407 protein-coding genes, 1 tRNA gene and 4 pseudogenes are annotated in these 450,415 nt (G+C 50.2%); 230 read left to right on the top strand and 182 right to left on the bottom strand.

Features of this window, described 5'->3' with window-relative positions:
• Positions 1–277: 277 nt before the first annotated feature.
• The 3 genes from ACTRXD_RS15930 (at position 278) to ACTRXD_RS15920 (ending at position 3,229) form a co-directional block, all read left to right on the top strand.
• Complete coding sequence (locus ACTRXD_RS15930) at positions 278–523, top strand: hypothetical protein (protein WP_442432763.1); 246 nt, start codon at positions 278–280, stop codon at positions 521–523.
• A gap of 486 nt (positions 524–1,009) precedes the next feature.
• Entirely contained in the window at positions 1,010–1,975 is a 966-nt protein-coding gene (locus ACTRXD_RS15925; RefSeq protein ID WP_442432762.1) for a hypothetical protein, read from the top strand.
• A gap of 225 nt (positions 1,976–2,200) precedes the next feature.
• Positions 2,201–3,229 carry a D-alanine--D-alanine ligase family protein gene (locus ACTRXD_RS15920; RefSeq protein ID WP_442432761.1) on the top strand — a complete coding sequence of 343 codons (1,029 nt, stop codon included), beginning with the start codon at positions 2,201–2,203 and terminating at the stop codon, positions 3,227–3,229.
• Here the strand turns inward: ACTRXD_RS15920 and ACTRXD_RS15915 are convergent.
• Positions 3,226–5,259 carry a CocE/NonD family hydrolase gene (locus ACTRXD_RS15915; protein ID WP_442432760.1) on the bottom strand — a complete coding sequence of 678 codons (2,034 nt, stop codon included), beginning with the start codon at positions 5,257–5,259 and terminating at the stop codon, positions 3,226–3,228. The two genes, ACTRXD_RS15920 and ACTRXD_RS15915, sit on opposite strands and share 4 nt — an antisense overlap.
• On the bottom strand, positions 5,259–6,260 hold the full coding sequence (locus tag ACTRXD_RS15910; RefSeq protein WP_442432759.1) for a hypothetical protein: 1,002 nt from the start codon (positions 6,258–6,260) through the stop codon (positions 5,259–5,261). Before ACTRXD_RS15910 ends, ACTRXD_RS15915 begins: the two co-directional genes overlap by 1 nt.
• A 208-nt stretch (positions 6,261–6,468) precedes the next feature.
• Between ACTRXD_RS15910 and ACTRXD_RS15905 the strand changes: the two genes are divergently transcribed.
• A complete protein-coding gene (locus ACTRXD_RS15905) occupies positions 6,469–6,876 on the top strand; it encodes a secondary thiamine-phosphate synthase enzyme YjbQ (RefSeq protein ID WP_442432758.1) in 408 nt (135 codons plus the stop codon).
• Positions 6,877–6,953: 77 nt separating this feature from the next.
• On the opposite strand, the gene ACTRXD_RS15900 is transcribed toward ACTRXD_RS15905, so the two are convergent.
• Entirely contained in the window at positions 6,954–7,502 is a 549-nt protein-coding gene (locus ACTRXD_RS15900; protein WP_312745752.1) for a hypothetical protein, read from the bottom strand.
• 570 nt (positions 7,503–8,072) lie between these two features.
• On the opposite strand from ACTRXD_RS15900, the gene ACTRXD_RS15895 reads away from it, so the two are divergent.
• Together ACTRXD_RS15895 and ACTRXD_RS15890 are read left to right on the top strand one after the other, a co-directional pair.
• A complete protein-coding gene (locus ACTRXD_RS15895) occupies positions 8,073–9,188 on the top strand; it encodes a DNA topoisomerase IB (protein WP_442432757.1) in 1,116 nt (371 codons plus the stop codon).
• A 97-nt stretch (positions 9,189–9,285) separates the two neighbouring features.
• Positions 9,286–9,942 (top strand): HAD family hydrolase, encoded by a 657-nt coding sequence (locus ACTRXD_RS15890; protein ID WP_442432756.1) that lies wholly within the window; start codon positions 9,286–9,288, stop codon positions 9,940–9,942.
• A gap of 81 nt (positions 9,943–10,023) precedes the next feature.
• On the opposite strand, the gene ACTRXD_RS15885 is transcribed toward ACTRXD_RS15890, so the two are convergent.
• The gene (locus tag ACTRXD_RS15885) at positions 10,024–10,278 is read right to left on the bottom strand and encodes a GlsB/YeaQ/YmgE family stress response membrane protein (RefSeq protein WP_442432755.1); all 255 of its coding nucleotides are present in this window, start codon (positions 10,276–10,278) and stop codon (positions 10,024–10,026) included.
• Positions 10,279–10,290: 12 nt separating this feature from the next.
• Complete coding sequence (locus tag ACTRXD_RS15880) at positions 10,291–11,412, bottom strand: AI-2E family transporter (RefSeq protein WP_442432754.1); 1,122 nt, start codon at positions 11,410–11,412, stop codon at positions 10,291–10,293.
• Positions 11,413–12,090: 678 nt separating this feature from the next.
• Between ACTRXD_RS15880 and ACTRXD_RS15875 the strand changes: the two genes are divergently transcribed.
• Together ACTRXD_RS15875 and ACTRXD_RS15870 are read left to right on the top strand one after the other, a co-directional pair.
• Positions 12,091–13,467: a mechanosensitive ion channel domain-containing protein gene (locus ACTRXD_RS15875; protein WP_442432753.1), complete on the top strand. Its 1,377-nt coding sequence runs from the start codon at positions 12,091–12,093 to the stop codon at positions 13,465–13,467.
• Between the two features lie 93 nt (positions 13,468–13,560).
• The gene (locus ACTRXD_RS15870; protein ID WP_442432752.1) at positions 13,561–14,580 is read left to right on the top strand and encodes an SDR family oxidoreductase; all 1,020 of its coding nucleotides are present in this window, start codon (positions 13,561–13,563) and stop codon (positions 14,578–14,580) included.
• Between the two features lie 107 nt (positions 14,581–14,687).
• Here the strand turns inward: ACTRXD_RS15870 and ACTRXD_RS15865 are convergent, their stop codons facing one another.
• On the bottom strand, positions 14,688–15,131 hold the full coding sequence (locus ACTRXD_RS15865) for a hemerythrin domain-containing protein (protein WP_442432751.1): 444 nt from the start codon (positions 15,129–15,131) through the stop codon (positions 14,688–14,690).
• A gap of 277 nt (positions 15,132–15,408) precedes the next feature.
• On the opposite strand from ACTRXD_RS15865, the gene ada reads away from it, so the two are divergent.
• Both ada and ACTRXD_RS15855 read left to right on the top strand, forming a co-directional pair.
• Positions 15,409–16,488 (top strand): bifunctional DNA-binding transcriptional regulator/O6-methylguanine-DNA methyltransferase Ada, encoded by a 1,080-nt coding sequence (gene ada / locus ACTRXD_RS15860; RefSeq protein WP_442432750.1) that lies wholly within the window; start codon positions 15,409–15,411, stop codon positions 16,486–16,488.
• Positions 16,485–17,234: a 2OG-Fe(II) oxygenase gene (locus tag ACTRXD_RS15855; RefSeq protein ID WP_442432749.1), complete on the top strand. Its 750-nt coding sequence runs from the start codon at positions 16,485–16,487 to the stop codon at positions 17,232–17,234. The genes ada and ACTRXD_RS15855 overlap by 4 nt, the downstream gene beginning before the upstream one ends.
• A gap of 66 nt (positions 17,235–17,300) precedes the next feature.
• On the opposite strand, the gene ACTRXD_RS15850 is transcribed toward ACTRXD_RS15855, so the two are convergent.
• The 12 genes from ACTRXD_RS15850 to ACTRXD_RS15795 all read right to left on the bottom strand — a co-directional run bounded on the left by ACTRXD_RS15850 (position 17,301) and on the right by ACTRXD_RS15795 (position 25,270).
• Positions 17,301–17,603: a MoaD/ThiS family protein gene (locus ACTRXD_RS15850; protein WP_442432748.1), complete on the bottom strand. Its 303-nt coding sequence runs from the start codon at positions 17,601–17,603 to the stop codon at positions 17,301–17,303.
• Entirely contained in the window at positions 17,600–18,787 is a 1,188-nt protein-coding gene (locus ACTRXD_RS15845) for a WD40/YVTN/BNR-like repeat-containing protein (protein ID WP_442432747.1), read from the bottom strand. Before ACTRXD_RS15845 ends, ACTRXD_RS15850 begins: the two co-directional genes overlap by 4 nt.
• Before the next feature lie 118 nt (positions 18,788–18,905).
• On the bottom strand, positions 18,906–19,388 hold the full coding sequence (locus tag ACTRXD_RS15840) for a VOC family protein (protein ID WP_442432778.1): 483 nt from the start codon (positions 19,386–19,388) through the stop codon (positions 18,906–18,908).
• Positions 19,389–19,477: 89 nt separating this feature from the next.
• Positions 19,478–19,834 (bottom strand): YciI family protein, encoded by a 357-nt coding sequence (locus ACTRXD_RS15835; RefSeq protein WP_442432746.1) that lies wholly within the window; start codon positions 19,832–19,834, stop codon positions 19,478–19,480.
• Positions 19,835–19,958: 124 nt separating this feature from the next.
• The gene (locus tag ACTRXD_RS15830) at positions 19,959–20,558 is read right to left on the bottom strand and encodes a DUF1579 domain-containing protein (protein ID WP_442432745.1); all 600 of its coding nucleotides are present in this window, start codon (positions 20,556–20,558) and stop codon (positions 19,959–19,961) included.
• A gap of 79 nt (positions 20,559–20,637) precedes the next feature.
• Positions 20,638–21,063 (bottom strand): YciI family protein, encoded by a 426-nt coding sequence (locus tag ACTRXD_RS15825; RefSeq protein WP_442432744.1) that lies wholly within the window; start codon positions 21,061–21,063, stop codon positions 20,638–20,640.
• A gap of 197 nt (positions 21,064–21,260) precedes the next feature.
• On the bottom strand, positions 21,261–21,632 hold the full coding sequence (locus tag ACTRXD_RS15820) for a YciI family protein (RefSeq protein WP_442432743.1): 372 nt from the start codon (positions 21,630–21,632) through the stop codon (positions 21,261–21,263).
• A gap of 77 nt (positions 21,633–21,709) precedes the next feature.
• Positions 21,710–22,072 (bottom strand): YciI family protein, encoded by a 363-nt coding sequence (locus tag ACTRXD_RS15815; protein ID WP_442432777.1) that lies wholly within the window; start codon positions 22,070–22,072, stop codon positions 21,710–21,712.
• A gap of 249 nt (positions 22,073–22,321) precedes the next feature.
• Complete coding sequence (locus ACTRXD_RS15810; RefSeq protein WP_442432742.1) at positions 22,322–23,581, bottom strand: RNA polymerase sigma factor; 1,260 nt, start codon at positions 23,579–23,581, stop codon at positions 22,322–22,324.
• Positions 23,582–23,691: 110 nt separating this feature from the next.
• Positions 23,692–24,141, bottom strand: coding sequence for an OsmC family protein (locus ACTRXD_RS15805; protein ID WP_442432741.1), 450 nt, complete (start codon positions 24,139–24,141; stop codon positions 23,692–23,694).
• Between the two features lie 105 nt (positions 24,142–24,246).
• Positions 24,247–24,489, bottom strand: a complete 243-nt coding sequence (locus tag ACTRXD_RS15800) for a VOC family protein (protein ID WP_442432740.1) — start codon at positions 24,487–24,489, stop codon at positions 24,247–24,249.
• Between the two features lie 376 nt (positions 24,490–24,865).
• The gene (locus ACTRXD_RS15795) at positions 24,866–25,270 is read right to left on the bottom strand and encodes a RidA family protein (protein ID WP_442432739.1); all 405 of its coding nucleotides are present in this window, start codon (positions 25,268–25,270) and stop codon (positions 24,866–24,868) included.
• Between the two features lie 854 nt (positions 25,271–26,124).
• On the opposite strand from ACTRXD_RS15795, the gene ACTRXD_RS15790 reads away from it, so the two are divergent.
• The 4 genes from ACTRXD_RS15790 to ACTRXD_RS15775 all read left to right on the top strand — a co-directional run bounded on the left by ACTRXD_RS15790 (position 26,125) and on the right by ACTRXD_RS15775 (position 32,804).
• On the top strand, positions 26,125–27,897 hold the full coding sequence (locus ACTRXD_RS15790; protein ID WP_442432738.1) for an N-acetylglutaminylglutamine amidotransferase: 1,773 nt from the start codon (positions 26,125–26,127) through the stop codon (positions 27,895–27,897).
• Between the two features lie 13 nt (positions 27,898–27,910).
• The gene (ngg, locus tag ACTRXD_RS15785) at positions 27,911–29,671 is read left to right on the top strand and encodes an N-acetylglutaminylglutamine synthetase (protein ID WP_442432737.1); all 1,761 of its coding nucleotides are present in this window, start codon (positions 27,911–27,913) and stop codon (positions 29,669–29,671) included.
• 25 nt (positions 29,672–29,696) lie between these two features.
• Positions 29,697–30,905: an osmoprotectant NAGGN system M42 family peptidase gene (locus tag ACTRXD_RS15780; RefSeq protein ID WP_442432736.1), complete on the top strand. Its 1,209-nt coding sequence runs from the start codon at positions 29,697–29,699 to the stop codon at positions 30,903–30,905.
• Positions 30,906–30,986: 81 nt separating this feature from the next.
• Positions 30,987–32,804 (top strand): OPT family oligopeptide transporter, encoded by a 1,818-nt coding sequence (locus tag ACTRXD_RS15775; RefSeq protein WP_442432735.1) that lies wholly within the window; start codon positions 30,987–30,989, stop codon positions 32,802–32,804.
• A 148-nt stretch (positions 32,805–32,952) separates the two neighbouring features.
• Here ACTRXD_RS15775 and ACTRXD_RS15770 read toward each other — a convergent pair whose 3' ends face one another.
• A complete protein-coding gene (locus ACTRXD_RS15770) occupies positions 32,953–33,144 on the bottom strand; it encodes a YgaP family membrane protein (RefSeq protein ID WP_442432734.1) in 192 nt (63 codons plus the stop codon).
• Positions 33,145–33,496: 352 nt separating this feature from the next.
• On the opposite strand from ACTRXD_RS15770, the gene ACTRXD_RS15765 reads away from it, so the two are divergent.
• The 3 genes from ACTRXD_RS15765 (at position 33,497) to ACTRXD_RS15755 (ending at position 35,711) form a co-directional block, all read left to right on the top strand.
• Positions 33,497–34,054, top strand: coding sequence for a hypothetical protein (locus tag ACTRXD_RS15765; RefSeq protein ID WP_442432733.1), 558 nt, complete (start codon positions 33,497–33,499; stop codon positions 34,052–34,054).
• A gap of 236 nt (positions 34,055–34,290) precedes the next feature.
• Complete coding sequence (ttcA, locus tag ACTRXD_RS15760) at positions 34,291–35,121, top strand: tRNA 2-thiocytidine(32) synthetase TtcA (protein WP_442432732.1); 831 nt, start codon at positions 34,291–34,293, stop codon at positions 35,119–35,121.
• A 110-nt stretch (positions 35,122–35,231) separates the two neighbouring features.
• On the top strand, positions 35,232–35,711 hold the full coding sequence (locus ACTRXD_RS15755; protein WP_442432731.1) for a CDP-archaeol synthase: 480 nt from the start codon (positions 35,232–35,234) through the stop codon (positions 35,709–35,711).
• A gap of 26 nt (positions 35,712–35,737) precedes the next feature.
• Here the strand turns inward: ACTRXD_RS15755 and ACTRXD_RS15750 are convergent, their stop codons facing one another.
• Positions 35,738–36,055 carry a hypothetical protein gene (locus ACTRXD_RS15750; protein ID WP_442432730.1) on the bottom strand — a complete coding sequence of 106 codons (318 nt, stop codon included), beginning with the start codon at positions 36,053–36,055 and terminating at the stop codon, positions 35,738–35,740.
• Positions 36,056–36,277: 222 nt separating this feature from the next.
• Here ACTRXD_RS15750 and ACTRXD_RS15745 point away from each other — a divergent pair, with 222 nt between their 5' ends.
• The gene (locus ACTRXD_RS15745; protein WP_442432729.1) at positions 36,278–36,661 is read left to right on the top strand and encodes a hypothetical protein; all 384 of its coding nucleotides are present in this window, start codon (positions 36,278–36,280) and stop codon (positions 36,659–36,661) included.
• 36 nt (positions 36,662–36,697) lie between these two features.
• Here ACTRXD_RS15745 and msrA read toward each other — a convergent pair whose 3' ends face one another.
• A complete protein-coding gene (gene msrA / locus ACTRXD_RS15740; protein ID WP_442432728.1) occupies positions 36,698–37,264 on the bottom strand; it encodes a peptide-methionine (S)-S-oxide reductase MsrA in 567 nt (188 codons plus the stop codon).
• Positions 37,257–37,889 (bottom strand): transglutaminase-like domain-containing protein, encoded by a 633-nt coding sequence (locus tag ACTRXD_RS15735; protein WP_442432727.1) that lies wholly within the window; start codon positions 37,887–37,889, stop codon positions 37,257–37,259. The genes msrA and ACTRXD_RS15735 overlap by 8 nt, the downstream gene beginning before the upstream one ends.
• 279 nt (positions 37,890–38,168) lie before the next feature.
• Here ACTRXD_RS15735 and ACTRXD_RS15730 point away from each other — a divergent pair, with 279 nt between their 5' ends.
• Positions 38,169–39,032: a metallophosphoesterase family protein gene (locus tag ACTRXD_RS15730; RefSeq protein ID WP_442432726.1), complete on the top strand. Its 864-nt coding sequence runs from the start codon at positions 38,169–38,171 to the stop codon at positions 39,030–39,032.
• A 26-nt stretch (positions 39,033–39,058) separates the two neighbouring features.
• Here the strand turns inward: ACTRXD_RS15730 and ACTRXD_RS15725 are convergent, their stop codons facing one another.
• From ACTRXD_RS15725 to ACTRXD_RS15715, 3 genes are all read right to left on the bottom strand, one after another.
• Positions 39,059–39,493 (bottom strand): thiol-disulfide oxidoreductase DCC family protein, encoded by a 435-nt coding sequence (locus ACTRXD_RS15725; RefSeq protein WP_442432725.1) that lies wholly within the window; start codon positions 39,491–39,493, stop codon positions 39,059–39,061.
• 114 nt (positions 39,494–39,607) lie between these two features.
• Positions 39,608–40,567, bottom strand: coding sequence for a hypothetical protein (locus ACTRXD_RS15720; RefSeq protein ID WP_442432724.1), 960 nt, complete (start codon positions 40,565–40,567; stop codon positions 39,608–39,610).
• Entirely contained in the window at positions 40,554–41,150 is a 597-nt protein-coding gene (locus ACTRXD_RS15715; protein WP_442432723.1) for a hypothetical protein, read from the bottom strand. Before ACTRXD_RS15715 ends, ACTRXD_RS15720 begins: the two co-directional genes overlap by 14 nt.
• Before the next feature lie 600 nt (positions 41,151–41,750).
• Between ACTRXD_RS15715 and ACTRXD_RS15710 the strand changes: the two genes are divergently transcribed.
• The 5 genes from ACTRXD_RS15710 (at position 41,751) to ACTRXD_RS15690 (ending at position 47,129) form a co-directional block, all read left to right on the top strand.
• Positions 41,751–42,356 (top strand): hypothetical protein, encoded by a 606-nt coding sequence (locus tag ACTRXD_RS15710; RefSeq protein ID WP_442432722.1) that lies wholly within the window; start codon positions 41,751–41,753, stop codon positions 42,354–42,356.
• Between the two features lie 522 nt (positions 42,357–42,878).
• Positions 42,879–44,183, top strand: a complete 1,305-nt coding sequence (locus ACTRXD_RS15705) for an NTP/NDP exchange transporter (RefSeq protein ID WP_442432721.1) — start codon at positions 42,879–42,881, stop codon at positions 44,181–44,183.
• Positions 44,184–44,250: 67 nt separating this feature from the next.
• On the top strand, positions 44,251–44,745 hold the full coding sequence (locus tag ACTRXD_RS15700; RefSeq protein ID WP_442432720.1) for a gamma-glutamylcyclotransferase family protein: 495 nt from the start codon (positions 44,251–44,253) through the stop codon (positions 44,743–44,745).
• Positions 44,742–45,152, top strand: a complete 411-nt coding sequence (locus tag ACTRXD_RS15695; RefSeq protein ID WP_442432719.1) for a hypothetical protein — start codon at positions 44,742–44,744, stop codon at positions 45,150–45,152. The genes ACTRXD_RS15700 and ACTRXD_RS15695 overlap by 4 nt, the downstream gene beginning before the upstream one ends.
• 54 nt (positions 45,153–45,206) lie before the next feature.
• Entirely contained in the window at positions 45,207–47,129 is a 1,923-nt protein-coding gene (locus ACTRXD_RS15690; protein WP_442432718.1) for a sodium:solute symporter family protein, read from the top strand.
• 153 nt (positions 47,130–47,282) lie between these two features.
• Here ACTRXD_RS15690 and ACTRXD_RS15685 read toward each other — a convergent pair whose 3' ends face one another.
• From ACTRXD_RS15685 to ACTRXD_RS15665, 5 genes are all read right to left on the bottom strand, one after another.
• Complete coding sequence (locus ACTRXD_RS15685) at positions 47,283–47,462, bottom strand: hypothetical protein (RefSeq protein WP_442432717.1); 180 nt, start codon at positions 47,460–47,462, stop codon at positions 47,283–47,285.
• Positions 47,463–47,765: 303 nt separating this feature from the next.
• A complete protein-coding gene (locus ACTRXD_RS15680; protein ID WP_442432716.1) occupies positions 47,766–48,050 on the bottom strand; it encodes a hypothetical protein in 285 nt (94 codons plus the stop codon).
• A gap of 131 nt (positions 48,051–48,181) precedes the next feature.
• Positions 48,182–48,268, bottom strand: a tRNA-Leu gene (locus ACTRXD_RS15675).
• Positions 48,269–48,413: 145 nt separating this feature from the next.
• Positions 48,414–49,925 carry a hypothetical protein gene (locus tag ACTRXD_RS15670; RefSeq protein WP_442432715.1) on the bottom strand — a complete coding sequence of 504 codons (1,512 nt, stop codon included), beginning with the start codon at positions 49,923–49,925 and terminating at the stop codon, positions 48,414–48,416.
• Positions 49,926–49,930: 5 nt separating this feature from the next.
• Positions 49,931–50,443 (bottom strand): hypothetical protein, encoded by a 513-nt coding sequence (locus tag ACTRXD_RS15665; RefSeq protein ID WP_442432714.1) that lies wholly within the window; start codon positions 50,441–50,443, stop codon positions 49,931–49,933.
• Between the two features lie 336 nt (positions 50,444–50,779).
• Between ACTRXD_RS15665 and rplI the strand changes: the two genes are divergently transcribed.
• The 5 genes from rplI to ACTRXD_RS15640 all read left to right on the top strand — a co-directional run bounded on the left by rplI (position 50,780) and on the right by ACTRXD_RS15640 (position 54,989).
• Complete coding sequence (gene rplI / locus ACTRXD_RS15660; protein WP_442432713.1) at positions 50,780–51,289, top strand: 50S ribosomal protein L9; 510 nt, start codon at positions 50,780–50,782, stop codon at positions 51,287–51,289.
• 3 nt (positions 51,290–51,292) lie between these two features.
• Positions 51,293–52,555 carry a serine hydroxymethyltransferase gene (gene glyA, locus ACTRXD_RS15655; RefSeq protein WP_312640022.1) on the top strand — a complete coding sequence of 421 codons (1,263 nt, stop codon included), beginning with the start codon at positions 51,293–51,295 and terminating at the stop codon, positions 52,553–52,555.
• Positions 52,556–52,600: 45 nt separating this feature from the next.
• Positions 52,601–53,065 carry a transcriptional regulator NrdR gene (gene nrdR / locus ACTRXD_RS15650; protein WP_312745877.1) on the top strand — a complete coding sequence of 155 codons (465 nt, stop codon included), beginning with the start codon at positions 52,601–52,603 and terminating at the stop codon, positions 53,063–53,065.
• Between the two features lie 126 nt (positions 53,066–53,191).
• The gene (locus tag ACTRXD_RS15645) at positions 53,192–54,328 is read left to right on the top strand and encodes a histidine kinase (protein WP_442432712.1); all 1,137 of its coding nucleotides are present in this window, start codon (positions 53,192–53,194) and stop codon (positions 54,326–54,328) included.
• The gene (locus ACTRXD_RS15640) at positions 54,312–54,989 is read left to right on the top strand and encodes a response regulator transcription factor (RefSeq protein ID WP_312745883.1); all 678 of its coding nucleotides are present in this window, start codon (positions 54,312–54,314) and stop codon (positions 54,987–54,989) included. Before ACTRXD_RS15645 ends, ACTRXD_RS15640 begins: the two co-directional genes overlap by 17 nt.
• Before the next feature lie 319 nt (positions 54,990–55,308).
• Here ACTRXD_RS15640 and ACTRXD_RS15635 read toward each other — a convergent pair whose 3' ends face one another.
• Complete coding sequence (locus ACTRXD_RS15635; RefSeq protein ID WP_442432711.1) at positions 55,309–55,626, bottom strand: hypothetical protein; 318 nt, start codon at positions 55,624–55,626, stop codon at positions 55,309–55,311.
• Positions 55,627–55,953: 327 nt separating this feature from the next.
• A complete protein-coding gene (locus ACTRXD_RS15630; RefSeq protein ID WP_442432710.1) occupies positions 55,954–56,082 on the bottom strand; it encodes a transposase in 129 nt (42 codons plus the stop codon).
• A gap of 258 nt (positions 56,083–56,340) precedes the next feature.
• Here ACTRXD_RS15630 and ACTRXD_RS15625 point away from each other — a divergent pair, with 258 nt between their 5' ends.
• The 9 genes and pseudogenes from ACTRXD_RS15625 (at position 56,341) to ACTRXD_RS15585 (ending at position 67,693) form a co-directional block, all read left to right on the top strand.
• A complete protein-coding gene (locus ACTRXD_RS15625; RefSeq protein WP_442432709.1) occupies positions 56,341–57,966 on the top strand; it encodes a type IV secretion system DNA-binding domain-containing protein in 1,626 nt (541 codons plus the stop codon).
• A gap of 65 nt (positions 57,967–58,031) precedes the next feature.
• On the top strand, positions 58,032–60,530 hold the full coding sequence (locus tag ACTRXD_RS15620; protein WP_442432708.1) for a hypothetical protein: 2,499 nt from the start codon (positions 58,032–58,034) through the stop codon (positions 60,528–60,530).
• A 121-nt stretch (positions 60,531–60,651) separates the two neighbouring features.
• Positions 60,652–60,789 (top strand): annotated as a pseudogene (locus tag ACTRXD_RS15615) (double zinc ribbon domain-containing protein); the annotation flags it as partial.
• A gap of 138 nt (positions 60,790–60,927) precedes the next feature.
• Positions 60,928–61,452, top strand: coding sequence for a hypothetical protein (locus tag ACTRXD_RS15610; protein WP_442432779.1), 525 nt, complete (start codon positions 60,928–60,930; stop codon positions 61,450–61,452).
• Between the two features lie 610 nt (positions 61,453–62,062).
• Positions 62,063–63,280 (top strand): hypothetical protein, encoded by a 1,218-nt coding sequence (locus tag ACTRXD_RS15605; protein ID WP_442432707.1) that lies wholly within the window; start codon positions 62,063–62,065, stop codon positions 63,278–63,280.
• Between the two features lie 185 nt (positions 63,281–63,465).
• Positions 63,466–64,857 (top strand): zinc ribbon domain-containing protein, encoded by a 1,392-nt coding sequence (locus tag ACTRXD_RS15600; RefSeq protein ID WP_442432706.1) that lies wholly within the window; start codon positions 63,466–63,468, stop codon positions 64,855–64,857.
• 94 nt (positions 64,858–64,951) lie between these two features.
• The gene (locus ACTRXD_RS15595; protein ID WP_442432705.1) at positions 64,952–65,299 is read left to right on the top strand and encodes a hypothetical protein; all 348 of its coding nucleotides are present in this window, start codon (positions 64,952–64,954) and stop codon (positions 65,297–65,299) included.
• 722 nt (positions 65,300–66,021) lie between these two features.
• Positions 66,022–67,113, top strand: coding sequence for a hypothetical protein (locus tag ACTRXD_RS15590; RefSeq protein WP_442432704.1), 1,092 nt, complete (start codon positions 66,022–66,024; stop codon positions 67,111–67,113).
• A 130-nt stretch (positions 67,114–67,243) separates the two neighbouring features.
• On the top strand, positions 67,244–67,693 hold the full coding sequence (locus ACTRXD_RS15585; protein WP_442432703.1) for a hypothetical protein: 450 nt from the start codon (positions 67,244–67,246) through the stop codon (positions 67,691–67,693).
• Between the two features lie 185 nt (positions 67,694–67,878).
• Here the strand turns inward: ACTRXD_RS15585 and ACTRXD_RS15580 are convergent, their stop codons facing one another.
• Together ACTRXD_RS15580 and ACTRXD_RS15575 are read right to left on the bottom strand one after the other, a co-directional pair.
• A complete protein-coding gene (locus ACTRXD_RS15580) occupies positions 67,879–68,712 on the bottom strand; it encodes an IS3 family transposase (protein ID WP_442432702.1) in 834 nt (277 codons plus the stop codon).
• Positions 68,709–69,029 carry a transposase gene (locus ACTRXD_RS15575; RefSeq protein ID WP_442432701.1) on the bottom strand — a complete coding sequence of 107 codons (321 nt, stop codon included), beginning with the start codon at positions 69,027–69,029 and terminating at the stop codon, positions 68,709–68,711. Before ACTRXD_RS15575 ends, ACTRXD_RS15580 begins: the two co-directional genes overlap by 4 nt.
• Before the next feature lie 224 nt (positions 69,030–69,253).
• On the opposite strand from ACTRXD_RS15575, the pseudogene ACTRXD_RS15570 reads away from it, so the two are divergent.
• The 5 genes and pseudogenes from ACTRXD_RS15570 to ACTRXD_RS15550 form a co-directional block, all read left to right on the top strand.
• A pseudogene (locus tag ACTRXD_RS15570) lies at positions 69,254–69,435 on the top strand (IS3 family transposase); the annotation flags it as partial.
• Positions 69,436–69,884: 449 nt separating this feature from the next.
• Positions 69,885–70,169 (top strand): glutaredoxin family protein, encoded by a 285-nt coding sequence (locus tag ACTRXD_RS15565; RefSeq protein WP_442432700.1) that lies wholly within the window; start codon positions 69,885–69,887, stop codon positions 70,167–70,169.
• Positions 70,170–70,488: 319 nt separating this feature from the next.
• Positions 70,489–73,737 carry a PD-(D/E)XK nuclease family protein gene (locus ACTRXD_RS15560; protein ID WP_442432699.1) on the top strand — a complete coding sequence of 1,083 codons (3,249 nt, stop codon included), beginning with the start codon at positions 70,489–70,491 and terminating at the stop codon, positions 73,735–73,737.
• The gene (locus tag ACTRXD_RS15555) at positions 73,730–77,173 is read left to right on the top strand and encodes a UvrD-helicase domain-containing protein (protein ID WP_442432698.1); all 3,444 of its coding nucleotides are present in this window, start codon (positions 73,730–73,732) and stop codon (positions 77,171–77,173) included. The genes ACTRXD_RS15560 and ACTRXD_RS15555 overlap by 8 nt, the downstream gene beginning before the upstream one ends.
• Before the next feature lie 35 nt (positions 77,174–77,208).
• Positions 77,209–77,652 (top strand): tetratricopeptide repeat protein, encoded by a 444-nt coding sequence (locus tag ACTRXD_RS15550; protein ID WP_442432697.1) that lies wholly within the window; start codon positions 77,209–77,211, stop codon positions 77,650–77,652.
• Between the two features lie 55 nt (positions 77,653–77,707).
• On the opposite strand, the gene lgt is transcribed toward ACTRXD_RS15550, so the two are convergent.
• On the bottom strand, positions 77,708–78,523 hold the full coding sequence (gene lgt, locus ACTRXD_RS15545; protein ID WP_442432776.1) for a prolipoprotein diacylglyceryl transferase: 816 nt from the start codon (positions 78,521–78,523) through the stop codon (positions 77,708–77,710).
• A gap of 340 nt (positions 78,524–78,863) precedes the next feature.
• On the opposite strand from lgt, the gene ACTRXD_RS15540 reads away from it, so the two are divergent.
• From ACTRXD_RS15540 to ACTRXD_RS15480, 13 genes are all read left to right on the top strand, one after another.
• Positions 78,864–80,243 carry a sigma-54 interaction domain-containing protein gene (locus ACTRXD_RS15540; RefSeq protein ID WP_442432696.1) on the top strand — a complete coding sequence of 460 codons (1,380 nt, stop codon included), beginning with the start codon at positions 78,864–78,866 and terminating at the stop codon, positions 80,241–80,243.
• A gap of 263 nt (positions 80,244–80,506) precedes the next feature.
• Positions 80,507–80,710 (top strand): hypothetical protein, encoded by a 204-nt coding sequence (locus tag ACTRXD_RS15535; protein WP_312640032.1) that lies wholly within the window; start codon positions 80,507–80,509, stop codon positions 80,708–80,710.
• A 202-nt stretch (positions 80,711–80,912) separates the two neighbouring features.
• Positions 80,913–81,809 carry an Mrp/NBP35 family ATP-binding protein gene (locus tag ACTRXD_RS15530; RefSeq protein ID WP_442432695.1) on the top strand — a complete coding sequence of 299 codons (897 nt, stop codon included), beginning with the start codon at positions 80,913–80,915 and terminating at the stop codon, positions 81,807–81,809.
• Between the two features lie 30 nt (positions 81,810–81,839).
• Positions 81,840–82,148 carry a Rieske (2Fe-2S) protein gene (locus ACTRXD_RS15525; RefSeq protein ID WP_442432694.1) on the top strand — a complete coding sequence of 103 codons (309 nt, stop codon included), beginning with the start codon at positions 81,840–81,842 and terminating at the stop codon, positions 82,146–82,148.
• A gap of 369 nt (positions 82,149–82,517) precedes the next feature.
• Positions 82,518–84,650, top strand: coding sequence for an ABC transporter substrate-binding protein (locus ACTRXD_RS15520; protein ID WP_442432693.1), 2,133 nt, complete (start codon positions 82,518–82,520; stop codon positions 84,648–84,650).
• Positions 84,651–84,692: 42 nt separating this feature from the next.
• Positions 84,693–85,655 (top strand): ABC transporter permease, encoded by a 963-nt coding sequence (locus ACTRXD_RS15515; RefSeq protein WP_442432692.1) that lies wholly within the window; start codon positions 84,693–84,695, stop codon positions 85,653–85,655.
• 28 nt (positions 85,656–85,683) lie between these two features.
• A complete protein-coding gene (locus ACTRXD_RS15510) occupies positions 85,684–86,676 on the top strand; it encodes an ABC transporter permease (RefSeq protein ID WP_442432691.1) in 993 nt (330 codons plus the stop codon).
• Positions 86,677–87,663: an ABC transporter ATP-binding protein gene (locus ACTRXD_RS15505; RefSeq protein WP_442432690.1), complete on the top strand. Its 987-nt coding sequence runs from the start codon at positions 86,677–86,679 to the stop codon at positions 87,661–87,663.
• A gap of 72 nt (positions 87,664–87,735) precedes the next feature.
• Positions 87,736–88,722, top strand: a complete 987-nt coding sequence (locus tag ACTRXD_RS15500) for an ABC transporter ATP-binding protein (protein ID WP_442432689.1) — start codon at positions 87,736–87,738, stop codon at positions 88,720–88,722.
• 350 nt (positions 88,723–89,072) lie between these two features.
• Positions 89,073–89,291, top strand: coding sequence for a hypothetical protein (locus ACTRXD_RS15495; RefSeq protein ID WP_442432688.1), 219 nt, complete (start codon positions 89,073–89,075; stop codon positions 89,289–89,291).
• 805 nt (positions 89,292–90,096) lie between these two features.
• On the top strand, positions 90,097–90,765 hold the full coding sequence (locus tag ACTRXD_RS15490) for an AbiU2 domain-containing protein (RefSeq protein WP_442432687.1): 669 nt from the start codon (positions 90,097–90,099) through the stop codon (positions 90,763–90,765).
• 83 nt (positions 90,766–90,848) lie between these two features.
• Positions 90,849–91,184 carry a CC0125/CC1285 family lipoprotein gene (locus tag ACTRXD_RS15485; protein WP_442432686.1) on the top strand — a complete coding sequence of 112 codons (336 nt, stop codon included), beginning with the start codon at positions 90,849–90,851 and terminating at the stop codon, positions 91,182–91,184.
• A 513-nt stretch (positions 91,185–91,697) separates the two neighbouring features.
• Positions 91,698–93,356, top strand: a complete 1,659-nt coding sequence (locus ACTRXD_RS15480; RefSeq protein WP_442432685.1) for an alpha-keto acid decarboxylase family protein — start codon at positions 91,698–91,700, stop codon at positions 93,354–93,356.
• A 265-nt stretch (positions 93,357–93,621) separates the two neighbouring features.
• Here ACTRXD_RS15480 and ACTRXD_RS15475 read toward each other — a convergent pair whose 3' ends face one another.
• Positions 93,622–93,876 carry a ParE family toxin-like protein gene (locus ACTRXD_RS15475; RefSeq protein WP_442432684.1) on the bottom strand — a complete coding sequence of 85 codons (255 nt, stop codon included), beginning with the start codon at positions 93,874–93,876 and terminating at the stop codon, positions 93,622–93,624.
• Positions 93,873–94,073, bottom strand: coding sequence for a hypothetical protein (locus ACTRXD_RS15470; protein WP_442432683.1), 201 nt, complete (start codon positions 94,071–94,073; stop codon positions 93,873–93,875). The genes ACTRXD_RS15475 and ACTRXD_RS15470 overlap by 4 nt, the downstream gene beginning before the upstream one ends.
• Before the next feature lie 349 nt (positions 94,074–94,422).
• Between ACTRXD_RS15470 and amrB the strand changes: the two genes are divergently transcribed.
• Positions 94,423–95,691 (top strand): AmmeMemoRadiSam system protein B, encoded by a 1,269-nt coding sequence (amrB, locus tag ACTRXD_RS15465; protein WP_442432682.1) that lies wholly within the window; start codon positions 94,423–94,425, stop codon positions 95,689–95,691.
• 186 nt (positions 95,692–95,877) lie between these two features.
• On the opposite strand, the gene ACTRXD_RS15460 is transcribed toward amrB, so the two are convergent.
• The 3 genes from ACTRXD_RS15460 to ACTRXD_RS15450 all read right to left on the bottom strand — a co-directional run bounded on the left by ACTRXD_RS15460 (position 95,878) and on the right by ACTRXD_RS15450 (position 98,140).
• Complete coding sequence (locus tag ACTRXD_RS15460; RefSeq protein ID WP_442432681.1) at positions 95,878–96,411, bottom strand: peptidylprolyl isomerase; 534 nt, start codon at positions 96,409–96,411, stop codon at positions 95,878–95,880.
• A gap of 132 nt (positions 96,412–96,543) precedes the next feature.
• Positions 96,544–97,797 carry a glycosyltransferase gene (locus ACTRXD_RS15455; protein ID WP_442432680.1) on the bottom strand — a complete coding sequence of 418 codons (1,254 nt, stop codon included), beginning with the start codon at positions 97,795–97,797 and terminating at the stop codon, positions 96,544–96,546.
• 16 nt (positions 97,798–97,813) lie between these two features.
• Complete coding sequence (locus ACTRXD_RS15450; protein ID WP_442432679.1) at positions 97,814–98,140, bottom strand: DUF898 family protein; 327 nt, start codon at positions 98,138–98,140, stop codon at positions 97,814–97,816.
• A 312-nt stretch (positions 98,141–98,452) separates the two neighbouring features.
• Between ACTRXD_RS15450 and elbB the strand changes: the two genes are divergently transcribed.
• Complete coding sequence (gene elbB / locus ACTRXD_RS15445; protein WP_442432678.1) at positions 98,453–99,106, top strand: isoprenoid biosynthesis glyoxalase ElbB; 654 nt, start codon at positions 98,453–98,455, stop codon at positions 99,104–99,106.
• On the opposite strand, the gene ACTRXD_RS15440 is transcribed toward elbB, so the two are convergent.
• Positions 99,038–99,448: a YbaN family protein gene (locus ACTRXD_RS15440; protein ID WP_442432775.1), complete on the bottom strand. Its 411-nt coding sequence runs from the start codon at positions 99,446–99,448 to the stop codon at positions 99,038–99,040. The two genes, elbB and ACTRXD_RS15440, sit on opposite strands and share 69 nt — an antisense overlap.
• Positions 99,449–99,702: 254 nt before the next feature.
• Here ACTRXD_RS15440 and ACTRXD_RS15435 point away from each other — a divergent pair, with 254 nt between their 5' ends.
• Positions 99,703–100,062 carry a hypothetical protein gene (locus tag ACTRXD_RS15435; protein ID WP_442432677.1) on the top strand — a complete coding sequence of 120 codons (360 nt, stop codon included), beginning with the start codon at positions 99,703–99,705 and terminating at the stop codon, positions 100,060–100,062.
• Positions 100,063–100,295: 233 nt separating this feature from the next.
• Here the strand turns inward: ACTRXD_RS15435 and ACTRXD_RS15430 are convergent, their stop codons facing one another.
• The gene (locus ACTRXD_RS15430) at positions 100,296–101,270 is read right to left on the bottom strand and encodes a multicopper oxidase domain-containing protein (protein ID WP_442432676.1); all 975 of its coding nucleotides are present in this window, start codon (positions 101,268–101,270) and stop codon (positions 100,296–100,298) included.
• 299 nt (positions 101,271–101,569) lie between these two features.
• On the opposite strand from ACTRXD_RS15430, the gene ACTRXD_RS15425 reads away from it, so the two are divergent.
• The 11 genes from ACTRXD_RS15425 to ACTRXD_RS15375 all read left to right on the top strand — a co-directional run bounded on the left by ACTRXD_RS15425 (position 101,570) and on the right by ACTRXD_RS15375 (position 113,758).
• The gene (locus ACTRXD_RS15425) at positions 101,570–103,396 is read left to right on the top strand and encodes a sigma 54-interacting transcriptional regulator (RefSeq protein ID WP_442432675.1); all 1,827 of its coding nucleotides are present in this window, start codon (positions 101,570–101,572) and stop codon (positions 103,394–103,396) included.
• 807 nt (positions 103,397–104,203) lie between these two features.
• A complete protein-coding gene (locus ACTRXD_RS15420; protein ID WP_442432674.1) occupies positions 104,204–104,833 on the top strand; it encodes a hypothetical protein in 630 nt (209 codons plus the stop codon).
• 526 nt (positions 104,834–105,359) lie between these two features.
• Positions 105,360–106,802 (top strand): sensor histidine kinase, encoded by a 1,443-nt coding sequence (locus ACTRXD_RS15415; RefSeq protein ID WP_442432673.1) that lies wholly within the window; start codon positions 105,360–105,362, stop codon positions 106,800–106,802.
• On the top strand, positions 106,789–107,445 hold the full coding sequence (locus tag ACTRXD_RS15410) for a response regulator (RefSeq protein ID WP_442432672.1): 657 nt from the start codon (positions 106,789–106,791) through the stop codon (positions 107,443–107,445). The genes ACTRXD_RS15415 and ACTRXD_RS15410 overlap by 14 nt, the downstream gene beginning before the upstream one ends.
• A gap of 359 nt (positions 107,446–107,804) precedes the next feature.
• Positions 107,805–108,281 (top strand): DsrE family protein, encoded by a 477-nt coding sequence (locus ACTRXD_RS15405; protein ID WP_442432671.1) that lies wholly within the window; start codon positions 107,805–107,807, stop codon positions 108,279–108,281.
• A gap of 9 nt (positions 108,282–108,290) precedes the next feature.
• Positions 108,291–108,884, top strand: a complete 594-nt coding sequence (locus ACTRXD_RS15400) for a TlpA family protein disulfide reductase (protein ID WP_442432670.1) — start codon at positions 108,291–108,293, stop codon at positions 108,882–108,884.
• A 43-nt stretch (positions 108,885–108,927) separates the two neighbouring features.
• Positions 108,928–109,683 carry a cytochrome c biogenesis CcdA family protein gene (locus ACTRXD_RS15395; RefSeq protein WP_442432669.1) on the top strand — a complete coding sequence of 252 codons (756 nt, stop codon included), beginning with the start codon at positions 108,928–108,930 and terminating at the stop codon, positions 109,681–109,683.
• A 183-nt stretch (positions 109,684–109,866) separates the two neighbouring features.
• On the top strand, positions 109,867–111,111 hold the full coding sequence (locus tag ACTRXD_RS15390) for a DUF1015 domain-containing protein (RefSeq protein ID WP_442432668.1): 1,245 nt from the start codon (positions 109,867–109,869) through the stop codon (positions 111,109–111,111).
• A 131-nt stretch (positions 111,112–111,242) separates the two neighbouring features.
• The gene (locus tag ACTRXD_RS15385) at positions 111,243–111,509 is read left to right on the top strand and encodes a PIN domain-containing protein (protein WP_442432667.1); all 267 of its coding nucleotides are present in this window, start codon (positions 111,243–111,245) and stop codon (positions 111,507–111,509) included.
• A 545-nt stretch (positions 111,510–112,054) separates the two neighbouring features.
• Entirely contained in the window at positions 112,055–112,516 is a 462-nt protein-coding gene (locus ACTRXD_RS15380; RefSeq protein WP_442432666.1) for a GNAT family N-acetyltransferase, read from the top strand.
• Positions 112,517–112,606: 90 nt separating this feature from the next.
• On the top strand, positions 112,607–113,758 hold the full coding sequence (locus tag ACTRXD_RS15375) for a JmjC domain-containing protein (protein WP_442432665.1): 1,152 nt from the start codon (positions 112,607–112,609) through the stop codon (positions 113,756–113,758).
• A gap of 94 nt (positions 113,759–113,852) precedes the next feature.
• Here ACTRXD_RS15375 and ACTRXD_RS15370 read toward each other — a convergent pair whose 3' ends face one another.
• The 9 genes from ACTRXD_RS15370 to ACTRXD_RS15330 form a co-directional block, all read right to left on the bottom strand.
• On the bottom strand, positions 113,853–114,605 hold the full coding sequence (locus tag ACTRXD_RS15370) for an SDR family oxidoreductase (RefSeq protein ID WP_442432664.1): 753 nt from the start codon (positions 114,603–114,605) through the stop codon (positions 113,853–113,855).
• 335 nt (positions 114,606–114,940) lie between these two features.
• Entirely contained in the window at positions 114,941–115,876 is a 936-nt protein-coding gene (locus ACTRXD_RS15365; protein WP_442432663.1) for a peptidase MA family metallohydrolase, read from the bottom strand.
• Between the two features lie 70 nt (positions 115,877–115,946).
• Entirely contained in the window at positions 115,947–116,276 is a 330-nt protein-coding gene (locus ACTRXD_RS15360; protein WP_442432662.1) for a hypothetical protein, read from the bottom strand.
• Positions 116,273–116,560 carry a type II toxin-antitoxin system RelE family toxin gene (locus ACTRXD_RS15355; protein ID WP_312745979.1) on the bottom strand — a complete coding sequence of 96 codons (288 nt, stop codon included), beginning with the start codon at positions 116,558–116,560 and terminating at the stop codon, positions 116,273–116,275. Before ACTRXD_RS15355 ends, ACTRXD_RS15360 begins: the two co-directional genes overlap by 4 nt.
• A gap of 6 nt (positions 116,561–116,566) precedes the next feature.
• A complete protein-coding gene (locus tag ACTRXD_RS15350; protein ID WP_442432661.1) occupies positions 116,567–116,770 on the bottom strand; it encodes a hypothetical protein in 204 nt (67 codons plus the stop codon).
• Between the two features lie 209 nt (positions 116,771–116,979).
• Positions 116,980–118,614, bottom strand: a complete 1,635-nt coding sequence (aepX, locus tag ACTRXD_RS15345) for a phosphoenolpyruvate mutase (protein WP_442432660.1) — start codon at positions 118,612–118,614, stop codon at positions 116,980–116,982.
• Positions 118,615–118,863: 249 nt separating this feature from the next.
• Complete coding sequence (locus tag ACTRXD_RS15340) at positions 118,864–119,145, bottom strand: peptidylprolyl isomerase (RefSeq protein WP_312745986.1); 282 nt, start codon at positions 119,143–119,145, stop codon at positions 118,864–118,866.
• A 274-nt stretch (positions 119,146–119,419) separates the two neighbouring features.
• Complete coding sequence (locus ACTRXD_RS15335) at positions 119,420–119,836, bottom strand: hypothetical protein (RefSeq protein WP_442432659.1); 417 nt, start codon at positions 119,834–119,836, stop codon at positions 119,420–119,422.
• 80 nt (positions 119,837–119,916) lie between these two features.
• The gene (locus ACTRXD_RS15330) at positions 119,917–120,270 is read right to left on the bottom strand and encodes a YajD family HNH nuclease (RefSeq protein ID WP_442432658.1); all 354 of its coding nucleotides are present in this window, start codon (positions 120,268–120,270) and stop codon (positions 119,917–119,919) included.
• 322 nt (positions 120,271–120,592) lie between these two features.
• Between ACTRXD_RS15330 and ACTRXD_RS15325 the strand changes: the two genes are divergently transcribed.
• A complete protein-coding gene (locus ACTRXD_RS15325; RefSeq protein ID WP_442432657.1) occupies positions 120,593–120,985 on the top strand; it encodes a hypothetical protein in 393 nt (130 codons plus the stop codon).
• 194 nt (positions 120,986–121,179) lie between these two features.
• Here ACTRXD_RS15325 and ACTRXD_RS15320 read toward each other — a convergent pair whose 3' ends face one another.
• From ACTRXD_RS15320 to ACTRXD_RS15310, 3 genes are all read right to left on the bottom strand, one after another.
• The gene (locus ACTRXD_RS15320) at positions 121,180–121,401 is read right to left on the bottom strand and encodes a hypothetical protein (RefSeq protein ID WP_442432656.1); all 222 of its coding nucleotides are present in this window, start codon (positions 121,399–121,401) and stop codon (positions 121,180–121,182) included.
• 106 nt (positions 121,402–121,507) lie between these two features.
• Positions 121,508–122,161, bottom strand: a complete 654-nt coding sequence (locus ACTRXD_RS15315) for a hypothetical protein (RefSeq protein ID WP_442432655.1) — start codon at positions 122,159–122,161, stop codon at positions 121,508–121,510.
• 297 nt (positions 122,162–122,458) lie between these two features.
• Positions 122,459–122,947, bottom strand: a complete 489-nt coding sequence (locus tag ACTRXD_RS15310; RefSeq protein ID WP_442432654.1) for a YchJ family protein — start codon at positions 122,945–122,947, stop codon at positions 122,459–122,461.
• A gap of 637 nt (positions 122,948–123,584) precedes the next feature.
• Between ACTRXD_RS15310 and ACTRXD_RS15305 the strand changes: the two genes are divergently transcribed.
• Entirely contained in the window at positions 123,585–125,762 is a 2,178-nt protein-coding gene (locus ACTRXD_RS15305; protein WP_442432653.1) for an FG-GAP-like repeat-containing protein, read from the top strand.
• Positions 125,763–126,217: 455 nt separating this feature from the next.
• A complete protein-coding gene (locus ACTRXD_RS15300) occupies positions 126,218–126,694 on the top strand; it encodes a DUF4112 domain-containing protein (protein WP_442432652.1) in 477 nt (158 codons plus the stop codon).
• Between the two features lie 405 nt (positions 126,695–127,099).
• Here the strand turns inward: ACTRXD_RS15300 and ACTRXD_RS15295 are convergent, their stop codons facing one another.
• The 3 genes from ACTRXD_RS15295 to ACTRXD_RS15285 all read right to left on the bottom strand — a co-directional run bounded on the left by ACTRXD_RS15295 (position 127,100) and on the right by ACTRXD_RS15285 (position 130,076).
• Complete coding sequence (locus tag ACTRXD_RS15295; protein ID WP_442432651.1) at positions 127,100–128,398, bottom strand: carbohydrate porin; 1,299 nt, start codon at positions 128,396–128,398, stop codon at positions 127,100–127,102.
• 239 nt (positions 128,399–128,637) lie between these two features.
• Positions 128,638–129,105 (bottom strand): YaiI/YqxD family protein, encoded by a 468-nt coding sequence (locus ACTRXD_RS15290; RefSeq protein ID WP_442432650.1) that lies wholly within the window; start codon positions 129,103–129,105, stop codon positions 128,638–128,640.
• Positions 129,106–129,221: 116 nt separating this feature from the next.
• Complete coding sequence (locus tag ACTRXD_RS15285; protein ID WP_442432649.1) at positions 129,222–130,076, bottom strand: transglutaminase family protein; 855 nt, start codon at positions 130,074–130,076, stop codon at positions 129,222–129,224.
• 651 nt (positions 130,077–130,727) lie between these two features.
• Here ACTRXD_RS15285 and ACTRXD_RS15280 point away from each other — a divergent pair.
• The 5 genes and pseudogenes from ACTRXD_RS15280 to ACTRXD_RS15260 form a co-directional block, all read left to right on the top strand.
• Positions 130,728–130,841, top strand: a pseudogene (locus ACTRXD_RS15280) (tyrosine-type recombinase/integrase); the annotation flags it as partial.
• A 21-nt stretch (positions 130,842–130,862) separates the two neighbouring features.
• On the top strand, positions 130,863–131,114 hold the full coding sequence (locus tag ACTRXD_RS15275) for a hypothetical protein (RefSeq protein WP_442432648.1): 252 nt from the start codon (positions 130,863–130,865) through the stop codon (positions 131,112–131,114).
• Positions 131,115–131,117: 3 nt separating this feature from the next.
• Positions 131,118–132,173, top strand: a complete 1,056-nt coding sequence (locus ACTRXD_RS15270) for an NAD(P)-dependent alcohol dehydrogenase (RefSeq protein ID WP_442432647.1) — start codon at positions 131,118–131,120, stop codon at positions 132,171–132,173.
• Between the two features lie 42 nt (positions 132,174–132,215).
• Positions 132,216–132,389, top strand: a complete 174-nt coding sequence (locus ACTRXD_RS15265) for a hypothetical protein (protein WP_442432646.1) — start codon at positions 132,216–132,218, stop codon at positions 132,387–132,389.
• Positions 132,390–133,162: 773 nt separating this feature from the next.
• Positions 133,163–134,119 (top strand): zinc-dependent alcohol dehydrogenase family protein, encoded by a 957-nt coding sequence (locus ACTRXD_RS15260; RefSeq protein WP_442432645.1) that lies wholly within the window; start codon positions 133,163–133,165, stop codon positions 134,117–134,119.
• A gap of 623 nt (positions 134,120–134,742) precedes the next feature.
• Here ACTRXD_RS15260 and ACTRXD_RS15255 read toward each other — a convergent pair.
• From ACTRXD_RS15255 to ACTRXD_RS15235, 5 genes are all read right to left on the bottom strand, one after another.
• On the bottom strand, positions 134,743–136,089 hold the full coding sequence (locus tag ACTRXD_RS15255) for an SUMF1/EgtB/PvdO family nonheme iron enzyme (RefSeq protein ID WP_442432644.1): 1,347 nt from the start codon (positions 136,087–136,089) through the stop codon (positions 134,743–134,745).
• A gap of 428 nt (positions 136,090–136,517) precedes the next feature.
• On the bottom strand, positions 136,518–136,775 hold the full coding sequence (locus tag ACTRXD_RS15250) for a DUF2442 domain-containing protein (RefSeq protein ID WP_312746016.1): 258 nt from the start codon (positions 136,773–136,775) through the stop codon (positions 136,518–136,520).
• 89 nt (positions 136,776–136,864) lie between these two features.
• Positions 136,865–137,005 (bottom strand): DUF4160 domain-containing protein, encoded by a 141-nt coding sequence (locus ACTRXD_RS15245; RefSeq protein WP_442432643.1) that lies wholly within the window; start codon positions 137,003–137,005, stop codon positions 136,865–136,867.
• Positions 137,006–137,134: 129 nt separating this feature from the next.
• Positions 137,135–138,628, bottom strand: coding sequence for an MFS transporter (locus ACTRXD_RS15240; protein ID WP_442432642.1), 1,494 nt, complete (start codon positions 138,626–138,628; stop codon positions 137,135–137,137).
• 42 nt (positions 138,629–138,670) lie between these two features.
• Positions 138,671–141,409: a CBS domain-containing protein gene (locus ACTRXD_RS15235; protein ID WP_442432641.1), complete on the bottom strand. Its 2,739-nt coding sequence runs from the start codon at positions 141,407–141,409 to the stop codon at positions 138,671–138,673.
• 179 nt (positions 141,410–141,588) lie between these two features.
• Between ACTRXD_RS15235 and ACTRXD_RS15230 the strand changes: the two genes are divergently transcribed.
• The 7 genes from ACTRXD_RS15230 to ACTRXD_RS15200 all read left to right on the top strand — a co-directional run bounded on the left by ACTRXD_RS15230 (position 141,589) and on the right by ACTRXD_RS15200 (position 149,780).
• Positions 141,589–142,452, top strand: a complete 864-nt coding sequence (locus tag ACTRXD_RS15230) for a hypothetical protein (RefSeq protein WP_442432640.1) — start codon at positions 141,589–141,591, stop codon at positions 142,450–142,452.
• 151 nt (positions 142,453–142,603) lie between these two features.
• Complete coding sequence (locus tag ACTRXD_RS15225) at positions 142,604–143,368, top strand: peroxiredoxin (protein WP_442432639.1); 765 nt, start codon at positions 142,604–142,606, stop codon at positions 143,366–143,368.
• A 226-nt stretch (positions 143,369–143,594) separates the two neighbouring features.
• Positions 143,595–144,683: a pentapeptide repeat-containing protein gene (locus tag ACTRXD_RS15220; protein ID WP_442432638.1), complete on the top strand. Its 1,089-nt coding sequence runs from the start codon at positions 143,595–143,597 to the stop codon at positions 144,681–144,683.
• 105 nt (positions 144,684–144,788) lie between these two features.
• Positions 144,789–145,607, top strand: a complete 819-nt coding sequence (locus ACTRXD_RS15215) for a segregation and condensation protein A (protein ID WP_442432637.1) — start codon at positions 144,789–144,791, stop codon at positions 145,605–145,607.
• Between the two features lie 121 nt (positions 145,608–145,728).
• Complete coding sequence (gene scpB, locus ACTRXD_RS15210; RefSeq protein ID WP_442432636.1) at positions 145,729–146,493, top strand: SMC-Scp complex subunit ScpB; 765 nt, start codon at positions 145,729–145,731, stop codon at positions 146,491–146,493.
• Between the two features lie 106 nt (positions 146,494–146,599).
• Positions 146,600–149,407, top strand: a complete 2,808-nt coding sequence (locus ACTRXD_RS15205; RefSeq protein WP_442432635.1) for an FAD-binding and (Fe-S)-binding domain-containing protein — start codon at positions 146,600–146,602, stop codon at positions 149,405–149,407.
• Between the two features lie 91 nt (positions 149,408–149,498).
• Entirely contained in the window at positions 149,499–149,780 is a 282-nt protein-coding gene (locus ACTRXD_RS15200) for a MoaD/ThiS family protein (protein WP_442432634.1), read from the top strand.
• Positions 149,781–149,857: 77 nt separating this feature from the next.
• Here the strand turns inward: ACTRXD_RS15200 and ACTRXD_RS15195 are convergent, their stop codons facing one another.
• From ACTRXD_RS15195 to rmuC, 4 genes are all read right to left on the bottom strand, one after another.
• Positions 149,858–150,064, bottom strand: a complete 207-nt coding sequence (locus ACTRXD_RS15195) for a DUF3565 domain-containing protein (protein WP_442432633.1) — start codon at positions 150,062–150,064, stop codon at positions 149,858–149,860.
• 46 nt (positions 150,065–150,110) lie between these two features.
• Entirely contained in the window at positions 150,111–150,833 is a 723-nt protein-coding gene (locus ACTRXD_RS15190) for a DUF4197 domain-containing protein (protein WP_442432632.1), read from the bottom strand.
• Positions 150,834–151,813: 980 nt separating this feature from the next.
• A complete protein-coding gene (locus ACTRXD_RS15185) occupies positions 151,814–152,374 on the bottom strand; it encodes a carboxypeptidase-like regulatory domain-containing protein (protein WP_442432631.1) in 561 nt (186 codons plus the stop codon).
• 238 nt (positions 152,375–152,612) lie between these two features.
• Entirely contained in the window at positions 152,613–153,998 is a 1,386-nt protein-coding gene (gene rmuC, locus ACTRXD_RS15180; RefSeq protein ID WP_442432630.1) for a DNA recombination protein RmuC, read from the bottom strand.
• 293 nt (positions 153,999–154,291) lie between these two features.
• On the opposite strand from rmuC, the gene ftsH reads away from it, so the two are divergent.
• Positions 154,292–156,118 (top strand): ATP-dependent zinc metalloprotease FtsH, encoded by a 1,827-nt coding sequence (gene ftsH, locus ACTRXD_RS15175; protein WP_442432629.1) that lies wholly within the window; start codon positions 154,292–154,294, stop codon positions 156,116–156,118.
• A gap of 200 nt (positions 156,119–156,318) precedes the next feature.
• On the opposite strand, the gene ACTRXD_RS15170 is transcribed toward ftsH, so the two are convergent.
• On the bottom strand, positions 156,319–156,726 hold the full coding sequence (locus ACTRXD_RS15170; RefSeq protein ID WP_442432628.1) for a hypothetical protein: 408 nt from the start codon (positions 156,724–156,726) through the stop codon (positions 156,319–156,321).
• On the opposite strand from ACTRXD_RS15170, the gene ACTRXD_RS15165 reads away from it, so the two are divergent.
• From ACTRXD_RS15165 to ACTRXD_RS15150, 4 genes are all read left to right on the top strand, one after another.
• The gene (locus ACTRXD_RS15165) at positions 156,710–158,089 is read left to right on the top strand and encodes a tryptophanase (RefSeq protein ID WP_442432627.1); all 1,380 of its coding nucleotides are present in this window, start codon (positions 156,710–156,712) and stop codon (positions 158,087–158,089) included. The genes ACTRXD_RS15170 and ACTRXD_RS15165 overlap by 17 nt on opposite strands.
• Before the next feature lie 197 nt (positions 158,090–158,286).
• A complete protein-coding gene (locus ACTRXD_RS15160) occupies positions 158,287–158,841 on the top strand; it encodes a hypothetical protein (protein ID WP_442432626.1) in 555 nt (184 codons plus the stop codon).
• A gap of 85 nt (positions 158,842–158,926) precedes the next feature.
• Positions 158,927–159,178: a hypothetical protein gene (locus ACTRXD_RS15155; RefSeq protein WP_442432625.1), complete on the top strand. Its 252-nt coding sequence runs from the start codon at positions 158,927–158,929 to the stop codon at positions 159,176–159,178.
• Positions 159,179–159,359: 181 nt separating this feature from the next.
• A complete protein-coding gene (locus ACTRXD_RS15150; RefSeq protein WP_442432624.1) occupies positions 159,360–159,680 on the top strand; it encodes a hypothetical protein in 321 nt (106 codons plus the stop codon).
• A 268-nt stretch (positions 159,681–159,948) separates the two neighbouring features.
• Here ACTRXD_RS15150 and ACTRXD_RS15145 read toward each other — a convergent pair whose 3' ends face one another.
• Positions 159,949–160,965 carry a succinylglutamate desuccinylase gene (locus tag ACTRXD_RS15145; protein ID WP_442432623.1) on the bottom strand — a complete coding sequence of 339 codons (1,017 nt, stop codon included), beginning with the start codon at positions 160,963–160,965 and terminating at the stop codon, positions 159,949–159,951.
• Entirely contained in the window at positions 160,962–162,455 is a 1,494-nt protein-coding gene (locus ACTRXD_RS15140; protein WP_442432622.1) for a glutamate--cysteine ligase, read from the bottom strand. Before ACTRXD_RS15140 ends, ACTRXD_RS15145 begins: the two co-directional genes overlap by 4 nt.
• Positions 162,456–162,683: 228 nt before the next feature.
• Here ACTRXD_RS15140 and ACTRXD_RS15135 point away from each other — a divergent pair, with 228 nt between their 5' ends.
• The 7 genes from ACTRXD_RS15135 to vapC all read left to right on the top strand — a co-directional run bounded on the left by ACTRXD_RS15135 (position 162,684) and on the right by vapC (position 170,857).
• A complete protein-coding gene (locus tag ACTRXD_RS15135) occupies positions 162,684–163,358 on the top strand; it encodes a PKD domain-containing protein (protein ID WP_442432621.1) in 675 nt (224 codons plus the stop codon).
• A gap of 557 nt (positions 163,359–163,915) precedes the next feature.
• Entirely contained in the window at positions 163,916–167,407 is a 3,492-nt protein-coding gene (locus ACTRXD_RS15130; RefSeq protein WP_442432620.1) for a PKD domain-containing protein, read from the top strand.
• A gap of 46 nt (positions 167,408–167,453) precedes the next feature.
• Positions 167,454–167,786: a hypothetical protein gene (locus tag ACTRXD_RS15125; protein WP_442432619.1), complete on the top strand. Its 333-nt coding sequence runs from the start codon at positions 167,454–167,456 to the stop codon at positions 167,784–167,786.
• A gap of 77 nt (positions 167,787–167,863) precedes the next feature.
• Positions 167,864–169,396: a hypothetical protein gene (locus ACTRXD_RS15120; protein WP_442432618.1), complete on the top strand. Its 1,533-nt coding sequence runs from the start codon at positions 167,864–167,866 to the stop codon at positions 169,394–169,396.
• A gap of 295 nt (positions 169,397–169,691) precedes the next feature.
• Positions 169,692–170,132, top strand: a complete 441-nt coding sequence (locus tag ACTRXD_RS15115) for a hypothetical protein (protein WP_442432617.1) — start codon at positions 169,692–169,694, stop codon at positions 170,130–170,132.
• Positions 170,133–170,261: 129 nt separating this feature from the next.
• On the top strand, positions 170,262–170,462 hold the full coding sequence (locus tag ACTRXD_RS15110; protein ID WP_442432616.1) for a type II toxin-antitoxin system VapB family antitoxin: 201 nt from the start codon (positions 170,262–170,264) through the stop codon (positions 170,460–170,462).
• Positions 170,459–170,857 (top strand): type II toxin-antitoxin system VapC family toxin, encoded by a 399-nt coding sequence (gene vapC / locus ACTRXD_RS15105; RefSeq protein WP_442432615.1) that lies wholly within the window; start codon positions 170,459–170,461, stop codon positions 170,855–170,857. The genes ACTRXD_RS15110 and vapC overlap by 4 nt, the downstream gene beginning before the upstream one ends.
• A gap of 644 nt (positions 170,858–171,501) precedes the next feature.
• Here vapC and ACTRXD_RS15100 read toward each other — a convergent pair.
• On the bottom strand, positions 171,502–172,113 hold the full coding sequence (locus ACTRXD_RS15100) for a hypothetical protein (RefSeq protein WP_442432614.1): 612 nt from the start codon (positions 172,111–172,113) through the stop codon (positions 171,502–171,504).
• A 269-nt stretch (positions 172,114–172,382) separates the two neighbouring features.
• Between ACTRXD_RS15100 and ACTRXD_RS15095 the strand changes: the two are divergent.
• Together ACTRXD_RS15095 and ACTRXD_RS15090 are read left to right on the top strand one after the other, a co-directional pair.
• Positions 172,383–172,610: pseudogene (locus ACTRXD_RS15095) on the top strand (oxidoreductase); the annotation flags it as partial.
• Between the two features lie 150 nt (positions 172,611–172,760).
• Positions 172,761–173,929 (top strand): IS3 family transposase gene (locus tag ACTRXD_RS15090; protein WP_442432613.1). Its coding sequence is split into 2 segments (ribosomal slippage): positions 172,761–173,022 and positions 173,022–173,929, totalling 1,170 coding nucleotides; the frame shifts between segments, so codons are not numbered across the junction.
• Positions 173,930–174,165: 236 nt separating this feature from the next.
• Here the strand turns inward: ACTRXD_RS15090 and ACTRXD_RS15085 are convergent.
• On the bottom strand, positions 174,166–174,678 hold the full coding sequence (locus ACTRXD_RS15085) for a Mut7-C RNAse domain-containing protein (protein WP_442432612.1): 513 nt from the start codon (positions 174,676–174,678) through the stop codon (positions 174,166–174,168).
• 313 nt (positions 174,679–174,991) lie between these two features.
• Between ACTRXD_RS15085 and ACTRXD_RS15080 the strand changes: the two genes are divergently transcribed.
• A complete protein-coding gene (locus ACTRXD_RS15080) occupies positions 174,992–175,861 on the top strand; it encodes a hypothetical protein (RefSeq protein WP_442432611.1) in 870 nt (289 codons plus the stop codon).
• Positions 175,862–175,981: 120 nt separating this feature from the next.
• Here ACTRXD_RS15080 and ACTRXD_RS15075 read toward each other — a convergent pair whose 3' ends face one another.
• The gene (locus ACTRXD_RS15075) at positions 175,982–177,172 is read right to left on the bottom strand and encodes a 4-phosphoerythronate dehydrogenase (protein WP_442432610.1); all 1,191 of its coding nucleotides are present in this window, start codon (positions 177,170–177,172) and stop codon (positions 175,982–175,984) included.
• A 358-nt stretch (positions 177,173–177,530) separates the two neighbouring features.
• Complete coding sequence (locus tag ACTRXD_RS15070; protein ID WP_442432609.1) at positions 177,531–178,499, bottom strand: carboxypeptidase-like regulatory domain-containing protein; 969 nt, start codon at positions 178,497–178,499, stop codon at positions 177,531–177,533.
• A gap of 968 nt (positions 178,500–179,467) precedes the next feature.
• Between ACTRXD_RS15070 and ACTRXD_RS15065 the strand changes: the two genes are divergently transcribed.
• From ACTRXD_RS15065 to ACTRXD_RS15025, 9 genes are all read left to right on the top strand, one after another.
• Positions 179,468–180,469 (top strand): sugar phosphate nucleotidyltransferase, encoded by a 1,002-nt coding sequence (locus tag ACTRXD_RS15065; RefSeq protein WP_442432608.1) that lies wholly within the window; start codon positions 179,468–179,470, stop codon positions 180,467–180,469.
• 521 nt (positions 180,470–180,990) lie between these two features.
• Positions 180,991–181,461, top strand: a complete 471-nt coding sequence (locus ACTRXD_RS15060; RefSeq protein WP_442432607.1) for a PH domain-containing protein — start codon at positions 180,991–180,993, stop codon at positions 181,459–181,461.
• 44 nt (positions 181,462–181,505) lie between these two features.
• Positions 181,506–182,093 carry a hypothetical protein gene (locus tag ACTRXD_RS15055; RefSeq protein ID WP_442432606.1) on the top strand — a complete coding sequence of 196 codons (588 nt, stop codon included), beginning with the start codon at positions 181,506–181,508 and terminating at the stop codon, positions 182,091–182,093.
• A 3-nt stretch (positions 182,094–182,096) separates the two neighbouring features.
• Positions 182,097–182,684: a hypothetical protein gene (locus ACTRXD_RS15050; protein WP_442432605.1), complete on the top strand. Its 588-nt coding sequence runs from the start codon at positions 182,097–182,099 to the stop codon at positions 182,682–182,684.
• A 265-nt stretch (positions 182,685–182,949) separates the two neighbouring features.
• A complete protein-coding gene (locus ACTRXD_RS15045) occupies positions 182,950–183,372 on the top strand; it encodes a response regulator (RefSeq protein ID WP_442432604.1) in 423 nt (140 codons plus the stop codon).
• Positions 183,373–183,411: 39 nt separating this feature from the next.
• Positions 183,412–184,833: a sigma-54 interaction domain-containing protein gene (locus ACTRXD_RS15040; protein WP_442432603.1), complete on the top strand. Its 1,422-nt coding sequence runs from the start codon at positions 183,412–183,414 to the stop codon at positions 184,831–184,833.
• A gap of 450 nt (positions 184,834–185,283) precedes the next feature.
• Positions 185,284–190,164, top strand: coding sequence for a multicopper oxidase domain-containing protein (locus ACTRXD_RS15035; RefSeq protein ID WP_442432602.1), 4,881 nt, complete (start codon positions 185,284–185,286; stop codon positions 190,162–190,164).
• A gap of 133 nt (positions 190,165–190,297) precedes the next feature.
• Positions 190,298–191,218 carry a carboxypeptidase-like regulatory domain-containing protein gene (locus ACTRXD_RS15030; RefSeq protein WP_442432601.1) on the top strand — a complete coding sequence of 307 codons (921 nt, stop codon included), beginning with the start codon at positions 190,298–190,300 and terminating at the stop codon, positions 191,216–191,218.
• 160 nt (positions 191,219–191,378) lie between these two features.
• Positions 191,379–192,011: a Tll0287-like domain-containing protein gene (locus ACTRXD_RS15025; RefSeq protein ID WP_442432600.1), complete on the top strand. Its 633-nt coding sequence runs from the start codon at positions 191,379–191,381 to the stop codon at positions 192,009–192,011.
• A 97-nt stretch (positions 192,012–192,108) separates the two neighbouring features.
• On the opposite strand, the gene ACTRXD_RS15020 is transcribed toward ACTRXD_RS15025, so the two are convergent.
• The 3 genes from ACTRXD_RS15020 to ACTRXD_RS15010 form a co-directional block, all read right to left on the bottom strand.
• Positions 192,109–192,918: an ABC transporter permease gene (locus ACTRXD_RS15020; RefSeq protein WP_442432599.1), complete on the bottom strand. Its 810-nt coding sequence runs from the start codon at positions 192,916–192,918 to the stop codon at positions 192,109–192,111.
• 2 nt (positions 192,919–192,920) lie between these two features.
• Positions 192,921–193,847, bottom strand: coding sequence for an ABC transporter permease (locus tag ACTRXD_RS15015; RefSeq protein WP_442432598.1), 927 nt, complete (start codon positions 193,845–193,847; stop codon positions 192,921–192,923).
• Between the two features lie 70 nt (positions 193,848–193,917).
• Positions 193,918–195,426: an ABC transporter substrate-binding protein gene (locus tag ACTRXD_RS15010; RefSeq protein WP_442432597.1), complete on the bottom strand. Its 1,509-nt coding sequence runs from the start codon at positions 195,424–195,426 to the stop codon at positions 193,918–193,920.
• 302 nt (positions 195,427–195,728) lie between these two features.
• Between ACTRXD_RS15010 and ACTRXD_RS15005 the strand changes: the two genes are divergently transcribed.
• The 4 genes from ACTRXD_RS15005 to ACTRXD_RS14990 all read left to right on the top strand — a co-directional run bounded on the left by ACTRXD_RS15005 (position 195,729) and on the right by ACTRXD_RS14990 (position 199,790).
• A complete protein-coding gene (locus ACTRXD_RS15005) occupies positions 195,729–197,099 on the top strand; it encodes an ATP-binding protein (protein WP_442432596.1) in 1,371 nt (456 codons plus the stop codon).
• A 631-nt stretch (positions 197,100–197,730) separates the two neighbouring features.
• A complete protein-coding gene (locus ACTRXD_RS15000; protein ID WP_442432595.1) occupies positions 197,731–198,759 on the top strand; it encodes an SMP-30/gluconolactonase/LRE family protein in 1,029 nt (342 codons plus the stop codon).
• Positions 198,760–198,847: 88 nt separating this feature from the next.
• Positions 198,848–199,321, top strand: coding sequence for an RpiB/LacA/LacB family sugar-phosphate isomerase (locus tag ACTRXD_RS14995; protein ID WP_442432594.1), 474 nt, complete (start codon positions 198,848–198,850; stop codon positions 199,319–199,321).
• A gap of 97 nt (positions 199,322–199,418) precedes the next feature.
• Positions 199,419–199,790, top strand: coding sequence for a hypothetical protein (locus ACTRXD_RS14990; protein ID WP_442432593.1), 372 nt, complete (start codon positions 199,419–199,421; stop codon positions 199,788–199,790).
• A gap of 114 nt (positions 199,791–199,904) precedes the next feature.
• On the opposite strand, the gene ACTRXD_RS14985 is transcribed toward ACTRXD_RS14990, so the two are convergent.
• The gene (locus ACTRXD_RS14985; RefSeq protein WP_442432592.1) at positions 199,905–201,404 is read right to left on the bottom strand and encodes a hypothetical protein; all 1,500 of its coding nucleotides are present in this window, start codon (positions 201,402–201,404) and stop codon (positions 199,905–199,907) included.
• Positions 201,405–201,879: 475 nt separating this feature from the next.
• On the opposite strand from ACTRXD_RS14985, the gene ACTRXD_RS14980 reads away from it, so the two are divergent.
• Together ACTRXD_RS14980 and ACTRXD_RS14975 are read left to right on the top strand one after the other, a co-directional pair.
• Entirely contained in the window at positions 201,880–202,482 is a 603-nt protein-coding gene (locus ACTRXD_RS14980; protein ID WP_442432591.1) for a hypothetical protein, read from the top strand.
• Between the two features lie 172 nt (positions 202,483–202,654).
• On the top strand, positions 202,655–203,665 hold the full coding sequence (locus tag ACTRXD_RS14975; RefSeq protein WP_442432774.1) for a zinc-binding alcohol dehydrogenase family protein: 1,011 nt from the start codon (positions 202,655–202,657) through the stop codon (positions 203,663–203,665).
• A 233-nt stretch (positions 203,666–203,898) separates the two neighbouring features.
• On the opposite strand, the gene ACTRXD_RS14970 is transcribed toward ACTRXD_RS14975, so the two are convergent.
• Positions 203,899–204,252 carry a winged helix-turn-helix transcriptional regulator gene (locus ACTRXD_RS14970; RefSeq protein WP_442432590.1) on the bottom strand — a complete coding sequence of 118 codons (354 nt, stop codon included), beginning with the start codon at positions 204,250–204,252 and terminating at the stop codon, positions 203,899–203,901.
• A gap of 159 nt (positions 204,253–204,411) precedes the next feature.
• Between ACTRXD_RS14970 and ACTRXD_RS14965 the strand changes: the two genes are divergently transcribed.
• From ACTRXD_RS14965 to ACTRXD_RS14900, 14 genes are all read left to right on the top strand, one after another.
• Positions 204,412–204,546, top strand: a complete 135-nt coding sequence (locus tag ACTRXD_RS14965) for a hypothetical protein (protein ID WP_442432589.1) — start codon at positions 204,412–204,414, stop codon at positions 204,544–204,546.
• A gap of 133 nt (positions 204,547–204,679) precedes the next feature.
• Entirely contained in the window at positions 204,680–205,666 is a 987-nt protein-coding gene (locus ACTRXD_RS14960; protein WP_442432588.1) for a zinc-dependent alcohol dehydrogenase family protein, read from the top strand.
• A 198-nt stretch (positions 205,667–205,864) separates the two neighbouring features.
• On the top strand, positions 205,865–206,839 hold the full coding sequence (locus ACTRXD_RS14955; RefSeq protein WP_442432587.1) for an LLM class oxidoreductase: 975 nt from the start codon (positions 205,865–205,867) through the stop codon (positions 206,837–206,839).
• A gap of 13 nt (positions 206,840–206,852) precedes the next feature.
• A complete protein-coding gene (locus ACTRXD_RS14950; protein WP_442432586.1) occupies positions 206,853–207,680 on the top strand; it encodes an SDR family NAD(P)-dependent oxidoreductase in 828 nt (275 codons plus the stop codon).
• Between the two features lie 136 nt (positions 207,681–207,816).
• Positions 207,817–208,113, top strand: a complete 297-nt coding sequence (locus ACTRXD_RS14945) for a recombinase family protein (RefSeq protein ID WP_442432773.1) — start codon at positions 207,817–207,819, stop codon at positions 208,111–208,113.
• A gap of 315 nt (positions 208,114–208,428) precedes the next feature.
• Positions 208,429–210,492 carry a sigma 54-interacting transcriptional regulator gene (locus ACTRXD_RS14940; RefSeq protein WP_442432585.1) on the top strand — a complete coding sequence of 688 codons (2,064 nt, stop codon included), beginning with the start codon at positions 208,429–208,431 and terminating at the stop codon, positions 210,490–210,492.
• A 234-nt stretch (positions 210,493–210,726) separates the two neighbouring features.
• Positions 210,727–211,110: a DoxX family protein gene (locus ACTRXD_RS14935; protein WP_442432584.1), complete on the top strand. Its 384-nt coding sequence runs from the start codon at positions 210,727–210,729 to the stop codon at positions 211,108–211,110.
• 83 nt (positions 211,111–211,193) lie between these two features.
• On the top strand, positions 211,194–211,730 hold the full coding sequence (locus ACTRXD_RS14930; protein WP_442432583.1) for a hypothetical protein: 537 nt from the start codon (positions 211,194–211,196) through the stop codon (positions 211,728–211,730).
• A gap of 559 nt (positions 211,731–212,289) precedes the next feature.
• On the top strand, positions 212,290–213,141 hold the full coding sequence (locus ACTRXD_RS14925) for an MBL fold metallo-hydrolase (RefSeq protein WP_442432582.1): 852 nt from the start codon (positions 212,290–212,292) through the stop codon (positions 213,139–213,141).
• The gene (locus tag ACTRXD_RS14920) at positions 213,142–213,342 is read left to right on the top strand and encodes a hypothetical protein (protein WP_442432581.1); all 201 of its coding nucleotides are present in this window, start codon (positions 213,142–213,144) and stop codon (positions 213,340–213,342) included.
• A gap of 71 nt (positions 213,343–213,413) precedes the next feature.
• Positions 213,414–214,307 (top strand): MBL fold metallo-hydrolase, encoded by an 894-nt coding sequence (locus ACTRXD_RS14915; protein ID WP_442432580.1) that lies wholly within the window; start codon positions 213,414–213,416, stop codon positions 214,305–214,307.
• Positions 214,308–214,517: 210 nt separating this feature from the next.
• Positions 214,518–215,501 carry a class I SAM-dependent methyltransferase gene (locus tag ACTRXD_RS14910; RefSeq protein ID WP_442432772.1) on the top strand — a complete coding sequence of 328 codons (984 nt, stop codon included), beginning with the start codon at positions 214,518–214,520 and terminating at the stop codon, positions 215,499–215,501.
• Between the two features lie 218 nt (positions 215,502–215,719).
• Positions 215,720–215,980 (top strand): transposase, encoded by a 261-nt coding sequence (locus ACTRXD_RS14905; RefSeq protein ID WP_442432579.1) that lies wholly within the window; start codon positions 215,720–215,722, stop codon positions 215,978–215,980.
• Positions 215,981–216,057: 77 nt separating this feature from the next.
• A complete protein-coding gene (locus ACTRXD_RS14900) occupies positions 216,058–216,621 on the top strand; it encodes an IS3 family transposase (RefSeq protein ID WP_442432578.1) in 564 nt (187 codons plus the stop codon).
• A 29-nt stretch (positions 216,622–216,650) separates the two neighbouring features.
• Here the strand turns inward: ACTRXD_RS14900 and ACTRXD_RS14895 are convergent, their stop codons facing one another.
• Positions 216,651–218,615, bottom strand: a complete 1,965-nt coding sequence (locus tag ACTRXD_RS14895) for a PhoX family protein (RefSeq protein ID WP_442432577.1) — start codon at positions 218,613–218,615, stop codon at positions 216,651–216,653.
• Positions 218,616–218,733: 118 nt separating this feature from the next.
• A complete protein-coding gene (locus ACTRXD_RS14890) occupies positions 218,734–221,028 on the bottom strand; it encodes an esterase-like activity of phytase family protein (RefSeq protein WP_442432576.1) in 2,295 nt (764 codons plus the stop codon).
• Between the two features lie 929 nt (positions 221,029–221,957).
• Here ACTRXD_RS14890 and ACTRXD_RS14885 point away from each other — a divergent pair.
• The 10 genes from ACTRXD_RS14885 (at position 221,958) to phoU (ACTRXD_RS14840) (ending at position 235,463) form a co-directional block, all read left to right on the top strand.
• Positions 221,958–223,448, top strand: a complete 1,491-nt coding sequence (locus tag ACTRXD_RS14885) for a TM0106 family RecB-like putative nuclease (protein WP_442432575.1) — start codon at positions 221,958–221,960, stop codon at positions 223,446–223,448.
• A 25-nt stretch (positions 223,449–223,473) separates the two neighbouring features.
• On the top strand, positions 223,474–224,166 hold the full coding sequence (locus ACTRXD_RS14880) for a response regulator (RefSeq protein ID WP_442432574.1): 693 nt from the start codon (positions 223,474–223,476) through the stop codon (positions 224,164–224,166).
• 29 nt (positions 224,167–224,195) lie between these two features.
• Positions 224,196–225,563: a sensor histidine kinase gene (locus ACTRXD_RS14875; protein WP_442432573.1), complete on the top strand. Its 1,368-nt coding sequence runs from the start codon at positions 224,196–224,198 to the stop codon at positions 225,561–225,563.
• A 383-nt stretch (positions 225,564–225,946) separates the two neighbouring features.
• Positions 225,947–227,839 (top strand): pyruvate kinase, encoded by a 1,893-nt coding sequence (locus ACTRXD_RS14870; protein WP_442432572.1) that lies wholly within the window; start codon positions 225,947–225,949, stop codon positions 227,837–227,839.
• Between the two features lie 550 nt (positions 227,840–228,389).
• Positions 228,390–228,698 carry a hypothetical protein gene (locus tag ACTRXD_RS14865; protein ID WP_442432571.1) on the top strand — a complete coding sequence of 103 codons (309 nt, stop codon included), beginning with the start codon at positions 228,390–228,392 and terminating at the stop codon, positions 228,696–228,698.
• 77 nt (positions 228,699–228,775) lie between these two features.
• On the top strand, positions 228,776–229,789 hold the full coding sequence (locus ACTRXD_RS14860) for a PstS family phosphate ABC transporter substrate-binding protein (protein WP_442432570.1): 1,014 nt from the start codon (positions 228,776–228,778) through the stop codon (positions 229,787–229,789).
• 113 nt (positions 229,790–229,902) lie between these two features.
• Positions 229,903–232,206, top strand: coding sequence for an ABC transporter permease subunit (locus ACTRXD_RS14855; protein ID WP_442432569.1), 2,304 nt, complete (start codon positions 229,903–229,905; stop codon positions 232,204–232,206).
• Positions 232,207–232,217: 11 nt separating this feature from the next.
• A complete protein-coding gene (gene pstA / locus ACTRXD_RS14850) occupies positions 232,218–233,849 on the top strand; it encodes a phosphate ABC transporter permease PstA (protein WP_442432568.1) in 1,632 nt (543 codons plus the stop codon).
• Positions 233,850–233,964: 115 nt separating this feature from the next.
• Positions 233,965–234,771: a phosphate ABC transporter ATP-binding protein PstB gene (pstB, locus tag ACTRXD_RS14845; RefSeq protein WP_442432771.1), complete on the top strand. Its 807-nt coding sequence runs from the start codon at positions 233,965–233,967 to the stop codon at positions 234,769–234,771.
• Between the two features lie 29 nt (positions 234,772–234,800).
• A complete protein-coding gene (gene phoU / locus ACTRXD_RS14840) occupies positions 234,801–235,463 on the top strand; it encodes a phosphate signaling complex protein PhoU (RefSeq protein ID WP_442432770.1) in 663 nt (220 codons plus the stop codon).
• A 220-nt stretch (positions 235,464–235,683) separates the two neighbouring features.
• On the opposite strand, the gene ACTRXD_RS14835 is transcribed toward phoU (ACTRXD_RS14840), so the two are convergent.
• Positions 235,684–236,118, bottom strand: coding sequence for a hypothetical protein (locus ACTRXD_RS14835; protein WP_442432567.1), 435 nt, complete (start codon positions 236,116–236,118; stop codon positions 235,684–235,686).
• Between the two features lie 428 nt (positions 236,119–236,546).
• Positions 236,547–236,819 (bottom strand): hypothetical protein, encoded by a 273-nt coding sequence (locus ACTRXD_RS14830; protein WP_442432566.1) that lies wholly within the window; start codon positions 236,817–236,819, stop codon positions 236,547–236,549.
• A 388-nt stretch (positions 236,820–237,207) separates the two neighbouring features.
• Between ACTRXD_RS14830 and ACTRXD_RS14825 the strand changes: the two genes are divergently transcribed.
• Positions 237,208–237,387 carry a hypothetical protein gene (locus ACTRXD_RS14825; RefSeq protein WP_442432565.1) on the top strand — a complete coding sequence of 60 codons (180 nt, stop codon included), beginning with the start codon at positions 237,208–237,210 and terminating at the stop codon, positions 237,385–237,387.
• 334 nt (positions 237,388–237,721) lie between these two features.
• Positions 237,722–238,576, top strand: a complete 855-nt coding sequence (locus tag ACTRXD_RS14820; protein WP_442432564.1) for a tetratricopeptide repeat protein — start codon at positions 237,722–237,724, stop codon at positions 238,574–238,576.
• An 88-nt stretch (positions 238,577–238,664) separates the two neighbouring features.
• On the opposite strand, the gene ACTRXD_RS14815 is transcribed toward ACTRXD_RS14820, so the two are convergent.
• The gene (locus tag ACTRXD_RS14815; RefSeq protein ID WP_442432563.1) at positions 238,665–239,204 is read right to left on the bottom strand and encodes a Slp family lipoprotein; all 540 of its coding nucleotides are present in this window, start codon (positions 239,202–239,204) and stop codon (positions 238,665–238,667) included.
• 727 nt (positions 239,205–239,931) lie between these two features.
• On the opposite strand from ACTRXD_RS14815, the gene ACTRXD_RS14810 reads away from it, so the two are divergent.
• Positions 239,932–240,999, top strand: coding sequence for a sugar phosphate nucleotidyltransferase (locus tag ACTRXD_RS14810; protein ID WP_442432562.1), 1,068 nt, complete (start codon positions 239,932–239,934; stop codon positions 240,997–240,999).
• Between the two features lie 433 nt (positions 241,000–241,432).
• Here ACTRXD_RS14810 and ppk1 read toward each other — a convergent pair whose 3' ends face one another.
• Positions 241,433–243,592 (bottom strand): polyphosphate kinase 1, encoded by a 2,160-nt coding sequence (ppk1, locus tag ACTRXD_RS14805; RefSeq protein WP_442432561.1) that lies wholly within the window; start codon positions 243,590–243,592, stop codon positions 241,433–241,435.
• A gap of 133 nt (positions 243,593–243,725) precedes the next feature.
• A complete protein-coding gene (locus ACTRXD_RS14800; RefSeq protein WP_442432560.1) occupies positions 243,726–245,168 on the bottom strand; it encodes a CHAD domain-containing protein in 1,443 nt (480 codons plus the stop codon).
• Between the two features lie 453 nt (positions 245,169–245,621).
• Here ACTRXD_RS14800 and ACTRXD_RS14795 point away from each other — a divergent pair, with 453 nt between their 5' ends.
• From ACTRXD_RS14795 to ACTRXD_RS14780, 4 genes are all read left to right on the top strand, one after another.
• Positions 245,622–246,419 (top strand): inositol monophosphatase family protein, encoded by a 798-nt coding sequence (locus ACTRXD_RS14795; protein WP_442432559.1) that lies wholly within the window; start codon positions 245,622–245,624, stop codon positions 246,417–246,419.
• A gap of 273 nt (positions 246,420–246,692) precedes the next feature.
• Positions 246,693–247,004: a winged helix-turn-helix domain-containing protein gene (locus tag ACTRXD_RS14790; RefSeq protein ID WP_442432558.1), complete on the top strand. Its 312-nt coding sequence runs from the start codon at positions 246,693–246,695 to the stop codon at positions 247,002–247,004.
• A gap of 98 nt (positions 247,005–247,102) precedes the next feature.
• Positions 247,103–248,662: a Ppx/GppA phosphatase family protein gene (locus ACTRXD_RS14785; RefSeq protein ID WP_442432557.1), complete on the top strand. Its 1,560-nt coding sequence runs from the start codon at positions 247,103–247,105 to the stop codon at positions 248,660–248,662.
• Between the two features lie 324 nt (positions 248,663–248,986).
• A complete protein-coding gene (locus ACTRXD_RS14780) occupies positions 248,987–249,379 on the top strand; it encodes a bactofilin family protein (RefSeq protein WP_442432556.1) in 393 nt (130 codons plus the stop codon).
• A gap of 108 nt (positions 249,380–249,487) precedes the next feature.
• On the opposite strand, the gene sixA is transcribed toward ACTRXD_RS14780, so the two are convergent.
• Positions 249,488–249,985 (bottom strand): phosphohistidine phosphatase SixA, encoded by a 498-nt coding sequence (gene sixA / locus ACTRXD_RS14775; protein ID WP_442432555.1) that lies wholly within the window; start codon positions 249,983–249,985, stop codon positions 249,488–249,490.
• 1,020 nt (positions 249,986–251,005) lie between these two features.
• On the opposite strand from sixA, the gene ACTRXD_RS14770 reads away from it, so the two are divergent.
• The 10 genes from ACTRXD_RS14770 (at position 251,006) to ACTRXD_RS14725 (ending at position 263,962) form a co-directional block, all read left to right on the top strand.
• On the top strand, positions 251,006–251,233 hold the full coding sequence (locus tag ACTRXD_RS14770) for a helix-turn-helix transcriptional regulator (protein ID WP_442432554.1): 228 nt from the start codon (positions 251,006–251,008) through the stop codon (positions 251,231–251,233).
• Between the two features lie 175 nt (positions 251,234–251,408).
• Complete coding sequence (locus ACTRXD_RS14765) at positions 251,409–252,827, top strand: TolC family protein (RefSeq protein WP_442432553.1); 1,419 nt, start codon at positions 251,409–251,411, stop codon at positions 252,825–252,827.
• On the top strand, positions 252,828–255,986 hold the full coding sequence (locus ACTRXD_RS14760) for an efflux RND transporter permease subunit (RefSeq protein ID WP_442432552.1): 3,159 nt from the start codon (positions 252,828–252,830) through the stop codon (positions 255,984–255,986).
• A 12-nt stretch (positions 255,987–255,998) separates the two neighbouring features.
• A complete protein-coding gene (locus ACTRXD_RS14755) occupies positions 255,999–257,144 on the top strand; it encodes an efflux RND transporter periplasmic adaptor subunit (protein WP_442432551.1) in 1,146 nt (381 codons plus the stop codon).
• A gap of 35 nt (positions 257,145–257,179) precedes the next feature.
• Complete coding sequence (locus tag ACTRXD_RS14750) at positions 257,180–257,878, top strand: histidine phosphatase family protein (protein WP_442432550.1); 699 nt, start codon at positions 257,180–257,182, stop codon at positions 257,876–257,878.
• 299 nt (positions 257,879–258,177) lie between these two features.
• The gene (locus ACTRXD_RS14745; RefSeq protein ID WP_442432549.1) at positions 258,178–259,641 is read left to right on the top strand and encodes an alginate export family protein; all 1,464 of its coding nucleotides are present in this window, start codon (positions 258,178–258,180) and stop codon (positions 259,639–259,641) included.
• A gap of 79 nt (positions 259,642–259,720) precedes the next feature.
• Positions 259,721–260,485: a molybdate ABC transporter substrate-binding protein gene (gene modA, locus ACTRXD_RS14740; RefSeq protein WP_442432548.1), complete on the top strand. Its 765-nt coding sequence runs from the start codon at positions 259,721–259,723 to the stop codon at positions 260,483–260,485.
• A 67-nt stretch (positions 260,486–260,552) separates the two neighbouring features.
• The gene (gene modB, locus ACTRXD_RS14735) at positions 260,553–261,236 is read left to right on the top strand and encodes a molybdate ABC transporter permease subunit (RefSeq protein WP_442432547.1); all 684 of its coding nucleotides are present in this window, start codon (positions 260,553–260,555) and stop codon (positions 261,234–261,236) included.
• Positions 261,233–262,330, top strand: coding sequence for a molybdenum ABC transporter ATP-binding protein (modC, locus tag ACTRXD_RS14730; RefSeq protein ID WP_442432546.1), 1,098 nt, complete (start codon positions 261,233–261,235; stop codon positions 262,328–262,330). The genes modB and modC overlap by 4 nt, the downstream gene beginning before the upstream one ends.
• Positions 262,331–262,750: 420 nt before the next feature.
• Complete coding sequence (locus ACTRXD_RS14725; protein WP_442432545.1) at positions 262,751–263,962, top strand: glycosyltransferase; 1,212 nt, start codon at positions 262,751–262,753, stop codon at positions 263,960–263,962.
• Positions 263,963–264,387: 425 nt separating this feature from the next.
• On the opposite strand, the gene ACTRXD_RS14720 is transcribed toward ACTRXD_RS14725, so the two are convergent.
• Together ACTRXD_RS14720 and nhaA are read right to left on the bottom strand one after the other, a co-directional pair.
• Complete coding sequence (locus ACTRXD_RS14720) at positions 264,388–265,227, bottom strand: hypothetical protein (protein WP_442432544.1); 840 nt, start codon at positions 265,225–265,227, stop codon at positions 264,388–264,390.
• Between the two features lie 163 nt (positions 265,228–265,390).
• A complete protein-coding gene (gene nhaA, locus ACTRXD_RS14715) occupies positions 265,391–266,761 on the bottom strand; it encodes a Na+/H+ antiporter NhaA (RefSeq protein ID WP_442432543.1) in 1,371 nt (456 codons plus the stop codon).
• A gap of 415 nt (positions 266,762–267,176) precedes the next feature.
• On the opposite strand from nhaA, the gene ACTRXD_RS14710 reads away from it, so the two are divergent.
• From ACTRXD_RS14710 to ACTRXD_RS14690, 5 genes are all read left to right on the top strand, one after another.
• Entirely contained in the window at positions 267,177–267,488 is a 312-nt protein-coding gene (locus ACTRXD_RS14710; protein WP_442432542.1) for a BON domain-containing protein, read from the top strand.
• A 183-nt stretch (positions 267,489–267,671) separates the two neighbouring features.
• Positions 267,672–269,273, top strand: coding sequence for a DUF748 domain-containing protein (locus ACTRXD_RS14705; RefSeq protein WP_442432541.1), 1,602 nt, complete (start codon positions 267,672–267,674; stop codon positions 269,271–269,273).
• Between the two features lie 131 nt (positions 269,274–269,404).
• A complete protein-coding gene (locus tag ACTRXD_RS14700; protein ID WP_442432540.1) occupies positions 269,405–269,536 on the top strand; it encodes an entericidin A/B family lipoprotein in 132 nt (43 codons plus the stop codon).
• Between the two features lie 429 nt (positions 269,537–269,965).
• Entirely contained in the window at positions 269,966–270,175 is a 210-nt protein-coding gene (locus ACTRXD_RS14695) for a CsbD family protein (protein WP_312746214.1), read from the top strand.
• A 331-nt stretch (positions 270,176–270,506) separates the two neighbouring features.
• Positions 270,507–270,734: a CsbD family protein gene (locus ACTRXD_RS14690; RefSeq protein WP_312749159.1), complete on the top strand. Its 228-nt coding sequence runs from the start codon at positions 270,507–270,509 to the stop codon at positions 270,732–270,734.
• 176 nt (positions 270,735–270,910) lie between these two features.
• Here ACTRXD_RS14690 and ACTRXD_RS14685 read toward each other — a convergent pair whose 3' ends face one another.
• The 5 genes from ACTRXD_RS14685 to ACTRXD_RS14665 all read right to left on the bottom strand — a co-directional run bounded on the left by ACTRXD_RS14685 (position 270,911) and on the right by ACTRXD_RS14665 (position 275,288).
• The gene (locus ACTRXD_RS14685; protein ID WP_442432539.1) at positions 270,911–271,312 is read right to left on the bottom strand and encodes a hypothetical protein; all 402 of its coding nucleotides are present in this window, start codon (positions 271,310–271,312) and stop codon (positions 270,911–270,913) included.
• 271 nt (positions 271,313–271,583) lie between these two features.
• Entirely contained in the window at positions 271,584–272,771 is a 1,188-nt protein-coding gene (locus ACTRXD_RS14680) for a PstS family phosphate ABC transporter substrate-binding protein (RefSeq protein ID WP_442432538.1), read from the bottom strand.
• 98 nt (positions 272,772–272,869) lie between these two features.
• Entirely contained in the window at positions 272,870–273,412 is a 543-nt protein-coding gene (locus ACTRXD_RS14675; RefSeq protein WP_312746224.1) for a DUF1269 domain-containing protein, read from the bottom strand.
• 146 nt (positions 273,413–273,558) lie between these two features.
• Positions 273,559–274,224, bottom strand: coding sequence for a BON domain-containing protein (locus ACTRXD_RS14670; RefSeq protein WP_312746226.1), 666 nt, complete (start codon positions 274,222–274,224; stop codon positions 273,559–273,561).
• Between the two features lie 38 nt (positions 274,225–274,262).
• The gene (locus ACTRXD_RS14665) at positions 274,263–275,288 is read right to left on the bottom strand and encodes a hypothetical protein (protein ID WP_442432537.1); all 1,026 of its coding nucleotides are present in this window, start codon (positions 275,286–275,288) and stop codon (positions 274,263–274,265) included.
• A gap of 370 nt (positions 275,289–275,658) precedes the next feature.
• Between ACTRXD_RS14665 and ACTRXD_RS14660 the strand changes: the two genes are divergently transcribed.
• The 3 genes from ACTRXD_RS14660 (at position 275,659) to ACTRXD_RS14650 (ending at position 279,468) form a co-directional block, all read left to right on the top strand.
• The gene (locus ACTRXD_RS14660; RefSeq protein WP_442432536.1) at positions 275,659–277,257 is read left to right on the top strand and encodes a L,D-transpeptidase family protein; all 1,599 of its coding nucleotides are present in this window, start codon (positions 275,659–275,661) and stop codon (positions 277,255–277,257) included.
• A 4-nt stretch (positions 277,258–277,261) separates the two neighbouring features.
• The gene (locus ACTRXD_RS14655) at positions 277,262–278,251 is read left to right on the top strand and encodes a hypothetical protein (protein WP_442432535.1); all 990 of its coding nucleotides are present in this window, start codon (positions 277,262–277,264) and stop codon (positions 278,249–278,251) included.
• Between the two features lie 179 nt (positions 278,252–278,430).
• Positions 278,431–279,468 (top strand): sodium:calcium antiporter, encoded by a 1,038-nt coding sequence (locus tag ACTRXD_RS14650; RefSeq protein ID WP_442432769.1) that lies wholly within the window; start codon positions 278,431–278,433, stop codon positions 279,466–279,468.
• Positions 279,469–279,857: 389 nt separating this feature from the next.
• Here the strand turns inward: ACTRXD_RS14650 and ACTRXD_RS14645 are convergent, their stop codons facing one another.
• The 4 genes from ACTRXD_RS14645 to mgtE all read right to left on the bottom strand — a co-directional run bounded on the left by ACTRXD_RS14645 (position 279,858) and on the right by mgtE (position 284,207).
• Positions 279,858–280,301 carry a hypothetical protein gene (locus ACTRXD_RS14645; protein WP_442432534.1) on the bottom strand — a complete coding sequence of 148 codons (444 nt, stop codon included), beginning with the start codon at positions 280,299–280,301 and terminating at the stop codon, positions 279,858–279,860.
• A gap of 54 nt (positions 280,302–280,355) precedes the next feature.
• Positions 280,356–281,759, bottom strand: coding sequence for a BON domain-containing protein (locus tag ACTRXD_RS14640; protein WP_312746239.1), 1,404 nt, complete (start codon positions 281,757–281,759; stop codon positions 280,356–280,358).
• Positions 281,760–282,196: 437 nt separating this feature from the next.
• The gene (locus ACTRXD_RS14635) at positions 282,197–282,670 is read right to left on the bottom strand and encodes a CreA family protein (RefSeq protein WP_312746241.1); all 474 of its coding nucleotides are present in this window, start codon (positions 282,668–282,670) and stop codon (positions 282,197–282,199) included.
• A 187-nt stretch (positions 282,671–282,857) separates the two neighbouring features.
• On the bottom strand, positions 282,858–284,207 hold the full coding sequence (gene mgtE, locus ACTRXD_RS14630) for a magnesium transporter (RefSeq protein WP_442432533.1): 1,350 nt from the start codon (positions 284,205–284,207) through the stop codon (positions 282,858–282,860).
• Between the two features lie 286 nt (positions 284,208–284,493).
• Here mgtE and ACTRXD_RS14625 point away from each other — a divergent pair, with 286 nt between their 5' ends.
• Complete coding sequence (locus tag ACTRXD_RS14625; RefSeq protein ID WP_442432532.1) at positions 284,494–284,865, top strand: CBS domain-containing protein; 372 nt, start codon at positions 284,494–284,496, stop codon at positions 284,863–284,865.
• Positions 284,866–285,088: 223 nt separating this feature from the next.
• On the opposite strand, the gene ACTRXD_RS14620 is transcribed toward ACTRXD_RS14625, so the two are convergent.
• The 9 genes from ACTRXD_RS14620 to ACTRXD_RS14580 form a co-directional block, all read right to left on the bottom strand.
• Positions 285,089–286,450, bottom strand: a complete 1,362-nt coding sequence (locus ACTRXD_RS14620; RefSeq protein ID WP_442432531.1) for a cytochrome ubiquinol oxidase subunit I — start codon at positions 286,448–286,450, stop codon at positions 285,089–285,091.
• On the bottom strand, positions 286,447–287,619 hold the full coding sequence (locus tag ACTRXD_RS14615) for a cytochrome ubiquinol oxidase subunit I (protein WP_442432530.1): 1,173 nt from the start codon (positions 287,617–287,619) through the stop codon (positions 286,447–286,449). Before ACTRXD_RS14615 ends, ACTRXD_RS14620 begins: the two co-directional genes overlap by 4 nt.
• A gap of 5 nt (positions 287,620–287,624) precedes the next feature.
• Positions 287,625–288,164: a c-type cytochrome gene (locus ACTRXD_RS14610; RefSeq protein WP_442432529.1), complete on the bottom strand. Its 540-nt coding sequence runs from the start codon at positions 288,162–288,164 to the stop codon at positions 287,625–287,627.
• Positions 288,158–288,724, bottom strand: coding sequence for a quinol:electron acceptor oxidoreductase subunit ActD (locus ACTRXD_RS14605; RefSeq protein ID WP_442432528.1), 567 nt, complete (start codon positions 288,722–288,724; stop codon positions 288,158–288,160). Before ACTRXD_RS14605 ends, ACTRXD_RS14610 begins: the two co-directional genes overlap by 7 nt.
• The gene (nrfD, locus tag ACTRXD_RS14600; protein ID WP_442432527.1) at positions 288,708–290,036 is read right to left on the bottom strand and encodes an NrfD/PsrC family molybdoenzyme membrane anchor subunit; all 1,329 of its coding nucleotides are present in this window, start codon (positions 290,034–290,036) and stop codon (positions 288,708–288,710) included. The genes ACTRXD_RS14605 and nrfD overlap by 17 nt, the downstream gene beginning before the upstream one ends.
• Positions 290,033–290,770: a 4Fe-4S dicluster domain-containing protein gene (locus ACTRXD_RS14595; RefSeq protein ID WP_442432526.1), complete on the bottom strand. Its 738-nt coding sequence runs from the start codon at positions 290,768–290,770 to the stop codon at positions 290,033–290,035. Before ACTRXD_RS14595 ends, nrfD begins: the two co-directional genes overlap by 4 nt.
• The gene (locus ACTRXD_RS14590; protein ID WP_442432525.1) at positions 290,770–292,965 is read right to left on the bottom strand and encodes a molybdopterin-containing oxidoreductase family protein; all 2,196 of its coding nucleotides are present in this window, start codon (positions 292,963–292,965) and stop codon (positions 290,770–290,772) included. The genes ACTRXD_RS14595 and ACTRXD_RS14590 overlap by 1 nt, the downstream gene beginning before the upstream one ends.
• A gap of 12 nt (positions 292,966–292,977) precedes the next feature.
• Positions 292,978–293,466 (bottom strand): cytochrome c3 family protein, encoded by a 489-nt coding sequence (locus ACTRXD_RS14585; RefSeq protein WP_442432524.1) that lies wholly within the window; start codon positions 293,464–293,466, stop codon positions 292,978–292,980.
• 115 nt (positions 293,467–293,581) lie between these two features.
• Positions 293,582–294,025 (bottom strand): PRC-barrel domain-containing protein, encoded by a 444-nt coding sequence (locus ACTRXD_RS14580; RefSeq protein ID WP_442432523.1) that lies wholly within the window; start codon positions 294,023–294,025, stop codon positions 293,582–293,584.
• 291 nt (positions 294,026–294,316) lie between these two features.
• Between ACTRXD_RS14580 and ACTRXD_RS14575 the strand changes: the two genes are divergently transcribed.
• Positions 294,317–294,724 carry a hypothetical protein gene (locus ACTRXD_RS14575; protein WP_442432522.1) on the top strand — a complete coding sequence of 136 codons (408 nt, stop codon included), beginning with the start codon at positions 294,317–294,319 and terminating at the stop codon, positions 294,722–294,724.
• A gap of 84 nt (positions 294,725–294,808) precedes the next feature.
• Entirely contained in the window at positions 294,809–295,198 is a 390-nt protein-coding gene (locus ACTRXD_RS14570; protein WP_312746274.1) for a hypothetical protein, read from the top strand.
• Between the two features lie 352 nt (positions 295,199–295,550).
• On the opposite strand, the gene ACTRXD_RS14565 is transcribed toward ACTRXD_RS14570, so the two are convergent.
• Positions 295,551–296,156, bottom strand: coding sequence for an NADPH-dependent FMN reductase (locus tag ACTRXD_RS14565; protein ID WP_442432521.1), 606 nt, complete (start codon positions 296,154–296,156; stop codon positions 295,551–295,553).
• Positions 296,157–296,470: 314 nt separating this feature from the next.
• On the opposite strand from ACTRXD_RS14565, the gene ACTRXD_RS14560 reads away from it, so the two are divergent.
• The 10 genes from ACTRXD_RS14560 (at position 296,471) to ligD (ending at position 306,578) form a co-directional block, all read left to right on the top strand.
• On the top strand, positions 296,471–297,103 hold the full coding sequence (locus ACTRXD_RS14560) for a cyclase family protein (protein WP_442432520.1): 633 nt from the start codon (positions 296,471–296,473) through the stop codon (positions 297,101–297,103).
• Positions 297,104–297,255: 152 nt separating this feature from the next.
• Positions 297,256–298,404, top strand: a complete 1,149-nt coding sequence (locus ACTRXD_RS14555) for an AI-2E family transporter (protein ID WP_442432519.1) — start codon at positions 297,256–297,258, stop codon at positions 298,402–298,404.
• Between the two features lie 89 nt (positions 298,405–298,493).
• The gene (locus ACTRXD_RS14550; protein ID WP_442432518.1) at positions 298,494–299,870 is read left to right on the top strand and encodes a DUF2254 domain-containing protein; all 1,377 of its coding nucleotides are present in this window, start codon (positions 298,494–298,496) and stop codon (positions 299,868–299,870) included.
• A gap of 344 nt (positions 299,871–300,214) precedes the next feature.
• Positions 300,215–300,982, top strand: a complete 768-nt coding sequence (locus ACTRXD_RS14545; RefSeq protein ID WP_442432517.1) for a PRC-barrel domain-containing protein — start codon at positions 300,215–300,217, stop codon at positions 300,980–300,982.
• Between the two features lie 45 nt (positions 300,983–301,027).
• Positions 301,028–301,603: a hypothetical protein gene (locus ACTRXD_RS14540; RefSeq protein WP_442432516.1), complete on the top strand. Its 576-nt coding sequence runs from the start codon at positions 301,028–301,030 to the stop codon at positions 301,601–301,603.
• 74 nt (positions 301,604–301,677) lie between these two features.
• Positions 301,678–301,833: a hypothetical protein gene (locus tag ACTRXD_RS14535; protein WP_442432515.1), complete on the top strand. Its 156-nt coding sequence runs from the start codon at positions 301,678–301,680 to the stop codon at positions 301,831–301,833.
• Between the two features lie 421 nt (positions 301,834–302,254).
• Positions 302,255–302,647 (top strand): hypothetical protein, encoded by a 393-nt coding sequence (locus ACTRXD_RS14530; protein WP_442432514.1) that lies wholly within the window; start codon positions 302,255–302,257, stop codon positions 302,645–302,647.
• A 120-nt stretch (positions 302,648–302,767) separates the two neighbouring features.
• On the top strand, positions 302,768–302,932 hold the full coding sequence (locus ACTRXD_RS14525; RefSeq protein WP_312640197.1) for a DUF1328 domain-containing protein: 165 nt from the start codon (positions 302,768–302,770) through the stop codon (positions 302,930–302,932).
• 58 nt (positions 302,933–302,990) lie between these two features.
• Positions 302,991–303,851 (top strand): non-homologous end joining protein Ku, encoded by an 861-nt coding sequence (ku, locus tag ACTRXD_RS14520; RefSeq protein ID WP_442432513.1) that lies wholly within the window; start codon positions 302,991–302,993, stop codon positions 303,849–303,851.
• A gap of 102 nt (positions 303,852–303,953) precedes the next feature.
• Positions 303,954–306,578 carry a DNA ligase D gene (ligD, locus tag ACTRXD_RS14515; RefSeq protein ID WP_442432512.1) on the top strand — a complete coding sequence of 875 codons (2,625 nt, stop codon included), beginning with the start codon at positions 303,954–303,956 and terminating at the stop codon, positions 306,576–306,578.
• 63 nt (positions 306,579–306,641) lie between these two features.
• Here the strand turns inward: ligD and ACTRXD_RS14510 are convergent, their stop codons facing one another.
• Positions 306,642–306,947 (bottom strand): plasmid stabilization protein, encoded by a 306-nt coding sequence (locus ACTRXD_RS14510; RefSeq protein WP_442432511.1) that lies wholly within the window; start codon positions 306,945–306,947, stop codon positions 306,642–306,644.
• A gap of 598 nt (positions 306,948–307,545) precedes the next feature.
• On the opposite strand from ACTRXD_RS14510, the gene mbhE reads away from it, so the two are divergent.
• From mbhE to ACTRXD_RS14480, 6 genes are read left to right on the top strand one after another with little or no spacing between them, the layout of a single operon-like run.
• Positions 307,546–310,326 (top strand): hydrogen gas-evolving membrane-bound hydrogenase subunit E, encoded by a 2,781-nt coding sequence (gene mbhE, locus ACTRXD_RS14505; protein WP_442432510.1) that lies wholly within the window; start codon positions 307,546–307,548, stop codon positions 310,324–310,326.
• Positions 310,323–310,700: a sodium:proton antiporter gene (locus ACTRXD_RS14500; RefSeq protein WP_442432509.1), complete on the top strand. Its 378-nt coding sequence runs from the start codon at positions 310,323–310,325 to the stop codon at positions 310,698–310,700. Before mbhE ends, ACTRXD_RS14500 begins: the two co-directional genes overlap by 4 nt.
• A 3-nt stretch (positions 310,701–310,703) precedes the next feature.
• Positions 310,704–312,083, top strand: coding sequence for a complex I subunit 5 family protein (locus ACTRXD_RS14495; RefSeq protein ID WP_442432508.1), 1,380 nt, complete (start codon positions 310,704–310,706; stop codon positions 312,081–312,083).
• A complete protein-coding gene (locus ACTRXD_RS14490; protein ID WP_442432507.1) occupies positions 312,080–312,571 on the top strand; it encodes a Na+/H+ antiporter subunit E in 492 nt (163 codons plus the stop codon). The genes ACTRXD_RS14495 and ACTRXD_RS14490 overlap by 4 nt, the downstream gene beginning before the upstream one ends.
• A gap of 7 nt (positions 312,572–312,578) precedes the next feature.
• On the top strand, positions 312,579–312,848 hold the full coding sequence (locus ACTRXD_RS14485; protein ID WP_442432506.1) for a monovalent cation/H+ antiporter complex subunit F: 270 nt from the start codon (positions 312,579–312,581) through the stop codon (positions 312,846–312,848).
• On the top strand, positions 312,845–313,234 hold the full coding sequence (locus ACTRXD_RS14480; RefSeq protein WP_442432505.1) for a cation:proton antiporter: 390 nt from the start codon (positions 312,845–312,847) through the stop codon (positions 313,232–313,234). Before ACTRXD_RS14485 ends, ACTRXD_RS14480 begins: the two co-directional genes overlap by 4 nt.
• A gap of 93 nt (positions 313,235–313,327) precedes the next feature.
• Here the strand turns inward: ACTRXD_RS14480 and ACTRXD_RS14475 are convergent, their stop codons facing one another.
• The 8 genes from ACTRXD_RS14475 to ACTRXD_RS14440 form a co-directional block, all read right to left on the bottom strand.
• Positions 313,328–313,513: a hypothetical protein gene (locus ACTRXD_RS14475; protein WP_442432504.1), complete on the bottom strand. Its 186-nt coding sequence runs from the start codon at positions 313,511–313,513 to the stop codon at positions 313,328–313,330.
• A 32-nt stretch (positions 313,514–313,545) separates the two neighbouring features.
• The gene (locus tag ACTRXD_RS14470; RefSeq protein WP_442432503.1) at positions 313,546–313,830 is read right to left on the bottom strand and encodes a hypothetical protein; all 285 of its coding nucleotides are present in this window, start codon (positions 313,828–313,830) and stop codon (positions 313,546–313,548) included.
• A gap of 12 nt (positions 313,831–313,842) precedes the next feature.
• Entirely contained in the window at positions 313,843–314,016 is a 174-nt protein-coding gene (locus tag ACTRXD_RS14465; protein ID WP_442432502.1) for a hypothetical protein, read from the bottom strand.
• Positions 314,017–314,097: 81 nt separating this feature from the next.
• Complete coding sequence (locus tag ACTRXD_RS14460; RefSeq protein ID WP_442432501.1) at positions 314,098–314,709, bottom strand: hypothetical protein; 612 nt, start codon at positions 314,707–314,709, stop codon at positions 314,098–314,100.
• Positions 314,710–314,816: 107 nt separating this feature from the next.
• Positions 314,817–315,815 (bottom strand): YihY/virulence factor BrkB family protein, encoded by a 999-nt coding sequence (locus ACTRXD_RS14455; RefSeq protein WP_442432500.1) that lies wholly within the window; start codon positions 315,813–315,815, stop codon positions 314,817–314,819.
• A 151-nt stretch (positions 315,816–315,966) separates the two neighbouring features.
• The gene (locus ACTRXD_RS14450; protein ID WP_442432499.1) at positions 315,967–316,845 is read right to left on the bottom strand and encodes a DUF3618 domain-containing protein; all 879 of its coding nucleotides are present in this window, start codon (positions 316,843–316,845) and stop codon (positions 315,967–315,969) included.
• Complete coding sequence (locus tag ACTRXD_RS14445) at positions 316,821–317,213, bottom strand: phage holin family protein (protein WP_442432498.1); 393 nt, start codon at positions 317,211–317,213, stop codon at positions 316,821–316,823. Before ACTRXD_RS14445 ends, ACTRXD_RS14450 begins: the two co-directional genes overlap by 25 nt.
• A gap of 48 nt (positions 317,214–317,261) precedes the next feature.
• Positions 317,262–317,777 (bottom strand): hypothetical protein, encoded by a 516-nt coding sequence (locus ACTRXD_RS14440; protein WP_442432497.1) that lies wholly within the window; start codon positions 317,775–317,777, stop codon positions 317,262–317,264.
• A 276-nt stretch (positions 317,778–318,053) separates the two neighbouring features.
• On the opposite strand from ACTRXD_RS14440, the gene ACTRXD_RS14435 reads away from it, so the two are divergent.
• Positions 318,054–318,203 (top strand): hypothetical protein, encoded by a 150-nt coding sequence (locus ACTRXD_RS14435; RefSeq protein ID WP_442432496.1) that lies wholly within the window; start codon positions 318,054–318,056, stop codon positions 318,201–318,203.
• Between the two features lie 576 nt (positions 318,204–318,779).
• Here the strand turns inward: ACTRXD_RS14435 and ACTRXD_RS14430 are convergent.
• From ACTRXD_RS14430 to ACTRXD_RS14420, 3 genes are all read right to left on the bottom strand, one after another.
• Positions 318,780–320,078: a PRC-barrel domain-containing protein gene (locus ACTRXD_RS14430; RefSeq protein WP_442432495.1), complete on the bottom strand. Its 1,299-nt coding sequence runs from the start codon at positions 320,076–320,078 to the stop codon at positions 318,780–318,782.
• A gap of 292 nt (positions 320,079–320,370) precedes the next feature.
• Positions 320,371–321,519, bottom strand: a complete 1,149-nt coding sequence (locus ACTRXD_RS14425; protein WP_442432494.1) for a baeRF7 domain-containing protein — start codon at positions 321,517–321,519, stop codon at positions 320,371–320,373.
• Between the two features lie 194 nt (positions 321,520–321,713).
• The gene (locus ACTRXD_RS14420; protein WP_442432493.1) at positions 321,714–325,679 is read right to left on the bottom strand and encodes an AsmA family protein; all 3,966 of its coding nucleotides are present in this window, start codon (positions 325,677–325,679) and stop codon (positions 321,714–321,716) included.
• Between the two features lie 130 nt (positions 325,680–325,809).
• Between ACTRXD_RS14420 and ACTRXD_RS14415 the strand changes: the two genes are divergently transcribed.
• Complete coding sequence (locus tag ACTRXD_RS14415; protein ID WP_442432492.1) at positions 325,810–326,142, top strand: BON domain-containing protein; 333 nt, start codon at positions 325,810–325,812, stop codon at positions 326,140–326,142.
• A gap of 431 nt (positions 326,143–326,573) precedes the next feature.
• Here ACTRXD_RS14415 and ACTRXD_RS14410 read toward each other — a convergent pair whose 3' ends face one another.
• The 4 genes from ACTRXD_RS14410 to ACTRXD_RS14395 form a co-directional block, all read right to left on the bottom strand.
• The gene (locus ACTRXD_RS14410) at positions 326,574–327,464 is read right to left on the bottom strand and encodes a hypothetical protein (protein ID WP_442432491.1); all 891 of its coding nucleotides are present in this window, start codon (positions 327,462–327,464) and stop codon (positions 326,574–326,576) included.
• Positions 327,465–327,561: 97 nt separating this feature from the next.
• Entirely contained in the window at positions 327,562–328,041 is a 480-nt protein-coding gene (locus ACTRXD_RS14405; RefSeq protein WP_442432490.1) for a hypothetical protein, read from the bottom strand.
• 928 nt (positions 328,042–328,969) lie between these two features.
• On the bottom strand, positions 328,970–330,721 hold the full coding sequence (locus tag ACTRXD_RS14400; RefSeq protein ID WP_442432489.1) for an HAD hydrolase family protein: 1,752 nt from the start codon (positions 330,719–330,721) through the stop codon (positions 328,970–328,972).
• A gap of 173 nt (positions 330,722–330,894) precedes the next feature.
• Entirely contained in the window at positions 330,895–333,021 is a 2,127-nt protein-coding gene (locus tag ACTRXD_RS14395) for a catalase (protein WP_442432488.1), read from the bottom strand.
• Between the two features lie 318 nt (positions 333,022–333,339).
• Here ACTRXD_RS14395 and ACTRXD_RS14390 point away from each other — a divergent pair, with 318 nt between their 5' ends.
• Both ACTRXD_RS14390 and ACTRXD_RS14385 read left to right on the top strand, forming a co-directional pair.
• Positions 333,340–333,903 carry a peroxiredoxin gene (locus ACTRXD_RS14390; protein WP_442432768.1) on the top strand — a complete coding sequence of 188 codons (564 nt, stop codon included), beginning with the start codon at positions 333,340–333,342 and terminating at the stop codon, positions 333,901–333,903.
• A gap of 103 nt (positions 333,904–334,006) precedes the next feature.
• Entirely contained in the window at positions 334,007–334,459 is a 453-nt protein-coding gene (locus tag ACTRXD_RS14385; RefSeq protein ID WP_442432767.1) for a VOC family protein, read from the top strand.
• Positions 334,460–334,849: 390 nt separating this feature from the next.
• On the opposite strand, the gene ACTRXD_RS14380 is transcribed toward ACTRXD_RS14385, so the two are convergent.
• The 4 genes from ACTRXD_RS14380 to ACTRXD_RS14365 all read right to left on the bottom strand — a co-directional run bounded on the left by ACTRXD_RS14380 (position 334,850) and on the right by ACTRXD_RS14365 (position 340,689).
• Positions 334,850–336,496 carry an FG-GAP repeat domain-containing protein gene (locus ACTRXD_RS14380; RefSeq protein ID WP_442432487.1) on the bottom strand — a complete coding sequence of 549 codons (1,647 nt, stop codon included), beginning with the start codon at positions 336,494–336,496 and terminating at the stop codon, positions 334,850–334,852.
• 530 nt (positions 336,497–337,026) lie between these two features.
• Positions 337,027–338,220, bottom strand: coding sequence for a zinc-dependent alcohol dehydrogenase (locus ACTRXD_RS14375; protein ID WP_442432486.1), 1,194 nt, complete (start codon positions 338,218–338,220; stop codon positions 337,027–337,029).
• 144 nt (positions 338,221–338,364) lie between these two features.
• Positions 338,365–339,144, bottom strand: a complete 780-nt coding sequence (locus ACTRXD_RS14370; protein WP_442432485.1) for an SRPBCC family protein — start codon at positions 339,142–339,144, stop codon at positions 338,365–338,367.
• Between the two features lie 639 nt (positions 339,145–339,783).
• Complete coding sequence (locus tag ACTRXD_RS14365) at positions 339,784–340,689, bottom strand: sterol desaturase family protein (RefSeq protein WP_442432484.1); 906 nt, start codon at positions 340,687–340,689, stop codon at positions 339,784–339,786.
• A gap of 310 nt (positions 340,690–340,999) precedes the next feature.
• Between ACTRXD_RS14365 and ACTRXD_RS14360 the strand changes: the two genes are divergently transcribed.
• The 4 genes from ACTRXD_RS14360 (at position 341,000) to ACTRXD_RS14345 (ending at position 344,147) form a co-directional block, all read left to right on the top strand.
• Positions 341,000–341,221, top strand: a complete 222-nt coding sequence (locus ACTRXD_RS14360) for a hypothetical protein (RefSeq protein ID WP_442432483.1) — start codon at positions 341,000–341,002, stop codon at positions 341,219–341,221.
• A gap of 242 nt (positions 341,222–341,463) precedes the next feature.
• A complete protein-coding gene (locus ACTRXD_RS14355) occupies positions 341,464–342,120 on the top strand; it encodes a DUF2238 domain-containing protein (RefSeq protein ID WP_442432482.1) in 657 nt (218 codons plus the stop codon).
• Positions 342,098–342,760, top strand: coding sequence for a DUF2238 domain-containing protein (locus ACTRXD_RS14350; protein WP_442432481.1), 663 nt, complete (start codon positions 342,098–342,100; stop codon positions 342,758–342,760). Before ACTRXD_RS14355 ends, ACTRXD_RS14350 begins: the two co-directional genes overlap by 23 nt.
• 151 nt (positions 342,761–342,911) lie before the next feature.
• A complete protein-coding gene (locus ACTRXD_RS14345) occupies positions 342,912–344,147 on the top strand; it encodes a hypothetical protein (protein WP_442432480.1) in 1,236 nt (411 codons plus the stop codon).
• A gap of 82 nt (positions 344,148–344,229) precedes the next feature.
• Here ACTRXD_RS14345 and ACTRXD_RS14340 read toward each other — a convergent pair whose 3' ends face one another.
• From ACTRXD_RS14340 to ACTRXD_RS14295, 10 genes are all read right to left on the bottom strand, one after another.
• Positions 344,230–344,433, bottom strand: coding sequence for a hypothetical protein (locus tag ACTRXD_RS14340; protein ID WP_442432479.1), 204 nt, complete (start codon positions 344,431–344,433; stop codon positions 344,230–344,232).
• 14 nt (positions 344,434–344,447) lie between these two features.
• Positions 344,448–347,477 carry an FAD-binding and (Fe-S)-binding domain-containing protein gene (locus tag ACTRXD_RS14335; RefSeq protein ID WP_442432478.1) on the bottom strand — a complete coding sequence of 1,010 codons (3,030 nt, stop codon included), beginning with the start codon at positions 347,475–347,477 and terminating at the stop codon, positions 344,448–344,450.
• Between the two features lie 76 nt (positions 347,478–347,553).
• Positions 347,554–348,660, bottom strand: a complete 1,107-nt coding sequence (locus tag ACTRXD_RS14330) for an enolase C-terminal domain-like protein (protein WP_442432477.1) — start codon at positions 348,658–348,660, stop codon at positions 347,554–347,556.
• Positions 348,661–348,753: 93 nt separating this feature from the next.
• A complete protein-coding gene (locus ACTRXD_RS14325) occupies positions 348,754–348,930 on the bottom strand; it encodes a hypothetical protein (protein WP_442432476.1) in 177 nt (58 codons plus the stop codon).
• A 274-nt stretch (positions 348,931–349,204) separates the two neighbouring features.
• Entirely contained in the window at positions 349,205–350,956 is a 1,752-nt protein-coding gene (locus ACTRXD_RS14320; protein WP_442432475.1) for a thiamine pyrophosphate-dependent enzyme, read from the bottom strand.
• A gap of 67 nt (positions 350,957–351,023) precedes the next feature.
• Positions 351,024–351,404: a sensory rhodopsin transducer gene (locus ACTRXD_RS14315; protein WP_442432474.1), complete on the bottom strand. Its 381-nt coding sequence runs from the start codon at positions 351,402–351,404 to the stop codon at positions 351,024–351,026.
• Positions 351,401–351,580 carry a hypothetical protein gene (locus ACTRXD_RS14310; protein WP_442432473.1) on the bottom strand — a complete coding sequence of 60 codons (180 nt, stop codon included), beginning with the start codon at positions 351,578–351,580 and terminating at the stop codon, positions 351,401–351,403. The genes ACTRXD_RS14315 and ACTRXD_RS14310 overlap by 4 nt, the downstream gene beginning before the upstream one ends.
• 57 nt (positions 351,581–351,637) lie before the next feature.
• Entirely contained in the window at positions 351,638–352,768 is a 1,131-nt protein-coding gene (locus tag ACTRXD_RS14305; protein WP_442432472.1) for a Gfo/Idh/MocA family protein, read from the bottom strand.
• Between the two features lie 237 nt (positions 352,769–353,005).
• A complete protein-coding gene (locus ACTRXD_RS14300; protein ID WP_442432471.1) occupies positions 353,006–353,806 on the bottom strand; it encodes a PRC-barrel domain-containing protein in 801 nt (266 codons plus the stop codon).
• A 71-nt stretch (positions 353,807–353,877) separates the two neighbouring features.
• On the bottom strand, positions 353,878–354,114 hold the full coding sequence (locus ACTRXD_RS14295; protein ID WP_442432470.1) for a hypothetical protein: 237 nt from the start codon (positions 354,112–354,114) through the stop codon (positions 353,878–353,880).
• A 243-nt stretch (positions 354,115–354,357) separates the two neighbouring features.
• On the opposite strand from ACTRXD_RS14295, the gene ACTRXD_RS14290 reads away from it, so the two are divergent.
• A complete protein-coding gene (locus tag ACTRXD_RS14290) occupies positions 354,358–354,720 on the top strand; it encodes a hypothetical protein (protein ID WP_442432469.1) in 363 nt (120 codons plus the stop codon).
• Between the two features lie 50 nt (positions 354,721–354,770).
• On the opposite strand, the gene ACTRXD_RS14285 is transcribed toward ACTRXD_RS14290, so the two are convergent.
• The 4 genes from ACTRXD_RS14285 to ACTRXD_RS14270 all read right to left on the bottom strand — a co-directional run bounded on the left by ACTRXD_RS14285 (position 354,771) and on the right by ACTRXD_RS14270 (position 360,158).
• A complete protein-coding gene (locus ACTRXD_RS14285; RefSeq protein ID WP_442432468.1) occupies positions 354,771–355,715 on the bottom strand; it encodes a ribokinase in 945 nt (314 codons plus the stop codon).
• The gene (locus ACTRXD_RS14280) at positions 355,712–358,093 is read right to left on the bottom strand and encodes a glycoside hydrolase family 65 protein (RefSeq protein ID WP_442432467.1); all 2,382 of its coding nucleotides are present in this window, start codon (positions 358,091–358,093) and stop codon (positions 355,712–355,714) included. The genes ACTRXD_RS14285 and ACTRXD_RS14280 overlap by 4 nt, the downstream gene beginning before the upstream one ends.
• 317 nt (positions 358,094–358,410) lie before the next feature.
• Positions 358,411–359,265 carry an alpha/beta fold hydrolase gene (locus ACTRXD_RS14275; protein ID WP_442432466.1) on the bottom strand — a complete coding sequence of 285 codons (855 nt, stop codon included), beginning with the start codon at positions 359,263–359,265 and terminating at the stop codon, positions 358,411–358,413.
• Positions 359,262–360,158: a halocarboxylic acid dehydrogenase DehI family protein gene (locus tag ACTRXD_RS14270; RefSeq protein ID WP_442432465.1), complete on the bottom strand. Its 897-nt coding sequence runs from the start codon at positions 360,156–360,158 to the stop codon at positions 359,262–359,264. The genes ACTRXD_RS14275 and ACTRXD_RS14270 overlap by 4 nt, the downstream gene beginning before the upstream one ends.
• 249 nt (positions 360,159–360,407) lie before the next feature.
• Between ACTRXD_RS14270 and ACTRXD_RS14265 the strand changes: the two genes are divergently transcribed.
• Positions 360,408–360,896: a hypothetical protein gene (locus ACTRXD_RS14265; protein ID WP_442432464.1), complete on the top strand. Its 489-nt coding sequence runs from the start codon at positions 360,408–360,410 to the stop codon at positions 360,894–360,896.
• 40 nt (positions 360,897–360,936) lie between these two features.
• Positions 360,937–362,331 carry an MBL fold metallo-hydrolase gene (locus tag ACTRXD_RS14260; protein ID WP_442432463.1) on the top strand — a complete coding sequence of 465 codons (1,395 nt, stop codon included), beginning with the start codon at positions 360,937–360,939 and terminating at the stop codon, positions 362,329–362,331.
• A 716-nt stretch (positions 362,332–363,047) separates the two neighbouring features.
• On the opposite strand, the gene ACTRXD_RS14255 is transcribed toward ACTRXD_RS14260, so the two are convergent.
• Together ACTRXD_RS14255 and ACTRXD_RS14250 are read right to left on the bottom strand one after the other, a co-directional pair.
• Positions 363,048–363,377, bottom strand: a complete 330-nt coding sequence (locus tag ACTRXD_RS14255) for a hypothetical protein (protein WP_442432462.1) — start codon at positions 363,375–363,377, stop codon at positions 363,048–363,050.
• A gap of 97 nt (positions 363,378–363,474) precedes the next feature.
• A complete protein-coding gene (locus tag ACTRXD_RS14250) occupies positions 363,475–364,890 on the bottom strand; it encodes a hypothetical protein (RefSeq protein WP_442432461.1) in 1,416 nt (471 codons plus the stop codon).
• Positions 364,891–365,117: 227 nt separating this feature from the next.
• Here ACTRXD_RS14250 and ACTRXD_RS14245 point away from each other — a divergent pair, with 227 nt between their 5' ends.
• A complete protein-coding gene (locus tag ACTRXD_RS14245; RefSeq protein ID WP_442432460.1) occupies positions 365,118–365,477 on the top strand; it encodes a PRC-barrel domain-containing protein in 360 nt (119 codons plus the stop codon).
• A 127-nt stretch (positions 365,478–365,604) separates the two neighbouring features.
• Here ACTRXD_RS14245 and hpnR read toward each other — a convergent pair whose 3' ends face one another.
• Positions 365,605–367,038, bottom strand: coding sequence for a hopanoid C-3 methylase HpnR (gene hpnR, locus ACTRXD_RS14240; protein ID WP_442432766.1), 1,434 nt, complete (start codon positions 367,036–367,038; stop codon positions 365,605–365,607).
• A 175-nt stretch (positions 367,039–367,213) separates the two neighbouring features.
• On the opposite strand from hpnR, the gene ACTRXD_RS14235 reads away from it, so the two are divergent.
• Entirely contained in the window at positions 367,214–367,564 is a 351-nt protein-coding gene (locus tag ACTRXD_RS14235; protein ID WP_442432459.1) for a cupin domain-containing protein, read from the top strand.
• Between the two features lie 32 nt (positions 367,565–367,596).
• Here the strand turns inward: ACTRXD_RS14235 and ACTRXD_RS14230 are convergent, their stop codons facing one another.
• Entirely contained in the window at positions 367,597–368,472 is an 876-nt protein-coding gene (locus tag ACTRXD_RS14230) for a M48 family metallopeptidase (RefSeq protein ID WP_442432458.1), read from the bottom strand.
• 307 nt (positions 368,473–368,779) lie between these two features.
• Positions 368,780–369,064 (bottom strand): response regulator, encoded by a 285-nt coding sequence (locus tag ACTRXD_RS14225; RefSeq protein WP_442432457.1) that lies wholly within the window; start codon positions 369,062–369,064, stop codon positions 368,780–368,782.
• A gap of 680 nt (positions 369,065–369,744) precedes the next feature.
• On the opposite strand from ACTRXD_RS14225, the gene ACTRXD_RS14220 reads away from it, so the two are divergent.
• From ACTRXD_RS14220 to ACTRXD_RS14210, 3 genes are all read left to right on the top strand, one after another.
• Complete coding sequence (locus tag ACTRXD_RS14220; RefSeq protein ID WP_442432456.1) at positions 369,745–370,221, top strand: hypothetical protein; 477 nt, start codon at positions 369,745–369,747, stop codon at positions 370,219–370,221.
• 199 nt (positions 370,222–370,420) lie between these two features.
• Positions 370,421–371,101: a PRC-barrel domain-containing protein gene (locus ACTRXD_RS14215; protein ID WP_442432455.1), complete on the top strand. Its 681-nt coding sequence runs from the start codon at positions 370,421–370,423 to the stop codon at positions 371,099–371,101.
• Positions 371,102–371,320: 219 nt separating this feature from the next.
• Complete coding sequence (locus ACTRXD_RS14210; RefSeq protein ID WP_442432454.1) at positions 371,321–372,772, top strand: glucose-6-phosphate dehydrogenase; 1,452 nt, start codon at positions 371,321–371,323, stop codon at positions 372,770–372,772.
• Here the strand turns inward: ACTRXD_RS14210 and ACTRXD_RS14205 are convergent.
• Both ACTRXD_RS14205 and ACTRXD_RS14200 read right to left on the bottom strand, forming a co-directional pair.
• Positions 372,769–373,236 carry an MgtC/SapB family protein gene (locus ACTRXD_RS14205; protein ID WP_442432453.1) on the bottom strand — a complete coding sequence of 156 codons (468 nt, stop codon included), beginning with the start codon at positions 373,234–373,236 and terminating at the stop codon, positions 372,769–372,771. The genes ACTRXD_RS14210 and ACTRXD_RS14205 overlap by 4 nt on opposite strands.
• 107 nt (positions 373,237–373,343) lie before the next feature.
• Positions 373,344–374,501: an AI-2E family transporter gene (locus tag ACTRXD_RS14200; RefSeq protein ID WP_442432452.1), complete on the bottom strand. Its 1,158-nt coding sequence runs from the start codon at positions 374,499–374,501 to the stop codon at positions 373,344–373,346.
• Between the two features lie 645 nt (positions 374,502–375,146).
• Here ACTRXD_RS14200 and ACTRXD_RS14195 point away from each other — a divergent pair.
• The 5 genes from ACTRXD_RS14195 to ACTRXD_RS14175 all read left to right on the top strand — a co-directional run bounded on the left by ACTRXD_RS14195 (position 375,147) and on the right by ACTRXD_RS14175 (position 378,369).
• Positions 375,147–375,326 (top strand): DUF1328 domain-containing protein, encoded by a 180-nt coding sequence (locus ACTRXD_RS14195; RefSeq protein WP_312746465.1) that lies wholly within the window; start codon positions 375,147–375,149, stop codon positions 375,324–375,326.
• Positions 375,327–375,439: 113 nt separating this feature from the next.
• Positions 375,440–375,733, top strand: coding sequence for a hypothetical protein (locus ACTRXD_RS14190; RefSeq protein WP_442432451.1), 294 nt, complete (start codon positions 375,440–375,442; stop codon positions 375,731–375,733).
• A 213-nt stretch (positions 375,734–375,946) separates the two neighbouring features.
• Positions 375,947–376,711, top strand: coding sequence for a BON domain-containing protein (locus ACTRXD_RS14185; protein WP_442432450.1), 765 nt, complete (start codon positions 375,947–375,949; stop codon positions 376,709–376,711).
• 692 nt (positions 376,712–377,403) lie between these two features.
• A complete protein-coding gene (locus ACTRXD_RS14180) occupies positions 377,404–377,850 on the top strand; it encodes a hypothetical protein (RefSeq protein ID WP_442432449.1) in 447 nt (148 codons plus the stop codon).
• Positions 377,851–377,934: 84 nt separating this feature from the next.
• Positions 377,935–378,369, top strand: a complete 435-nt coding sequence (locus ACTRXD_RS14175; RefSeq protein WP_442432448.1) for a response regulator — start codon at positions 377,935–377,937, stop codon at positions 378,367–378,369.
• Between the two features lie 135 nt (positions 378,370–378,504).
• Here the strand turns inward: ACTRXD_RS14175 and ACTRXD_RS14170 are convergent, their stop codons facing one another.
• On the bottom strand, positions 378,505–379,425 hold the full coding sequence (locus ACTRXD_RS14170) for a hypothetical protein (RefSeq protein ID WP_442432447.1): 921 nt from the start codon (positions 379,423–379,425) through the stop codon (positions 378,505–378,507).
• Between the two features lie 364 nt (positions 379,426–379,789).
• On the opposite strand from ACTRXD_RS14170, the gene ACTRXD_RS14165 reads away from it, so the two are divergent.
• From ACTRXD_RS14165 to ACTRXD_RS14130, 8 genes are all read left to right on the top strand, one after another.
• Positions 379,790–383,971 (top strand): response regulator, encoded by a 4,182-nt coding sequence (locus ACTRXD_RS14165; protein ID WP_442432446.1) that lies wholly within the window; start codon positions 379,790–379,792, stop codon positions 383,969–383,971.
• Between the two features lie 378 nt (positions 383,972–384,349).
• Positions 384,350–385,852: a BON domain-containing protein gene (locus ACTRXD_RS14160; protein WP_442432445.1), complete on the top strand. Its 1,503-nt coding sequence runs from the start codon at positions 384,350–384,352 to the stop codon at positions 385,850–385,852.
• Positions 385,853–386,090: 238 nt separating this feature from the next.
• Complete coding sequence (locus ACTRXD_RS14155; protein WP_442432444.1) at positions 386,091–386,528, top strand: STAS domain-containing protein; 438 nt, start codon at positions 386,091–386,093, stop codon at positions 386,526–386,528.
• Positions 386,529–387,158: 630 nt separating this feature from the next.
• Positions 387,159–391,370, top strand: a complete 4,212-nt coding sequence (locus tag ACTRXD_RS14150) for a chemotaxis protein CheB (protein WP_442432443.1) — start codon at positions 387,159–387,161, stop codon at positions 391,368–391,370.
• Positions 391,371–391,877: 507 nt separating this feature from the next.
• Positions 391,878–392,909 carry a chemotaxis protein CheB gene (locus ACTRXD_RS14145; protein ID WP_442432442.1) on the top strand — a complete coding sequence of 344 codons (1,032 nt, stop codon included), beginning with the start codon at positions 391,878–391,880 and terminating at the stop codon, positions 392,907–392,909.
• Between the two features lie 724 nt (positions 392,910–393,633).
• Positions 393,634–393,939: a hypothetical protein gene (locus ACTRXD_RS14140; protein ID WP_442432441.1), complete on the top strand. Its 306-nt coding sequence runs from the start codon at positions 393,634–393,636 to the stop codon at positions 393,937–393,939.
• 63 nt (positions 393,940–394,002) lie between these two features.
• Positions 394,003–394,383, top strand: coding sequence for a hypothetical protein (locus ACTRXD_RS14135; protein ID WP_442432440.1), 381 nt, complete (start codon positions 394,003–394,005; stop codon positions 394,381–394,383).
• Positions 394,384–394,407: 24 nt separating this feature from the next.
• Positions 394,408–395,109 carry a S16 family serine protease gene (locus ACTRXD_RS14130; protein ID WP_442432439.1) on the top strand — a complete coding sequence of 234 codons (702 nt, stop codon included), beginning with the start codon at positions 394,408–394,410 and terminating at the stop codon, positions 395,107–395,109.
• Between the two features lie 9 nt (positions 395,110–395,118).
• Here ACTRXD_RS14130 and ACTRXD_RS14125 read toward each other — a convergent pair whose 3' ends face one another.
• Genes ACTRXD_RS14125 through ACTRXD_RS14115 form a run of 3 tightly spaced genes read right to left on the bottom strand, consistent with a single transcriptional unit; the run spans position 395,119 to position 399,019 of the window.
• Positions 395,119–397,101, bottom strand: a complete 1,983-nt coding sequence (locus tag ACTRXD_RS14125) for a response regulator (protein WP_442432438.1) — start codon at positions 397,099–397,101, stop codon at positions 395,119–395,121.
• Entirely contained in the window at positions 397,098–397,541 is a 444-nt protein-coding gene (locus tag ACTRXD_RS14120) for a response regulator (protein ID WP_442432437.1), read from the bottom strand. The genes ACTRXD_RS14125 and ACTRXD_RS14120 overlap by 4 nt, the downstream gene beginning before the upstream one ends.
• A gap of 14 nt (positions 397,542–397,555) precedes the next feature.
• Positions 397,556–399,019, bottom strand: a complete 1,464-nt coding sequence (locus ACTRXD_RS14115; protein ID WP_442432436.1) for a sensor histidine kinase — start codon at positions 399,017–399,019, stop codon at positions 397,556–397,558.
• Between the two features lie 366 nt (positions 399,020–399,385).
• Here ACTRXD_RS14115 and ACTRXD_RS14110 point away from each other — a divergent pair, with 366 nt between their 5' ends.
• The 5 genes from ACTRXD_RS14110 (at position 399,386) to ACTRXD_RS14090 (ending at position 402,401) form a co-directional block, all read left to right on the top strand.
• The gene (locus ACTRXD_RS14110) at positions 399,386–399,571 is read left to right on the top strand and encodes a hypothetical protein (RefSeq protein WP_442432435.1); all 186 of its coding nucleotides are present in this window, start codon (positions 399,386–399,388) and stop codon (positions 399,569–399,571) included.
• Between the two features lie 24 nt (positions 399,572–399,595).
• The gene (locus ACTRXD_RS14105) at positions 399,596–399,748 is read left to right on the top strand and encodes a DUF3309 domain-containing protein (RefSeq protein WP_312746513.1); all 153 of its coding nucleotides are present in this window, start codon (positions 399,596–399,598) and stop codon (positions 399,746–399,748) included.
• A gap of 51 nt (positions 399,749–399,799) precedes the next feature.
• Positions 399,800–400,270 carry a hypothetical protein gene (locus ACTRXD_RS14100; RefSeq protein ID WP_442432434.1) on the top strand — a complete coding sequence of 157 codons (471 nt, stop codon included), beginning with the start codon at positions 399,800–399,802 and terminating at the stop codon, positions 400,268–400,270.
• A gap of 81 nt (positions 400,271–400,351) precedes the next feature.
• The gene (locus ACTRXD_RS14095; RefSeq protein ID WP_442432433.1) at positions 400,352–401,926 is read left to right on the top strand and encodes a cytochrome B6; all 1,575 of its coding nucleotides are present in this window, start codon (positions 400,352–400,354) and stop codon (positions 401,924–401,926) included.
• Between the two features lie 64 nt (positions 401,927–401,990).
• Complete coding sequence (locus ACTRXD_RS14090) at positions 401,991–402,401, top strand: hypothetical protein (protein ID WP_442432432.1); 411 nt, start codon at positions 401,991–401,993, stop codon at positions 402,399–402,401.
• A gap of 88 nt (positions 402,402–402,489) precedes the next feature.
• Here ACTRXD_RS14090 and ACTRXD_RS14085 read toward each other — a convergent pair whose 3' ends face one another.
• Positions 402,490–403,218, bottom strand: a complete 729-nt coding sequence (locus ACTRXD_RS14085) for a BON domain-containing protein (protein WP_442432431.1) — start codon at positions 403,216–403,218, stop codon at positions 402,490–402,492.
• A gap of 257 nt (positions 403,219–403,475) precedes the next feature.
• Positions 403,476–403,970: a hypothetical protein gene (locus tag ACTRXD_RS14080; protein ID WP_442432430.1), complete on the bottom strand. Its 495-nt coding sequence runs from the start codon at positions 403,968–403,970 to the stop codon at positions 403,476–403,478.
• 231 nt (positions 403,971–404,201) lie between these two features.
• Between ACTRXD_RS14080 and ACTRXD_RS14075 the strand changes: the two genes are divergently transcribed.
• Both ACTRXD_RS14075 and ACTRXD_RS14070 read left to right on the top strand, forming a co-directional pair.
• Complete coding sequence (locus tag ACTRXD_RS14075) at positions 404,202–404,816, top strand: superoxide dismutase (RefSeq protein WP_442432429.1); 615 nt, start codon at positions 404,202–404,204, stop codon at positions 404,814–404,816.
• 408 nt (positions 404,817–405,224) lie between these two features.
• Positions 405,225–405,878, top strand: a complete 654-nt coding sequence (locus ACTRXD_RS14070) for a response regulator (protein ID WP_442432428.1) — start codon at positions 405,225–405,227, stop codon at positions 405,876–405,878.
• Between the two features lie 101 nt (positions 405,879–405,979).
• Here the strand turns inward: ACTRXD_RS14070 and ACTRXD_RS14065 are convergent, their stop codons facing one another.
• From ACTRXD_RS14065 to ACTRXD_RS14050, 4 genes are all read right to left on the bottom strand, one after another.
• Positions 405,980–406,639: a response regulator gene (locus ACTRXD_RS14065; RefSeq protein WP_442432427.1), complete on the bottom strand. Its 660-nt coding sequence runs from the start codon at positions 406,637–406,639 to the stop codon at positions 405,980–405,982.
• A 510-nt stretch (positions 406,640–407,149) separates the two neighbouring features.
• Positions 407,150–407,446 (bottom strand): PepSY domain-containing protein, encoded by a 297-nt coding sequence (locus tag ACTRXD_RS14060; protein WP_442432426.1) that lies wholly within the window; start codon positions 407,444–407,446, stop codon positions 407,150–407,152.
• Positions 407,447–408,143: 697 nt separating this feature from the next.
• The gene (locus tag ACTRXD_RS14055; RefSeq protein WP_442432425.1) at positions 408,144–409,622 is read right to left on the bottom strand and encodes an antibiotic biosynthesis monooxygenase; all 1,479 of its coding nucleotides are present in this window, start codon (positions 409,620–409,622) and stop codon (positions 408,144–408,146) included.
• 13 nt (positions 409,623–409,635) lie between these two features.
• Positions 409,636–410,688: a cobalamin B12-binding domain-containing protein gene (locus ACTRXD_RS14050; protein WP_442432424.1), complete on the bottom strand. Its 1,053-nt coding sequence runs from the start codon at positions 410,686–410,688 to the stop codon at positions 409,636–409,638.
• Positions 410,689–411,368: 680 nt separating this feature from the next.
• Between ACTRXD_RS14050 and ACTRXD_RS14045 the strand changes: the two genes are divergently transcribed.
• A complete protein-coding gene (locus ACTRXD_RS14045) occupies positions 411,369–411,704 on the top strand; it encodes a hypothetical protein (RefSeq protein WP_442432423.1) in 336 nt (111 codons plus the stop codon).
• Positions 411,705–412,283: 579 nt separating this feature from the next.
• Here the strand turns inward: ACTRXD_RS14045 and ACTRXD_RS14040 are convergent.
• From ACTRXD_RS14040 to ACTRXD_RS14025, 4 genes are all read right to left on the bottom strand, one after another.
• Positions 412,284–412,832 (bottom strand): hypothetical protein, encoded by a 549-nt coding sequence (locus tag ACTRXD_RS14040; RefSeq protein ID WP_442432422.1) that lies wholly within the window; start codon positions 412,830–412,832, stop codon positions 412,284–412,286.
• Positions 412,833–413,321: 489 nt separating this feature from the next.
• Positions 413,322–413,564, bottom strand: a complete 243-nt coding sequence (locus ACTRXD_RS14035) for a hypothetical protein (RefSeq protein ID WP_442432421.1) — start codon at positions 413,562–413,564, stop codon at positions 413,322–413,324.
• A gap of 187 nt (positions 413,565–413,751) precedes the next feature.
• A complete protein-coding gene (locus tag ACTRXD_RS14030) occupies positions 413,752–414,723 on the bottom strand; it encodes a nucleotidyltransferase family protein (RefSeq protein ID WP_442432420.1) in 972 nt (323 codons plus the stop codon).
• Positions 414,724–414,733: 10 nt separating this feature from the next.
• Complete coding sequence (locus ACTRXD_RS14025; RefSeq protein ID WP_442432419.1) at positions 414,734–415,543, bottom strand: metallophosphoesterase family protein; 810 nt, start codon at positions 415,541–415,543, stop codon at positions 414,734–414,736.
• Between the two features lie 456 nt (positions 415,544–415,999).
• Here ACTRXD_RS14025 and ACTRXD_RS14020 point away from each other — a divergent pair, with 456 nt between their 5' ends.
• Positions 416,000–417,802 carry a glycoside hydrolase family 15 protein gene (locus tag ACTRXD_RS14020; protein ID WP_442432418.1) on the top strand — a complete coding sequence of 601 codons (1,803 nt, stop codon included), beginning with the start codon at positions 416,000–416,002 and terminating at the stop codon, positions 417,800–417,802.
• 465 nt (positions 417,803–418,267) lie between these two features.
• Positions 418,268–418,669, top strand: coding sequence for a TraR/DksA family transcriptional regulator (locus ACTRXD_RS14015; protein ID WP_442432417.1), 402 nt, complete (start codon positions 418,268–418,270; stop codon positions 418,667–418,669).
• A 92-nt stretch (positions 418,670–418,761) separates the two neighbouring features.
• Here the strand turns inward: ACTRXD_RS14015 and ACTRXD_RS14010 are convergent, their stop codons facing one another.
• Positions 418,762–419,067, bottom strand: a complete 306-nt coding sequence (locus tag ACTRXD_RS14010) for a hypothetical protein (protein WP_442432416.1) — start codon at positions 419,065–419,067, stop codon at positions 418,762–418,764.
• Between the two features lie 867 nt (positions 419,068–419,934).
• Between ACTRXD_RS14010 and ACTRXD_RS14005 the strand changes: the two genes are divergently transcribed.
• Positions 419,935–420,102 carry a hypothetical protein gene (locus ACTRXD_RS14005; protein ID WP_442432415.1) on the top strand — a complete coding sequence of 56 codons (168 nt, stop codon included), beginning with the start codon at positions 419,935–419,937 and terminating at the stop codon, positions 420,100–420,102.
• Between the two features lie 603 nt (positions 420,103–420,705).
• Positions 420,706–421,023, top strand: a complete 318-nt coding sequence (locus ACTRXD_RS14000) for a YtxH domain-containing protein (protein ID WP_442432414.1) — start codon at positions 420,706–420,708, stop codon at positions 421,021–421,023.
• Between the two features lie 468 nt (positions 421,024–421,491).
• Here the strand turns inward: ACTRXD_RS14000 and ACTRXD_RS13995 are convergent, their stop codons facing one another.
• From ACTRXD_RS13995 to ACTRXD_RS13980, 4 genes are all read right to left on the bottom strand, one after another.
• Positions 421,492–421,875, bottom strand: coding sequence for a CBS domain-containing protein (locus ACTRXD_RS13995; protein WP_442432413.1), 384 nt, complete (start codon positions 421,873–421,875; stop codon positions 421,492–421,494).
• 73 nt (positions 421,876–421,948) lie between these two features.
• Positions 421,949–422,104 (bottom strand): hypothetical protein, encoded by a 156-nt coding sequence (locus ACTRXD_RS13990; protein WP_442432412.1) that lies wholly within the window; start codon positions 422,102–422,104, stop codon positions 421,949–421,951.
• Between the two features lie 493 nt (positions 422,105–422,597).
• Entirely contained in the window at positions 422,598–423,125 is a 528-nt protein-coding gene (locus ACTRXD_RS13985) for a phosphate-starvation-inducible PsiE family protein (RefSeq protein ID WP_442432411.1), read from the bottom strand.
• Positions 423,126–423,129: 4 nt separating this feature from the next.
• Positions 423,130–423,513 (bottom strand): CBS domain-containing protein, encoded by a 384-nt coding sequence (locus tag ACTRXD_RS13980; RefSeq protein ID WP_442432410.1) that lies wholly within the window; start codon positions 423,511–423,513, stop codon positions 423,130–423,132.
• Between the two features lie 188 nt (positions 423,514–423,701).
• On the opposite strand from ACTRXD_RS13980, the gene ACTRXD_RS13975 reads away from it, so the two are divergent.
• Complete coding sequence (locus tag ACTRXD_RS13975) at positions 423,702–424,433, top strand: hypothetical protein (RefSeq protein WP_442432409.1); 732 nt, start codon at positions 423,702–423,704, stop codon at positions 424,431–424,433.
• A gap of 100 nt (positions 424,434–424,533) precedes the next feature.
• Here the strand turns inward: ACTRXD_RS13975 and phoU (ACTRXD_RS13970) are convergent, their stop codons facing one another.
• From phoU (ACTRXD_RS13970) to ACTRXD_RS13915, 12 genes are all read right to left on the bottom strand, one after another.
• The gene (gene phoU / locus ACTRXD_RS13970) at positions 424,534–425,223 is read right to left on the bottom strand and encodes a phosphate signaling complex protein PhoU (RefSeq protein ID WP_442432408.1); all 690 of its coding nucleotides are present in this window, start codon (positions 425,221–425,223) and stop codon (positions 424,534–424,536) included.
• A 32-nt stretch (positions 425,224–425,255) separates the two neighbouring features.
• Positions 425,256–426,050, bottom strand: coding sequence for a phosphate ABC transporter ATP-binding protein PstB (pstB, locus tag ACTRXD_RS13965; protein WP_442432765.1), 795 nt, complete (start codon positions 426,048–426,050; stop codon positions 425,256–425,258).
• Between the two features lie 104 nt (positions 426,051–426,154).
• Positions 426,155–427,090 carry a phosphate ABC transporter permease PstA gene (gene pstA / locus ACTRXD_RS13960; protein WP_442432764.1) on the bottom strand — a complete coding sequence of 312 codons (936 nt, stop codon included), beginning with the start codon at positions 427,088–427,090 and terminating at the stop codon, positions 426,155–426,157.
• 2 nt (positions 427,091–427,092) lie between these two features.
• On the bottom strand, positions 427,093–428,046 hold the full coding sequence (pstC, locus tag ACTRXD_RS13955) for a phosphate ABC transporter permease subunit PstC (protein ID WP_442432407.1): 954 nt from the start codon (positions 428,044–428,046) through the stop codon (positions 427,093–427,095).
• Positions 428,047–428,130: 84 nt separating this feature from the next.
• On the bottom strand, positions 428,131–429,129 hold the full coding sequence (locus ACTRXD_RS13950) for a PstS family phosphate ABC transporter substrate-binding protein (protein ID WP_442432406.1): 999 nt from the start codon (positions 429,127–429,129) through the stop codon (positions 428,131–428,133).
• A 322-nt stretch (positions 429,130–429,451) separates the two neighbouring features.
• Positions 429,452–430,825, bottom strand: a complete 1,374-nt coding sequence (locus ACTRXD_RS13945; protein WP_442432405.1) for a porin — start codon at positions 430,823–430,825, stop codon at positions 429,452–429,454.
• Between the two features lie 273 nt (positions 430,826–431,098).
• A complete protein-coding gene (locus ACTRXD_RS13940) occupies positions 431,099–432,481 on the bottom strand; it encodes a porin (protein ID WP_442432404.1) in 1,383 nt (460 codons plus the stop codon).
• 85 nt (positions 432,482–432,566) lie between these two features.
• Positions 432,567–433,436 (bottom strand): phosphate ABC transporter ATP-binding protein, encoded by an 870-nt coding sequence (locus tag ACTRXD_RS13935; RefSeq protein WP_442432403.1) that lies wholly within the window; start codon positions 433,434–433,436, stop codon positions 432,567–432,569.
• Positions 433,406–434,224: a phosphate ABC transporter permease PstA gene (gene pstA, locus ACTRXD_RS13930; protein ID WP_442432402.1), complete on the bottom strand. Its 819-nt coding sequence runs from the start codon at positions 434,222–434,224 to the stop codon at positions 433,406–433,408. The genes ACTRXD_RS13935 and pstA (ACTRXD_RS13930) overlap by 31 nt, the downstream gene beginning before the upstream one ends.
• 19 nt (positions 434,225–434,243) lie before the next feature.
• Positions 434,244–435,068 carry a phosphate ABC transporter permease subunit PstC gene (pstC, locus tag ACTRXD_RS13925; RefSeq protein ID WP_442432401.1) on the bottom strand — a complete coding sequence of 275 codons (825 nt, stop codon included), beginning with the start codon at positions 435,066–435,068 and terminating at the stop codon, positions 434,244–434,246.
• Between the two features lie 19 nt (positions 435,069–435,087).
• Positions 435,088–435,933 carry a phosphate ABC transporter substrate-binding protein gene (locus tag ACTRXD_RS13920; RefSeq protein WP_442432400.1) on the bottom strand — a complete coding sequence of 282 codons (846 nt, stop codon included), beginning with the start codon at positions 435,931–435,933 and terminating at the stop codon, positions 435,088–435,090.
• Between the two features lie 29 nt (positions 435,934–435,962).
• Positions 435,963–436,217, bottom strand: a complete 255-nt coding sequence (locus ACTRXD_RS13915) for an ArsR/SmtB family transcription factor (RefSeq protein WP_442432399.1) — start codon at positions 436,215–436,217, stop codon at positions 435,963–435,965.
• A 425-nt stretch (positions 436,218–436,642) separates the two neighbouring features.
• Here ACTRXD_RS13915 and ACTRXD_RS13910 point away from each other — a divergent pair, with 425 nt between their 5' ends.
• Positions 436,643–437,689: a PstS family phosphate ABC transporter substrate-binding protein gene (locus ACTRXD_RS13910; protein WP_442432398.1), complete on the top strand. Its 1,047-nt coding sequence runs from the start codon at positions 436,643–436,645 to the stop codon at positions 437,687–437,689.
• Between the two features lie 289 nt (positions 437,690–437,978).
• On the opposite strand, the gene ACTRXD_RS13905 is transcribed toward ACTRXD_RS13910, so the two are convergent.
• The 3 genes from ACTRXD_RS13905 to ACTRXD_RS13895 are packed head-to-tail and all read right to left on the bottom strand — an operon-like array spanning position 437,979 to position 444,865.
• Positions 437,979–438,869, bottom strand: coding sequence for a transglutaminase family protein (locus tag ACTRXD_RS13905; protein WP_442432397.1), 891 nt, complete (start codon positions 438,867–438,869; stop codon positions 437,979–437,981).
• Positions 438,866–441,478: a circularly permuted type 2 ATP-grasp protein gene (locus ACTRXD_RS13900; protein WP_442432396.1), complete on the bottom strand. Its 2,613-nt coding sequence runs from the start codon at positions 441,476–441,478 to the stop codon at positions 438,866–438,868. The genes ACTRXD_RS13905 and ACTRXD_RS13900 overlap by 4 nt, the downstream gene beginning before the upstream one ends.
• A 54-nt stretch (positions 441,479–441,532) precedes the next feature.
• Positions 441,533–444,865, bottom strand: a complete 3,333-nt coding sequence (locus ACTRXD_RS13895) for a transglutaminase family protein (protein WP_442432395.1) — start codon at positions 444,863–444,865, stop codon at positions 441,533–441,535.
• Between the two features lie 296 nt (positions 444,866–445,161).
• On the opposite strand from ACTRXD_RS13895, the gene ACTRXD_RS13890 reads away from it, so the two are divergent.
• The 4 genes from ACTRXD_RS13890 to ACTRXD_RS13875 form a co-directional block, all read left to right on the top strand.
• Complete coding sequence (locus ACTRXD_RS13890) at positions 445,162–446,622, top strand: circularly permuted type 2 ATP-grasp protein (RefSeq protein ID WP_442432394.1); 1,461 nt, start codon at positions 445,162–445,164, stop codon at positions 446,620–446,622.
• Positions 446,623–446,625: 3 nt separating this feature from the next.
• Positions 446,626–447,615 (top strand): alpha-E domain-containing protein, encoded by a 990-nt coding sequence (locus ACTRXD_RS13885; RefSeq protein ID WP_442432393.1) that lies wholly within the window; start codon positions 446,626–446,628, stop codon positions 447,613–447,615.
• 365 nt (positions 447,616–447,980) lie between these two features.
• Positions 447,981–450,185 carry a B12-binding domain-containing radical SAM protein gene (locus ACTRXD_RS13880; protein WP_442432392.1) on the top strand — a complete coding sequence of 735 codons (2,205 nt, stop codon included), beginning with the start codon at positions 447,981–447,983 and terminating at the stop codon, positions 450,183–450,185.
• Between the two features lie 40 nt (positions 450,186–450,225).
• The coding region (locus ACTRXD_RS13875) for a hypothetical protein (RefSeq protein ID WP_442432391.1) at positions 450,226–450,415 on the top strand (190 nt) is incomplete at its 3' end.

The following is a 450,415-nucleotide window of genomic DNA, read 5'->3' as shown; positions in this document are numbered from 1 at the left end:
CTTGAGATCGTAAACAGCGCCTCTGGTTCGTTTGAGACTCATGCATGGAAGAATACCAAACTCAGCCCGCTTCGCGGGCTTGCTCTTTTCCTCCCCCCAGCAAGCTGGGGGGTATCCAAGAGCAAAATTTTATGAAAAATGTTCAATAAAACTTTACCAAATATTTCTTGATCTTTTTCACAAACCGAATACCCCACCCATATATGGAATCTTTTAATTATTGTTTGACGGTATGGCCTCAATCGTGAATTGACAATTTGAAAAAGGTCAAACCGTGATGACTGCTCAACTTATAAGGGATGCCTTTGAGGAAATGGTGTCTGGCATTGTCAAGATTATGACCCCCACGGCCATTCCTCACCTGTACCACCACTCTGCGACGACTCATGAAATCAACTCGGTCTACCACTTCGCCAAGGCAGTCAAGCAATTTTCAAAGTCATCTGCCGTTTATTTCGAATTCAAGCGATTCCGGCCGAGTGGACGCTGTGATAGTCACGCAGACACCTTGGATATTGGTTGAAGCTAAGAGTCGTTTAGATTTTGGGAGACTTGGCTCTCTGGAGGACCAAGCGACACGACTTGGCGGAGGACAGTTTATACAAATATCTTTCCGAAAGGATCCCGACGTTCAAGAAGGAGAAGTGGCAAATCGAAGGAACTGATGAATCTGGAGTGTTTTAATTGCTGAGACCCTTGAGCCTTCGTGGAAGAAGCGGTGGGTCGAATTGCCTTACAACATAACCTACCCGATGCTTAGGAGCTACACGTCACTGGCTAGGGAGAACTCCGTTTACCAGCACTTGTATCATCTTTTGGCCTACAAGCGCCTAGCATAGAAGCCCTGTCCAACAATGTCCTAAAGACAAAAAAAAACGATCGAGGCCCGGGATCAAGTTTATTGTTGAGAGTTTGGTGTTAAAGGGTTAAGGGAAAAATGTGACCAGGTCTGTTTTTGTCGATTTTTCGGGCAACCAGTTGAGAACTGCATCTAGTTAAGGATTCATTCATGAGTTTTATGCGAGAAGGACCTGTAATGCCATTGTTGTATTTGAACTTTGCGGAAATGACTTTGGTGTGTACGGATGAGGAGATGTATTTGTTCCTTCGGGAGCAGTATGAGAGCCAGAGATACCTTTCCCAGGTTACAGAGAGTTCGCTTTTAAAACGACTGGATGGTCTGGTGACGAATCTGCTGATATTCTCCTTAACGAGAAATCCGGTATTACTTATAAAGAGTGGGAAGCAAGAGGTTGCATTTATTGACCTTTTGACTGAACTTTCTTTGCGTGGCATCAATGCCATGCCACATTTGGAAAAATCTGTGCGCCGTTTTGATGATTATAAGGGTATTGCAAACAATGTCGATTTGTTCGAAAAGTCGAGAGCTCTTGCAGGTGAGAAGTGTTTGTTTAAGTTCACAAAATTGAAATTTGTTGATGACCTTCGTCATGGACGGATTCGGTTTACACTTGCTTCGTCATATAAAAGAAGTGGGTATAATGTTGCGATACGCGATGATGAACTGAATATCCAACACCAACTTCTGAACCTGAGAGTAACATTTGCCGAAGGGTCGGAGGCACCAGTTCGAAATGGTGTGTTTGATCGAAATGCATGTGGCGATTATTATGTCTCCTGTTTCTCTGTAGCGTTTGATTTAAAATTGTTCCACCTGTTCGATGCTGATGCCTGTTTCATTTTCAGAGACGGAGATAGGTTTGTGCAGGAGGTGCAAAGCGCTTATCGGGAACAATATGAAGATTCAAGGATATTGTTTGGTTCTGTAGATTACGTGGACCCATATAGGGAGTTGAAAACAAATAAATCTATCCAATTTCTCAAGACGGATGACTTCGCTTATGAAAAGGAGTTCAGGTTTGTGGCATTTGATGGTAATCCCCAAAAGGAAGATGTTAGACCCTTGACGATCGATATGAGCAAGATAAGGTGGGATTTAGTCGTAAACGAATAAGCCAGATGTATTTAACAGAGCTTGAACAATATGTATAGATTGAAAAAGATCGGCAGTCTTGGTGGGGGCAACCTGAAATTAAAAAATGGTCACCAAAACTTTTCTGGCAATTCCTCTTCCATTTTTTCAGATCCCTAAATTGAATCATTTTTTTTGTTTGACGAAGAGTTTGCTCTGGTCTCTTCCAGGTCCTCCTCGTAACCAAAGCATAGGAGATCGTACTGCATGGCGAAGAAAATCCGCCGAATCGGTGTGATCACCGGAGATCCCCGGTTGGCCGATCCGACGAAGCGCAATGCGCAATATAATGAAGAGGATGCGGCGACGCACAATGCGATGAAGGCCGCCTTTCAGGAGCTTTCAGACTATACGTTTCTGTTTTATGACGACCATGCCCGTCTGTTTGAGCAGCTTCAGCAAGACCGTCCGGATTTAGTCGTCAATTTTTGCGATACGGGGTTTCGCAATGTACCCGCTCAGGAACTCAACATCCCCGCGTATCTGGAGATGCTGGGGATTCCGTATACCGGTGCGCCGCCGTCGGCCATGGTTATCTGTTTTGATAAAGCGATTGTCCGGCTCGTGGCCCAGTCGCATGGCGTCCCGGTTCCGCGGGAGTACTTCATTGACTCTAGAGACTCGCTCGAAGCCTTGCCGGATTTTTATCCTGCGCTGATTAAACCCAATGCGGCTGATGGGAGTGTGGGTATTACGAAGGATGCGGTTGTCCGGTCGCCGGAGAAAGCGCGGACGTATCTGGACTGGTTGCGCTCGACACTTCCCGGACGTGATGCGCTGATGCAGGAATATCTTCCTGGCCCGGAATACGGCTTCGGCGTCATCGGCAATCTGGAAACTAATTTCTGTATCCTGCCCCCTCTTGAAGTTGATTTCTCGCGTCTTCCCGCTGGACTTGATCCGATTTTGTCCTTTGAATCGAAGGCTTACCCCGACTCGCCCTACTGGACAGACATCAAATTTAAACAGGCTGTCCTCGATCCGGGTCTTGAGGAACAGATGAAAGACTGGGTGCGGATCTTGTTTAGGAGGTTCGGGCTGCGCGACTATGCACGGTTTGATTTTCGCGTCGGGTCGGATGGTATGCCGAAGCTGATGGAGGTCAATCCAAATCCGGCCTGGGCTTACGACGGAAAGCTGGCCTTTATGGCCGGTTTTGCGGGAATAAAATATGGAGAAATGTTACACAAGATTCTTCAGGCGGCCATCAACCGGATGACTGTCGCAACCAGTTAGAGAAGCGACCGTGGAATCGCCAGTGCCCAGTCATGTCGTTTGATGAGTGTATCGCCGTGGTAGGCTTCCAATTCTCCCGCAAACTGAAAGGTTTCAGTCGTGGCGGTGAGCCGTGTCCGACACTCCAGCCAAATCGACCAGTCCCGCCGTTTCAAGTGGGCGGTCTGTGTTAATTCCGTCTGAGCCGACAGCGCATCCTTTTCAAGAATCCGATACCGTTTCAAGAGGGTGTACCCCACATCGAGATCGATCTCTTCAATCCTGGCGTGAGATGCGCCGTCAAATTCTCCCCCGTCACTCCGTAACGTGTAGACCATTTCGTTGCTGGCGAGATCGATTTCAATGGTTCGCCGCATGCTGAGTTGCCGGAGTTTTTTATGCGGGGTGCCGGGTGCGGCTTCGGGTGGCCCGAACGGCCGTAGGGCTTCGTCTTCCTGGCGGGGAGGTCGCACGGGTAGAGTCACATTGCTCATCCCGGTCCGGATGGTCATTGTCACAGGAACGGGTGGGGGCCAGGCAATCGGCCAGTAACTGGTGGACAGAGCGAGCCTGATCCGGGAGCCTGGAGGGAACGCATGGGCGAAGTCGTTGAGTTGCACACGTACCTGATACCATTTGCCCGGCTCCAGGGGTTGTGGTGTTTCATGACTTTCGCGATGTGTGAGATTCAACAGCCCGTACGTGACACGCAGAACGGACCCGTCGGGTGCGACTTCTCCGAGGCGGACAGCGATCATCGCCACCGGTTGATTGACGCACAGATCCAGTTCCACGACCGGTGCGCCTAAGACCTCAAGTCGTTCGGTGAGGGGATCACTATCGAAGACGAGCGAACCACCATCGTCGGGTCGTTGATCCCGCGGCATTTCTCCATCCGCGCCGAATCCGCACCATTCTCCGGACCGGACCCCGGTTGTCTGGGGTGAGCAAAACGACAACTCCGTGGATTTCTCAGGAATAGGGGAGAGATGTCCCGGTTCTAGAAACCACCGTTGTTCGCTGATGCGAGGGCTCGGCCAGGTCTCTTCCGCCACCCATCTGCCGGGCCATACGGCGTATTGGGGTTGCGGCGTCTGACTCTCTTGCATCCATACCCGAAAAGCGGGTTCATCCATGATTCCTGTCTTCTTCCCTTTCAGCCAGTGGTCCCACCACCGGACGGCTTCCTGCAGAAAGCCGATGGCCGGGCCGGGGACGCCGTCCTGCGGAAAGACATGGGCCCAGGGACCGATGAGCGATTTTTTCGGACAGGAGAGATGGCTCATCAATCGAGGGATGGCATTGGTATAGCCATCGGCCCAGCCTCCGATGGCATAGACCGGGCAGCGAATGGCGTCATAGTTTTCGCACACCGACCCGTGTTTCCAATAATTGTCCCGCGCTTGGTGTCGCATCCAGACCACGGGAAACGGTTCGAGATTGTTTAACCGTTGCTGCCACATCTCCCACCATTGGTCGCCGACTATTTCCGGATCGGGCGGCAATGCCGAGTACAGGGTCAGCATGGAACCCCATTGCATATTTTCGTTCAGGAGGCAGCCCCCCATATAATGCGCGTCATCAGCGTACCGGTCATCCGTTGAACACAAGGTAATGATGGCTTTCAAATTCGACGGATTTCTGGCGGCGACCTGGAGCGCATTAAATCCGCCCCACGATATCCCCATCATCCCGATCGCGCCCGAACACCAGGATTGTTTAGCGATCCAAGCGATGACTTCCAAGGCGTCGTCATGCTCCTGATGGGAGTATTCATCATGCAGGATCCCTTCAGAGTCACCCGAGCCTCGAATATCCACCCTGATACTGGCATAGCCATGCGCTGCAAAATACCGATGGATCGGCTCGTCCCGTGATCGCATAAAGTCCCGTTTGCGATAGGGGAGGTATTCAAAAATGGCCGGAACCGGTTCCGTATCGGCTGACTTCGGCAACCAGATGCGTGCGGCGATCCGGCATCCGTCCGACATCGTGATCCAGGTGTTCTCGATTTCGGTAATGCGGTCGAGGATGGTGTAATCGATGAGCATCAACAATCTCTGAGTTTTTCGACAGTCTGTTTAATGCCGTTCCGCAACCGAGTCGCGGATATTTTTGGGAGCGGGGGGCGATTGGGTTGAAACTGATGGGTGGACCAAAAACTCAGCGCCAGCTTTTTTCTGACTTCGAATCCCGTTTCAAGATCCCAGCAGTTGACGATAGCCAGACGAAATCCGCCTGGAGGCATGGAGTGGTCCTTCGGAGGTTTCTCTTCATGGAACGTGATCTGAATGCTGGAGACGTTTGGAGTTTGGCGCAATTGGGCGATCACGTCTTTGGGTGGATGTTGATAATGGACGCCATGGGCGCCAAACAAGACGACACTGTACCCTTCCTGTCGTTGGGAATCATCGAAATGCCATTGTTCTTTGGCATACAGCCGTACGAGCGATTCAATCCAACCGGTCCCGTACAAATCCGGCCATTGGTCTGCGAATCGTAAATGGACTTCGATGATTGTGCCGCCGATCGTCTCAAAGTTGATCATGCCGGTGTATCCTGCAAGATGCCGGTGCAGCCAGTCGCCGCAGTAGGCTTCGATGGTTGGAAATGGCGTTGCCAACACCGTCCAATAATCGAACATTCCTCCTTCCAGCGGTTTGCCGGTGGCATGTCGCCACCAGTGGGGTTCGCCCTTCACCACGGCGACGTCGCTGGACACGTGATCCCCCTGGAGTAACGGCATCCACATGTGTCCCGGTCGTTCCAAATGTTTGTATTCTTTTAACGAGCGTAAGACACGGCTTCCCGCACCCATGCCTCGCATGTTGTAGATCGGTTTTGAAAACACGGGAAAGAAGGATGGATCCAGCCCGTGCGGAGCACACGGCAGGTTCTGGCTCTCGGCAATCGTCAGTTTGTTATAGATCCACTTGTATTGTGGGTACCACGCCCAGGCATCGCCGTCCTCGGTAGGGATGTTGACTTCCGGCGGGCATGGAATGCCCTCGAAATACTGCATGCGCCAGGGGTCGGCTTCACAAATCGGCATGTTCGCTTCGTTCCTCCAATGTCATGAACCACTTGAGCTGAAGTCATATCATATGTATATAGGTGCGGTCATGCAATGCGATTTTTGTCAGTAGAAATTTTTGGCAGGTTTTGCTTCTATTGAAAGTAGACGACTCTGGATACACTCTGTGAACAGGGTGCCTGAATCATTCAATGGTCCGAATGAATCTTCTTGAAAGGAGACGCGGATGGAAACCTTCCAGGTGAAAACAACTACACTTAAGGAGATTGTGGATCTCACCCCGAAACTGAATCGCATCATTAAGGAGAAGGATTTGCAAAATGGCTTGTGCCACATTTTTCTCCCTCATACCACTGCGGCTCTGACAACCGGAGAAATCGGAGAAGGCACGGAAAAAGACTTTCTCGACGTCGCAGAAAAAATCATCCCTCAGATTAGATTCCGTCATGCCCATGATCCCTCCCATGCGTGGTCTCATATGGCGGCCTCCCTGATCGGAGCGTCCCTGACTTTGCCCGTGATGGATGGTGAGTTGCGTGTAGGTACCTGGCAATCGGTGTTATTGGTAGAACTCGATGGCCCGCGGGAACGCCAGCTCGTGGTGGGCTTAGCTCCTACAGGGGGAAGCCAATGACATTGAGAATTCCAGGTTGAGGGGAATGTGAAATGGCCTTCATGCGTGAGCACAGTGGGCCAGGGCACAGTCATTTGTTACCGGATTCCTAACATCCAGGATCTGTCCTGGAAGTTTTTCAAGTCCTCCACCGCTTGAATTCCAATACGCATTGCATCATGAAGCAGATCACGAAGTTCCGTGGTCAATTCCAACAAGGCAGGCCTGTCAATGTCCTTTGAGCCTGTCGTGATGTTGTCCTTCATCTCCTCAAGGGCATGGATATCCTCAATAACGGATTTTGCTTTGGTGTAAAAATCTGCAACGGCAGCACTCCGATCTGTCAGCAAACCGATTTTATTCGCTAAGCTATTAAACACCGGGAAATAATTTTCGGAAATTCTTGGTGAAAATATATCGTTGGCGGTCAGCTGATGGGCCGGGTCGGAAAGTTTCTGAATGATTTTTTCAAGGTGTTGCAGGTACCGTCGTTTTAGGACAATTTCGATGATGGCGGCGATCTCTCCCTGTATGGCTAGGGCGATGCCTTTGCCTTCTTTGAAGGTGGCGTATCGCCTGACGGCTGCATTGATGACGCCCCCAAGCAGCGCTCCGAGGAGAAGCCAGATCACAGCATTGTCTCTCATGCAGTCCTTTTTTTACGCGGAGAAGAGTTGTCCCGGAGGGTTTTCCTCCCGAGCCTTCTTAAATTAGAACTTTACGGGGCTTTTTGCAAGACTCTGCCGGGAACGGTCGGATGCCTCACTTCCTACCCATCCTTCCAGGTCCACAACTGATCGTATTCTCGCAATTGAGGAGGAACCCGCTTTTGGTCATTCCACCCGGGTGCAGATCATCCCTTTGTTCAAGATGACGCTCCCATCGCAGAGAACCCCATTCACGGGTTGTTCGAGAAGGAGAAAAAAGGGTTGAGTGATATTTCATGTTGCAATGGTTCGGATTTACTTGTTCTTGGGAAGAGCCTCTTAGATTCTCTCCCAATTGAAGAAAATTTTTCTCAGGTCTGGAAATGGTTAAGTATGAAGGCTAGAGATGGCATGGGAACAGACGAATTTGCTAATGGAAATAGAAAAGTATCCATTTCAATCCATTGAGAACGTCATTTTATAATGTAAATGCCGGGCAACGTGTCCGGGGCGTTTAGGCTTAACGCATTACACTTCAGGATTAATTGGGCATAGAAGGCTGAAAATCGTGTGACCGCTAAGGCATCACCTGCACCCGTAGATAATCCGACTTTTTCGGCGAAAGCTGCCGGACTCCGCTATGTCACGGACGGGTGCCAGGGGTTGGTCCGAAAACGAGCAGGAAAAGGATTTCGTTATGTCGCACATAACGGCAAACAAGTCCGTAATCCTGACGTACTAGGGCGCATTAAGGCTTTGGCCATTCCGCCTGCCTGGCAGGATGTGTGGATTTGTTTGCACCCGGACGGACACCTTCAGGCGACGGGAAGGGATGCGAGAGGCCGTAAGCAATATCGATATCATCCGCAGTGGCGGAGAATCCGGGATGAAGTTAAATATGAACATTTGACGGCTTTTGCTCAAGCCTTGCCCCGAATTCGGAGGATCGTCAAGCGGGATCTTTCTCAAAAAGGTTTACCGCGAACCAAAATTCTGGCGACGGTCGTCCGGCTTCTTGAAACTTCTTTGATTCGAGTCGGGAATGAAGCCTATGCGCGTGACAATGAGTCCTTCGGGTTAACGACCATGAGGGACCGGCATGTCAATGTGAAGGGCTCCACCCTCACATTTCACTTTAAAGGGAAAAGTGGTATCGATCATGCCGTCGATCTTACCGATCCGCGGTTAGCGAAAATTGTCCGGCAATCGCAAGAGCTCCCCGGCTATGAACTCTTTCAATATCTCGATGAAAATGGTGCCAAACAATCCATCGAATCAACCGATGTGAACGCGTATCTCAGGGAGATTACCGGACAGGATTTTACCGCCAAAGATTTTCGCACGTGGGCAGGGACAGTCCTGGCGGCCAGAGCGCTTCAGGAGTTTCAATCGTTTGACTCTCAAGCTCAGGCAAAACGAAATGTGGTACGGGCCATCGAGTCTGTGGCCAAACGACTAGGTAATACGAAAGCGGTCTGTCAGAAATGTTATGTCCACCCTCATGTGCTGAACGCGTATATGGAAGGCACTCTCCTCCAAACACTTCGCAAACGGGTGAATCGGGAGCTTTCTCGATCGTTTCGCGGTTTACCTGCGGAGGAAGCGGCTGTTTTGACGTTGCTTCAACAGCAATTAAAGTCTGAAAAACGTGCAACCAAGAACGCATTCATGAACGGAAAGGGGTAATGCATAGCCGACTGGTTGTCCTTATGTGTCCATTCTCGAACAAAAACTCCCGGGGCTCCGACAGATCAAATTTTTTAATGATCAGGAGAAAGTTTAAATGATACGAGTGGTAATTTTTGATGTTGATGGCACGCTTATGGATACGAATTATTTACATGTAGAGGCATGGGCCCGTGCTTTTTCGGTAGTCAAGCATCCCGTTCCGCGTGCCGCAATCCATCGTCAGATTGGTAAGGGGTCGGACTTGATGCTGGGTGCGCTTCTTCCGGATGAGGCCTTCCACGGACGGGCTAATGAATTACACAGCCAATTTTTTGACGAGTTGAAAGATCATACCTATCCTTTGCCTGGAGCAAAAGAAATCCTTGCGACCCTCTCATCGCAAGACATCGGCATCTGGCTGGCGACGAGCGCGAAGTCTGAAGAATTGGAACATCATGTTCAAGCACTTGAGGCGAAGGATAAGCTGGCCGGGCTGGTGTCGTCGGCGGATGTAGACAGTGCGAAACCCGCACCGGATATTTTTCAACTAACTCTGGAGCGGGCTGGATGTTCCCCGAAGGAGAGCATTGTGGTCGGGGACACGATTTGGGACATTCAATCCGCTCAAGGTTGCGGGCTTCAGACGATTGCGGTCAGAACAGGAGGAGCCTTTAGTCGAGAGGAACTCCATGCGGCTGGAGCGGTGGCTGTATACCAGGATTGTGCAGAGCTTCTGGCATCCGGGTTTCCCACTACATTTGAGGCGAGATAGGAAGTTGGGGGTTTTCTGGAAACATCACGAGTCAGTAAGGGAAAAAAACTGTTCCCGACGATCGGGGGAACATCGCTGACGTCACCTGTCCCCACGTCGGGTAATCACCCGATAAAGCCAGAGAAACAGGATGGCCCCGATAACGGCCATCACAAACCCGACGGGATCGTCCTGCCCATACATGCCGACCATTCGCCCGAGCATCCCACCGAAGAGCGCCCCAATGATACCGATAGCGACAGTGGCGAGAAACCCTCCAGGATCTTTGCCGGGCATTAAGAGTTTTCCAACTACTCCCACAATTAACCCAAAGACGATCCAACCGATGACACCCATACTTTAACCCTCCTATTTAATGATTGGGTCTACCGGTTCTTTTGGGTGTCCCGATTCTGCTTTAACCAAAAGACCGACCTGTTCCTGATAATTTTCACGATAAATTTGGAAAACCGCCAGCGCGATCCCAAGCAGAATGGGACCCAGAAACAATCCGATGAAGCCGAAGTAGGCGAGTCCCCCCAACGAGGCGAAGAAGAGAAACAGGACCGGCAAGTCCGCTTTCGATCCGACCAGAAGAGGTTGCAGAATATTATCCATGAGCCCGACCAATCCGATTCCAATGCCGATCATGACGATCCCCTTCCATACAGGCGCGGTCAAAAAAAGATATATGGCGACCGGACCCCAGACGAATGCCGTGCCTCCGAACGGCAGAAGAGAAAAGAGTGCGCTCAGAGCTCCCAGAAAGACGGCAAACGGGACGCCCAGCGCCCCATAGGTGAGACCAGCCGCGAACCCCTGTGCCAAAGCAGTGAGCATGGTACCCTGAACGACAGCCACCATCACATGGTCCAGGCGTTCCATGATTGCCGCCTTATAGCTTTCCTCGATAGGGAGGGCTTCGTAAAATGCCTGATAGAGATGATGGCCGTCGCGAAAGAGAAAGAAGAGAGTAAACAGAATCACAAATAAATCCATCAGGAGATCAATGGCGTTTTTGGCCAATCCTCCGACGCTGGACAGGAGGACCCCGCTCACCGCCTTCCCTCCTTCAACCAGAGATACTTGGAGATCCCCATAGGCCACGATAAATCGCCCCAACAATTCTTGGGAGAGATTGCCGATGAGAGGCAGTTTTGCAGCAAGATCAGGAAGCCTACTCAAACCTCCTTCCTGCACCCACGTCATCGCGAGCTGATATGCATTGATGGTCTCTGTAATGACTAAAAAGAGAATATACGCTATTGGCAACACGGCCACCAACATGACACTCAGTGTGCTGAGAGCCGCCGAGGCCGTGGTCCTGTCTCCCAGCTTACGGGTCAGCCACTGATAGAGAGGATAGAAGAGACGAACCAAAATCATGGCCCACAAAATGGGTGTCATGAAGGGGGCAAAAATTAGGGCCAGCACGTACAGCAGGAGGGAACACAACAGAAGGAAGGCCGCTGAAAGAACTTGTGGAGACATTTATGGTGATGCCGCAAAGGGTGAGGGTATCGACACACCTGAATTCGTCCGTTTGGTCGAGGAGGAGGAAACAATGATCATAATGAGGAGTACCTGCATGTTTTACCTCTGTAGTGTAACACTTACCGTCTGTTTAGTATTCGAATTTTTGAAAACTTCTCAGGTTGAAGTGTAGTCAGGCAAATCTCACTCCTATTCATGATAAGAACCCGCCCGTGAATTTATTATAGACAAATCACTAAGCTCAACTTCTCAAGTATCCACATCCCTACTCGTAGACTCATAGAAAACATAGCGGTTTTGACGGATGTTTTTAGAAGGTAGGACCTGAATTTGTCTGTTGAAACATCTCTCGCGATTATTGAAGTATGAAAAACGATCTCAACAAGCCCTGAATCATTCATCATTTCGCAAATTGGCGATTATTCTCAAATTATTCTGAACTTCATGTTTGTTTCCTTTCTCCAGGCGCTTAATGCATCACAGAATGAAGGTGTGGTTGGGTCCTCCTCTGCCGCAATGGCAAATTTCTATCCCAAGAGGAGCACGGCTTTTTTTAGTCGCTGGATACATTCGGGTATCGCCTGAGACGGTGATTGTGCTTTTCCGGAGAGGTCCACTCTGTTGGTCGGTCCCTCGAAGCAGTCAATGATGAAAATAAAGACAGGATGTAATGTTATGCACTTCAGATTTAATTCAGTAATTATCGTATTCCTCATCATTGGCGCATGGAGTGCGCGGTTTGAACCAGTGTGGTCCCAGGAGCCTGTGGATAATCCGGAGGTTCCCACAGATTCACGACCCACCGATACACCACAGGAAATTGCGGTGGGAGCGGACAAGGTTGAAGACAGGCTTATCACGCAACGGCTTACGGAGGTTTTCCAGAATTTGCCGGAGCTTGCCAATGTCGACATCGCTGTGAAGGCGGGGGTGGTACGTCTGACGGGGCATACTTCCACCAAAGAAGCCCACGAACAGGCTCTTGACCTTGCCGGACGCGTGGATGGTGTGGTCAACGTGACAGATGAAATCACACAGAAACGGGAAGTCCGTGAACGGTTGACCGTCGTGCAGGAAAAAATGATTGACCAACTCAATAATTTTATCTCCTATCTGCCACTCCTGATCATCGGCTTCACGGTATTTCTTCTATTCTGGTTCCTCGCATCCTTTATGACCAAATGGGATAACCTGTATGAAAAGATTACTCCACATGCGTTTTTACAATCATTAGCCAAACAAATCGTCAGAGGGACCGTCATATTTATTGGCTTTGTCGTCATGCTCGAAATCCTGGACGCCACGGCTCTTTTGGGAACTATTGTTGGTGTAGCCGGAGTCATGGGTCTGGCCATAGGTTTTGCCCTCCGGGACACGGTGGAAAACTACATTGCCAGCATTCTGCTAAGCATCAGACAACCGTTTCGGCCACTGGACCAAATTGTCCTGGAAAATTATGAAGGCCTGGTCATGAAACTGACATCGCGGGAGACTATTCTCATGACGCTGGATGGGAATCATGTACGCATACCGAATGCGACGGTGTACAAAGGCATTATTCTCAACTATTCCCGGAATCCAAAACGGCGTTTTTCCTTTGAGGTCGGTATCGATACCGCTGTCAATATCGAGGCGGCGTTGCAATTGGCTATAAAAACTCTAGAGCAAACCTGCGGGGTGATTGCTGATCCTCCGGTCCGATGCGCGGTAGACAAATTAGGCGATTCGAATGTGATCCTGAAAATGTTCGCATGGACGACCCAGGATCAATACGACTTCGGAAAGGTAAAAAGTGAAGCGATTCGGGCGGTGAAAGAGGCCTTTGATCTGGCCAATTATGAAATGCCCGAACCCATCTATCGTCTCAAGATGCAGGGGTATTCCCCTCTTGATGACCAGGCCGTTTTTGACCATACCGATCAAAAACGGGCTGGTCCAGCACCTGCTGTACAGTCAGGTGCTCAGGCCGATGTCACCAAAGATAATCATATTGTTGAGCAAATTTCGAAGGATCGAGCAGACAATAAGGAAAGGGATTTACTGAACTCATAGATTAAAAAGACATGCTGCCCGTCAACCTGGCGGGAGCAATTACTATGTGGTCCCCTTTTTTTTTATTGCGCTTGAAACACCAGAGGAAAAAATATGAACAACAATCGGCAACCAGAAGTTGTGGTCATCACAGGGGCCTCTGCAGGTATCGGTCGGGCTACCGTGCGGGCTTTTGCTCAACGGGGTGCGCGTCTGGGTTTGTTGGCTCGTGGTCAGGAGGGGTTGGAAGGAGCTCGTCAGGAGGTTGAAACGCTTGGGGGGCAGGCTATCGTGGTTCCGACAGACGTGGCCGATCCCGAGCAGGTGGAAAATGCCGCAGTCTCAGTAGAGAAGGCGTTTGGCCCGATCGACATTTGGATAAATAACGCCATGGTCTCAGTGCTGTCACCGGTAAAGGACATGCCCGTCGAAGAATTTCAGCGTGTGACGAACGTCACATATCTCGGATATGTGTATGGAACCTTAACGGCACTCCGGCGTATGCTGCCCAGGAACCGTGGGGTCATTCTTCAAGTCGGCTCCGCTCTGTCTTATCGTGCGATTCCGCTTCAATCGGCCTATTGCGGGGCAAAGCATGCGGTAAAAGGATTTACAGAATCGCTCCGATCGGAACTGATACATGATAAGAGCAAGGTCCGCATCACCATGGTGCACCTGCCGGGAGTCAATACCCCACAATTTGGGTGGATTAAAAGTCGCATGCCCTACCATCCTCAGCCGGTTCCACCGATATATCAGCCGGAGGTGATGGCAAGGGCCATTGTTTGGGCGGCGGATCACGATCGGCGTGAATTATGGGTTGGGGTGCCGACGGTCAAAACCATTGTCGGAGAAAAATTCATTCCGGGACTACTGGATCATTATCTTGCCGACGTGGCCTATAGTGGACAACAAACAAATGTACCTGTTGATCCCCATCGTCCCAATAATTTATTGACACCTGTTGCGGAGGACAGAGGAGCTCACGGCCCATTCGATCATCGTTCGAGGTCATCCAGTCTTCAGCTCTGGGCTTCCATGAATCGGAGGTGGTTGGCGGTGGCGGGGGTGGGGGTCGGATGTCTTCTTTCCCTGGGATGGGCCCTAAGGCAGTCACAGGTAAATCGATCGTGACTGAATGATTGAACCCCAATACAGCCGGTCGGAAAGCTGATCTGCCTGATGCAAGAACAGCCTCCCGACCTGAAGGCCCCACCCCTGGGCATTGACCATGACAAAGATTAGCCTGCCGCGGCCTGCTTTTTTGCCTCCTGAAACTCTTTTCCCATCTTCTGTATTTCTTCCTTATCCAAGATTTCCTTGGCTTTTTTGAAGATTTCGCCTTCTTCCTCCTTCACATGGTGCAGAACGCTTTTTTTGAGCTCCGCAAGTTTTGAGCTCCATTCCTCGGATTCTGTCCCCATCGCCTCAAGGTCTTCCAAAAGGTTTTCGACTTCCGCATGCTCTTCCGTGGCTTCATTAATCAGGTCTACCATCTCTGCATTTTCTCGGAGGGCAGGATAGAAGACGGCCTCCTCCCCATGGGAGTGAGCTTCAAGGTCATCTTTTAACTGAGAAAATAATTTTTCACGGCTTTTCGTGGCACGTGGACCGGTGGTTTCCAATTTTTTAAATAAGTCCTTTGCCGTTTGGTGATCCTTCTTTAAAATTTGAAAAATGTCCATTCCCTGCTTCCTTTCCGGTCAATGACCGATGATGACTCTCTGAAAAAAAATGATCACTTCGATTGTTTGATGAAGAATAATCCTGTTCCTTCACACACTGAACTAGTAAGAACCCTGGAACGGGCAGGGTATTGCGAATTGGAAAGCAAGAAACGGAGTGCACTCTGTCCCCGACTTTTGTATAAAAGATTGGCATCGGAAAAGGAGCCATGTCAGGAGGGGAGATTTCCTGGTAAATTATGCTTTCAATTTTAGCAGTCTGTCACAGGTAGTGGTCATGAGAAATACAGCAAACCAGGAAAAATGTTCCGTTACAACGCGCCATGATCCCCGGTGGCAAACCGTGGTTTCCCGTGACTCAACAGCCGACGGTACCTTTTATTATTCCGTCACCACCACCGGAGTGTATTGCCGCCCGTCCTGCCCATCTCGCGTGCCGCGGCCTGAAAATGTCCGGTTCCATGCTTCATGGGCAGATGCCGAGAAGGCTGGATTTCGTCCCTGTAAGCGATGCACGCCTCACCAGCCCGGATTACAAGAACGATATGCGGAGAAAGTCGAAGCAGCTTGCCGGCTCATCGAGAATTCGGATCATGTGCCCGGCCTCAAAGAGTTATCAAATCATGCAGGACTAAGCCGGTATCACTTCCATCGGGTGTTCAAGGCGGTAACGGGATTGACACCGAAAGGATACACGGCGGCGCATCTGGCAAAACGGGTGAGGTCGCACCTAAACCACAAAGGCACCGTGACGGAGGCTATTTACGAAGCCGGGTTCAATTCTAACGGAAGATTTTATGAAACATCCGATGCTGTTCTGGGTATGACGCCTTCCTCATATCGTGCCGGTGGTTCCGGGATAGATATCCGATTCGCCGTGGGGGAATGTTCTCTCGGATCAATCCTCGTTGCCACAAGTGAGCGCGGTGTGTGTGCGATTCTTCTGGGGGATGACCCTGAGCAACTGACGCGCGATTTGCAGAAGCAGTTCCCTCAGGCTCATTTCATCGAGGGTGATGTGGATTTCGGATACCTGGTTGCCACAGTGATCGGTTTTGTTGAAGCGCCGGAGCGGGGGCTGGACCTGCCGTTGGATGTGCAAGGTACGGCGTTTCAACAACGGGTCTGGAAAGCATTGCAAAACATTCCCGCCGGCTCGACGGTTAGCTATGCTGACCTCGCCGCGAGCATCGGTGCGCCGAAAGCGATTCGAGCGGTCGCCAGGGCCTGCGGCACCAATGCAATAGCTGTGGCGATTCCTTGTCATCGTGTGGTGCGCACGAATGGCGAACTGTCCGGCTATCGTTGGGGCATCGAACGAAAACGAGTGTTGCTTGAACGTGAGTCACACACATGAATGGGAGCGGGCAGTCAACATCTCCCGTCGCGTTGCCTGCGACTATACTGGAACGAGTCAACGCGATTGATTGGGGACAGGTCTCAGGCGATCTTGACGCTGAAGGCAGTGCCGTGACCGAGAGGCTCCTCACTTCGAAAGAGTGTGAGAACTTGGCCATGGTGTATTCCCGCCCTGAGATATTTCGTAGCCGCATCGTGATGAGCCGTCATAATTTTGGCCGTGGAGAATATCAGTACTTCCGGTATCCGCTTCCTGATCTCATCGAACAACTTCGAAATGCGACATACCCCCATCTTGTGCCGGTTGCAAACCGGTGGAATGCGGCCATGGGCATTGAGATTCGCTTTCCAAAGAGGCATGAAGATTTTCTGGCCCGCTGTCGTCACTCCGGTCAGGATAAGCCAACACCATTAATGCTCAAATATGAAACTGACGATTACAACTGCCTGCATCAGGACCTCTACGGCGAACACGTGTTTCCGCTTCAGCTTGCCATTCTTTTATCTGACCCTCAGAAAGACTTCACGGGTGGTGAATTTGTGATGACCGAGCAGCGGCCACGTATGCAATCCCGGCTGATTGTGGTACCGATCCGACAGGGCGATGGTCTGATTTTCGCGGTTCATCATCGCCCTGTGCGAGGGGGAAGGGGCTGGTATCGTGTGAACCTCCGGCATGGGGTCAGCCGCGTTCGCTCAGGGCAACGCTATACGGTCGGGATTATATTCCACGACGCCAAATAAACCGGATGGAGAATCCCCTCCAAAACGGGATTCTTTGGCCCGGACATTGAATATCCTTGCCGGTTCTTAGCCGCCGGCCATGGCCCCGACAATCAGAAACGGTTCTTCTCCGGTTGTGATCGCGTCGGGTAACGGGGCGTCCGGTGGTTCATGGGACAGATCCTGCCCGCAGGCAAAGTACCTGATAAATGGTCGGCGTTGTTGTGTCACCTGGTCACGAATTGTTCCCCGCAACATCGGGTAACGGGTTTCGAGCGCGTTAAGCACGGCGTGTGGGGTGGCAGGACCCTCCATCTCCAGGTTCACCTCACCGTCGATACGTGCAAGTGTCCGCAAATGGGCCGGAAGAATCACTCGAATTGTGCTCACGGTAACGCCTGGACTTCGACTGATAATACGGGTGGAAGATCCCGGACAATGGGCATCCAGCTGTCTCCCGAATTGGCCGAGGCATATACCTGTCCGCCGGTAGTGCCGACATAAATCCCGCAGGGGTCGAGTGAGTCGACGGCCATGGCGTCTCGCAAGATATTGACGTAGCAGTCCTGTTGTGGCAATCCTTTTGTCAGCCCTTCCCATTCGTTCCCGCCTGTTCGACTGCGGAAGACGCGCAGTTTCCCCCCCGGCGGGTAATGCTCAGAGTCGCTCTTGATCGGTACCACATAGATGGTCTCCGGCTCATGGGCATGCACGGCAATGGGGAATCCGAAATCGGAGGGCAAGTCTCCACTGATTTCATGCCATGACTCGCCTGCGTCATCGCTACGCATCACATCCCAGTGCTTCTGCATGAAGAGCACATTCGGGCGCGACGGGTGTTTGGCGATGCAGTGCACACAGTGGCCGACTTCTGCGGTTGGGTCGGGAAGTTCATACGGGGATTTCAGTCCGCGGTTGACCGGCTGCCATGTCCTGCCTCCGTCCTCGGTTCGAAACGTGCCGGCTGCCGAAATGGCGACGAATATCCTTTCCGGATTGCCGGGATCCAGAAGGATGGTATGCAGGCACATTCCCCCGGCACCGGGTTGCCACAGGTGTCCTTTAGCGCTGCGCAGGCCGGGAAGCTCCTGCCATGTCTGTCCGCCATCGGTGGAACGGAAAATGGCCGCATCCTCAACGCCCGCGTAAATCGTGTCTGGATCGGTCAGCGATGGCTCCAGATGCCAGACACGCTTGAACTCCCAGGGGTGTTGCGTGCCATCGTACCATTGATGGGTGGTGAGAGGTTGTCCCGTTTCCGTTGAGCTGTCATACACGAACTTGTTGCTCTCCCCCTTGGGCGTGCCGTCCGGGGCCGTGGTCGGTTCGCCGGGTGGTGTCCCCGGTTGAAACCAGGTTTTGCCGCCATCATCCGAGCGTTGAATGATTTGCCCGAACCAGCTGCTCGATTGTGATGCATACAACCGATTCGGATCGGCTGGAGATCCCTTTACATGATACAGCTCCCATCCGCCAAAGTGGGGACCATGAACGTCCCACTTCTTGCGTGTGCCATCCGACGTCAGCACGAACGCACCTTTGCGTGTTCCAACAAGCACTCGTACTCCACTCATACCTCACTCCTTTCTGAAAATTAGAGCAATCACCGTATAAAGTTTTCACTACTAATGAGAGCCTATTCCGTCCATAAATTAATCGTGCTAACCGTTGTGATCGAGGCGTCGTGACCTACTATTGTTCGTAAACCTCCTGTAGGCGTTTGATGTTGAGCTTCTTCATTTGCCCGATAGCACCCATGACTCTATTTGTTTTCTCCGGATCCGGGTCTTGCATCATTTCGCTCAGCACAGTGGGAACAATTTGCCATGACAGACCATACCGGTCTTTCACCCAACCGCATGGTCCTTTTTCGCCACCTTCTGAGAGTTTCTCCCATAGCTCGTCTACCTCTCCCTGGGACCCGCAATTGATAATAAATGATACCGCTTCCGTGAACGTGAAATGCGGCCCGCCGTTTAACGCCATAAATTCCTGCCCGTCAAGTTCGAATGTCACGGTCATCACCGATCCCTTGGGCCGTCCGGACATCTTTGCGCCTTCATCGCCATAGCGGGTCACATGTCCGACCTGAGAGTTTTTGAAAATCGACACATAAAAATTCACCGCCTCTTCAGCCTGGTGATCGAACCACAAACACGGGGTAATTTTCTGCATCATGTTTTGCGCCTTCGCTCAGCGTGAATATGATCTGTTTGTCAACTTTGCGACCTCCCGGATGTCATTGTACTCTTACCGGCATGTCCCTATTCCGTTGGCAAACCTCCGATCTCTAAAACCGGTCGGATTTCGACCGTGCCCACCCGGGCCCCCGGGATTTGTGCGGCGATGTCCATTGCCTCATCCAGATTCTTGGCTTCGATAAGAAAGTAGCCGCCCAGTTGTTCTCGTGTTTCAGCAAACGGACCATCGGTGATGAGCCGTTTGCCGTCTCGTATCCGGATGCTGGTCGCCATAGTGACAGGATGCAGAGGAGCGGCCGCAAGATAATTCCCTTCAGCTTTGAGCCGGTGTGCAAGGTCCGTAGATTCTTTGTAACACTTTTCACGTCCGGCCTCGTCCCATGCCTGATCGGTTCCGTATATCAACAGCATGTATTTCATATGAATGCCTCCACTAGAACGAATGAATGGTAATGCTCAAATGAGTCCTAAGTCTTGCCAGGCAAAAGGGCGACCGATGCGACAGATCGCAACGGAAAGTTTTTTCGTCCCGCCATGTGTTCCTCTACTGCTTTCTGGTATAGGTGATCTTGATGATCTTCATTTCTTTGCCGCCGTGATGAGTCCCAAACATATCAAACGTCTGGGTGTTTTGGTCGATAATTTTCCAGACCGCCCGATGCGACATCTGTCCACCGCCCGGCTCAGGATGGGATCCATTCAGCGTAATGGTCTTACCATCGTCGCTCGCCGTCCCTTCCATGATGAAAATCCCCGTCCCCATCGTATCCATCCAGGCCGTGACATATTTCTTGGTGATGTTGTCGTAGGCGTCGATGCCAATCCCTGAGAATGGTTGTCCCATCATTTGACCAGTGTAGGCTTGGTAGAGATAGCGTCCGTCCAGTAACATTTTCATTTCTGCGGTCCCGGTCGATTCTGTGGGAGGCTTGCCCGGTTCCATCCATTCTTTGGATTTGGTCGTCCAGCTCCCGGCAAGGCCGGCAAACAACTTGTGCGGTTCCCCGGGAGCTGCCAGCTTCTTGTACATCTCCATCATGGCTTGTGGGTCCATCGCCTTTTCTTTGTCCTTGTCTGTAGCGATCACTGGAATTGCCGTCAGGACCATACAGAGACAAGCGAATGTGAAGGTTGTAAAACGCATAGATGCCTCCTTGTCGTTTGATAATGAACACGGTTGAGATAAGCATGTCATGCTGTGAGTGATTGTCCACAGGTTACTTTTATGAAGATAATTTTTTGCGTAGGTGCTCCTCTTGCTCCCTCAGCTCAGGCGTGAACTCCGGTCCGAAATCCTCCGCCTCGAAGAGTTGGCGAATCTCAATCTCGCCTTCTTTGTCGTCACCTGCAGGATTCGGACAGCGCTTGACCCAATCGATTGCCTCTTCTTTCGAATTCACCTGCCAGACCCAATAGCCGGCGATCAGTTCCTTGGTCTCGGCAAAGGGTCCGTCGATCACTGTTCGCTTGTTTCCTGAAAACTGCACCCGCGCGCCTTTTGAACTCGGGTGGAGCCCATCTCCTGCCAGCATGACGCCGGCGTTTATCAGTTTTTCGTTGAATTTGCCCATCTCAGTAAGAAGTTGCTCGCTCGGCATCACGCCGGCTTCTGAGTCCTTGGTTGCCTTAACAATAATCATAAATCGCATCACCCAACCTCCTTGGCTTTAGTACATTGAACTGAATTAAAAAATAGCCTTATCCGTATTCTATTTATTTGTCGAACGGGGGCTGGCGAAATCGACATATGAAAAAACCCTGTAGTTGCAGCTCTGCCACCATGTGTTTCTGATCATTGAGCCACAAGACATCTTGGACAGAATTGAAGGGGAGCCTTTCCTGATCATTAACATTCCTCAGTCGGCAGGCCGGAGATCTCGATCAACGGTCGCACCTCGACGGTGCCAATGCGTGCTCCTGGAACCCGCAATGCGATACGGACAGCTTCATCAAGGTCATTGGCATTGATCAAAAAAAATCCGGCCAGTTGCTCGCGTGTTTCTACGAATGGACCGTCAGTCACCAATGGCTTGCCTTTACGCACACGAACGATGACAGCCGTCGACGCCGGATGAAGCGGCGACGCACTTAGATACTGTCGCTTGGTGTGGAGCTGGTGTGTGAGTTGCACGGATTCCTCAAGCATCTCCTTGCGGATGGCCTCACTCATTTTGCTGAATGCGTTTTCGTCATGGTGTACCAACAATAAATATTTCATGTGTATGCCTCTATCAGGTGGTTATGCGAGGAACGACCCTATCGATTTTTTCCGATCTCATTTTTCCTCATAAAAATCTATGCATGGTGCCAAGATTCCGCTTCTATCCCTTGCCCAAGCAGGTCCCTCACCGGCCGAACCTCCATACTCCCGAGTTGCACTGATGGAAACTTGGAAGCGATCTGAACAGCCTGGTTGATGTCTCTGGCCTCGATCAGAAAGAATCCGCCGATCTGTTCCTTCGTTTCGGCGAAAGGGCCATCGGTGAGAGACACTCCGCCGTTGCGGACCCGCACGGTCATGGCCATCTCGACCGGTTCGAGGGGGTTGGCCAAAAGGAGTTGGCCGTTCTGGCGCAGTTCCTCGCAATAAACCATGGTTGCCTGCATAAGATTATCCCCCTCGCTCTTTGATAGGGAGTCCCACTTTTTTTCTTCCATGCAACAAAAGAGAAGAAATTTCATGGCTGCCGACCTCCGGATAGGTGATGAATTGGTTGTGTTATCAGTTAGTCGTTCGGGGGGATCAAATTCGACAACGGTCATGATGAATTCCGGCGGCGCCATGTGCACGCTAGGAATTGAGATCTTCCCAATGTTCCCAACAAGATATTGGGGGTGCCCATTGATCCGGTCACGAAAAATCGGAAAAACTCCGGTTGTACCTATTGGTACAGATAGGGAGGGGGATTACTTGCGATCCTGCAACCCGGCCAGCCGTTGTTCAAGAAATCGCCGTTCGGGCTTCTGCTGAGTGAGGCCGAGAGCCTGTTTGTATGCGGCCTTGGCTTCTGCAATTCGGCCCAATCGCCGGCAGAGCTCCGCCTTCGCCGAATGTGCCAGGTAATAATTCGTGAGATCCCCCCGTGCGAAAATTGCGTCGATGAGGGCAAGACCTGCCAGGGGACCGTCACGCATGGCCACAGCGACAGCGCGATTCAGTTCCACCACAGGGGAAGGAGACGCCTGCATCAACAGATCGTAGAGTGACACGATTTGAGGCCAGTCCGTGGCTGTGGGATGTGTGGCTTGGGAATGGAATCCGGAAATCGCGGCCTGGATGGTATAAGGGCCGATCTGGCGTGAAGCAAACGCCTTTCCTACCAGGGCAACCCCCTCCGCGATCTGATCCCGGTTCCACAACGAACGATCCTGGTCCTCAAGCAGAATGAGATCTCCCGTCCGGGAGATGCGTGCGGCGCGGCGGGAGTCATGGAGCAGCATTAAGGCCAAAAGTCCCATCGCTTCCGCGTCCGGTAATAATTCCATCAATAATCGTCCCAGTCGAATAGCCTCTGCCGAGAGGTCACGGCGTGTGAGAGATTCCCCCGAAGAGGCAGAGTATCCTTCGTTAAACACGAGGTAAATCACCCGCAGCACCGCATCCAGACGGTCGGGTAATGCGGTTTCAGAAGGCACCTCATAGGGTATGCGTGCTTTTCGAATCTTCGCCTTGGCGCGAACGATCCGCTGAGCCACTGTGGGCGGGGATGTGAGAAAGGCTTTCGCGATTTCTTCCGTCCTCAGGCCACAAACCTCCCGGAGTGTCATCGCCACCTGAGCTTCTGATGAAAGAGCCGGGTGGCAACAGGTAAAGATCAGACGCAGCCGGTCGTCGTCGATACTTTCATCCGGATTTTCTTGAGCATCATTAATGCGGGTTTCCAACTGCGTGGCGAGTTCTGCGAGCGAGGCATCAAACCTGGTCCGTCGCCGCATCCCATCGATGGCTTTGAAACGGCCGGTCGACACGAGCCAGGCTCGCGGATTGTCCGGGATCCCATCCCTGGTCCATTGTTCGACTGCGACTGCAAACGCCTCGTGCAACGCTTCTTCAGCCGCATCAAAGTCGCCGAGCAGGCGGATTAATGTCGCGAGAATCCGACGCGAGTCAGTGCGGTAGACTTCTTCCACCACCTCCCGCACCTGTTTGGCCGGTCTGTCACTCATGATGGAGAGGGCCTCACGTTGAGAGGCACGGAAAGACCACCGAGGTATGGCGCGCGCGTTCGGGGTAGCGATCGACGCTGCTGAGGGGTGATGAGAGAGGATGTTGTCCGTTATTCTGCTTCAACCGTGACCTCTGTTGTCACCGAATTGGCAATAAAACATTCGCTGTGAGCGTGCTCATGGAGAGCGTGTATCTGTTCCTGGGTCGGTAGAGTCGGCCCCCCGAATATCACTCGAGGATGTAAGGTGACACGTGTAATCGCCAGCTTTTTGCTCTGATTTTTTTCCAACAATCCAACAGCATGATCACTATAGCGATCCACAACGAACCGTTTCTTGGCTGCCATCGCCAGGAAAGTCAGCATATGACAGCTCGACAAGGCCGCCACGAAGGCTTCCTCAGGATTGACATAAGCGGGATTCCCCCGATAGGCCGGTGCGGCGGATGCAGGAACGCGAACACCACCTTCAAAGACCAACTCGTGGTCTCGAGTATACGACTCGTACGAAAAGTCCTCTGATTCCCTCTTCCATTCCAGTGTGATCTTATGCTCAGACATTGATCAACTCCTTTCGAAAACGTGACAATCTTAGCTTGATGAAGCGAACTTACCTGTGCGCGGACGATCGCAAACGCATCCGGGAACTTATGCGCATTCGCGGTATTAGATTTCCAGGCGATTGCCGCTGGGATCTTCAAAGAAAACAGCATAATAGCCATGGTCTTCGTAAACCGGCCCTTCGACATTTCGCGCGCCAGTCTGGATGGCAATCGCAGCCAGCTGATCGACCTTGCGGATGCCGTCGGCCCAAAACGCGATCCGATTTTCATTGGGAACGTGTTGTGGCGATTCCGTCACCCCGAAAAATTCGGTAGCCCCATCCGTTCCGGCCGCCTCATACGTCACCCACCCCTCAATGCCGGTCCCTTGCGTGAACCCGAGCGCCGGGAAAAGTATTTCATAACCAGTTTAGCCTCGGCGAGGTTCCGTACGCGAAGGTCAACATGATCAAAACAGCGTCGCATCAACCTATACCCTTCATTTCGCAGTAATTCCCGCTGTTTTCCGTACTCGGGTATTTCCCCTCATTCGCCCACTATTATTGATGTGTAATGTGTGCATCCAAATATGAGGCCGTTCGTCTGAAGAAAATGTCCGCCAGACAATATTTTCATTGTACCGGTGCCTGGAAGTTCCATGGGAAGCTGGTCGGATTCTACCAAGCGGGCCGCCGGCTCTGTTTTCAAGAATGCATTCATAGTGTATTTTACCCGAATGACTCTTACTTCCGCTCAGCCGCAGAGTCGGCAACGGCAATGGCTTCAATCTCAATCATCGCGTCTGGAGAATAGAGTGAGCGGACTTCCACGATGGTGTCTGCCGGATATGGAGCCGTAAACCGTTGACCGCGAAGTTCAACGATTTTATCGAAATGGGTCATGTCGGTCAGGAAGATCGTCACCTTGATGACGTTCCGTAGGCCTGATCCTCCCGCATGCAGTACCCGCTCGAGATTGTCAAAAGTTTGTTTGGCCTGGACATCAAAGTTGCCTGCGCCAACGATTCGACCGCTCTTATCGATGGCAGTCTGACCTGAGATAAAGAGCAGATCCCCGACCCGATACCCCTGTGAAAGACGATAGGGCTCGTAGGGATCGGGATCGATCCGGATTTGTGTGATGTTCATCGTACCACCTCCTTATTGCTGTCGAAAAAGACCTCAAAAAACGTCTTGGCGCTGCGATTGCCCATTCATGACACACGAAGATGATTCAGTATATCTAATCGGAGGCTATCCATTTGGCCTGGTATCGGTGCGTCGAATCGTCTCACTCTTGAAGGCAGATCCAGATTTTCTAAACCGACCTGATTATCCCTCGACACGTCCAAGATCGAGAGGTCTGTGAGTCGTTGTTGAGGGTCACTCTTGGCTCATTGACCCAACACCTCTCGCATAGTCTCTACCAGGTTCCGCAGTGCCTGTTCACTGTCTCCCACAAATGCGGATCCATGCATAAGGGCCAACTGTTTGGGTTGTTGATCTGCGAGACCGTGCAGGAAGTGGTTTTTCGTCCCTCATCAGAAAATGATTGAATCGGAGATTGATTTCCGGAACATAGATCGAAATTGAATAGTGACCGGGAGCGATCTCCGTCACTCTGGCTGAGCCCTCCTCCTGTCTCCTGCTTCGCTACATTGAACATCGAAAAATTTTGAAACCTGGAGCCTCGCAAATATGCTCCCTTAAATGATTGAAAATATCACGTAGAAGATCTCTTTCGCATAGAGTATTTTCAGTCCTCTGGTGCGTGCATGTCCATTGGATTTGTTTGACAAAGCCGAGATTAATTATTAGGGTAAGTTTTCCTATCCTCTGGACATTATTCCCGTCTACAATGGGCCAATTTTTAAAAAGATTATCCCTGGTGAAGATTTCCTCTTCAAAGGGGATGAGCCGGGGATGCTCGTATTTGTGTGTGATCGTCAACAATCACATGTGGGATAAAAGCATTTCAAGATGATAAACAGGTTGATGAGCAGATGTGCGGAATTCTTGGACAGATAAATTTCTCCGGGTGTCCTGTGGACCCGAAAGACTTGATGGCCATGAATGCGACAATGGGCAGTCGTGGCCCTGATGGCGTGGGGTTGTACGTACAAGGGCGATTGGGATTCGGGCATCGACGCCTCAAAGTCATTGACTTGACCCAGGCGTCCCAGCAACCCATGGTGGATTCCACCTTAGGGCTTGGTGTTGTGTTTAATGGGGCGATATACAACTACAAGGAATTGCGACATGAGCTGGAAGGGAAAGGCTATACCTTTTTTTCCCAGGGAGATACGGAAGTCATTCTCAAGGCCTACCATGCGTGGGGAGAAGGCTTTATTCACCGCTTAAATGGGATGTTTGCGTTTGCCATTTGGGAAAGAGATTCAGAGCGGGTTGTGCTGGCGCGTGATCGATTGGGAATTAAACCGCTCTATTTTACTGAGACATCTCAGCAGTTTCGATTCGCATCGACCTTACCGGCTCTCTTAGCGGGGGGAAACGTATCCACGGAGTTGGATCCCGTGGCTCTTCATCACTATTTCATGTTTCACGCCGTAGTTCCTGCCCCTCATACCTTGCTGAAAGGCATTCGAAAATTAGCGCCCGGCACCATGATGGTCATCGAGCCAACAGGAGCACGGCGACATCATCACTATTGGCAACTCTCTTTCGAACCGCGTGATGATGAAAGGGGATGGAAGGAACGGGACTGGCAAGACCGGCTATATGAAGTCCTGCGTTTGGCTGTCCGCCGACGGTTGATTGCGGATGTGCCCGTCGGGGTCCTCTTGTCCGGTGGGCTGGATTCGAGCCTTATCGTGGGCCTGCTAGCGGCTGAAGGCGCCACAGGCCTGAATACCTTTTCCATTGGGTTTGAAACGGTGGGAGAGGAAAAGGGGGACGAATTCTTTTACTCCGATATCATTGCCAACGAATTTTCCACCCGTCACCACAAGCTGCCCGTTGATACGACGCACGTTCTGCCTAACCTGCCGGGTTGCATTCATGCCATGGCTGAGCCAATGGTCAGTCACGATGCCATCGGGTTTTATCTACTCTCCAAAGAAGTGTCCAAGCATGTCACAGTGGTCCAAAGCGGACAGGGAGCCGATGAAATTTTCGCCGGTTATCACTGGTATCCTCCACTGTTGAACAGTCAACATCCGGTTGATGAATATCGCCGGGTGTTTTTCGATCGCGAACAGAAAGAATTTCTTCGAGTCATACATCCACGGTTTCACGGAGACGATCATAGTCAGCGTTTTGTGGAGACGCATTTTTCCGAACCGGGCGCTTCTCGACCGATTGATAAGGCTCTACGGCTCGATACGACCATTATGTTAGTCGACGATCCGGTCAAGCGTGTCGACAACATGACGATGGCATGGAGCCTGGAAGCGCGAGTGCCGTTCTTAGATCATGAAGTCGTCGAATTAGCGGCACGAGTGCCGGCGGAAATGAAAATTGCGCAAGGGGGGAAAGGTATCCTCAAAGAAGTTGCCCGCCGGGTGATCTCTTCAGAGGTCATTGACCGGCCCAAAGGGTACTTCCCCGTCCCTGCCTTGAAATATCTGCGGGGCCCTTATCTGGGCATGGTGAAAGAGGCGCTTTTGTCACAGACCAGTCAGAACCGCGAGATCTTTCAGCGGGACTATATTGATGAATTGCTAAAGAATCCGGATGACCATCTTACGCCTTTACGTGGGTCAAAGCTTTGGCAGCTTGGGGTATTGGAACTGTGGCTTCAGTCCCATGGCATCTAAGGATCGCGATGTTTTGAAGGCCACGCAAGCTCTCCACATGACGAGCCCCCGCCAACGACCGATCGGGCCGACGGTCAAAAACTGGGAAGTTGGGCCGGCGACCTACCAGGGCCGGCGAGTGAAGCCAAAAGTAATCCTGGATTGCGGCTGGGGGCGGCTCATTTTTGCCCACACTTTTACAGGGCCCGAAGAGGTGGCTTCCACGCTGATGCAGGAACGCCCCGGGCACCGGGATATTGCCTTTTATTTACGGGATCCTCATGTAGTCCTGGCCCTGCGCCCCCACAAGCTGTTTCTGGATCCATCCCATACATTTCGATTGTGGTTGAGTGATTATCAATCCGTTGCCAATCAAAAATCAGGCATGGTGATCACTCCTATCCAGTCGGAGGCCGATGTCACGGCTTTGAATCGGATCTATGCGGCACGGGGCATGGTTACGGCCGACAGCGATCTCCTTATGAGGAATCGCCGTTCCAAAAAACTCTGCTATTTTCTCGCGAAAGACCAGGCCACGAATGAAGTGATCGGCGTCATCTTAGCTGTGAATCATCGCCTGATTTTTGACGACCCCGAAAAAGGCAGTAGCATCTGGAGTCTGGCTGTTGACCCTCAAACTCACTATCCCGGAGTGGGGGAAGCGTTGATTCGTCATGCGGCCGAACGGATGAAGGCCAGGGGGTGCAACTATGTGGATCTCTCGGTGCTGCATGACAACTATGAAGCCATTGCGCTGTATCGGAAACTGGGATTTGGACGAATTCCTGTGTTTGCGGTGAAAACGCGAAATACCATTAATGAAAAATTGTTTGCCGGCCCCTCACCGGATCAGCGACTCAACCCCTATGCCACCATTATTGTCAATGAGGCCAGACGCCGAAGCATCGACGTGGATGTGCTGGATGCCGAGAATGCCTACTTCCGCTTGACGTTTGGGGGCCGGTCCATTACCTGTCGGGAATCGTTGTCCGAATTGACCTCCGCGATTGCGATGAGCCGTTGTGCGGATAAGACGCTCACCCGGCGCGTATTGAAAGAAGCCGGCTTATCCGTTCCCGCTCAGATGGTAGCCGATGGGCGGAAACGCAATAGCGAATTTCTTGACCAGTATCGATCCATTGTTGTCAAGCCGGCCACGGGGGAACAGGGAACTGGTGTGAGTGTGGATGTGCGTAGGGCCAAGGAAATGGAGTCCGCCATTACCCTTGCCGGCAAATATGGTGGTCACGTTATTCTGGAACAATATGTGAAGGGCGAGGATTTACGCATTGTGTTGATCAATTATGAAGTGGTTGCCGCTGCCGTTCGACGACCACCTCGGATCACGGGGACAGGACATCATACGATTGCCGAATTGATTGATCGGCAGAGTCAGCGACGGGCACGATTGACCGGCGGTGAGAGTCGTATTCCTCTGGACGGAGAAACCAGGCGGTGTATCAAGGAAGGCGGCTATACACTCACAGAGGTTTTGCCCAAAGGCAAAACCATCACGGTGCGTAAAACGGCCAATTTGCATACCGGAGGAACGATTCATGACGTGACAGGAAAACTTCATCCTGATTTAGCCACTGCGGCGGTGGTTGGTGCCAAGGCGCTCGCTATTCCGGTGGTGGGATTCGATTTTATCGTCACGACGGTTTCCAAGCCTCACTATGTCATTATTGAAGCCAATGAGCGACCCGGTCTCGCCAATCATGAACCGCAACCGACGGCGGAACGATTTATTGACCTGTTGTTTCCTCAAACCAAAACGCCCACAAAACTGAAGTAGCCTTTATGGGGTGACAAGGGATTGTATGATCGATTCAAAAATTGACACTCAGTACCTCCTTCATATTCTCCAAAAACTATTGGCGATTCCGAGTCCGACCGGCTATACCGATCAAATTGTCCATGCGGTGTCGGGTGAACTGAAACAATTAGGGATTCCCTTCGAACTCACGCGGCGCGGAGCCATTCGAGCCACCATGGCGGGAAAAGTCAGTACGCCCGATCGAGCCATTGTGGCTCATCTGGATACGCTGGGGGCTCTGGTCAAATGGCTCAAAACCAACGGCCGGCTGGACATTGTGCCAATCGGAACCTGGTCCAGCCGATTTGCCGAGGGTGCCCGTGTGACCGTCTTTTCGGATACCAGTATGCATCGTGGCACCATCCTGCCCCTGAAAGCTTCCGGGCACACCTATGGTGACGAAATCAATACGCAACCGGTGTCGTGGAAGAATCTGGAAATTCGACTCGATGAAACTGTGACGGATGTCAAGGGACGTATCCAACCCTTATCGACCGAGCAGGATCTCCAGGGCCTCGGGATTCATATTGGTGATTTCATTGCCATTGACCCCGCGCCTGAAATCGGTCCCAATGGGTTTATCAACTCCCGGCATTTGGACGATAAAGCGGGAGTGGCCACCATCCTGGCTGCTGCCAAATCCATTCTTGAGTCAGGGGCCACACTTCCTGTGGATTGCCATTTACTGTTTACAATTTCCGAAGAGGTTGGGTCAGGGGCCTCGGCGGTCTTGCATGGTGATGTGGCAGAAATGATCACAATTGATAACGGCACTCCCGCGCCCTTTCAAGCCTCGAGCGAATTTGGTGCGACGATTGCCATGGCCGATTCAGCCGGGCCTTTTGATTATCACCTGGTCAGGCGGCTCATTGCCTTATGCGTGGAACATGACATTCCGTTTCAGCGCGACATTTTTTGCGACTACCGAAGTGATAGTGCGTCGGCGGTAGAGGCCGGGAACGACATTCGGACCGCCCTTCTCACATTTGGGGTCGATTCTTCTCATGGCTATGAGCGGACTCATCTGAGTGGACTCGAGGCCATTGCGAAGTTATTGGTCGTGTATATGCAAAATGAACCGGTGTTTTGGAGAGATCGCGATACGTTAGGGTCCGATAATAATTTTCCTACTCAACCGATTGAAGAAACGTCTTTCCCCCACACCCTCGAGGACATGGTCCGACGCCATGGTGAACCCCAAGATGATCCATAGCGCTCCTCCGCTAAGGATAGACGACAGGATGTTCGATGCACCCCCTTTGGGGATGTTCTCCTCATTTCCCTGTCTGGTTTGATGTCTTCTCGTCCACCCACTTCTGCCTTTCCCCCACCCAATACGACTCATCCACAGTTGACGCTTCGTGCCATTGCCACCGGTATGGTCTTAGGAGCGCTCCTCACCCCCTGCAATATCTATAGCGGGTTGAAGATTGGATGGACATTTAATATGTCCATCACGGCAGCCTTGCTCAGTTATGCGTTTTGGAAAATATTCGAAACCACCGCTCAAACCGAGCGCTGGGGGCTTCTCGAAAATAATATCAATCAAACCACGGCCTCTTCGGCTGCATCCATTATCTCATCAGGGCTGGTGGCTCCGATTCCCGCCTTGGCCATGTTGACGGGCGAGCAATTACCTTGGTCCCTGCTCTCTGTATGGGTCTTTTCCGTCAGCCTGATTGGTATTGTGGTCGCGGTCGGTCTCCGACAACAAATGCTTATTCGTGACCGATTGCCGTTTCCCGCCGGCGTGGCCACAGCAGAAACCGTGAGGGAAATCTATGGGAAAGGGGGGGAAGCCCTGGCTCGCGTGAAAGTTCTTCTTACGGCTGGTGGGATTGCCGGGATCGTAAAAATTTTCAACGAAACTATTCTGACCATCCCTAAAATAGCAACGGGTCTGGCCATTCCACTTAAGGGAGCGCTCAACAAGGCCGGGTTATCCACTGTGTCCCTTTCAAATCTTGGATTCGTTCTCGATCCCTCACTTTTGATGGTGGGCTTTGGGGCCATTATCGGGCTTCGCGCCGGACTCTCTCTGCTGATTGGAGCGATCCTTGCCTGGGGCATCATTGGTCCTTGGGTCTTAACGCAAGGCTGGATTCCTGCGGAACATCTGACGCCGGACGGCTATTGGTTCGGACCTCTGGTGGAATGGTTGCTCTGGCCGGGGGTGACCCTGATGGTCATGGCCTCGCTCACGTCGTTTGCCTGCTCCTGGGGGACCATGGTGACCGGCACCTTGTTTTCTCGAAAACCCCCGGTATCCCTTTTAACCCCGAATGATCCCTTTGTCATTCCACGTCAATGGTTTGTGATTGGACTGTGTATTGCTTTGGTCTTTGCGGTGATGACCCAGATGACGTTATTCAATATTTCCATTGGTATTGCGGTCCTTGCGGTTCTTCTCTCTTTTGTGTTGGCCATCGTGGCGGGACGGGTCTCGGGGGAAACCGGGATTACGCCAATCGGCGCCATGGGGAAAGTTACGCAACTCACGTTTGGTTTTCTCATTCCGGGTAATGTCACGAACAATCTGATGGCGGCCAACGTCACCGGTGGAGCGGCCGGTCAATGCGCAGATCTCCTCCACGACCTGAAGACTGGTCTGCTCCTGGGCGCCTCGCCGCGCTTTCAAGCTCTGGCACAAATTTTCGGAGTGTTAACCGGCTCTCTTGTGGGCAGCGCGGTGTATCTGGTGCTCATCCCTGATCCTCAATCCATGTTGTTAACCATCGAATGGCCGGCGCCTGCCGTGGCAACCTGGAAGGCCGTCGCGGAAGTCTTTCAACTCGGTACAGAGGCTATTCCTCCAGGAAGTCTGTTGGCCATGAGCATTGCGGGTTTACTAGGCGTGGGGATGGTGGTCCTCGATCAATCTGTCCCACCATCCATTAGCCGATGGATCCCCAGCGCCTCGACGATGGGACTGGCGTTTGTCATTCCTGCCTGGAACTCTCTGTCCCTTTTTCTCGGTGCCCTTCTTGGAGCCTTTTTGATGAGGTATGCGAAGACCTGGGCGGAACGATTTGTGATGGCACTGGCCGCCGGGCTTGTTGCTGGTGAAAGTCTCGCAGGTGTCGCCAGTGTTCTGGTTAAAATATTATTTTGACCTGATCCAAATAAAAAGCCCACCGAGATGTTTAAAAGTCGTTATGCCCTAGCTGTGGTCTCACAACTTCCAAGCCGGCTTCTCATTTTTTCTCCAAAAACCACACCTGGTCATGTCTGACCATTCCCAGCGGATATCTGACCTCCTCCTATTGCTCAGAACAGGTTCTGTCGAGAACAAAATAGACAGGGCAAAATCCAGTGAATCCGCTTTGCAACAGTGTGACTCCTAGAATTCCCGGAAGTAACAACCATAAAGGATTCACGTAGTATCCGAGTGCGACGCCTGCCGTAATGAGCGCGCCGGCGATTCCGTCATGGAGTTGGCGTTTTCGCTTCATCTTCCCTCCTCCTGTTTTGTTGAAACATTCGTCTATGGTTTTCCGGGTTTCTTTTTTACCGGAGAAGATTTTTTCCGGGTGGTTATCAATTCGTCACTTTTTTAGTCGTTATGGTTCTTGAAATGAGAGCGCATGGGAGGAGTCTAACTCCGTGTGCTTTTTCGAAAAATACGTATTTTAATCTACTTTTTCTCGTGAATTTAAAGTTGATTAATTGGTAGGCAATGCATTGTAAATAAACAATAATTTCATCATTTACCTCAGTAGATCTCCCGTCTTTTCCGGCAGGTTCAAGGGGTGCTACTCTTTGGGATGCTTTTAGACCTTCACTAAGCAGAATGGAGACCAAGACATGCCTTTCGGCTATTATCACCAGCTTAACGCCAAGGCGAAGCGGATCTATCGGGCAAGCGACAAGGTGTCGGATTTTCAATTGCCCAATGTCTCTGTCGTTCGACCGGTCTTACGAAAAATATTTGAAGCTTTACAGGCCGAGAGTCATTTGCGCACGCAAAAATGGACTCAACGCCTTCTGAATAGGCTAACGAGCCAACTCCATATTCGTCCCATTCGATTTGAATTGTTGGATATCCGACCTTCCAATCCCAGGATGGAACTGTATGGCTTGTATTATCCCATGGAAGGACGGCGGATCCCGCGTATTCAAGTGTGGATGCGCACGGCCAAGCGGCATCAAGTCGTCGCTTTTCGCACGTTTTTGCGCACGTTGCTGCATGAACTGTGTCATCATTTGGATTATGATTGTTTAGGTCTGAAAGACTCTTTTCATACCAAGGGATTTTATGGTCGTGAAGCCAGTTTAGCGTCTCAAGTCTTATCGTTGGTCGATACTGCCGCTTGGGGAGCAGGTCACCCGTCCAAGACGGGAAAAACAAAACGAAAGATCTGATGATGCCTGGTCCCTCTTCAGCCGGTCCCACTTCCCTAACCCCATCTGTTGCCTGAACAGGTCTTCATCTGTTCTTTCCAGCATTACGTTGGGTTGGTCCCGCCTCTAACTGTCTATCTCTTTTACGGTTTCCGAGGGTAGAATGCGGTAATCGGGCCGATTGCAGGGGGTGTTGCACGTCCCTGTAAATTATAACGAATACATCCTTTTTAGCAATGAGGAGTAGAGACGAAGATATGTTGCAGAATATTCAACCCATTCAACCCATTCAACCCTTGTCCCATCTAACCGGATCCAGCGAGAAGCTTCATACCCGTTTGTGCCGAATGGTAGGGCAGGCCGTGGCCGATTTCAACATGATTGAAGCAGGTGATAAGGTCATGGTGTGCCTTTCCGGGGGGAAGGATAGTTATGCGATGTTGGACGTGTTGATGTCCATGCAGTCTCGTGCTCCGGTGTCCTATGAACTGATTGCGGTGAATTTGGATCAGAAACAACCGGGATTTCCTGAGCATGTGCTTCCGGATTATCTCACGAGGCTTGGTGTGCCGTTTCATATTGAAGAACGCGATACGTATTCGGTGGTGAAACGGCTGATTCCCGAAGGTGAGACGACCTGCTCGCTTTGTTCACGGTTGCGTCGTGGCATCCTGTACGGTTTGGCGGAACGGTTGGGCGCGACCAAGATTGCTCTTGGCCATCATCGCAACGATATGATGGAGACCTTGTTGTTGAACATGTTATTCAACGGAACTCTCAAAAGCATGCCGCCGAAATTGAGATCTGATGACGGACAACATGTGGTGATCCGCCCATTGGCATATGTGAAGGAAGCCGAACTGGCCCGCTATGCGGAAATGAGAAACTTTCCCATCATTCCCTGCGACCTGTGCGGTTCACAGGAAAATTTGAAACGCAAAGAAGTGAAGGCCCTGCTTCAGGAATGGGATACCCGGTATCCCGGCTCGGGTGACAGTGTGTTTGCGGCCTTGTCCAAGGTCATACCCAGTCATCTCCTCGATCGGCGAATATTTGATTTTGAGACTTTTCGCGAGCCCGAATCGTAGATGGGCCTGACAATGGTTCCCGTGCGAATAATGACCGACCTGCCAGATCTTATTCCATCGTGTGTCTTTCCTCGCCTTTCCTGTGTGTGCGGTTTTTGCCGGACATCATAATGGTCTATCTTCAGGCTTTTTTGTTAATTATGGCGGCCAATGCCGCCCCGATTTTTGGGCGACTGCTTATGAAAGGGCGTTGGAGTGCTCCTCTTGATGCGGGAGCGACCTTCTTCGATGGGCAGCCGTTGTTGGGGCCATCGAAAACCTATCGAGGTGTGGCTTTCTCATTGGTGGGCACGGTTCTGGCGGCGGATGTTCTGGCTATGCCATGGGAGATAGGCATGCTGACTGGAGGGTTAGCGATGACCGGCGACTGCCTCTCTAGTTTTATCAAGCGACGGTTGGGTTATGCCTCAGGAGGGATGGCCTTGGGCTTGGATCAAATTCCGGAAAGCCTTTTTCCCCTGTTGGGGCTGTGGGGACCCCTGTCGTTATCGGCTATGGGCATACTGGCCACTGCGGGTGCGTTTATGGTGATCGAACTGTTTATTTCTCCGATTTTATACAGATTCCGGATTCGTAAAAATCCGCATTAATTCATTCTGTGTTCCCGCTGCAGAGCTTATTCCTTGGAAAGATTTTTGGTCTTGGGAAGGGAAATCCCCAATTGGCCAAGTTTCCGGCTAAAGCCGGAAGGTGTGTTGAGGGTATGAATTAAGCGTCCATCCGGCTGTTCGTAGGTAATAAGGCCACCATCTTGTAGCGGCCAGACGAGTATTCGATCTTTGGCCTGATGGCTGGAAAAGGCTTGAGGGGAACATGGCATGCCGAGTAGCATTTCGAAGGAAACGGGAGTCTCCAGCCTGGGGAGGACAAGCCGCCCCGGACAATTTGGAATGGGCCGCCATGGCCAACGGGTTCGTAATTCCTCAAAGGTCATAGGAGCGCTTCCTTGACGTTCTCCTTCCACTGCGAGATGGACGTATTTGGCAGTCTTAGTGGAAGAGAGGATGGCTCCGGTATGTGCCTCATGTCATGGTCCATGGAATGAGGCCTGGATGTATCAGGGACAGCGAGGCCACCGTACTGAGATCCCGGTGTGGAAATGAATGTAGATCCCTCATCTGAAGAAGCATCTTCAGGCAATTCCCGGACACCCCTCATGTCGATTGGATTCGCGGTTTTCGCCGTTCTCATCGTGCCGGTTTTTCTCTATTCCATGGGCCCGGATGGGCCTGCCAAAGTTGGTGACGTGGTGTTTGCCACGGATCGCCATCGTGTACGGATAATGGGTTCCAAAAATGAGGAGATTGGAACGTATTCGGCGATGTGTGTTCTCGAGCCACGGGTACAATTAGTGGTTCAGCAAATGGGCCCTCCCTCAGAGGGGGGTATGATTGCGGAACCGGTTGGCCTTGAGAAGACTGGTCCACCCTTTTGCGTTCCGGGGAAACCGGTTATGGTGTATTCCCATCAGGTGACCTTACAACCGGACCTGTGGGGTGGCCTGCGGGACACACTTTTGCAGCTCTCCTCTGGTCGCTGAGCAGGACGACCCCCAACGCCCTTTATCTCCAGGCGCTCAGGAGGGTTTGAGCTTGTCTGAAAAGCGTTGCCGGAACTTTGCCACTTTGGGGTTAATGAGGTAGGCGCAGTAAGGTTGTGACGGGTTCTGCACAAAATATTCCTGGTGATAGGCTTCGGCCATGTAATAGGGTGACGCGGGTTCCACCTGAGTCACAATGGGATCGTCGAACAACTTGGCTTCCGTTAGGGAGCGAATGACCTCGTGTGCGATCGTGTCTTGTGCTGATGAATGGGTGAAAATGGCGGAGCGATATTGGGTGCCCGCATCATTCCCTTGTCGGTTCAGGGTGGTGGGGTCATGGATGCCGAAAAAGATTTCCAGGAGTTCCCGGTATGTGATGATACCGGGATTAAAGGTAATTTGTATCACTTCGGCATGTCCCGTGTTTCCGCTGCAGACGGCCTCATAAGTTGGATTGGGGCGACTACCGCCCATATAGCCGGATTCTACGGACTCGACACCCTTCACCTGATCGAATACCGCTTCGAGGCACCAGAAGCAGCCGCCACCCAATGTGGCGAGTTCTTTTCCTGTTGAGGGGGCTATGGCCGAGTCAGACATGCGTTACTCCTTTAAATGAGTCGTCATGTAAGTAAGAAGAGAATTTTTCTCCCACAATTTCCAAATCCGGTAGATTTTCTGCGACAGCTTGATAGTTTGTACTATTTTCAAGTACGGAGATGACTTCAGGGAGCGGTTCAGCCCATATTCCCGGTACATCAGCTTCCCCCTCAGTCCTGATCGGAAATGCGAGTTGCTCCACTGGTGGACAAAAAGATGTATTAACTCCGGCCTTGTTGCCGCGTGCATCCACCCGATACCACCCGAACTCTTTTAAATACAAGACATTGAGCCCATGTAAACAAAATGGTGGTGAATTGTGTGCAATGGTTAATCGTTGATAGCACAGACCTGTTGGAATGCCATGGACTCGAAGTAATGCGGCGAGTAAATGGCTTTTTGCATAACAATAGCCTGTCCCATGTTTGAGAACGTCGGAGGCTTTGCATGTCACGGGGTTGAGAGCATAGTCAAAGCTATGTTGAATGTTGTCACGCACAAACTGAAAGCAGACCCTGGCAAATTGAAGGGAATCTTGGCAGGTCTCCGACAATTCCCGTGCAAGACTGAGAATGTTTGCCGTGTGCCAATCGATATAATAGGTTGATTCAAGGTATTTCTGCATGGTTTCTATCTTGGAACGTTTAGTGCCGGAATTCATCATGAAGAGTGCCAAGCATTGCCCGCATAAACTCAAGAAGCAAAAGACTGAAGCCGTGCGATCGATCTGTCCGGTCACCTGAGTTTATACCACGCCCTGCTTTTTGGGGCCACTGCTGGTTGGACGGGTGAATAGGCAAGAGTGACTTTTTCCCCTTCTTCCCTTTACTTTTTGTTCGGCCCCTTTATAGGCTTGGGCGATTTTCTTTCGGATTGTTGAGTAGTGAGAAGAGGAGCAAGTTATATGCGGGTCGTGTGGGCCACGGACATTCACTTGAATTTTCTGGATGTCGAGGGACGGGACGTATTTTTTTCGTCCGTTCGTGCTCAACAGCCGGACGTCGTGTTTGTGACCGGAGACATTGCTGAGGCTCCATCGTTGACCCATCTGCTCCATGAAATGCGTCAAGCCATTCACGTGCCATTGTATTTCGTCCTGGGGAATCATGATTTTTACTATGGTTCGATTTCCCAAATTCGAAATGATGTGAAATGCTGGTGTCAGAGTCAGCCAGGACTCACCTATCTTTCGACATCGGGGTTGGTCGAATTGACTCCGACGACGGCGATGGTGGGACATGACGGATGGGGAGACGGGCGCTATGGAAACTATCATCTGTCCCCGGTCAGACTCAGTGATCAGGAGTTGATCGCGGATTTTCAGGATTTAGATCGGGAGGCGGTGTTACGCAAACTCCATGCGTTGGGAGATGAGGCGGCTTGCTATTTGCGGGATCGATTGGATGAGGCCCTGTCATCATATCAGCGCGTCATTTGCCTGACGCATGTCCCGCCATTTAAAGAAGCCTGCTGGTATCAGGGGAAAATGGGAAACGATGATTGGCTTCCTTATTTTGCCTGCCAGGCAGTTGGCGAGGTGTTGTTGAATGTGTCGCGAGAACGACCGGATTGTCAAATCACCGTCTTGTGTGGCCACACCCATCATGCGGGGACCGTTCACCTGCGGCCAAATCTGCGGGTTCTGACGGGTTCTGCCGAATATGGTGCTCCGTGTATTCAAGAGAGCCTCGACCTTGAGGAACTGTTTCCCCAATCAATGTTGGTAGAAGGCGGTGAGGGTGAGGGAGGCGCGGTCGGTAGAAACTGATGCCTCCGGAAGGCCATCAGGTCCCGCTAAATAAATCTGGTCCGTTCGTTTGGAGTGGGCACGCGGCACGAGTCGGATTTTCCCATCCACTGATAGCGATGCCGGGCGATGAAACTGTACACCGTATCGCGAAACGGCCGGGGAATGATGATGAAGGCATACAGCCAGGGCCAAGCTCCAGGAAGGCTGCGAAAAATTTTGAGAGCGGCAGTGGATTTTGTGAAGACCTTCCCGTGTTCCAGCAGTAAAAAGGTTTCATAATCCTGGGTCGAAAGATGAAGGTGAGTGAGAATTTCCTGCGCCGGTTGGGATTGAAGCGTTCCGAATTTAAATAATCCTCGGGAATCCCGCTCAAGCACAAAATTGACAAACGCATTGCAAAAATTACACACCCCGTCAAAGACAATCACCTTCTCGTGCTTGCCCCAGTCATGAAATGGTAAGGAAGATCCCTGTTTCACGTCCGTGCCCTTTTCTCTGATTGCGCTTTACTTTGTGTCGGTCGGTCGGCAATGAACAACTTCCCTCATTTTATAATACATGAAAACCATACCGGTTTTCTAAGGTGGTAGGGCCTAACCAGCCATGGAAGGCCGACGCTTGAAGAATCGCCATGCATGGACTTGGAGCCATTGATGGATGGGAACAAGATCGAAAAAAATGAGATAGACAAACGGGATTAACAAAAAATTGACATCCATAAGGATAAAGGAAGAAATGTGGAAAATAATGACGCCGGACAGAAAGAAGGCCCGCAGCTTGACCGATTGAATGAAGAGGATCAATGGGAATCCCAGTTCAAACGCGAGCACCAGATGGGAGAAAATCTGAATAAGGTCTGGGCGTTGGGCCAGCTCGAAGCTTAAGCTATTTTTGACCAGTTCCCCTTCGCCTGTCATGCCCCATCGGACAGAACGTTTGATCAACACCTCCTGGATTCGGCCTTCGCCGGAAAACCATTCCCATCCGCTGACCCGCACTTTGGCAATGACACTCCAAAAATAAAATAGAGCGACATAGAGTTGCATCATTTTAATGGGCCAACTGGCCTCCCATTCCTGGAGGGGAGGGTGTGTGCCATGGCGTGAGTCACGAGAATGGACGTCTCCGCACCTGGAGAGCAGAAATAGGAAAAGCATTTGCATGGGAATGATATAGCGATGATGGACGTCCCCGCTAAAGCTGTCTCTCACCCCCTTTAAATAAAAAATACAGAGGATAACGATAAGAATTGATGTTCGGGTCCATTTCCCCATGATCATGCCGACCGTGGCGGTCATTAGGAGTGCATAGACGATAAACGACAGGGCCGGGATATGGTATTGAATCCCAAGCAGATGAAAATACCAAATGGGGTCCAGGAAATAATTTCTGGAGCCGATCGGGTTGAGAGTCAGAACTGTGGCGAATTGATACGTGTGGAAAAACAGCAGTCCGCATCCAATATACATCCGCAACAGACCAAGGCTTTCCCCCGAAAATCCTCTAAAGAAAAATTGATTCCAGCCACGGCTGATGAGGTTACAGAATGCCATGTTCCCACCTTGGCAGCCATTCGTCATGCCATTCGATCACGACCGTGTTTGTTTGAATCTCGACCTTGTGGGTATCGCCCTTTAATAAGTCCGCTTTTTTGTACACTCGTTTTTGATGGGAGGATTCAATGCGGGTGATGAATTTTGGGTCGCCAGGTTCAAATTGAAGCGTTTTGTTGAGGGTCCAAAACATTCGCCATTCCCAATCAACCTCAAACCGAGGTTCATCTTCCTCTAATCCGCGGACCCATTGGTTCATCGTCCCCAATTCAATATTTCCCTGCTTATGTTTGGGGGGGGCGGTGCCAAATATTCTCGAATAATATAATCGTCGAAAATTCGGTTTGGGAATATTGAGATCCTTAGAGGATACGTAACCGGTTTCCCCGTCCCGATACGTGACTTTGAGGCCTTTTCGATATTGGTCTTTGTCCCATACTTTGACGGAAATGGTTTCGCGGGGCTCGTACACGCTATACATGGGGACCCAGGTTAGGGGAAAGTAATCGATTCGAAATATGACTGCCCCCCAAATGATGACCAAGTAGACAACAAGAATCAGGGTGATGGTCCGCTTGCTCACGCAAACCTTCCTTGCGAGTTATTGAGCGGGGTATTCATGTGGGTGTCTCCCCCTTGAGGTGAAGGTCCAAGTGACGGAAAAGCCCATTATCTTAAGAAAGGTGAGAGAACTCAATAGTGAGAAGGTTACGAAAAAATATTGTTCGTGTGATTAGCGAATGGAGAGGGAAGGGGCTTGTTGTCGATTTTCTCTGAGAATAGAAAGAAAGAAGTGCGGACTAATCCTCATATATTCCGGGATAGAACGGGTGAGCAGTAGGAATTTCGCGAGTCGTCCTGTCCGGGTTTCTATATCGCTGGAGTCGATTGGCTCATTTTTAGTGTGGTCTTTAAGATTGGGATTCGAAATTTAAAGATTTGGGACTGTAATCTTGGTTGACTTGTGCCGTTGATGATTTCTATGTTAAAGACACTATATCGCAGGAAGATGGTGCGTCCTCGGTGATCTGCTCTAGTTGTTCCTGTCGCAATGTTTTCTCTAGTTTAAGTGGTGCTTCACCTTAGGTTGGCCTGGATCCAATGTGTGGATTGAAGTGGGTCTTTGCCCTCAGAGCGTCCACATGTGCGGTCAAATGTTACAATAGGTAAGGAGTGAGACTTAATGACAGTAGGTGTGTTCATTGATCGTCTCGAAGAATTTCGACAGGGGGTTCTCCAGTATAGGGAGATATCAGGGCCGGATCAGGGCCTGACTCGCAACGACTCGGTTGGGTTGGAATCATCACCGTCAAATGCCTTACGAGATACCCTTTGCCGGCAGTTTCATTTCATAGATGAGTCTGTAGGGAATTTTAGCAGGGGTCGCTACCGCATTCATTTAGATTCCAGGGGTCGCGAGGATATTTATGTTCGTGCGTTGTCTGAAGAATGTCAGGCAGAGCATCTTGACCTTATTCTGGGTGATCTTGAGCACATGCTGGCTGACCTACAACAACGGCCTCGTCATTCTCTTCTGGCCGCACAGAAGGAATGGCCGGATAATTCGGGTGCTAATTGTAAGCCTTCCTTCGGCTCGTTGGGACACCTCGGCTCTTCTCCAACTGCCGCACCCTCCCAAACGCTGCACGCCGCGTTGAATACGGTGGCATGCGTCATTCATCAGCGAGTTGATCGATCCCAAGACCAGGAGGAGCTTTTGGCTCATGTGCAAGCTATCCTAGATCATCCTAAAATCACCCACCTCCTATCCTTCTCCCCTTCCCACTAACTGTAATCTTCGGTTAATTTCAAGCCCTGGGGGTTCTACCTCCCGATCATGATGTGGTGGTTTCAGAAAATCCTGAAGGGTATTGTGAAAGATCGTTTCTGAGCTTTTCTTTTGATGGCGATCACTGCGATTCCTCTCCATTGTAAGTCCCATTTCCCTTTTCCTTAAAAGTTATTGATGGGAATCAAAACGCATGGTTGGGCGATATGAGGTACGTCGCCTGAAGACTCTCAGGACGGCATTCGTCATAATGGGTCTGTTGAAAAAAGCCGCCAGCGGCGTTCTCGCCATTTTTCCGTGCTCATGTACTCAGCGTACGCTCCGCGCGAAAAAACGGCTGCGGCCTTGCTGGACGGACCCTTCGGGAAGACTCAGGGCATGCTTTTTTGAACCGACCCTGAGTCCTTGATGAGTAATCTAATCCTGGGCAAATTTGCCCTTGAAAATCTTAATTGTTCAACACTCCCATAATGTACCCATCAATGCGCCTCAGTTATAGTGACCAAGACGAATTTCTACAGAATGGCGAAATCTTCTAAACAATTTCTTTATTGGTCGATCGGCCGGGTGGTGCCGGTTGACCGGGATGAACTCCCTGCGCTCATCTGGTCGTTTGTCTATTTTTTTTGTGTGCTGGCGGCCTACTACATCCTGCGACCGGTTCGCGATGAAATGGGAGTGCTCTCGGGGGCTCATAATCTCCCGTGGTTATTCTCAGTGGTGTTCATCACAATGTTAGCCGTGATCCCGATGTTTGGATGGGTCGCGGGGCATTTTCCGATTCGTCGATTATTGCCAACGGTCTATGTGTTTTTCATCCTGAATCTTTTGGCATTTTTTGTGGCTTTGCAAAGTGGAGTCGGGTTGCAAGCCTTTGGGCCCATCTTTTTTGTATGGTTGAGTGTGTTTAATTTATTCGTCGTGTCGGTGTTTTGGAGTTTTATGGCCGATGTGTTTCCCACTGATGCGGCTCGGCGACTCTTTGGTTGTATTTCCGCAGGAGGCAGTCTTGGCGCCATGACAGGGCCGTTTATCACCGCAATGGCGGTAAAAGGGGTCGGGGTTTCCGGGTTACTCTTGGTGTCAGCGATCTTCTTATTGATCGCGGTGGGATGCATTATGGCGTTGTTAAAATGGTATCACGTCCATCACGGGATTGATTTGGGAAACCGACACCTTTCTTCCATCAGGAATCCTGAAGGCACTCCTCCCAGCTTATGGGTAGGAGTGGTATGCATTGTTCGCTCGCCCTATTTGAAAGGTATTGCCCTCTATCTCATGTGTTATTCAATTCTGTCCACCTTCCTGTATTCGCAGCAAACCATATTAATTCCGCAAGTCATGCCGAGTTCGGAAGATCGCATGCAATTGTTTGCATCGGTGGATCTTGGGATCAATGTGTTCGCGTTCACGCTCCAGTTTTTCGCGACAGGCTGGCTGTTGACGCGGTTTGGCGTCGTGATCATGTTGGCTGTCATGCCACTGGTATCATTGATTGGATTTGGGGTGTTTGGTTTAGTGACCGTCCTGCCGGTCTTGATCGGATTTGGTGTCCTGCGGCGTGCGGGAGAATTTTCCATCACCAAGCCGACGCGAGAAACCCTGTTTACCGTCGTTTCCCGTGAAGAAAAATATCAGGCGAAAAATGTGATTGATACGGTCGTTCATCGAGGTGCCGATATGGCGGGGACCGGGATTGTCTCCGTCTTTCATACCTGGGGAATGACTTTGTCCCACATGGCATTTGCGGCTCTGCCCATTGCGGGTCTATGGTTTGCCACGGGTGTGTGGCTTGGGCGACGACACGAAGCGATCCGGCGACGATGAGGTTTGTTATTGAAAGAAAGCCCTCCTTCAGACCGATCATCAGAGGTCATTCGATTGGAGTCATGAGATGAATGATGCCCTGTTTACTTATGGGACGTTGCAATTTCCCGAAGTGATGGAAGCGGTGACGGGCCTGGCGTTGCCATGGGTGGAAGCGGAAGCGCAGGGGTTCGCCCAGTTTCGGTTTAGGGACCGTATTTATCCGGGAATGGTGGCCCGGGAAGGCGCTCTGACAAGGGGTCGTGTATATACCTCAATGCGTCATCAAACTTGGGAGCTCTTGGACCGGTTTGAAGACCCGGTCTATCGCAGGGAATTGCTTGAGGTCTACAGGCCAGATGGCTCAACAATGACGGCTCATGCTTATGTCTTACCCGTCGCACAGCAACATCTGCTTTCTTCAGAACTGTGGCAGATGGATTGGTTTAGGGATGTCCATTTGGATGGATATGTGAGTCGGTGTCGCGTGTTTTATGAAACGATCACTTCCCAGGGCTTATCGGAAAGCTCCAAGCAGACGTTGTGGAAGTTAACGGATTTTTCGCAGACCTCTCAGGCATGATGAAGTCTTCCAATCGACCGTTCCTGCTGCTGATGCTGGTGACGTTGCTTGTTTTTGGCGGGGCCTTGGTCTATTTCACAATGGAGTATCTTTCAGAGGTTACCCAGCCGGACATTCCACTGACGGAATCCACGGGTCATCAAATCAGGATGTTGCTGTTGGTCGTGACCATGCTGGCAGGAATGCCTGCAGTGGGAATGGGCGCCTATGTTATGTACCTTGGGTCACGAATTCGTCTCACTCAGCAGTGGCCTCCAGCGGGGATGGGATTTGGGGCAGAGACGCCGGTCATGTTAGGAGATCGGGCCACGCTCGTCGGATGGGGTGTGACGGGGCTTGGATTTGTTCTTGTGGTATGTGGAGTAACGTTGCCGGTGGTTGGTTGGAAATTCGGGAACATTGTTTAATAGACTGAATGCATCTTTTTTGACAGCACACCCAATCATGATGAGCCAAAAATTATGACTGGATGGGATTGGGCGATTCTTGCCGTTTTTATTCTCTATGCCCTGCAAGCGGGGTTTCGAGAGCGAGCGGTCGCATCCCAAAATCTGGAAGAATATTTTCTTGCAGGACGCAGTCTTTCGGGATGGAAGGCCGGATTAAGCATGGCGGCCACACAGTTTGCGGCTGACACTCCACTGCTTGTTACAGGGTTGGTGGCTACGGCCGGCATTTTCGCGTTGTGGCGCTTGTGGATTTTTGCCTTGGCCTTTCTCCTGATGGGGTTTCTCCTGGCTCCGAGCTGGCGGCGGGTAGGGGTGCTCACCGATGCCGAGCTGACGGAGGTGCGATATGGCCACGGTGCGGCGTCGGCGCTCCGGGGCATCAAAGCCATTTATTTCGGCACCATCGTCAATTGCACGGTGCTCGCGATGGTGCTGTTGGCGGCCACTCGCCTCGCTGAACCTTTTCTTCTTTGGGATCAATGGCTTCCTGCCGGATTTTTTGATGTGTTCGTTCACATGGTGAAATGGGGAGGGGTCCCTTTTACCGTTGGCGGGTTGGAGGCGGACAATGTGTGGGTGCGTTCGGCCAATAATCTTTTGTCGATCGGGGCCATTGTGTCTGTGACGGTGTTGTATTCCACCACCGGCGGACTACGAAGTGTCGTCGCCACAGATCTAGTGCAATTTGGAATCGGGATCGTTGCCAGCGGCGCATTTGCCTGGGTGGTAGTGGATCACGTGGGAGGCTTGGCGTCCTTGACTCAACACATTCAGAAACAGTTTTCGGTGGTGGGTGGGTATCCACTGACCGGGAATGAGATTCTGGCTTTTACTCCCTTCGGTGCCAGGGATGCGACCATGATGGTGTTGCTGGTCTATGGTTTTCAATGGCTCTTACAAATGAATGCGGATGGGACAGGATATTTGGCTCAACGATCCATGGCATGCCGTAGCGATCACGATGCGCGAGTCGCTTCGGTGGTGTTTACCGTGGCCCAAGTTGGGCTTCGGAGTTTGATCTGGTTGCCATTGGCCCTGGGATTACTGGTGATTTTTCCACCCCCACCGGGAATGATAGGCCCTCAGTTCATTGCGGCTCGCGAATTTACCTTTGTGCAAGGCATTCATGAACTGTTACCGCCAGGAATTAAAGGGTTGATGGTCGTCGGAATGTTGGCGGCCTTGGCCTCCACGGTCGATACGCATTTGAATTGGGGGGCGTCTTATTGGACGAATGATATTTATCGCCGGTTTATTTGTGAGGGTTGGCTCAAGCGCGAACCTTCGCAACGTGCACTGGTTTGGGTTGCACGTGCGAGTAACCTGCTGATTCTCTTGATTGCCCTTTGCATTCTTCCGTGGTTGTCATCGATTCAAACTGCCTGGCAAATCAGTTTGTTGCTGGGAGCGGGAATGGGCGTGGTGTTGGTGCTTCGGTGGATCTGGTGGCGAATTACGGCATGGGGCGAATTAGCCTGTATTGCGGCTTCTGTGCTTATGGCCCCCCTGTTACTGTGGGCACTTCCAGGACAGCAAGAGGAAATGCGGTTGTTGATCATGGGCCTAGGAGCCGGTGCGATTGGTGTCGCCGTGTCCTGGTTCACCGGACCGGAAGATCTCGATCGTTTGGAGACCTTTTACCGGCGTGCACGTCCTCCGGGATTCTGGGGACCCATCGAACTGCGGGTTCAATCTGGGCAGCGAAATGGGGTTCGGCGATTTTGGCGGGCGATTATGGCCATGGGGCTTACGGCATTGTCCATCTTCTGTTTGCTTACCGGTATCGGAACCTGGCTGGTGGGAAGTCCTGCCCCCGGATGGATGCCCTGGCGTGGGGCATGGATTACCGGACTCTTGCTCCTGGGAATCCTCTTAATTCCCATTTGGATCACCGTCGGTTTTCGTCAATCTGATTCTGTGACGCAGACCCAATAGAGAATGCAGAGGAGCAACCATGGTTGTGGCTTCGAACGCCATGCAATAAAGATCGTAGTCCGTATTCCGGGGAGTTTCAAATGGAGGACCACTCGTATTCTGAAGGAAATGGGATCTCTGGCCGGACGAAGTGAAGAGAAAAGAAAAGAATGGTTATAGGGAGTCTTCAAAGAGGGTTTGAGCATCCGCCCACACCATCCCATCTGGAAGTCCCTTTACCCAATCTCCGGTCTCATTTGCTGGGCGGTACGAATATTCTCTGCCAATTTTTTTGAGGATAATTTCTTCGCCATTCACCCAGGTTTGAATCGTATCCATTTCATCTATCCACATCACTGCCTCCCGGTTTAATATTGGTTATTTGCCAGATTACTGAGACGGAGGGATGCGTTCCATTCGTCAAAAGTCGTGTCAAATATTTCTAGATGACTCATGTCTAACCCGGTAAATAACGGGACCTATCTGGAAAGGATGTCCAGCGACGTTGAAGGATTTCATGCAACGGACAGCAGGAAAGGTAGGGATGTCGTGGTTAGGAGCCAAAGCGGACTTTTGTCTTTTGTGACGTGGGGAATTTTTGATGCTCTCCTGGAAGGGGCAGGAGTATTTTTTTAATTGTTGGCCCTCTGGATTTTTTTATGGAGTGGGAGTTTTCAAGTCTGGGTTTTCTGTAGAAACGGGAGGCTCAATGATTGTCCCTCTGAGTAGATCCGGAGGATCGGTTTTATAGCGCTGTTCGATGGTGTGAGTCACGCAGAATTGTAGCTGCCTGAGTTGCATTTCATTGAGAGATTCTGGATTTTCTGCAAATTCATGCGCTAATTTTTGGCACTTCGGCTCCATGTTTTCACCACCCTGGGCCAGAGCAAATACCGGGAAAAGAATTAGTCCGAAGAATGTTAAAAGTATTCCTGATTTCATACTGTTCCTCCTATGTACAACGGAATTCTTTTCTCCCGCAATTCTCATAATTCCTAAGTTTAAACCTATCAAGCAACGTGTTGAAGAAGGATTGCTATAAGAAGACCCGTAAAAACAAAAGATATAAGAGATGGTGCCGAAGGCGGGATTTGAACCCGCACACCCCGGAGGGCGCTAGACCCTGAATCTAGTGCGTCTGCCAGTTCCGCCACTTCGGCACGTGAGTGCGATTATCATCTTTTATAGAAATGCGGTCAAGTTGTCGTTATTCCGTTGTTGAGGTTCTCTTGTATGCATTCCTCTCAAGTCATTCTTCCTGAATGAGACATCGGCGTTACAAGAATGAGGGAACTGTTCGTAAAGTTATCCTACGCTGGTGGGTTGGGGTGAAGGACCCAGAAGGGTTTCCAGAAAGGCTTGTGGCCAGCGGCCAGGAGTAGATGTTGTCCCCGGTTCTCCAGGTAGCAGGTCGGAGGTGTCACCACTGAGAATGATTCGCTCACGAATGGTACCAGTGGCAGCAAGCAAAAGAGATGCAGGGATGCGTGGGGCATCATCAATGACCAGTAAATCAAACGGGACTTTTCGGAAGAGCGGGTCGGTAAGGATGCGGCCCGGGGTGCAGGTCATTATACGTTTGTTTTGTGCGAAGGCTTGGCGGTTGGTGCCTTCTCCAGCGGCCAGCATTTCCCGAATTTTTTTGGTGCCGCCCAATCGTTTGATTTCTTCTTTTAATTCATCGTATTCCGGTCGCAGGTTTTTAGGAACGGTCGCTTCAGGGATTAATTCTTTAATTCGCGTTTGTGCTACTTCGACTTCTTTCATGAGTCCAAGGATTTTGCCTTGGTAAATTTCCCGGTATTCGGCCAGGGTCTCGATGTTCTTGCCCGCCACCTGCATACTCATCCGTGTCCAAATGGGAAGGGCCTCATAGTCCCGGACAGTTTTATCGATATTTTTGACTTTCCCTTGCCAGTCACTGAGCTGTGTGAGTAATCGCCATTCCAGTAATTTTACTTCGTTCAGATCTTTTTGCTTGTCGCGTTTGTAGGCCAGAATGGGAGTTAGTTCCCTGAACCGGTCATATTTTTTTCGTAAGGAGACTTTCTTGGCGTTGGCCTTGGCAAAAAAATGGGACATCTGTGCTTCAAAGCCAAAGTCCTGGAGCAGCATCCCTCCCGCATCTTTTACTAAAGGTAGTTCATACCGGCAGAGCAAACTTCGGTAGGGCAAGGCCGCCATTTTTAAGGCGTGTGCGACCGCACCAGTTAATTCATCAACTGTGTGATGATCCGGAGCCACCAGGAGAATTCGTTTATTTTTCCGAACCTGATCCACGATTAATGTCGTCAGCTTTGTCCAGCGTGTTTGCCGTGTGTCTCCCCAGATAGTCGTCAGCACTGTGGTCGGGATGCAGTCTCTTGCTGCCGTTTGATGGGAGAGCGGTTCAGGGTCCAGCCAGGGCACCAATCGTTCGGCAGGCCCAAGTGTAAAGGAATCAGGTTTGCTGGCCATGTCGGACAACCGTGTGGCCCCGGTTTCGAGGAACCCCGATGTGTCGGGAATGAGGGTGCACCGATTGAGGGTTTGGCCGACGTGATCAAATGTTTGGAGTATGAGCGATCCATTTTGCCACCCCATGAGATAGCCTTCGGTCGGTTCCATATCGTTGCCCGGCAACAATGTCACCGGGATGTCGGGTAGGAAGGTACTTCCAGGGGGAACATCACAACTATAGAGGTGAAGGGAGCCGACCGTGCGGAGGTGTCGGGCTTGGGCGATCTCCAAAGGTGCGTCTAATCCACGGCTCATGGCGACTTCCCGTTCGCTGTTGAGTTGGATGGTGGCTAAATTGAGAAGATCGTAGAGTTTCATGAAAATTATTGATTAAGTGCTGACAGTTCCAGGAGTTCCTTGATACAGAGGGCGAGACATCCCAATCCTCCGGTGAGTGGAGTTCGATCAGCCTCACACCCTCGATTGTGTGCACATTCAAACAGGGCGGGTAGCTTGGGATCAAGAGGGAGAGGCTCAAGTAAATAGAGTATGAGCGCCCCGGAGGTATCGGTCGAGAGAACGGCGACCCGTTGTCGGTGATCATCCTCAAAAATTACCGCTTGTGGGTTCGGGGCGACAAAAGGGCGGGCGACAGAGAGTCCGGTGAGTGGAATGGTTTGGACAATGAGTGAGTCAGGTGGGGTGAGCGGCCGATTGGAAAAGCGAAGGTTGAGGTCCGAGAATGGTTGGAGTGCGAGTCCTTCTTCGTCCTTCATTCCTTCTTCGGCAATGGTTAATTGAGGAAAGACTAAGAGACCAAGGGCAAATAGGGTGAGAAGGAGAAGATTGAAAAGCAGGTTGGTTTGAAGCTGACGTGGGTGGAGGTGGTTCATCATCTCACTATTCCGAGGCCGAGAGTATGGCAAATGAAAAAGCAATCTGATCGTTTACCTTGGCTGTGATGTGTCGATAGGGTCAGTTTTGAGCCTGGACAATCAGGGTAATGCTTAAGTGTTAATATTTAGTAAGTATGGAGGAGCATAGCATATTTTCGAACGGGTTGTTGCAAAATTCTCTATGGAATTGTCTGGTTACCGGAAGCATGCCTGTTGGTTGACCACCGATTATGAAGGAGAAGCATATTCTATGATATATTCGGCAATTACATTGACTTTTTCTACACCCAGTCTTAAGATGTTTCCCTTATTCGCTAGGCTAAGGAGACGTGTTTTATGAAGGTTATTTTGCAGGAAAATGTAGAAGGTTTAGGGTATTTGGGAGATGTGTTGACGGTGGCGAAAGGGTATGCGCGGAACTATTTGCTCCCGAGAAAAAAAGCGGTCGTAGCTGAAGAGCGACAGGTCAAACTGTTGCAGCATATCAAGCGGCAGATCGACCAAAAGGCCAAAAAAGAATTGGAGTCTTTAGGCGAGTCGGGGAAGAATCTGTCAAAAATCTCCCTGACATTTGAAGTGCAGACCGGAAAGGACGACAAGCTGTTCGGGTCTGTGACATCCAAAGATGTGGCCGAACGATTGGCTGCTCAAGGCGTTGAGGTGGACCGAAGAAAAATTCACTTGCCACAGCCTCTCAAGGAGTTGGGAACCTTTTCGGTTGCCATCAAGCTTCATCGGGATGTGGTTCCCAAGATTAATGTGACCCTTGTGAAGAAAGCTGCAGAAGAGGCTACCCCTGAAGGGGGCTCAGATAAAGATCAGGCCAATGAAGCGGTCGACGAGTAAGCGATGAGACATTCCGTCGGAACACTCAAAGCGATCCGTGACACTGATTATGAGGTGTATGCGGCTATCCGGGCTGAAGAAAAAAGGCAGCGGGAAAACTTAGTTCTTATCGCGTCGGAAAATTACGCCAGTCCCGCAGTTCTGGGGGCCCAGGGCTGTTTGATGACCAATAAATACGCGGAGGGGTATTCCGGCCGGCGATACTACGGCGGATGCCAACATGTGGATACGGTCGAGGATTTAGCCATTGCGAGAGCCAAAGAAATTTTCGGGTGCGAGCATGTGAATGTTCAACCCCACTCGGGTTCCCAAGCCAATATGGCGGCGTATCTTTCGGTCCTAAAAACAGGAGATACCATCTTAGGGATGGATCTGGCCCATGGTGGGCATCTTACCCACGGCAGCCGTGTAAGTTTTTCAGGAAAACTGTTTCAGGCGTTTTCCTATGGAGTAGATCGGGAAACTGAGGAGATCAATTATGATGTGGTAGAGAGGCAGGCTCAGGAAGTCCGCCCTCGTATGATTGTTGTCGGTGCCAGCGCGTATTCCAAAATTATTGACTTCCCTCGTTTTCAGGCCATAGCGAAATCGGTTGGTGCGTACCTTCTTGTTGATATTGCCCACATCGCGGGTTTGATTGCAGTCGGATTGCATCCAAGCCCGGTTCCCTATGCTGACTTTGTCACCACCACGACCCATAAAACGTTGCGAGGCCCACGCTCCGGGATGATTATGTGCAAAGAAGAACATGCCAAAGCTGTTGACAAAATGGTGTTCCCTGGAACGCAGGGTGGACCGCTCATGCATGTCATTGCAGCCAAAGCGGTGGCTTTTAAAGAAGCCCTGTCACCAGGCTTTAAAACCTATCAACAACAAGTGCTGGCGAACGCCAAGGAGTTGGCTGAGGGCTTTTTGAAGCGGGGATATCGAGTGGTGTCTGGTGGGACCGAAAATCATTTGTTCCTCTTGAATCTGACATCCAAAGGCGTGACAGGAAAAGAAGCCGAAGCCGCTCTAAATGCCTCCGGCATTGTGGTCAACAAGAATGCGGTGCCGTTTGATGAAAAACCACCGGCTGTCGCAAGCGGCATTCGTATTGGCACGCCGACGGTTTCAACTCGTGGCATGCAGAAACCCGAGATGGAGCAGATTCTCTCCTGGATGGATGAGGTCATCCAACATTCTCAGGAAGCGTCTCTTCATAAACGGATTCTGCGGGATGTCAAAGACCTGTGCTCACGATTTCCGATCTTTCATCCATACTAACCTTCCTCCACCGCCTTCCATCCTTAAGGTAAGGGCCGCTCTTTCGTGAAATGTCCTTTTTGCGACCAATTAGAAGATAAGGTCATTGATTCGCGGACCGCACGTGAAGGAGAAGTGATCAGGCGTCGTCGCGAATGTTTAGGCTGTAAGCGGCGGTTCACCACCTACGAACGAATCGAAGAAAATTTGCCGATGGTGGTCAAAAAAGACAATCGGCGAGAGCCGTTTGATCGGGCCAAAATTTTAGCAGGACTCAAAAAGGCCTGCGAAAAACGGCCGGTCAGTATTGGAGCGTTAGGTGCGGCGGTTGATCGGATTGAAAAACGTATTCAGGACCTTGGAGAAACAGAAGTTCCAAGCCGAACCGTCGGGGAAGAAGTCATGCGGGCCTTAAAAGAATTGGATCCCGTCGCGTATGTTCGATTTGCCTCGGTGTATCGGGAATTTAAAGACATCGATCAATTTATGGATACCATTCGGGCCTTAACCCAAGACACCAGGATGTCCTGAGTTATGCTCATTTGTCTGTGGCGAATAGCGAGTCCCCCTGTTTTGTCCGCGTCATAACGTGACAAGGGTAGAGATCTTCTCTTCGGAAAGATCTTCAACCTATTCCGATCATGAAAGTGGGTGTCTATGCCATCCCCCAAACCCTCCCCCCGTTCCCCACGCATCACCAAACGTAGCGCCCGGCGACCAAAGGCAAAAGTGACCTCCAGCCGGGTGGCGATTATTGGTGGGGGCCATGGTGGTACCGCACTCATGGAGATTTTTGCGGAGGATCCCTTGGTGACCGTGGTTGGGTTGAGTGAAATCCGTCCGCACACCATGGGCGTTCGTCTCGCTAAAAAAATCGGGATTCCTGTCCTTCGCCGCTATCAAGATTTGCTCAAGATCAAAGATGTGGATCTGGTGATTGACGTAACGGGCGATCCCGATGTGGAGAAGACCCTGCTTGAGTCGCATGCCCCACACTTGGCGTTGGTGGGGGGCGCGAGCGCCAAGTTTATGTGGCAATTGATTGAAGCCCGAATCCGGGCCTCTGCCGAAATCGAAAATACCCTCACCCGGTATCAATCGCTGTTTCGTTTGTATGTCAAAGAGGAAGCCGAAGGGGCAGTGGATGAGGAGCGGACACGCATTGCCTGTGAGATCCATGATGGTCTGGTGCAAACCCTGGTGGGAGTGAGCCTGAAAATGGAGCGTGTCCGTGAATTGGTGGCAGAGGATCCTCCCAAATGTTTGACGATGCTCAATCAGACGACCGTACAATTGAAGCATGCCATTCAGGAGGCCAGGGAGGTGGTTTATAATCTTCGCCCGGGTCAATATGATCATTTAGCCTTTATTCCCGCGTTGTCAAATTATCTGAAGGCCTATGAAAGGGAGCACCGGATACGGACTGAGTTTGATGGGAGTGGGGATGAATCCCAACTGGATCCGAAAGCGAAAGTCTTTGTTTTTCGCATGGTCCAGGAAGCATTAAGCAATGTGGCCAAACATGCCGGAGCGACCAAGGTGATCGTAAAAGTCCTGCTCAAGAAAGATGTCTTGAAAGCCACCGTTTCTGATAATGGCCAGGGCTTTGACGTCAAGGCAGAGGGGCAGAATCCTGAAAAATGGGATCATTTCGGAGTAAGAAGTATGACGGAACGGGCGAGAATGTTAGGCGGAAACGTGCAGTGGGTGTCGAAACCCGGCACCGGCACAAAAGTTGAAATTTTCATTCCTCTGGTATTAAAGGAAAAGGTGCCTTATGCCCAAAACGACTAAAGTCCTCATTGTTGATGATCATCGTGTGGTGCGTGAAGGATTATGTGCGATTCTGGAAACAAAGGACGATATCCAGGTGGTGGGGGAAGCGAAAGATGGAGGAGAGGCCGTCGAACAGACCCGACAGCTTATGCCGGATGTGATTCTCATGGATGTCAGTATGCCTGGAATGACGGGGGTGGAAGCCACGCGAATTATTAAACGGGAATTTCCTCACATCGGGGTGGTGGCCCTGACGATGTACGAAGAACAGCAATACATTTTTGATCTGGTGCGAGCCGGAGCCACCGGGTATTTACTCAAAGATAGTGATTCGGCGCAAATTGTGGCTGCGATTCGAACTATTGCCCGTGGTGAGTCTCTTATTCATCCATCGGTGGCCAGTAAAATTCTGGTGGAGTTTTCTTTGTTGTCTGAAGGCAAAGGCAAAAAACGGGGAATTTTGGAACACGATCTCACCGACCGTGAAATCACCGTGTTGCAATTAGTGGCGGATGGAAAAACCAATAAGGAGATTGCGAACGTCCTGGATCTCAGTGAAAAGACGGTCAAAAATCATGTCCGCAATATCTTTCATAAATTGCATGTGTTTGATCGAACTCAAGCGGCCATCCTGGCCATTCGCAAAGGCATCATCGAACTCGAACCTCGCAAGATGTAACAGTAAATGAATGAAAATGTTGGGAACTGATATAAATTCTGATAACTTTTTTATACTTCTTTGATGCCTCTGGTCTTTCCCCGTTTTGGTTGACGGGTGAGTGAAGATTTGGTGTCCCCTGTTGTAGCATAGATTCCACGCGGCAACCCTTGAGAATAGGAGTGCCGACGCTGACGATTATAAAACCGCTCTATATATAGTCAAGATTTCCGTTCGGGCTTCGCCCGAGTACAATAGCGTCGCCGGGGGACTCGTTCCCGTTTCGATCGCCCAAAGAAACTTTCCGCCACCGCATTGATATAGCAATTCCTGACACCGCTCATACTGCTGACCATCCCATGGGTGTGCAAGAAGGTTTGAAACTCGTGGGCGGTGTATTGTGTCCCCCACCTCGGTCGGAGTGCAAGACGACGGCTGCTGAGGTCGTCCGTTGCTCCAGCGCCATCTGAACGGTTTGGGGAAGCACACCGCAGTTTTGCTGGGGTTGCATGGCCCACCCAATGACCTGGCGCGAGAACAAGTCCAGCTCGACGGCCAGATATAGCAATCCTTCGGCCGTGGGAATCTGCTGGCCATAAGGCTGGCCTCCACCCTGCAATTCCTTACCAGACCTTCGGGCTGCTTTAGACCTCCCCACTTGCGGTATGATTGCGTCGAATCTTCTCGGCCAACTCTGTATTAGCCTTTGTCCGAAGGCTCTTGGGACGAGCTGGGCTTGCATAGTAGACACTCGGCGAGTCGCGGAGGAGACGACACATCATGCGAATGGGATACAGACAGTCATAAGAGGCGATCACTGCATACCTCGCGTGTATCCTTGGCGAAGAAGACCGCCGCGTCTTTTAAAAGATCCCATCCTCGCTTTATCTGTGCCAAATCCCGTTTCAGTTTGGCCATGGCTTTATCCCCGCAGGATCCCTTGGCCTCGACACGCCTTCGACCCCTCCTGCTTCTGTTGGCGGCACTATCGGCTTATCACATTCGTGTGAAGTCCTAAGTCTGCGGCCACTTTTCTGATGGACAGGCTCCCACCCGTCGCCATTTGGAGTGCCTCGTGTTTAAATTCATTCGAAAATCTCCTCCGCTTGGCCATGACACACCTCCTGGCTCATTATGAATCTTTTCGAAAGTATCCACAAAACTAGGGTAAGCCCACTTTGAAGTTTTTCCAAGATTTGGTTAATGTGTGCATGCCCTTAATAGTGCAGATCATGATTGTTCGAATAGTAATTCAACACAGTTATGCGCTTTTTTGAATTGGGCCAAAAAATCGGGAAATGGAGTATCCGGTCTGGTACCGATTCGAAGGACAAATTCCATGCTCAAAAAATCTCGAGCCTGAAAAAATGAAATGATGAACTTTAAGGATCAAAAAATAAAGGTCAAGGGAAAAATTCAGCTAGGGAGTGAATTGAATCTGGTGCGCAAGCTTGATTCTGGAAATGAGAAAGAGCGATTTACTGTGCGAGTACGCCCATCACGCCGAATTAACCCCGCCTCGGCACGACTTCCAAGAGATTACAGTGGGATCGGAGTCAATGAAAAGAAGTTTGAATTTGTTTTGGAGAAGGGGCCTGGGCAGGTATTTATAAAAGATCAAGGCTTTTGCCAAAGCTATGGAATATTTGGAGTGCCAGGCTGTGGAAAAACTTTTCTACTTATGCATCTCCTTGACCAAATTCTTTCACATGAAGCCAAGGACAATGACAAAAAAATTGGAGGGTTGCTCCTTGACCCTAAGGGAGCATTAATAGGCGATGTAATTGAGATGGTAGAAAAAGCAGGTCGCAAAAAGGATCTTATCATTATTAATGATAATTACATGAAGCATTATGAAGAAGAAATTAATGCAATTCACTCCTATTTAAAACCCTACGATAAGGGCATGGCGCTAGCCTTAGCAGCGAAAAGTGCCGGAGTAGATTCAAAAGAACAGTATTGGATGAATAACTTAGCCCTGTTGTTTGGCGCGGGATTGCAACTATTGGAATTGAAGAGTCGTGAATTTAAGTCCCTTCCCACGTTGAAAGATTTGGCGATCCTTTTCATTGATTCCACAAAAGTAGGGGAAAAAGATGACCCACAATATCATGAAAACCTTAAACTACTGATCAATCTGATAGAAAATTCTTTGGACACCTTTACTGAGGAAGAAAAAGAAAAATTCTTTAGTGCCAAGAGCACATTGGAGAATTATTTAGACGAACAATCTAAAGATAAGCCGGTTATGAAATCATTTTTTAATATGGGATTTGGTATTTTTCGCTTTCAGGAGAATGTAATGTTCTCCCAACAAATTGCACCCTCAGAAGCCACAAAGAGTATTTATGACGCAATTATTGAAGAGGGGAAAATTGTGTTGGTGAGTGTATCGAAGCGAAGTTTAGCTATCTCCAAGATCCTATGTACCATAATTAAAACGTTGTTCCAAAATACAGTTATTACGAGATTTGATCGTTATTATTCTGAAGAATTGACAAATTGTACTCGTCCCCTACTCTTTTTGGCTGACGAATATTCGGATGTGGCTACCGAATTAGATGGACATCCTATGGGAGATAGCATGTTTTTTTCTCAGATGCGGCAATATGGCTGTATGGGACTGGTGGCCACCCAGAACGTCCACATGCTGGAGAATTCAGGCCTTAAGAAAGCTTGGCCGGCTGTTTTCGGAAATTTATCGGCTAAAATTTTCATGCAATTGGGTGATACCGCAACGGCAGAGGAAGCCTCTAAATTAGTTGGGAAGAGTGAGTTTTTGTTTAAAACATTCGATATGACCTATTCCAAAGATGGAATGAGCCAAAGTGTAAAGAGCGAAATTAAAGAAAAAAATGATTTACCCACACGAGTTCTTTTACAGACACTTGGTCGAGGGCAAGCTGTAGTTGTAGGATCAATGGACTCTCTAGAAACTCGCCCCGGGTGTTGGTTTATTCATGTTAAGGGAGATAATTGGAAACCCACAAAAAACTGAAAAAGAAAAAGGAAGTTTCGAGTAAATTTTCCCTATAAACATTCCCATAAAGTTGAAGGTTGGAGATGCTTCGCAAGGCACTTCGTCAAAAACATCAACAGGTTTCTGAGCCAAAAGAACTACAGCTTGGAAAGACGAAGCAAGCAAATAAGCCAAAGGAAAAAAGTAAAGATCTTGCCAATTTGAATAAGATATTTGAAAAAGTAACTAAAGATTTAATGGCGCGCCGTAAGCAAACGCAGGCAGACCTTCAGGAAATTTTTAAAACACCTAACCAAGACTCGGCAGAAAGTAAAAGGCTACAAAAACACTCACAAGAACAGTCAAAACAAAGAAATCAGAGAAAAGCGCAACAACAACAGCAGACGCGGGCCAAGGACCTCCAGGAGCAGGCGAGCGCTCTCAAGCAGGCACAGCAGCAACAGCAGACGCGGGCCAAGGACCTCCAGGAGCAAGCGGGGGCGCTCCGGCAGGCGCACCAACAACAGCAGACGCGGGCCAAGGACCTCGAGGAGCAGGCGAGCACCCTCAAACAGGCACAGCAGCAACAGCAGGCACAGGTCAAAGACCTCCAGCAGCAAGCGGGGGCGCTCCGGCAGGCACAGCAGCAACAGCAGGCGCGGGCCAAGGACCACCAGGAGCAAGCGGGGGCGCTCCGGCAGGCGCACCAACAACAGCAGGCGCGGGCCAAGGACCTCCAGGAGCAGGCGAGCACCCTCAAGCAGGCACAGCAGCAACAGCAGGCGCGGGCCAAGGACCTCCAGGAGCAAGCGGGGGCGCTCCGGCAGGCACTGCAGCAACAGCAGGCGCGGGCCAAAGCCCTCCAGGAGCAGGCGAGCGCTCTCAAGCAGGCACAGCAGCAACAGCAGACGCGGGCCAAGGACCTCCAGGAGCAAGCGGGGGCGCTCCGGCAGGCACAGCAGCAACAGCAGGCGCGGGCCAAGGACCTCGAGGAGCAGGCGAGCACCCTCAAGCAGGCACAGCAGCAACAGCAGGCGCGGGCCAAAGACCTCCAGCAGCAAGCGAGCGCTCTCAAGCAGGCACAGCAGCACCAGTGGCGCGACCAGACCCTTCGGCAACAAGGGGAGACGTTGCAACAGGCGAAAGAGATTTCAGAAGATCAGCGAAAGATAAACCAGACAATTATGCAAAAAGAATTTGTACGACGGTCTTTAAAAATAAAGGAAGATTTCGTTCGAAAATTAAATATGGTTCTTCAAGATTTTCCGGAACCCAAATACGAAAAATTTCGAGAGATGATTGATGGTCTGTTGAACGGTATTCGCAAGCCAGGTATAGGCGAATTCGGTCATGTCAACAAACATTCGGATCAAAAGCCTGCCTACTATACCCCCGATGGTAGAACAAGGTTGAGCGAGAGTGAGCATCAAATGTCAAAACAAATTCTCGAAGCCATTACGTTTGACCCAGTCCAGAAACAATCGGATTATTCACAGCAAAAATACGAAAACGATGTTACTGTTTTTTGGGAACGTGAGTCTGCTTTGTACAAGACTGAAAAAAAACGAGGTGGGACAAATGCTGATAAATCAAGGGGTAAGGAATTATGGAAGAAACTAAAGGAACTCCAGCAACAACAGCAGACGGGCGCCGAGGAAGAGGAATCTCTTAGCTATCGTGATGATATTCGAAACCCAAGCTTGGAAATTTTTAAAGAAGCAGCGGCAAAGACGAAATCGAGTGTTACTGATGAAGCTAGAAACAGACAAATTTTAGAGCAAGAAAGTAATCTTTTTGGACTTTTTAAGGGTCGAGAAGCAGGCGATCGATTAAAACAATCAGATTATGAAATAGCTGATCTAGAGTTTAAGGAGTCAGGTCCTCGAAAGAGTGGGTCCTCTTTAAAATCGGCTCACGGTCTTTGGGAAAGCGGGCTAAGCTCCGTTCGTCTAAAGGAGCTTGAATCCTTTCAACAAGAATTGCGTAAGACATCTGAAGGGGATCTGAAAAAGGGATTAGTCAGTATTGTTAAAGCAAGTCAAAGGACATTACGAAATCTGATAGATGCAGAGGTAAAAAGGACTTCCAACGTCGGGAGTAAGAATCTACTTCAACAGACCAGAAAGACCTTGTTAACGAAATTATCCAGTGAAAAGAATTTGGAACAATATCTGGAAAGAAATCTAGGTGTTGGGCTCTCACATTTAAAAACACTAGAACAGAAGCTAATTCAGGAACGAAGGAAAGAAAAGACATTCCAAGGGGAAAAAGATAATTTGCCTCCAGGCCTTCATCTTGGACAACGCACGGCGCTCCAATCTAAATTAAAAGACCAAATGCAAAAGGTTCAGGAAATTAAATCGGTGCATAAAGTTGTCAGTCAAATGTTTTCTGCCCACATTAAACAAGAGATGATGCATGCTCGGAATCAGGTATACAAAGAAATATCGTCTAATCCTCGAGCGAGAGAAAGCCTAGATGCTGCACAGATTGGGAAGGTTCGGCGTGAAAAAGAAGCGCAAGCGTTCCAGGAACGGATGATAGAAATGGATTTATATACAGAGAAGATGACCGAACGACTATTGGAAGAGCAATTGAGTTGAAAAAGAACGCAAAGAATCGTTTAATTTCGCCTGATAAAACCAATTAGGCCGAATTATTTATGGAATTTAGGCCATCAAATTCAGGCCATTTGAACTTCACCACACATCTAAAAGGAGTGAAGTGCCGAATCTAGCAGTTTGTCAAGCCTGTCATGCAGATATTCGTGTTGGCGCTAAGTTTTGTCATGAATGTGGCCAGGCAATCGTTCCATCAGCTTGTCCAAATGGACACCCTTTGCAAGGGCATGAACGGTTTTGTCCTAGTTGTGGGGATCAAGTAATATCTATGGCCTCATCCGCGAATAAATCAAAGGAAGAAGCTAATTGCGATAGCTGTGCCCACGTTAGAGTAGCCACCCCTGTAAGTAGTTTGATGAGCGCATGGGGTAACACTAAGATGAATGAGCAATTACTCAAGATTAAAGAAGACGAAACAAAGCAGCGCATTTCCGAAACTAAGCAGAAAGTGGAACTAATCAAGATTAGCCGACGGGAATGGGGGTTCAGGCCGCTGTTGTCCGACTATTGCGCTGCGCAAAGCTCCCAGGACATTTATGAAATATGCGAGTTGAAGAATCGAGCAAAAGATTGTTCAGATTTTCAGGCGACATCTCGAACATATATGTATTGTAGTAGCTGTGTTCATCGGATGCCCCATGGAGATCCCTATCTCGTTCTTTATGGCGTGAATAACACAGAGATCCATTCAAAAATGAAAGAAGGTATCGATGCTCAGGGAGCAATCGAGATGGCTACTCTCTATCATTCAAAAGGGGAGTGTCATTCTATGCCCAGGTTTCATGATTGGTGTCGGTATTTTACGAGTGGGAAACGATATGTCTGTCTGCCCTATCCGAATGTGCATCACGACTGTCCGTATCATGAATGGCCTGAGGGAGAGAGTGCCAGTTTTCTTTCCTAAGTGCGGGCACTTGGATTGACCATGATCGGAAAATGATTGTTTTCTCAAAAGCTACCGATGCAGAAAACCCGATTTCGAGGCAAAATAGAGAATGAAATGAGTAATAAAAGTAAAGGTAAGACGCTGGCTAAGAGATAGTTGTGCTTTTATCCTTCAACCCCAAATATGGTGTTGAACGGGAATCCATCCAATCGGTTGCAGATAAATCGATCGCGGAAAAAAAGCGCAGATGGATCTCAACTGAAAGGTTCCTGCAAGGCACCGTTTAACAAGCGGGAAGCTGCGCCAAAAAATTGAAATTGTTTTACGACAGCCAAATTTACATGGCAGTATTCCAGTTAAGCGCCTCACAACGATTGGCTGTGCAAAGGAATTGGAAGGCTGGTCAGGGAATGGGAAATGAAAATTAAAAAGACAATTTATTGACATTCTTGAGGGGGATTTTGAAGATGTGGTCATATTTGAAAAGAATTCACGCATGACCTGCCTGCCCAGGCAGAATAGTGAACCTGCCTCTCCCCCTAGTTAAGCGCAAATGCTGTGAAAAGAGCCAAGCAATTCTTTTTGTAATGCCAACGAATCTATCCATCAATAGAGGGTAGCAGACCCCATGTTAGATAAGAACAGCGTTTGGGTTTTGCAGATAATGGCATGGGCGATTTGTGGAATTGCGGGAATGACCGCCGCGTGGTTTCAGTTTCGAGAAAGCGGGCAAACCTCACAGGAAAAACAGTCTACGCAAGATTGGTATCGCAATAGGTGGGAAAAGATTCAGGACACAGGAATCTTTAATATCTCAGAGAGCGTTATTCATGATTTGCTAAAGTGGAAAAATTCTTTAAGCCTCCGTGTGAGGGACAAACTTGAGTGGATGGATGGATGGCCTTGTGCAGTCGCAATTGCAGCAATGCTAGTTATTAATGTTATTGGTTTTCCTTCAAATTTGAATAGTTGGTTTTTCCTCTTTTATATCTACATGTGGGTAGCTGGAATCTATTTGTTTTTCCAAAGGCATGAAGATCCCATGCCTTTTTTTGCAATTCTCACTGAAATCATCACTCTAAGGTTTTGCATGTCAATGGACATTTTGTCAGCCACCGTATTGATGATAGGGCTCTTACCTCTTCATTTGTATTTGACCGTTGTCACCATTATCGGATTCGAGCATACCCTTTTTTCTTTTCGTTCCAGAGAGTTACTTGGTGATAATTTTTTTAATAATGGTCTCCTCTTTGGAATTTCGGTCTGGTTTAGTTTTGGAGTGACGTTTATCGCGATGACAATTGGCCACTTTGCGGAAAATGCTTCCTGGGTGCCTCGGACCTATCAAATGCTAATCTCAAACTTTTTTTTTGACGGTTTGACGATGCTCGCTACATTCCGGGTTCTCGAAGCAGCCGTTGGCCCAAACCGTCGCTACCCAATTCCAATTGCCATTGTTCTGGACCTAATTGTAGCAGCCATTCTGTCCTGTATGGCATTATGGTTCGGTTTAGTTGGGACCGCGCAAGCCCTTTCAACTGCCCAGCTCCTAAAGGTTTTAATTGGGATGAACCCAGGAGGGGAAGGATTCTCAATTGGGCCATTCTTCTGGATTATGCACACGACTTTTATCCCGACGTTCATCTTTTTGTTCATCTTGTCCGTTTGCTGGTTTGGGAAATGGGCTGTTTTGCCCATCATGGGTGTGCTCGAACGTGGACACCAAATTGAAAATCCACATCACCATACTGCAATGGCATTTGCCCTTCTCGCCGCAATTTTTGGTGTTATGGCTGCTGCATTGGGTTGGCTTTCTGGTAAATCGTTGCCCTCTTCCTCCCTCTGAAGATAAATTTGAAAGGGGCTTAATTCGTTTGGGATTCAATACTTATTAATGAGGTCGGTTTAAGTAACATCTAAGTCTTACACGATTAAAACGCCCTAAATTTCTGTTTTTGGTTCGCTGTTCTATTGTAAGGTTTCCCGTCAAGCGGATAATGGGGACATAGTGTTTTCTGAAGGGAGGTCGACATGCCGACGAATCCAATTTGTCCAGAATGTAAGGCTGCAATCTTACAATCACAAAAATTTTGTGCCGACTGTGGGGCTCAGCTTATTTTCTCTGTTCCCACGCACTGTCCCAATGGTCACCCCATTAAGGACAACGAGAAGTTTTGCGCTGAATGTGGATTGAAAATTAGCGGTAAGCTGTCCCCGTCAACATCTACAGGTTTCATGGATCCTTCTGCGGTGAATGAACGGCCTCAGCTCATTAGATTTCTTTCGCAGTGGGCAGCAGCTGAAAGGAAATTTCTCGTAGATGGAGATGTGAGCTCATACGTTAAATTCTGGCACTTTATTTTACAGAGGCATAGGACAGATGGCTCCTCTATCGCTTTTTTGGAAATTATTGAGAATTATGCATTTGCAACATTATTGAAGTATCGGGAAAACCAAGAAATTTGGAATGGTATGGTTGCGCTAATGCCTGACCGTATACTCTCCGCTCAGAAAAACAGCGAACAAATTAAAGCAATCATAAAGCCTGGCCCCATACAAGAAATGTTTAATGATTGGCCGTATGACGCGTTTTGTATTTCCTCCCAGGCATCGGAAAATGACCTTAAGGAAGCGTGTCTTCAAACTCTGCGTGTCGGATTTTGGGTATTGAGAGTTGGCACAGCAGCAAGACAGCAGTTTTTGGATGATGAGAAACTCCGCCTGGAAAGTGGGCTCTATCCGGAATTTTGCATGTCGAGCATGCGGAAACTCCACTCCAATCTTGAGCGCGCATTACACAATCTCAGGGAAGGATATAAAAAGGAAGGAGTCGTCGGACTTGATGCCGAGGCAAAAGCCATTTGCACAGCTTTTATTAGCCCTCTTTCCCGTCGGGAATTCGCCGATGGGCTTGCACGGGCGATTCAAATGAAGGGCTATCCAGTCAGCTTCCCATATGAACCGCTCTCGGAGTGGGAAAAGAAGCAATTAGGTGCATGGGTGTCGGGTGAATATAAACTAAAAGATGTTATTGAATTTCTTGAAGGACGGTGGGAAAGCGGAAAACAAAATTTAAGTAAAATGACACATAGTAACGCATTGGGAGGAGCAAGCTTTCGTGGGCTAGAAGGGTACAATGCATTCTTTGACATGTCATTTCACGTTGTGACGATGACACGGAATCTCCTCAGTCAAATGCGATTCAAAATGGAAGCATTTGTCAAGAGCCAATCTCACTATCAGCATGTGGATTATCCTTTTTGGCCTCCAAGCCCGCTCAAACCGCAACTGCTCCATAATGCTTTCGAGAAGCAGGATCCTGATTTAGCAAAAGCCCTCTTTCCTAAATATAAAAGTCTGTATGATTTGGGGTATTTAACAGCGGTGAATTGGGTGCAGCATAAAAAGGCGTCTACACAATAACAAACCATGGTGCCTGGCATGGTAAGAGGAAATGAACCCGTTAAGGCATATGGAATTCACTTATTTCTAGGGTTAAGCTAGGGAGATGAACAAAATGGATATAGAACCTGCTATTCGAATTTGTGCGGAATGTCGATATATGCGGGAAAAACCTCTGGTTCATCCTTTTGGTAGAGGAGACTATCATTCGTCGGCAATCTTAGAAGAAATTGCGAAGTGGGAGGAAGAGCAAAATAAAACGGCGATTTTAGAAAAACAAATGGTTGATCGAGGTGATGATTTCGACTTCGAACCAGCTACGTTTCCATGGTGCGCGAACTGGACGGAGGAAGAAGGGAGATGGACCATAGATCCTATTTCAGGTCAAAAGAGTCCCATTTTTGTTTTATGCTTACAAGGGAACGCTGATGGTCAGTGTCGACGGTATGAACCAAAAATCTAAAAAGATTCCTCTTTAAATCGTTTTCCCCTGTTTTGATGGATGTACCCCAGAGATCACTCTCGACATCCTACTTCAATTCCGCGCTACTGTTCCAAATAAACAGCTGCCAAATGCTGGTAGGAAAGCTTCCAACCCTGAGGTAGGCTATCATCGGCAATCCCAACTCTTCTAATGAAGTATCCACGTATCCACAAGAAATAAATACATTTAGGCGCCAGATGAATACGAGAATGATAAGACCATTGAAAGTTTTCTCAAAGCCTTTTCCGAAGAAGGGGCTTGGTCCGTCGATTGTTCCAAATATTCAGGCATGGTATCTTCTAAGAAATATCTGGCAGATCAGACGCCTCCTTCCCAACCTCTGGATGGACTGAATGCCCAAAAGAGCCAACGATTCCACTCACAAAGTTCAACAGAAATATCAAAAAGAAAAAACACCTGCGGAGGGATAATAATTCTTTCCTTAACTGATCAACCGGTTGAATTTCTTTCATTTGAGATTTAATGAGAGACCACATATGGCGAGGAAATATTAGGACAGGCATTGCCAGGCCATTTAATACACTGGGAGCAAAAAACATCGCCACCAAATCTGAGTCGTATTTTGCCCTAGCTAGAAAAAAACTGCCGGGCTCGGTTGAACTTAAACGTGGATGGATTGTGCTCAAAATTCCTCAATCATATTGTTGCCAGGGAAAGTTCAGGGAGTTAAAAGTTAAGTAATGTCAGAAAATTCTCCGCAGAAAGTGAGTTTCCCTTGGAATGCAGTGGGAGCAATCGCTGGTGTCATTGGCGTTCTTGTAACGACATTGGGCCTTTTTTGGTCAATTTGGGCATTTATTATTTCCCCCGATCCTCCAAGAATTATTCACCTTTCCTCTTTTAATGACGGAGTTATTAAAGTTAAGTATCCTCGTGAAATACAGGGAGTAAAGAAATATGGAAATTCAAAACTAGCGGGATATTTATTCGGTCGCAACCATCCTTTTTTTTTAGAGATTATTGATAAACACGGGCTTGATTTAACTGCTTGGGAAATTTTTAAATTGTTTGTCAGGGACGGCTTTGATTTAGTATTTGGCGAAGGTGTTCCTCCTAGAATTTTGATCGAAATTCAAAGATTGCCCCCCGTATGGGGTATATTAAACATGAATAGTTCTAATAATGAAGAAGAAATTCGAGAAATTTCACAAAATTTATTACAACTAAATATACAAGAAACCGTCCTATTTGAAAGAACCGTCCTCACCCATGAAGTAGGAGCTCACCCTTTTAGAATATTCAATATAATAAAATTTAGAATTGGATGGAATGACTTGTATGTTATTCAAGGCACCAAAGTACAAGATGATATTTTAATAGGGTTTTTAGCTTTCCTATTTGAAGATGACCGAATACAAAATCTTGTAGATAGCCTTTCTGCATCTTTTAATGAAATTACCGTTTCACTGAAACAAGCTCGGTCTATTCTTCCAGAACCTGCTAAAGTTCAGTATTTTGAAAAGTTAATCTGCGGTCCATCAGATCTCGTGTGGGAAGTTACAGTGGGTCAAGGTCGTAGGGTGCTTGTGTATCCTGTAGAACTTGCTCAACCGAAGGAACCTGCCCACCCCTGTGGGTATTGGATGGAACCGGAAAGAAGCGAGCATGGATTTTATTCGGAGTTAAATTATGGAGATAGGATAGAAAAAATTCAATGTGTGCGAAGAATGTGCCCTGTTCCTAAAGAGCAATATTTCTCACCCTTAGAAAAGGTCTTAATACCTCGTCCAGAGGAAGTTTTGGATACACAACGTGTTTATAATAGCTACTAAAATTCCGCAGAACTTTTTGGATTCCATTTAAGATTCTCATCCGGATGCAAGGAAATGAATGGGGTAACTTAATAATTCATCTATAGGGAAGAATCGGTGCTGGCAGTCTTCCGGATTCTTAAAAAAAACAATGCAAAGCTATCTCAGAGGCAATATATTATCAACCAACTACCATGTAAAAATCCTCCCAATTCCCACCTCTTTTTTGCTAATTGCTATATTTTCATTTCTTATTTCTGGTTGCCAGGAAAATTCAGAAGTTCCCCATTTCATATATACACCTTGCCAGGAAACTAGTTCTGCACTCTATTTATTTGTCACTCGAAATTCTGAAGAAAGGGTATTTGGTTATAAAGTAAATGAATGCCCGAATGAAGAGAATTTGGCATGGTTTCTTAAAACTATTCCAGTTATAGAATCTGGTGATGTGTATGATTTCTTGGGACTTAAAGAAGGAGATTCCCTCCGGAAAATTTTTTGTCTAAAAAGAACATGGCCAAAATGTAACAACGAGGAGAAGTTGTACTGGAACATAAATGATTTTGTTGACGAGGTTGTATTTGAAATAAAGTATCCCTAAAACCAACTTTTGGTCAGTGGTCAAAGAAAGGAGAAGGGGCCTCTCTATCGCGCGGACCTGCCAGACAGAAATCCTTTCGAAACGAATTTGTATAATGTGTTAAGGTAGGACAACAGAGTTTACAATTGTAAAGATCATTTCCGTATCGATCGCCCTCATGGTTGGCCTGTAGTGCTCCCCCGAAATCAAGCCACCTGTGAGTGTTGTTCTTGCCGGAATTGTCGAGGGCTCCGGTACCGTAACGCTTGATGCGGACGCTCCTCGTTGTACCAGCGCATCCATCGTGTGATCATCTGCCGAGCATCATCAAATCCCTCAAAGTGGTGTTGCCACACACATTCCTCTTTGAGACTCCGAAAAAAGCGTTCAATAAGCCCATTCTGTTCCGGCGTATAGGGCGTGATAAATTCTTGTTGTAGTCGATAGGCTCGACAGGCTTGGCGGAATCGCCGACTCTGAAAGATCAAACCATTATCACTGCGGAGTACCGGGGTCGTTCCCCCAGGACGCAAGGTGCCAAAGCGTGCGAGACAGGCCGCTTCTATCGCTCGTTCGGCTTCCTTGGCTCTCCCGCGTAAAGCAAACTCATAGCCAATAATCTCGCGATCATGACAATCAATCACCGCCGTGAGATGGCCCCAGCCATCCTGTCCACACGGAATATGGGTCACATCCATGGCCCACCGCTGATCACTCTGAGGGGTGCGACTCCTCAACCGCTGGGCCCGAGGGCGAGGCGTGCGGGTTCGTTGATGCACCAGCCATTGCTTTATCCGTAAGGCGCGATACACCGCTTTCCGATTGATCGCCAGTCCCTCTCGATACCGCAACCACGCCCACAGCCGGCGGTAGCCATAGGTCGGATACTCTTGAATGAGTGTGTGCAGCTTCATGACTAAAGGCTCGGCGAGTGTGGGAGGGGCTTCCTTCCTCGCGGCCGTCCGATGGAGCGTCGATCGTGCGACTCGTAAGACCCGACAGACCTGCCGCTCTGAGATGTCCGGAAAGGTCGCTTTCACACGTCGGACATCTCCCGGCCCAAAGGGTACGGTTTCAAGGCCTCCCGTAAGACATCATTTTCTACCACCAGATCCCCAATCTTCTGTTTGAGTTTCTTCATCTGTTCCTCCTTCAGCCCGTCCTCGTCTTTGGGCCGCCGCCGCAGACCGTTTTCTGAAGCCCGAAGAAACTGATCTTGCCACCCCTCGACCTCGGCCACCGTCAACCCATGCTGTCGGGCCGCTTCCGCCACTGACGTTTCACCTTTCAGTACGCGTAAGACGAGAGCGGCTCGTCGTTTCGCTGTCCAGCGTTTAATCGGTTCGTCCTGTCCCATCGTTTCCCTCCTTTAAGAAGTGGGTTATGTCTTAAAGGTGGTCTCACTTTCAAGGGGAGCAGTATAGGCCTGTATACCAATGCACAAAGCGTACGGTTCAAGAACCAGAGAGACACCCGCATTTAAGTATCCGGCGCCAGTGCGAGTTACTGGGGTTGGGTCGAGCGACATGGTAGTACAAACCAGCAGAATAAAGTATGGAAACGCTTGAGTTGATGTGACAGATTGATCGGCAATATACCCGCACCCCGTTTATGGTAGTCGTCGGATGACCGTATTTCTCAACGGGGCAGGGTATACAGTGCATCGCAAGCGCGTGCAACGCCTCATGCAGCGGATAGAACTGGAAGCCGTGGCCCCTGTCCCCCAGACGAATCGCCCCCAGCCTCAGCACACGGTCTATCCCTAATTGTTACGGGATCTCGTGATTGACAGACCGAATTAGGTGTGGTGCCGGAACTTTTGTTCCGACCCCGTCCACAGACTCATAAAGCATCAAATCCGATTTGACTACATCTGGTAAATTGATAAAGTGTTTGTCAAGAATGAAGGAGATGGATTCAGTTTTTGTGGCGGGCAGTCGATCAAGATAAGGGTATGTTGGTGAAACGTCGTCGCAATCAGTGCGAAGCGAACGCTTAGTCACAAAGTTCTTGTAATCAAGAAATTAGGAAGTGCCCTCTCACAGACTTTTTTGTTTCAATTACAAGAAGCACCTAGTAAATGTCGGTGTCTCATTTGGCAGTTTCCGCTCGCGGCGCGTGAATTGCGGTTTCTTCGTTTTACCTTGCCCGCCTATTTTCGTCAGTGCTAACATGACATCATTGGGAAGATTATCAAGGAGGAGTGAATGCAATGGCGAATGTGACCTTGTTGGTGTCCAAATCCTGTTCGGCCTGTCCTAATGCGAAAACGCTCTGGAAGGGCATGCGGGTCAAATATAGTTTCAGTTATCGGGAGATTGATATTACATCGGAGGCCGGTCAAGAACTCGCGGAGCGACATGCCATTCGTGCCGTGCCCGCCACCCTGATCAATGGACGGTTGACCTTTATCGGGGTTCCACCGCGGGAGAGTGCGGAGAAGGCGCTGCAAGCGAAGGCGAAGCCAAAACCTAAAAAAGAGGAAAATGAGGAATAATCTCAGGACTTTATCACTATAATTTTGCTCCTCATAGACATTTTCTGAGGAGTTTCCACCGCGAAGAATACACGAGGTTCCCACATGCCCAATGAAGATGAAGACGAAATAGAATTAGATATTGAGTTGCCCGTCCTTCCCAGGGTTCCTTCCGGACCTCCGCCGGAATGTTCCTTCTGTGGTGATCCCATGTCCCTGATAGACGGGGATTGGAGTTGCCCTGATTGTAATGGCGAGCTCATAGGACCCGAAACCGGCTAGAAATCGGCAGGAATCGGTTTTATAGCCTACCGCCGATCGAACGAACGCAAAAGTCCGGATGTTCACGCTTGTCAGCGGCCCATTCTCTTACCTCGAATCAGCTCTTGTTGAAACGGTCCAGCAGATCAAATCGGCCGATTCCCGCGCGCCGCTGGCCATTCTTGTGCCTTCGGATTCATTGCGAAGGAGGCTCCAGTGGTTATTATGCGCGGAGCATTCCTGTGCGCTCTTTGATCTCCATGTTCTGACGTTCCATCAGTTCGTTCTCCATCTTCATGCCGAGCAAGCCGCATTGGGTTCGCTGGAAGCATGGGTGTCTCCGTTTGAACTCGTCGGCGACTTTTTCTATGAATACCTTCTAGCCGTACTCTTGGAAAAGAGTGGGCAAACTGTCGGACCCTTTGCCGATCTTCAAAGTTCGTCAGGTCTCAGGCAGGCCGTGTGGCGGAGCATTCGGGATTTGCTTGAAGCGCAAGTTGAGCCACGCCTGGCTCTCCGTGCGGTGGAAGAGGGGCTGTTCGATGAGATTGCAGTCACTCGCCTTGCGGGCTTACTGAAACTTCAGGAGGCCATCGTGAATGTGAGCCGACAACTAGGGGTGGGATTGCCTGAAGATTTGGCCAATTCCGTGATTCCCTGGGTTGGGGCGTCACCGTTTGTTGCCAAATTCCCGACGATCATCTATTACGGTTTTTACGACATCACGCAAGTTCAGCTTTCGCTGTTAGAAGAAGTGGCTCGTACGAATTCCGTGAAGGTGTTCTTTCCCCTTACTGATCAACCTGCCTATCAATTTGCCCAACGATTTCTCGATCGACATTTATTAAAAGCCGGAGTGGTGCACCAATCTCATCAGGTTGGGCACAAAGCGTTGGAATTAAGGAGTCCGACGGTATCATCCCCCTCCGTGCAGGTGGTAAACGTGATCGGGGGCCAGGGGGAGCTGGTTTTTACTTGCAAAGCCATTCTGCATGCGGTAGAAACGACAGGACACACGTTTCATGAAATTGGGGTGGTGGCCAGAACTCTCGAGCCATATGGGCTCTTTCTGCGGCGGGTGTTTGCGGAGCATCGAATTCCCTTTTGCACGACAGCGACCTTGCCTTTGTTGGAAGAACCGTACGCGAAGCTTTGGTGGCAGCTTGCCGGCTTGAAGGAAGAGCGGTACCCCTGGCAGGCACTGCTGAATGTCGTGACCTCTCCCTATTATCGAAACCTGTCGGTCAACGGATGTTCCACCCATGCACAAAAGCCAATCTGGATCCAGGCCATTCGTCATTGGCGTCTTATGCAAGGTCGGGAAGATTGGGAACGTCTTGCAGCCGTCGCGAATGACCCGGAAGCAATTGCTGACTGGCAGCGGAAAGTCGGGGTGCCTCTGGAAGAGGCGTCTGTCGCTCTACAGCAGTGCGCGGACGTCGTGGGCCGACTGGTGGCCGATTGTCAGGCTCTTCCGGAATCAGGCTCGATTGGTGAGCTGACCCTCGCGTTTGAAGCACTCGTGAATACGCATCTTTCCTTGCTTCAAGAAGAGACATCTTCCCAAATGGAAGAGCGGGATCAGGCCCATCGGGAAAGTCTTGCACAAGCATTTGAACAGGTCATGACGCAGTTAAAGCAACTGGATCGGGTCGGTACTCAAGTGACCTGGGGTGCATGGGTGGAGGTGTGTCGAGGAGCCCTGGAAGGAACAAGAATGCCTATTCCGGGGCAAAGCCCCTTAGGCGTGCAGGTATTCGATGCTATGGCGGCGCGCGGCCAATCCTTTAAAACCGTGTTTATTCTTGGAATGAATGATCAGGTTTTTCCACGAGTGGTTCGGGAGGATGCATTTTTACGTGATGGGGATCGAAGGGTGTTGGCGGAAAGCCTTGGATATAAAATTGATGAAAAAATGCATGGGTTTGATGAAGAGGCTTTGTTGTTTGCGTTGCTTCGGCACTCAGCCCGTGACCGGGTGTATCTCGTCTATCAACGTGCCGATCACAAGGGGCGTCCGCTGTTGCCGTCTCCTCTCCTAACGGAATGCATGAGAGATGTCCCGGGCTGTTCTGAACAGGTGATGAGTGTGCCATTGCGTGTGGCTGAGCGGGTGAGACTCCCATACTTTTCCCCGGGTGAAGAGACGGGGCAGGAAACGCGCTTGCGGTATCTGCTTCAGGGGCGGGCGATCCAAACAGCTTCTTTGGAGCCATCGTTCTGGTGGATCTTGTTTCGCCATGGATTCAAGTCCGTGGCTGCTCTTGAAAAAACGTCCACAGGGGCGGGATCGCATGATGGAATGATGGCCGTCGAAGGGGCCCATTGGCAGGAGCTCTTGTCCCGGGGGTTGTCACCGACAGTGTTGGAACGCTATGCCCAATGTCCTTGCCGGTATTGGATGGAACATGCCCTGCATACACGGAATGTTCGAGAGCCTATTTCGCGGGAAATGCCAAGCCGGGTTTGGGGAGAGTTGGGGCATACCATTCTTCGACACGTCTATCGCTATCTCATCGATCATCAATGGCCGGTCTCTCCAATAGAGTCCGTTCATCTCTCTTCCTTGATTGCCTCGACCATTGATCAGGTATGCGATACATATGCGTCGCACTATGGCAAAGGGTATGTGGTCCTGTGGGAAAGAATGAAAACGCAATTAGGTGCCGTGGTCGTTGCGATGATCGAGCATGATCAACAGGAGTACGTCGATCAGGCTATGGTGCCGGTGGATTGTGAGATAGGGGCCGAGGGAGAAATTGGAAGCGGGGTGCCGGGAGACTCGGCCTTGCTGAAGATTCATGGACGAATGGATCGCGTGGACCGGCAGTCGGATGGCCTAAGGACTCGTATTGTGGATTATAAATTTTCTGGTGGTTTGGCGACTCGAATAGACCACCCCGATCTCGTCAATGAAGCCCTGCGTGGTCGACGGTTACAACCTCCTTTATATTCACTGATGTCTTCCTTGAGCCTGGCCGGCCATTCCGGAGAACATTCCAAAGAAATGATGTCGCCACATCCTGCGATGCATTCCGTGGAATTCCGGTTTATCCGTCCATTGCATCCTGCACCTCTCACCTTCTCATCGTTTCCCAGTTCGATCTGGGCAACGCAAACCGGGGACCAATTATTGCGGACCATTCGTCGTTGGATCGAAGGCATCCGCACCGGGCAGTTCTTTATTCTACCTGGTCCCTATTGTCGTGACTGCGCGTGGTCGGTGGCCTGTCGGTTTCAGCATCATCCCTCGTGGGTGAGGGCGTATGGAATTCCCTTGGCGAAGGAATTTCGGCAAGGGCGAAAGCAACGGGCCACCCATGAGTAATCTCGAACGTCTTCCCGATGCCGATGCGCGACTGATGGCAGAAACCACGTTTGATCGTAATGTCGTTGTGCTGGCCGGGGCCGGGACGGGTAAAACAACGCTGTTGGTGAATCGATTGGTTCATGCGCTTTTGAGGGAACCACACCCGTTACGCTTGACCGACATGTTGGCTCTGACCTTCACGAATAAAGCGGCTAATGAAATGAAATCGCGGCTCCGCGACCGGTTGCATGCGTTGCTGGCTGATTGTGAGGCGGAAGCCGGAAGTGAAGATTCCGATGGCACAGGCCTGGAGGAGATCAAACAACGCTATCATGTGTCCACGGCGCATGTGAGAGGGAAAATTCAGGTCGCCTTGCGTGATCTGGAGAAATCGCAAATTGCCACGCTTCATAGTTTTGCCGCTCATGTTCTTCGTCTGTATCCCTTAGAAGCCAGGGTCGATCCGCATTTCCATGAGGATGAAGGAATGCATTTTCTTGAGACATTTCAACATGCGTGGGATGCCTGGTTGGAACAGGAATTAGGGGGGCAAGGTTCGGCGCATGCCCAGTGGCAGGCCCTGCTCAATCACATGGGTTTGCATGAAATTCGATCCTTTGCCTTTTCACTCAGCCAGGATCAGATTTCTATTCCTGAATTAGATCAGCAAGTGTGTGCCGAAGGTTCCTCGCCGGCCTTTCGGAAGTGGCTACAGAGTAAACAGCATCAGGTCCGATCATTGCTGACGAAATACGATCGCGACAAACCCCGAAAAATTGAGAAGCTCCTATCTCTTGCTGAACGCGTATTCGATCGGGTGGCCGAGAGGGAACCACCAATGGACTTTCATTTGTCTGATGAGGAAAAAGCCCTGGTTGATACCACTATTGGCAAGGCCCCGGGAGAGTGGGATGCGTCGGATTTTCAAGATGCCAGGCGGGCGATTCGAGCTGCGCAACAGCTGTTGCAGGTCAATGAAGCCCTGTTGGGCAAGGTCCTTCATGTGCTTGGGCCGTTTGTCGAACGAGTTCGCCAGGATTTTTCGGCGAAGGGATGGATTCGATTTGATGGGCTCTTGATCCGGGTCAGAGATCTCTTACGGGATCATCCCATGGTCAGAGAACAATTGAAGGGGACCTATGCGGCCATAATGGTTGATGAGTTTCAGGATACTGATCCGGTTCAATATGAAATTTTACTTTATCTAGGTGAGTGTCCACATGAGTGCGGGAGGTTTTGGCGGGATATCCAGCTTATGCCGGGGAAGCTGTTTATTGTGGGTGATCCCAAACAATCGATCTATGCCTTTCGGCGAGCTGATATCGAGGCGTTTGATCAGGTCGTGGACAAAGTGACGCAGGATGGAGGGATCGTGTGTACCCTTCTGACTAATTTTCGTAGTGATGGGACCATTCTTGAAGCCGTCAATGCGATATTTGACCGGCTATTTATTCCTCAAGCTAATGTCCAACCCCCGAATGTCCCCCTGGCGGTTGGACGGATGCGAGAGCCGGGCTCTGGCTCGACAGGAATGGAGATCTGTGTGATGGCCAACCCTCAAGGGGAGGACGAGTGGGATGCTGAGCGGGCCACACGGGTGGAAGCCGAATGGTTAGCGGGGTGGATTGAAGAACAATTGCTGCCGGGAAGCCAGTGGATTATGGAAAAGGGAATGAGAACCTCCTTACGTCCGGGGCATGTCGCGGTGTTATTAAGAAAGTTTACCAATGCGCAGGTGTATCTTGAAGCATTGCAGCGCCACAACATTCCTTGCATGACTGATGGTGAGCGGCATTTTTACCGGCGTCAGGAAGTGATTGATGTGGTGAATGTGCTTCGCGTCCTGGATGACCCCACCGATGCTCTGGCCCTTGTGGGCATTCTCCGTTCTTCATTAGGCGGGCTGACGGATCGGGAGATTATGGATGTCATGAAACTTGGCCCGTTGGATATCCGGCAGGCTCAGAGACTTGATGCATGGGCGAGTTCCCAAAAGGCAGTCATTCAAGGCCTTTTTCAGCGGCTGGCCTGGCTTCATGCCCAAGCAAATCGACTCCCACTTCCGGAATTGCTTGATCAACTGTTTCAGCAACTTCCTCTCGTGGAATTGGCCGCCGCCTCGAGCCATGGTGAGCAGGCGGTGGTGAATGTCTGGAAACTTCGTGACCTTTTGAGTGAACAGGCGGGCATTCCTTCTCTATCGTTTTCTGCGTGGGTGGAGCGATTGGCCGATTTTCTCATGACCCATCCTTCAGAGCCGGAGGCCCCTTTGGCCGAAGAGACGTTAGACGCCGTCCGTGTCCTCACGATTCATAAGGCCAAAGGGCTCGAATTTCCCGTGGTGCTGTTACCCGGGTTGCATCAGAAGGCTACAGGACTGGATCGCGGGGCACAGATTACATTTGACTGGATTAGCGGTTTGTACGGTTGTACGTTGCCACCTGTGTGGAATGCAGGCCAGGTGCCTCTGTGGGAAAAGCAACGGATCCGGGAAGCTGCCGAACAGCGACGTCTGCTCTATGTGGGGATGACCAGGGCCAGGGAGCGCCTAATCTTATCAGGGGGCATGCTCCCGAAAATGGGTGGGGAGAGCCTTTTGAGTCTTATTCAGGGAATTGGTGAAGGAGAGTTCGGGAATCCGGAACTGGATATTGTGCGAGTGGGAGGAGTCTCCATTCCTCACACCGTCGTGACGCCCGCGGTGTTGAAATCCTGGAAGCCCTCGAAGCAACCTTCTGATAATGAAGGTAGTAGTGAGGTGGTGATCTCGACGCCACAGTGGGACATACGTGAAATGAGATGGCAACAGACCAATCAGGCGGAGGCGTACGTCAATCCTTCCATGCTGCATCAGGTGAAATCGGCCCAGGAGCGGGGAAAGAGGGGGCAAGGTTCACGTGGGACCGGTCAGCGTCTTGGGATTTTGATGCATCGAGTGCTTCAACGGTGGGATTTTCAAAGTGAGCATGAAATGGTTCAGGGTGCGCTCGTCGATTTTTGTGAACGCCAGTTACCAGGCCAGTCTGGGTTGGACAAGAGTGAGGTGGTCAAAGAACTTGAAACGCTCTTTGATCACTTTCTCGGTTCACCGGGGTATCGGGAATTGCAGAATGCAACTATTCTTGGTCGGGAGGTTCCATTTGCGGTGCCATGGCCTGTCGGGCAACATGAGTCTTCCTTGCCACGGACCTGCGTGATGGAAGGGGTGATGGATGTGGTCTATGAAATCGATGGCGACGTGTGGGTTGGCGATTATAAAACGGATCGCGTATCCTCTCGCACGGTGGGGCAGCGCGCGGAGACTTACCGGAAACAAGCGCAGGCCTATGCACGGGCCGCACGCCAATGCTTGGGTCCTGCGGTCAAAGGGTGTAAACTCTTTTTTATTCGTCTCGGTGAAGTGGTCACGGTGACTGTAGGAGCCGAGGGAACTATGTTTCAATACGAACAATAGATGACAAGAAGGAGGGAGCGATGAGGAATTGGAGGATGAAGGTATGCGTTGGGGTCTATTTCATCATGATGGCGGCAGGAGGGTGCGCATCGGACAAACCAGCGCCGTTGACAGCCTTGGCCCCTCCTCCAAATGTGGATACCAAAGTGTTGCAGGTTATGAACGAAGGCAAGCGCTTATTTGACGAAGGCCGGTGGGAAGCGGCACGTCAACAATTTCAGGTTGCCGTCCAACAACAAGCCGATCTGGCGGAAGCCCACTATAATCTCGCGTTGTGCATGGACAAAATGGGCGAACAAGCCGGCGCAAAGAAACATTTCATTGAGGCTGCCAACCTTGCTCCCGGCAATAAGGTCATTTGGAATTCCCCACCGCTTCGACGGTATGGAAATGTTCCCGATGCCCCTGCGGAAGCTACCTCGGCTCCGGTCATGCCAGGATTCGGTGGGGGAGCGACTCCGGGCGGCGGGGGGTTTTAAGCTGCTTGATCGTAATTTCTGGGAATCTGATAAGTATGCGTGAAGTGGGGGAGTGTTATGCCTGTTTGTAACCCCGGACAATCATGAAGACGCCGACCGCAACCATCGGGATGCAGAGTAACTGACCCATCGTGATCCACTGGAAAATAAACCCTAAATGACTATCCGGTTCACGGAAAAATTCTACAATAAATCGAGCGACTCCATATCCGCAGATGAAGGTCCAAAACATGGTGCCCGGTGGAGTTGACCGGCGGTGGATGACCCATAAAAGAACAAAGAGTGCAACGCCTTCCAAGCCTGCCTCATAGAGTTGCGAGGGGTGTCGGCACTCCGGGCCGCCATGGGGGAATACCATGCACCATTCGACGTCGGTCGGTCGTCCGAATAATTCTCCGTTGATAAAATTCCCCATTCGTCCAAAGCCCAACCCGATTGGAGCCGCTCCTGCGGCTAAGTCGGCGATGGGCCAAACAGGAAACCCGCGGATTTTGCAAAAGATCCAGATCGCGATACATGTGCCGATCAGCCCGCCGTGAAAGGACATTCCCCCTTCCCATACCGCAAAGATTTTGAGGGGATGGTCCAGATAAAAGGGAAGGTTATAAAACAACACATATCCCAAGCGCCCTCCGAGAAAGACGCCAAAGGCGGCATAGACAATAAGATCGGATAATTGTTGTGGTGGGAGAGAGACATTCCTTGTGGCGGCCCTGGACTTGATCAGCCAGTAGGCTCCTGCCAGACCCAGGAGGTACATGAGACCATACCATCGAAGTGCCAGGGGCCCGATACGAAAAAAGACCGGATCAATGTCCGGATAGGGGAGCCGCGCAAGGTCCGCCAAAATGGAGACAGGATCAAAGGCCATCATCCGGTAATGTGCTTTACTTTACGACCGAGGTGCCCGGAGGACGTTTGTGCTCCATCTAAAGGGGAACCCTCATTTGGGAGCCAAATGGGAAGATGGCGTACTGCATGCTTCATCATGGGCGAGCCAGTTGGGAAAGCCTCGTTCTTCTTGGAAAGTGGCAAAATGTCTATCGGCAAGGGTTTGTGGAGCAGAATAGGGTTGCCTTACACTAACAGGGACGGGTCCGGTCACGTTGTTCGGAAGACGTCACATCATCTTCCTACCATAAATGCAGATGAAAGAAAAGGCGTGTTGGCTGTAATCGGAAGTCGGTATCTTGACGAGAGGCATAGACATCATGGCTGAAATGGGATCATCGTCTCGTTCGAATGGTGCAGAAATCATTCTTGATTGCATTAGTGACGGAGTGATTACGATTGACCTGCAGAAACGTGTGACCTTTTTAAACCGGGCGATGCAGAAGATGCTGGGCTACAACGTCGATGCGGCGGGGACACTTTTAGCCTGTGATGTTCTGATCCAAAGCAATATCTGCTCGACTAAGGAATGTGTTTTGGAGCGGGCGCTTCAGGGGGAGCGGGTGTCGAATTTTGAAGCGATGGTTCGTCGACGTGATGGCGTACATATTCCGGTCAGCATCAATACCGACTTTTTATTGGATAAGGAAGGCAAGCTGATCGGGTTAATCGAAGTTATCCGTGATATCTCGCTGGTTCGCGAGTTGAGTGCCAAGGTGGAAGAGGTGTCGGAGCTCAAGCATCGGCTGGGAGAGCAGACCAAACTGGATAATATGGTAGGTCGATGTCCTCGCATGCAGGACATTATGGCGAAATTGCCGATCATTGCCGCTTCGAAATCCTCCGTTCTCATCACCGGAGAAAGTGGAACGGGCAAGGAATTAATTGCCTGTGCGTTACACGCCCACAGCCCGAGAAAGGATGCCCCTTTCGTCGTGGTGAATTGCTCAAGTCTATCTGAGGGTATTCTGGAGAGTGAAATATTCGGTCATGTCAAAGGGGCATTTACCAATGCGTATTTTGATAAACCGGGCCGGTTTGAAATTGCGAATGGTGGGACGATCTTTCTTGATGAAATCGGGGAGATGAGTGTCGCCACCCAAGTGAAATTATTGGGAGTGCTTGAGCGGGGACAGTTTGAGCGGGTTGGGTCCAATGATACGGTTTCGGTGGATGTGAGGGTGGTCGCGGCCACGAATCGGAATTTGGAAGAAGCCGTTCAACAAGGACGGTTTCGGGAAGATTTGTATTTTCGTATACGAGTGATTCCGGTTGTGCTGCCCCCCCTACGGGAGCGAACGGGAGATATTCCCCTGCTCGTGAATCACTTTCTTGAAAAATTTAATCGGGAAATGGACAAGCATATTATTAGCTTGTCTCCGCAATGTTTAACGGCACTTAGCCGGTACCCGTTTCCCGGCAATATCAGGGAACTCCAGAATATGATTGAGCATGCCTTTGTGTGCTGTGAAGAGGATACGATTCAATTTGAGCATCTTCCAGCCGACCTCCATCGGTACTGTTGGGAGCATCGGGAATGGACCGACTCTGAATCACTGGAGGCCCTAGAACGACAAGCCATCTGCCGGGCATTAGACAAGTCGGGTTGGCGGCTGAAGGAAGCTTCTCAACAGTTGGGGATTGGTCGATCGACCTTATGGCGGAAGGTTAAACAATTTGGAATAACTCAAACAACTTAAAAGCGTTTCATTTTGGTCTGCATTGTTACCTAATTGTGCCATTTGTATTAAAATGATATATTTTCAATAACTTATGTAATATTAATTCATGATATCTAATTTAATTGGTTTCATTTTGAAACATTTGTGGGGTGTGCTTTATATTAATTCCTTATTTATCATGTGCTTGTGCAAGATTTATTACGGCATATGGATTGCTTTTCCTAGACAATTAGATACGCATTGATTTTATTATTTTTTTCCCGGGAGAAGGAGTGCTTGATATGGATTGTCCGCGTTGTCAGGGAATCATGATTCAAGATAAGTTTGGTGATGTGGCTGATGAATCCGGGGCCATATATTTTTCGGGTTGGCGGTGTATTACCTGTGGGGAAATTTTGGATCCGGTGATTTCTGAAAATCGCCGGCACCATCATGAACCCCTCATCGGTCGATCGCGTAAAAAGTTTGCCACGCAACTAGGGTAGGTGTTTCTGCCCGTCGTTCTGCTTTTCGTATCCCCTATCCCAATTGTGCATGTGTGGTGAGAGACCCGAAATCCTCTTCAGTCCATGAGGGTTTCGGGTTTTCTTTGATTCATGGTCTAATGGTATGGTGAGAAGAGGTACTGGTATCGCGTCGCATATGTGAAATTTATTATGAGTGTCTGTGACATAAGGAGATTATTGAATGGCTGTTGAACAAAACCCGGCCGGTCCCGCGACCCCACCCAATCAACCTGAAGGCAATCCATTGCCGGGCGTGAGACACATCATCGCAGTGAGCAGTGGCAAAGGCGGAGTCGGCAAATCCACGGTCACCGTGAACTTGGCCGTCGCGCTTAAGCAACAAGGTTATGCGGTAGGATTAATGGATGCGGATGTGTATGGACCGAATATTCCTCTGATGATCGGGGTATCCAAAGAGCCGGGAAAGGATGGGGACAAAATTCTGCCCGCCGAGGGACAGGGAGTGAAAGTTATTTCCATGGGATTTTTCGTGCCGGAAGACACACCGGTGGTATGGCGGGGACCCATGGTCCATTCGGCGATCCAGCAATTTTTTCGTGATGTGGTTTGGGGGGAACTCGATTATTTACTGATCGATTTACCGCCCGGGACGGGAGATGTGCCGTTGACGTTGTCGCAATTAGTGCCCTTGACCGGAGCGATTACCGTGACCACACCGCAGGAAGTGGCTCTACAGGATGTGAGAAAAGGCATGACGATGTTCAAAAAGGTGAATGTCCCGTTGCTCGGGGTGATTGAAAATATGAGTTATTTTGTCTGCGGGCATTGTCACGTACGGACAGAAATTTTTTCAACAGGCGGTGGGGAACGTGCCGCTCAGAAATTTGAGATCCCATTTTTGGGACGAATTCCGATTGATCCGGCCATCCGGGAGGGGGGAGATAAGGGTACTCCAATTGTCAGCAATGATCCCTCGTCGCCCCAAGCCCAGGCGTTTTTTCAGATTGCAAAAACCCTGACGGCTAATGTGGACCAAGCGGAAAAAGGAGACGGGGACGCCGCGCCCTCCATTTCCAGTTTACTCAAAAAAATTACCGATCCCTTGAAGAAATCTTAAATCAAAGCACATTTATGTTGAGGAGAAACTATGTCGGAGTTAGTGCGTATCGCGAAAATCGATGAAGTGGAAGAGGGAAAAGGAGTGGTGGTGGAGGCCGGTGAGAAATGTTTGGCCGTCTTTAACGTGGATGGAGCCTTCCATGTTATCGATAACACCTGTCTCCATAGAGGAGGTCCGTTAGGTGAAGGTGATGTCGAAGGGGAGACAGTGACCTGCCCCTGGCATGGGTGGGAGTACAATGTGAAAACCGGACATTGTCTGACTAATCCCTCCAGTCATGTGAGATCCTACCCGACCGTGGTTGAAGATGGAGAAGTGAAAGTCGATCTGTCCTAGGCATAAAAAAGGCCATCTTGTAGAGGCACGGTGGCCATGAGCGGCTATCTCACATCACAAATGGCGGGAGTTGCGGGTCGTAGCAAGGCCCATGCGGACCACACTCCGTCATATGTTGTATTCCCCCATGAGTCAATACGATCTTTTTCATGTCTTCTTTGGCCAGTCAGATCCAATCAGACAGTTAACCCGAATGTCTGGTCCTGGCCACCCTTTCGTATTTCTTTCCCTTCCCCGTGTTAAATTTTAGAGAGCATTTTTCACCTCCGGTGTCATGATTTTTGGATTACAATCAATCAGGCATAGCATCCCCTTAGGGTTCTTGATAACATTGGAACATCACACTGTGTTGGGTTGATTCAGACCTTTATGTTTGTCAAACGTCTTTTGCTGTTCATCCCGCTGACCCTGGTCATTTTTCTGGTTCAATCCTATTTTTGGGTTCCCACCTACGAAAACCAGGCGGCCGGCAATCCCGATCGACTCGTGACCTACATTGAGGCGTCAATCGGGGACGCCAAAATTCTCAATCCTATTTTGAACGCAGATTCAGCCAGTTCCAATATTGTGAGCCACGTGTTTGAGGGGCTGCTGGATTTAGACGAAGACTTGAACCTTCGGAGCCGATTGGCAATTGATTGGCAGATTACGGAGCGCGCCTATCTTCTAGTCAATCCGCATCACCGATTTCCGGATGGAACGGAAGTGACAGGGGACAAGCTCTTTCAGAAGATTCATCAGGCTTGGAAGGCTGGAACCATTGAGGGGTTGCAGGAGAGGGTGCAATCCATTGAACTATTACCTTCAGGGCAACGATCGGAACCCATCTCACTCTTGGTGCCCAATGCGGAAGGCAACCCCCAACTCAAAGACCTCTCCATGACCATTGACGTACCGGAAAGAGTGGCATTCACGCTCTTGGAGGTAGACCAGGATTTATTCGACCGCTTAAAGCCGGTTCTCGGTGAGCGGTACTTTGAGCACTTCCCATATGACGAACTGATTCATCCTCATGAACCGGTACCTAAGGAATTGGAGGAACTTCTGCGGGCAAAATTTCCGGATATTCTTCCCGTAGGCGAACACAATCCCACCATTCTGTTCCATCTTCGTCAGGGAGTGAAATTCCATGATGGACATATCTTCGATGCCGGAGATGTCAAGTTTACGTATGAAGCCATCATGAATCCCAGAAATTTGTCTCCACGGACTCCGGACTTCGAGCCAATTAAAACCGTGGAAATTCTGGATCCGTCGACCATACAAATTGTCTATAAACGCCTCTATTCGCCGGCCATTAATGCGTGGACGATGGGGATCCTCCCCGAGCATCTTCTGAATGCCGAGGCCTTATCCCGCGAAAAACAGGAGCGTGGATTGTCGGAGGAGGCACAAAAGACATTCGGGATGCGAGAGAGTGAATTTAATCGGCATCCCATCGGCAGTGGAAGCTTTCAGTTTGTTGAATGGCAGGGGGATGAATTTATTCATCTTCAGCGGTATGAGGACTATTGGGAAGGGCCGGCTGAATATCATGAATATTATATGCGCATTATTCCTGAACTGTTCACCCAGGAAGTGGAATTTCGAACGGGTGCGATAGATTTTTATGGCGCGCAGCCCCATCAGGTTGATCGGTATAAAAACGATCCGAGCTATCAGTGGTTTAGCAGCCTTGCCTTTGCCTATACCTACATCGGTTACAACATCCGGAAACCGTTATTTGCCGATCCGATGATCAGAACAGCCCTGGGAATGGCCATCAATGTTGATGAGATCATCACCTATCTCGTGTATGGAGAAGGTAAACGAACAACCGGACCCTATGCCCTAAATACCGAATGGTATGATCAGTCCATTCAACCTCTGCCCTACGATCCTGAAGGGGCCCGTGCGATTTTTGAAAGGGCCGGATGGACCATGAATAGGGATGGATGGCTGGAAAAGGATGGAAAGATTTTTGAATTTACGTTGATTACGAATAATGGCAATCCCATCAGAAAAAATTTGATGACCATCGCGCAGAACGCCTGGAAAAAGATCGGCGTCAAAGTGAACACACAGGTCTTCGAATGGGCCGTGTTTCTGAACGATTTTGTGAATACCGGAGACTTTGATGCGGTCGTGTTGGGCTGGAGCACGGGCATTGATCCGGATCTCTATCAAATTTGGCATTCCAGCCAGGCCGGACCTCAACAATTGAATTTTGTGGGGTACAAGAACCCACGCGCTGACGCGCTTATTGTCAGGATTCGCCAGGAATACAATAGAGATCGACAGGAGGAATTGACGCACGAGCTACATCGGCTGATACATGAAGATCAACCCTATACTTTCCTTTACGCACCCTTAAGCACCAGGGTGTTGGATAAGAAAATTGTGCTGGTTGAAAAAGGGCCGGATGGGAAAGAACAGTTCAAAAAGATTTATCCCACCAAAAGCGGGGACATCACGTTTTATTTCCGTAAATGGAGAAAATTGGAGTTGACGCCGGACTTTTAAATGATGCCGTAACACGGGGCTTCACCTTATAGCAGATCAAATATGTGGAATTTTATTGTTCGGAATATTGCTCAGCGTTTGGTTCTGTTGGTCATTGTGTCCTTCCTGGCCCATTCCTTTATTCATCTGGCACCTGGGGAACCCAGTGAGGTGGATCCCATGAATCCACGGATGAAACCAGAGGACATCGCCAAGATTCGCGCGGCTTTTCATTTGGATGACCCGCTCTATATGCAATATGCCTATTGGATAAGGGACCTGGCTTCGGGGGAACTTAAGTCGTTCAAAGATAGTCAGCCGGTCCTGCCTAAAATTTGGGATCGTTTTCTGAATTCTTTGCCCTTGTTTATTCTGGCCACCATTCTGGTGTGGACATGGGCCTTTCCAGCGGGGATTTACGGAGCGGTCTTTCGAGGCGGGCTGTATGATCGGCTGACCGTGTTTTCGTCGTATGCCCTCATTTCGGTTCCGGGATTTTTCCTGTCGTTTTTAGCCATTTTGTGGGTAGTGGGATGGTTGGGAGTGCCGGTTATCAGTATCAAAACTTTCGGGATGGAGCACGCGCAGCCCGTCTATCAATTAATGGATCGTATCTGGCATTTGGTTATTCCATCTGTCATGACCGCGATCGGGGGGATTGCGGTGTTGTCTCGCTATGTCCGCTCTCAGATGTTGGAGGTGTTGGGCCAGGATTATGTCCGGACCGCCAGGGCGAAAGGTCTTCAGGAAGATACCGTGATTTATGGCCATGCGTTGGGAAATGCTCTGTTGCCCTTTGTGACCATGTTCGGCCTTCTGCTTCCGGGGTTGATTGGGGGGGCTGTGATCTTCGAGCAGATTTTTGCCTGGCCGGGGTTGGGACGATTGGCCTATGAAGCCATTCTTTCACGGGACTTTCCCATCATCATGACGCTCAACTTTATCGCCGCAGTTCTGACCTTATTGGGCACATTGATTTCGGATATTCTCTATGCGGTGGTGGATCCCAGGATCCGTTTGGATTGATTACGAGAACCGGAGGAACGATTTCTTCATGAATCACTCGAAGGCCGACATTCCACAAACAGCCGGTCTGGCCACCCTCGATTCGGAAGGTCTGGCTCCGCCGGAAACGCCGTGGGAAGAATTTCTTCGCATATTTACTAAGGACTACCAGGCCCTCTTCGGTTTTTGGGTTCTCGTGCTGCTCTTGCTGATGGCGTTATCCGGGAAAGTGCTGACAGAATGGTGGGTGGTGTTCGATCCCGAAGCTGTACGACTGACAGATAAATTCCTTCCCCCGCTATCTGTGCCTTCTCCTGATAGCCTTCCGGAGGACAGGCCTTTTGGTGGTGTCTATCTCATGGGCACGGACGAATTGGGACGTGATGTGTTTGCCCGGATGTTCCAGGGTTCATTTGTGTCTTTATCCATTGGATTTGTGGCTGTCGGAATTTCCTTAGGGATTGGCATCTTGTTAGGCGGGCTGTCCGGTTTTTATGGGCACGTGAAATTGTGGTTTATCACGGTCGATACGCTGATCATGCGATTTACCGATGCGATGATGTGCTTCCCGACGTTTTTCCTCATTCTTACTGCCGTGGCTCTACTTCCGCCGAGCATCTACACCATCATGATCATTATTGGATTGTTTAGCTGGATGGGGACGGCCCGATTTGTGCGGGCGGAGTTTTTATCCATCCGTGAACAGGATTATGTGACCGCAGCCAAAGCGTTAGGGATACCCGAGGGCCGGATTATTTTCCGTCATATGGTGCCCAATGCCCTGGCGCCGGTATTTGTGTCCGCTACGATCGGGGTGGCCTCCGCGATTTTGACGGAATCAGGTTTAAGCTTTTTGGGGTTTGGTGTGCCTCCGCCCTATGCCACATGGGGGAATATTTTGTCGGATGGTAAGGGATTCGTGTTTGATGCGCCGTGGCTATTCTTTATTCCGGGCCTGGCAATTTTTCTGGTGGTGCTAGCCTTTAACCTTGTTGGAGAAGGCCTGCGTGAGGCCTTAAATCCGAAATTGCGAAGCCGGTAAATGGAATCTCGCGTACACCCACTATTACAAGTGTCCAACCTCCGGACCTCTTTCTTCACCGATAAAGGAGAAATCAAAGCCGTCGATGATGTGAGTTTTTCCATTCAGGGCGGGCAGACGCTGGCCTTAGTGGGAGAGTCTGGCTGCGGAAAATCCGTGGCGGCCTTATCGATTATGCGACTGATCTCTTCTCCCGGTCGGGTAATTGGCGGCACAATTCGCTTCAAAGGGCAGAGCCTGTTGGATCTGACGGAAAAGGACATGCGCCGGATTCGTGGAAAGTCCATCGGGATGGTCTTTCAGGAACCCATGACTTCGCTGAATCCCGTAATGTCGATCGGCGATCAGATTGGTGAGGTCCTCAAAATCCATACAACCCTCTCGGATCGCGATATTCGGAAAGAAGTGATCAGCTTGTTGGATAAAGTACGCATTTCAGCTCCCGAGCGCCGCCTGGATCAATACCCGCACGAAATGTCGGGCGGGATGAAACAGCGCGTGATGATCGCCATAGCCCTTGCCTGTCAACCTGATTTGTTGATTGCCGACGAACCGACCACCGCTTTGGATGTGACCATACAAGCGCAAATTCTTGATCTGCTCTCCGCGCTCCAAAAGGATATGGGCATGGCGATTCTCCTGATCACGCATAATTTGGGAGTGGTCGCGCAGTTTGCCCAGGATGTCATCGTGATGTATGCGAGTAAGATTGCCGAACGGGCAACCGTAAAGGAATTATTCAGAAATCCCAGTCATCCCTATACGAGCGCGCTCTTGAAATCGCTGCCTCGACCGGGAGAACGTCAGGCCAGATTGGAAGCAATTCCCGGAACGGTGCCGTCCCCTTTACAATATCCGGTAGGGTGTCATTTTTCCTCACGCTGTCCGGAAGTGATGGAACATTGTCCTCTTCAGCCACCACCCACGGTGCAAGTAGGAGAATCCCATGAAACCGTGTGCTGGCTGTATGACAAAAAAGAGCCATGATGGGACAAATCTTTATGTCCAATTCTGTTGTAGAAACATCCTTTATCCCACTGTAAGGTTTCGTTGTTACTGATGACTGAAACCACAACATCTCTACTCCAAGTCACAGGATTGAAAAAATATTTCCCCGTTCGGAGCGGACTCTTTTCACGTGTGTCGGCATGGGTCCAGGCGGTCGACGATGTCACTTTTCACCTGAAACAGGGAGAGACATTAGGGCTAGTCGGGGAGTCGGGTTGCGGCAAAACCACGGTGGGAAGAAGTATTCTCCGGCTCATGGAACCGACTGCAGGGGAAGTAATATTTGAGGGGAAAAACGTGTTGACCCTCACCCCTCGGGAGTTACGGCAGACACGTCGCCGTATGCAAATCATTTTTCAGGACCCGTATAGCTCACTCAATCCCCGCATGACCATCGGAGCCATCGTGGCGGAGCCGCTCAAGATTCACGAGATCGCCAAAGGCCAGGACCTGCAGGATCGGGTGAATCAGTTGTTTATCCGTGTGGGGTTGCGGCCGGAGCATCAGTCACGGTATCCGCATGAATTCTCAGGCGGCCAACGCCAGCGGGTCGGCATTGCGCGTGCCCTCGCGCTCAATCCCAAATTTATCGTCTGTGATGAAGCCGTATCGGCATTGGATGTGTCCATCCAAGCGCAAATTCTGAATCTCCTGCGCGATCTGCAGCAGGAGTTTCATCTGTCCTATCTTTTTATCACACACGATTTGAACGTCGTGCAATATCTTGCCGACCGCATCGCGGTCATGTACCTGGGGAAACTGGCTGAAGTGGCTTCGGCCAAGGATTTATTTAACGATCCAAAACATCCGTATACTCAGGCCCTGCTCTCCGCCAATCCGGTTCCCGACCCAGCGGCCCCGTCCAAGCGAATCATCATTCCCGGCGATGTTCCCTCGCCGCTCAATCCGCCCAGCGGATGCCGGTTCCATACCCGCTGTCCCGAAGTCATGGATGTCTGCAAAACAGTAGAACCCAAGTTGACTCATATCGGTCCTCCCGAAAAAGGCCACCAGGTCTGGTGCCATCTGTATCCTTAAGCCAAATCTGTGATGATTCGGTAAATACCTCCGTTTAATGTCATCCTGGGCCGCCGGCGAAGGATCTGTGCCCAGGTTAAATAGCTAGAGCCAAGCGTGGACACACTTTTTTTGTTTTAAGTCGTGAGGGAAAAGGTATGCGATGTCCAACTCATTCGCTGGCCTAGTGATTCATCACTTTTCCGCTATAACCGAACTGGACCGTCCGCATTCCACGCGCTCCCTGCACAGTGGATAGCGTTGACTATAAATCAATACGACAATCAGGCAGAAGTTTGCAGAGGGGGTTCGTATACTTTGCCGATCAGTATGATCAAGAGGCCTGTACATCTGTTAAACGGGAGTGTGATATGTCAAACGTGAAAGAAAAAATGACCGAAGTAATTCAGTCTCAACCTGAAGATGCGACGTATGAGGAAATTATGCGGGAACTCGCTTTTGAGAGGATGATCGAGCGCGGTCTTGTAGATTCTCGCAGTGGGCGGGTTATATCCAACGAAGACATGGAGCGCCGTATTAGCACTGGCAGAAATAAGGTGGACGGAGGAAGCTCATCGCTGGATTCATGATATATTCGATTACATTGCCGCAGATAATCCAGAAGCAGCCCAGAAAGTCGTCTCAGGAATTTTTGAAAAAGTATAGGTGTTAAAGCGTTTTCCTGAGATCGGCCTCCAATATCGCACCGGGACAGATGGTGAAATCAGAATCTTGCTCTACGGACATTACCGGATTGCATATCTTTTGCGGTCCTCATCCAGGATTAAAATTTTGGGCGTATTTCACGGGGCACTCAGTATCGACAGATATCTTCCATGATTCATGCGAATAACGAATCGCTCAATCTACTTTCTCTACGTCGGCATTTCCTACATCGAATGCAAAACGGTGGAACCAACGTTGACTCAAATCGGTCCTCCTGAAAAAGGCCACCAGGTCTGGTGCCACTTGTATCCTTAAAGGAATCGACCAGAAGTCTTCAATTTTCTCAAACTCCTGATGTGGGGGAATTTGGATTGCGTCATTCTGTCATTGAACGAGCATGTGATAATTCGGTGGCTCTCTAACCAGGATGTCATCCTGAGCCAGCGGCGAAGGATCTGTGCCCAGGTGAAGCAGCCACAGGGCCAAGCGTGGGCCAACTTCTTTTGTTGTAAGTCCTGGAGGGAAACTGTGCGAAGTCCGAGCCATTCGATGCCCCAGGGACAAGTCGTAACGGAACTATAATGTTCCGTATCTCACTCCGACGCTATGCGCTGGATAGCGTTGACAAGTTTATGAATCAAGACGACAATCAGAAAGTAATTTGCAGGCCGAGTTCACATACTATCCCGGTCTGTATAGCCAATATTTTTCTACCATTCGAGTGCCCGGATGTCTGGTTCTCTGCCCAAACCTGAGATAGAAAAGAAATTTGAGGAATACCGCCATTATTTGGTGTACGAAGCCACTCGCTTAACAAGTTTCGTTGCTTTATTCCGAAAACTTCACGAGCGCAGAGGAGATCGTCTCGAGGAGATAAACATTGCTCCGGCTTTCTTTCAGGTGGTAACCGAAGCATTACTCTCAGGTATTGTTCTCTGGGTGGACAAATTATTTGATGAACATGGGAAGCGAAGCATTTTCAATTTCCTAACTTTTGTTGAATATAATAGGAATATTCTTACTGTAGAGCAGCTTAAACGTCGCAATAAATATCCTTCCGACCACTGGATGCTCGCCAGAGATCCAATTTCTCTTAAAACGGTTAAAGAAGACCGAGAGCTTATTCTAAGACTTGTTTGTCTTCAGAACTTCAAGACTCTTCGTGACAAATTCTATGCACATTTTGACAAAGAATATTTCTTTGACCGAGACCGCATGCGGGAAATGGCTCCCACATGGGGTGATTTGGAAGAGGTAGTCAAGGTTATTTCCCAAGTTATTAACCGATACTCTGTTGCTTACGATGGACGGGAATTTTTACTGGAACCGGAAAACATTAACGATCTTGATTCCCTCTTGGATCGGCTATACAAGTCCAGGAAGGCGAATAACTGCTAACAATTCGCTGAACGCAGGCGAGTAAAAGGCATTTAGCAGTTACCTTGTAGGTTCAAGCCGACCGTTCATAGGGAGACCAAGTAATGAAGCAAATGTTTTCCCTCGCCTTGGTGGTTTTTCTTGCCGGCTGCGCTATTGGCAGGAGCTATCACAATGCGGATAACATGTGGAAACTTGGGTACACTGACACCCAACTTAACGAGAGTGTGTATCGAGTTTCTTATGCTGGGTACAGCATTCCACAAAGCGAGTGGGATGATTTTGCCATCATGAGAGCCTCAGAAATTGCTAAAGAGAAAGGTTACAAGTATTTCCGGATATTGACAGAGAAGCAGTCCGCACATTCTGAGTCTTTTTACGTTCCGGGATCGACTTATCAACGGGTACCGTGTCTGGATATGGCAATGTCGCACAAATGAATGCCACAAGCTATTCAAGTGGGTTTATGGGTACGGCGAACTATCCCGTTTCCACAATTACGATCGAGATGCTAAAGGAGGAAGGGGATGCATCAAATACTCTCGATGCAGAGATTATTTGGAGTTCTCTTGCACAAAAACACGGCGTTGACAAATAAAGACATGGCTTGCGCAATCCCTGCATTCTAGGAAACGGTACGCCATAAAGCTGCCCAGCGTCTCTGGACTCTACGTTCAACCAACCCCAAGCGGCGAGTGAAACGAAGATTCTCCATGAGTTCTGGCTTTTCCACCTAGGCACTGATCCTTCGCCGCCGGCTCAGGATGACACCTTTGTTTTATATCAAGTCTTCACTTGTCTGTTCAAACTTTGAATTCCTGAGTAAAACTCAGCTTTTGAAAATTTACTCCAGATTTCATTTTGGTTTGATCTGTCCCCCGTATACTGATTAGTGCGTCACTTCTTTTTATTAGGATTTATTCCGATATAATGACTATGAGGTTGAATACATTATGAATGATTCCTACACCATTGGCACACTTCTCCTGGACCGTCTGTATAAATTGGGTCTGCATCATATTTTTGGCATTCCCGGGGATTATGTGCTGACGCTCTTTAAGCTCATTGAAGAATCGCCTATTCGGCACATTGGAACGACCCGGGAAGATTGTGCGGGCTTTGCGGCGGATGCCTATGCGCGCATACATGGCATTGGCGGCGCATGTGTGACCTATTGCGTGGGTGGCTTGAATATGGTCAATGCAGTTGCCTGTGCGTATGCCGAGCGGTCGCCGGTGGTGTTGATTTCCGGGTCCCCCGGCCTGAATGAACGAGTCAATAATCCCTTCCTTCATCACATGGTCCGTGATTTCTCGACCCAGCGTGATGTTTTTGAAAAGATTACCGTGGCTTCCGTCGTGTTGGATGACCCTCATACTGCCGAACGGGAGATTGACTGGGCCTTGAAGGCATTAATGCAATTCAAGCGGCCCATCTATTTGGAGATTCCACGAGACCTCGTGATGACTCCCGTGGAGATGGCCTCAACAAAACCACCGAAAGTCACGGCCTGCCAGAGTGATCCAGCTGCACTCAAAGAAGCCGTTGCCGAAGTTCGCGGCATTCTGTCCGGTTCCGAGCGTCCGGTTATTCTGGCCGGCGCCGAAATCCATCGATTCGGCCTTCAGGAGCAATTGACCGAACTAGTCGAACATATGAATGTGCCCATCGCTACCACCTTGCTGGGGAAGTCCGTCCTTCGCGAAGACCATCCATTGAATATCGGGGTGTATGGTGGACTGGTGGGGCGAGAAGAAATTCTGGAGTTCGTGGAAAGTGCCGATTGTCTGTTGACCTTAGGAACATTGCTCACCGATGTTGAGGACGTCAAAGCGCATGCCACGCTCCTGGCGGCAGGCCGGACCGTTCATGCGACGGCGGACTCCATTGCTATCAAGCATCATAAATATGAAGACGTCCGTTTTGAAGATTTCATCCAAGCCCTGGTGGCCTCCCCCTTGCCGTCGTTCCCTGCACGAGCACTCCCGCCACGCGATAGCGTCCGTTTTGATCCACCTGGTCCGGAAGCGGCAGTGACCCTTCGCAATGTGTTCGGATATTTGGATGGGCTGTTAAATGAAAAGACGGTGGTAATTGCGGATGTCGGGGAGTCGCTGTTTGCCGCTGCGGATCTGCGTGTACGAAAAAGTGCGGATTTCCTGTCTCCAGCCTATTACACCTCCATGGGATTTAGTGTCCCGGCCGCTCTCGGTGCGGGGTTTGCTGATCCCGGACTGAGGCCCATTGTGTTAGTCGGTGACGGCGCATTCCAAATGACCGGTACCGAATTGTCCACCTGTATTCGCTATGGGCAAGCCCCCATTGTGGTGGTGCTGAATAACCGCGGTTATGGGACGGAACGGGAAATTCTCGAAGGTCCGTTCAATGACATCCATGAATGGCAGTACGAGAAGATTTGTGATGTATTGGGCGGAGGCGTGGGCCATCGAGTGGGCACGTTCGGGGAGTTAGTCCACGCTTTAAGTATTGCCGTTGATGATCAGAAGCAGGTCCATGTGCTGAATGTCCTGCTTGATCCTCGTGACCGATCCACCGCCATGAAACGTGTTGCCCAGCGATTGGCCAAACGGATGGCGGGACAAAAGACCTGAGATTCATTCTTAACTGTGATCTGCTACGAGAGCCGCACTAAGAAATTTTTTTATAAAGAATTCGGCCTGGTTTTCCTCGTGGACGGAGCTGCTTTCGGGATTCAAGCTGGGTGCCATGTTTTGCCTCTAGAGATCACAGCGCCAAACCGTTTCCCTACGAGACGCACTGACGATTCGTTTAACGTTCGACTGTTAATGCTCCCTCACCCTGGCCTTCTCCTAGGAAATTGGAGATATATTTGTTCAAAGTTGAAGTATTGTAGGGCTAACGAAGGAGTTTGTCGTAGTCGGCGTGAATTCCGATCCAAAACCACAGGACCCCATCCGAAACGTCAACGCCAATCGCGCGATAGTGTAATCCTACTCGAGCTGACCAATAACGAGTGACTTTTTTGAAATGCAGAGAGGGATGGCGTGGGTTAGTCTTTAGCTGCTCAAAGGCCTTATCCGCAAGAACCTGAATGGGAGAAGGAAGTGACCGATAGCAAAACCAAAATTCAGGAGAGGCGTAGTGATTCAAAACTTGGTCGATTGTCCAGCTTTGTGGGCGAGAATATTTCGCTCAGCGATGGAATCAAGTCTTCCCGCCTCGACATCAGCGGTAAACTGAGCATCCCAGGCCTGGGCATCAAATGAGGCATACCATGCACGAAATTTGGCCAGTTCCTCCGGCGAGAGAGTCCTTATCTGTTGTTCAATCGATTCAACCTTACCCATTTAATTACCTCACAATGTAGAAAAAGTATATCAAGAGACATGGCTGCTGTCAGCTATCGATCATCGCTTAATGGTAGTTTCTTCGGGCCATTCGGGTGTGCTAGACCTTGCTATTATAATTTTTCCACCAAATGAAACCTATGGAATCTCTGGTTATCCCTTAGCTACCTTTGCACGTAGCCCAGGGGGGCTCTCATCTCACAATTCTCTGTAAACCCCTTTCATTTTTCCCTTTCACGATACACATCAAAAACCCTTGTCCTGATTGGTTGCGGGCTTGATTCATGCGCCCGTATAATGGTCTGGTTTGAGACAATTTTTTTCTTTCAGCCAGGATAGGACCCTTCATATGAGTACCGAGACCGTCGAAAAAGATTCCAAAAACTACCCGCTTCTGCGGAATTTGCAATATTCCCCGCTGAAGCAGGGGGAAGAGCAATACATTGTGTTGTGGGACCCTTCCGGCCTGTCTTCTGAAAAGCTGGTATTGCCCCTGAATTTTTTCTATCTGTTTCAGTTTTTTGATGGAGAACATTCCCTGGAACAGGTTGGTGCCGAGTATCTCAAGAAGTATGGCGAATTTATGATGCCGGATCGCCTTACAAAATTGGTGAGCGATCTGGACGAGAAATTGTTTTTAGAAGGGGACCGACTGAAGCAGGTGCAAGCGCAAGCCTTTGAGGCCTATCGAAAGCTTGACTCAAGGCCGATGGCGTTCGCCGGGCAGCAATATGAATCCGATCCGGCCAAATTACGAGCGCAGATCGACGGGTTTTATTCCTCCAAAGAAGGTCCGGAAAAAGGGAAAGCGGAATGTGCCGGTCAGACGATTAAAGGTCTTGTCGCCCCGAATTATGAATTAAAAGATGCCGGACCCATTTACGCGTGGGGCTATCAGGAATTACGGGAAGGCCAGGTCCCGGATGTGTTGGTGTTAATTGGTACTTGCCATGCCGGCCTCGAAGGGGGAATTGCCTTTACGGATAAAGATTTTGACACGCCGTTTGGGACCGTGCCCGTCAACCGTACGATTATCGACTTAATTCGCAAAGAAACCGGTGAAACCTTTTTTGTGGAAGATATTGCCCATCTTCGAGAGCATAGTCTGGAATTGCAATTGCCGTTTCTCAAACATGCGTTGGGTGAAGGACGGGAGATTTCCATTGTACCGATTCTCGTGGATTTTCCTCCTGAGACATTGACAGGTGGGGAGTATCAACAGCTCTTTCACCGCATTGATCAATTTCTCACGATAACTAAACGGGCGATCCAGGCAAGCGGGCAACAGGTGTGTGTCATTGGCAGCGCCAATCTGGCGCATATCGGGATTCGCTATGGAGACAAAACGCCCCCCACGGATTTTTCATTTCACCGATGTATGCAGATTGATCTGGAAATGTTGAAGAAGGTGGAAGAAGCGGATCCGGAAGGGTTCGCAGAATTTATCCTGAAAGAGGGAAATCAGCGGCGCATTTTAGGGTTTGGGGTCATTTTTTCCCTGATGAAACTGCTCAAGCGTGATGGGGAGGATTTCAAAGGGCAGGTGCTACGCTATGATCGGGGCATTACCGATCAGTTTAATTCGACGGTGACTTACGCCAGTATCGTGTTTGTCTAATGGGTCTGTTGCAAAAAGCCGCCAGCGGCGTTCTCGCCATTTTTCCGTGCTCACGTATTACACATACGCTCCGCGCGTAAAAATGGCTGTGGCCTTGCCGGACGGACCCGAATCTTCCAAGGGGCCGTATGACTGTGCGACGTTTTGCCCTCGGAGATCAGTATTATTCCACACTCCGCTAAAGGGCTATTCCTCTGCTCTGATTTTCATTGGTACCGGTTCCAGCGGATTGTCCCGGCTATCGCATGGCAAGGCGGCGATCTGATCCACGACCTCCATACCTTTCACCACTCTGCCGAACACTGTATACATGCGATCAAGACTGCTGGTGTCTTCCACGATGATATAGAACTGCGATCCACTATCGGAGATATCACGGGTGGCATCGGGATTTCGTGGAACTTTGGCCATGGCAACCGTCCCGCGACGGTGAGGTCGATCACTCGGTTCGGCCGGGAGGCTAAACCCCGGTCCCCCGGTGCCATGGAGTTCCCGGTCTGGATGTTTGCTCAATGGGTCACCACCCTGGATCAGAAATTTCGGCACGACCCGGTGAAATGTCGTGTCATCATAAAATTTCAGCCTGACGAGATTGAGGAAGCTTTCCACGTGTCGGGGCGCGTCGTCCGTAAAAAATCGGATTTCTATATCCCCGAATTTTGTGGAGATAACGGCCTTGGGATTTTTCTTTTTAAATTGTAAGGGAGATGGTGTCGTCACAGTTCTGGCACTTTACCAAGGGTTTGCAAAGTTCATCAAGCATCACGGTCATTTGGATGGAGAGCCAACACAGAAATATGTGTTGACAAGAGACAATGTCCGCACTTCAGGCATGGTATGGCTGTGAAAACGTCACATCATTCGGAATGTCGTTTCGATCAGATGACAACTTTTTCCCAGGTGATCTTTTTCCGGAAAATAGTGCTGTAGGCTCCGGCACTGCCTTTTCACATCAGAAGAGCTGAGCAGGGTCTGGAGCCCCGTGGTAATGTTGGAAGCTTTGAACCTTCGTTTTCGAATGATCCTGCCCACCCCTAATTTTTCAACCCGGGCGGCATTATCAAATTGGTCAAACGCCAGGGGTTGAATCACTTGCGGAGTGCCTGCTCGTAAGGCCTGTGAACAGGTGCCGATGCCTCCATGGTGAATGAGGGCCGTGGCATGCGGGAGGAGCTGGCTGAGGGGCACATAGGAAAAGTGCGTGATCCCCTTCGGGAGAAACGAAGGAAGTTGTTCCGGGTATCGCGTCAGAAAAATCGCCGGCCGTCCCAGTTCCCGGCTGGCTTCGGCCGCCTCCTTGAAAAATGATCGTCCATGTTTATTGGCCGAGCCGGGGGTATAGATGAGGGGTTCCGGGTGTGCATCCAAAAAATTCTGTACGGTTGTGGGAAGGACACTGTCCGGAGCTTCATCATAGAGGGGAAAGCCGGTGACATGCGTTTTCGGAGGCCAGTCAGGTTGGGGAGCGGCAAACCACTCAGGAAACAGACCCAAGACCAGATCGGGTGAATGCAACCAGTTGTGGAAGATCCGTGAGACTGGTGGCAGGCCGAGCTGACGGCGAAAATCATTAAGTTGGGTTTTCACGATAGGATCGATGAACATGTGATCCAGAAATTTCCATATGCCGTCTTTGAATGCAACGGGCAACCAATCCGGAAGAGTCAGGCCGGGAATTTTAGGAGCTTGGTGGGCCGAGTGGAAAACACCTGGTGAAAAATGGACGGTGGCATGGGGGATGTGGTGGGATTCTTGAAGAAGGCGAGCGGCAACCCCCAGAGTGGAACTGATCAGCAGGGTATTTCCCGGGATGATCTTTGACTTGAGGAGCGTATAGGTTTCTCCCAAGGCGCTCGAGACGATCTGTTTCATGAGGAGCCGCCAGCCTTTGTGGGGATGCCATAAAGCAGGATTGTTGGCTATCGCGTCATAGTCATCGGCCGTTCCCAACGCGATAAACGCCACTCCTGCTTTGTGAACCAGTTCTTTGAAATGGGCACTGGTGAAGAATGTGACCCTATGCCCGCGTTGCTGGAGTTCTCTGGCCATCCCCACCAGGGGTAGGACATCCCCGTAACTCCCCACAGCCAGGATAAGAATCGTCATTGATGTTGACCTGAACTTACCCTTGGAATTTCTCGTCTGCGAATGCGAGATTATTCGTCTGCCACCGTTTCAACCGGCAAAAGCCCCACGGCATATAGAGTCCGAAGGTGATGATCGTGAGCACCATGATCAGGAGCCAGGTCCCAAAAAATCCCAATCCTGTTCCGTGAAAGACGAGTTGGCGATTCCCGATGAAGGTGTGTTCCGAAATCCACCGTTGTTGAGCGGAATAGGCCCACGGAAAAAATAAACCAAAGGTGATCACCGTCAACACCCACGTCCAGATAAATAACCATAAACAACTGAATCCTGTTCCGCGAAAATCAAAACCCTGATGATTCATGGGCTCCCTCATAAAAAATGTGGAGAATTCCCCACAGCCTACCATGGGAAGACCCGTTGGTGAATGAATAAATAAATAAATACAAACATACATAAGATTTCTTCCGGTGTGCTGAGAACTGAGAGGAATTGTTATGTCCTGTGAGAGCATCCCAAGAAGTGGAGCGCACCGAACCAGAAGAGAATTTCAGAACATCTAGAGATTGACCTTCATCCCGGAGTCATACTAGCGTAACATCTATGACGAAATAACGGGACAGTCCGGGTTGGAAAGGCTGTCCTTTCTTTGGTCTTCAGGGAAAAGGAGGAAATTATGAAAAAAGTAGCCGTGATCCTTTCGGGTTGTGGGTTTTTAGATGGAGCTGAAATTACCGAAGCCATTAGCACGCTCATTGCCATCGGCCAAAACGGAGCGGCATATGAGGTGTTTGCCCCGAATAAAGATGTTGAGGAAACGAATCACCTCACTCAAAAACCCACCGGACAGAAACGAAATGTCTTGCAGGAGGCGGCTCGGATTGCTCGCGGCGAGATTCAGCCGTTAGAACAACTCAAAGCGAAGGATTTCGATGCCTTGGCTTTTCCTGGAGGTTTTGGAGCCGCGTTGCATCTCTGTGATTTTGGAGAAAAGGGGAGCGGTGGGCACATTGATCCACAGGTGGCCAGAATCGTGAAAGAATTTAGTGACAGTCATAAACCTATTGCGGCCATTTGTATCGCGCCGGCGATCATGGCATTGGCTTTTGGGAAAAATGGCGTCAATGTGACCATTGGAGAAGACGCCGGAACCGCATCTGAGTTAGAAAAAACCGGTGCCAAACATCAGAATTGCGCAGTGGAACACTATGTCGTGGATCACAGCAATAAAGTCATCACCACGCCCGCCTATATGTATGGATCAGCCAGGCCCCACCAGATTTTTGCCGGTGTCAGTGGGGCGATTGCTGAATTGATGAAGATGGCCTGAAGACATGGGTCGAGTCCAGATAAACAGTAAGACTCCGGTGCCAATGCAGACAAGAAAAATTGTGAGGAGAGCCGAAAAAGAAAAGGACAAGAGGGAGCACCCGAAAAGTCCAATCATGAAAACCGTTGCCGTGACTTTCGTGTTCTGACTGATACTGCCTTCATGGTGCCAATTCTGAATCATCGGGCCCAACAGCGGTTGACTGAGCAGCCATGAGTGCAGACGAGGGGAGCTTTTGGAGAAGCACGAGGCGGCAAGCAGGACAAATGGCATGGTGGGCAGGAGTGGGAAAAATATCCCCAAAATTCCGAGAGCAAGACTGACCCACCCTATGACCAACATCATAAATCTTACGGCCAGGGCTGGCATGCTTTTGAACCCTAATGGGGATGAGTCATGACCGGCGAAATTTTCTTGTGATTTCTTGTGAATGTTATCGGCTTCATTCAGCGAAAAATTGAAAGAGGCATTTGGGATGAACGTGATGGTCTGTCAACGATGACTTTGCTTCGCGCTTGTACGACCACAACACGAGTTGTCGTCGCAAGAGGCAACCTGATTTCAAAACGGTATGTTCACATGTAAAGGAGGTGAAGATGGGACCTACAAAAGTTATTCCTAAGGAAGGTGCACTTTACGAGGTTAAAACCGGCAAACTTGTTCAAGACGGTCTTCCGACGCGAACCGAGCAGGAGGCCTATGTGGCGCAACATTATCTGGTCCTGCCGGTTATTGATAAGGCGGGGAAGCCATGGGCTCTTGATGGGCACCCCGTGTTTTGCCTCCACGGAACGCAATTCGAAACCGTCGACGATCAAAAAGTCCATTTAGCCCGATGTCCGGATTGTGGGGGAATGGGTATCCGGGATGACGAACCGTTGGTGGAATCCGATTGTATCCGATGTGTCCAATGTGGGCATGAGTTCGATACCCGGCTCGAGATGATGGAGAACTGAGACTGGTAAGAAGTTCTCTCTTGTCCGGGTCTAGAGCCAAAAGGCAATTTTAAGGAAAACGTACGGGGCATTTTGGAGTAGCGTTCTCAAGGGACGCCCTAAAGGGCACCGTTATTTTGGCAGAAAAATCCAAAGAACGTGAATGGAGGGTGGGGGAGAATCCGGTTCTTCGTGGGAGGCGATGACGATGCCTCCCACGAAGAGATGGTCGGGTCGAGTAGAATGCCCTTGACTTACTTTTTGGCAATTTTTTCCGTGGCTTTGGGACCTACCGAAGGCATTAGCGCCAGATCCTTAGCTTCATCACTCACTTCAAGAAGAGCAATGGCTCCCGTGAGCGCATCCTTCAGTGAGTGGGTGACGATCGGGTAGACTCCTTTTTGTTCCACCACGACATCCAGAATGGCTCCATCTGCCGCACCGATCACCTGGGTTTGCACCCCTTGCATGCGATTGGCCGGATTTCCGCTGGGCCAGACATCGTCCCAGATTTCTGCAATCGGATGAAGTGAGGAAAAATTATTCGGCCCGATGTTGACGAAGTAAAACCGTACCCGGTCACCCGGCTTGGCGGTGAGAAACTCTCCTCCCTTTGCTGCATGAACGGGATCATACTTAAATATCCCGCCGTTGAAGACGACATGGTCATTTTTCGCGTCCATCATCGCCGCGACGTCATCAGGATCTTTTGTGAATAACTCCGATTGCACCAGCACATATTCCCGGTCAGCCTTTGGCATTGCACTCGCATCTTTGGGGTCCACAATGACTGCTCCGAACATGCCACGGGCAATATGTTGAATCATCGGAAACGCGCCGCAGTGGTAGGCAAAGACGCCTGGCCGTTTCGCTTCCCAGACATATTCCAGAGACTCTCCAGGGTTCACGTCACGATAATTCGCGAGGAAATCCGTTTCCGCTGCATGAAAGTCCATGGAATGTGGGCGACTATTGTTCTCGTGGTTTTTGAGGATGAAATGCACCTGGTCACCCTCAGTCACGCGGACGACGGGACCCGGAACCTGACCGTTAAAGGTCCAAGCTTTATATGTGGTGCCTTTACCGTCAATGACGACTTCCGTTTCCACGGCGGTGAGTTCCACCTTTACCTTTTTAGCCTCGACTTGTGAGGCCAATGTAAAAAGACTTCCGGTCATTACCACGAGCGCAATTCCCAACCCTATTCGGCCTGAATGTCGATTCTTCATTCTTTCATCCTTTCCAACAAACATAAATGTGATTAATGCGAGTTATGCCTGGCTATATTTGCCAACAGATGCAACATATCCTGCTTATTTTTATAAGCAGATACTGTGCCAAACATAAGTAATTTATAACATGTTGATTTTTAAATAATTAATTGCATGTATTTCAAGATGGTTTCAACAATATTTTGTTTATCAACAATATTTTGCTGTATGGCAGCAAAATATTGTTTAATGTGAGAGGAACAACAATCCAGCATGTTTTTTCATTTTTCCACACCCTTATGGGGGCAATCGAGCCGATGACCAATACCAAGGACGGTTACCTGGCAGAGATGCGGTTTCGGGCCGTAGCCCAGTCATCGCACGATGCCATTATTATCGCCGATCAATCAGGGACCATCCTGTTTTGGAATAAGGGGGCCAAAGACATCTTCGGCTATGAAAGCGAGGAGACCGTCGGCCAGCCGCTCATCATGCTCATGCCGGATCGCTACCGACCGGCGCATCAAGCCGGGCTTGAGCGATACAGCACCAGGGGAGAAACGCGAATTCTCGGAGAGACCGTGGAACTGAGTGGTTTGCGAAGAACCGGAGAAGAATTCCCACTCGAACTCACGCTTTCGGCCTGGAAAGAAGAGGAGCGGCTCTTTTTCAGCGGAATCATTCGAGATATTTCTCAGCGAAAAGAAGCCGAAGAAGCCCTTCAGCGATCGGAAGAAAAATATCGCGCCATTTTTAATCAGGCGGTGGAGGGGATCTACCAGGCGACACCTGCCGGTGCCTTTCTCAATGCCAATGCGGCCCTTAGTCATTTGTTGGGGTACGACTCCCCCCAAGCCCTGATGGAAACCGTCAAGGATATCGGTTCTCAACTCTATGTCGAGCCAAGGAAGCGGGAGGAGTTTTGCCGGTTGCTGGAGCACCAGGATGTCATCACGGATTTTGAGTCGCAGGTCTATCGGGCAGACGGCACACCAATCTGGATTTCAGAAAATGCCCGGGTGATCCGCAACGCGGAAGGAGCCGTGCAGTGGTATCAGGGATTTCTGGTTGATATTAGCGGACGAAAACAGGCAGAAGCCCTTTTGGAACGGCAAAACCGCTTGCAAGCGGAAAACCGGTACTTACAGGAAGAAGTCCTCGAAGCCGGGGCCTTCGGGGATCTCGTAGGACAGAGCCCGGCCCTGCACAACGTGATCCGTCAAATCGCTCTCGTGGCACCCACGGAGGCTACCGTGCTGATTCTCGGGGAATCTGGAACGGGGAAAGAATTAGTTGCCAGGGAAATTCATAAGCGCAGTCAACGGAAAGACCGGCCGTTAATCCGCGTGAATTGTGCCTCCATTCCGCGGGACCTGTTTGAAAGTGAGTTTTTCGGCCACGTGAAAGGGGCATTTACCGGCGCGGTCAAAGATCGGGCCGGGCGTTTTGGGGCGGCGGATGGGGGAACTTTGTTTCTGGATGAGGTCGGCGAAATTCCCCTGGACCTTCAAAGCAAATTTCTGCGGGTCTTGCAGGAGCAGCAATTTGAACGCGTGGGCGAGGAACGCACTCGTCATGTGGACGTCAGAGTGATCGCTGCGACCAACAAGGACTTAAAACAGGAAGTGGAAAACGGTCGATTTCGGCAGGATCTGTATTATCGCCTCAATGTTTTCCCGCTTGAAATGTCCCCGCTTCGCGAACGGAAGGAAGATATTCCGCTCTTAGCCGAGTATCTTCTCGGGGTCACATCAAAGAAGCTCCACTGTGCGCAACCGAAGCTGACGAAAGCCCTCGTGGGGCAATTACAACGTTATAATTGGCCGGGAAATGTTCGGGAGTTGCAAAACGTCATTGAGCGGGGTCTGATTCTTTCCGAACGACAGGGATTAGCATTCGATATCCCTCAGCCGGGAGGAGGACGAGCTTCTTCGCAGGCTCAGGAGTCCCATGCGTCTCTCATGGCACGGAGTGTAATGACGGAACGGGAAATGCGTCTTCGGGAACGGGAGAATACCTTGGCGGCCCTTGAACAGGCGGAATGGAAAATTTATGGAAAAGGCGGCGCGGCTGAACGACTGGGTATCAAACCCACGACCTTGGTTGCCCGCATCAAAAAAATGGGCATCAAAAAACTAGGATGACGTCGAAACGGAAATAGAGAGACATTTTTAGACAGGAAGATAATCGCCTCCAATTCTCTGCGTATGGTAGGGAACCTTCCGGCTTCCATAAAGCAGGCACGTACCGACTATGTAGGAACAAAACAGTGAGGAAAGCCATTCCAACGTGAATCCCTTGCCATGCTTGATGAGGTCTTGGTCCAATTCGAGCCGGTTGCCGAGCATATGGAAATCGATTTTCAGACAGATAAATCGCCTCAATTGAGGGGCCTGGGTGTATGGACCAAGTGGACATCATAGGTAAGGCTATTGTTTCGCCGCAGTCAATTGTGCCATTCAGAAAACCACACCGGGGCTTAGGTCTTCCTCAACTCCTCACGCCTCCAACAACCTGTGTGCATACGCATTACGGATTGAGAGTCACCACTATACGAATCCCTTCTCTCGACTTGTTTTCCCTGTCCTGCTAATCTTTTTTGGCTGTGACGTCTTTTTTTCGGTTGAGGCGATGCCTGGACATGACTCCTTCAACTCAAGGCGCCCTACTCTTCCAATTCGTTTATTCACCACTTCTTGCATACCTTGTTGGTGAGAGAGATGAGCATATTTCTCAAAGCCATCCTGCCAGGGACCTTGCTTTTGACCACTTGGCCGTCTGTGGGTCCAAAAGAGGAATCTTTTCATTTGGGATGAGAGAACCGTTGACGTCATAAACATTGTGATGGGCTAGCCCAATTTTTTGGCAATAGGTAATTTAATGGACGAAATATTAATTCGGGAATACTGTGGTGAATTCGTTCTCAATTACCATTGAAAGGAGAAAACACAATGAGCGTGTATGATTCTTGGGTCCATGGACACAGCGTATTACTTGAACGAGTTGGTTCACCCAGTGTGACCAATAAAGCGGGTGTAAAGAGAGCGTTAAAGAATCAGGGGGTAGATATTAATGAAACCGGAGACATTATTCATCTCGGTACCCATGGTGCTGTCGCCTGTGTTCGGGTCGGCTGGGCTTCTCGTTTCGTAGTCTTTGATTCCGGGAGCAAGGACAAACCAAAATCGGGAAGCTTTTGGTGTCACTTCGCCATTCCAACTCAAATAGTTCCCGGGCTCGAACCCACACAAGCCCGGCAATTGTTTGTTAATTATGAGACCAGCAATACCAGAACCTTGAACATTAAACGGGCTCACGTCTGGGATGGAAATCGGCGGATTTTCGCCGATAACCAATTTGTGGCCCCTCGGCTCGGTTCAAACGCCGGGATTTCGGGACGCACCACCAACCGTAACAGGATACCGATTAAAGTTCCGACCAGGCTATATACCAGAACCCTTATTCCCACTCCAATTTTTTTTGGCGTGGGAATTTCGCTGTTGATTACCGCGCGAGCTGCCAAAGGTCACTTCCTTGAAATTCGCGGACTGGGATTGCGTTTCGAATATCCTGACGGGTAATTGGGCAAACCTTTGTATCTTCGGTCTAATGGGGGGCGTCAGGACAATTGCCTCGAGTTCATTTTCCTATTGGAGGAGTGAATTAATTCTGACATACCATTACGGAAAGGTTCCGGAGGAGAACACATTTATCGACTGACAGGTTTTTGTTTTGAATAAGCAAGGAACACTCCATCTGTGTGGGAAAGTCTGAAACCAGACTCCCTTTGATATGCACGTGGCAAAGGGATTGGTAAGTGCAGGTGGGTGTCGAGTCGTCCGCCCTGCCCGACTTCCGCCATTCCCTGGATATGCCATGGTTGATCACCCGCTGTTTCCCGATCTGATTGCCGTCCGGACTATCAACTCCGACCATGGTGCATGGTCCATAACTATTTCCCCTCCGTTTATTCCCAAATCCCAACCTTGATGTGGCTCGAACGCCAGCCTCGCCTGCGAACCAATAAGAATAGACAGGATGCGCCTGTGCCAGCCGGGCTAGACACCACTTCATGTTGATTGTAAGAATGAATGCGGAAATCGAACCATGAAACCTTTCTTTCTATATGTCGGAATTGGTGGGGGCAGCATGGCCACATTGGCCATCGGCGTCATTTTACCTGAAGTTTTACCAGGGTGGCGTTGGGCTCATGAGCCCCTCCATTCCACATTGGAAACCGTCGGTGGATTGGCCGCCATTTCCATGGGAATTGTGCTACTTCAAAGAACTGCTGACCCTACCAGGCAGAAATTCTTTCCCCTCGCCGGTGGCTTTCTCGGGATGGGGATTCTTGAAATCTTTCACGCGGTATCAGTACCAGGGAATGGATTTGTGTTATTGCGGAGCCTTGCGAGCTTGTTGGGAGGCTTGGGATTCGGGCTGATGTGGCTCTCTGCATCAGGGAAACATCACTCAACGATTAAATGGATGCCGTGTGTGATGACCGGCGTGGCCCTTGCCCTTGGCTTATGGACGATTGGATTTCCGCAATATGTACCGACGATGGTTCGTGAAGGGGCCTTCACGCCAACCGCCGTTGCTCCAAAAAGTTTTGCGAGCATGCTGTTTTTTGCCGCATCGCTTCACTTCTTTTTGAATTATCGAACCTCGGGTCGATCCGAAGATATTCTGTTTGCCTCATTGGCCCTTATGTTCGGATTTGCGGAATTGATGTTTACCTATTCCGTGATTTGGGGCAGTCGATGGTGGTTCTGGCATTTCCACCGGTTGCTGGCGTATTTCTTCGTTCTGGGGTATGTCGGGCGAGGGTATCTGGCCGCCGTCTCGGATTTACGGACATCATTGATCCAGACCAAACACGCTGAGCAATCCAGTCGGCAGAGTGAACGACAGCTTCGGACAGTCTTGGAAGCTCGGGAGCGTCTGGCCCAGGATCTTCATGACGGTGTCATTCAATCGACCTTTGCCTTAAAGCTGAATTTGGAACGGTGCCAGCGGCTCATTCCACAGAATCCTCAAGAAGCTCTCACCGGTATCAGCGATGTCTTGATGGAACTCAAATTCGTGATTCAAGACCTGCGCAGACATATTAGCGGTCTTGAACCGGAATGCATGAATGGGCGGCAATGGGTTGAAGAGATGCGCACCCTTGTGCAGACGGTGGAAAAATCACAGAAATTGCCATTTTCCCTGCAAATCGATCAGGAAGCCGCTGATCTGCTCACGCCGGAGGAAGCCACTCATCTGCTGTATGTGGTGAAAGAATCCATCAGCAACAGTGTGCGACATTCATGCGCTACGTCAGGTACGGTATCCCTTCAAGTGCGTGAGGGGACTGTGTGTTTGGAAGTGATGGATGATGGTCTGGGGTTTGATCTTGAAAATACCCATGAGGGAGTCCACGGATTGAAAAATATGGCCGCACGCGCGAAACGGTTGGGTGCGCATTTTCAGGTATGGTCGAAACCTCACCGTGGGACTCGAATTCTTTTTGAGATTGCAAAGAAAGGGAGCCATGCCCAGGCGTAACACAAACCCTATCCGTCTCTTACTGGTCGATGATCACGAGGTGCTTCGCCTGGGCCTGAAAACACTTTTTACCGAAACCGCCAACATTCAGGTGGTGGGTGAAGCGGGGACCAGGGACGCGGCGGTGTCCGAAGCCGACCGTCTTCAGCCAGATGTGGTGCTCATGGATGTTCGTCTTCCGGACGGGAGCGGTGTTGAGGCCTGCCGTGAGATTCGGAATGCATCTCCCGAAATCCGGGTGTTGTTTTTGACGTCCTTTGCCGACGAGGAGGCGGTCATGGCGACCATCATGGCAGGAGCCAAGGGCTTTCTCTTGAAAGAAATCAGCGGGGAGGAATTAGTCCGTGCGGTAACAACGGTGGCTGCCGGTCAGTCTATTCTTGATCCTGCGATCACACAACGGGTTCTCACCAAGATGCAGCATCTCTCTATCTCTTCTGATGGCAAAAAAGAATCGTTGGCCCCTCAGGAATTGAAGGTGTTGACCCTGGTGGCCGAAGGAAAAACCAATAAGGAAATTGCCGTAGCACTCGACCTGAGCGATAAAACCGTCGGCCATTACCTTGAAAATATTTTCCAAAAACTGCAGGTGACCCGCCGTTCTCAAGCTGCGGCAGAGTTCGTCCGCCGATTTTCCCAATAAGGAATGTTAAATATTTCAAATGTATTGCCTTTTCATTAGCAAATAAGTTCCTGAAACCTACACCGGAAAAATGAGGGAGTGTTCAAAAAGGCTCGTCCAGCAAGGTCGCAGCCGATTGGACGGGCGGAGCGTACGGAGGAGTACGTGAGCACGGCCAGGCGGCGAGAACGCCGCTGGCGGCATTTTTCAATACTCCCATTAGGGGCGATTACCCCTATTCGCATACGGGAAAAATAGTTGCCCGGCTCCTGGTGTTCGCACCTACCGCTTTCCTCTTAATTCATACACAATAGCCTCAGACGATGAAGACTCCGACACGGAGCCTGTTTTCATCCACTGTTCAATTAAAGGAGGCCGTCATGTTGAATTTCATTCCTAAGCCATTCTTGGTGCTCTCGGCGTTGGTGTTTGCTTGCGTGTACGGATTTATTCTGAGTCCCGGCTTGGTTTTGGCAGATAAGACACCGGGCCAGGACAACGTGAAGGTGTTGTATCACCTGGATAGTAACGACCCGGCTCTTGCCAAGTATGCATTGGCATTGATCAATAAACACATTGAGGCTGAAGGCGGGCCCGACAAGATCGACCTGGTGCTAGTCGTGCATGGGCCGGCCCTGAAATTGTTTGAAAGCGACACGGTCGATCAGGAGTTGAAAGATAAATTGAAGGCGGTGATTGACCAAGGGATCAAGGCTGAAATGTGTCAGGTCTCGATGAAACTTTATGGGACACCGCTGGAAAAATTACTCGCCGGGTTTACACCCACCGAACATCCGGTTGCTGTGAAGCGAATTGCCGACCTTCAACGCGCAGGATATGTGTATATCAAACCGTAAGGAGCCAATATGCGGAATGAGCTTTATAAATGGACGAGCCAAAAAAGAGCTACATTCGGTGGGAGCCTCCCAGGCTTCCACCGGGGAGGACGGTTCTCGGTAATCAGAAGCGCCGTTGCCGGGTTCATGATGGTCGGCCTGAGTCTGCTTTTTGGAGCCTTGCCGGTTCCTGCGGCTTCATCCGTCCCGGCTCCGGAATTTCAGCTCCGGGCATTTGACGGCCATACGTACAGCAAAAATTCATTACAGGGGCGGCCGACGCTTCTCGTCTTTTGGGCGCCATGGTGTCGGTATTGCCAAATGGAATTGCCGATTCTCGCGAAATTTTATCAGGGAAACAAACCAGACCAACTTCAGGTTTTGACTGTGGCCTTCTCGGACAGTCTGGCTCATGTGGAGGAGTATGTCACAGCCAACCCTGACACCTTTATCTTTCCCACCGCCTATGATCAGGATAATGAGATGGCGCAGGCTTTCGGTGTCAATGTCACCCCGACATTTGTGGTGGTGGACGCACAAGGAGAAATGATCCTTGCTCACCGTGGTGCAGGGATCAACCGGAATCCCCAGTACCAGGAGTTTCTCAAGAGTTTGAAACAATAAATGTTCAACCGGGACGAATCGATCCCTCAGGGATAGAATACTCATGGTGGAGTCCGGTACACACATTTATCAGGTGACCTTGTCTGCGGCGTTTGGAGCCGGGCTCTTGTCAGTCGTTTCCCCTTGTGTGCTTCCTCTGGTGCCGTCCTACGTTTCATATATAACGGGACTTTCCATTGATCAGCTCCGGGATACATCGGCACGGCACAGCGTTCGCAAAACGATTATGTTCAATTCCTTATGGTTCATTGGAGGCTTTTCCGTCGTCTTCATCGCGTTTGGCCTCTCAGCCGGTTTGGTCGATCAATGGTTGTTCAACTATCAGGACTATCTGCGAAAGTTCGGTGGAGGGCTGGTTATCCTGTTTGGTCTGTATGTATTGGGGCTGTTCAACTTTGGCTTTGTGTCTCAAGAACGGCGGCTCCATTTTCGGAGCCGTCCGGTAGGCTATCTTGGCTCGTTTCTCATCGGGGCCACCTTTGCCGCAGGTTGGACCCCATGCGTGGGTCCCATACTCGCGTCTATCTTCCTGTCTGCCGGGACCACCGATACCGCTATTGATGGGTTGGCCCTCCTGGTGTTTTACTCAATTGGGATGGGGCTTCCACTGCTTGTCACGGCTGTGTGTCTCGATCGATTTTTAACCCCCTTCCGGGGGATACGAGCCTTTATGATGCCGCTTTCCGTTCTGAGTGGATTGCTACTGGTAACAGTCGGGGGACTGCTCCATACGAATTCATTCTTTCTCCTGACGAGCTATTTGGAACACTCGGGGATTGGATGGTATATCGGCCAATAGATTCTACTTGGCTGCTGTCTCTCGTTTTCAATTCCTTTCCTGCCAAATTACGTAAATACGTTGCCCGGCCACAATAATATCGATTACCCTTGTGACAGATGAATGCGAGGTTTCGCTTTGCGGACCTGTGCAGTAGTGTATGTCAAAAGTTTTGAAGATCCATTTAAAAAGGAGAATGACCGTATGGCGACAATTGCGCCCTTCCGAGCTGTGAGGCCCAAATCTGAATTAGCTAGTCAAGTGGCGGCCCCTCCCTATGATGTGGTCTCCTTGCAAGAGGCGCGTGATTTAGCGGATGGAAATCCCTATTGCTTCCTCCGCATTGGTCGGGCCGAACTTGAGCTTGGTGATGGAGTTGACCCATATTCCGCCGAGGTCTATCAACGAGGGGACGATAATCTCCGGAAGCTCATCAAGGACGGAGTCTTGGCCCAAGAGCCACAACCACTCTTCGGAGTCTACCGACAAAAGTGGGGTCAGCATGAGCAGACCGGCATCGTGGCACTGGCATCCGTCGACGAATACGACCGGGGAATCATCAAAAAACATGAATATACCCGGCCGGTCAAGGAAGCTGATCGGGTGCGGATTATCGAAACCCATGAATCGCAATCGGGGCCGGTTTTGCTCTTTTTTCGCCAGACGGCCAAAATTGATCAGTGGTTGAAAGAGGTGACGAGTACGAAGCCGGATGTACATTTTGTTGCTCATGATAAGATCGAGCACACCGTCTGGAGCGTGCGAGATTCACTGGCCATTCAAGAAGTCATGAAAAACTTTCAAGATCTCCCGGCCTTATATATCGCTGATGGGCATCATCGATCGGCTGCGGCAAGTCGGGTTCGTGCGTCCCGTGGCCAGGCCGGCGCACAGCCTGCTGGAAAGCATGAAGAAGGCTTTTTGGCAGTCATCTTTCCACATGACCAATTACAAATCCTTCCCTACAATCGAGTTGTTCGGGATTTGAATGGGCTCACCCCCCAAGAATTGCTCGAAAAATTATCTCCACACTTTGAATTGCAGGTGACCGCGCAACCAGGCAAACCACCTGCCGCCGGTTTCGATATGTATCTGGAAGGGCAATGGCATCGCGCGAAACCCAAAGAGAATCCGTCGTTGAACAGTCAGCAGGACCCGGTGCGTGCGCTAGCCGTTTCAGAATTGACGGAACGGGTCTTGGATCCGTTGTTAGGCATCAAAGATCAACGGTCCGATCCACGCATAGATTTTGTGGGCGGTATTCGCGGAACCCAACAACTTGCAGCCTTGGTGGACAGTGGAGACTGGGCTGTCGCCTTCTGGTTGTATCCGACCACGGTTGAGGAATTGATGGCGGTGGCTGATGCGCATCGTGTCATGCCTCCCAAAAGCACATGGTTTGAACCCAAACTCCGTGATGGCCTCTTCATTCATATGTTACGCGACTAAAAAAAATTAGCTCTCAGGTAGGGGAAGTCGGCCAATGCATGAGTTGGCCAGGCTGGGTGAAATTCTTATTAGATACCCATGTCTTGCTCTGGTAGCTGAGTGGTCATAAGTTATTCATCACCAAAGCAGCTGTGGCGGTCAAGAATGGAGAAAATGCGATATTTGTGAGTGCCGTCACCGCATGGGAAATTTCCATTAATCCGGCACCGAGAAAGCTCAAGGTCCATGATGAACTGGAAGAAGTCCTAGAGTCTAATAGTTTTCAACACCTTCCAAACTCAATCCGGCATGGCCTTGTTGCCGGAAACCTATCCCGTCACCATGCTGACCGGTATGATCGTATGCTCATTGCCCAATCTCAAACGATACAATTAACGAGTATCACGCATGATATTTAAATGGAGTCGCCTTCTGGTTATATCCGACAATGGGTGAGGAACAGTTGGCTGTGGCAGATGCGGATCACGTTGTGCCCCTAAAAGCATCCGGTTTGACCCCAATCTCCATGATGGCCTTTTCATCCACATCTGACAGGATAGGGCGAATGTAGAAATCGCACACTCTTGAATCGATTGTGCTTCCACATTCATATAGCTTATTAAGTTTAATCTCGGGTTGGGGAGTATGAGAGGAAAGGCTTCTTTAGCCGGAATGAACCAACATTATTTTGAATGGAATTTGCCCTGATAGAATGTGGTGGTGGATAAGGATAACTATTGGCAAAGACTAATTGGATTAAAATGGCGTGAATATTAGGCATGAAAAATTTAAAAATCCGTGAGCATAATAAAAAATGAATTACTGAGATGAGGAGCTTGTCAATCATTGTTGCCTCCCTAAGTAAAATCGTCTTTATTCAATGTATAGGGAGCATATTGCAAAGTGGTAAAGGATTTGTTCCCGGTCAGTAAAATTTCTGTTGTACCATGAGATTTTGAGGTTCATGAACGATATTCAGTGGAACATTAAGACTTTTCAAGAATTGGAATCGGATCAGTTATATGACCTGCTGAAGCTGCGCGTGGAGGTGTTTGTGGCGGAGCAACAATGTGCCTATCGGGAATTGGATGAGTATGACCGACACCCGGAGGCCAGGCACATTTCTGGACGCAATGAAGGTGGAGAACTGATTGCCTATGCGCGGATTCTCCCGCCTGGGCTCCGTCATCCTGAGGTGAATCTCGGGCGGTTTGTGGTGAAGGCGGATTTTCGTAAGCAGGGGATTGGTCATCAATTATTACAGACAGCTTTGCAGAGCATAGCCGCTTGTTGGCCAGAGATACCTATAAAAATGTCTGCACAAAGCCACCTTCACCGATTTTATGCGCAGTATGGATTTCTCCAAGTGACGGATGGCTACCTCGAAGATGGGATCCCTCATGTGGAAATGGTGAAAGAGGGTTAATCGTTATATGTAAGCGGTTCTCAACGGTCTACCCACCTTTATCCTTCCCTTAAAAATGGGAGGGGATGAAGACAGTAATTATAGTACCTTATGAAAAACTTACCGTTGGGCGATTTATCGCTTGAAACATTTTTAGGTGAATATTGGCAGAAGAAGCCGTTGTTGATTCGGCAGGCTTTGCCCGGGATCAAGCGGCCGATTGCGGCTGATGAATTGGCCGGTCTCGCTTGCGAAGAAGAAGTCGAATCGAGGCTGATCATTCAAGATCCCATAAGCGATCAATGGGAACTCTCTCATGGTCCGTTTACAGATGCGACATTTTCCGCTCTGCCAGCCGCGCATTGGACCTTGTTGGTCCAGGCTGTGGATCATTGGGTGCCGGCCGCCGCTGACTTTCTTGCGCAATTTTATTTTATTCCCAGTTGGCGGGTTGATGATTTGATGATCAGCTATTCCGGCGACAAAGGTGGTGTCGGGCCCCATTATGATAATTATGATGTGTTTCTGGTGCAGGTCAGTGGCCGTCGTCAGTGGGAAGTGGGTGGTGTCTATGATGAAACGTCTCCTCGTCGTTCCGATGTTCCGGTCAAGATCCTGTCCGAATGGAAGCCGGAGCAACGGTGGATATTAGAGCCGGGCGATTTGCTCTATGTACCCCCGCGTGTCGGACATAACGGGATAGCCGTGAGTGAGGATTGCATGACCTGTTCGGTGGGATTTCGCGCGCCGTCTCATCGGGATATCCTGCTCGATTATTCCGAGTCTGTTGGAGAAGCAGTGAGCGAAGAGGTTCGCTATGCGGATCCGGATCTGGTTCCTCAAGCCAATCCCGGCCAGATTACATCCGAGGCTGTTAGAAAAGTTCAAAGGATCTTCACCCGGTATGTCGAGGATGAAGCCCAACTGGCTCAATGGTTTGGTTGTTATATGACCTCTCCGAAATACCAGGATGAGGAGACGACGCCGGAGGAACACCGTCCGGAAGATGTTCGTACCCATCTGTTGGAGGGAGGAAAACTTGTCAGAAATGAAGGCTCACGTTTTGCGTTTCATGAACATGGACAGAATATCTGGCTATTTGTTGATGGACGTCAGTACACCTGCAGTGGGCTCATGACGGATCTGGTGAAAACCTTGTGCGCCGAACGCCAAATTGGTTCGGAGCACTACGTTTCGTCGGAAGGCCATGATTCCTTACTCCTCGATTTGTTGAGCCATGGCAGCCTTTATCTTTCTTCCTGAAAAGTATTTGCCCACCTTTCCTGGAGTGAGAGGCTCCCTTTCAGGGGAAAGCAACTGATCGCCCCCCTGGTTGGCTGCCATCATCTGTGAAAAATTAGAGTTGTGTGGCGCCTCCATCCACGGTGAGGTCAATCCCTGTAATGTAAGATGAATCATCTGATGCGAGAAATAGGGCGGCTGTGGCAACTTCATGTGAGCTTCCCATTCGCTTCATGGGGTTTTGGTCACCAAAGCTTGCTTTCATGCCTGGAACTTCTTCTGCAGGAACGCCCACTTTCTCAAAAATAGGGGTATCAATTGGTCCAGGAGCCAGAGCGTTCACCCGGATTTTTCGCTCGAGAAATTCAGTCGACAAGGTTCTGGCCAGATTCCGAACGGCCGCTTTGGTTGCGCCATAGACACTGGAATTGGGAAACCCTTTCTGGTCCGCGATGGACGAATTGATAATAATCGACGCTCCTTCGTTCAGAAGCGGCGAGGCTTTTTGAATATTGAAGAACAGGCCTTTGAAATTGACATTGACCATCCTATCGAATGTGGCTTCGTCTACGGTGTCAAAGGGGCCAAAGATCGCCATGCCGGCATTGAGGAAGAGAACATCGATCCTTCCCGCCGTCTTGTGTATCTGTTGATACAAATCCGCGATGTCATTGAGATTCCCGGTATCAGATACGAAGCCGGCACTCGCTCCTCTGATTTCTTTCACTGCCGCTTCCACAGCCTCTTTCCTTCTTCCCGTAATGATCACCCTGGCCCCTTCAGCCTGAAATAATTTGGCTGTGGCCAAACCAATCCCACTATTGCCACCCGTAATGACGGCCACTTTGTCTTTGAGTCTTTGAGACATAGGAATTTTCCTTTCAGGAAGTGTTGAATAATAAAGATTTTTAAGGGCAAATTTGCCCAGGATTAGATTACTCATCAAAGGCTCCGGGTCGGTTCAAAAAAGTCCGTCCAGCAAGGCCGCAGCCGTTTTTACGCACGGAGCGTACGCTTAGTACGTGAGCACGGAAAAATGGCGAGAACGCCGCTGGCGGCTTTTTTCAACAGACCCCTTCAAGGTGGAAAGAGAACATTCCAATCGTGTGTCACTCCAGTAAAACATTTTAGAATGAGATTTTCATCTCTCTTCCAACAACGCATGAGAGAATGGTTCTGAGGTGTTGGTCGTGAGACGAATCATCAGAGCTCACCGTCATCTTCTTCCCATTTTCTCTTGATGGCTGCGGCTCGCTTCCGTTGCCTGGTAAACGCCCAAAAGGCCAGGAGGGTGATCGCGAGCCAGATCATTCCGGAACTGGTGGCCACAGGGATCCAGCGATTCCAGAGTGTCTGCCGACTCCAGAACTGCGCTTCTGCTTGCGCGAGTGTCATGAAGGTGGCTTGCGCAAAGGCGTCAGGAAAGGACATGCCTTGTTGGATTTTTGCCAGAATACGTTTGGGGGTATCCTGTCCTGTATGTTCCAGGAGGTCTCGCGTAAAGGCGTAAGCCAGCACATAGGCCCGTCGGACAGAGGTCTCGTCTTTGCTGAAGAGAGTATTGAGTTCATTCAGAGAGACTTGCGTGTCTGAGACCATTGCCCAGACTAGTCGGGCTCGGTCTTCCAAATCCCACCTTCGGGCGGCCATCATCGCTAATCCCTCATCAAACCATCGAGGCAAAGGCTGTTCTCCTGCCGCACGATGGGCCAGGATATGGCCGATTTCATGCAGGAAGACCTCGTTGAGTGAATCATTCGGATAGGTCAAACTCCGGTCAGTGAGGAGCACAATTGTGGAAGTCTGACTGACTGCGTAACCAGATACCCATTCCGGCGCTTCCTGTGCAAGGGGCGATTCCTTTGGCGCCAGGATGACTCGAATGGGAAGTCCGGGATGTTCAAGTCCCATAAAGTCCATCATACGCTGAAGGGCTTGTGGGTTGCTGTCCTTCAAGTTGGCAGCTAACGGTTCCAAGGATTCCGGGGCTTCAATGATGAATTGGGGGGAGGCGGCTCCTCTCACTAGTCCGGGGTGAGCCATCATCACCATGATCGTCAGAAAGAGGAGTTGGAGTCCAATCAGTGCACTATGACAATTGGATTTGCGAAATCGTTGTTGGATTCTGCAAAAACGCATTGGCTAGCCCGGGAGTGAGGTTTCTCTGAGGAAAGCTTGAAGGCCTGTATGGATTTCCGAATGCCTGGCTTCAAATCTCTGCATTCAGGTGGTCAAGGATGATGCGGGCGTCGGTGATAGGATCCGTGGTCATGGGCAATTGTGTCTGTTCCGTCACTTTGGTCAGAAGTCGTTGCGCCGCCGCTCTCACCGGTAATGGAAACCTGGTTTCTCCTTGGATCTGCCGAAGGTGATGCATGGAATCTCCCTTCCAGTTTGCCAGATTCTGTTGCTCCGCCCACTGTTGAGAGGCCAATGCGATGGCTCGTCGTGCGCATACTCTGGCCAAACCATCGTTCCCATTCTGGAGTCCCCTGGCGGCCTTGGTGAGTTCCTGTTCGATCTGTTCAGACCGACTCATGAATCCTGAGGTGCGGTACGATTGGCGTACAGTTCCCGCCTGGTCGCAATTCGATGGATGTGGACGACATGCTCGTCCGGGTCGATGGAGTAGAGAATGCGCCAATCTCCCACGGCGTATTGGACGAGACCGGGAAGATCCTCGTGCAGGGGTTCATGTCGAAGGTTGGCGACATTCGAGGCCAACCACTTGGTCTTATCCAACAGGCGCTGGGCCATACCCTGGTCGGTTGATTGAAGGTCGTCCAGGATTGCAGGCTGATAGGTGACGCGATACCAGGCCATGTCATCTCACCACTTGAGACCCAGTCGTTCTGCGACGGTTTCTCCCGTCACCCGCTCCGGGGAATTTAATACTTGTTTTAATTGTGCGCGCACCTTGTCATCCAGAGCCAGGCCAAGATCGGGATCGCCCAGCAGTTCACACAACCGGTCATCCACCATGCTATTAACCAGTTCTTTAAATTCTTTCTGAGAGAGATCGGAGATGTTCATGATGAAGCCTCCATTCGGATAAGTACCTGATTCTCTAATGTTTGATAGTGTTTCTACCTTATTTGATGAGGCTGAGCGGGATGTAATGGGACATTGGTCCTTTTGCCTTCACAATAACGTCGTGCTCTGCGAAACGCATCAGGTAAATTCTCAACTTCGGGATTGAAACCCTGCTCTTGTCCATTCAAGAAAAATCCAGAGAACGAAGTTTAGAAACTTCCAGCTTCCACGACATCATCGAGGCTGTTAATGTCCAGCCAATGCCCGACGGTGTAGAGCACCCGAATCGGATAGTTTCTTCGTAATAATTCCTGGAACAGGATGGCCATTCCTGCTTTCCGGTGATTCGGGTCGGCAAGAAGTTCGGTAAGGATCTCCTGCAATTGCGTGACACCTTGAGCCGAGACTTTAAAAAATCCCATCCATACGCCATGAATCATGTCCGAAGGCACTGCCCTGCCTAATTGCTTGAGATGAATCTGGGCGTTAAAGGCCTTTCGGGAATTCGGAGCGGTACATTCGGCAAATCCACCAAGCCTCGTATAACTCGTTTTTTCCTGCCAGTCGCTATCCACAAAAATGACAAAGTCATCCTTGGTTTGCAGCAATGCCTGAGGAATGTACGTGTTAAACAAGACGTCGCCATAGGATACGATGGTGTCCTGGATTCGGGCGTCTTTTGATTGAAGCGCTTTCAATAAGGAATCCAATTCTCCCGTTTCCGTGAAGGCATCGTTATCGACATAGGTCAAATTGGGAAGATTGACGGCTTCTTTCTTATACCCCCGGACCACAAGAATCTCCTTGATGCCCACGCTATTGTAGGCGTCAACGATATGAGCAAGGAGGGGGACGCCACGAATATTCACCATGGTTTTTGGTTTGTCTTCGGTGAGATCCCCTAACTCATCCCCCCGGGAAGCGGCCAGTACAATAGCCGATGCGCGGTCGGCACTTTTAGGAAGGTAGCGTTGCTCGGCTTCCATGAGTTCATCTGCACCTTGCAGACGAAAAACCTCAGAGACCGGCACAATGTTATCCTCAATGAATAAAAGATTTTCCTGTTTCTTCAGAACGCGAGCGGTCGTTTGCATGGTGGCGACTGCGGCGCGGAGCAGGTGATTCGCCCAAATCACCATGGAAAAGCCATGCTGCCGGAACACATCGGTGGGAGTGGAGTAATATTTCGTGGGCACAATCACCACGGGTGAGCGATTGCTCCATTCCCGCTTGAACGCCAGAATCTCATCCGGCACCGCCAGCGCACTGTGAATTAGAATGCCATCCGCTCCGGCCTGGCGATACGCCTCTGCCCGTCGCAAGGCTTCCGTCAGTCCCCATCCGCAGATGAACGATTCAACCCGGGCGATGATGCAGAAATCCGGATCGGATTGCGCATCTTTCCCGGCTTTAATTTTTCCACAAAATTCTTCCATGTCGGCCATGGGTTGTGTGTCACCCTTGAGAAAGCTATTCGTCTTCGGAAACAACTTGTCTTCAATGCACACGGCCGCGATATGACGTTGTTCTAGTTTGCGAATGAGACGCTGCATATTATTGAAGTTGCCGTATCCTGTATCTCCATCCAGGAGAATCGGAATGCGGGCCGCGTCAGACATGAATTCCAGATTGTCCAGGACCTGGGTCCAACTGGCCTCATTGTTATCTCGCACGCCGAATTGAGCCGAAATCGAAAGTCCGCTGGCCCAGATGCCATGGAATCCTGCTTCTTCTACGATCTTGGCGCTCAGCCCATTGTGCGCCTCGCAGATAAATTCAAGCTGGGGGGACAAGAGGAGCTTTTTGAATTGCGTTGATTTTGGCGGCTGGGGTTCGCTTGGCATAATCAGTAAATGGCACAGTGTTTCAGATCGTTCAATGAGGTAGTGAAGTCTACATCAAGGGGAATCTTGCTGCCAAACCTTTCCGTATCTGATTGGGAATCCTTAAAGACGTTTGGGGCTGGAATCTGTCGGATGAACGAATGGTAGAATGATTGATCCCAAGGCTTGTGACAGGTGTTGAAGATAATGGGGGCAGGACAAGGGCATAGCCAGGAGACCATGCCCTTGTCCAGATAAACAGTGAACAATTTATGGAGTGCGGCTGGTGATCTCAAGAAGGTGATAGCCAAACTGGGTTTTGACCGGGCCGTGGACCTTGCCGAGTTCGCCGCTAAACACAACCTCATCAAATTCTTTGACCATTTGACCCGGGCCGAACTCGCCCAGATCGCCACCTTGTTTGCCTGATGGGCAGGTGGAATGTTCCTTCGCGGCGGCAGCAAAATCTCCACCACCCTCAATTTGTGTTTTTAAGTTTTTGCATGCTTCTTCTGTTGAAACCAAAATGTGACGGGCGCGCGCTTTCGCCATGAGCATTCTCCTTCTAGTCTAGAAAATTGGACAATGGTTCTTTTCTCATGATTGACCAGCTGAGGTCAAATTTCATGAGAATCAGCCGGTGCAACCCGTGAAATCCTCTTGTTCATAACCTATTGTGAAGGGCGAATGTTCTGGTGATCAGGAACGGGTCGGATGAATGAGGCGCTATGATCATGTGAGACTGAAGGCCGGTGAAAGGAGGAAAGAGTCCTGGTAGAAGTGCACGAGATTCGCAAGAACGAGAGGTGGTGATGGAGTTGATAGATTAGTTGTCTGGATTCATCGCCAGGTAATCACAAATAAAATCCAAAACCAATTCGTCAAAATTGTTGAAAATGGTTTTGACCCCACCCGCCGTCACGACGCCTTGTTCCCAGGTAATGGCGTGTCCCGTGGAGGAGTTATGAACAAGGGCTACCAGTTGGTGGACTTCAAGGTCGATCCGACAGGCGTAACGCTTTGGGCCCAAGGGAAGAGCCGCCATATTGACATATAAATACGGCTCTCCGGGCAATTTGGCGGCTTCGAGTTCTTTGACCAGGCGAATCCCCGCCGTTTGCAATTGTGCCTCCACTCGTTTTCGCAACTCACTTCGGTTTAATACTCCCCTCAGCTCAGGACCTAGGTCCTCAACAACTACATAGATGCCATGTATCCCCCTTAGTGATTCTTTCCTCAGCATAGGATGATCAACCTCTCCGTCAATTCGTTCTAGCCAATAACAAGTGTTCTGCGTCCGCTCAGGGATTGTAGACCGATTCCCTAAGCCTTGTCCTCTTTTGCCTTTCGCAAATAATCACCAAGGATTCCCCGGCTGTGTTCATCATCGTGGCAGTATATGCAGAGGTTCTCCCAGTTCGATCCGTCCGGTGGATTGTTGTGGTGATTGCCGTCTTTATGGTGCACCGTGAGCAGATGTCTGGTCTTGAGGTCGAATTCTCTGGCGCATTTGGCACAAATAAGCCCGTGAATCTTCAGTGACTGTTCCCGATAGGAGCTATTGCTCGAGGCTGAAGGCTTGGGTCGCAGTCCTTTGAGGAGTTCGTCAAGGGGTTTGTCGACGGCAGGTTTTTGGAGCCGTCGCAGTTTGTGCCGACCCCGGTATGCATTCCCCATGATGTGCGTCCTTTCAAGTGATGGCGTCGTGGTGTTCTGGCGCCAGCGATGAATAGCCGCGTGAATTCAATGCCAGGATTCTCAAAGTTTTTCTGGTCTTTGTCAATGCGATTTGAAAGGACGCCGCGTTGAGCATGCCTGATGTGGTGTCAACCTTTGGATGCGGCCTTCGGGCTGGTTGGTGAGGAATCGTGTGGTGTGAGTCCTGCAAGCCCTATGCGGTAAGTGCTAAAATGATGATGAGTTCTGCGGATAGGGTTCGTCTGATTATTTCCTTTACAGGCACCCGCTTCGAGACGGGTGCTTTCACCAGGAGGGTGCCATGTTTGGTCCTATTACACTTCCCTTTGGGGCGAAAATGTTGTTTAACACCGTCAAATTGAAGCCCGGGGTTTCTTTCGATCAGGTAGAGCTGGCCGTTGGAGAGATGTGCATGGTCGTCAAGGAAACCTATGGCGGAGACAAAGGGGGATTCATCGCCGGGCAGGTGTTCAAATTTTCCGGTTTCGTATCTGACGAAGGGTCCTTAAGTGAATCAAAAACCGCAGATGACCATTACGCGATTGTGACCTATTGGAGTTCATTTGAGGATCACGAAAAATCTCATGCCGATGAACTGTTCAATAAGACATTCGCCGCTTTAGCTACGATGTGTTCTGAGACGAAAGAACTCGGCTACGACATGCTATGGCAGGGGGCGGCGAAGACGGGATGACGGAAATATGGGTCAGGTGAGAGGCCTCAATTCGATAGCCACCATTGTTTCTTGGAGACCCTGCGCCCTAATCCCTATGGACTGGTTGGGGTAACCGACCGGCAAAAATTTTGAGGAGGGATTGGGTGTGAGATTCTCAATCGGTAAATGATGTGATAAAACGCCATAAATATAACGACCGGAAGTAAAAGGAATCAGGGCTTTCGCAGGTTGGGGCCGCCAAAGAAAAGGCCGATTGAGATCATTCCCGTAGCCGCCACCATATACACAGCAAGGCGATTCCGTAACAGCACCGGGATAGGGGTGTTGGCGAGGAAATAACCAAGAATCGGATAAGCTCTGTGAAACAGTAATTGAGCAGATTGGAACACCGCAGGCCTTTCCCAGGAAACATTTCCAACGCGAAACCACTCCATTCACAGACCTGCTACTCCTCCCCTGGCGATCCCGATGAAAGAACATGCTCGGGTGGTCAAACTCCATTCTTCTATCCTTCCAGGAAACTAGTGCCAAAAATCCTCGTTATAAATGGTCACTCATTAAATCCAGTTCTTGAGGGCCACCAACACGGCCATACATGGCACTTCGGCAGTGATCGCTAAAGGGGAGGTGGTAATACAATATCCCGATGTTCTTGGTCACCATTTTCCGTAAACGGGCTTCTTGAGTTTCCTGATCCGCCTCTGTAAATGGATTGAGGCTGAAACCCATCCGCGCACTGGAAACCACGGCCATGCCATTTTGTCGAAGACTAAAAGCATATTGCCAATTATACTTTTGAATATACATGTCCTGGTCGGTAAAGATGATCGGGATCAACGGCATGTTTGTGTTGGCGTCGGCGACCTGTCTTGTGATGTCTGCCAGTATTTCTTCTGCAATATATTGCCCCCGATCGGGGTCAAAAGCCGAGACCGGCAAAGGGAGAGGAGGAAAAATGGTGATGGGAAGGCCGTATGTTTCTTGGAAGAATTGGGCATACATTTCCAGTGGCGGGGTTGGAAAACGACCCACAGGAATAAAGACAACTTCTCCCGAACCGCGGAGTTCCTCGATGCGTGCATATTCAGGCGGTGGCTTGATGAGACAATAGAGATTTGAGACTTCTCCGACACAAATGGTGATCACAAATAGGATAATTTTCAAGAGCCCATAGATCAGTTCAAGGGAGGACATGGGGAGAACTCAAACAATGGGAAAAGGGTCTACGGCACGCACGTGTTCCTTCCAGGAAAGCCGAGAGCATGCACCTAAAAGTGTCCGCACGGTCCACACCCATGGCATTACCATGGCTTTATCGGCAGGTTAGGGGAGTTCTGGAGAAATGACAGCAGATTCAGATAAGAGTATTAAGAGGAAATTCGGTTGATTTCGTAGGCATAAGGGATCCAGGATGGAAAATGTTTTGGGTCGAGGGTCCTCCTCGGTGGGGGAGGAAATAGGATATGAACACGATTGAGATGAGGGAAATGCTCAGGCGTTTCCACAGCATTTTTTATACTTTTTCCCGCTACCGCAGGGGCACGGATCGTTCCGTCCAATCTTGGCCTCGCTACGCACGACGGTCTGAACTCCAGGACTTTTGCCGTCGGTGAAATACCAGGTCCCCTTATGTTTCCGAAACTCGCTTAGCTCATGATGGATTTGAGGGCCTTCTTCGGTCTCAAACGTGGCCTTGAATTCGACGAGGCCCGCTTCGTCCTCTATTCCCCCTTGTTTCGTCGACAGAATTTCTAACCCCGTCCATTTGGTAGTTTCTGCCCACTTGCGATTAGCCTCAAGGTCAATGTCGTGTTTGGTTTTGGGGTCATGGGTCTTTTCGATGAAATCCATCTGGACTTGCGTATAGGCCGAATATCTTGCCCGCATGAGTTGTTCGGCAGTCTCTGCCTGTTTCACTCCGGTAATAATGGGCTCACAGCATTGGTTGAAGGTTTTTCCGCTCTGACACGGACACTGCATATGCGACTCCTTTTCTATGTGATGGCAAATGATGATTGACTCTTGTACGTCGCGAGTGACAGAAAAGTCAAAAGGCCCGGCATCTCATTTTTTTCGAAAAAAATTGGTGAGTCCCGGCAGCAGTCTTCCCGCCATTTGTCTCTGCTCGTCCCTCTCATGAATAGCTGGTCTGCCGCAAAAGCCATGCCCGGCGGACATTTTTTAATGCCGTGTTCCCACATTTCGGCACCCATATTGCGCATCATGCATGATTCCATCGGGAAAGGGGATAAATCAAATTTGGTTTTCCACATAGGTCCCGCCTGGTTTTTACTAGATTTCGGGATTGCTGTTGGGCGCGAAGCCTGATGAGCGAATAGGATAATTGAAAAATGTGTGGAAGTTATTTGTCAGTTGAGTTAGGCTTTTTTTCGAATTTGACCGGACCTCGCTCTGATAGAAAGAAGCTTTGCGTCAAAACAATGAAATGGCGCAGGAATTTGAGCATGCCGTAGACTTTCTTTTTTATGCGTATACGGGCGGATCACCGGGAGAATATTTTACACATGACGTGTTCTCCACTTGGTCAGGCGCAGCAGCAATGATTGTATAAATGGCTTTATTCCTAAAACTCATTCAGGGTTCTGGAGGAACACACATGAAAAATTTCAACCAAATGGTCACTGCGGGCACAATCGTCCTCATGCTCGTATTCCTTGCACCCCTTACCTATGGAGCGGAGACGGCCCGAGTCAGTGTCAGCACTGGAAATCTGCAGGGCAATAATAATAGTTTCCTTCCGGACCTTAATGAAAACGGCAGGTTTGTTACCTACTATTCCTTGTCGACCAATCTGGTGCCCGGTGATACCAACGGGGTGCGAGATATATTCGTGTACGATCGGCAAACCCAACAAACTACGCGCGTGAGCGTGGCGACAGGTGGAGGACAGGCCAATGGTGAGAGCCTTGAGCCTGCCATAAGCGCTAATGGGCGTTACGTGGCATTTCGGTCGGATGCCACCAACCTGGTTCCGGGGGATACAAATGGCACTACTGATGTGTTCGTCCATGATCGGCAGACAGGCATCACGAGCCGGGTCAGTGTCGCGACGGGCGGTGGACAGTCCAATAACAATAGTTTTACTCCAGCCCTGAGTGCTGACGGCAGGTTTGTGGCGTTCCACTCCTTTGCGAACAATCTGGTGCCGGGTGACACCAATGGAGTGTTAGATGTGTTCGTTCATGATCGGCAATCAGGGGCGACGACACGCGTGAGTGTGGCCACAGGCGCAATCCAGGGGAATAATACCAGTCGAGCGGGGTTTCTCAGTGCGAGTGGGGGTTTGGTGGCGTTTGAATCCGATGCAACTAACCTGGTCCCGGGCGATACCAATGGTGTGCGGGATCTGTTCATTCACGATCGGCAAACAGGGGTGACGACGCGTGTGAGTGTGGCCACAGGCGGAGGGCAAGTCAATGGTGAGAGTGTGGATGCCGAATTGAGTGCGGATGGTCGCTATGTCACATTTCAATCGGATGCGACGAATCTCGTCGCTGGCGATAGCAATGGAGTGGGTGATGTGTTTGTCCATGACCGTCAAACGGACACCACCACGCGCGTCAGTGTGGCAAGTGGCGGTCTCCAAGGAGGAGGAGAGAGTTCAGAGGGGACCATCAGCGGGGATGGAAGGTTTGTGGCATTTCTTTCTTTTGCCACCAATCTCGTTCCGGGCGATACGAATGGAGAGGGTGATGTGTTTGTGCATGATCGTCAGACCAACACCACCACCAGGATGAGTGTGACGACTGGTGGAGTGCAAGGCAATGATTTTAGTTGTAATCCTGCAATCAGTCAGGATGGTCGGATTGTCGGATTTTTCTCGGATTCAAACAACCTTGTTCCGGGTGACACGAATGGAATCCGGGATATTTTCATTCATAATCGCACGGCGAACTTTGATTTGGATGGAGATGGCAAGGCTGACATCGTGTGGCGCAATATCAATAATGGCAGCACGGCGATCTGGTTTATGAATGGGACGGCAATTGCTTCCTCAAGTTTCCCGGGCGGTGTCCCTCCGGCTTGGGAGATTGCCGGTATCGGCGATGTGAATGCGGATGGTAAGGCTGATGTGATTTGGCGCAATAGCACCAGTGGTACGGTGGCCGTGTGGTTAATGAATGGGCATACCATTGCATCGGTAGGGTTCCCGGGCACTGTCCCTACCGGTTGGGTGCTTGAGCAACTTGGAGATGTGGATGGGAATGGCACGGCAGACCTCGTTTGGCGAAACACCACTAGCAAGGTGGTTGTCGTGTGGCTGATGAATGGAGCGACCATTGCCTCATCAAAATCGCTCGGTGGTGTCCCGGGTGAGTGGAAGATTGTCGGAATGGGTGATGTCAATGCCGATCGCAAAGCCGATATCTTCTGGCGGAATAGCAACAGTGGGGCAGTAGCCGTATGGTTAATGAACGGGCTCACGGTTATGTCAATCGGAGTTCCGGGGAATGCCATCTTGGCCTTTGAGGTGGCTGGGGTGGGGGATGTTGATGGGAATGGGACCGCTGATGTGATCTGGCGCAATGCCGGAAGCGGTGCGGTGGCGTTCTGGCTCATGAATGGACTCACTATTGGCAGCACGGGTGCTTTGGCGGGCAAGGCCTTGGAGTGGGACATTGCCCAGGTTAGTGATCGGGACGGTAGCGGGAAAGTAGATTTGACCTGGTTCAACACGGATACCGGCGAGGTTGAGGTGTGGCTGATGAATGGGGTCACTGTTGGCTCAACAGGTTCACCAGGGACCACCTCTTCGAGCTGGGAGATTCAATAGAAATGCATTGGGCCTCTTTCCCAAAATTCAATCAGAGTGACGGGATTGGCCAAGGACTGGGGAGAAGAGTTTTCTTAACTGACTAGGGTGGGGGAGAGGAATCTCTACCTGAATAATAGAAAGCTGTGGAAGGTCACAGGGGGCTGGTTTTGTCAAAGACCAACCCCCTTCTTTCGTCGAACAACAAAAGACCATCCTATCCGAGGAAACAGGCTGTTCATCGCAATATGGTGGGAATGAGTATGGGGAAATAAAAAATATTCATTTTTCCAGAGGCGGCAACACCACCTGTTTTCTGTAGAAACCTCTCAATGACTAGATATTTATTTCATTCTGCCAACTCATCCGTCTATAACATTTCTGCGTCAGATCTGTTGAAATGAAAGTTAATTGGAATTTTCCTGATAGGATTATTGGATTTAATATTTTGCAGGAGTAAAAGGAACGAAACCCCTATGGTGAGACACTCCCGAAAATTTGAAATTGCCAAACACCTGGCGGAAATATTAGACCGGCGTTTTACGATTCCCGGAACCTCAATTCGTATCGGGTTAGATCCGATCCTGGGACTGATTCCAGGTTTGGGCGATGCTCTCGCAGGTCTGGCTGGATCAGTCATTCTTGTCGTGGCGGCTCAATCCCAACTTCCTAAAATCGTCCTCATCCGTATGAGTCTCAATATCGCGATTAACAGCGTGGTCGGTGCCATTCCCATTCTCGGTGATCTGTTCTCTGTCTGGTTTAAAAGTAATGTGAAAAATGTTGAGTTGTTGGAGCGATATGCTGTTGGGGATCGTCCAAGGTCCACTACAGGGGATTGGGTTTTCGTAATAGGGTTATTGTTAGTCGTTGCTTTGGTGATCGCCGGAACGGTGGTAGGGATCCTTTGGCTTCTTATGCGTATTTGGGAAATCCTGCAAGGCATGCAATAAATCTTAAATTTATGACCCCGCCGGAGGGAATGCTGATGATGGGAAAGCGACAATTCATGGTGGATCTTGTGGAATCCGATCGGAAGTTTTAAGCGAACGGCTACAGAGAAGGGGTCTATCCTTTACGATGTTCCTGTCTCCATCCATTTAAATCGGGGCTGTTGAAAAAAGCCGCCAGCGGCGTTCTCGCCATTTTCCCGTGCTCACGTACTGGAAGTACGCTCTGCGCGCAAAAATGACTGCGGCCTTGCTGGACGAACTTTTTTGAACCCCCCGAGGCCTCTGATATGCAGCGTGCCTGTGGGTCAATATGCCCTTGGAAATTAGTATTATTCAACACTCCCTTAATGTGTTTTTGAAAACCACTCATTTTGACTCCCTCCCCAGATGCTTGGAAGGGACACATTAATTGTTTAAATTGACTTCAAGTCGCGCGCCTACCACGACGGCGTTATTCCTGCCGGGAACCGTCCCGGGGTTCATGACGTATTGAAAATCCGGTTGAATGACGAGGTTTTGATTCACAAAGATGGAATAAGTGCATTCCAGCGTGATCTCCGTATTCTCAACCCGTTGTCCTGCCCGCCGTTGAGACTGTTTATACTCATGGCTATTCACTGCGGCTGCCACCCCGAACGCGGTTCGGTCAATTTTTCGGCCCGGAATTAATCCCTTATAGATGAACCCGCCGCCATAATACTGGGAAATGCGGTTCACGTTGGGGTCAGCCATTCCGGCTCGGCCAAAGAGAGTCAAACCTTGATCTTTGTCGTCCTTTTCATAATACACATCATATTCCGCTAACCCATATATCCCGTAAGTGCCATTTTGTTTTACAGGTTTTCCCGAACTATTGACCTTGTTGAGGTGATCCACAGAAGTGGTGTACCCCCAGAATCCGAGGGCAACTTTTGCTTCATAGACGAGAGGGGCGGATCTTCCAATCCGGCGGAAGGTCAGGCGACGAGGGAGTTCTTCGACCGTTTTTTCCTTTGTTTGTGTTAAATCAGCCGTGTTGTATTTGTAATATGCCAATTCCATGGAACCGAACAGGCCATCATCTTTTTTTAAACGAACATGAGTACCCCGAGCATTATTGGGATCCCCCGGAATGCCATCGGCGACCACGGCGCGAACCATGAGAGAATCGGTGAGGATGGCTTGTGCCCTGATTCCCAGAGAAGTCCCGGGAAAGGTGGACAGGTTGTTATTGCCACCAGCTCCAAGTTCCGCTCCAGTCCCGAAGGAGCTATTCAGAAAAAGTGTCGACGCGGATACGATGACATCAAACTCGGAGGTGATATCATACAGGCCGGCAAGCAGAGAAAAGCGTTCAAAAAGATTGTGCTGGTACCAGGCTTCGAACAGTTTCCATGTATCTGGTGCCGCAATGTTGCTCACCCCTTGGATGTCACCGACATTGTTGCTTGGATCGCCCCCATACAAGCCCAAGCCATACAGAAAAACCGTACCCCTCCAGCTAGGAACTAATTTTTTTAAATCCAGGGTGAGCAGGAGATCCAGATCCCCGGTAAGAGTGGTTTTTCGATGAATGCCGCCGGAGACATTGGAGAGGATATCCATCGTATTGGTGGCTTCCAAAAGGATTCCCTCATCCCTCAAACTTTTTTGGGCAGCCTTCGGTTTTTCAATGATCCTTTCCAATTGTTCAACCGCCTGACTTTCTTCAGAATGGGCTGGCACGGGAATCAACAAAATTAAAAGGATTAGCCCGCAAAGGATGTGAAGGATCATTTGTGTTCGACAGAATTTCATGCTGGTGAATCAGGCTCCAATGGGTTTGGTAGCCCGGAGTGTTGCCGGTGAGAGCAATGCGGGCGATATCGAATTTTTCGTAATGTCGCGCATCTCGTTCAGGAGATTAAACAGAGTCAACACTGGTTTATGGGCTGCCACCATTCCCCATGTGTAGTTCCCGGTCCCTAGTCTTTTTCATCCTCCCGTTTGACCAGGGTCGTGAGATAGTAATCGAGGTGTGTGGCGAATAATTGCCGGTTCCGTTGACTCAAGGCCGACGGCCCCCCGGTTTCGACGCCGCTGGCCCGGAGGGTCTCCATGAAATCCCGCATCATCAGACGGGCTTGAATCGTATCGGAAGAATGCATCTCCCCTCGCGGATCAAGCGCATGGCCGCCCTTCGCAATCACCTCAGCGGCAAGCGGAATGTCGGCGGTGATCACCAGGTCGCCGGCCTTGAGTCTTTTCACGATTTCGGAATCGGCCACATCAAATCCATCGGCGACTTGGATCGCCGAAATATAGGGAGACGGCGGGGTATACAAGAGGCGATTGGCGACAAGGGTCACTTGCACCGCGGCCCGGTCTGCGGCGCGAAACAAAATTTCTTTAATCACCTTGGGGCAGGCATCGGCATCAACCCAGATTGGCATGGTCGACCTTTATGGGTGAGGAGTAAAAAACTGCTTTCTTTGAATTTTCAAAACGTTTGTCTGAATTAAGAGAAAAGGAGGAGCGTTCTTGGTTCATAAGAAACGGAGGCGTTCGTTCACTCACACTTTGTGACCCAGACGCCGACATGAAGCGTTGATCCTGGGGGGCCAACGAACGATCCTTCGATGGGCGGAACGGATTCCGGCAATCTTGCAACGGCCACGGCAATATGATCAGTTCCGGCTATGGTTCCAACTGTAGGATCGAACCCCTTCCACCCGGCCCCTGGCAGGTAGACTTCGGCCCAGGCATGGGTGGCACCATAATCGGTTGCTGATGGTGGGGCGTGAAGATACCCGCTGACAAAGCGCGAAGCAAGACCCAAACACCGTGCGGCTTCCATGAACAGTAACGCAAAGTCACGGCAGGAACCGGTGCCGTATTCCAGTGTTTGCCCCACCGTTTGAACGCCCGGTTCTTCCCGCACTCGATAGGATAGGGTTTGGTTGATGTGGGTGCCAAGCCGCTGTAAGAGTGTGTACGTCTGAATCGGTTCATTTGATTGCCAGAAGCCGGCGATCCATTCAGTCAGTTGAGTTTTGGTGTTCGGCTCAGGGTATGCCATGTAGGGCAGCAGCATGATCCGGTCATCTGGTTGATAGGCAAACGGGTATACGACAGCGTAGTCGGCAACGAGAAAATCGAGTGGAGCTTCATTGAATTGCTGGATGATGACTTCGCTCTCAATCACCAGCTGGTTGGCGGCCACATCGAAGGTGGCTGTGGCCACCGAATTGCCTTCTACATCCCGATGCCAGAGCAGGTTGGCCGGCGGTGTGAGCTTCAGGTTTAACGACTCAATGTGCAGGTCATAGTCTTCCCTCGGACGCAAACGTAAATGATGCGGTCCAAGTGTCACCGCCCCCGAAAAATTATAATACGTCCGATGAAGAATTTTATACCGCTGCATATTGCATCCTACTCTGGAATTTCACCGGCATTAATATCTGAAGTACGCAACCACCGATACATACGTTTTATCGAGTGATAATCTAGCCATCAACCCGGAGAACATTTCTGACGAGTTTGCGACTTTGCCGACCGAGGATGACGTGAGCTGAGTGGGTATATCCTAGCTCCTTTCGAAACGCTAAAAGTTTCACCTCCTCATACTCTAAACTCTCCCCTATGATTTCCCATGGTGTCACTCAATTTCTGGGTGTGAGATGGACTGTTGTTCTGTTTAGGAATGGCTGAAGCCCATTGGTTTGTGGAGGTCAGCAACACAGCTTAGCATAATCTATAAAAGATGAAATCATCCTCAAGGAGAAGGGTGCAGGTTTCTCTGGGCTGTGCGAAGAGCACCTTGCCTGAGACCGTTTCACGTTCCATGTGATTATTCTTGTGTGGTCAATTAGGTTTATTTAGCATGTTTCTCCCTCGCCTGAATAGTTTCGTGCGTCATCAAAGGTGCATCAATGACCTGCCAAGGAAAAAGGGAGTCGGGTTAGATTTAATTAAACAGCCGCCAAAGGAATGTCGGCGGTAATTACCAGTAAAATTCCTTGACATTATTTGCCCATTATTCAAGAATCCTTCGCATGGTGGCGTTAGCCGGCCGGTGCGAACCGTTCAGGAGTTGTTGGGACATCGCGATGTTAAAACGCCAATGATTTATACCCATGTGTTCAACCGTGGGCCGGCAGGTGTCCGCAGTCCGCTGGACGGGATGTGAACCCCTTCAAGGAGGGGTGTTATGCGGATTCGCCTAAACATTGTTCAGCCGCCTGCGGTAGCCGAACGTGCGGCTCCAATCGACGGGCCTCAGGCCCGCCACTCAGCCGCGGACTCTATTATCGCTCGCAATAGCCGCTTGGTTCCCCACACGTTTGATCGTTGTGTTTCAGGCGTTGTCTTTGACGACGATCCGCTGCTGAGGCCAGCAACATATTTGGTAAGTAGCAACTCGGCCGATATTCAAGATGCTAACCCCGCAAAAGGAGACTGATCTATGAGAGCCGCACGTATGCACGAGTATCGGAAGCCCCTGGTTCTTGAAGATGTCCCCGTTCCTGACATCCAGCCTGACGAAGTCCTCGTCAAAGTTTCCGCGGCCGGGATGTGCCGCACTGACATGCAGTTGGTGGACGGCTATTTCCAGAAGTACGCGCACATCGAGCTGCCCGCAACGCTTGGGCACGAGATCGCTGGCGTCGTGCACAAGATCGGCAGCATCGTGCCCAAGTCCACGGGGCTTGAAGACGGCGACCAGGTCGTTGTTGTTGGTGGATGGGGGGACGGCACCTGCCGTCCTTGCCAGATCGGCAATACGCAGATCTGTGCTCACGGGCGTTGGCCCGGCTTCGGACCTTACGGCGGGTACGCAGAGTTCCTGCCCGTCCCCGCGCGCTACCTCATCAAGGTGGACAAACGGCTGAAAGCCGAGGAACTGGCGCCACTCACTGATGCGGGACTGACTCCCTATCGCGGTATCAAGAAGCTGCGCGATGCCGGCGCACTAGGCCCGAATCGGGTGCTGGCCGTATTTGGCGTTGGCGGCCTTGGCGCATACGCCGTCCAGTATGCCAAGTTGCTCGGCGGCGGCGCGACGGTTGTTGCGTTCGCCCGCAATCCCGAGAAAATCGCCGTCGCGAAGGAATATGGAGCGGATCATGTCATCAGTACCAGGGGCAAGTCCGCGGACGACATCCGCAAGGAACTCACCAAGGCCACCGGCCAAGGCGAACTCGATGCCGTGATTGACTGCGCGGGGGCCGCAGAGATGATCCAGATCGGATTCGGCATGCTGTCGGTCGCCGGGCACTATGCTTCGGTCGGACTGGTCGGCGACCGCATCGACATTCCCCTCTTCCCCTTTGTGGCCCGTGAGTACACCTACCACGGCTCGTTTTGGGGCAACTACACGGATCTGGTCGAGGTCATGTCGTTGGCGGCGCAGGGCAAGATCCGACACACGGTCAAGCGCATCACCTTCGACCAGACCAATGAGAACATTGACTTGCTACGATCAGGGGACATTGTCGGCCGAGCTGTGATTATGTTCTGACCTACACAGGCTATCCGTGTGCTGAAAGATTCAGGATTATCCATGCCACAAAAGCGAAGCGAATTACCTATGCAAACCGGCGGCATACTTTCTCGTCTTCTACTTGTACTTGTGTTGTTATTCAGCAGTGGATGCGCCATCATGAGCAAACCGGACACTGGAAACGTCGCGGTGTCGAGCAATCAAGGACTCGTTCAAGCTGCTTTTGACCTTTGACGCGCCGGCACAGATGGGCCGTTCGAATTGCTTGCCGACTATGCACACTTGACGATTGTCGGGTCATCGCTCGTCTCGAAGACCTACGCGACCAAAGAGCAGTTTATGGCGAAAGTGATTCGCCCGTTTAATGCTCGGATGGAGCAACCACTCAAGCCGACGATCCGAAATATCTACTCGGACGACGACTCGGAAATCGTGCTCATTGATGCCGAATCACTGTGCGTCGATGGGAGGCCTATTGCAACACCTACGCATGGTTCATGAAGATGGAAGACGGCCGTGAGGTTGCCATCAAGGCGTTCTTTGACACCCACCTGTTCGACGAAATGTGGTTACGTGTTTCGCAGCAATGACGACGAACAACCTTCCAAAGGCACCAGCCGAGCGATAACCAGCGGCTGCAGTTGACCGGCGACGCCCGCGATGGAGAATGATGTGGCCGGTTGAACGCTAGCTTCCGCCGGCGGCCGGCAACTGAGCCGATTGACGTTCAGCCGACCGCAGGCGGCGAACGGGGTGCTGACAGGGTTGAACGGGCCGTGCCTGCTCGATGTGGGATAGAGGGATAGTGATGAGCGGTCGGCTGAACAGAGCCCGCGTCTGGCCGTGCGTCCCAGCCGCCTGCGGCAGCCGTACGTGCGGCTCGAATCGGCGGGACTCAGGCCCGCCACTCAGCCGCGGACTCTGTTAGCCCACTTCGCCTTACCGACCGAAGAAGAGGCTGTCTGTTTGACAGGTGTGCAGGCTTATAACTTGTAAGGTGAATAATTATGAGAGCCATGGTGATAAGAGACTTCGGCGGCACTGAAGTTTTCGAGCAAAGAGAAATGCCTAAGCCACCCCCTCAACCGACACAAGTCTTAGTCAAGGTGCTCGCAACGTCTGTTAATCCTCTTGATTACCAAACTCGTCGCGGCGATTACAGGGATGATGTGCAGTTGCCAGCCATCATCGGCTCTGACGTTTCAGGCGTTGTCGAAGCTGTCGGCGACGCCGTGACAGATTTCAAGATCGGAGACGAAGTCTACTACACGCCACAGATTTTCGGTGGCGACGGCAGTTACGCCGAGCATCACGTCGCAGACGAATCAATCGTCGCGCATAAACCCCGCAACGTCTCGCACTTTGAAGCGGCGAGCCTGTCTTTGACCGGTGGCACGGCCTGGGAGGCGTTCGTCACGCGCGGCAAACTGCGAGTGGGCGAATCGGTACTCGTTCATGCCGGGGCGGGCGGCGTTGGCTCCATTGCCATCCAACTTGCGAAAACTATCGGCGCTTACGTCTTTACGACTTGCAGCAAGCAGAACGCAGGGTTCGTTAGGGGCTTAGGAGCGGATTACCTCATTGATTATCGGTCAGAGGATTACGTTGAGGTCATTAGACGAGAAACCTCCGGCAAAGGCGTTGATTTCGTCTTCGACACGATCGGCGGTGACACCATCGAAAGGAGTCCGCTGGTGATGAGCGCATTCGGCCGGCTGGCAACGATTGTCGACATCCCGCAACCACGATCGCTGAGTGCACATTGGGGAAAGAACACGACGATTTATTTCATCTTCACGCAGCAGAATAGAGAAAAGTTAGACGCTCTCCGTGTACTAATTGAAAGAGGACAGGTCAAGCCATTGATTGATTCAGTCATGCCGCTTCGCAAAGTGGCTACAGCACATGAACGGGTTGAGCGTGGCGGTGTGCGGGGCAAAGTTGTACTCGACCCTCACGCATAATCATGCCAGCTGTCTAATAGCTGAACGCACGCTCCACCTCGAGTATGCTGTGAATTGCTCTGCGTCTGGTTCGTCGGGCAGACGTACAAGCAGCCAACCGCGTTCGACGAATGAGCAGGCTAACCAAGTCGTGCAGGCGACGGCGGGCAGCGTCCGCTGCCCGCCGCGCCTGACACCCAGCGTTAGGCAACAGAAATTTTGACTATCTCCCCTTTCCTTTCGAGGAAAAGTTTAATAAGTGAGAATAATGTATGGATTGGATTAAACGGCATGGGTGGGCTCCGCTTTTGCGAAGCCCACCATTTCACAAGAAGGAACAGCCTCAGCTATTTCTTTTTGTCCTTCTTTTTCTGTTGGTCGGCTTTTTGTTTTTGAGCTTTGTCTTTATCCTTTTTTCCGCCTTTGTCTCCCATGGTGTACCTCCTTTCTTTTTAAGGTTGACCGTCTTTCCGCGAAGGTTTTGTCCCGAACCTTTCCGATTCCGTGACTGCCTATTTTGGTGATCCTCGGGATCAGCGACTTAGCTTACCATGATCCAGGGATAAGAGAACCGTTTAGACCCCCATTCAATCCATTGTGCCGATTTTTAGACCAACCTTTCTTCCGTCATACCCCTCACCTTTTTATGGGGGCGTATCCGGATTTTGAGTGCAGCGGAAACCAAGACCTAAATCTCTGTTGGTTGGTGAAGCATAAGAGCGCAATGCGGCTCTCAAATATTCGCCCATTGCGTTCCAATTTCCACCGCGTATGACTTTGCGGGAACCCGTGGGCGTTCCCTCCTCATCACGGTCTATATTTCGTGATTCATTCCAGTTATCTGCCGTCCATTCACTCACATTTCCGGCCAGGTCATACACTCCATAGGGACTTCTATCCTTTTCGAATGCTCCGACCGGAGAAAGTTTTGATAATTGAAAGTCACCAAATGTGGCAAAATTCGAGAATTGGCTCGTCGGAGGCTCATTGCCCCATGGATACATGCGTCCGTCTGTGCCTCGCGCGCTTTTTTCCCATTCATCTTCGGTCGGTAATCTCTTCTTGGCCCAATGGCAGTAGGCTTTGGCCTCGTGCCATGTCACACCGACGACAGGGCGATTAGCATCCTGGGGCATCTTGATGTGATCCCAATATTCCGGGGATGTCCGACCGGTGACTTGTAGAAATTTCTCATACCGTTCAATAGTGACTTCATATTTGTCGATGAAGAAATCTTCAACATAGACCATATACCGAATCCCTTCGGTCATGTTCCCGGTCCCTGAGCGTGATTCTATATTCGTTTCAAACTGTCCTGCAGGAATCCGTACCATTGGTGCACCGTCTGCGCCTGAAATCTCTCGTGATAACGAGTCGCTTCCCGATGGTTTCACATGCCATCCTTTCAATGCGATGGCCAAGACCGGTGTGGGTACGGCAAATCCCAGGCGTCCCTGAGCGTCTGTCACGACGCCGATCACTTTGTCATCAAGCAGAAGGGGGCCACCCGAATGACCTTCCTCCACTAACGCCTGAAACATCAGGTGTGGGCCTTTCCTCCCGCTGATACTTCCGGTTGAGACGGTCCAGGGAGTGAGATTTGGCGGAAATCCGATGAAGGTAATGGATTCTCCCCCGGATGCCTGGGTGGTCTGATCGAGCGGTAGCGCCACGAGTCCATCAGGAATGGGATGTGAAACACGCAAAGCGGCCAACCCGTTCTCATTGGTCCCATCTATCCCTAACACCTGTGAGGCAAACGATTGATGAGGAAGAGGAAAGAACCACACCTGTGGCCTGCTATCTCCAGAAATCACATGTGCGGCAGTTACGATATAGGCGGCGTCCTTGTCGAGCCTCACGATAAATCCAGTCCCGACAGTTTGTTGTCCATTTACGATCGCAGAAATTTTGACGACGCCCTTCTTGAACTCTTCAATCTCCGTGGCATAAACAAGATAGGGAAACAGCAGAAAGATAGAGAGGGACATGATGCGGCCGATAAACGGTACCCGTATCCATAAATGGCTCCGCACCCTATTGGACGATGTCAAGGTTCGGTGGTTCTCGTCTGTTTTGATTGTTGGAACAACCGTTGGGTTCACAGGAAATTTTCTCTTGAATCGAGAGTGCCTCGGCTATGCGTTCTTTTTTTCTCCTGCCGCAACGCAGTTTACCATGATCCAAAAATAATAGAATCATGTCGGAGCCGTTGGTATTGTGAACCGTTCAGACTCGCTCAGGCTCGATCTCCTGACCTGGGGATGTTGAGCCCGTGTTCTGGTTGAATAAAGATCCAACAGAGTCCACCGAGTAGGGCGATTACGGCGGCGATGCCGAGGGTTTACGGGCCAGCCGACAGACAAGATCTACAATGAAATTGATGTTTTGCGGATAGGGACGGGTTGAGTTGCAAGGGTTAGACGGGATGTTTGACAGGTCGTGCGGGAAGGCCTTCGAGCATTCCGATAGCGCTAATGTCCTCATCAACATCAGGCCAATGCACTCCATGTCCATTTCCAATAATTTGGAAGTTCTTGCGTTGTTCAGGAGTAGCATTGGTTAATCGCCATGACCATACCAAGGGCACACTGATCTTTCGTCCGTCGGTTAACTGCGCGGTGATGGTCTCATCTGAGACCTCTATCGTGGATATTCTGGGTTCATTCGTGACCACAATGTTCCTCCCAGGCTTCGATCATTTTGTCTATCCGGTCGAGCAGGATTTTTCGGATTCGATTTAACTCATGTGGCGCAAATACATCATTAACCTGCCAAGAAAATTGGTTCTAGCCAAAATTTGCAGATATGGCGCTCTCGTTGGACGTGAACATGTTTGGGTTCATTGCAGTCAAAACTATAAAAGAAAAATCGGTAAGGTCCTTCAATCCCTCGAACATTTGGCACGATACTTCCAATTTTCCTTATCGAACTGTTGTTGACTGACAGTATACGAAAAAAGTCAATGAGACTCCACGAGGGGAGAGAAGAGAAGTACTAAGTGGTTATAGCAAGGCACCTGAGGTCTGACTGCTATTAAGATCTTATTCCCATTCCCGGACGAATGCGGATCCAGCATAGTCCACCGAGTAGGGCGATGCCGGCGGCGATGCCGAGGGAGACCGACCAGCCGAAGGTTTCGGCCAGCCAGGGCGTCAGTGTTGGCGAGAGGGTCCCACCCAGGTTGGCGCCCGTGTTCATGAGGCCCGAGAGCGTGCCGGCATAGGGTTTGGATAAGTCGGTGGTTGAAGACCAGAACGGGCCGACGGTGAAATACAGCCACCCGGCACCGAGCGAGAGGAAGCCGATTGCGACATAGGGCGCTTCGATGTTGGCGCCGATGATGATGGAGAGCGCGGCCAGAATCATTCCTGCTCCTCCCACGCTCGCGCGACCACGATTGATCCCGTATTGTTCGGTGAGACGATCGGTCACCCATCCTCCCAATGGGCAGAAGATAGCCATCGCAATAAATGGTGCCGAGGCGAAGAAGGCGCCTTGGAGGATGGCAAAGCCTCTCACGTTGACGAGGTAGAGATAGAACCAGGACATATAGACATAGGCGACATAGCCGAGACAGGTGTAACTGAGCGTGAGCCACCAAACAGTAGGTGTGGTGAGAATGGCTTTCCAGGGAACGGTGGTCGTCTTTGACGTGTGGATGGGTACTCGCTCGCTTTTTCTACCTGTCCGTGTTGAGGTGGTGGAGTTAGAGTTGTCCTTCCTCCCACCGGTCCTGTTGCCTGTTGCCTGTGAAGCTGGAGGTCTGCCTTCACGTGTTTCGAGTTCGGTGAACACATCATGGACCGTTCCCCAGGCCTTACCGGATCGTCCTTCCAAGGGAGCAGGAGGGTCGGGACGAAATTCCGAACCTTCGATTAGTTCGGCCTCGGCGGTGTTGACGTGTGCATGTTGCCGGGGATGATCGGTTGCGTACCAGTACCACAAGAGGGCGATGCCAATACCCAATCCGCCTGCGACATAAAACGCCGTTTGCCAGCCATAATTGACCATGATCCAGGCGGTGATAGGTGGCGTGAGGGCTGAACCCAGGCCGATCCCTCCGATGGTGATGCCAATGCCTAAGCCCCGTTCATTCGGGGGATGCCAGTTTGCGACGGCTCGATTGAAATTGGGCAGCGCGGCGGCTTCGCCGATGCCGATGAGGAAACGCACGACCATGAGTGAACCCATAATCCCGATTAGGTTGGCCAGTGGGATAGTGGGAGCGACGGCCGTCAGAGCTGTAAAGATCGACCACCAGATGAGGGCGAAGGTCAATACGCGACGTGGTCCCCAGCGATCGCCCAACCAGCCACCGGGAACTTGAAAGAGGGCGTAGCCAAAGACAAAGGCCGAAAAGATCTGACCCATTTGCAGATCGGTGAGCCCGAGTGCGGGCATCATTTGGCGGGCGGTGACGGAAATATTCACCCGGTCGACATACGTGATGATGCTGATGAGGAGGAGCAGAAAAAGAATTCGCCAGCGAATTCGAGAAGGTTGGGAAGGCGATGAAAACTGGTGCATGGGGAATGAATAGAATGCTTGCCGGGAGAACCAACCGAAAGGTTATCCGCCGCCGCCTTTCCTTGCCGATGAAGGGGATTTGGAGCGGCTTCCTGAAGCGGTTTCTTGTGCAATGAAGGTTTTGGCAAGGCGATATTCATCTTCCTGTGTGGTCACCAGGCGATCCAGTTTGGCTTTGAAGATGCGATCGAGTATCCGGCGATAGGCTGGACCTTTGGGAAGGCCCATGTCCTCCAGGTCGTGGCCGGTTAAGGTGATGGCGGTATGTTGGAACGTGGTAAGATAATCTCGGATCCGTTCGGTGGCCGCATGAATCGTCGGCTTGCTTTGCGCCTTGGCCATGAGAAATAACACGAGTTCCTTCGGCCATGGCGTGAGGAGATCGTAAATTTCTGAAGGAGCCAGATGCTTTCGGTTGAGAGTCCTTACCAAGGTGGACTGGGCCTGTAAGAATTCTCCCACAGTTGCTGTGGTTCGTTGCGGGAATCCCAATCGTTTCCAGGTTTTGACCAATTCGGTTTTGCCCAACGATTCGAACCAGGCCAGGGCATAGAGCAGCCATCGCTCGGTTCCTGATCGGGTACTCTCCACCTCATGCCAGGCCAGAATTTTTTCTCCGGATGCAAAGAGCGTCGGAGCCGGTTCTTTCCATTGCAGCTTGGGATGAATAAAAGGAAAGAGCTTAAATTGATTCAATCGCTGAATGCCTTTGGCCGGTTCTGGTTCCTCTAGAATATGGATCAGTTCATTCCCTAGTCGTACGCCGGAAAGCCGGTGAAACAGTTCCATGGTTTGGGCTTGTTGAATGAAATGCTGGGTTTCTTTACTGATCTGGAAACCAAACCGTTGCTCGAAGCGAATGGCTCGAAAGACCCGGGTGGGATCTTCCACGAAGCTGAGGCTGTGAAGGACCCGCACAATTCTGTCCTTGATGTCTCGCCGGCCCCCGAAATAGTCCAGGAGTTCACCGGGCGTTCGGTTTAAGCGAATGGCCAGGGCATTGATGGTGAAATCCCGCCGGTAGAGGTCTTTTTTTATTGAACTGCGTTCCACAGTCGGTAGCGCGGTGGGGTATTCATAATATTCCGTTCGAGCCGTGGCAATGTCCAGGTGATGCATCTGTGGAATGTTGAGAGCCTTGGGGATTGCGATCGAGACTGTGCCAAATCGCTCATGAATGGTCCATTCGGCCTTGAGTTCCTGCGCTAACGCCTTGCCAAAACGAATACCGTCTCCTTCGACCACCACATCCAAATCGAAATTGGGAATGTTCATGAGGAAATCCCGGACGAATCCGCCGACGAGGAACGCGGCCACCTCCTGGGTGTCGGCGAGTGTTCTAATGGTCTGGAGCAGGGACAGAAGTGGCGGGGGTAGCCGGGTTGCCAATTGTTTGTGAAGATTTGAGGTTCGCAGGGTTGGCGTGGGAACGACGGTAGCTGAAGGGGCCGCTCCGGCAGAGGGCTCGACCTTTCCTTCCTGAGGCGGGAGTGCCTGGTGCATAACCCGAAGCAAATCGGTCCGGCTGAAAATGCCAACGATTTGGTCGTGGTCCAACACCGGGACGATCCGCTGATTCCGTTCGACCATATGCTGTTGGACCTCGTCAAATGGTGTGCCGGGTGTGGCCAGAAAGATATCCCTGAGCATGATGTGCTCGATGGGGTGGGTGGTCAGTTTATGATAGAGGGCTTTTTGAACGGCTTCCCGTGTTGCCAATCCCATGAAGCCGCCTTTGGCATTCACAACGGGTAGGGCGTTGACTTCGTATTGAGTCATGAGGCGTTCGGTCTGTTTGATCGTAACGTTGGGTTCCACCGTCCTGACGGGTGTGGTCATGAGCCGTTGGATGGGGAGCCAGGTTTTTGCTTGTTCCTGCAAAAGGGCTTGGATTTTCTGTTCGACCTCCACGATGGTGAGTCCCTTAATGCTGGCGGCGGCAGCCATGGTGTGCCCTCCTCCGCCAAAGGCCTTGGTGATCTGATTCATGTCCATATCAGGATGGCGGCTGCGTCCGATAATTTGTACCTTGCCCTCCATGGCGACAGCGGCGATGATGGCATCGGCACCATGTAATTGCGCCAGTTGTTGAACCACCGGGGCCATGTCCTGCACATAATCCGGCCAGGTGAGGGTGGTGAGCAGAATCCTTCGATGTCCGAGATTTAATGTTTGCGCCGATTGCAACAGTGCATGGAATAATTCGAGTTGGGGCGGCGTCCAGTGCCGGGCAAGGTACTTCGTGACCAGGTTTAAATCGGCTCCAGTTTGCACAAGGACCCCGCCGATCTGGAAATCACGGGGCGTGGTATTCCGGTAGCCAAATTGACCGGTTTCCTCATAGAGGGCTATGGCAAAGAGTGTGGCTTCTTCGGGTGTCCATGTGAGTCCTCTGGCCTGAAGTTCTTCGCAGAGGAGTGTGATGGTGGCCCCGACTGCATCCACTTTGCAATAGTCTGCCAATGGGAGCAGAGGATTGGTGGTTTCCAATGGATGATGATCGTAAATATGGACAGAAATATGTTGATTTTTAAGAACTTTTTCGAGTAAACCTAAGCGATCCCGGTGTTGGGCATCGACTAAAATCAGACGGGTGATATCCGGAAAATTTAGTTCCGAGGGTGACGTGAAGGAAAGGGGATATTCCGCGAGAAAGTCCCGCTCGCGGGATTGGACTCCCGCCGGGAGGACGAGGTGTGCTTCCGGGTAGAGCTTTTGAGCCGCCACCATTGAGGCGAGGCCATCGAAATCCGCCTCGAGATGCGTGGTAATAATTTCCATGGAGACCCGATTCTAACAGGGATGTTGAATGACCGGAAGTTAACTGAAAAGGCAAAGAATTTCCTTCTTGAAAATCTTCTGTTGCTTGAGAGGGTCTCTCCATGTTAGATGGGGGCAACTCAGGAGACGATCCATCTCAGATGGATCATTTGTCGATCACATAATCAGGAGGGTGACACATGGCTGCCATGGCTAAGCCCAAGTCAAAGGCCAAGCCCAAACAGAAGCCTGCGGGGAAGCGAACAACTCATGCGAAAGCTCAACCGAAGACAAAAGCCAAACCAAAGAAGTCTGTGAAGCCTCAACGATCACCGTCTACCAAAGCGAAGTCCAAGAATACGAAGGTCGGCTCCAAGGCTCGGACCAAGGGACCCGTTAAGTCTCAAGCCAAAAAGAATAAGAAGGCTCGAGTAAAGGGGACATCCAAAACCGTGGCTCAAGCGCAACCACGATCAAAAGCGACGCCGAAAAAGGCGGTGAAAGGGAAAGAGAAGAAGTTGACTACATCTGACAATGTTTCGAAAGCGACAACTGCGGCGAAAACCGGGGCGAATCGTACCAAGTCTGCTCCCACCACCAAATCGGTGAAGAAGGCGGCGCCGTCTGAGGCCAAAAAGAAACCGGGAAGGCCTAAAAAAGAATCGCCTGTGGTAAAAGACCTTGATGCCAAAAAGAGAAAGAACGCCTTCCCCGTTGATGCGGATGCGGAGGAGATTCTTATCCAGGGACCCGATACGGATAATGAGGATACGTCTCTACCGGACGACATTGATGCCGAATTGGATATTGAAGTGGAAACCGATACCGATATCACTCTGGATTCATTGACCACTGAACTCGATGATGTCACTGATCCCCTGGATGTGGATGATCTTGCGGATGATTTTGATGATGATGAGTTTTCCGAGGACTCCACCGATGATGCCGATGAGGATTTGGATTTGACGGAAGACTTATCAGAAGAATTGGGCACAGATAAGTTTTTTCGGGATACCGAATCCAATCATGAGGATGATGAAGAGGAAATTCCTCGCTCCTGGTAATTCTGGCCGGTTATAGGGCAAGGTTGTGCCAGGGTTATTCACTTCACATCTCGATAGTTTTATTCGTATTCCCGGTTTTAAATAGATAAGCCGGGATTGCTTCCTTCGCCTGCGGCGGAGGGGGGTAGTCTTGCCAACTGAAGGAGGTTTCATGTCGGAAGAACGAGGGTTACCTCGCATAGGGGATCATGCACCGGACTTTTCCGCGGTGACGACGCAACAGACCGATTTTAATTTTAGCGTGTGGCAGGAGCAGCATTGGGTGGTATTGTTTTCTCACCCGGCGGATTTTACTCCGGTGTGTACGACGGAATTGATGGCCTTTGCCCAAGCTAGTGAGCAATTTCGTCAGCGGGGGGTGAAGCTCATTGGTTTGAGTGTGGATAGTGTTCATGCTCATTTAGCCTGGCTTCGCAGTATTCACGAGAAAATGGGTGCCACGATTCCATTTCCTATGATTGCCGATGTTGATATGCGTGTCGCGAAACTGTATGGCATGATCCATGCCAATGCGAGTTCCACCGCGACGGTACGTGCGGTGTTTGTTATCGACCCGAAGCGGGTGATTCGGGCCTTGCTGTATTACCCCCTCAATGCCGGACGCAATGTGGATGAAATCCTTCGGTTGGTCACTGCCCTGCAAACGACCGACCGCTTTGCTTGTGCGACGCCCGCCAATTGGCGGGAAGGGGACAAGGTGGTGGTGCCACCGCCCAAGACCGTTCAGGAAGTCGATCAAGCGTTGGCTAAATCCGAATATGAACATCGGGATTTTTATTTAGCACTCAAAAATGTGTCCCCGGTTGTGACCCCAAAGCCTGTGGAAGTGAAGGAGCCTCAACCTGCGGAAGCCGAGGCTCCCAAGCCAACTCAACCCGACCCAGCTCAACCTGCTGAGAATACCTCTTCCACCTAGGTGCTGTCCGAGATGAGACGGACGTTTACGATTGTGCAGGATTTGGCCAGATTCTCTGATCCTTGTGTTCAATACTCCGCTCGCCCCAAACGATCGAATAATTTGACTTAGTCCAACACAGCCTCGTGATGATCACCTATCTTCAACGGTCTCTTTGCACTCGCGCCCGAGTGGAGGCCGTTGGTTTACCTGTTTGCCATATCATGCTCATGTGATGTGGGCATAAATGAAACTCCGGGGAGCAAAATATTCTCTGCAGCTCGGCTTGTTCGTCCTGCTGGGCCTGTCTTCTATTCATGCCGAGGCTTGCCGTCTCCTGCCGACTCCTCCAGGAAGCGAAAATGTTTTCTGGGTGCATGTTGAGGGACCCTGTTTGCCTGGAGAAGAGGCAGCCTTGGCCGTGAAGGGGGCTGATTTGCTGGAAGCGCTTGTGCAGGGCAAGCGGATTGATCTTGACCACGTGTTGGTGGTTGATCAGGTGATGCTTGATCTTCTGCCCCAACAGGCCATTACGGAATATCCCTCCATTCCCCCGTCAGTGCGAAAACCCCTGAACGAGAAAGGGATCACTGTAGTTCGCGTCATTCCAGAGGCAATTTCCATCCGACATTCTCGATTTGAAAAAGTGCTTGCCACCAATCTGGTTGAAGGGGCTCTCCTGATAATGGGGACGGTAGATTTCACGGGAACCGTCTTTCAACAATCAATTGATCTTTCTAAGACTGTGTTTGTGGGCCCGGTAAGATTTGCAAACGCGCGGGTTGATTTTGAGGGGTTTTTTATTGGTTCTCAATTTGACCAAGGCGTGGATTTTTCTCACGTCATTTTTGGAACGCATTCCCGGTTTCACCAGGCTCAATTTCGTGATCGGGTCACCTTTTCCGATGCTCATTTCACCGGAGTTGCTGAGTTTTTGGAAGTCGAGTTCCAGCAGGCGGCAGATTTCTCTCGAACGGCTTTTGCCAGTGGGACAGGCTTTTCAGGGTCGTTGTTTAAAGGCCCTGCCGATTTTTCAGCCATCTCGGTCGTTCATGAAATCTATTTTCGGTTTACCGAATTTCGAGAGTCGGTGACGTTTGCCCAAGCACAATTTCATACGGTGGTCGATTTTTCGAACGCCAGGTTTGATGGAGCCAAAGATTTTTCCGGAACCGAGTTCCGCACCATGCCGGAATTAACCGGGAGTAACCTCCCGCTTGATGTGGTTTCGGTTCAGAATGGTCGGAGTCTATATGGCCAGGTCGGGATCTTTTTGGGGCTGGTTATTCTGGTGCTCTGTTACCTCTGGCTTTCCAAAGGGAAGAAAACGGTTTAGAGAGGCCTCAACCACTATATTTGGTTAGGATATTGCGGCTTTACACAAAAGATGGTATACCAATTCAAATATCTGCACTGTGGAACCCAGTCGAAAGGCACTTGATTGGAATCCGTCCCCTCCCTGATTGTTTCCGACCTTGAAGATGACGATGCGTATCAGGTCAAACTTGAGGCCTTTACCGGTCCCATGGATTTGCTTCTCCACTTGATTCGGAAACACCAGATCAACATTTATGATATTCCGGTGGCGCTGATTGCTCAGCAATATTTGGAATATTTGTCCATGATGAAGACGTTGAACCTGTCTCTGGCCGGGGAATTTCTGGTCATGGCATCCACGCTGCTTTATATTAAATCCCGGATGCTCCTTCCCAAAGAGGAAAAACCGGAGACGGAAGATGAGGAAGGTCTGGATCCTCGTGCGGAATTGGTCCGGCAATTGGTCGAATATGAGCGTTTCAAGGAGGCAGCAGGCAGCCTGGTTATTCGCGAACGTCTTTGGCGGGAGTCCTTCACCCGCGATCCTCTCCCCTTGCCAACTGAGTCAGCGGTCGAGGAGGATATGGCTACGGAGGATCTCCAATTATTTGATCTTTTAAGTGCATTTCAGGAGGTTCTGGATCGAGCCCCAACTAATGAAATCGTGGAATTGTCCAGGGAAGCTTGGACGGTTCAAGACCGTATCCAGGTCATCCTGGAGCGGTTGGAAGCGGAGTCGACCGTTCCTTTTGAGGGGTTATTTGAACACCATTGGTCCAAGCCATTGGTCATTGCTACATTTCTGGCTTTGTTGGAACTGGTCAGAATGAACCTGGTTCGATTGTTTCAAGGAGAATGGTTGGGCCCCATCCAGGTGACCAGGCGTTTTCTTCCAGCCGGGAGGGCTGATTCTACTGGAAGTTTTCCTGTGGATTCATTGTGACACGTATGTGCCGGATATTGATCGGAGGACGAATGGGGGGATGTAAGAATGGCCTGAGGGAATTAGGCATGGGGCAACGTGGGATGATCGGGTTCAGTCCGCAGAGGAGGACTCAATAATTATGGATGCACTCTCCAATGGACACCAACCTTCGGACACTTCCGATGCCGAGGTGACGGAAGACCTTACTTTAAGCGAGGCCTCAGAAGTCAAAAATGAAGGCCAGGACGCAGAAGAAGCGAAGGATTCCGGGATTGTAGACCAGGAACCGGCGTTGGACGTTGATGAACTCAAAGCTGCGTTTGAGGCCCTGCTCTTTGTTTCGCATGATCCTCTGAGTCTTGAGAAGCTGGCGCTAGTTCTCGAAGGGGTCCCTAAATCTTCCGTTAAAAGCGCAATGCAGGATCTTCAAGCCGAGTATGAGACGTCAGGCCGTGGCTTGCAGATTTTGGAAGTGGCCGGCGGATATGTCATGGTAACGCGACCTGAGCAGAGTCTGTATATCAAACGATTGACCAGTAAGGCCAAACCGGCAGGCAAGGTTTCCCGGTCGGCACTGGAAGCCCTGGCAATTGTGAGTTATAAACAGCCCATTACCAGAGCAGATATTGAAAAAATTCGAGGCGTAGAAACCTCTGGTGTGTTGCGTACCCTCCTGGATCAGAAGTTAATTCGAATCGTTGGACGGCAGGATATCCCGGGCCGACCGATTTTGTATGGAACCGGCAAACAGTTTCTTCAGCGTTTTGGTCTGCGGGACTTACGAGATTTACCTCCGCTGAAAGAACTCAAAGAGTTGGGTAGCCCGGAACAATTTCCTATGGAGCTTCCTTTTGCCCCTGAGGAACAGGAGGGAGAGGCCCGGGTTTCCGATCTTTCTGCTTAAATCGACCGTGAGGCCACGCGTCCTGCTGTGGTCTGTTTGTTTTCCTTCCTGTTTTCTCTCTGACAAGGGTTGTGCGCCATCCTCATAGGGAGCAGAATGAGTTCCTATGCCGTTGTTGCTACCTGAAAAGAAATCTTCTCTGGGGCCCGATTTAGCCAAACAATTGGGCCAGGATAAGGTTCGGTGGGATTGGGCCACGCTGAAAGCCTATTCCGTCGATGCCAGTATCTACAAAATTCCGCCACAGGTTGTTGTGCTTCCTGAAACAGAGGAAGACATTGATGCCGTGATGGAGTATGCCGTCAAGATTGGAGTGCCTCTGACTCCACGGGCTGCCGGAACGAATCTGACCGGATCAGCCATCGGAGCCGGCATTATCGTGGATATCTCCCGAATGAATCGATTGCTGGAAGTGAATCGCGACGAGCAGTGGGCGCGAGTGCAACCAGGCCTGGTGTTATCCGAATTTAATAAGCAGTTGGCCCCTATGGGGTTGATGTATGGGCCGGATCCTTCAAGCGGGGATATGTGCAAATTAGGAGGTATGTTCGGCAACAATTCGGCCGGTCCCCATACGCTTCGCTATGGATCGGTCAAGGACAACGTTCATACTCTCCGGATTCGGCTGCTTACTGAGGGTTGGCTTGACGCCCAATCTGTTTCTATTGGAGGCCCGGCTCATACATCCCTGTTGAACGGATTTCCATCCCTAAAGGCGGTGTGGACCATGATCCAAGAGGACCAAGCGTTGATCCGCGCCAGGCGTCCGAAGGTGAGTAAGAACAGTTCAGGCTATAACGTCTTTGATTTGGTCGATGGACTGGAACGGGGCGTCTTTGAGGTTCAAAAATTATTTATCGGGAGCGAGGGAACACTTGGCATTATGAGTGAAGCAACCGTCAAGTTGGTTAAACGCCCTGATGCCACCGTGACGGGTCTCATCCATTTTCGACATCTGGATGGTATGGGCGAATCGGTTCCCCATTTATTGGAATTGAACCCCAATGCCTTGGAGGTGATGGATGGAAATTCGTTAGATTTGATCGGGCGAAATCGCTATGGCATTCCATCCGATGCAGCGGCGACGCTGCTCATTGAATTTGATGAAGGCGGAGGTGCAGATCGTCGTCATCGTTTGATGGAGATGTGCGAAAGATTTCCGCTCACCGGGGAGGTGAGGTTGGCGTCGGATCCAGCCCAGCAAGGGGAATTGTGGAAAGCCCGCAAGGCGTTGTTTCCGATGCTCTATCGATTTGATCCTCAAAAAAAGCCCATCAATTTTGTCGATGATGTGGTCGTGCCGGCCGCACGCACCGGTGAGTTGATCCGGTATTTGGAAGAATACTTTGGAGGACGATCGGTGCCGGTCGCCATCTTTGGACATGTGGGAAATGGCAATGCTCATATTGTGCCGCTGCTTGATTTGCACAATCAACATGATGTTGATGCCATGGTTGAGGCTCACCGGGAGATTCACCAGACGGTCTTAGACCGGTTTGACGGATCAATTTGTGGAGAGCATGGAGACGGGCGTATTCGCGCCGAGACCGTTCGCTTGATGTATGGGGAAGAGGTGTATCAAATTTTTGTTCGAGTGAAGCAGGCGTTCGATCCACAGGGCATGATGAATCCCGGTGTGAAAATCAGTGATACCTCGTTTACGGAACATATTGATGTGGAGCGCATGGGCAAACCCTGTGCAACGTGCGCAAAATGTAATTCCGTATGTCCGGTGTATGATGTGTTTCAGTCTGAAGATATGAGTGCGCGCGGCTGGTTCGAAATTGTGACGGCTTCGGACTACTCGTACCTTCAATCCGAACGGGTGGTCGACGCCTGTTTGAATTGCAAGTCCTGCCGGACTATTTGTCCCGCCGGGGTCGATGTGTCCGAACTGATTCTTCAACGACGGGCGGAGCATCCCAACGAACTGGCCGGTTGGGTGTTTGCTCTCCATGCCCGTCAATGGATTTTTCATCCCCTGTTGAAACTCCTGGCATGGACCCAATCTTTTTGGGATCGTCCGGTTCTTCGAGGCATGTTGGAAAAAATGACTCGGCCTGTATTGCGAAAGTTGGCTCCCACGGCAAAGATTCCCCGAGATATGGTTCTGCCGATGTTTGCTAAACGGCATTTGCGTGATCGGTATCCTGAGCTGTGTCACTCTGAACATCTCCGGCAGGCCTCAATCGCGTATTTTCACGGGTGTGCGGCCAATTATTTTGAGGATGGAGTCGGGGATGCTGTGATCGGGCTTTTAGCTGACTACGGTGTGAAGGTCGCTCTTCCACCTCAACGATGCTCGGGGACGCCGATTGAAACCTACGGGTTACGGGATTTGGTAAAAGAAGGCGCGCGAGAAAATCTGGCTCACCTGGCATCGTATGACACCGTGATCACCAGTTGTGCGTCGTGCACGTTAAGTCTGAAAGATTATGCCACGCTTTTTCATGGAGAGCCGGAGGAAGCCGCAGCCATTGATTTATCCAAACGCGTGAAGCATATCTCTGAATTTCTTGTTGAACAGGGGATGTCGTCAGCCAATATGCACTCAACCCCGGTATCGGCCGATGGGAAGTTGGAGAAAGTGACGTACCATTCTTCGTGCCATCTTCGTGCCGCGGGTGTGTCCCAGGCACCCAGGGACTTGTTAGCCTCTGTGGCTGACCTTGAATTTGTCGAAATGCAGGATGCCGATCGATGCGCGGGGGGAGCGGGTACGTATATCGTCAAAAATTATGAAACCTCTCAGAAGATTTTCCAACGTAAGAAGCGGGCTATTCAAGAGAGCGGGGCACAGGTAGTGGCAACGAGTTGCCCTGCATGTATGATTCAGTTAAAAAATGGACTTCGGGGGATAGCAGAGGTCAAGCATATTGCGCAGGTCATGCGGGAGCATCCAGGGAGGAAGTAAAGGTATAAGTATAAGATGGGGTACTCTGGCGGGCTATCATTGTGATAGTTGGAAACGGGATGGATTTTCATTTTTGCATGAGGAACATCGAATGGTAAAAGTATTGATATTTGGCCTTTCGCTTCGTGAAGCGGTTGAAGACCCGGAAGTTGAAATTAGCTTGGAAAACGCCACTACGATTCGGCAATTGCTAGAGGATTTCCCCGATCACTTTCAAGGATTAATGCCTTTCCTCCAGGCCAATGAACTCATGTTGACGATTAATCAGAAAATTTCCACCTTGGAAGCCAAAGTGAAAAATGGGGACATCCTGAAAATCACTCACCAGGGAGGTGACAACCTTGCGGACGGTGCGATGTGGCATAATCCTTAATAGAGCACGGTATGCGATGTATCCTTATATTTGGCAGGAGGAAAGTTTATGGACGGGAGAAAGTGCGGTTAGGTTGTCTATTGTGAAGGAAGGGATGCCTCCTCGTCACATTTTTTGCAATTGAGGATGGTTTTGAGGTGGGCTCGACGTCCTTCTGGTGTCTGAACCCATGGGCGAAAACTGAGGGGAGGCTGATGTCGAACATGCTGCCCATGGCCGCAAGCCAAATCTGCTACCCAATCATTCACGTCATCTTGGTGAAACCCGATAATCGGCTGGTTCATTTTTCTCTCAAATTTTTATGATGGGGGACCATGATGGATTTGTAAATTATTTGCTAAAGACATCCTTAAGTAAATCAGTAATGCGCGCTGAAGGGTTAGTCCTGATTTTTTGCTCTTCCTGGGCTAGTGTGTGAAATAGCCCGTCTAAACTTTTTCCGACAACATAGTCATCCAGATCAAATGCCGGGACTTTGACAAACGGTAGCATCGTATATTGTCCCACCAATTCCTTGTATTGCGTGGTGACCCCGACTTGGCTCATCGTCTTCTCCACTTCAGGTTTAAACGCCGTGGCAAGTTGATCGCGTGTTTTACCTTGAAAATAATCAGTCGCGGCGGTATCTCCTCCATCCAGAATTTTCTTAGCATCGTCAAAGCTCATGTTGGTGACCGCATTTTTGAATATGGGTTTGGCCAAGGGAGCGGCCTGCTCGGCGGCCCGGTTCATACTAACCACTAACTCATCAACTTGGGGCCCGAATCCGGCCAGTTGAAGCGCTTTATCCATGGATTGAAGTTTTTCAGGTAGTAAGATTTTAATAGCTTCATTTTTCAAAAAGCCGTCTGTGTTACCAGTAAGTTTCACCGTATTTTCCGTTCCGACGATCAGAGCTTCTTTAAGGCCAGAAATTATTTTGTCATCTCCGAGGGTTTTTGCCCCAGGAAGAGACAATTTGTCGATCTCTTTCATAAAGTCACCAAGTTGTGCGAGGGCGACTTGCGGAAGGAGGAAGAGGAGAACACTCATGATGACGGGAGATATAATCATTGTTCACTCCTCTTCTGAAAAAGGAAAAATGGACCAGGAGGGTAAATGGAGTAAAACGGGAATGGGGGGTAAAGACTATCAGAAGCGATGCATCTCATTCCGTTCCTGTGAGATGGGACCCACAAGGAAGAGGGGGGACGCTTGCGCCCTGGGATTATCCTGGGGAGGATAGACTAAAAAACATAAGCAGTCCTCAAATCTCAGAAGGCAAAGCCCAGCTCTTCCTCGTGGGTGGTTCAAAAGCACCCTGGAGTGTGAGATGCCTTAAACTTAGGCTATAGGAGTACAACTCATCCCGGATCCTCTGCCCTTATTTGATGATGCTAGGGGCCTAGAGAGGAGTGGACGGGTTTTCTTTTTCATCGCCTCCCGTTGAGGGTTGAGGCGATTTTCCAGAATTACGGGATCAATGACTTCACCGCATTGCAAACAGCGTTTGGTCAGGATTTCCATTCCACCGGCATCATAATTCACATTCATGCACCAATGGGAAACCATAAATCCCCCACATCGTGTACAGGTGTCCGAATGCCTTGGATCCACCGTTTTAGTGCTTGGAGCGGAGTGAACTTCTTCTCGCTTAATGGGACTTTTCCCAAGTGTTGGGGTCTTTTTCTGTATTCCGAAATGTCCCATATGTATCTCCTTTTTACTGTTTATCATAACATATGTATTAAAACGTCTTGTTGATAGATATAGCTCTTTGATCTTAAGTCAAGATTAATCCAATATTAAAAAATCCTCATAATTGTATAATGAGAAACATCAATAACTTCCATGAATGTGAATAAACCTTTAATAATTATATAGATTGAACATGTATACAGTTATTATTCTTAAGTTTTTTAATTTAAGTATAATTATCGCAATGTAAAATTAATGAAGATGGTCACCGAGTGGATGGTGGCTTTTTAAAACCCCGATAGTTTGGGGGCCAAAAAACCTATAATCAGGACGATTCCCGGATGAGAAAAATCGTCTTACCGCCAACGAAAGTGAACAGGGGTGGTCTTATCTCCAGATAGTGTAATGCTTTTTTCAATAGTGGTCCCACCTGAATCGGTTGCTTTGACAACATATTTGCCGGGAGAAAGGTTGAGGAATAACCAAGGACCTTGTACCTCTTCCCCTGGAATAGATACCAGGGTCGTCTGATCTGAGTTAATCACCTCAACCGCCACACCAGCTAAAAAAGCGCGTTCACCTTTCACAAAGATCAATTTAAGGGAATAGGGCGGGTAGGACAGGCTCCGTTCCTCCTTACCTAATCCGGCGCTGAAATATTGAACAGCATTCTGCTCATGGAGGGGAAACCTGAGTTTATCCGGGATGCTTCCATCTTTCAGTGGAATTTCTAAAAACTTGCCGAGAGTTTCTGAGCCTTCACCTGCGGCGGCCCAGGATGAGGTTGAAAGGGCTACCAAACTTAGAATCATCAAAAGACATGCACCCAATCCCAACGACACAGACAACTCGTTGTTTTCTGCTTTTAAGCCATTTTCCCAATCTGTTGTCGATCTGCTGGTAATTCCAGGTCCCACGGGCCACACCTCATCCTTTCCAAAATAAAGCTTAATCCATTAAACAAACCCTCGAATGAATATAGATAATAACAATTTTTGAGTACTTAAAAATAGCGCTAATAGGAATTGATCAAACTCTGTCCCCAGGGTTTACGGGCAGGCAGAAAGAACTGAGCAGACCCGATTCAGGCATAACCTTTTGTAAGGAATTACGGATGTCATTTGAAGAAAGCGGGAGAGAAAATGTGCTCTCAACTTATGGCGATGCGGGTGGAAGGTCTTCGGGGGATGGTTCCATTTCCCCAGGCGGTCTTGGCATATGCCCGACGGATTTGAGGTCCATGAGGTCTTTTTTGGCGCTGATTCCAAGGGATTTGAATTTTCTGGCCGTGGGCCAGATCCGATTCTCCAATGAGGTGACCGTCGCATTATAGGATTCGACGGTCCGACCTAACGCTTGTCCAATTCTCCCAAAATGTGCTGCCAGAGTGCCCAGTCGATCAGCGAGTTCTTGTCCGAGGATACTGATCCGTTGGGCCCCTTCCGCCACTTGTTCCTGGCGCCAGCCGTAGGCAATGGCCCGCAACAGGGCAATGAAGGTGGTGGGTGTGGCGATGACGACTTTTTTCGTTAAGGCCGACTCGACGAGGGAAGGGTCGCGTTCGGCCGCGGCAGCTAAAAACGAATCATTGGGTATAAATAAGACCACAAATTCCGGAGCGGCTGGAAATTGATCCCAATATTCTTTTGAGGCTAATTGGCTGATATGGCGTTTTACCTGGCCGAGATGTCGATTGAGGGCGGCTTCCCGGTCTTCGTCCGTGTGCGCTTCCAGGCTATCTAAAAAGGCACTGAGCGGCACTTTGGAATCGACCACCACATCTCTTCCTGCCGGGAGTTTGACGATCATATCGGGACGCAAGCGCCCGGTTTCGGTGGAAACACTTTCCTGTTCAAAAAAATCGCAGTTTTCTGACATGCCGGCCAACTCAGCGGTCCTTCGAAGCGCGATTTCTCCCCAGCGTCCTCGAACCTGGGGTGATCGTAAGGCATTCACCAATTTGGATGTTTCAGCTTGAAGGGTGGTCTGGGAGAAAGCCAATTGGCGTAACTGTTCGCCCACGACACTGAGTTCACGAAGCCGCTTATCTTCTAAGGCTTGCGATTCTTTTTGGTAGGTACGTAGGGATTCGGTCAGCGGCTGCAACAAGGATTCAATGGAGGTCTGGCGTTGGTCGAAGGAAGCCGTCGCTTCATCCTTCAGGGCTTTGAACTTTTCCTCGGCCAGGGTCAAAAACCCCCTATTGTTCCCCGCCAGGGCTTCGGAGGCTAAAGAGCGAAAGGTATCCGACAAAGTCGATTTTGCATCCTCCAGCAGGGCCCGCTGTTCGGCTAAGTGTCGTTGCGTATTTTCAAGATGTGTTTCGGCTGACACTTTGGCCACTTCCATCAGACGAAATTCTTGATAGACTCGTTCACGTTCCTGCTGCAGAGTGGCGAGTTGGGTCCGAAGTTCTCCTGTTTGGGCTTGGGCCGCTGCAAATCGGGTGGCGGTCTCTTGTAAGGCTTGGACCTTCCTTCCTCGATAGACAATGGAGCAAATGGCCCACGCGATGGTCCCTCCGATCAGCAAGCCGGCCAAGAGAATCCATAATAGCTGAGGTTCGTAAGAGGCGATCATGCTTGAGAAGAGAGAATTCAGCCGGACTCCGAACGTGCCTTACAGCACATAGACTTGAAAGAGATCCTCACGGTTTTCAACCCCCTGCCCATATACGTACGGGGCCGATGGCAAGGTTTGCCGCCGGGAATAATTGATCAGGGAAGAATTTTGACCCATTTCGATAGACGTATTTCTGATTCTTGGGTACAGTAGGATTATGTTCACTTCATGCGATTCAGGGTCACGCAGGAACAGAGGTTAGGATAGCAAATATGGAAAAAAAATATCGTGTCTCTATTTGGTATTTCATTATTGCATTCTGGGGACTCATTATTCTCCAGGAAATGTATTTTGCCGCCCAACATATGGATGAGGTGCCTTATAGTCAATTTAAAGCCTGGGTTCAAGAAGATAAGGTCGCCGAGATCTCCATAACCGACAAAGTCATTCACGGAAAATTAAAATCTGAAAAAGGGGAAGAGGATCCCCACTGGTTTCAGACGGTGCGCGTCGATGATCCTGAGTTAGTGTCCTTACTGGAAGACAAACATGTGGAATATGCCGGTGTGATCGTCAGCACACTGTGGAAAGACGTGGCTTCCTGGGTCGTCCCTATTCTGGTTTTTGCCGGGATCTGGTTTTGGATTTTGCGAAAGATGGGACAAGGGGCGGGTGGCGGTTTTATGCGAATCGGGAAATCCAAGGCTAAAGTCTATATTGAAAGCGATATCAAGACGCGTATGAGTGATGTGGCCGGAGTCGATGAAGCCAAAGTGGAACTCATGGAAGTTGTCGAGTTCTTAAAGACGCCGGAAAAATTTACGAGGATCGGGGGACGGATTCCCAAGGGTGTGCTCTTGGTGGGGCCGCCGGGCACAGGGAAAACCATGCTGGCGAAAGCGATTGCGGGAGAAGCCGGTGTGCCGTTTTTCTCCATTAGTGGATCGGAATTTGTGGAAATGTTTGTGGGGGTGGGAGCAGCCAGGGTGCGAGATTTGTTTGAACAGGCCATGGTTAAAGCACCCTGTATCATTTTCATTGATGAGTTGGATGCACTGGGAAAAGCCAGGGGAACGGGGCCCATGATGCACGAAGAACGGGAGCAAACCCTCAATCAATTACTGGTGGAAATGGATGGGTTTGATCCTCGTGTGGGGGTCATTATGCTGGCCGCAACCAATCGTCCTGAAATTCTTGATCAGGCCTTGCTCCGTGCAGGCCGTTTTGATCGACAGGTCCTGGTTGATCGCCCCGATCGGCCCGGAAGAGCGGCTATTCTGGCTATACATGCCAAATCCATCAAGCTGGCTCCTGATGTCGATTTAGACAAAATTGCGGCCATGACTCCGGGAATGGTTGGTGCCGACCTGGCCAATGTGGTGAATGAAGCTGCCCTCCTGGCCATTCGACGAAGTCGGGAGACGGCCGAACACAGGGATTTTGAAGAAGCCGTGGAACGGGTCATTGCCGGTTTGGAAAAGAGAAACCGCGTCCTCAGTGTGGAAGAACGGAAACGAGTGGCTCATCATGAGGTCGGGCACGCGTTAGTGGCAATGTCCTTGCCCGGATGTGATCCCGTCCAAAAAATCTCGATCATTCCCCGTGGCATTGCAGCTTTGGGCTATACGCTACAGCTCCCCGTTGAAGACCGCTATTTACTCACCCGTTCCGAATTAGAAAATCGCATTGCCGTCTTGTTAGGGGGGCGTATGGCCGAAGAGTTGGTCTTTGGCGAGGCCTCTACAGGAGCGGCTGATGATTTGCAAAAAGCCACTACCATCGCCAAACGGATGGTCAAGGATTATGGGATGAGCGATAAGTTGGGAACGGTGGCCTTAGATGAATCCGTTCAGCCGACGTTTTTGAAAAATATGGAGTCACATGCGACCCCAACCTATTCGGAGCACACCGCTCAACAGGTCGATCAAGAGGTGCGCCGACTTATTGAAGAACAAGGCAATCGCGTCCGGGAATTGCTGACAAAGCTTCGGCCGGTCCTGTTGAACGGGGCTGAGACCTTGTTAAAGGCGGAAGTAATGACCGGAGAAGAGTTGATGGCGCTTCTTCACGTCAAGGAAGAAGAACCCATTCCAGGCTAGTTCCAATCGACAACATGAGGTTTTCGGTACCGAATACCTCCACGCTGACATTTCCAATTCATTCCTGCCGGGTCTGACGTTCAGACCCGGCAGGAAAAACACCATTCCAAAACATCCCGCAGTGTCGGTCTCCTTGTCTTGTTCGGGGATTGCAGATCAGGAATTTATCCCACCCAATTCCTCAAGAAAGCCGGTTAGCCTCAATGTTTCATAAAAGGGAGTGTTGAATAATAAGGATGTTCAAGGGCAAATTTGCCCAGGATTAGATTACTCATCAAAGGCTCCGGGTCGGTTAAAAAAAGCATGCCCTGAGTCTTCCCGAAGGGTCCGTCCAGTCCTGTCCTGAGGCCCCTCGAAGGAAAGGCCGCAGCCGTTTTTACGCGCGGAGCGTAGGCGTAGTACGTGAGCACGGGAAAATGGCGAGAACGCCGCTGGCGGCTTTTTTCAACAGACCCTGAAATAGAGGCGGGAATCGTCGAGTCATCAATAGTTCGATGTTTTTCCAGAAGATGATATGATTTCGGTGCCTGGGAAGGATGGGCTTTTCCCGGATCCTGAAATAAAGCGACCAGCATAACCGGAGGACTGAGGATGTTTAACACGATCATTGAACCCTTTCGTATCAAAATGGTCGAACATATCCGGATGACGACAGAAACCGAACGTCGGGAATTAATTGCTAAAGCCGGTTATAACGTCTTTCGGCTGCACTCTGATGATGTCCTGATCGATCTCCTGACCGATAGTGGTACAGGGGCCATGAGTGCCAGGCAGTGGGCGGCTATCATGCGGGGGGATGAAAGTTATGCGGGAAGTCCTTCCTTTTACCGGTTTGAAGCCGCGGTACAGGAACTCATGGGATTCCCGCTTGTCATTCCGACCCATCAGGGAAGGGCGGCGGAACGCATCTTGTTTTCCACCATCTGCAAGGCCGGTGACGTGGTTCCCAATAATACGCACTTCGATACCACCAGGGCCAACGTGGAATTTTGTGGAGCCCGGGCGGTAGATGTGCCCTGTCGCGAATTGGCCGATCTCCCCAGTGAGTTTCCCTTCAAAGGCAATATGGATATTGAAAGTCTTCGCACGGTTTTTCAAAAAGAAGGGCGCGACCGTATTCCCTTGGTGATGATCACCGTCACCAATAATTCCGGTGGAGGGCAACCGGTCTCGATGGCCAACATCAGAGAAGTGGCCGAGGTCTGTCGCGCCTTTGACCGACCGTTATACCTGGATGCCTGCCGGATTGCAGAAAATGCCTATTTCATTAAACTGCGCGAACCGGGATATGGGGACAAAATGGTCCGCGACATTGTTCGCGAAATGTGCGATCTGGCCGATGGCTGTACGATGTCCGCAAAAAAAGATGCCATTGTGAACATCGGCGGATTTCTTGCCACTCGCAACGCCGAGTTGGCCCAACAAGAGCAGAACTTGTTGATCTTAACTGAGGGGTTTCCCACCTATGGGGGCTTGGCCGGACGCGATTTGGAAGCCATGGCCGAAGGATTGAAAGAAGGCGTGGAGGAAGATTATCTCCAGTATCGCATTACCTCCACGGGGTATCTGGGCAACCATTTACATGAAGCGGGTGTGCCGACCCTGCGCCCGCCCGGTGGGCATGCCATTTACCTGGATGCGGCCCGCTTCGCACCGCATCTCCAACCACTCGATCTGCCGGGTATTTCGCTTTGTGTGGAGTTATACGTGTTGGGGGGCATTCGGGCGGTGGAAATCGGCACTGCGATGTTCGGCAAGCACAATGCCGAAACCGGGAAAGAAGAGCCGGGCCCTCGTGAACTTGTTCGGTTGGCGATTCCCAGACGGGTCTATACCCAAAGCCATGTGGATTATATCGTGGAGGTGGTGGAAGAAGCGTTCCGGCGGCGTGAGGGCTTGAAGCCGTTTCGATTTCTGGAACAAGCGCCCTTTCTCCGACATTTCACCGCGCAATACGGGATGGTCGAATAACCATGCGAACGAACAATGTAGAAGTGCGGTATGAAGCACAAATGGCAGTTGTTCCTTAGCTCTTTCGCGCTGAGGTATGATGCATCGCACAATTGACAGGTATTGGTGAAATACGAATTGATTCAGTGGGATCAAAGAATTCTTTATTTTCCCGGGACGCCAGTCCAGGAGGAAACCAAAACGAAAGGAGTACGGTCATGCGTTCCTTCATTTCGCTCACTTCCCGATTCACATCGTATGTGTGTAAGCGGGGCGTTCTTGCTGCGGGACTCGTGCTTTGTCTGGCGTATAGCGTGGCGGCTCAGGAGGTGACCGTGTCCGAAGACACGTTCGGTTGCATTCTCGATTGGCCGAAAGTCAGGAATACGCGCATCAAGCACGACGATCCGGAAAAACTGAAGGAGGCCAAGCGTATCTTACGTGACAGCGTGCCGGAGACCGAGTATCCGGTTGGAACCATTCTGCAACTTGTTCCTCAGGAAGCCATGGTGAAGCATTCGCATGACAAGTTTCCCAAAACGAACGGCTGGGAATTTTTCTTTTTGGAAGTCTCCAAAGAAGGCACCAAGATTGCGGATCGGGGAGATAACGTCGTCAATGTCTCGCAAGGGGTCACGTGCTTAAGTTGTCATCAACCGGCGGCCAGGTTTGACTTCGTATGCGAAAAGGGGCATGGGTGCGCTCCAATCCCGTTCGATGATCAGAAGATCGCGGCCATTCAACAAGCAGACCCCCGCTGCACCAAAAATTAGGATAGCTTTGAGGTGATGTACTGCTTGTAGGAGGATTTGAGCCGAGTAAGAAGTCTCACGCCCCCCTGAGTATTTTTTAGCGAGTATGAGAGCGGTTAGAATCGGCACCGCCATGTTTGGCAAGCGCAATGCCGAAACCGAGAAAGAAGAGCCGGGCCCTCGTGAACTTGTTCGGTTGGCGATTCCCAGGCGGGTCTACACCCAGAGCCATGTGGATTATATCGTGGAGGTGGTGGAAGAAGCGTTCCGGCGGCGTGAAGGCTTGAAGCCCTTTCGATTTCTGGAACAAGCGCCCTTTCTCCGACATTTCACCGCGCAATACGGGATGGTGGAATAACCATGCGAACGATCGTTCCGTAAGTAAAGTGAGAATCAGAAAAGAATATTCACGCAGTCCAATATTAATTTTTGAAGATAACCGTTTCGTCCTTCTTAGGCTGCTATTCCCAAAGGATGTTTTTGTATTTTAGGAAAACTTACAATGAGATTCCAGACGATGGATATTCGGGGCAATACTCATGGATAACGATAAATCTAAACGTCAAGAAGCTATCGACATTGCCTCGGCCATCATCAAGGGTACTCTTCATCCTTTGGTGGGCTGTCGTCGACTGGTGGGATTAAAGGACTATATTGGATTGGGAGAGGACGAAAGTTTCGATCAAATTAGGGCGACTGAAAGTGAAACTGATCATCTACCGTTAGAGGCTCTAAAATTAGAGTGTAGTGCATCATATTTGGAACGAGTCGAACGCGAAGAACGAGAATATCTTGAGTCTGCACTAGGTGATATAGTGAAAGCATGTGAGGAAATTATAAAAAAATTGAAAGTCCTGTAAGCGTCCTCAAATCATGGAGTTACTTTCAAATTTAGTGTCTGATGAGTTGCGAACGCAACGACGGGAATGTTTACACGACCTCCACCTGGATCCTGTCCATAGAATTATGATAGCTGCATAGGTTACCTAACAAAATAATTCCGCCCTCCTCACCGACAAAACAAATTTTAGCCACAGAGCTTTTGCCCCAACGCCAGGGATCGGACACCACAATCAACGTGAGATTTTAAAGGTCTTTCGCTCTAGGTCGATCGAAAAACTTTGTTTTTTACGAATCAGGAAGGATATAAAAGAGGCAATCGCTTTGGGCGATTTCTGCGTTTGTCGTGACCATCATGAGCCGGCTGGGATGAGCCAATCGAAGTTCGCCGTTGTGCACGGAGAAAATCGCTTTGCTAACGTTTTGTCCCCTCGCATTCTTGGCCCACAGGACATCCAGGCCTCGTGCCCCGACCCAACCCAGTGTCTCCTGCGGAGACCACATTCCAAAATTCAATCGATCCACATCTGAAGGAAGGGTGAGATCCACTTCGGAAACCGGTCCACCGTTATAGGCCACGGTGGCCCCTTCCTGCAGTTCCACCCGAATGGGATGATGGAGCACGGTGACCGGTGATGAGATATCTGAAAAATTCTTGGCCATGGCATACCGTGTTAATCCGCGGAAGGCCAGCTCATCGGCCTGTGGATCTTGTGCCCAGCCTGCTTCAATGGTGACGGTGGGCCAGTCGTATTCCGTCGCTTCCATTAATGTGCCTAACCGCAAATCGGTCACAATCAGATGATCACAAAAGACTCCCGTCAACGTTTCATGGGTTTCCCGGTTCAGGGTGGTCACACCATATGCCGGACTTCGGCCCGAGGTGTTATGAAAGTCAATCAAGGCTTCAGGTTGGGCCTGATGCAGTTCGTGGAGGATGGCTTGGGCGATGGTCCCTTCCTGTCCCTGAAACGGAGATCGAAAACACCGATTGAGATCTTTCCCTTCTGGTGCGTATCGATGAGAAAACATTGGTCTGGTCAAGGCCGCTTCAATGGACCCGATAAAACAGAGCATATTGACTTGGGGTTGTCGTCCTTCCCGGAACCATCGATGAAGGGCGCGCACGCCTGAGGGTTCATTCCCATGTAATAAGGTACAGACGGCGCGGGTGCGCGTGGTATCCAAGCCCGGAAGCCAAAGAAAAGTGGGTTCCCCCAGCTTTATCAGAAACTCTTCCACTGTATGCCCCACGTCTTGTGGTGTGGGTGCTTCCCACCTGGGTATAGGTCGTGCGAGGTTCATTCGGGATTCAGACTCCAGTGTGAAACAGGCGAGCCCGTATGTGCGGATCGCAGATAATCTTCGAGCATGTGCGTGAGAGCCGTGGGACGGTCATGCCCCCGGCTTTCATACTGTTCCAACCGATGGACCTGCCAACGAGCACCATTCATACGGGTCTCCAAGCGACCCCTGATCACATTCAGCATGGTGTGGATTTCTTCCTTCTCCACTCCGCTCTCCTCCAAGCCCTTCTCGGCTACCGGCAACAATTCCCCGGCCAGGTCACACACGGATATTTCGCGCAACCCATGACCTGGCTGACCCGGCCATACTAACATGGCCTCCATCCCATATTCGGCAGCTCGATAAAAATTCCGGTGCGCATATTCAAACGGAAACTGATGGAGGAGCTGTTCGATCTGCTGTCGCGTGCCTAAGGTCAGCCCTATCACAAACGCCGCATTGGCTGCCATATCAATCGGCGTAGGTCCTGAGGGTAGGGATCGAAATTCGACGCGAAAATGTCCATTGGCACCGGCATCATAGATTGCCCGATTCCAACGCCAGACGGTTCCCTGGTGCAGGCGTAATTCTTCGAGCTGCGGCAGTTGCCCTCGACTGAGGCATTCCATGGGCTCTTCGGAACTCATCACCGGCAACAAGGGGGAATGAAGCGCCACGGCTTCGGCAAATAACTCATACGCGCCTCGACGGACCCATCCATGGCCAAACGACACTCTGGCCGGTTGATGCCAATCACCTTGTTGGACTTTTCGACTGTCGATGGCTTGCTTGAACAAGGCCACGCGGGTTTCTTCCCACAGCCGATGCTGCAAAAAAATGGGACTATTCGCACCGAGAGCCAAGGCAACGGGGGTGACCAGTTGCGCCGCATTAAAGACCTGAGCGAAATCCTGAGGATTCACCCGAAGATGAATTTGAAAAGAGGTCGTGGCCCCTTCCAGGGTGACATCCGGACAGGTCACCGTTAAGGGCTCCGGTCCATTGATGTGTATCGCAAATGGACCTTCGCGCAACCGTCGAAGGCCTGCCGAGAGCGCACGATAGCGTGGGAGATCCGACAGCACCGGCGAATCCAGTTCTTCGGCGCAGAGGGTCGGCAGGATGCCAATCGGCGCAATGCGTCCTCCCCATTTTTGCGCACAATATTCCAATGATTGGATGGCGTTCGCTAATTGCGCCCGGACATGGGAAAAGGGATGGCCCGCCAAGGCAACGGGAGACAAATTGTATTCCAAATTAAACCGGTCTAACTCGAGTTGGAGGTGTTCATCATGGGCGCAATTCAAAAGGGTTCGGTTAATGGGATAGGCCCGGCCTTCGCTATTGATAATTGAGAGTTCGAGTTCCGCCCCGATGGAGAGTGGACCGACACCAAATCCCGGCTGCTCCACCACATGCTTCAGAGCTTTCAAGCTTTGAATCAGCCGTTGTCCGAACCGGGTAAAATCCTCTTCGTCAAACTGGTCGCGATCAATACATAAACCCATAGGAGTGTTTCATACCTGATTTCCCGGACAAGGTAAAGAATCCCGCCTGGACAAATCATGTTCCGGCTCACGTGAAGGGGGCCGGCTTTCATGAAAGTTATATTCATGAAAGCAATGAATAGTTCCGAAATAGAGGCGAATAGGATTATGTGAAGTCCCTCAGTGAGGCCTGCCAGTCCGCTGTCGTGAAAACAGGGGCCGGCAGAAAAATGAAAAGGAGAACGGAAAATGAAGCCAGTATTATGGTTGAGGAAATCGGCTGGTGCCCTTTTCGTCCTCATGTGTGGGATCGGCATTGCCTACGGGATGGATCACAGCAGGACTCCTCTAGTGAAAATACGGGCCTCCCCGGAGCGGGATGTCGCACCGAGCACTGTGAGCTTGAGAGTGTCTACGGATTCGGTCCCTGAGGTGGAACTGATAGCCTGGGATTATGAGGGCGATGGAAGATTTGACGCAGAGGGGCCTCATCTCCATTCTCAGACTGTCACCTTCTCAAGTGCCGGACACTTTTCCCCTCGGGTGATTGTCACCAATACACAGGGGCAAACCTTTGAAGCGACGGCTGACGTGGTAGTAGAGAATCCGGAAGACCTCCAGGCTGACCTCAATGCCCGATGGTCTGGCATGCTGGGGGCCTTAGCGAAGCAGGATATTGATGGGGCTGTCGCGTTTGTGGCTACCAGAAGGCGTGATGCCATGCGACATGATTGGACCGTGCTGGCCGATCATTTAGGAGAGATCGCGAATCTATTTGCCGTTCCCCTTCAACTGACAGATGGGCAAGGGTTTCGGGTGGTGGCCAAATCAATCGACCCATTGCCCATGGGGAAAATCCAATTTCCCTTAGAGGTAGAGTTTGTATGGGAAGCGGATCACCAATGGTATATCAAAAATTTTTAGTATTTGAAAATCCAATGCTATCCAGCGCCAGTCAACCCTTCCATTATTGAGGGTTTCCGTTGGAGGGCATTTGCCATTAATCATGCAGCTAGGCTTCTAAATCCATTATTGGCTCCGTTTTCCAATCTGTGTTTTCTGGTCGTAACGGTGATTTCCATCCAATCACTTTATGATTTCCATTGTGCTGTGGGATTCAAAGCGAATGTTTAAGGGATAGCTATTCAAGCTATCTGTTTCTGATCCTTCAAAAAAATTCCAAGACACTCGCATGTCTCTGTCGGGAAGGTGAGAGTTAATCCGATTAGAGTCGACAGAATGGGGCCGCCTATTCAACGGGCTTGGCTTTACCTCATATGCAGTCGGAGAAAATGACTTATGCCTAAGGGCAAACTTTCCTTCTTAAACCTAACTACGTTCGACCTTCTTCCATAATTGCTTCCCCTACAACGGGGTATAGGCCCTTTTCCGGTTTCCTCTCATACTGGCCGAGCTTTCAATCCAAAAAAAATGCTCTTTTGATTAATCATGGGTTCTTAGCAAAGAGGGGAATACCTTCGATGACATGGAGTTGGACAAAAAATTTTCGGATAGATACTAGTTCCACATGGACTGTGGTCGCGTTCCTAATTTTTCTGAGTGTGCCTGGAAAGGCCAAGGCGGCAAATGATTTTGTGGTCCTAGGGAATGAGGGAGTTTGGGTACGGCAGGGAAGTACAATTCTCAGCGGAGATGTTGGGGCAAATCAGGCGAGTATCGGTCCCTATCTGAACGGTGAGCAAGAAATGACTATCGGTCATGATGTTGTGGTTCAAACCAGTAATAGCCAGATAATTGGGGATACCGTCAGATTGAAAAGTGGATCTCAGATACAGAATATTGTGGTCAATACGCTCTTAGGACCGGGACAGATTCTAGGGACCATGTCCACACCAGTTAGGCTCCCACTTGTTTCCGAGATGCCGCCTGTCCCACCGGTTCATCCTGGATCTCAGGACATTGATATTCCGGCGGGAGGAGACCTTACACTCCAGGCTGGACGCTATGGCCGGCTCAAAGCCCGGCCTGGTGCCATTGTCACCCTTTCAGGCGGCCTTTACCACTTCCAGGAATGGGATATTCGTGAAGATGCCCAAGTTCTGGCGACTAAGGCCGTCGAGATTCGCGTGAAGGGCCAGATCGATACTCGCAGACATACGGTCGTAGGGCCGGCTCCGGATGCAGCAACTCTGACTGCGGCTGATATCCTTATCATTGGGATCGGGACAAATGGAACAACGGGTGCTATCGATGGCACCCCGGAAGCGGTGAAGTTTGGGGAAGGCACTAAGGTGCGCGCGAAGGTCTATGCTCCGAACGGCCTTTTGCGGTTTAGAGCCGAAAGCAGGGCTACTGGCGCGTTTGTGGGTAAATGGGTTCGCATGGGGAATCACTCCACCATCGCGTTGGAAGGAGGTTTCGGGTTGGGACAGGGAGGAAATACTCTACCAGTGGCTCAGGCAGGACCTGACCAGACTGTTCACGTTGGCATGAATGTGCAGCTTGATGGGGCCGGTTCAACCGATGTGGACGGGAATCTTTTGACGTATAGGTGGACAATACTCTCACAACCCGCAGGGAGTAACGCTTCGCTTTCTGATATTACGGGCATCATGCCCACTCTGGTGATAGATATTCCAGGAGTCTACACCCTTCAACTCATTGTGAATGATGGAACAATCGATAGTGATCCCGATACGGTGACGATAACAACCATCAATTCCCCACCTGTGGCCGGAGCCGGACAGGATCAAACCGTGTTTGTCACACAATCGGTCCTCTTAAATGGAAGGGATTCCCATGATGTAGATGGGGACGCGCTGAGTTTTCATTGGTCCTTTGTGAGCATTCCTGGTGGAAGCGGGGCTACCCTATCCAATCCAACTTCATCTACGCCCGATTTCCTTGTTGATCTGGCAGGGACCTATCAGGTGCAACTGATTGTGAACGATGGGCAAGAAGATAGCCCACCGGACATGGTCCTGATCAATACTCAAAATTCCAAGCCGGTGGCTCATGTGGGGCAGGATCAGACAGTTCCGGTAGGAAGTATCGTCACCTTAACTGGAACAGGCTCACATGATGTGGATCGCGATTCGTTGATCTTTCAATGGGCACTTATTGCCAAACCGACAGGGAGCACTGCAACACTTTCAAACTCAACTTCTATTCAACCGACATTTGGTGCAGATCTGGTTGGATTATATGTGGCTCAGCTTATCGTCAACGATGGGATGGAAAATAGTGACCCCGTTACTGTGACCATTATGGCAGGTAACGCGCCGCCCGTGGCCAATGCGGGACAAGATCAACACGTCCCAGTCTTTTCATTAGTCACTCTAAATGGAAGCGGTTCCCATGATGCTGATGGCGATGCCTTAAGCTTCCAATGGTCTTTGGAGAGCCGGCCTCAAGGGAGTGCCGCGACTCTTTTAAATCCTACCTTCGCCCAGCCCACCATTATTCCGGATATTCCTGGAATCTATGTCGTAACAGTCGTGGTTTCAGATGGAAAGGCTTCGAGCGATCCCGATACAGTGGCCATCGTTGTCCCTGCCCCCACACCTTCGGGATTACCGGCCTTGTTGATTACCAGCCCTTCAGAGGGAAGTGTGGTGGGGGTGAATCCTATTACCGTCACTGGATTCGTCAATGATCCCGATGCTTCCGTTACGGTCAATGGTATTTCCGCGACTATCATGGGTGGAGTGTTTCTTGCCGATGGGATTGTCTTACAGGAAGGCGGCAATACTCTGCTTATAAGGGGGGTGGATGGAGCAGGGCATACCAATAGTGTGAATCTTAGGGTCACCCTTTCCGCTACTCCGACAAATCTCGCACCCATCTGGGGGCCAGTGGCATGGGTCAAGCACGCCACGGCCGATGAAACCTTCAGCGCACAATTTTCGAATTGCGAACCGGCAGCCCACTATCAGTTAGTCATGATCAATGGTACCTCGGGAGGGGCAAATCGGGTGACCCAGGGGACCGTCCTGCTCAATGGGATTGAAGTGATCAGTGCTCAAAATTTCACGGCAGCCCACAGTCAGATTACCCAGCCCATCGTGGTGCAAGCTCGGAATAATCTTGAGGTGCGAGTGATGGGTCCGCTCGGTGCCCAAGTGCAGGCCTATATCGCCTGTATTGCCAATTGTTTGGCTGTGACCATTGACGCTCCGCTGGCCAATGCTACGATTAATCAATCAACCATGTTGGTGAAAGGGACGGTCATGACCAGTAGTTCAAGCCCGGTAGGGGTGGTCGTCAATCAACAAGCCGCCAAAGTTTTCGGTTCGATCTACGCGGTCGATCAAGTGTCAGTCCGTGAGGGAACTGGGACTCTGGGACCTACCACTGTCGTCGTGGCAGCCACTAATGCTTGCGGCCAGCGGGCCTCTTTCACCACGCAAGTCCACACCACGGAGGTGTTGACTAACAATGTGCAGTTGCGAGTGTCGCCTGATCGGAATGTGGCACCTAGCCAGGTTACCCTTCGGATCTCCATTGATATCGACCAACCGGTTGCCAACATTCAATGGGATTTTCAGGGGAATGGGATCATTGATGCACAGGGGCAAGACCTCCATGAACAATCTGTCACCTTCACCCAGTCCGGTTTGTATCTGCCCAAGGTAAGTGTGACGGATACCATGGGAAACAGATTTGACGCCACGGCAGTAGTCCAGGTGTTGGATCCTGTGGCATTTGAAATTATGCTCAATGCCGAATGGTCCGGCATGATGGAGGCGCTCGCGCAAGGCGATATTGAACAGGCGCTTTCGCATATCCTAATCCGAAAGCGGGAGGTCATGCGCCATGATTGGACTGTACTCAAGGATCATTTGGATGAGCTGGCAGCTATCTTTGCTGTGCCACTGCATCTCATGGATGGCCGTGGTCGGCGCGTGATCGGGGCATCCGCAACCCCACTAGTCTTGGGAGAGATTCAATACCCCTTGGAAGTGGAATTTGTTTTAGATACTGACGGCCAATGGCGGATCCGAAACTATTAAATTTACTGAGGGTAGAAGCTGTTCATATGAAAAAAAGGGGAGCCTTATGACTGCACTGTTGCCTAAGTACAAACGAGCAACCATTTATGCAATGGTCGGAGCGGTCTTCCATGTCTTAGTTCTCGTACTCCCTTCACTTATTACTGCTGGAAAAGTGAAATTTATTGGTTACTTATTTTTATTTTTTGATTTTCCCTTATTTTTTGTTGGGTTATTTATCCCGGAATCACTTCGAATTATTTTCGATTGGATGAGTGAAACCACTTGGCTTTCATTGATAGGAACATGCATGTATGCATTTGGTGGGTGGTTTATTGGACGGGCTAGGGATAGAAATCTGCAAAGGTATAAAAGAAGCGGGGTTGCGAACATTGTTTAAAATAGGATTTTTGGGGAAGCTAATTAGAGACCTAAAAAAGATATTGGATTTCATTCCCACTATTGGAGATTCTGCATATGCATAAATCATTTTTTTTCAAAAGATATTTTATTAATAATGAGACATGTTTGTTTAACTCCTTATTCAATGAAAAGTGGTTGTTTTTTTCTTCTTCTCATTTCATGTTTTCAAAATGGGTTGTTTTATTCTGGACCATAGTCGGTGGGGTAATTTTCCCTTTGGCCAGTGGTTGGGCTTGGGAAGTAAATACCCACAAAGAACTCACGAAGGAGGCAATTACAGTTGTAGAAGCTCATCTCAGCACGCATCTTATCGATAATTTGGGTTTAGAAGGTGGATTAAATGCATCTCTTCCTGGTGGGACACCTATTACCCTAATGCAACAAGGAAGTAATGACGAAGATAATGGAATAAGATTTTTTAGACACTTTCATGATCCCATTTCTAATGCTGGATTAGCACATTTTGATTCCGCCATCGATTGGTCTCTTCGATCAATTGGGAATCAAGGGGGTGATGCCTACTCCTGGAATGATGCACGTGAATATTTCTTTAAAGCATTGACTTCTCCTACTAAGGCCGAACGGGATCAAAATTGGAGTAAGACCTTCAGGGCTTTGGGCCAGGTGATGCATTTGCTGCAGGACTCGGCCAATCCCTCCCATGTTCGTGATGATCCGCATCCCTTCGATGACGGCTTGCATGACTATATGGAAAGAAAAAGCGTTGATTCTTATATCGGTGGGGGCATTTTCAGACCCAATCCTTCTATGTTGGAACAAGTTGGTGCTACTCGTGCTGAACCGTTTTCGAACCTCTTTGATCGCAATGTGTATTCCGGGTCAAATCCACAGGTTACACTAGGCACAGACATAGGTGTAACGGAATATGCCAATGCCAATTTTTTTACCGATGACACGATTCCTGGGCAGGCAAGTATCTTTAATACCGAAATTACATATCCTACGGTCACTGAATTGGTTCCGGCCCCCATCCCTTCTCCTTATCTGACCCTTCCTCGATTAGGAAGCGCTGCATTCTCCTGGGCTCGGACAGCCAAGCTTACAGGAAATAAGGCTGTAGCTAAATTTTTATTAACCAACACAAATTTGGATCTGTTAGGCCAACTAAAGTTGGATGATGCGGTCTATGAGGCCCAAGCTCAAAACCTCATCCCCCGCGCGGTGGGCTATTCTGCGGCTGTCCTTTCTTATTTTTTCAGAGGAGATCTATCGTTGAAAAACAGCGAATATAGTATGTGTTCGAACCCCGATGGAACTTTTCAGCCTGGCGGGCATCTGGGGGTGGACGTTGAAGTTCCCTCAAATTTACTCTTGGAGGGGCAGGGGGCTTTCTATTATGACTTACCCGATGGATCTCGTGTACATGCTGTGGAAGGTCCTGTAGAACCAACGAACATAGAACTGGGAGGGGGAAAATATATCTTGCTTAACCAGCTGTCTTTTTTTACACCGGTACCGTGGACTATAATTTTCCAAGGAAAAATGGGGCCAGGAGCTAAGGAGCCTCATGCTGTGGTAGCCCTTTCCGGAAAAGCCCCCTGGGTAGACGTGAAATGTCCAATTTAGTGGTAAAATAACAAAAATTGCAAAGGTCAGCTTCTCGCTGACTTCTTCCACAAGGGGCGTCCCGACTATAAACGCCATGCCTGACAGGTGCCATTATGAGAGTCGTCGGATTGGAAAATAGCACCCAGCGACGTGGCCTTTCAGTTGTTCATTGCTCTGGATGAATTGATAGCCAACCTCCATTAATAGGAGTTTCAAGGCGATGTCATCATCGATGCACAGGGGCCGGACCTCTTGGAGCAAACCGTCACCTTCACCCAGTTCGGGCTGTGTCTGCCAAAAGTCATCGTAACGGATGATGTGGGCAACACTTTTTGAGGCCACGGCAGTTGTCCTTGTGGAAGATGCTGTGGCCTTCGAAGCCATGCCCAATGCGAAGTGGTCTGGCATGATGGGGGCGCTTGCCCAGGGTGAGATCGATCAAGCGATCTCGCACATTCATAGCCGAAAACGTGATGCCATGCGACATGATTGGACCGTTTTGAAGGATTATTTGGGTAAATTAATCGATACCTTTGTTGTTCCACTCCATTTGCACTCGAGATTGAAATTTGTTTACCCCTTTTTGGTTCTCGATCAGGTTCCTGCTCATTTGTTCCTGAGGCTCAGGATAGCGTTTCATGAATTTTCTGCCAAAACCTGTCCACCCGGCTTCATTCTGAGAATAGGCAAAAAATTCAGGACAGGGCATTCAGGGCAACGAGAAGGGCCGTATTCTCAGGCCACTGGGTCGTAATGGATTCCCTAAGGTTTGGCAATCAAATTCCTGCTTTACAAGGGAATCCCTTTGACTCACAGGAATATTGTTCAACAAGGACATGTTGTGTAGAATAATGTGTAGATCGTTGTGGGAAAGGAGAAGGTCATGCCAACAAATCTTGCACTAGACGACAAGCTTGTTCAAGAAGTGAAACGTCTGGGAGGTCATTCCACTAAACGAGCTGCTGTCAATGAAGCACTCCGAGAATATGTCACCCGCCGGAAGCAGAAAAAAATCCTAGAAATATTCGGAACCCTGGAATGGGATCCCAAATATGATTACAAGACGGCACGAAAACGGAAATGACCGTCTTAGTTGATACGTCCGTTTGGTCGCTCGCCCTTCGGAAAGATGGCCCGGCAAACCACCCCGCAGTCAAAAAATTACAAAGCTTCCTTTTAGATACACAAAACATTGTCCTTATTGGGATCATTCTGCAGGAAATTCTCCAAGGCTTTAAACATGAAGGGACCTTTACAAAAGTTACCACCTATCTGAATGCCTTTCCCTTACTCTCCTTAAACCGCAGTGACTTTGTTACGGCAGCCAAACTTCGCCGCCAGGCTGCAGCACAAGGGTTGACCCTCTCCACTCCCGATTGCCAAATCGCCGCAGCCGCCATCCAACACCACTGCACCCTCTTAACCACCGACAAAGATTTTTCGAATCTTGCTGAATTGGTGCCCCTGCAATTGGTCTAGCTCTCTTCCTTATGATCGCCTCGACCGTCAAGCAGTTTCAAGAGATCGTGTCGATTTTTCCATGTTCGTCCTTCCCCAGTGATTCGTTTCAAAGCTTCCCTCGACATTCTCCCACGTTGGGTAAACCTTCCACATGTGTTTCCGCTCACGGATCATATTGGCTTACATCTTTCAGATTCTAATGCGGTATGCAGGTTGATCCATTCAGAACCGCCACGGGAAGGGGGCCCCCTGGGACTGTTGCGTCACAAAAGATTCTCGCAGCAGGGAAATCTGCTCCACAAATTTTTCCCTTTATCCTGGCATGAAAAAGCGAAACCTTAGTGCCCCTCGCCCACAGACAATCATGTTGTAATGATGAAGAGGGCTGTTTGTTTGGCGGCCTGATTGGGGATATCAAGGATGGTGACCAGGCTGTGGAAAAGAAATGGTTTATTTGATCACAATTGCTGGCTGGTCAAGTCAAGAACGATTCTCGCAATAAGTGCTCCCAAAATCGGCCCACTACTTTTGATCTCTTTCGTTTGTAGATATCCTTCCTTCATTAATTCAGTAGGACCTAGCTATTGACCATGGTTCAGGTGCTGGAAACATTGCGGAGAAGGGAGTTACCTCCACCAATAAGAGGGGAGTCGAACAGTGATTCAGCCCTGACAGAACCTGCGAAGCGTGTCTCTGCCACCACCAATGATGGGATCGCCATGGGCGAACAGCAGATGATCGAAGGTCTCCTGCTGACAAATCCGGAGGAACGCGGCTTTCAGGCCACGCTTGACGGCGGGTGGATCATCGCCAATCAGCGTGTCAGGGACAAAGCCGAGTTCGCCGTCTTCATTGATGATGGCATCACCAATAGATAGCACACCGCCGGCACTTGGGAGCAGCAGAGCCGTCTCTTCAGGGCAGAGTATGCCGATTTTAAGTGCACGGACACCGCCCGGCAATTCGTCGCCGAACCGGAACGCCGTAACGGCCAAGTTCCCGTCCGTAAACTCCTGCAGCCCCGCCTCATGGCACCAGACCGTGACGCCAAAGTTTTTGATAAATTGTCGGCAGTGGCGGTCGTGGAGCCGATTGGTCAGATAAATGTGTTGCGGTGCCGGCCGTTCCCTGAACCAGTCGGTCCCTTCCTGAGGCACGAGCGGATCGATGAGAAAAGTCGGGTTCAGGCAGGAGACGTAATAGCTGTCGACTTCAATTTGGATGTCGGGGTGAATAACTCGCCAATGAAAAATTCCAGGTAGTAGTTCGTCCATGAGGTACCATCACCGGTTCGGTAAAATTACGTTCATGTCACCCGCCGTGTGTGTATGAGGTGTGATGCCAGAAATTTGGACATCGGCTCCATTTCGACCTCAGGCGGTGAGGTTGACCATTCATTCAGGTATGCGCGGACTGTCAGTTAGATTGGACACTCTTGAGCCTCATTGAAATAGTCTCACATCATGAAATATAAACGATACCATGCGAATCTCTCAATTGCGCATTAGGTACTCGTATCCCAATGTAACCCTGGATGGAAAAAATGATTCAACTTCATTTGCTGACCCCATTCCAATTAGGTGACCTGTACCTGAAGAATCGGTTGGTCTTGGCGCCGATGACCAAAGCGCGAGCCGGAAAAGCACGATTGGCGAATGCCTTAATGGCTGAATATTACCGACAACGAAGTCCGTCGGGATTATTAATGACCGAAGCCACCACCATTTCCTCCCAGGCGAATGGCTGGAATGAATCCTTCGGCATGTACACGGTGAAGGTGCGGCTTAATGCTGAGCTGAACAAGCCCGCTGATATGCAACATTGGGATTCGCCCCTTGGGGCGAAAGGGTATACAGTGACGTGGTTTACTGGATTGGGACAGCTCAGTTAAGAGAATATGCACTTAACTGAGGAGGGGGCTATGACGACACGAAAGCGGTATTCCAAAGAATTCAAGTTGGATGCGGTCAGTCTGATCACGGAACAAAATTATACCCGAGCTGACGCGGCCAGGAGCCTGAGCGTTCCTGCGAACATGCTCAGTCGTTGGGTGAAAGAGTTGCAAAGCCAAGATGGGCAGGCCTTTCGAGGGAACGGCAAGCTGACCCCGGAGCAAGAGGAGAACCGGAAGCTTAAAGCGCGGGTAAAGCGATTAGAAATGGAGAAAGAGATCTTAAAAAAAGCGACGGTATTCTTTGCAGCCGAAACGACATGAAGTATGCGTTTATCACCCAGCAGAAGAATACCGCTTCCATTAGCCTGCAGTGTCAGGTCTTGGGTGTGAATCGTAGCGGGTATTACCACTATCGGGCGAATGTGGCGAACCAACCTGTCGATGTCGTGCATCAGGCAATGTTGGAAAGGGTGAAGGATATCGCGGAGCACTCTCGCTATAGCTACGGCTCTCGTCGGCTGATGAAGGCTTTAACCCTTCGAGGCTATTCGGTGAACCGAGACAAAGCCAGAAAGCTCATGCGTGAAGCTGGGGTACAGGTTCGTCATCGTAAACAATTCAAGGTCACGACAAACAGCCATCACAAGCACCCTGTGTTTCCTAACTTAGTGGACCAGCAATTTGCTGTGCCACAGATCGACCAGGTCTACGCCTCGGATGTGACGTACATCTGGACTCAGGAAGGTTGGTTATATCTGGCGGTGGTGCTGGATGTCTGTTCACGGAAAATCGTGGGTTGGAGCATGAGTTCACAGATGAAGACGCAACTGGTGTGTGATGCCTTGACCATGGCCATTTGGCAACGTCGGCCGAAGGCCGGCTTGATCCATCATTCCGATCGGGGGTCACAGGATGCCAGCAAGGCGTTCCGGCGCCTGCTCAACGCCTACAGGTTTCAAGGCAGCATGAGTCGTCGGGGGAATTGCTGGGATAATGCGGTGGTTGAGAGTTTCTTTGGGGCTTTGAAACAAGAACGAGTGCAGTGGTGCAGCTACCAGACACGTTATGAAGCCCAACAAGATGTATTGAATTACATCGCAATGTTTTATAACCGATATCGGTTGCATTCATATTTGGGCTACATGAGTCCCAATAACTTTGAGAGCCAATTGGTGGACATGGAAAACGTAGCTTAACTGAGGTGTCCCAAATGGCTTGACCAGGTCACAGACTATCCCAGGCTATCAGAATAAATGGGATGAACAGGATACCGTCAAATTACCTGGCTTTGCACGCATGTGTGTGGGGAGGAACTCACTGCCCATCGATTACATTGCAGGAGAGTGTTTGCCACCTTAAGGGCCCCATGATGAGGGATTCGCCATGCACACCTTCCTCCCACCAAATGAGTTTCTCGACTCTATGAGATCAGCTATTGATCGGGGACTTGATTGGTTGCCGCCTGATTCAGCAGCTTCAGCTGCTGTTGGAGATGACCCCAATGCGTACCTGGCCAGTAAAGTTGGCCACAATGTGGGCAACCGGTAAAGTGCGTCTGATGTTTGGCGACAAAAAGAGGCACTTGTGGACCGGCTTGAGCAGGTGGGATGTTTTCCAGAATGTGGTTGCAGGCGACGCAGCGACACACCGTCTCCTCGTCAATCGCGAGCCTGATCCCAAGTTCCGTTCGGATTTGCTGTAATTGGTCGGGCACGAAGTCGCTGCGAATAAGCGTAAAACGGCCTCGAACGGCTTTCCGTTGGACCAGATATCGATCCCGGGTTAAAAGCCATCGATGTTCATTGAAGACTCGATCGACGATCGCGCCGTCGGCAATGTTCCGCTCATACGCGGAATCATACCCAAGGATACGAAGCCATCGGGCCAGCTTGCCCAGCATGGCATCAACGAAAAATTTCTGTTTCGGGATATGGGCTTGAGTCATGATACAATGAATTTTTGGAGCATTCCGACATTCGCATGGGTAAATTTATAGGGTGATCGTTCCAGAGTCCCCCTCTTTACAAAGGAGAGGGCTTTTCACGCAGATCTGTTTCGCCCGATTAATGTACACGATTGACCGCAGGACCAGAAATGGTTTGACCATGTGTCTGAAAAGGCCCTATCTTGCTCAGAGGGTCTGTGAACGGTGCTCTATTGATCAGATGGAAATTAGGGACGGCTTAGGGGGAGGATAATATTTGAACCGGTTTCTTTGTCTTGTCATAGGTTGTGGTTTCTGGGCTCTGAGCCATCTCATGCCTCCCACACTCGTTGCGGCAGAAGTCCCTGAAGAGGTGCTCCGGTTGCCGTTGGCGATGGAGGTGTTTTTAAAGAAGCCCGGCAAACATCTGTATGAATTGCATGTTCATCTAACCAATATCAGTGATGAGCCGGTCAGCGTTGATGTTCGGGATTTGCCCTGGAATCCCACGGATGGTTCTACCTGGCTCTCGGCCACCCGTTTGGATGCGCCCAAGAGTCCTATCAAGCAGGACCTTCCTATTGGGAGGTTCGGGTCACAAATGGTTCAGCTTGTGCCGGGCGAATCGATTCAGAATAGGGTGGCATTAAATCCCCGGATTCCTTCCTTGTTAGATGATATTGACCAAGCCGGGGTGCAATTGCAGTGGGATTGTCCTCCGTCTGAATTAAAGTTTGTGTGCAAACCCGGTTCACCCAATACCCTTACCATTCCAAAAGGCGATCCCGGCCACCCGGATGTGTATGCCATTGACCACCAAGCATGTCTGGCCCTGGAACGCCGTGTTGGTCTGATCGATATTCCTGAAGGCCATGATGTGCTGTTTCTCCTTGCCTCCGAATCGCTCATGACGGATCTGGAAAGAATGAAATCTCTACTTCTTGAGGTTGATGATTATGTTCAGCGTTGTCATCCAAGTTGGACAAACAGTTGGGCGGTGAGCTTTGTGACCGATAAGAAGTTTGCAGGATTCCTGAGTGAGGGAGAGAATCGGCGTTATTTTGCAGAAGGCCTCTGGCAAGAGGCGAATATCGGGCAGTACTCCAGTCAAATCCGCACGTTATTCCGATTTCAGTGGATTAAGAAGCGAGCGGATACTGTCTATCTTTCTCTTTTTCCCTTCAAACAACAGAACGATACCTAAATAAGGTTAGAGCTCGATTCTTCTGTTGGTGGTTCGACTGCCCGTTCGCCTTCAGCCAGGCTCCGGACAAACCCTTTGGCTGCCGGGCCGGACGTTGGCCTCAGGACGAACGGATGCTAGTCAGTTGTCCTGCCCATTTCCGTTTGAGGCTTCCTCGCTGAATTCCAAAAACCCTATTTCCGAAAGCAGGCGTTGAAGCCTTTCCTGATTTTTGGGGAGGGTAACATTGGTTCGGTGGAATTCCCGGCGGACGGGATAGTGTTTGCGAAGTTCATCAAAGCGACGAGGCCGGTCTTTCTGGGGCATCGCCAGCAGTTGGTTCATGCGATGATAATCGGCCTCCAGGTCATAGATTGTACTGATCATTTTTTGGATCAACTCTTCATCAGATTGCTCGTGGTAGTCGATTGTTAAATAGGGGACGTTTGGTGTGGGCAGTACCTGAATCGGGTTCCATGTGGGTAAGATGCCCAGATGTTTGCACAGTGCTGCGTAAATCATGAAGGTGCCATTGGCTTTTCCATCGAGGGAGTGTCCGGCAATATGGGGTGTGCCGATCGTGACGGCTTGAAAGAGGTCCCAGTTAATGGCGGGTTCGTCTTCCCACACGTCGATGATGGTCGGGCCGATGCGTTTTTGTGTGATGGCGTTCAGCAGTGCATGGGTCTCCACGACTTCCCCACGCGCGGCATTGATGAAGATCGCTGATGGGTTCAGCCATTTGAGTGTCTGCTCATTGAGCATGTGATAGGTCGGGTAGGGGCCGTCGGTGGTCAAGGGGGTATGGAGCGTCATCACGTCACAACTGAGGGTTTCGGCTAACGAACGGTGCTCCACCTGGCCCGTTTCTGCCAGGGGAGGATCATGGAGGACCGGGAGCATCCCAAGCGCTTCCACTTTATGCTTGACCAGTTTGCCGATATTCCCGACGCCGATAATGCCAATGGTTTTCCCTTTGAGTGAAAACCCCTGTTGCTTGCCCAGAAACAATAAGGACGCCAGGACATATTCGGCCACCGAATTGGCATTCGAGCCGGCAGCTGAGGTAAAGCCGATATTTCTGGATTTGAGGTAGGCTTTATCGATGTGGTCCACCCCTGCCGAGGCCGATCCGACAAATTCGACAGGAGTGCCTTCCAATAAGGTGTGATCAACCCTCGTGATCGATCGAATGAGGAGAACATTCGTATTGTGCAAATCGCTTGATTGGATGGATCGCCCGGGCAGAAGAGTCAGGTTTCCCAGGCTGGCAAACGCTTCGTTGATATAGGGGATATTTTCTCCGGCTACCATATTGATCTTTTTTTTCATTCTTGTGCCTTTCAGAAGATGTTTTCCAAAACTGCAGATTATCGCAACGTGCCGGTTGGCGCTAGCCTTGCTTTTTTGTTACATGGACCCGCCCGATGCTAGGGCAGGCAGGAATCAAAGGAGAGAGGGGAAAGGGGGGCGGGTCTTGGTTTTTAACGAGGCGGGTTGAAAAGAATGGGGCCTGACGTATTCAGTCAGGCCCTACACGCCAGGTTGGTTGATCCAAGTGGATCCGTTGAGAACACGCTATAGAGATCATAGCTAACTGATTCGTTTATTCCAATCAAGCACATGCATCAATAGCCTTTTTCAGAATTGGCGAGCAAGGTCCTTACCAGGTCCTTACATGTATGCCGCATCAATGCGTTGAATGCGTATTGGCGGTCTGCCCATGTTGGTCGCTGAGGATGTCTTGCGTCTCATGGGTTGCTTGGACATCATAGACCGCTCCTTCCTTTTCCAGGACCTCAGTGCCAAATCGATAATTAGAGAACATCGTATTATGGGCCATGCGCCGGTCGATCGGATTCTGGAATTCCATCCTGGTCTTCAATGTTTCGTCGGCTAAGATCACCACTTCCATTTTGATAAATCCTCCCATGCCCGGGTGCCAGGCCAAGAGCGAGTAGACGCCTTCGGGGACATCAGGGAGTGTGAAATTACCCTCTGCATCGGTAATGGCGTAATACGGGTTGTCCACGGCGACTCCCCAGCTTTGCATGTAGGTGTGAAATCCACATTCCAAGTAGAGGATTCTGCGGCCCTTGGAGAATTCAACCGTGTCGAGCATTGCCTCTCCCGGGTTGTGTTGATGATCCTTGATTCTGTTTTTGGGATGGAACGGATTGAGCCGGAGTGGGCGATGAAGCATGACTTTTGAGCCGAAAGGTGCGGTTTCATAAATTTGAACATCATGAATAATGGGATCCATGTTGACGATATGGAGCTGTTGTTCGTTTTGTACAACCGAGACCCAGGGCGTAAAAAGACAATCCTCCACCGTCACTTTGGCTGCACCTGTCCGGGGAAAGGGTTTACCTTGAGAAATTCCTTCCAAAAAGACGACGGTATTCTGGAGACCACCATCCGGCGCCACTTGAAATTCATCGACGAGACGCCATCCTGTTCCTGTGGAAATACGTCCGCAAAAGTCCGTATCGGGATTGGTAATCAGGCTGTAGGCCAATGCCGGGGGTTCTTTCCCCGCCAAGGTCACCTTTCCGGTAATGGTGCCTCCATTGGAGACCGTGATTTCTTCATAACTAAACGCGGGAGCGATCAGGACGATGTTGAGACCAAACGTGAGAACATACGAGATGAATTTCATGGAACGATCCTTTGGTCAATTAGTTCATACGGGTGAAGATGTCAAACCCAATTGATAAATTGATCTTAAAAAGTACCTTAAGAACATTTCCAGACTCCTGGAAAAAAAGAGGCACGATCATGAGGGTATGCTGGTTTCATGCCAAAGGTTGGTGCCTCCAGGAATTTAACGATTCTGTTCGGTTCTCACTTATGAAAAAGTCAACGAAATGGCGCCTGGGTAGCCGCTACCTTAGGTTGTCAGGGCCGATTGCCACTTGTTTGGTGGGGCTGTTGAAAAAAGCCGCCAGCGGCGTTCCCTGCCTTCGCCGGAGCGGCTTCGCGCAGGCAGGTCGCCATTTTTCCGTGCTCACGTACTGGAAGTACGCTCTGCGCGCAAAAATGACTGCGGCCTTCCCTTCGGCATGATTCAGGGCAGGACTGGACGAACCCTTCGGGAACACTCAGGGCATGCTTTTTTGAACCGCCCCGAGGCCTCTAATAGGCAATGTGCCTGTGGGTCAATATGCCCTTGGAAATTATTAATTTTCCACACTCCCTTGGTGTATTGCGGTTAAGGCGGACTGAGCGATGTATCTGGAAGATTGGGTGTCAATGATATTTCCATCACACTTTCCTAAAGTATGGGTTTACAGCCATGGCATGTCTTAGTCACCCCGGAACAATAGTGGCCTGGAAATTCTTCTTGACATGCCATGAAGGCCGACGCCTTCAGCCTGTTTGGTTCCGCACATTTCTGGCTCTGAGGGCTTCATCGGAAAGTTAGAAAAATCAACGAATTAGCGTTTTTTCTGACTCTGGCCTTTCAATTGCTTACCTTTCCATTAATTGTCCGAAATGCAATATTAAGCACTATCTCCCCCCCTGTTATCTGAAAGTCAGTGTTCGGTGTCTGGAAACACGAGTATGAGTGTTGCTTTATCGGGCATGTTCCATTAGCAACGTTTTACAATTTCCAGGAGGTTCATTATGGCTGTTCAGACCCTACCGTCCTCCGTGTGGTCCATCGTGTTGGCAGGTGGTGAAGGGGAACGTATCCGTCCCTCAATACAGCAGTGGCTCGGGTATCCGGTTCCGAAACAATACTGCACCTTTGTCGGCACCCGTTCTATGTTGCAACATACGTGGGACCGGGCCGACCAAATCGGGCTGCCACGGAAAAAAGTGACGGTTGTTGGTCGAACACATCAGCAGAGCTTGGAACACCATTGCACGAGGCAAGATGAAGGCACGTTGATCTTTCAGCCGCGAAATTGTGACACGGCCCCTGGAGTGTTTCTTCCACTTACTTACGTGAAAGCCTGGGATCCTCACGCGGTCGTGGTCCTGTTGCCCGCCGATCATTTTATTTGTCCCGAAGATCGCTTTGTGTCCGCAGTGCGTCGGGCTGTGCGAGCGGTAGAATTTTTATCTGATCAAATGATTCTCATGGGCGTTCGTCCGTCTCATCTGGAGCTTGATTATGGATGGATCTCCGTCGGAGGAGTACTCGGATGGAGTGGAGGGACCTCTATTCGTCGCATTCAATCGTTTGTAGAAAAGCCGGCGGCTGTAGATGGTAAGCGAATGATGTCGGAGGGAGCGTTGTGGAACACCCTGGTGCTGGTGACCAAAGTCGAGACGCTGTGGAAATCCGGATGGTTGTGCTTTCCTGATATGATGGAACGTTTTGAAAGGCTAAGAAGGCAGATCGGGACGCCGGCCGAAGGATCGACCCTTCAGGCTATGTATCAGGATATGCCTACACGAAATTTTTCCCGTGATGTCCTGCAACCTCTTGCCGGTCAATTAGGTGTCATGGAGCTTAATGATGTCACGTGGAGCGACTGGGGCCGGCCGGAACGAATTGTGGAAACTTTGCGATCAATAGGGAAAAAGCCGGCTTTTCCAATGGAGGCCTTCCTAGGATCAGGTGTGCCATCTACTCCTCAAATACCAAGGGACATGGGTTATCCCTATCTGAGCTGCTGAAGAGATTTTTCTGGGCTGTTTCGAGGATTTTTCTTCTCTAAGCAGTCATGCTAGCGAGCAACCATTCAACGCAGTCCATCCCAACAGGGATGTTCCAGGGCTCTGTTTCAAACTAACTTCTCATACCCTTGTTTGGCCTTTTTCGCCCTGGGTTGTTTTTCCTTCCCCTGGTTTTTTTTCGCAAAATACTCTTCTTTTTTTCTCTTATTTAGGTCTATCAATCTGTCATCGCGGCCTATTTTCCTTTCTGCTCTCCATTCGTTAGTGAGGCAAAAATCAACAAATTGACTATCTGGGGGTGGTGCGTTTGTCGTCATTGGCCTGGTCTGAGACGGGATCCCTTTCCCTCTTCTCCTTTAAATCGCTTCGCGGCCGTATAGGGTCTTTTGGCACAGAGGTCGCAAGAGACTTCATGTGTGCCCAAGACCATGATACGGCGCGGTGTCGTGTTTTGGGGAATGAGATTTGTGTTTTTTAGAAGGTGAAAAAATCCAGGTGGTTAACAACACAGGACTGAAGGCATGAGTGAGCCAGGAGATCCCGAACGGATTCTCTGGGAGGGCTATCCCTCGTGGGGGCAATTTACGTGGCTGTATTTTTTTAGCCTATGGACAGGATTGCGAGGTTTCTTCCTTCTACGGATAGGATTTTCCGGCTGGGAAATATGGGTTGTCGGTGCAGGAATCTTATTAGGGCTAGTGGTGGTGCTTCGATATTGGGCCAAATACCTGCTCACGTCCAAGCGAGTGATCCTAAGGAATGGATATTCGGGAAAAGAAATGGCGAGTGTGGAATTCGGGATGTTCAAATCTGTCGAAGTTATGCAGGGACCAATAGCCAGAATGTTGGGAATCGGTACTCTTGTTATTCACTCCGAGGATTCAGGCCGGAGTGTTCGATTCCGTGGCATCAAGGATCCTGAGGTCATTGAAACAAAATTAAGGGCGCTCCTCCCTCCTTCTTCTCCTGCGTTGACTCACAAGCCCGCCTGAATGATGAATACATCTGCTGTGATGAGATATGAGAATAATTCTTTATGATCCCGTCTCTTTCCCGTCGAACATCTCTGGTGCTCGGTTTGACTGCTCTCACCGTAGCCGGTGCCCTTTTTCTTGAATTTTTCTTAAGTGTCAGAGCAGACAGGCCCTTCGGTCACACGCAAGTGGCGCACCTGGTTGGGTGGACCGGCCTGGTATTTATTGGACTGACCTTTGTGTATCCACTGAAACGGTGGTTGTATCCTAATCAGGTCTGGTCACACAGATGGTTTCAGGTACACATCGTGTTTGGGGTTATTGGCCCCCTGATTATTTTTGTTCATGCCGGTGTGCATTTTCACGCCCTGGTGCCGATCATCGCCCTTATCACGATGGTTCTGGTGGTGATGAGTGGGATTACCGGGCAGGCCTTGCATTACCTGGCATTTCGAACATTGTATGAACGACGGCATGAGCTGGCTTTTGAAGGGATGACGGAGGATGCGATTGAGGCGCATCTGCATGATCTTGCGTTACAGGAAGAGACGCTTCGATGGTGGAAATGTCTTCACAGCCCCCTAACGTGGTCATTTGTCTCTTTCACGCTGCTGCACATCGCGGGAGCCCTCTTTTTCGGGGGCCTCTAAATCATGGGGTGTCGTCGACCATGGGTGGCGCCCTTTATCTGGGCTCTAACAGGTTTGGTCATTGGGGCTCTGGCCTGGGCTTCTCCCATTTACACTGAAGCCTTGTGGGCCCCTGGAGATCTTAGCCGGCATCACACTGACATTGCGGGATGTATGTCCTGTCATGAACCTTTTAGAGGAGCTACACCGCAAAAATGCGTGACCTGTCATACGTTGTCAGCCTTTCAATCTCGATCCGAACCGGATGTTCGCCAATTGCACCAAGAGGCGATTCAATCCGGCCAAACTTGTCTGGTTTGTCATACCGAGCATCGGGGTGTGTTAACGGCCATCACTATCGGTAGGGTCGAAAATCCTCATGGAGAATTGATTTTTCGGGCCACAGGCGCGACGTCCTGCTCTGATTGTCACGTGATAAAATCCGGCGCTGGAAAACAGGATGGCACATTACTCCACAATTCGTATGTTGAACGGTTAATTCGGAAAGGGGAGGGTGCTCATCGACCCGGGCATTTTGCTAAATGTCTGAAGTGCCATCGTGGGGGAAAGTTGGAGGTTGACGATGAGGACAAGGATGATGAGAACGATTAGTTTGAAAATGGAATTAATCTTCAATTGTATTCTCTATTGTGCACAATTCAGATTGCACGTTGTTTGCGTAGAAAAGCTCCTCAATCATGTGTAGAAAAAATCCACAGGATGCTTTCATTGATAGCGGTGTTTAAGGACAAAATGGGCCAATTTATGCACCTACAACATATATGGCAGGGGCCCGGAACTTGCTGGGTTAAATGTGTATTATGAGCATTCCCAGTTCCCTAATTGGATGTGTCATGTTTCGGAGGAGGGTGCGGTAATGACCTTCGGGACCCCACCGGTCAAACACAACGGGCAATCATGTACCATCCTGGTCGTGGATGATGATGAAGCAATGCGGACACTCCTTGTGGACGCCCTTCAAGAACAAGGGTGTCGAGTGATTGAGTCAGAGAATGGGACAGATGCCTTGAATGTCCTAAAGGCCGTGGTGCCAAATGTAATTGTGACGGACTTGAAAATGCCGGATGGCGGATTTCCCTATTTGCGGCGCCTTCAGGAAGGAGCCCCGGATTGTCCGATTGTCGTCATGACGGCGTATGGAGACAGTCAGTCCAAAGCGAAAGCGTTAGATTGTGGTGTCAAGGGATATTTCGAAAAACCTCTTCGGATTTCTGATTTGAAGGCATGGATTTGTCAAATGTGTTTGGTGAATCCCTGCGGGAACCTTCCGATTTATTGAGGCAGTAAACGAGATAACGAAATAAAGAAAGGGTAAAGGATGGCCGGATCGTTAGTGCATCAGGATTCTGATTCCGACGTGGATTGGAGTGCGCGGATTGAAGGATTAAAGCTTCTGGCGCAACATGTGGATGAGCCGGTTGTGATTTTCAATCCTCGGAAGGAATTGGTGTATGCCAATCCTTCAGCCAATAAATTAGCGAAAGACTGTCCATTAACCCTTTCATCATCCATTTCTTCTTCTTCCGATTCACAGGCTTCCAATCAGACACCATGTGACCCCTGCCATGCAATGGAACTGTTTCGGTCTGACAGGCAAGTTCAGGATACATTTCCCTGTCCCCCCCCTTCGGCTGTCCCCACGCCTGGATGTCCGTTTCCACGCGCGGTGCCATTGAAAAGCGGGACCGGTATGACCCATTTTGCGATATTGATGGGGGCTCGGGGGAGAGAGAGTATTATGATGGTTCCACCGGACGAGGATTCATCTGACCCGCCTGGATGGCCTGGGGATTCCTTGTTGGAGACCCTACCTCCCACGATCATCGGAGACAGTGACCCGATTCAACAATTGGTGGAAATGGTTCGATTGATCGCGGCGAGTGAGGCAACGGTGCTCATTCAAGGGGAAAGTGGAACGGGCAAGGAATTGGTGGCGAAGACCATTCATGCCTTGAGTCGTCGACGCCTCCGGCCCTTTATTGTAGTGGAATGCAGTGCATTGCCTGAAACCTTGCTGGAAAGCGAATTATTTGGCCATGTACGTGGATCCTTTACCGGAGCGGTGGCTGATCGCAAAGGCTTGTTTGAAGAAGCCGAAGGCGGCACGATTTTTTTGGATGAAATTACTGATACCACTCCTGCATTCCAAGCCCGCTTACTTCGCGTCCTGCAGGAAGGGGAAATCAAGCCTGTGGGAAGCAATGGGTCCGTCAAGGTGAATGTGAGGGTCATCTCTGCCGGGAATAAACCTCTGGAACATCTCGTGGCAACCAAGTTGTTTCGTGCGGATTTATACTATCGGCTCGCCGTCCTCCCGCTCACCGTCCCGCCCTTGAGGGAGCGGAGAGAAGATATCCTATTATTGGTAAAATATTTTTTGGAGCAATGCGCCAGAAAGCACGGGCGTGAGCCGATGCATCTTAGCCCGGATGCCCAAACGGCTCTCGTGCACCATTCGTGGCCTGGGAACGTCCGGGAATTAGAAAACTTGATTGAACGGGTGGTCGTCACATGCCCGCATTCCACAATTGAAGTGAAAGATTTTTTTGCCGATCATCCGTTGCAACCGGACAAACGCGATTTGAGTTCGATCGGGAAAATTGCTCGCCAGGAAGCGGAACGGTCAAGAATCCTCCAAGCCCTCCGGGATGCGAAGGGAGATAAGACCCGCGCAGCGCGGGCTTTGAATATCAGTCGATCCAGCCTCTACAACAAATTGCGGGACTATCATATTTCCTGATCTGCCCGGTTTTTTGCCCCCAAAATCCCCATTCTCAGTTTTCATTTGTCCAATTTTTTGGACGCACAACTTCTTGATTTTTAGTTGAAATTCCAAAGGCACGGAAAAGTTAGTTCAAGGTGTTGGACATTCTGCATCTTTGTGCATTTTTCCATTTATTCCTGATTGTTAACTGAAATCCGCACCAGTACCGACTTCTGTGGTTTGTCGCATGAATGAGTATTCATTGGCATCGATGTTGCGGAACAAGTTGATGCCGACGCTGGTTTGGGTGTGATGGACCGGCCTCCGGAATGCCCGACCTCTCCAAGAGGATTTCTGGCGTCGGCACTTAACAATCAAGTATCTGGCCGGTCTGTTTTTCGAGATACGAGTATTGTTGGAAACAAGTTGTCTGGTTGAGAGTCAAAACTGGATCTTTATTCACCCCATAAGTAAGGAGGCCGGAGCATGTACCACGGCAAGAGTAGATTTTTAACTGCGTCTATATTTTTGGCGCTGATGGGGGGGGCGGCCTTCTGGGCGACCCCATTTGTCAGTGCTGAAAATGCATCTCCTCCCCACGCCCATCAAACGGGGATGCCGGCGCAATCTCCTGGTTGGGCTGAGCAGCTCAAGGGCCAGACGATTGTGGAAGATGCCATGGAAGGGCGAGCCGAACGGGCAGCCCTGGTTGAGCAGCAGCATCACCGCATGATGGAGCAAATGCAGAAGGACATGGAGCATAAGGGTGCCGACACGGGCGCCTTTGATTCCATGTCGATGATTCACCAATATGGAGCGGGGCCGGCGAATGGCCTCCTGGCAAGTACTCCAGGTGTGGAGCCGGTGTCCATGAAAGGTGGGTTATGTCCCAAGACCGCACCTGTACGAAATTACGATGTGTCAGCCATTGATGTGGAAATCAGCCTGAATCAATGGCTGGATTATTATCCCGGGTACATGTATGCCTTGACTGAAAATATTGACAAGATCCGTGAGGAGGAAGCCAAAAATGCCGAGGCTCGTGAGAAGGAAGGGCATGCCGATCCGGGGGCTGTGAAAAATGGCATTCAGGATCAGTGGATACAACCATTGGTGATCCGGGGCAATCAAGGCGATTGCGTCAAGGTTACGTTGCGTAACCAATTGGAATTCGGCGAAGAAGTCAGTTTGCATATCAATGGGTCTGATATGGTGATGAGCAAGACCGGTCAGCCGGCGACCACGACCAATCCAGAGACGGTGGCGGCTGAAGGCCAAGCCATTGAGATGGAATGGTACATCCATCCCGACACGCAGGAAGGTGGAAAGCAATTTCATACCTTTAGCAATGACCGTGAGCTGACGGTCATGGGACTCTTCGGCGTCTTCGTCGTGGAACCCCGTGGGTCGAATTACTACGAGCCTTTAGGAACGGGACCGGCCACGGAAGCCACGAGTGGCTGGCAGGTGATGATTGATAATGGGGACGGTCCCGACTTTCGGGAATTTGTCCTGATTTATCATGAAGTCGGGGACGAAGCGTTTCGTCCCGTAAATAAGCATGGAGACTTCCTACCTCAACGGGATCCCCTCACTGATGCCTATCGTCCGGGTGCCCGGGCTCTGAACTATCGGAGTGAGCCGTTCGGCATCAACAACATGCACGTGCAACATGAATATTTTGGATTTGAAGATGAGTCGATGGCGTATAGTTCCTATACCTTTGGTGATGCCGCCCCGACAATTCCCCGGAGTTATTTGGGTGACCCGGCTAAATTCCGTATTGTGCATGGTGGATCGGAAGTTTTCCATTCGCATCATCCTCACGGCGGGTCGATTCGGTGGCAACGAAGCCCACGTGCGACGCAGATGCCGGTCTGGAGTACGGGGCAAAACGGCCCTGTGAAATATCCGGTGATTCGGACGAAGTCGGACCGGGTCGATGTGGAAGTGATTGGGCCATCTGAGGCGTTAGATCTGGAGACGGAATGTGGCTCGGGTCTGTGCCAATGGTTGGCGGGAGATTTTCTCTTTCATTGCCATGTCGCGCATCACTATGTGGCCGGTATGTGGGGCTACTGGCGTGTGTATAACAGCCTGCAAGAGCCGGGTGTGCAAAATGACGTCATGGCTCCTTTGCGGGAATTGCCGGACCGGTTAGGTCGAATTCACAAACCCGTGACGTCCGATCAACTGGTGGGCAAGACCGTCAATTGGTTTGGCAAGCAATTCAAAATTGTGGGTAAAGGCAAAAGTGATTGGAAAGCCGAGCCCGCCGTCGTCAATATCAAAGACTGGGTGGAAATGCAGCTCAGCAATCAGGGCAAGCCCGGACATAAAGATGATGAAGCCGGCCAAATGAAGGCCTATGATGCGACCGTCCTGGATTGGGTCTGGGATGGTTCGAAGGCCATGAGCGAGAAAGAACCGACCCTTGGGGAAAATCCCAAATATCGGCCCGAGTGGCAGGGCTATAAATCCGGAGAACGGCGGGCCATTTGGTTTGAACCCTCAACCGGGAAAGTCGCGTGGCCGTGGCTCACGCCACATTTCGGAAAACGTGCGCCGTTTTCCAATGATCATAATCCGGCCCCATGGTTGGAAATGATCCGATTGAATCCGGATGGAACACGGTCGGTCGAACCGGCCAAGGCCGGCGAAAATGGCTCCTGGAGTCTGTGTCCGGATCGAGCCGGCTCACAGGATTACAAGGTGCATTTTATTAAGTTGCCGATAGAACTGTCGGCTGCCGAAGGAAAAGAGCCGGCGATTGTCGACCCCAATGGGCTTCTCTATGTTGTGCATGAGGAAGAGGAAGAGGTGCGAGCCAACAACGACAAAAAATTCCCGTTGGTGGTTCGGGCGAATGTCTATGATTGCATCGATTGGACGCTGACCAGTGAATGGTTGGATGACGATATTACGAATTTCCAGTCGTCCAAGATCAACACCCATTTCCATTTCTTCCAGTTCGATAATCAAGCATCCGATGGGGTGATTTCAGGATTTTCGTATGAACAGTCTATGCGACCGTTTACCCAATTCGAGAAAAAGTCGGATAAAGGGTTACCGGTGCCGATGAATGCGAAGGTCACGAAGGCCGCCAAGAAAGGTGACAAAACCTTGGAGGTTTCGAATGCCAAGCAATATCATGTGGGCATTCCGATTTTGATCGGTGCGGATAATGTCAAAGGCCAGGAGGTGCGACGGATTGTCAAAATTAATGGCAATACGTTGACCTTTGCCCAGCCATTAAAGAATGCGCATCCCGTCAAAGACATTGTCACCGTGGAATATGTGCGGCAGCGGTTCTGGGTGGATGCGGATGTCGGTAGTGTGTTCTGGCATGACCATGCCTTTGGTGGCACGACGTGGCCACACGGGGCGGTCGGAACCATGATTGCCGAACCCTTCGGCTCCACGTGGCACGACCCGAAGACCGGCAAACGGATTCGAACGGGCCCGGTCGCCGATATCCATGCGGTAGAGCGTGTGGGACATGATGTGGCTGGCAGCTTCCGTGAATTAATGGTGCATATCATGGACACCGTGCCGCATACGGTGAACATCGTGACCGCCGGCAATCCTCCAGGGCAACCGGTGGATGTGGCGTTGGAAGCGGGTCGGACGGTGTCGTTCATCATGCCGCCGAACGACAAAATTAAAATGACGCCTATGCCGTTCCTGAATGGTGGTACCCATACCACCGGGGGGGCGTTGAATTTCCGGTCAGAGCCGTTCGCGCAACGATTGGCCAATAATCCGGAGCCGTCGCAAATATTCAGCAGTGTGGTGCATGGTGATCCGAGTACGGCCATGGTTCGGGCCTACCTTGGCGATGCCATTGTGTTCCGGCTGTTGGATGTGACGATGAATGAAAGTAATGTGTTCACGTTGTCCGGCCATACGTTCTGGTCAGAACGCTATGCGCAGGAAGCCAATCGCAAACATTCGCTGCATATCGGCATTGCCGAACGGTATGACCTGGTCATTCCCGAGGCAGGTGGCCCGCGCCATCAAGCCGGCGATTATATGTTCTTTAATGGCCGGAGCTCGAAGTTTTCAGAAGGCTCTTGGGGGTTGATTCGGGTCTTAGATAAGCCGGTGAGTGATCTGCAGCCCTTGCCGAATAAAGCCTATGGCAAAGAAGGCATGCCGGAGCGCTTGCCGGTTTGTCCGAAAGAGGCTCCGGTGAAGAGCTTCAATGTCGTGGCCTTGGATCATCCGGGGATGAGCTTTAATAGCAATGCTCCGGAAACGATTGAAGTGGACTTTGAACGCAAGATCGAATTGCGCAATCCTGAAGCCAAAATCTATGTCCTCGAAGATGAGGTGAAAAAGGTCGGAGGGGATGTGCAGCCCATGCCGTTAACGTTACGGGCCAACGTGGGTGACTGTCTCCAAGTCAAATTGACGAATAAGCTGAAAGAAGGGCGGGCGTCGTTCTCGGCTTTTGGACTTGCCTTCGATCCCAAAGATTCCCAAGGCCTCAATTTGGGGAACAATCCCGGCGACCAAACAGTGGCGCCAGGAGAATCCCGAATGTACACGTATTATGCGGATCCCTTCAATGGCGAGACGCAAACGTTGGTGTGGGATTGGGGGAATGTGTCCATGAATCCCCGAAACGGCCTGTTCGGGGGAATCATTATCGGTCCTAAAGGATCACAGTACCGTGATCCCAAAACCGGGGAAGATATTTCTCTGAAAAATAGTTGGAATGCCGATGTGATCGTGGACCGGACTATTCAGGGCAATGAGAGCCGGGTGAGCTACCGGGATGTGGCCTTGTATTTCCAGGACGAGGATAACATCATCGGGACCAGCTTTATGCCCTATGTGCAAAATGTGGCAGGACTGACCGGCGTCAACTATCGCGCCGAACCCTATCTTCATCGGGAAGAAACCGGTTGTTCGTTGGGCCGGATGTTCCAACCGTGCCAAGTTGATGAGCCGCAGGATCCTGTGACACCGGTGATTGAAGCCCATGCGGGCGACAAAGTACGGATTCACGTCTTTGGCGCCAGCAGTGAGCAGAACGGGATGTTCACGGTGGAGAAGCATGAATGGCCGATCGAACCCTTCCTGCCCGGTGCGGATATGATTAGCACCGTGGAGTTCTCGGGTTCGGAAGAGTTAGATGTCTTCCTGCCCTCGGCTGGAGGCAAATGGGCCTTACCTGGAGATTATGTGTGGAGCAATGGCCGGTTACCCTATTCCCAATCGGGACAATGGGGCTATCTCCGGGTGTTGCCGAACACGGATCAACGGATTCAGCCATTGGACGGTCCGGCTATGTCATCCAAACAAGCGGCTCTTGATGAGCCCAGTGGCGAACCGCGAATCATTCCTACCGTCACGAAATAAGCCAGACCCTCATTCCGAGGGTTAGCGAAAGCGGGGAAGCCACTCTTCGGCTTCCCCGCTTTTTTTTGAGTGGGTGGTTCGATAGAATGTTCATAAGCATGACAATCATTTTATTTTTTTGTGGGAGGAGAGAATGAAGGGCCGAAACGTATGGAAAGGGATCGTAGGGGTTGGGCTTCTAGCGCTGTTCGCACAAACCGCATGGTCCTATGATGAAATAACCGTGACTGATGGTGGAACCATTCAAGGGAAGGTGACCATTACGGGAGATAAGCCCAGACCCATGGCCTTCAATCTGGTGACGATCCCCGATCCGGTGTTTTGTGGAACCATCTCTACGGGAACGGGCTGGCGCATTGTTGAGGATTTTATTATTGGGCCTGATCAAAGTCTTAAGGATGTGGTGGTGTATCTCAAAGATATCGAAAAAGGGAAACCGTTTCACATGCCTAAGGTCAGGATCGAATCAGTCGACTGTGAATTTATTCCGTTTGTGAATGTCTTGCGCGATGGGGACAAACTGACCGTGGTCAACATGGATCCGGTCGAGCATGATATTCAGGGATATGAAACGGCTAGAGAGCGAGGAGCCAGGGTCTTGTTCAATCGTCCCCTCCCGATGAATCCGTATCACAACGTGGCGGGAATATTCGGCAAGAAACACCTCCCCGGTGAACCAATGGTGGAAAAAATACATTTACGAAAAGGACGGAATGTGTTTGTCATGCAGTGCGGATTCCATCCCTATATGTTTTCCTGGGGACTCGTGTTGGAAAACCCCTATTATGCGATTACCCCCGAGGATGGAACCTTTGAAATTACCGACGTTCCTCCTGGGGACTATATGCTGACTGCCTGGCATCCCGGGATGAAGGAGTTTGTGGAACAACCCATCACGGTGACCGCTCAGAAGGCCACTGTGGCGAATTTTCAGTATGAGGCTCCACAAGGTCGTCGTAGTGCGCATGAAATAGAGGAGAATCCCCGGTTTGGATTGGAGTTATTGGAAGAAGGCCTGGAAATTGTACCTTCGATTAGACGCCAGATTCCCTGACGGGCTGTCATGTGTGCCACGAGTGGTCACCCGGCAGAGGAGGGAAACTAATGACGGAAAGTCCAAGAACAGGAGACGTCTCCTGAGGTAGCCCGCTCGAAGCAAGGCAACAGGATGTTGGTTCATTCACTGAAGTATGACGGATGAAAGGAGGGCGACCATGGGTTTACGGATATTGTTTATAGGAATCGTACTTGGGGCAGGTGTGTGCACGGGCGGTTGGGAGAGCGCACACGCTGCGGGTGAAGAGGAATCGGAAGTCCGGATGGCACCAGGGACTGAAGTGAATTTCTCTCCAGAGGTTGTGGCCGGGTTTATCCATACGGTGATTGCCGCAGATAGAGCGCTCTATACGACACATGTGGTGGATCGCATGCAGGAGAATCGAATCGTGATTGCCGCAGAAGCCTGGAAGCAGCGGAAGGCGCTTCCGCTCCCCGCGCAAATGCTTTTGATGAGTGGACGAGTGGCTGAAATGGGGGGGTCCGGCCTGCGATATCGTCTGGCCAGTCTGTGGCCTATTTATGAGGAAAATGGGCCGAGCACCGCCTTTGAAGAGGCCGGATTAAAAGTCGTGGCCGAGAATCCCGATGAGGTCTATAGTGGAATTATCAAGAGAGGGGATCAACAATTTTTCAAAGCCATTTATGCGGATCGGGCTGTTTCGAAAGCCTGTGTGGACTGCCACAACGGGCATTTGTTGAGTTCAAAGCGTGATTTTAAAATGGGCGATGTGATGGGTGCCATCATCATCTCGTTTCCGTTGCCTTCAGAAAAAAAGGAAACTCCCTGAACGAGCAAAGACCTTCTGCCCATTTTTGAACCCGAAGTCAGGAAGGTGGCTGTGGATGTCGAACCCGCAGTCACCTTCAGTCTGCTGTTCACATGGTTCATGATAGTCTTCGGGAAGTCTGTTCTTTCACATCTAACCGATCTCTCAGCCAATCTCCCAGCATGTTGGCCGCGAGAACGACCGCCATTAGAGCCAAGCCGGGAAAGACGACCAGGTGGGGAGCTACCAACATGTAGCGGGTTCCGTCGCGAATCATGCTTCCCCATGACGCGGCAGGAGGTTGAACCCCCAGTCCCAAAAAGGAGAGGCCGGCTTCGGCTATGATGGCGCCGGCGATACCAAAGCTGGCTTCAACAATAAGCGGAGCCATGATTAACGGCAGAAGGTGCCGGAGAATAATACGCCAAGGCGGTGCGCCGATGGCTTGGGCCGCCAGCACGTGATCGGCGTGCTTGAGGGCGAGAACCTGTCCTCTCGCCAGTCGGGCGTATCCCACCCATCCCACGATTCCCAACGCCAGAATCACATTGCCGATTCCCGGTCCCAATGCCCCGGCGAGGGCGATGGCAAGCAGTAGTCCCGGGAAGGCGAGCATGACGTCCACAATTCGCACAAAGCCTGCATCGACCCACCCGCTGAGATAGGCACTGGAGACGCCGAGAAGGCTTCCGAGACTCACCCCCAGGGCGACCACGCACAGCGAAACAACAAACGACGTGTGTGCTCCGCTGATGAGACGGTCGGCAACCGGTCGACCTAATTCATCATGCCCCAACCAGTGTTCCAGGCTTGGCGGAGAAAGAATGTTCGTGAGATCAATCGCATCAGGGGTTAAGGAAAAGATGAAATTGAAGATGGCCAGAAAGGCCCATGCGGCGATGATGGAGAGTGGGAACCAAAGACGCATCGTTAATCAGTGGTGAATTGGATGCGAGGGTCCAGCCATGCATACAGCAGATCCGTGAGCAGATTCACCACGATATAGGTCATGCTGATACAAAGCACTGCCGCTTGCACGACCGGATAATCGCGCTGTTGAATGGCTTCAATCATCAGCAGTCCTAATCCAGGCCAGGCAAAAACCGTTTCAGTGATCACCGCTCCACCAAGCAAGCCTCCGAGCTGCAGGCCCAGGAGTGTTAAGATAGGCAAGAAGGCGTTGGGCAGGGCATGATACAAGACTGCCCGGGTTGAGGAGAGACCTTTGGCGCGAGCGGTCCGCATGAAGTCCTCCCCCAATACCTCAAGGACGCTGCTCCGAATCATTCTGGCCAGGATGGCCGCCATGGCTGTACCGAGCGTGAGGGCAGGCAGCACGACGGCGTTCCAACCTTCCCGACCACTCACGGGAAACCAGCCAAGCCAGAGCGCGCCGACTAAAATGAGTACAGGACCCATCCAGAAATTGGGAATCGACATTCCAAACAACGCAAACCCCATGGCGCCATAATCCAGAGGTGTGTGTTGGCGGACGGCCGCGACGAGGCCAAGAGGAAGCGCCAACCCGATTGCCACAATCAGGGAAACGAGACTGAGATAGAGGGTGGCGGGAATGCGTTCAATGAGCAAATCCACAATGGCCCGACCCGAAAAAAGAGATGTGCCCAAATCCAGATGCAAAAGCCCCTTGAAATAAATCCACCACTGTTGATGGAGGGGGAGGTCCAAGCCTAAGGCATGGCGAAGGGTTTCCTTGTCGGTCGGTTGAGCTGATTCACCCAGCATCACTTCTACGGGGTCGCCTGGAATAAGATGAATCAACAGAAAAACCAGGCAAATGACTCCCAGGAGGGCGAGCATCGCGCTCAAGATTCTTGTCACCAGGAAATGGGTCATGACGAAAGTGGAGATAACGGTGGTTGAAAAAAAAGAGCCTGCCTGCCCCGGTCATGGTCGCGTGGCATGGTCATGGGTAGAGCCGTGCGATGTGTTTGGGGGGAACTGAGGGAGGTCCCATCCACCGGACCTGACTGAGTCCGTCAAAATTGCCATCGGCACTCAATTGATATCCGGTGATGGTGGCGGACGTCAGAGCATAATGGTCTTCAAACCAGAGAGGCACATACGGAAGGGTGTCCAGGAGGCGGGCTTGAAGGGTGCGATATAAGGCCTGCTGCTCCTGCCTGTTCAGGGTCCGTTCCGCTTGCATCATGAGACGATCTGCCACCTCGTCCGCAAAGTGACCACGGTTGGCGCCGACGGGAGGGATGGCGTCACTATGAAAGGCATACCGGAAAATATCCGGAGATTTCACGCCGACCCAGGCCAGGCTATACATTTGGAATCGGCCGGACTTGATGTCACCGTAAAATGTGCCCCAATCGTGGCTTTGGATGGAGACATCAATTCCAACCTGGTCGAGTTGGTACTGAATGATTGTCGCCAAGCGCAATCGAAAGGGGTCAGTTGAGGTTTTATAGGTGATGGTCGGCCGATGGTCATGATCATATCCGGCTTCCTTCAATAAGCGTTTTGCCTCCTCCGGATGGTAGGCGTACCCTGATAAGGTTGCATGTCCAGCCCAATGCTCCGGAGGAAAGAGCCCTTGCGCGACCCTGGCTCGTCCTTTCAATACGAATTGAATAATGTGCTCACGATCGATGGCATGGGCAATAGCCTTCCGCACCAGTTCTTGACCGACCACAGGATCTAACTGATTGAATCCCAGATAGGCAAAATTTGCCCCTTGACGCTGTTGCAAGGTGATGCCTCTCTGGCCGGACAGATAAGTGACAAGCTCAGGGGCGAGATCATTTTGAAGGAGATGAATCTCGTTTGCCAAAAGCTTGAGGGTTCGAACGGTCGGATCGGGAATTCTTAAAAATTCAACACGTTGACCATCCGCTCGTCGCTCGATAACAAGCCGGGTGTCATCGGGGCGTTCGAGAAATTGAAAGGGCCCGCTGCCTATGGGATCGTCATGGAAGGGGTGTCCCTTGGCAATAAGGTTTGCGGGGAGAATGCCGATAACTAAATAGCCGGGAAATAATGAATCGGGCTGCTTCAGAAAGAAATCAATGGTATTCTCCGTCGGCGTGTCGATCCGGGTGATAATTTGCAAAATACCACGATGAGGAGATGCCGTGGCAGGATTCAGAATGGAGGCATACGTGGCTTTGACATCGTGGGCGGAGAGTCGTGCCCCATTGTGGAAGAGTGGTGTTGGTTTCTGCAAGTCGAATCGATAATGGATGGGAGAGAGTTCACGCCACCTGGCCAAAGCTGGAATCGGGATTGTGCCCTCGCCGAAGTCCACTAGGCGCGAATATAGCAGCCGATTGAGTCGAGCCGAAGTGGCATCAGTGGCATAACGCGGATCTAAATTCGTCGGCGAATTGGCTAACCCAAAACGCAACGTATAATCGGGATGCGCTTCGGTGCAGCCAACAATTGAAATGAGGCCCAAAACCATCATCCATAATCGCCAGTTCACCTGAAAGCCATGAAGGATTCTTTTGGCAGAACCGATAGGGGAACACACAGGGGATCGATGATGGCTGAGGTCGCGATGTTCATGGAAAGAAATCCTCATGCAACCTTAGGGAACCGGCGTGTGAACGAGATGGGGAAATAGCGTGGGGATTTATGCATGGCGATATTTTTCTAATTTTACAGGGATTATCCCTATTGTAAAAGGGCGAAAGTTGACGACTCGAAGAACCTCTGCCTCGCCATGTCCCCTTATTCAAGAAATAGACTAATCAAAGGAGATTACGAATGAGTTCGGTTGCCACGATGACATCTCATGGAAATGCGACGACCCAACCTCTCGGCGCGCGCTCCTTAACGGCTCCGACAACGATTGAAGAGACCGGATTGCCGGAGGAATTGCTTGTACAGCTTCTGGTCAGAACCCTCTACACCCAAGGAGAACTCACCGAGCGATCGGCCGGAGAGATTATGAAATTGCCTTATGGGGTCATGAGAGAGTTGTTCATCCTTATTCAACGGGAGAAGTTGTGCGAGGTCAAGGGACATGGGGAGTCGCTTGGGGTGTTACTCCGGTATGTGTTGACGGAAGCAGGTCGTCAGCGTGCCACGGCTTTTATGGATCTGTGCCGATATGTGGGACCGGCTCCGGTTCCCCTCAATCAGTATATCAACATGATCAAAAGTCAGCCCGTGAATAGTTTAACCATTGACCGACGAACTGTGACAGCGGCAACGGAACATCTGGTATTGACTCCTGGCACCGTGGACCAACTCGGGGAAGCCGTCAATTCCGGTTGGGCCATCTTTTTGTATGGGCCTCCTGGAAACGGGAAAACGGTCCTGGCCGAAGCCATTGGGAAGATGTTGGAAGCGGTAGGCGGAGGAGAAGTCTATATTCCCTATGCCATGGAGGTCGATGGACAAATCATTCAAGTGTTTGATCCGATCACCCACGTCAGAGTCGACGCTCCACAAGAAGCGGCCAGATCGTTAATTGAAGCCAAAGTGGAAAAAGATACCCGCTGGGTGCTGTGTAAGCGTCCGATCGAGTTTGCCGGCGGTGAGTTGACGATGGCCACCCTGGATCTCTCGTTTAATGCGTCTGCGAAATATTACAAAGCGCCCCCTCATATTAAAGCCAATGGCGGGGTGTTTCTGATTGACGACTTCGGACGACAATTGGTCCGTCCGCGAGATTTGCTCAACCGATGGATTGTGCCGTTGGAAAAGCGGGTGGATTATCTGACATTGCATACGGGTAAGGTCTTCCAAATTCCCTTCGATACGATTGTCTTGTTCGCCACGAATCTGGAACCGGCCAAGCTGGCGGATGAAGCGTTCCTTCGCCGGATCAGAAATAAAATCTACATTGCCGATCCGACCCCCGAACGGTTCACGCAGATTTTTGAAGAAGTCTGCAAGAAAAAGGGGGTGCCGTATGATCCTGAAGCCGTGCAATATTTATTGGATGGTGTGTATGTCAAGTATCAATTGAATATGCGGAGTTGCCATCCCAGGGATTTGATCGAGCAGATTGTCAGTATTGCGAAATTTAACGGAGTGCCGCCGACCCTCTCCAAAACGTTTATCGATCGGGCTTGCCATACCTATTTCTTTGTAGAGGCCGCCGAGTACGATCAGAACACGAGTCAGTAACGTTTACCCTACCGGTGCCTTTCGCTATGATGGCCCAACTTTCCAGGGAAGGAGTGTTGGGCAATTGTTATTCCTCTTCTCCACCTTTCACGAATGCTTATGAGTCCCTTTGAACCCTGTTGTGTCGCATACGCCTGAGAGTTCATTGAGAAACCGTTGAATATTTGAAATATTAAAATTTTTTCATTGCCACAGGTGTGACAAAGACACGGCAGAGGAAAATAATGGGAGTGTTGAATAATAAGGATGTTCAAGGGCAAATTTGCGCAGGAGGAGATTCCTCATCAAAGGCTCCGGGTCGGTTCAAAAAAGTCTGTCCAGCAAGGCCGCAGCCGTTTGTACGCGCGGAGCGTACGCTGAGTACGTGAGTGCGGGAAAATGGCGAGAACGCCGCTGGCGGCTTTTTTCAACAGACCCATAATGGAAGTGCTCTAAAATGCCCCCTCGATTCCCCCATCTTATCCCCACTCTCAACTTGACATATTTTGCAGTCTTCAAGAGAATCGCGGAGATGTGCCAGGCCTAAAATCGAAGCTCTGCATCTCCTGCGGATTCACCTGAGTTTTTTGATACGCCTCTCATGCAAGGAAGCCGGACTTTTGGCCTAGTTCCGAAAGGAGTGAAAACCACGGTGAACCGAATCTGGGTCGTCGTTGTCCTGCTTTCTGTCGTGGGCCACTTCGGGACCCTTCCGGCTCAGGATTCATTCGTGGACCCAGAAGCCAGGTTCGAGCAGGTATTCAGCGGTGGATTCTGGCTTGAGAGCCCGGCTGTCGCTCCGGACGGGTCTGTCTACTTCTCAGACATTCCCCATACGAGCGTGAGCGGAATGCAGGCCGGTCGTATCTGGCGCTTTGATCCACGCACGGGCGTAACGACCATCTTCCGTTCACCGAGTGGGATGGCGAATGGCATTGTGTTTGATGCCCGTGGCGATATGATCGTGGCCGAAGGTGCTGACTTCGGTGGCCGTAGGATCACGCATACCGAGATGAATACGGGCAAGAGTGATACTGTTGCCGGACTTTACAACGGGAATCGGTTCAACGCCCCAAACGACCTGACGATTGATGCTCGCGGTAGAATCTATTTCACCGATCCGCGATACACAGGACATGAGCCCATCGAGCAACCGGTAATGGGCATCTATCGGATTGACCTTGACGGAAGCGTGCACCTTCTTGCGGCCAATCTGTGGCAGCCAAATGGACTCGCCATCTCGCCTGACCAGAAGACGCTCTACGTCGTTGAGGTTGGAATCTATAATACCAATATCCTGGAGAGGCCTCCGATTGTTGGCGGTCCACCAAGCGCGGTTCATGCGTATGATCTCTTGGACGATGGCTCTCTTCGCTATCGAAACATGGTGGTGACATTTCCCACGGGGAACTGGGGTGACGGGATGACTGTGGATAGGGAGGGGAACATCTACGTGGGAGTCGGTGGCCCTCCTGGTAGTAATGGGGTGCACATCTACACACCGAGGGGGAAACGACTCGCATTTCTTGAGACAGAGGAGACGGCCGTGAATCTTGACTTTGGGCGGGATGCGGACGCCAATTTTCTGTATGTGGTGTGCGCCCGGTTTCCTTCTGGTTCGGGTCTGTGGACTCCACCCTCCAGTAACGGCCTGTACCGCATCCGGCTTCGAATGCAGTAGGGGCACTTACCGGGGACCGGGTTTACGCGCTGCCCTTGCATACGTAGGCTGAGGTGTCGATGGTGGAAACCGCAAGGAGAGACTGATTATGAAAATTGGAGTTGGAGCAGATCCCTTTGGTTTAGAACTGAAAGAGGCGGTGAAGCAGCATGTGCAGAAACTCGGTCATGTGTGCGTGGATGTGGGCGGGACAACGGATGAAGCACGTCCCTATTATGAAGTCGCTCATGAACTCGCCGGAAAAGTGGGTTCAGGTGAGTGTGATCGCGGGATCCTGGTTTGCGGCACCGGGATGGGTATGGCGATCATTGCGAACAAGCATCCTCATGTTTATGCCGCGGTGTGCGAGGATCCTTCAGCGGCGACCAAGGCCCGATCCATCAACAATGCCAACGTACTCACCATGGGTGGCATGGTTACGGCATTTTACAAAGCTAAGGAAATCGTTGATGCCTTTCTGACGACTGAATTCAAGAACGGGTGGGATGAGGAGATCCAAACTTTTCTTGACCGTTCAATGATCGATATCCAGCGGATTGAGTCCGAAGAATTCAAGGATTGAACCATTAAAATGAACAGGACGATTGAAAATGCTTTCGCCTAATATTCGGTTTGGGGCGAACGAATTCCTGCGTGCCGTGCGTCTGCAGGTGAAGCGTATGCGTAGGTTGTTAGGTGGCGAGGTATCTGATAAAGGGACCGTGCGATCTGAATTGGCAGAAAACGCCTGGATGTTTTGTGGCGGAGAGCTATGGGGTGTTGGGCTGGCCTGCGCGCAGGAGGTTCAAGCGAAACAGGCCGAGGCCCAACGTTTCGACATGCGGGGGGCATTGGTATGTTGGCCACTCGGTTGTGGTGACGGTCAGTATGGGGCTGTTGGAAAAAGCCGCCAGCTGCGTTCCCGCCATTTTCCCGTACTCACGTACTCAGCGTACGCTCCGCGCGTAAAAATGACTGTGGCCTTCCCTTCGAGAAGCCTCAGGACAGGGCTGGTCGAACCCTTCGGTAAGACTCAGGGCATGCTTTTTTGAACCGCCCCGAGGCCTCTGATATGCACCGTGCCTGTGGGTCAATATGCCCTTGGAAATTAGTATTATTCAATACTCCCAGTATCTTTCCTGCGGTCTAAAACCCCAAACCCCAAGCTACTTCCGATATCGCGCTGTAAGCAGAGTTTCTAGCTGCTCCAGGCTTACCTTAGGAAAAAATCTATTGTGGAACCCAAATCTTTTGTGTTCTGGAACCCGTCTCGGGATAAATTCTTCCAACACAGCCGCAGCAATGAGTTGATTGAACTGTGTGCTCAGATGAGACGCATTCCAAAACCCAATGGGGACTGGAACATTTTTCCTAAAGCAGGAAGCCGCCTTCCCTAGTTGAATGATTCCAGCGGTTTCGTCGACACATTGTTCGCCAATTGAATAAAAATAGCCAGCGTGTCTGCCAATGAAAAATGTATTGGCGGCATCTCGTATGGGTGTTTGAATGTCAATGAACGCAATATGCTTGCTCTCAAAATTTCCAATCTGTGCTTTCAGTGATTGATTATAAAGTGTCAATAACTGGTCAAATTCGGCGGCCACCTCATGCTTGGCTAGGGGGCCTTCGACATCCCCCATTGAAAGTAAGCGAGGAGTGAGCCCCAAATTAAATTGTCCAAGAACCAAAATGTTCTTGGCTCCGAGGGAAATTAGGCGTTCAACTCCTCCGGCAATCTCCATGGGAATCCCAAAGGTTAAGGCTTGAATAAATTGGTCAAATGTAATCGTTCCCTCGACAAAGAGAAAGAACGCAGCGGCGAGATCATTTGCACCCGTATAGACAATGAATAGTGTGTGATCATTGATCTCAACTTGCCTTAAACTCTTATCCACTTCAAACATGTCAATTTGTGTACGCAATGCAGGAATAATGACGGTCTCGCGCAAAAGACTGTTTGCCTCTGCATTCGTCTCACTTTGGTTGTTACGATAGGCATCTTGTCGTGTAAAGATGGACTCTTGGAGTGATTTACCCTCAAAGGTGCAAGGCAATGGGAAGAGATTCACATTGGTACATCCCTCACCTGAGAGGGCGGAATAAAATGCATAATTTACAGATTGTCGAATTGAAACTTCAGAAGGAAGGGTATCGTTGAATTGAATAATCCAGGGGCGCAAATCAGCACCGTGCTTTAATAATTGCTTCAAAACTCCGTTATAGACAAAATACTCTGTCCAATTGAGAGAACGGTGGGTTTTTTCCACGCATCCCTGGTTAGAACACAATGGCAATTGTGGCGGCAATGTTAAATGAAATAACCGAGAGCCTTTCTTTGTTGGTGGAAACCATAATTTGGTCCCGGGGAGAATGGTATCCTTGCGAGGGTTCACGGGATTGGAGATAGGAACATAGATATTGTTGAAGATACCGCTATCCGAGGTGAAATATTCACCATCCAACGGTTCCCCATCAAAGGTCAGACTTGCCGGGCCATTCCCAATATCGGTGAGACTATCCCCAAAAAACATTGCATTGGAAAAACTGCGTCGGGGAAAAACTTCTTTGTCTTTGGCATAGCCGATAGTCATTGGAGGGAGAATTGTCATAATTACCATGACGACGAGTGAAAGGCCTGTCTTCCAAAAATGGGTGTGTGGTTTCATGTTCCCTCCTTCTAAGTTTAGGTAACAAGTCCTGCCTATCAGGCTTTTTGGAATTCAGTTGTTCTTTGGCAATATGGCGTTGATGAGTATAGCAAAATCGGAAACTGATCCAACTAATTCCCTTCCCATCTTGATAAGTCTGATCGCCGCATCGTGGTTTTGTTGAGTTGAATGGGTTCAAACCTTGCACGAATTATGGGATCCTCACAGTCAGGCTGATCAACATATTCGCCAAGACTACGGACGTCATGTTGTCTATCGATAATAAGCGAAGCGGTATATAGAAGAAAGCTTTCCATTATTTGACCAAGAGTAAAAATCAGCAGGGACTTACTTATCCGATTTAAGATTTCCCATCAGCAGCTTGGTGAACACATTCACCAATTTTCAGCATTTGCAGGGGGCAGGTGCCCGGATAGCCAGGTTTACTCCTCGGAGAACATTGACAATAGTAGCGCCGCAGGTTCACCATTCCGTGTTTGAAATCACAATTGTGAACTCTTCTTGTTTTAGTGAGGAAAGGGACATCGACGACAATTTTTCAAAAAGGGACACAACCATGAGGACATTAAAGAAGAGCTGGCATCATTTAGGGAGTATGATGACAATGTTCTTCCTTGCACAGATGCCCCTATATTCATTGGCCATCACATACGACGTGAATCAAGTGATTGATGAAAAAGGGACTGTCTCCGGCTTTATCGAAACGGATGGAACGATAGGCCCGCTCCTCGCAACAAATTTCATAGATTGGAACCTCCGTGTAAACGACGGTTCTCATGTATTTAACCTTATGGGCCCGAAGTCTGGAGCAAATTCGACAATCACCGTGACGGGGAATACCACAATAGCATCCACCCAAGACATTCAATTTGATTGTTCGGGAGATCAAGCCCGAATCGAAATCATCAACCCATCAGCGGCAAGCCCGGAGAATGGATGGGCACTTGTTGGAGACTTTGGCGGGCTCGTTCATGACAAATTCGAAGAAATATGTTTTCTCTGTTCAAGTTCCAATCCGGCAGCCGTCACCGAGCATCGATCTGGAATTATAAAATTCCCAACGCTTACTAACTGAATCCCCCAACCCTCGAACTGAGCGTCGCCCAATTCATGATCAGTGGCCGAGGGGGGGAACATCGAATCATTCCACCTGTTCCGAGGTTCGTGAGGTGCAAAATCTCACCGATGCCTCATTGTATGAACCGCATATTATCTATTTTCACCATCAACACACCTGGAGCTTCATCATGAAAGCTGTTGGCTACAAAACACCTGGTCAGATTGAGTGTGAAGACGCCCTGCAGGACATCACCCTTGAGACACCCAAAGCCGTGGGCCGTGATCTGCTCGTCAAGATCATCGCTGTGTCGGTCAACCCGGTGGACACCAAATTGCGTCTCCGTGCTGCGCCGGAAGGCGATTGGGGAGTCCTTGGATTTGATGCTTCCGGCATTGTCGAGGCTGTGGGGCCTGAGGTGCGGAATTTCAAACCGGGCGATACGGTTTTTTATGCCGGATCCATCGCGCGACCCGGCACCAACAGCGAGTATCACCTTGTTGATGAACGCATCGTGGGCGGCAAACCTTCCAGCCTGAGCGATGCGGAGGCCGCAGCTCTTCCGCTCACGGCCATTACCGCCTGGGAAATGTTGTTTGACCGGCTCGACGTCAAACGCCCGACTCCGGAGGGAGGCAACGCCATCTTAATCATTGGTGGCGCAGGTGGCGTCGGCTCGATCACCATTCAGCTTCTGCGGGCATTGACCGATCTCACGGTGATCGCTACCGCCTCGCGTCTTGAAACGCAGGATTGGGTGCGCGAATGCGGCGCCCATCACGTGCTCGACCACCGCCAGCCTTTAGCACCTCAGGTTGAGGCACTGGGTCTCAGCGCTCCCGGGTTTGTGTTCTCAACGACCCAGACCGGCCAGCATGTAACGGATATCGTCAAACTGATTGCGCCGCAGGGTCGTTTTGGCCTGATCGATGACCCGGACGTGCTCAACGTCATGCCCTTCAAGCTCAAGGCCGTGTCAATTCATTGGGAAATGATGTTCACGCGTTCGCTCTTTGGCACACCGGATATGGCGGAACAGGGCAAGCTGTTGAACGAAGTGGCCGCCCTGGTCGACGCGGGACGCATCCGTTCCACCGCGACCGAAATTGCGGGCAAAATCGATGCGGCGACGCTGCGCGCGGTGCATGCGCAGCTCGAAAGCGGCTCTGCGCGGGGTAAGATTGTGCTTGAAGGGTTCTGATTCGGTGCGTAGCAGAGACGAATCATCCCATTGGAGTGCCGACATGCCGGACAATCTGAAAGCGAATAGGCATCATTCCGTGGCCTTCTACCGCACTGCGTACTTGGGGGATCCCTCCAAAGCTGTCGCACTGTACGTCGGTGCTGAATAGATTCAACACCATCCCCTTGTAGGGGTTAATCGGAGAAATGCTATCTAATAAAAGAGGCCACTCACCTCCCAAAGTGCGTCCTTCACGCGCTTTTCACCTTGGCGGGTGCTTGCGGAAGTGCGTACCGTGTTCCCCACTTTTCCAATGCCAGTAATATCGGACGAAGGGATTTGCCTTTTTCGGTAAGTCGGTACTCGACCTTCGGTGGCACTTCGGCATACACCAGTCTTGAAATCAACCCATCCTCTTCTAACTCTCTAAGTTGTTTGGTCAGCATTCGTTGGGTCACATTTCCCACCTTACGCTTTAACTCATTGAACCGCTTGGTCCCATCGAGCAGATGGTAAAGCGCAATTCCTTTCCACTTCCCCCCGAACAACTCTAACGCCGCTTCGACGGGGCAGCCCCTTGAACAATCGTAGCGTTCGTGTCTCATAGCACACCTCCTCAGTATACTTTTTGTTCCTATAGCACTTTTATGTGCGTACTTGTTAAAGGCATCAGTAAGATCTATTTTGGCTATATCATAAACGCGGCCCTGTAAAAAGGAAACTGCCATATTCATCATCCACCCTTTTCAGGAAGGAGTTCCACAATGAAAGCGGTCAGCCTGTACCAGGGCTTACTCATTGAAGACGAACAGTCATTGGTGGATGTCCGGATTGAACCTCCGCAGCCGACCAGAAAAGATCTGCTGGTCAACGTTCGAGCGATTTCCGATGCTGCATGATCTGACCAGTATGGCAGAAACACTCGAGCGTGATTGCATTGTCATGTGAAGCAAGTGTCCATTGAGGATCAGTAACAGAGGGACACCAATTTCTGAAATTAACAAATCGGTTGCACAAGCAAGGACAAACATTATGAAAGCAATGCGTGTAAATGCCTATGGCGAAGATGCCATATTTGATGCGGCGGAGGTTGAAAAACCGAAAGTAAAAGCTGGTCATGTTCTCGTAAAGATCGCGGCATCGAGCGTCAACACAGTGGACATCATGATTCGCAAAATGGGTAAGGAGTTACCATTGTCACCCGATACGCCGGCCATTCTTGGAATGGACTTTGCCGGCAGAGTTGAGGCCGTCGGCAACGGTGTGAAAGATTTTTCGATTGGCGATGAAGTCTATGGCTGTGCCGGAGGGTTAGCAGATTTACCCGGCACATTGGCTGAATATATGGTGTCGGACGGCAATTTGATTGCCCATAAGCCCAGGAATTTGTCGATGCGAGAAGCCGCTGCATTGCCAATGGTTGCCATTACTGCCTACGAAGGTTTGACTCGCGCGGGTATCAAGCCAGGGCAAAAAGTTTTGGTGCATGGGGGCTCCGGTGGTGTTGGTCATGTTGCATTACAACTGGCTAAACATTTTGGCGCCGAAGTGTATTCTACGGGTGGCGGTGAAAAACAACTGGCATTAATCGAACGACTGGGAGCCACGGCCATCAACTATAAAACCGAAACGGTTGGTCAGTACGTCGCCAAACATACGGGTGGGGCAGGTTTTGATTTGGTGTTCGATTCTGTTGGCGGTGCAAATATGGCTAACTCATTTGAGGCCTCTGCACTCAATGGGCAAGTCGCTTCTACAGTTGCATTGTGTGAGATCGATTTATCCATCGCCCACTTTAAGGGTTTGTCGTTGCACATCGTGTTCATGCTGATTCCTATGCTGCATAACGTTAAGCGAGAAGAACATGCAGGGATTTTGCGCAACGTGACTCAGATTGTGGAGTCTGGCGGTCTGAAACCTGTGCTTGATGAAAAGCGTTTTACACTTGAAGAAGTCGGACAAGCGCACGCTCGGTTAGAGAGTGGGCAAGCTATGGGTAAAGTGGTTGTTGAAAATTGAGATCGTCATAAAGGGGGCAGGGTGAGAGTCAGATAAATGCCATCGGCTGTCCTACGTTTTTTCACTGCATGTGATAGTTCGCGCTAGTTTCGGAGGAGTGCTGGAAATCATGCTCGGTGCTCGTAGCTTCGACATCAACGACCCTCGAAGCGTGCGGCACAACTCTTAACAGCTGAAACCATTCGGAGGCATTGCGAGATGACAGTGGCAATGACTTTTGACACAACCGAGTTCCAACCAATCAACCGGGGATACAACTCCGTGTTCCGCCAGAGTCGGCTGAGCCTTGGATTGGTGGTGCCCCTGGAAAGCTACTCAAGGGGCCCGGTACCGGCGATGAGCGGTCACGTGGAACGTATTCAACTGGCCGAAGCACTAGGGTTTTCCGCAGTCTGGTTACGAGATGTGCCGTTTAACGTGCCATCATTCGGGGATGCAGGTCAGCTGTATGACCCCTTCGTCTATCTCGGCCTGTTGGCTGGTCAAACAGAGCGGATCGCACTAGGCGTGGCTAGCATCGTCCTGCCGCTGAGACATCCCGCACATGTCGCCAAGGCCGCGGCCAGCGTGGATGTGCTATCAGGCGGACGGCTCATACTGGGTGTCGCTTCGGGTGACCGGCCAGAGGAGTATCCGGGGCTCAATCTGCCCTTTGCCGAACGTGGCGCTCGATTCCGCGCGAGCTTTGACTATATCAGGCGCATGGGTGAGGACAGACCGGAGTTCGAAAACACGTTTGGCAGCCCCGGTGGTGGCATGGACATGCTGCCCAAACCGGCATCCGGAAAACTGCCGCTGCTCATTACCGGAGGCAGTCAGCAAGACCCCGAATGGGTCGCACAAAACGGCGACGGATGGATGACCTATCCCCGCAATACCATTGTCCAGGCACAAATGATCCGCGATTGGCAAACGCGGGTCGAATCTATGGGAAGGCCCGCCCAGCCGGTCATGCAACCGCTGTATGTCGATCTCGCAGAAGACCCTGGGACACCACCGCAACCGATCCATCTGGGTTTCCGGCTGGGTACGAACCACCTTCGAGCCTATTTAAAATCGCGGGAAGAGATCGGCGTCAACCATGTGGCGCTCAACCTACGCTTTAATCAGGCGGATATCGAGACAACGTTGAAACGTCTGGCCAATGACATATTGCCGGACTTTTCAGTGTGAAGGAGACACTATCATGCAGAAAATCATTCTTATTACCGGTTCGACGGACGGTATCGGGTTGGAGACGGCCAGGGTGTTGGTCTCAATGGGGCACCATGTTTTGCTGCATGGGCGCAATCCGTCAAAACTGGAAGAAGCGGAACGAACGCTTTCTGGGCTGCCGGGTGGCGGGCGAGTTGAACGCTACGTAGCTGATCTGTCGCGTCTGGCCGACGTCGAAGCGTTTGCAAAGGCAGTAACTGAAAAGTACGCTACACTTGATGTGCTCATCAATAATGCAGGCGTCTACAGCGCATCTGATCCAAGCACGAAGGATGGACTCGATGTGCGATTTGCGGTCAATACGATCGCTCCCTATCTGCTGACCCAACGGCTTTTACCGCTGCTCGGGATATCCGGACGCGTTGTCAACCTGTCTTCCGCGGCCCAGTCGCCGGTCGATCCCAAAGCGCTGGCCGCACAAGGGCACCTGTCCGACGGCGCGGCATATGCACAGAGTAAACTGGCGCTGACCATGTGGTCACGTAGTCTGGCGCTTTCACTCAAGGATCACGGCCCGGCCATCATTGCGGTGAATCCCGGGTCGATGCTCGGGAGCAAGATGGTGAAAGAGGCCTTCGGTGTGGACGGCGGTGATATCCGTATAGGCGCAGAAATACTTATTCGCGCGGCACTGGCAGATGAATTTGCGGCGGCGTCAGGCCAGTACTTCGATAACGATTCCGGCCGGTTTGCCTCGCCCCATCCCGATGCGCTTGATCAACGGAAATCCCAAGAGATAATACGTGTGATCGAGACGGTTTTGGCCGAAAGAACACAATCGTACGACGATCATTTTTAGTTTTAAAAATTCGAGTTGGCTGAAAAATTGACGAATGTCGGCATGCATGCTCTTTGGATCGTGATGCCGTATACTATTCAATCATGAATAAGCATATCGTATTGCCATGGAACAAGGGAAAATTAAGACATCTTGAATATTTCCTCAAAAGTTTGGAGGAACAAACATCGTCTATGCCAGGGTCAGGAAGGGTGATCAGGATCTTACCATTCAGATTGATGACCTAAAGAAACAAGGGTGTACTAAGAGCGATATCTTCGTTGAAAAGAGTATGGGAGCACAGGCCACACGACCAAGGCTTGACGCATGTCTTGCCAAGCTACGGTCAGGTGATGTACTTCAAGTCTGGCGTCCCGATCGACTAGGCCGGTCGATTTACCATCTCATCTCCGTCGTGGAAGAACTACGAAAATGCCGCATGGGCTTTTGGTAAATCTGTGATGGGGTCGTCGACATCATACAGCATCTGGTGAGGTCATCTTCAATATCTTTTCTTCATTGGTTCAATTCGGACGGCGGCTTATTCAAGAACGAACCTAAACTCGGCTCAAGGCGGCACAAGCACGGGGGCACCATGGCGGTAGAAGACCATTGAACACGAAAAAACCTCGTGTTCAGCCGGCCAAGAAAATATATGAAGTCAAAGACCTGGGGATCTCCCTTATTTGCCGAACCCTTGACATCTCACAAGCTAGGTTCTATCGACAATTGAAGCTAAACACATATAAAGCTTTGCCTAGTAAGATTTATGTCTGAAAACAGTACTTTTCCATCCAATCCAGATACCCACCATATATACAAAACCCTCTTGGAGATTTCTGAGACCATTTCCAAGAATCGGGATCTGCATGACCTTTTTCGAGATCTGGCCAAGCTTGTGCCTCAAATCGTGCCAGTCGATTTTCTTGGACTCATGCTGTATCAACCTGAAAACCAGACCATTCACGACCTGATTATTCAAACCGATGTGCCGGCGGATATCCAAGGAGGGAATCCATGGAAGTTAGATTTACATCCAGGTGGAACAGTGTTTCAAAGCCAAAAGCCTCTCCTTGTATCCGATATTACTCAGGACAGTCGATACCTTGATGTTTTCTCACGCATGCATGAAGACGGCGCGAATTCCTTATGCGCGCTCCCATTGACCACGGCCGTTCGCAAACTGGGAGCGCTTATTTTTGCCAGTTGTGAAAAGGCCACGTATAAGGAGTCAGACTTTGAGTTCCTGGAGCATGTTTCGAGACACGTGGCTGTGGCCGTGGACAATGTTCTTCACGTTCAGGAACTCACGAAAGAGCGTGATCATTCACGCCTTCTTTTGGACGTGAATAATGCCGTGGTTTCGACTCTTAATTTACAGGAGCTTTTCGCGTCTGTGAGCGCTTCTCTCCGGAATATCATTCCGAAGGTTACGACCAGTCTATATTTGTATGATTCGGACACGCAGACTTTCAAAAGACCGGTACTGGACTTCCCAGAACGGAAGGGTTTCGTTCAAGCAGTTGATATCATTGGAAAAGATGAATCCCCTGCGACAAAAGCGTTTCACAGCCGGAAGGCGTTAGTCTGGAATGAATCGGACATGAAACAGTACGACTCAGACACCGCACGCCAAATGTTGGCTGAGGGCATGAAGTCCGGCGCGTGCGCTCCTCTGGTAGTTCGCAATGAGGTTCTCGGGACACTGAACGTTGCGAGTGCCCACGACCAAGGTTTTGGAGACGAGCTGGTTGCCCTCCTTTCCGAGGTTGCCACACAGGTGGCCATTGGGTTGGACAACGCCTTGGCGTACAACAAAATACATGAATTGAAAGAGAATCTTGAACAGGAAAATGTATATTTGAAGGATGAAATTCGCACGGAGCATAATTTTGACGAGATCATTGGAGAGAGTGCCGAGCTGAAGCGTGTCTTACAACAAGTCGAAATCGTGGCCCCGACGGATTCCACCGTGTTGATTCAGGGAGAAACAGGGACAGGAAAAGAACTCATCGCGCGAGCTTTGCATCATTTGAGTTCACGAAAGGAGCGGGCGTTTGTCAAACTCAACTGCGCGGCCATACCCACCGGTCTGTTAGAAAGCGAACTATTTGGCCATGAAAAAGGCGCATTTACGGGGGCCATTGCGCAAAAGGCTGGACGTTTTGAACTCGCCAACCGAGGTACAATCTTTCTGGATGAAGTCGGAGAGATTCCTCTGGACCTACAGTCCAAATTATTGCGGGTCCTTCAAGAGCGGGAATTTGAGCGGCTGGGGAGTACCCGTACCATGAAAGTGGATGTTCGGTTTGTGGCGGCCACCAACCGTGATTTAGTCAACATGGTCGAAGCCGGACAATTTCGAGGTGATCTCTACTACCGATTGAATGTCTTTCCCATCACACTCCCAGGACTTCGTGAACGACCAGTCGATGTTCCTGTTCTGGTTCGCTATTTTACCCAGCGCTTTGCACGGCGGATGAACAAACCGATCGAAACGATTCCCACGAAGGTGATGGACACCCTCTCCCGCTACCACTGGCCTGGGAATATTCGGGAGTTGGAAAATCTGATTGAACGGGCCGTCATCCTGTCGCAAGGCTCCGTGCTCATGCTTCCCTTAACCGATCTGAAAGCGGCTCCACGATTGGAACCCGCCTCTCCTCAGTCCAAGTCTACGTTAGAAGGAGTTGAGCGTGATCATATCGTCCAGGTTCTTCGCGAGACGAAATGGGTCATTGGCGGTCCGTCAGGAGCTGCCGCTCGATTAGATCTGAAACGAACAACCCTGATCTCTAAAATGAAAAAGCTCAAGATTTCCCGCCCGCTGTAGTGTTTGTGTCGTCCCCTCATCATTTGTCGAAATACCGTCACCTCATTTTTCGACACTCAGAATCTGTCATCTATCCTGATCAGAGAATTTCCTAAAATTTTCAAATAATTTTCAGTCATTCTGGTGCCCTCGTCTTTTGGTATGGCTTATGCCCTGTCTTAGAAGGAGAACGAAAACAGGTACGAGAAAATGAACGAGTAATTATCAATGAATGATCAAGCAGGAGGCAGAATCATGAACGGATTTCAACCACAAGCCTACGCGCTCATGCGCATTGTCACCGGATTTTTATTCTTGTGGCATGGGACACAGAAGCTCTTTGCATTCCCGACAGCCATGCCGATGGAAGCCCCTGCGTTTGTCATCTACGTAGCAGGGCCAATTGAGCTGTTTGGAGGGTTACTTGTGATCCTTGGACTTTTTACCCGGTGGGCGGCCTTTTTGTGCAGCGGCCTCATGGCCGCCGCGTATTGGATTGCCCATGGCGTGAATGCCATCCTCCCACTCCAAAATGGAGGAGAGCTCGCTGCCCTGTATTGTTTTGTCTTTCTCTTTCTTTCTGCCAAGGGTTCCGGCATTTGGAGCGTGGACGCTTCCAGGAACGTGCTAAATGATTAGGCGTTGTCCAGAACACACAATAGTACGCTCCGCTCATTGAGGAACGGAATTATTTTTCAACAATCCTAAAAAGGAGGTCAGTCATGAGTAAGATGCATTTCCGCATCATTGCCGTCTCGTTTGTTATGGGTTTGTTAGTCATTGGGTCGGGTGTTGGACAGGCCGACACCCTTAGCGAGGGCCATAGGAAAGTGAGCGGAGTCGTCACCGCCATTAAGGGTGATTTCGTGACGGTAAAGACCGTCACAGGCAGCCTGATGCTCAATCAGAAAAATGCTCGCGATCATGGTCATGCCGAATATAAAAATGGGGATGAAGTGACGATTGTGATGGACGAGAATAACGATATCATTGAGGCCCATCACAAGGGTGAAGAAGGCCACCATCACTTTTACACCGGGAAACTCGTGTATATGGGGAAAATGAAGAAAGAGATTAAGCTGGAAACCATCGATGGAGAAAAAGTGTTTCCGCTTGATCGGCTTGAAATCAAAACCAAAAACCTCGAAGAGGGTACCGTCGTCACAGTCGAAGTGAATGAGGGTGGCAAGGTGATCGATTTGCACCGTGGTTCGCATGGTGAAGCAAGCATTCATGCCATGCCAAAATCACCACAGTGATGAGTCGGCTGTCATACTGATGAGTGGCTCGATCTACCACCAGTCGGGGTAGATCGAGTTTGTCGAGAATATTGCATCTCTAAGTGAATTCGTATGAAGGGAGAAGACGATCATGAGCAATAAGTCAGAAGTTCAAGCCGTGATTGATAGGATTTTGCCAGGAAAGCTTCTGAAAACGTTTGTTTCGTCCCTCTCTTGTTTCTAAGAACCTCTCGGACGTTTGGCCACACGACGATGTTCAGAATTACTTCAGAACGAACCGAGTCTGGGTTAACCATTAAACTCGAAGGTCGATTGGTTGGTCCATGGGTGTCTGAGTTTCAACACTACTAGACGTCTAACCGTGTTGCAGAAGGCAGCGACACCATCCTGGTGGATTTACGGGACATGATCTCTGTTGGTGAATGCGGGAAAGCTCTTTTGCGACAAATTTATCAACATGGTGGAACCCTTATCGCCTCTGGATGTTTGACGAAAGCCATTGTGGAAGAGGTTACGATTCAGACACGGCATAATTTGAATTAGACAGAATACAAGAACCGAATAAGGGAGTCTTGACATGAAAAAAGTCATGGGATTGATCGTGCTTCTTAGTTCGTTATTTGCTGGAGCTGCATTTGCCCAAAGTGCATCGTATTCAACACTAGAGGTCACCAAGGATGTGCATGTCGTCACGGGACCAGGCTATAACGCGATGTTTGTTGTAACTTCGGAGGGAGTGATTGTCGCGGATTCCATCAATCCAGAATTTGCTTCGAAGATGTTGGAAGAGATCAAAAAGGTGACAAATAAACCAGTAAGATACCTGGTCTATTCTCATAACCATCGTGATCATATTGCTGGCGGACAGGTCTTTAAGGACGCTGGGGCTGTTCTCTTGAGCCACGAAGAAGCGAAAAACGCCATTTTGAAAGAACCCCATCCGGATGTTGCGATTCCAGACTTTACATGGAGTGGGGAAAAATATGCTCTCACGCTTGGCGATAAAACCATGGAACTCTTATATTTCGGTCCAAATCATGGGACAGGGATGACGGTGTATTACTTGCCTAAGGAGAAGGTGATGTACTTGGTTGATATCGTTACACCGAATCGATTGCCCTTTACGATCATTCCAGATTTTGATCCGGATGCCTGGGTCAGCAGTTTGAAAAAAATTGAAGCTATTCCATTTCAGATAGCCGTGTTTTCGCATGAAGGTCCGATAGGTGGTCGAGCCGAAGTGGTAGCTCAACGGGAATATTTGGCGGATCTGAAAGCGAAAATTCTTCGCAAAATGAACAATGGTGAAAATGTGATGGAGATTCCCAATACCATCCAGTTGCCAAAATATAAGGATTGGCTCTTTTATAAGGAATGGCTTCCCATGAACACCTGGCGGATCATGTTAGGTATCATCATGGGCTATTAAATGGGCAAGATCTGGGTAGATTTGAATGCCATCACCTTGATCGACGAAAACGGCAAGGCGCTGTTGCAACAGGTTCATCGAGAGGGTGGACAGTTGATGGCCTTAGGATGCCTGAGAAAAGCCATTGTGGATGAGGTCACTGCGAGAGCATCGCAGGATTCGAAACAGAAACCTGTGGCTTTGCCTCGAGATGATCTCTAACGCAACATATTTATGTTTGTTCATCGTATGTTTGTTTCCGAGATCACCTGTTAAAAAAAGGAGTTAATCGTATGAAGCATTTCATTGGTATGCTTGTCATGGCCCTCTTCATATCCAACATAGCTCTCGCTAAGGACCTTCCCCCGAACACCGCAAAGATCACGGACGGAGTGTATAGCTATGGGAACCCAGTGAATGGCTATTTCTCCATGTTTATGGTGACGAAGGAAGGCGTCATCGCCATCGAATCCGTGAGTTCCCAACATGCATCAGGCATGGTCAAGGCCATAAGAGAAATAACAGATCAACCCATTCGGTATCTCTTACACAGTCACAATCATTGGGATCATGCCAGTGGCGGAAAAGTGTTTCGTGAGGCTGGGGCAATTTTGATGGCCCACGAGGAAGCCTATACCTGGATGAAAGCCAACACCGGCCAGGATATGGTAGTGCCCGACAAAAGTTGGGGAGGTAATCGAAAAAACATTACTCTCGGAGACACTGTCCTTGAATTGCATTATTTGGGCATGAACCACGGACTCGGGATGACCGTGTTTCTTTTGCCAAAGGAAAAAATCGCCTATATCGCCGACCTCGTCGTCCCGAATCGTGTCATGTTTAATATTGTTCCAGATTTCAATATTAAAGAATGGGAGCGATCGTTAAGGGTCATTGACCAAATGGATTTCGATAAAGCTGTCTATTCTCACAACAATAATGCCACTCCGTTATTAGGGGGAACTAAGCAGGACGTAAAAAAGTATTTACAATTCATCCAAGACTTACGGGGCGCAATTTTTGCGGAATTCAAGAAAGGCACTAACCCGATGATGGTACCAACTGTCGTGGAGCTTCCAAAATATAAAGATTGGGCGATGTATAAGGAATGGTTGCCGATGAATGCCTGGCGTATTCTCCTGGATGAGTGGATGGGGCCATTTCCCTGGAGACCGGAGAAAAACTAAATGCTATTTGGGAGTAAGTTCGAATTCAAAGACGTAGGAATGTAAGGTGACCCGTTTATAATGAACAACCGGCCCTGCGGAAGATTGGCTAAACCCGTGAACGTTTTTGCTGCTCCCGACATGACCAGTACCACACCTTATTAACACTTTTTTAACCGAATGAGGTAAGCAATGGAAAAACCGTCTTAATCCGAAGGGCCCTCGCCAGCTCTGTTCTTTCAAACGGTCAATGCCTACCAACAGACTGCAGCACTCAAGACGGCTATTGAATTAGATCTATTCACCGCAATTGCCGAAGGCAACCGAACTCCATCGTCCTTGTCCCGGCACTGCGGAGCATCGGAACGAGGAGTTCGCATGGTCCTTGATTTTCTCACCACTGCCGGTTTCCTTGACAAGGAAAATTCCGAATACACGTTGACTCCCGATTGCGCCATGTTTCTTGATAAACGGTCGCCAGCTTATTTGGGGGGAACCATAGAGTTCTTTGTATCTCCGTCTCTCATGGAAGGGTTTAACAAGCTAACCGCTGCGGTACGAAAAGGTGGGACGGCAATGAGCGAAGAAGGCACAATTGAACCCGAACATCCCGAATGGGTGACATTCGCACGTTCAATGCAGCCGTTGATGAAAACACCGGCGAATTGGATTGCCGATTGGGTGAGTCAGCAGTCGCTCCAAATACGAAAAGTTCTGGATGTTGCCGCAAGTCATGGAATTTTCGGAGTAGAAATCGCAAAGAAAGTTCCCGAGGCGGAAATCACCGCACTTGATTGGGCCAATGTCCTCACTGTGGCACAAGAAAATGCTGATGCTGCAGGCATTCAAGACCGTTTTCACAGACTTCCGGGAAGTGCATTTGACGTCGATCTCGGTCACGGATACGACCTCGTCCTTCTGACAAACTTTCTTCACCATTTTGATGTGCCCATGTGTGAAACATTCCTCAAGAAAGTTCATGGGTGTCTGAACGATGGAGGGCGCGTGATCACGTTGGAATTTGTGCCAAATGAGGATCGGATTTCTCCTCCAACCATGGCTGATTTCAGTCTCGTCATGCTGGCCACGACCCCCTCAGGCGAGGCCTACACTTTCCGCGAATATGATCGCATGTTTTGCAATGCCGGATTTAGACAAAGTGAAATGCATGATGTCCCAGCTTCAAATCAACGGGCGATCATCACCCAGAAATAAGGAGCAAATACAACAGTCCAAGGCAATTTTTACTTAGAAAGACTTTGAAGGATATGACATATTTGGAATGTACGGTTGGAACTTCTTCTTAATGTCCTTTCTGGGAGGGGGAGACTGCGTGCTTCTTACCGATTGTCGCTAGCTGTTCCACGAAACTGAAGTGGTCTAGTTGAAATGGACACCTCGAAAAGAGCGATAATCGCCAGAGGAGGTGGGTCATGGGAAGTCATGGACGAAAACAGTATGCAGTCGACTTTAAACGGGACGCCGTTGCCCTCGTCATCCAACAAGAATACTCCGTGGCCGAGGCGGCCAAGAATCTCGGGGTGAACGCGGGTTTGCTCCGTCGCTGGAAAACAGAGATGGAGCGGACGGGGGCGAGTGCCTTTCCGGGAAAAGGCTATCAAACGCCGGATCAGGCCGAACGGCCTCGCCTGCGGGAGGAGAATCGGCGGCTCCGGATGGAACGGGATATTTAAAAAAAAGCCACGGCATTCTTCGCGAGCGAACCCCGATGAGGTATGCGTTTATTCACCGGGAACGGGCGCGGTAACCATTGACCCTGCTCTACCAGGTGTTGCAGGTGAGTCGGAGTGGGTATTATGACTTTCTGAAGGGGCGCTTCACCGCCCCCGATCATGCGATGTGTGCTCAGGTGCGTCGACTATATTATGCGGCTCGTCGCACCTACGGGCAACGGCGGTTGTGCAAGGCGTTGCGAGCCGAAGGGGTGTTCGTGGGCCGGTGGCGCACCCGCACTCTGATGCGGCACGCAGGGGTGAGCGTGAAGTCGAAGCGGCCCTGGGTTCCCCTCACCACGGTCAGCCGTCATGGGGAGCCGGTGGCCCCCAACCGTTTAGATCGGCAATTGACCATCGAGAGGCCGAACCGGGTCTGGGGCAGTGACATCACGTATTCGCCCACCCACGATGGGTGGCTTTATCTTGCGGTAGTGGTGGATCTCTTTTCCCGGAAGATTGTGGGCTGGGCCCTGGCGTCCAACATGGAGACCTCGTTGGTGGCAACAGCCTTGACCTGGCCATTGGAGGCCCGGCACCCGCCGCCAGGACTTTTCCATCACTCGGATCGCGGGAGGGATTGGATCCCTCGAAGTGATTGAACTCTTCGAGGGACCCAAGGAATTAGCGGCTAACTTCCGATTGGACCCCCGTCGTCTTTTGTGATGACAATGCACGATGAGCGAGGCCGCCCTCCGGCTTCACCATCCGGCCACGAACTGTAGCGCTTCGGGTCAGCCGGGTCGTTGGCTGTTGGGGCCTCTCCCGGGTGTTGGATCCCCACAAACATCGTCTTCTCATCGGGTGTGGTGGATATCCCTGTGATTTCACAGCCGTTAGGCCCAACGAGGAACCGCCGCGTCTCACGTGTGGTTGGATCGGCGCACAGCATTTGATTGTTTCCGAATCCGGCATATTCTCCCGAATTGGTGGTGCTGGCGGAGACATCAGTTTGAATCCATGTCCGGCCGCTGGGGGCCACATACACGCCGTCTGGTGAACCGTATTTGTCTCCGAAGATGGTGGATCCATGCGAGGCCTCTCCTGGATCGCCGCACAAAGCAAAAATATCCCATTCAAAGGATTTATCTGTCCAATCGTGCTGATATTTCCAGGTAATGATGTGCCCGAAATGATTCGGGCTGCGGGGGTTCGTGGCATCGATCGGAGGATTCGTCCCAGTGCCCCGGCGAGTATTATTGGTGAAAGTGGCGATGACGGTCAGTGACTCAGGAAAGGTGTCGATCCATTCTGGTCGATCCATTTTCGTGGCTCCAACCGCATCTGCAGCCCCACGGGTATTGATCAGAATGTCATTTAAGCCCCAACCGGCCAACATCGGATGGTCTGGTGTTAACGGAATCCATTCGCCAAATCCCGTATCATGAAATTTGGCCACATACAGGATGCCGTCATCCAGAGGATGAATTCCGCTTCGCAGTGCCCTGCGCCAGGGTAGATGTGACACAAAGCGATATACGTATTCGAACCGTTCATCATCGCCCATATAAACCACGACTTTTCCGTGTTTGGTTTCCTGAACCTTGGCCCCTTCGTGTTTGAAACGACCGAGCGCGCTACGCTTCACCGGAATCGAATGAGGCTGAAAGGGATTAATCTCCACGACATAGCCGAAGCGATGTGGTTCATGAGGCTCTTCATCCACTTGGAAACGTTTGTCTGTGGTATGCCAAAGATACCCAAAACCTTCACTGTCTATTCCATACCTGGCTTCCAGTTCGGTCGGAGGCTGGTTTTTCCGAAAATACCCGTTGAAGTTTTCCTCGCATGCCAGATAGGTTCCCCAGGGGGTCAATCCTATGGCGCAATTGTTCAATGTGCCTAAGACCCTCCTACCTGTTGGATCTTCGCTGGTGACGAGGCGAGGATCTCCTGCAGCGGGTCCGCTAATGTTGATAGGAGTCAACCCGGTAATTCGACGCGCGAAACGGGAACGGCGAACGACCTGCCATGTTTTTCGTCGACCATACCGGTAGAAAAACTGGTTTTCCTTATAGTCGTCGTCATCATTCATGCCCTGATGCCGCTGTCGAATTTCGATAATGGACACACCATGCGCATGAAGGGATTTCCTCGTTTTTTCCGAGTCCCAATTTGCGGTTCCATCCGGAAACAGGAGTTCATCATCGGTATACTCGTTATTTTGAACGAGGAGCCCGCGTCGGGACCCGAGAATTGGAAAATACGCCAACCCGTCATTATGCATTCCCCATTGCAAGGCTTGATCATCTGCAGAATTACTTGCATCCTGCTTAAAGAATGGCCCACGGGAAATGGGATCGCCCCATGAAATAAGCACATCGGCCCTGTATCCCGGAGGAACGACGACGGTATCTTCCGAAGAAACGGGAATGCCTTGAAACCCAAGCACCGGATGGTTGTTCCGACCCCATCGGTGAGCGGAAACGGGTACCGCATTAAGTAGGGCTTCAATTCCTCCCAGCGAAAGTGTCGCTGCTGCGGCCAGGCTTCCGCTCAGGATATGGCGGCGGGACATTCGAGTTTCAAGGACCTCGTTGAAGGAATTATTTTCAGAAGGATTACTTACTGGGTTGTCTTCATCACATTTGGCCATGTTTGTCTCCCTTGTTAAGTTTCCCCAGCCACTGAGGTTGAATGAATCTGTATTGGAAATGAAGAGACTCCTGATGTGGTCCCATCCTGCATTCCCCAACTTGTTCTATTGCTTTCCCTTAATTGAGGCGCCCAAGATTGATGAACTGCGTCTCTCCGTTTGAACCGTCGACTCCGTCATTGTCCGTCGCTATGAGGGTGTTTCCATTTGGAAGGACGGTTAACCCCTCAACCTTTTCAATAATGGCGCCTTTGGGTGATTGAAGGTCTGGAATTAGGTCACGGACTGAGGATTTGGTCAGGATAGGAAATGTACCCCCTTCGGCAACCGGATCAATCCCGTTGACAGAAAACGCATAGATTTTTTTAATGCGGGCATCGCTGCCGGCTTGATTGTCACGCTCGATGACCCAAAACGTCTCGGGACCGACTGCGACAATTTCCGATAATCCCACCCAGCCACCATTCGGCGATTCCCGTGGGTCAAGGGGATAATAGAAAAATGCCCATTCCTTGGTGTTCGTATCATACCGGGCAATTCGCGCATACCCTTCCGGATCGTCTACCCACTCTCGCTGAATAGCCACATACACGAATTCCCCTGTGCCTGAGGGTTGCTCAACGGTGGCGACACCTTCGAATCCGAAACGTCGTTGTTTGGCGTTGGTGGCATCCGGAAGAGGAACGCGTTCCAGGAGAGTTCCATCATCGGCGACGCGGATTAACTCATTCAGGGAGGTCACCGGACGTTCAGGGTCATCAACACTTCCCCCACCTTCCGATGCGACCCAAAAGCCCCCGGGAGGTCGAACGGCCAAACCCTCTATATCTAAATTGACGGGGTGACCGTTTTCTCTGAGAATGATGGGCTGAGTGATGACCGCTGGAAATTCCGTCACATCCACTTTGAACAGACGGCTTTCTTTATAGAAACTATCTTGCGCCGTATATACGTGCTCGGAGGTTGTGGGATCCGCTGCCAATGCGGACAGAGCCCCCCAAGGAATTGGCAGGTCATTTTGATCGTTGGCCGATAAAATTGTTGGATAGGTCGGCTTGTAACGTCCCAATTTATATAGGGTGATGACACTCCGGAATCCGGCCCCTCGATCATCGTTTTCGCTGGCGGACACCAATAAATTTCGATGGGGAATGGCTTTCAATCCTTCCGGACCGTTGCCCGTAGGGAGGACCTGGAGAAATTCAGGACGATGATTGCGTCGGAGTCGATACACCGTAATGACACTTGAGCGTTCGGATCCCACAAAGAGGTAGTCGTTCCTTCCATAGTCTCCGTATTCAATTCCTTCGGGTTCGTTGCCTTTATTCTCGGAGCGAGCTTCAGGATAATGCCCGATACGAGCCATCAGGTGTTCCATGGAATGGCCAGAGGTAAAGCGTACATCCCCGTCGGTATTGAAGATGGTAAAACCCCGGCTTCCCCCCACTAAATCCCCTTCATCGGCCGTCGCCAATTGACGTTTTGAAATCCACTTCACGGCATCCGGTTCTCTGCGGACATCATTCAAACCGCTATTCAATTCGATGAGATCGTTTTCATTCGTATCAATATCCGTGAGATCGACGGTTCCTGCTTCCCAATGGTTGATAACCTTTCCTGTTTGGAGATCAATGAGGGCGAGGTGGTTATTTTCCTGCAGGGTGACGACTGCGATATTTTTCTGGTTGATATCGATAAATTCCGGCTCTGGATCGGTGGGGAAATGAGTGGGGATTCCCACCAGATCCACTGTGCGGGTGGTCCAGTGCTTGGGATGGCCTTTAAGATCGACGATGACCACGAAGCCGGGTGGCGATTGAGGCGGTTCTCCATTTCCCAGTTCTTCGTCCCGTTCATTCTCAATCGCAATGGTTGCGTACTTTCCATCGGGGCTGACGGCAATACTGTCCGGCTGTCCTCCGAGATCGATACTTCGTACGATTTGACGTGTCTTGAGATTAATGATCTGTAGAACACCGGAAGTATTGACAAAGTTTTCACTGGTATTGACGACAGCCAGCGCATACTTCCGTACAACCGTGACTGACGTAGGTTCTCCACCAACAGCAAGGGTCCCATCAGGTTGGGGATCCGATGGGTCACTGATATCCACAAATCCGATATTCTGTGTTTGACTGTCCGTGTAAATGAGCAATCGCCCATTTTCACTCGCCGTCAAAATTTCTGCGACGGTTTCTGTATTGACGTCCGAATTGAGAAAGACGGGAAATGTGGCAATCCGACGGAAATATTTCTCCGGACTTCGGGATTCCCTGTCCCCGGCATGCAACGGAGAGGTTAGGGTGGTTCCGATTATTGCCAATCCCGCGATGAATGCGAAGACCTCCCGTCCACGAGGCTTTGTGCCTGACCATGAGGGCTCAGGTTGTGCAACATCCTTCCGTACGGTCATAGAAACCTCCTTTTGGAATTGGGTTGTACTATTGTTTGTTCTGAGAGCCTGACGCCTGCGCAAAGACATGAAGGTTGTTGGGGTAGTCAGTCATGAACGTATGTGGTGGACTAGTGATACCTTCTGCTTGTTATGGGTTCCCGTTTTTTCGGGATCTTCATGGTTCACTCTCCCTCGCGTTCCCTTTCCCCAAGACTATTGAGTTCATGCTTTCGATCAATGAATGCGTTATTTTAGATCCCACCTTGAGTCTCGAATTCGCGTGAAGTCTTCATGTCTGACTTGCTTGAACAGATGGCGAACATATGCATAGATGGATACGATCAAAAACTTAATTCCCGCTTCCCAAAACATTTTTGAGGATCCTCCTCGGACGATGAGACATGTGCGACAATCGGACCCAAATGGAATGCCAACATTTCCTGGCTTACCTCGCTGTTCTGATGGAGGTCAGAGTAAACGCCCCAAGTTGCCAGTCTGTTAGGCCTCGATCACATCAATGTAAACAATGCGGGGAAAAATGGTGTATCCGGAAGACTCCAAGGAGGGTTGCAGGGGGTATTGAGGGTTATGAGGTTGTCCCAGATGCCTTAGTCTTTAATCACCCTTTCAATCTGAATTAATGGTGAAGGATCTGTGCCCAGGTCGCTTTTCCCCAGGGCTCAGCGAGGTCCTTCGTGGAACTTGTCCCGAGGTTGCCGAAGGGCTCGGGATGACAACCTTTCCCAGGACTTGATTAGGTCGTGACAACGTCAGTATTTACCAGGCATTGTCAGGTATATGCCGCTTAGACTTGCACCTGAACTCCGACTCCTCCTTTCCCTTTTCTTTCTGCTCTGCCTTTCGTTTCTATTGTGCTAGTATTGGTAATGATAATGAACGCAAAATTACCCCACATGTGAACTGACTGTTTACTTCCTTCCTTGTTTATGGCCCGGCAACGAGTCACCGCCCAAGACCTCTACAACTACACCAAGTGTCTGCATCGCGTATATCTGGATAGCAACGGCGATCCTTCGGAGAAATCCGAGGTCAGCTCATTTGTGAAATTGTTGTGGGAAGTGGGGTTGCAAACTGAACGGGATTATATTACTTCGCTCGGCGATCAGGAGATCGTGGATTTGCAAAATCTAGCGGTAGAGCCGGCATTTCAGGAAACCCTGTTGGCCATGGAGCATGGAGCCCCTGTGATTTATCAGGGTTGTCTGATCCATGAACAATTTGTAGGACGGCCGGATTTGTTAGTGAAACGTGAAGATGAAGCGTCTCGCTTTGGCGAATACCTTTATGAGCCGATTGATATTAAGGCTGGAAAGGGTTGGGAAGAGGCGGACGGCAAGAAACCTAAGTTTAAAGAACATTACGCCTTTCAGATTTTGTTTTATCGGCTGTTACTTGAGAAGATTCAGGGAACAGTTCCAGCGGGTGGCCGGATCATTAATGTGGACAAACAGCTGGAAGAATTTGATCCGGCTCCATTTGAGGAACGATTTACCCAGGCCATGCAGGATGTTCAGCAACTGGTGTCCGGAGAAGAGACGTCGGAACCGGTGCTGGGAAGTCACTGCACCATGTGCGGATGGTTTAGCCGCTGCTATCGATGGGTGAAAGACGAATCCGATCCCACCGGTTTGTTCTTTGTGGGCAAGCAAAAATTTGCGCTCAGGGACCAGGGGCTTCGGACGATTCAAGATATTGCTTACATGGATGTGCAAACCTATCTCAAGCCGCCTCATAAGATTCCGCGAATGGGAAAAGTCTCACTGACCCGGATGAGAGAGCGGGCGCAGGTTCTGGTAGAGGGAAAGCCGAGGATCCGCTCCGGCTATAGGTTTCCGGATGTTGATCGGGAGATCTATTTTGATATTGAAGATGACCCGACCCGTGGGGTCACCTATTTGTTCGGAATGGTCATTCAGGATGGGAAGAGGCCCTCTCACTTTACGTATTTTTTGGCTAAAACGCCCGAAGACGAAGAGCAGACGGTCAGGGACTTCTGGCGATTTATTCAATCGACGGAACAAGCTGTGTATTATGTGTATTCCCATAAGGAGCGATCGACGCTGAAACGTCTGATGGAAAAATATGATCTGGATGCCGAGACGTTTGAAAAATATAAGGCCTGTGAATTTGATTTGTATCAAGACCTCATTGTGGAATATTCTGATTGGCCGACATTTTCTTATGGGATTAAACATATCGCTAAGTTTATCGGGTTTCAGTGGAGAGACGTGGACCCGTCCGGCGCCAACTCCATTGCCTGGTATAACGAGTATTTAGCCAATCCGGCTAATGAAGCGCTGCTGAAAAGAATTTTGGAATATAACGAGGATGATTGCTATGCCATGGCAGCCATCACAGGATATTTTGAACATCATGCCCACAAGACTCAGGGTATGCCTGAAAAGCCGGCGCCTTGAGACGCACTGTTGAGGAGATTGGACTATGGCTGCAACCGTGTTAGTCGTTGATGACGAAAAGGATCTGGTGGAGTTGGTCAAGTATCACTTGGAAAAGGAGGGGCTCAAGTGCCTGGAAGCGCGTGACGGGGAAACGGCCTTGCAGCTGGCCAGGGAGCGTACTCCGGATCTTATGGTCCTGGATCTGATGTTGCCGGGGGTGGATGGGTTAGAGGTCTGCAGGAAGTTGAGGAAAGACCCGAAAACGTCTTCGATCGCCATTATTATGCTGACGGCGAAGGCCGAAGAGGTAGATCGGATTGTCGGGTTGGAAATGGGGGCGGATGACTATATGGTGAAGCCCTTTAGCCCGAGGGAACTCCTCGCCAGAGTGAAAGCCGTGTTGCGGCGGGGACAGGGGCAGGACATGCCGGCGCTCAAACGGGTTGGAACCCTCGAGGTCGATGAAGGCAAGCACCGGGTGACAGTGGAGGGAACCGTGGTGGAGTTAACCGTCAAGGAATTCGATCTGCTCTGTGCGTTGATGCGGGCGAATGGCCGGGTCCTGAACCGGGAGCAAATATTGGAAACGGTTTGGGGCTATTCCAATGCCGTGGATATTGAGTCGCGAACGGTGGATGTGCACATTCGGCGACTCCGGGAAAAATTGGGAAGCGAATACACACGAATTGTGACGGTCAAAGGTGTGGGCTATCGTTTTGAGTCGGGGACGGTCTAAGGTGAGTATGATGGAAATGACCCTGATCAATGCGTAATCCTTCGCTCATTCTTGTGGGCTGGATGGTGTCGGCCATGATCGGGGCGGGTGTGGCGGTCGCCTGGGCATGGCCATTCTGGGTGGTGGTTTTATTGGGGGCTGGTCTGGTTGGCGTGGCGGTGTTGCTGACCCGGGACATCTGGGGTCAGACGAGAGAAAATCATGAAGATGTCATGACAGGCGTTCGTCAACTTGAACAGCTCAGCGGAATTGATGAGGCGAGGACTTCCCGTGTGTTGGAATCCGATGCCTTGGGAGGCCATATGCAGCGCCTGGTGGAAAATGTGAAAAAACGTATGACCGGTCTTGAGGAGGAACGCACGAAAATTATCGCCATCATGGAAAATCTGGTGGAAGGGGTAGTGGCCTTCGATCCAAAGGGAAAGGTGTTGTTCACGAATTCCAGCGCCCATCGAATTTTGGGATTGGACGCTCAGGCGATTCAAGGACGGTCGCTGTGGGAAATCATCAGAAATCAAGAACTGGCAGGTCTGGTTGAAGGTTGTCAGGAATTGGCGTGGCATGAGCGACGGGAGGCAGAGGTAGAATTGCATCCTCCCGTCTCCATGGTGTTAGAGGTCTATGCGCTCCCTTTTCCCATTTCCAATCAGAAGAAGGGGAGCGTGCTGGTGTTGCACGACGTCACTCAATTGCGTCGATTGGAACAGGTACGGACGGAATTTGTTGAGAACGTGTCCCATGAACTGCGCACCCCGCTGACGGCCATTGTCGGATATTTGGAAACGCTTGTGGATGAACCGTCATTGGAAACTCCGAACAATCGGAAATTTGTGCAGGTTGCCCACCAACATGCGGTTCGGCTCAGTCGGTTAGTAGAAGACTTACGAAGCCTCTCGGAAATTGAATCGGGAAAAGTCGTATTGCGTTGTGAATCGGTGCCGTTGTGTGAAGTGGCGCAGGATGTCTGTGAGATGTTTCAACATCAACTGTCGAAAAAAAATCTGCAGATCTCCAATACGATCGGAGTCGAACTCTGTGCCTGGGTTGATAGAGATCGGTTGATTCAGATTCTGGTGAATCTCGTGGATAATGCCATTAAATATACGTCTGACGGAGGCACCATATCGTTTCAAGCCATCCCTGTGGGAGATGAGCGGATCTCACTGCAGATCAAAGATACAGGCCAGGGCATTCCTTCGACGGATCTTCCGAGAATTACCGAACGATTTTATCGGGTGGATCGAGCGAGGTCCCGTGAAGAAGGTGGGACGGGCCTTGGGCTCTCCATCGTCAAGCATCTGCTTCAACTGCTCGATGGCAAACTTCGCATACAGAGTGAATTGGGTAAAGGCACCACCGTAGACGTGATTTTGCCCGTTTCCCCGCCAAATCTCTAAACCTACCTTTTATAGTAATTCAATTTTCTTCTTCCGTAACTCCTTTATTTGGTTGTTCTTTGCCAGAAATTTCTAAAAATGTCACACACTTGTAACGTAAAATACATAGCGGCGAAACAGTCTCTGGGCTAGGATTTTGTTGAATGCTTCGCTAGTCACAGAATACGGTGGATGTCGCTGGCTCAGCATTGGACGGCGAAAGGAAGATTAGGTTATGGCAGCAGGTAGCAAAAACTTAGAATGCCGGGGTTTTGGTGAGTTGGAAGTTCGTGAAGCGCCATGACCCGTGATTTCCGCCAGTCCGCCGGTTAAAATTGGAAAATGTTTGCCTCACCTGCTTTTGGATGTGGCGAGGCATCGTTTGCCATATTTGGAAAAGCACAATGGGAAATACCACGGACGGCGCGTACTCGGGAAATGGGCATATCGATAGGGTCCTCAAGGAACTCATCGCTATCCGTACGGATATGGTCGCCGAGACGGCCAGGTCACTGGCACGTCTCGAAAAGGTTCATACCAATTATCGAGAGAGCGCTCGAAACCTACTGCATTATCTTGCCCTCCGGCGCCGGGACCTCCGCCCGTTGCAGTTGCAGTTAGCCGCGTTGGGACTTTCATCCCTCGGGCGGGCCGAGTCGCATGTTCTGGCCACGGTCGATGCAGTTCTTGAAGTTCTGCATCGCCTGAGAGGATGTTCTTGGCAGGCGGGGTCGCAAGAGGCGGCAGTGGTCGATTTCCGGCATGGGGATCAGCTACTTTCCGAGCACACCGAGGGTCTTTTGGGCCAGGTCACTCCCGAGCGTGGAGTCCGAATTATGGTCACCATGCCCGCCGAGGCGGCGAATGATTACACTCTCGTTCACAATCTGCTCCAGCAAGGCATGAATTGCATGCGCATCAATTGCGCCCATGACGACGCCCCAGCGTGGTTGCGGATGATCGAGCATCTGAGACGAGCCAAACACTCTTTAGGACGATCCTGCCGGATCGTCATGGACCTGGCTGGGCCGAAGTTGCGTACCGGACCGATTGAGCCGGGCCAGGCTGTGGTCAGGATTCGACCCCGCCGCGACGTGTATGGGCGTGTCATCGACCCTGCGCGGGTGTGGCTGACTGCGGAGTCTTCTCCTTCCCCGCCACCCTTGCCGGCAGATGCTTCCCTACCTGTTCCGGCTACTTGGCTGACCGGCCTGCGCCCTGGCGAGCGGGTGAAACTCACTGATGCCCGGAACTCCAGAAGGATCTTTACAGTCGTTGATGTGACCGGTCATGGGTGCTGGGTGGAGGCAACCAAGACGACTTATGTTGTCCCGGGCACGGTTCTGCATCACGAGGGCGGGCTAGCGAATGGAAGGGACTGCAAGGCCACTGTGGGCGAGCTTCCCCCTCGTGAGAGCGCCATCTCTTTGCGTCAAGGCGACGTACTCATCTTGAGCCGCGATCTTCAGCCTGGCCATCCGGAAACCTGCGACAGTGGGGGGAAGGTTTCGGTCCCCGCCGTGATCGGTTGCACGATTCCGGAGGTTCTCGAGAACGTCCGACCTGGGGAATCAATCTGGTTTGACGACGGTAGGATTGGCGGGGTTATCGAGAAAGTCGAGGATATGCGGGTTTTTGTCCGAATCACTTACCCCCGCCTGCGGACTGAGACGTTGCGAGCCGATAAAGGCATCAATCTCCCCGACAGTGACCTTCACCTGTCGGCTATGACCTCCAAGGACGTGGCGGATTTGTCCTTTGTGGCCGTGCATGCCGATATTGTGGAGTTATCTTTTGCCAATTCGGTCAGAGATGTGGAAATGCTCCAGGAGCATCTAGGGCGCTTCGGGAGTCGGCAGCCTGCCATCGTATTGAAAATCGAAACGCGTCGTGGTTTCGAGAACTTACCGGACATGTTGCTTGCGGCCATGCGGGCTCCATATTGCGGCGTGATGATCGCCCGTGGCGATCTGGCCGTTGAATGCGGATTTGAACGTCTCGCGGAAGTTCAAGAGGAAATCCTTTGGATTTGTGAGGCCGCTCATGTTCCAGTGATTTGGGCTACCCAAGTGTTGGAAAACCTTGCCAAGGAAGGGATGCCGTCCCGCGCTGAGATCACGGATGCGGCCATGGGACATCGAGCTGAATGTGTCATGCTCAACAAAGGGCCCTATGTAGTCAACGCGGTATGTGTTTTGGACGGTATTCTTCGGCGTATGCAGGCGCACCAAGCCAAAAAGCGGGCCATGCTTAGGGAACTGCGGTTAGCCCATGCGTTGCCGAATGAAATCTTATGAGGCTTTCTCCTGCCACGGGTGAAACTTCCCACAGCAAGCTAAGGGGTGTCCCGCGCTGTTTTTTATAAAAGGAATTTCTAAACGAAACGAATTGAGACAAAGAGGTTTTGAGTCGCTTTTCGACAGATAGGCACAACGGACGAGGTGACTCCTTCCGCCTATGCTCCCTGGATATTTTGGTTTCTTAAAGACCCTGCCGTCAGTTTGTTGGTAAAAGGCCTTTTGCATAGCGACTCCCCAGCCCAACTTTTTTATGAAGGATCCGTTTGGGAGGGGTCGGTACCAACTATCAAAAAATGATTTTAGAGACGGAAGTGGGTTGGTCGCATTTTTACTTCCAAGACCTCTCAAATAACTTTTTGGCAGATTCTGAGCTTTTTCTTCTGAAGCCTTGTTCTTCCCTCAATCTTTTTAAAACGTTACACAGTTGTAACCCGAACCTCACAGAGGTGAAATAGTCAGTCATTAGGATTCGATGGCAGTGTTAAATAATCAGACTGCCGAGCTTTGGAGCTGTCTCACCGTGAGACGACAATGATGGGAGAGGCCCATGGGAACAAAAAGCACAGAATGGATTGCTCCGGTTGATGTGGAACGGAAAGATCATGATCAGGTGTTAGCAGTCATTTCTGCCAGTCCGGGGGTGACGATAGAAGCACTTTTGGAACATTTGCCATGGATGCGGTGGGGGCATTTATTTTCCATCCTTGGGGAATGCCTGCAAGAAGGGTCGGTCATCTTGTGCCAAAAGGAGTTTCAATTTGAAGTCCGGGCCATCCATTCGTCGTCAAGCGTACACGAGGTGGATGTCCGGACAGGCTATATGCCGTCCAAACCGGGAGACCGGTGGGGTATTTAACACGTTCGTAACATTGCCGTTACATAGAAGAAACCTGTTGGACCTACACTATTTATTCACTTGAGGAGGCACGATTGATGAAACACAGTCAGAAACGAAGGCAAATGTGGGTGTTGGGCTTGGGCATAGGGCTGTTCATGGGCTGGACCGGGACCGCGATGTTTGGGGTCTCCACTGTTTGGGCTAAAGATGAGATGGAAGATCCTAATTGGGTGAATTATGCCAAGGTGAGTGGCGTATCCGGAAACCTCAATAGCATTGGCTCGGATACCCTGAATAACCTTATGACGCTGTGGGCTGAAGGATTCCGGAAGCAATATCCGAATGTCAAAATTCAAATTGAGGGAAAAGGATCAAGCACCGCTCCCCCTGCTCTCATTGAGGGAACGGCTCAATTGGGGCCGATGTCCCGTAAGATGAAGGGGAAGGAAATCGATGCCTTTGAGTCGAAGTTCGGTTATAAACCTACCGCCTTTCCCGTTGCGATAGATGCGTTAGCGGTCTATGTCAATAAGGATAATGCCATTCAAGGGATGACAATTGAGCAAGTCGACGCAGTCTTTTCCAAAACCCGGCAGCAGGGATATAAGGAAAACCTCTCCAGTTGGGGCCAATTGGGCTTAACCGGAATGTTCGCCGATATGCCGATCAGTATCTATGGCCGGAATTCGGCGTCGGGGACCTATGGGTTTTTCAAAGAAGTGGTGCTGGAAAATGGTGATTATAAAGATGAAGTGAAGGAACAGCCCGGTTCGGCTTCTGTCGTGCAAGGGGTGACTGAAGATCAGGCAGGGATTGGATATAGCGGTATTGGATATCGAACCTCTAGTGTCCATGCGCTTCCTCTTTCCATGAAGGCAGGGCAACCCTTTGTGGAGCCCACTTATGAAAATGCCTCCAAGGGGGAGTACCCCTTGTCACGGTATTTGTTTGTGTATGTGAACAAAGCTCCCAATCAACAGTTGTCGCCGATTGTTCGAGAATTTTTGAAATATGTGTATAGCCGTGAAGGCCAGAAGGTCGTCATTAAAGATGGTTATTTCCCCATCTCGGAAAAGATTATCGGGAAACAGTCGGAGCACTTCAAGTAGGAACATCCTAAGGAACAACCTGACCGCCTCCCGGAGAAACCTTTTGGAGAGCGGTTGGGTGTTCTGATATCATTTTGTCCCTGTTTTTCATTTCCCCTTCCCAACAACTACACATGATGCCCCCCGTATCTTCCTCTTCTTCTTTGGAATCTAATAGACAATCATTGGCTGGCGTTTCCCGTCCTGGCACTCGAAGGCGGATCCGTCACCTGATTGATCGTGTGGCCAAGTATATCGTTGGGGCGGGAGGCCTAGCGACGATTGTCAGTATCCTTGGCATTTTTGTGTATCTGGTGTGGGAAGTCATTCCTTTGTTTCAACCTGCGACCGTCTCTCCTGAACTGACTCTGCCCGTGGCACTTCCCGGGACTCAAGGTTCCGAACGGACTCACATCGTGGTGGGGATTGATGAATACCGTGAAGTTCCGTTTATTTTGGAGGGTAAACAGCTCAAATTTCTTGCCCTACCCAATGGCACGTCAATACCGGAGGCGGGAGGGGAGTTGGCGATCGACGGTGAGCCGACTTCTGTGGTGCGTGTCGGGTTAAAAGGCCATACCCTTAGTATCGGGACCGATCGGGGACTCGTCTATCTGGTCAGGATACTGTATCGCTCGGATTTCCAAGGGGACCAACGGACCATTCTCCCGAGTGTGAAGGTCAACGATCCTGTGCGGGTGGTTCCTGACGGAACGGGGATAATCCTCCATGCGCATGTCACTCGAAGAGAGGAATTTCAAACCGTTGTGGCTCTCACCGGAAGCGGGGAGCTTTGGGTGACCAGGATTGAAGAACCAGGGGATTTTTCCTTTTCGGATGACGTCGTTGTCACAACAAATCGGCTGGTCCTTCCGCCGAAGGCGCATCTGAGGACTTTGGCTCTAGATAGTGTGGGAAAACGATTGGTGGCCGGGACGAACGATGGACATCTCCTCTCATGGGAATGGGAACGGCAGGGATTTGATGCCATGCCTCAATCCGTTCCGGTTGGTGCGACGGGGGATAGCGTGACTGCTCTCTCATATGTGTTAGGCGAACGAACGCTGGTGGCCGGCACTAGCTCTGGTAGCGTGAGTACGTGGGGGTTCTCAGCTGATGAATCCGGGCCGTCCGGGAAAATCTTGAGAAAAGTCCATACGTTCACCTCTCATGCCCGTTCGGTGACAAGTCTCTCGGTGTCCCAACGGGATAAGGGGTTTCTCACGGCCGACGATCAGGGAACCGTGTTGCTTCATCACTCCACGACTGGAGAAACGATTTTAGAAATTCCTGGTAGGGGCAAACCCATCGAATCGCTACGCTATGCTCCAAAAGCCGATGGCGTGGTCTGGTTGGAGGAAGACGGCACACTTCAGACCTATGCTATTGATAATCCCCATCCGGAGGTGACGTTCAAATCCTTATTTTTTCCGGTGACCTATGAAGGCTATGACCGTCCGGAGATGATTTGGCAATCCTCCAGTGGGTCGGATGAGTTTGAGCCGAAATTGGGACTCATCCCACTCATGTTTGGGACGTTGAAGGGGACCTTGTATGCCATGGTGTTGGCCATACCTCTTGCGGTTATGGGAGCCATTTATACGGCGATGTTCATGCATCCCCATCTTCGAGCTGTGGTGAAGCCGTCTCTGGAATTAATGGCGGCTCTCCCGTCGGTGGTATTGGGCTTTCTCGCGGGCCTCTGGTTTGCTCCTCTGTTAGAAACGATTTTCCCTGCGGTGGTGGCTATTGTGGGATTGCTTCCTCTGGTGATTGCCGTCTGTTGTCTGGCGTGGCAATTTCTTCCTATTCGGGTCAAGCGCTTTGAGGCGTATGGCTTTGATCTGATGGTCATGATGGTTGCCATCGTTCTCACGGTGAGTGCCTGTTTGATGGCTAATCAGTCAATTGAGGGCTGGTTGTTTGGAGGAAACTTCAAACAATGGTTAATACAAAATTTGGGATTAGCGTATGATCAGCGAAATGCCATTGTCATTAGTTTTGCGATGGGCTTTGCGGTGATTCCGATTATTTTCAGTATTGCTGAAGATGCCATTGCCAATGTGCCGAAGCAACTTGTCGCCGGATCTCTGGCCCTGGGAGCGACACGTTGGCAGACCTTGACCCGGTTAGTTCTCATCTCGGCCAGTCCGGGGATCTTCTCGGCATTGATGATCGGATTTGGGCGTGCGATAGGCGAAACGATGATTGTACTGATGGCCACAGGAAATACCCCGATCATGGATTGGAGTATGTTCAATGGATTTCGGACGCTCTCGGCCAACATTGCAGTGGAAATGCCTGAAGCTCCTCATGGCGGGACCCTGTATCGTGTGTTGTTCCTGTCCGGTCTGATTTTGTTTGGCTTCACCTTTACGGTTAATACGATTGCCGAAATCGTCCGGCAACGGCTCCGCCAAAAATATTCTCAGTTTTAAGTCGAGCAGCCATGAAATTTTTCCAACGGTTTTTTGCATCCGGCACATTATTTATCTGGTTGGCAGGTGGTGCCTTAGCCTGTTCTCTGCTTCTGATCGGCGGCCTCCTGGCGCTTATTTTCGTTAATGGTATGGGCTATTTTTGGCCGAAGGATCTCGTGCAGTTCACGCTCAAGGATGACACCCGGGTGCTCGGGGAAATCGTGGATACCCAGCGCATTCCGGAAACCGTCAGCGCAGATTTTCCCGATGGACAGTCTCGCATCCAACTGAAGGTGGGCAATCGGGATGTGTACGGACTGGATTTCCGATGGGTTGATGAAGCCGACATTGCCCAACGGACCTGGCCTCAGGATGTCATCGCATTTGAACGACGGGAGTGGGGAAACTTTTATGGCTGGGTCACGGAAGTGTGGGACGGGGAGACGCGTCTGGCTCAGGACCGGGATATTGGATGGGACATCTGGTATCCCTTCCTGGAGCAGGCCGAAGCTCTTCACCAGGACATTCATCATATTGAACACGATGTGATCGGCGCCATAAACGCTGACATGGAGCGGGCGCGCCTGAATCTGAAGGTTTTGGAATCAAAAGGGAGAATTTCTCAGGATTCCGCCGACCTTCTTCAACGGGAGATTCAACAACGGGAAGCGGCCTATCAGGAGCAGATCGAACGATTGGTGGGGTTGTATGAGCGATTGAACCGGTATCGCATCACCCTCATTGATGTCACGGGAGAGGAAAGAATCTTTCCGGTTGGCGGCCTTGTAAAGGCCTGGCGTCCGAATGCCATGGCTGTGTCGGACAAAATCCTGATGTATGTGGAAAACTTCTGGAACGTGTTAACTGAAGAGCCAAGGGAAGCAAATACCGAAGGTGGGATCTTCCCTGCGATTTTCGGTACGGTCATGATGGTCTTGGTGATGAGTGTGGTGGTGGTGCCGTTCGGGGTCCTGGCTGCCGTGTATTTAAAGGAATATGCCAAACAAGGCCCATTAACCCGAATGATTAGGATTGCGGTGAATAATCTTGCGGGAGTTCCGTCAATTGTCTTTGGTGTATTCGGTCTGGGGTTCTTTGTGTATGCGGTGGGAGGAACCATTGATCAATTATTTTTTTCGGCTTCCTTGCCGAATCCGACGTTTGGGACCGGGGGAATGTTATGGGCTTCACTTACCCTAGCCCTCATGACTGTTCCAGTTGTGATTGTTGCGACGGAAGAAGGATTATCGGCAGTTCCCATGGAATATCGGGAAGGATCGTTGGGGTTGGGCGCAACAAAATTTGAATCCCTCATCCGGGTCGTGCTGCCTTGCGCCATGCCGGGGATTTTAACCGGGTTGATTCTTGCTGTGTCCCGGGCTACGGGGGAAGTGGCGCCACTCATGTTAACCGGCGTGGTCAAACTTGCTCCGGCCCTGCCGGTTGATGGTCAGTTTCCTTTTCTGCATCTTGATCGAAAATTTATGCATTTGGGTTTTCATATCTATGACGTAGGATTTCAATCTCCTAATGTGGAGGCGGCAAAGCCTATGGTTTATGTGACAACCCTGGTCCTGGTCCTGGTCGTCCTCCTCTTGAACATGACGGCAATTTCGCTCCGAACCCGGATGCGGAAGCGCTATGCTGGTGCTTCGGTCTAAATGAGGTACAATTATGGAAATCGAGCAGAATTTTTTGGAACAATCCATGTCTCTGGTCAAGACCTCCGGGGCAAAGCCTCTGAGGCTGGTGGTTGAAACAAGGCAGACGGATCCCATGAAGAAGACATTTGTAGAATCCGAAACGGCTCAACATTCATTAACGGATGGACCTGCAAAAATCGTTATTCAAAATATGAACTTTTACTACGGAACCGTTCAGGCGCTCAAATGTGTGAATATGACCGTTCCCGCCAATAAAGTGACGGCATTTATCGGACCTTCAGGCTGTGGGAAATCGACTCTCTTGCGTTGTCTCAATCGCCTCAATGATCTGGTCGATGGTGCCAGGGTCGAAGGCACCATTCTCCTGGATAAGGAAAATATTTATCGACCTGAAGTCGATGCGACCGATCTTCGAACCCGGGTTGGTATGGTCTTTCAAAAGATTAATCCGTTTCCCAAAACCGTCTGGCAGAATGTGGCCTATGGTCCGCAATTGCAGAAGATCCGCAAACGTGCCATCCTTGACGAAATCGTTGAAACAAGTCTTCAGGGAGCAGGATTGTGGGACGAAGTCAAAGATCGGTTACATACCAGTGCCTTGGGCTTGTCGGGAGGTCAACAACAACGACTCTGTATTGCGAGGGCACTTGCGGTGAATCCAGAAGTGTTGTTGATGGATGAACCGTGTTCGGCACTGGATCCGATCTCCACCGGGAGGATTGAAGAGCTTCTTCATACGTTGAAAGAGCGGCTCACAGTTGTCATTGTGACACATAACATGCAGCAGGCTGCCCGAGTCTCTGATTTGACGGGATTTTTCTTGCTAGGGGAATTAATCGAATTTGATGGCACCAAGAAAATATTCACCAATCCGGGCGATTCCCGAACGGAAGATTATGTGACGGGGCGGTTCGGCTGATTTCCGGTAGACCTGAATGAAGGATCATGATGAAGCGACACTTTGATGATTCATTGGCGGATCTCAGGCAAAGAATTTTGCGCATGGGAGCGCTTGTTGAAGGGCAAATTCGTCAAGCGCTTAACGCGCTTGTGGATCGTGATGATGACATAGCGAATCAGGTCATTCAGAATGATCGTCAGGTGAATACGATGGATGTGGTCATCGACGAACTCTGTCTCGAATTGTTGGCGCTCCACCAACCCGCGGCGAAAGACCTTCGGTTTGTCACGACGGCCATGAAAATTTCCACCGAATTAGAGCGTATGAGCGATTTGGCGGAAAATATCTGTGAGCGTGCCATCGAACTGCATGCCGAACCTCAATTGAAACCGTATATCGATATTCCGCGTATGGCCGAGCGTGCCATTAAAATGGTGGGAGAAGCCTTGGATGCGTTTGTGCGAGGAGATTCGATCCTTGCCAGACAGGTTCTCAATGAGGATGACTACGTGGATGAACTGAATGAACAAATATTTCGCGAACTGTTGTCTTTTATGATTGAAAATCCCCAAACCATTTCGCGTGCGATCCGGCTGTCGTTTATCTCGAAATACCTTGAACGGATTGCCGATCATGCGACGAATGTGGCGGAATTGGTCGTATATATGGTGGAGGGAAAAATCATCCGCCATATGTCCCCAGCTAGTTAGTCATCATGTCAGGCACGTTACTCTCTGGCTTTTCCTCTGCTCTGTAATCCTCAGGCAGAGGGAATTTTACTTATCATTCCTGACAGAATGTATCGTGAGGAGCTCTTGGAGCGTTCAAGTAGATGGCGGTCTTGAGGCCCAGGTATGGTCCGAGTGGATAGGTACTCAGACGCACTGCGGGTGGTTTCTGCCAACTGAATGCGGAACAGGATCAACCCCGCTAGTTTTCAGAAATGGTTTGGTCAACACAATAGGTTTCCTCTAAAGGAGGAGGGTATCGCATATTAAGGGGAGCCATCCCGATAAATTCGTAAAGATCTGTGCCTGCCGTTTTCCAAATGTGGAGGCATTGGGCATTGAAAGAGGGAACGGCTTTCGTTTGTCCTTGAAGCGTTACCATGTCTTCCAGACCTGCCACGTGGCCAATCAGGAGGAATTCATTGCCTTGCCACTTACCGTCGTCGTCCATAGTTCCGGGAAAATGCATAAAGAAGGGACGATGGGGTTGGGGTTCCGGAGTCGACCGTGTCTCCGGTCCTGAATAGGTATTTTCAGGAAAGGGTAACCACTCTGCCTTAACTGTCACACCCCTTGTGGTCGTTTCGGCACGTACAATACGTCCGGCAAGTTGAACCGGTTGGTTGTGAAACTGCATCGGATAATTCCTGACTGCATCATAATCCTCTGCAGTTTTGATGATTGGCACTTCTGGAATTGGAAAGCTCGGGAGGTGTGCACAGCCGTGCACGACAAGAGTCAGTAGGACACACCAAGCACCAAGACTGTCAAGATACACCAAAGAAAAGAATTCCCGTTCCTTCTGATGGCTGGGTAGGCAATGGTTGATGGAATCGCTCTTACCTGCAGACACAAGTGGTGTACCACGGGTAACATTTCATACATTTCTCATATCTGTCGGATTCAGCAGGAATGCTCCCAATCTCCCGTTAAACAACCCCGCCAATCCCCTTGAGGAACCAGGCTTATTGATTAGATGAATGATTGACAAGTCAGGCGCATGGTACATGCGATCACGACAGATCGCGCGAAAAAATCTTGTATCGAAGATTTTCCTATTTGGTTTTAAAAAAAGCGATCCCGGTAAATTAATTGATGCATAAGGCCAGCCCTGCGCATCATCGGCGTATTCTTATCCAAACGGTGTCGTTTCCCTCGCCGAGTTTCCACTTCAATAGTTCCATCATCGATTACCTGCACCACCTTCCAAAACTTTTCAATGATGTAGGAATAGCATTCCCCGTGTTGGGTAGGCTGGATGGCTTTGGCTCGCGGACTTGGATGGGACGAATTTTTGCTCTTGCTGAAAACAACGAAGTCTCCAGGCCTGATCCTCATGAGCTAACCCCTCCTTTACGTTGCCAAAATCGACTCATTACGGTGCATTTTCGCTCAAGTTTAAATGAGTTCTTATATCGTATCCTTTTTTTTCTAATTTGCAACTCTACATATTTACCAAACTCAGTACCCTATTTGTCCTGTCATTTTTTTGCGTTGACAAACCGCCTTTCCAAGTATGTGGTAGGGAAGGGTTGGGTCTGTGAAGGGGCCTGTTGAAAAAAGCCGCCAGCGGCGTTCTCGCCATTTTCCCGTGCTCACGTACGAAGCGTACGCTCCGCGCGTAAAAACGGCTGCGGCCTTCCCTTCGGCATGACTCAGGGCAGGACTGGACAAACCCTTCGGGAAGACTCAGTGCATGCTTTTTTGAACCGACCCGGAGCCTTTGATGGGTAATCTCATCCTGCGCAAATTTGCCCTTGAACATCCTTATTATTCAACACTCCCTGAAGAGAAAAACCCATCAACATGGCTTAAATCTTTTCTGGAGACACGGCCGATGCTTTCGAATAACAAGTCGATCACTCAAGGGCTTACCCGGCGCTCTATTTTACCATCCGGCGGATAACCAGGAATGATTTGAATTACCCATAGACCAACCGTGCCCAATTCCTCTTTGACAGTCGGACAGGCCTCGATATCTTTCAAAATCATTCTGTTAGGAGTTTTTCTGGAGAAGGGCGGATTCGAGGCATGACATGCCTTACGGTTGCCCGTCCATAATCAAAAACAGAATTATCGGGACCAGTGCAAAAAATGTGATGGGATTGATGATGGTTTGGAGTCAATTCATCACAAGGTGAATTTAACATGGACGTAACATAGTCGACATTTTTGGGTAACAATTATGACACACAATACTTGGCAGAGCGAGGAATTCCCAAATGCGTTGGAGGTTTCGAATGAAAAGTTGGATTATTCCTATTCAATTGTGTCTGGTCTTTGGCCTTATTGTGAGTCCCATTGGTTGTGCAAGCGTGAATTCGGTGAATGGTGTCTCGACTGCTCTCGTTCAGGGAGAACAGATGTTCAATGAGGGAAGGCTCAATGAAGCGGAAGAAATATTTTCAATGGCTCTTCGAGAGAATTCTCATCAGCCCGAGATCTTAAATGCTCGGGGGTATGTCTATGCTAGGCGAGGAGAGTGGGTTAGAGCGATTAAGGATTTTGAACAGTCGGTTAGACTGGCTCCACAAAACCGCCAATATACCGATAACCTTGGGCTAGCCTATTTGCAGGCGGGGTTTCCTGACAGAGCATTACGAAATTTTTCACAAATTTTGGAGCATGCCCCTGATTCACCCCAAACGTTGAATCATCGAGGTTTGGCCTTTAGTCGACTGGGTCGGTATCAAGAAGCTATTCGCGATTATTCAAAAGCTTTACAACTTGATAATCATCAGAGTGAGATCTATCTCAACCGGGCTGTGGACTATATGAAAACCGGGTTTGTGGATGAAGCCAGAAGGGATCTGGATGAGGCGATCCATCTCAATCGTTCGCTTCCTCAGGCGTATGAAAGTCGAGGACTTCTTGCTCTAGGGGAAGGAAATACGCAGTTAGCCATTCAGGATTTTACCGCCGCGATCCGTCTGGGGGCAGATGGGGGGTTGGTCCATTACAATCGAGCGGTAGCCCTATCAATGGCAGGAGATTTAGTGAACGCTGCCCAGGAATATCAATTGGCGTGTGCACGGAATGTTTTTCAAGCTTGCAGCAAAGCTCTCCATTCCACGGCCGCACCTCAATTGTTGTAACGTTTACACAAGGAGAGAAGATTGAAAATGACGACCCTGCCATTCCTAAGCCACAAGGACTACAGCAGGGTCGCCTTACATCTGGGCTTTACGTGCCGGAACAATACATCTCTTTCATGACCGGATAACCCAAATCAACATTCGGTTGATGGTGCTCAATTTCTGTACCCCCCGTTTTCCACACGTGAAGGCAACGGGCATGGAGGTAAGGCACCTTTCGAGATAGTCCTACTGCCGAAACCATTGATGTGGTCCCTTCCATTACCCCGACAACAAGAAATTTATTTCCGGGTAACCTCCCCTCCCAATCAAGTTGTCCAGGATAAAAAAAGGCAAATTGGTCTGATTTCATCGGTCTTTTGTCAGTTGGCCCCTCAAACTCATTGTTAGGATACGGCAACCATTCCGCTCTTACAATGGACCCTTCCGCGGTGTCTTCGACGCCGATCATACGCCCTGCCAGTTTAATCGCTCGTCCTTGATACACATCAGGTTGTGCCGTTAAGACACCAAAATCTGATTTTGATTTCAAAGCTTCACTCCCATTGGAAGGGAAAAGAGATTGCGAGGCACACCCCATGCTGAATGTTAACGAAGCCCCAACCGCAAGAATAATTGAATTTCTCACGATACACCTCCTTAATTTGTAACTTTATTTACTTATAAACCATTCTACTCCCTGTTTTATTAACCTACAAATAACATATAGGTAACCTTAGAAAATTTCACAATTGTGACAAAACTATTTCTAATAATGAATTTTACGTAATCAAGGAAAATATATTTTCCACTCCTAAATTCCCATTCGAATTTAATGGTTGGCCTGGAGCGTCGGGCATCATGAGCGATCAGCCGTCAGGGGAATTCGCAGCAACCATCCCGTCAAGAAGAGGATGGGAAAGATCAACTCAGCCAAAGAACTCCTTCTCCAACTGGCCTAGAAAGCAGGAACCTAGCAAGATCCGGAAAAATCAACATTCCATTCGGCCAAAAATATGGACGGGTCACGGGTTCGACTCATAATCCATGGCCAAACATTGTTCATCAATTGTAGTGGAACATTCTGTCACACATTCTTGAGACCATCTCTGCACCGATCACGCGACGGATGTGGCCTCATTGGTCGTGTAATGGGTTGAAGGAAAAATTACCCGTCAGATGAATCCGACCTAACTCTGTCTCCCTTCCTGCTCTTTTCACTTCGTCCCATTCTCTTGTTAGTTTTTCCCGCTTCGGGCTCTTAGCGTCTGTCACAAAAAATTTACCTGCCTGTGATGGGGGTGTCATTTCTGCTGCGTAAAGTCTGGGTAAGAATAATCATCAACATACACCAGCGCATGCGGAAGGAGCATGGTATGCAAAAATGGATTGACACTCGCGGAGGTTTCTCACGGTATTCACAAGGTTCAACTACTCAGGTAGGTTCACAGAGCCCTGGTTCCCTGTGGTCTTTGGTCCTGGCCGGGGGACATGGGGAGCGTCTTCGGGACTATACCGAACAGCGTTTTGGTTCGTATCGACCGAAGCAATATTGTGCGTTTCTTGGAAAACGATCGATGATCCAACATACGTGGAGGCGGGCAAAAGCTCTCTGCTTACCCCACCAGGTTGTGACGGTGATGGATCAATCACACTGGGGCTATGTACGGACGCAATTGATCCAGGAACCTCTGGGCCGCTTAGTTTGGCAACCCGACAATCGAGGAACCGGACCTGGCGTGTTTCTGCCGCTTGCCTATATCCGAGCGCATGATCCTCAGGCCACGGTGGTTCTGTGGCCCTCAGATCATTTCATTTTCCCGGTTGAGCCAATGATTCAAGTGGTTCGTGAGGCGGCGGCCCTGGTCCAGGAACAACCTCATCGTATGGTGTTGTTGACTGTTCCTCCTCAATCGCGTGAACAAGACTATGGGTGGGTAATTCCAGGTGATCGTCTTCCGCATTCTGGAGGGATTCAGATCAGGGAAGTGCAAAGATTTGTGGAAAAACCACAAGGGTCCCAGCTTGAGGACATTGCCCTGAGTGGAGGGCAATGGAATACCTTGGTGTTGATTGCCAATGTCCAAACCTTATGGGAAGCCGGTCGTCAGTGTATTCCGGAAGTGGTGCTGCCTCTTGAAGAACATGCGGGCGGGATTGGTACCTCAAGCGAACTTCAACGATTACAGCATCTCTATCGGACGATGCCCACGAGAAATTTTTCCAGTGATCTGTTGTCGCTGATTCCTCAGCAATTACACATGATGGACCTGACCGGGGTTTATTGGAGTGATTGGGGAAGGCCGGAGCGCATTCAGGAGACTCTCGCGTATATGAGCGGGTATGAACTCTTTGAAGCGAAGGGTCCGTCGGCTCGAAAGACTTGGATGAAGGCTCCTGAGCACAAGACAGTTCAGGAGGAATTCACCATTGTTATGGGCTAGAGAATCTGATGATTCAATGCGATGCCTGTGTCGCCCGGATGACTGGCCATAAGGCTCACAGTCGATGGCCACCCTGATGGCCCGGGTTAGGATGAAGGGCCAGCCCCGATTGTCGGGGCTTGGTTTCAGGAGATGTTCCAAGAGAAAGAGAGGGAATGTATGAGTAGAGTGAGATCGGAAGGTGAGGGAGACTGCGCCCCAAAAGCTTCGTCGCAGGACAGATCCGGTACGATCCAATTGCGGTGCCGTAGTTGTGGTCTGGAGTGGGAGCCGGCCTATTACCAAGAAGGATGTCCGCTGAGGGAATTGGAAACAGTGTTTCTTTCTGAAAATTGGTTTTTAGTGCCTGGCGAAGCCACGAGTTAATTTTGACAGAGGCGGGGAGATGTGTTGGCTTAGCTAAAAAAAACCGACGACTTCTCATTCACTGTCTTCAGAAGGAAGGCGGCTGGGTGGGCTTCCCCTTCCAGTTTGCAATAAACCAATCCTGGGCCTGAAATGGTGCTTCATTTTCCAAAGGCTTGACGCGAGTGTAGGTTCCATCGGCTTGGAGTTGTCGCGTGTGCATGTTGTCCTTCAGGTAGGGACGTAAGATGGTCTCAACAATGAAGGTTCGCAGTGTGGAATTCTCAATCGGAAATAAAACTTCAACCCGCCGGTCCATATTGCGGGGCATGAGATCCGCACTTCCCAGAAATAATTCATCCTGCCCTCCGTTACGAAAATAATAACAGCGGGAATGCTCAAGAAATCGTCCCACGAGAGACGTGACCGTGATGGTCTGGCTAAGTCCTGGGATGCCGGGGCGGAGCCCGCACATCCCACGGACCATGAGTTCAATCTTGACCCCAGCTTGAGAGGCTCGATACAAAGCCTGAATAGATGCTTTGTCGACGAGAGAATTTACCTTAAAGGCCAGGTAGCCGTCTCCATGTTCTTGTTGGCGGGATATCTCCCGATTGATTCGCTTGATGATATTCGTTCGAATCCCCATCGGCGCAATCAAGAGTTTCGCGTAGGAGTCTTTTTTGGAATATCCCGTCAAGGCATTGAATAGATCGGTAATATCTTCGCCGAATACCGGGTGACAGGTAAATAAACTAAAGTCCGTATAGAACTTGCTGGTGATGGGGTTATAATTTCCGGTTCCGAGATGTAGATATCGACGAATGCCATCCGATTCCCGACGAACGACCATGCAGACCTTGGCATGTGTTTTCAGGCCCAGGACACCATACACCACATGCACGCCTTCATCTTCTAATTTTCTTGCCCATTCAATATTGTTTTCCTCATCGAATCGGGCTTTGAGTTCCAGGAGAACGGCAACCTGCTTGTCATTTTGTCGGGCTTCCATGAGGGCGTCGACCACTGGGGAGTTGATACCCACTCGATAGAGTGTCTGTTTGATCGCTATTACCTTCGGGTCCAGAGCGGCTTGTCGAATGAAATCGACGACAGGTGAGAAGCTGTCGAATGGGTGATGAAGGAAGATGTCCTCGCGTTTGATGAGTGAAAACAGTGATTCTTTTGAGGAGGAGTCGTGCAGCATATTGGGGAAATGAGGTGAAAATTTCAGATCCTGTCGGTCAATGGCTGTGAGCTCAATGAGATTCGAAAGGCCGAGACGGAAATCATAGGTGTAGACTTGATAGGGCGCTAATTTCAGGTTTCGGACCAGGATATCTTTGATGGAATCCGGCATATGCCGGTCCAGTTCCAATCTCACGACCGAACCGAATTGGCGTAAATCAATTTGTTCTTCGATGGCAGCCAGGAGGTCGCCGGCTTCATCTTCTTCGATTTCAAAATCTGCATCCCTGGTAATTCGAAAAAAGTAGGAGGATTCAATGATGAGACCGGGAAATAACAAATCCAGATTGGCTGCGATGATGTCTTCAAGCCAGACAAAAACGGTGCTTTCTGGTCCAGATCCCAATCCCAGTTGTTCATCGTCGGATACCTGGGATTCATCCGGAATCCTGACAAGCCGTGGAAAATTAGATGGGACTTTTAGGCGGGCAAAACATTCTCCACGATCAGGGTCTTTAGCCACCACGGCGAGATTGACCGTGAGGTTGGATATATGAGGAAAGGGATGACTGGGGTCAAAGGCCAACGGGGTCAGGGCCGGAAAAATTTCCTTTCGGAAATATCGCCGGAGTAAAGCCAGTTGTTTGGGTTTGACGTCTGGATAGGAGAGAATGCGGATGCCCGCATTTACCAGGTGGGGAAACAGGTCATCCTGCCAGCACCGGTTTACACGGGAAAAGCACTTTAGGAGAGCTTCACGGGTTTGTCCTAATTGATCCGAAGGACTCAGCCCATCCAATGCGGCATCCAATACCCCGCTGGACAATTGTTCGCGTAATCCGGAAATCCGGATCATGAAAAACTCGTCAAGATTATTGAAGAAAATCGAAAGGAATTTTACTCGTTCCAGTAATGGGTGGCTCGGATCTTCGGCTTCTTCCAGTACCCGTTTATTGAACTCGAGCCAACTTAGTTCCCGGTTCAGGTACAGCTTGGGGTCATCGAGATTATCAATGACCTCAGGTGTTTTGGGAGCCGTTGGTTTTGTTTGATGAGTCATGTTCAGATCTCCTATTATGCCTGTTTTGAATGAAGAGTCATTTTACCTGTTCGAGGTGACTTTGGCCTATTATCATCCCAATAAAACGGGTCTATGCCGACGTAAACGATTCATAGAGGATTGGCCTAAGGTTTTATAGTTTTTCCCCTTGTTTTTGAAGTTTTTTCCATTGTTTCGGGATTTGTTGATACACCTGGGATTGCCGGTTGCGTAACCGTTCCACCATCAGTCCGGTGACATAAGGGATGCCGATTCCCCGGGAATGTTGTTTGAGAGCGAGGAGCCGTTGCTCGGCCACCAGAGCATCTTGATGTTGACCCAGCAGATCCTGAGTGTATTTCGCTTGTTCAAGAAACCGTTTGGCACGTTTGCCAATCAAGGGCTCGGCGAGTTCAAGCGCATATCGCGCTCGCTTTAAGAGTATTCGAGTGCGATGCAGTTCAGCTTTCGGGAAAGAGCTGTTTGAGGTATTCACAAAATCCTGAACTTTGTGAAAGGCTTTTCTCGCTATATCGGTAATCGTGAGTGGAGACAGCTGAAATGGTAAACGGGTTAGTGAGTCCTCAAAATGATTCAGGAGATTGAGATACCGGTCGCTACGAAATTCCTCCAGAAGTTTGGCCCGGGCCATAGATCTCTGATCTTCAAATTTCTGGAGAATTGATTGAAATGCACGCTGTTCTTGTATGGAGAGGTCATGGAAATTTTTCCGAAATGAACTTAAAAGGACATCCCAATCTCTGACCTCGCCCAACAAAGAGCCAACCCAGCCCAGCTCCTGGCGGACATGCTCTGTCCATTCGGGTGCGAAAAACATACGTACCGCTCGAAGGATGGCTCTCATGCGGCGGGTCGCGACTCGCATGCGATGGAGCGCTTCGCTATCCCGACCCAAACGGGTCCCGGGATCATGTTGCAACATCTGAAGAAATTGGGAATGAAGCCTTTCTCGAATATGTTCTGTCGGTGGTGCTGAAGAATCACTGAACTCGAGGGCAAGCGGATAGGGAAGGTGTAGTGCCTGAAAAATCTTGGGTTGTAAAGGTTTCTCTTCTGCCCCGGCATGAAGCAAGACTTTTCGGATAGGCTTGAGTTGTGCGGCCGTGCCTTCCTGTAATTCAACCTCTAATTCCTGGAATGAATGCACAACTTTTTTGTTTTTAATGAGGGCCACGGAATCCTGGACGACTTCCGCGATAATCTGGCTGTCTTCCCGAATGCGTACCCCTTTTCTCTTTGTCCGGAGTTTTCCGAGTTGAATGGCCTCCTGTTTTCTAAAAAAAGCCGTTAATAAGTCCTGAAATTCCCAGGGAATGCTGCGACTGCCGGAATCAATTCTCAACTCCAGGCGAACGGCACCGCTGGGTATTTTTAATTGCCAGACCCCATGGGCATGTTCCACTCGTTTTCGGAGTGTCAGACCCAATTGCCCGAGTCGATGTTGCTCGCTGTCAAAATAGGTGGATGTGAATACGCGGGTCGGGATCGGTTCCCCGATGTCGGGAGGAATTTGGAAACCAGATGGAATCCGAAACTTAATTTCGTCTTCAATCGTTTGGTGAATTTTCCATGGCATAACAACTCATCTTGCAATATTCAATGTGCCGTGGTCCGTTTGAAAGAAATCTTCACGGGACTGGGTTGAGATTCAAGACATACGCGCTACTTTCTCAGAAAATCATTGAAAAAGAAAGGAAAAAATCGGTCTCATTTTACCTGAATGGATCGCAAAAAAGTGTGAAGTTTTCGGGTAATCACCTATATTTACCTGATAAATGTCGGGTTTTCCCCTGCAGGGCCTATGGGGTCACTTTCACGCCCCGGTGATCACGGGGTGAGCGCACTTGATCTAAGGAAACGGGTATCTCTTCCTGCAAGCTCTGTCACACGATGGGTGATTAAATCTGAATAGGACTGGTAAAAAACATTTTGTATTCCGGAATACGAGAAAACCTATGTCACCAAAAACGGGAGTTCAGTATACTACCAGGAGGGGAAGTGAGGGACAGACTACACAGGAGAAAAATTGATGTATGAAGACTTGTCCAGTAAGCAACTGACTCAATTGTTGCAAACGGCTGTCGAGGCGGCCCACGTGGCGGCTGTTCCCATTCGAGCTTATTTTGAAACGCAGGATCTCCGTATCAGAGAAAAAAGCGATGGTTCACCGGTGACTCAAGCCGATCAAGAGGCGGAAGCGCTTATCCGTACTCAATTGCTTTCCAACGCCGCAATCGGGCCTCTTGATATTCTTGGTGAAGAAGGAGGGTTTCAGGGAACAGGAACAAGATGGCAATGGATCGTGGATCCTATCGATGGAACACGATCCTTTATCCATGGGATCCCGTTATTCGGCACCATTATCGCCTTGGTTGATACTCGGGAAACCTTTCCTGTCCTCGGGGTGATTCATCTTCCCATGCTTGGACTCACCTATGCCGCGGCCAGGGGACAAGGGACCACCCGACAAGGAAAAGCTTTGCATCTTCCAGAAGAGCTCCCTATTGAAAAGGCCATTATCGGGGCAGGCGATTTTGCTCAATTTTCCAGTGTTCATCGGGAGGCGGATTATCATCAACTATTAAACATGTCCGGGTATGTGCGTGGGTATACCGATTGTTTTGGACATAGCCTGGTGATCAGTGGAGCCCTTGGCGCAATGGTGGATCCAGCCTTGAACCCGTGGGATATCCTGGCTACCCAGGTGTTAATCGAGGAAGCTGGAGGGGCGGCAATCCTTCGTCCCTCGAAGGTTTCCGGAAAGGTTGATGCAGTATTTGGGAATCGTTTGCTCGTTCAACATCTTGTGCGGGAACTCGCCTTTTAAAATCAGCGGGGCTTTTCGGGACGATGCGTTCCTTCTTAGAGCATTCCTGCCGTGCTGTATCAGGCGCCCATCATAAGCATGTCTCCCGTGTTTCGAATTCTCTGCATGTAATCGGCTGAGATTTACCCGTTTGTAACCTTCCCATAACGGGTAGGAAATGTGTGTCGGGTACCATTTCCGCTAGGTCTGGTACCATACGTATAAATTTTTATGGCTGATTCGGATGTGTTCATAGGGAATGACCAGATTATCCGAGAGTGTCAGGTGATCGCTATGAGGGATCTTGTCCTTGATCCACAAACATTTCGAGTTGTCTTTCGAGCGCAAGCGGTCCTTCTCACACGCCTTGAATTTCGGTTATTGGAACAATTGCTTGCTTGCGAGGGGAGGTTTCTGTATCGCCAGGATCTCTTGAAACGCGTCTGGGGACCGCAGGTCTCTGTTGAAGTTCGGACCGTAGATGCTCATATAGTCCGACTCCGGCGGAAACTACAGCAATTGGGCGATCAAGGCCCCACTATTGAAACAGTCTGGGGTGTGGGGTATCGTATTCCGATCATTGATGATTATCCTGTCTCCTCCTGAAGATTTCCTCCTTGCAAAGTCTGATGCCTGTATTGACCACGGAATCCTTGTGGGAATGAACGGGTAGAGCCAAACCCATTTTGAAGGAGTTTAGCCCTATGAAACGGCTTGCGGTTATCGATATTGGCACCAATTCCATTCACATGGTTTTAGCCGAAATTGGAAAAGGGTTTTCCTATAAGATTGTTGACCGTATAAAAGAAATGGCCAGGTTGGGGGATGGAACCTTTACATCTCAGCGGCTGTCTCCAGAGGCCATGGACCGTGGGTTGAGCGTCCTAAAACGATTTTCCATGCTGGCAAAGAATAAGGGATTTGATCCTATATTACCGATTGCCACCAGTGCGGTCCGCGAGGCAAAAAATGGAGGGGATTTTTTAAAATTCGTTCGCAAAGAGCTTGGTCTTCGGGTGCGGGTCATCACCGGTGAGGAAGAGGCCCGCCTCATCTATTTAGGCGTAAGGAATAGCATGGACCTCGCCCATTTTCCCGCCATGATTGTGGATATCGGGGGCGGATCGGTGGAATTAATGGCTTGTACGCAAACGCGCTTAAAATTTGTGAGGACTCTCAAACTAGGAGCGATTAGGTTGAAAGATCAATTCCTCAAAGCAGATACTCCTGATAGAAAAATGATCCAACGTCTGGAAAATCTGGTCAGTCAAACTTTGAAGAAATCTTTATCCTCGAAGAAACGTGACCTTCAATTTAATCAACTTGTGGCCACATCGGGGATGGCGGGAAACCTCACGGAAATCATTTATCTGACACGGACCGGGAGGCCCCTCACACAAATCGACATGGCCACGATCGAGTTAGATGAAGTCAGAGAGGTTGAGAGGCTATTGCGGACAAAAGATACGCAGGCGCGGTTGAAGATCCCCGGCCTGGACCCCAGACGTGTGGATACCCTGTATTCCGGTGTCTTGGTGTTGCGTATGCTTATGGAACGTATCGGGGTCAAACAAGCGCGCATCAGTGATAAAGCGATTCGTGAAGGGGTCATTTACGATTTCATCCAACAGCATCAGGCAGGGTTGCGGGCGGAACAGGAAATTCCTCAGGTTCGTCGCCGACAGGTCTTATTGTTGGCCAGACGCTATCAATATCCAAAAAACCATGCGCATCATGTGGCGAAATTGGCGTTAAGTTTGTTCGATCAGACCCAATCATTGCATCAACTTGGCGACAGAGAACGGGAGTGGTTGGAATATGCGGCCATCCTTCACGATATTGGGCATCATATTAGTGAGAATAAACACCACAAACATACCTACTATTTGATAACCCATGCCGATCTTCCCGGGTTTTCGTCTGAAGAAGTAGCCATTATCGCCAACGTGGCCCGATATCATCGACGCGGCCAACCTACGATCAGGCATAAAGGATTTCGCCTCTTAAATCGCGATCAGAGAAAAGTTGTGCCATGTCTCAGTGCGATTTTACGAATTGCCGATGGTCTGGATCGTAGTCATTTTTCTGTGGTCAGGAAAATTTCCATTGAACTCGGGAAGCCTCTGCGCCTCCATGTCTTGTTTCGCTATGACCCGGAATTGGAGTTGTGGACGACAGAACGAAGGAAAAAACTGTTTGAGAAAATTTTTCATTGTCCTGTTGAATTGGTGGCGCCCACAGTTAAATCTAAATCGGTCGCCTAATGGCTTCTCGTCGTGCTTGTCTTTCTTAAAAAGAAACTCATTTTTCCGGAATATCGCTTGATCCCGTAAACGATAGTTAGCCAGGCCTTTCTCGAGTTCCTCCGTGCACTCTCCCCTTGCGCTCCTTTTAAGCTGACTTCTTTTTCACGTTAAGACAGATACCCTTTTGTTTGAGATAATTTGTGGCCGGAATGAAATTTGCCCTATCCCTCCAATTGGGGGTGGTACCGTTTGCGTCGCTCTCTTTAATCTAACGGTTCGACAGATTGAGTTTCTGGTTTCCTTTCAAACAGAAACGTCCTATCCCAACCACAAGGAGGAGTTATGGCAGAATCCTATGAAAAGGGCGCATTGCAAGTGTCAACGGCAGGACTTGAAGAGGAAGGGTATCAAATGTATTTAGGCCAGAAATGTCGATTGAGCGGTGTGTTAAAAGTCCAGGGGATGGCGCGAATTGATGGATTTGTTGAAGGGGAGATTTATGGAAGCGATCTGATTCAAGTGGGAAAAGATGGAAAGCTTGAAGCCACCGTTAAGGCTAAAGACATTGTCGCACAGGGTCCTTTACGAGGGGACTTTGTTGCTCAACAAAAGATACAGCTCTTGGCCCCAGCGACATTGGAAGGGAAAATCGATGCACCGGTTTTTCTGCTAGAAGAAGGCGTCTTCGTCAATGGACTGGTGAAAATGGGGGTGGTGTGCCCTGCAGCCTCCTAAGCCAAATGTACGTATTTAAACAGATGTATCGAGTGAAAAGCCGTGGCATCGAACGCGTATTGTTCTCTTATTCCCACGACTCATGGTGAAGTGTGGTCCACAAGGCCCTTAGCGTAGCGCTCTGAGCTGCGCAGGGGCCATCCACCATACTAAATTGCCCTGCCCTACTCCGACGGTTCCATCAAAAGAAATAAGACAGCTTCCAGCCTTTTTGACTGAAAGGCCGGAGCAGTTTTTTCCAAAAATCATCAATGCGGCTGTTTGGCCAAGATGAGGTTCATGCCCGACGCACATGACGAAGGCATCCTTTGGCAATGTTTGTAAAATCTCGAATAGCAGTATGGGCGATTGATCATAGACCAACTCAGGACAAAGCTGAATGGTTGCCTTGATCTGTAGAGCCTCCTTGGTAATCTCCGCCGTTTGTTGCGTACGGATTAAAGGGCTGCATAAAAGGTGGGAGGGCTTTATGCCGATTCGTTTGAGCCCTGCAGCCACCTGTTTGGTTTTGGTAATCCCTTCTTTCGTCAGAGGGCGTTCGCGTTCAGAGCCCTCCCATTCCTCGGTGTTAACGGCAATGCCATGGCGAAGTAGAAGACAATTCATATGGACATCTCCTTATTTTGACCCATTATGAGCGACTAGTTCGATTATCATACCTCAAAAATAACATCTCTACAGCCTCTGCAAAAGTTAAAAATTGCCAAGGTGAAACTGAAGACCGGGACACCCCAATGAGCAATACACAGAAAGTGTTCACTTGGAATTGAAATTGCGCAACGAAGGCAACCATAGAATGGGGCAAAGCAACGTCTTGGCATTTCTCTGTCAATCATTTTGGGCAGAAAACCCATAAGCCCAGGATTTTGGCTACAAGATAACTGCTCCGACGACGGCTACGGTAATCTTTGATAACGGTATAATTACATCGCGATTTTCTCTTAGGATGTCGATATGGGGCACGCCTACGACGATAAAAAGGAAGCAGGGGCGAGTAGGGATAACTAGCGCAGAAGGACAACGCTGGTTACCAGTCTGAGGTTTCCAGCCTGATTTCAGCCTGTCATGAACTCGACAAATTGAAGGTATATGATTAGGGAGTCAGCTGGCGTTTTTTTAACGCCGATCAACCAATTATGTGTTTGTGTAAGGCCAACCTAAGTATCCATGGAGGAATGCCTGACATAAGCCAACACAGCATACGTATTGCCAAAGATGCTGAAACCAAAGAGACAGGCTTGTGAAATAAACCTTTCATGATCAGAGAGCATCATAATCAGGAGAAGAAAGCACACAAACCATAGCCCAAGAATACGGGCACCGTATGCTTCGGGGATGGTTGCTTTAGGAAAGAATTTTTAATGGCGAGGTGATCTAGTTTCGTTTGTGCCTCTCATTCCTACGCATGCGACGTGTAATGACCATCTTGACAATTGGGAAATTTGCGCTAATAGTATCGAAAATCGATATCGATAAACGATAACAGAATCTAATTTCCCAAGCTGAAGTCTTTATGCCCACCAGTAATCACGAGCCTACTCGGCGCATGGTGCGCCAATTTTTCCTGGGTTTCGTCAAAATCCATATTTTAACCATGCCGCTGAGGAGCCCGTCTGTGGGGTTGATTTGGCTCAGGAATTGGCTAGCCATGGTTACCAGCTGAGTCCAGGCACCCTTTATCCAACATTGCACGGACTGGAAGCGGCAGGATATCTCCGATGCCAACTGGAGCTTCAATCGGGACGCCGCCGAAGAACCTACACCATCACCAGATCCGGCCGACAAGCCTTAGTTCAAGCCAGACAGCAAATACGAGAACTACCAGAAGAGGTCATGAATCGAGAAACGATTTGACGAAAGGAGACTGCTGGAAACAGTTACTCATCAATTCCGTGATATGAATTAAGGGTGCACAGGAAGGATGAGAAGAAAAAGAAGTGTTCCAAATTCATCTAGCCCCATCCTGGGTCATTCTTCAACACGTAAAAGGTCAATGATCATTATAATTATAAATAAGAAGGACACCTCAATGAATCTGTTGCCAACCCTCCTGGCAATCTTTTTTTGTCTATATGTGGCCATAGAAGCTTGTCATGCTCAACAGCCTGAACCGTTGTCCACTCACCTGACCTTGCTGCATGCCATTGAATATGCCTTGAATCATTATCCTGCGGTGCGGGAATCCTTAGCCAAGCAAAAGGAAGCTCAATCCGGCATCGATTTGGCAGAGACAAGCTATCTCCCACGGGTGGAAATCGGCGTTCAAGGAAGTCGATCGACCTTTAATAATGTCTCGGGGATGTTTTTCCCGAATTCTTTTTTGCAACCGATCTCCGGTCCTGATCTGGGACGCAATTCTTATAGCAGTAGCTGGGGCAGTGCCGCGGGCATTCTGCTGGAATGGGAACCCTTTGACTTCGGGTTGAGATCGGCACAGGTGGATACCGCTCAGACAATGGAGCGTCATTCGCAAGCCTTTATCACGCTCACCCAACTCGAAGTGGCTTTGGCTGTGGGGGATGCCTATATCGATGTTATGATGGCTCAGGAATCACGCCAGGCTCTTCAATCAAATCTAGATCGCCGCGTAGTCTTCGCCAAGACCGTGGATGTTCTGGTACGCAATCAATTGCGGGCTGGAGTTGACGGATCCCGTGCACAAGCTGAGACGGCGGTTGCACAAACTCATTTATTGGAAGCCGAACAAGTTGAACGTTCACGAATGGCTACATTGTCTCAAGTGCTGGGAGTGGCGGGCACGGAAATTTCAATTAAGGATCCCATTTTGGGAAGTTCCCCTCAAGGATCAGTTTCCGACAAGAAGGATCCAGCACAGCACCCCTTAGCCTTAGTCCAAAAAGCTGCAGCCGATATTCCGAAAATGAGGGAAGAGGCCTTAGCCCATGCCTGGGTACCAAAATTCAATTTACAAAGCGCCTTTTTCGGCCGTGGCAGTGGATGGGACAACCAGGGTAAACGAGGTGGCGGCGGGGAAGGGCTATTGCCGGATGTGCCGAATTGGTCGGTTGGCCTAACGGCGACCTTTTCCCTGTTGGATTCTTCGACCATCCGCGCACAAAAACAACAAGAGCATTATCGCAATCTGGCCGAAATGGCACGCTACGATCGAGTGATTCAAGAACTGACCGCGCAGCAGGTAAAAGCTCGATCGCTCATGGAGAGTACCAAGCGCATTGCCGAAAACACGCCAATCCAATTACAAGCCGCTCGCCTGACGGAATCCCAAGCGGCTGCTCAATTTAAAGCCGGTTTGGCCACAGTCGTGGATGTGGCTGAGGCGCAGCGGCTTGTGGTTCAGGCAGAAGTGGATGATGCGCGGGCGCGTCTCGGTGTGTGGAAGGCTTTGTTGGCCTTATCAGGAGTTCAGGGCGAGCTGTCAGAATTTTTACGGCTTGCGCGCCCGTCTTCTTCTTCACCCGGCCGTTAAATGAAGCTCCTTCTCTTTGCCCTCCGGCGACCCGTGACCATTATGGTGCTGGTCGCGGCCATGGCCTTATTTTCATATCTGGTGGTCAAACGGATGGCCATCGACATCTTCCCGAATTTGGGCCTGCCCGCCATTTACGTTGCCCAACCCTATGGAGGCATGGACCCGGCCCAAATGGAGGCCTATCTGGTCTCGTTCTATGAATACCACTTTCTCTATATCACTGGCATCGAGCACGTCGAATCCAAATCCATCCAGGGTGCCGCATTGATGAAATTGTTTTTTCATCCGGATACGGATATGGATCAGGCCTTGGCGCAGACAGTCGCCTATGTGAATCGATCCCGTGCGTTTATGCCCCCTGGCACGGTGCCACCCTTTATTTCGAGATTCGATGCCGGAAGTGTACCGGTTGGGTATTTGGTTTTTCAGAGCCAGACACGGAGCCTGAAGGACATTCAAGATCTGGCCCTGTTCAGAGTGCGTCCGATGTTTTCCGCGGTCCCAGGGGTATCTGCCCCTCCGCCCTTTGGAGGGACAGCTCGAACCATTGTGATTAAGGTGAACCCGGAACGGTTGCGGGCATTTGGCATGTCTCCGGAGGAAGTGGTTCAGGCTGTGCGAACGGGTAATATGCTTATGCCGGCAGGAAATGTCCGCATAGGAGAGTTGGCCTATTTGACCCCTGTGAATTCTGTTGTTGAAAACATCACAGAATTGGAACATCTGCCTATTCGATTGGGGCCAGGGCCCACGGTCTTTTTGAAAGACGTGGGAACCGTGGAAGATGGTGAGGACATTGTCACTAGTTATGCCATGGTGAATGGGCGACGCACAGTCTACATTCCGGTCACCAAACGGGCCGATGCCTCCACCATGGCTGTGGTGGATCGCATTAAGGCCTCGCTCCCGATTTTTCGGGATGCGGTGCCGGACGATATTCAGATTAGTTTTGAATTCGATCAATCAACCTATGTTACGAATGCGGTAAAGGCTGTCCTCGTGGAAAGTGCACTGGGAGCCGTCTTGACGGGATTAGTGGTGTGGCTATTTCTCCGGAGTTGGCGGAGTTCGGTGATAGTTGTGATGACCATTCCATTTGCTCTGTTCTCCGCCGTGGTGGCTTTGTGGGCAACAGGACAGACCATCAATATTATGACACTAGGGGGCTTGGCCCTGGCAGTGGGCATTTTGGTGGATGAATCCACAGTCACGATTGAAAATGTGCATGCCCATTTGTCTCGTGGGAAGAGCCTGGGGAGGGCTGTCAAGGATTCACGTGTTGAAGTGGTGGTGCCTCTTCTCCTGGCTATGCTGAGTATTTTAGCGGTGTTTCTCCCGTCCTTTTTTATGAGCGGAGTGGCGAAAGCCTTGTTTGTCCCGTTGGCATTGGCAGTGGGATTTGCCATGGCGGCCTCCTATATCCTTTCCACGACATTAGTCCCAGTCTTGGCTGTGTGGCTGTTGGGTGGGTATCCCAAGGCGGAGGGAAGAGAAGGTCCGACGATGCCAGCCTGGTATGTCAATGCCTTGAGCAGGACCTTGAGCCATAAGGAGCTGGTCCTCATCGGCTATGTGCTGCTCAGTATGGCAATTGTTATTGGTTTTGGTTCCAGGCTGGGGTTGGATATCTTTCCTCGAGTCGATACCGGCCAATTTCAATTACGAATTCTGGCTCCGGATGGGACCCGTGTCGAACGGACGGAAGTGTTGACGAAGGAAATTCTGGAGACCATCAAACAGGAAATCGGTCCGGAACGGATTAATATCAGTCTGGGGTTCGTGGGAGTTCACCCGTCAAGTTACCCGGTGAATACCTTGTATATGTGGAGCAGTGGTCCTCATGAAGCTGTGTTGTTGGTGGCACTGAAGCCGGGTTCCGATATTTCCTTGGAGCAGGTAAAAGAACGATTGAGGGAATTGTTACCCAAGCGTTTTCCCGGGACGCGTTATACCTTTGAGGGCGGTGATATTGTCACGCAGGTCATGAGCATGGGATCCCCGACCCCAATTGAAATCGCGATGAGCGGACCGAATATGGAGGCTAATCGGGCGTATGCGGAACGAGTGCGAGAGGAACTCTCACATCTACCAGCCATCCGGGACCTGCGCTTTGGGCAACCCTTGGATTATCCCACCCTGGAGGTGAGCGTGGATCGAGTGAGAGCAGGCCAGCTTGGTGTGACGGCCGGTGAAGTGGCCAAGGCGGTGGTCTCGGCGACCTCCTCAACACGTTTTGTGGAACCGATTTATTGGCGTGATCCCAATTCCGGAAGGGCTTATCAGGTGCAGGTGGAAATTCCCCAATCGGAATTCCAGTCCGTACAGGATATGCTCAATCTTCCGGTAAAGTTAGAAGGCGGGCGTGGGCCCTTGCTTCGTGACGTGGCAGAGGTCATTCCCGGAACCTCTATTGGAGAGTATGCACGGTATAACATGCAACGGATGGTCACAATTGTGGCCAATGTGACGGGCGAAGATTTAGGTCGGGCGGCGGAACATATTGAGGCCGCGTTAAATCGGGTCGGTCCACCTCCGAAAGGGGTTCGGGTGGACGTTCGAGGGCAAATTGCCCCGATGAGGGAGATGTTCGTCAACCTCCAACTGGGATTGGCCCTGGCCATGCTGAGCATCTTCCTGCTCTTAGCCGCAAACTTTCAATCTTGGCGAAGTGCCTTGGTCGTCTTGCTGACGACCCCTGCAGTATTGATGGGAGTCGTGCTTGTTCTGGCATTTTTCGGGACCACGCTGAATATTCAGTCGTTTTTGGGGGCAATTATGGCCACGGGAGTGGCCGTGGCGAATGCGATCCTTTTAGTGTCGTTTGCCGAACATCATCGGAAAGGAGGACTCTCATCGCTCGAAGCCGCCCGCGAAGGGGCACAAAGCCGGGCTCGCCCCATTCTCATGACCGGATTGGCCATGATCGTCGGAATGTTGCCGATGGCATTGGGCATCATGGAAGGAGGGGAGCAGGTGGCCCCTCTGGGACAGGCCGTGATTGGCGGGTTAGTGCTGGCTACCGTGTCCAGTTTGCTGATCTTGCCCGCAATATATGCGATTCTGGAGAAGGGGGGAGCCACTCAGTCTCCTTCATTAGATCCCGACGATCCCATGAGTGTCCACTATGAACCCTCGCACACCACCGTTCTCAAATAGCTAGGAGTTGCTATGTCAGGCAAGATGATCGGAATCGGGCTGGTGTTGATGGGACTTATTGCGGCAGGTGTAATGGTCCTGAGCAACGAAAGGCATGTTCCTCAGGACCCCACGGTTTCTTCTTCCTCAACTCATTCCCTGGACATATCAAGATCCCCTCCGGGCAGTACTCAACCGGTCTCGGTTGAAGTGGTGCCCGTTACCAGCCAGCAACTGAAAGAGATGATTCCCTTGCCGGGAGAATTGCTTCCTTTTTTAAGCGTCGATCTTTCTCCAAAGTTCACGGGAATCGTTGAATCCGTCAGCGTGGATCGTGGGGCAAAAGTAAAGAAGGGAGATATCCTCATCCAATTACGCGCACCAGAGCTGCAAGCCCAGAGGAGGGAAGCGGAAGCCCAGCTTCGTTCGGCAAACATCACCTATGCCCGTCTTCAATCTGCAGCCTCTACGCCAGGTATCGTGGCCGGAAACGATTTGGAATTGGCTCAACATCATCAAGAAGCCCTGACAGCCCGTCTCCAATCCTTACAAGAAATGGAAAAGTATTTGCGGGTGAAGGCGCCATTCGATGGTGTGATCACACAACGGAATATTCATCCGGGAGCGGTTGTGGGGCCTGACGGCGCAGGTGGCCGCGCCTCATCATTGTTACGGTTAGAGCAAATTGTGCACTTGCGATTGATCGTTCCGGTTCCGGAAGCCTTTGCCGGGTCAATTGATAAAGGGGCAATCGTGCCATTTAGCGTGCCGGCCTATCCGGAGGAAATTTTTCAGGGAGTGGTGTCTCGTATTTCTCAATCGGTAGATCCTAAAACTCGATCTATGCCGGTGGAAATGGACGTCGAAAATCCGGCTATGCGGTTGGCTGCAGGGATGTTTCCAGAGGTCCGCTGGCCGATTCGCCGATCCACTCCCACATTGTTCGTTCCGGCCGCGGCGATTGTCACCACGACGGAAAACGTTTTTGTACTCCTGGTCAAGGAAAACCTGGTGGAATGGATCCCTGTCCGAAAGGGATCTAAGAGTGGCTCAATGGTTGAAGTGTTTGGCGCTCTCCAATCGGGTGATCTCGTTGTGTTAAGGGGAACCGACGAAATGAGGCCGGGCACACAAATTATTCCGGTTTCTAAGGATATACCTGTCAACACCCGTACGTAAATCAGCTTCCTTCGAGAAAGCCCCTTCGATTAACGGTGAAAATTCTTCTTTTCATATTCCTAGTTTTTGTGAATGGATGTCATTCAAGAAATATTCATGACGACATCCACCCGGTGATTCAGGGGAAGGTGCTTCTGAGAGTCTATCTTGTGCGGCATGCTGAATCAAAGGAAAATGTGATGCATTTACCGTGGACTCCAGAGGAAGAGCTTGACACTCTAACAGCCGAAGGGCGAAGACAGGCGGTCGCCATGGGGGATTTTCTAAATGATAAAGGCATTGTTGCCATTCTGAGTTCTCCTGCGGGTCGAACGCGTGAGACGGCCAAAACTATTGGCCAGGTCATTGGATTGAAGGCTGGATATGAGGTTGATCCGGCTTTTGCGTCATTGCGTGGGGGAAAAAGTCTGGATGGGCACCAGATTTCATGGGCATGGCGTGAGAAACAGTGGGCATTGGGGCAGGATCCACGCCCTGAAGGAGGAGAGTCTCTCGGGGATGGGGAATTCCGTGCTAAAGGTGGCTTGAAAAAACTGGCGGAAAAATTCCCTGAAAAGTCTGTCGTGATTGTCTCTCATGGAGATATTTGTGCGGCAGTGCTTGGGTATGCAGCGAATACCCCGATGCCCAAACGATATGTTACTCACAATGTCTCAACGGGATCTATCAGCGAATTTCTCATGACCGATAAAGGGTGGCACATCATCGAAGAAGGGAGGCAATCATTCGAATAGGTTTCCTTCGCCTGCACAAGTAACGGACTCTCTTTGTTTTATCTCCCGATCCCTAAATTCCCCGTGATGGGTTCCTCTGAGTAACAATATTCCACTATCCAGGAGGTCTTTTGGGTTTCCCTGAATGATGTAGTTTTAACTTGACATAAATGCATTTTAAAATTACATTAAGCGCAGGAAATTTGGGGAACACTTTTTGTTCTTTTTTTGATCAATTGAACGCCCAAGGAAGAATGTGTCGTAATGAGAAAAGGGCTAGTAACCTGAATGTCTGGATGATGGCTGGGTTAGGAATGGCCATGGTGATTAATTGCACTGCGGTTTTGGCGTCCGAGCCGGCATCTTTGAGTTTCTCTTCCTTAGCCAGTGAAAAGGGTTCGGCTTATGGAGAGTTTTTTACACAGATTAAGGATCGGGCAGAAACACAGAACGGAAAAGAATGGAGGGAAACGGCTGATGCCGTCCTTATCCAAGACAAAGAAACTCAATGGAATCGGTATCTGAAATCGGCGTTGGGTCTGCCGGATTTCGTTGACTTGGGGATTGAAAACCGCACGCGCTTTGAAAGTGTCAGTCATCCCTGGCGATCCACTGCGGCAGTTGGAGGCGGGCGAACGGATTCTCAGTGGCTCCTCCGGTCCAGGGTGCGCTTCGGATTGGGTAATGGTCCATTCCGGTTTCTCTTTGAAGGACAGGATTCTCGCGAATACGGAGCCCAGATCGGGGGTTTTGTCAATAATACCACCGTCAATGAATGGGATATTTTACAGTTGTTCGGGTCATTGACCGTGGACAATGTTTTAGGAAGCGAATTGCGAACAGACCTGCATTTCGGTCGCATGACTCTGGACCTGGGAGGCCGTCGGTATGTTGCCCGCAATGACTTCAGAAATACTACAAATGCCTTTGACGGGTTCCATTTGCAGATTGGGAAACCAGATAATTGGCGACTCCGTGCGTTTATCACTGAACCGGTCATCCGGGACGAGGATCAGCTAGACGAGCAGAATAAGAAATTTTTGTTTTGGGGTGCGTATGTGGAAAACCTTCAGATTCCATGGATGAATGTCAATGCCTTTTATTATGGACTCAACGATCAACGACAACAAAATAAAAATTTTCATCGTACGTATGGTACCTACGGATTTCGCCTCTTCAAAAATCCTGCAATTGGTGAATTCGATTATGAATTGGAGGGGGCGGTTCAAGTCGGGCAATTAGGGCAAGTCGATCATTTTGCCTATAATCCCAATGCCCAAGTTGGCTATACGTTTAATGTGCCCTGGACCCCTCAATTCTTGGTGCAGTATTCCTATTCCAGCGGAACCAGGACACCGGGAGGAAGCCAAAGCGGAACCTTTGATATATTGTTCGGGGCTCGTCGATGGGATTTCATGCCTACGGGAATTTTCGGGCCATTTCTCCGATCCAACGTCAGTTCTCCCGGTTGGAGGCTGGTTGTGAAGCCTGCCAAAAGCGTCACAATGCAAATCAAGCATCGGTTCTGGTACTTAGCCCAAGGCAGTGCTGTGAATGGAGGAATCCTTTTAGAAGATCCCACAGGAGGGGCAGGAAATTATTTAGGACATGACCTGGAATTACGCGTGTCCTGGGCCGTGAGTCAAAATCTGGATTTTGATGCCGGCTATGATCATTGGTTTAAGGGATCGTATTTCGACCGTCTTCCGGCTTCGTCCAATCTGCCTCAAGGCGGGAACAAGGATACGGATTATTTTTATCTTTCCATGCGCATCAGATTATGAACAGGCTCTCAATCGTTAATCGGAGTCAGCCTGTCCTTACAATGAGCCATCTGGCGGCACTTATGATGTTGGGAGATGCATGATGTTTGTTCGAATCTATATTTTGGCTTTTATGGTCTTTTGTTCAGGTTTCGTCTCCGTAGCAGTAGCCGATGAAGTGCGGGTGGCCGTTGGATCAAATTTTTTGACCACCCTAAACGAAATTGTCACCAATTTCCAGAAAGACACGAGACATACGGTTGTGATCAGTTCCGGATCGAGTGGAAAATTGTATGCACAAATCAGAAACGGTGCCCCGTTCGATGTCTTCCTTTCAGCAGATGAGGAGCGCCCGGAATTGTTGGAAGAAGAAGGACTGGCGGTCAAGGGTAGCCGTTTTGTCTATGCCGTTGGACGTCTAACTCTATGGAGTCCTGATTCGAACGTGGTGAATGGGGATGGACAAATCGCCCTGTCGAAGGGCCACTTCGATCATCTGGCCATTGCCAATCCAAAAACCGCGCCCTATGGCAGGGCTGCTCAACAAACACTCAAGAAGATGGGTCTTTGGGAATCCCTCAGGGATCGGATCGTTCAGGGGGAAAACATCGGACAAGCGTTTCAATTTGTGTTTTCCCGGAACGCTCAGCTCGGATTTGTGGCACTTTCCCAAGTATTGGATCCCAAAATCAACGGGAACGGCAGCCGATGGGATGTGCCAACTGCCTTTCACGAATCACTTGAACAAGAAGCGGTCTTGTTAGCGACTGGACAGAATCATGCCGGTGCCAGAACATTTTTGGATTTTGTCAAAGGAGATAAAAGCCGGGCTATTATTAAACGATTCGGCTATGGACTGCCATAATCAATGGCATATCGACTCTTGAGAAAAGAACTTCCATTCGATAGGCGATAATGCTACCTAAGAAGCCATGACACTATCTGAGGTGGATTTAGGACCTCTCTGGCTGACTTTGCGTCTGGCCGGGGTGACGGTGATTGTGCTTCTGATCATTGGAACTCCACTTGCCTGGTGGCTTGCACATACCCAATCCCGAGTCCGGACGGCGATTGAGGCAATTGTTGCCATGCCTCTCGTCTTGCCGCCCACCGTGCTTGGATTTTATTTGCTGGTCTTATTGGGTCCTCATGGATGGATCGGGAGCGCCTCTCAGGCGGTAACCGGATCCGCGCTTTCGTTTACATTCACCGGACTCGTCATTGCTTCGGCGTTATATTCACTTCCTTTCGTCGTTCAACCCTTGCATAGCGCCTTTGAGTCAATTGGGCGAAAGCCCTTAGAGGCCGCCTGGTCGCTCAGAGCCTCAAAGGTCGACACATTTCTTACCGTAGTTTCCCCCATGGCCTCTCGCGGCTATCTCACGGCGATTGTCCTTGGATTCGCTCATACCCTTGGCGAATTTGGTGTGGTCTTGATGGTGGGAGGGAATATTCCAGGAAGAACAAAAGTACTCTCTATTGCCATCTACGATCATGTGGAAGTATTGGAATATAGCCAAGCTCATGTCCTGTCGGCAGGACTTCTCGTCTTTTCATTTCTGGTCCTACTTATGGTCTATACGGTGAACCGCCGTTTACCTATCCACGTCTCATGAGCGAGTTGACAGCCAGATTCGAGGTGGTGTTTCACTCATTTCGCTTGCAGGTGAAGGCGAGTGTACCCGCCGAAGGAATCACGGTCGTCTTCGGTCCTTCCGGATGTGGTAAGACCACCCTCTTGCGCTGTCTCGCCGGATTGGAGCGATCCCCGGATGGATTTCTCGCCCTCGGAGAACAAGTTTGGCAGGATGAAACTCACAATATTTTTCTTCCACTCTCCCAACGCCCGGTTGGCTATGTATTTCAAGAGCCCCGTTTATTTCCCCATCAGAGCGTCCGATCGAACTTATTGTACGGATGGAAGCGGATACCGAAATCGGAGCGCCGCATTTCACTTGATCAGGTCGTCGAGATCCTGGGTTTAGACTCGTTGTTGGAGCGCCGTCCAATCCACCTGTCTGGCGGAGAACAGCAACGAGTGGCCATTGGGCGTGCGTTATTAACCAGCCCGCGACTGCTCCTCATGGATGAACCGCTCAGCTCTCTTGATGTCCAACGAAAGCGGGAAATCATGACATTTATCCATCGGCTGGATCAGGAATTCAGGATACCCATTATCTATGTGAGTCACGCTTTGCATGAAGTAGTGCAACTCGCCAGGACTCTTATCCTGCTGAAGGAGGGGAGCGTGGCCGCTATCGGGCCACTTGCTGAAGTGTTTTCTCAGGTAGGCAGTCGCCGCGTCATTCCGGATAGCCATATTGGTGCAGTCATTGACACTCGTGTGGCCGAGCATGATGTAGAATTCGGGCTCACCACTCTCAATTTTTCCGGAGGTCAACTGTCAGTGCCCCATCAACTTTCATCCATAGGAGAATCATTACGAGTGCAAATTCTTGCCCGGGATGTCAGTCTTGTGGCAAGCCCTCCTGCATTCCAAACCAGTGTGCTGAATGTGTTAGATGCGACGGTTATGGAAATCGGCCCCCTCGAGTCTGGTCAACCCTTTGTCGACATCAAATTGGATATTGGTTGTCCCTTGCTGGCCACCATTACCCGGAAATCATTAGCGACCCTCCAACTCCACCCAGGGCAGAAAGTTCATGCTCAAATCAAAGCTGTGGCCCTTACCCACGATTCCCTGGAATAAATATCTATTCTCCCTAAATTCTTTCCGGATGCGAAAGGCAACACGTTTATTTCTTGGTTGTGGGTGCAACCCAGAATGCCAAAGTGGAATCCAGACTGTTTCGACGCACGATTGAGTTAACAATGGGTCGTAGTTAATGATCACCAGGATATGTATAAGGTGCTGGAGGATCGGCCGACGGTCTTGGGTATGGCACGTTGAAAGCCAACAATGGGTCCATTGTGGTCCTTCCAGTTGTCCCATGTGCAATGTCGTGGGATAGTGAAGTCACGGGAATGAATGGACTCTCTCTGGTGAGTGAACAGCACATCAATTTTTGTAACACTTTTTGCGGAGACAAGACTTAAGCGAAAAAAATCTGGTTCTTGTGTGGACTGACATGATTTGTGATCGTATGAAATTTATGTATGTGTAGGCTCTATGAGTTTTTGGCCCATTCCTATTGACCATCTTGAGGTCTATCTCTTTTTGGCCTCAGCGCTTTCCCTGGTAACCTGGCTCTACCTCTCGTTTGGGCATGGCCGCTTCTGGTATGCCGACCAGCGACTTGGTAGCGATGGGTTAATGACTTTCAACACCACACAATGGCCTACCGTCGTTGTGGTTGTTCCCGCCCGGAATGAGGCGGATGTTATTGAACGGACGCTACGCTCTCTCTTAGAGCAAGACTATCCTGGGGAATTTCACGTTGTGATGGTGGATGATCAAAGTGAGGACCGTACCGGCGACATTGCACGTCAGCTTGCTTTCAGACATCCAGCGGGAGGGCGCCTCACCGTGAAAGTCGCTGAGAATCGGCCTTCTGGTTGGCTGGGAAAGGTCTGGGCCCTCCATACCGGATTGCAGTACGCTGAGAAGCACTGGCCCGATGCCGCCTATCGATATTTGACGGATGCAGACATTGAACACAGCCGGGGAAATCTGCGTGAACTGGTTTCCAAGGCCGAATGCGAGGAACTTGACCTTGTATCGCTCATGGTCCGATTACATTGTGAACATGTCTGGGAGAAGCTGCTGATTCCAGCATTTGTGTATTTCTTTCAAAAACTCTATCCCTTTCCGCTTATTAACGATCACAAATCAACTGTCGGAGGCGCAGCTGGAGGTTGCATCCTTGTGAGGAATCGTGCACTGCTTCAAATAGGAGGGATCGCAATCATTCGGGGTGAAGTAATTGATGATTGTGCCCTTGGGACGGCAATAAAGCGAGTAGGAAAGATTTGGGTGGGTCTGACGGATTCAGAGCACAGCATTCGCCCCTATTTAGGGCTTCATGACATCTGGGCCATGGTAAAACGGACCGCTTACACCCAACTGAGATATTCCCCTTTGATGCTTGTGGGTACCGTCATGGGTCTGGTGGTTGTTTATCTCCTCCCACCGGTTGTCGTCTTGACCTGGCCACTTCACGGAAGTGCTTTGGCGGGTGGGGTAGCGGTCTTCACTTGGCTGATCATGATGTATACGTTTCAACCCACCTTGCGGTTATACGCACTGGCTCCGACGTATGGTTTGGTGTTGCCCATAGCCGCCTTCCTTTACCTGGGAATGACTGTAGACTCGGCTTGCCGTTATTGGTTAAAGGTCGGGGGACAATGGAAAGGACGGACTGGAATTGGCTGCACAAATTGAGTCTTGGTTTTCGTTCAGTATAGTTGGCTGCCAGGGACACCCGGGATAGCAGGCGCCACGTTTTCCAACTGTTAATATTTCCAGAAATGGTTACATGGAAAATCTGTATAGAAGAACCCACGAAAAGCAAACATCACCCCTCAAAGGTCCGGAATACGGATTTCGGCCAATTTGCGCCATAAGTTCAAGCGTCTTTTGATAGACAGGGGCCTGCTGTCTCCAACACTCTGCTGATCATAACTCCAGCACACTTCGATTTCGTGATATGGAGTTGGACGCACCCGGTTTAACGGTATCCGTGTGCGTCCTATCTCTCGGTTTCAACGCTTTTGAAGTGTAACGCGCCGGTTTCACGTCCCAATAAAATTCAACAACGGTTATGCTTTGTTCAGTATCTTGCCTTCATCTAATCCGGGGAGAGAGCTTTAATCTTTCTCTACAAAAGCCACATCGGTGACCTTATCTTCATCATCGACAAATAGGACGACTTCTTGCCCTGAAGAAAGCTTTTTGAGCTTTTCCTGAATCAGAGGACGCACTTCATACTGGTGTTCCTTTTCCCCATCCGGTTGAACCGCAATCATGTTATTTTTCAGGGGTTGCTTCAGAACTCCTGAAACCTTTTTGAAATTCCCTTTCAGAGGAGACTTTTTTCCCCCGAGATGTTGGGCTTTGTCCACTGTTGTCTGATTCCCGAATGTGACATCCACGATCTGATCCATTTCATCAATAAGGAAAGTGGCTTCCGCGCCAACCGGAATGGACGCCACTTTGCTCCTGGCCATTGAACTGATCTTATGCGATTCCTGCTGACCCTTCTTCAACTGAATGACGGCCTTTTCGTGGCCGGTCACCAGTGGCTGGGCCAAAACACCATGGACCGTTCGATGATGTGACTCTTCTCCTGGCAGATGAACATCGACAATGAGGTTTTGATCGTTGACGGTTATTTCAACGCGATCGCCATTTTTTAGAGGAGGGAGCCCTTTTTCCTCGCGGAGATTCATGGGCAGATATCGAGGTTGCCCTTCCCCTGTGTCCACCTTGGCCTGCTCCCCTCTGACTTCTTCCACAGTCCCAATTAAGACACGTTCCCCGGATAGGGATTCACTACCTTTCGTGTTCTTTCCTTCATGGGCAATAACCGCACCGGGAATAACCAGACATCCAGTCAAAAAGCACAATCCAACCAGACCTAAGCGTCTCATTGAACCTTGTGCCGGTGGCGTCTTTGGCGGTTGTTGCAATACGTTTGTGAAAGGCATGAAACGCTCCTTTGTTAATTTTTGAATGTTCAGAGATAGTACAACGTTTGAAATATACTCAATTGTTCCTCCCGGGAGACCTGAGGAAAACCCTGGGTTTGAAATTCACGATGTTAAAGTGAGGGAAAATAGCCTGGAGGACACAAGGAGAGGGGACTCTAGGCTATCGCTGTGAGGGCCGTTTCCCCTTGGGCGTTTGAGTTGATTTCGATAACAGGAGTAAGCCAAGACAGGCAGAGAGGCAGGATGCGATTAAAATAGCTAATTTGGCCGTTTGCAGATCGGAAGATTCCTGAAAAGCTAACGTTCCAATGAAAATAGCCATGGTAAACCCAATACCCCCCATAAATCCCAAACCAATAATTTGAGGCCAATGAAGGTGAGATGGAAGATCAGAGCTGCCAAATCGGACCACCAACCAAGCTCCAAGGCATATGCCCAAGGGCTTACCGAGTAATAATCCCAGACCAATTCCGAGTGAGAGGGTATTGCTGACGAGTGAAGAAGAGTCGGTGGTCATTACCACTCCCGCATTAGCCAGAGCAAAGATAGGCATGATGGCAAATGTGACCCACGGGTAGAGAACATGTTCGAGTTTTTGCAGAGGGGGTTGGATTAAATCGTTGGCCGTTTCAAGTGCACGGACGGCTTGTGCCTGTTCTTTATTTTTCAGAACTGAAACCCCAGGAACTTCAGCTCTTTGGAATTCCTGACTGAATTTTTCGCTTTTATGAGCGAATTCTTTTTTGGTCATGGCGGATGTGGCTGGAATAGTAAAAGCCGCAAGTACACCGGCAATCGTGGGGTGAAGACCAGAAAAAAGAAACGCCAACCATAGGCCACCAATGCCGAATAGGCCATAAATAAATGGAGAACGGATTCCCAACCGGTTTGCACTCATCAAGATTACTAAAAATCCTAAGCCAGTCCCAACACTGATCCATGAAATATCCGAGGTATAAAAAAAGGCAATGACGAGAACAGCTCCGAGATCGTCAACGATAGCCAGAGTCGTTAAGAAAATTTTTGCCGAAAAAGGAATCTTTGAACCCAATAGACCCAACAGGCCAATGGCAAAAGCAATATCGGTGGCCATGGGAATTCCCCAACCTGAGCTGTAAGGGGTTTGAAAATTAAGCAGAAGATACACCACTGCGGGAAGAACCATTCCGCCAAAAGCCGCCGCAATGGGAAGAATGGCTTGACGGGGTTCGGATAATTCTCCGACCAATATTTCCCGTTTAATTTCGAGTCCAATGACAAAAAAGAAAATGGCCATCAATCCGTCATTGATCCACAGTAATAGGGGTTTTTCCAATAAAAAAGTACCAAAGCCAATGGTAAACGGTAGTTCCCAAAATGCCGAAAAATGAGAGCCATAGGCTGAATTGGCAAGAACCAGGGCGATTGCGGTGCAAATCAAAAGCACGATACCACCGGAGGCATTTTGTTTGGTGAATTCCTCCAAGGGCGAAAGGAGTTTTTTCACTGGACGGCTTTTAACGGATTGTTTGGCTTCTTTTACAAGATCCATGGAATGAAAAGTCTTGGAATGTTGTTGCTCACACTTGGGGATATATCTGCGGACTCCATAAATATTTGCCTTCCACCATTTCGTTTACCACGTTCAATAATGTTGGCATAAGTTTTTTGCTTGTTGAGATCGGACGGATTCGTCTGTGTTGCGGGGATGCCTTCTTCCCAGAATCGGGGTGAGGCGATACAAAAAACCCGGATGTAAACACCTGAAGATTATCAAGTTCCCATTCGCGATATTGCTTATGATACCTCGCGTTAAAAATGAAAATCTAAGACAAAAGTTTACGAAAGGAGGTAGTTTTGTCTCTTGAGGCGTATCTGCTCCCATCTAGTAGGATGATTGATATTTATCATGTGAAAACACCATGCAATGTTCTATGTATGGCAACAATTATTAGAGGAGGCAGACCATGTTGAAAACCGTTCAAACTTTTTTAAAGATTGCGGTGGTAATGGGATTGTTGGTGGGGTGCCAATCTATGACCGGACAGTCCACTGGAGATTACGTTGATGATGCCAGTGTAACTGCCGCAGTGAAAACCAAACTCGCGAATCAACAACCCACTTCATTGTCTCGGGTAGAGGTTGAAACCGTAAAGGGTGTTGTTCATCTTATGGGTGTAGCCAAAACTGAAGAGGACAAAGCGGAAGCGGGCCGTCTGACCAGGCAAGTCAAAGGCGTCAAGCGAGTCGACAATGATCTGAAGATACAATCTCCTTAGTCTGATCCGGCATGAACCGGAAATCCCCGCCTCGGAGGCGGGGCGGGGATTATTCGTCTAAAGAAAGAATAAAAACGGAATCTTCAGTTTAAAACCAAACGGCCACCGAAATTTCGAACCCAGGGCCGTTGCCTGACTTACAAATACCACGATAGGGATGACGGGTAGGGCGATCATTGAAAAATGGGATCTCAGAAAATACGACCATGGTGGATGCGTGCCCTTATCCTCACCTCGGGGATTATGGGTTTCATCCTACTGCTCTTGGTGGTCACATTATTTTTTATTGATGAATCGTTGCGGGCATACATTGAATCCAATCTCAATACACAACTCAAAGGTTATACGGTTGAGTTAGAGACCGTTGATTTTCATCCACTTGGTTTCTCCATTGACTTTGAAAATTTGACGTTACGACAAGAAACAAACCCCGAGCCTCCCCTACTCATCATTCCATTCTGGAGCGCGAGTATTCAGTGGACGCAATTATTTAAAATGGAGATTGTCAGTGATCACCTTATTAAAAATGCCAAAGTGGTCTTTGCCTACCCTCAGGCCGAAAAAGAGGCTAAAGATAAAACAGACGTCAAAGACAAAGGTTGGCAAGAGGCCTTATACGCATTGTATCCCGTCACCATTAATACTTTTCGAGTAGAAGATAGTTCATTTTCATACCGGGATCAGTTTGACCATCCTCCTTTGGAGCTGACAAATCTGCATTTAAATATTGAAAATATACAGAATATTCGTTCAAAAAAGAGAGAATATCCCACGACCGTCCATCTGGAAGGATCTCTTCCCCACTCAGGGCTTGTGAGTATTTCGGGAAAAGGCAATTTCTTGGCTGAACCGTTTCCAGGAATATCCGTAGATTTTGATATGAAAAATGTCCAACTCCAGTCGTTTCTTCCTGTCTCCACCCTTGTCAATGTGGAAATACGTTCCGGAACGTTGAACGGACAGGGACATATCGAATACTCCCCTTGGGCAAACAAGGCTCAAATTGTCAGGTTGGAAATAGAAAATCCCTATATTAACTATGTGGAGAAACATTCTCCTACCAAGGCACAAAAGGCCAAGCAGGAGTCCTCAACGCCAGACACCGATGATTCAAAAAAATCCCAAGACCCCTTCAAGGTGGCGATAGACTCCGCATCGGTGAAAAATGGCGAATTTGGGTATAAGAACCAAACTACAACCCCCCCGTATACGATTTTTGTTAATCATGTGGACCTCCGGGTGACCCGGGTGGGAGTTCCAAAAATCACCCAAAAAGGAGAATTGAAATTTTTCGGGAAATTTATGGGAAAGGGGAAGACGTCAATCGAAGGAGGATTCCGGCCGGAGGTGAAACATCCTGATTTTGATATAAAAGTGAAAATTGACAAAACAGATATGACCACCTTAAACGACGCATTCAAAGCCTTTGCAGGATTTGATGTTAAAAGCGGGGAATTTTCGTTAATTTCTGAATTACATACTGATGGTGGCCGGGTCCAGGGGTATATTAAGCCATTTTTCGATAAACCTGAAATTTACGATCTTTCACAGGACAAAACCGACAATATCTTTCAACAGTTATATGAGGGTGTGGTGAATGCGGTGGCTTCTTTATTGGAAAATGTGCCCAGGGATCAGGTCGCCACGAAAACCGATATTACTGGAAACCTGGACAATATCAAGATAGGGACATGGGAACTGATATGGAATCTCTTCAGAAATGCGTTTGTTGATGCTATGACACCCGCCTTTGAAAATTTAAAAACCCTTGAAAAGAAGAATTAGGCAATGAGGAATGTTTATTCGAACCAATTACAAAAAAGTCTAGGGTTATATGTGGGGAAGTATGATTCCTCATTTCGGCTGTTCAATGGACATGGTTCCTCGAATTTTCTTAAACACAAAGGAGGCGAAAAATGAATATTAACCATTATGTGTGGGTAGTGCTTTTGATCACTTTGTTGGCGATAACCGGATGTAATACTATGGAGGGTGCCGGCGAGGATGTGCAAAAAGCAGGCAAAACAATTGAAAAGGCAGCCGATTAAAATCCATTCCTAAATGGAAGGCGAAAATTCTTAATCCAAAATTGGGAAATTCCGCCTTCTTCTCTCGAAAATATCTTCCCCCTTCCCAAGCCTAACACCTGAGGCAATCCTGCATGAGCACGTGTCTGGATTCCTTTCCGCATCTCGCCTCAACCCTCCTATGGAAACGAACGAGCTGGCCTCTGTAGTCGTCTGAAAATAAACATCTGGATAAAAAAGAGTGAGTAGAAAACCAATTTATACGTTGGTGAAGAGGGGTTTGTCTTGATATTAAATAGTAAATAAGAATGAAGAAGTGGGTGGTCCGCCCACAGGATTTTTAAGGTGTAGGAAATCCCATTAAAGGAGGTGGATAAAAAAAGCGAAGGAAATGGTTGTAGAAGCAGTTTGAAAATTTTTCATATTTACACAACATTCAAGGAGAACAACATGAACAAGGATCAATTCAAAGGAAATTGGAACCAGTTTAAGGGCGAAGTGAAAAAAAAGTGGGGAAAGTTTACCGACGATGAATTAACTCAAATCGAAGGTGATTACGATAAATTTAAGGGAAGGGCTCAAGAATTATATGGAGATCAAAAAGACGAAGTAAATAAATGGACTGAGGATTGGCAGGCGAAAAACCAGCCAGTCCGATAATCCTATTCACTTCACTTATAGTGAAGATCAGGATACCCATCATTCCCCAGGAGACGGGAGATTACACCCCCGCTCCTGGGTAAATGAGAATGCCTTCGGTGATAGTAAGTGCCTCCACTATTCATTCTGGAATGTTCTGTTCCATTTTGATTTACCCAAGATACGCGGACGAAGGAGTAAAACAATGAATATGACGCCAGATATATTAAAAAATAACATAGCCGCAACCGTGGCAGCCGTTTTTCTCATGAGTGCTCCTGCTTGGGGGGCAAACGGAATGGACTATTCCGTTAACGCGGAAGAAGGAGTTGAAAAGGGGTATATCCATAAGGTGTATAATGAGGACCAATTCTATGGTAATTGGAAGCAGCTCAAGGGAGCGCTCAAGGAAAACTGGGGAGAGTTTACGGATGATGATCTGCTGGCAATTGAAGGGCGCACAGACCGCTTCGAAGGGAAACTTCAGGAGCGATATGGAGAACGAAAAGAAGAAGTCAGGGCATGGGTGGATGAATGGTTGGAAAACCATCCTTATGATGCCCGCGATCAGAAGAATTAATCATAGGGAATCTGAAAGACCGAATTGATTCCGGCGCGAGAGGGCTTTCCCGTTGCGCCGGATTTTTTTTGCCACCTCAAGAAAAATACTGTTGTGATTCCTCTCAAACTTTCCCTTTAATCCACTATGCCGTCTATTCCTGCCTATTAACAGGTTTGGGTGTCCATGAAATAGTATTAAGTCCCCCGTACCTTTCGAATAGCGGTGGGTTTTTCCTCTGCCGAATAACGGATTTCCGCTGTGTCGCCGACTTCAATTCCTTCATCTACCAACGTCATGGAGTTAGTCTCTACACGTATTTCCTTATTTTCGGAGTCCTTGATCATATAACTTTTGTCATCAATAGACATGACTTCGCCTATAATTAATCTGGCATGATCGGAAGGTTGGTCGGTGGAGGAGGGGTTCGCAGTATTGGAATCCACCGGCGGAGAGGGAATTTCCTGCGAATTACCGGAAACCGTGGGTTCAACCGGTGGATTATTAACTGGTGCGGTTTCCTCCTGACAACCAACGATAGCTAAAAAAAGTAACGGCACATACCATCGGAAATTTATAGCAGGCTGTTGTTGGTTCATGTGGTGTCGTCTCATTGTTTGTTTCTCCCTTTCTTGTATTAAACCTTGCATAATTAATACTTCGAATCGCTTGATAAATTTGAAAACCTTGTGATTCTCCATAGTATGGTTAATAAGTCGGGACTTGCGAAACTGTTGAAAACCCTGGAAATGCTGGGATTTTCTTGCGGGGTTGAAGGGGGAAAACCCTAGCCAAGACGGCGTGCTGGCTGTGAAATCTTACCTACAATGGTAGGAGTGATAGGGTACGCCTCTGTATTCTTTCGGTTTCTCAGCTCAGGAGAGGATTTGTGTTTTCAACCAAGAGAGATGAAAAGAAAAATCCCCTCCCTGAAAATGGAGTGGAGCACATTTTTGTAAAATCGGGAAAATTCTTGTCTGATCCCTTTTTCAGTTGGTTCCATTCTTGTGAAATCATTGTAATGGGAAGAGATACGTAACCTCGATTCTTCAAGAAGGCTTGGCCCTGTTGACTATAGAGGAACTTGAATAATTCAATTGCCGCCTCGTCCGGATGTGTTTGCGGATTTAGGTTCAGATACCCGTACAGGTACTGTGTAAAAGCATATGCCGTGTTCAACCTGGAATTTTTGTCAATAGGTAATTGTTTGGAACTTTCCCGTAATGGAACAATTCCTACCTGCGGCGTAACCGAGCTGAGTTTCGTAAATCCAAGAGCCCCTTTTTCTTTCCCCACAGCAAAAACGACCTGACCGGAACTGGGATGTCGATGAACGCGATTATGAAAGTCCTTCCCCTGAAGGGCCTGAAATTTGAAGAAATCATGCAAGCTGACTGATGCATCATAGCCATGCAGAATTATTGACCGGGAACGCCAATCTCCTTTGAGATCCAGATCACTCCATGTCTTCATTGGGGGAATTTCTCGTGAAGGGGTTTGAGAAAAGATAGCATCTATTTCCTTTTGAGATATTCCCCGCTGAATAAGCGGATTTGAAAGATGAACAATGAGTACGACCGGATCAGCGGCAATCTTCAATTGGGTTGGCTCGTATCCCCAGTAGTCCATGAACCCCAGGCGCTCATGGTCGTTCATTGGTTCACTCATTATGGCAATCGATGAGTGTTGAGAGATCTGCCACCACGGCGGAGTTTGGGTCGTCTCAATACTTCGTGCCTTCACGGTCAGAAGCTTTTGCACGTTCGAAAAAAAATGTTCGATATCCTCAGCAAGAGAGAGTGTTTCATTTTCTCCGAGAACAAACAATTTTTCCGGAGAGAGTAGTGGTGCGGGTGTGTAATGAAGGCAGCTTTCTATGCCCGCCCTGCCTGTTCGGGTTGGAAATGTGGGTGACAGGCCGGATGGGCGAGTAATGGAAAATTTGGCATTTGCCAAAATTTGGGAGAGAGGCTTGAACTTGGACTCCGCTCCTGCCAGTTCCTGGAGAAGGAGTATCATTGTGCCCACAAAGAAAATGACCCATGACATTCGTTTCATAGAAATGTGCCAAGAATAACCCTTCCTGGGGAATTGCGACCGTTGGCGGCTTGAAAATTAGTTCCCCGAAGAGCATTGCGGAGAAAGGCAAGAATGTCTTATTGCACCTCATGCTCCACACGATGAATTTTCGATGTAAGAAAACTTTGTAATTTGGCTTCGTCTTCGGTGGATAATGATGTTTGCAAAATCGTTCCCTCCACGCCTTTCCGTTTCAATTCATTAATCACTTTATCCCGTGTCACTTTTTTCAGGAGAAGGAATAAAGCGGAATGTCCCGGTTGAATAGTGTTTCCTAATTCTTTGATGAAATTATCGTCAATGCCAATGTCCGTTAACCACCCGGTAATACTTCCTGCTGTGGCTCCTGCCAGTCCTCCCGCGGCCCACCCGAGTATGGGATTAAAAAACAGCACGCCAATTAATAGACCCCATAAACCTCCGTAGAGCACTCCTCCTACCGTCCCGGAGGCAACCAAATTGTAAGTTTGATTGATGGTGACTTTCCCGTTCTGATTTTTCACGACCACGACTGCATCTTCTAAATCAAGAAGGTATTGCTTCTGCATGGTAAAAAGTAGTTTCCGTACTTCTTCCGCTTTTGTCTCATCAGCAAAAGCCACGACGATTAATTCGCTCATGCTTTCTCCCTTCTTGTCTGCTTAATTTGTTTTTTGCTTGCATCGAACCCGGAAATGCGTGAGACATCCCCTCGTGGGGCAAGGCGTCGAGTAGATGCCTTGCCCCAATGGAGAACTTCTCCCTTTCCAGAGTAAGGACCTACCTCTTACGAAACGTCCGGATCAACCCACAAACGGCTTTTAACCCGCTTTGCGCCGGCTTCATACGCATTTTCTACTGCGTCCGCAATTTCACCTTTATTCTCGACCCCACCATACAGTGTGGCTACTCCGTTTCTTACTCCGACCGAGATATTGTCTGAATTGACAAATGGACTGCTCCACAGCTCATCCTCAATCTCCTTTTTTAGTTCTCTGTCTCCCATGTCGGCCCATGGGCGCTCTTCAGTCTCACGTTGAGAAAGTTTATTCCGAACCTTCCAGGCTCCCGAATCATACGCAATTTCCTGAGCATCGATCATGGCGCTCCGATCTTCCACTGAGCCGGAAAGCGTAGCGACCCCACGATTAACGGATACCCGAACATTGTCATCATCAACAAAAGGGCTCATGGCAAAATTTAACTTGATACGTTGACGAAGTTCCGAATCCGTCAAAACGTAGTCATCATAATCGTATCCGTAATCATAATCGTACCCAAAACGATCATCGAGATATGGATCATAGTCATAATATGGGTCGTACTCATAATAGGGATTCATGTCGTAATCGTCATGGACGACTTGGCTTTGGGCAAGGCCTGGTGCTCCGCCTACACCCATCAGAAATGCTATGGCTAAAGATGTTCGATGTAACGTATGTAACAATTTCATCGTGAGGTTCCTCCTTGACTTAACTAAAGTGGTGAAGGTTAGCGATTGAATCCCCTGGACTGGGTTCTGGTGGTCGATTCAAAATATTCATCCTGTCCGGGTCCACGGTCATAGGGTCTTTGTTGTCCGCGGTCCATAGACTGTTCGCTGTAAAACCTCTCCTTTCCACGGGCATGGGCACGTCGATCCTGTTCCATTGACCAAGGCATCTTGTCTCTATGGGAATCACGGTAGGAATCACGGTCACGTCTTGAAGATTCGCCCCTTCTCCCACGATCTTCCCAAGGGTAATCCGAATAATAAAAATCGTCAGAATAGTATCGCTGGGTGCCTCCGCGTTCCATTCGGCGATTTTCATCCTGATTTCTTACATTGTGTTCCCTGTCCCGGAACGAAGATTTCGATGTGCGATTTCGGGTACGATCAAAATTCTGCGTATTTTGCCGGATATTCCGTTTTTGAACCCGGTCGTAGCTGCCTCCGCTTCCTTGCCAATGATCGCTGGTGTACCCATCCCACCGGTTGGCGGAAAAATTCGGTTCATCCGGATTAAATAATCTTACGCCATCATCCTGTGACCGATTGGAAGACATCTCCCTATTCGACCTATTTCGGGATTGCCAATTCTGATCGGCCTCAGAAAAACCCCGTTTGGCATATTTTAAAATCATGGCCTGGATAGGTTGAATGTCCGATTCCGTATACCACCCTCGTCCTGCACTTCGATCCAGCACCTCGACCGCTTTGCGAACCAGGTGACGTGCATAACCGGGCTCCCCATTCTCCAATCCCACAGCCGCTTCATTTAATAAATCCAAAATTGTGGATTGAGGGGACCCCCCTGGGATGTTCATAAAAATGTTACGAATTTGTGGTTTACGAAACTCACGGGCAACATCCTGAACCCATTGTGCGGACAATTCCTGCTGGGGGGCAGGCGCGATCCAGGGGGCGGCATGGACGGTGGATATCTTTGATATCTCATGGTCATTGCCTCCCCACGGCATTCCCAACAACGATAGTACTCCTGCAACTAAAAATGGTCGTGCATAAGACCGGTTCATCACAAACCTCCTTTCTGGAATTGGATGTGTAAATTGTGAATGCGATGAGACTGCCTCATCGCTGTGATGGTTGGAAATTAACTCTGAAATATCCGATGGCAAACCCTCAAAAACCCTGGAAATGGTCAGAAAAAGAAGCTGATCGTATTGAAATTGACTATTGGTGTGGAGCTGGGCAGAGGGGCTCTGCGTTCTGTCCAAGTTGGCGGTCAGGAGGCTGGGTGGATGCGGAATTAGGGGATCAAGAAGATATCCTCCAGGGTTAATGCCAGTGTGTGACGTTCGAGTGATACCGTAAAGTGGGGAAATGAAGCGTGGGAAAATCTCGGTTTTATCAAGTATAAGTTTATATGTGTTCCTTGGATTAGGAATGGTGGGAAGTGCCCAAGGTCAAGAAATTGCCATCCCCCATGTTCTGGAAGACCTAATTGATGACATGCCGGAACGCTACCGGACGGAGTTAACTGAGATATATGATGACCGGCAGTATGAGCCGTTGTGGCTCTCGCAATCACAAAAGCTGAATGCAGAGGGACAAACGCTACTTCAGATTCTAAAGGGAGCCGAACAATTAGGATTAAACCCGACCGACTATGATTATTCTGAACTCCAGTGGTTACAACGAACCAACCAATTGTTCTCTGAAGAACGTCCGGTATTCCGAACGAATGTTCTTGCCAGATTGGAAGTCGTCCTTTCGAAAAATTTTTTGAAAATGTTGGATCACGTCACGTCGGGACGTTTAACCCCGGGCCAAACCAACGAAAAGTGGTATTTGCAAGATGAGAGACCACTCCTCACTCGCATAATGCTGCAAACCCTTGAAACGGGGGTTACGGCAACCTTGGATTCCTTAGCTGGGGCCCATGAAGGTTATAAGCCCTTACTGCATGCGCTTGAAGAATATCTCACAATTAAGGCCGAGGGCGGGTGGCCGGCTATTCCCGATGGACCGTTGCTTCTCAAAGGGACAAACAGTGAACGAGTAAAAGTTCTACGAAGGCGATTGGCTGCGACAGGAGATATGAAAGAAGGGGCCGATCATACGAAAATTTTCGATCAGGAAGTGATGGAGGGAGTAGAAAAATTTCAATCCCGACATGGTCTAGCCGTAGACGGAATAGTCGGACCCACCACATTACATACGTTGAATATCCCGGTCGAGTCACGTATTCAACAGCTGTTGGTGAATTTGGAGCGGCGCCGTTGGATGCCGAGAACATTGGGTCCGGACTATATAGTAGTGAATATTCCGGATTTTCGACTCATGGCCTATCGTGACGGAACATCACAATTGGAGATGCCGGTCATCGTAGGAAAGCCGATGACCCAAACTCCCATTTTCACTGACATTCTGGAATATCTGGTATTCAATCCATATTGGAATGTCCCGATCAGCATTGTCCGGGATGAAATCCTTCCAAAATTTCAAGAAGATCCAACCTATCTCGCTGAAAGAAATTTTGAAGTGGTAGACGTGGATGAACAGCCCATGGACATTGCTCACCTGACTTCCGAAAACATTCAAAACGGCACAATACGTATTCGGCAGAAACCGGGCCCGAATAATGCGCTAGGATTGGTTAAGTTCATGTTTCCCAATGATCATGCCATTTATCTTCACGATACACCTGCCGATCATTTGTTCGATGCGTCCGAACGGGATTTTAGCCATGGTTGTATCCGCGTTGAACGACCGACGGATTTGGCGGCATTTCTTTTGAATGAACAGTGGAATCAAAAGGATATCGTGCTTGCACTCGAAAGTTCAGAGCGGCGTGTCATTAAACTTTCTCAAGCTATACCGGTGTATATTTTGTATTTTACGGTCTGGGTGGCTCAGGACGGAACGCTTCAATTCCGTCATGATCCTTACGGTCACGACGATCGTTTATGGGCTGCCTTGCGGCCCCTCCTATCTCTGGCCAAGAATCCAATCAATCTATTTCGTCAACATTCTGCAGGGTAATGATATGTCTGTATGGTTAAGTCGTATCTTCATGATGATGTGGTGCGGAGGAGGAATTATGGTGGTCATGCTGTCTCATGATCCTGCAGCCGCCACACAGGGTTCGCCATACGATTCGGAACGTCTATCGTTTTCCGTCAAGGTTAAAGACGAAGTGAATCCTTATCGGGTCTTGGGAATTTATGTCATGCCATCCCAAACTATCGAGTTAGAATGCGTCTTTACTCATCCGCAAAGCTCTTTTGCGGTCTCCAGTGAGGCTGGGGTCCTTGAGGGATATGCGAGAGAACGATGGAAATGGAAGGCCCCCCAGGAACAGGGAATGTACCCCATCATGATTACCGACACGACCACCAATTCCATCATGACATTGAATGTGTTTGTCATGGTGCCGTTTGCTCATGATAGTGAAAAGTTGAACGGCTATCGAATCGGTCGTTATCAGCACAAGCCATTAAAAGATAATCCGACGTACAATCGGCCTCAGGGCTTTATTGAGGTGACGCAGAACAATCGGAATGTACCCGTTTCCCCCCATTTTACGCTAGGGCAATTTTTGGGAAAACAACCCAGCGGCTTTCCGAAATATCTGCTGGTAAGAGAGCGACTGTTGCTCAAATTGGAAATGATGCTCGAAGCCTTCAATCAAGAAGGGATTTCAACGTCGACGCTTCATATTATGAGCGGTTTCCGCACCCCGTTTTATAACCACTCCATTGGAAACCGGACCAAATACAGTCGTCATCTTTATGGTGGCGCAGCCGATTTTTTTGTGGATGTGGATGAGGACAACTATATGGATGATGTCAACCATGACGGTAAAGCCACGATCACTGATGCCATTGTCCTGGCCGATATTGTAAAGAAGAAGGCTCGTGAAACTTGGTATCGACCCTTTATCGGGGGATTAGGAATTTATGGACCCAAACCACATCGAGGGCCATTCGTTCATGTTGATGTTCGAGGATTCCCGGCACGATGGACTCAGCCGTAAGGTTCAGAGGCATTAAATTTCTTGAGTGATGTTGAACCTGACCTCTGTCGAGACAACTAATTTGGTGAACAATACCCTTCACTATTCACATATCTCAGGTATCACTGTAGTTCAGAAGTGCCTGGAACCTATCAACGGAAGCGGTATTGGTCTCAATTCCAAACTTTTAACCCAATAGGATCTTATCACTGGAATCGGAGCGTTGGTCTCTCACTCTTAGCCTGGCTCTTTTTTTCTTGTCCACAGCGGTCATCGGACTGGTCGGCTGGAAACTCACTCAATTGGTAGACCGGCTGGCTGATCGAACAGGAATTGGCGAGGCGCTTGCGGGCGCCGTTTTTCTGGGGGCCAGTACATCCTTGCCGGGCATTGTTACTTCCATGACAACCGCATGGGGTGGTCATGCTGAATTTGCGGTGAGTCATGCCCTGGGAGGCATTGCCATACAAACGGCATTTCTGGCCATTGCCGACATGACCTATCGGCATGCCAATCTGGAGCATGCCGCCGCGTCCTCCGCCAATCTCATGAACGGGGTGCTCCTCATGAGCATGCTCTCGCTCATTTTACTCGCCATCGTGGGGCCTGAATTCAGCCTGTGGAATGTGCATCCGGTCACTCCCTGTGTCGTCGGGATATATCTTTTTGGTCTTCGGCTGGTGCATCATTCCCATGTTGAGCCCTTATGGAGTCCCAAGTTAACTCCCCACACGAAACCCGATGAACCGGAGACAGGCAACCGTCATGAAAATCTTCCGAAATTATTGATGGCGTTCACGGCTTCTGCCGTGCTCATTGGAACGGCCGGGTGGGTTCTTGCCCGTTCAGCCGTCTCTCTTGTGACTCATACCGGACTTTCTGAAACGCTTGTGGGGGGAGTCTTCACGACCATGAGTACTTCTATGCCGGAATTGATCACCTCACTTGCCGCGGTGCGTAGGGGAGCGCTGACGCTTGCCGTAGGAGGAATTATAGGAGGCAATACCTTTGACACGCTGCTGGTCGCGTTTTCCGATTTCGCGTTTCAAGACGGTTCGATTTATCATGCTACGACGAATCAGCAAGTCTATCTGATCGCCTTAACTATGCTCATGAACGGTATTTTACTGCTTGGATTGCTGCGTCGGGAGGAACATGGCATCGCCAATATCGGATTCGAAAGTTTTTGTATTTTGCTTGTCTATTTGGGAGGAATCACTATTCTTTTCCTTACTTGAACTTTTTAAACCCGCTAAAGGTTTTTTAATCAGCCGGATCATCGGGCATGAAGGGAGATATCAATGTGAAGATACTGGCACGTCCTTCATTCCCGATTCCCCGGCCTAAAACTATTCAGAATAGTAAGTTTTTTTAAGGCGACATATTAATTGAAATCGCGCTCCTTCTGTCAAAATCACAGCAGCGCCAAGGAGATTTTGATGGATATGAGTGAGAGCACCTTCCAGTCCCAAACCCTTCCTTCACAACGTCAGCGTCCATTCCATTCATTGTAGCAACCGATGGAGACTTTTTCGCCACCAAGGTAGAATTTTGATAGCCTCTGTTCATTCCTTCTTCTCCTGATGCCGCAGCAAACTGGGTTTGAGAAACGGCATCTTGGAGGTATCTAGTTTGGACCATTCAGGAGCGGCGATGTTTTGTTGTATGTGACTTCCAAATCCGCTAGCACCGCATCCATTTCTGTTTTGTTCCTCTGCCACCCTTTGGGATCACTGACATTGAGATTTTCAGCAACACGTTCCGCATGCTCCAATTCTTTTGTCAGCTTCATCACGGGAGCATAGAGTTCCTCTTTTCTCTCTTCGCTAGTGGCATGCGTCCGCATTTTTGTTAGGTCATTTAGAAGCTTACGTGATTTCTCTATTTTTTGGTGGACATCTTTAATATAGGGTTCGTGATTCTGCTGAACATCCTTTATCAGAGCCACGGGAGGAATAGGTGTCTGTTGAAAATTCATGGTCTTCCCGAATGATATATTCAAAAAAGAGAAAACACAAAGGATCGTGGTGATGAAGAAGATGAATGATTTTTGTGAAAAGTTCTGTTGCATACATACTCTCCTTTCTTAATACTCCTTTTTGAGTGGGTGAAAAAATAATGCACCTTAGGTAGAATGAAAATCAGGACCATACCGCACTCTTAAACGATTACGAATCCGTTCGGCTCCCGAATTCCTGGCGACTTCTCTAGCTCGTCTCCATTCCACGATAGTAGGAACGGTTCCCTTGAGGGTGACGGTGCCATTGGAGACGGTAACCCTAATATCCTGCTCAAAAAGACCCGGATCCCACCAAAATGCACGTCTGATCTCTTCCCAAATTTCCTCATCCAATTTATCAGGCGATTGGATTTGGAGGTAATTCACGACATTGATGACGCCCTTTACTCTTGCCGCGGCGCGAAGGGTTTGGGAAACTTCGGTAGGAGAATTCAGGTATCCCTCGAGAGATACTTTTCCACTATTGGCTGAAATCTTAATTTCGTAGCGATCGATGAGAGGATGCTGATTGAACGCTTCCCGGACCCGTTTTTCCAGATCGCGATCAGTAAGTCGCACGGGAGGACGAACTTTAATGAAACTGCGTACCCGCCAAATGCCTTCCGTATTCCGTGTCGTCTCTTCCGCAGCGTATTTAGCGGCCAGGTTATCCACAATTCCGGTAAGGAAAGCCGTGCCTTCGACAACACGCACGTCGATGTCAACATCCTGAAGGCGGGGTTCATATGTGAAGGCTGTCCGTATCGCCTCTGCTGTATGGGTGTTTGATGTGAATACATCTTTGCGATGACGAAGCATTTTGTCCCGTGCCCACCATTCAACTTTGAGTGGGGCCACATTGACGTCTTTAACCCCACCCACCCAGGCATCTCTATAGGCGCTATTCTTTTCAGCCAGGCTCCCCACCGTACCGGTTAACGTCACATGCCCCTGGTCGACCATGATGCCGATGAGGCTTTCATGGACCCAGACGTCGGATTGAAGGCGGCGGAAAATTTCCGCTTCGATTTCTGAGTCGGGACGAAAAGCCGGCGGGTTCACGGTAATCCGGCTTCTGAGAGATTGAACACCTTTTACCGATTTGACTACTTCCTCAGTCAATTGCTTTTCCTGCCAACTTTCTACTGTTCCAGTCAGCATGACGCGACCCTGCCTCACCTGTACGGTAATTTCATAAGAGTCTGATGCCGGATCTGAGGCCAAGGCGGCATACACCTTGAATCGCAGTTCTTCGTTGCCAATCCGGCTGGTAGGGCTCACGGCGATGGTATTGATAAGCGCTTGAACTCCTCGAATGCTGGAAACAACTTTTCCTGCACGCTCCCTGGCCAGCATTGTAGGGACCTCACCCGACAGCATAACGACTCCATTATCTGTATGGACATCAATGCCATTTGAGGGGACCGTCTGATCGACGAGTAAACGACTTTCAATAGCGACGGTAATATCCTTGTCCGTAATGATAGTCTGGTGCACTGCGGCCAAACCAACTGATGGCAAGGCCAACATTAATAACATTACCCTTACAGGAAGAGTTATGAAGCCTTGTCGAAAAATGTTTTTCATCTGGATTAACCGAGGGTGTTGAAATTATCCCAATATCCCGATTTCTCTCTCAGGCCAAACATTGACCTCGACCGGTGTTTACATCCGTCTAACCCCATTTAGGAGAAGACCACTGGAATACATCTATTGAAATGATGGGAAACGCGTAGCTTTTTCGTTCTGTATACACGAAATTGGAGGAAAAGGGTCCTATGCGAAACCCTGGAATTCCGGGATGCGAAGGGTAGTTTTAGGCTAGGCGCCTCATGCCGGAGGGATTTATGGAAAAGTCATTGTGAGAGTGCACATGAATTTAACAGACCTCAATCAACAGCATATGCGGAGAGAGCATTGGCAATACGACGAGACATTAAAATGTATGCCAATTGGCATGTATTCCTTTATCGTTGTTGTGGATTTGACCACGAACTGATCGGCACGGTCGAGATCGAATTTTTGGGTGAGCCTTCGATCACTTTATCGCTGTATACGAGATAGATGAATGTCTGACGCTTCTTGTCAAAGAATCGGACCACCTGCAGTTTTTTAAAAATCAGTGATCGACTCTCGTGAAACACCTTCTCTCCTTCTTCAAGCTCACCAACAATGCGAATGGGACCGACCTGGCGGCAGGCAATTGAGGCATCTGAAGTGTCCTCAGCGACACCAACCATGCCTTTCAATCCTCCTGTCTTCGCTCGACTCAGATGGCAGGTGACTCCTTCAATCTTGGGATCATCAAATGCTTCAATCACAATTTTGTGATCAGGACCCAAAAAATTGAATTTTGTATCCACACTTCCGATTTCCTCCGCATAACTCGAAGGGACGATCAGAGCGGAAAAGAACAGAACCTTTAAGAAAAATTTCAGCATGTACGCCTTCTCCCTTAACCGGTGTTTGGCCTTATCCAAGATGAATAATTCGATGGGCTTTACTTTACTCTATAGTCCTTATAACTCAAAACTGGACAAATTCGGAACCTCTTCATCCAGAACGTCCACGGCTAGACGCTCCAGGACACAGGGTGTTCTTGTTCCTTGCTCCGCGGGGGTGCGACCATTACATTCCCACTCCTTGCAGTTTATCGATTACCAACCGGACAATAGAAAAATACAGGATAAGACTCGTCACATCCGTCGTAGATGTGACCATGGGGCTACTAGCGACGGCAGGGTCGATACCTAATTTGGTCAAGAGGACAGGAAATAATACTCCGAGAAGATTGGAGACTACAACGACTGCAACCATTGCTAATCCCACACCTACGCCCACAACTATCCCTCCCCATGCATAACCGATACAACCCGCACCGATTCCCATTGTGAAGCCCAGAGTGCTCCCTACAGCTAGCTCTTTCCAGGCTGTGTTCAACCATTGTGAGGCTTTCACGTCCTCAATGGCCAGGGATCGAACCATCAGCATGGCGGCTTGTGCGCCGGTATTCCCCCCGCTTCCCATCAACATGGGAATAAAGAATGTTAAGACGAGTGTGGAAGCTAGGATTTCCTCATACACGGCGATGACGCTGGAAGCAGTCAGGTTGACCAGAATTAACCCCATCAGCCAGGGAATGCGTTTGCGATAGAGCATCCAGATGCCCGATTCCCGGTAACTGGTTTTCAACGGTTCGACGGCTGCTCCTTTTTGAATGTCTTCCGTCGCTTCTTCTTCGGCCACATCAAACACATCATCGGCTGTCACGATTCCGAGTAGAATGCCGTTAATGTCAACGACAGGAAGTGCAAACAGATCATATTTTTGCATCATGCGGACGGCTTCCTCCCGATCGTCCCAGGCCGAGAGTGAGGTAAAGGAGTGGTCCATGATGCTCTCGACTGTCTCCAAAGGATCGGCTAATACAAATTGGTGTAACTCCAACGCATCTAATAATTTCCCATTTTCATCTGTGATATAGATGGTAGAAATTGTCTCGCAATCACTGCCTTTCCAACGTATATGGGTCAGGGCTCGTTGGATGGTCCAGGCGGGAAGCACAGATACATAGTCGGGAGTCATTAATCGACCGACACTTTCATCGGGATACCCCAAGAGCTGTTGTGCTTCCTCCCGGTCTTCAGGACCTAAAAGGGTGAGTAAATGGCTGATTGCGTTGGCGGGCAATTCCTCGAGTATTCCTGTCCGATCGTCAGGCCTCAGTTTGGCCAACAATTCACCCGCTTCCCTGTCGGTGAGTTCGGTCAATAACGAAGCTTGAATTTCCGGCGTCAGGTATGAAAACAGTTCACCGGAATCAGTACGAGAAAGGAAATTGAATACGAGGACGCGGGCCGCTTTGGGGGTATTCGACAGGGCCTCAGCTGCCTCTGGAAGCGGAAGGCCGTTCAACAGCTCTCGCAATTCAGTCCACTTTTGTTGTGCAATCAACTCCTCTACCGTTGATAGCTCCATTTATGACTCCTCCCATCCGGTATAGCGAATGACTGACGAGCTTACCTTATTCGACTTTGTAAAAATAAAAGAATAGATCATTCTTTCAGAACCCCCACGGTTAGTGCCCAGTGAGACGAAAGGGGATTTTCAGTTTGAGGACTATAGACAACAAAGTAAACACCAGGGTTCTTATTAGGGTCGTCCTGTCACGTATTCGTGGTAAGGTCCACCGGTGACAGGTGATGGAAGGAAGTACTAAGTGAGAAATAAGAAGCATGTTTATAAAATACGAAGGAGGAGTAGGATGATCGTCAAGGATATTATGACTCCCGTGGCAGAGGTCTTAAACGGCTATGAATATTTAGATCGGGCCGTCCTGTCTATGAAACGACTCGGTTTAAGCCGTTTGCCTGTCGTTGATCACAACCGGATCGTGGGAATTCTCACTCACCAGAACATAGATATAGAAAGTACTCTTGGTGGCTGGGATCTCACGAAAACTCAGGTTCGAAATGCCATGATGGCCGGAGACATGACCTGTTCCGAATATCTCACGGTCGATGAGATGACCCGACTTCTCAAACGGATGCATAAGAGTTGCCTGGTCGTCTTAAATAATCAGGGACACGCTGTCGGGATTGTTTCGGAGGAAAATATTTCAGGAAGGTCGGTTTAAAAAAGTCATGCCCCATGCGGAAAATACTGTCGATGACTTGAAGTGCGGAAACACATAAAGTCGACGGATCCCGTGATGTGCCGGCCAACGCCCGTTCCCCCAACTTCCGATGATTCTGTCATCTTCAATTGATGTATAACGATTTGAAGTCTCTTCACACGCCAATGTCAGACTTGCAATCGGCCAAAACTCTGCCCTTCCCGCGGAAAATGGAGGATTTGGATTATTGCTCAAAGGAATCGTAAGGAATCTCTTGGGGAAAAATACCATTGTCGGAAGGGGAGGCTTGATACGTTGATTTTTCGTCCTCCAACCGCATCTCACCATAAATGAGGTATCCGTTGACTGCCCGTGCGGATTCGCGTACCCATCCCATGGCTAAGAGAATGATCACCGTCAACCCTGCCAACGTCACCAACATACCCGCCATCCTTCGCGGAGCTCCTGACGCGGATCTCGAAACGGTGGCGGGTGGCATTCGCCCAAACACCCGCAAGGAGTACAGCCAATGTCCGAATCCAAAGACCACAAGGCTTGAAAGCGCAAAATATTTATACGGTTGCATCTTCCCCAAGGAATTAATTTCCTGATCGGTCAACTGATTAAGCAGAGGAATATGCTGCAATTGATAGGGCATTGCCAACATCATTGTGGCGATCACGATGACCATGAGTGACAAGGGGTTGAATCCGATGAAAAATGGAGGCGGTTTTGACTGCGACCGAACCATCTGCATAATGTACAGAGAACCGACCAGTATTAATAATCCATACAACAACGCCACGACATCAAAAAGCCACGAACGTTCTCCTAGCATTACGGTATAAAAGGCCTGGGGTTGTCCATATCGCAAATGAAGCAAATATTGATACCCCACCACCGGCATGACCAGCAGAGCTCCATAGCCAATGACAAAACAGTAACTTCCTCCTTTTTGGAAAAAGTTGCGATCTGTATCGGTTGTAGATTTCAGATAACGTACGGCACAGATCCCACCCAGGGCAAAACCCGCCCACGTCAGATTGCCAAACCACCGATGAAGATCCAAATGAATCATCGTGGGATTGAACACATTTTCCCATGCCGAATGAATAGGATCCGGGGTCAGCATATAGGAAGCGGTAATATCGATCATAAACATGGCACTTAAGGCACAGCCTGCGGCAAGCCATATAAAGGCCAAGTGCACCTTTTGTCTCCACCCATGCCGTCCCCATTCCCAAAGGTAATACCAGGCATAGGCAAAAATCGCTTCTCCCAAAAACAATGCGGCCTCTCCCAAAAACGGCCAAAACATGACGTGAAACAGACGGTGCCAGAATTGAGGCCAATAGATGTTCAGAGCAAACACCAGAACGACGCCAAAGAATGAAATGCTCGCAGTGGAAATCACCAATGCAAATGCAATCAGCTCGGCCAACCGGTGGAACCATTCTTTTTCAGTGAAATAGCTGAATGTTGCCGTCACGGCTCCGATCAAGGATGAACCCACAATAAAGGTGGCAAATAAAGTATGAGTCAGGGCAGAAGCGGCAATTGCCACACGCCCGACGGTAATAGAAGTTTCCAGTGGCTCAAGAGTCATGGGAATGTTTGGCTTCTAAACGTCGATTCCGTCTGATTGTTGATAATTCCATGAATGGTATCGGGACCTCTTGACACTTCCCGGATGGTTCCCATTGTTAAATAGAGAACCAGCGCGGCCAGACCAAGGGCCATGGCGATGAAATGAATGAACGGCTTGTTGAGTGAGGGCGTTGAGCCACGCATCCAAACAGGAAACACATACCAAAGGTACCAACCCGTTTGAAGCAGCACGAGAAGAGTCACGATACGCCGATACAAAGGATACGGCGCCAGAACGACCATCAACACGACCGTCAGCACATAAAATATCTCAGCCCGGTAGGAATGTTCCCGCTCCAGATGAACCGAGCGAAAAATGAGATGGCTGCCTAACAGGAGTAGGGCCAGGAGGGTAAATTGCCCTATCACCAACAGAACCGTTTGGCCTTCATAGAGGTCCTGCAGAATATCCGGCTGTGCATTCTGTATGTGTTGCGCGAAGACGAAACCGGAAACCGGCTGAATCATCAGGCTCACAATGCCGATGGCCATGCCTGTTTTGATGAGTGTGAGGTAATAGGCATCATCCTTATTTTGACCGGAATGTTTCCAAAGACGCCATCCGGCATACGCCGCCATGACATATCCGGCGATGACCAGGTTTCCAAAGAATCGATGGACCATCAAGGGCACCCATGTCGGGTTCCAGAGCCTTGCCCATCCATTATCGCCCTGAACAGGAGTCATCATAAATGAACCGATCCCGTCAAGAATTCCACCCCATATCAGAATGAGTACGGCGGCGACTGTTCCCAACGTGATATGCCAGGTAATACTTTTCGAACGAAGCCGATCCCAAAAATGATAATAGGGATACAGACACAACACTTGAATGAAAAACACGATCAAAGCCAGATGCAAAGGATAGCGGAAGCGGTTAAACAGATAGCTATTTGTGAGAGGGAAAAGTCCGATGAATAATTCCAGCATAAAGACAGCCAACACAATGCTGGTGGTATACGTCACCAGCGTAAATCGTGTGGCCAGATACGCAAAATCCGTGAAATAAGGGCGACTGCGTCCCAATCCTTCCGCGATGGGAGCCAGAACCATGAATCCCACACCAAGACTCGCGAGGGTAATATGGGCCAAACTGAAAAAGCCGATCCAAAAGCTTGAACTCGTCATTCTGTTCACCACATTTCCAAAGACGCTAATAAAATCAACGTATCCGGTTTCTGCAGCAAGAGACTGGCGGATGGCGCATGATCCGAAAAAGTCCGAAGAAAGGCCACTAAGGCCCATCTTTCTTCCTGAGAAAGAAATGGTTCAAACGCGGGCATCACATTTTCTCCATGGGTGACAATGGTATACAGCCCCTCATCCGGTTTCTGTTGCACCGCCGAAGCGTGAAGATTGGGCGGCAGGTCCGGCAGATACCCGGCCACCGGTCCGTCACCCATTCCCTGTTGTCCATGACAATGGGCGCAATTGATGGCAAAGAGCCGTGCGCCATCGAGCGAATTGTTTGTCTGTTCCAGCGGAGATGTCGCAAGGGAAAATGGCGTCATATTCGGAGAGCTTTCCGGCGGTGAATGTACCCGGGGAGCTTCTTGATGAGAAAACGACGGTTGTTCTTCCATATCTTCCGAGCATCCCCATAGAAATAGTCCAGCCAACAGAATCCAACTCAGGAAACGGTACGAGCGGTTCCAATCAACATGGTTCAGCATTTTTCCTCGGTCCTTAAGTTACCCGCTATGGTCCGGATTTCCACTTCAGAAGCCCCGGCTTTTTGAAGCAGGCGGAAAATGGAATGAGCCTTGGCTGTGTCATTCCCAACCTGAATTGATAGACCGACCGACCCCTCATCAATGCGCGGATCATTTCGAAGGCCCGACTGTTGCACGAAGGCAATTTTGATCGCCGCCGCAAAAAAGGTCACGACAATTGCCATCAGCATCATAGTTTCATAGGAGATAATTCCTACTACCGGAATACTCACAATGGGTTTTCCGCCCGTCATTAAGGGATACAACAGCGCGGTTCCTGCGGCGAAAAAAAGGCCGATTCCAATTCCCACAATCCCGCCGATAATGGTCAGGCGATGGAGCGGAATGCGAACCGGTTTATTGAGCAGAGAGGATTCCAGCGGAAGAGGGGAGAGAATTTCCATAAGGATATCGGGAATGCCCTGGCGTCGTAATTGATCAAGCACAGGAGGGAGAGAAATCGCCGGATCGAATAATCCCAGCACCACCTGTCTGTCTGCCGTCTCAGTGTTCTTGGGCATGTTTTTTCCCCAGTTTTTCTTCCCAGATTGAAATCACCGGAACGAATTTCACCGCAAGGGAATACAACAAGAGAGCCAGGGCCAACGTTCCAACCAGAATGGCGAGTTCGATCAGCGAAGGGAAATACTCATCCCACTGAAATGACAGTCTCGGATGGGCGAGGGGAGGGACAATGATCAGCATGCGCTCTATATACATACCGAGATTGATGATCAACCCCACCATCATGAGTCCTACCGGCCATTGTCGAAAACGAGGCCATACCAGCGTCAGCAGAGGAACGACGTAAATACAACTCACCATGAACCAGAACGGGACGGCATAGGCTCCGTAGAGGAGAGAATTCTGCACGGCAATATGATCCGGCACCTTGCCATACCAGATCGTTAACTGCTCAGCAAAATACATATAAGCCAGGACCAGGGTCGTGACGAGCAACAATTTCCCCAGTTTCTCAAAATGTTCGGTTCGAACATAATTTTGCAAATGATACACTTTCCGCAGAACGTAGAGACCAATCAACACCATCGCGAGGCCTGAATGCACCGCGCCGACCACAAAATAGGGAGCGAAAATAGTCGAATGCCATGCGGGCACGAGAGCCATACTGAAATCAAAACCAACAATGGAATGCACCGAAATCATAACCATCACGATCAAGGGCGTGATAATGCGTATGGCCGTTTCCAACGTGCGCCACTGCGCTTGAGATCCATGCCATCCGATCGCCAACCAGCGATACACCGTTTTTCTCCAACCGTGAATTCGATCCCGAGCCAGCGCAAAGTCGGGAATTAAGGGCAGATAAATATAGATGGTGCTTGCCGTCGCATACGTAAAAATGGCTGTCGCATCCCACATCAGCGGAGATCGAAAGTTCGGCCAGAGTTCCCGTTGATTGGGGTATGGAATCAGGTAATAAAACCGCCAGACCCGACCCAGGTGATAGAACACGAATAACGCGGTGACGAGAAGGGCCACAACGGTCATGAGCTCAGCCATTCGCGTGATAGGGCGACGCCATTCCGCATTCGTTAACCGCAAGACACCGGAAATAAACGTTCCGGAATGGCTGACGCCGATCCAGAAGACGAACGAGGCAATATAGGATCCCCAGAAAATGGGATGATGCAAATCGGTTTGTCCGATTCCGGTCTGAATTTGGTAGGTCCAGGCTCCTGCGCCCGCTGCGACAAAGCAGGACAGCACGCCTACCCAGAGATAATAGGTCCAGGTCGTGGTCTGAAGCGGCGAGAGAAGGTCCCGGTTGATCTTGGGCATTTCCTCCCACACCTTTGGTCGGTCGGTCATTCCGACAGCCTCCGCAAATACGTCACGGCCGGATGCGTACCCAGAGATTCCATCAGATGAAATCCCCTCCGGCTCTTCTTCAAGTGAGACACCCGGCTGTCAGGATCATTCCGATCACCAAATATCAGGGCGGATGTGGGGCAGGATTGCACACAGGCGGGTGTGATTTCTCCATCCCTGACCCGGCGGCCTTCTTTATGGGCCGCTTCCTTTCCACTTCGAATTCGTTGCACGCAAAACGTGCATTTTTCCATCACGCCACCGGATCGGACGGACACATCCGGATTCAACTGCTCCGCCAACGGCTCGTCCCAACTTGGGTCGAACCAATTAAATTGACGGGCGACATAGGGACAGTTATTCCCGCAGTATCGAACACCGATACAACGATTATAGACCTGAGCATTTAACCCCTCAGGGGTGTGATACGAAGCATAGACGGGACAGACGGGTTCACAGGGAGCATCGTCACAATGCTGGCACATGACCGGAAGGAATTTGGCTTTGACGTTGGGATAGTCTCCTTCCCAATATCGCTCAATGCGAATCCAATTGATCGCTCGCCCTTCGGCCGCTTCCTCCTCCCCGGAAATGCGAATATTGTTTTCGGCATGACACGCCACCACACAGGCTTCACATCCGGAGCACCGGTCCAGATCGACGACCATTTCCCATTTATAGGGGGATGCCGCCTGTTTTGAGTATTCATTTGTTGCTTGAGGATCTTGACTCATTACAAACCTCCTGTTTCTTGTATACGCCCGAAGACAGGGTTCTTTCCGGACTGCTCCAACATCGGCAACCGCGATCCGCCTTTAATACGCTCAACACGAACGCGCGTCCCGCCTGTGGCCAAAGATCCTGATTGCTGATCAAAACTTGGGCCAAGCAAGACCATGGGATTCACTCCTCGCCCCTTGGCATATCGTCCGTACGCACGGTGCCCCTGGCCCATGGGAACGGCAATCATGTCCGGATGCAGACCTGGAAACACCATGACGGACGCTTCGATCGATCCATAATCCGATGTGACTCGAACCCGGTCGCCAGGATGTATTCCTAACGCCTGGGCCGTGGTTGGATTGAGTTCAATCCAACTTCCCCACATGCCGGTGGTCAAAGGATCCGGCAATTCTTGAAGCCAGGGACGATTGGCCCCACGCCCGTCATGCAATCCCAAAGACGGATAGGGATAACAATACAGAGGGTAGTCGGAGGAGTTCCCCAGGAATTGTGGCGGTTCATAGGTGACGGAGGGTAGGACCGGGTTCATCTGACGCATGGGGATGTTGGAAGGCCACAACCCGCCTTGCTGCAAAGTCTTTCTCCAGCGGGTATCAAATGACTGTGGCGAATCATGCTTCGTAAGGACAGTCTGCCACCGGCTCTTCAGCATATCGTGAAGGGTATTCCAGGGAACCCGTTCACGGAGAGATCCGCCCATTCGATGAGCGGCGTCCAACCACACATCACCGATGGACCTTGTGTCATAGAGAGCACGCACCACAGGCTGCGATACACTCCAGGTCGGCACGGGGGTCGTATCCTGTTGAACAACATCACCCCACGATTCCAGCGGGCCATGATCCGGCAGAATCAGATCAGCCATCAGCGTCGAGTCATCCAGGAAGGAACTGAAGCTCACGATGAACTGCGCATGGTCAAACACCCGCTCAAACTTCAGTGACGGTGGAAGGGTGAAAAGAGGATCGGCGCGATATACATGAAGCAGCGTGCGGGAACCTTGCTCAAATTCCCTCGCCAAGTCCATCATCGTGCGCTCACTGGCCAGCTCGGATCGGGCGAGGTCCACCGGCGAGTCTGGAGGTTCTATCCATTGGAGTCCGCCGCGTCGCCCAATAGCGCCGATCATCACGTTGAGTGCATTAATGAGGATAAGCGTTGATGTGCCGTTGGTCTGGGCCGCAGCCGGACCTCCACCCAGAATAAGCGGAGCATTCGCTGATGCCAGTTCATGGGCCACTTGAGTAATGATCTCTTGCGAGACTTCTGTGTTGGCCGAAATATCTTCCAATGAGAAAGCAGAAAAGGTGTGGTGAAAAGATGGCCGGTGAAATGAGGAAAGTCCTGTCAGGCCATCCCGTAATAAAACCTGTCCAATGCCCATCGCCAGTAACCCTTCGGTTCCCGGCCTAAGTGGAATCCATTGATCCGCATTCGACGCGGTGAGCGATAGACGTGGCTCCACCTGAATGAAACGACCTCGAACCAACGGACGACCCTGCCGGAATTTTCCATAGGCCACACCAAAGGATACTGGTGAGAGCCAGTGTTCTAGGAATGGCGCACCGAATGACAAGAGGTAATCCGCATTTGCCAGGTCATAATATGGAAGGGCATGGGTTCCAAAGCTGAGATGGTTGGCTGTTCTGAGAGTCCGTTCCCCCGTGGATTCATACATCACGAGACGACCGGATAGGGAATCCATCATTGTGGTCAACAGGCTGGCTACTGTGCCTGACATCGGACGGGCAACCATGGCGGACTTTCCGGCATGCGTTCCGAGTTGCTCCACCCATTCTGCTAGACCTTCTTCCCAGGTGATCGGACGGAATTGGCCTTGACCTCGTTTGCCTTCACGTCTGAGAGGACCTTGAAGGCGGTCGGGATTGTACAGACCCTGAAGAGCGGCTTGTCCTCGGGCACAGAGTTTTCCCTCATTGACCGGATGTTTGGGATTGCCTTCAATTTTTTTTGCGCGCCCTTCCATGACGCGAACCAAGGTCCCGCAACCGGCTTCGCATTCCTGACATGTGGAGGCATACCAATTCGCCACTCCGGGAACAATATCCTCGTCCGGCAACAGATAGGGCACCAGGTTATGCACCTCTCGCTCACATCCCGGCAGAGATGACCCGGCTGCTGTCAGTCCAAGAATCTTAAATAAAGTCCGGCGGTATAGGTCCATGGCCGTGTCCTTTTACTTGTGACAGGTCCAACAATCGTGGGAGGCCCCTCGTTGTTCATGGCAGGTCAAACACCAGCCCATTTCATAGGTGGGAGCTCTCGGGGTGCTCGACATGCGGGCAACATTTCCATGGCATGAGGTACAGGACAGGCCCGCGAACAGATGCATTTCATGCGTGAAGTAGACATGATCCGGAAGCCGCTGCAGTCTGACCCATGGGATCGGCCGTTTTTCTTTCCAATAGATCTGCAGCATTTCCATATCCGGTGTCGTTGCAGAAAGGGACTCATGACACGTCTGGCACAAGGCCATGGAGGGCACACCGGCCACGGGAGATTGTGTGGCATACCGATGACAAAATTGACAATGGATATTCAACGTTCCCGCATGTTGCCGATGACTGAATTGTAAAGGTTGCTGATCTTGAATAGGCAGGTCGGCACTTCCGATGGAATAGAGTGCACCGATCCCCATGGCAAAACCTCCGGCTAAAAATGCCAAGATGACTCCTTTTATTCTTCCAGACTTCATTCTTGTACAGATGTGAGGATGATAAGTGACCTATGGCTGATGTCCCTTCATTCTTGTCCGCTTCGGCCCATGGCCCCCCACAGCCTTACCGGGCCTTGAAATTCTGAGGGATTTGATCCGTCGTTGAGTAGAATTCCCATATGAGGAATTTCCACTTTTCATCCTTCATGTCCGGCCAATCATTTTTATTAAAGCCTGGGGCCTTTTCTAATTTTTTCGGCTGAATATCCAGAGTCAAATACTCGCGATCCGGTTGGTGGGCAAGCGAGGCCCAGGGGACAGCAAAGAGCTTATCTCCCATACCTAAAAACCCTCCAAAGGATAAAACGGCATACCCGACTTCTCCATTGCTTCCAATGACCAGTTCCTCAATCTGCCCAATATCCTCGCCTTGCAAATTCTTGACTGATTTTCCAACCAGCTCACTCGCTTTGTAGGAGCCCTGGTTAGGGGAAAAAGCCATAGCTTGGGAACAGGGCTCAAGGATGAAGATGAAAGCGAAAAAAGTCATTAAAAAGGATACCGGCATAGAGACCTCCATCGTGCGGCGGATTCATAGGTCCTTTTTACTAACATTCACTTAAGAAGCAGGGTGCTCTGTTCAATGTAAATTCCTATTCCACTCACTAAAATAGATAAAATATGTTGGTCCATCAGCACTTTGTCCAGCATCCTCCAAAGACCCCTCTGTAAAGGTAGGTTAACTATGAAGGAACCACGAAATTGGCACAGTCAAGGGTTTTTGATAGTGGCGGATTCCATCGAAATGCACTAAAAAGCAGCAGGCTGATTTTGTCATGAATGGATGAAGGAGGCGCAGATGATTTTTCTTGTGACAGAGGACCAAAAATTTGTAGAGATGATGACAGGCCGGTTGCGAAAAATGGGGAAAGGTGCGATGGGAATTTCCCCGACTCAAAATTTGCGGATGCACCTTCGACAAACCCCTCCAGATATCATCATCCTGGATGGTAATTGCCCGTATATTGATACGATAGAAATTTTAAGGGATCTGAAATCTGCCGGGTTTAAAGGCCAAACGATTGTATTGGGAGGTGGAACTTCTGAACCATTCGTTCCTGAGGTGTCCCGTTTTGGTGCTATTCAAACGGCCGGTCGTCCTCTGGCCGTCAACCGGGTCATGGGTGCTATCCGGATTGCCCAAGAGCATTTGAATTTGGATTTATGTTATTCCTCGGCAAAAAGGCAGGAAGCGTCCTGGGCATGAGGCCGGAATTGTTAAAGGCAGGACCTGAATTCAAAAATTTATTCAATGTAAAAAATCCGACCTAATCGAAGGGAGTCTGTTGTTATGCCAAACACCAATGCATCATTTTCTGCCTTTTCCCGGGTAGATCAATTGAAACAGCAATTGAAAAAGTTGGAGAACCTGAGTGAATCCCCGGTCGATACCAAAGTATTGGACCAGTTTGATCGTGAGACTGAGGAGATATTGAAACGGGTAGACGGAAGAGAAGGAAAAATGGCGGCCTATAATTTTGCCACCATGGCAGAAGCCGAAGCCTTGGTCAATCTTCCTGAGTCTGCTCAAGAACCGACCTCCCGAGACCTTTTACAAAAATCTTTGCAGCAAAGACGACAGGTGTTATTGGGATTGGTCAGTGAAATGGAAAGCCTGGAAGAAACAGAAGCCGAAGTTCTGACCGGAGAAGATCGAGAAGATCCTCCGCTCATGGGATAATAAAAATAACCATGAAAAAAAATGAGTCTGAGGGAATATCGTCTGAATGATCCCTGCCTGTTTTACCGCGGGCTTATCCCTTCAATCATTTGGCCAGTTAAAAGAATCCCATTGCCCGTGCCAATAGAGGGCAAATCTGCCTGGTCATCATGAGTGGCAGAGCCATATCTGCTGCAGCCAACCAATAATATAGTCTAATATAGCCTGCTCAAGTCGCCATCAAGCGGCGCGAGTACAGAGGGCTAACAAGCATCAGAGATACTCGTGCGTCGGTTTTGTTTTGAGTGGTCTATCAATCTCCTCTTCTCTCAAGAAATTCTGTAAATGCCATGTTCGATCAACCTGACGCGACTTAGGTAAGCGATTCTGTTGAACTCTCACTTCGAGGGCAAGGATCGGCCCTGGCCTGTTTGAGGGCATACGCATACCATTCCAGTTCTTCAAAGAACTCTTTGGCCTTTTGATGAAAATTTTGATCAGCAGGCGTGCCATCTTCCTGAAAGGCGTCCTGAACATGAGAGATGGGGAACAGAGATGGAATACTGGACATCCCCAGTTCAGCCAACATGGCCCTGAGGGTCATCGCGGCACGAACTCCGCCGAAGGCACCTGCTGAATAACATACGATGGCGGAAGGTTTTCGAAAGTATTCCTCAAGAAAATGGTCTAATACGTTCGAGAGGGCAGGAGGAATGGTATGATTGTACTCGCCCGACACAATAATATACCCGTCAGCCGGAATAATCAGGTCAGCCACCTGTTGGAGAGATTGAGGTGCCTGACCAGGCTTGAATTCCTTATACATTTTATCCAACAGCGGGAGAGAGTAGAGAAGAGGATCGATGAGTGTTGCGGCATGGCCGCGGGTATGACAGGTGTTCAGCATAAAGCGAGCGGCCTTGATTCCCTGCCGGTCGGTTCTGACCGATCCATAAATTATAGCCAAATTTAGTGGCATGGAGAATGGACTCCTCGTCGAGCGAATTTCACCGAGAGATCACTTATTGAAAAGGCATGAACCGTGTACATTTCCTCCACGTAGGTCCTTCACTGTTGTCAGTATAAAACGGGTGTTCAGCCGCAGAGTGTGGACAAATCTTATATGAGCCTTTAAAAAAGATCTATTGAGCGTCGGCATGAATTAACCATAATCTAATTCTTACATTCCATCCAGTGCATGGCTCCGGTAAAAGGTGTAGTAGTAAGAATTGGCCTGGCCTACCTCCCGGTGTGAAAAGAGAAGCCCTTGAGAAGTCGGAATGTGGAAAGGTCATGATACCTAATTGGATTGATATCTCAATGCCTCTGTATCCGGGAATGGTTCAAAGACCCGAAGACCCACCTTTTCAGATGGAACGGGTAAGGGGCAGGAAAAATGGGGATAAGTTTCATATCTCCAAAATATCAATGAGTTCCCATGCCGGAACGCACATTGGTGCTCCGGTGACATGTGGAAATTCTTTCCACGATAATGAACAAACAGAGTTCTCAGCAACAATCGGTCTGGCCAAAGTGATTGAAATTCAAGATAAGAATTCTATAAAAGCGGAAGAACTAAAAAAACACCGGATCTATTCGCATGATCGGATTCTCCTGAAAACACGAAATTCGGCATCTGACTGGGACTCTGGACATCCCCATGAAGATACGATCTTTCTTGACCGAACTGCCGCGGCATGGCTTGCCGAACGGCGGGTGAGCACCGTCGGAATCGATGCGCTGTTCATTGGCGGGAAACACGAAAGTGAGATTGCACGCCTGCTTATTCAAGCCGGGATTGTCATTATTGAGGGACTCGAATTTTCCCGGGTGAAACCGGGCGAGTACATGCTCATCTGTTTACCCTTAAAAATTCCAAAGGGAGATGGTGCTCCAGCCAGGGCCATTCTCCAACCGGTCCGGTGAGGGGGAGGAAAGTTTTTTGAGTAAGTGGCTCATGCCGATGAAGGGTTATCCATTCCTGAAGAACGGAAGGATCAGGATGTTTATGAATGGCTTCTGTGACATATATGTAAGTTCGGTGCCTCCACCCCTTTTGCCGAACTTGGCTCCCTCCGATGCCTGAAATCCAACAGAAGGAACCCTCGGAATTCGAACATGAGGGTTCCTCTCCACCTCTTTCATCCACATTCGAAGCCGGCCATCTATCCCAATTATTTCAGGGACCGATCAATATCCGGTCCATTGCCCTCACCGGATTGTTTCTGTATGCCTCACTCATGGTGATGTATGTGGCCAAAGCCATTATGCTCCCTGTGTTCGTGGCTTTATTTCTGAATCTCTTGTTAGCTCCTCTTGTGCGGGGAGTTGAAAAAATCTATATTCCCGCGCCCCTGGCGGCTGGGGGGATTCTTCTCGTATTAATCAGTACTCTGACGTTTGGAATTATTCAGTTGTCGACTCCCGCTTCTCTCTGGCTGGACCGTGCCCCGGAAGCCTTACAACAGGTAGAGCGAAAAATTCGGACCATCAAAAGCTCGGTCCTGGAAATGGGGAAGGCGACCCAAGCGCTGGAGCATATGGCGAGTCTTTCGGAATCTCGGAAATCGCAAAGAATTGAGGTGAAAACCGACAGTTTGGGAGGACTCTTGATTGATTGGACCACGGAATTTATTCTGGGGCTGGTCTCAACCATGATTCTACTGTATTTTTTCCTTGCCTCCGGCGATTTATTTCTGGAAAAACTCGTGAAAGTTCTTCCACGATTTTCAGATAAGCGACGGGCAGTGGAAATTGTCCGTGGAATAGAAGCTAATATCTCCAGTTACCTTGTCACGGTGACGAGTGTGAATGTCGGTCTTGCCCTGGTGACCAGTTTTGCCATGTATCTGCTCGGCATGCCTAATCCGTATTTATGGGGAGCGATGGCGGGTATTCTGAATTTCATCCCTTATGTGGGTAGTATTCTTGGTTTAGGCGCGGTGACGTTGGCAGCGACCATCACCTTTGATCATATGAACATCGTAGCTTTGGTGTCCGGTACCTATTTATTGTTGACGGCTATTGAAGGAAACTTTATCACACCCCATTTATTGGGACGAAAATTGACATTAAACCCTGTGATAATTTCGGTGAGTGTCTTGTTCTGGGGCTGGTTGTGGGGAGCCGTCGGGGCGCTACTCGCTGTCCCTTTTGTCGCATCCCTTAAAATTATTTGCGATCAAATCGAGCCGCTCAATCCCATTGGGGAATTTTTAAGTCGTTAAGTTTACAATGTTGTGAGCGATTTACCTTTCTGCCCGAAATAAGATGGCGGGATGATGAATGCTCATTACTTTGGAAGAAGGGGCCTTTCATGCCGGCTTGGGTATTAAATTGGCTGACTAAACTTCGCTCGAGCCTCTGGCTCATACCTACTTGTATGGCCATTGCCGCCATTTTCCTCTCGTTGGCCGTTCCGTATCTCGACGCGTTCTTTTCTCCCGAGAAAATTGACTCTCTTCGGTGGCTCAGCAATATGGGGCCGGAAGGCGCGATGACTCTGCTTTCGACTATTGCCGGTTCCATGATTACCATTGCCGGTGTGGTGTTCTCCATCACAATTGTGGCTCTCACTCTGGCTTCGGCACAATTCGGTCCACGTCTTTTAGGGAATTTTTTGCGAGATCGAGGTAATCAAGTAGTGCTGGGAACTTTTGTGGCGACGTTTCTCTATTGCCTGCTCGTCTTACGAACCATCCACATGGATCCCAATGGCTATACCCCCTATTGGGGAACGTTGGTGGGCCTCATTTTGGCCGTGTGTAGCCTAGGGGTATTGATTTATTTCATGCATCATATTGCCATTTCCATTCAGGCCCCGAATTTGATCGCTGCGGTCTATGGGGAATTGGAAGAAGACCTGACCAGACTTTTTCCAGAACGTTTAGGAATGGAGGAGGAGAATGAATCGAACAAAACCAGTATTCCGCATCTCATGGCCAGAATAGACAAAGAGGGAATGGAAATAAAGGCCGACCTTGGTGGGTATCTTCAGGCAATTGAAAATAATGCACTGCTGGAAATCGCCCGCGAACAGAATTTGGTGATATTTCTTCATTATCGGCCGGGCCATTTTATCGCCAAGGGAGCATCGTTAGCTAAAGTTCTCGCCCTTGGGCCGATGGCAGATGTCGTATCTCAACCTATCAATAAACAAATGATCTGTGGAACCAACCGCACCCAGGAACAAGATATCGAGTTTTCCGTGCTTCAACTTGTGGAGGTGGCCGTGAGGGCACTTTCGCCTGGAATAAATGACCCGTTCACTTGCATAAACTGTATTGACCACCTCAGCGCGATATTATGCCAACTTTGTCAACGAAAAATTCCTTCCCCGTTCCGGTACGACCCCGACGGAGTTCTTCGGATCATTACTCCGCCAGTAACGTTTGAAGGTGTCTTGAATGCCGCGTTTCATCAAATTCGACAACACGGAAAAGGAAATGTGGCGGTGATCATCTGTTTGTTGGACGGCTTGGGACGTATAGGGGAAAACGTGGAACGAAATGAGGATCGTGAAGCAATTCTTCGTCATGTCAAAATGGTCCAAATAGCGAGCCGGGAATCCATCCAACAAGAAATGGATTTAGAGGCAGTGGAGGATCGATGCCGTCAAGTCATGGCTTTGTTAAAGAATAGAGTCAATCGTAGTTCCCTTTTGATGGACAAAATGTTGCCTATCCTTCCCTAACTGTGCCTTTCACTCCTGCTCCTGGGACCATTGATGTACCCATTTAGGCCCTCCAGTTCATAATTCGTCGATTAAGACCTCGGATTCCTTGGCATGGTTTTTCTGTAACGTTTGGAACGTTGCCAGGAAACTTTCGGCCCTCTATCACCCAGAACATTATATGACTGGACACGCTCGTTCTGAGGCAGGTGTTTGACTTTTCAAGGAGGCTGATAAAAATTTTGTACATTGTTTTCTCAACCCTAGAAAGTGGTTAATGAATTCATAGGAGAATGTCTACTTATGGTTATTCGAATTCAGGTGTCTGGGCATTCCTTGATACACATTAATTGAGAAGGAAGATTATGTTGAAACCGTTATTAGAAATGCGAGGCTTTCAGTTGCGAGCCATCGATAAAGACCTGGGAAGCGTCGATGATTTTTATTTTGACGACCGCTTGTGGGAAATACGGTATCTCGTGGCGGATACAGGAAATTGGCTCCCCGGAAGAAATGTACTCATCAGCCCTGAGGCTCTTGAACCGTCGAATTGGGAGGATAAGGTCTTTCCCCTTAAGCTGACTTCAACGGAAATCGAAGATAGTCCGGGTATAGAAACCGACCTGCCTTTTTCCCTTCAAAAAGAAAAGGAATTACGCTTATTTTTTAAATGGAGAGAATATTGGGACGATGATATTTTCATCCAACCTTCCGGTTTCACACCGATGAGTGTTCCCGGCGGGGAAGCCATCGAACCTTTGCTCAAAGATGGAAGGAACTTATCCGGCAAATTGAATGGAAACCCCCATTTGCGGTCCGCGAATGAGGTTCAGGGGTATTACATCGGGGCCATGGACGGAGAGATCGGCCATGTGGAAGATTTCATCGTGGACGATACCTCATGGCAAATCCGATATTTAATTGTGGATACCCATAACTGGCTGCCGGGGAAAAAGATTCTCATGGCACACGAATGGGTCAGTTCTATCGATTGGAATAAACAAACTGTTGCGGTAGATATGACTCGAGACACCATTGAAAAAAGCCCTGAGTATGACCCCAACCAGCCCATCAATAGAGAATATGAAGTTAGAATGTATGAATTTTATGGTAAACCCCACGACTGGGAATGAATGAAAAGCAGACACCTTGAAGACCTTCAACAAATGGAGCCATCAATGCGAAATACCATTATGACCATTCCGTTGCCCACCGCTCTCGTTGGATTGGGTTTGTACTGGTTATGTAAAAGTTCCTCGGAAAGTTCTGTCGGGACCCTGAGATCCGATGGAACTCAATCTTTTCCTTGGCGTAAGCAGGGAGATGGCCATCCGCCTATGGAAGAACAAGTCAAAGAGAGATTACACGATGCGAAGGATACCGTTGAGGGCCATCTGACGGAGTGGAAGGATCAGACGAGGCAACAGGCTTACGAATGGAAAAAAGAGACCGAACAAAAAATGGAAAATGTAAAGGGATACCTAACTGAGAAAGGGGCGGTTGCCCGAGGAGAATTGACTCAGCTTTTGGATAATTATCCCCTCGCTGTCGGTGCAGGTATGGTCGCGCTCGGCGTAGCCGTTGCAGCAGTGATACCCGTGAGTCGAAAAGAAGACCAATGGATGGGATCTTCCCGTGAAAAAATGGTGGAATCTGTAAAGACGACCGTTCGGTCGACGGCCGAAGATGTGACACAGAAAGCTGGAACCATCGCGGAGAAAGTCTTGCAGAATACAGAACATCCAGTTTCTTAATATTTAAACACTCAATATTTTCATGGCATCATGAAGAAAGGAAATGCATGAATTTTTATGTCAAAAGGATTTTGATGCTTGCATGTTTTGCCGGATCTCTATTTTTTGTCGTGGGATGTGAACAAGAAGGTCCTGCTGAACGAGCAGGCGAAAGGGTAGATGAATCGATGGAGAAAGCGGGAGAAAAGATGGAACAGGCCGGAGAAAATGTCCAGGATTCGGCCAATTAGAAAAATTCTACTACAGACCAGGGGGAACTATTGTCTCCATTTTTCCTCATTTGGAAGAAATTTTGTCCATTGTATAACACGTCTTGAAATGGCGACACTGAAACATGAAATCGGTGAGGTGCGGGAGAGGCATGATGTGATTGAAATGCAAAATTTTTCTATACCCTGACGGAAAGGAGAAATGATGACCACTGCCAATGCTAAAAAATGTGCTCACCCTGCCTGTACTTGTGAAGCCCCTCCAGGAAAAGAGTTTTGTTCCGAAAATTGCTCATCTTCTCAACCTTCTAAAGGCGGAAAATGTCAGTGCGGACATTCCGGATGTGGGCACGAAGGTTAACGACACGCATGCTCAAAGGACGAACATCAGTCGTGTTCTTTGGGATACAGGTGAAATTTTAAAATTAGGATGGAGGCGAACATGAATACCCCCACGCAATATATGAAATGGTTGCTGAATATAAAACTTATGATGACATTGTCTGTCCTGATGGGGGTTCCGGGATTCGCTTTTGGGAGTGATCTCACAGGACACATCCCTGAACATGACCGTTCGGGGACCACTCCATTACAGGGAGACCGTCAATTAGATGAAGGTCATCGCATTATTCAAGGGGTAGTAGAGGAAGTGAACGAAAATACGTTACGGGTGGATGCGGGTGAGGCTGGAGAGTTAGCCCCCCGATACCTGAACTTGAGTAATTCCGAGAAGAATGGCGATTTCAAAGTCGGTGACAAGGTTCAGATCGAAGTTAACGCCCAAAATAAGGTCGTAGGTTATCAACCGCTTCACAAAAATGGAGCGAAGCCTTAATTCGCCGTGACCTGAACTCGAAACGGGGAATGGCCACACCCTCAGCAGTGGGCAGACAAGTCATTCCCGATTGAACAAAACATTCCGCCCTTTTTGGAAGGGAACAAAGGAGAATTCCATATGTTAAGTTGGGCCATTACATTTCTAGTCATTGCTCTGATTGCAGGAGTGGTCGGCTTAACCGGCGTAGCCGGTACAGCAACCAACATTGCCTGGGTGTTATTTGTCGTATTTTTGATAATTTTTGCCTTGAGTTTTATTACGGGAAAAAGACCTCCGGCTTAGCAGGAGAATTGATGGGGATGAATCCCGTCAATCCGGGACGAGAAAAGGATTCAGTGATATGGCAAGGCCAATTTGGAAAGGGCACATTACCTTTGGCCTTGTCACTATTCCTGTTGTCGTTCATTCAGCGGAAAAACAATTTGACTTGCATTTCCGATTGTTGGATAGCCGGAATCATGCCAGGGTCCGGTATGAACGTGTGAACGAGGAGACGGGTGAAGAGGTTCCATGGCAGGACCTTGTGAAAGGGTTTGAATATGAAGAGGGTCGGTATGTTCTTTTAAATGATGCCGATTTCGAAAAAGTTGCCATTGAAGTGAATAAATCAGTTGAAATCGAAAATTTTGTTAACGGAAAGGATATCGGTTACGAATATTTTGATAAGCCCTATTACCTTGTTCCCGATAAAAAGGGTGAAAAAGTCTATGTGCTGTTACGGGAAGTGCTTCGTCGGAGTGGCAAAGTCGGGATTGCCAAAGTCGTTATCCGAACACGCCAGTATTTAGCCGCTCTTGTTCCTCAAGGACATGTTCTGGTGCTGGAGCTTCTGCGATTTCATCAAGAAATCCGCAATGTGAAAGAATTGGATGTGCCTGAAGCGGGTGTGAAATCCTACAAAATTTCGGAAAAGGAATTGACGTTGGCCCAACAGTTGGTGGAATCCATGAGCACCAAGTGGGAACCCGAGCGCTACCATGATGATTACCGTGATGCCTTGTTGAAATGGATCGAAAAGAAATCGAAAAGTGCCCAGTCACGAACATCCGTACCCCCTGTCGCAAAAGAAGAAAAAACAGGTTCAGGAAAAGTCGTTGATATCATGTCCTTATTAAAGAAAAGCGTTCAGAAGGCCCAACCCTCCGGTCGAGCCAAAAAACGCAAATCCTCCTCCCCTCGAAAATCCCGTAAGGCCAGTTAAAGTTTCATTCACCCTGAATTGCCGGCCTGACTGAGCAGAAAGGTCTTTATTTCAGTTTTTCAGGACTCAGACCCACAAGGCTGCTCGCAGGGAGTCACACACATGGGATTAAAGGAATATCAGGGTAAACGGCAATTTGGGAAAACCCCGGAACCTCGTGGGACGACCTTCCGGAATAAGGGGACTTCGTTTGTTGTCCATAAGCATGCGGCAAGCCGGTTGCATTACGATTTCAGGCTTGAGCTGGACGGTGTGTTAAAAAGTTGGGCGGTTCCGAAAGGTCCCAGTCTAAATCCTTCCCTCAAGCGTCTGGCCGTTCATGTTGAGGATCACCCCGTCGAATATGGATCCTTCGAAGGAACCATCCCCAAGGAAGAGTACGGAGGAGGGACGGTGATGGTGTGGGATCGTGGCCAATGGGTGCCACAGGAAAATCCGCGACACGCGTATGACCGGGGACGATTGAAATTTCAATTGCAAGGAAACAAGCTGAAGGGAGGATGGAGTTTGGTTCGGATGGGAGGAGCCAAAGCCAAGGATGAAAAAAACTGGTTATTGATCAAAGAAAAGGATAAGGAAGCCCTCCAAGGGACACAGCCCGATATCATTGACACGGCTCCCCGGAGCGTAGCCACTAAGCGAACATTGGAGGACATTGCCGTGGGGACTGAGGAAAACAGCAGAAAAAAGCAACTCTCCCCAAGAAAGGCAGGCAACAAAACTTCCAAAAGCCGTTCCTCCCGCACCATCTCACGCAAGAAGACCACCGGACAATCTCGCGCCTTTGACCCATCCAAGCTTCCCTCCGCGGTGTCCGGGTCGCAACCCGCCACCTTTCGTCCTCAATTGGCCACACTGGTCAAGTCAGCTCCGACGGGAGACGATTGGCTTCATGAAATAAAATTTGATGGATACCGTCTTGTCAGTGTGGTGAAAGACGCCCGGATTCACCTGTTTACCCGAAACGGAAAGGACTGGACCAAGAAATTCCCTGGTATCGCGGATGCCTTGGCCCAATTGCCGGTGCGGCAGGCGATTCTAGATGGGGAATTGGTGGTCCTTCGTCCTGACGGAATTTCCGATTTCCAGGCTTTGCAAACTGTGCTGAAAGGGGAAGCTTCCGATCATCTTGTGTATTACGTGTTTGATCTTCCTTATTGCGAAGGGTATAACCTCTGCCGCACGCCCCTTCTCAAACGCAAGGGACTACTATGGGAATTGATTAAGTGCCTTCCCGAGGCGGCCGCGTTTCATCTGCGATACAGCGACCACATCCAGGGCCAGGGAGAGCGGTCGTTCGAGCATGCCTGTCGAAAGGCTCTCGAGGGAATTATTTCCAAACATGCGATGAGCCCGTATCGTCAAACCCGCTCGAAGCAGTGGGTCAAGGTCAAATGCCATCACCGGCAGGAATTGGTGATCGGGGGGTATACCAATCCTTCGGGCTCCAGAAAATTTTTTGGAGCCCTGCTGCTGGGATATTACGATCAGGAAGGGCAATTACAGTACGCCGGACGGGTGGGAACGGGATTCACGCAACAACGCCTTGCACGCATTCATGCCCTCTTGTCGAAACGTCATCAAGCGAGTCCCCCCTTTGTCCGGTTGCCTGACGCCCGCGGGCTCAATACTTCGCATTGGGTACGCCCGGAATTGGTGGCGGAAGTTGAATTTTTGGAATGGACACGGGAAGGCGTTCTGCGCCATCCTTCTTTTCTCGGCCTTCGCGAGGACAAATCAGTCAGAGACATCAGAAAAGAAAGTCCGACACCCTTGAACGAGATTGTTCCCGAACCTTCCATATCCGCACGCGGTCGAAAAACTTCCAGGCGGGGTCATTCCCATCCGCGGGTGGAAATGGCCCTCACGCATCCGGATAAGATTCTTTATCCCCAACAGGGCATTACCAAAGGGGATCTGGCAGAATTCTACCAGCGCATTGCGGATTGGGTGTTGCCGCATGTGGCGGGACGGCCGCTCACGCTGGTGCGCTGCCCGAAAGGACATCAGAAAAAATGTTTTTATCAAAAGCATGCCTCCGGCTCTTTGTCGGAAAGCATCAGAACCATTCTCATAGAAGAAAAGGGCAGCAAAGAGGATAATTCCTATTTAGTGATCGATGATGTCCGGGGACTGATCGCGCTTGTGCAGATGGGCGTGCTGGAGATGCATCCATGGGGATGCCTGGAGGATCGAGTGGACCGGCCTGACCGGTTGGTGTTCGATCTGGATCCCGGACCCGGGGTCAAGTGGGAACAGTTGATCGAGGGGGCGGAACTCTTGGCCCGGAGATTGGAGGAGGATGGGATCGTCAGTTTTGTCAAAACGTCAGGGGGGAAGGGTCTGCATGTGGTGGCGCCCCTTGTCCGCCGGGCCACCTGGGATGAGCTGAAACAGTATACCCGGAAGCTGGCGACAGAAACGGCAGAGCGACAGCCTTCCGCGTTTGTGGCCAATATGAGTAAGGCCAAGCGGAAGGGAAAAATTTTTATCGATTACCTCAGGAACGGATTCGGCTCAACGTCCATAGCGACCTACGGCGTCCGTGCCTTGTCCGGAGCGCCTGTTTCGACTCCGATCAGCTGGAAGGAATTGCCCTCCCTATCCGGGGCGCAGGCCTATACGCTCAAGACGCTTCCGGATCGGCTGAATGCCCTCAAACGTGATCCCTGGGAAGAATTCTTTCAACTGCGTCAATCCATTTCCCGGGCCGCGCTGAATGCGTAGCAGACCGGTCCGGTAAACGTCCCGCGATTCCCAGGAACGCATTGTTCCACGACAGTCCACACGTTACAATTTCTTCCGGGCGCGTGTTTGTGCCGCTTTTTCGGCGGAAGCGGATTTCGCGGCTGATGATCGTGAAGCTGAAGCTTTGCCGCCTAACTTTCCACCTTTCTTCGCTGGAGCGGTATTGGTGGCTTTACCGCGTCCGGACCCACCTTTCTTTTTCCCGCCACCGGTCATCTTATTCACCGTCGCCCATGCCCGCCGTTCGGCTTCGTCCTCCGAGACGCCGCGCTTTTCGTATCCCTCTTCAATTTTTTCCGCCTGACGCTTTTGTTTGTCCGTGTATTTGGATTTGTCTCCTCTTGGCATGAGAACCTCCTTGTTTTAGACAGAGCCGAAAAGCATATCTTTTTTTTTCACCTGTATGCTCGAAGCGGAGAGTGGGTGAAAAATCTCAAAAATGTGTTTCGAAAATATTGGAACGTCTCATTGTACCGATGCCCTCAGGGGGGAATCAGGATACAAATATATTTGTGACACATTAAGATTTGTCCGATAGTAAGGGGTCTTGTGTATCCAGTGAATGGCTAGGGTTAATCGCAGGTCAGCTCTTCCCATTGCACTGTTAATATTTTGAATCATGCTCGTCAATGCGAATTTTTTCTCCCCCCGATTTAAAAGATTGCCACATGGACCTATCAGGGGAAGATGTCGATTAACCTGAAACGAAAAAGTGTATGTGATTTTCCAAATGTGTCCACGGGCGGAGACAGACACACACTTTCGTCCATCTCCTTCCTCGCAAGAGACGAATTTCCAGATCGTCATGGAGGGGTGAAAATCTGGATACCCGCTTTTAAATGTCGCCCTCCCATATTCAATCACATCGGGCGATATGAAAGACCATTTAAGGGAATGAATCCCAATACGTCATGGCTTGCCATGACATTTACGGGAGCTGGTTAGAATGATCCGACAGATCCTTCTGCCTTTGCTGATAGCCTTCTGTGTACCGCCGGCAGTTCTATTAGGAGGAATCCGGCGGCCGAAGCTGGCGTCTCCGCTCGCCATCGCCGGAGCCTCAGTCACTCTGCTGACGGTGGTCATGTCCTGGAGGGGAGGCGGGCACACCCTTTCGTGGTCCTGGGTGCCAAACTTCGATATCCGGTTTATGCTCGTCAACGACGGGCTGGCTTTGCTGTATAGCCTCATTGCCGCCGGCATCGGTCTGATGGTGCTGGTGTATTCCTCCGGCTATCTTCCGCATTATCTCAAGAAACACGATCGCCCGTTGAACGTCCAGGCATCGTATTATGCCTGGCTGGCGTTGTTTATGGCCTCGATGCTGGGGCTGGTTATGGCGGCCGATCTCATCCTGTTGTTTGTGTTCTTTGATTTGACCGCCGTCTGTTCGTATTTTTTGATCGCGTTTGACCGGACGGAGGAATCGCGCTCGGCGGCTTTGAGTGCGCTGTTGGTCACGGGCATCACCTCGGTCGGCATGCTCATCGGTATCTTATGGCTGTATGCGGAGCATGGCACTTTTTCGATTAAGGAACTGATCGACCCTGTCAAACCCGGGATTACGCTTTCCGGTGCCATGGGTCTTATGGCGCTCGCCGCCGTCGCCAAGAGCGCGCAGGTGCCGTTGCACTTCTGGCTGCCGCGCGCCATGTCCGCACCGACGCCGGTTTCGGCCTACCTGCACTCAGCCGCCATGGTGGCCGCCGGGGTGTTCGTGCTGCACCGCCTGAATCCGCTGATCGCACAGGTCCCAGTGCTACAAACGGTGCTGATGATTCTGGCGGGCTTTTCGATTCTCATTGGGAGTCTTCTGGCGTTAGACGCGACGGACATCAAAAAAATTCTCGCCTATTCGACCGTCGCGCAATACGGCTATGTGTCTTTAATGCTGGCGGTGGGCGGAGTGACCGCCACCGCGGCGGCGGCGGTCTACGTGCTCGTCCATGCTTTGTGTAAAAGCGCACTGTTCATGGTGGCCGGAGCGGGCGAGGCGATGACCGGTACACGCTCACTTGAGCAGCTTGGCGGTCTGGCCAGAAATCAGCCGATGCTGGCGATCACGAGCGCCCTTCCTGCTGCCACGCTGGCAGGATTGCCTCTCACGGCCGGGTTCTTTAAGGATGAAGGATTTTTCAAGATTGCCTCGGGACACAGTTGGGGGATGACGGTGGTGGCGACGGCCGCCGCAGCGTTGACTCTCACCTATACCTGGCGGTTCTGGCACGGCATATTTTTAGGATCTCCCGGAGCCCATGCCAAGCCGGCCAGTCGGCGAATGTTGTTCCCGATCGCATGTCTGGCTCTTCTGTGCCTTGCGGGCGGAATGTATATATCGCCCGCCGTCCATCTGGCGACTGTGGCCGCATACGATGTGTATCTCCAGACTGCTCAGGAAACAGAGGTGTTGAGTTCGACATATCACTTCGCGGCGACCACCCCCAATATGATGGCAATCACGGCCTATGGCGGAGGGTTGCTGTTATGGATCAGCCGCCGTTGGTGGGAAAGCCGGTTACGCGGGCTGGTGCGCACGATGGAACGGGTAGGGCCGGACGTTGCATATGTGCGGCTGCTTGAGTGGATGTCCCGGTTGGCGGATTGGCTTCATCAGGTGGAAATGCGTGACCTGCGCGACCGGATTGCCGGTGTACTCATCCCCGCCGGTCTGTTGGTCGGGTTGGCGATTGTCGGAACATCCACCTACAGTTGGCCTGCCGTATCCGGGGGCAGTCTGACGCCCGTCGGATCGTCCTGGCTGCTTGGCCTCATACTCGTCCTCGCGGGTGCATCCGCCTTGTGTGTCGTGCGCCAACGTGATCATCTGGGACTGATTCTGACCTTGACGGCAACGGGATTTTTTCTGGCCCTGGTGTATGCCCTGCTGGGCGCACCCGATGTCTCGCTGGTGGCGGTGCTGGTCGAGACCGTGTTGACGCTGCTTTTGCTGGCGACCCTGTGGATTCTCCCGGCCTCAGTGCTGCAACAGGAAAAGGAGCGGGAGGCCCGACGCCATGATAACCGCTGGTATACGGTGGCCGGGGTGATGGGGGCAGCACTGGTGTTCGTGTTGAGCATGACGGTCCTGTCCAAGCCCCGCCAGGACAGTGTGTCCAACCGGCATCTCGAGTTGGCCGAGCAGGCGCATGCCGAGAACATCGTGGCGGCCATTCTCGTGGATTTCCGCGGGCTGGATACGCTCGGGGAGGCCACGGTGATTTTTGTGGCGCTTCTCGGTATGGGCACGCTTCTGGAAACCGGCGGCCGCTCGCGATCCCACACGATCATGATGAACACGGCCTTTAACGAGAATTTGGCCAGGGGTCTTCTCCTGCCCATCACGGTGGTGGGGATCGCATTGCTGGTGAAGGGGTATCATGAAACCGGCGGAGGGTTTGCCGGCGGGATGGTGGTGGCATTGGGCATTCTGCTGCAATACATCGTGCTCGGTCATCAACGGATCAAGCAGGCGGTGCCGCAGGTCGGGTCGTGGGCGTACGGCCTTGCTGCCGCCGGTTTGGGACTAATGCTGGCCGTCTCGTTCGCACCACTGGTAACCGGTCATGCTCCGTTGTCGCATGTGCCGGGGCCGGGCACCGTTCCGTTCACGCTCGGTTCGCTGGAGGGACATACGTCGCTGCTTTTCGAATTGGGGATCTTCCTGCTGGTGATCGGATTCACGGTTCTTATGCTGCAACATGTCATGGAATGGCGGGAGCGGGCATGACGCTGTTGTTCTCTTTGGTGATTGCGATCCTGTTCGGGGCCGGCGCGTACCTCATGCTGACGCGGGATCTGTACCGGATCATTGCCGGCATCCTGCTGCTGTCCAATGCAACCAACCTGTTCTTGATGACCTCAGGCCATCATGTCGGTACCGTCCCGATTCTCCCTCTCTCCCAACCTCCGGCGGGTGTGAGCGATCCGCTGGTGCAGGCCTTAACGCTGACGGCCCTGGTGATCACGTTTGCCGTCACGGCGGTCCTGGGAAGCCTGCTCATCCGTGTCCATGCCAGTCACCGAAGTATCGATATGGAAGACATGGCAGAAATCGAAAACCGGGAGGAGAAGAGGCGCGAACGTCTCGGGGGGGTGGATTAACATATGCTGCTCTCGGTGACGTTGGTTACGGGTTGGGCTGTCGCCATTTTTCTGGCGTTATTGGACGGCCGCCGCCCGGGAATCGGAAGAATGGCCGTCTGGTGTCAGGTGTTGATCCTGGGCATGCTGATCTGGCTGCTGATGGATGTCGCCCGATCAGGTGTGCAGCACACGGTCACGGGAGGGTGGCCGGCGGGTATCGGCATCCGATTGCGCGGCGACCTGTTGGGATTGTTGTTTGCCACCGTGTCCACAGCGGTGCTGCTGGCCGCAATGTTGTATGAAGTCAGCCGTGGGGTCGTCTCCCGTACATTTCCCTCGCTGGTCCTGTTTCTCGGCACGGGTCTTTGCGGGTTGTTTTTGACGGGTGATGTCTTCAACTTTTATGTTTTTTTTGAAATTTCCATGGTGTCGGCTTTTGCGCTTGCCAGTTACGGGGAGCGGCGCGCCGAAATCAGAACGGCCGCCATCTTTACCATGGTCAATCTGCTCGGTTCGGCTTTTTTGCTGATGAGTGTGGCGGCGATCTACCGTCTCACCGGGACGCTGGATATGAAGGATATCGCCTCGGCGCTGGCCGGCCGGGATGAACCGTGGATCATCGTGGCCCTCTTATTTGCCGCCTTTAGTCTGAAGCTGGGATTGTTCCCCTTTCATTACTGGCTGCCTGCCGTCTATCGTGATGCCCGCCCGGCTGTGGCCGCCATTCTCGCCGGGGCGGTGGCCAACATCGGCAGCTACGGATTCCTGCGGTTTGGAGCTCAGGTCTTATCTCCGGTGCTGGAGTCGGGGCAGACCGTGGTGCTGACGATGGGGACGGCCAGCATGGTGTATGGGGGATTGCTGGCTGTGGGACGGCAGCCGGCGGTTGAAGTCCTCGCGTATTCCTCCATCAGCCAGGTCGGGTATATTCTGATGGCGCTCGGCATTGGAGGATCGGCGGGCACCACGGCGGCGGTGTTTTATAGTCTGGTCAATGCGCTGAATAAGGCGGCCCTGTTTATCGGGAGGGGGTTGCGCGGAGGACTCGCCCTCACGGCGTTTGCCGTGGGGGGTATCAGTGTGGCGGGCGTCCCTCCCAGCGCGGGCTTTTGGGCCAAGCTGGCGATTTTTCGTGCTGCGCTGGAACAGCATAACGTCTGGCTGCCGTTTGTGGTGTTGATGGGAAGCGCACTCTCATTCGTGTATATGTTTCAAACTTTTCAGCGCCTGTTTCTCACTGAAGAAAAACAGGTGTACACCGGCCCGGCTTCCGTCAATTGTCTCATGGCGGTCTTGAGCGGATGGATCCTCGCATTGGGCGTCTTTCCGGACTTGTTGATCACGTTGAGCGGGCATGCCGCCGCCCAGCTCCTCCACTCGGTTGAGGGGCCGGCGCCATGACGGGATGGTGGACGATTCCATTGCTCACAGGGTTATTTGTGCTGGTCCTGAGCAGCATGAAACCGTGGGACTGGGTGATCGGTGGGGCACTGGCTTCAGGATTATGGTTTGCCTCACGGCATCTTCTTCATACCGCATCGGATAAGACAATGCCGCCGTTATGGTACCGGGTGTGTTATGCCCCTCTCCTGGCCGGAGCCGTGTTATGGGAGATTCTAAGGGATACCTGGCGTGTGGCTCTTCTGACGGTCGGATGGAAACCTGCCGACCGGCCGGGGTTCATCGAGGTCCCTGTCGGAAAGTGGAGCGACCTGGGGGTAACCGTCGGCTGCATGCTCCACACGCTCACGCCCTGTACCTATCTGGTCGAGACGGATCTTGAACGGAAGGTGATGGTGTTCAGAGTCCTGGATGGCGCGGATTCCGATGCCCCCATCCGGCGGATTGAACGTTTTTACCAACGCTACCAACGACACGTGTTTCCCTGACGAGGCGATGATGTTGGACATGGTCTATGATGTCGCGCTGATGTGGGCGGCATTGCTCATGATGGTGCTGCTGGGTTTCCTCATGTATTCCCGGTCATTTCTGATCCGGATTCTGGCACTGGATGTTCTCTCCATGGTCATGATTGCGTTTCTCGTCCTGTATGCCCTTCAGCATCATGCCGCCTATTATCTGGATGTGGCGCTGGCACTGGCGCTGTTGAGTTTTATCGGGACGCTTGGCGCGGCGGGCTACTATCGCCATCGGGGACCCACATGAACGTCCCATTGTTCGATTGGATAGCGGCAGGGTTGATCCTGCTGGGGATGGTGGTGCTTACGCTGGCCGTGATCGGCATGGTCCGGTTACAAGCGTATCATCTGGGGCTGCATGCGGCCGGCATGGCCGGCGTGATGGGCGTGATACCCCTGTTGCTGGCTTCTCTGCTTATCGGAGATGGCCCGGTGATGGCGCGGGCGGGGTTGACCATCGTGTTTGTGTTGCTGACGGCACCGGCTTCTTTACATGCGCTGGCGCTTGCCGGTTCACGTGAAGCATCCGAATCTGCCGACACCATGTCTGAATCGACGGACAGGACGGATTCCACCAGCGACTCCCGTACGTCGCGCGGTTCATCTGCGGTTCCGGATGCGACGAATGAGTAATGATGGCAAGGGCGGGGGACCGCCAAGCCGGCTGGCGAAATCGGCCGATCCACAGCCTCGCTCTCCAGCGGGCGAACAAGAAGGCGACCCGTCCTACACGAGCTGTTCTTTCTGCAAACAGTGTCTGAGATAATTCCAGGCCGGTTTCTTCTTTCCGGTATACGTGACCAGGCCCAGGTGATATTCGTGTTCATCCACGTGAAACCCTTCGATGGCTTCCCGTGCGGGATCCCAATCGACGAGCGAATACCAGTAGACGCGTTCCGCCGGCGAATGCATCGCGTCTTTCAAGCGCTGTGATTGAGGTTCATCTATTTCCGGAACTGCTTGGCCCAATAGGCGGCCATTTTGATCATGTCGCCGAACTTCTTCCACATCGGATCATATCCAACGAAATTCCATTTCAGGCGATTGTTCGGTTCGTTCAAGAGTTCGAGATCCGTAAACAAGTGCCCGTATTCATGGATCATGCAGTCGATGCAATCAGCGTAATCCTGTAACCGGCGCGGAAGACTGGCAAAACTGTTTCCTTCTGAAATTGAAGGCGGGATATGCCAGACGGAGAGCAGGATGTCGAACTCGGAAAGGGCGGACATCTGCCAGTCAAATCATCGACGTCCTTTGGGACGAAAATAATCAGCCCAGGAAATACCCGTCCGGAGGCGCCGGATCCTCAGTTCGCGCATGAGCTCCACGGCCTGTTCGACATCCTGATAGGCTTCAAAATGTAACCATTGGCACACGCCGAATTTTTCTTGAAGAGACAGGCTGGAAGGTGTCATAGATAGACCGTGACGCGCCCCGCCAAACAAAGATTTTAGGGGGAAAGTCTTCGTCCGGGAGACGCGCCGATCGGGTTATTTTTATTGTAAGAGTTCAGCCGAGATGACGTGAAATTCTTTTTTCTGTGTCACCAACGCTTCAATTTTGTCGCCCTTTTTCAATTCGTCTGAATGTTCCGCGGATTGATCCAGTCGAAGACGGATTTCTTTGCCGGAAGTATCCCGGACGTAGTATACATTTCCATCGACTTTGGAAATTTCCCCTTTGATGGTTCTTGTGAATTTTTCGCCCTGTGAGGATGATGACTTCGAAGAGGTTTGCGCATGCATGGATGCTCCACTAGGGTGTGCCGAACCTGCAGGCGAGCCTCCCTCCTTTTTGACGGAGACGACATCATACGTCTCTTCTCCTTGAGGGATTTTGGCTTGTATTTTGTCACCTTCCTTGGGTTGTTTCCCTTGAAAAGCCTTTTCGTCAAGATGAAGACGGATTGTCTCACCTTTGTCATTTTTGATGGTGAACACCTCGCCTTCGATACTATCTACGGTGCCTTTCACCTTGGCCATCTGGTTCTGTTGCTGGCTGGTTCCTTGTGATTGTTGTGACATCTGATCGCCGGCCGCGTGAAGGGTGCCGACGAAACCCAGGGTCAAGGCAAAAGTCGGTGCGGCAAATTTCAAAACAGCATTCATAACACTCCTCCTTGTGTGTGAGAAATATGCAGTAAAAGTGAATCCTCAAGTTAATACGGAATGAGGGGACACACAACTGTCAAAAACCCTCATTAACGAAGACATTTCTAGGAACGCGTTGAATGAGGTTGTGTTTCAGCTGTCTGACCCAGTGTGTCTGCCGAGTAGGCCTCGCGTTGGCCCATGGGTTCAGGTTCACCGGCCGTCGTGTCCACCCGCGTCTGTCGTTCCATTTCAGAATTAATTTCGGCTCCGACCATGACGATGAATGCCGTCAGCCAGAACCACATCAGCAGAATGACTGCCGCGCCGAGTGAGCCGTACGTCTGGTTGTAACTACTGTAATCATTCGCATAAATGGCAAAAGCCGACGACCCTATTATCCACATCAGCGTGGCGATTCCGGCCCCCCAAGACACCCATTGCCATCTCGGGTAATTCCGGCAGGGCGCATACCGGTACAGGATGGCCAATCCTCCCATGACGATCACGGCCAAGAGGGGCCAACGACTGAGAGAAAGGACCGTTTGCATTTTCTGGCCGAATCCCACCATTCCCAGAACCGCCGGGAGCAGGGTAATGAGAAAGAGAGTCAGGATGACAAAGATAAGACCTCCAATCGTCAATCCTATCGCCAGCGCGGTAACTTTGATGAAACTCCGTTCTTCTTCTTCGTTGTAGGCAATGTTTAAGGACGTGATCATTGCAGCCATGCCCTTAGAGGCGCTCCAAATGGCAAAGAGCAATCCCCCAATCGCTCCAAAACTTAAAGCTGATTGGCCGCTGGTGGAAATGCTGGTCAGCTGCTCTTCGATCAAGGTTTGGGCGTCTTGCGGGAGAAAGGAACTGAGAGAGGTAATCTGTTGCTGGACATCAGAGACCTCGGTAAACAATCCATACAGCGAGACAATGGCGGCCAGAGCCGGAAAAAGCGCGAGGACCGCATAAAACGCCACTCCCGCGGCGACAATCGACACGTTATCCTGTGAGATCTGATCCTTCACGCGCAGGAGGATGTCCCACCACCCCGTATTGGGGATTTGACTGGGCTGAGTAGCATTCCGGCCTCTGGTGCCGGACTTCTGTTCAGCTGTGTCACAGGACATATTACATCCTCCTTATGGTGAAATTTTGTCCGGATAATACATTTCATTGATGTGAAGGGACCCGAACTGAATATCTCAGTCAGTCATTCACATATCTGTACTGAAAGTTGGGCGAACCGGCTCATGCAAACGTTGATGCGGTTTTCGCTCTTTATCTCAGGCCGACCTGTTCTTTCATTGCCTCACCAGCTGCACGCTGCGCCTCACTAGCAGCTTCTTTGGCCATGGGCATGATCTCTTTGGCGGTTGCCTTGGCTTCCTCCAGCAACCGGTCGCGTGTTTCACCCATCCATTGATCTTCCTTTTCAGACCGGGGCAGGGAAAGGCCGATAGCCGTTCCAATGGTAAATGCCATGGCCCCGATCGCCAGAGGGCTCTCCTGTATATACCGGGACACTTCATCCTTCATGCGTTCGCCCCGCTCGCGTGTGCGCTCACGAATTTCATCAGACCGGTGTGATGCCTTTTCTTTCCAGTCTTCAAATGATTCTTTCGCCTGGTCTGTCCATTCTGAAATCTGTTCCCGTGCCTGTTGCCCCGAGGCCTTTGCTCTGTCCTTCATGTCGTCCAGAGATCTTCCCCGGCGGGATGGGTGACGGGAAATTCGTCCGGCATCCACTTCGGGAGCATAGATCGGCCATTCTTCATAGGGATCCAAGGAAAAGTCATCACCATAGCGGTCTCTTCCATACCTGTGTCTTTCCGATGAGGAATTGGCGGCTTGTTTCATCATCCATATAAGACCCACGCCAATGAGGGCGGTAGGTAGGGGATTGTTCAGGACCCGTTCTACCAGGAGGGATTGCCATTGATTCACCTTCGTCCGGGCATGTTCCTTTGCTGTTTCGACTTTATCCATGGCTGCGGTTTTGATCTGTTCTTTAATGGTATCCGGAGACAGACGTTGTTGAAGTGTATGAACCGTTTCATCCAATTCCGCTCTGGTTTCTCGGATTTGTTCGCGAAGCCGGGCAGGATCTTCAATCTTTTGCGATTCTAACGTTTTTAATTGAGTGCGTTGGTCGTCCACTGTTTGGTCTCCTTTATACTGTCAATGGTTTTTTGCGGGGCGGGATTCATGGTTTTCAAATCGCTGATACCTTTTTGAATCAACGCATAGCCAATTCCCGCAACCGCCAGACCGACGATCAGGGCTGATGCCCAGCCGGGTATGACTAACGCCAGAGCAAGCGTGGCCGCTGCTAAAAGAACCAGCAATCCGGCATAGGCCAACGCTCCGCCTACCGCTATAAAGGCCACATCCTTGGCTGCCTGTGTGGCTTTTTGAGACATTTCAAGCTTCAAAAGCCGGATTTCCTGTTGAATAAGGATTTTTGTCTCATTCATCAGGTCACGGAAGAGATCACTAAGTGGTCGTTCTTCCTGGTATAAACTCATAACCGCCTCCTTCTCTGTTCTCCTCAATATGAATAATAGGATTTCCCGTTACATGGTTGGCGCGGCAGGTGTAGGTGTCGCCATGGGTTCTTCCCTCCGGAACGATTCCTGCCGTCCATAGGAAGAGGATTCGTCTATCCTTCGATCTCTGGAACTCTTTAAAAATCTTCCGGCCACGAGGCCCATCATAAACGCCCCCCCTAAAAACGCTTCGGGATGACGACGGGCGAACATTTCCGCTTCGTTCAGCAGTTCTCCGACATCACGGGATTCAAAATATTGGGCCATCCGGTCCATTTGTTCCGCCGCCCGCTCGGCATAATGGGCGACACCTTCTTTCTGTTGCTCCCGCAGGGTGTGACCGGTCTGGCGCACAGCTTCCGCCAGCCCGCTGAGTTCCCCGACACCCTTTTGTTTCTGGCTTTCGAGTGTGGTTTTTACTTTGCCTTGTGCCTGATTCGCCAGTTGAGAGGTCTGTTCACGAACCTGCTCTCCGACCTGACCGGCTTTTTCCTGCACTTGTTTGCCGACTTCTTTCGCTTTTTCCTTCATGTCATTTGCCATTCCGGTCTCCTTCCATTGAATAATGTATTTTTTCGAATGATAAATTTCAGCACGCATCTGCAGCCGTGCTGATTACTTGTACACAACAGGGAGGGAGTCGTGAACTGTCAACAACCCTTAATTTTCGCGAAATATCGAGGGCACCCACACCAGGGTATCAGGCTGGATCATTCTCGACGCTCAATTGTGGGCCATCGGCTGTATTTCTAAAAACTCCTGACAGACGGCATCAAGCCTGTGATGCTGCGCCTCGCTCGAAGGAGGAATCGTTGTAGCGTGCGTGGTCAAGCCCTATTCAAACGATTGGACGTCTCTCTGACTGCTCATGGACTCCAACCGCGACGGGATCAACCGATCAATGCGTCACTGGTCCCGATCCCGAAGCAAGGAAAATCACAAGAAAAGGCGGTGTTTAAAGCGGGATAGGTCCTCAGTCCAGGCCTAACCCCTGACAGAAAAAAAAACAGGAAGTCTCCAACCTGCGGTTATCGGACTTCTCCCATTGTTTTGGAGAGGACGTAGGTATGTAAAGGTGATCAACCCTGACTTTGAAAAGGTGGGCGAGAGTTTAAAGGAGAAGTCACCTTCTTCAATTAAGGGAGTGTTGAAAAATAATAATTTCCAAGGGCCTATTGACCCACAGGCACATTGCATATTAGAGCCCTCGGGGCGGTTCAAAAAAGTTCGTCCAACAAGGCCGCAGTCACTTTTGCGCGCAGAGCGTACTTCCAGTACGTGAGCACGGAAAAATGGCGAGAACGCCGCTGGCGGCTTTTTTCAACAGCCCATTAAAGATGGTGAAAAAGTTTCAAATAGGAGTTGATCGGCTATGGGGGGCGGAATGTGATAATTCCGCCCCTCTAGAAGAGGTTCCAACCGGAAAAAATATGCGCGTATCCATCTTCGTGGATGGACTATGAATACCGTCTTCCTGCCCTGTCACTATTCCTCCAGAAGTCGTCTACATATTCTCGCGGGAAATAAGCGGACAGACGACGCTGTCTATCGACCACTCCTCCCGTCGTCAAAATATTGATCTCTCGAATCGTAACGGCCTTGGGAGTAAAACGATCCACGTTGATTTCTTTCACCATTTCTCCCATAGTCATCGAATTCTTGGCGGTCGTTTCTGTAGCGTCTTTCCCCGAAACGATCGTGAGCATACCAGTCATCCTGCGATTGACCGCGGTCCGCAAAACGATCCTGGCGAAATCGATCCCGATCATTCGATGAGTATCTGCGGTCCTGTCTGTGGCCTTCCTCTCTGAACTGCCGGCTTCCGCGGTACTCATAGGGATCGTCGTATCTACTGTCTTGATCCCGGTACCTCTGTTCCCGTTCATGCGGTAAGCCAGCCGATTGCCTGGTCGCCCGGCGATCTTTTTCCTCTCTCGCCAATTCCCAATAGCTGCGGATGCTGCGGACGGACATATCATCGGAACTGTATCCGGGTAATTGATCCATCTGAGCACGGGAAAGCACGATGGTGACGGATTGGGTTTCCGGGGAAATCTGGAGTGCCTGCCAGGGAACGGGTTTCAATTGCTGGTCCTCTTTCATGCGAACAATGACATAGGCCGGATCACCGTGATTGTTGAGCATTACCTTATACACCTGTCCGACCTGTTCTCCATCCGATGTCGTCACTTGATATTGTTCCGTTTCTTTGGTCACATGCATGCTGCCCAATGCTCCGGCAGGCAGAAAGATATATTCCTGCGGGAGACCCATTTCCCTGGTGGATCGGCCGGATCCCATGGATTCATCCATATTGAAATTTTGTTCGGACATGGCCGTTCGAATGTCCTGATCGTCAATTGACCGGATAAACGTCACCGTTCCTACATCCGTCAGCTCAGCTTTGACCGTGTCGCCTTTTTCAAATGGACAATCGCCAATCCGGAACCCTACGGACTGTTGCCTTTCCTGTGATTGCTGGCTTTGAGCCTGTTTCTCGCTCACGCTGATATTGAATTCTGATTGCTGGGACTGAGCCTGCTGTCCCTGTCCTGATGCGGAAGTCCGGCGTGTCTGCGATGAATTCGAATTGGACTTACAGAACATATTGGTGTCGTTCGTGGTCTCCAATTGAAAGGTTTCTCCGCCAGAAGTTTTTAATGTGTAGTTGTTGCCTTCAACGTTGATGATCTCCCCGGTTACCACATATTCGGAACCTCCGATTGTGGATTTCAATTTTTCCCGCATGGTTTTTGATCCGCCATAGGCATCGCTCAACCACGGCGAGGCCATGCAGAGTGCCGCAACCATCGCTACAGTTGTGTGTGAATACGTGAGGTTCATAATCTTTCCCTCCAGAAAATTGTGAAAGGTTTGGTTTGTTTGTGTGAAAGGTTTGAATGGGTACAAATCTCAATCTCTCAAACGACACGCCTACTCCTTTTATGAACTCCTTTCTATCACACGCCTGAAAAAGCGAACACTGCAGAAAACCCTTGTCGCCTCAGATAACAGCGTGCTTTGACTAAACCAGGAGATCTACGGTTGTTCTTGACGGTGGTTTCGCCTGTGTGTCTTAAAAAATGCGGCGCGACTGGAAGAATGTGTACTGAAGAATATCTAACGGAGGGGTTTATTAATAACGAAAAAGAGCTGCCAAGGAGGTACCGTCTGGCATCTCTTCCTGGGGGATGGCATAAACCGTGCCTTTGTTCAGTAACGTCTGCACCACCGCAAAATCTAAAATTTCCAATGATTTTGAGGACTTTGTCGGTTCCACTTCCACCCGGTTCTGCGTAACGTCGATACGTCCCCATTGTTGCCTTTCCCGGGCGACGAACAACGTATCGATTTTTCCCTCATGGGCTGCCAGAACCACGGTCTTCAGATCATTGGAAGCTTTGGACATGCCCAAGAGCTCTTTACAGTCGGCCTTGGCCTTTTCTAACCCGCGATCGGCATCCCCTTTCACGACTGGCCAGATCTGCCGGTGCAATTCGTGAAGACTTTTTTCATCAGCATTACCCGCGATCCCTTCTTCTTTGATATGAGGGTAGGTATTGATGTCTTTGTAAATCGGAATCAAATATTCCACACCGGTAAGATATAACGGTGCCTGCGCTTCGTGCAGGAACTCGTGAAGACCTTTTGCCACCTGTTGGAAAAATTGGGTAATCCGGGATTTGGCTTCGTCGTCCCCACCGCCTTGTCCATGAAACATGGCGGCCCGCTGGTCGCCTGCATTGGGAGCTTTGGTATGCCATTGCAATGATTGCTCCCCGCCTGCGGTTTGATTGGCTTCCTCCATACTGAGGGGAATATCTGGTATGCGCAATTCCTGCAGACCATCCTGTGAACCCTGAAAGAACCGGATATGGTTCTGACTGAGCGCGAGAAGATAAAACGTTCCTCCATACATAAACACGGGCAGGATAGGCTTCAGATAAAACCAGGATTCCACCATTGTGAGTTCGGGAAGACTGAGAGGCAGACGAAATACCCGATGCCAATCCTTCGCGACGTACATGGCCAGCCCCTGATCCTGATGCCGCCAGAATTGTTCATCCTCCAGGAGTTTCGAGAGAGGGTCCAGCCAGGTTCGAGCGTCTGCACTCCTGATGCCCTGTTCCGTCAATTGCTGTTCCGTCTCTTTGAGAAGGTTTTTCAAGCGTATCGGGTCCTGTCGGATTTCCTGTCCTGCGGGATGGGTCGGCATGTATAAGGACACGCATGGATTGTCTTTCTGTTCAAGAAGATCCTCTAGATCATTTCTGGTGATTGACATGATAATCCTTTCGATGGCTCAGAAGTGGCGGCTGCACTATTTACTTATCACCGTAACACGGAAAGATTGCGTAGAAACCTGTTAATTTCCCTGAAGTCTTTATTCTTCATCACCTGACACTGAGGTGTATGAGGTATGTTTGGATTTCCCTCTTTACTGGCACGTATGGCAGCTGGTGAATAAAACGGAAGGAATCACTTGTTGTTTGCCAGTTGCTCCTTTCGGGCGTTCCGAAGCGCGTCCACCATACCCGTACAGCGGGCGCTATCATCAGCCATACCAAACTCAGGAGAGGGAAAAGTGGGTTCGACAGAAAATTCAGGATCGGAAAATGTGCCCGTGACGTGCAAGGGCCCGCGTGAACTCAGAATGGTAAAATCCTGGGGGTAGGGCTCTACGGTCAGGTCCAATTTTTCTTGACGAAGATCGATCGACCCGTAACCTTTGAACTTGGTGTCTTTGGTATCCAGTAAGAAGGGGTGGATGGTCATGATACCACTGCGGGCCTGCAAGTCCGTATACCCACATTCTATCTTGACACGCGTATCTGTGCTCAGGAATATCGCCGCTGATTCAGTGAAGTCCAATCCGGCCAACTCTACGAGCAGAGCATCGATGTTCCCTCCGGTCATGGTTAAAAAAAGACCACCGTCCGCGGACCCGAACCAATCCGCCAACGACTGTCCCTGCATCCACAATTTCGCCCGCCCGCCGATGTCACCAAACGAATCATCAGCCACGTCGAAGCGTGCAAGCAATCGGCTGAGGTTCACATGATCAACATCCGTATGCAGTTTCGCCTGGATGGGATCTTTGCGGGCATTCATCTCAAGTTGCATGGACACCGTTCCGGTGGCCACGCCGAAATCCAATCTATCCATCTGTAGATGTCCGTCTTCAAGCGTCACATTCAGGGCAAAATCATTGAGAGGAAGGTCCGGTGCCAGCACGTCGGTCGCGGTATATTCCACTTCTGCATCCAATTTTCTGAGCTGGGTGAAATCCATGGGCTTAACCGGCAACACCGTTTGACGATCTTCGGTTTTTTCGGCACGGGCTTCCTGTGCCTCCGAAGCAGTTTCCTCGGGATCCGGCGGGGCACCGATCAGACCGGCCAGATCATCGAAATCCAGGTTGCGTGAGTGCAGACGAGCCGAGATCATGGGACGTTCCCCGCCCGTCATCACATGCAGGATGCCGGTCACATCGCTGTCTCCCACGGCGCCGCTCAGGTTTTGAAGAGAGACCGTCTGTTGATCCTCCGGCCCTTGTTTCCGGTGTACCAGAGCTTCCAGCTTATAAGGGGGAAGATGCGGCAAGGGAATACCTAGGGCCTCGCCTAAACGAGCCGGATCGGGTCCTTCTACCCACACTCGTCCCTTAAAGGCTGAGAGAGGGAACACATTTCCTATCGTGGCGTCCAGTCGGATGGTGGTGTCGTTTACGGAAACGATCGCTTCCACCGGCATCGACTGATAGTCACTCCAGACTTTCTGAATGGAACCCGTGGACAGGCGCACATCAACAGGATGTTCATGATATTCCACGGTTCCGTTCACCTGAATGCCGGAGGCAACGCTTTCCGCCCGGACCTGTAAATCCGATTTGGCCTGTAAGTCGGGATCATCATAGCGGATCCGCACTTCATCGATGCGCAAGCGATCAAGCAGGGCCTCGACCTCAAGCGGATTGTTCACGTTGGGCTCTGCAGAAGGAAGACTCAAGGCGAGACGGCCGCTCACCGTTCCCAGGCTACCGGATTCTTTCCCCAGCGATTGCATGGCCTTATCCAGATCCACCCGTTCGATATCGGTCTGAAGACGGGAGGGCAGCGATGGATCGCGCAAATCCAGTAGTGCCGATGTCATTATCGAGCCTTCACCAATTTCCACTGTCAGCGGGGAGATGTGAACCAGGCCATCCTCGATTTTTGTCACCATGGAAACATCCTCTAACGTGACGTTCGGGACCACCAGGTTCCCGACGGAAATCTCGAGGATGCCTTCCAGATGCGTCAGCCAGTCGGGGGCCTGGATACCTGCCGTTTCATGAGTTCCGGGTTGTGGTGTCGAAGATTCTCCTTTGCCGGACGTGGGAACCAGCGAAACCAGATCCAATGTTTCAGAATGCACCGTTGCCGTAAAACGGGTCGTTTCACTCGTGTCAACGGTGGCCTTTGCGGCAAAATCGCTATGTCCTATCACGCCCGACACGTTCTCCAGTTTCCAGGTCTGGGACCTCTTAGACAGATTTCCTTTTATTTCGACCGGTCCCAATGACGGGATTTTCATGTCAAACAGAGACGCGAATGCGGACGGGGCATCGCTGTGAAAGGCAGCCGAGAGATTCATCCACATGGGCGGCCAGGCGGGCTCAACCATGGCAGAAAGCGAAGCCGTCGTGTCGAGTAGTTGTAGTTCCGCAGAGAGAGGTGTTCCTGTGGCAGGATCGGGAGAAGGCTCCAGTGCAGTTTCGATGGTAGGACCCGACACTGTCAGGGTAAACGGTTCGTCGCGTAAAATTCCCTTGCCTTTGAGGACCAGGCCATCCGATATGTTTTCATCCAGGTGCGTCCGGATATGGGTGTTCGTGGAAGGATTGGTATAGCGCATATCGAAATTTTCGATGTCCAGTGTACTCAGCTCAACGGAATGGATTGGTTCATGGGAATTGGATTCCACAGGGAAGCCTTTTTTTTGATCTGATGGAGGTACCGTCTGTATGTTCATAGCAAGGTTCATCTCAAGATTGCCGGGAAGTCCTTGCGTCGCGTTCGTTGGAGATGTTGATGCATTGGCGATCTTGGTCATGTTTGGAGCTTCTTTGTTTTCAGCTTGAAGGTGGACTCGACCTTTCGCCAGATTTCCTTCTACGGATATCTGCGTCTCGGCAGTAAGCTGAATGCCGGCCACTTCCGCCGATAGGGGTTCTATGATGAGCCTCTGCTCTTCCAACCTCATGGCGATATCGGCATTGTGTACCGGCACCGTGCCTGTTTCAATCAGATCGGCTCGATATGTCAGACTGGTTTGCCAGGCGCCCTGGTGGATGCTATTCAAGATGTTCCCGACTTTCACTGCCAATGGTTCCGGGTTTGATTGTTGCGGGACATATTCCTGCAGTTGTGCCACATCCAGCCGTGTGGAAGAGAGATGTCCTTCAATCCGGACAGGATTGGCCTCGGGAATAATTTTCAGTGTCCCTGTCACATCGCTATCCCTGACCATGGCTTTCAGGTCATTCACTGTCCATACTTGATCAGCCAACATCACATGTCCGGCCAATTGATATGTGGGAAATTCGGGGAGGGCGGTATCGATTATGTCATTCCATCGGAAGAGGTCTTTGCCTCCCACCCGGATTTTCAGCTCTGCCCTCTCAGGAGAGAGCAGTGCATCAATTTTTCCTTCAACCTGCAATCTCGTCTGAACGGCATTGATGAGTAACGCCAACTGAATAGGATTGTCGCGTGTAACTGTCGCCTGTGATGCAGGCTTTGCAGACAATTCAACCGTGACCGGTTCTCCGGCGAGGTGTCCACCCCCATTGGCCATCAGACCGATTGGAACCCTGCCGCCTCCTTTACTCCCGGCATAGAACGACAGCGCAAGAAAGATATCCTTACGGGGATCAAGATACGTCATTCTTCCCCCTTTGACTGTCATGGATTTAACCCGAGGGAGATCAAACGTCGCATTGTCCTGCTGCCGGCCGGTTTGGTGATTATCCGGAGAAGAATCCCCTTCATTCGTCTGAGCCCAATTGCCCTTGCCTTGACCGGACAACTCCAGATGAACGACCGGTGCGGTCGCTTGCAGGTCGGTGATGAGCAGATCACCTCTCAGAAGCTTCATGAGGTCGATCCCCGCCTCCAAAACATCCACGGACGCAAGATAAGGATCTGCCGCCCAGGACGGATTCGCGACCCATAACTTTTCGACTCGTAACCGGGCGATACGGCCTACGTCTACCTCCAATGCGCCAATATTCACCTGTTGACCCAGAGATTCCGTCAACTTGGATTCAGCAAAATGAAGAAACCATTGAGAGTTCAGCGCCATGATTCCTCCTGCAACAGGTATGGCAATCACGCAGGCCACAATGACAATGGAGATAACAAGTCTGCCTCCCCACCCGTGCTGTCTCTCTTGTATCCTCATGACATATCACATGGTTTCATTTAGGGAATGTTGGGCAATGAAAAGAATGTGTTCTTAGGATTGCCATCCGTCATACTGTATCTGCTATGTTTTTATATTCTCATTGAAAACGATCTTTTCAAGGATTCCTGTGAACCATTTCTCTTCCTATTCCGTTTCATATGGGTGGCACCCTATTCCCGCTTTGCTCATAATGACCTTTGTATTCGCGTCGTTCGGGTGTGGCTCTCCGCTTGGCCATGATGCAGAGGTGTCGGATAGGAACGAATATATCGCCGGCAAGGTAAAAGTCGCTCTTATGCAGGAAGGGTTGGACGCCGCTCCCATTAACATCACAGTCCGAAATGGTGTGGTGACCTTGGGAGGATTCGTTGAAAAAGACCCACAACGGCAGGCGGCGGAAAAGGCCGCAAGCAATGTACCCGGAGTGGATTCCGTGATGAACAATATCCAAGTCAAATGACGTGTCAGTTCACGAGCCATCTTCCGCTGTGACAATGTCTCATTCCCTCATGTGTTAAATTGAAAGCCACAGAGGTAGCTTGACAGTCGCGATGGGGACAAGGAAGGGGAGGCTCCGCTAACGAGAGTGAATAGGTGAATCCCAGATCGGAGTGTGGTTTTCCATGATGTGGAAAGCCTCGTGGGATCATCCGGCTTTCTGAAACTTCGTCGTCAAGACCTTTCATCCCTTGGATTCCACCTTTTTATCGAGTCTGAGTCGCCGCCCTCCCACGAGGGTATCGGCGTCTGTGAATCGAGTTCGATCTGGAGGGCATACAGGTGGTCCTGTCCCGTCGCGACCATTCCACTCAGAGAACTTGGCTCTGGTGAGCGAGCCTCCAATTGGCCCCTCCATGGCAAGGCCCACACTCACTTTCTATTTCTATGAGACTATTTCTCACTCGTAGGAACATAGGCAATATCAGCGACTTTATCATTCTGATCTACCAAGATGGTCACCGCCATGCCTTTGGAAAGTTCCGTCAACTCATTCTGTAAATAATCCCAGACCGGTAATGTCAGGGATTCCTCATTTTTGGTTTGAATCGTCAAAGATTTCTTTTCCGGCTTCTCCTGGACGACTCCCTTAATATGACGATAAACATTGTATGCAGTGGAACGAGCCCAATCGTCCTCGGACATCACATCCTTGGTTAATGTGGCACTCGCAATTTTATTGGTTTCATCGATGAGAAACAGCCCCTCGGTGTCAAAGGGAATGGCCGCGACTTCACTCCTTGCAAGTGGACGGACGGCAAAGGATTGTTCTTTTCCCTCTTTGGTTTTAATGATAGCTTGGTCCTGCCCGACCTTGAGCGGTTGCGCAAGTTTCCCTTTGATTATCTGATGATGACTGTGGCCTTCGCCGCTGGTGAGATGGTAATCCACGACGTGATTTTTGTCATTCACCATGATGGTGACCTTATCACCCTGTTTCAGAGTAAATCCCTTCTCTTTTGCCCTTTCCAGTGACAGATAGCGGGGGCTGATTTCTCCCGTATCACCGGAATTGACCTTCGCCTGATCGGCCCTCACGCTTTCCACCACTCCGCTAATAACCCGATGGCCGGGAAGTAATGTAAACTGATGGTGCTGATCACCATCCATTTTTTCTTGTTGCATTGTGGACTGGGGTGCAGATGTATCTATAGAGGCTTTTTCCCCTCCTGAGGCAGCCGTTATCCCCACAAAAAGAACCACACACGACCCAAGAAGCACGGTGGTTTTCCAGCCTGGGGCGGATTTATGAACAGTGACATAGGTCCCCCTTTCGAGTAGCAACGGTTTTCATGTACCGGTTGCCGGGCCCTCATAGAGATTAAGCGAAGCCCGACAACCCGCGACGGGTATAAGCTTTCAAATCCAGGAACTGAATTTCTTAATGCCCTGGAGTCACAGACATGCTCCGGTCAACAGCATCCAAAGCCGAACCACCTGAAATTGAACTCATGGCTCGATCACGTTCTTGCCGGAGATCGGACGTTTCCTTTTGTAGGGCATCTCGCTCTTTCAAAAATTGGTCTCGATCCTGAATCAAACGGGCATTCTCTTGGTTTTCTGCTCCACTGCCCATCCGGCCACTACTCGTTTGTCCTTGGATGGATTTCATGCCGGAATCGGAATCGTCAGAGCCCTTGCCGGCCTGGAGTGCCTGATCCCGTTCACGTTGCAATTGGTCGCTCCATTGTATGTCAGCCCCTGACTCAAATTGAGACTGCACCTCAGGGACGGAGTCTGAAGACCCGGTTGTGGATCCCATGCCCTGGCCGGCTTGTCCGGTTACGGGCAGTAACAACATGCCTGCGGAAAATACCAAACCGAAAGTCAGGATAGTAAAATTTGATGCGAGTTTAATCATGATTTAACCTTCTACAAATAAAAAAGTGGAATGAGTTTTCTTCGTCTTTCCCTTAATGAAACAGAAAAGACGAAGACAAAAACCCATTTGTTGATTTGAACAAGAATGAATGACGAATTGCTGCTTGCTACCCACTGCTTTCTATCCTAACTAACCTTGATGAGCTTGGTGACGGACAAATTCCCGATGTCGTTTCAGGATATGTACGGGTGAAGAGGACCCAGACCTCCAGGCCAAAAATCCAGAATTCCCCATATTCGTAAGTGAAACGAAGATGAAGGATAAAGCGGTTGTGGGTTTAAAAGGACCCATGTCTATGTACCTTGAATCAGAATCGGAATACCCATTTCCCCGTCTAGTGGAAAAAGAGACGAAGCTGGGGATGTCCAACCTCGTCTCCTTCGTTTGGAATTCATATGGTCTTTTGGCAAATTCTCCTTCGCCTTTTTTACATAGCCAAGCGATAGGGAAGCGAAGGCTTAACATTTAGATCGCCATGACTAATGGACGGAAAAAAACAAAAAAATCGATCAATTGCACGATGACCATTAGGACTCCAAACACTGTGTGTAACAACTTCATGATTCGACCTCCTTATTTTGGAAATGCGATCATTCCAAAAAAATAGAATGTAAAAACCACTTCACACTATGGAAAAATTATGAAGGGAAATCAGGTAACCGCTAACTGGTGAAAACCCGTGAAACGGCAATATTTACCCCTGACGTTGAAATCCTCATTTAGTCATGGGAGATGAATTTCATCCTCCCGCTTTCAATATTCATAACCACAGGGTGGTGTGGCGGTATGTTTATTCGACCTGGTTTGTTCAATACTGATGAGGAATGCGCGAGAAATGAGAATTTGGGTGCTGAAAAAATCCAACCGTGGCACAATGGAATTTTACGGAAATTGGAAGTTAAGTAGATTAAGGGGCAGGAGGAGCGGATGGGGAAGGAGAAGAAGTAGGGTGAGGAGAGAGGACATACCGGGATTCAATGGCGGCTTTGATGCGAGCCAGACTTTGCCCATGTTCTGGCGATTCAGAGGATTCTATTTCCCGAATGTCGGCGGCCAGCGGTTTATCTTTAATGCATTCCTGAGCCCAGGAAGAATAATCATGCCGCTTCAAATGATACATCCACGTTTCAGGATCCAGCCCTTCTGCCAGTTGAAGAAAAAGCATAAGATTTTGGGCCCGAAGGTTCAGCTTTCCTTCCGGACCTTGAAAGTAAAAACTGCGATCAGGTCCTAATTCTCCTTCCGCATATTTCCGACGATGACGCCTTCGTTCGCTCCTATTGGGATGTATCCGAAATCGAACCGGCAGAGCCCCTCCGTACCGTTTCCAGAATATCGCCTCCCCCGGTTGTACGTGATGATCCTCGAAGGAAGGCAGAGATTCCCCAACCGAATTGGTGAAAGCCTCCAATCGTTCGCCTGGAGATTTGCCGATCACCACGACACAATCAATAGCGGTAAGGGCGTCGGCAGCCATTTGATCGGGGTGTACGGTGATCATCAGCAGGGAATGTAGTGATGGGGTGAGCAAGGGGCAAGAGATATCCCATTCTGCCGGCATCAGATGATGAGTCTCATCCAGTACAATCCAGTGAGGGCGGCCCGTTCGTGCTCTGAAATCCTGAAGATCTTTAAAGATGGTGTTAAAAAAAGAAGGACGTTCTTGTATCGCCAGACCCACCAGATTGATGACCAGGTTCGTATCCGGGTTTTCCAGAATAGTGATGACCTCCTTTGAGTTGGGTGCGTGATTCACATCACCCAGGACCACAGACTGTTCTAACGATTCATAATCGCCTTCTGGATCGATAATACAACATTGATACTGTTTATCCGTGAGACGCTCAATGATGCCGGTTGAGAGCGTGGATTTTCCGCTTCCCGATGAGCCGGCCAGGAGGAGGTTCGGACCATAGGGACTGATTCGGACTTCCTGCTCCGTCTCTGTGGATCCCAGCACTACATAATGCCGGTGAAGGGACGGATCAATGGATTGTAAGTCGTCAGCCAGAAGATGCCGGATAAACTCCACGACCCCGTCTCCTTGATCTCCTTCCATCACGATATCGGCGCGTTCCTTGATGGCCGGGAGGGCATTGCCGACGGCCGCGGAGCACTCCACCATTCCCAGAAAAGGCAGATCATTCTCGGCATCGCCAATTCCGGCGACATTGTGTGGTGATAAACCCATTCTGCGTAGCGCTTTCTCCAGGCCGGTCGCTTTACTGAATCCGGCGGGAAGCATCATGACGGCTTCTTTGTTAAAAATCAGTTGGATATCCAATCCGAGATCACGGACTACTTCCAATACGATCGTTTCATGCGGGCGAACGGTGGAGACGATATTTCGTCCGACTGAAATGGGAATGCCGCGGGAACGAAGCCGCATGATGAAATCTTCAGACGGCATATCTGCCAGTGTGATCGTTTCCTTGGAAGAAGGTTTATACAATACAAGCCCATTCTCCGCGACAATCCACTCAAATACATGAGGATGAGGAAATACTTTCAGTAGATCATCCAGTTCCCGGCCTGTGACAAGAAGGAGCTTTCGATTGGTGGTTAAGACTTTCTCCAGACCTCGAAGGGTCGATTCGTGAACGCGTCCATGAAGGGCAAGAGTGCCATCAAAATCAGTCGCCAGGGCTAAATATCTCATGTAATTTTCTTTGATAAAAAAAGAAACGACGTTTAGGTCCACTGCGGTGCAGTTGAAAAGGCAAATGAATTTTTGCACGAACCTGATCAATACCTGTTCGGCATGCCCTCCCGATTCCCCGGTCTCCTCACTGACCTGTTATTATTATCTGATTCTGTGATCGAACCGCCCCGTTATGAAGCCGCGGGGCGGTCCCAGAATCGGAGATGACGGCACATTTCCAGGAATTTGGAGGCGCCTTTATTTCCGTCAAGAGCGATCATGCCCCCGTCCATTTCCGTCAGCCCTGCCTTTGTAAAGAGGGGAGTTGCGGCTTCGACATATCCGATATATTTCATATGGGCAAAGGCATCTGCCACAAAATCCCTCGCCGCTGGCTCTTTGGCTAAAGCCCGGCCTCCTTCCTCGGAAAGGAGGAGGGCTACTGCGTCATACAATACAGAGGGGCCGCCATCGATTTTCTGTGCGGCTTCAATCCATGTTCCGTCGCTGGCTTCTACTCCGCCCACGCCGGGGGCCACAATCTCCATAATCGCCCCTTCCGATTTGACGGCTGTTTTGAGAGATTTAAATAATTTCATATCGACTCCGTCGGTGATGAGCACTCCAAGCTTTCGCCCTTTAAAGGTTTTGGGACTATTAAGAAGAATGCTGAGCGCCGGGGATCGTTGGAGATCCTCCTGAGTCGGTTTAGCCGCATCTGCGGGCGCGGGCATCTGCTGGATGCGCAATCCTTTGGCAACCGCTTTGGCCAGGTCCTGGTGGATATTCAGTAAATGAGAAACCATACGAGTTCGTATCTCAAGACGTTCCACTTTGCTTAATTCAAAGACTAAGGCGTTGGCGATGTGTGTTTGTTCGACCTCGGTCTGACTGATATAGAATTGTCGAGCCTGGCTGTAATGATCGGCAAAGGTCTCGGAGCGAAGGCGGACTTTTGGGCCTTGTTCCTCTGCAGGATATGACGTGAATCCTTTTTCCGGTGATTCACGGGGACCGGCAGCTTCGCCGGGCCAGGAATTGGGTTCATAGTTGGCTCGGCCTTGCGGATTATGCATGGCCATATGCCCGTCCTGTTGAAAATGGCTGAACGGACACTTGGGGGCGTTGATGGGTATGTGAGTGAAATTCGGACTGCCAAGCCGTTTGAGCTGAGTATCGAGGTAGGAAAAGTTCCGCCCTTGTAATAGCGGGTCATTTGAAAAATCAATGCCCGGTACAATATTTTGCGTACAAAAGGCGACCTGTTCGGTCTCAGCAAAGAAATTGTTCACACAGCGATCAAGAACGAGCCGGCCTACGCGTCGAATTGGTAGAATTTCTTCTGGAATGATTTTGGTGGCATCGAGCACATCAAAATCGAATTCCTGAGCAAATTCATCATCAAATAGCTGGAGGCCCAGTTCCCATTCCGGAAAATCACCTTGCTGAATGGCACTCCATAAATCCCGGCGATGGAAGTCTGGGTCAGCTCCGTTAATTTTAACGGCTTCGTTCCACACCACGGATTGCATCCCCAATTTGGGTTTCCAGTGAAATTTCACGAACGTCGATTTTCCCTGGCTATTGATCAGCCGGAATGTATGCACACCAAACCCTTCCATGAATCGAAAGGAGCGGGGAATGGCTCTGTCGGACATGATCCACATCACCATGTGCATACTTTCGGGAGTGAGCGATATGAAATCCCAAAAGTTATCATGCGCGGTTTGCGCTTGTGGAAAGCCACGATCCGGTTCCGGTTTGGCGGCGTGAATCAGGTCGGGGAATTTGATGGCGTCTTGGATGAAAAACACGGGCATATTATTCCCCACAAGATCCCAGTTTCCCTCTTTGGTATACAGCTTCACGGCAAAACCCCTGACGTCTCTTGCCAAATCGAAGGAACCCTTATTGCCGGCTACGGTTGAAAACCGGACGAACGCGGGAGTTTTATCACGTGGTCGTTGAAAGAGATCGGCTTTGGTGACATCTGCCAGAGATTCGTAGTTTTCAAAATACCCATGAGCCCCGAACCCGCGGGCATGCACAACCCGTTCCGGAATCCGTTCATGGTCAAAGTGAAAAATCTTTTCCCGAAAGTGAAAGTCTTCCAATGCGCTTGGACCCTTCGGTCCGAATTTAAGCGAGTTTTGGTCATCCGCGACAGGAATGCCTTGCTGAGTGGTTAATACCGGATTGGTTTTTCCGCTTGTCTGGTGCACTTCCCCTCCGGTGCCGATCTCGACAGTTTGGTCAGCATATTTCGCGGTTTTACCGGTGGAAGCAGGAGGAGATTTAGTGGATTGTTTTTTGGCCATGCGAATCATTCCTTAGCATTGATGAGCCCGTGATGAATAGGTGAGTACACAGATGACGCGAAATTACTCATCATATAGAAACAATTGAAGAGGCCACACTGTAAAAAACCCTTGGATGAGATTTTAAAAAGATTGATGGGGTAACCGGAGAGTTCCATGCAAGGGTTCATGGCAGTCACCACTTTTTGCATTCCGGGATAAGATTTGTTTAAGTGACTTGAGAGAGTTTCGGAGTTCAGATACAGACGACCAAGCTTGCTCTGAACCACTTGTGCTAAACATTTCAACCCGTTTCCATGAAGGAGGTCGAAAAGCATGATGATGCAAATTGGACAGACGATTACGGATGGCACATACCAGGCCTTTCACAAGGAACAGATCCGTTCTCTCAAGTTGTCCCAATTCCAGGGGCAATGGCTGGTATTGGTATTTTATCCGGGTGACTTTACGTTTATCTGTCCAACAGAATTGCAAGAACTGGGGGAGTTGTATCCTGAATTTCAAAAGCTCGGGGCTGAAGTTCTTAGCGTCAGCACTGATTCGGTTTTTGTGCATAAGGCCTGGCATGATACCTCGCCTGCCATAAAAAATATTCAGTTCCCCATGGTAGCCGATCCCACGGGACGGCTAAGCCGGGAGTTCGGAACCTATCTGGAGGATGAGGGAGTTTCGTTGCGTGGGAGTTTTCTGGTCGATCCGGACGGGGTCCTGAAAGTGGGAGAAATCCACGACAACAGCATCGGAAGAAATGGCCGGGAACTACTGAGAAAACTTCAAGCGGCAGTTCACGTCAGGGAAGGAAAAGGAGAAGTCTGTCCGGCTAATTGGAAACCGGGAGATAAGACATTAACACCGGGCTTGGATCTCGTCGGAAAAATTTGAGCACCACGCTCTGGTCAACATTTATCTATCTCATTAGAAAGACAGGCTGAGTTGGCGGTTGATGTAGAAGGTGGCCGCGTCATTATGAAAAAGGATCAAGGCCCTGCCCATGACATTGAATCACACCATCGTATCTGCTAAGGACAAAAAGGTTTCGGCAGTGTTTCTGACGGAAATCCTTGGTTTACCGGCACCATTACTCCTGGGGCCCTTTGCGGTTGTCCGGGTAGGAGAGACCTCCCTGGATTATCTCGATGCCGATAGCGATATTTCCCCTCAGCATTATGCTTTTCTGGTAAGCGAGGTCGAATTCGATCAGATCTTTGAGCGAATCCAGGAACGACGGCTACCGTATTGGGCTGATCCCTATCGGGAGGAGCCGGATCACATCAACGGCTGGGATGATGGACGCGGGATGTATTTCGACGATCCGAACGGCCATTTACTGGAAATCATTACCCGTCCTTATGGCAGCGGTGGGACAGCCGTGTCGAAACCTCATCCCTTGGTGGCGTCTGCAGTGGATCCAGAAGTTCAAGAGAGCCGCTCTGAATAGGGTAGATAAAGACGAAAGTGTAAAAAGGAGACGAGGACAAACGAAAAAAATTGACCAACGTTTACAGATTTCCTGAAAGCATTTGACGATACCGTTTAACCTTGGCCCGGTCGGGCACTTCGGGCTGGCGGTCCGTCATTCCACGTGTAAAGCGAAATGGTTTAGGGGGGTCCTGGGATCTCGTGAAGATATCAATTTCAGGTCGAAATGCCTGTCGGCAATCCCGCGCGACAATCTCCCAGTTAAAGTTCATTGCCCCAGTTTCAGATGAGATTCTTCTCCTGCAAGGCCCCTGGAAAAGTTTATTAAGCCTTGAGCCAGGTGACTCTCGTTTCTGAAAAAACGAGAGTTACCTGAAGCACAGACCCTCTATTCGGCAGGTGCATCCAGCTAAGGTTGAATTTCCCAAGTTGTCGGGGCCGTGCCAGGGAAACCTACAGAAGTCCTGGTCACCCCGTTCATCAACCACACCGCCACCGCGCCGCTCGTGGTGTTGCGCCAGATAATATCTGCCTTGCCATCGGCATCCGTATCGCCTACTTGTCTAATTTGCCAGACCGAGCTCAACACACCTAAGGAGCCGGTAGAGGAGGGCGCCGCAGTCCCATTCAGCAACCAGGCCGCCGCACTTCCATTCGTGTGTCTAAAGACCAGGTCGGCCTTACCATCTCCGTTCAGGTCTCCGACTCCCTGGATGGTCCACGCGGTCGACGCCGTGCCGGGAAAGCCCACAGAGGTCCGGATCACTCCATTCATTAACCACACCGCCACCGCGCCGTTCGAGGTGTTGCGCCAGATGATATCCGCGTTGCCGTCGGCATTGGTATCACCCACTCCCGAGATCTGATAGACGGAGCCCACCACACCTAAGGAGCCGGTAGAGGAGGGCGCTGCGGTCCCATTCAGCAACCAGACCGCCGCACTTCCATTCGTGTGTCTAAAGACCAGGTCGGCCTTGCCATCCCCATTCAGATCCCCAACTCCCTGGATAGACCATGCGGTCGATACCGTGCCGGGGAAGCCTGCCGAAATCCGGGTTCCTCCGTTCATCAACCACACCGCCACCGCGCCCGTTGTGGTATTGCGCCAGATAATGTCCGCGTTGCCATCGGCATCTGTATCGCCTACTCCCGCGACCTCCCAGTCGGCACTCACCCCGCCGAGAGAGACGGTGGACGAAGGAGCTCCTGCCCCATTCAGCAACCAGACTGCAGCATTACCATTGGTATTCCTAAAGACAAGGTCAGCTTTGCCATCTCCATTCAAATCCTGCCCAGCCGAACCCGATGACTCAATCAGCCGAACCGCGCTGCCGTACTTTCCCTTATATTGCTCAGCCACACTTCCATCAAAACTGATGGTCAGCAGCACCGTCCCATCGCTACCGGGATCAATGCCACTAAACCGGGCCACATAGCCCTTATCATTGTCCGCCGGCAATCTAGTGGAAGGACTTGTCGGTCCCGTGAACAGCACACCCCCTGGATACGTTCCAGTATCAGGATTATCAGTCGCCACGGAACTCGAATTTGTAAATGCGTCCTGCCCTGAAAGGGTCACCAGGGAAGCTCGTTCCCACCCGTTGTTGTTTCGATGAGCATAAAATGTCAGATCATAGGTTTTGTCCGGGTTTAGCCCGCTAAAGGTCAACACCAGGGAATTATTCACATCATCGATATAGGCAACCACGCCCTTCCCGTTGACTTTGCCGTCAAAGATTGTAAAGGCATCACCGACAGTCGGGTCTGCCCCTTGCAAATCATTGGCCCCGGCAATAAATTGGCCGCCGGTCACGGTCATGGTCACACCCGTATCAAGGCCGGTAGCAAAATCTTTCAATGGGCCGGTGGAGGGCAGGCCAGAGCCCCCATTCGGGGACGTGATCTTCGTGACATTCGTGTCCAGCTGCCCGGTCCCCCAAGCCAGATCATTATAGGCTGTAAAACCAGCTGCCGCAGCCAGAGAGGTCGTCCCCATGGTCAGGACCGCCGCAGTTAGCAACCCCGCTATCCACCCGGAAGTCCGAGACGTACACATGTTCATAAATCCCCCTTTCCTTTTCCGCATTGTGTAAAGATGATTTTTGCATAAAAGCCGTTCATTTCACGAAGTCTCCTTTAAACGTTTACGTGGGAATATGGAGAATACAATCATGGAAAGGTCGGTGATTGCCCACGGCATGACAGATGTTTCTTTTGAAGAGATTCACAGATAGAAGTGAACTCTTACACGGATTCTCTCCTATACCACTTCCTGATGTACTTCAACGAAAAATTGTAGGGGGGTATTAATAGGGGGGTCGGCCTCCATTACCGTCGCCACCCTCACAGGGCCTTGGCTCATCGCTCATCGCGTTCAGCCTAGTGCCTCTCATCATTCACCACCTGAGGGGGCTGGCATAGAGCCAGACCGCCAGCATATCTTGAGCCCACGTGGATGGGCAAGAGATAGGGCGGTGGGACATTTCCACTATCCCTTATCATCTTCTTCATCTGTTGTTTAAGGAGGCATTCAGAGTTGAAATTGCCGAACATTCGTTTGTTATTCCGATTGTATTCCGACAAAATTCAAGGGCAAAGAACAACTTTCCTGCACTCATTTTGGTGAAACCGGAAATTTTTATAGGCATCAGGAGCTTCATCAAGATTATAGCGGTGGGAGATAATGAACGATGGGTGGATCTCTTGTTTTTCAATACGTTCAAACAGCGGCTGCATATAATTATGCACGTGAGTCTGACCGCAACGTATGGTAATGCCTTTACCGAAGATGGCGCCAATCGGAAACTTATCGGCAAAACCGCCATACACCCCGGGTATGGAGATCGTGCCGTTTTTGCGAACGGCTCGTGCCGCCTGGCGAAGGACATGAATCCGATCGGTCGCGAGAAAACTTGCCACCTTAACCCGGTCGAAGAGGGCGTCTACCGTTGTGCCGTGAGATTCGAGTCCCACGGCGTCAATGCAGGCATCAGGGCCTTGGCCACCGGTCGCATTCATGAGGTAGTCATAGACGTCATCCTCATCAAAATTAATAGTTTCTATTCGATCATCCTCATGAACCTGTCCGGGGTGGCCCCGCCGCGCAAGGTCGAGACGTTGGGGAAAATGATCGATGGCAAATACCTTGTCTGCGCCAAGCATCAGGGCGCTTCGTATCGCAAATTGTCCCACAGGTCCACAGCCCCATACGGCCACGCTATCACCCTCCCGAATATCGCAATTCTCGGCGGCTTGATATCCTGTCGGAAAAATATCTGAGAGAAACAACACTTCTTCATCCTTCAATCCAGCAGGAATTTTAAACGGTCCCATATCGGCAAAGGGAACCCGTACGTATTCGGCCTGGCCGCCCGCATAGCCGCCCAGCATGTGGGAATATCCGAACAGCCCGGCGGGTGAATGGCCATAGGCCGCTTCCGCCATCCACGCGTTGGGATTCGAATTGTCGCAGCAGGACCACAACTTCCTTGTGCAGAAAAAACAGTTTCCGCAGGCGATATTAAACGGGACGACAACCCGATCCCCTTTTTTCAGATTCTTGATAGCGGCACCGACTTCAACAACCTCCCCCATGAACTCATGACCGAGGATGTCGCCGGATTTCATGCTTGGAATATATCCATCATACAGGTGAAGGTCCGACCCGCAGATGGCCGTTAAGGTCACTCGCACAATGGCATCACGGGGATTGATTATTTCCGGATCGGAAATGTTTTCGACCCGGACATCATGTTTCCCATTCCAACAGACGGCGCGCATAAAAAATCTTTCCAGCCCTTCGCAGGCATTTTCCTATCGCTGACAAAAAAGTCGGCACATTAGGCATATAATTATGAACATGAGATAGGCCTGATGGTAAATTCAGTGACCCCTCCGGCATGAGAAGTTTCCATGTTCATGAGATTAGGAGGGACGGTGCGCCGTTGCGACGGGATCTGTGATCCCGAGTTCATCACTGACATCGCGGAGATTGTTTATCAGCCCGGAACGATCCGTGCCCGGGCAGGCTTCCTGGTTTCGTGTAATTTCTCCTGTTTCCATCAATTGGCGAAAACGTCGAAGATCTTCGCTGACCTGCCGTGCAGGGTCTTCGGGAAGGAGTTTTGCCATTGCTGCGCCAAATACTCCTCCGGGCGGAGACCATCGACAATCCAAAGAAAGAATCGTTCCGCGATTTCCTGCCGCGCGTCGCAGGGACAAAACTCCCTCGTGTTCAAGGTTGGATTCCGATTCTATGGTTCGCCATGTCAGCATCTCGTTTTGGCGTTCTTCCAGAATCTCGGCTTCCCAATAGACTTCTTTATTGAAAGGCCCACGTGCATGCCAAACCGAACGTGTGTCATCGAGTATCTCCACGGCCACGATGTTGTGCATGAATCGGGGAAGATTATTCAAGTCACGCCAAAAGGCATAGATGTCCGCCGCCGGTCGATTGATGCAAATGGATTTTCGAAAATGCACGATTCTATTCAATGGATGTCGAATGGGAGTTCCATAGGATTCGTCTATTCCCAGGGCTTCATAGAGACGACTATGGTTCGAAAAGCCATGCATAAGGAGGCTTCCACCGACCAGGATGGGAAGAATCCGCCCCTTGCCTCTCTGCGTGAGTCCGAAACCGATCAAACCGGTTCCCATGCCAACTGACAGGACTTGTTCAATGGCCCCGATATTATTTTTCATTTGCACTCATGCGAGAAATGGTAGAGTTGGTCATTTTCTTTGCCTCAGTTTCTGAATTGCATGTGAATCAACGTCATGAGCCTGAACCGGATTGGTGTAACTATATGGGATTCACAAAAACTTTTGACCTGTTAATATCCCTGGATAGTAAAAGTTATCCACTTCTATAGGTTGTTATGATTGCTGTTTCAGAATGAGGCCTTCGTCCCCACGAACCTCAAAAGGCGCATGGAACTTCTCCTGGTTTTTGTCTAAAAAAGTGGAAAGGCATACCTGGGGGGCCCACGTCTGATCCCATTTTAATGTCTGCGGTGTGCTGCTAAAGTTCAACAGGATCATATAATTTTCCTCGTTTCCCACTCTCTGATACGCAAGAGAGGCCCCTGGACCGCGATAATCTCGAACCGACCCGTGGTAAAGGTGGAACGTTCGCGACGAAGTGCAAAAAGCCGGCGATATAAAGTCAGGAGTGAAGTCGGATTATCACGTTGGGAGGCGACATTGGCGGTGTGAAAATCCTCGGCAATCGGCAACCACGGTTCATGGTGGAGGTTCTGAGGGCAAATGTTGGTTTGGTAAAAAAGAATCTTATCGCGAAGGAGATTACATCGCCTATGACGAAGGTCCCAACATGATTTATCATTCGTTGTTGGGGTGGGTCTCCGGGGGAGGCCATGAGGGAGGTTGAGGGGCAAAGGGCATGAGAAGAAGATGGGCAAGGGCCAGATCACGCGGGTTCTGAAAGGCCGGCACACCAATGGTGATGCTCTGTTGGGGGACGTCAAGTGTGAGTGTGCCATGCAGAACATCCCAGATGGTGAGGCCGCTGGACCAGTTGGAATTCGTTTCGTCACGCCGGGTGGAATGATGAATGCCGTGCATTCGTGGCGTCACGATCAGTTTGACCAACCGGCGTTCAATCGACAGGGGGAGGGCAACATTGGAATGATGGAACAGAACCGAGATCAACAGGCAAGTCTGCCATAGTGAAAGGGGGAGGGGAGAGATGCCGAGGAGGAGGACCTGGCCTGCTCGCCATCCCACCGAAAGAACCATTTCTCCAAAATGAAATCGAATGGCCGTGGATGCATCCAGATCTTTATCAATATGATGCACGACATGAAAGCGCCACAACCATGAGAGTCGATGAGTCAACACATGCCACCAATACAGCGTGTAATCCATCAGCACCACGGCAAGCGGAATTTCCAGCCAGACCGGAAGCGAAAGCCACTTGAGCACCCCCACCTTTCTTTGGGTGACATAACGGGATAATCGCGAAACGAGAGGACGTTCAGTAACACGAAGCGCCAGTGCCGTCATCCCGGCCATCAAAAGATTTCTGTTGGTCCGTTCACCTCTGGCCTCAACCCGATGGCGGAGCGGTCGACGGCGCTCCCGGTAGAATAAAAAGCAGAAGGTACCGTAAATCAACGGTCCGCTGAACCATCCGGGCAGACGTCTCAGTAGCCAATCCTCTTTCGCATGGCTTGATTCAGGAAATTTTTCCCGGCTGGCGGACTGAGTGGAATGCGCCTGCTTCATGGTAGCCGATTCTCTCTTTTCCTGTGCCGTTTTCGTCGGACTCTTGCCTGAAGTATTTTCTTTTATTGATACCTTGTCAAGTTTCACGTGTATCTCTTCCGCACAACCCTATTCTTCATATTCATCAGGAATTCTTTCCGGTGTACTCCTAATTTCTCAAGTGGACATTTAGGCACGATGCCTGCCGGATTCATCCATATCCTACCAATATCCACCTATGTTGTAGTTGAGATAGGCGTAATTCAGTCTGTCGTCATGACCGGTTGCAGATCAATTCCACCCGCACGACGTATCTTGAAAGGAGATAAAGATGGCAACCCAATGGGGCTTATGTAAAAGATGTCAATGGTGGCAAATTGAACCATCTGCAAAAATTGAAGATGCCACAATGGGACTCTGTATCGATGAAAACCTGCAAGCGTATCGATTGTTGGTCTCCGGCAATAGTGGATGCAATCGATTCATGAAAGGCAGTCCGGCTCAGGCGGAAGGTTCCTCTTCTCAGCCCCCGACCGCTTCGCCCACAGGATAGTGGGAAGGGAGCCTTATGGGGCAAAGCGTGAGAAATTGATTAGTGGGTCTCACACCGGCGCAGGAAAGGACTGATCAGCAAATACATACGACCAGACGTGGACGAGGCAGGTCTTTATGATGCGTGTAGGTCTCTAACACAGGGGAGAGTATCCTCCTGTGCCTTCTCATTCAGAACTCTGTGGGAGAGAATGGAATTGCTGTTTGATCAAGCTATGAAAATTGATTTCAGGGAGTACAGATTTGAAAAATTTGGTGATGGTCGGCTTATTGCTGTGGTATATCGGATTCTTTTTGGTAATGGGGTGGTCCCCTCTTGATCCTCAAAGTTGGGCATTTTCCAATATCCTACCTCTTCTTTTCGTCGGTGTCTTGACCATTTCCTACCGACCATTGCCCTTTTCCATCGCTTCCTATGTGCTTATGGCGTTGTTTCTCACCCTGCATACGATTGGATCCCATTATACGTATGCGCAGGTGCCTTTCGGACTCTGGTTGGAAGAGCTATTCGATTTACCCCGTAACCATTTCGATCGAATCGTCCATTTTTGTTTTGGTTTGTTCTTTGGCTATCCCTTATTGGAACTTTTCGAAAGGGTTCCCGGGATGTCTGCATGGATCCGTGCTGGAATGGTCGTGGTGACACTTGTGGGATTGGGCGGGTTGTGGGAAATTCTTGAATCGTGGGTAACGCGCATTGTTCATTCGGAATTAGGTCTGGCCTATTTGGGTGCACAGGGAGATATTTGGGATGCCCAAAAGGATATGGCAGCCACGTTATATGGCGCGCTGCTCTGGTTGGCAATTATGCTGTGCTTCTGGAAATTGAATGGACCTTGTTCATCCGGATCACAGGAAAGGACGGTAGATCTTCCACATGCGTCTGACCACTGCCGTTAATGCCCCAAACCGGAAAAATTTTCGCGAGCATCATCTTGTACACGTGCTTCTGGCTTGGTACGTGGTGTTTTGGATAGCTCTCGCCATAGAACCGATCGACCGCCATGATTGGTTTCTCGAAAATATTTTAGCGATAGGATTGGTCATTGTTCTTGTCGCAACGTATCGATGGTTTCCCTTATCGGATCTTTCCTATATTTTCCTCACCGTGTTTATGACCCTTCATGCAATCGGAGCCCATTATACCTATTCAAAGGTTCCTCTTGGGTTTTGGATGCAGGATTGGTGGGGATTTGAGCGCAATCATTTTGACCGGATCGCGCATTTTTCATTCGGGCTGCTCCTGGCCTACCCGTTAAGGGAGTTATTCCTTCGCCGGGTCAATGTGCGTGGGTTCTGGGCTTATTATCTCCCCATTAGCGGAATATTGGCCTTCAGTGGATTCTTCGAAATTATCGAATCGTGGGTGGCTCTCCTTGTTCGTCCGGAATTGGGAGAGGCGTATCTTGGCACACAGGGTGATGAATGGGATGCACAAAAAGATATGACGGTGGCAGTCATCGGAGCATTTCTCACCATCATGCTGACCTATGCACTTTCCAAGGTCGTCTCCCAAAAATCTCTTCAGGCTCCTCCCTAGCCTTTGCTAAGTTCCTATGAATAACCTGACCACCTTGGGCTCCATTCCAATTCACGCGCAGAGGAACATTTTCAGCCGACCACGGTGGCGTGAGCGTGTTGTAGGTTCAATCCCTGTTCATATGGGGTTGTTGGTCTTGGCGATATCTTTGATGGTGATTTCCCCTCGGTTCGCTTCGGGGGAAGGAACCGACACGCCGCTTGCCGGAGAACCCCATCAGACGGAAATTTTTGGACAGGAAATTCATGTCCCTCCACGGGATCGCCGACATGTGACGGCGATCAATATCGGTATGAATTGGATTCCCGATGGACCCAAACGGTTAGAGCTTCTCCCATTCGGCGCGTTGTTTGTCTGGCGCAATTGGGATGATGAAAACCAGCGGTTTCGGGGGACTTTCTCAGGCGTATTCAATGATATCCAGTATCAGCGTGGTCTGTCATCCACCAGCCCATGGTTTGCCGCCATGACCTTTGAAAATGTGATCATCCCATTCGGCCGATACGAGTATGTCGAAGGACAGGCTATCAAGGACGTGGAATTGGAATGGAATTATTTCTTTGCGGGGATCGGTATCGGATATCGCAGGCCATTATCCCCGGGAGGGCAGGATAATGCAGCCGAATTTTCATTAACGTATGAACCCGGTTACCGTTGGTTTGATCGCAGTTCAAAGACGTCCAATAATTTCATTGTGCCCCAAAATACATACGAAGGCCGAGTCCATGCCCGGCTTCGGATAGATAAATTTGAACGAAATCTTATGGAATTGCTTCATCACGGATTCGCCTTTGGAGGTGATGCCCTCTATGGACATCGCGCCCGTTGGCGTCAGTGGGGAGATCCGGAATTCGAGACCCCGGATAACCAAGATGACCACACATTTATGCTTGCCAGCTTCTATGCCGCCTTGGCGGGGAAGATCCCTTTGGTCCCGACAGAGCGGCACAGACTGATTGTCACGATGTATGGCGGAATCGGGAAGAACCTTGACCGGTTTTCCACCTTCCGATTGCCTGGGCGTCCCACGGGGTATGAATGGGAGGCGCTCTCCCGTCCTCTCATTCCGGGAGTGGCCTTCAATGAATTGTTTCCGCGGAAATACGCGATAGCCAATTTCACCTACCGGTATGAGGCGCTCTTTTTCTTGTATCCGTATATCCGAGGAACCTGGTCCGCGATCGAACGAGCCCGTTTCAACGGTAACGGTTCTCTTCGCTATCAGGTAGATATGCTGCCGGCCGTGGGAGGTGGAATTGTCAGCGGGGCTCCATGGGGTTCACAAATAGAAATTAATTATAGTTATAACTTTGGCATATACCGCGATCGCCATGGGCCGAAGCTGGGAGGGAATAGTGTGGTGGTGTTCTGGTCAAAGCTTCTTTAACACGAAGCGAAGTTCTCCCGCATCCGAAATTTTCATGAATCAGGATGAGGATCCTTCCCTTCTCTGTTTTCTTCCGGTACGGTTAGTTCCGTTCTTGCGTCGGGACCTGAGGATCGACATGCATTTCTGTTTGAACCACTCCATAGAAGATCGTCGCAAGGGACAGAATCAACAAAAAATAAAAGGCCACACGTGCCGGTCCCACAACAGGGGTCGAAAAGACTCCAAATCCAATGACCGCACAAATTCCGGCAATGATGAGTAAAATGAAGCCGATGGTGAGCATTAGGACCTCCTTTTCTAGTCGGCAAGGAGCCGGCTTTGTGAAAAAACTTCCGCCACGGGTTCCTCTGCCCGGCCTTTCGGAAGAGAAGCGTCGGACCCTTGTTCAGCACCGTTCATCGCTCTTTGAAGCACTTCGGCCGTATGGAGCGCGTTCCGGCCGGTCGTTTGCATGATTTGTTCGCGACAACTGAATCCATCGGTAACGACTAATTCTTTTTTTGCCGCCGCTTCCCGAATCTTCGGAAGAAGAATTTGTTCTCCAATAGCCAGTGAAATCCCGTAATGCTCTTCTTTAAAGCCGAATGACCCCGCCATCCCGCAACATCCGGAATCGAGAAGTGTGCAATCTAATCCGATGTCCTTTAAAATTTTCATTTCACTCTTCATCCCCATGACGGCCTTTTGATGACAATGACCATGCACAATGGCTCGTTCATGGAGCTGCGGCCAGGCAATGGGTCCTGCCTGTTTATCAAGAAATTCTCCAAGCGTACACGTTAATCCGGCCAGCCGTTTCGCATGCTCATCATTGGGAAACAATTTAAGAAGTTCGTCGCGAAAGACCGCCACGCAACTGGGTTCAAGGCCAATAACGGGAATGCCGGCGGCGATATCCTTATCTAAAGAATTTAAGATTTGACGCAGCAGGAGTTTGGCGGTTTTCAGCATGCCGAAATCATATAAGGGGCGTCCGCAACAGAGAGGCCGTGGAGGGATGGTGACCTCAAAACCAATTTTCTCCAACACCTCAACTGCCGCTTTCAGTGTGTGTGGGGAAAAATAATTATTAAAGGTGTCAGGCCATAACACCACTTTGCGCGCTGCAGAATAAGAAGCAGGCCGCTTATGAAACCAGGCGGTAAAGGACTTCTTGGCATAGCGAGGCATGTCTCGTTGAGGAGCAATGCCTCCAAATTTTTTGACCAGAGTCCCTAATATCGGAGCATGGGTCACGGCATTCACCACCCCAGGCATGGTGGAGGCGAGCCTTGACCACCAGTAAATGAGTCCCATGGAAAATGCGGCGCGGGGGCGGAGGCGGCCTTCATAATAGTGAGAGAGAAACTCTGCTTTATAGGTGGCCATATCCACGTTCACTGGACAGTCGCTCAGGCAGCCTTTGCAGGCCAGGCACAGATCCAATGCCTCTTTGACCGCTTCGCTTCGCCAGCCGTGGCGTAAGGGATTGCCTTGTAACATTTCGAATAGCAGGTGTGCCCGTCCGCGCGTGGAATGTTGTTCCTCCCGCGTGATTCGGTAGCTGGGACACATCGTTCCGCCTTCCATATTCCGGCAATCTCCCACGCCGACACAGCGTAACGTGGCCCGCGGAAAGCTCCCCCTATCATCCGTATAGTGAAAATGGGTGTTGAGTTGTGGCGGATTATAGGAAGTTCCCAACCGCAGATTGTGATCAAGGGGATGGGCATCGATCACTTTTCCCGGATTCATTTTCCCATCAGGATCCCAGGCCTGTTTAAATTCACGAAACGCATTCATGAGTTCCTGGCCGAACATCTTCGGCAGCAATTCCCCCCGTGACTGCCCATCTCCGTGTTCACCGGAAAAAGACCCGTGATACCGCATCACCAGGTCGGAGGCTTCTTCGATGAAATTCCGGTATGTGTCAATTCCCGCCCGCGTTTTTAAGTCAAAATTAATGCGGGTATGAATGCATCCCTGGCCAAAATGGCCATACAGCGCACACTGATACCCGTGCGCCTGCATCAACTCGCGAAGATCCCGGAGATAATTTCCCACGTCCTTCGGTGCGACCGCCGAATCCTCCCATCCGGTCCAACTGTCATCACCGCCCGGCACTCGAGCTGTGGCCGCGAGACCCGATTTGCGAATCTTCCACACGTATTGTTCCTGAGCTTTATTATCATAGCGTTTCATGGCCGGGGCTTGAGATTGCTTGCCAAGTTCCTCCATGAGCTCCCGTGCCCGGTCATCCGCTTCTTGCTGGGTGTCTCCGCCAAATTCGACAAGCAGCCATCCCCGGCCCTCTGGAAGCAAGGACAGTTTATCAACATGCAAATGGTTTTTGGTCATATCACCCACGAGCATATCGTCCAGCCCTTCCAATCCGATCGGTTGATGCGCCAGGATGTCCATCAAATGGTCTCCGGCTTGATAGATGTCCCGGTATCCAAGGACAATGAGTGTCCGCCATGGCGGACTCTTGACGAGTCCGACCGTTGCCTCCAACACGGTCACACATGTGCCCTCGGTCCCGACCAGCGCTCGAGCGATATTGAAATCATGTTCGGGGAGTAATTGATCAAGATTGTATCCCGACACTCTTCTGGGAATGTCGGGATAGCGGGAACGAATGAGCGAGGCGTATTGATCGCGAATGGATTGTAACCTGGCATAGATGTCACCGCGTCGGCCTCCCTGCCGGATAATGTGGTGGAGGTCCTCTTCACTGGTTTTGCCCACGCGCATCCGCAATCCATCATAGGTGAGGATTTCCAGTTCCTCGATGTTATCCACTGTTTTTCCGCCCATCAGGGCATGCACTCCACAGGAATTGTTTCCGATCATCCCACCCAGTGTGCAGTGATCATGTGTGGACGGATCAGGCGCAAACGTCAAATGATGCTGTTCCGCTCTGTTGCGCAGCACATCGAGCACGACACCCGGTTGCACGCGTGCACGCCGGGAGGCGGGATCAAATTCCATGATGGAATGGAGGTATTTCGACATATCCATGACGACGGCCACATTACAGCATTGGCCGGCCAGACTGGTACCTCCACCGCGTGAGAGAACCGGGACTCCATGCCGGTGACACACGGCCACCGTCGTGATCACATCTTCCACGGTTTTAGGAATGACCACCCCGACGGGCACTTGGCGGTAATTCGATCCGTCAGTCGCATATAACGCCCGGCTTCCTTCATCGAAACGCACTTCTCCTTCAATGGAGATTTGAAGGTGAGAAGACAACTCAGCTGCAATCTCCTGATAGGCGAAATCCTCCTGTCGGTTTTTTTTGACCCGAGCGGTATTCAAAATTGGTAGTGATTTGGTCAACATGAAGTTTTTGTCCTTGTCTGGTGCACCTTACGAAATTCCCTATGGGATCCGCCTTGGCAGGAAATCCCCGCAAGGTTCAGAGAGCAAATTGAGCGGCATCCGCCCGTTTGAATTCCAGGCCATGTCCTGCACGACTCAAATCAGGATAGAGTCTGCCGTTAATCGGTGCCGGGACACCGTCAAACAGCATCTGTTCTATCCTGACATGGTCGTGAAAATATTCGATGTGTCGCAAAGGGTGGAGCGCACAGGCCGGATGAAGGTGAAGTGACGGCGCACAATGAGCTGATAGCGGTAGAGACCGGGCTTCACATAATGCTCCGACCTGTAAAAATCCGGTGATACCGCAACGCGAGGCGTCAGCTTGAAGCACATCCACACATTGGGCATCCACCATTCTTTGAAAATACGGCAAATCATATCCATATTCTCCTGCCGTGATCTCAAGGGATGCCGGCGCATGTTCTTTGATTAGATTGAGCCCGTGGAGATTATCGGATGAGACCGGTTCTTCGAACCATTCAACGCCGGATTCCGCGAATAATTCAGAAAACCGCATGGCTTGTTTAACCGTATAGGCTCCATTGGCATCGACAAAGAGGCGGGTGCCGGGTTGAAGGGCGTTGCGTGCCACGTGGACCCTGTGAAGATCCTGGTCAGGATGACGTCCAACTTTCATTTTGACCTGCGAGATTCCCTGTTTGCTCCACGTCCCCAATTGATCCTCCAGCTGTTGGTCCGTATAGGAGGTAAATCCTCCACTCCCATAAATTGGAATCCCATTCTGAGCACGCCCGAATAACATGATCAGTGGAATATTCAGCACCCTCGCCTTTAAATCCCATAGGGCCATATCCACAGCGGCGATGGCCATGGAAGCAATGCCGGGTCTCCCCAAATTCCGTATGGCCCGTCTCATGATCAGCCAACATTCGGGAATCGCCATGGCGTCATGATCTTGCAACGCGGCACACAACGTCTTGTCAATCAAAATAGCCGTGGCGATGTCGGCATAGGTATATCCCCATCCTTCTCCAGCCCGTGTTCCTATCCGCACCACCACCAGCGTTGTAGAATCCCAGGTATACGTGCCATCCGATTCAGACATGTCAGTGGGAATTTTATAGACCGAGACCTCATAGCGATCGATCCTGGTGTCAGCCTGCGGCAGAACTGCCATCATTCCACCTAAGCGTAAACATATCGGGGCAGATGCACCGGGTCCGGAGGAGGGACAACATGAATCATACATCCCAATTTTCTACCTCGGATGTCCTCACTGACTTTTATCAACACCGGTACCATTCACATGCTCCTTTTCACGGGCCTGATCGTATCCACCATTGACCCGGCCTTGTCTTTTTCTTTCAACGTATTGGTACGCAAGTGAAATGGCCGACCCCATTGCACACGTAGAGAGAATGGTGGTGATGTCTTCGATGGTTTCCTTCATCCACTTCATCTCCGTACTTATCATCATAGGAAACATACAGCCGATACACCGCAAATCGGATTCCTTGAGAATGAACCCTTCAAAGAATTATTCAACACCATTACCATTCCTTTACCCATCCCTCATAAACACTGACCTTTTTTCAATAACTGTGCAAGGGGACATAACCCTTGGCGCAAAGAAGAAAGGTGAGAGGAACAAAATTTTGGACCTATTATTTCAGGAGCGTCGCTAGCGTCCCCTTCTCGAGGCTATGGATTTCTCCAGCATTCCGTTAGACGAGTTCTCGTACCCGATCGGACAAGGCCGTCATAGCAATTTTCACCCGGTTCGGTTCGCCTCTTGCCAACGATTCTGCAAATTTGGCGGCTTGGCTCATCGTAATGTTGGCCGGCATCGGAGGCTCAAACGGATCGACGATGGCCTGTACCAATACCGGCCCCGGCGTTTGGAAGGCCTGGTCGATGATGGAACCACAATCCGCAGCATCGTCGACGGTCAGTCCGGTTCCTCCGCATGCCTGAGCGACGAGGGCAAAATCAATGGGATGCAATTCGCATCCGTATTCGGGATTTCCCAGAAACACCATCTGTTCCCATTTAATCTGGCCGAGCGTATTGTTTTTGATGACGAACACTTTCACGGGCAATTGATATTTGACACAAGTGGCGAACTCAGCCATGAGCATCGAAAATCCCCCATCTCCCACAAAGGCGATACATTGACGATCCGGATAGGCGATTTGGGCCGCAATCGCATAGGGTAACCCGCAGGCCATGGAAGCCAGAGTGCCGGATACCGTGTGTTTCTGCCCTCGTTTGGCCGGGATTTGTCTGGCCCACCAGGTCGTGATCGTTCCCGAATCACAGGAAACGATGGCATGGTCGGAAAGACGTTTGCCGAGTTCCCAGGCCACCACCTGGGGTTTCATGGGTTTGTCTTTTCGGGTTCCGCGTTCTTCCATCAATGTCCGCCATTTGGCCATTGCCGTTTGTGCCCGTTCCAAAAATTTACGGTGTTTATTCCGTTGCAACATCGGCGATAGCTCTTGGAGGGTTTTCCGGCAGTCGCCAACCAAGCCGACTTCCACCGGGTACCGCAGTCCGATTCGCGCCGGATCAAGATCGATTTGAACGGCCCGGGCCTGTCCGGGCTTGGGATAAAATTCCATATAGGGAAACGACGTTCCGATGAGAAACAGGGTATCGCAATCCTCCAAAGCCTCTTGAGAGGGCGCGGTTCCTAACAATCCGATACCCCCTGTCGTATAGGGACTGTCATCAGGTACCGACGCTTTTCCCAATAACGGTTTAATAATGGGCGCTCCCAGCAATTCTGCAATGTGTTCAAGTTCATCGGTGGCTTCCAAGGCTCCAGCCCCGGCCATGATGGCAATACATTTTCCCTCATTCAATACGTTGGCGGCCTGTTGCAAATCGGCTTGACTGGGTAATCGCGCGCTACGGGAAAAGATTTCCATCGAATGGTGGGGAATATTGCGTTTGGAATAGCCTTTGTCTGCTTTTGTTTCTTGCAGATCGACGGGGAAATTAATGTGCGCCACCCCGCGATAGCTCAACGCGGTCCGACAGGCCAAGTCGACCACATTCTCCACATGCGTTGCGCTCATCACCCGTGTGTTATAGACCACCACATCCTCAAAAACTCTGGTAAGATTCACGTCTTGCTGGGCATGGGTATCGATCAAATCGTGAAAATGATGACCGGTAATAGCCAGTACAGGCTGTTTCTCCATTTTGGCATCATACAAACCATTCAGAAGATGAAGCCCTCCAGGCCCTGAGGTGGCCAGGCACACGCCAAGCTTTCCCGTGTATTTCGCATACCCGCAGGCCATCCAGGCTGCGGACTCTTCATGGCGAACCTGGATGAATCGTATGGTATCCTTTCGTTGACGCAGGGCTTCCATGATTCCATTAATGCCATCTCCGGGAAGACCGAATATGACGTCTACGCCCCAATTTTGAAGCTTCTCTATCAACACGTCCGCGGCGGTTTTTGTCATGTTCTGAGTTCCTCTCTTGTTTTCTCCAGTTTGAAATACGCAGTCTATACCTCGGTGCATGAATACATTACAAATGGTCCGTATAGGCGATGGTAGACAGAAGAGCATTCTCCGCCTGTCGGGAATCCAGCCTGGTGTGTTGCACCACAATCGGCACATCGGACTCGAACAAGCTGGCGAAATCTGTATCCTTGGGTATGGGTTCGGGGTCTTCCAAATCATTAAAGCGAATATGACTCGTTCGACGTGGGGGAACGGTGATGTGGTAAGGCCCCGCCGGATCACGGTCCGCATAAAAAATCGTGACAAGCACATGCGCCGGATCGTTCGAGACATTCAGCAGGCATGCGGTTTCATGACTCGTCATCTGCGGCTCAGGTCCATGGCTTTCCGCAGGGATATACCCTTCCGGAATGGCCCATCGTTTGGCCCCCATTGGTTGATTCATGAACTCATTCCCTCTTCTGGTGATGTTCCTTGAGCTTTTCCAATCTGTCCTTGCCGATGGCGACGTTCCCATTCCCTATCTAATGCAGCTTCCAGAAGATAAGAAGGCAAAGCCTGATCGATATCCCCGGAGGAAGGTGACCCCTGGGGATCAATGTTGTTCAATTGTTCATTCATACAGAGATTCCTTTCCATTGCCTGTAAAAAATGAATGAAAATTCTGTATGTCCATCATCATCCTGACGGACTTTGGGCATGGATAAGTCTGGGCTTTTTAACCGGCGGACGGCGAAGGTTTTGCCGAAGCGTTGGACGACGTTTCCGCTCGACTCCTTTAACCGGGACCGGTTGGCCTTTTTGGGCTGAACGGTACAGAGCTTCAATAATGCGGACATCATGGAGGCCCTCATCGCCTGCCGGTTCAGGAACCCTATCCTTTAAGATGCTATCCGAGAATTTTAAAAGTTGTGGAGCAAATTGATCACGTTTGGCGAAGGTCTGCTTTTTCTCTTTCCCGTTCATCGTCAGGTAATGAGTAATGGGTTCGACATATTCGTAGGCTGAGGTCACCCGCAGTTGTCCCGTTGTACCCACAATCCGAAACTCGGAAACGTCGGCGGCTCCGAAACTACAGATAAAGGTAGCCAACCGGTCATCAGGGAATCGGAGCATAACGGCGCTCATTTCTTCGACTTCGTCGAATCGGTCGGTCCCTTTTCCTGCCGTACTGGCAAACACCTCAAGGGGTTCCGCATGAAAAAGATTCCTGGCGGCATTCAAACAATAAATGCCGATATCCCACAGCGTGCCTCCACCGGTCTCTTCCCGTAACCGGATATTCTGTTTATCTTTGACCGGGAGACTAAATGCCGATTGGAAATACCGGGGCGTGCCGATTTTCCCTGTTTGAACCAGGTGGATGGCCCGAAGATTGGCCTCTTCAAAATGAAGCCGATAGGCCACCATCAATTTGACCCCATAATGGTCCGCTGTGCGGATCATGGTTTCACATTCCTTGACTGATAAAGCCATGGGCTTTTCACACAACACATGAACGCCCGTTTCCGCAGCTCTGACGGTATATTCGCAATGCAAATGATTGGGAAGCGCGATATACACGGCATCAATTTCTTCCTTTTCCAGACATTCTTCATATTGGTCATACGAATAAAGACCGTTGATGCCGTATTGTGCTCCCAATTGCTTCAATTTTTTGGAATCATCGGAAATCAACGCTGCTAATTGTGAGTTTTTTTTCGCATGTGCGAATGCCGGGAGTACGGCGACCTGAGCGATATAGCCCAGCCCCACCACCGCGTATCGAATTTTCTTAGAGCCAGATGTCCTTTTGGGCGAACGTGCCATCCTGGGATCTCCTTGTGTCAAAAGAGTAAGACCGAACCATTATTTACAGCTTGTATCAGCGTTTGTATCGAAAATGAACTGGAAAGAACCCTGGTTCCAAAAAATATCAGGCAGGATTTGACACTCAGATTCTTGAAGCGGTTCCACAAAGAGGAGGATGATTAGGGAAGGGCAGCACGAAGTCAGACGGGAAAAAGCCCGGATGGCTTTTTCCCGTTAACAGAACATAGAGAAAATTTATTTATTTCCGGACGATGTCTTCGTATGGATTCCACTCCCTGTGTCCCATTTGGGAGTGCCGTCATCCTTTCGCACGGCCAGAACTTTTCCATTTCCTTTCAGAGTAACTTGAGAGGCGGAGACCAAACTTTTCCCCTCCCGCATGATCCGTGATCCGGTTACCTCCACCTTATCGCCTTCCTTGATCTCCATTCCCTGCTCCTTGAGATAGTTATCAGGCGCGACTCGAACCCGTTCGGTCCCGGATGGCGTTTTGACGTCCAACACGATCAAACTATCGGTGGTGGTCACTCCGGGCTCCAACATGTCGTGATCCACATTTTCCACAGTCCCTTCTACCGTTTGGACGGTTGCAGGATTAAAATCCTTAGTCTGGGCCGTAGCAGCTTGCTCGTGGCCCATGAAGGCGTGGTCTTGAGGCGTTCTTTTTTCGCCAATGGGAGCTTCGGCTACCTGAACCACCATGTTCTCATCCTGTTTGGTCAGCTTCACCTCCGCCCAGGGGATCGAATAATTTTCCGACCCGATCCCAAGAGTACCGCCGAATGTGCCTCCATACGAGAGAACTATGTAGGATATTTGCCCTGTGGTTTGATCGATCAGTAAATCTTTGACCGTCCCGAGTTCTTTGCCCGCCTTGTCAATGACCGTATTCCCGAGAAGGGAGTTGGCATTGAGAAGAAGTTCCTTGGATGGTTGGCCTGACTCGCTAAGGGCTAACGACATGCCTCCTCCTATGAGAGCAAAGGCTAATGCCATTCCGAGTGTGCCACTGTTTTTGCGCCTTGTGTTCATCATGATAACTTTCCTTTTGTGAGAGTGGTTAAACGATGGTGCTTGAGATTTGGTTTCTTTTATCTCCCTTATGATTAAGGTATGGATTTTCGATGGGATACCACCTGTTTTTGAAAGTGTTCAGTGATGGGAAACGATATATAGGAAATTTGTCCGGGGTTCTGATCTCTCAACAATTCATTAACCGTAACCGTTCTCTTCGCCGGACTTGTCGTGTCAAAACCATTGAGAAGCATCACGAGCCCCCCTCCCGCCACGCTAAAGGTCAAAGCCAGTCCGATAAAATCTTTGATGGTGATGAGTGAGTTCATTGGATTGTGTTCCTAGGAGCGAAATAGATTTTTGGGAGATTCTCTTCTTTTCCAGATTGTAGAGAAACCGAAAAAGAATGGGCCTGGGTAAAACCCTTGCATCTTGGGCCCTCTCCCCTTAAGGACTTGCCCCGATTATAAATTTAATACGTTTTTCCAGGGTTCTTGTCAGATGCTTTTGATCTGTATGCGGGGGATAATGATGAGACAGAGACAAGAAAAATATAAAAAAGAGGTGAAAAAATGAAACGACCAAAAGTGGATATGTGGTCAGTGGTGCTGGGAATCTTTGTGATTCTTCTAATGAATGCCTCTCATCTCCCCATGGGGGTGTCGGGATCAGGTGTCCCAAAGACGGCAATTTCAGCTGAAACAGTCGAACAGGATCCAACGGGATTGAATAAAGAACCTCCGGTCATTCCACCTATTGACCCGGAGATGGTGGTAGAGCCGGATATTCCGCCCAATCCGGAGGCCGTGGTGACTCCCCCGGTGGTGGACCCGGAGATGGCGGTGGATCCGACAACCCGACAGCCCATGACCGAAGAAAAACTGGAACAAATTACTCCGGAAGAACTGGAAAAAAACCCTTCCGATGAGAAATAATAGCAGATTCCAATAGGCAGAGCGCTGAAGAAATTTCGATTCAATAGTTGTTATTTTTTATGTATGACAACCTTCCGCAAGAGAGATTCGATTTGGCGTCGGGTGGGGTATGAAGATTGGGAGCCGTACCCGGTCACAGCGTGGGTGGACGCGGCAACCGCAAATGCTGCGGCTTGCTCAGGGGGTTGATTTTCCAGAATCGCCACACTGAATGCTCCCGCAAACGCATCGCCCGCTCCGGTGGTATCCACTGCCTCGATCTCGGGAGCGGAGATGAAGAACTGATCGTCCGTCGTGACTATCGCGCATCCCCCTGTTCCCAGTTTGACGCAAACTCCTTTATTTCCATGTTTCATAAGTCTGGAGGCCGCTTCCAAGGCCTGGTCCTGAGTATCAATTGGAATGTTTGTCAAGCGTTGAGCCTCGGATTGATTGGGGGTCAAATAGCAGCCGGCTTCCATTAATTCCTCATCCAATCTCTCCGCGGGTGAAGGATCCAGAACAATGGGCATACCACATTCCTCGGATTGTCGAACCGCCTGCTTCACAATTGACAGCGGGACTTCCAAATCTACAGACAATACGGATCCGGGTGGTGCCGTTTGAATGGCGTATCTGACTGATTCTTCATCCTCTTTGGACCAGATGCCATTGGCATTCGGAGCCAACAAAATCCCTTTTCGTCCGTTTGGTGGAACAATGATGACTGACACACCCGTGGCTTGGTTTTTTATGCTTCGGATGGTGGATACATCGACACCCATTGCCCGCAATGGGTGAAGGGCGATTTCCTGAAGTGCATCGGAGCCGACATGGCCGATCACTTGTGCCTCGATTCCCAGATGACAGGCCAGCCATGCCACATTGGCGGCCTTTCCTCCACCGGCCATAAAAAAATCCTGACCCAACAGGGTTTCCCCTGCTTCCGGCCAGCGATCCGCACGGAGTTGAAAATCTACATTGACGCTTCCAAGGGATAGAATGCGAGGGTTCATATGGGAAAATCCTGTTGTGTAGGGGTTCCAAAAACATGGCGTGTTCCACGCACGTTGATGACGAGAGGAAAGTTCGGTCCTGCAGAGACGTCAAGACTCAGGGTCTCTGGGGAAATCTGCACCTTGATCTGATGCTGGCGATATTGAATCCTCATCGCTAACCCCTCTAGGGTGTCCGGAAGACGAGGATTCACCGTTAACACATTATTGTCACAATCAATTCCACCATAGCACCGCTGCATGAGATCGATGGTTCCTGCCATGGCTCCTAAATGGACGCCTTCGCCCGTCGAGCCTCCTTTGATTTCATGAACATCCTGTCCCAAGGCCTCAGCCAGACACGTCCATGAGCCGCTTCGGTTGGAGCGTGCGTGAATCCAGCCGAACACGACGCGACTGAGCGTCGAACCATGAGTGGTGCGCTGTTGATAATAGGCGATGTTCTTTTGCAGCAGGTTGAGGGAAAATGGATATCCTAAATTCGCAAAAATCGATTCGAGTTCATAGACGGTCAGGAGATAACACAACATGAGGACATCAGGCTGTTTGGAAATCTTGTATCGATTCACCGTGTCTCCCTCGGCTTCGAGAATGTGATCGATTCGTCGTATATCTCCATACCGGGCTCGATACGCGTTCACATCCAATTCTTCAAGATTCTCATAACCCGCGAATTGGCTGATGAGACCGTCTTCATGAAAGGGAATGAACATATGGCGGGTGATGGTCTCCCAGTGTTCCAGGTCCGAATGATCAATCGAAAGGGTTTCCATCAGTTGTTGGCGCGAATAGTCGGGGAGAGTCTGGAGAACATGCCGGGCGCATTGAAGAGTCCAAACAGCCATGATATTGGTATACGCATTGTCCTGAAGTCCGGGCGTCGGGCTATCCGGATATCCGGTATGAAATTCATCGGGTCCCATGACCCCGCGAATATGATATCGCCCGCTCATTTCATCGAGTGTGGCCAGACTGGACCAGAATCGGGCGATTTGGAGCACGAGCAGTCCGCCGTGGGACTGAAGAAATTCCAGGTCGGCTGTTGCCTGATAATATTTCCATATTTGATAGACAATGGAAGCATTCTGATGGCATTGCAAATGCGTGTGGTCCTCAATCCAATGCTGGGAATAGGGATTCCATTGAAACCGGGGAGTTTGCTCGGAGCCGTCGCTGCCACTCCTCCAGGGAAACCGGAGTCCCTGGAGACCATACGGCTGTGCCTGAGATCCGGCCTGGTGTTGGCGCCGTGACCGATACAGAAGCATGGCGCGGGCAACCCTTGGCAGTCGCATTATCAGAAAGGGTAAGGCAAACACATCATCCCAAAAAATGTGGCCTTGATACATTTCGCCGGTCAGTCCTCGGGCCGGAAGACTGGCATCAAGTTTTGTCAGATGGGGAGAAGCCGTTTGCAGGAGATGAAAGAGATGGAGCCGGAGCATCAGTTGATCTTCGGGACGGTTCTGAATCCGGATATCGGTCATATCCCAGATCCGCTCCCATGCGTTTTGATGGGAGCGGAGCAACTGTTCGAACGATCCGGCTGAAGCCAGGCTGTGGTGCACGGCCTCAAGCGGCTCGGAAATGCCACGATCCCGTGAATGGTAGAGCGCCACGGTTTTGACAATCTGTAGAGGAGTCTGCTCCTGAATATCTAGGACGAATTCTTCGATGGGCATATCCATTTCCTGAAGATTCTGTTGAAGGAGGAGATGGCCGCCCGAGACGTGCGTTCGAAGCCCCTGGGCCAATCGAATGTGAGATTGAAGTGTTTCCGTAACGACGTAGAGCCATCCCTCCTTATGGAACCCCGAGTCGAGCAGTCGATAATGTTTGGTGTTCATCTCACGGTACCGATCAACATTTTCATTGCTGATCTCGGAATCCAAGGCAGATCGTACGTGCAATCGACCTGACCAGTGCAGAGGAGTAAAGGTCCATTGCAGGGTCGCAAGATGGGGATGCTCCATATGTACCAGCCGAATTGTGTGGAGAATGGTTTCGCGGCCTTGAGGTTCCGTAAAGTGTATGTACCGGCTGAGCACGCCCCGTTGCAGGTCCAATTCCTGGCGATAGGTGTTCACCTGAACCTGTTCCATCGAAAACCATTGGCCATTATCCATGGCAAATGTCAGGTACAGCCAATTGGGCCAGTTCACGATCGTTTCATGAGAGACCGTTTCTCCCGCGATTATGCTTTCGCATCGATCATAGACGCCTGCCAAATAGGTTCCGGGATAATGGCCGTCGTGTTGTGTGGCTTCTTCAAACGCCCCGCGTGAGGCCCAATACCCGTTACCCAGTGTGCAAAGGGCTTCACGGGCTTTCTGATCTTTAACATCCCAATGATCAAATGTCAGTTTCCATTCATTCATGCACGGCCTGCAGGGTGACGAGTCGATATTCGTGTTGATGGGGCTGTTGAAAAAAGCCGCCAGCGGCGTTCTCGCCATTTTTCCGTGCTCACGTACTGGAAGTACGCTCTGCGCGCAAAAATGGCTGCGGCCTTGCTGGATGAAATTTTTTGAACCGCCCCGAGGCCTCTAATAGGCAATGGGCCTGTGGGTCAATATGCCCTTGGAAATTATTATTTTTCAACACTCCCTTGATTCCCGATATTTTCGCTATCCCCTGGTCAAGGGGACATACATCAGTAAGATAGCTGTGGCGTTCATGATACACGGATGAGCAGCTAGACCATTCCAGGCCGGGATGGCACGGTACGTTCGAAAAAGTCCAGCAGATGCTTTTTCACGATGTCCGGTTGATCCCACATCAGGAAGTGTCTTGCGTCTTTTACGCGAATCAGTCTCGATTCGTGGATATCTTTCACCAGCCGTTCCCCGTAATGGATCGACTGAAATCGATCCTTCACACCCCAGAGGACAAGTGTGGGAATTCTAATACCAGACAGGAGATGAGTAATTTCCGTCGTCAGATTGGTATTCAGTGCAGCAGCATTTCGTATGAGGGAGAGTTTCCCTGTCTCAGTGGTGTAGGGTGCCAACAACCCCTCCAATATGTTCCGGTTCAGGGATGACGCAAATCCGCGTTTTAAGGCTTGTCGAAGCAATCGCACTGCCAGTGAGGCCGATATTTTCCGATGCGCTTCAGGGTGTCCGAACTGGAGCATCAATTCAATTGGCCAGGAGTCATAACAGACCGTGTTCATGACGATCAGCGCTTCGACTTGTGCGGGGAACAGGGTGGCCATCCTCAACGCCACCCCGCCACCGATATCATGTCCGATGATTGTGGCCCGAGGAATCCCTAATTGGGTCATCCAGGCGGTGATCATGTGTGCCTGGCAGGCAATGGATCGGTTAAAACAATCCGCCTTATCACTAAAACCAAATCCGAGTAAATCGGGAATCAGGACGCGACGGGTTCGCGCCAACTCAGAATAGATACCGTGCCACAGGTAACCCCAGACCGGAATCCCATGAATCAGAATGACCGGGGGACCATCTCCTGCCTCCACATAACTGACAAACCGGTCATTGACCCGGCTGACAATTTGGAGCCGTTGAAATTCGCGCCAGGTCATGTCGATGGTTCCAGGACCGGTGAGGAGAATTCAATGGGAAAGGGAGATCTCTCTAAGTCCTGACGAGATCGCCAATCCAGGGATATCAGCACGATATTGATAATCAGGGGTGGCAAGAGTTGGGTAAACTGAGCGGTCGTCTCAAGGAAGTGTGTTCGTTTCCTTCCCAGAATCCTCAACTGATTCTCAGACACAGTCAGTCGAGGAAGCACATGGCTTGCCATCTGTTGAGCCGCTTCCCGTAGTGTTAGCGCGGTTTCCAGGTAAAGAGGGTGGGTGACCACAGGTTTTAACCGATGCCATACTGAACATAAATATTCCGGCCACAATGCCAGAGTGCGATAATCGCTGTTGATGCCTGGTAAACCCAATGTTCGTTGGATATCCCGGAAGGTTCTCCGGAGAGTGGCATCGTCGGGGGTTTCGTCGATCATTTCCATGGGATACATGCGAAGGGGAATGCCTCGTGGAATAAGCTCATGATCCGGTCGTTGGGGCTGGAACTCGGACATGGCTGGGTGTTGGCAGGCGTACTCCACCACGGACGAAATGACCAGGAGCTTGGGATTGATGTAATGATAGAGGTCGAGAGTCGCTTGTATCTGAAAAATCTGACTCTCCCCCAATCCGACGGACGTGGCGGCATCTAACCGAGGAAGTTTCTCAGCAAGGCGGGCAGCGAGCGCCCGGATGTGATTGGATGATTCTTCAAAGAGACGGGTTTCAGCGACCGGTCGTATCGACTCCCATAAGACTGGGAAAAATTTTGGATAGGTGGCCCAAGTGCGAAAGTTGAGATTCACTCCCGACACACGAAAGACCTGTTTAATTTCATGAAAAATGCCGTCCAGCTCTTTATCGGCTTCTTCTTCTGGTATGGGATGGTTTTTCATCACAAGCGAAAAATAACATCTGAAGTTAGTGTCTGATTTCGTTCCCGGATCCTCCCGTTCTGCCCCTCAGAAGCAAAGTGTGGCCCACGCGGCCAGAATTGACTACTAGCAGAAACCCTGAAGTTTCAAGACAGGCCAGGGTTTCTGCTAGTTGTTGAGAATGTATTCATTCCTTATTTTCTGAATTTAACAGCGCGATCACCCACGGCGTGGAAGTGTGTCGTCCACAGGAATGAAGGGAGGCCATGTATGATTATTTCACCGACAACCACACGAGTTGAGGAACATACCGACACTGACATCAATGAGGAAATTTACAACCGCACCCAAAATAATGTCCTGTTGTATGCCTCCGCCGGACCTTCCGCTATCGATCGACGGTTAAGGGAGCTCGAGGTGGAATGGGATATCGAACGAGTGCTTGAAGCCAATGCTGCCTCATTTTCCCTCATGGGCCTGGCCTTGGGCGCTTTCCTTGATCGCCGGTGGTTTATATTCCCTGCCGCCGTCGCCGGCTTTCTCCTGCAACATGCCATACAAGGTTGGTGCCCGCCGGTTCCCCTATTCCGGCGAATGGGAATACGGACCACACATGAGATTCAACAGGAACGTCATGCGTTAAAGGCTTTGCGGGGAGATTATCGGGACGTGGCCGAACTAGCGGGTCAAGTCAATGGGGCGGACGTTCCGCAAGTGACTCGAGCATTTGAGGCAGCCGGAAATAATTCCTCCTCCTGAAGAAGTTAAGGACATTCTCGAAGCTCATCAGATACAACGTATGATCATTAAACAGTTTCATGTGGAAAGTTTGGGGCACGCATCGTATCTTCTCGGTTCGGAAGAAACCGGAGAGGCCTTCGTGCTGGATATCCAGCGGGACGTTGAGCCCTATCTCAGAGAATCCCGCGCTCAGGGGATGACGATTGCGTATGCTCTGGAGACCCATCAGCACAACGACTATGTAACGGGAATTCGTGAATTAGCCGAAAGAATTCCTCTTCAATGTTTAGCGGGCCAACATGCCAAGCTCGGATATGACGCGCGTCCCATGGCCGATGGCGAACGATTAACAATGGGAGAAATAGATTTTCACATTCTGCATACGCCGGGACATACACCCGAACATATCAGTGTGCTGGTGACAGACCGCTCGCGGGGGAAAGAACCCGTTCTGCTCCTTTCCGGAGGAGCCTTGCTGGTGGGTGATGTGGCCAGACCCGATCTCCTGGGTGGAACGGAAGAAGCGGCTCATCACGCGGAGGTCATGTGCAAAATGCTCCAGGAAAAAATTCTACCGCTTCCGGACTACGTGGAAGTCTATCCGACGCATGTAAGTGGCTCTCTGTGTGGGGGGAATATCGGGAGCCGGTTGTCCACGACGATCGGATATGAACGCCGGATGAATTCTCTTCTGGCCAACATGGACAACAAAGATCATTTCGTCAAACAATGTCTGGATTTGAAACATCTTCCCGGTGTGCCGCCCTATTGGCCCAGGATGCGAAAAATGAATACGGAAGGCCCACCTCTTCTTGGAACATTGCGCGAACCGCCTGCACTCACACCGGATCAGTTTGGCCGACAACAGCAAAATGGGGGGATTGTCGTTGATTGCCGTCACGCGGAAGGGTTTACGGCTCATATTCCCGGTGCTCTGAACGTCGGACTGGGATCGTCGTTTGCGACATGGGCCGGTACAGTCATTCCGGCGGATTCCCGTGTCTTACTTGTTTTGGATAACCCGGCAGACCTTTGGGAAGCTTGCTGGCAGCTTCTCCGGATCGGATATCCCACACCGGCAGGTTGGCTGGCTGGAGGAATGTTTGCATGGCGCACGGCCGCCAAACCTCTCCAGATTCTGGAACAATGGACAGTGTTCGATCTGGAACAGCAGCTACAGGACAACAAAAAGCTGGTCGTGCTGGATGTGCGCCAGCCGGGGGAGTGGGCCGCCGGTCACATCAAGAACGCCCGGTTTGTGACGGGCAGCGAGCTTCCGCAACGTGTTCAGGAAATCAGAAAAAATCTCCAGATCGCGGTCATCTGCGGAAGCGGATACCGCTCGTCGGTCGCTGCAAGCTTCCTCCAACATCAGGGCTATCGGAACATCGTGAATGTGTTGGGAGGAATGAGCGCCTGGAAAGAGGCCAAATTTCCCATTATCAAGGATTAACCCGCTATTCCGGCCGGTCAAGGGCACCGCAGAATCCTCTATGAATGTTCCCTTTCAAAAAAAATGGTCGTGAGAAAAAAAGTCCGATGATGGTTGAAAAGCGTTCTTGAGTCAGCGAATACCGTCCTTTCCGCTAATTTTAAATACACATTTTCTTATTTTCACTTCTGAAACATCCTTTTTACCATCGCCACTCCCGACATTTACGGGGATTCCGTCTCTTGCGAATGCTGCTGGAGAGTGCTGAACATTACAAAACATCAGAGGCCAATTTGGCCATGAGGACCTCGGATGGAAAAAACTTCGGTCTGTTCAAAAAAGCATGCCCTGAGTCTTCCCGAAGGGTCCATCCAGCAAGGCCACAGCCAATTTCAGACGCGGAGCGTACGGCCAGTACGTGAGCATCGGAAATTGGCGAGAACGCCGCTGGTGGCTTTTTTCAACAGACCCTGCTGATAAATTGCACAGGTGATGAAGACATGAACATCCAGGAAGGGTAGGCGACGTATACGGTTGGATGTCTATGGGAGGTGAGAGGCTGAGGCATTAACAAGAAAAATTACCGAGAATTGAGATTTGATTCAAATGGGAGATGAAAAAACTCTGTCAAAATGGGTATCAGCCGATCGTCCGATCTCCCCTTCGTCCGATCGGCTCCTACCCCTCACTAGATGGCATTCCCTGTCCCCTAGTGATTTTTGGGTGGATGGTCAGACTTACATACCTTGCTGACGTTTCTCCATTTCCTCTGCCTTTTTATCCTCACCCGTATATCCTGGCGAGGTTTCGCCTGGTGGCAGGGAGCTTGGACTACCAAACATGGATCCTTCTTCGCCCACACCGCCTGGGCGAGCGGCCTTTTGTTCTTCCGATTCAAAGGGTTCTGTATTTTGGCTGGAGGGACTCTTGGATTCTATTGAGGATCCCATACCCGGATCGTTGGATTGGTCATCTTGTCGGTTCATGTTCGATTGGTCAGCAAACACTCCGACGCTCGAAAGGACAAGGAACGCTGAAAGCCCCACCATGGTCATGATTTTTTTCATGTCATTTCTCCTTCATAGGTAATGTGAATGTTGTACGGTTAACCTTCAATAGGGACCTTACCCCTGGGCCCTTAAGACCCAGGGGTAGACGAATCGATTATGGTCGATATCCATCAGGCCGGTAATCATAATCCTTCCCGCCGGAACGCCGGGATTGATACTGATCGGCTCCCCGCCTCTGAGGATCATACTGCCTTCTCGAGGTGGTGGTGTTGTACCGGTCAGACGATCGATCCATGGGATCCTGGTAATTTCTTTCACGACTTTGTGAATACATGGACCGCTGATTTCCGCGATTCCGGTAATCACCCTCATCGTAATCCCTCATGTGCGACCGGGACTGCCCCCGATAATTGTCACGGTCTCGATTACTCCGGTTATAGGAACTTCGCTGATCCGCTCCTTCATATTGGAAAGCACGATCATGCGGGGGGAATTCGGTTGGGCTGAAACTGTCACGTCTTGTCTGAAAGTCCTCGGCATTTTGATCCTGGTAGTGACGTGATCGGTCATACCCGGAACGGCTCATGCGAGACCGATCACGATCGTACCGGTCATAACCTTCCCGATTCCCTTCGAATGTGGGCGTATCCTCGTAATAACGATCGCGTTCAGCATAGAATCGATCCAATCGTTCATTCCATTTCGCTAAATTCTGTTGTTGCTCTTCCGTGAGATCCCAATTTTTTTGGACGTGTGCCCCGGCATTTTCTCCCTCTTCCAGAATGGGAAGATTGCCTAATTGATTTTGGGTCACGTTCAGCTTAAAGGACTTATTGCCCGATCCTTCCAACGCCTGCCATGGAACGGAAACCAATTGTCCATCTTCTTTTTTTCTCACGATGGCATAGGTCAGGTCTCCATTACTGTTGGTCATCACTCGATATACACTTCCGATTTCCTGGCCATCGGACGATTTCACGGAATAATTGGCATCCTTGTCCGAAATATCCAGGCCGCCTAATTGGCCTGCGGGAAGGACAAAATACTCATCTCCCATTCTTCCGGCATTGAAATAATTGTCGTCCTTCTGGCCCATCGACCGGACAAAAGTGGCCTTCCCATTTTCATCCACTTTTGCCTTCACAAATTCTCCTTTTTCAAAATTACACTCGCCAAATGAGAAGCCGGCCTTGGATGAACTTCCTTGCGTGCCGGATGAAGTCTGACTTGCACTCTGCCCGCTTGAGCTTCCGAACAGACTGCTACTCGAAGTCTTTCCGGTGCTTGACGAATCCTGGCTCGAGGAGCCTTGATTCATTTTGGAACTCACCCCTTGTGGACACAATCGATTGGTTTCATCATTGATGCGAAATGTAATGCGTTCTCCATTACTGGCACGAAGGGTGATTTGGTCGCCGTTCTTTTTGGAGATTTCTCCCTGGATGATTTGCTCCATGGAGTTGGACCGTCCCGATTCCATGCGATCCGACCGGTCGCGTGACATCCCGGCTTCCGCCAATAACGGTAATGTCAGAAATGGAATGCCGGCAAGGATAGCTGATCTGGCCATTTTGTTCCGCCTGAACATAACGTAGCACCTCCTTTACTCAGGTAAAAGTTTGAGTGAATACTTTCCTCAGGATAAATGATTTATGCCCCGGTACAACTGGAGAAAACCCTGGTTTGGAATTCCTTTTTTCAAGGGTTTATCTCAGTTTGGCCGGATGGGAAGGACATGGTATATCGAATCAGAATTGTTTCTTTATTATCCTCACCGGTTCCAAAGAAGGAGGTTTTATGACTACCAAAATTCGTCAGGTTCTTTCATCGAGTTCGCTTGTCGGGACCACCGTTCAAAATACGGCGAGAGAAGACCTGGGAGAAATTAAAGATCTCATGATCGATCTCTCAGGAGGACGCATTGCCTATGCGGTGTTATCGTTTGGGGGATTTTTAGGAATGGGAGATAAACTGTTTGCGATTCCCTGGGAGGCCTTCCAGGTCGTACAAGAAGAGGAAGTGCTGATATTGAACGTGGCGAAAGAAAAATTAGAACAGGCTCCCGGTTTTGACAAAGACAATTGGCCGGATATGGCCGATGTGACCTGGGGGAAAAGCATTCATGCCTATTATGGTTATGACCCCTATTGGGATTAACTTTGGGAAATCCCTGAAACAAACCTCATAGTGATAGAAAGCTGATTAGCAAGAACCCGCCATCCCGGCGGGTTCTTGCTGCGGAATCCACTCTTCTTTCAGACGCGTCTCTTGCCCCACTGAAAATCTACTGACTGACCCCACTCCTGGTCGACTCCACAAATTCTTCCGTTGAGGGATCTAACGCCCGGCCTGCCCGGCCTTTTCCTTTATGGATAAATAACAGGTTGGGTTCCGGTGACGAATGGCTGGATGAAGGGATAGACAGCTCATACGGAACCGGGCGTTGATGGTCAGACAGTTGCAATTTTGAATTATAGACACTGTTAAATCTCCACAACATTTTGACAAAATTTGTCTGCCCGCGGAGGAGGAGGCCGGCTGCCATCCCCATGGTGCCTTTTAGCGCACTCCAGCCGAGATGTTTGTGGTTGAGAATTCGTTGGGTGTTGACCAACTCTTCATGAAATTCCGGCAGCGGCAAGCGGGTGGGGAGCACCGCATGTTGGTTGTCGTATAACCGGTAATCCCGCGTCGTCACTCTCCGCGATTCCTGGTGCCACGTTTCCGTGCCGGGGTAGGGCGTGTTGACACTGATATTGACAACCTCCGGGACCTCCAAACACCATTGACGCACGGTTTCAAATCGTTCCTTATCCCAACTGGGATCGGCAATGATGTTAATGGCCACGATGATGCCCAGAGAGCGGGCAAATTCCAGTGCCTCAAAATTTTTGCCGAGTGAGATGCGTTTTCGATGTTGGATCAAGCCTTCCTGATCTATGGCCTCCAGCCCGATAAACATATATTTCATTCCCAGCGTTTTCCACAAACGGAAGACTTCTTTATTTCTCAACAGGACATCACCCCGGGTTTCGAGGTAATGGGACTTATTGATACCCCGGCGTGCTATGGCCTCACCAATGGCCATGCCATGCTCTGACTGGATGAAAGCCACATCATCTACCAAAAACACCCCAGGTTCACGAATACCCGCCAGATCTTCGACGACCACCTCAGGACTGACCGGGCGATAACTTCGTCCATAAAATGTCCAGGCACTACAAAATGAACAATCCCACGGGCACCCGCGGGTCAATTCAATGGATGCGCAAGGATCCAGTACCCCAAGAAAATACTTGCTCCGGTGACGAAGTAAATGTCTGGCCGGCCTCACCTCATCCAGAGACTTGACGAATTCAGGAGGCGGTCCCTCAGCTTCTCGTGTGACCACATCGGGAAGCCGGTGTACGTTTGAACGGTCATGTTGGATTGCGTTGAGGAGGGGCCCGATTACCGGTTCGCCTTCTCCTTTGACAATGGCATCGATGGCGCCCACTGCATGCTCCAGAACCTCCCTGGCGACAAAGGAAAGGCTGTGTCCTCCGGCCACGATGAAAATATTTGTCAGCGAGGCCTTGGTCATCTTTACGAGATCGATGATCTCGGGAACATTCGGCAAATAATTACAGGAGAGCGCAACCACATCGGGGCACCACTCCTTCAATATTCTGAAATAATCCCGGTGTGTTTCCACCTGCAAATCTATGAGGCGCGGGATGAACGGCGAGAATTTTCAAGACGAATCTCCTTTACATTGACTAAAAGACCGCCCTTTCGATTTTTTCAATATGGATTGCGAAAGATCAGCCAGGGTTTTTCAGAGTATTTGCCATTGGTGCAATCAGTTATGGTGTATTCAGACAACCACCTACAGACAGGAGGCGAGGGCACTCATGGTCGATACGAGTATTAAAAAAGTCCAATCAGAACATTCTCCGAAGGGTTCCATGGGACAGAAATACTTAGCCACCGGCGTTGGAATAGCCATGCGATTATGGGAACAATTACCTGTTGGAGAAACACAGGAATCTTCATCCAGGGATTATGAAACCATCGGATATGTCATCCACGGTCGAGCCGAGCTGCAGTTGGAGGGTCAAACAATTCTGCTGAATGCGGGAGATTGTTGGGTGGTTCCCAAAGGCGCAAGTCACAGCTATACCATTCTCGAAACATTTACCGCTGTTGAAGCGACCCACCCCCCAGCCCACGTGCATGGTCGCGATGAAGTCCCTCCGTCTTGATGTGCCTGTTGTTTCTGCCACAGGAAAATGATTCATGATGGATTGACAGCCGGAAGTTCCTGTTCTGGCGCATGTTCCACCTTCCGGAAGATTTGTAAGGCCTCAGGCATTTCTTCTTGAAGACGTGTAATTCTCGTCTCATGACTTGGATGGGTGGAAAGAAATTCTGAAGGGGCTCCCTCACTTCCCTGTTGCATGCGTTGCCACACCCGAACCGCTTCCTGAGGATCATAGCCAGCCCGGGCTGCCAGAATCAGCCCAATAGAGTCGGCTTCGGATTCATGCGTTCGACTGTAGGGGAGGAGGATGCCGACTTTTGTTCCCAAGCCTAAAGCAGCCATTGTGGCCTGCCCCACAACAGGGCCCGCACCACTTGCCCCAAGCCCCACGGCGGCAGCGGATAGTCCGGCTTGGGCAAGCACCTCCTGGCTCATACGCTCCGAACCATGACGCGCGAGGGCGTGGACGACCTCGTGTCCAAGAATGGCCGCCAGTCCGGCATCGGTTTTTGCAACGGGGAAGATTCCCGTATAGACGGCAATCTTCCCGCCCGGCAGGGCAAACGCATTTTTGGTCTGGTCATCTTTGATCACGGTGACTTCCCATTTAAAGGCTTTGGCGTCTTCCGCAAATTTGGATTCTTTGGCCGCTTGGATGATTCTTTCCGCCACACGTTTTACGGCTTCTTGTTCCTCAGGGGATTGAGATTGTTGGACCTTAGGATCGGAAAGAATTTGCTGGAAGGCCTGTTCACCCATTTCTGTGGCCTGCGATTGCGGAACCACAACAAGTTGGGAGCGATCGGTATACGGAACGGTTTCGCAACCTATCGCCATGGTCATGCACATAATCAAAGACCAAAAAGGTTTACCAAGATGAAAAGGGGGAAGCACGAGTTGGTTGTGCATAAGTTTACTCTCACTTTAATGGCTAAGGAGTCAAATCACATGAACTACTAAAAATCATGAGGGAACCGGAGGGTGGAATGCAAAAGACAAGTGACTCTTTGAAGGTGGACAAAATGTCTATCGGGCCAGCAAGAATTCTCCCTTCTGAGATGCCGGGTTCGCGAAAAAAAAAGGCAGGGTTGAGATTGCATGAGGAGAAAAGAGAATACAAACGAGGACGGGCATACTTCAGTCGAGTAAAGCGAAGCGCCGTCGATGAGGAATAGCTTTACACGGGTCCAAGGTAAGCCGGACTGTAGATGCCGCTTCAGCGCCCGATGAGATCAAGGGCTGTTTGCAGATTTTCCAGGGAATAGGGCTTTACCAGAGTGGTGGTCGCTCCGAGGGAGAACGCATGGTCAATCACAGTCCGATCAGAATGCGTCGTCGTGAAAATGATGGGAATAGTTGAGAGATCGTTGGTCGTTTTTAAGGTGTGGATGAATTGAAAGCCAATCATTTCCGGCATCCGATAATCACAAATCACAAGATCAAACCGTGAGGAGCGCAATACCCAAAGACCTTCGCGCCCCCCAGCCACCTCCTGACACACATAGCCTCACGAGTATAATCGGGTTGTTGAAATTTCCCGATGGTCCGGATTGTCCTCCACAAATAACATTCTCATCTTACGTAACCTTTGAGAAATATGGGTGGACCAAAGGCTTCTGTAAAAGGCCCGGGAGAATGTGACGATGACCTGCATGAGTCAATGCTGTTGATTTCATTACCCTCTCAGTCAGTCAAGGGGTTATCTATCCTGACTGACACCTTTCTTTTTTGGTCCGAGCCTCACTGCTTCACGGGAGAGGTGTATGGTCTCTTTCATCATGATCACTCTTTCATGTAAATGACCAGGAACAACTCAACGGAAGGAGTTTTGACATTGTCCTCAAAGTGGTTGACGGTTGTACACGACATGTTTTTCTCATTAGCCTTTCTGACATATGGCACTGCCCCTCGTGGGACTGTTGCAGTCGTCCGTTGATAAAGAATGAAGAATCCGGACAAGGCGACTCTGGTGTGTCGGCCAGCGTTGCCGCATGGGACACACCTTATACATTTGGTTTTTTCTGATTGCCGATTTGTCCATTGGTCGGTTTGCGGAGATCATGCTAGTCATAAGGGAGACGACGGCAATTGAGAATCTGGTATGAAGGATTCAGCTTTTAATGTTGGACACTCAACAGTTTTTCAATTGAAATTAACTTTCACTTTTTCGGGAGGTGTGTGATGAAAAGAATTTTAACTGTATTGATGGCAACCGCGTTCATTCTGGGTATGACATCCATGGGAATGGCCGGTCAGGGAATGAAGGCCGGTTCCGCAGAAGAAAATGTCCCTGACAACATCCAACGCAGCACACCATCTGGCGAGAAATCACTCGAACATGGAAGTGGCCCTGGAACTCGTTCTGATCAATTGACTGAGACCGAGGGAATGACCGGCCAAGGTATGACGACGGCCGCGGCGGAAGAAAATGTCCCTGACAACATTCAACGAAGCACCCCGTCCGCTGAGCCTTCACTCGACGAAGGAAGTGGTCCAGGAAGCCGAGCGGATCAATTGACGGAAATGGAAGATGTCGATCCCAAAAACCCCAATATGTCTAATAAGGAAGGAAAGGCCGCACAGGCCGCCAAAGACCTGAAGAACAAGGATCAGCAATCGCCAATTTCCAGTCAGAGTTCATCACAAAAAAGTCACTGATGCATGAGTGGAATGGCAGCGTGTCGTGTGTTATGAGTTGGCCGTCAATCCGGTATACCAAATTGACGGCCAACTCCTCGGTTCACAACCTTCATGATGACTCACTTCGTTGATGGAGGTTGAATGTCCGTATAGCTGGTGTCAATGGTCGTCCGGACTGGTTAAACGCTTTCTGACTCAATCAAGAAGAGGAAATGACATGTTACGAGATCTTAATAAAATTAAAAACTGCGTGCTCCAGGGTACAGATGGAATTATCGGTACTGTGGCAGACGTCTATGCCAATGATCAGACATGGAAAATCCATTATCTGGCTGCTGACACCGGAAATTGGTTGCAAGGCCGACATGTGTTGATTTCTACCCAGAGTTTTATGCACCCCCATGAAGATGTTGGGTCGTTCCGGGCCTTAGTCAGTAAAGCGCAAGTCGAGGGCGCGCCGGAGTTTGAAATAGAAAAACCATTCTCCCGGGAGAAGGAACGGGAAATCTGCAATTATTATCAATGGAATACCTATTTTCCAATTGACGAGAGGGAACTTGCGGTGTTCCCCGGCACATTAACCAGCGCGAACGGGCTCAAGGATTTTTCCCTCCAGGCGACGGATGGTGAAATCGGGAAGATTATTAATTTCCTCATTGATGATGCCAATTGGACCGTGCGCTATTTGGTCGTGGATACCTCCAAATGGCTCGCCGGCCGAAAAGTGTTGATCAGTCCCATGTGGAATAAATCCATTGACTGGTCAGAGAGAATGATGGTCGTGGACCTCAATCAGGACCAGATTGAAAAATCTCCGGAGTATGATCCAGCCGCCCCAATCGAACGGGTGTATGAAATAAATCTGTATAAACATTACGGCAAACCACATTACTGGTAGAACTCAGGAGAACCTGCATGTCAAGTATGGGGGAGATTTTAGGGGAGGGAGGACATCCTGGTAAAGGGCCAGCCATTGTATTTTCTGAGGCAATAAAGGACCGTTATCAGGTTAAAGTAATTTCCTCCCGACGTTCTCCTCAATGCCCTGACGTGTGATCCGGCAACAAGGTTTTGTCGCTCCGATTGTCTTCCTTGAAGTGAGGTTCATAAAGACCGTATGTATGAGCATCTGGTCATTTTTGGAGCGACGGGGGACGTCTCGAAGCGGTATATTTTCCCTGCCTTAGCTCAAGTGTTCGCCAACCGGGGTCTCCCCACAGAGTATAGAATCACCGGTGTTGGACGGCGGGATTGGAATACGCCTCAGTTCCAAGAACATGTGTCCGAATTACTCGCCAACCATCACACGCCACCCCCTCCCAGATCCCGGGAAGGATTTTTGGAATCGTTGGAGTATGGGCGGGTAGAAGATCTCACTGACCATCGACAGATTCAGTCGATCTTTCGTAAACAGGCAGGGTCGACGCTGCTATATTTAGGACTACCTCCCCAGATGTTTCCGACGGTGTTGGAGTCCCTCCGACAGGTTATCTTACCGCCGGGGACCCGTCTCATTATCGAAAAACCGTTCGGGTTAAGCTATTCCCAATCGCAGAATTTGAACCGGATGATCCATCAAACATTTCCTGAAGAGTGTATATTTCGTATTGACCACTTTTTAGGAATGCCGATCGTGTGCACCATTTTTGGTCTCCGGTTCGCCAATCCCGTCTTTACGCCTATTTGGAACCGTCATCACATCAACAAGATCGAGGTGATCTGGGATGAAACCTTGGCGCTGGAAGGTCGTGCGGACTTCTACGATCGCGCCGGAGCCCTGAAAGATATGATTCAAAATCATCTCCTTCAGTTGGTTGCCGTCCTGGCTCATGAGCCCTTGGAGACCATGTGGACTCCTGATTTTCGGGACAAAAGAGTGGAATTGTTCAAATCAGTGAGAAAACTGTCAAGGGCTGAGATTCGAGCGCAGACTGTACGAGCTCGTTACCGGTCGGGGGAGATAGATGGTGTGCGGGTGCCCGGCTATGCAAAAAGCAAGGGGGTAGTTTCCGGACGAAACACTGAAACGTTTGCCCAGGTGATCCTCTGGGTCGACAATGAACGCTGGCAAGGCGTGCCTTTTGTGTTACGTTCCGGAAAAGCGTTAGGTCGGGATCGAAAAGAAATTCGGGTGCATTTTAAACCTGGGCAGAAAAGTACCGAATCGCTTCTTTCAGAAGAAGGCGGAAATATCTTGTGCGTGAATCTTGCGACTGAAGAAGTCAATCTTGGGATATTTACTATCCCGGACGCCGGTGGAGTCACACCTGCACCGATGAGGATGGACGACCCCATTTCTCCTGAACATCTTTCCCCCTATGAACGGTTGTTTCTAGAAGCCATGTCCGGCCAGTCACGACTTTTTGTGCGGGATGATGAGGTCGAAGAGATGTGGAAAATTATTCAACCCATTGCCGATGCCTGGGCAGAAAACCTGGTACCCTTACAGGTGTACCCGGCCGGGTCCAACGGTCCACCCTTGGAGGATACCGGAGGGGTGACAGAGTCCGGGTATTCTCCGACGACAGCGCAGACTCCTGGAGGTGAGCCATTCCCATCCTTTCATTAGTATCCCATGTGATCGGGTTTTGATGGTGTGTGCGGGACACGTTTTTTAACCAGCGGCATGAACCGAAACGTTAAAAAATTCAACGCGCTTAACACCATGGCGATTTCGTAACGATCCCAGGCCACCGCCATTCCAATGGCTCCGGTGTTCCAAATACTTGCCGCGGTGGCGGTTCCGGCCACATTCCCTCTGTCTTTGAGAATGGCGCCACCGCCAATAAATCCGATTCCGGTTAAGATGCCATAGATGACACGTCCTTCGGCATCCGTGGACGTCAACACATGGATTCCCGTCAACATATAGGCGCATGACCCGAGCGCAACCAGGGGAAACGTGCGCAGCCCTGCACCGCGGGATTCCTGTTCGCGATCCCATCCGAGAGGAACGGCTAATAAAAAAGCAATGAGCAGATGATAGAAATGCGACCAAATTTGATGCCAATCCAATTCAGTGACCATATCCATCGTGAATCCTTTCCCTTCTATACTTGGTCGAACCCAAATCCGGAGGACTGTTCATCATGATGGTGAGAGATTCCATAGAACACAGACATTAAACCGGGTCGGATGTATTAGGGTTTATGAATTTCATGGTGTACCTCCGTGATATTCCCTCGTTGAATCCGGGGAATAATCAGCTCCTTGGCCATGATTTTCAGACAAGCCGCGAATGGGATGGCAAGAATTAATCCCAACACGCCGCCAAGCGCCCCGCCGATCAGCACTACCAGTAAAATGGTCGCAGCACTGAGGTCGGTTGACTGGCTTTGGATCCAAGGAGTTAACACCCACCCCTCAAGGAATTGAACCCCCAGGTAGACGGCACTGGGCCAGACAAGGAGTTGCATCCAATAATTGTCGGTTGAGCCGGATCCCATGGACATATCCAAATATTTTAAAAGAATGGCGACAGGCCACATCAAGGTGGCGGCATAAGGGACCAAACTCAATAATCCTGCGCCAAGTCCCAGAAGAATCCAATACGGCATCCCCACCCAAAACCATCCGATAGCAAACATCACACTCATCATTAACGCGATCAGTAACCGGCCTCTAAAAAATTCTCCAATGGCCCGATCCATTTTTGACAGTAATGTCGGCCACCGGTCATTCTCCTGAGATCCGACGACGCTCCATACCGTATGTTGAATGGAAGGAAAGCTCCAGGCAAAAAAGAAAAAATAAATGATGATTAACGAGAACGAAAATAGGAAGGAACCCAATGTGCCGATAATGAGATTTGTGAAATAAAAAACCTGACCGGTTCCCGTGAGGAACGTCTTGAGTGTAGACAATGGCTTGTCCTGAATGTTCGCAGAGACCTCCTTGAAATTCCGGGTTATCTCTTTCACATCTATGCCGTGCCGGTCGGCCAGAAGAGAAAGATAGGTGGGGACCTTTTCAATGAACAGGCGCAATTGTTCAATAAGGTTTGGTCCCACCCAGAGGAAGAGCCCACTCACCAATGCGCAGATGACCAACGCCATGAAGGTCACGGCAAGCCACCGTGGGAGTTTCCATTTCTGTTCAACATAATGTAAGGCAGGTTCAGCGAGGTAGGCCAGTCCCAGGCCTATGAAAACCGGAACTAAAATGGCCTGTAATTGAAAGCACAACCAAACCAAAAAGACCCCTATCGCCAGGATACACAGTTCACGAATCGCAACAATTTCCCAGAGATGGACCTGGCGGGCAGATTTCATCGTGGTGGAGGGAGATGGTGCTGGCATACAGGGGTGTCCATTATTGATGTCCTTACTATTAGGGACCATCATCATCTCTATCAAAGTTCAGGATGATGCTACATAGATAAAACTTCGCCGGGGCCTTCGTAACTTGTCTATTTGAATGAACAGCCTCAGGAGACATGATGAATAATCAGGAGAACATGATTGGGCAAAACTTTTCTATTCAAAGCTTTCCCATTGATGGCATGCCCTCTTTGAGGGAAGGAGAGAGGTCCAGAGATAGCATTCGATATTGTAAACGTGTCAGATGGAGGACAGGATGATCGGGACATTGGCGGTCGATCTTACTGAAGCAGCCAGCCACTCATTCCAGGGACCCCAAAAGCGCCCACCCGTGAAACCTCCGCCTGAACCTGAAAGAAAATCTCCGCCCATTGGTCCTCCCAAACGGGACCCGAAACCGGAGCCGATTCACGATCCGCCTATGCCCGATCCCGAGGATGAACCTCTCCCAATTGGTGACCCCCCGGATACCCCGGATCACCCCATTCGTATGAGACTCACGGCAGGCGGCTTCCCTGTTGAATGGCCCATGAATTATTCCCGAATCAGAGGCGGGGTGGCTTCAATTCACACATGTGATTCAACAATCTGTGATCCTCTTCAAATTTGTGAAAGGAGGTCTCTATGACGATATTAAAATGGGCCGCCATTTTCTTTGTCATTGCGCTCATTGCGGGCGGATTTGGTTTCTCAGGAATTGCGGAAGGAGCGGCCGGAATTGCCCAAGTATTATTTTATATTTTTCTCGTGCTGTGCGTGGTGATGGTTCTCATCGGAGTGTTTGTGGCCAAAAAAATTACGTGAGGCCACTGTCAAAGATCAATGGTGAGCGTGACCAATCAACAGCGTTGTTCCCTATGCTGACGCAAAGGAAGGCGCGAACATGAGAAAAGATATTCCAGGAGAAAAAAGATGTTATGACGAATCAGGAAAAAGCCAAATTGATTGCGCCGTGGGTCAATCCTGCAGAACGGGTCACGGTGGACTTTAACGATGTGACGGGTTTGAACGCCGAAGTGTTCGGATGCACCGAAAACGTGGTCTATTTGTTATTTCAAGAAACCTTCCCCCATATAAAGGAACAAATTACCATTCCGTTAAAAGCGGTGCAGGTAGAAGAAGATGACGGCCATTATACTCGTGATCCCGATGCGCCTCTTCAGTGGCGATTGCGCCTGCGGGTAGATCAAAATCGTCCGGAAGGAATATGACATTGGTCAAGCGCACGCGGAGTGGCCGTCATGAGTGTTGATCCATTTTATAGGTCGTTTAAGTAGAGCCAATGAATCGGGAGGAAGAATTAGACGATGGCCACACATTGTCCCCCCAACTTGTCCATTCACAATTTGCCGGGTTTCCGGCTATCGTTGAAGTAGGATTTGCCAATAATTCAATTTCCCATTATGAGAAGAAAGGAGAGAACGATGAAATCACAAGCAGGAGAACGAATGAAGATGGGAGCAGCCGTCATGGCGTTGTGCTTGGGCATGCCTGTTATGGCTCAGGCAGGATCCTATGATTACAGAGACCGATCTGATGTTGATACACGCGGATGGTCGGATTACCGTTCTTATGATGCCAATCGCGACCGGAATGATTATCGGCAGTTTTATACCGATCAATACGGTGATCTGGATACCATGGAGGATCAGGATAAATACCACCGGTACCGGCATGAGGGGAATGAGGGGTATGTGACTCAGGATGGCTATCGGTCCAGTGTCTCAACGAGAAGTCCCCGGTATCGTCATGACCTCCAGCGGACAGATGAAACCATTCGACGAAATATTATCGCTGAACTTGGAGAAGGGACGGAAAGAGTTCGGGTCAGCGTGGAAAACGGCGTCGCGACGCTGACGGGCATGGTGTTGAACCGGGAAGCCATGGTGGAAGCCGTTGATGATGCGTATGAGGGTGGCGCTCGAAAAGTGCGAAACGAATTGCAAATATTCCGACACGATGAGCGACCTTGGGGAGAGATGAGTGATAGGAGTTTGGCAAAGGCCGTGCGGGAAGAATTAACATGGAGTCCCTTTGTTGATACTGATCCTATTCGTGTGGATGTCAGGAGAGGAGTGGTCACGCTTCAGGGAACGGTTGAAGATAAATCCGAAATGGCCGCTGCGGTCGAGAATGCCTATGAAGCCGGAGCCCGACGTGTCAATAATCAATTAAGGATTGCCAATTAATTAACAAGTCCGGATGGAAAATTCCGTTGGGGATGGGCAAATTTCCATGCTTCATCCCCGGCGTATTTAGGCTAATGAGGTTGGAACGAAGTGACGAAAGACGTTCGAAAATTCGGTGAAGTCGGTTTCTCGGTTCCTATTGGCCGACCGGGGATTCCGTCCTGTTGCGGTTTTCAAGATTTTCTCGAACCGTCAGGAAAGTAATCAATAAATGAAGGTCACACACATTCGTCACGCGATATTTCAACAGAAAGGGAAAAATTATGCCCATTTTATTGTGGATTTTAGGAGTTCCTCTCAGTCTGGTGTTGATATTATGGTTGTTCGGAGTGATCGGTTTTTAATAAGCCGTTTCCCGGATTCCATTTTGATAAACATGGATTGGAATCATTAAATGTCTTGATTACACCAATTTCATATATTGGTTGTATGATACGACGGGCCCGGGTATTTCAGTTGAAGGAATGTCCGGGCCCGTTTCCATTATGCCGCACCCCTGGCTCCGATCCTTTTCCCATTCAACCTGAGTCGCGGGTCACCGCAGGGATCCCGCGCGGACTTTTGCGTGACAAGCTTTACAAAAAAATCAAGTCAAATGTCCATTTGTTCACATGTCGTTATATGGTAAAGCTGAATCTGTTCAGGAAGATTTCGGATTCATAGGGACAACGAAAAATGTGGGGACGACGCCGATGTCAGGGATTATACAACAGGCTGAATATGGAGAAGGGCGTGGCACACTGGTTGGTTTTAATGTGGTCATGGGGGTATTGGTGACAGCTCTTCTGTGTGCTTCTCACATCACCCCTCTTGCCGTGGGCTTGCCGGTATATTCCATTCAAGATCATTGGCTGCAGATGAACCGTCAGGAGAAATCTAGTTCTCGTGGGATCCCAGGGAGGAGCTTTATCTATTCATTGGAACCCTGGGGTGGGGTTCGGATTGACGAGGCTGAAAGGCCTCTCGTCGCAATGTGGGATGTCTCTATCCTGCCCTCGAGGCCGGGAGTCGATCTCCTGTCAACCACCGCACATATAAGCATGATTGCTGAATCAAAAACGGGCATGAAGCGAGGCGACATTCGTCCGTCCATTCAATTTCTCAGAGTACGAAATCTGAATTGGATCACGACATCATGATGGATGACATCGCGTTCGTTTTCATCACATAAGATTTGACGTCAACCGAAGGAAAGACGAAGAGAGGAATCGGGTTCTAAAGATGTGGATTTCTTATCCGGATTATTCGAAGGTCAAGAGTGCTTGGCTCAACAGACGATGATGGGTATTCTTCTTGTTATTGACCCCGATCCTGATTCCCAAGAGTCCTGGATGCGTCTCGGTGATTCGTGCGGAGTCGAGATAATGGTTGCAGGAAATCTCTCTGATGGAATCAGTCTCTCAACACAACAATCCGTCGACCTCATTGTTGTCGACTTGTTTCTTCCTCAAAAAAGCGGGTTTTCATTAATTGCGGAAATTACATCGAAAGAACACCATCCTCCAATCATTGCAACCTTCTCAGCCGATCAAGCGCCAAAGTTTAATATCAAACGGTTTGCTCATTTGCTGGGAGCGTCCTATACCTTCGAAAAACCTCTCAACCCCACATTATTTCTTCAAGCCTGTAGGGAGTTGGTGACGCATTTTCCGAACTAACCCCGATTAGAGAATACGCTGGACGAATCAGGAGATAGTGACTCCATTTTTTTACTGACCATGCTCTCGCCTTCCTGATGCACATTCGGTATTGCGGTTTTGAGCCACATCGTTTCCGTACTTTGAGAACCCAAGTTAAGCCATCTGAAGGTTCCGATTGAACGTATGGCGTTTTTTCTCCGCATGAAAATTCTTCTGGGTCGGCCAAAACACTTCTTCCTCCCTCAACGAATGAGGAGAGACATGAAAATTCAGCGTCACGTCGGGGTTGAGGAGAAATGAGTCGCCGACTTCCGTAATGACCTTCATACAGGACAGGCAAAGAGGTAAATGCCACATCCGGTAATCAAACCCATACCCCTCCCTGAACATCTCCTGCCATTTCGCATCCTCAAGGCATGGGTAGTAGGGGGGATCGCTTTTTCGATAAAATGGCAATAAGGTTTCCAGATTGTCCCTCACCTGAAGATGAAAAGATTCAGGATTGGATGCTTGATTTTCAACCAACGATTGGACCTCTTGGGTGGTTAATCCAACTTCGTCCGCCGCCTGGAACCAGCCCCTTTGCCGCCATCGTGCAAAATTTTTATAGATGCGCTGGGTCTGCCCTTCTTCCAAACCAAGAAAGAATCCGACCTCGACCGGCTTCATGCCGTAAAAGTGATAGAACAGACAAATCAAGGCATCCCGGCTGAGAACGGCTCGGTTGAGGAGGCCATCCAGATACCGGTACAACACGGGATTGGAGGTTGATGAGGCTTTGGATTCCTGGGGTCTTCCAAAAAAATCTGATATGAACCCATCCAACAATAGGGAAGGCCGACATGGGAGCTGGGAAGGGCAGTATTCGATAAACCGTTCCACCAGATCAAACGACAGACGCAACAATAACTTTTCATGTGCCGAATTGTCAGCCCATTGCCCCATGTCTTGCAGAATACGCCGGATCAGGCCCGAAGAACGTTCAAGAAAATAGGAAAAGTTTGCCGGAATGAACTGTTTGAATTCTTCAGGGTTATTAATCACACCGTTGGTTGATGGGGATAACGTCTTCAAGGTCGTCCTCCTTGCTGGGGGAAATGAAAATAAATGAAAAAATAATGGAAAATTCTCATAAGGCCATCAGGCTGTATTGTTGTACAAATTTATCGAGATGCCCCCGACTTCTGTACTGTTAAAATCCCTTGATTCTCCCGCTACCGACCCTAGGGATGTCATGGCTATACTTGGAAGTTCCAGAGGAAGAAACGTGGAATCCAGGGGCCAGCCTCCTAAAAGAGGACGAAAAACCCTGATTTGTCAACTGAAAGGGCGGGATAGGTGTGATAGGGTTGAACATGCCACACCTGGAAAATCAGGCTGCCACCCGTTTTCTCCATTTTCAGTCTAGCGGGTTCATTTAGGCGAAAGGGCTTAGTCCATGTTGTCTTCAAATCAGATGGCAGAAAACATTCGAAATAAAAATTGGATGGAAACCCCACTCGGGGACAGGGCCGGATGGCCCGCTCAGCTCAAAACCTCCGTCCAAATAATTCTGGATTCGAGATATCCGATGTTTGTCTGGTGGGGGAGACATCTCATCAATATTTATAACGATGCCTATATTCCGATATTGGGGAACCGACATCCGCAGGCGTTGGGTGCCTGTGCGTCGGATATTTGGTCTGATATCTGGGATGTGATCGGTCCACAGGCGGATATTGTTTTTCAAGAAGGTCGTTCCACATGGAATGAAGACCTTCCTTTATTTATGCGTCGACATGGATTCTTAGAGGAAACCTTTTTTACATTTTCCTACAGCCCGATTAAGAATGATCAAGGAGATATCCTGGGCCTCTTTTGTGCCTGTACCGAAGAAACCAGCCAGGTATTAAAAGGGCGAAGGCTTCATACGCTCAGACGATTGTCCGCAGTGACGGAGGAAGCCGATTCTGTGGGAGAGGTGTGTCGTCTCTCGGCTGAAATTCTTACAGACAATTTCTTTGATATTCCGTTCAGCCTCATATATTTGTGGGATAAGGACGAACGCGCTCTGTGTCTGGTCGCACAATCAGGTTTTCAATCTGATTCACTCCTGACTCCACTTCGACTCAAGATAGATGGAGACATGTTGCATCCTCAGCCTTGGTGGCCGCTGTCACTTTCGCCCAAGCGGGATGAGACGGTTTTCACTCTTCACAGGCAGCTGAATCTTCCGGGAGGGCCGTGGCCGGAGCCGCCCGCTCAGGGGATGGTGCTGCCTGTGGAATCCTGGGAAACACAACGGCAATCCGGGTATCTGATTGTGGGGATCAGTTCAAGGCTGGCCATTGATGACCGGTACCGGGAGTTTTTGAATCTGCTCGCAAAGGGAATTTCGGGAGCCATCAATCGTGCGCAGGTCCGGACCGAAGAGCGGAACCGGATTGAAGCCTTGGCCGAACTGAACCGGGCAAAAACCGATTTTTTCAGTAATGTGAGCCACGAGTTCCGCACACCGCTCACACTGATTCTCGGATCTCTGGAAGAAGCGATGCAGACCACCACGTTCACCACGGCTCCTGGTGTGGAGGTGGCCCACCGAAATGCTGTGCGGATGCTGAAGCTGGTGAACACGCTATTGGACTTTTCCAGCCTGGAAGCAGGCCGCATGCAGGCCGTGTTTGAACCGGTGGATCTCTGTGAGTTGACCATTGACCTGGCATCGTCGTTTGAATCCGCCATGAAAAATGCCGGTTTGGAATTTATCGTGTCCTGTCCCACGCTGTCTCAACCGGTCTATGTGGATCGGACCTGCTGGGAAAAGATCATGCTGAATCTGCTTTCCAATGCCTTGAAATTCACGTTGCAAGGACGGGTGTCCGTGGAAGTCAGTCCTCATGCGGAGAGCGTGGATGTCCGGATTGGGGATTCCGGAGTCGGTATGAGCCGGGAGACGCTTTCTCATGTGTTTGACCGGTTCTTTAGGGCAAAGGAAGCCCAGGGACGAACATTTGAAGGAACCGGAATCGGTCTGGCCTTAGTGAAAGAGCTGGTCGAAATGCATGGCGGAAAGATTCATGTGGAGAGTGAGCCCGGAAAGGGAAGTGTGTTTACTGTGACGGTGCCGTTCGGATTTCATCACCTCCCGCCGGAGCAGGTCTGCCACACTTCGACGCAACCCAAGGACGAACGATTGGCGAAATCGTTCATTTTGGAGTCCCAGCAGTGGGGCGGAGTTTCGGATCATGAACCGGCCGGTCAAGAAAATCTCCAGGATGAAGACGGTTCCCTGCAGAAAATGGATCACTCACGCCCCACTATTTTACTGGTGGAAGACAATCGGGATATGCGGAATTATGTGACGCGTTTACTGTCTACCGACTATGAAGTGGTGTCTGTCTGTGACGGGCAGGAAGCCTTGGAGCGGATTCACGCTGTCCGCCCTCATCTGATTCTGAGTGATATCATGATGCCCCGCATTGATGGAAGTGAATTGCTGACACGTCTTCGGTCCAATCAAGATTTTCAATCGACGCCGTTTATCTTCCTCTCGGCCAGGGCCGGGCAGGAAGCCGAAATAGATGGGCTTCTGACCGGTGCGGATGACTATCTGGTCAAGCCGTTTTCGGGGAGAGAGCTTCTGGCAAGGGTAAAAAAAACACTTCAATTGGCTGCGATGCGTCGTGCCGCGATCGAATATGAATCACGTTTCCAGTATCTCGCCCACCACCCCGAGATCATGACCTGGATTACGGATGCAGACGGGAACTGTGTCTTTCTCAGTCAAACCTGGTATGACTTTACCGGGCAGACAGAGGCAACCGGGCTCGGAGAGGGATGGCTGTCTGCCATTCATCCTCACGATCGGCAATCCACTGAAGAGGCGTTTTTCGCGGCGAACAGAAAAAGACAGTCCGTTCGACTGGAATATCGCCTTCGGAGTGCAAAGGGAGAGTATCACTCTGTTCTGGATTCCGCCTCGCCCCGATTTGAATCGGACGGCAAATATCTGGGGTATGTCGGTTTGGTGCTGGACCTTTCCTATCAGAAAGATATCGAGGCGCAACACCGGGAAAGTGAAGAGCGATTTCGTACTCTTGCCAATACGATTTCCCAATTTGCCTGGATGGGAGATTCCACCGGATGGATTTTTTGGTACAACGCACGCTGGTACGAGTATACCGGGACCACGCTGAAGGACATGGAAGGGTGGGGCTGGAGGAAAGTCCATCACCCCGATCACGTTGACCGGGTGATGGAAAAAATCCGCCGGTGTTTTCAATCCGGACACATATGGGAAGATACCTTTCCTCTCAAGGGCAAGGACGGTGAATACCGGTGGTTTCTCTCAAGGGCCGTGCCCATTCGGAATCAGCATGGGGAGGTCGTGCGATGGATCGGCACCAATACGGACATTACCGAATTAAAAACCACACAGGAGCAACTTCAACACCTGACGACCAAATTAGAAAGCCAAATTGCCAAACGCACGGAAGAGCTGCGGCATAATCAATCCCGTTTGCAGGCACTCGTCGGTGAACTGATTCTGACGGAACAGCGCGAACGACGCAGGATTGCCGAGGAACTTCATGATTTTCTGGCGCAACTCCTCGTCGCCTGCCGATTGCACGTCAACAGACTTGAGCAGATGAGTAACGAGGGCCACATGCTTCCGGTTCTTCAAGAAATTGATCGCATTCTCAACCAATCGGTGGGGTATACACGCTCGCTCGTGGCCCAATTGGTCCCGTCGGTGTTGTATCAATTCGGATTGCTCAAGGCTTTGCAGTGGCTGGCAGAGGATATGAAACAATATGGACTGACGGTGGACGTCAAGATGGAGCGCGACCATCTGACGCTCACTGAGAATGAGGCGGTGCTCCTGTTTCAATCCATTCGTGAGCTTATGATGAACGTGGTGAAGCATGCCGGCGTGGACACCGTCTATCTGGCCGTCAGCCTTTCCTCACCGGATGAGGTCTGTATTGAAATTTCGGATCGGGGCATTGGTTTCGATCCCATTCTCATCGACAAACACAGCCATACGGCCAATCAATTCGGACTGTTCAGTATTCGGGAACGCATGTCACTATTAGGTGGACGGATGGTCATCGATTCGAGTCCCGGTTCCGGAACACGCATCCGCTTGTATGTGGCCCTCTCTAAGCATGATCAATCACATGTGACCGTACCTTTTTCAGATGGTGCACATTCGATAGCCAAGGGAGCCAGTCGGGGATCAAGTCCGCAAATGTCCTCGGGTTGCCGAGTCCTTTTGGTCGATGACCATGCCGTGGTTCGACAGGGATTGCGAAGTTTGCTGAGTGCCTGGTCCGACGTCGAGGTTGTCGGAGAAGCCGGGGATGGGATTGAGGCCATTCGTCTGACAGAATCTCTGCAACCGGATGTGGTGGTCATGGATATTAATATGCCACATATGAACGGTATTGACGCCACCAGGCAGATTTGTCAGAACAACCCCAATATTCAGGTGATCGGCTTATCCGTTCGTCAGGATAAGGAAACGGAACAAGCCATGCGTGAAGCCGGTGCGGCCGGATATTTGTCCAAAGAAACTGCCGGACAGGACCTGTATCGCATGATTGCCCACCTAGCCCGGCTGCATCAAAACTCCAGCTAAGCCTCAACGCAGATTCTGAATCCCGGATAATTTTTGTTTGTGCCCGCCAAATTTGTCAACTGACATTCCCGGGGTTTTTCCTCATGGTATCCAAGACCGCTCCTGCTCATGTTTAAGGGTCTGTTGAAAAAAGCCGCCAGCGGCGCGCATTTTTCCGTGCTCACGTACTACGCGTACGCTCCGCGCGTAAAAACGGCTGCGGCCTTTCCTTCGAGAAGCCTCAGGACAGGACTGGACGGACCCTTCGGGAAGACTCAGGGCATACTTTTTTTTTGAACCGACCCGGAGCCTTTGATGAGTAATCTAATACTGGGCAAATTTGCCCTTGAAAATCTTTATCATTTAACACTCCCTTTCAGGTAAATGGGGAACATACCTTTGCTGGTTTACCCTGCCATCATTGCTTTGGTTTTTGGCCTATCGGCCGGTCTTGGAATGGCAACTGAGGATGTGGAAAACACCGCCTCGGTGACGGAAGAAGGGGTAAAGGAAGTTCAGGATATTGAGATAGCCGTTGCCATTAAAAACCGGTTGTCCCAGGTCGATCGCCAATCGTTTTCCTCAATAGACGTGTCGGTGAAGGATGGTATTGCCACCTTGACCGGGACGGCCGACAGTCTTTGGATTCAGCAGCGTGCCACGGAACTGTCTCAGGCTATTCGTGGCGTTCGAGGGGTCATCGATCGCATCTCCGTGGGACCGGTCGTGACAACCGACGATTCCAGCCTTCAGCAACATCTTAAATACCTCTTCCTCCAAGATCCGGTGGTGGAACGCGACGACATTCATGTTGATGTGGTCCAAGGGGTCGTCACCCTGAAGGGCCAGGTACACTCCCGGCAAGAAAAACAGACGGCGCTCAATTTAGCCAAAATGGTCAAAGGCATTCGCGAGGTTCGGGACCTTCTGAAGGTGGAGAGTGTTCCGGATAGGCCGGATTCGATTCTGAAGGAGGAAATTACCCATCGTCTGGCATTTGATGTCTGGGTGGTCAACCCATCCCTCTTACATGTCCAGGTGAAAAAGGGTCGCGCCACCCTGACAGGACAGGTGGGAAGCGTATACGAAAAAAGTCGGATTGCCGAATTGGCATGGGTCGAAGGTGTGCGGGACGTGGATGTGAGCGGTATCACCATCAATTGGGTGTCGCCGGATCCTATGATGCGGACTCAGCGTCCCACGTTTACGGACAGGGAAGTTGCTACTGCTATTCAAAACGTGCTGGCACATGACCGCCGTATTGCTCCATTCGGGATCAGCGTGACAGTAAAAAATGGGACGGTAACCCTGAAAGGAGTTGTACCCTTTCTCTCCATTAGACGTGAGGCTGAGCACAACGCCAATAACACGGTCGGGGTCCAATCCGTAAACAATCTTATCATCGTCCAGTCCAAAGCGACTCCAAAGGATGCCGATATTCAGTCCCGGTTATTCGCCGCGTTTTCACGGGATCCTGTCTTGGAGCCCTTCTCCCTTGGGGGATCGGTCAAAAAAGGAGCTGTCCTGCTGACCGGGACCGTCGATTCGATTTATGAACGGAACCATGCCGAAAACGTGGCTTCCCGGATCCGAGGCGTGACAAGTCTGACCAATCACATCAGCTTTTCAAATCCCGAAATCGAAAAATCGGATTGGGAAATCCAACTGGATTTCGAAAATCAGGTGTGGTGGAGCCCATTTTTATCGAGCCAGGATATTGTGGCGACGGTGGAAGATGGTCAGGCGACCTTGTCCGGATCAGTTCAGCATATGCACCAACGGCTGATTGCCGAACAGCAGGCGTTTGAGGCAGGTGCCTCGATGGTTATCAACCGGTTGCGAGTAGGAAATTCTCTCCCTTCTTCTGATTTGTCAAGCCAAAGAATTCATGCCCGACATTGAAAGTCGGGCTGATCCAAATCGGAACCAATCAAATCCAATTTTACGCTGACATACATCGTTTCACGTGCTGAATGCCCTTGGAAGGCATAAGATCCTCTCCACTCCAGGATTAGGTAATTCACCTCAAGGGTAATGGAGAGTAGCGCGAATAGCCTGGACGCGTAGAATCAAAAGAATTTTTCAGGCTTTTTTAATTCTTTTTCGTTTTTATCACCTAACTAATAAGGAGGACATTGTAATGAAATGCACCATTAGCACCCCTGGCCAACAAGTGGTCCTGACACTCACCGTGGATCTCAGTATTAATACCCCTAATTTGAGTCGAACCGACATGTTATTGGAGCGTGTGGTCTCGTCGCCGATTTCCTTACTCATTTTAGATTTACGGTCCTTGTCATGTGTGAATGCTATTGGGACCTGGACCATCTTCCAGATCGTGTTTAAAGCCCATGAACAGGGGAAAGGTGTATTTCTGTATGATGTCCAACCTTCCATACAACCCTATTTGAAAGAGGCAGGAATATTGGAATTGTCCACCTTACTCGATACCCGGGAGGAGCTCGGAAATGTGTTGGATGGGAATTTCCGGCTTCCAAGATCTTCTGCGAATGGAGAAAACGTGAAGATCTCATTAAGAGAAAGACCGATATCTTCTGCCGGAATTGCATCGGTGTAGAAAAAGCGCCCGGCTTGAGAAATGGATTTCTCTGATCAGATGATGACAGGTTTCAGTTGTGAACGAGGGTCTGTTGAAAAAAGCCGTCAGCGGCGTTCTCGCCATTTTTCCGTGCTCACGTACTCAGCGTACGCTCCGCGCGTAAAAACCGCTGCGGCCTTGCTGAACGGACTTTTTTGAACCGACCCGGAGCCTTTGATGAGTAATCGAATTCTAGGCAAATTTGCCATTGAAAATCTTTATTATTCAACAATCCCAACGAGTGTTGCGAACTGGTCATCTCATTCATCATCCTGACTCGTGGCGGGGGATAGGTCCACGGATTGAAATCCGACCAAATGATACTGTTGATTTTGTGTTGACGAGTCGTGGTGTCCACAGACGGAGGATGAAATCGGATGATCGCCGGCGCATGCTCTTTCTTTGAAACCGTGAGGTAGGGTAAGATCCACGCCTCAATGAAAGTCAAGACTTATAGTGACTACAAAAAAAAACTCTTCCAAGTCTCAAGGGAAATCCTCGCTTTTCCCCTCACCGAAAAGATCCGCGCCCGTTAAAAAACCACGGAAGTCCTCAACTAGCCCCAAGGCTCCTGCTTCAACACCAACGCCTTCACCACATTCCCAGGGGGTGGCCACTGACACCTCATCCAATTCGTTTCCCATAGTCGGGATCGGCGCTTCGGCCGGAGGGCTTGAGGCATTAGGCGGGTTCTTTTCAACGCTTCCTGACGATAGCGGAATGGGTTTTGTGGTGATCCAGCACCTGGCTCCCGATCGTGAAAGCCTGATGCCGGAATTGCTGACGCGGAAGACCTCCTTGCCGATTCATGTGGCGGTAGATGAAACGTTAGTCGAACCCAATCATATTTATATCATTCCTCCTAACACGCAATTGAGCATCGATGGGGGATTTTTGCGAGTGGACCGTCCTTCACAATTGCATGGCCTTCGCACGCCCATCGATAAGTTTTTCCAATCCCTGGCCGAAGATCAGGGTCCATTTGCCATCGGGGTGATTCTGTCCGGCGCAGGGTCCGACGGAGCAGTCGGGCTTCGATCCGTGAAGGAGCATGGCGGGGTAACGATTGCCCAAACGGCCGAAACGGCCCAATTCTCCGGAATGCCGACGAGTGCCATTCTGACCGGATTGATCGATCATATCCTACCGGTCGAAGCCATCGCGGAGGTGCTGATTCTCTATGCAAAATATTTATACGAACTACGGGACGGCAAGGGACTGGAAACCCTTCGTACAGAAGCGCTGAATCACTTAGACGTGATTTGTTCGCATCTGCATCGTCGGACCGGACACGATTTCAGTGGCTACAAACGAAATACGATGGGTCGGCGGGTTCAGCGGCGCATGCAGATTCTGCACATTGCCTCTCCCGCGAAATATGTCAAACGATTGCGTGAGGACCCGGAGGAAGTCGATGGGCTGTTTAAGGAGCTGTTAATCGGTGTGACGCAATTTTTTAGAGATTCGGACGCGTTTACGTTTTTCTCCGGCACGATCGTTCCCAAGATCGTGAAATCCAAGCAAAACGATGAAGCCATCCGGGTCTGGGTACCGGGTTGTTCGACGGGAGAAGAAGCGTATTCGCTGGCTATGCTCTTTTATGAATATCTCCATCGGGAAGATCTCAGCATCCCTATTCAAATCTTCGGGACGGATATTGATGAACGGGCATTGGATTTTGCCCGCCGTGGACGATATCCGGAGAGCATTCGGGAAGATGTGCCACCCGATCGACTATTTCAGTTCTTTGAACAGGAGGGTTCCGGCTATCAGGTTGCCAAGGAAATACGCGAGTTATGCATTTTTTCTTTTCATAATCTCGTCGGCAATCCCCCGTTTTCCCGCATGGATGTGATTTCCTGCCGGAACCTGTTGATCTACATGGAACCCGATCTTCAGAATCAGATGTTTGCCGTGTTTCATTATTCCCTGAACCCTGAGGGTTATCTGTTTCTCGGTGCGTCGGAACAGGCGGAAGACCAATCCCGATTCTTTCATCCCTTGAATAAACGCTTTCGGGTGTTTCAACCAAAAGAGCTCATGTACCGCACCTTTCCCAACTTTCCGATACGGGGACCGCGTGGCCGCCTGCCCACTCCGAAACCTGCTCTGTTTCCCCAGATTCAGGACCCCTTCACCCAGACCTTCGATCAACTGGTGAGAGAGGAGTACGGTCCTCCCGCAGTGTTGATCGATAAAGAGTGCCATGTGCAATATGTCTCCGGCCGGACGGGAACCTATCTGCAGCTTCCCTCCGGTTCGGTCGATGTGAATTTGATCAATATGGTCACGCCGGATTTGCGTATGCCCTTGCGAACCGGAATTTTCAAGGCCGTGAAAACCGGCAAGGAAGTGGTCATCCCCAATATTCAACTGGCTCTGAATGATGATAGGCAAATTGTGGATATCATTGTTCGTCCGCTGTTTCATGCCAAGCAATCATCCGATCTGCTGATGGTGGTCTTCCGAGAGAAAGGACTCATCTGGAAATCTTCTCAAGCCCCGAAGAAATACTCGAAAAACGAGCACCGGACGATCAAGGAACTGGAGCAGGAAATTCACACCACCAAGGAGCATTTGCAAACGGCTCTGGAAGAACTGGAGACCTCCAACCAGGATTTGAAATCTTCCAATCAGGAATTGATGTCGGTCAATGAGGAACTGCAATCCGCCAATGAAGAACTGCAAACATCCACGGAGGAATTGCAGTCGATCAATGAAGAATTGGAAACGGTCAATGCTCAACTCTCAGGGAAAGTAGAGGAACTGGATCACGCCAATAGCGATATGGAAAACCTCTTTCGGACGACGGATATTGCCACGTTATTTCTGAATGCCGATTTGGGTATTCAGAAATACACCCCCGCTGCGCAAAAAATGTTTCAGTTTTTGGATGCCGATCTCGGCCGGCCCATCACGCAATTGTCCTCATTTTCTGAGGATAAAACGTTAATGGGGGATGTTCGGGAGGTCCTGCGCAGCTCACAGCCTAAGGAACGGACGCGACGGTTTTCTCATGACACCCGGACATTTTTCTCACGAATGACTCCCTACCAAAGCAACAACAATGAGGTCGAGGGAATCGTGCTGACCTTTGTGGACATCACGCAGCTTCGCAATGTGGAAGATCAAGTGCTTCGTTTCTCTCAACAACAGAAGGTGATGGCCGACTTCGCACAGTTGGCGCTTCAGGAAAGAGATGTGCAGAGGGTCATGGACGCATGTGTGAAGCTTCTGAGTCAGACCTTACCGATCGAAATGGCCAAAGTGCTTGAATTTTTGCCGGGAAAACAGTCTCTCCTTCTTCGCGCCGGAGTCGGGTGGAAAGAAGGATTGGTCGGCCATGCCGTGGTGGGCACCGAACTCAATTCACAGGCGGGCTATACCCTGATCAGCCAAAAGCCGGTTATCGTCCAGGATCTATCCCGGGAAAGCCGGTTTTCCGGTCCCTCCCTGTTGATTGATCATCAGGTGACCAGTGGCATGAGTTGCATCATCCGGGATCAGGACGGCAATCCGCATGGCGTGCTCGGTGTGCATACGTCGTCGAGTCGGGAGTTTGAGGAGAAGGAGGTGGAGTTCCTACAAACCATGGCCAATATTCTGGCCTCGGCCATTCACCGGAAAAATATCGAAATCAAACTGCAGTCCATGACGGAATCGCTGGAAGGCCGCGTGGCTGAACGGACACAGGAACTCGTTCAGCATCAACACCGGCTGCGTCAACTGTCCTTAGACCTGATTCTCACTGAAGAACGGGAACGGCGTCGCATTGCCACCGAATTACATGATTATCTGGGACAGTTGCTGGTTGTCGGGAAGATAAAAATCAGTCAGTTGCAACAAGCCGATCTTTCGAATCGGCAGGCACCTCTTGTGCGGGAAATGGAAGAATCTCTGGATGAGGCGTTGCAATACACGCGGGATCTCATTCCTCAAATCAGTCCACCCATCTTGTATGAATTTGGGTTCATGGCAGCCGTCCGATGGTTGGCCGAAAAAATGGGCCGGTATGATTTGCACGTCACCGTGACCTCTCATGTTGAAGATCATCTGTTGAATCTTTCGGAATCCGATTCAATTATTCTGTATCATGTCATCAGGGAATTATTGCTGAATGTGAAGAAGCATGCCCAAACCCAGGAAGCCTCGATTCTGTTCAATCAAATCTCACCGGAGTTGTTTGGCATAGAAGTGGCGGATCGCGGATGTGGTTTTGATCTGTCCTCAACCCGTGAAACTCATTCCCACAATGAAAAATTCGGACTGTTAAATGTGCAAGAACGCGTGGAAAGTCTTGGAGGTGAATGTGAGGTGCTTTCGACCGTCGGCGAGGGCACTCGGGTGCTGATCAAGATGCCCTTTTCCCTTCCAAACGCTGAGTCGGAGGCCATTCAGCCCTCCTCTCCTGCCAAGGCTGTGGAGGTTCCGAATTCCGGGAAAAGGGAGGAAAGCATTCGGGTCGTGCTTGCGGATGACCACCCCATATTCCGTGAAGGATTGGGCACCATGTTAAATGCCTGCCACGATATCCAGGTGGTCGGAGAAGCCGAAAACGGCGAACAGGCGGTTGAGCTTGTTCAGGCTCTCCATCCTGATGTGGTGGTGATGGATATCAATATGCCGGTGATGAACGGAATAGAAGCCACCCGTCTCATCAAAGCCGGCTATCCGTCTATCTATGTTATCGGGTTGTCCATGCACGGGGATCAGATCGTGACGAAGAACTTTGCAGAGGCTGGAGGAGATGAATATGTCTCCAAGGGGGATTCCTTTGGTTCCTTCGCCGAAGTCATTCGATCCAGTCAAAAAAATCGATGATGTCTCTTGAACCCTTCACATAACGGATTACGCCCCCAAGCAAAGAAGTAAAGCGAAAGAAGCTCGCAATACCTACCGCACGCGTGAAGATCCTTTTCGACCTCCCGGTTTTACGGTTGTCATGCTGAGCGGCAGGCGAAGCATCTCGCCAAGCCGTGACCCGGTTGGGCCGGGCTCAGATCCTTCGTCAGACTCAGGATGACCAGGCCGAGGTTAATGATTGTTCCACAATACCGGTGTCCGGCTGAGCGGCAGGCGAAGCATCTCGCCAAGCCGTGACCCGGTCGAGCCGGGCACAGAGCTTTCCCGTCTCTCAGGATACATTTCTTTGTGGCTGGCTATGGAACAGCCATCCCTTCACTTGGACCAGGGCAGAAGAACTATATTTTTCATTTGAGTCTTTCCGCATTTTGTCCATGTTGTTTGACATTCACCTTCTGTTTCACTGTGACCAACCGGTATTCACTAGTGTCGTGGCGAGCCGGCGAGTCTCTACAGAGTATCCCCATGAGCCAATCCTCACATCCCGACATGATTGTCATTGGAGCGTCGGCAGGAGGAATTACCGCGCTCAAAAAGCTGGTGTCCTACCTTCCCCAGGATTTGCAAGCTTCGATATTGGTCGTTCTCCATCTCGGGTCGTATTCGACTTCCACGGTTGATGCCATTTTATCGGATGCCGGGCCTGTGCCTGCTACATTTGCCAAAAATGGAGAATTCATTTCCTATGGGAGAATGTATGTGGCTCCTCCGGATTTTCATCTGCTGATTGATAAGGATGTGATGGTCCTTTCCAAGGGACCGCGAGAAAATCTTTGGCGGCCGTCTATTGACACGTTATTTCGTTCAGCGGCGGTGTCCTATGGCGTGCGGGTTGTGGGGATTATTTTATCAGGATATCTGGATGATGGCGTGGTCGGCCTCCTGGCCATCCAGCGGTGCGGGGGGATGATTATGGTTCAGGATCCCGCAGAGGCTCTGTTTCCGGATCTGCCGAATAATGTGCTGGCTCATATGCGGGTCGATTATTGTTTGCCGGTGGAAGATCTGGCCCGCCAACTGATTCAACAGGTCAAGACCACGGTCGGTCCGGAATTTCCTCCTCCTGAAGATCTGATTGAGGAAAACGTCACCGTCAATGCGTATATGAGTCATCTTCCCCCCCGGCAAGTCAAGGGGGAAGTGGCCGGGCTCAGTTGCCCCGAATGCGGAGGGACCCTTTGGGAACAGGCCCAGGGTTCCTTAACCCGGTATCAATGTCACGTCGGGCATGGATTTACCGAGCAGTCTTTGTTGGCAGGAAAATCGAATAGCCTGGACCGGGCTTTGTGGACGGCCTTTCGCCTCATGGAGGAGCGTGTAGCCCTCCTGCAGAAATGTATTGCCAGAGCTGAATACAGCGGTCGCCGGCACAGCCTGAGCTTGTATCAAAAAGAGCTGGAACCCCTACTGCCTCAATTACAACAATTTCGGGATCTGTTAAGTCAGAAATCTTCGCTTCCGGTTGAACCTTCCATGCCAGCCAACACGTCTGAATGAAGGATGCCCAATCCGACGGGTTTCTCCTGATTGTTGAGAAGGATGCCCCGAACCGACTGTTGAACACCGCACCATACTTTTCAGAGCGGTCTGAATCAAAAAAAAATTTACCATCTTCCATGACCGAAGCAGGATGTTCAAATAGGCTGGCCGGTTCGGTTTGGTGTGTTTTCAGCGTGAGCGCATAACGTTCCAACCACGTTCTGGCGGATTGGTTTCATGCCGGTACGGGGATCTTCGCTATTGTCGATGCCCTACAGGGAGTGTTGAATAATAATAATTTCCAAGGGCCTATTGACCCACTGGCACGTTGCCTATTAGAGGCCTCGGGGCGGTTCAAAAAAGCATGCCCTGAGTCTTCCCGAAGGGTTCGTCCAGTCCTGTCCTGAGGCTTCTCGAAGGAAAGGCCGCAGTCATTTTTGCGCGCAGAGCGTACTTCCAGTACGTGAGCACGGAAAAATGGCGAGAACGCCGCTGGCGGCTTTTTTCAACAGCCCCCTACACGATGCGCAGCCTGGTTCGGTCTTCCTCTTCATGGGCATGAAATCATTCCCGTTGGCGTGATTCCCTCTTTCGTCCATTCATTACCCTCTTATTCCACTCGACATGTTTCAAGGGATCTTCAGGTCTAGACCTAGGGTTTTGGGTAGTAGTCGCTTTCGGGGTGGGAAACTACAGTCAGATCATGAATATAAATTATTTTAATTCAAAAGAAGGAGGCGTTATGCAAACATTTACCCTGACCGCGATGAGAACCGAGCACCCCGAGGTGTTCCCTCAATTGATTCACCAAATGCAACAATCACATTGTTCACGGTGCGGAGGAACGATGGTCGAAGAGACGTATATGGATATTTTCTCCGATTATGAGGATTTTAAGTTTCAGGCCAAGCACTGTATTCAATGTGGTGACGTCATCGACCCGTTTATTTTGCTGAACCGCTTGCGAACACATGCAGGTGAGACTCCGTCCGTAAATTCCTTCTCTCAGCCGCGGCATCGTGAAAATGGATTGGTGATGACCGGGTAAAAAAACATGGGTTTTTATTTTGGTGGGTTCGACCACAAACGGTCACAATAAAGGGCAACTATCATGAACGGCAAACAATGTAGCTTTTACTGGATGTGTAGCATTCTCCTGAGTCTCATGATGGCGGGAAATGGCATCGCCGCGGACATTCCGAAGGAACCCGGTGAGGCCAATCTCATCAATGAAGATGTGAATATCATTACGGGATTGTATATCCGGGAATACTCCTTACGGGGAGATGGAGTCGTCGATTATAAAACGGCCCGACAAATTATTTTTTATGAAAATAACAAATTTTGGAATACGGTCGTTGAAACGGTTCGATGGCCCTTGTTCTACTGGCTGGATGACGATCGAGATGGCGTCTTCGATCAATTTGTCGATCAGCGGGTCGAAGGAGATGAAGATTTTATCATCCCGTATTTGCCGGTTTCGGAGAATTAGTCTATGCATCATTTGAGAAGGGCAATGATCATCGGCAGCATTCTGGCATGGGCGATCCCTGGCGGATGGGCCTTCTCCTTCGCAAAACCGCCTGTGGCCGAACAGAGGTATTGGCAGAAGCAATCCGTGACCTTTCTGGGAACCACTCTTGACCTGGATGGTGAACCGATCGGAATTGTGGCTGAACTGGACATTTCATTTCGGAAACAGGAAGGTCAGGAAGCGTTGAACGTGGCCTTTTCGAGCGGACCGGGAAAATTTTCACCGTTAACTCAAGTGGCCATTCAATCCGGAATCGTCTCGGCGGCTCGCATGGCAGGGCTTGATCCAAAAACCTGGAATGTTTTTTTGAAATTTCCAAATCCTGGTGTGACGATTTACGGGGATAGTTTGACCGCGATGGTGAGTGTTGTGGCCCTGGCGATGGCTAACGATAACGCCATTATCCTGAACCACGTGATGACCGGGAAAGTGACCCATGACGGTCATATCGGGGCGGTGGGGGGAATCCCACTGAAAATTCAGGCCGCCTTTGAGGAACATATTCCAAGAGTCATTATTCCTGAAGATCAGTTTCCTGAAGACGATGATTGGCAGACGCCTTTTCTGATGCAGGTTTCTCCCGTCAATACGGTATTGCAGGCCTATCAGATGTTAACCGGAGCGACACTGTCGGGCACCGGAAACACATCCGGATTGATGGCGCAGAATTCCAACGAGAAATAAGAAAGAGGGCTAGGCGGGTTTTTGTTGACGCCGAAATTTCCTAACGATGGTGACTAAGTTTTCAGCCGGTCCTCCCTTCGTGACAAATGCCGCCGCTCCTGCCTCCCGGAACCATCGGGCCACGTCCGGCGTGTCGTACACGGATAATCCGATCATCACCGTGTCGGGAAAGAATTGTTTGATATTTTTGATGGCTTCCAGACCGTCCATCTTGGGCATGTGAAGATCCATCACGACGACATCGGGGCGGAGTGATTCACAGAGGGCCAGTGCCTGTTTCCCGTCTTCTGCCTCTCCGACGACTTCAAAATCTCCTTGAGCGTTCAGAATATGGCAAAACCCCTCACGGACCATCTTATGATCATCTGCGAGAAGAATGCGAATTTTTTCTGAAGGAGGACGGGAAACATGAGCCTTCTTGAGGGCATGCACCTGAGTCGGTTTGACAGTGCGTGGCTGGGGATCCTCCTGGCTGTGTTCAATGGGAATACGCAAAAGGACTTGAGTTCCCTCCTGCGGGGCTGAATGGAGAATCATTTCTCCGCCGAGGGCTTCCAATCGCTCTCGAATACTAAAGAGTCCAAAATTGGTCGGGGATTGTTCATTTCTCTCTTCAGGACTTTCATGAAACCCGCAGCCGGAATCCTTCACTTCGATCAGCAGATGGCTGTCCTGTTGAAAAGACAGATTCACCAACACCTCATGCACGCCGGAATGTTTAAGCACGTTATATAACAGTTCCCGAACGGATTGAAACACGAGAACAGCCTGATCTTCCGGCAGGTTTGGTGTCTCATCTGTACTTTTCAAGGTGACCGTTAATCCCTGTTTTCCCATTTCAGTTCCCAACCAGACCAGAGCGGCATGGAGTCCGAATTCATAGAGACAGGTCGGACTGAGTTGGCTGACCAGTGTCCGTGTATACGTCAGGGATTGATCCAGGAGGGCATCCGCTTCCTGAATCACCTTGACGAGGGTTTCCTTGTCGGAAATCGATTGACCTTGACTTAATTTTAGTCGACAGACGACAAGGAGCTGTGCCAGATAATCATGAAGGTCCGTCGCCAACCGGCGTCGTTCCCGTTGTTCGGTTACCGTGAGATCGGAAGCCATGGCGCGTAGCCGTTCCTGGTTGCGGGTGAGTTCCTGAGTACGTTGCATCACGCGCTCTTCCAATGTGCGATTTAATTCGGCTAATTTGTCACTGGTATCTTTTTGAGCGCTTTTGTCCCGGACCACCTTAGCAAACCCGATCAGCTTGTCGTTGGGGTCGCGTATGGCCGTCACCGCGCCGCTGGCCCAAAACCGTGACCCATCGGCCCGTACCAGCCAATTGTCATCGTCTCCTTTTTCTAGGGCCTCCGCCCTCCGCAATTCGGTTGCCGGGCGACCATTGCGCTGATCTTCCGGGGTAAAGAGTAAAGAAAAATGTTTATGCAATGCCGCGTCTTCGGGATAGCCCAAGAGCCGCTCAGCTCCGGAATTCCAATGCGTAATATTCCCCTCCAAATCAAGCATGATAAAAGCCAGACCGGTAGCGCCATCAACAAATAGCCGGTACTTTCTTTCATCATCCCGTCGAATCCGCTCATTCTTTTCCCGTTCCATGGCATAGTGCAAAATTCGGGAAAGTAACACGGCATTCATCAAAGATTTCGGAATATAATCCTGTGCCCCCAATTTGATGGCTTCAAGGGCCAGGGGTTCATCTTCGGTGCCGGTTAACACCACAAGGGGAATGGCCGAGTTTGCCGACCGGATTCGTTTCAAGGTTTCAAGCCCATTGGTTTCCGGCAGATTTAGATCAAGAAGGATGACGTCAAACGGCGTGGTGTGAAGGATGGTCAGAGCCTCTTTCAGCGTCGATACGCGGGTGATATGAAAGGGGGACATGCCGGAGGCATCCTTCAGCCGCTCGCGCACTAATTCTGCGTCGGCAGGATTATCCTCCACTAACAGGATGGAATGAGTCGGGGATGGGAGATCGCTCATGACTCTGACACTTTTGGAGGGAGTTTGACCACAGAGAGCCAGAAATCTTCGAGTGATTGAATCATTTTGATGAATTGCAAAATATCAATGGGTTTGACCAAATACGCATTGGCATGCAGATCGTAACTCCGCAAGACATCTGCTTCGTCATCCGAGGTGGTTAACACCACCACGGGAATTGTGCGGATGTGCGGGTCGGATTTGATTTCCTTCAGAACCTCTCTCCCGTCCTTTTTGGGAAGGTTTAAATCCAACAGAATAAGGTCCGGTCGGGGAACCTGTTGAAAGGGTGCTGTCTGTCGAATGAAGCCCATGGCGCTGACCCCGTCTTGAACCACATGAAGGGTATTCTGGAGGCGAGCTTCCCGAAAGGCTTCCTGGGTCAGCCGGATATCAGCGGGATTATCCTCTATGAGTAAAATTTCAATAGGATTCTGCATGAACATTCTCCGGTTTATTTAGGTAGAGTAAAAGAAAACTTGGATCCACTTCCCGGTTCGGATTCCACCCAGATGCGGCCTCCACGGCGCTCCACGATTTTTTTACATATGGCCAGACCGATTCCGGTCCCCTGATATTCTTCCCTCGTGTGCAGTCTTTTGAACGGAAGAAAGATCCGCTCGAAATATTCCGATCCGACGCCGATCCCGTTATCCTGTACCGAAAAGATCCACCCGTCGGACCCTTCCTCAGCAGATACATGAATATGGGGCGTTTTCGGGCCGTGAAATTTCATGGCATTGGTAATCAGATTCTGGAGCAGATGTTGAAAATGCGACCGATCGGTCTGGATGGTCGGAAGAGGGTCATGAGTGATCGAAGCCTGTTTGTCTTCAATGGCCATGCGGAGATGTTTGAGGGTTTCATTGAGCACATCCCCGGCGTTGACCGGAACAGGGTTCAATTCCTGGGCCTGAATTCTCGAATATTTCAGGAGGTCTTGAATGAGGGTTTGCATGCGATTCGCTCCATCCGTCACGAATCCAATAAATTCCTGACCCTGTTTGTCCAATTGCTCTTTATAGCGCTCCGACAACAACTGCGTAAAGCCATGAATCGTGCGGAGGGGTTCTTGGAGATCATGAGAGGCAATATAGGCAAATTGTTCAAGATCCTCGTTTGATTGCTTAAGGGAGGCTGCGTGGCTGGCCAAGGTGAGGTTTTGTATAGCCAGGAGATTCTCCATTTTCTTTTGCTGAGAAATATCCCGTGCAATTTTCGACGCGCCGATCGCATTTCCCCATCGGTCAATAATGGGAGAAATGGTCAGGGATACCGGTATTTCCTGTCCGTCTTTCCTCCGCCGAATCGTTTCAAAATTTTGAATCGGCTTCCCACTCTGGAGTTTTTCCAGAATATCCTTTTCTTCGGCAATCCGGTCTGGCGGAAACAGAAATGGCATGTATCGCCCGATGCTCTCCTGTGACGAATATCCGAACATCTGTTCGGCTCCGTTGTTCCAACTGGTGACTTGCCCTTTCAGTGTTTGTCCGATAATGGCGTCAGGGGTGGATTCCACGATGGAGGCTAATCGAAGCCGGACCTCCATCCCCTGACGATATTGATAGGTGAGGAGGGCTGTGGCCCAAATCATAAAAAGCGATAATAGACGATTGGCCACGGCATTGCCGGCAATGGTACTCCCCGAATATACCACGTTCACGCCTGGGGAATAGATTATTCCAACAATGGCAAAGACCGAGCAGACTCCTGCGACGATGAAAGGGGATTTCGCATAGGGCAAATAGGGAGTCAGCATGATGGCACTCACATATAACATGCCAATCGCGACTCCTGTTTTGGTGAATAGATCCAACACGAAAATACCGACAATGAGAGCGCTGATGGATATCAGCAAGATAATATCCAATTTTTTTGCGTGAGCACCGGTTTTGATCCGCTCTTGAACCGTCATCATACGTTCACACTTTTCTTTCTAAACTGAAGAACAGTATGCGCATTCCCGTTTCTGTGTAAATATGGAGAAAGTGGACACCCAACCTTACCTCGAATGATGAGAAGGATGCGGCTCTCACTCGGCTGCGGTTAGGCAGAACCACGTTGGGGTCCTGTCGTGAAAGAACGAAATTCGGAAAAAGTATAGCTTCCACGAATAAGTCTTGTCTAAGAGTGAAAGTCCACATATGTGACCCCACCGGGTCATCCAGGGTTGTTGTTCAGTCAACCCAGGGTTTCTCTCAGGTCTTGCCGCCCAAACGATTCTGTATAAATAAAAAAAACAAGAATTAGAAGGCAACTGACACCCATAAGGAGAGCAACACCCATGAACACAAGTCTTGAACAGGAAACGGTTCATCCACAGAAATCGGGGCAGACGGGAATGTCGCGTTGTTTGTTCGGGGATTGGCCGCGGCGAATGGTGCTCAAGTTGGCTCTGCCCGTGACAGACTTACCGCTTTCCCTGTCGTCCTGCAAGGAACGCATGAGCACTGATGTGAAAGCCTGTTAAAAACAGGGAGGGGAAACCAGATCTATGTCAACGATCGTCTTAGTCATACTCATTCTTCTGCTGGTCGGGGCCTTGCCGGTCTGGCCGTACAGTTCGTCGTGGGGGCCCTACCCCAGTGGCGGGCTTGGATTGGTGCTGGTAATCGTGCTGATTCTGGCTTTGACAGGAAGAGTGTAAGCCTCGCTCTGAAACCTTTTTGTTTATCAAGAAAAGACGGAGAAGTTTGGTATGCCCTTAAGAAAAACCACATGGTGGACCCTAGTACTTGGATTATTCTTGTTGGGTTCAATGGGGGGGATGCTGTTGGCCTCTACAAACCCCACCGACTCAAAGGTATCAGCGACCAACCCGGGAAAGCCAATCACGACTTCGGCCTTACATATCGTGAATGAGGAAGGGAAGGTTCGTGCAACCCTGAGTCTGTGGGACGGTGAGCACCCGGCACTCATCATGGGAGATGATCACTGTGACCGTCGAACTTCTCTTGCCGTGTATGGGAAGGAGCGAACCGGATTAACTCTTTACGGAGAGGATTGTAAGCGGAGGGTGGCAATGGAAGTTCAGAGCGATGACCTCCCTATGTTCGTGTTGCGGGATCATTTGGATAATCCGCGGGTTCAAGTCGTGTTAAATAAGGACGGAAGTCCCCTGGTCCGGTTGTTTGATGCGAATGGAAAAGCCCTGTGGGAAAAGCCATAGCCTATTCAAAATATTTTATAACACTTTTTTTTCGAATGTCGGACATCGTGTCCCGACATAGGGCATAAAAGGAGGACACCAATGTCTACCGTTTCACGATTTATCAACACGACCTTGAGGATAAAGCGAATGCTCCTCACCGTAATCATATTATTGATCGCCGGTGGCCTTTTTGGGATGGTATTTGCTGCGGATCAGGACAACCCCAAAAGCTGGAAGGCGGTGCCGGGTCCGAAAGATTTGGTTCCTGACATTGGTCCCCCGGCCGTGGTGAAGGACTGGCAACGTGCCTATCCACAGTATCAACCCGTCGGAAAAGGCGACTCCCAAGAGGCACCGGACGCTAAACCGGGGACACCCAATCCTCCGGATATTCATACACTGGGGGGGCGGACCCCAAGTTCATTTGTGTTTGATCTGAGTCCTAAGGATCCCCTTGAAAAGGTGATTGAGCGGGAACGCCGGCAACGATCAAAGATCAACACACAACAGCAACAATTGCTTGAGCAACGGTATGATTTGTCCCCGCAATTTGTTGAAGGGGTCACGATGACGCGAGGGAAGCCCATACCCAAAGGGCCCACCGCTCGCTTACCGAAGGGCCTCAATTTTGAACAGCTCGGCAAAATGCCTCCGGAAGAGATAAAGGCCAAAGATCTCTTCCCCTACCTGCCGTTACCGCATCCGCTTCATTCAACAGGCGGCATGGTGTTTCCGTCGATGATGACGGATATTCATCCTGAGCGTGAACGGTTTGATGTCCTTCATGATGTGCCGGATCATTTTTTGCCGGAATTTCCACCTCCTCTGTTTTTAACAAACCGGCCGGACTTAGGAGATGTCTCACAAGGGCAGGAAATCACCAATGAAAATTTTTATGCGTTGTTCGATGGCATTCTCTCGCCGGTGCAATTTGACGGGGTTCGATTACTTGTCGAAAAAATACCTCAACAGCAATTTAATGCGACTGACGACCGGAAAACGATTGCACCCAGCCGGGGGGTTTCCTGTTTTGATTGCCATGTGAACGGGCATACCAATGGCGCCATTCATTTGAACCCGGATAACCGGCCTCAATTCTCACGGTTTCGCATCGAAACGCCGACTCTACGCGGCGTCAATATCCAGGAGGTCTTTGGATCCAAGCGAGCCTTGGCGTCCGTTGAGGATTTCTCCGAATTTGAAAACCGGTCCGCCTATTTCGATCATGATCTGGCGACCGCCGAAAAAAAAGGTCGTCGTGATTTAACCCGAACGGAAGTTATGAAAATGGCACAGTTTCAGAAGCTTGTCGATTTTCCCCCTGCGCCGAAGTTGGACCTTTTTGGCCGATTGAATTCTCAAAAAGCCAGCGAAAAAGAATTGCGAGGTGAAGCGCTCTTTTTTGGGAAAGCGAAATGTGTGGCCTGCCATACTGCTCCGTATTTTACGGATAACCTGATGCATGACTTGCGGGTGGAACGTTTTTATCATGGCCGGGCAGAAGGATCTATTAAAACGTTTCCCCTTCGGGGAATCAAAGATTCCCCACCCTATCTGCACGACGGTCGCCTCTTGACTCTCGAAGACACGGTAGAGTTTTTTGCCCTCGTCACTGGAGTTCAGTTGACCACAGAAGAAAAAGCGGATCTCTCCGCTTATCTTCGAGCCTTGTAAGGCCAAGGTTTTCAATTGAAGGATTGATGAGTTCGGTGTTGGATTCCCAGAAGGAGCATGCCCCATGAAACAACCGGCCGATGCCCATCAGGTCTTTATGATATCGTTGCGCTGCCTGGGATTCATATTGATTCTGGCATGTTTCCAATCGGAAGCGGCCTTGGGGGATAGTGTTCAGGAAACATCCCCCGATAGCATTCAATCCAATGGCCATTCAAAAAATCCGTCCGGTGAAGATACCCCCCTCATAGGCGGAGGTATCCGGACGCCCCCCGACATCGGCGCTTCAGGTACCTCATCTTCCACTCCTCCGGTTCGAACGGAATCACCCACCGACGAACCCGACATTCTTCCGGATGTCTCACCTGTTCCCACCGATCCCTCGACTCCGGAAAAGGCTCCGGTCAAAGAGAGTGAGCCGTTAGGACAACCCAAACAGCTTGAAAAGACGCCCAAAAAAATGGAACGCTTTTGATGAAAATTTTGAAGCCGTTTCCGTTCCCAAAAGAAATCCACTGAGAACCCATTGATGGCCTATGTGAGAAGTTGTTGGTACTCTCAATCTAATCTAATGTGGGATCGATCCATAAACGAATGCGGACATTTCTCGCTCCGGCTTCGTATGCGTTTTCCACCGCATCCACAATTTCCCCTCGATTCTCGACTCTTCCAGAGAGGGTGACGATCCCGTTTCGAGCTTCAACACGAATGGGAACCGAATTCACAAATGGGCTCCAATACAGCTCCTCTTCAACCGCTTCTTTCAAGTCCTGATCGGTCATCTTTTGCCATAAAAAGTCTTGGTTTTTGATACGAAGTTGATTGTTCACTTTGGTAGCTCCGGCGTCATAGGCGATTTCGACCACATCCACCAAGGCATCCCGATCTTCGACATATCCAGAGAGTACCGTTTCGCCCTGACCCACGTGAACCGTGATCTTACCGTTCTCATATGGACTGACTTCCAAACGCCGTTGAATGCGATATTTTACCTCTTCGTCTGACAGCACAGAGGTATTGTCGGCGGATCGCGGATCATGTGCTCCAGGAGTAATGGCTTCATCAAATCCTGCTGCAGGGACAGACAGGATCTGGCCGTTGGCATGTTCCCTTATGGCTACGATGAATAATACACACATCATCCATACGCAGACTAAAAAACGTTTGCATGGGGCATTCATAGGCACCTCCAGACGTTCCCATTCTCCGATTGGCCAGGAAGGGCGCTCCCTCCGATTTATTCCGGCAGCCGCCATGGCCGGAGTGATGGCAGAGGCCGGACAATTGCTCATCAAAACATATCAAAATGAGAAAAAAGGAAACCTGGGTTAAACCCTGGGTGTTCGAGTAATTTTCAGGGAGAAGTGTAGATGGGGATCGTGAGGAAAACCCGGGCATCTCTGGCGGAAAGAAATTAAGGAAATCGTTTCCTGCCGCGCAAACGGTCATCCGCAGATGCAGAATCTTCTCTTTTTTAATGTCCAGCGGTCAGAAATTTGTTCCCGATAGCAGAGTGGTCAATCCGGACTTCACCATGCCAGTTTTGTCTTCAATCATCTCCATCAACTGGTTTTTGGGTGGTTTCGTGGGTGGCATGAATGAGCTGAACCGCTTTTTCGGGATCACTTTCCGCCGCAAATGTTTCTGCGGCGGTAAGAAGCATCTCGGATTGTACCAATTGACTGTTTGAACCTTGTTTTGAGTGGGACTTGAGGAGTTTGAGGATATGGGTGGCTTTTAATGCCTGATCAAGCTGATCATCGTCAAGCAGCCGATGGATTTCCTGAAGAATGTGTGTATCGATTTCCGAAAAGGAGAGGGCCTTCTCCGTTTCAGCGGCAGGCGAGGTCTTGGGCGATTGGGAAATCCAGTGAATCGCCTCAGCCGAGAGAGTGAACCGATCATGGCGAATGGTTTCAATAAGAAACCGCAATACCTTCCACGCATGAATGGTGAGATCTTCAACTTTTTTCATGCCGAGTGTGGATTGAAGAGCCGATACTTCTTTGCTCATTTCATCGGATATCGTGAATTGGATTTTCATGTTTCACATGCCACTTTTACTTCTCATCACATCAACTTTAAGATATCGCAGGAAAGAGCGGGAAGGCGACTGGGCAAAACCCTGGCCGTAAGCCTTTTTTTGATCCCATCCTTCAAGTAGGAGGTTCAAGGGTTTTTCCCAGTTACGCTGTTGTGTATTTCCGCCTACATTAGGATCCTAGAAAAAGGTTGGAGCCGATTGTTGGATATGTGATGGGGGGATCTTATGCGCATGAAATCCAGTAATGATTATCCGGTCAAAGATTTCAAGCTCAAGGGATTGAACGGTATTTCAGATAAGACGTTAGAGATGCATTTTAAGCTTTACGAAGGCTACGTGAAAGCCACCAATTCTCTTTCCAGACAAATCGGGGAGTTTTTGATCGATGGACAGGTGGACCAGGAGGAAATGCCGGCCTATTCCGAACTCACCCGGCGGCTGGGATTTGAATATAATGGCATGGTGCTCCATGAATTGTATTTTCAAAATATGACCTCCCAGGCGTCCAAATCGCCCAAAGGACAGGATTCCCTGCTGAAAGCTCTTGAAGGCAGCTTTGGGAGTTTTGAGACATGGAAAACCGATTTTTCAAGTGTGGGCAAGATGCGCGGAGTCGGCTGGGCTGTGTGCAATCTCAATCCGGAAAACGGCAGACTCTCCAATCATTGGATCAGTCTTCATGAATTCGGCAATATTGCAGGTTTTCGTCCTATTTTAGTGATGGATGTGTGGGAACATGCCTATTTGTTGGATTTTCAACCGTCGGAACGAGGCCAATACATTGAGCATTTTCTTTCCCAAGTACATTGGGATGTGGTGGCCAAACGTTTAGAGGGGAGATTATGAACAACGCCATATACCATGGCTGGTGCCTGCCTGGGTTTGATATTCGTGATACCTCTCCAATCCCCAAACCCGATCCTAACCCCAACCCGGACCCTTTCCCTAATCCTGGACCACTTCCAAACCCTATGCCTGACCCACCGGAGCCACCCACTCCTCCTCCAACCCGTCCCCCCATACCAAAAATTCACTCATTTTCCCTTTCCTCATGAGCATACGTATTTTAATGAAGCTTGGATTTGTTGATCCACAGGATAGCAAAACCGAAGTGGTCAGGGCTCGTTGGTAACACGTAGAGTTTTGCCGTATTGGAATCAATTGGGTTGTTTATTGTAGACTTACATGCATGATTCTTTCATAATGTCGGTCCTAGATTTCATATTAACAATTTATCTTTAATTCTTTTTTTACATGAGCAAAGCGCGGGTACTCTTAGCTGAAGATCACGTTCTGGTTAGTGAGGGGCTGACCAAGCTGTTGGAAGCTGATTTCACATTGGTGGGGACTGTTGTCGACGGTCATGCACTAGTTAAAGCCGTCAAGAAACATACACCGGACATTGCCATCATTGATATTTCACTGCCGTTATTGAATGGGTTGGAAGCCGCCCGACAAATAAAAAAATGTGAACCCCAAACAAAACTAATTTTTCTCACTATGCATTCCGAGGAACATTTTGTCCATGAGGCCTTCAAGGCCGGTGGGGTGGGGTATATTTTAAAACAATCTGCGACGGCAGAATTAGTGTTTGCGATTAAGGAGGTGTATCAGGGGCGCACCTACGTTTCTCCTTCTATTGCCCAGGGTCTGGTCAGTCAAGCACTGAACCCCTCTTCTAATTCGAAAAAACCCTCTCAGGCAGAGACTCCCGCATTGACTCAACGACAGGTGGAAATCCTTCAATTGGTTGCTGAAGGAAAATCCAATAAAGACATTGCGGTCATTTTAAATCTGGCCGTCAAAACCGTGGAATTTCATAAGACACGGGTCATGCAGGTTTTAGGACTCAAAACGGCCTCCGAGCTCACAAAATATGCCATTTCCAATGGAATTATTTCTGTGTAACAGCTGGTCGATTACTTTGGATTCATTCTTTTCCTCCCGTAGCTTTTTTTAGCTCCTCCACCGCGATCGTAAGCGCCAGTTAGCTTGAGAAGGACACTCCCTTAGTCAAGGGGAGAAATTCCTAATTTGACAGCGTATTTCGTCAGATCTGCCTTGGAATGAAGACCGAGGGCCTGCACGATTTGCATCTTATGGAACGCGACCGTGCTTTGAGATATGGCCAACAAATTGGCTATGTCTTTCGCCGAGAAACCTTGAGCCACAAGCCTTAACACCTCCTGTTGCCTGGGAGTCAATTTTCCGGAAAGTTCGGTGCCCGGCATACCATCCATTTGGGCAAAAACCGCATTCTGTACTTCCTCAGGAATGAGGGGAGAGAGGTATTTCCGGTTTTCCAGAACTTGTTGAATCGCTGATAATAATTCGTTCCCTGCGGTTTGCTTCGGCACATATCCTTCTCCACCACTGCGGAACGCCTCCATGATAAAGGTAGGTTCTAAATGCATAGAAACAAAAATTATTTTAATTGATGGACATATCGTTTTTAACATTCGCGCAGCTTCGTATCCGTTTTGATCCGGCATTGAGATGTCCATGAGAAGAATGTCTGGCTTAGTTTGTCGGATTTGGCCGGCCAAATCACTTGCGGTATGAGCCTCCCCAACGATGTCATGATAGGGTTCAAGCAGTTTTTTACAGCTCTCTAATACAAGAATATGATCGTCAACAAGGAATAATCGTGCCCGCTTCGTTGTATTCATGTTGTAATAACGTCTGGTAGGTGACATTTCTCCCAGACAGATCTCACGTGAATTGAAGACTTTGAATTTCATTGCCAAAAAGACGTTCCACTTTAACATTTCCCAACATTTTCTTCTCCATACCGCTCTTTCCGTACTTTAATGTAGCCAGGATTGGCTCATTCGCCAACTGGACAAAACCCTTGGATAATTGCCTGCAATTATGACTGAATTAATGAATGTATGGCCCCGAAGGTTTTGTTGAATAATTGGTGATGGTTGATGTTGGACAAGAAGGATTGGCAGAATTTTCAGTATCCCTCTCTCCTCCTTGAGAAGCTTCTCGAGAATCGTCTCTGATGTGGGAGAGCCCTTATCTATTTGATTTGGGGATTCCGAAAGAATCATTCAGGAATTGTCTTTCCAAACTAAGAAATGAAGCGAATCATGGAGGGGAATCCCCTTCATGATTCGCTTCATAAAGATGAAAATGTCCTGAAAGTGACGCTTGCAGACTCACAAGGGTCAGGATTAATCTTTTTCAATCTTCACGACTTCTCCTGAATGAGCATCTACATACACTTCTCTGGTTTTTTCATTTTCGTCAATGATTTTAACTTCAAAAACAGTCTTACCCTGTTCTTTTTCTAATTCGACATCCACAGCCTTGCCCTTCACCGTTGTCATGGCTTTTTCCACAGCTTCGACCAGTGTGATTTGCGTGCCCTTCAATAATTCGGCTGGGTCCTCATCGAACAAGGCTAACGCCGAGCTGACCGGCAGAAGACACGTGGCCATCATGACACTGAGAATGAGACGATTCTTCATAGCGGGCTCCTTTGTTGTAATATGATTATCATTTTCCTATCGCAGACCTTCAATGGGAGTATGCCCTTCCCGAACGCCTGTGGCATTAGACAAAAAGGCGTGATCCAACCTGATGTTGTCTGCCTGGACAGATGCCTTTTAAGAGATATTTTGGTCATTTTGTGAGAGGAGACACCCAAAATGGGAGTGTTGAATAATAATGATTTTCAAAGACAAATATGCCCGGGATTAAATTACCCATCAAGACTCCGGGTCGGTTCAAAAAAGCATGCCCTGAGTCTTCCCGAAGGGTCCGTCCAGTCCTGTCCTGAGGCTTCTCGAAGGAAAGGCCGCAGCCGTTTTTCCGCGCGGAGCGTATGCTTAGTACGTGAGCGCGGAAAAATGGCGAGAACGCCGCCGGCGGCTTTTTTCAACAGACCCAAATTTACCCAAGGATTTATGAGTGACTTCGGCACTGAGAACAAACGTGGATGAGGGTGTGGAGTATTGAATATTTGGGCTTTCTGTTGTCACTTGTGTGCAATGTGCGGCAGAGACCCAGTCGGGGATATTTTATAGAGTGCTCAAAAGGGTTCGTTCAACAAATCTGCACTTGCATGGTACGAAGGAGTCGGTGGTCACGACCATTTCGGCCAGGACCCTCATGGCGCACTTTTCCCTACTCCCTGAATCATTCTAAAGGGAGAGGAAGTTATGGCTAGGGGGACAATGGGATCGTGATGGTGATGGTTGTGCCTTTCTGAGGAGAGGAGATGATATCTAAATGTCCCTTTAGGGCCTTAATGCGTTCGCGATAAAAGAAGAGGCCCAGATGTCCAGAATCCTGTTCGCGTTGGCTGACCACTGGGTCAAATCCTTTTCCCGAATCGAGTACCCGGATGAGAAGCTCGTGTTCAGAAGGACATTCCCAATCAATCGATGCGTTCGCGACTCCTGCATGTTTTATGACATTAATCAGCAACTCCCGAACGGTCTTGTAGACCACGATGCTAATATTTTCTGCAACCATCACTGATGGGACGACCTCAGGACTCGACACCGTTAAACCAAAGCGTCGCATATCCGCAATGAGGTATCGGAGTGCGGCCAGTAATCCCTGCTGGTGCAATATGGCGGGGTGTAAATCCGAGATCAGTGTTCGGGTAAATGTCAAGGATTGATCGATGATTCCGTCAACCTCCTGAAGGACCCTTGCATAGGCCGGTTTGATGGTTTCCTGACCAATTTGGGCGAGCTTGAGTCTACAGGCGATGAGCATCTGGGCAAGATAATCATGTAATTCGTTTGCCAGGTGTTGGCGTTCGCGTTGTTCGACAAGGGCCAATTCTACCAACATGGACCGCAATTGTTCCTGATGGAACACCAGATCTTTTGTCCGTTCGGTGACCAGCTGATTTAAATATGAATTATTTTCAGACAGCCGGTTCGCGCTTTTTACCTCTTCTCGCATCTTGACCGTCATTTCATTTTGAATCTGCATGAGTTCCACGAACGCCCGCTGGTTGAACTTTTCCGGTTCCTCCCCGATTAAAATGATCGCCTGAGAAGAGGTTTTCTGGACTAAGCAGTCAAAAGTGTGAGGGTTGTAAGCCGAATCGATAAAATTGAGCTGGATCCGCTCGTGGGAGTTTGAAATCCCAATGTTAAGAACATTCTGAAGGCGATATTGGTCCGTTGTGGTGAGAAAATCCCAGATGGTTTTGGTATCAAATTCTGTTTTGGGTATGTTGAGTTTACCCAGCAGGACGTCGTTATAGACCTGAATTCGTCCATCAGGACTGATCACACAATACACGATGGTATCTGTTTGATTCAGAAACGCTTCAAGGAGCAGGATGGAATCACCAAGAAAATCCTGAATTTCACCTTGGTCTTCCCGGTGAGGGAGACGTTCCAGTTCAAGGATTTGAGTGACCGTCGGATCCAACTTGAGGCCCTGGGGAAGCATGTTGTGGGAAAGGCGATGTTCGGGACTTTTATGCCAGGCGTGAAAGGTTTCACGATCGGTCCAACGCGTGACCAGGTGGAAAATACTTGGATCTGTGGGAGGGGTATACACTTCTATTCCTAAGAATCCGGGCACGGTCTCTACCAACCTGGGTCGTTCTTGAAAGGCTTTGGCCACGTCCTGTTCCAACCCGTTTGCGACCTTAAATCGTGATATGACAAGCACCATTATTGTGTGTCCATCATGCCAAAAGGGTCGTTAAGGAGCGTAAATCGTGCGCATACCCATCTGCTCCGATTTCTCGAAAGACATCGGGGAGTGACCGGAATGCCGATCCGCCAACAAGGATGCGAGGGGTGTGCTCCGGGAGAAAATGATTTCTGATGTCTTTGATCAAATCTCTCACAGTCGGGACCTTGAGAACCATCGTCGCGGAAATACCGACAAGTGTGGGTTGGAATTCCTTGATCATGTGAAGGATTGCCTGATGAGGAATATTGACACCTAAAAACCGGATATCCCATCCCCTCGCTTCGAGCAGGTCCGCCACCATGTGGGACCCCACTTGATGGAGTTCGCCTTCCACACCGGTGATAATCCCTTTCCCTTGAAACGGTTGTGCAGGTTTAACGCAGGAATAGAGATTGGCCATCACATATTGGGTGATGGCCGTCGCCACGTGTTCCTGGGCGACCGAGATACGATTGGATTCCCAGAGCCTGCCGATTTCATATAAGGATTCTTGAAAGAGTTCTACATACACATCGGAGAAAGAGTCGGTCATCGAAAACGCTTCAATCGCAATCGTTTTGGCAGCATGGCGGTCTCCGGCCAAAAGGGCTTGAAGAAAGACTTCCTGATGCAGTGTTAACGGAGAACGGGGATGCGTGACGGTAGGAGCTTCTGATAATGGGGACTCATGAGGGCTCTCTCTTAAATGGGTCCGCACGACCGTTTTTTCCAAATCGGTAAGATGGGGTTCTAATGCCTGAGAGATGTGGTTCAAAAACTTCTGGAGTACACTCCGGGGAATATTTCTTGCCTGAAGCACATTGGTTGTCCAACGTACGTATTGTCTGAAAGTATCCTCCGTTCCAAATTCAATGGCCGTTCTGAGAAAAGTCAAGTGGTAACGGGCGTCGGTGGCACAGTGTACCTTCCCTGATTCTCCATACGCATCTGTCTCGGGATAGTGTTGGAAGAACTGCGTCGTCATGACCTCAATTACATCCCCTTCAAGGAACTTCAATTTTTCTGCAAGCCGGTGTCGGTCTTTACTGGGGACGTCTTTCATGAAAATGGAGGCAAGACCATGGAAATGATAGATATCTCAATACGTTACGCAGATAAGGAAAATACGAGAAAGATTGAAAGAGTGAATGGTGCAGGTTTACGAGTCATGCCAGGCAAAATGGTTCAAGGCCGGTAGTTTAGCTCTGCAGGACAACATGTTCGACCAGACGTGGGGTGATCATCAATACTTGCGGATGGCTTTGAAATGAGAAATTTTGTGTAGTGGAATGGTGGGGCATATGGAACAGACAGGATAGCAAACGATCGATTGAAGAGTGCTTCAGGAGGGTGATTAAAATGATCTGCCAATTGTTGAAACCTGTCCCAGGATGTTCGAGGGTCCACTGATTCGCAACAAGTCCACGACTCAGATCCGTGTGGGCGATACCACCCACACTCAACCAGATTGGTTGCAATGATGAGATCGACCATCCGCGCTTTTTGAAAAGGCGGAAGGTAGACAGATGTGCATGAAAAAAGTGGGACTCTATTGTCTTTATGACTTCCGATACCGGTAAGGATCCACTCGTTCAAACCAGCTCTTTGCATGGATATAAGCCCGTTGTAAATGGAAAGTTTATCTAGTGAGGAAGAGCAGATTTTCTTTCATAATGACCGGAGTTTCATCGGCCATGGTGGGCCATGGCTGTTTGATTGATCAAAAATTGAAAGGAGGAGCTCATGCAAAAACAGAAATGGGTCAATTCATGTGTGCGTGTTATGGCGATCTTGTTTGTGGTGGCATCGGGCGTGATTCCTAATCATATTCATGCCTCAGAACCTGACCAAAAGAAAATTGCGCCTGTCGCGGCCGGAGTAGTTGAAGGCCGCGTAATTGAAGCAGAAGAGTTGACTCTTGTGATCGAAAAAGCAAACGGAGAAGTCGTTCGCGTTCCCATGCCGGGAAAAAGCGGGGAATCTTCTGCCGACTTTGAAAAAGGAGATTATATCGAGGTAGCCATATCTCCTGAGGGAATAACGACTTCTGTCAGAAAGGTTGCTAAAACGGAAAACTGAGAGACATAATAGGGGAAAATGTATACGAGACTAGGGAATGTTGGAGAAGCCGGCCATGAAATAAAAACAAGCTCCGTTGCTTGGAAGAAAGTGAGGTTTTCTTGATGAATGCCGTCTGCGCGCATCCCCCATGTTCATGCCAGAATTCCGAGGGTGAGGAATACTGTTCGGAAGAATGTGCAAATGTGATTACCGCGCCGGTAGGCAAGTGTCGGTGTGGTCATGACGGTTGTGAAGGTTATTTAAAGTATCGAGAAGCCTCGTCTTAAGCGTCTTCCAGCTTTGCCAGGCGCAGGGAAGAGTTGGCAGTCAAGAATCCGGTTCTCTGTTGGGACAAGAAAGTCTCAAGGTCGGTGGGTTCTGTCAAGGCAATGCATGATTACCGCTTTTAAGCTCTTCTCGATTGGAAAGAATTCCTCGCGCATCATACAGCCCAAGACCAATCAGCCCAATATCTTTGCGAGGTTGCGGATCATAGGTTATCCCCAAAAAGCTTGGGAGCCATTTTTAAGCTGCCTCCTTTGCTCATTTCTGCGAGGAAGCTTAATCTTTTCAATGGCAAACTTTGAAACAGTCATGCTATTCGGGCGCAATGAATGTGGTGGAGGACTGGGATTGCTTTGAATTCTCTGCCAGAGGAGTTGATGGGAGACTCTGTTCGACCTGAGGCGAACAGGGCATTTGAAACAGTGCAAACCGGCCCCCCGATTGGGTTGGAGAATGGTTGTCTTCTATTCGCGTATACCACCACCGGCCTTCTGCCTGATTGCCGGACGGTGATAAGCGAAGATCAAACTTACCTTCGCGATCGTTTTTGATTTGATACCATTTGCCATGCCATCGGCCATTTTCCAGCGTGGTTGTTATCAAACGTCCCTCTTGCCAATCATACACGCCGTGGCCTTCCCGATTGAGTGTTAAGCAGTAAGCACCGTTTTCATCGCGGTATTCCCATGTTCCGGCTAGATCCGATTTCTTCATTGAAGCCGGCTGCAGATCTTGACCCGGTGCATGCACCTGAGGTTCCGGAGGGTTGGTTCGACAGCCAAAGAACACAAATTGAAGTAAAAGAAAGACGCCTATCATTTTCCATTGGCGCAAGTGGACTGTTTCTCGATTTTTTATCATGATTCGACCTTCTATTTTCTTCACTAGGGTTGAAAAGCCACTACCGTTATTCAACATCGCTCTGCCGGATAGCCGCGCATTTTTCGGAAGCACCTTTTGCCGTAGAATTCAGGGAAGGACGCCCGGAAAAATTACGCGGTGTTCTCATTGCTCCACGATTTCCGTTATTAAATGCCTTCTTTCATGATATCCATGTTTATTTTTATTCATACAGCTCGAATTATGACATGGATATGAAAAGGCCTGCATGGACAAAAGCCTTTAGTGAATGGGAGAAATATCCAAAAGAATCGAGCTGTACGCGAAGGCAAGGAAGGGGTAAGGCGTGAAATGTCATTGCGCAAAAGTAGGAGCCAAAAATTCCTTAGACAGGGGAAATACCCAGTTAGGTAGATTTCTGATGTTTCACCTTAACTTAAACGGTTGTAGGTCACCTGATGTTTGAAAGGTTTGAAGGAAAGTCTCCACCAACCCCACCCGTGATTTTTATTAATTTAAGCACAATCTTTCGTTTGCTTGATTGTTTGGCCCGTACCCTGTAATTGCTGTCCGTGACTCACTTTTTTTATCTTCCCAATTGCCCTGGGGGGGATGTTTTTCCTGAATAATTCCTTCCCGAAGCCGGTGGTTTTCCTCCACCACTTGAGAAAGTTCCTTGATAAGTTTTCGATTTTGTTCCTGAAGATATAAAATTTCCTGCTCTAATTGCTCGATATTTAAGAAATTCATCATCGTCTCCTCCCTTTTGGGTTCCACGTTCCCCAATTTTGAAAATTTACGCCAGCCTCCTCTGTCCATGACAGAACCTGGCCCCTTTTTTCATCATATCAGGTAAGTCAAAACAAGGAGGAATGATGCTGAGCAGACTTGGCTCACCGAATGCGGAATTGAACTTGACAAGGAGATTGCCGAGTAATCTTTAATCAGATGAGGCCGGTGCTCTGGATTCTTCTGCATCGGAGAGTCTGAATGGAGTATTGGAGGCCGGACCCGAGGTTCCGGTCCACCATTGTGTTTGCGCGGGATTCTCTTTTTTCATGGTTTTCGTTATGCCCCAAATGTCATGTTTACTCATTTTTCCGATCGGATTCAGCCGGGCATCCCGATACTTCCATGAATGAATCGGGATGACATATTGTTCCCAGGAAAGAAGAGATCCATAACATACTCTGGATGTTGACAAAGCGGGCGCTCCGGCAAATTTGTCGGATAGTCTTTCCCAGAGATCCCGCCATACCCAATTGGGGATTTTCCAGGTCTCGCCGGGATACACAAACGAAAATATGGTGAGGTGACTCAGGAGAAGCTCCCAATGTGTCTCAAAACGTTTAAATAATCGAGCCCAATCGAGCCCGGGGCCGCAGGCATGAAACAGATGAATGATGTCCGCTCCATCATACCGATGACGTTCCATCACAAAAGCTTTCGTCCAAATCATTTCTTCTGGAGGGGTGAGACGGATCGGCCAGCTCTCCCACGTGGCATAAGGGGCATACCGAAACCATTCCTCATCCACATCACACAACCCGTTCCCTGAACTGAAAATCATATCGACAAACAATTCATTTTTGGAGACCTTGCCCAGCCAATGACGATAGGTTGTTTCCGTTCGATAACCCGCTTTTTTCATGGCTTTCATCACTTCAGGATAATCATGAGGGTAGACAAAAATGTCGATATCTTTTGTGTGGCGTGCGATACCGGTTAAGGCGGCCAACGCATAAGATCCGCCTAATAGAAAGGAAATGTTGGACTTCAGGAGGAATGACAGCACGTCGGTGTAAAACCGGCGGTAGGAAGCTTTCCGGGCCAGGTCGGGAACCGAAAAAGAAGTCTGAATGGTTGTGCCATCGCAGATGGATGGTGTGGGGTTTGTGTACCTTGGAGCCATCGATTAGATCTCATTTATGATGATCGACAGGGGTTGTAACTTTGAGAGGATGCACAAAAAATGGCATCCTGGCAGGATTCGTCTGATGAAGCAGGGGCATTGCTACATTCCAGACGGGTATGTGATTCCTGGTTCTTCCTTCCATCTTTCCATGATGTGCATGCCCATGAAACAACAAATTTACCGGATAGCGCATCAGTATCTCTTCAAACATGCTGGACCCAAGAAACGGGATAATTTCCTTGGCTTCCCCTTCAACGGTTTCCCGAATTGGGGCATAATGTAAAATCGCCACACGTTGAGTACTCTTGGATTGTTTGAGGGCATTTTCAAATTTCCGAGCTTCCCGTCGGGTCTCCTGGACGAATTCCTTCATGATTGCTTCACCCCATGGCTGCAACGCATATTCCCCAAAACCCCCTCCGAATCCTTTCACACCGATAAAGTCGACTCCGTTGACCGTATGAAATGTGCCATCAAGAATGATGATTCCGGCTTCTTCAAATACCTCCCGTATGATATCGGCCTTTCCTTGTTCATGATCATGATTGCCCAGGACTCCAAGTACGGGACAGGAAAAAATTTGTAGACACTTCAATAAGGTATTCGCCTCCTCTGGATCGCCATGATGGGTCAAATCGCCACATAACACCACCACATCCGCTTGTTCTTTCATTTCGTTACAGACCGATTGTAAGAATTCCGGAGAAATATAAGAACAATGCAGGTCACCCACTGCCGCAATCCGCAACACTGATTCTTGTTTGGCCAGATGGTTATCCGTGGATTCCGGACTGGAGACCTGTGAAGACCGGACCACGGGCCTACTCTGAGAAAGGGGCTTCGAAGACATGCCTGAATTACATCAGAAAGATGATCCATCTGCACCTGGCAAAGACCCTGGGAGGAATATTATTTCCCAGGACTAGGGTTCTTCCCAGTGGGGAAAAAATTTTTCCCCTGTTAGTATCTTAATTTTGATTAGCTGGTTTTTGAATTATAAAAGCAGGGAGATGGAGATGTTCTGGTAAGCGGATCAGGCGTTGATGTGATCATTCTAGGAATCGTCATCACGCAAGAGCAGTTAAAACGTTTTCGGCAAATGGGGCGAGCCAAGGCCATGTGTGGCGGACATTGGGAAAACCTTATGCTGGGCCTAAGGCCTTCTTTCCATCGGAACAATGCTCCTTATCCTAAGCCTATCCATTAATGACAGGCATCACAGCATGGAGCATTATTGCGGATCAGGCTTGCTCGAAGAAGGGAGAGGACATCGTTGATACGTTATCCGCCTATCGAACACCATGGCGTCATCGGGGATCTGCATACGGTGGCGTTAGTGGGGATGAACGGTTCGATCGATTTCATGTGTTTTCCACGTTTTGATTCCCCCACCATTTTTGCCTCCTTGCTGGACCAACAGCGTGGTGGAGAATTTTCTATCCATGCCGTACGTGATATCGGCCAACGAAAGCAACTTTACTTGACGGACACCAACATTCTCTTGACGCAATTGTCTGCCGAAGAAGGGATGGGCGAAATTTCCGACTTTATGCCTATTGAAGAGGCCGGGCAGATTCATAATGTGATTCGTCGTGTGAAATCCGTCCGGGGACGAATGCAATACTGCATGCGGTGCGCCCCGAGGTTTAATTATGCCAGCGCGACTCATTCCCTTGAACAGCATCATGACAAAGAAGTGGTGTTTATTTCCCATGGTCCCGATCAGACTCGCTTGCGACTTCGCGCGTCCATTCCTATACATGTGCACGATCAGGATGTCATTGCGCAATTCACCCTCAAAGCCGGGGAGCATGCCACCTTCATTTTGGAGGATGCCGGCAATAGTGAGCAGTCTGTCGCGTCCAATCCGGAGGATGTGTCGGACGTCTTTAAAGCCACGATGAATTTTTGGCACAACTGGTTGGCCTCCTGCCGGTATGAAGGTCGCTGGCGAGAAACCATCCATCGTTCCGCTTTGATGCTGAAATTGTTGACCTTCCGTCCGAACGGAGCGATTGTGGCTTCCCCCACATTTGGGCTTCCGGAAATCATCGGTGGAGAAAGGAATTGGGATTATCGGTACACCTGGATACGAGATGCCGCTTTTACCGTGTATGCGTTTTTGCGCCTGGGTTTTATCCAAGAGGCCGTGGCTTTTAACGAATGGGTGGAGGATCGCTTTAGCCATATGAATGGACAGCATCCTCTCCAGGTCATGTATCGGATCGATGGTAGTACGGATCTACCCGAACAGACCCTACCAAACTTGAGTGGATATAAAGGATCCTCACCGGTCAGGATCGGCAATGCCGGCCACGAACAGCTTCAACTCGATGGATTGGGGGCACTCATGGATTCCGTCTACTTATCCAATAAATATGGGAGACTAGTCTCCTATGATTTTTGGAAAAGTCTCGCCCATCTGATCGATTGGGTCTGTGAAAACTGGCAGGTTCCGGACCATGGTGTATGGGAATTTCGCGGGCAACCTCGTGAATTTTTGTATTCCCGCTTGTTCTGTTGGGTGGCCGTGGATCGTGGAATACGGTTGGCAAAAAAACGGTCCTTACCTGGACCGATCAAACGGTGGGAACAGGTTCGGGATGAAATTTACCATGAAGTGATGCAAGACTTCTGGAACTCAGAATTGAAATGCTTTGTTCAATCTAAGGGCAGTCAAATTTTGGATGCGTCAAGTCTGGTGATGCCATTAGTCAAATTTGTCAGTCCGACGGATCCCCGATGGTTACTGACGCTGGAGTCTATAGAATCCCATCTTGTCGAAGATTCGCTTGTCTATCGGTATCGCGAAAAGAATCAAGCTCTGGGTGCTCTTTCAACGGAAAATGGAAGTTTTTCGATGTGTACGTTTTGGTACATTGAGTGTTTATCTCGCGCCGGAGATATCAAAAAGGCCCACTTTCTGTTTGATAAAATGTTGGGCCATGCCAATCATCTTGGATTATTCGGCGAAGGTTTAGGTCCCGGCCTGGCGCATGTGGGGAATTTTCCTCAAGCTCTGACGCATTTGGCCTTAATCAGCGCGGCATATGATCTGAACCGGCGTATGCAATAACCTGTCTCCTTCCTGCCGGTTCGGCTATTGGGTTGCCTGAAACATGGCCCGGCTCTCACACCCCTTATCCGGTATAACGAAAGATCCCGACAGGAGTCTTGTGAATCAGGCAGGAGAACGGTGTTTGCCTCTGTCCTATTTATGCTAATGGACGGGCTGAATTTACAGTGGAATTCATGGGTGATTTGCATATGGGATGTAGTCAGACTCAGGAAGGATATTCATATTGCACGAGTTTCAGTCTCTTATCACCCTTGGGGGAAAAAGAATGAGCGGGACCTGGAGGCATTCTCATGGAGCCTCAAGTGTATTATCAGGGTAATTCTAGGGTTCCTTGCAGTGTTCGGATGAACAGAAAACCATTACATTCCGGTGAAGTTTTTTTATGCGCGATGAATTATAGGGTTGAGACGGCACGTATCGTTAGCAATACCACAATGTTCATGCCAGCAAGGAGTTACCGTTATGAAGGAGATGGCTCACGAAGTTATTTCTGAAGGGCGCAACGAAGGACTACGGCAAATGCTGTTAGAGAAGAAAAATGAGGTTCAAAAACAAATTGATGATCTGATTCTCCAGCGTCGTGAAGAACAGGAACGGTGGCGAGGGGAACCGGCCATGGATGATCAGGATATGGCTTACCGCGATAGTTCAGCCGATCAACTCCTTTCTTTACTGGAAATCCGTCACCGGATGAGAGTGACCCTTGATGAAGCCTTGATCCGCCTTCGGGAAGGGGCCTACGGGTTTTGCAATGAATGTGGAGAGCCGGTCAGTGATGCCCGCCTCAAGGCTTTACCGTTCGCAAAAACCTGTTTTGACTGTCAAAATGTGATTGAGGAACTGGAAAAAGTCGCACGAAGTTAGGATGTACCCCCTTTAACAGGAAGAGGGGGAGATGAGTCGTAGCCGGGGCTGAACGAACTTGCTTGGGAATCTGTTTGAGGAGCGTTTGGAATTTAGCGGTTCCGTCTCTGGAGGGCCACCCCAAAGGTCGGCCGGGGACGAGGCACCCGCTCCGCTGGCGAAGGGGGATCCAACACTTCCTTCTGGTTCTTTAAGATCACCGGATCAATCACATTGCCGCATTGTATGCAGTGTTTGGTGGTGATCCATAATTCTCCTCCGGGGTTGGCGACATCCAAACAATGTCCCTTAATCAGGAGACCTCCACATCGATCGCAGGACGATTGATTCATCATGTGGGCAATTTCCCTCTCTATGGGATGGTCATCACGAGTGGGTTTTTTTGTCGTCTGTGGCATAACACACCTCTTCTCTCGTTAAGCACATGGGTAGGGGGTTGGACTCCCAAAGACATAAAATTGGAGATTCGGTTGCAAATCTGATGTCACCCTAAAGTGAAAACACCTTCATGACAACTGTATATATCCCTGGTTTTTGGGTAATAACTCCGAACTGAAATTCCGCCTGGTGGGGGAAATCCTGGTTTCTTGAGCGAAGAAAACACCAGTTTGTACTGACTAGACCTTAGTGCATACTTTTCCTGATTGGGGAAAATCTCATTTAATACTTTATGTTTGATGCCGATCGATCATTTCTCCCCCTCACTCTTCTACTATTGGCCTTGCAGGTTTTCCCGGCGCTCTGTTTTGATGATACAGGTTTAGACCTTTCTCTGGTCAGTTATCTCAAATCGGGTATATTCACGAGTTCAGATTTGGTCTTACTAGGAGGGGAGTGTTGAATAATAAAGATCTTCAAGGGCAAACTTGCCCAGGATTAGATTTCTCATCAAAGGCTCCGGGTCGGTTCAAAAAAGCATGCCCTGAGTCTTCCCGAAGGGTCCGTTCAGCAAGGCCGCAGCTGTTTTTTCGCGCGGAGCGTACGCTGAGTACGTGAGCACGGAAAAATGGCGAGAACGCCGCTGGCGGCTTTTTTCAACAGACCCTAGAAGTGATTGGTGCCTATGTGGCAATTAATCTTATCTGCTCCTCTATTTGATTAGGTGGTGTTACGGAGATGTCTTTTCGACCTTCCCGCTCAGAATCGTTCATTCAAGGCATGAAGCGGATTGTGAACGAACACATTGACCTTGCGTCGGAGGAACTGGACCGTCGTCCTATCGATCCGATCACTGTGCCACATCAGGTGCGGAAGGGATGTAAAAAATGCGAGCGCGTTTTCCTTTGACGAAAACCGGGATGAAAAGCCGAAAAACCTATCAACGGGGAAATAGACGTTTGAGAAATGCGGCCCGCATGATGCACGACATCCGTGACGCTCAAGCCATGATCAACACCTATGATCTAATCAGCACTTCAAAGACCGGAGACTGACCGGGGGGAATTCGGTCCAATCCCGCGACGGTTTTCTTCCCGTTTTGAAAGTCTGTTGCACAAGAGGTCTTCCCTTGAGCGTTCGTCTCTGAAAATTCAAACCAGTCACAGGGCTGCTGTCGGAACACTCACATACATCCCAACGTATCATCCGGGAAGATCGATATGTCTACACGGAGTGTTGAGGAATAAAGATGTTCAAGGGCAAATTTGCCCAGGATAAGATTACTCATCAAAGGCTCCGGGTCGGTTCAAAAAAGCATGCCCTGAGTCTTCCCGAAGGGTCCGTCCAGCAAGGCCGCAGCCGCTTTTTCGCGCGGAGCGTACGCTGAGTACGTGAGCACGGGAAAATGGCGAGAACGCCGCTGGTGGCTTTTTTCAACAGACCCCTTCACGATTCTCTGTGACTGACATTTTTCCGGAGGGTGCTCTTCTGGACTTCTTCCCGAAGATCCGACCGGATTTGTCCGTTCACAGAAAAGTTGCTTCATGATAATTATCGAACAGATCACATGATTCCAGTACGAACCGTTCCATGGTTCAAGCGGGGCATGTTGTATTCCGATCTTTTTTTACCCACTAAAATTTAACCGAGGAAACTCCATGAAACAATATGACAGAGATGCCGCACCAGTAAAAATGGTCAGTGTGTTTATCACGGGGATAATCATTGGAACCGTGGCGACCTTTTTGTTATGTCCGCAATCCGGGCGGGAATCACGTGGTCAAATTCGTGATTATGTCCGTCGAAAAGGAGAGGATTTGAACGATCTGCAGGAAAGAACCGTTGAGACATATCAAGACATTGTGTCCGGGACCCGGAAGGGGTGGGAGGACATTCAGGAGACGATCCAAGAGGCAGTACATGCTGGAATGGATGAATTTCGTAAGGAGTTGAAAGATATAAAAAGCAAGGCATAGAGGTTACGTACAAATCAATCAAGAAGGCCATCCCGTTGGACTGTTGCAGCTTGCAGCCACTAAGTGTACTGGTTTCTGCCCGCTGTAAGTCAGCTCTGCCCAGGTTGGAAACGAAATCCAATATTTAATCTTAAAGTCCCGCTATCCTCCCGTATTCCCAAAAAGGGGCGCGGTTTACTCCCTGGTTCCATGAATTACCTAGGCACAAAGCAGGAAGTCTAAAGGCCGGTGGTGTAGCGTTCCTAGCGCAATTGTCGATCTACCAATTTGAGTGCTGTCGATCCCGATCATCTCAAATTTCACCCGGCCTTCAGGGAGATTCACCACAAATTCGGTACGGTCGTGTCGCCCTTTGCCCTGCACCCGGAGAGTGGGTCCGTTGGGGCTGATTGAAAGTCCTGCGCATTTGTGTTGGCCGGGCTTCAATGTGTGATTCCTGGAGGGTGGAACCAGTGTCAGTTGGGAATATTAGAATTCATCGATGGCCACTGGGTGCAGGAGGTCGCGAACCGACACGATCCCGACAATGGCATATTGGTGGGTGACGGCCAGATGGCGGATGCCGGATCGATCCATCAAATCCGCCGCTTCGAATATCGGCGCGTCTTGATCAATGCTGATCACGGGAGCGGACATAATAGTTTCAACCGTGATTCGGTCAGGCGACCGGTGGGCCGAGACCACTTTGCGGACAATGTCGGATTCGGTGATGATGCCCACAATATGTCCGTTTTGTTTGACGAACACGCTACCGATGTGGCGAATCCGCATCAAGGTAGCTGCTAGAGATACGAGGTCCCCGCAATTCACTGACGCGAGATCCTGTTTCATGAGTTCTTCCACTCGAATCATAGGTATGCTCCTTTTGTTATCACATTCATTAATAGGAAGATTTGAATTTCCTCGTCTTACTTGAGATCGATGGTTAGGCTACCAGGGAGAATTTCCCCTTCGGACCCTGTCCATGCAAAATCGGATAGCACAGGCGTGGGCGTTTGGGAAGATGGAGAAGGGTGCGAATGCCGTAAAGGAGCGGCTGAAGGAGTATCAGTATACCCAGAGTAATGACCATAAGTTTCATAGTGTGTCTCCTGCTGAATGTGGTGTGTCATCGGTGATTGCTTCTTTCAGTATCATGACAGAGTGCTGTTACCATGGAGTTTCCGAATCGTTAGCAGCCGGTAACATTTCATAATGTCTTGGTAAACCGGTGCTATTGACCACTATGTCATCAAGTGGGAACCAACAACCGTCGGAGGCAACGATTCGGGGAAAAAGGGTGTGCTTCTCATTTGTATAAAGAGGGTGTGGATGCATGGGCTCGCATGCTCCGCGGTGTGGTGAATTCGGAATTGTGGCCTGAAGGTGGTTTTGTTCTGTAGGGTAAGGCGATTCAACGAACGATTCAAGGGCTGTCTTTATTTTTCGCCTCTTACCTTGCATTGGCGAAATGGTGCCTGTGGCATTACTTGAACGAATGCTTGATTACAAGGTTGCGACAGGACTGGATAGCGATGCAGTTTAGACTTTCATTCCGTTGCGAAGGGTGTGGGAAATGTTATGCTTGCGTGAGATTAATGAGATTTTTGGGTTGGTGCCCATTCCGGGGTATTTTCGGCTCGCGTCGGTGACCATTGAACGGCGACCACCCGGATAATGGCCAATACCACTAATATTCCACCCAGGATCATCCATTGCTCCAGATGGGCTTCCGAAAACCATTTCGAGATAATTTCGGTAAGCATGACTACGAGAATCGTATCGACAATAAACGTGACTTTGACTCGGCCCTCAGAAAAATAGGTGACGGTGGTTTTAAACACCTCGACAATCGCAAGAATAATCAATGTGTCTACGATGAGTTGACGAAAGACGTGTTCAATGGGCTCCGTGAAAAGGGCTTCTAAATTCATGAAAATTCTCAGGACGCCTCCAGCGAGCCCTACGAGGATGGTAACAATTAATAGGCTCAGGACGGCTTTGATGCCTTTCATCCAGAAATGAGTCAGGTCGGCTTCCAACGCTTTGGCCAGCCACGCAGATGACTGTTGAAAGGAGCCATTAAACAGGGAAGGATCGGTAGGCGGTATCGTGGATTTCATGGTTTTATAATTCATCCTTTGCAACAGGAGCTAATAAATCACGAACCGAAAGCATCCCGAATACCTGGGACTCATTGCCTACCACCAAATGTCTTGTGTGAGCCGCCTGCATGATCCCGGCAGCCTCAAAGATCGACTCCGATTCATCAATCGAGACAAGGGGGCTACTCATAATTTCTCCCACCTGGATATACTCTGTAGGGAAGTGGAAGGCCACGACCTTTCTCACAATATCGCTTTCCGTCACGATGCCTACGAGCTCTTCCCCGCGCTTCACCAACAGGCTTCCGATTTTGCGAATTCGCATCAGGTTGGCGGCGACGGATACCGCTTGGTTGAACTCCACACAGGCCAGTTCTCTTGTCATCAACTGTTCAACTCGTACCATGTGTTCTTCTCCTTTGTTAATATGTAGGTTCATGATGGAATGTACCGCTTTGGTATTAAATTTGCGCCGCAAGTGTGTGACGCATGTGTAACATTTCGTCTCCTCCCCTCCTTTTGCGGTGGAAGTCTAGGGTAGAATGATTCGGAAAGGCAGGGGGTCTGATTATGTTTGATTGGAGGCATATCGGTATGAAACGATCGGCAAGATTGATGGGACTGATGGTGGTGGGGAGTATCTTTCTGGGAGGGTGTCAGACGCCCCAGTTTCAAACGTTAAAAATTTTAGACAGTCCCAATCGTGTGGTGGCGTTACAGGCCATGCGGGATGCCTATGACGGAAAAGGCTATGATCATCCCGTGTCTATCACGAACGAGGAAATGATCCAAATTTTGGAGGGGGTCCGGGCAGAAAAAACCGGTCTATTCAGCTCTTCGTCCTCCCAGAGTTCCGGGGCTCATCGGGTATTCAGCCCATCAGAGATTCAATTTTTTGCTCCTCTGATTGTCAAAGGATTGAGTCAAGCCACTCCGGAAGAGATGGTTACCTTCTTTGAAACGGCAGAAATCGAAACGGATGATCTTGAAAAGAATTTTGCAATCACCACCTCGGGCGGATTCTATGTAGCCGGGGGGAATTTTCACGTTGTCGTGAGCAATTTTTCCGTTAAAACCCCGCTCTGGCAGGATACGCAGAGATCGAAGTATGACGTAGATGCGATTCGCACCAACTCTCTCGAGCAATTAAAACCTCAGCCCGGTCTGCTCGTCTTTGAGCCGCGGGAGTTTTTGGTGGAATCTCCGGATGGAGAAATCGGGGGCTTTTTAAAAGGCAAACCCTGGCAGGCCGCCATACGGTATCGTGAGTTTTTAAGCCATTCTAACGCTACCCAGATACACAAGAGTCAAGGGAAATCCGATTAAGGTCTTTCCTCACACCTGCGTCCTGCGGTGGTGAGGAAAGCCTTCTCTCGGATTCTGAGGTCTAAAGGGTCCCTGGGTGTAGTGTGTGCGTCTACTTCTTTTATAGCAGTTCACTGATTTTTGGACGGGGGCCTTGCAAGGGAAGTCCGGTGACCATTAAGTATATTTCCTCCGCAATGTTGGTCACATGATCGCCGGCCCGTTCCAACCCCTTCGCGATAAATAATAGCTGGATTCCGTCTTCGATGTTTCTGCTCTCCCGGTTCATCGTGCTGAGCAGATGCTGAAACAGGTTGGCATAAACGGCATCCAATTCTGCGTCATCCGCCCAGGCGACATTGGCTAAGGGGGCATTTTGGTGGATGTAGGATTCCGTGACCTGGGACAACATGGATTGAATGCGTGTTCCCATCCATTGGAATTGTTCGATCAATTCAGCAATATCGTGCTGTGACAAATGCCGGCTGCGTTTGGCGGTATTTTTCGCGTAATCCCCGATCCGCTCCAAATGGATCGCGATGCGCGATGCCGCCAGAATGGCCCTCAGGTCGTCAGCCATGGCCTGTTGCCTCGCCAGGGTGCGGGTCGTGTGGGTATGGATTTTTTCTTGAAGGGTATCGGCAATACGGTCGTTGGCAATGACCTGCTCCGCCAGGGTGGCATCGTTCTCCACCAATGCGGTCACCGCGCGGTGCAGTTGTTCCGATACGTGGTTTGAGAGCGCCACAATCTCCTGCCGAAGGCTGTTCAGGTCTTCGTCAAAGATGCGTAGAGTGTGTTGGTTGTTCATGATGATCCTTTCAAAACAGATGTTCCACCGGTTTACCCAAACCGGCCGGTGATATAATCCCGCGTCAGTGTTTCTTGCGGCGTGGTAAACAGTTCTCCTGTTGGAGCGAATTCGATCAGTTTGCCCAGATGCATGTAGGCGGTAAAGTCCGAGATCCGGGCTGCCTGCTGCATGTTGTGGGTGACGATGATCACCGTGAACCGATGGCGAATTTCCGTAATCAGATCTTCGACCTTGGCGGTGGCAATGGGGTCCAATGCCGAGGTTGGTTCATCCAGTAAGAGAATTTCAGGTTGTGGGGCCAGGGCTCTGGCTATACATAATCGTTGTTGTTGTCCCCCAGAGAGGCCGTAGGCCGATTGCGAGAGGCGATCCTTCACTTCTTCCCACAAGGCCGCATCCCGTAAGGCCTGTTCTACCCGGTCGCTCAAGAGTTTTTTGTTCTGAACGCCCTGAATCCGGAGGCCGGCCGCCACGTTTTCAAAGATGGATTTGGGAAAAGGATTGGGCTTTTGGAAGACCATCCCGATTCGAAGTCTGACCATGAAGGGATCAAGGTCGATGAGATTGTGATTTTCAGGAAACAGACAGATTTCTCCGCTATACCGGTTGCCCGCATAGAGATCATGCATACGATTAAACGACCGGAGGAGGGTGCTTTTCCCGCACCCGGATGGACCGATCAACGCGGTGCATTTCCGATTGGCAATCGACAAGGTGATTTCCTTTAGGGCTTGGGTTTCACCATACCAAAAACTGAGTTTCCGAACTTCCGCCGCCAGCGATTCCCGTTCGGTGTTGGTTGTGGGGGAGGCGTTGAGCGACATTCGCGTGACTTGCTCGTCATGAGAAATTTTCTGTGTCATAGGCGTGGTTCCTTAATTCGGCTCAGAGGTCATTACCCTATATTCATCTGGGACATCACGGCTGGCTAACGAACCTGGCGGCGTAAATGATAGCGCAACCAGATGGCTATTCCATTCATTGCCAACGTCATCACCATCAGAATGACACCGGCCGCTGCGGCATTGATATGAAATTCTGCCTGGGGTCGTGAGACCCAATTGAACATCTGAATAGGCATAATGGTAAATGGACTTTCGAGCCATTCAAAATTGATAAACGGAGGACTGGCCTGAAGTGGTGAGGGAGGTAAAAAGGCGATAAAGGTCAAGGCCCCGATGGTGATGACCGGTGCGGCTTCTCCAATCGCTCGAGCCAAACCCACGATGGTTCCGGTCAAAATGCCAGCCCGTGCAGCGGGCAGCACGTATAGACGAACGGTCTGCCATTTGTCGGCACCCAGCCCATAAGCGGCTTCCCGCAAATCGAGGGGGATTCCACGAATGGCTTCACGGGTGGCCACGATAATGACCGGCAAAATCAGTAATGCGAGCACCAGCCCCGCCGTCAGGATCGTCTCTCCCAGCCCGAACCCATGGATGAACAGGCCAAGCGCTAATAACCCGTAGATGATGGAAGGTACCCCGGCCAGATTGCTGACGTTGATTTCAATGAAATCCGTGATCCAGTTGCGTGCAGCATATTCTTCCAAGTACACGCCTGCTCCAACCCCCAGCGGGATCGCAATGCCGGCCGTGACGAGCATGACCAGGATTGTGCCGACCCAGGCAGAAACAATTCCTGCTTGAAGGGGATGGCGTGAGGGAAAGTTGAGGTAGAAATCCGGGTTCATGAGTCTGGGCCATCCGTTCACGATCAGATCGATGACCACAGCCGCTAATAAGCTCATCGCGACGATCAATACCGAAATGCCGATGCCGGCCATGACCAGGTCGGTTCGGCGGTTGGCATCAACAATGCGGCCCAAATCGGGAATAATCGTCTGGGACACGTCGGCTTTCATCATTAGTACACCTCCTTAAAGCGTCGCCGAAGGAAGAACCCGATCAAATTGAAGGTGAGTGTGATGACAAACAACACGATTCCAGCGGCAAACACGGATTGGTAGGCGATGGAGTCATGAGGTAAATCCCCCATGGCCATTTGTACGATGTAGGCCGTAATCGTTGCAGCCCCTTCGGTGGGATTGAAAGAAAAATTGGGATTTTGTCCGGCCGCGATGGCGACGACCATGGTTTCGCCCACGGCTCGTGACATGCCAAGAATAAATGCCGCCGTAATGCCGGAGAAGGCGGCAGGGACCACGACCCGCATGGCGACCCTGAAGCGAGAGTACCCTAAGGCGTATCCGGCTTCGCGCAGGCCAGGCGGCACTGCACGCATGGCATCTTCGCTGACTGAAGCTGTGTAAGGAAGAATCATGATTCCCATGACGATGCCGGGTCCAAGCATGTTAAACCCTTCCAAGCCGGGAATGAAGGTTTGCAGGAGCGGGGTAAAAAAGAGAAGGGTGAAATAGCCATAGACCACCGTCGGCACCCCTTCGAGTAACTCGAGAAAGGGTTTGACCGTTTCCCGAACTTCCCTGCGAGCATATTCGCTGAGGTAAATGGCCAAGGCCAATCCCGCCGGAATAGAGACGGCCAAGGCAATCCCTGCTACGGTGACCGTCGCTGAGACCAGGGTCATGACCCCGAAGCGGGCATTCTCAAAAACGGGAGTCCACTGTGTGTCTGTCAAAAAGTCCAGTAGAGGGACCTCGGCAAAGAACCCCATGGATTCCGTGACCAGGACATACACAATCCCTAACGTAACAAACACTGAGGTCGCGGCTGCGACCAAAAGACACCCGCCGGCTAAAGAGCCCCATAAGGCACGGCGGCGGAGGAAACCTTCACTGGCGCGTAAGGGAGATCCCGAAAAATCAGCGGGGCTTGAGGAAGATGGTAATGTTGGCATGTAATGTCAGCTCCAGATGAAATGCCATTTTCCAGGGGCGCTAGCCGCCCCTGGAGAAGGCCGTCCCAATTGTTCAGATTTACCTTACTGAGGAACCCTGGCCAGCAAATCTTCGATTCCTACGCCGACCTCAGCTCCATGGAAAACCGTACCGGTAAGACCTTTCGTGAATTTGTCCAAAGCCATCGTGTAGGCTTTTGCGGGCAACGGCACGTATCCGACTTCCCTCACGAGGATTTGGGCATTCTCGTTGTTCAAATAAAACTCAATGAATCGTTTGACATGCGGTTTTTGGTTCACCGCATCTTTATTCACATACACAAAAATGGGCCGCGATAGAGGTTGATACGTGGCATTTTTGGCATTATCCACCGATGGCCCCACGGGTTTCCCGCCTTTCCATGAAATCGGCACGGCTTTGAGTTTTCCCTTGTTTTCCTCGTAATACGCCAAGCCGAAAAATCCCATGGCATTGATGTCATTCGTGACCCCTTGAACCAGGACGTTGTCGTCCTCACTGGCGGTAAAATCTCCCCGGGAACTTTTTCCATCAACGATAGCCTCGACAAAATAATCGTACGTGCCGGAATCGGTTCCGGCACCGAACAGTTTCAAAGGTCGGTCGGGAAAGCTGCTGCGAATTTGATTCCAATTCTCCACTTTGCCCTGAGCCTCAGGTTCCCATGCCTTTTTCAACTCCTCCACGGTCAAATGATTCACCCAGTCGTTTTTGGGATTCACCACGACCGTCAACGCGTCCAGGGCGATTGGTAACTCGATATAGGCAATTTTGTTATCCCGGCACAGTGTAATTTCCGACTCCTTAATTGGACGGGAAGCGTCGGCGATATCCGTTTCGCCCCGACAGAATTTTTTAAAGCCGCCGCCCGTGCCGGAAATGCCAACGGTCACCATTGTTTTCCCTCGTTCGGCCTTTTGAAATTCCTCAGCCATCGCTTCCGTAATTGGAAAGACGGTGCTGGATCCGTCTATTTTGACCAGGTCGCGGGCTGACACCGTGGAAACCGATGCGGTAATGGACAGCGCGATGACCGTCATGGCAAAGTGGACTGGAATTTTCATGTGAACCCTCCCTAAGCATTAGTGTGAAAAATTTGTTTGGAACGATATAAAATTTTTTCTTGAAAGATTTGCAGCACGACCATCTCAGGAAAAGATGACAAGTCCATGACATTCACGTTACCACCAGGTTAATTCTTGCTGAAGAAAGACATGTCCTTCATAAAGAGGTGGTTTCTTTTGGAACGCGGACTGGTCGTAGGAGATTATGCGAGTCTTCCATTTCATCGATTGATACAAGGGAAGAACAGGCCTCTCCCGGATGAGAACCGACAGAGGCCTGTTTGTGGGACGCGAGGAGGAGTGCCTTTGCGTCCCGATGAAATTAGAACGAGACGTCCCATTGTAGACGGACCCGTTGTTCATGTTGATTCTGACCAGCGGGTTGGGCCAGTGTAAGCCAGGACCCATCGAGTGTGATCTTGTTTTTATGTCCTGCGAAGAACCAGTTGATGGCCGTGGTATATTCCTGCCGTCGATCATTGGGCGCGGAGATGTTGGGGTCGACGAAGGCATAGCGGAAGGCCACTTCCAACGGTTTGGGCACCGCCGGAATGAGACCATGGGGGAAATACCCGACCTGCGAATAACTTCCCATCATGTTGGTCTTATGGCCAGGCGCCCCCTCTGCATAGCTGTTGTCCTTGACCTCTTTCCAATGGTATTCATGTTGAATGGACAGCCCCCGCCATTTGAACGCGAATTCCTCCACCATGCCCTGAACCCGGTATTGCCCGGCTTTCGCGTTGGAATCAGAGGTGTAGGGCACGCCGGCCGAATTGTCCTCGGGCAACGTGCCGCATCCGCTTGAGGACCACCGGGTACATTTGCCGATCGTGGTATAGGCCCCGAAGGCCACGCTTCCCGTGGGTTGCTCATGAAATTCCACGTCACTTTGTGACCATTTTAAATCGCGGCCAAGGAAATTCCATTGGTACCGTCCGAAATACATCATGTTGGCGTCGTCGTTGGCTTCTCCCCGGCCGGAGCCGGTAAAGACGCCGGCATAATACCGGGAGTCAAAGGCCGTCCCAGGTGCCAAATGACCGTACAGCATGGCTCCGACCTGTCGGTCGATGGTAAAGATCTCATTGACGATTGATCGTTCCACGAACTGCTGGTTGCCCGACGAGTCTCTTCGTTCCCGGTTATAGTCGACTTTCCATTGCCCGAGTTGGAGTGAGAGGAATTTGAACTTCTCTAAGCTAATCCGCCAGTCGATTAATCTGGTCGATCCTGGTGATCCACCGGCATTGGAAGTGGATTGCAAGTCCAACTCGAAATAGTACTTGATCCAGGGTTGATAGCCATGCCCGCCGATTTTCATTCGAACCCGGCGAAGTTCCAGTGTACTCTGTGGACCCTCATTAAAATCTGCGGCAGATATCGGATCTCCGTTAGTGGGATACGTAAAGCGGCCCTGGAACCTCCATTGGAGCTGAGTGGCAAATTTGCCATCCTTTGTTTTAAATTCAAACCCCTTACTGCCCCAACCGACATCAACAGGAAATTTATCGTCAAACGCCTTTTGCTGCTCCACAGCTTTTTTCTCTTCTGCCGCCTCAATCTTGATCCAATCTTCTTTCGTGAGCACCTCTTTTTCGCGCAACACATCGATCAGGGCGTCACTGGCCTGGACATTCGGCTGAAGGAACAAGCTTAGGCACGCCATTGTCGTGAACAACCAAAAAACTTTCATGCAAACGACCTCCCCTTAAAAAGTAAGCTCCTACGGTTTGTAATCGAGTGGAAAATTAGATTCATTCTGGAAGGGAGAGTACCCCGAGGTTGTTACGAAAGCGTTAAGTTGAGGTCAAGGAGAGGTAAAAAGGAGGGGATCAATTTGCCGGTCTATTGAGTGGCATCAACTTGGATGAGTGTGTTTGAGAAGGAATGGGTGTGGCAGAGAAAGTAAGAAGATAGAGAAAGTGTGAAAGCGAGAAAATGGAAGGGAGAGAGATGAACAAAATATTTAAAACGAGACGTCCCATTGCAGGCGGACCCGCTGCTCATGTTGGTTCTGACCTGCCGGCTGGGAAAGTGTAAGCCAGGACCCATCGACGGTGATCTTGTTTCGATGCCCGGCAAAAAACCAATTGATGGCGGTGGTGTATTCCTGTCGCCGGTCATTGGGAGCGGAGATGTTGGGATCGACGAAGGCATAGCGGAAGGCCACTTCCAATGGTTTGGGCACCGCCGGAATGAGATAGTGGGGGAAATACCCGACCTGCGAATAACTTCCCATCATGTTGGTCTTATAGCCTGGCGCACCTTCCGGATAGCTGTCATCCTTGACCTCCTTCCAATGGTATTCATGTTGAATGGAGAGCCCCCGCCATTTGAAGGCAAATTCCTCCACCATGCCTTGCACCCGGTATTGTCCGGCTGTTGCAGCAGAATCGGACGTATAGGGCACACCGGCGGAATTGTCTTCTGGCAACGTGCCGCATCCGCTCGATGACCATCGGGTGCATTTGCCAATCGTGGTGTAGGCTCCGAAGGCCACGCTTCCTGTGGGTAGCTCATGAAATTCCACGTCACTTTGTGACCATTTTAGGTCGCGTCCAAGGAAATTCCATTGGTACCGTCCGAAATACATCATGTTGGCGTCGTCGTTGGATTCTCCCCGGCCGGATCCGGTAAAGACGCCGGCATAATAGCGGGAGTCAAAGGCCGTCCCGGGCGCTACATGGCCATACAGCATGGCTCCGACCTGTCGGTCGATGGTAAAGATCTCATTGACGATGGATCGTTCCACGAACTGCTGATTGCCGGACGAGTCTCTCCGTTCCCGGTTATAATCGACTTTCCATTGCCCCACTTGCAGGGAAAGGAACGAAAATTTTTCGAGCGAGATCCGCCAATCGAGCAATTGGGGACTTGCATTGGAACTGCCGGATTCCGAAGTGGACTGCCAATTTATTTCGAAATAATATCTAATCCAGGGTTGAAAGCCATGCCCGCCGACTTTCATCCGAACCCGTCGAAGTTGAAAGGTACTCTGTGGGTCTTCATTAAAGTCTGCAGCAGAGATAGGATCTGAATCCGTGGGATAGGACCAACGTCCTTGAAACCGCCATTGAATCTGGGTGGCAAATTGACCATCCTTGGTTGAAAATTCAAACCCTCTTCTTCCGTATCCCACCGTAACCGGAAACTCTTGATCCATACGGGTATTGAGTTCTTGCTCTCTTTTTTCCTGCTCGGCCTGAATGCGGACCCAATCTTCCTTGGTAATGATTCCTTTTTCCAGTAACACATTCTCCAGACTGTCTTCATAGAGAGGGTCCACGGCCCAGGCTTGGGTTTGGGCTAGAAGCCCGTAACATACCAATGCCATAAACAGGTGTTTCATTCCTATGTTCTCCAATGAGTCGTGACGGCAGGAGATCGAAGTTGAAGTGAGAAATTACAATATTAGCAGGTGTGGCACAAGAAATTTATCCTCTGGCACCGGAAATATAGGCTGCGGTGAGTTCATGTGCGGGAGTCTCAAATATGGCTTGGGCGGTGTCGTATTCGATGAGTGTGCCAATCCCGTCACATGACCAAAAAAATGCGATGTGGTCGGCAATGCGACGAGCCTGGGCCAAGTTGTGAGTGACAATAATGACGGTAACATGACCTCGCAAGGCGACGATCAGATCTTCAACGATTCCGCTGGACAAGGGATCCAGGGCACTGCAGGGCTCATCAAGTAGAATGACATCCGGCGCCAACACAAGTGCTCTTGCCAGGCAGAGTCTCTGTTGTTGTCCTCCTGACAAGGCTTGAGCGGGATGGTCGAGCCGGTCTTTGACTTCATCCCAGAGACCAACTTGCTGGAGGACTTTTGCCATGGCGGAGGCCAAGAGTGTGCGATCACATGTTCCGTGTTCACGGAGAGGGAGTTCAAGATTTTTGCGGATCGAAAATGGGAAGACGGTGGGTTTTTGAAAAATCATTCCCACGGTACGGCGCAATTGAAGGACATCGGTCGTCGGGGCGAGGACATCCAGTTCCTGTATGTGCAGGTTCCCCGAAACCTGGCATCCTGGTATCAAATCCGTTAAGCGATTGAGGCTCGTGAGAAAACTGGTTTTCCCGCAACCTGACGGCCCCACTAACGCCGTAATGCATCCCCGATGGATTTCAAGAGTGACATTCTGAAGGACCTGATGACCCTGATAGGCGATAGAAAGATTTTTCGCGTGAATATGGGGGATAGGGTCACAGCAGGGTTCCGTGGATGGGTAGGGGAGCCATGCTCTGAACCCTGACCGTTCCTCGGGATCAGGAATTATGCGGGGAGTTGATTGAATGACATCCATCGTGCGGCAATCCGGGAAGAAGAAAGATTAATGATGAACAAGAGACCCACCAAAATGAGACCGGTGGCATAGGCATGGGGGTTGCCCCCGGCCACATTCATGGCCAGATCGTAAATGTGCACAGCAAGAGATCGTCCTGAGTCCATCAACGATTCCGGCATGCGATCCACGTATCCACTGGTAAAAATCAAGGCTGCGGTTTCTGCAATGGCTCGTCCGAGTCCGAGGATGACTCCCACGAAAAGGCCGGGCATGGCAGCAGGGAGGAGAATGGTTCGAATAGTGGTCGGCTTTGAAAGGCCAAGGGCCGCTGCGGATAATCGTTGTTCATTGGAAATGGCGCGAAAACTTTCTTCCACCGTCCGAATCAAAATCGGTAACACCATACAGGCCAATGTCAGCCCTCCAGACAGAATGGAAAATCCCAATCCAAGGATTTGGCAGAATAGGGCGTTGCCAAACAGTCCGAAGACAATGGACGGCACGCCTGCCAGCACATCCAGTGAGCCGCGGATCAGTCGGCCCAGGACATGATCATGACGGGTGTATTCGGAAAGAAACAGTGCGGTCCCCAATCCCAGAGGTAAGGCCACTCCCATGCACACTCCGAGGATCAACAGCGTGGATATGAGAATGGGGCCGATTCCGCCTTCCCGCCCTGCGTTCTGTGGAGCAGAGAACACGAAGTTGAATGACAGATGGTTCAACCCGTTCCAGAGTAAATCACCAATCAAGCAGAAAAATGGTACGGCGACCAGGGTGGCCGCCATATATATAATCGCGGTCATGGCATATTCTTGTAAGTATCTACTTTGCCGGAACATAGATTTTCCGATGTCGCAAGCCTTCTGCCAGGCTGACAATCAGGACGACGAGTCCCATGAGGAAGAGACCACTGACGAACAATGCGGCCCGGTGATCGGCCAACGCATAGGACATTTCCAGGGCAATGTTTGCTGTCAGGGTTCTGATCGGATCAAACAGATGGGACGGGGTTTGGACCACGTTTCCGCAGACCATCAGCACGGCCATGGTTTCTCCCAACGCTCGTGCCAATCCCAACAGGATACCGGTGAAGAGTCCAACTTTTGTTGTGGGAAGAACCACATGCCAAATTAATGACCCTCGACTGAATCCCAAGGCTGAGGCACTATGAATATAGGCGATGGGAATATGGGCAATGCTTGCGTGAGCCACTAACATGATGGTGGGTATGATCATGAGCGTCAGGATAAGGATGCCGGCCAGCAGACTCGTTCCGGGAGGATGCCAGCGGCCGATGATGGGAACCAGAACCACGAGACCCCAGAAGCCGAAAACGACTGAAGGAATTCCTGCCAGAAGTTCGACCATGCGCCGGTACCAGCGGCTTAGTAGAGGGGGAGCATAAAAATGACAAAAAATGGCTGACAGAATGCCAAGCGGGGCTGAGAGGAGGATCGCCCCGGTGGTCGCTGAGAGGGTTCCCCAAATCATAGCCGTCAGCCGATACGATTCATCAATAGGGTACCAATCGGGGTCGTGGAAAAAACGCGCAAGCCCAATATTCTGCAGTGCCGGCCAGGATTCATGAATGAGAAATGATACGACCAGTAGCAAGAGTCCACCAGCCATCAACGCGAGGAGGCGCACACTCCACGACAGCAGGAAATCACCCGTGGAGCGGGACGAAATATTGTTTGAGGATGAGATCATTGGCCTGAGAGGACCGCGCGAAATCAATAAAGGTTTTAATGAGTCCTGTAGGAAGAAACTTTGTTACAAGTATCAGGGGACGCGAGAGGGGAAACCTGCCTTCCCGGACCGTTTCAATCGTGGCGGGAATGTGTTGCAACGGTAATAATCGGATCGGAATGCCGTGTGTGGCATCATATTGTGCCGTTCCAATAGAGACATATCCAATCGCATGGGGGTTGCCGGCCACGGTTTTAATGCCTTGTTCATTGTCTCCGATGACCACATGAGCGTGAATGTCGCGATTGGAGATTTGGAAATAGTCCAGAAATAATTCCAAGGTGGAACGCCCTTCTGCTTTATTCACGACGGTAATGGGTGCCTCAGGTCCGCCAACCTGGTTCCAATGGGTGATTCCCCCGGTATACATAGCCCTGATTTGGTCATCGGTTAATTCCTGAACAGGATTTGATCGATGCAGGATGATGGTAATGCCATCTTGGGCAATGACCGATCCATGCAGATGGAGTTCTTGAGATTTCAGAGCACGAGATGTCATGCCAATGTCAGCGACTCCATTGATGACGTCAGCAATGCCGCGGGAAGAACCTCCCGTTTGGACATCGACCCGGACACCCGGATGACGTGTTTCAAATTGTTTGCCGATTTCCGCGACCAGGGGAGCCATGGTACTGGATCCGGTGATGACCAGCTTGTGTCCATCAGCCTGCGCAAGCGAGACATCTAACGACCAAATCGTGCAGAGTGCGATGACGCTTATGGTTGCAAGAAGGAAGACGGCACTACAAAAGTTTTTCAACATTGGTTTTTTCAAGAAAACACAGGACGATTTTAATCAAAAGAGATTTTGCAGCATCCAAGGTTGATGGCTTTACCATTCGTAGAATCGGCAACGTTTTCCGGCAGTTTGTAGACCATGGTTTTTCCCTCCCGTGTGGCTTCTACCAGGCTGTTATCCCGCAACACGCTTAAATGATGGGATAATAAACTTTGTTCCACTTCCAATTGTTCCATTAATTCCCCGACATTTTTTTGTCCGGACATGAGGGATTCAAGAACCGCCAAGCGCGTTGGATCTGATAGCACCTTGAGCCTGCTTGCACAGGAGGGATAAGTATTTTTGATTTTCATTGCGCGGGAAAATAGTGAATGGAAAGCCTAAGTAAATGAATATATATTCATATGAACAGTATTTAATATAAACGGTCGTTATGAGTCAAGATCAATTGGCACGGCAGGTCTGGCAGATCTTGTTCCCGGCCCGAATGTATTCTGAATGACCTGAGTGGACCGGCTCGTAAACTTCTCTCGTTGTGAACAATATGGGTTCCAGGACAAAAATTAACTTATTTGTAACATGCGTGACATTGGGCTGACATAAGCCATGGGTAAAATTTGTCCTGGAGGGATGATATGGAAGGGCGAGACGAATGACGCTCTTCCTCATGTCAAATGAATTCGGACGGCAACATGGCCTATCAGACCGGTCAATCATTCAACAAGGAGCGAATATGAGATTGAAGAGAAGCAAATTCCTTAAGGGGGCGATGTTGTTCGGATTGATATTCATAGTGCTGAGTTCTTTTGCCACGGCAGCAGACGACTTGTTTCCCAGTGTGGACCAACAGGTTCCCCAATATTCTCCACAAAGCCGTGTGTCGGGAAAAGTCGAAATCGACGGTTCCAATACCATGAAAACGATTTTGGAAACATGGAAGGACAAGCTGGAGAAAATTCATCCAGATTTAGAGATCAGTCTGAAGACGGACGGGTCCAACACGGGCGTTGAATCGTTAATGAGAGGGAAGACGAAGATAGCGGCCATGTCGCGTCCGATGACGAATCAAGAAATCGAGAAATTCACCAAACAGGTAGGCTACGAACCCACCTCGGTACCCGTTGCTGTCGATGCGTTTGCTATCTTTGTTCATAAGGATAACCCACTCGACCGCATTACGTTACAACAATTGGATGCGTTGTTCTCCTCGGACAGACGCCGTGGGGCTCCGGAGTCCATCGACACATGGGGGCAGCTGGGCCTTTCCGGGGAATGGGGAAACGCATCCATTGTTTCTCACATTCGGGATACGAAATCAGGGACCGGACAATTTTTCAGGGAATTGGTCTTGTTGGAGGGGAAAGACAAAGAGACGAGCGTTGTTCAACCTGGTGCCGCGTCCGTTGTTCATGCCGTCATGAATGATCTTTATGCTGTCGGCTATAGTGGAATCGGCTATCGCACCAATTCCGTTAAACCCTTACAGGTGGCAGCCGTTGATGGCGATCCATTTGTCGAACCGACATTTCAAACTGCAACCAATGGATCCTATCCACTTCATCGAGTGTTATATCTTTATGTGAATGACCCCCCGGGTGTGAAACACGCTCCTCTCCTCACCGAAATCGTTACATTCGCGGTGAGTCTGGAAGGCCAACAAGTGGTTGCTAAGTCAGGATTTTTTCCACTTCCAACCAAAGACCTGATTGCTGTGTCCGCAACCTGGACCAGACCGTTGGATTCGGTCTCTAACACAAGGGGACCGAAGGATTTCAAATAATCCGACCATGGTGGGGAAATTTTCCGGCAGCAAGCATGCCGGACTTCCTCTGAGGTTCTTAATTGGCCTTGCAGACGCCGGGAGTCAGTACCCGACAAGGAGCCTGATGTCAGACAGCATAAATGGGATGACGCTCTCGTTACAATAGAATGAGAGGGGCTTGTCTCATCATAGGCAAGTGCGTAAGGTATCTTTTTTGTCCCGAGGGAATGGGAGTGGGAATACTGACAGGAACGGGGACAGGGTTTCTCGAATGAAAAATGAAATTCTTATTGTTGCAGAATTGGGATTACACGAGTGAAGGATGTGAAGCGGGGCTGACGTCCACGGATACGGCGAGCGTATGCTGTCCGCCGCCAACCATGAAGCCATTAATCGGACTGACATCCCCATAGTCTCTTCCCCAGGCCAAGGTGATGTGTTCATCGCTGGGAATGATATTGTTGGTGGGATCAAAGTCCACCCAGCCAAGACCGGGACTCCATGCAGCTATCCAGGCATGTGAGGCATCGGCACCCACCAGTTTTTCCTGTCCTTCAGGTGGATGCGTCAGAAGGTATCCACTAATATAACGTGCGGGCAAACCCAGGCTGCGGAGTGCGGCAATTTCCAAATGGGCAAAGTCCTGGCAAACGCCCTTCCGTGAGGTGAGGACCTCATGAACCGGGGTGGAGACCTCGGTCACGCCTCCTTCGTACGTGAATTCCTCAAAAATTCGACTGGTTAATTCCATCACACCGGCCAGAAGCGGACGCCCGGATGGAAAAGATTCACGAACAAAATCATACGTGGCATCGTCAATGCTGATGTATGGGGAATCATACATAAATTGTTGGGCTTCCAGATTCGGCGGATCCAAGGGACTTTGGAGTTGTTGAATGACCTGTTCCCAAGGCGGACTTTGATCCAATGGTATCGGCTCCGGTTTGAGGACCTCCACGACGGTTTTGGCTTCGACGATCAATTGGGGATGGGGGGTTTGAATGGTCAGGTGAGTCATGGGATTGCCAAAATAATCCTCGCCTTCTGAACGGACCGATGGCGTGGGCTCCAACCTCATGGCTGATCGGAGGCAATGTTGTCGGGGATGGGACCGGGGAGTAAGACGTAAGACATGATGAGAAATGGCAACCGGCTGGGTGTAGGCGAAGGTGGTCCGGTGTGTCACCTGATATATCATGGAATGCCCTCAAGCCATTGAGGCCCTGAAATCCGTTGGGCCAACGAATGACTGAAAAAGGTATGAGCTACCACATCGGAGAGTTGATGCACATGTTGGTCAAGTTGTTTAAGTAGTCGTTCAAGCTTGATTCGCACGCCGGTTTTCGTCGTGAAGTGAGCAAGTTCCATCATGTCGGCCAATCGAATATCCGTGCACCCGCGTGTGGTGATCCGCTGTGCCGGGTTGAGGGAAGCAGAGGCTTCCTCCCGGGGCAACGCGTTGATGTGTGCCTCAATCGTCAATAACTGGAAAATAATTGAACGGGGGTTGGTATCGTCGGCCAAAAGCAAATCCAAGACTGCAGCGAGTTTGGCTTCAGCCTTGTATCGGGTTCGGTAGGTAATGGAGGCGTCGGCTAATTCCAGAAGCAGATTGAGGGCACCGGTTGTCTCCGGTGTTCCCCGTGATGCTAAATGATGCATGAGTTTGGATAAGTGTCTCACGCGTTCCAGGCGTCGTCCCATTTCCAGAAAACGCCAGGCATAGCTGCGGGTCATATTTTCCATGACCATGCCGTTGAGCGCTGCCAGATGTTGAATCATCCGGCTCAACAGTCGAATCGCATCATCGATGCTTTGTCCTTTTGTCTGTGCCCATTCCTTTGGCACACTGGTGAGTTCCATGAGAATGTTCCAGGTGTCGAGGGACAACCGGTGACGAACCAGTTCTGCGGTGCGCCGCACATTCTGGAGAATGGTTGCCAAGCCGTCCGGCGAATCCGGGTCAAATAAAATCGTTCGAAGTTCTGCCTCCACCGCGCTGGCTCCGCCTTCCACGGCCCGTTTAGCGCGTCGGGGCGATAAATGTTTTTGCATCACGAGTAGTGAAACCAAGCGATGCAGGGTCTCAGGATCATCTCCGATTCCCGCCTCTCCGCTCATGCGTGAGACCAGGCTTCGTAATAAACGGATCGCGCCTTCGGCGCGTTCGGTGTAACGTCCCAGCCAGAAGAGATTGTCAGCGGTTCGGCTGGGTAGATCCCGTCCTCCCCGTCGAAGCTGAAGCGTATGATGGGAAAGCGTGACGGCTACCGGGATATCAAGAGGACCGTTCGACTTCACCCAGGTGTCTTTACTGAAATCACCGGGTTCATGCCAGTGCCCACGGGGATCTGATCGAACCGACACGCGAGCGAGTCCACCCGGCATGACGGTATAGCCGTCCTTCGTGGCTGTCAGATAGATGCGGACAGTCATTGGGACCGGTTTGAGCTCATCCTGAGATGTCCAAAAGGGAGTCGTGGAGGGGGAAACGATTTCCCGTCCCACGTATTCATGCCCACGCCGGGCAATGGCTTGGGCCAGGGCTCCACGGTCTTCCTCGGTCAAGTCAGGTCCGAAGGAGGAGAGACGGTCGTGCGTAAGGCCACGCTTGGGTGTCAATACACGACGAATTAATAATCGGTTCATATTATCGAGCACATAGGCGCGCTCGTTGGCCTGTCCACACCACCAGGTGGCGACACTGGGGATTTTAAGTCCTTCACCAAAAAAGAATTTGGATAATGTCGGCAGAAAGCTTAAGAGGACTTCGCTTTCGATCAATCCACTGCCGAGCGCATTGGCTAATGTGACGTGTCCGGCTCGAATGGCTTGGAGTAACCCTGGGATACCCGTTGTGGATTCGGTCATCAATTCGAGAGGGTCGCACAGGTCCGAATAAATCCGGCGTAAGACCAGATCAACGGGCTTCAGACCATCGACCGTTTTCAGGAACAGCCGTTCATCGCGTACGGTCATGTCCGACCCTTCGACGATCGGGTAACCCAGATACCGAGCCAGATAGGCATGCTCAAAATAGGCCATATTTTCCGGGCCCGGCGAGAGCACGACCGCCAGGGGATCTTCACGTTGGGAAAACTGGAGAAAACTCTCGCTGAAGGTCTGGAAAAAAGAGGAAAGTCGTTGGACCTGAGTTCGGGCAAACAGGTTGGGTAAGGACCGTGAGACAATAATGCGATTTTCGAGAGCGAATCCGGCACCGGTGGGTGCTTCGGTACGATCACGCAAGACCCACCATTTCCCATCTGGCGCTCTCGCCACATCGAATGCCAGAAAATGTAAATAGGTGCCTCCTGCCACCGGGACACCATGGCAGGGCTGCAAAAACTGTGGATTCCCGAACACGACAGCAGGGGGTAAGGTTCCGTTTTTCAGCAATTGTTGCGGGCCATACAAATCGTTCAAAATATGGTTGAGGAGACGGGCTCGTTGAATTAAACCTGCTTCAAGATGTTGCCATTCCTCCTGGCTGATTAACAGTGGGAATAAGTCAAGCTGCCAGGGTCTGTCCCGTTGTCGTTCACTCTGACCGGCAAGATAGGTCATGCCGTCGTCTTTCAGCATTCGTGCGGCGGTTTCGTGGGCCAGACGGCGTTGGGTAGCGTCCAGGCTCCCGAATTGTTTCAACAGATTTTGCCAATGCGGACGAACAGACCCGTCAGAAGCCACGAGTTCATCAAAGGTATCCTGTTGAGGCGGGTACATCGTGGTGGGTTGGGAAAGGGAGTCCGGTGGTTCGGGAAAAGGGAAGGCCGCCATGAAATTGATCAGGGTGTTTCTCGTCAAGGGAAAATCAAAATTACCTTACCGTTTCCTGGATACACTGTCCACTGTATGTGATTAGGCAGGCCATCGAAGGTCCAGCGTACAAGGAAATTCAGGCCGGGAGGTATCTGGTGGTTCGGGATAGGGTCCCGCGGTATGACCAAAGGAATGAAACCTGGCCAACCGGCGGCTTTCGGCTTCATAGGCGTTGACGGGGAAATGTTCAAAGTTTCGTCCGCCCGGGTGGGCCACATGATAGGTACACCCGGCAACCGCCCGCCCGGCCCATTGATCGTAAATGTCAAAAGTCAGTGGGGCGTCAATTCCGATCTTTGGATGTAAACAGTTGGGAGGTTGCCAGGCTCGATATCGCACGCCGCCGACCGCCTCTCCTTGTCGTCCGGTTGGGATCATGGGCACGCGTTTGCCATTGCAGGCAATAACATAACGGTTTTCAGTTAAGCCGGACAGTTTGATCTGTAGGCGTTCGACCGAGGAATCCACATATCGGACGGTGCCACCAGGTGCTCCTTGCTCTCCCATGACATGCCAGGGTTCCAGAGCCTGTCGAACTTCCATCACCAGACTGCCATAGTTGATTGAGCCAAAGAGGGGAAAACGGAACTCCAGATGAGGTGCGAACCAGTCGTCTTGCAGTTCGTAACCGGAGCGATTCATTTCCTGGATGACTTCATGGAGATCCTGAGAGAGAAAGTGGGGGAGCATAAAACGATCATGAAGTTGGGTCCCCCATCGAACGAGGTTTCCCTGGTCCGGTGTTTTCCAGAAATTCGCAACGAGGGTCAGGAGCAGAACCTGTTGAGCCAGACTCATGCGTTCGTGGGGCGGCATTTCGAAGGCCCGGAATTCTACCAGTCCGAGTCGACCGGTCGGGCCATCCGGGGAATAGAGTTTGTCGATACAAATTTCCGTGCGATGCGTATTCCCCGTGACATCAATGAGCAGATTTCGAAAGATCCGATCGACCAACCATGGCCGTGGTGGTGCCCCGACGTTGGGAGCGGGGACTTGGGCAAATCCCAGTTCCAGTTCGTACAAGGAATCATGACGGGCCTCATCGATGCGGGGAGCCTGACTGGTGGGGCCTATGAAGAGACCGGAAAAGACATAGGAGAGAGAAGGATGCCGTTGCCAGTAAGCGATCATGCTGCGCAGGAGATCAGGCCGACGCAGAAAAGGACTGTCAGCAGGAGTGTTGCCTCCCATGACTACATGATTGCCTCCCCCGGTTCCCGTGTGTCGTCCATCCAACATGAACTTTTCCGTGCCTAATCGGCAGAGCCTCGCTTCTTCATAGATGGCCGTGGTAATCGCGACCATGTCCGCCCAATTTTTCGCGGGGTGGATATTCACCTCGAGCACTCCAGGATCAGGAGTGATTTTCAAAACGTTGATGCGAGGGTCATAGGGGGGCGTGTAGCCTTCCAGGTGAATTGGCTGGTTTAATTCCGCAGCGGTGTCCTTAACGACGGCGACCAGATCAAGATAATCTTCAGCTGATTCCAGGGGCGGCATGAATACGCAGAGGTGCCCGTTGCGAGGTTCCACCGTGAGAGATGCGCGAACCACACCTCCTGTGCCGATCCCGCTTTGCTGTCCCATGATTACTTGAGCCGGTTCATGTTGCCCTTCTTCTCCTCGTAGTTTTTTTAACCGGCGTTCCTGAAGAGAGGATTCCTGAATCGGATCGGGTAAGGGCCCTCGGATGTCGAAGGGGTCAGTCGGGATGATATAGGGATACTCTTTGGGATCAATAACCGGTAATGACGGGAGAGGCAATCGAAAGCCGATTGGCGAGTCACCCGGTACCAAAAACAAGTGCTGACTGCGTGTGGTCCATGCCGCAGTGACCCAGCGACGAGGTCCGTCCTTGGCATTCCAGCGTTGCAAGGGCAGGACATAGCCAGCCGGTTTGCCCAGACCCCGTTCATATACCTTAGCAAGCCGGGCACGAGCCATGGGGTCGTCGAGATTATTGGTGGCCGGTTCGAGATTTTCCGGCAGCTTTCGTTCCTGACCGATGAAATGCCAGGGATCTTCATAGACGGGTTGAATGGTTTTGGTGCCGACTTCTACCCGTTTGGCGATTCCTTGAATGAAGTGGTTGGCATCATCGGCGGAAATGTTTGAGTCCTGATTTTCTTTGGCAAAGAGTTGGTCTTCCTGCCAGATCGGTTTTCCATCCTGCCGCCAATAGAGGCTAAAGGCCCAGCGTGGCAACGGTTCGCCGGGGTACCATTTACCTTGGCCAAAGTGCAGAAGTCCGCCAGGGGCGAAACGGTCCCGTAAGCGTTTGATGAGATTCGCCGCCAATGGTCGTTTCGTCTCACCGACAGCCTCCGTATTCCATTCAGGCGCATCGGGATGATCAATGGAGATAAAGGTGGGTTCTCCTCCGATCGTGAGCCGGACATCGTTGATTGCCAATTCCTGATCCAGTCGTTGTCCAAAATGATCGATCGCCTGCCATTGTTCTTCTGTGTAGGGCTTGGTCACCCGTGGCGATTCCACAATACGGGTGACCGACATTTCATGAGAAAACGTCGTTTCACAAACCTCCATCGCTCCACTAATTGGCGTAGCGGTCAGAGGGTGAGGTGTGCAGGCCAGCGGGATGTGACCTTCTCCAGCCAACAGGCCGGACGTGGCATCCAATCCCACCCATCCGGCCCCCGGCAGATAGGCCTCTACCCAGGCGTGAAGGTCTGTAAAATCCCGATCGGTACCAGACGGACCGTCCAACGATTTCACGTCGGCGACAAGCTGAATCAAATAGCCGGAGACGAAACGACTGGCAATGCCCAGGTGGCGAAGGATCTGTACGAGGAGCCAACCGGTGTCCCGGCACGATCCACGTCCCAGTTCCAATGTTTCATCAGGAGTTTGCACACCGGGTTCCATGCGGACGACATAGTCGATTTGAGACTTCAGTTGCTGATTGAGACTCATTAAAAAGGGTACGGTCGGATCATCGTGTGGCGCGGTGAACTGTCGCAGCCATTCTTGCAGTCGCGGGCCTGGCGTTTCTTTGGCCAAATACGGCAGCAGGTCCTCTTTGACCAGGGGATCATAGTTGAAGGGGAGTGTCTCGGCGTCCGGCTCCAGAAAAAAATCAAATGGATTATAGATGACCATGTCGGCCACCAGGTCGACTTCCACATGAAATTCTTGAACCTTTTCAGGATAAATAATCCGTGCCAGATAGTTACCGTGAGGATCCTGTTGCCAGTTCAGGAAATAACCGCTGGGCTCAATCTTGAGTGCGTAACTTAGAATTGGAGTCCGGCTATGGGGAGCCGGTCGCAACCGGATGACGTGAGGTCCCATCTGAACGCGGCGATCGTAGTGATAATGCGTTTGGTGATTGAGTGCGACGTGGAGTGCCATGAAAAATCAATAGCCCAGGGAATACCTGTTTTGGTGAAAGAAAAGCGGAAAAATGAAATGACCACCTTCACATAACGTGTCAAAGGATCTTAGCACTCTCCTTCGTTCTTTGCACCATTCTCTTTCACCTGAACTATTCCCCCAATGATCCAATCACCGCGTCAGGACAAGGTTTGTATGGTTCGTGTTCTCTTGTTGAAATTGCTATTGTGTCGGTCGCCTATGCTACACTTTACACCGTAATTTTCGGTGAGATCGTCTTATTGCCCAGAGGCCACTGATCAAAGGATAGGGTTGTGAAATCGTTATTTGACCGCTATCAAATGAAACCGGGATTCGATGAAATGTTCGAGTCGACCGGGGTTCCACGCCGTCATTACCGGCGTCTCGTCGAACGGCTACGGAATTTCTCTTCGAAGGATCTGGAGTTGAAACGGCGTCAGGCCGATCAGGCGTTTTTGCGACAGGGGATTACGTTTACCGTCTATGGCGATCTCCAGCAAACGGAGAAGATTTTTCCTTTTGATCTGATGCCACGAATTATCCCGGATCTCGAATGGCGAGTTATTGAGGAGGGAATCCGCCAGCGCGTCATGGCCCTGAATATGTTTTTAGTGGACTTATATAGCGAGCAACGGATTTTGAACGATCACGTGGTGCCTCGTGAGCTCATAGAAAGTTCCGTGCATTTCCAGAAAGATTTAGTGGGTTTTTGTCCTCCCAAAGAGGTGTTCATTCATGTATCGGGAGTTGATTTGGTCCGGAACCATGAAGGCCAATACTATGTCCTGGAGGATAATCTCCGGACACCATCAGGCGTGTCGTACGTTCTGGAAAACCGACTGGTCATGAAGCAACTGTTTCCCAATCTGTTTGCCGACATGCAAGTCCGGCCTGTCGATCAATATCCGACGCAACTCCTGGAGAATCTCAAGTGGCTGGCTCCCCTCAGTAAGGAAAACCCGACCGTCGTCCTTTTGACTCCCGGTGTGTTTAACTCCGCCTACTTTGAACATTGCTTTTTATCCTTACAAATGGGGATTCAAATGGTGGAAGGCCGGGATCTGGTGGTGGAATCCGATGATAAGGTCTATATGAAGACCACCCAAGGTCTACAACAGGTGGATGTGATTTATCGCCGGGTGGATGATGCCTTCCTCGATCCTGAAGTGTTTCGCAAGGATTCCGTGTTAGGCGTTCCCGGCCTGGTCCGGGCCTATCGAGCAGGGAATGTGGGCCTGGCCAATGGCATCGGGAACGGGATCGCGGACGACAAGGCGGTCTATACCTTTGTGCCGAAAATGATCGACTACTATTTAAGTGAGAAACCCATTCTGCAAAATGTCCCCACGTATTTGTGCGGAAATCCTGAAGATCGGAAGTACGTATTGGAACATCTGGGATCATTGGTTGTGAAAGCCGTGGCGGAATCAGGCGGATACGGGATGTTGATGGGACCCAGTTCGACCAAGGCCGAGCAGGAGGAATTTCGGAAGAAAATAGAGACGGATCCGCGAAGTTACATTGCCCAGCCGGTGGTGACTCTTTCGCATCATCCGTGTGTCGTGGATGGAGAAGAGAATATGCGATTGGTCGGGAGGCATGTCGATCTTCGGCCCTTTGTGCTCTGGGGGGAAGAGATTTCCTTGTCGTTGGGAGGACTGACCCGTGTCGCGTTGAAGGAAGGCTCCCTGGTCGTGAATTCTTCGCAGGGCGGGGGAAGCAAGGATACATGGGTGCTCTATGGAGATGAATGAACCATGTTAAGCCGGACCGCAGAATCGTTTTTCTGGATCGGGCGCTCTGTGGAGCGGGCCGAATATACGGCCAGGTTCGTGGATGTGCATTTTCATTTGCTGACGGAGATTGCGACCCAGGAAGACCAGGCCAATATTTGGACACGATATTTGGAAGACACCGGTGAGCTGGAAGCCTTTACCAAAATTTTTGGGGAAGTTCAGACCAGACCGGTTATGGAATTTGTTACGCTTTGCCGGGACAATCCGAATTCGCTGACGAATCTCATTGCGGCCGCCAGAAACAGCGCCCGCGGGATCCAAGATCAGTTATCCAGTGAAGTCTGGCATTTTATGAATGATTTTTATCTCAGCCTCAAGGGAAAGACCGAATTTGATCTGTGGTCGGATACCCACGATTTGCTCAGATATGTGCGGAATACCTGCTACACGTTGGACGGGGTTGTCGGCAGCACGATGGTTCACGATGAGGGATGGAATTTTTACCGGTTGGGACTGAATATTGAACGGGGTGGACGGACCGCTCGACTCATTGATATTCCTGTCCTCAGTGATCCTACGACGGAACCCAGGAGAATTTCCGAATACCATCAGTGTTTAGCCGCATTGAAGTCGGCCAGTGCCTTCGAGGCCTATCGGAAATTTTATTCCACACAGTTGGTGCCGAAACGAATCGTTGAATTTCTCCTTTTTCATGATAAATTCCCTCGATCGGTCCGGTATACGACGGCGCAAATCAGTAAAGTCGTGGAACGGTTGGCGGGAAGTAGTCGAAGGGCTGAAACCCGTCAGGCGATCAGATTAAGTGGGGCCTTGGCGGCGGATCTGGAATTCGGTAGTCTGCAAGAGGTCTATTCTACAGGCCTATCGCATTTTCTGACCCAGGTGCTTGAGCATTTTGACCAGCTTTCCAACCTAATCGCGTTGGCCTTTTTCCGCACGAGTGGTTATTCCACCCTTTCTCAATCCCAAACCCAATCTCAAACCGGATAAAAGCGGTTTCCCTTGCGGGGAGGACCTTGCACCTAAACACGGCAGTTACAGCGCCTCTAGCCTGTTCATGCTTCGAGAGCCTCAGCACGAACGGGGTGCCGAAGTGGTCACCCGTTGGGTGAGAGTCCGTTCGCCCTGAGCGTCGCAGCTTCTGCGGCAGTCGAAGGGTTCCGAGATGGCCAACTGCCGTTTTTGGGTTGAATCTACCTTGAAAACTCCCAATATTCTCTTCTGCTCTGAGTTGTAGTCCAGGTCGAACTGGGGTAAGCTTTCTCTGTTTCCTTGACAAGGCCTTGCCACTCTCATAATGAAGCGAAGAGCGAATCATTGGTATTCGTGTTGTTCCCCCAGAATCTCACCATACCATGCCTGATTTATCTGTCCTGTTGGTGATCCCTCCTCTGACTCAACTCAATACGCCATATCCGTCCACGGCCTATTTGACGGGGTTCTTGCGGTCCCAAGGGTATCGCACGCATCAGGCTGATGTGGGCATTGAAATGGTGTTGGCCCTATTCTCCCGTGGTGGCCTGAGCCGGGTCTTTACCGAACTCCGGAAGACGTCCCTTGACGAACTGCCTGGTGAGGCGCGGCAAATGCTGAGTCTGGAGCGGGCGTATGTCGAGACGATTGATCCGGTGATTAGCTTTTTGCAGGGTCGAAATCCCACCTTGGCTTCGCGCATTTGTCAGGGCACCTTCCTTCCCCAAGGTCCACGCTTTTCCTTAAAGAGTTCAGAAAATCAAGATGGGAGACATCGTGCATACAATCAAGCCGACCAGGCTAAGCATCTGGCAACCTTGTATCTTGAAGATCTTGCCGACCTGGTTCAGGCCACCATTACGCCCCACTTTGCGTTGAGTCGCTATGCCGAATCCATTGCCATGCAGGCGAGTTCCTATGATCGTCTTGAGGAAGCCCTGGCCCAAACCATGAGTCTCACTGACGAGTGGATGATAGACGCGCTCTGGCGGCATGTGGACCGGCATCAACCCGCTGTCGTCGGGTTTTCGGTGCCGTTTCCCGGCAATCTGTATGGCGCTCTTCGCATGGGTCAACAATTGCGGGGCAGAAGGCCGGAGATCAAAGTCGTGCTTGGGGGAGGGTATCCCAATACGGAGTTGCGCCGGATACGGGACCCTCGACTGTTTGAAGTCGTTGATTTCGTGACCCTTGACGATGGGGAGCGGCCCTTTCTCTGTCTGTTGGAATACCTGGAAGGAAAGCGGAGAGGGCCGGATCTGTGCCGGACGTTTCTTCGTTCAGGGCAAACTGTCGTCTGGCAGGACGGAGCCGGCGAGCCGGATGTTTCGCAGGTCGAAGTGGGAACCCCAACGTACGATGGATTACCTCTCAATCAGTATATTTCCGTGTTGGATACGTTGAATCCCATGCATCGGCTCTGGTCCGATGGACATTGGAATAAATTAACGGTGGCGCACGGGTGTTACTGGAAGCAATGTACGTTCTGCGATGTAGGGCTGGATTACATCGGCCGGTATGAAGTCTCACCGGGCGAAGTGTTGGTGGATCGGATCGAAGCCCTGATCGCCGAAACCGGATGTTGCGGGTTTCACTTCGTGGATGAGGCCGCTCCCCCGGCGGGATTAAAAAATCTTGCGCTATCTCTGCTCGAACGGGAGGTTACCATTTCCTGGTGGGGAAACGTCCGGTTTGAACCGGCGTTTACGCCCGACCTCTGCCGTCTGCTCGCCGCCTCCGGCTGCATTGCCTTGAGCGCCGGTTTGGAAGCGGCGTGTGATCGTCTGCTGGCTTTGGTTAAAAAAGGTATCACCGTCGATCAGACGGTTCGGGTGGTTCAGGCCTGCCGGAACGCGGAGATTCTGGTGCATGCCTATCTCATGTACGGGCTTCCCAGTGAGACGATCGGGGAAACCATTGAAAGCCTCGAACGGGTACGCCAATTGTTTGCGCATGATCTCATTCAATCGGCCTTCTGGCATCGGTTTACCACCACCGCCCATAGTCCCATTGGTTTGAATCCCCAAGCCTACGGCATTCAACTTGTCGGTCCGGCATTCGGAGGGTTTGCAGAAAATGATTTGGTTCATGTGGATGACCTGGCATCAATGCCGGAATGGATCGGAGAGGGTCTGCGAGCGGCTCTATGGCATTACAAGGAAGGGCTGGAATTGACCCGTGATGTCCGTGAATGGTTTCCGGAGCGGGTCCCGAAACCAAAAGTTAAACGCTCCTGGGTCAAGCAGGTCTTGGAGAGCGAAGAGCGGGAAGATCATTCCAGGTTAGAGCGGAAATTCGTTTGGATCGGCGGGCAGCCGGATGTTGATCGGGGAAATGGCGAACAATACAAAATTATTTTGCCGAATCGAACAACAGATGAAGAAGTGAGGCTGAAGCGAGGCCAGGGGGAATGGTTTCTGAATCTGATCGAACGTGCCGTGCCGGTGCATCAAGCGGGGGGACATCGGTATCCTATCTATAAAGAAGTTCGGGCGGGCTTTCCGTTTGGCGGACCAAAGGGGTTTGATAAGTGGTGGCAGTCCGCTTCTGCCCACAAAGCCAGAGCCGTCGGCCTGCTGTTGGTGTAGGTTCCCGGCGCCCAATTGAGATTTCCTTGATAAGAACGTGATGGCGACAGGTATTTGTCAGTCGGGTTGGAAACAGATCCTTCGATTCTCTCAGGATAATGGTATGGACTCCCCCTTTAAGGACGGCATCGAGTGTGCCAAGCTGGATCACCATGTACCCAGCGTTCAACGAAAAGGAGGAGTCATCATGAAGCGTACAACAATTGGGATCGACATTGCGAAAAATGTTT

The sequence above is a fragment of the Nitrospira sp. T9 genome (genome assembly GCF_052156535.1).
In the GTDB taxonomy this organism is placed as follows: domain Bacteria; phylum Nitrospirota; class Nitrospiria; order Nitrospirales; family UBA8639; genus Nitrospira_E.
This window is presented reverse-complemented; position numbering and strand designations above follow the sequence as displayed.

Bases quoted from the DNA above. Each gene is read 5' to 3' on its own strand.
- ACTRXD_RS14345 (WP_442432480.1), top strand. From the start codon at position 342,912: ATGGTGATTTCCCCTCGGTTCGCTTCGGGGGAAGGAACCGACACGCCG.
- ACTRXD_RS14935 (WP_442432584.1), top strand. From the start codon at position 210,727: ATGAACGGATTTCAACCACAAGCCTACGCGCTCATGCGCATTGTCACC.
- ACTRXD_RS13905 (WP_442432397.1), bottom strand. From the start codon at position 438,869: ATGATATATCAGGTGACACACCGGACCACCTTCGCCTACACCCAGCCG.
- ACTRXD_RS15285 (WP_442432649.1), bottom strand. From the start codon at position 130,076: ATGCAGCGGTATAAAATTCTTCATCGGACGTATTATAATTTTTCGGGG.
- mbhE (WP_442432510.1), top strand. From the start codon at position 307,546: ATGATCCGACAGATCCTTCTGCCTTTGCTGATAGCCTTCTGTGTACCG.
- ACTRXD_RS14760 (WP_442432552.1), top strand. From the start codon at position 252,828: ATGAAGCTCCTTCTCTTTGCCCTCCGGCGACCCGTGACCATTATGGTG.
- ACTRXD_RS15340 (WP_312745986.1), bottom strand. From the start codon at position 119,145: ATGGCGAAAGCGCGCGCCCGTCACATTTTGGTTTCAACAGAAGAAGCA.
- ACTRXD_RS14315 (WP_442432474.1), bottom strand. From the start codon at position 351,404: ATGAATCAACCAATGGGGGCCAAACGATGGGCCATTCCGGAAGGGTAT.
- ACTRXD_RS14460 (WP_442432501.1), bottom strand. From the start codon at position 314,709: ATGAATGCTGTTTTGAAATTTGCCGCACCGACTTTTGCCTTGACCCTG.
- ACTRXD_RS15890 (WP_442432756.1), top strand. From the start codon at position 9,286: ATGATACGAGTGGTAATTTTTGATGTTGATGGCACGCTTATGGATACG.
- ACTRXD_RS14455 (WP_442432500.1), bottom strand. From the start codon at position 315,815: ATGTCCTGTGACACAGCTGAACAGAAGTCCGGCACCAGAGGCCGGAAT.
- ACTRXD_RS14290 (WP_442432469.1), top strand. From the start codon at position 354,358: ATGAAACGACCAAAAGTGGATATGTGGTCAGTGGTGCTGGGAATCTTT.
- ACTRXD_RS14580 (WP_442432523.1), bottom strand. From the start codon at position 294,025: ATGCCGGTATCCTTTTTAATGACTTTTTTCGCTTTCATCTTCATCCTT.
- ACTRXD_RS14380 (WP_442432487.1), bottom strand. From the start codon at position 336,496: ATGTGTACGTCTCGGACTTCCGGGTGGATAGCGGGGTTGCTAACTGCG.
- ACTRXD_RS14030 (WP_442432420.1), bottom strand. From the start codon at position 414,723: ATGGCTCCAAGGTACACAAACCCCACACCATCCATCTGCGATGGCACA.
- ACTRXD_RS15765 (WP_442432733.1), top strand. From the start codon at position 33,497: ATGCCTTTCGGCTATTATCACCAGCTTAACGCCAAGGCGAAGCGGATC.
- ACTRXD_RS15690 (WP_442432718.1), top strand. From the start codon at position 45,207: ATGACTGGATGGGATTGGGCGATTCTTGCCGTTTTTATTCTCTATGCC.
- ACTRXD_RS14895 (WP_442432577.1), bottom strand. From the start codon at position 218,615: ATGGCCAAATGTGATGAAGACAACCCAGTAAGTAATCCTTCTGAAAAT.
- ACTRXD_RS14725 (WP_442432545.1), top strand. From the start codon at position 262,751: ATGAGTTTTTGGCCCATTCCTATTGACCATCTTGAGGTCTATCTCTTT.
- ACTRXD_RS14120 (WP_442432437.1), bottom strand. From the start codon at position 397,541: ATGCAGAATCCTATTGAAATTTTACTCATAGAGGATAATCCCGCTGAT.
- ACTRXD_RS15195 (WP_442432633.1), bottom strand. From the start codon at position 150,064: ATGAACCAGCCGATTATCGGGTTTCACCAAGATGACGTGAATGATTGG.
- ACTRXD_RS15425 (WP_442432675.1), top strand. From the start codon at position 101,570: ATGACCAATACCAAGGACGGTTACCTGGCAGAGATGCGGTTTCGGGCC.
- ACTRXD_RS15045 (WP_442432604.1), top strand. From the start codon at position 182,950: ATGACCTTCGGGACCCCACCGGTCAAACACAACGGGCAATCATGTACC.
- rplI (WP_442432713.1), top strand. From the start codon at position 50,780: ATGAAGGTTATTTTGCAGGAAAATGTAGAAGGTTTAGGGTATTTGGGA.
- ACTRXD_RS15595 (WP_442432705.1), top strand. From the start codon at position 64,952: ATGGATATAGAACCTGCTATTCGAATTTGTGCGGAATGTCGATATATG.
- ACTRXD_RS14470 (WP_442432503.1), bottom strand. From the start codon at position 313,830: ATGTCCGCCCTTTCCGAGTTCGACATCCTGCTCTCCGTCTGGCATATC.
- ACTRXD_RS14885 (WP_442432575.1), top strand. From the start codon at position 221,958: ATGGCCCGGCAACGAGTCACCGCCCAAGACCTCTACAACTACACCAAG.
- ACTRXD_RS15400 (WP_442432670.1), top strand. From the start codon at position 108,291: ATGCGGAATGAGCTTTATAAATGGACGAGCCAAAAAAGAGCTACATTC.
- ACTRXD_RS14570 (WP_312746274.1), top strand. From the start codon at position 294,809: ATGCCAAACACCAATGCATCATTTTCTGCCTTTTCCCGGGTAGATCAA.
- ACTRXD_RS14405 (WP_442432490.1), bottom strand. From the start codon at position 328,041: ATGATTAAACTCGCATCAAATTTTACTATCCTGACTTTCGGTTTGGTA.
- ACTRXD_RS14955 (WP_442432587.1), top strand. From the start codon at position 205,865: ATGACAGTGGCAATGACTTTTGACACAACCGAGTTCCAACCAATCAAC.
- ACTRXD_RS14880 (WP_442432574.1), top strand. From the start codon at position 223,474: ATGGCTGCAACCGTGTTAGTCGTTGATGACGAAAAGGATCTGGTGGAG.
- ACTRXD_RS15865 (WP_442432751.1), bottom strand. From the start codon at position 15,131: ATGGACATTTTTCAAATTTTAAAGAAGGATCACCAAACGGCAAAGGAC.
- ACTRXD_RS15165 (WP_442432627.1), top strand. From the start codon at position 156,710: ATGTTTAACACGATCATTGAACCCTTTCGTATCAAAATGGTCGAACAT.
- ACTRXD_RS14340 (WP_442432479.1), bottom strand. From the start codon at position 344,433: ATGCTCACCATCGGCTTCATTTTACTCATCATTGCCGGAATTTGTGCG.
- ACTRXD_RS14275 (WP_442432466.1), bottom strand. From the start codon at position 359,265: ATGACCTGGCGCGAATTTCAACGGCTCCAAATTGTCAGCCGGGTCAAT.
- ACTRXD_RS15905 (WP_442432758.1), top strand. From the start codon at position 6,469: ATGGAAACCTTCCAGGTGAAAACAACTACACTTAAGGAGATTGTGGAT.
- ACTRXD_RS14305 (WP_442432472.1), bottom strand. From the start codon at position 352,768: ATGGCACGTTCGCCCAAAAGGACATCTGGCTCTAAGAAAATTCGATAC.
- ACTRXD_RS15420 (WP_442432674.1), top strand. From the start codon at position 104,204: ATGAGCGTGTATGATTCTTGGGTCCATGGACACAGCGTATTACTTGAA.
- ACTRXD_RS13980 (WP_442432410.1), bottom strand. From the start codon at position 423,513: ATGGTACGAGTTGAACAGTTGATGACAAGAGAACTGGCCTGTGTGGAG.
- ACTRXD_RS15810 (WP_442432742.1), bottom strand. From the start codon at position 23,581: ATGAGTGACAGACCGGCCAAACAGGTGCGGGAGGTGGTGGAAGAAGTC.
- ACTRXD_RS15115 (WP_442432617.1), top strand. From the start codon at position 169,692: ATGATGTGGGCAACACTTTTTGAGGCCACGGCAGTTGTCCTTGTGGAA.
- ACTRXD_RS14500 (WP_442432509.1), top strand. From the start codon at position 310,323: ATGACGCTGTTGTTCTCTTTGGTGATTGCGATCCTGTTCGGGGCCGGC.
- ACTRXD_RS15645 (WP_442432712.1), top strand. From the start codon at position 53,192: ATGCCATCCCCCAAACCCTCCCCCCGTTCCCCACGCATCACCAAACGT.
- ACTRXD_RS15515 (WP_442432692.1), top strand. From the start codon at position 84,693: ATGTGGAATTTTATTGTTCGGAATATTGCTCAGCGTTTGGTTCTGTTG.
- ACTRXD_RS15880 (WP_442432754.1), bottom strand. From the start codon at position 11,412: ATGTCTCCACAAGTTCTTTCAGCGGCCTTCCTTCTGTTGTGTTCCCTC.
- ACTRXD_RS14530 (WP_442432514.1), top strand. From the start codon at position 302,255: ATGAATACCCCCACGCAATATATGAAATGGTTGCTGAATATAAAACTT.
- ACTRXD_RS14755 (WP_442432551.1), top strand. From the start codon at position 255,999: ATGTCAGGCAAGATGATCGGAATCGGGCTGGTGTTGATGGGACTTATT.
- ACTRXD_RS14640 (WP_312746239.1), bottom strand. From the start codon at position 281,759: ATGTTGGCCTTGCCATCAGTTGGTTTGGCCGCAGTGCACCAGACTATC.
- ACTRXD_RS14100 (WP_442432434.1), top strand. From the start codon at position 399,800: ATGCCCTTAAGAAAAACCACATGGTGGACCCTAGTACTTGGATTATTC.
- ACTRXD_RS15815 (WP_442432777.1), bottom strand. From the start codon at position 22,072: ATGGAAGAAAAAAAGTGGGACTCCCTATCAAAGAGCGAGGGGGATAAT.
- ACTRXD_RS14905 (WP_442432579.1), top strand. From the start codon at position 215,720: ATGGGAAGTCATGGACGAAAACAGTATGCAGTCGACTTTAAACGGGAC.
- ACTRXD_RS14400 (WP_442432489.1), bottom strand. From the start codon at position 330,721: ATGAGATATTTAGCCCTGGCGACTGATTTTGATGGCACTCTTGCCCTT.
- ACTRXD_RS14785 (WP_442432557.1), top strand. From the start codon at position 247,103: ATGAAACGGCTTGCGGTTATCGATATTGGCACCAATTCCATTCACATG.
- pstA (WP_442432764.1), bottom strand. From the start codon at position 427,090: ATGAAAGCCGACGTGTCCCAGACGATTATTCCCGATTTGGGCCGCATT.
- ACTRXD_RS15060 (WP_442432607.1), top strand. From the start codon at position 180,991: ATGAGTGAGCCAGGAGATCCCGAACGGATTCTCTGGGAGGGCTATCCC.
- ACTRXD_RS14165 (WP_442432446.1), top strand. From the start codon at position 379,790: ATGTTGTCTTCAAATCAGATGGCAGAAAACATTCGAAATAAAAATTGG.
- ACTRXD_RS15325 (WP_442432657.1), top strand. From the start codon at position 120,593: ATGTTTGGTCCTATTACACTTCCCTTTGGGGCGAAAATGTTGTTTAAC.
- ACTRXD_RS15625 (WP_442432709.1), top strand. From the start codon at position 56,341: ATGATGAACTTTAAGGATCAAAAAATAAAGGTCAAGGGAAAAATTCAG.
- ACTRXD_RS15300 (WP_442432652.1), top strand. From the start codon at position 126,218: ATGGTGAGACACTCCCGAAAATTTGAAATTGCCAAACACCTGGCGGAA.
- ACTRXD_RS14615 (WP_442432530.1), bottom strand. From the start codon at position 287,619: ATGACGAGTTCAAGCTTTTGGATCGGCTTTTTCAGTTTGGCCCATATT.
- ACTRXD_RS14575 (WP_442432522.1), top strand. From the start codon at position 294,317: ATGATTTTTCTTGTGACAGAGGACCAAAAATTTGTAGAGATGATGACA.
- ACTRXD_RS14565 (WP_442432521.1), bottom strand. From the start codon at position 296,156: ATGCCACTAAATTTGGCTATAATTTATGGATCGGTCAGAACCGACCGG.
- ACTRXD_RS15560 (WP_442432699.1), top strand. From the start codon at position 70,489: ATGTTCACGCTTGTCAGCGGCCCATTCTCTTACCTCGAATCAGCTCTT.
- ACTRXD_RS14645 (WP_442432534.1), bottom strand. From the start codon at position 280,301: ATGCAACAGAACTTTTCACAAAAATCATTCATCTTCTTCATCACCACG.
- ACTRXD_RS14390 (WP_442432768.1), top strand. From the start codon at position 333,340: ATGATGCAAATTGGACAGACGATTACGGATGGCACATACCAGGCCTTT.
- ACTRXD_RS14270 (WP_442432465.1), bottom strand. From the start codon at position 360,158: ATGAAAAACCATCCCATACCAGAAGAAGAAGCCGATAAAGAGCTGGAC.
- ACTRXD_RS14220 (WP_442432456.1), top strand. From the start codon at position 369,745: ATGAAAAGAATTTTAACTGTATTGATGGCAACCGCGTTCATTCTGGGT.
- ACTRXD_RS14480 (WP_442432505.1), top strand. From the start codon at position 312,845: ATGAACGTCCCATTGTTCGATTGGATAGCGGCAGGGTTGATCCTGCTG.
- ACTRXD_RS15010 (WP_442432597.1), bottom strand. From the start codon at position 195,426: ATGATGGTTTTGGGCCTCATTTCAATTGTTGGCTGCACCGAAGCGCAT.
- ACTRXD_RS14940 (WP_442432585.1), top strand. From the start codon at position 208,429: ATGTCTGAAAACAGTACTTTTCCATCCAATCCAGATACCCACCATATA.
- scpB (WP_442432636.1), top strand. From the start codon at position 145,729: ATGGATGCACTCTCCAATGGACACCAACCTTCGGACACTTCCGATGCC.
- ACTRXD_RS15265 (WP_442432646.1), top strand. From the start codon at position 132,216: ATGCCACAAAAGCGAAGCGAATTACCTATGCAAACCGGCGGCATACTT.
- ACTRXD_RS14255 (WP_442432462.1), bottom strand. From the start codon at position 363,377: ATGAAAAAAATCATGACCATGGTGGGGCTTTCAGCGTTCCTTGTCCTT.
- ACTRXD_RS15040 (WP_442432603.1), top strand. From the start codon at position 183,412: ATGGCCGGATCGTTAGTGCATCAGGATTCTGATTCCGACGTGGATTGG.
- ACTRXD_RS15220 (WP_442432638.1), top strand. From the start codon at position 143,595: ATGAAACTCCGGGGAGCAAAATATTCTCTGCAGCTCGGCTTGTTCGTC.
- pstA (WP_442432402.1), bottom strand. From the start codon at position 434,224: ATGACCGCGATTATATATATGGCGGCCACCCTGGTCGCCGTACCATTT.
- ACTRXD_RS14395 (WP_442432488.1), bottom strand. From the start codon at position 333,021: ATGGCCAAAAAACAATCCACTAAATCTCCTCCTGCTTCCACCGGTAAA.
- ACTRXD_RS14320 (WP_442432475.1), bottom strand. From the start codon at position 350,956: ATGACAAAAACCGCCGCGGACGTGTTGATAGAGAAGCTTCAAAATTGG.
- pstB (WP_442432771.1), top strand. From the start codon at position 233,965: ATGAAGAAGACATTTGTAGAATCCGAAACGGCTCAACATTCATTAACG.
- ACTRXD_RS14700 (WP_442432540.1), top strand. From the start codon at position 269,405: ATGAATATTAACCATTATGTGTGGGTAGTGCTTTTGATCACTTTGTTG.
- ACTRXD_RS14985 (WP_442432592.1), bottom strand. From the start codon at position 201,404: ATGAAACCACACACCCATTTTTGGAAGACAGGCCTTTCACTCGTCGTC.
- ACTRXD_RS15915 (WP_442432760.1), bottom strand. From the start codon at position 5,259: ATGCTCATCGATTACACCATCCTCGACCGCATTACCGAAATCGAGAAC.
- nhaA (WP_442432543.1), bottom strand. From the start codon at position 266,761: ATGGATCTTGTAAAAGAAGCCAAACAATCCGTTAAAAGCCGTCCAGTG.
- phoU (WP_442432408.1), bottom strand. From the start codon at position 425,223: ATGAACAACCAACACACTCTACGCATCTTTGACGAAGACCTGAACAGC.
- ACTRXD_RS14330 (WP_442432477.1), bottom strand. From the start codon at position 348,660: ATGATGGCAGTTCTGCCGCAGGCTGACACCAGGATCGATCGCTATGAG.
- ACTRXD_RS15140 (WP_442432622.1), bottom strand. From the start codon at position 162,455: ATGGGTTTATGTATTGATCGCGACCAGTTTGACGAAGAGGATTTTACC.
- amrB (WP_442432682.1), top strand. From the start codon at position 94,423: ATGAGTACCGAGACCGTCGAAAAAGATTCCAAAAACTACCCGCTTCTG.
- ACTRXD_RS15380 (WP_442432666.1), top strand. From the start codon at position 112,055: ATGAACGATATTCAGTGGAACATTAAGACTTTTCAAGAATTGGAATCG.
- ACTRXD_RS15430 (WP_442432676.1), bottom strand. From the start codon at position 101,270: ATGAAGAATCGACATTCAGGCCGAATAGGGTTGGGAATTGCGCTCGTG.
- ACTRXD_RS15005 (WP_442432596.1), top strand. From the start codon at position 195,729: ATGAGTTCGGTTGCCACGATGACATCTCATGGAAATGCGACGACCCAA.
- ACTRXD_RS15470 (WP_442432683.1), bottom strand. From the start codon at position 94,073: ATGGGTAAGGTTGAATCGATTGAACAACAGATAAGGACTCTCTCGCCG.
- ACTRXD_RS14140 (WP_442432441.1), top strand. From the start codon at position 393,634: ATGCAAACATTTACCCTGACCGCGATGAGAACCGAGCACCCCGAGGTG.
- ACTRXD_RS14245 (WP_442432460.1), top strand. From the start codon at position 365,118: ATGACTACCAAAATTCGTCAGGTTCTTTCATCGAGTTCGCTTGTCGGG.
- ACTRXD_RS14660 (WP_442432536.1), top strand. From the start codon at position 275,659: ATGGTGGGAAGTGCCCAAGGTCAAGAAATTGCCATCCCCCATGTTCTG.
- ACTRXD_RS15055 (WP_442432606.1), top strand. From the start codon at position 181,506: ATGATCCCGTCTCTTTCCCGTCGAACATCTCTGGTGCTCGGTTTGACT.
- elbB (WP_442432678.1), top strand. From the start codon at position 98,453: ATGAAAAAAGTAGCCGTGATCCTTTCGGGTTGTGGGTTTTTAGATGGA.
- ACTRXD_RS14685 (WP_442432539.1), bottom strand. From the start codon at position 271,312: ATGAACCAACAACAGCCTGCTATAAATTTCCGATGGTATGTGCCGTTA.
- ACTRXD_RS15845 (WP_442432747.1), bottom strand. From the start codon at position 18,787: ATGAGTGGAGTACGAGTGCTTGTTGGAACACGCAAAGGTGCGTTCGTG.
- ACTRXD_RS14890 (WP_442432576.1), bottom strand. From the start codon at position 221,028: ATGACCGTACGGAAGGATGTTGCACAACCTGAGCCCTCATGGTCAGGC.
- ACTRXD_RS15835 (WP_442432746.1), bottom strand. From the start codon at position 19,834: ATGAAATACATGCTGTTGATATACGGAACCGATCAGGCATGGGACGAG.
- ACTRXD_RS15360 (WP_442432662.1), bottom strand. From the start codon at position 116,276: ATGAGTCGGTCTGAACAGATCGAACAGGAACTCACCAAGGCCGCCAGG.
- ACTRXD_RS14465 (WP_442432502.1), bottom strand. From the start codon at position 314,016: ATGACACCTTCCAGCCTGTCTCTTCAAGAAAAATTCGGCGTGTGCCAA.
- ACTRXD_RS14695 (WP_312746214.1), top strand. From the start codon at position 269,966: ATGAACAAGGATCAATTCAAAGGAAATTGGAACCAGTTTAAGGGCGAA.
- ACTRXD_RS14590 (WP_442432525.1), bottom strand. From the start codon at position 292,965: ATGGACCTATACCGCCGGACTTTATTTAAGATTCTTGGACTGACAGCA.
- ACTRXD_RS14095 (WP_442432433.1), top strand. From the start codon at position 400,352: ATGTCTACCGTTTCACGATTTATCAACACGACCTTGAGGATAAAGCGA.
- ACTRXD_RS14045 (WP_442432423.1), top strand. From the start codon at position 411,369: ATGCAAAAACAGAAATGGGTCAATTCATGTGTGCGTGTTATGGCGATC.
- ACTRXD_RS15440 (WP_442432775.1), bottom strand. From the start codon at position 99,448: ATGTTGGTCATAGGGTGGGTCAGTCTTGCTCTCGGAATTTTGGGGATA.
- ACTRXD_RS15130 (WP_442432620.1), top strand. From the start codon at position 163,916: ATGACATGGAGTTGGACAAAAAATTTTCGGATAGATACTAGTTCCACA.
- ACTRXD_RS15605 (WP_442432707.1), top strand. From the start codon at position 62,063: ATGTTAGATAAGAACAGCGTTTGGGTTTTGCAGATAATGGCATGGGCG.
- ACTRXD_RS14115 (WP_442432436.1), bottom strand. From the start codon at position 399,019: ATGATGACGGTTCAAGAGCGGATCAAAACCGGTGCTCACGCAAAAAAA.
- ACTRXD_RS15885 (WP_442432755.1), bottom strand. From the start codon at position 10,278: ATGGGTGTCATCGGTTGGATCGTCTTTGGGTTAATTGTGGGAGTAGTT.
- ACTRXD_RS14960 (WP_442432588.1), top strand. From the start codon at position 204,680: ATGAAAGCAATGCGTGTAAATGCCTATGGCGAAGATGCCATATTTGAT.
- ACTRXD_RS14860 (WP_442432570.1), top strand. From the start codon at position 228,776: ATGAAACACAGTCAGAAACGAAGGCAAATGTGGGTGTTGGGCTTGGGC.
- aepX (WP_442432660.1), bottom strand. From the start codon at position 118,614: ATGCCAAGCGAACCCCAGCCGCCAAAATCAACGCAATTCAAAAAGCTC.
- ACTRXD_RS15370 (WP_442432664.1), bottom strand. From the start codon at position 114,605: ATGTCTCAAAGACTCAAAGACAAAGTGGCCGTCATTACGGGTGGCAAT.
- ACTRXD_RS15100 (WP_442432614.1), bottom strand. From the start codon at position 172,113: ATGGACGAACTACTACCTGGAATTTTTCATTGGCGAGTTATTCACCCC.
- ACTRXD_RS14210 (WP_442432454.1), top strand. From the start codon at position 371,321: ATGTATGAGCATCTGGTCATTTTTGGAGCGACGGGGGACGTCTCGAAG.
- ACTRXD_RS14635 (WP_312746241.1), bottom strand. From the start codon at position 282,670: ATGCTGAAATTTTTCTTAAAGGTTCTGTTCTTTTCCGCTCTGATCGTC.
- modC (WP_442432546.1), top strand. From the start codon at position 261,233: ATGAGCGAGTTGACAGCCAGATTCGAGGTGGTGTTTCACTCATTTCGC.
- msrA (WP_442432728.1), bottom strand. From the start codon at position 37,264: ATGTCTGACTCGGCCATAGCCCCCTCAACAGGAAAAGAACTCGCCACA.
- ACTRXD_RS14130 (WP_442432439.1), top strand. From the start codon at position 394,408: ATGATCATCGGCAGCATTCTGGCATGGGCGATCCCTGGCGGATGGGCC.
- ACTRXD_RS14430 (WP_442432495.1), bottom strand. From the start codon at position 320,078: ATGAACCTCACGTATTCACACACAACTGTAGCGATGGTTGCGGCACTC.
- ACTRXD_RS15505 (WP_442432690.1), top strand. From the start codon at position 86,677: ATGGAATCTCGCGTACACCCACTATTACAAGTGTCCAACCTCCGGACC.
- ACTRXD_RS14825 (WP_442432565.1), top strand. From the start codon at position 237,208: ATGGGTAATCTCATCCTGCGCAAATTTGCCCTTGAACATCCTTATTAT.
- ACTRXD_RS14625 (WP_442432532.1), top strand. From the start codon at position 284,494: ATGATCGTCAAGGATATTATGACTCCCGTGGCAGAGGTCTTAAACGGC.
- ACTRXD_RS14090 (WP_442432432.1), top strand. From the start codon at position 401,991: ATGAAACAACCGGCCGATGCCCATCAGGTCTTTATGATATCGTTGCGC.
- ACTRXD_RS14035 (WP_442432421.1), bottom strand. From the start codon at position 413,564: ATGATGAATTTCTTAAATATCGAGCAATTAGAGCAGGAAATTTTATAT.
- ACTRXD_RS14280 (WP_442432467.1), bottom strand. From the start codon at position 358,093: ATGAATGAATGGAAACTGACATTTGATCATTGGGATGTTAAAGATCAG.
- lgt (WP_442432776.1), bottom strand. From the start codon at position 78,523: ATGGCCTTTGATCCTGTCTCCATTTTGGCGGACCTTGCGCGGCTCCCC.
- ACTRXD_RS15550 (WP_442432697.1), top strand. From the start codon at position 77,209: ATGAAGGTATGCGTTGGGGTCTATTTCATCATGATGGCGGCAGGAGGG.
- ACTRXD_RS15720 (WP_442432724.1), bottom strand. From the start codon at position 40,567: ATGGCATTCTGTAACCTCATCAGCCGTGGCTGGAATCAATTTTTCTTT.
- ACTRXD_RS14195 (WP_312746465.1), top strand. From the start codon at position 375,147: ATGACGATATTAAAATGGGCCGCCATTTTCTTTGTCATTGCGCTCATT.
- ACTRXD_RS14680 (WP_442432538.1), bottom strand. From the start codon at position 272,771: ATGAAACGAATGTCATGGGTCATTTTCTTTGTGGGCACAATGATACTC.
- ACTRXD_RS15875 (WP_442432753.1), top strand. From the start codon at position 12,091: ATGCACTTCAGATTTAATTCAGTAATTATCGTATTCCTCATCATTGGC.
- ACTRXD_RS15755 (WP_442432731.1), top strand. From the start codon at position 35,232: ATGGTCTATCTTCAGGCTTTTTTGTTAATTATGGCGGCCAATGCCGCC.
- ACTRXD_RS15780 (WP_442432736.1), top strand. From the start codon at position 29,697: ATGATCGATTCAAAAATTGACACTCAGTACCTCCTTCATATTCTCCAA.
- ACTRXD_RS15375 (WP_442432665.1), top strand. From the start codon at position 112,607: ATGAAAAACTTACCGTTGGGCGATTTATCGCTTGAAACATTTTTAGGT.
- ACTRXD_RS14930 (WP_442432583.1), top strand. From the start codon at position 211,194: ATGAGTAAGATGCATTTCCGCATCATTGCCGTCTCGTTTGTTATGGGT.
- ACTRXD_RS15495 (WP_442432688.1), top strand. From the start codon at position 89,073: ATGTCAAACGTGAAAGAAAAAATGACCGAAGTAATTCAGTCTCAACCT.
- ACTRXD_RS15775 (WP_442432735.1), top strand. From the start codon at position 30,987: ATGTCTTCTCGTCCACCCACTTCTGCCTTTCCCCCACCCAATACGACT.
- ACTRXD_RS15410 (WP_442432672.1), top strand. From the start codon at position 106,789: ATGCCCAGGCGTAACACAAACCCTATCCGTCTCTTACTGGTCGATGAT.
- ACTRXD_RS14965 (WP_442432589.1), top strand. From the start codon at position 204,412: ATGAAAGCGGTCAGCCTGTACCAGGGCTTACTCATTGAAGACGAACAG.
- ACTRXD_RS13895 (WP_442432395.1), bottom strand. From the start codon at position 444,865: ATGGCACTCCACGTCGCACTCAATCACCAAACGCATTATCACTACGAT.
- mgtE (WP_442432533.1), bottom strand. From the start codon at position 284,207: ATGGAGCTATCAACGGTAGAGGAGTTGATTGCACAACAAAAGTGGACT.
- ACTRXD_RS14800 (WP_442432560.1), bottom strand. From the start codon at position 245,168: ATGCCATGGAAAATTCACCAAACGATTGAAGACGAAATTAAGTTTCGG.
- ACTRXD_RS15735 (WP_442432727.1), bottom strand. From the start codon at position 37,889: ATGCAGAAATACCTTGAATCAACCTATTATATCGATTGGCACACGGCA.
- ACTRXD_RS14950 (WP_442432586.1), top strand. From the start codon at position 206,853: ATGCAGAAAATCATTCTTATTACCGGTTCGACGGACGGTATCGGGTTG.
- ACTRXD_RS15870 (WP_442432752.1), top strand. From the start codon at position 13,561: ATGAACAACAATCGGCAACCAGAAGTTGTGGTCATCACAGGGGCCTCT.
- ACTRXD_RS14490 (WP_442432507.1), top strand. From the start codon at position 312,080: ATGACGGGATGGTGGACGATTCCATTGCTCACAGGGTTATTTGTGCTG.
- ACTRXD_RS15390 (WP_442432668.1), top strand. From the start codon at position 109,867: ATGGCGACAATTGCGCCCTTCCGAGCTGTGAGGCCCAAATCTGAATTA.
- ACTRXD_RS14795 (WP_442432559.1), top strand. From the start codon at position 245,622: ATGTATGAAGACTTGTCCAGTAAGCAACTGACTCAATTGTTGCAAACG.
- ACTRXD_RS14975 (WP_442432774.1), top strand. From the start codon at position 202,655: ATGAAAGCTGTTGGCTACAAAACACCTGGTCAGATTGAGTGTGAAGAC.
- ACTRXD_RS15135 (WP_442432621.1), top strand. From the start codon at position 162,684: ATGAAGCCAGTATTATGGTTGAGGAAATCGGCTGGTGCCCTTTTCGTC.
- ACTRXD_RS14200 (WP_442432452.1), bottom strand. From the start codon at position 374,501: ATGCCAGCACCATCTCCCTCCACCACGATGAAATCTGCCCGCCAGGTC.
- ACTRXD_RS15900 (WP_312745752.1), bottom strand. From the start codon at position 7,502: ATGAGAGACAATGCTGTGATCTGGCTTCTCCTCGGAGCGCTGCTTGGG.
- ACTRXD_RS15355 (WP_312745979.1), bottom strand. From the start codon at position 116,560: ATGGCCTGGTATCGCGTCACCTATCAGCCTGCAATCCTGGACGACCTT.
- ACTRXD_RS13950 (WP_442432406.1), bottom strand. From the start codon at position 429,129: ATGAAAATTCCAGTCCACTTTGCCATGACGGTCATCGCGCTGTCCATT.
- ACTRXD_RS15020 (WP_442432599.1), bottom strand. From the start codon at position 192,918: ATGCGTCTTTGGTTCCCACTCTCCATCATCGCCGCATGGGCCTTTCTG.
- ACTRXD_RS14335 (WP_442432478.1), bottom strand. From the start codon at position 347,477: ATGTTGACCAAATCACTACCAATTTTGAATACCGCTCGGGTCAAAAAA.
- ACTRXD_RS14920 (WP_442432581.1), top strand. From the start codon at position 213,142: ATGGGCAAGATCTGGGTAGATTTGAATGCCATCACCTTGATCGACGAA.
- ACTRXD_RS15795 (WP_442432739.1), bottom strand. From the start codon at position 25,270: ATGAACATCACACAAATCCGGATCGATCCCGATCCCTACGAGCCCTAT.
- ACTRXD_RS15565 (WP_442432700.1), top strand. From the start codon at position 69,885: ATGGCGAATGTGACCTTGTTGGTGTCCAAATCCTGTTCGGCCTGTCCT.
- ACTRXD_RS15415 (WP_442432673.1), top strand. From the start codon at position 105,360: ATGAAACCTTTCTTTCTATATGTCGGAATTGGTGGGGGCAGCATGGCC.
- ada (WP_442432750.1), top strand. From the start codon at position 15,409: ATGAGAAATACAGCAAACCAGGAAAAATGTTCCGTTACAACGCGCCAT.
- ACTRXD_RS15200 (WP_442432634.1), top strand. From the start codon at position 149,499: ATGGTAAAAGTATTGATATTTGGCCTTTCGCTTCGTGAAGCGGTTGAA.
- ACTRXD_RS14710 (WP_442432542.1), top strand. From the start codon at position 267,177: ATGTTGAAAACCGTTCAAACTTTTTTAAAGATTGCGGTGGTAATGGGA.
- ACTRXD_RS15480 (WP_442432685.1), top strand. From the start codon at position 91,698: ATGAATGATTCCTACACCATTGGCACACTTCTCCTGGACCGTCTGTAT.
- ACTRXD_RS15925 (WP_442432762.1), top strand. From the start codon at position 1,010: ATGAGTTTTATGCGAGAAGGACCTGTAATGCCATTGTTGTATTTGAAC.
- ACTRXD_RS13885 (WP_442432393.1), top strand. From the start codon at position 446,626: ATGTTAAGCCGGACCGCAGAATCGTTTTTCTGGATCGGGCGCTCTGTG.
- ACTRXD_RS15035 (WP_442432602.1), top strand. From the start codon at position 185,284: ATGTACCACGGCAAGAGTAGATTTTTAACTGCGTCTATATTTTTGGCG.
- ACTRXD_RS15790 (WP_442432738.1), top strand. From the start codon at position 26,125: ATGTGCGGAATTCTTGGACAGATAAATTTCTCCGGGTGTCCTGTGGAC.
- ACTRXD_RS14995 (WP_442432594.1), top strand. From the start codon at position 198,848: ATGAAAATTGGAGTTGGAGCAGATCCCTTTGGTTTAGAACTGAAAGAG.
- ACTRXD_RS14780 (WP_442432556.1), top strand. From the start codon at position 248,987: ATGGCAGAATCCTATGAAAAGGGCGCATTGCAAGTGTCAACGGCAGGA.
- ACTRXD_RS15015 (WP_442432598.1), bottom strand. From the start codon at position 193,847: ATGACCCATTTCCTGGTGACAAGAATCTTGAGCGCGATGCTCGCCCTC.
- ACTRXD_RS15910 (WP_442432759.1), bottom strand. From the start codon at position 6,260: ATGCCGATTTGTGAAGCCGACCCCTGGCGCATGCAGTATTTCGAGGGC.
- ACTRXD_RS14070 (WP_442432428.1), top strand. From the start codon at position 405,225: ATGAGCAAAGCGCGGGTACTCTTAGCTGAAGATCACGTTCTGGTTAGT.
- ACTRXD_RS14065 (WP_442432427.1), bottom strand. From the start codon at position 406,639: ATGAATACAACGAAGCGGGCACGATTATTCCTTGTTGACGATCATATT.
- ACTRXD_RS15190 (WP_442432632.1), bottom strand. From the start codon at position 150,833: ATGATTATATCTCCCGTCATCATGAGTGTTCTCCTCTTCCTCCTTCCG.
- ACTRXD_RS15205 (WP_442432635.1), top strand. From the start codon at position 146,600: ATGCCGTTGTTGCTACCTGAAAAGAAATCTTCTCTGGGGCCCGATTTA.
- ACTRXD_RS15610 (WP_442432779.1), top strand. From the start codon at position 60,928: ATGAATGAGCAATTACTCAAGATTAAAGAAGACGAAACAAAGCAGCGC.
- ACTRXD_RS14915 (WP_442432580.1), top strand. From the start codon at position 213,414: ATGAAGCATTTCATTGGTATGCTTGTCATGGCCCTCTTCATATCCAAC.
- ACTRXD_RS15525 (WP_442432694.1), top strand. From the start codon at position 81,840: ATGTCGGAGTTAGTGCGTATCGCGAAAATCGATGAAGTGGAAGAGGGA.
- ACTRXD_RS14665 (WP_442432537.1), bottom strand. From the start codon at position 275,288: ATGAACCGGTCTTATGCACGACCATTTTTAGTTGCAGGAGTACTATCG.
- ACTRXD_RS14230 (WP_442432458.1), bottom strand. From the start codon at position 368,472: ATGCACAACCAACTCGTGCTTCCCCCTTTTCATCTTGGTAAACCTTTT.
- ACTRXD_RS15770 (WP_442432734.1), bottom strand. From the start codon at position 33,144: ATGAAGCGAAAACGCCAACTCCATGACGGAATCGCCGGCGCGCTCATT.
- ACTRXD_RS15075 (WP_442432610.1), bottom strand. From the start codon at position 177,172: ATGAAAAAAAAGATCAATATGGTAGCCGGAGAAAATATCCCCTATATC.
- ACTRXD_RS14000 (WP_442432414.1), top strand. From the start codon at position 420,706: ATGAAACAATATGACAGAGATGCCGCACCAGTAAAAATGGTCAGTGTG.
- ACTRXD_RS15310 (WP_442432654.1), bottom strand. From the start codon at position 122,947: ATGCAGTGTCCGTGTCAGAGCGGAAAAACCTTCAACCAATGCTGTGAG.
- ACTRXD_RS14765 (WP_442432553.1), top strand. From the start codon at position 251,409: ATGAATCTGTTGCCAACCCTCCTGGCAATCTTTTTTTGTCTATATGTG.
- ACTRXD_RS15270 (WP_442432647.1), top strand. From the start codon at position 131,118: ATGAGAGCCGCACGTATGCACGAGTATCGGAAGCCCCTGGTTCTTGAA.
- ACTRXD_RS15820 (WP_442432743.1), bottom strand. From the start codon at position 21,632: ATGAAATATTTATTGTTGGTACACCATGACGAAAACGCATTCAGCAAA.
- ACTRXD_RS15065 (WP_442432608.1), top strand. From the start codon at position 179,468: ATGGCTGTTCAGACCCTACCGTCCTCCGTGTGGTCCATCGTGTTGGCA.
- ACTRXD_RS14350 (WP_442432481.1), top strand. From the start codon at position 342,098: ATGCGTCTGACCACTGCCGTTAATGCCCCAAACCGGAAAAATTTTCGC.
- ACTRXD_RS13975 (WP_442432409.1), top strand. From the start codon at position 423,702: ATGAAACGATCGGCAAGATTGATGGGACTGATGGTGGTGGGGAGTATC.
- ACTRXD_RS14265 (WP_442432464.1), top strand. From the start codon at position 360,408: ATGATTATTTCACCGACAACCACACGAGTTGAGGAACATACCGACACT.
- ACTRXD_RS15255 (WP_442432644.1), bottom strand. From the start codon at position 136,089: ATGTCCCTCTCTATCTTTCTGCTGTTTCCCTATCTTGTTTATGCCACG.
- ACTRXD_RS14810 (WP_442432562.1), top strand. From the start codon at position 239,932: ATGCAAAAATGGATTGACACTCGCGGAGGTTTCTCACGGTATTCACAA.
- ACTRXD_RS14425 (WP_442432494.1), bottom strand. From the start codon at position 321,519: ATGTCAATCACCAGAAATGATCTAGAGGATCTTCTTGAACAGAAAGAC.
- ACTRXD_RS15750 (WP_442432730.1), bottom strand. From the start codon at position 36,055: ATGACCTTTGAGGAATTACGAACCCGTTGGCCATGGCGGCCCATTCCA.
- ACTRXD_RS15705 (WP_442432721.1), top strand. From the start codon at position 42,879: ATGGCGAAATCTTCTAAACAATTTCTTTATTGGTCGATCGGCCGGGTG.
- ACTRXD_RS14440 (WP_442432497.1), bottom strand. From the start codon at position 317,777: ATGGCAAATGACATGAAGGAAAAAGCGAAAGAAGTCGGCAAACAAGTG.
- ACTRXD_RS15590 (WP_442432704.1), top strand. From the start codon at position 66,022: ATGTCAGAAAATTCTCCGCAGAAAGTGAGTTTCCCTTGGAATGCAGTG.
- ACTRXD_RS14180 (WP_442432449.1), top strand. From the start codon at position 377,404: ATGTCAGGGATTATACAACAGGCTGAATATGGAGAAGGGCGTGGCACA.
- ACTRXD_RS14555 (WP_442432519.1), top strand. From the start codon at position 297,256: ATGCCTGAAATCCAACAGAAGGAACCCTCGGAATTCGAACATGAGGGT.
- ACTRXD_RS15030 (WP_442432601.1), top strand. From the start codon at position 190,298: ATGAAGGGCCGAAACGTATGGAAAGGGATCGTAGGGGTTGGGCTTCTA.
- sixA (WP_442432555.1), bottom strand. From the start codon at position 249,985: ATGAATTGTCTTCTACTTCGCCATGGCATTGCCGTTAACACCGAGGAA.
- ppk1 (WP_442432561.1), bottom strand. From the start codon at position 243,592: ATGACTCATCAAACAAAACCAACGGCTCCCAAAACACCTGAGGTCATT.
- ACTRXD_RS14525 (WP_312640197.1), top strand. From the start codon at position 302,768: ATGTTAAGTTGGGCCATTACATTTCTAGTCATTGCTCTGATTGCAGGA.
- ACTRXD_RS14250 (WP_442432461.1), bottom strand. From the start codon at position 364,890: ATGGCCAGATCAGCTATCCTTGCCGGCATTCCATTTCTGACATTACCG.
- ACTRXD_RS15455 (WP_442432680.1), bottom strand. From the start codon at position 97,797: ATGACGATTCTTATCCTGGCTGTGGGGAGTTACGGGGATGTCCTACCC.
- ACTRXD_RS15680 (WP_442432716.1), bottom strand. From the start codon at position 48,050: ATGAAATCAGGAATACTTTTAACATTCTTCGGACTAATTCTTTTCCCG.
- ACTRXD_RS13880 (WP_442432392.1), top strand. From the start codon at position 447,981: ATGCCTGATTTATCTGTCCTGTTGGTGATCCCTCCTCTGACTCAACTC.
- ligD (WP_442432512.1), top strand. From the start codon at position 303,954: ATGGGATTAAAGGAATATCAGGGTAAACGGCAATTTGGGAAAACCCCG.
- ACTRXD_RS14325 (WP_442432476.1), bottom strand. From the start codon at position 348,930: ATGAAGGAAACCATCGAAGACATCACCACCATTCTCTCTACGTGTGCA.
- ACTRXD_RS15405 (WP_442432671.1), top strand. From the start codon at position 107,805: ATGTTGAATTTCATTCCTAAGCCATTCTTGGTGCTCTCGGCGTTGGTG.
- ACTRXD_RS15230 (WP_442432640.1), top strand. From the start codon at position 141,589: ATGGCTGCCATGGCTAAGCCCAAGTCAAAGGCCAAGCCCAAACAGAAG.
- ACTRXD_RS15710 (WP_442432722.1), top strand. From the start codon at position 41,751: ATGACAGTAGGTGTGTTCATTGATCGTCTCGAAGAATTTCGACAGGGG.
- ACTRXD_RS14370 (WP_442432485.1), bottom strand. From the start codon at position 339,144: ATGAAAAATAATATCGGGGCCATTGAACAAGTCCTGTCAGTTGGCATG.
- ACTRXD_RS14085 (WP_442432431.1), bottom strand. From the start codon at position 403,218: ATGAGCAATTGTCCGGCCTCTGCCATCACTCCGGCCATGGCGGCTGCC.
- ACTRXD_RS15665 (WP_442432714.1), bottom strand. From the start codon at position 50,443: ATGATGAACCACCTCCACCCACGTCAGCTTCAAACCAACCTGCTTTTC.
- ACTRXD_RS14075 (WP_442432429.1), top strand. From the start codon at position 404,202: ATGAAATCCAGTAATGATTATCCGGTCAAAGATTTCAAGCTCAAGGGA.
- ACTRXD_RS15435 (WP_442432677.1), top strand. From the start codon at position 99,703: ATGGGACCTACAAAAGTTATTCCTAAGGAAGGTGCACTTTACGAGGTT.
- ACTRXD_RS15485 (WP_442432686.1), top strand. From the start codon at position 90,849: ATGAAGCAAATGTTTTCCCTCGCCTTGGTGGTTTTTCTTGCCGGCTGC.
- ACTRXD_RS14445 (WP_442432498.1), bottom strand. From the start codon at position 317,213: ATGAGTTTATACCAGGAAGAACGACCACTTAGTGATCTCTTCCGTGAC.
- ACTRXD_RS14040 (WP_442432422.1), bottom strand. From the start codon at position 412,832: ATGATAAAAAATCGAGAAACAGTCCACTTGCGCCAATGGAAAATGATA.
- ACTRXD_RS15825 (WP_442432744.1), bottom strand. From the start codon at position 21,063: ATGCGATTTATGATTATTGTTAAGGCAACCAAGGACTCAGAAGCCGGC.
- ACTRXD_RS14260 (WP_442432463.1), top strand. From the start codon at position 360,937: ATGATCATTAAACAGTTTCATGTGGAAAGTTTGGGGCACGCATCGTAT.
- ACTRXD_RS15500 (WP_442432689.1), top strand. From the start codon at position 87,736: ATGACTGAAACCACAACATCTCTACTCCAAGTCACAGGATTGAAAAAA.
- ACTRXD_RS14010 (WP_442432416.1), bottom strand. From the start codon at position 419,067: ATGCCACAGACGACAAAAAAACCCACTCGTGATGACCATCCCATAGAG.
- ACTRXD_RS14855 (WP_442432569.1), top strand. From the start codon at position 229,903: ATGATGCCCCCCGTATCTTCCTCTTCTTCTTTGGAATCTAATAGACAA.
- ACTRXD_RS15695 (WP_442432719.1), top strand. From the start codon at position 44,742: ATGATGAAGTCTTCCAATCGACCGTTCCTGCTGCTGATGCTGGTGACG.
- ACTRXD_RS15745 (WP_442432729.1), top strand. From the start codon at position 36,278: ATGTCGATTGGATTCGCGGTTTTCGCCGTTCTCATCGTGCCGGTTTTT.
- ACTRXD_RS14620 (WP_442432531.1), bottom strand. From the start codon at position 286,450: ATGACTCTTGAGCCACTGGAAACTTCTATTACCGTCGGGCGTGTGGCA.
- ACTRXD_RS15600 (WP_442432706.1), top strand. From the start codon at position 63,466: ATGCCGACGAATCCAATTTGTCCAGAATGTAAGGCTGCAATCTTACAA.
- ACTRXD_RS14185 (WP_442432450.1), top strand. From the start codon at position 375,947: ATGAAATCACAAGCAGGAGAACGAATGAAGATGGGAGCAGCCGTCATG.
- ACTRXD_RS15520 (WP_442432693.1), top strand. From the start codon at position 82,518: ATGTTTGTCAAACGTCTTTTGCTGTTCATCCCGCTGACCCTGGTCATT.
- ACTRXD_RS13945 (WP_442432405.1), bottom strand. From the start codon at position 430,825: ATGAAAGTTTTTTGGTTGTTCACGACAATGGCGTGCCTAAGCTTGTTC.
- ACTRXD_RS15685 (WP_442432717.1), bottom strand. From the start codon at position 47,462: ATGTGGATAGATGAAATGGATACGATTCAAACCTGGGTGAATGGCGAA.
- ACTRXD_RS14675 (WP_312746224.1), bottom strand. From the start codon at position 273,412: ATGAGCGAATTAATCGTCGTGGCTTTTGCTGATGAGACAAAAGCGGAA.
- ACTRXD_RS14990 (WP_442432593.1), top strand. From the start codon at position 199,419: ATGCGTAGGTTGTTAGGTGGCGAGGTATCTGATAAAGGGACCGTGCGA.
- ACTRXD_RS15275 (WP_442432648.1), top strand. From the start codon at position 130,863: ATGCGGATTCGCCTAAACATTGTTCAGCCGCCTGCGGTAGCCGAACGT.
- ACTRXD_RS14050 (WP_442432424.1), bottom strand. From the start codon at position 410,688: ATGAAAGACGTCCCCAGTAAAGACCGACACCGGCTTGCAGAAAAATTG.
- ACTRXD_RS14830 (WP_442432566.1), bottom strand. From the start codon at position 236,819: ATGAGGATCAGGCCTGGAGACTTCGTTGTTTTCAGCAAGAGCAAAAAT.
- ACTRXD_RS15555 (WP_442432698.1), top strand. From the start codon at position 73,730: ATGAGTAATCTCGAACGTCTTCCCGATGCCGATGCGCGACTGATGGCA.
- ACTRXD_RS14545 (WP_442432517.1), top strand. From the start codon at position 300,215: ATGTTGAAACCGTTATTAGAAATGCGAGGCTTTCAGTTGCGAGCCATC.
- ACTRXD_RS15320 (WP_442432656.1), bottom strand. From the start codon at position 121,401: ATGGAGTGGTTTCGCGTTGGAAATGTTTCCTGGGAAAGGCCTGCGGTG.
- ACTRXD_RS14190 (WP_442432451.1), top strand. From the start codon at position 375,440: ATGACGAATCAGGAAAAAGCCAAATTGATTGCGCCGTGGGTCAATCCT.
- ACTRXD_RS15080 (WP_442432611.1), top strand. From the start codon at position 174,992: ATGCCTCCCACACTCGTTGCGGCAGAAGTCCCTGAAGAGGTGCTCCGG.
- ACTRXD_RS13935 (WP_442432403.1), bottom strand. From the start codon at position 433,436: ATGGATGTCATTCAATCAACTCCCCGCATAATTCCTGATCCCGAGGAA.
- ACTRXD_RS15620 (WP_442432708.1), top strand. From the start codon at position 58,032: ATGCTTCGCAAGGCACTTCGTCAAAAACATCAACAGGTTTCTGAGCCA.
- ACTRXD_RS15700 (WP_442432720.1), top strand. From the start codon at position 44,251: ATGAATGATGCCCTGTTTACTTATGGGACGTTGCAATTTCCCGAAGTG.
- ACTRXD_RS13940 (WP_442432404.1), bottom strand. From the start codon at position 432,481: ATGAAACACCTGTTTATGGCATTGGTATGTTACGGGCTTCTAGCCCAA.
- ACTRXD_RS14215 (WP_442432455.1), top strand. From the start codon at position 370,421: ATGTTACGAGATCTTAATAAAATTAAAAACTGCGTGCTCCAGGGTACA.
- ACTRXD_RS14875 (WP_442432573.1), top strand. From the start codon at position 224,196: ATGCGTAATCCTTCGCTCATTCTTGTGGGCTGGATGGTGTCGGCCATG.
- ACTRXD_RS14365 (WP_442432484.1), bottom strand. From the start codon at position 340,689: ATGAAGCAGGCGCATTCCACTCAGTCCGCCAGCCGGGAAAAATTTCCT.
- ACTRXD_RS14360 (WP_442432483.1), top strand. From the start codon at position 341,000: ATGGCAACCCAATGGGGCTTATGTAAAAGATGTCAATGGTGGCAAATT.
- pstB (WP_442432765.1), bottom strand. From the start codon at position 426,050: ATGTCGCTCAACGCCTCCCCCACAACCAACACCGAACGGGAATCGCTG.
- ACTRXD_RS15155 (WP_442432625.1), top strand. From the start codon at position 158,927: ATGAGAGCGGTTAGAATCGGCACCGCCATGTTTGGCAAGCGCAATGCC.
- ACTRXD_RS15730 (WP_442432726.1), top strand. From the start codon at position 38,169: ATGCGGGTCGTGTGGGCCACGGACATTCACTTGAATTTTCTGGATGTC.
- ACTRXD_RS14970 (WP_442432590.1), bottom strand. From the start codon at position 204,252: ATGAGACACGAACGCTACGATTGTTCAAGGGGCTGCCCCGTCGAAGCG.
- modB (WP_442432547.1), top strand. From the start codon at position 260,553: ATGACACTATCTGAGGTGGATTTAGGACCTCTCTGGCTGACTTTGCGT.
- ACTRXD_RS15920 (WP_442432761.1), top strand. From the start codon at position 2,201: ATGGCGAAGAAAATCCGCCGAATCGGTGTGATCACCGGAGATCCCCGG.
- ACTRXD_RS14495 (WP_442432508.1), top strand. From the start codon at position 310,704: ATGCTGCTCTCGGTGACGTTGGTTACGGGTTGGGCTGTCGCCATTTTT.
- ACTRXD_RS15640 (WP_312745883.1), top strand. From the start codon at position 54,312: ATGCCCAAAACGACTAAAGTCCTCATTGTTGATGATCATCGTGTGGTG.
- ACTRXD_RS15395 (WP_442432669.1), top strand. From the start codon at position 108,928: ATGGTGGAGTCCGGTACACACATTTATCAGGTGACCTTGTCTGCGGCG.
- ACTRXD_RS14060 (WP_442432426.1), bottom strand. From the start codon at position 407,446: ATGAAGAATCGTCTCATTCTCAGTGTCATGATGGCCACGTGTCTTCTG.
- ACTRXD_RS14595 (WP_442432526.1), bottom strand. From the start codon at position 290,770: ATGAGTCAAGATCCTCAAGCAACAAATGAATACTCAAAACAGGCGGCA.
- modA (WP_442432548.1), top strand. From the start codon at position 259,721: ATGATGTTTGTTCGAATCTATATTTTGGCTTTTATGGTCTTTTGTTCA.
- ACTRXD_RS15670 (WP_442432715.1), bottom strand. From the start codon at position 49,925: ATGAAACTCTACGATCTTCTCAATTTAGCCACCATCCAACTCAACAGC.
- ACTRXD_RS14420 (WP_442432493.1), bottom strand. From the start codon at position 325,679: ATGAGGATACAAGAGAGACAGCACGGGTGGGGAGGCAGACTTGTTATC.
- ACTRXD_RS14375 (WP_442432486.1), bottom strand. From the start codon at position 338,220: ATGCGCGCCGTCTGTTGGAATGGGAAACATGATGTCCGGGTCGAAAAC.
- ACTRXD_RS14310 (WP_442432473.1), bottom strand. From the start codon at position 351,580: ATGAATGAACAATTGAACAACATTGATCCCCAGGGGTCACCTTCCTCC.
- ACTRXD_RS14475 (WP_442432504.1), bottom strand. From the start codon at position 313,513: ATGCATTCGCCGGCGGAACGCGTCTACTGGTATTCGCTCGTCGATTGG.
- ACTRXD_RS15335 (WP_442432659.1), bottom strand. From the start codon at position 119,836: ATGCTGAGGAAAGAATCACTAAGGGGGATACATGGCATCTATGTAGTT.
- ACTRXD_RS14005 (WP_442432415.1), top strand. From the start codon at position 419,935: ATGCGAGCGCGTTTTCCTTTGACGAAAACCGGGATGAAAAGCCGAAAA.
- ACTRXD_RS15085 (WP_442432612.1), bottom strand. From the start codon at position 174,678: ATGACTCAAGCCCATATCCCGAAACAGAAATTTTTCGTTGATGCCATG.
- ACTRXD_RS15160 (WP_442432626.1), top strand. From the start codon at position 158,287: ATGCGTTCCTTCATTTCGCTCACTTCCCGATTCACATCGTATGTGTGT.
- ACTRXD_RS14135 (WP_442432440.1), top strand. From the start codon at position 394,003: ATGAACGGCAAACAATGTAGCTTTTACTGGATGTGTAGCATTCTCCTG.
- ACTRXD_RS14870 (WP_442432572.1), top strand. From the start codon at position 225,947: ATGGGAAATACCACGGACGGCGCGTACTCGGGAAATGGGCATATCGAT.
- ACTRXD_RS14540 (WP_442432516.1), top strand. From the start codon at position 301,028: ATGCGAAATACCATTATGACCATTCCGTTGCCCACCGCTCTCGTTGGA.
- ACTRXD_RS14300 (WP_442432471.1), bottom strand. From the start codon at position 353,806: ATGATGAACACAAGGCGCAAAAACAGTGGCACACTCGGAATGGCATTA.
- ACTRXD_RS15830 (WP_442432745.1), bottom strand. From the start codon at position 20,558: ATGCGTTTTACAACCTTCACATTCGCTTGTCTCTGTATGGTCCTGACG.
- ACTRXD_RS15330 (WP_442432658.1), bottom strand. From the start codon at position 120,270: ATGGGGAATGCATACCGGGGTCGGCACAAACTGCGACGGCTCCAAAAA.
- glyA (WP_312640022.1), top strand. From the start codon at position 51,293: ATGAGACATTCCGTCGGAACACTCAAAGCGATCCGTGACACTGATTAT.
- ACTRXD_RS14655 (WP_442432535.1), top strand. From the start codon at position 277,262: ATGTCTGTATGGTTAAGTCGTATCTTCATGATGATGTGGTGCGGAGGA.
- ACTRXD_RS15150 (WP_442432624.1), top strand. From the start codon at position 159,360: ATGGATAACGATAAATCTAAACGTCAAGAAGCTATCGACATTGCCTCG.
- ACTRXD_RS15575 (WP_442432701.1), bottom strand. From the start codon at position 69,029: ATGGGACAGGACGAACCGATTAAACGCTGGACAGCGAAACGACGAGCC.
- ACTRXD_RS14155 (WP_442432444.1), top strand. From the start codon at position 386,091: ATGAAATGCACCATTAGCACCCCTGGCCAACAAGTGGTCCTGACACTC.
- ACTRXD_RS13920 (WP_442432400.1), bottom strand. From the start codon at position 435,933: ATGTTGAAAAACTTTTGTAGTGCCGTCTTCCTTCTTGCAACCATAAGC.
- ACTRXD_RS15450 (WP_442432679.1), bottom strand. From the start codon at position 98,140: ATGAATCATCAGGGTTTTGATTTTCGCGGAACAGGATTCAGTTGTTTA.
- ACTRXD_RS15540 (WP_442432696.1), top strand. From the start codon at position 78,864: ATGGCTGAAATGGGATCATCGTCTCGTTCGAATGGTGCAGAAATCATT.
- phoU (WP_442432770.1), top strand. From the start codon at position 234,801: ATGAAGCGACACTTTGATGATTCATTGGCGGATCTCAGGCAAAGAATT.
- ACTRXD_RS14205 (WP_442432453.1), bottom strand. From the start codon at position 373,236: ATGGATATGGTCACTGAATTGGATTGGCATCAAATTTGGTCGCATTTC.
- ACTRXD_RS14110 (WP_442432435.1), top strand. From the start codon at position 399,386: ATGAACACAAGTCTTGAACAGGAAACGGTTCATCCACAGAAATCGGGG.
- ACTRXD_RS15530 (WP_442432695.1), top strand. From the start codon at position 80,913: ATGGCTGTTGAACAAAACCCGGCCGGTCCCGCGACCCCACCCAATCAA.
- ACTRXD_RS14705 (WP_442432541.1), top strand. From the start codon at position 267,672: ATGGGATCTCAGAAAATACGACCATGGTGGATGCGTGCCCTTATCCTC.
- ACTRXD_RS13990 (WP_442432412.1), bottom strand. From the start codon at position 422,104: ATGAAACTTATGGTCATTACTCTGGGTATACTGATACTCCTTCAGCCG.
- ACTRXD_RS14485 (WP_442432506.1), top strand. From the start codon at position 312,579: ATGATGTTGGACATGGTCTATGATGTCGCGCTGATGTGGGCGGCATTG.
- ttcA (WP_442432732.1), top strand. From the start codon at position 34,291: ATGTTGCAGAATATTCAACCCATTCAACCCATTCAACCCTTGTCCCAT.
- ACTRXD_RS15145 (WP_442432623.1), bottom strand. From the start codon at position 160,965: ATGAACCTCGCACGACCTATACCCAGGTGGGAAGCACCCACACCACAA.
- ACTRXD_RS14235 (WP_442432459.1), top strand. From the start codon at position 367,214: ATGGTCGATACGAGTATTAAAAAAGTCCAATCAGAACATTCTCCGAAG.
- ACTRXD_RS13985 (WP_442432411.1), bottom strand. From the start codon at position 423,125: ATGAAATCCACGATACCGCCTACCGATCCTTCCCTGTTTAATGGCTCC.
- ACTRXD_RS15805 (WP_442432741.1), bottom strand. From the start codon at position 24,141: ATGTCTGAGCATAAGATCACACTGGAATGGAAGAGGGAATCAGAGGAC.
- ACTRXD_RS15350 (WP_442432661.1), bottom strand. From the start codon at position 116,770: ATGAACATCTCCGATCTCTCTCAGAAAGAATTTAAAGAACTGGTTAAT.
- ACTRXD_RS15290 (WP_442432650.1), bottom strand. From the start codon at position 129,105: ATGCCAATCTGGGTTGATGCCGATGCCTGCCCCAAGGTGATTAAAGAA.
- vapC (WP_442432615.1), top strand. From the start codon at position 170,459: ATGACCGTCTTAGTTGATACGTCCGTTTGGTCGCTCGCCCTTCGGAAA.
- ACTRXD_RS14125 (WP_442432438.1), bottom strand. From the start codon at position 397,101: ATGAGCGATCTCCCATCCCCGACTCATTCCATCCTGTTAGTGGAGGAT.
- ACTRXD_RS15365 (WP_442432663.1), bottom strand. From the start codon at position 115,876: ATGCGTTTTTGCAGAATCCAACAACGATTTCGCAAATCCAATTGTCAT.
- ACTRXD_RS14835 (WP_442432567.1), bottom strand. From the start codon at position 236,118: ATGCAGTTTCACAACCAACCGGTTCAACTTGCCGGACGTATTGTACGT.
- ACTRXD_RS14015 (WP_442432417.1), top strand. From the start codon at position 418,268: ATGAAGGAGATGGCTCACGAAGTTATTTCTGAAGGGCGCAACGAAGGA.
- ACTRXD_RS15840 (WP_442432778.1), bottom strand. From the start codon at position 19,388: ATGCAGAAAATTACCCCGTGTTTGTGGTTCGATCACCAGGCTGAAGAG.
- ACTRXD_RS14535 (WP_442432515.1), top strand. From the start codon at position 301,678: ATGCTTGCATGTTTTGCCGGATCTCTATTTTTTGTCGTGGGATGTGAA.
- ACTRXD_RS15025 (WP_442432600.1), top strand. From the start codon at position 191,379: ATGGGTTTACGGATATTGTTTATAGGAATCGTACTTGGGGCAGGTGTG.
- ACTRXD_RS15630 (WP_442432710.1), bottom strand. From the start codon at position 56,082: ATGGCCAAGCGGAGGAGATTTTCGAATGAATTTAAACACGAGGCACTC.
- ACTRXD_RS15225 (WP_442432639.1), top strand. From the start codon at position 142,604: ATGTCGGAAGAACGAGGGTTACCTCGCATAGGGGATCATGCACCGGAC.
- ACTRXD_RS15125 (WP_442432619.1), top strand. From the start codon at position 167,454: ATGACTGCACTGTTGCCTAAGTACAAACGAGCAACCATTTATGCAATG.
- ACTRXD_RS15305 (WP_442432653.1), top strand. From the start codon at position 123,585: ATGAAAAATTTCAACCAAATGGTCACTGCGGGCACAATCGTCCTCATG.
- ACTRXD_RS15235 (WP_442432641.1), bottom strand. From the start codon at position 141,409: ATGGAAATTATTACCACGCATCTCGAGGCGGATTTCGATGGCCTCGCC.
- nrfD (WP_442432527.1), bottom strand. From the start codon at position 290,036: ATGACCGACCGACCAAAGGTGTGGGAGGAAATGCCCAAGATCAACCGG.
- ftsH (WP_442432629.1), top strand. From the start codon at position 154,292: ATGGAAAAAAAATATCGTGTCTCTATTTGGTATTTCATTATTGCATTC.
- ku (WP_442432513.1), top strand. From the start codon at position 302,991: ATGGCAAGGCCAATTTGGAAAGGGCACATTACCTTTGGCCTTGTCACT.
- ACTRXD_RS15490 (WP_442432687.1), top strand. From the start codon at position 90,097: ATGTCTGGTTCTCTGCCCAAACCTGAGATAGAAAAGAAATTTGAGGAA.
- ACTRXD_RS15120 (WP_442432618.1), top strand. From the start codon at position 167,864: ATGCATAAATCATTTTTTTTCAAAAGATATTTTATTAATAATGAGACA.
- ACTRXD_RS15510 (WP_442432691.1), top strand. From the start codon at position 85,684: ATGAATCACTCGAAGGCCGACATTCCACAAACAGCCGGTCTGGCCACC.
- ACTRXD_RS15170 (WP_442432628.1), bottom strand. From the start codon at position 156,726: ATGATCGTGTTAAACATCCTCAGTCCTCCGGTTATGCTGGTCGCTTTA.
- ACTRXD_RS15110 (WP_442432616.1), top strand. From the start codon at position 170,262: ATGCCAACAAATCTTGCACTAGACGACAAGCTTGTTCAAGAAGTGAAA.
- ACTRXD_RS14145 (WP_442432442.1), top strand. From the start codon at position 391,878: ATGAGCCAATCCTCACATCCCGACATGATTGTCATTGGAGCGTCGGCA.
- ACTRXD_RS14560 (WP_442432520.1), top strand. From the start codon at position 296,471: ATGATACCTAATTGGATTGATATCTCAATGCCTCTGTATCCGGGAATG.
- ACTRXD_RS14820 (WP_442432564.1), top strand. From the start codon at position 237,722: ATGAAAAGTTGGATTATTCCTATTCAATTGTGTCTGGTCTTTGGCCTT.
- ACTRXD_RS14105 (WP_312746513.1), top strand. From the start codon at position 399,596: ATGTCAACGATCGTCTTAGTCATACTCATTCTTCTGCTGGTCGGGGCC.
- ACTRXD_RS14605 (WP_442432528.1), bottom strand. From the start codon at position 288,724: ATGCCCAAGAACACTGAGACGGCAGACAGACAGGTGGTGCTGGGATTA.
- ACTRXD_RS13995 (WP_442432413.1), bottom strand. From the start codon at position 421,875: ATGATTCGAGTGGAAGAACTCATGAAACAGGATCTCGCGTCAGTGAAT.
- ACTRXD_RS14295 (WP_442432470.1), bottom strand. From the start codon at position 354,114: ATGAACTCACTCATCACCATCAAAGATTTTATCGGACTGGCTTTGACC.
- ACTRXD_RS15050 (WP_442432605.1), top strand. From the start codon at position 182,097: ATGGGGTGTCGTCGACCATGGGTGGCGCCCTTTATCTGGGCTCTAACA.
- ACTRXD_RS14790 (WP_442432558.1), top strand. From the start codon at position 246,693: ATGAGGGATCTTGTCCTTGATCCACAAACATTTCGAGTTGTCTTTCGA.
- ACTRXD_RS14550 (WP_442432518.1), top strand. From the start codon at position 298,494: ATGCCGGCTTGGGTATTAAATTGGCTGACTAAACTTCGCTCGAGCCTC.
- ACTRXD_RS15855 (WP_442432749.1), top strand. From the start codon at position 16,485: ATGAATGGGAGCGGGCAGTCAACATCTCCCGTCGCGTTGCCTGCGACT.
- ACTRXD_RS13910 (WP_442432398.1), top strand. From the start codon at position 436,643: ATGAGATTGAAGAGAAGCAAATTCCTTAAGGGGGCGATGTTGTTCGGA.
- ACTRXD_RS14285 (WP_442432468.1), bottom strand. From the start codon at position 355,715: ATGAACCCTCGCATTCTATCCCTTGGAAGCGTCAATGTAGATTTTCAA.
- ACTRXD_RS14510 (WP_442432511.1), bottom strand. From the start codon at position 306,947: ATGCCAAGAGGAGACAAATCCAAATACACGGACAAACAAAAGCGTCAG.
- ACTRXD_RS14670 (WP_312746226.1), bottom strand. From the start codon at position 274,224: ATGAAATTGTTACATACGTTACATCGAACATCTTTAGCCATAGCATTT.
- ACTRXD_RS14720 (WP_442432544.1), bottom strand. From the start codon at position 265,227: ATGCCTTTCACAAACGTATTGCAACAACCGCCAAAGACGCCACCGGCA.
- ACTRXD_RS15315 (WP_442432655.1), bottom strand. From the start codon at position 122,161: ATGTCCTCCCTTGAACTGATCTATGGGCTCTTGAAAATTATCCTATTT.
- pstA (WP_442432568.1), top strand. From the start codon at position 232,218: ATGAAATTTTTCCAACGGTTTTTTGCATCCGGCACATTATTTATCTGG.
- ACTRXD_RS14055 (WP_442432425.1), bottom strand. From the start codon at position 409,622: ATGGTGCTTGTCATATCACGATTTAAGGTCGCAAACGGGTTGGAACAG.
- ACTRXD_RS15930 (WP_442432763.1), top strand. From the start codon at position 278: ATGACTGCTCAACTTATAAGGGATGCCTTTGAGGAAATGGTGTCTGGC.
- ACTRXD_RS15070 (WP_442432609.1), bottom strand. From the start codon at position 178,499: ATGAAATTCATCTCGTATGTTCTCACGTTTGGTCTCAACATCGTCCTG.
- ACTRXD_RS15240 (WP_442432642.1), bottom strand. From the start codon at position 138,628: ATGCACCAGTTTTCATCGCCTTCCCAACCTTCTCGAATTCGCTGGCGA.
- ACTRXD_RS14925 (WP_442432582.1), top strand. From the start codon at position 212,290: ATGAAAAAAGTCATGGGATTGATCGTGCTTCTTAGTTCGTTATTTGCT.
- pstC (WP_442432407.1), bottom strand. From the start codon at position 428,046: ATGCCAACATTACCATCTTCCTCAAGCCCCGCTGATTTTTCGGGATCT.
- ACTRXD_RS15260 (WP_442432645.1), top strand. From the start codon at position 133,163: ATGAGAGCCATGGTGATAAGAGACTTCGGCGGCACTGAAGTTTTCGAG.
- ACTRXD_RS14080 (WP_442432430.1), bottom strand. From the start codon at position 403,970: ATGAAAATCCAATTCACGATATCCGATGAAATGAGCAAAGAAGTATCG.
- ACTRXD_RS14745 (WP_442432549.1), top strand. From the start codon at position 258,178: ATGGTGATTAATTGCACTGCGGTTTTGGCGTCCGAGCCGGCATCTTTG.
- ACTRXD_RS15585 (WP_442432703.1), top strand. From the start codon at position 67,244: ATGCAAAGCTATCTCAGAGGCAATATATTATCAACCAACTACCATGTA.
- ACTRXD_RS14610 (WP_442432529.1), bottom strand. From the start codon at position 288,164: ATGCTGAACCATGTTGATTGGAACCGCTCGTACCGTTTCCTGAGTTGG.
- ACTRXD_RS15535 (WP_312640032.1), top strand. From the start codon at position 80,507: ATGGATTGTCCGCGTTGTCAGGGAATCATGATTCAAGATAAGTTTGGT.
- ACTRXD_RS14865 (WP_442432571.1), top strand. From the start codon at position 228,390: ATGGGAACAAAAAGCACAGAATGGATTGCTCCGGTTGATGTGGAACGG.